Genomic DNA, 461,373 nt, shown 5'->3' with positions numbered 1-461,373 from the left:
TACGTGAAGATCCCGATGTTATCCTTGTTGGTGAGATGCGTGACTTGGAAACCATTCGCTTAGCGATGACCGCCGCCGAAACGGGTCACTTGGTATTTGGTACTTTGCATACAACCTCGGCGCCAAAAACCATAGACCGTATTGTGGATGTATTCCCAGCAGAAGAAAAATCGATGGTGCGTTCCATGTTATCTGAATCTTTGCGTGCGGTAATATCGCAAGCCTTGATCAAAAAAGTGGGTGGTGGCCGTGTTGCATCGCATGAAATTATGATCGGGGTTCCAGCGATTCGTAACCTTATTCGTGAAGATAAAGTGGCACAAATGTATTCAGCCATTCAAACCGGTATGTCGCATGGGATGCAAACGATGGATCAATGCTTACAAAACTTGCTTAGCCGAGGGCTTATCACCCGTGAAGATGCGATGAGCAAAGCGCAAGATAAGAATCAGTTCTCGTCGTACTAATAGGAGCGCCTACAATGTATTTGCATCAGTTGCTCAAGACCATGGTCGAGCGAAGCGCATCCGATTTATTCATCACGGTTAAATTACAGCCAAGTGCGAAAATCAACGGTGAATTAACCCCAATAGATACGCAAGTTTTGACTCCAGAAACCACGCTTGAGCTGGTTGAGAGTGCGATGACTGAGCGCCAAAAGAAAGAATTTCATCAAGACAAAGAGTGTAACTTTGCGCTATCGCTTGAAGATGTTGGGCGCTTTCGTATTTCGGCTTTTTGGCAACGCGAAATGCCGGGCATGGTTGTTCGTCGAATCGTTACCGAAATACCGGATGTTGACAGAATGGGGTTGCCTTCCATCTTAAAAGATTTGGTGATGAGTAAACGTGGCCTACTGCTGTTTGTTGGTGGTACCGGTACTGGTAAATCAACATCGATGGCGTCGTTAATCGGTTATCGAAACCATAATGCTCGTGGACATATTTTAACCATTGAAGATCCGGTTGAGTTTGTGCATGAACATGATCGTTCTATGATCACCCAGCGAGAAGTCGGTCTCGATACGGAATCTTTTGACGCCGCCCTAAAGAGTTCATTAAGACAAGCGCCTGATGTCATTCTTATTGGTGAAATCCGCTCAAGAGAAATCATGGAGCACGCTTTAAGTTTTGCTGAAACCGGTCATTTATGTATTGCGACTTTGCATGCTAATAATGCCAACCAAGCCATTGACCGAATTATGCATTTAGTTCCCGCAGAGCAACATGGTAAGTTGTTGTTTGACTTGGCATTAAATTTACGAGGCGTTATTGCTCAGCAATTGGTACCGACAAGGGATGGACGCGGGCGAAAAGCCGCTATTGAGATTTTAATTAACTCACCTTATATTGCCGAGCTGATCAAAAAAGGCAAAATCAGTGAAATTAAAGAAGTCATGAGTAAATCTCGAGAGCTTGGAATGCAGACATTCGATCAGGCTCTATTTGATTTATACCAAAGCGGGCATATCAGTTATACCGATGCGCTACATCATGCCGACTCACCAAACGATTTGCGCTTAATGATTAAGTTAAAAGGTAACAAAGAAGGCGGTAGCACCGTAACAGGAATGAAAGGGCTGACCCTTGATAGTCTAGATTCCGACTAAGTTAGATCACGTCTAAATACCCCAAAGGCCTTGTTAGAGATTGCTCTAGCGAGGCCTTTTTTGTTCTAAAACTTAATGGCATTGGTATAAATATATTGCTAAAACTATACTTTTGACGCACCGCAAATAAATTGAATAAACATTTAGACGTCTAGACGTAAAAAGGTAGATTTATAGAATAAAGCAAGGTAAAATCCATCAAAATTATGAATCCGGACGGTAATGCCCAGCTATTTGAGGCACCTAGCCGCGTTATTTAACTGAGAAGAGGCAACATGTCGAAACATTATTTTACTTCCGAATCCGTATCTGAAGGTCATCCAGATAAAATTGCAGATCAGATTTCTGATGCGGTTTTAGATGCCATTATTACGCAAGACAAACATGCCCGAGTTGCATGTGAAACCATGGTTAAAACAGGTGTTGCTATTATTTCCGGTGAAGTTACTACCGAAGCCTGGGTTGATCTAGAAAGCATTACTCGTAAGGTCATTACCGATATTGGTTATACCTCATCAGAAGTCGGTTTTGATGGTGATACTTGTGGCATTATGAATTTAATTGGTCAACAATCACCAGAAATTGCTCAAGGTGTCGATCGCAGCAAACCTGAAGATCAAGGCGCGGGCGATCAGGGCTTAATGTTTGGTTATGCAACCAATGAAACCCCAACCTTAATGCCGGCACCATTGTACTACTCACACCGTTTGGTTGAGCGTCAAGCTGAAATGCGCAAATCTGGGGTATTACCTTGGTTACGTCCAGATGCTAAATCGCAAGTAACATTTATTTACGAAAACGATAAGCCTGTGGCGATTGATGCTGTTGTTTTGTCAACGCAGCATAACCCAGAAATTTCGCAAGAAGACTTACATGATGCGGTGATGGAAAACATCATTAAGCATACGTTACCAGCGGAATTACTGAACGAAAATACCAAATACTTTATCAACCCAACAGGTCGTTTTGTTATTGGTGGTCCGGTAGGCGATTGTGGTTTAACCGGTCGTAAGATCATTGTTGATACCTACGGTGGTATGGCTCGTCACGGTGGTGGTGCTTTCTCAGGTAAAGATCCATCAAAAGTTGACCGAAGCGCTGCCTATGCGGGTCGTTATGTGGCAAAAAATATTGTTGCGGCAGGCTTAGCCGATCGTTGTGAAATTCAGGTGTCTTACGCTATTGGTGTGGCCGAACCAACGTCTATTTCAATTGAAACCTTTGGTACCGGTAAAATTAGTGAGCAAGCATTAATTGATATCGTTCGTGATAACTTTGATTTACGTCCATACGGTATCACTAAGATGCTAGACTTATTGCATCCAATGTATCAACAAACCGCTGCCTATGGTCACTTTGGTCGTGAGCCATATGAAATGACCGTTGGTGATGATACGTTTACCGCCTTTAGCTGGGAAAAAACCGACAAAGCAGACGCGCTGCGTTTGGCTGCTGGTTTATAAGGCAAGTCATATATCTGTTAACGAAATGCCAGGGTTACCCTGGCATTTTTTTTTCTGTTAGAATAAAAGCTAGCAAGTTATTGTATTTTATTTCCATGCCCCAATCTAATATATCAATTAAGACAAGCATTTATGAGCAACCCAAGAATATATCAAGCCAGTGAATTTACCCGTGATAGCCTAGTAACGTTAAGCGATGATGCCTTTGGCCATGTGGTTAGGGTATTGCGACTCAAGCCTGGCGATCACATTACTTTATTTAATGGCGATGGTTGTGATTATCAAGCTCGCTTAGTTGACGTTGAAAAAAAACGGGCAACGGCTGAAATCACTGACATAAATAAGGTCGAAAACGAATCGCCATTAGACATTCACTTAGGGCAGGGGATTTCGCGGGGCGATCGCATGGATTTTACCTTGCAAAAGTCTGTCGAACTTGGCGTTAATACCATTACTCCCTTGTTTACTGAGCGTTGTGGGGTCAAGCTTAATGCCGAACGATTAGACAAAAAACGTCAACAGTGGCAAAAGATTGTGATTGCGGCGTGTGAGCAATCAGGACGGGCAAAGGTTCCACAAGTGTTAGCGCCATTGTCCTTACAAGAGTGGACGCAACAACAAACCGAAGCACTAAAAATTAATCTGCACCCGAGAGCTAAAACCTCAATTATGGGCTTGGCCCAGGTAACCCAAAAAGTACGCTTATTGATAGGGCCAGAAGGAGGCTTAACGGTTGAGGAAATCGAACAAGCCAGTGATGCTGGTTTTGTCGAGGTTCTGATGGGACCCAGAGTGCTACGTACCGAAACGGCCGCGTTAACCGCCATTACTGCATTGCAATGTAAATTTGGCGATTTGGTATAACAAATTTATTTTATTAAAACAGGAACAGCAGATGACAATTAAACTGGGTGTGGTCATGGACCCAATCGAAGGCGTAAATGTGGTTAAAGATTCGAGCATGGCAATGATGCTTGAAGCACAGCAACGTGGTTATCAGATTTACTACATGCAAATGAGCGACTTATATTTATTACAAGGTGAGTGTAGAGCAACCGCGGCGAAAGTGACCGTTTATGATGACACCGAACACTGGTACGATTTAGAACCGGTTGAAGATATTGCGGTAGCCGATTTAGACGTTGTTCTGATGCGCAAGGATCCGCCTTTTGATACCGAATACATTTATGCGACGTATCTGCTTGAGCGCGCAGAACAAGCCGGATGTTTGATTGTTAATAAACCGCAGAGCTTGCGAGATTGTAATGAAAAACTGTTTACGGCTTGGTTTTCGAACTTAACGGCCAAAACGCTCGTTACTCGAAAAAGTGATCTTATTCGCGCTTTTCATCAACAAGAAAAAGATGTGATCATCAAGCCTCTTGATGGTATGGGCGGTTCATCTATTTTTAGAATGGGACCGGGTGAAGCAAATACCGGGGTTATTATTGAAACCCTAACGGCTCATGGTACTCAGTATGCGATGGTGCAAGAATATTTGCCTGAAATTTTAGAGGGCGATAAGCGGGTATTAATTGTTGATGGTGAGCCGATGCCATACTGTCTGGCCAGAATCCCTGCCCAAGGGGAAACTCGAGGTAATTTAGCGGCTGGTGGGCGCGGGGAAGCACGCCCATTATCGGCCTCCGATCGAATGATCGCCGAAACCATTGGCCCAGAGCTTAAAAAACGCGGGTTATTTTTTGTCGGTCTCGATATTATCGGCAATAAAGTAACAGAAATTAATGTGACTAGTCCAACCTGTATCCGTGAAATAGAAAAAGCTTACCCGATTAATATTTCGGGGAAACTTATGGATGCCATTGAGCAACAATTAGCACAGAAACAGGGTTAATTTTGCAGAATCCATTATTATTAAAATAGAAATGGTAAAAAGTCGGTCTGTTTAATTAGGTCAACCCTTGTTCAATAAGGTCTAACATGGTTAAGCAGGCTGATGGCCTAAAAGTACCAATGACTCGTGCCTGCTATGAAGGAATCTATATGGAAAGTTTAGAAAACCAATTGTTAATTGCGATGCCTAACTTGCAAGATCCGTATTTCCACAAAACGGTCACCTACATTTGTGAGCACAATGATCAAGGTGCGATGGGCTTAGTGATTAATATTCCAGTAAGAATTACCTTAAACGAATTACTTTTGCAAATTGATGGTAATAAAAACGATACCTCAAAGCTCAATCAACGGGTCCTTGCTGGTGGCCCCGTGTCGCCCGATCGTGGTTTTGTGTTACACAACTTGCAACAGGGCTGGGAAAGTTCACTGGCATTAAATGATGAAATCATGATCACCACCTCAAAAGATATTTTATTGTCGCTAGGTGGTGACGAGGCGCCGCAAGATTTTATTGTCGCGCTTGGATATGCCGGTTGGTCGTCTGGCCAATTAGAAGCCGAAATGCAGCAAAATTCGTGGCTAAATATCCCCGCCGATAAAGACATTTTGTTTAATACGCCTATCGAGTTGCGTTGGCAACGCGCCGCCGCCAAACTTGGCATTGATTTAGGCCACTTGTCTTCGCAAGTCGGGCATGCGTAATCGCATTGTCTTCTACCCGCAAACTTACGTTTTAAAAGGAAACAGCTTCAATGGCCAAAAAAGGCAAAGAAATGGGTCATAGAACCCTTATGGGCTTTGATTTTGGTACCCGCCATATTGGTATAGCCATCGGTCAAGAGATCACCGCAACAGCATCACCTTTAAAAGCGATTAAAGCCAAAGACGGTACTCCAGATTGGCAACAAATAGAGACTTTAATTAAAGAATGGCAACCCGATTTGTTGGTGGTCGGTTTACCGTTAAATATGGACGGCACAGAACAACCAATGAGTAAGCGAGCGAAGAAGTTTGCCAACCGCTTAACCGGCCGTTTTGGGATTAACAATGTGCTTCAAGATGAGCGTTTGACCACCGCAGACGCTAAAGCTGAGCTGTTTGAATACGGCGGTTATCGAAACTTACAAAAAGACAATGTTGATTGTCACTCAGCCGTCTTAATTCTCGAAAGCTTTATGGGGCAAAGTGGCTAGAGCGTTCTCTTTTTCGGTTTTTTTAACGGCAATGGTATTGCCACCAGAGGCTTTGGCTTTAATGAGCATCTGGTCGGCATCTTGTAATAACGCATCTATGTTATAACCGCTTATGATGGTATCTGTGACCCCGAAGCTGGCCGATAACTCACGGCCAAGTTGATTGTTGAGATATTCACTGGTATGAATTTGTTGTTGGCATTGCGCAATAATTTGAGAGCCGTGATAGATATTTTTAAGTGGCAGTACAATGGCAAATTCATCCCCGCCTAAACGTCCTATCAAAGTGTTTTTAGGGCAAATATTTAGCAGTGTTGTAATAATATCTCTAAGGACTTTATCGCCCCTGTCATTGCCATGCAACAAATTAAATTGGTGAAAGCGATCAATGTTACAAAGACAAAAGGTAAACGGTAAACCACGCGTTTGATATTCGTTTATTAGCTCGTCGACTCGGTTAAAAAAATATTTTCGGGTATAGGCGTGGGTGACATAATCGTAGCGTAATCGTTTTTTAACGTCTTTTGACTCTTTTAACCCTAAAATAATTGCCCTAACTTGATACAGCACCAGACAAATTAAAACCAAGTGAATCAGCCGCTCTAAAAATACATAACGGCTAAAAATTACATGATTCTTTTGTCGTATCGATTGAATATCTTGTTCTAATTGCGCTTGCGTGTCGATACGAGAAGAGGTGTTTATTAACCCGTTTAGTTCTCTTCTAGCTTGCTCTAGTGCTAAGGTTTTGTAATGTTGGTTGGTAACATAGTCATTGTTTATCGACATCAGTGATTGCAAACGTTGATACGCTAATTGGTCATTGCCTTGCTTTAAGGCCAACTGATATAAGGTTTCATGGGCGACTTTTGCAGGCAGATACTTGGCAATGTTTTTACTAAACTCTAGCCCTTTAACGGCATATTCGTAGGCGAGTTGCTCATTTCCTTGGGCCAATAGTGCTTGAGACAAAAACGCAAAAATTTCGGCGCTGTTATTATTGGCTTTTTGGGCAGTCACTTCTTCCATAAATGGGGTCAAAAACGCAATGGTTTGCGCAAACTCCTGCTTGTTGAGGTACATGTACGCAATTTCGTTAATAAAGCCGTGTTTTGCCACTTGTTCATTGACTTGATGACATTGTTCAATGGTATCTGTAATTAATTGATCATTAGATGAAATAATATCTAAATAGATTTGCGTTCGGGTAATAAGAATCTGAATTAAACACGTACCTCGACCGTCAAGCTGCTCCATATCAAGCTGTTGTAAATATTTATAGGCACTTTGATAGTCACCAAGGCGCAGGTAAAAACTACTAAGCGAAGCCAAAGCGGTATTGATGAATTCACTTTTAAGTACATCTCGGCTTTCCAGTAATTCGACAATTGGGACAAGGTATTTTGTCGCACCTAGGTAATTTCGTCTAAGAAGATCAATACTCATCATATTTGAGTATGCTCTTAAAGCGAGGTTAGGATCTTTTACCATGGTCAGGTTACTGTGTGTTTCAATCGCCCGTTGATGCAGGCCACGCATCATTTGTAGGTAGGCTTGTAAGTACACCAAATCGAGTCGCTGCTCTGAACTCAACTCATATTGCCTTTCTTTTAACTCATACCATAATAAATAACTTTTTTGATGATTCGCACTTTTTAGTGCCATAGCCTCCTCAAAAATATCATTTATTGGTCGTAATGTATTTTGTCCTAAGGCCGGTTTAGCAAGCAACGAAAGCAGTACTAACACCGTCATAAAAAGCATTAACTTACTCACATTACTAGGGTAAATAGAATTCATCTTCATGATTTAAATACATACTTTAATTTATTCATCTGCTGGAATCTTGGCCGTTGTTTATGACAAGGCGTGTAGCGAACGATGGCTTTTTCGGGTTCTTGTTTACATTGTAAAAAAACACTGTAAGCATCTTTATATAATTGCTTGGGCACATATTTACAAACTGTGGTATCGGCAATACCTGTGTTCAAGTGAATCGGTATAGGGTTAGTTACATCGGTAAATGGCTTGATTTTCAATGTATGATTAATTTGCTTTATAAACGATTCAGCCTGAATTGCGGATTGATTTCTCAGTAAAATGGCAAATTCATTGGCACCAATTCGCCCGATAAGATCATTGTTCGCTAATAATGGGCGAATGCTACTGACAATATGGCGTAATAAATTGTCGCCTGCCATGACCCCTAATTGACGATTAACATCTTTTAATCCATGGACGGCAAAAACCAGCATACAAGAAGGCTGTGAAGCAAGTCTTGCTTGATAAATAGAGCTGGCCATTTGGTCAAAAAAGAAACGTCTTGCAAGAGTTTGCGTCACTGGGTCGAAATTTTTCTTATTTAAGATGACTTGCTGACGCGAACGAATGAAAAATAACACGCCATAGAGCAAGCAAGAAACAGCAAATAAAACGGCAATGACAATTTTTTCTACAAATAAGGTATTTACTAAAGCCTTATTTTGTTCGGTTAAATCATCAACCAAAGAGTTGTATTGTTTTGACTTTTTTTGTTTAGCAATAAGCTGTTCATTAATCTCATTAAATTGTCGATTACCCTGAGCTTGGGCTAAGAGGTTTTTTAATTGCAATTCTTGGTCTTGTTGCTTAAGGCTTTGATACTGTTGCAGGTACTCTAATGCTTTTTGTGGCTGATTATTAAGGGAAAAATAGGTCGCCAAGTTCTTGGCATTATCCATTGTCCAAGCGTTACTTTTATTGGCAAAACTTACTAAATATTCGGCATAAGGCTTAGCTTGTTCAAGCATCTCGGCTTTTAAAAAGGCATTTAAGTATTCACTGTATAAGCCAATGATATGAGGCTCAAAATTGGTGTCTAAAATAACTTGTTCGTACTTTTTAAGAACGTTAATCGCCTCGTTTGCTTGGTTTTCCTCAATCAGATGCGAACTATTAGACAAGATCAAACTGGTGGCCGTGATACTCTCTTTAATGTTGTTGCAATAGGTGATTAAATCAATGACCTCAGCGGCGTTAGCGGCAATCTCGCCGGCCCCAAGTTGTGCGAGTCTCAAATAGGTGCCGTATAAGCACTTTTCACTGGCGGATAATTTATTTAAGTTTAATAAGTTTTGGTACTTTGTCGCTAAATTAAAATCACCAATGTGGTAATAAAAATAGCCAATACTGGCATACAGTTTGTTGATTAAACGATCGTCGTCGAGGTGTTTTACCTCGTTTAGCAATAAAGAGACTAATCGGTTACTTTCTGCGTAGTTCGAGGCAATAACTTGCAAGTTTAATTCAAGAGTAATACTGCGAATACGAATATGTTGGTTATGAGAGTTGGTTAACTTTTGATGTAATAAAATCGCCCCATCAATATCACCTTGAACACTGAGCTCATAAGCTTGAAAAAATATCAGCTCTTCTTGTTGTCTTGGGGAAAGCTTATCGTGATGATATTGTAGGCGTTCGATGTTTTTTTGAAATTGTTCAAAATTACTGCGCCGATATTGGGTATTAAACTTGATTAACTGTTCAATTTCTTGGGCCGTAATTTGATTACTTTGTGCATAGGCAAGCAAAGGAGAAGAGAGCAAGGTAAAAGTGATAAACGCTAAAAAAGCAGGTCCCCACCGATGAGCCCCAGGCAATGACCTCATAAACATCATGATACCGTTCATAGTTGTAATAAAGTCACCCTTGATTTTATTCTAAAGTTCCATCCGAGTATGTTAATAGAGATGGTTTTATTAACCCTAACATCATATCTGATTTGTTTGCTGATGATAAGCTTGTGATGATGAAAAGGCGTCAGCAAACCGATGTGTCATAATGGTGATGTTTTGAAGATAAAAACGTCACCCTTAATAGAGTGACGTTTTTGCACGATTAATGAATTAATCGTGCTCGGATGGTGCCAGCAATAGATTTAAGCTCTTTTAAGGCAATCTCACTGTCTTCGGAGTCAACATCTATTACCACATAACCAATTTTATCATCGGTTTGTAAGTATTGAGCAGCGATATTGATGTTATGGTTGGCAAACGCCATATTGATTTTTGTTAACACACCTGGTTGGTTATGGTGAATATGAAACAGTCGGCTACGGCCTTCGTGCGAAGGTAAAGATACCTCAGGAAAGTTAACCGCAGATAAGGTAGAGCCATTGTCAGAATACTTAATGATTTTGCCAGCGACTTCTCGACCAATGTTTTCTTGTGCTTCTTTGGTGCTGCCACCAATATGAGGGGTTAAGATCACATTGTCGAACTTTCTTAAAGGAGAGATAAACTCTTCATCATTTGTTTTCGGCTCGACAGGAAATACATCAATGGCTGCACCAGCGATTTTTTTCGATTCTAAGGCGTTAGCTAATGCATCGATGTCGACCACCGTGCCACGGGCGGCATTGATTAAAATAGCGCCTTGTTTCATCGCATCTAGTTCGGCTTCACCGATCATATTCTGGGTTGATACCGTTTCAGGTACGTGTAAGCTTATTACGTCAGACTGATTTAATAATTCGGTCAGGCTTTCAACTTGCAGGGCATTACCAAGCGGTAATTTGGTTTCAATGTCGTAGAATTTTACTCGCATGCCAATATGTTCAGCCATGATCCCTAATTGGGTACCAATGTGACCGTAACCTATAATCCCTAGAGTCTTGGCACGAGCTTCGACCGAGCCATCAGCCGATTTATGCCAGATCCCTCGATGTGCCAATGCACTCTTTTCTGGTATACCACGAAGTAATAATAAAATTTCACCTAAAACCAATTCAGCAACCGAGCGTGTATTTGAAAATGGGGCGTTAAAAACTGGGATCCCTAAAATTTGAGCCGCAGGTAAATCGACCTGATTGGTGCCAATACAAAAACAGCCAATGGCCGCCAACTTATTGGCATGAGCCAAAACATCTTCGCTAATTTGGCTGCGTGAACGAATACCTAAAAAGTGCACGTTCGCGATTTTTTCTTTAAGCTCGGCATCGCTCAATGACCCTTTTAAATACTCAATATTGCTGTAGCCATTTGACTTTAAAATTTCAAGGGCTGATTGGTGCACGCCTTCTAGCAGAAGAATACGAATTTTATCTTTTTGTAATGACTTTCTGGTCATGATGTCGGTTGTCCCAGTTAGTATCTACAAATTGCCACAGACGATGATAACGCCATTTATTGGCAATAATTTATAGATGGCTAGATATCCAAATTGAGCAATTAAAATACCATATAGAGTGAAAACTCGAAAGCAATTTTTAACAATTCCTAACGATTTAGAATAAAGTTTGTTAACAACAGAAGGGCAGGTTTAAATTGCGCGAAAACTCTTAAAGGAAAGGCCAGCAGACCAGAGATGGTTTTACGCTCTGGTCTGAGTTTATTTGGGGGGAAGATTGACTAAACGACGATTTTTGCGCCGTTTTCGGTTCCTAAAATCAGAACATCGGCTGGCCGTTCGGCAAACAAACCATTGGTAACCACACCAACGATGGCATTGAGCTTTGTTTCCGTCGCAACAGGATCTGAAATGTGTAGGTTATGCACATCTAAAATAACATTGCCGTTATCTGTAACCACCCCTTCACGATAAACAGGATCACCGCCAAGCTTAACAATTTCACGCGCGACATAGCTACGGGCCATCGGGATCACTTCAACCGGCAGTGGGAAGTTGCCCAATACATCGACTTGTTTGCTCGCGTCGGCAATACACACAAATTTGTCGGCAACCGCAGCCACAATTTTTTCACGGGTTAAGGCAGCACCGCCACCTTTGATCATATGCATTTGATTGTTAATTTCATCAGCGCCATCAACGTACACTGATAAATTATCAACAGAGTTTAAGTCAAAAACTTCGATACCATATTCCACCAACTTTTGGGTTGAAGCTTCTGAGCTGGAAACGGCGCCAACTAAAGTATGCTTAATGGTGGCAAGCGCATCGATGAAATGGTTTACCGTAGAACCTGTGCCCACACCGACAATGGTATCTGGTTCAACAAACTCGAGTGCTTTTATTGCGGCGGCTTTTTTCATTTCATCTTGGGTCATTGCGATTCCTATTATCAGGTTAGGGTGTTTGGACTTATCCTTAACTTAAGTATTGTTATTATACTCTTAGCTTGACGACATGGAACAGTTCAATGCTTGATTTTGAAATGTTTTTTTCGGCGTTATAATTTCGGCTAACGGAACATCCCAACTATCAATAGGAAGCACCGGAACTTGTTGGCATTCATGTGCCACTCCAACGGGGTACAAAGCCTCGGTATCAGCGCTGGCTTTGTCTTTGCTTTCACGAAACCAACTGGCTAATGTGCGATCGTAAAAGCCACCACCCATGCCAAGTCTGTTGCCTTTGACATCAAATGCCACTAGCGGGGTGATCATCACATCGAGTTGATTGGTCGGTATGACTTTACGTACATCCAAGGCCGGTTCGGGGATTTGATATGAATTTGGCTGCAACAGGGTATTTTGCTGGTAGTGCAAAAACAGTAAGTTACCTTGGGTAAATGGGTGCAATACAGGCAGGTATACCTGCTTTTGTTGTTGCCAACACCATTGAATAAAAGGCGATAGGCTGATTTCGCCATCATTGGCCAGATAAACGGCAATATGTCGAGCTTTAGCAATACGCGGGTGTTGGCAAAGCTGAAGACATAACTTTTTCGCGCTATCTTGTTGTTGCGCAATACTTAGTTGGCGCCTTCGTTGGCGAATGTGCTGTCGAATCTGTGGTCGAGAATTTAGCTCAAGCTGAATGTTGTTCATGGTAAATTTGTTCATGTCTTTGCCCGTCATCCTATCGTAGAGTAAGTGCAAGGTTCAACTTTTACCAGCAAGCCATTCTCTCACCAAGTTAAAGAGCTCAAAATAAGGGCAAAGTTTCTGCCTCAGCAGCGGTTTTATTCTCAACCGTACAGCAGCAATCAATGATACAATCATTGCCCAATTTTTTTGGCGAAATGACACGAAAACATAAATACTTAAGTTAAAGAGCCTATTTTGCCTGATTTTATAAATAGTTAATATTATGGAATACGAATTTAGAAAAGATTTTATTGACGGTAAACCGATGGCGCTGTTCAGCTTTGAGCACCAAGCGTTTGGCCCTTGGTTAGAAACCGAAATAGGGCAAGATGAAGCCCGTCTAGAACATATCTTAGCGCAAGCTACAAGGTTGCAAACCAGCGCTTCCTTAAATGATGAAAAAGAATTTGTTGGTCGTGAATATACGCTTTTATTAACTACCGAAGATGCCAGCATCGAGTTAAGCTCGGCGTTCGATGATGCTGATGTACCCGAAAACTTAGAAGAAGATGCGCCAGATTTTGAACAATCGTATTTTGCCAGTTGTGGGCTCGAAGATTTCATCCAAGTTCTAAGCAGTTGGAAAGAATTTATTGCAAGATAAACATCCCCCTTGATGATTGAGTAATTGCTTATTGAGTGAGTTTTACGATACTGTAGGAAAAATAAACAGTGTGGTATAAAAATAGTAAGCTCGGTAAATGTTTATGTAAGTCGCAACTTTTTGCTGAGTTTGATACGACTCATGGACAAAAGTAGATGAATCAACAGAATCAAGATAGTACTAAGGGCACAAGCAACACGCGCAGTAAGCTTTTGTTAATTGGCTTACCTATTATAATCATTGTTGCGGGACTGCTTGGCTATATTGTACTTTCGAGTCTGGCCAAACAACCCGAAAAAAAGCCAATGCTAAACTTGGCTCCCTTAGTTGAAGTCAGTGATATTCACGTTGAAACGGTAACCTTTGAAGTTAAATCTCAAGGCTCCGTCAGTCCCCGAACCCAAACAACCTTAATCTCCGAAGTATCTGGCATGGTGGTTGCCGTTTCAGATAAATTACACATTGGTGGTTTCTTTAAAAAAGGGGAAGTGCTGCTCGAAATAGACCCCATTATTTATGAAGTGGCCCTTCTTGAGGCACAATCAAGGCTCGAATCAAGACAGGCCGCCTACATTCAAGAGCAGGCTCAAGCCAAACAAGCCGAAGACGAATGGCGAATGACGGGGAAGCCGTTAACACAAGCACCGGCGCTTGCTCTTAGGGTGCCACAATTAAAAAGGGCACAAGCGGAAATCAAAGCGGCTGAAGCGGAGCTAAAGAGAGCCAAAATTAAATTAGCCCGAACTAAAATCAGATCCCCTTACGATGCTTTACTAACCGAAAAGTATGTCGATATTGGCCAATATGTGTCGGTAAATGGGCAAATAGCCAAAGCCTTTGCCATCGATTATGCCGAGGTTCGATTGCCAATTAAGCAACAAGATGTCAACTTTCTCACGCTACCAAAGGTTAATGATTTGGGGGCTAAAGGCCAGCAAGTACGAATATATGCCGACCAAGGTGGAGTACCAACGTATTGGAACTCTCATATTTCGCGTTATGAAGGGGTGGTTAACCAAAACTCTCGGGTACACTATTTGGTCGCACACATAGATGACCCATATAACCTTTATAACAGTGAACAGGATGCTGAACTGCGTATCGGCACGTTTGTGCAAGCCAGAATCGTGGGTAAGACCATGGATGAGGTCATTAAATTGCCACGTACGGCGCTTCGTGGGGTCAATACCATTCACACCATCACCGCAGATAATCGGTTAAATATCATCAATGTTGAGGTGATCAGAACCGATGCCGACTATGTTTATGTCAAAAATACCATAAAGCCCAAGCATCGTTTGGTATTAACACGAATTGTCACCGCCGTTGAAGGCATGCCACTTAGAGTGCGGGGTGAAACAACCCCTGCCGATCAAGATAAAGCCGATGATAAAACCCAATTAGTGAATACAGCGGACGAGTACGATGACAACGGCAAATAAACACAAGGGGATCATCGCTTGGTTTGCCCATAATTCGGTGGCGGCCAATTTATTAATGTTTCTTATCATCGTGATGGGCTTATATTCTTACAGCACCATCACCAAAAAAATGTTCCCTGAGTTTAGCCTTAATACGATTGTGGTTTCGGTTATTCATAATGGTGCATCGCCTGCCGACGTTGAGCAGTCGGTGTTGTTAAAAATAGAAGAGGTTTTGGAAAATATTCAAGGCTTAAAGCGGATCACATCGGAAGCCACCGAGGGCGCGGGGCAGGTTTTTATCGAGATCAGCAGTGGTTACACACTGGAAGAAAAGCTCGATGAAATTCAAATGCAAATAGACACCATTACAACGTTTCCAAGGCAAATTGAACGGCCTTTGGTGTTTAAACAAGAATTTGAAGGTGATGTGCTGTGGCTTTCGGTTAACGGCAAAATGGATAGACGGGCGCGCCAAGAACTGGCACAAGATATTCGTGATGAAGTCGTTGCTTTGCCCGAGGTTAATATTGCCGAAGTTGTCGGTGCTAAAGATTATGAAATTTCGATCGAAGTGTCGGAATTATTATTACAAGAATACGGGCTGACTTTTGATGCTATTAGCCAAGCGATTAATCGCTCCTCTTTAGACTTACCAGGTGGCACCATTAAATCGGATGGTGGTTACATTCAAATTCGTACCGAAGGGCAGGCATATACTGGCGAAGAGTTTTCCAAGTTGGTATTAAAAACCAATGCCGATGGTACCCGTTTAACCTTGGGTGATATCGCTACGGTCAGAGATACATTCGTTGAAGATGAGGGCTTTGCTCGGTTTGACGGTAATCATGCCACCAACATTCGGGTCAAATCGACCTCAAATCAAAACGACTTAAGTATTGCCAAGCAAGTTAAAGAATATGTCGAACAAAAGCAAAAGACCCTGCCAGAAGGCGCCTACATCAATATTTTTGCCGACAGCTCGTTTTATTTGTCTGAACGCCTCAATATGATGTTTTCAAACCTTGGGATCGGCGCCTTGTTGGTGTTTTTGGTTTTAACCTTGTTTTTACGAATTAAGGTCGCATTTTGGGTGATGATTGGTATTCCGATATGTTTCCTTGGCACCTTTATGATGATGCCATTACTGGGGCAATGGGCGGTGACGGTCAATCTGGTCTCGTTGTTCGCGTTTATTATGGTACTGGGGATTGTTGTGGATGATGCCATAGTCATTGCAGAAAGTGTTTACTCCAATGTCTCCAAAAGTGGCCATAATATTGATAATGTTATCAGTGGCGCGCATCGGGTTGCGATACCGGCAACGTTTGGGGTGTTGACCACCATTGCAGCTTTTGCGCCATTGCTGTTTATTGATGCGACGTTTGCCGGCTTCTTTTTGTCGATTTCGGTGGTGGTGTCGTTGTGTTTAATTTTTTCGATGATTGAGTCAAAGTGGATTTTACCAGCGCACTTAGCCCATATGACCTACACCGAGATTGATCCTAACACCAAAAACATCATTCATCGTATTCAGTTGAATTTTAAACATGGACTCGATCGTTTCGTGCATCGAATTTATCAACCCTTGGTCCGCAAAGCATTACAGTACCGCTATAACACCATGGCACTTTTTTTCGCCATCTTGTTTACTTCCATTGGCTTGGTATCAGGTTCATTGGTTAAAGTGGAAGTATTTCCAACCGTGCCCAGTGATTTTGTGCAAGGGCAGTTGACTATGATCGACGGTTCATCGCCCAAAATGCGTAATAAAGCACTAAATGAAATCACCGCCGCCGGTTACAGCGTGGCGGAGCGTTACGCGGTTAATGGCGAAACGTTTACCCAGCACCTACTGACTTACACCAATGGCGATTTAGGCGGGGGCGTTTTAATGGAGCTCACCAAAGCCGAATATCGAGACTTAGATGCGTTTGAAATTGAAAAGCTCTGGCGTGAAGAAATTGGTGAGATCCCCGGTGTGAAAGAATTTAAACTCTTTGCCGGAACCAATGCCGGTGGTGGCTCCGCTTTGGAGTTTCAATTAACCGGCAACAATGATCTTGAGCTTGAGATCGCCGCCGCCAAATTACAGCAAAAACTGTCTGAGTATGATGGGGTTGTCGATATCAGTAATTCATTTAGTCGGGGCAGCAATGAAATCAAGCTAGAAATCAAACCCGAAGCCGAAGTGTTGGGGCTTACCTTATCCGATTTAGGGCGTCAGGTTAGACAAGCTTTTTATGGTGAAGAGGCGCAGCGTATTCAACGAGGGCGTGACGAGCTGAAGGTGATGATCCGTTATCCAGAGCAAGAACGACGTTCTATTTCTGACTTAGAAGATATGTGGGTTCGTACCCCAAGTGGCATGGAAGTGCCGTTTTATCAAGTCGCGGATGTGCAAATAGGCCAAGGTTATTCCAAAATCACTCGAGTAAACCAAAAACGGACGATAAAAATTACCGCCGAAATTGACAGCAAAAAAGTCGAGTCTCGAAAAATCATTGAAGAGTTTAATCGTGATGTTATCCCCGCTATTTTAGCCGATCATCCAAGCGTTGAAAGTGGTATGGAAGGGGCCAGTAAAGACCAACAAGACTTTTTAGCCCAATTAACCTTGGCGGCATTTATCGCCTTATTTCTTATTTACGGGTTAATTGCCATTCCGACCAAATCGTATGTTCAGCCTTTGGTGATAATGTCGGTGATCCCATTCGGTATTATTGGGGCGATTGTGGGGCATTTTATTATGGGTAAAACGATTAACATGATGTCGATGTTTGGTTTTATTGCCCTAACCGGCGTGGTGGTTAATGACTCACTTATTTTGGTTGATTTTATCAACAAGGCAAAAGGTAATGGTCAACGGTTAATCGACATTGTTGTTAATGCTGGGGTGCAACGTTTTCGCGCTATTTTGCTCACATCCTTGACCACCTTTTTTGGTATTTTACCGCTGTATTTCGAAACCAGTTTACAGGCTCAATTTATTATTCCAATGGCAATATCACTGGGTTTTGGCATCATGTTTGCCACTGTGATCACCTTATTTTTAATCCCTGCGCTTTATATGATCCAAAATGATATCGCCAAAGTGTTTGGACGCCGGCGCCAAACGGCGATCAAGCCAAAGTCAGCCTAGCAGGGGAATGAGATGAAAATAGTGCTTTTGCATGGCTTATTTATGAACAGCTTGGTCATGGTACCGATGGCGAGACGACTGAGCCAACTAGGGTGGCAAGTTCAAACCATTTCCTATAATACCGTGCGACCAAATAAAGATTCGGTGTTTGCCAAGCTTGATAAGGCGATAGGGCAAGGGCCAACCATTCTTGTCGGGCACTCTCTTGGTGGGTTAGTGATCACCCATTATTTGGCTTCACGTCAGTTCTCTACAGACACCATCCCCATGGTGATCACCTTAGGAACCCCGCATCAAGGTGCCAAAATAGTCAAAGATATGGCCAAGTTTAAACTCGATCCGATTTTAGGCACATCGACTCAATTTGGCCTGATCCCGCAAGAGTTTGCGAAAACCTGGAATTACCCTCAACAGCTTATATCGATTGCCGGTAATGTTAAAATTGGAGCAAGACCGATTATGGACAAATTCTTGCGAGAAGATATTGAAGAATCCGATGGCACGGTCGGAGTCGAAGAAACCGAAATTGACGGCATGAGCAAACACCTAGTGATCAAACAATCACATATGAGTATGCTCTTTGCCAAAGAAGTGCCAAAGATGATTGACGAGTTTGCCCGTGAAGTAAGCAAAGAGTACTCATCATGACCCATTTTAGCGAATTTAACACCCGCTAAGCTTTAACGCTTACTGCGCGCTTAAGGGATAATTGACCACGCTTAATTAAATCCCAGGTCCAAATGCCCCCCGTTATGCTAAGCCATAAACTGGCAAAAGCCATAAACATAATAGCGATGTTATTAAACCCTCCCTCATTGGTGTAGTCCATAAAATGTAAGGTAAAAAACAAGTCTGCAAGGCGTTTATCATCGTCACTGTGGCCCACCACTCGGCCACTGCCTTGTTCGATATAAACCTTGGTATTGATGGCATCATCAAACCCAATTTGCCATACCGGGTTTTGTTGTTTGGCAAACCCCTCAATGTTTGATGTGATGAGCGTTGAAGCTATGACACTTCCCGGGCCACTGTAAGATTGCAGCGCTAAGGCCTTGGCAAAATTAGCATCTATTGAGATCTTTTTTGCAAGGTAGCCATCATAGAGTGAATAGTTGTTTTTAAAATGCGGATATAAACCTTGCTCATGAGTGAGCAAATAATAAGGTTGGTTGAGTAAACTGATTAAGCGAATGCTTATCGCAGCTGGCGCTTTGGCTAGAATCTTATCTGGCGCAACCAACGAGGTTAAATCAAATTCGGGTTGGCTGGCAATGGCTTGTCGATATTGATTACCACTTGCCTTGGTTGAGTCCATTAAATTGAAATATAAGCCTGTGCTTAGCCAAATTAAAAACTGCAGACCAACCACAAGCGAAACCCATTTGTGAAGTACTCTGATATTTTTCATCGAGCGCCTCCGACTAATTTGCTTAAACGGGGTTTAATTGTTCGGGTGTATGTCAGCACGAGTCCACATAAAGTGGCAAATAAGCCACTGACGGTAAAGCTTAAAAGCAAGGTATTATCAACTTCGCTGTCTTTATAGTCCATAACATGAATGCGAAACATCCAGTCGAACAAGCGCCAAAAACTGTGGCGCTTAGTCACCACTTTGCCACTGGTTTGGGAAACATACAACGTTGGCGCCATCCAATGGTCAAAATCGACCCGCCATGCGGGTAAATGTCTTGGGCTTAATTCATCGGGCGCAACCGTTTGCAATAGTTGAGCTTGTTTTACTTGACTGTTGCCCGTGAACTCTTGCTGCGCTATGCGTATTGCTTGCTCTTTGTTGAGCCATGGAAGTTGCTCGCCGGTGCTGGCATCAATCAGGAACTTTTCGCCATTGGACTCAAATTGATAAACCGCTTTGTCGAGGATTGTCGATAACGACAGATTAGAGATATTCGGGTAGTTCTGATATAGCCTTTGAAAAGGTAGGTTAATTTGAGCTCTATCGATGGTTATTTGTTGGTTTTTAACCAAGGTGTCACCATGAATAAAATGGATATTTAAATACACCATGTAGGCGCCAGTGACCGACCACATCATAAATTGCAGACCAAAAAAGGCCATCAACCATTTATGTAAATTCCTGCTTTTTTTAGCGATATTATTGTTATTGTTTAAACGTTTCATTCCATGCCCCTTTACTGACACTATGTTATCTCATAAAGGGGCATGTATTGCACTAGGGAGTTAACAAAATTTATACACTTGCATAAATTCTATACATTGACTCTAGAGTCGATGTTGTCGTTGACGCCACAACAAATACACCGCAGGTAAAACCAATAACGCTAATACAATCGCACTCACCATGCCACCAACCATAGGCGCGGCAATGCGACTCATAATTTCAGAGCCACTGCCGGTGCCGTAAAGTACAGGTAACAGGCCGATAATGATGGTTGCAACGGTCATTACAACAGGACGAACCCTTAGACCGGCACCGTGTTCAATCGCTTCGATTAATGCGTCTTGGTCAAAGTGTTGCTGTTTTTGCTGAAAATTTGCAACGCTCTGATGATACGACTGATTCAAATACACCAGCATGATCACCCCGATTTCTACCGCAACCCCAGCCAAGGCGATAAAGCCTACACCTGCGGCAACCGAAAAGTTAAAGCCTTGCAGGTACATCAACCATATGCCCCCAATCATTGCCAGAGGCAGGGTAAACATAATCATCGTGACTTCGGCCAAACTGCGAAAGTTTAGGTACAATAAAATCACAATAATGGCCAGTGTAAGAGGTAAGACATAGCGAAGCTTTTGCTCTGCTCGTTGCATGTATTCGTATTGACCAGCCCAGTTCAAAGAGTAACCTGCAGGTAAGTCAATTTCGGCTTCTATTTTAGCGCGGGCATTGTTAACGTAAGTACCAATGTCAACATCTTCGATATCGATAAAGGTCCAACCGTTAATGCGGGCGTTTTCACTTTTAATGCCTGGAGCGCCATCGTCAACATAGATACGGGCAATATCACCAAGGGCGATACGTTGACCATTTTGAGTGATCACAGGTAACTGGCTTAATTGTTCGGGAGAGTCACGATAATCTTGAGGATAACGCAAATTGACCGGGTAACGTTCAAGCCCTTCAACCGATTGCGTGATATTAACCCCACCAATGGCGGTTGCGACCACTTGTTGCACATCGGCAATATTTAAACCATAACGCGCGGCTTTAAAACGGTCGATATCAACCTTGATGTAGCGGCCACCAGCAACTCGTTCTGAATAAACCGAAGCGGTACCGGGAAAGTCCTTTAATACGTCTTCAATTTGCTGACCAATGGTTTGAATGGTATCTAAATTTGGACCAGCAACCTTAATACCTACCGGTGTTTTGATCCCAGTTGCCAACATGTCGATGCGCGTTTTTATTGGCATCACCCAAGCATTGGTTAGGCCCGGAAACTGAATTAAAGCATCCAATTCTTGTTTAAGAGACTCGGTAGTGACCCCTTCGCGCCATTCGCTTTGTGGCTTTAATTGAATAAAGGTTTCGATCATGGTCAATGGAGCCGGATCGGTTGCGGTATTGGCTCGACCTACTTTACCAAACACATTTTCAACTTCGGGGATGGTACGAATAAGTTTGTCGGTTTGTTGCAGCAACTCACGCGCCTTACCAATAGATATACCCGGATGCGTAGTTGGCATATACATTAAATCGCCTTCATCAAGAGGTGGAATAAATTCACTACCAATTTTATCGATAGGCGAAAACCCAATGACGGTGACAATCAGCGCCAACATTAAGGTACTTTTAGGATACTGCAACACTTTTGCAAGTACGGGACGATAAGCTGCGATTAGTAAGCGATTGATCGGGTTTTTGTTTTCAGGTCGGATTTTACCGCGAATAAAGTAACCCATGAGCACAGGAACCAAGGTAATGGCCAAGCCTGCTGACGCCGCCATCGCATACGTTTTGGTGTAGGCTAAAGGTGAGAACATTCGACCCTCTTGCGCTTCTAGTATAAAGACAGGTAAAAAGCTCACGGTGATAATAAGTAAACTGAAAAACAACGCAGGGCCAACTTCTGAGGCCGCCTTTGCCACTATTTGCCAGCGGTTTTGATCAGTAAGCGGGGTGCGTTCCATGTGCTTGTGCATGTTTTCTATCATTACAATGGCCGCATCGGTCATTGCCCCAATAGCAATAGCAATACCGCCTAGTGACATAATGTTGGCATTTACGCCTTGGAAATACATGACGATAAACGAGACTAAAATCCCCATCGGCAAACTTATGACTGCGACGATAGATGAGCGCACATGAAATAAAAATACCACACAAATGAGCGCTACCACGGCAAGCTCTTCGGTGAGTTTTGACCATAGGTTATCGACCGAACGCTCAATTAAATTCGAACGATCGTAGACGGTGACAATTTCAACGCCTGCAGGCAGACTATTTTGTAAAGATTGTAATTTTGCTTTGATGCCATTAATGGTTTTTTGCGCGTTTTCACCATAACGCATAACCACCACACCACCAACGGTTTCGCCTTCGCCATTAAGCTCAGCAATGCCTCGGCGCATTTGTGGGCCCAAGGTGATTTGCGCAACATCGCCCAATAATAACGGGGTGCCATTAACGTTAAAGCGCAGTGGGATGGCGGCTAAGTCTTCTATCGACTTTATGTATCCTGTCGCTGTTACCATGTATTCAGCTTCGGCCATTTCCACCACCGAGGCCCCTACTTCTTGGTTACCTTGTTTAATCGCGGACTGAATTAAACTTAACGGAATGTTGTATGCGCGAAGCTTATCTGGATTGACCACAATTTGGTATTGTTTCACCATACCACCCACGGTAGCGACTTCAGAGACGCCATCTACGGTTTGCAATTCGTACTTTAAAAACCAATCTTGAATACTGGTCAGTTGACTGATGTCGTGTTTACCTGTGGTATCTTTTAACGCATACAAATAAACCCAGCCGACACCCGTAGCGTCGGGGCCAAGTTGAGACTTAGCGTTTTCTGGCAGGGTTGGCGCGACTTGAGACAAGTATTCTAATACCCGAGTTCGAGCCCAATACAGGTCGGTGTCATCATCAAAAATCACATACACATAAGAGTCACCAAAAAACGAAAAACCGCGAACTGTTGTGGCCCCTGGAACTGACAACATGGCTGTTGTTAATGGGTAGGTGACTTGATCTTGCACGACTTTTGGCGCTTGACCAGGGTAAGAGGTTTTTACAATAACCTGTACTTCAGATAAATCTGGGATCGCATCTACCGGGGTGTTTTTAATCGCAAATATGCCAGCTAATATCACTATTAAGGTAGTGAGAATGACAAAAAAACGATTGTAAACCGACCAATGAATTATACGTTCAATCATAACCTTTCCTTGTTAGTGCTGACTGTGATCCATGTCTGACATGGCATCATTATGGGCAGGTTTTATGTCAACGATGACAAAGTCACCATCACGAATTTCAAAGGTAAAAATCACCTCATCACCGACCGATAAACTGGCGTTAGACTGACTGTTTTTCTCGCTAGCACTATGTTGAAACAACTGTTCATGCAAATCAGCGGCTAAAGTAAAGTCCATAGTGGTCGCTGGGCGATCCCATTTTTCAATAGGACCTCTTGAGATATTGAGCACCTTGTTGTTGGCATCAATTTGATTAATGGTGCCGGTTACCGTCGCTGATGGGAAATCAGAGGCCATGGCTTCACTCATAATATGAATACCAGTAATTTGATACTGGCCATCGGCTGTTTTGCTGACTTCAAAATGCAAGTTTTGCCCTGCCGCTAAAGCGGTAAAGTCAACGTCTTCGCTAACGCTAAAGTCCATCGTCATTTCTGGCCAATCCCACTCTGTTACCGCTGCATGGGTAATATTGACCATGCGATGATTGGCCATCACGCTGTTAATGTCACCAGTCATCCAAACCGAGCTTGGGAGTTGCGCTGTGCTCATTCGTTTAAAATCAGAGTGCTTGCTAGATTCTGAGTCAATTAAAAACTGCGCCGAACTGACAATGGTGTCGCCTTCATAAAGACCATCAAGAATTTCAATGTATTCATTGTTTACTCGACCAATGGCAACTTCGACCGATTTAAATTGGTTATCTTCTAACGCCAATACCACACGATTTTGTTTACCTGTTCGGATTACCGCTTCTTTAGGCACTAAAATCGCATCTTGTACTGGCTCTAAGTGAATAACGATTTGTGCAAACATGCTCGGTTTTAATGCCAAGTCTTGATTATCAAATTTTAGGCGAACCCGTAAGGTACGGTTTTTTGAATCTAGGGTTGGGTAGATGTAATCAACAACCCCTAGCCATTCCCTGGCGGGTAAAAAGTCGAGTCGCATTGACACCTCTAAGCCTTCTTTAACACTGGCGGTTTGGCTTTCAAACACTTCGGCTTCAACCCACACTTGTTCAAGTTGGCCAATACTCATTAAGGTATTACCGGGTTTTACAAAGAAGCCTTCGCGAATTTTTAAACCATCAATGACCCCTGATTGAGGAGCATAAAAAGTTACCGACTGTTGCACGGTTTTGGTTTTTTCCAACTGTGAGATAAAACGATCCGATAACTGCAAAGCTTTTAAACGCTCTTTTGCCGCAGCTTTTAGGCCTTTATCTTGACGTCGTAAGGTGATTAAAAACTCTTCTTGAGCGTTTACTAATTGCGGTGAATATAGGGTGTACAAAGGTTTTCCTGCGGTGACAGGCTCGCCAGCAGCTTTGACATAAAGTTTTTCAATCCAGCCTTCTACGCGCGGGTGAATATGAATAAGTTTGTCTTCATCGAAGGTAACATAACCGACGGTGGCAATATCATTACGCATATTGCCTTTGGTCACAGTCGCGGTTCTAACCCCCAAGTTATTCACCACATTGGGGGCGATTTTTATTGCCCCAGGGCCGTATTGACTACTTTTTGCTTCGGCATACACTGGCACTAAGTCCATCCCCATAGGCGATTTTCCCGGTTTGTCACGGCGGTAATTGTCGTCCATAGGCGCAACCCAATATAACGGTTCATCCGCTTTTTTGGTATTTTGCTCAGAGGTTGATGGCTGCGGACTTAACAAATAAACCGCGCTACTTCCCAATATAGCGCCTATGACTAAGGTAAGTAGAGGGAGAGTTGATAACTTCATAATGATTCCAAAATTCCTATAATGGCGTATTTTGCTGCTGACTTTGATGCAACAAATATTGTAATTGTGCTTGCGTTTTTAAGGTGTCGATCTGAATTTTTAAAGCCGCAATTTTAATGTTTAACTCGCTTAAACGAGCTTGTAATACCTCGGCAAAATCACCGTCATCATTCGTGTATGCGGTTAATGCTGCTTCGGCTTGTTCATGTGATTGCGCGGTTAATTCGCCTTGATATAAACGCTGTCTTTGCTTTAATCGGGCCAAGTGTTTAAGTTGAGTTTGTACTTCAACGATAAGCTGTTGCATTTGCATCAGCTTTTCACTTTTTATTGCTTCTGCTTGGGTTTTAGATGCCGATAAGTGTTTGTCTTGTAGGTTGTTAGTAAATAAAGGTAAGTCAAAACTTACCCCTAGTGAGAAAAAGTCGGCGCGACTTTGATTGTTTGGGGTGTCGGCGCGATATGCGTAACTGGCGTTTACTCCCCACTGCGGTTTAAATTGCTGCTCGGCGAGGGCAATATCTTTGTTTGCGACTCGCTGATTTATATCGATGGCTTTAACTAACGGGTGATTGACCACCAACTCGGCAATATCTTCGACCTTTGGTTGTTGTAATAACGACGCCATAACGGCTGAATGTAAGTTAGGTAGTTGCGCGCTCACTCTGTGAAATTGGGTTCGGGCGTAATTGCTTGCGAAATGATTTTGACCTTCAGAAGTGAGTAACCATTGGTTAAGTTTTGCCATGGCTACTTCGTGTTTTTGCTGTTGTACAGTGAGTCGATCTTCTAAACGAATCAATTCAAGTTGGGCGCTGATCACGTCGGTTTGTCGCGTTTTCCCCGAAGCGGAGGCATAGTTGGCGTTGGCAATTTCGACCATTTGTTCAAATAAGCCACGCTCGCTGTTGATTAAGGCAATATTTTGTTCAGCTTCAAACGCATCTAGCCATGCTTGAGATACCATCAAGGCTAATTGCGCTTGGCGGTGTTCTCTCAAAACAGGATACTTTTGTGCCTGAATCTCTAATTTGTCTTTGGCGATAGCCAAAGTCTCACCACGAGGGAAGCGTTGGTTAATGCCAACTTTAAACTGGGTCATCGCTTCTTGGTTAAAATCCCAACCGTCAGTTGGCAGATTTAATAGCGACAACGACATAGTGGGATCGGGTAAAGCATCGGCGGCTTGACTTTTATCTAACGTGGCTTGGCGTTGCAGTTGGTTGGCGATAAACCAGGGATCGTTTTGTTGAGCTGTTTGTATGGCTTGCTTTAGAGTTATGCCTACCGTTTGTTGATTAGCCAAAGCGACAAAGCTTACGCTTGAGTAAAGCACAGAACAGGCTAAGAAGATGGCATGGTTAAAAACCGACGCAGAACGTAACATTAGAATTGCTCCTCAAGACTTCTGACGCTGGCGTAGACTTGGTGGCTGCCATCTTTAAACAGAACCATGATGTGATAGGGCATAAACTGATTGTTCATTTCCATACCAGGTGAACCAATGGGCATGGCTGGGACGCTTAAACCAATGGCATTAGCTGGCGGATGTGCCAGAAACTGTTTAATAAACTTAGCCGGAACATGACCTTCAAAGATATAACCGTCTTTAGATACCCCTGTATGACACGAACGCATATTCGGTTTGATCCCAAATTTTGCTTTGATCATGGATAAGTCTTGCAAGTCTTTTGATTGGGTTTTTAAGTCTTGTTGCTCAAGGTGATCTATCCACTTAGAACAACAACCGCATGTTGGGGTTTTATACACCATGAGCTCAATAGCTGCGGGGTGTTGATGGCTTTTTTGCTGCTCACTTGCTTGGTGTTTTGTTTCTACTTTATTGGATACACTTTGAGCCATCGTTAAATAAGGCAATAAGCAAAGTGGTAATAACAGCAAACTCTTTACGACATTGTATGTTTTCATCTTACGAACCATTAATTTTTAAATACTTGTTTAAACATTGCACCCCAACATAAAACCCTTGCTGTTTTATGGCCTCGCCTAGGGGGTAGATAACCAATGGTCAATCAGTAACCGTTGGCTAAGGCGTCGGGCGATAATAAATTGGCTAAGCTTTAACCCAAATATGTTAGGTATACCGTTAAAACGGCTTATTTTGGGCGCACTTATCCTAGGATAGGTGAAATGGGCGGCCGATAAAGGCTCGATAGAGTGGATTGCGTTAGGGTAAATTTTGCGACGTTCACTTTGTCTGCATACAGAGGCGAAAAATAAAAGCTACTTTTTAACACCAGCATGGATGCTGTGCTACAACCATTTGCCGGGCAAAAACACTGATCTTGGCAACAATCAAGGCTGTTATTATGATGGTCATTGGCAACTGAACTAGGTTCAACATTGGACACCATGTGATGGCCATCATGACCTTGCTGATGGTTTGCATGCAAAAGCTCTAACGGTTGAGTATGGTGGTGCTCGGTAGAGCGTTCTGTTGTTTGTTGAGGTGACTGATGCGAAGACATTTGCGCACACGACATTGAGGCGTTAGCAAGTCCTTGCCCGAATACAGCAAGTAAGCTCAGCAACAAAATTAATGTATTAAAAAATGACTTCAACATAAAACCTCTAAGTTCCTTGCTAAGAGTAATTGTCTCGGTGGCAAATGTAAAGTACTAGAGGGTGCTATCAAGTGCTATTTTGAGTCTTATTCGCAAGCTTTAAAGTTTTTATTGGTTTTTTGTTTGCGCGAATTCGATTGTTAGATTAAGTTATTGATTATAGTAATTTAAAATAATCAAAAAAATCAGTCTGGAGAGTATCAATGATTCGCTCAATGTTTCATATCATCATTGCAGTTGCCTGCTGTGTTGTTGGTTATGCTCTGTATCCAATTGTTAATCAACCAACCACTGAAGTGACCATAGTCAATAGCGATATTGGCGATAACGCACAACCCCAAAATGCTCATCAATTAGCAAGCTTGCATGAGAATAACAGCGAAATAGTCCACCTTGAAGATGAAGTGATTGAAGATTTAACGATTACCGAGCAAGGTGATTATGAGGATTTTGATAATGATCTTTTTGCCCAAGATTCGAGCCTAGTAAACGACAGCGAACAAGACCTAGACAACAGCATTGACAACAATATTCAGTTAATTGATCCCGCAGATGAAACGCAACGAATGATTGAACAAGGCTTAGTGAAATGGTCACAAGCCCATAAAAAAATGATCAATGAACTTATTTCTGCCCATATGTCAGCTGAAACTGGCGAGCAAATGTTATCACTTATTTCAAACAATAATGAGTTTTTGACTCAGCCACCATTAAAACAAGATCCGAGCAACGATGAATATTGGGCGACCAATATGGAACAAGAATTAAAATTCATGATTGATCAGCATGAGCTGAGCAATGACTTTGAGCTCTTAAATGTAAAATGCAAACAGTTGACCTGTGACTTTTTTGGCTTAGATAGAAGTGGTGGCAGTTGGTCTAAAATTTACTTTAGCTTATTAATAAATGCACCGTTAGCCTCGATGCCATCGGAAAGTAATCAGCCTAAGTCGGTTGTTTTTATGGAAAACGATACCACGGTTGTTTATAGCCAAATCCACTTTAAAAGCAGTTAGACCAATATTTGTTAGCAAGGTAGATGAATGCACAAATGGGAGCTTAAAGCTCCCATTGGTATTTTTAATTACAACAACCGTTAAACCTTAACCGTTGGCAATAAGTCCCGCCAAGCCTTTGCGAGCAAAGTTTGGTAAGGCAAATGCTGCGCTGTGCAGTTCAGCATTGTAGTAGTCAAAGTCTAAACCACTGGCTGCCACGCGTTCGGCGTTGAAATCGTTGATTGGGTGGTATTTTTTACTGGCAAAGGTAAAGCTCCATAAACCACCAGGGTAGGTTAGGTTACTAAAGCTGTATAAATAAGTTTGTGGGAAAACGCTATTGAGTACTTGCAGCAGCGACTTTTGAATTTCTAAGGCATACCAAGACGACTCACCTTGAGAAACCACTAGCCCGTCTTCTGATAAACAGTTGTATACGTCAGCGTAAAATTCAGGGCCAAATAATGGCGCTGCAGGGCCAATAGGGTCAGTACTGTCTACAATAATGACGTCAAACTTTTCTTGGGTTTCTTTGACGAACTTAACGCCATCACCAATGATTAAGTTTAATTTGGGGTTGTCTAGCTCACTCGATGTTTGCGGGATATGCTCTTTACACGCATCTACTACCATGCCGTCAATTTCAACCATGGTGCACTTTTCAACGCTTTTATGGCGCAGCACTTCACGTGCGGTACCGCCGTCGCCACCACCAATAACCAGCACGTTTTTGGGGTTAGGGTGAACGAATAAAGGGATATGACTGATCATATCGTGGTAGGCAAACTCGTCACGTTCCGTCACCATAATTAAACCGTCGTTTAACAGCATTTTACCGTGCCCTTTGGTTTCGACAACATCGACAGTTTGAAACTCACTTTTACCTGAAAATAACACTTTTTCGACTTTAATACGCAGTCCTAAAAAGTCTTCGAATTTTTCTTCAATCCATAACTCAGAGTGCATGGTTTTCTCCTGTAACATCAAGCTCTCTTGGCTTGATAAAATGTTGTTGTGGGACGATGTAGTTTACAAAGCTTACCTGATAACCGTTTGTTAAGGTTTCGGCTACCTTGGTTTGGCTAATATAACTGGCAGGAATATGCTGTTCGATCATGTTGGCGAACTCGGGTTCGTTAAAGGCCAATAAGTCGAACGAACTTGGTTCTAAAACATAAAGTATTTTAGGCGCCATTGCGATCAAATTAAGGCTCGATTCAAAGCTCACATAACTACTGCCTGCTTGTGGCGTAATATGTATGGTTAAGTAATCACTGTCTTTAATGGCATTGACCGAATAACCGTAGGGGTCAAAGACAAAGTCGTCTAATTCAAAGCCAGGTAATAATTGATCTAACTGTAGGAAGCTACGGATATTGTCAGCACTAAGCCCCGGTCGCGTTAGCATGTTCGAGGCATTTTCACTGATTTGATAAGCAAGCAACTCGTAGGTTTTATCGTCGCTGTCTGCTTGGTAATTATTGTCTTGATGAAAGACGTAGTTATGATGACCGTCTAATTCACCAAATCGATAGGCGCGACCTGACATATATTGGTTTAGTAATTTGATGTCATCACCAAAAGCACTAAATTGGGCTTGGGCAAAGTATTCGTTTTTACGCTGATAAAACACATGGGCAATGTTGTCCATGCCAATATGTTTTATAAAGTACTCTACCGACTTAACCAAGTGGGTAACGCCACATGTTAAAATCAAAATTCTATCTTGCCATACAAAGAGGCTAGACTCTGAAAGCAAAAAGGCTTTACATTTGTCGTTGCTAATAGAAGAAAGAATTTGTGCGTTGCAGCATTTTACCAAGTCAGCCCAGAAGTCATCGCTAACATCGGTTAATAATGACATGCTATTAGGGTGTATGGTGACTTCTGCTTTTTTTTCTGAACCTTCGAAAAACAATAGCGGATCCTCAAAGAAAAAGGTTACTAAATAATTGTTGTTATGAGCTAACTTGTTGGCGGTGCATTGTACTTTTTGTTTGCGCTAGGGCAAGAATTTTTTGCTCTTATATGGCATATTTTTTGATTTGCATACACTCAAGCTAATAAAACAACCATATGTATTATAGATGGAAAAAAGCACTATACTTTAATTGATTTTTTTGCATAATATCGGCCCCTAATTCACCTAGATATATTTGTATGATGACTGAGAAAATAGCAAGTATCACCGTACCTTTAAACAAGCCCGATTGTTTGTACGATTTTGCCCTATCTAACGACGGTATTTACGCTAATCACATTCACCTTATTGGTTTTGGATTTGACGGTACCGCTTGCTTTCGCAAAGGCACTAAAGATGGCCCAGATGCGTTGCGCGCTGTGTCAGATGGTATAGAGTCTTACTCGCCATATCTGGATGCCGACATTGAAAATGTTCGTTTTATTGACTTGGGCAATTTACGCCTTCCAGGGGCGGTTAATTATGACAATCAACAACATACCGAGCAACAATGGCAGAGTGCGAGTGACGATTTTGAACAGCTGTTTTCTGGGCTTGATTTAGCGACTAATAATGTAAAAATCATGACCTTAGGTGGTGAGCATTCGATTTCGTATGCACCCATTAAAACCTACCTTAAGCAATACCCAGATATGGTATTAATCCATTTAGATGCCCATGCTGATTTACGTGATGGCTATGAAGGTTACCATTATTCTCATGCTTCGATTATTCGTCGCAGTCTTGACCACTTTCAACCAGGTCATCAGTTAATTCAATATGGTATTCGCTCTGGTACCAAAGAAGAGTATCAATACATGCGTGCCAACGACACACTGGCAACATCGCGTCAGCAGTTTCTTGATATGGTTGCCGCCATTGACGATGACAGACCCATTTATTTGACCTTTGACTTGGATTATTTTGACCCTAGTTTTTTCCCTGGTACTGGAACCCCTGAGCCAGGCGGTGAAGATTTCCACTCATTTGTTAGTCTGTGTAAAATTTTACGCACTAAAAACTTTGTTGGTTGTGATGTGGTTGAGCTATCGCCATGCATAGACTCAACCGGTAATAGCGATGTGTTTGCCGCAAAAGTGGTGCGTGAGTTATTGTTGTGTTTATACCTATCTCATTAAGTTTTTGCGCCACACAGCGTGACATCCGAGGTTCATTAACACGTTAAATTTTTTAGCATAGTCATTCTATGGTACAAAAATTTCAAGCCATTAATGAATATCTGATGCCCCCAAAGGGCGAGTTTTAAGGTTTTTATTCGGCCTTATTGATTTTGACAAGGGAATGACCAATGACCGTTGTCTGCAATCAATAACTTGCATTAAAAACCTTTCTATTTTCCTGAGTGAGCAAAAACTTAGGGGGTTGGTATTAGTGGGGTTGGTATTAGCTTAACTCTATCGCTTTCAATGAGGTTGAACTAACACTTAGAACCAAAATACCAAAATACCAAAATACCAAAATACCAAAATACAAAAATACAAAAATGCAATGTGTAGCGGCTAATACAAACGATTTGGCCCCTCTAATTTTATCTATTGAACCCATTATTCCCCCCTTCAAGAGAGCCCTATAGCCAGACCTCATAAAAAAAGAATTGATAAATGTGTGTACAAGGGGGAATTAATAGCGTATTGTAGTCTCGCTTTAGAAATTTAAAGCTTTATCTACTACTGCATTATGTGTTTATTCTTCTTCTTTTATTAATTTAAGTCGAATTTGTATTTCATTTGCTCTACTGGTAAATGTTTTACTTATATTCGTCTATAGCTTAATCGGTGGATTTCCACCACAAATATTTAATTAATAAAAGGTTTCAATTATGTCTAATACAGTAACTGGCGTAGTAAAATGGTTCAATGAAGAGAAAGGTTTTGGTTTTTTAACTCCTAGCGAAGGTGGTAAAGACGTTTTTGTTCATTTCCGTTCAATCGTTTCAGAAGGGTACAAATCTCTTGCTGAAGGTCAACAAGTACAATTCACTATCGAGCAAGGCCAAAAAGGTCCTCAAGCTGCTAACGTTGTAGCTGTTTAATAGTAATTTAGCTTGTTATAAGGCTAGTTTTTACTAGCCTTTTTTCTTACCGTAAAAACCTCTTCTTGAATTACCCCTCATTTTTTTGTCTTACGGCTCCCCCTCGTAATTATATAAGTATAAATATATGACCCATACATTTAATGGCGCAAGCATTGATGCCCAGCCACCAATTTCAACCATTTCGGTGAACAAATTCAACGTTGTCTTTAAAGACAGCAAAGCCCTTAAAATTGTTAGTTTCCAAAATTCTGGTGATACCAAAAAATTTCTAAATTGGTTAATTACTATTTAAATCCTAACGATTAAATTTTCTATCACTCGCTATCAAACCCAATATAACGGGCAGAACAGCCGGTGACAGAAAATGGATATACCACCCCTTATTCATCCCCTTACTTCGCGTTAACCCCATACTGCTAGTAAAGTGTTCTTAACCCCAGCCGATAACGGTTCTCGCTAAATAACCAAACCAAATCAGATTTTTACCCTTATTAAACTTATACATAAATAAATTCATTTCTAGCAAGTATTTATCAGATCTGATTCAATGGAGTGGTAAATAAAAAATGAACAATAACGTGGTTGAAAAACCCGCGAAATGACGAACTGTTTGGCCAAAAAATTCTGCTTAATCCAATTGGTATATAACATCAATTAAGTTAACCGCTTTGGATTGGAGTATTCGGTTTACCTAGAACGGATGGTGAATATGACGTTTATACCTACGATAGCCATATTAAGCTTAACCATATCGAGCCTTATTTGTCTGCCGGCTTATAAATATATGTTTAAAGCCATTTTCACATCGAGTGATGAATTTAATAAAGGGGCGACGTCTTTAAAAATTCGCCCGCAGACAAAGCACAACATTAAAGAAGGCTTTTGGTATGCTGCAATGGCATCTTTGATGTTGCCGAGTATTTTTAATTTGATGTTAGCTTTCATTTTGTATCTTGTAATTTCATCTATTTTTAGTTAAAACATAAGCTTAATAACCAAATTAAGTCTCATGTGGAGCATGATTTACTTTGATTTACGTTACCTTTTTGCCTACAGCCAACCATTGCTTAAGGCATACTATGCAAATGGAGATCGCATGAAGTACCTATTTTTAGTGACGATTATTTTAGTTTCTGGCTGTTCATCTCAACCTATGAGTCACCAAATTGCTGAAGTTATTTTGGGGAAGATTTTTGAAAAAACGACCAATAAGGATATGAGCTACAACGCGGCAAGTTGTCGCAATGTAAAGCGAAGCTGTTCAAGTGGTCATTACCAGGAGTGGTTTCAACAAAATGGTAAGAAGGCTTGTGCTTGTAATAGCTCATTATGAATAACAAGCTTAAATTGAGGGTGAAAAACCTTAAACTGTTTTGCTTTTAACACGTTAGCTGAATATTTTTTAGTTATTTTGGGCGTTTAGTTTTTTTAATCAGGGAGATTTTAATCATGGATAAAGAGCAATTAATCAAGGTCGCACAAGGCCATATTAACTTTACCTTTAAGTCTATATTGTACTCGTTTTTTTTATGCTTATTAGTGGTAGGATTATTCGCGTTTGAGTTAAGCGCAAATTTAACTTTGGCAGTACTGCTATGTTTTGTGGCGCTGTTTGTGTCGTTTATTTATTACCATTTTAATACTCGACTCAATGCCGCCTTAAAGCTTATAGAGTTATCTACTCAAAACGACTAACTTGGCTTAAACTGAGCGATTTCCCATTAACTTGGTTGCGCTTCGTTTTTGCTATTGAACGTGTGCGAAAGCAGGGTGAATTTGTCCCATAAACCAATATAGGTCGCAAAGCCCCGCCCTTAGATGGTGGGGCTTTGTTTTTTCGGGCGTCCAATAAAAAATAAAAGGAAGCGGTGACAAATGCGTCTGATTATAATTTGTTACAGCCCCCCCTTTTTTTTAATTTTAAACTTTTACTTTACAATTTGTTGTTCTCATTGTTATATGGTTGTTAATTTTTGCTGTAATGGCTCGCTTTAATTTTAAGAAGGAACTTGAATGAAATATTTCCCTATCTTTTGTCTAACTTTTTTATTGGTTGCTTGTGGAGGTGGGGATTCCAATAATTCTACCCCAAAAGATAACACTCCATCACAAGATAACAGCAGTACCACTCAAAAAGCTGGAGAGCTTCTAGTTATAGGGGAAAATGTGTCAATAACTTTTGATACTAAAGTTTATTCTCAAATAGCCAGTGGAGGCAATGGCGGAAGCATTAGCTATTCATCTAGTAATGAGTCTGTAGGAATAGTAGATCCTGAAACAGGAGAGGTGGCGATAGTAGGGGTAGGCCAAACTCAAATTACAGCCTATGAAAATGAAAGCTCTGAGTTTTTCTCTCAGGAAGCCTCGTATACACTATTTGTAAATAAAGGTCATGGTATTCTTCTAGAGGTAATTGATGAACTTACTGTTCAGTATTCTTCGCAATTCATTGAGTTAGAATATTTTGGTGGCAACCAAGGAGATATGACTTTTGAATCCTCAGATGAAAGCATTGCTAAAGTATTTGACGGTGGAGGGTTCGCCGTTATTGAACTTTACAATACAGGTGAAGTTAAATTAACTTTCACCGAACTCGAATCAGAAAACTATATTTCACAATCTCAAACTATTGATCTGAAAGTGGAAAAGGCAGATGGTGAACCTATCTATTTTTCAAGTTTAGAGCTATTTAAAACCATTGACGACAAAGTCTTTCAACAAGCTGCTATGGGCGGAAATGGGGGCCAAAAACTCTACACCAGTAGTGATCCTTCAATAGCAAGTGTTGATGAAGAAACTGGTGTCGTTACTGTCAATAATATTGGCACTGTAACAATTTCAGTTCTTGAAGAAGAGAGCAACTTATACTTTTCAAAAGGCGCTCAGTATACATTAACCATTGATAAAGGTAACGGGCAACCTTTGGATTTTGGAGTTAATGAAGTTTATGTTGAATACTCTAATGACTTACTTTATCAACTTAGTGATTATTTAGATTTTCAAAATAGTGGAAATAGTGGCACATTCTCTTTTTCTGTTCCAGATGATGCTCCTATATCTCTAAACGAAGACACAGGCGAATTTAAAACAAAGCACATTTCCACGACTCGTTTAACTATTAAAGAACAAGGTAGTGACTTGTTTCACGAACAGTCAATAGAAATTAAGCTCAGAGTTGGCTACCCATCTAATCCCACTATTTATGCAGGGGAAGACGTTATAAAAGAGTATGAAGACCCAGTTTTTACTCAAAAAGCTGTGAGTTCATTGGGGTTCTTCATTAATTATCAATCAAGTAATAGAGATGTAGCCTCCGTTGATCCTTATGAAGGGCAAGTTCGAATATGGGGGGTAGGTGAAACAATCATTACTGCATCTGAAAGAATCAATGGAACCTGGGTTCGTGATAGTTATAAATTAGTCGTTAATAAATCTACCAAGCGCCCATTAATTTATGAAGAAGAAATAATCATTCCATATAATCCTTTTTATAGCAGCTCTGGAGAGTGGATTCAAAGCTACACATTACGCCCTATTGAAGGGAGCTTATACCATGGTTCTTTGCAATCGAGTAATCCTAATGTGGCTAGAATAAATGGTTCAGGAGCGGGATATGGGGGAATACGTATACTCGGCATAGGAGAAACAACAATAACAATAACCCAACCTGAACTCGATCTTTATGCTGCAAAAACATTGACAACTAAATTAATAGTAGTGCCAGGGGATAGCGAAAGTTTTTCTTATGTTAAAACTAACATGGAAGCTGATTTAGCGGTTAAGAGAATTAAAAACCCTTTGACTGGTTTAACAGGTGGAAAGCTAACCTATAGTTCTTCAGATGTTTCTGTGGCAACAGTTGATGAAGATGGAACTGTCCATATTATCAGTAGTGGCGAAGTTGAAATTACAGCACATCAAGCTGAAACAGATAACTTCCTTGCTCAGGAAACTTCATTTTACTTAAAGGTTATAGATCCATTTATTAAGGTCGTTAAAGTCGTAACTAATGGAGATAGCTTTGCAGCATTAAGGGATGATGGATCCATTTATACTTGGGGCCAATCATTAAGTGGTGGTTATTTACCCCCTGAGGTAAAGCTTAAGCTTAATGGTGAAATACCTGTCACTGATATAGAAAAAATTGTTTGGCGCTCAGATTTTGGCGCTAATACCATTAAATATGGTGGCTATGCCGCTTTAAGGGCTGATGGTTCGATAGTTAGCTGGGGAAGTGATGTTGTTAATAGTTCTTTTGCCGTAGTGCAGAATAAACTAGACGGTACAAATAAAGTTTCTAAAATTGTGACGAATGATTGTGCATTTGTGGCTTTATTAGAAAATAAATCAGTTGTTACATGGGGGTACCCTGAATGTGGGGGAAATAATTCTGATGTTAGTGAGCAATTAAATTACGGCTCAGAGGTTATAGAAATATATAAGACCGCGCAGGCATTTGCTGCTTTGAAAGCTGATGGTTCAGTTTATACTTGGGGAAATGAAAATTACGGTGGAAATAGTGAAATAGTTAGCAATTACTTAAATGGTGATGATCAAGTTACGGCTATTTATGCTTCCGAATCTCAGTTTATAGCAAAGCTTTCGAATGATTTTATATTCGGTTGGGGAGGGGAAGCTCTTCACGAGGATAATTTTATAAAGTTTGATAAAACAGTAGAATTATTAAAGGGTAAAAATATTCACAGGGTGTTTGAATTTAAAACTCTTTCATTTAATGATACTAATTCTGGCTTAATCTTTGAAACAGACCAAGGAATATTAGTTCCCTTTGGGGTGCTTCGTTCGAGGGGCGATTTGTCGCAAGATAAATTATTAAATAAAGGTAATATTGTTAGCATTAAACAGTTTGGAAGGCTAGGGCCTTTATATGCCCTGACAGAAGATAGTAAACTTATCCAATGGGGAGTTGTTGAAGAAAAACATTATAGTTTCATTCGAAATGATAACGCTTCAAATTTTCACTCTATAGGATTTGACGAATATTTAATAGAGACAAAGAATCAAGAGTATTTATTCACAAACCAAACTGTATGGGATAAGGATGTAACAGAAGAGATCACTTCTTTTGGTGCAATAAATAAAGTGTTTAAGTTGGAATCAGCATTATTATTTGAAAGTATTGAAGGAAACTTACAGTATTTTAATATCCCAAAAGAACAACTGAAACCTGATTCTAATTACCAATTTATGCTTGATGAATGGGAAAATATGACTAAAAGATGTGACTCTAGCAACAAGTTAGCACAGATAATATCATCAAAACTGGCTACTACAATGATATGTGAAGATGGATCTGCTTATAGTTTTGGGTATCAAACTCATGGCGGGGATACTTCCTATGTTGATGCATATATAAATAAAAATTAATAATATTTAAAATATTTACCCTGTTGTCAGGATAGTCAGGATAAAGGGGGCAGTGACAGATGAATCTCATTCTCACTTGTCACTGCCCCCTTTATTCTTTGGCAGATTGGAATCTTTTACTCAAGATTTAAGTGGCACAGCTAACGATTTAACCACGACATTTGAATACAACGTTGCTAGCCTAGTTACCAGCCGTAGATTTGACATACAGCTTATACGTATAACGGAAATACAAATGTTACAGGTAATTATGTAGTCAATAATAAACAATAAAGGGGTCGGTGACACATAAGTCTCATTAGTTCGATGCTCTTTAATTAATGATCTTTAAACGCATCGTGTAAAAAAATCCGTAATCAAACTGGTTACGGATTTTGTATTCATAAGCTCCGCATAAGTTTTCTCTGACTAATGCTCTTTGCCATTGACTGAGATTCTCATATTGAATGACAGATGCCACTACTTAAATCAAAGGGCTGAGATAGAGCACCTTGGTGCGCACCTATGTTGTGATCACCAAGCACTAACTTGGTGCACTATAATAGTGCAAAACACAGGGCTTTTGATTAAGTTACTGTTTTTAAATGTCTTTTTAAGGTTGGTACGTAACTTGTAAACAACTACATCAGTTATTCATAGGGGGCGAAATGAAATTAATAAACGCAATAATAAAACCATTTAAATTGGACGACGTCAGAGAAGCAATCTCTGAAGTCGGTATCGAAGGCCTAACGGTTAGTGAAGTTCGTGGTTTTGGACGTCAAAAAGGGCATACAGAACTATACCGTGGCGCAGAATATCAAGTGGACTTTTTACCAAAAGTAAAACTTGAAATTGCCGTTAAATCTGAAGATGTCGATCGCATCATTGAAGCAATCACCAAGTCTGCTCATACCGGCAAAATTGGTGACGGTAAAATCTTTGTATACGATCTAGAGTCGGCTGTACGTATTCGTACAGGCGAAGTTGACGCAGCAGCACTTTAATAGGAGATATTAAAAATGGAAGAAGTAACAAGCTTAACAACAACCGTCTCCGAATTGAGATTTGCCCTAGATACCTTTTACTTTTTAATCTCAGGTGTCTTAGTTATGTGGATGGCAGCAGGTTTTGCCATGTTAGAAGCGGGTCTAGTTCGCTCTAAAAATACCACAGAGATTCTTACGAAGAACATTACCTTATACTCAATCGCTTGTATTATGTTCTTATTGGTTGGCTACAACATTATGTATGTAGACAACGTTGAAGGCGGTATCTTACCGTCAATCGCGGGTCTAATTGGTACGCAAGCCGAAGGTGCTGACCATTCATTAGAATCAGACTTTTTCTTCCAAGTTGTATTCGTAGCAACAGCCATGTCAATTGTATCTGGTGCGGTTGCTGAACGAATGAAACTTTGGGCATTTTTGGTATTCACTGTGGTATTAACCGGTTTCATTTACCCAATGGAAGGTTACTGGACTTGGGGTGGTGGATTCCTATCTGAAGCTGGTTTTAGTGACTTTGCTGGTTCTGGTATTGTTCATATGGCGGGTGCTGCGGCTGCTTTAGCGGGTGTATTACTGCTAGGTGCTCGTAAAGGTAAGTACGGTCCTAACGGTGAAATTTTCCCTATTCCTGGTTCAAATATGCCATTGGCTACTTTAGGTACCTTCATTTTATGGATGGGCTGGTTTGGTTTTAACGGTGGTTCTCAGTTATTGGTTTCGGATGCAGAAAATGCAACCGCTGTTGGCCAAATATTCTTAAATACCAACGCTGCTGCTGCCGCTGGTGCTGTTGCTGCATTGCTCCTAAACAAAATGATTTGGGGTAAAGCAGACTTAACCATGATCCTTAACGGTGCACTAGCTGGTTTGGTTGCCATTACCGCAGATCCTCTTTCACCTTCACCGTTATTCGCCAGCTTAATTGGTGCTCTAGGTGGTCTACTTGTTGTGCTTTCAATCACCACATTAGACAAACTTAAGATTGATGATCCAGTAGGTGCTATCTCGGTGCACGGTGTTGTTGGTTTCTACGCGCTTATGGCCGTACCATTTAGCAACAGCGACGCAACCTTTGGTGCTCAGTTATACGGTGCCGCTGTGATTTTTGCATGGGTATTTGCCGCAAGTCTTGCCGTATGGTTTGTACTTAAGAAAACCATGGGTATCCGTGTTAGCGAAGAAGAAGAATACAACGGTGTTGACAAGTCAGACTGTGGTATAGAAGCTTACCCAGAGTTCGTTTCTCTAAAAAGCTAAAAATAAACGAACCTGCGCAGTAATAACAAGAATAAACTGCATGTAAGTAGAAAAATTAAATTCAGGGAGTTTAAAAGGGAGCCTAACAAGGCTCCCTTTTTATATGTGAAAATCGTCCCTTGAAATGATTATGCTGTTATTCAATAACCCCAAGCTCACGCAGGCGTTCCATTAAATAAGAATGCTGAGTGTGTTGTTCTGACAACACGACTTCGCTTCTAGGGTGTAAGAATAACGGTAATGAAATACGAGACTTGCTCATATCTATTCCTTGTGGATTAATCACGCGATGGCTTGTTGACGGAAAATAGCCACCAGAAGCTTCTTGTAACATATCGCCAATATTAATGATTAAGTTGCCAAAATCAGATGGTATATCGTGCCATTGCCCTGACTTTAATTTAACTTGCAAACCTGGCTCGTTGGCCGCTGGCAGTATGGTTAGTAAATTAATGTCTTCGTGCGCCGCCGCTCGAATCGCATCAGGGTTTTCATTGCCGGTTAGTGGCGGGTAGTGCAACACTCGAAGTAAGGTGTTTGGGGTATCTTTTATCATGCTTGATAAAGGCTCATGGTAAAGCTTAGCAACTTCCGGTGGGCTGTATTGTTCTACCCAGTCGAGTAGCTCGCTGGCAAGATCAGAGGCAACTTTATAGTAATGCATAATTTCTTCATGCAAGGACTCTGGAATTCGTCCCCAAGGGTAAATATGGTAGTACTCTTTAATGTCTTTTTGGTTGTGGCCTTTGGCCGACTCGGCGTTTTGGGTGCTAAAGTAGCCGTCTTGAGCTTCGGGTGTTACTTCTAACCCGCTCTTATCGCCGTTAAGAAAAAAGGTTAACCAGTTTTTGTAAATAGAAGATACTAAATCTTCACTAATGGGGTGGTTTTTTAGTACCCCAAATCCGGTTTCTCGTAACGACTTAACGAAGTCTTGCGCTGCGTTTTTCGACCGATAATCGACCACTTGCATATCTTTTCCTGCCTTGAGCTGTTTAGTTGTATCTTGTGATGTTAGTTTGTATTCTATCAAAATAATATAAATCAGGTCTCGATAATGTAACTAGGGGGTTGGTTTCTAAAATCTAATGTATAGGATTCGTTGATGAATTTAAAAAGAGTTTCTTTTGCTTTGTTTGGGCTGTTATTTTGTTGTTCAATTCAGGCTAATCCAGACAGTAAACAGGCATTACAAAATATGCTTGAAGAAAATAAAGGTAAGGTGGTTTATCTCGATTTTTGGGCCTCTTGGTGTGTTCCCTGTCGTAAATCGTTTCCTTGGATGAATCAAATGCAAACGCGTTATCAAGATAAAGGCTTTACCGTGATCACGGTTAACTTAGACGTTGAAAAATCGTATGCCGACGAGTTTTTAGCCGAGGTACCGGCAAATTTCCCCATCCTTTTTGACCCGAAAGGCAATATTGCCAAGGCGTTTAAATTAAAGGGCATGCCAAGCAGTTATCTATTTGACAAAAACGGTGAGGTGGTCGCCGCTAATGTTGGTTTTTTTGACGAGAAAATCGATCAATACGAAGCAAAAATAAAACAGTATTTACAGCTACAAGATTAACTTGTTAGACCAATCCCACTAAGTTTTGGCCAAATTAAAAAGGCATCTGGTTTTTCAACCGGATGCCTTTTTTTTAAGCTATGAGTTCGCATTACAAATGCTAATATACGCGCAACATTTATACGCCTTTATTAGGTCATTTTATTAAGCAAGATTTTCCATAGTCATCAAAGACGCATTGCCGCCCGCTGCTGTCGTATCGATGGTGATGGTTTTTTCGGTCACCAGTCGATTAAACAGAACCTTTGATGTTTGTGCGGTGATCACCGGTAAAATAGCGCCTTTACGTTGCGCAATATGCTGGCTCACTAATGAAAGCAACGGGCTGTTTGGTGCGATAACGGCGCCACTGATGTATTCATTGGCTAATACGGTCGGCAAGTAGCTTAAGCTTAACGCTTGGAATATACCGGTCACTAAACCTAGTTGTTGCAATACTTTTTCATACGCTTGTGCTTCGTCAAGGTACTCATCATCGACTAAAGCAATCACATTATTACCGGCCGCTAGCGCCGTTAAAATTGATAATAACCAAAATTCAACTGGCGTGTGCTGATCGCGAATACACACTAAAATACCACGGGCTTCAAGGTATAAGATATTCGACTCACCTGTTGGTCCTGGTAGCTGTGTGGGAGATGACAGCTTGCTTTCAACGTAGTTAATTTGCTTACGCGCTTTGGCTAAGATGTCTTCTAATTCGCTCTCGTTAACATCGCTAAAGGCGTTGTTGGCGATTTTAGCAATTAATTGACGTGCGACGGATACGCGCAAGTTAACATCGGCATCGCGCCATTTTAGCTCATCGTTTTTCGCAGTTTGTAAAACTGGGCCTACTTTCCATGCCAAGCTTTCAAATTCGTTAAACTTAGCATCTAATAAGGCCAGCTCTTCTGCCGATAATGGCGTAAGTTCATGAGCAACGGTTTCTTTAACCAAACGCGTTAAGTACATCGGACCACCCGCTTTCGGACCAGTACCAGATAAGCCGCGACCACCAAATGGTTGAACCCCTACAACGGCGCCAATCATGTTGCGGTTAACATACACATTACCTGCTCTAGAGCGTTTAGCTAAGTACTCGCTTTTCTCTTCGATACGAGTATGAATACCCATGGTTAAGCCGTAACCCGTGCCATTTACTTCATCGATAACTTTTTCGATGTCGGCAGCTTTAAAGCGGATCACGTGCACACATGGACCAAAGACTTCTCTTTTTAAGACAGACAAGTCGCTGATTTCATACAATCTAGGGGCAAAGAAGTAGTGACCGTAGTCCGTACCTTCTGGAATAGCACACTGGTAGTGCAGGGTGGCTTTATCGGCTAAGTAGTCAACATGAGCATTTAGCGCTTTGTAGGCTTTCTCATCAATAACTGGACCAATATCGGTGCTTAAAAATGCAGGGTCGCCGACGTGTAACTCGGCCATTGCGCCTTTAATCATCTCAATGATTTTATCGGCAACGTCTTCTTGTAAAAACAATACACGTAACGCCGAACAACGTTGACCAGCACTTTGAAAGCCCGAAGCAATCACGTCGTCAACCACTTGCTCAGGCAATGCGGTTGAGTCAACAATCATACAGTTTTGACCACCGGTTTCGGCAATCAATGGTACTGGTTCACCTTGACGTTCCGCCAGTTTTTGTGAGATCCAGCTACCTGTTTCGGTTGAACCTGTAAACATAACAGCTTGAATACGCTCATCCGGCACGATGTGCGCACCTACCTGGCTACCTTGGGCAATAACCGGAACCACAACGCCATCTGGTAAACCGCACTCGCGCATCAGTTCAAGTGTGCGCAGGGCAATCAAGCTGGTTTGTTCAGCCGGTTTAGCAACCACGGTATTACCAGTGACAATAGCCGCAGCTACTTGGCCTAAGAATATCGCTAGAGGGAAGTTCCAAGGGCTAATACATAGAACTACACCACGTGACGTTACACTGTTGTCGGTCATTAATTCTTTAGCGCGGGCGGCATAGTAACGACAAAAATCTACGGCTTCACGTACTTCAGCAACGCCATCGACTGGAATTTTACCTGCTTCTTTAATACATAAAGCGATTAATTCATCTTGATGTAATTCAAGGGCATCAGCGGTTTTTAATAAAACCTCGGCACGCTCGGCTACATCGACTTGACTCCAAGTGGTATAAGCTGCGCTGGCAGTGGCCATTAAGTTTTGCATTTGCGCTTGATCAGCGTGGTGCTGATAGCCAATGATTTCATTGTGGTTTGCCGGGTTAATAACCGGAAATGCCCCTTCAACTGGCTCGCTGGCAATGGCTTTTTCAAACCATGCATTTACGTTGTCGCGCATTGGCGTGATTTGGTCAATATTGGTTAAATCAATGCCTTTCGAGTTGGCGCGCTCTTCACCGTAAATTTCAATAGATTGTGGAATTTGTGGGTTGTATTTATTTTGCCAAGCTTGTACTTGTTCTACCGGGTCAACTAATAATGATTCTACGGCAATGTTTTCATCAACAATGTTGTTTACAAACGAGCTGTTGGCGCCATTTTCCAGTAGACGACGAACTAAGTAAGCTAGTAAGTCTGCGTGCTCACCTACTGGTGCGTATACCCGACAAGGTACTTTGTCATTGGTTACCACTTGGTCATATAACGACTCACCCATACCGTGTAAGCGTTGGAATTCAAAACCGCTGTAGTCTTTGGTCATTTCCAAAATAGTCGCTACAGTGTAAGCGTTGTGTGTGGCAAATTGTGGGTAAATGGTATCGCGATATTGCAATAACTTTTTCGCACAGGCGTGGTATGACACATCAGTTGAAGGCTTGCGTGTAAATACCGGAAAGTCTTCAAAGCCTTCCACTTGAGTAATTTTAACTTCGCTATCCCAATAGGCGCCTTTCACTAAACGCACCATCATTTGGCGTTTGGCTTTTTGAGTTTGCTCGCGAATCCACTCAATGACAAATAATGCGCGCTTTTGATACGCTTGCACCGCAATACCAAAACCATCCCAGCCATCTAGGTCAGCATCTAAAAATACTGCCGCAATAACATCTAATGAAATATCTAAACGATCGGCTTCTTCAGCATCGACAGTAAAACCAATGTTATATGCTTTGGCAGCCATCGCTAATGTCTTTAAGCGTGGAACAAGTTCTTCGATAACACGGTCGCGGTGGGTAAATTCGTAACGCGGGTGAATCGCAGAAAGTTTGATTGAAATACCTGGGCTTTTTTGTGGTCCTTTGCCATTGGCTGCTTTACCAATAACTTCGATAGCTTTCATATAACTATTAAAGTAACGATCGGCATCGGCCATGGTGCGAGCACCTTCACCTAGCATGTCATAAGAGTAGGTATAGCCTTTGCTTTCGGTTTTTATGGCACGTTTTACCGCCGATTCAATGTTGCGGCCCATAACAAATTGGGTGCCCATAATTTGCATTGCATAACGTACGGCTTTACGAATTACCGGTTCACCTAAACGGCCAATGGTTTGCTTTAATAAACCAAATTGCTGTTTTTTATTTTCATCGGTGTAATTGACCAATTTACCTGTAAGCAATAAGCCCCAAGAGGAAGCATTTACAAAAATGGAATCGCTGTTACCAATATGAGATGACCAATCACCTTCAGCAAGCTTGTCTCTAATAAGCGAATCAGCCGTATCTTTATCTGGCACCCTAAGTAAGGCTTCGGCCAGACACATTAATACCACACCTTCTTCGGTGGATAAGGCGAATTCATTTAATAAGGCATCTACGCCACCTTTACCAACTTGTTCTTTTCTAATTTGAACAACTAATTGGCGAGCTCTTTCCCAAGCTCGAGAGCGTGCATTTGCACCCACTTCCGCTAATGGTAGTAATTTCTCTAAAACATCATTTTCATTGGCTCGATAATGATCTCTGATTTGCTGTCTGATTGGATCATTTGTGAGCAGATTACCATTAAATAACATGCTTCTAACTCTTGTTCTGTGTGTTTTGTAATTCGCGAATTGTAGATAAATTGTCGCCGTATGTGCTAGTGAATTTAATCAAATAAACCGTGCATTATTTTGCTTAATGTGTAAAATTCAGTATAAAACCCTGAAGTGAATAAAATATGCGCAACCTTGATAAAATTGATTTACAAATATTAGAAATCCTGCAACAAAAAGGTCGAATTTCTAATGTCGAGCTTGCTAAAAATGTTAATTTAAGCGCAAGTCCATGCCTAGATAGGGTAAAAAGGTTAGAAAATGAGGGCTACATTAAACGCTATGGGGCCGTGCTTGATGCGGAAAAGCTTAATGTTGGCATGTCGGCGTTTATTCAGGTGACTTTAGATCGTGCCCAGTCCGATATTTTTAGCTTATTTCGCGCTAAGGTCGTCAACATTAAAGAAGTTGTCGAATGCCATATGGTTGCGGGCGGGTTTGATTATTTAATTAAATTACGGTTTAAAGATATCAGTAATTATCGTGCGGTTTTAGGGGAGTTTGTCGACTTACCGGGAATTTCTCAAACCCATACCTATATTGTCATTGAAAAAGTAAAAGAAGATACGGGTTTGCACTTGCTTAAATAACTGTCGCTTGTTGTTGATTTATTTCTTGTTTTTTTTGATTTTTTGAGTTTTCTACTGATAACGTATTGTTTTTAGCTGTTTTTCTTTTATTTTTTTAATAAAAAGCTGATTTTTTACAATTATATGCCATAATGGAGTTGACTGGTTTTTAACCAACGAAATTTTTAATTCATGTAACCAGGGGTAACAGGATGAACAGAAAGCTACTTACTTTATCGGGCGCCGTTTTGGCATTGGCATTAACCGGTTGTGCAAGCCATGAAGGTCTTGAGCAAGACATTGCTGCCCTTTCCAGTAAAGTCGATGCATTAACTTCAAAGGTTGACAGTCTTTCAAGCGAACATGATGCTATGGCCGCAGCGCAAGAAGAAACTGCAGCAGATGTAAAAGAAGCAAAAATGATGGCTGAAGAAGCAATGAAGTCTGCGAATAGAGCCAACGATCGTTTAGACAACGTGGTAAGCTCTTATAAAAAATAATTTAGTTATTTTGTAAAAAAAAAGGCATTGTTCTCAATGCCTTTTTTATTGGGAAAAATTTATCAGTAGGGCTATTAAGGGGCTTCTAAAGAATCTAACACTACCGGTAAGCCGTTTGATTTTTCGATTAACTGAAACACTTGCTCAAGCTCTTTCGGGTCGCTACCAATAAACTTTTCAACATTTTTCGGTAGTGGCCACAACTCTGGTTTGTCACCGTTATTTCGAGTTAATGGCGAGTGCACTTCAATCATGCGTTTTTGTGGCGTAACGTAAGTCATCTTAATCGGTTGGTCGATGACTCGAACACGTGTTCCTATAGGGGTGTTATTAAACAACCATTCAATATCTTCTGGGTTCATTCGAATACAACCACCACTGGCTCGCATACCAATACCAAAGCGTTGATTTGTGCCATGAATTAAATAGACGCTGTAGCCAATGCGCATCGCATAATCACCTAATGGGTTATCAGGACCCGCTTTGACCATTTTTGGCAATACTTCGCCGGTTTCGGCTAAATGTTCCGCTCGTTTGTTTTCGGTTGGAAACCAATTAGGGTTTTTACGCTTTTCAGTGATTTTATCGGTAAACAGCGGCGTAGACTGACCAATTTTACCAATGCCTATTGGAAAGACGTTAACGGTGTTGTTTTTCTTGTCAAAAAAATACAGTCGTAATTCCGATAAATTAATTAAAATCCCTTCTTGTTTAGCGTACGGCAAAATGAGCTGGGTTGGGATCACAAGCTCTGTGCCGGGGTCGGGTAATAACGGGTCAATACCCGGGTTGGCAGCCATCAGAGCTAAAAATCCGACATTATAATGTTGGGCTATGCTTTGAAAGTGCTCGTCTTTTTTAACTGTGTGATAAGTCAGTTCACCCAAGACTCGACTTTCACCGGTTGGCAATGGATATTCTATTGCAAAAGCCGTTGGTAAATGTAAAGTTAATAAAAGTGAAAATAAAAACGACAGATTCGATTTAGACAATGTTAGTGGTACCCCAAATAAATGACTCTGGTTCTAAGTTTACTCCTCTGCGATTTTGAATGCCAGAATCATTTGTAACCAACAAAAGGACGTTACGTGTTAGAACTGCCAAAACGCAACCTAAAACAACAAGTCAGTTTGCTTGAATGGCAAACTCGTGTTGATCTTGCCGCTTGTTATCGCTTGGTCGCCGATCAAGGCTGGGACGATTTAATTTATACCCACATCTCTGCCCGTATCGGCGATTCTAATACCTACCTAATTAACGCTTTCGGGCTTGCCTTTGATGAAGTCACGGCCTCTAACTTAGTCAAAATCGACATCGATGGCAAAATTCTTGATGGCAGTGACATCGATATTAACCCCGCTGGATTTACCATTCACAGTGCTGTCCATCAGGCTCGTCACGATGCCGGTTGTGTTATTCATTTGCATACCCCTGCAACCATTGCCGTGGCCACTCAACAACAAGGTTTGTTGCCCATAAGTCAATATGCAATGTTTTCATTGGCATCGCTTAGTTACCACAATTATGAAGGTTTGGCGGTTAATCCCGACGAAAAGCAACGTTTACAGGACAATTTGGGCTCTAATAACCATTTACTGTTGCGCAACCATGGTGCGCTAACCCTAGGAGCCACCATAGGTGATGCTTTTATGCGAATGTACGATTTACAACGGGCTTGTGAAATTCAATTAATGTTGCAAGCTAGCTCACAAGAGATTGTTTTGGTACCACAGCCGATTCAAGACAATATATATGCACAGGCGAATGTGGTGCACAGTGGCTTAAGTGGCGGCCAAAAAGCTTGGCCTGCGATGCTCAGAAAAGCCTATCGCCTGGATCCTAACTTTGCCCAATAATACCTAAATTCATCCACCTTAAAATGCCATCATAGGGAATACAATGAAAATAACCCACGTAGAAATATTTGATATCGAGTGCCCAAAACGCGATGTTTGGAATCCGGTTTTTGTTCGTATTCACACCGATGAGGGCATTCATGGCGTAGGGGAAGCCGGACTCGCTTATGACTTAGGCCATAGCGCCGCAGCCCATATGATCAAAGAAATCGCTGATGCCATGTTGATAGGTTTTAACCCGTTTAATACCGAATTGCTGTGGCAAAGAATGCTTAGAGAAAGTTTTTGGGGGCTTGGTGGTGGGCCTGTTATTTATGCCGCCATGAGTGCTATAGACACTGCGCTTTGGGACATTAAAGGTAAAGCCCTGGGGATGCCGGTATATCAATTACTTGGTGGCAAGGTTAATGATAAATTGAGAACTTACGCCAGTCAGTTACAGTTTGATTGGGATCGCGAGGTTAAACGATTAATTGAACCGGTGGAATACGCTAAAGCAGCCGAAAAAGCGATGATGCAAGGGTTTGATGCGGTTAAGGTCGATCCTATTGTGTATGATGCCAATGGGGTTACGCATTTTGATCGTACCAAGATTTTTACTAACCCTGAAATGACGTTGTTTCGGGCTCGATTAAAAGCCATACGTGATGCCATTGGCGATGACGCCGATCTTATTTTTGAATGCCACAGTTTAACAGGAGCAACAACCGCGATTCAATTATCGGACATGCTGGAAGAGTTTCGCATTATGTATTTTGAAGAGCCGGTTAATTATCTAAATTCAGATTTACATAAAAAGGTGTCAGAACGAGTTAATGTGCCAATTGCTGGCGGCGAAAGGTTATATAATCGTTGGGGCATAAAACCTTATATGCAGGATCAAAGCATTGATGTACTGCAACCAGATGTGGGGTTGTGTGGTGGTTTTACTGAAACCAAAAAAGTATGTGACTATGCTGATGTGTTTGATGTGCGTATACAAGCGCATGTTTGTGGTGGTCCCGTTGCAACCGCCGCTTCATTGCATTTAGAAACCGCAATCCCAAATTTTTTAATTCATGAACACCATACCTATGCGATCAAAGATTGGAATCGCGAGCTCTGTATTGAAGATCCACAACCCGTAAACGGCTATTTTCAAGTGAGTGAAGCACCGGGATTAGGCATTGAGCTCAATGATAGGGTGGTCAAACGTTCACCTAATATGACGGTTAAATAAGCCAACAGCCGATTAAAAGCGGTATAGGCGATGACTGTTTTGGTAACTTAATTTTTGCCAAAGCTCTGGGGTATGAGCAAAAGACTGCCAATAATTCGTCCACAGCTTTGCATAGGGTTGAGCAAGTTCACTGACCGGAAAGTTACTCGCTAGCATTACCCTATCGTCACCAAAATATTGCACTAGGTCGGTGATAACCGAAACCGCCGGTTGAAGTTGCCATTGACGGTTACTCATTTCCCAGCCCGACGCTTTTACATAAAGGTTGGCAAATTGACTGAGCTGAGATAATAGCGATTTTAGTGTGGGCGTCAGTTGTTGTAGCGGCAAAAAACCGGCGTGATTCAAAATCACTTCTAGCTTAGGTTGGGCTTTAAGCATATTAACCACAGCGGCTAAATTTTCGACCTTGCAGATGTCGGTTTGCAGTTCAAAGATTAAGCTTTGTTGAGCCAGTTGTTGCAGGTTTTCTTGTGCTAAAGGGGATGTCAATATGGCCTTGGCATCGTCGTCAAGAATATGGCGAATACCAACCACACTGTCATATTGGGTCAGTCTTGCAAGTTGTTGAGTAAAATCGCTGGCACCCAAATCGCAAAAGGCAATCGACTTAAAAGGCAAGGTGGCATGTTGTTCTAACCAGCGAATTTCATTTTCTGGGCTGGTGTTATCAAAGCCTGCTTCAATATGAACAAAACCGGCTATGGGGACGTTTGAGCTTGTTATGTCCTGTTGCTGATAAGGGTGATTAATTCGCGACTTATCCGGCCAAAAAGGTGGATTTTCAGGTTTTAGCCAATGATAATCTCCTTCTGCTAAGGCAAAAAAGTGCAGGTGCGGGTCAATAATTTTACCCGCTATGTGTCCATCCTTTACTGACAAGTGTAACCACCATCGATAATTTGCAAACTACCGGTAATAAAACTGGCCTGCTCAGACGCTAAAAATAGTGCGTAGTGCGCCACTTCTTCGCTTTGCCCTAAACGATTTAGGGGCTGTAATGCGGCCTCTTGCTGATCAACTTCTGCTTTATTAGCACCAGATTGTTGGCAGTAGTTGTCAATCGCTTGGTGGTATAATGGCGTTTCAATGGTACCCGGGCAAAGGGCATTAGCGCGGATATTAAAATTGGCGTAGTCTAATGCGGTCGTTTTAGCCATTGACGCCAGCGCGTGTTTGCTTAAGTTGTAGGCGAATGAATTGCGTTTACCAATGATGGCTTGATCTGAGGCGACATATATAATGCTACCTGTTTGCTGTGATTGCATGGTTGGCAACACGCTTTGGGTTAGGGCGTATGCACCTTTTACGTTGAGGGCAAATACGTCATCAAAGGTTTGCTCATCGGTTTGTTCAATATTGGCTGACAGGTGTTTTCCGGCATTGGATATCATCACATCGACCCGACCTGTCATTGCCACTAGTTCGGCCACTTTCGTTTTCACTTCATCGACTTTACTGACATCGCATTCAATGTAATGACCAAACTTACCGGGTTTAATATCTAGGTTATATACGGCGTAGTTATGCTGTTCAAATACTTTAGCTATCGCCTCTCCAATGCCAGATGAGCCACCGCTTAGTAGGCAAACTTTCTTCATAATATTCTCTTTTGTTTATATGTTTTGTGAAAACAACTTATTTACGATAGTTGGTTAAAATGACCATCGCTTAATTGAAAATGTTGTCGATTAAAAATATTACCATCGGGTTGGTAGCTTTGCTCGTAAAAGTCGATCACTTGATTAGGCTGTTTTAAAATCAGTGCCGATGAGCGCGTGCCATAATCAGGCGATAAAATAAAAATACTCGACAGCATCCTCTCCCATTCAAGGCCTATTCCTGTATTGGGCAAGAGCTCATCAGGGGCTTGCGATTGATCGTTTAACAAGGCAAAAAAAGCGTTAGGGTCAAGCGGTCGTTGTTGCTTAACCAAGGCTTCCATTGCTTGCTCACCCTGAGTCATTTTGGGCCATTTATCAAATATATCGCCATTGCAAATGGCATGAAAGCCGCTAGTAAGTTTGATAGTTTGCTGGCTTTGGCTATTAAAACAAAACATGTCATCGTGTTGTTGATACAGCAAATTAAACGGGGCATAGTCTTGAGCGTGTGTTGTTAACCACTTTTGATTCACTTGGGAGGGGGAAGCTAATGCCTTGGGCACCAATTGGCCTCGACTTTGTAACCCCGCGGGGGCTAAGGGCAACGAGCGAATATTGGTTAGGGCACTAAATTGACCTAAGTGATTTATGCCTAACCAAGTGCCACCTGCATGTAAGTCTCGCCCTGCGAGCAGCGAGGGTGTTGTTTGCCAAATATGGGCACTTTGTGTTGCTCGTTGATGAAATTCATCTCGATTGGCCGCCACAATTAAAGGGTATTGTGGGTGTTGGTTGATGGCAACAAACAAAATGCACACATTAACGACCTTTAAAGAGTGCTTTTTGGCGAGGCCGCAACGTTCGCAAAAATCAGTCCGGCGACCAGCGACATAAAAATCAAAAAGGTCTGCGAAGTGATTTGATCTACCGGAAGGATCTTAGCGCCAGTGACAAATGTTGTCAGCCCCATGAAAACTTTGGAACCGGGTACCAGCACAACCAACCCTTGCAATAGCACGACGGTTGAAGGGGCTTTAAAAAAGCGAGCAAAAAGGTTGGCGTAAATACCAATGGCGAAAGCGCCGACAAAAGCCGCTAATGAAGCGCCAACATATTGCGCAGCCCACAGGCTGGCACCGTAGGCGATAAAGCCTGACAGAATGCCCCAAAATGCGTGTTTAAGATGCGACTTAAAGGTGATAATCAGAGATACCGATAAAACAAAAACAGCAACCCAAGCAGTCCATAAAGGGATTTCTGGACTTGGCTCTAAAGGCACATGTCCCCATATAAGCTGACCTACGGTCATTCCTAAAATAGCACCAAAAAATAGTTTAAACATACACATAAAGGCATCCATGACTTTGGCGGTGCCCGAAATAAGGCTACGTTCAGCTAGTTCACTTAAGCCGGTGGTTAAACTCAAACCAGGAATAAAAACGATAATACTTGATAAAATACACAAAGGAACATTGACCTTAGGATCGAACATGGTCACGGCACTAAGGAAAATAGCCGATACAATCGTTGCTAAAGGCTCCAGCATATTACTAATTTGACTTGAACGCTCAGCCCAAAGAACCAGTAAGAAGACAATTAAACCGGCAATGGTTGACCAAAACACATCATGCCAACTGGTGTGCATCAAAAGGGCAAAGGCTCCTGCAGAAGCGCCAAACCCCAAAAAGGTGAGAAATTTTGGATAAGGCGAGGGCATTGCCGCAATTTCATTCAACCTTTCGATGGCTTCCGACAGGGTCAATTCACCGGCTTCGAGCTCATTAAATAAGTCGTTGGTGCTGGCCAGTGCCGACAAATTAATATCGCCAGGTGAGACTCGGACAATAAAGTTATAATCTTGCTGATCGGTTGGATTATAAAGCACAAACGTTAACGACGTTGGCGTGATCACAAAGGACGCCGGTATTTCAAGTAAACGAGCAACACTTTTTAGATGGTTTTCTAAGCGGTAAGAGGTTGCGCCAAAGTGATGCAAAAGCTTACCTAAGGTAATAATAAAGTGTCGTTTTTGAGTGAATTGATCTGGTTGCAATGCCGGTGTACCAAGTTAGAAAAAATGAAGTAGTAAGATGTTCATTTTACTATGAATTTGTCCTAAAGGTTAGCTCAAAAATAAAAAACAACTCAATTTCCTGTTTTATTTTGTGGTCAATGATATGGCTAATATCAATTTAGCATGATCTGATAAATTAGCGAAAAACAGGGCAATTATTGGATTGCAGTTGGTGGATTGGGCAAAACAGAATATAATCTCGTTATCTGACTAATAAGGAGAACCCATGAGAGTTTGTGGTGTAGAAATTAAAGGCGAAGATGCGATTATCTGTTTAATGGCATTAGAAAATAACTTGTTTGATATTCCTCATATCCGGGTGCCAAAAATAGCGTTAAGCAAAGGCGTTGAAAGCGAACATATTCGTAAGTTTCAATTTGCCTTTAAAAAGCTAATTGAAGATTACAAAATCGATAAGATAGTGATCAAAGAAAGAGCGACTAAAGGCAAGTTCGCTGGGGGCTCACAAGGTTTTAAGATTGAAGCTGCGCTTCAGTTAATTGACGATGTTGAAGTTGAGTTACTTCGTCCAAACATTATTAAAGAGCGTTTAAATAAAGCGCAAGTGTCTATTGATTTTCGTGATACGGGTTTAAAACAATTTCAACAAGGCGCATTTGAAACGGTTTTTGCCTCATTTCAACGTTAATAGCCTAAACAAAAACGTCATGGCTTATCATGGTTAAAAGCACCAAAACATGTTGATTTGGTGCTTTTTTTTTGCTTTTTAACGGCAAACTCATGTCCTTAAAAGGAAAATGGGAAAACATAAGGTAGCCACGGTTTGACAATTAATGTGTTTTGCATGACCTTTAAAAAAATTCGCGGTAAAGGCAATAACAGGTCTAGTCGATAGGCTTATAATCTGCTTTAACTTGTTGTTAAAAAAGGGCAATATATCGCTTAGTTCGGCTCTAAAATACTAACCTTAGTCCACTCAATAAAAGCCATTAAGGCAAAGGATGTATGATGTTTAAGCTCTTCGTTTTAAGTTCTGTTGTTATGGTGTCAACGTTTTTGGCAAAAGCTACGGTTGCTTGTGATATATCGGGAGTTTGGTCTCATGCCCAAAAGCCCGCAACGCTAATGGTTGACTTAGTTAAAGGTGAGGTTTCGGTCCATTCTCATGACAATAACGAGAAAGGTATTGGCTTAGTGGTGTTAAAAAGTCTTGAACTTGGCGCAACACCTTCAAGTTGGAAAGCAAAAATGTACAGCGCACCTCAAGATTCATTTGTTGATGTTCAAGTTCTGGCAAAAAATTGTCAGCAGCTCATTGTTCGTTATAAAGAAGAAGAGGTTCTAAAGCTCTTAAGGTAATTGAGATTAACCACTGGGTTTTATATTACCCAGGTGTTCGAGATAAAACGATTCGTGGCGAGATAACCGCAATGGCCCATTGAAAGCCAGCTAGATCTGACCGGAATAAAAAAAGCTCAGATATTTTTATCTGAGCTTTTTTGGACGTTCTTGCTAACGGAGCTTATGTGCTTTGAGCGTCAACCCAAGCTTGAATTTTTTGCTCTAATATTGGCATCGGTAGCGCACCATCAATCAATACTTGAGTGTGGAATTTTCGTACATCAAATTTATCTCCGAGTTGCTGCTCTGCTTTATTGCGCATCTGACGAATGGCTCTTTGGCCTAATTTGTAAGCCAAGGCTTGGCCCGGAATGGCAATATAACGCTCGACTTCGGCAGTGATATCAGATAACGCTAATGATGAGTTATCGACCATAAATTGAATCGCCTGTTCACGAGTCCAGCCAAACGCATGTAAACCGGTATCGACAACCAAGCGCATGGCACGTAACTGCTCATCAGATAAGCGACCATACCACTGATATGGATCAGTGAACATCCCCATTTCTTTGCCTAAGCTCTCTGCATATAAGGCCCAACCTTCGGCAAATACAGTATAGCCACCAAATTTACGAAACATGGGTAAGCCTTGAACCTCTTGCTGGATGCTAATTTGAAAATGATGCCCCGGCGACGCTTCATGAATACTTAAGGTTTCAAGAGTAAACTTTGGCTGCGCTTTTAGGTTATGGGTGTTGATGTAAAAAATACCAGGTCGAGAGCCATCTGCGGCCGGGCTTTGATAGCTCGCACCAGCACTGGAAGCTGCGCGATACGCTTCAACGGCTTTTACTTGGTAATCCGCTTTGGGAAATACTTCAAATAATTGGCCTAAGCGAGCGTTAATTTTTTCTTTTACATTAGTGTAAGCGGCAATCACTTCTTCTTCGCTGTCCCAATAAAATTGGTCATCGGTACGAAGGTATTCAAAAAACGCTTTTAAGTCACCGTCAAATTTCACCTGTTCTTTAACTTTTTTCATTTCAGTTAAAATACGCGCAACTTCATCTTTACCGTACTGATGAATTTCTTCGGCAGTTAACGCTAAGGTGGTGTTGGTTTCAATTTTATGTTGATACCAAGCTTCGCCATTCGGTAGTTGTGATAAACCAACGCTGCTACGACCTTTAGGCTGATATTCATCAACAATAAATTGATGGAATTTAGCGTAGGTTGGGCTGATGGTATTTAAAATTAAGTCTTGGTAGTCTTGGCTGATCTGTTGTTTTTCGGCATCGGTTAAGTCGTTGTTGCTTTCCAACATTTGTACCGGACCGTAAAACACACTGTCACTGGCATCTTTGACAATATGCACTGTTAATTGTGGGATGATCTTTTTGATCAAGGCGGCTGGTAGCACATAGCCTTGCGACATGCCTTTGCGCATGTATTCAATAACGCTGTCCATGTACTTGCTAAAGCCGTGGCTTCTGGCAATAAAGTTGTCATAATCTTCAACCGTTTGAAACGGCTGAGCGCTTTGGCCAGAGCCTAAAGAGGCAAACGTATTATGAATGCCATACATTTGGTTAAGAGGCAAATACTGACCATTAAATTCAAACCCTTTGATTGCGAGTTCTCGGTCGCGTTTAAAAATTTGATAACTGAGTAAGTCTTGACCGCTAAGTTGGCTTTGGTCGATGGCGTTAATTTCACTTAACAAAGCTTGTTCACGTGCTAAGGCATCGGCTAATGACTGCTCTGAAATAGGGGCTTGAAACTTATCATTGTATTCGTTCATGCCAATGTAAGTACCCGAAATTGGGTTTAATTCAATTTCCTCGATAAACGCACGGTCAAAGAGTTGCTGTAACTTTTGCTGTTCAGTTTGGGCAAGAGTCGTACTTTGCGGTTTGATTTCAGCTGTTTGACTCGTCGGTGTTTGGGCCGGATTACAGCCACTTAAGATGGCAATAACGGCAAGTGATAAGGCGGTCTTTTTCATTAACGTCTCTTAAATTCGATTGTTAGCTTTAATTGTTTATTTTTTCGCTGCTATGTTAGCGGATTCATTAATAACTGGCGATAACTTCATAAGAAGTAAATTTGCGAATATTAATCACCCCAGTATCAAAGTATAAGTATTGACCCTTTATGCCCATTAAAGTGCCCGATACTTCAGGATTCTTATCAAAGTTGAACGAGCTAATTTTGCTTGGGTATTGTAAAACCGGGTAGTCTATTTCAACAATATCTTGGTCTAGTTGCTCAATAGCATCGGCGCCATAAAGCAGTTTTAACTCGTCTAAGCGGGCGGCTATTTTAGGGATCAGTTCTTCAGCTCTGGCTTTTAAGTCAATCGCTTCTGCCTTGCCTTTAAGCATGTTGCGCCAATTGGTTTTGTCAGAGATAAAATCGGCCAACGCCGTTTCTAATAAGCCCGACTGTAATCTCGAACTGACTTTAAAAATCGGTAAAGCTTGGTTCGCTCCTTGATCAATCCAACGGGTCGGTAATTGGGTATGTCGGGTGATCCCGACTTTAATCGCGGTGGTGTTGGCTAAATAAACATAGTGTGGCACGAAGCAATTCGCTTCTCCCCATTCAGGCTCACGACAAGTCCCCTTGTCGTAATGACAGGTTTCAGGCTTCATGATACACATGTCGCACATAGCGAGCTTGGTCATACATGGGTAGCAAAACCCTTGTGAGTAACTTTTTTTGGTTTTTTTACTGCAATGTTGACAGTGAATGTCACCGGTGAAAGTTAGGGTTAATGGTTTGCCGATAAGATCATTTAATGCTAACAATTGATCATCAAGAGGTAACGCATATTGGACTTCGCCATTAACTAGAGAACTGGTCATTTTTTTTAAATGACCACGAATGCTGGTATCTGTCATAGTGGGGTTGCTAACCTAGTTGTTTAAAATTTTACTTTGGAACGGTTGGATTTTAACTGTCCGCGTTTGCTTTTGCTATCCATTCGCCGTTGTTGTGAGCCTTTTGTTGGCTTTGTTGGTTTTCGCTTTTTAACCGTCACGGTGAACGGTTTGATCAAATCGATTAAGCGCTCTATTGCGGTTTGACGATTTTTTTCTTGGCTACGATGACTTTGCGATTTAATGATCACCACGCCATCTTTATTGATCCGAGAATCGTTACTGTGCAAGAGTTTATGTTTTAAAAAATCCGGTAATGAAGATGCTTTAATATCAAATCTTAAGTGAATGGCGGTGGCTACTTTGTTGACATTTTGCCCACCCGCGCCCTGCGAGCGAATGGCGCTCAACTCAATTTCACTCTCGTCTAATTTGATATTGTCTGTTATAAATAGCATCACCAAGTCATCTTATAGTGATTTAACCCATCACTGCAACAGAATTTAGCCATCATGAAGTCGAACTGGTTTGTTTATGTTTTACAATGCGCAGATACTAGCCTCTACACTGGGATCACCACAGATACCCAAAGGCGGGTGCATGAACACAACAGTGGTGGCATCAAATCGGCGAAGTATACGCGCAATAGATTACCTGTTCAGTTAATGTATCAAGAACGATGCGACTGTCGTTCTTCGGCGACTAAACGCGAAATCGCGATAAAAAAGCTAACTCGAAAGCAAAAACTGGCGTTAATTACCCGCTATCAAACACATTCGACGACGAGCGCATCTGAGCAATAAAACCAAAGACATAAGGGCTAAACTGAACGCTGAAAAGCTGCCATGATAATGGTCGTACTCATCGTCATAAACTTGGTCATACTCCTGACTTTCAAGCCCTAAAGCATACAGCGCATCGGTATCATAAGCACTGAAAGTAGCAACGACTTGGTCAGAGTCAACGTGGTATAAGTCAATTAGAACATCGTAATAATCGCTGTCATAGTCTTGATACAAGGTCGTTGAAACCTCGTAGGCATCATCGCTACTATCGGCAAATATAGTAAACACCTCTGTGGTGTATAAATGCATCCAGGGCCCACCATCTTGACTTAAATAAATCACGCCATAGACATTGGCAAATCCTTCCCAGCCATAGTAGTCCGGATCGAATACAATAGAAAATGATTGATAATAGCCATCTTGGTCTAAGTCATCATAAAGCTGAGCATAACCATCATAAATATCAAAGTCGGATGAGATGCCATGCCACCCTTTTGCCCTTAGCTCAGACCCCTTGTTGCGCTGTGTGCTTACGCCTAAAGTTTGACCTGCTGGCGTTGGCGATTGATGGCGACTTTGCTCTAACATTGAAAGTTGAGGATGCCTGCTTTTATGTTCCATCGCGCTGTTGGGGTTAAGGTATTGACCTTTAGACTCGGCATAAGGGGACGTTGTCAATGTGGTTTCATTGGCATTGGCTTCGTTGATGCCTAAAAACACAATGACTAGTTGCAGAGACAACAAAATGAGTAGTAACACCAATACCGAAATCAGAATTTTGGTCAATATAGATATTTTTGAGTTTTTTTTCATTGGCTTTTTGTTAGGCATAACCTATCTCCATATGCTTTTGATAAAGCCATTAAACCGCAATCAAGATGAATCGTTGCTGAACGCTTTGTGTTTCATCATTAAAAGCCAAGCGATGGAGCATTCAGCGTAGGTTCAGTTTGCTCTGCATAAACTTTAGTTCAAAATGACGCCATGAAGGTGTGCTGTGATAAGTTAAGCCTATTTAAACAAAAACTTTGGCGCTGTCGATGTGGGTGTTTATTTCGCAAAGCTTATCTTTTACACTGGGTGAGTGATATTATTTTCTCATGATGCAAATACAGCTTTTGTGTTCGCTCAATCTATATTAAGGACATTAGGTGTTGTTAATGAAACGTTTTTCTTTTTTGCTTATTTTGCTCTTAACGCTACCTTGCAGTGGTCTGAGTATGGCCTATGCGCCTAAATCCGCTGATAAGAATGCGCCGAGATTGGTCAAAAAGCAGAACTCTGAACAAGCATATGTAGTTAAAAGCCCATCGCAGGCCGCTAAAATCGTAAAAGCTCGTTTTGGTGGAAAAGTGCTTAGCAGTAAGAAAAAAAAGTCCGGCTATCGTGTTAAATTATTAAAAGACAACGGTAAAATTATCACAGTACAGGTTGATGCCAAAACCGGGAAAATTAAGGGGTAGCGATGCGATTACTCTTGCTTGAAGATGATATCAGTCTTCAAACCCACCTAAAAGAACAACTCGAGCAAGCCAATTACTCGGTAGATGTCGCCAGTGATGGTGAGGATGGCGCGTTCTTAGCAATGGAAAACCCTTATGATGCCGCTGTAGTGGATGTTGGTTTACCCGTTATGGACGGCATTTCCGTTATTAAAACCCTTCGCAGTAACAACATTGGCTTTCCTATTATCATTTTAACCGCGCGTGATCATTGGCAAGACAAGGTGGCAGGCCTAGATGCCGGAGCCGATGATTATTTAACCAAACCTTTTCAAGTCGAAGAATTACTGGCTCGTTTAAATGCGTTAATCAGGCGCAGTGCAGGTAAAGCTAGCCCTTTGATAAGCAATGGTCCATTAACCATCAATACAGCGACATTGGATGTTTGGGTTGATGAACAAGCCATTAAACTTAGCAGCTCAGAATACAAGTTATTGGAATATTTGATGTTGCATATTGGCGAAGTGAAATCAAAAACGGTATTAACAGAACATATTTACAATGAAGATTTTGATCTTGATTCGAATGTGATTGAGGTGTTTATTCGTCGTCTTCGAAAAAAGCTAGACCCGGATAATCACCATCAATTGATTGAAACCCTTCGAGGCCAAGGCTATAGATTAAAAGCCTTTGATAAGGAGCGCTGATTTGCTAAGTACTTGGCGCTCTTCGCTTAAGTTAAATTCATTTCAAACGCGATTAATGTTCAGTGCAATTTTAAGCATCTTGCTGATATTGCCTGTGGTGGCGATGTTGTTAAATACCGCATTTACCGAGCAATTAAAAACCGCAATCAACAATGAACTGGCGGCCCATAGTTACTCTATTTTAGCGGTTGCCGAAATTGATGATAATACCTTAGCGATGCCTGCACTCTTATTAGACAACCTGTTTAATGTGAGCGAGTCAGGGTTATATGCCATTATCAGCCAAAATTCAATGAGCCTTGCACCTAAGACTCAGATCTCTGAGAGTCGATTAAAAAATACACCTGTTGATGCAAAGCCTGCCCCTATTGTGTTAGCGCCACAGCAAGATGTGGTTTGGGCTTCGCCTTCTTTGCTAAGTTTGGAATTGCCAAAGTCGTTGCCATCACCCGAGTTAGGGCAGTCTGCTTTTAGCGAAATTAGTTTAGCTCAGCGCCCTCACTTTATTTACAGTTTTAGTGCTAGCTTTGAATTGGTTGATGGTGAGTACCCACTGACCGTGCATATTGTTAAAGATAAAAGTGATTTTGACCAAGCCATTAACCGTTTTAAACTGAATATGTGGTTTTGGTTTGGGGTGTTACTAGTGGTCTTGGTATTCGTTCAATTGGTTTGGCTAACGTACACCTTAGCGCCGTTAAAAACCTTATTGCATGAGCTCGTGCAAGTTGAGCAAGGCGATGCTGAACATGTGCAAAAAGCTTATCCAGATGAGCTGGATAAAGTCGCTCGGCAAGTGAATACCTTACTAAGCTCAGAGCAACAGCAGCGACAGCGTTATCGTAACGCCTTGTCAGATTTAGCCCATGCATTAAAAACACCATTAGCGGTTATTCAAACCCAACAAGACTTAACGAGTACAACGCAACAACAACTAGCGGTCGTGAACAAAACCATCGAACATCAATTAAAAAGGGCACAAAGTGCGGGCGATAAAGCTTGGCATGTTGGGCTTGATATCGGCGATGTTGCTGACAAAATTATCGCCAGTTTAGACAAAATATACCGGCAAAAACAAATAACATTTAGCAGCCAAATCACCCCAAAAAGCCAATTTAAGGGCGATGAGTCTGATCTCTATGAACTCTTAGGGAATTTGCTTGATAATGCCTGTAAGGCTTGTCAGAGCGAAATTAAATTAACCGTTCATTGTGCGAAGCAACAACTGAGTATTATGGTGGAAGATGACGGCTCGGGTATTAGTGAGCAAGAGCGAGAAAGGATTTTTCATCGAGGTACCCGCGCCGATACTTATGACGCCGGTCATGGTATTGGCTTGGCGATCGTACGTGACTTGGTCGACAGCTATCAAGGCCAATTAGAAATAGGGGAGTCAAAAAGCTTAGGCGGGGCGTGCTTTCATCTTCACTTTAACAGCTAATTTTTTACCACGGCTGTGTTCATCTTGTGTTCAGTTTCATTGTTGTATCATAGACCTTAGTTTCAGATCCTAGGTTCAATAGCCAAGCTTATTGCTTGCCATTGGAATTGGAATTGGCATTGGTTTTGGCTTGTATGGCGCTGGCAAATTACGCTGCTGTCATCAAAAGTTCACATGCTAACATTGTGAAAAGCGAGTTAGCATGGTCATACAACAAATGAGGTACGTTATGAGCAAATCTATTGCGCTTTTTACAAAGGTTAGTTTCACAACTGTGGTGCTGTTGAGCGCTGTTTTGCTGGCAAATAATGCGCTTTCATCGGCAAACGCTCAAGATCTTCAAATTCAGATACCACCCGAGACGAGCGTTAATAACCGTCAACCAGTGGCAGATTCTCAAAATACTCTACAAACGGAGCAAGCTTTGAGCCCAAACAGCAAAGCCGACAGCGCCGTTAAAGCGCCCTTACGGCTTGCTTCAAATGTCCCTTCAACAATCGCTTCGGTAACCGCAAATGAAGCTGAGCCAACAGCGCTAAAGAGCCATTCTCAAGCGAGTGAACTTCAATATAGTGACTCTCCAGACGATCCACCTCTAGTGCACTACCAACAAGGTGAGTTAGAGCAACTTTTAGCCCCTATTGCTTTATACCCAGATAGTTTGCTAAGCCACATTTTAATTGCTTCAACTTACCCTATAGAAATCGTAGAAGCCAGTCGCTGGCTTGCTAACAATACAGGCTTGTCCGCTTCAGATGTTATCGCTCGAGCTGAAAATAAAGACTGGGATCCAAGTATTAAGGCATTATTGCCATTTCCTGCTGTGGTTAACAAAATGAGTAATGAACTGACCTGGACCCAACAAATTGGCGATGCCTTTTTAGAAGCACAAGCGCAGGTTTTAGAGTCTATTCAAACCTTAAGGCAACAAGCCGATGAGGCGGGTAACTTGACAAAAATGGAAAACATGAAAGTGACTCGTGTTGAGAAAGTCATTGTAATTGAACCCGCTAAACCCGAGATTATTTATGTGCCATATTACGACAGTCGAAGAGTCTACGGGTCTTGGCATTGGCATTATTATCCGCCAATTTATTGGCCTGAGTATGCCCACTTTTATCCACATCATTATGGTCATAATCACAGCCCGTATTATTGGAATAGTGGGGTAGAGGTGGCCATCGGATTCTTTTTTGGTCGAGTCAGTTGGCGTAATCATTATGTGATCGTTAATCATCACAGTCATCATTATCGTCATCACTATGGTCGATACCACAAAAACAAAGTTCATGTTAGCCGTGGTAAACAACGCCACGCTAAAAATCATTTTGTTAAAGCTGAGCGCTGGCAGCATCAGCCTAAACATCGCAAGGGAGTGGCTTATAAGAGTGCGCACATTGCTAAGCGCTTTAATAGTCAGCGACCAACGCAAAACACTGAGCGCTTACTAAGGCAGCAACAAAAAGACAAGGCAATAAATAGACACCCTGGTCAATTTAAATCGCGAGATAACGACTTTGACCAACGAGCGCTGAATAAGTCGACCGTTTTAGCGAATAAACTTAAAGGCAATAGGCTTGAGAGAAAGGAGAGCAAACGTCAACATGCTATCAAGAGTAAAGAGCAAACTCGTCAGCAACCGTTGGTGAGTAAAATCAAAGCAGAAAGAAGAGAGCTTAAGCGCCAACCGCTAAATAAAAGCAACTCCTTAGCCACAGGAAAAAATATAACGGCGGTTAAAAAAGATGTGACGAAAGGGCAAACTCAAAGGCTGAAAAGATCCTATGACAATCAAGGTCAAATTAACCACCGTAAAAGTTTGCGCCAAAAGCGAGAGACAAAAAAGGTGAAACAGAAAGCGCCTTGAGGAAAAATGATGTTAACTGAAAACAAGTAAAGTAGCGGTAAATTTGCACGATTGTTCAGGTGGTCTGAGTTGTTTATAAATTAAGATTTATTTATTTTTCACTGGTAAACTAGCGCTGTTTTCATTAACTGTGTCTATGTTGTTGGCTCTTTAACTAAGCATCTTGTCACATTATTTTTGCCAAAAAAGCACAGTAAACTTTGTTGTATCTAAGGAAAGTCGTAAATGTTTATTGAACAATATTATTGTGAAAAAAATCAAAAAGTCAGTTTTACCAGAGAGCAAGCGAGCGATTTCGCTAAAAATGTCTGTGATGACTTTAACCCAATTCACGATATAGATGCGAAGCGATTTTGTGTGCCTGGGGATTTATTGTTTGCGATTATCTTGTCAAAAATTGGTTTAAGTCAGCATATGACGTTTCAATTTAAAGGCATGGTAACGGAAGGGATTGAACTTAACTTCCCAACTCAAAGCACAAAAGGTGGCTTTATCACAGATGATAAAGAAAAAGAGTACCTGTGTTTTAGCCAAAGCGGTGAGCATAGCCAAAACGAAAACTTAGTCACTTCGTTGATTCGTTCCTATGTCGAGTTTTCTGGCCACACTTTTCCATACATTCTTGGTGATTTAATGGAAAAAAATAAGGTAATGATTAACCCAGCAAGACCCATGGTGATGTACGAAAGCATGGAGATACACCTTGAACATTTTGCTGTGAAAGATGTGTCATTAAAGCTTAATGAGCAAGAAACACAACTGACGGTAGATGGAAAACGTGGGCAAGCGAAGCTGTTCTTTGACTTGATCAGCAACGGGGAAGTCGTTGGCCACGGTATTAAATTTATGCTGTTAAGTGGGTTGAAACCGTACTGTAAAAATGAAATGCAGGCGTTAACGACTCAGTTTTTTGCGATGAAAAATGAGCATTACACCACGCTTTAAAGCCAGAAAATAAACATAATAATAGATTGGGATTTAACGACAATAAAAACAATAAATAGTTGTCAATTGAAACCTTTAGGCATGCGCTTAAAGGTTTTTTTTATCCCTAAAAAAACGAAAAATAAAACCCTAAGTTATACAGTTGTGAATTTTATGCCTACACTGAAATTAACAACGAAATGTTTCTTTTGATAAAAATATTTCGTTGTGTTTTTGTTTTAAATTCATTCTATCTTGCTGTTTTTTATCTGGTATTTTTAATAATTGCTGGGTTATAAAAGAATGATCAACAAGGTCTATAACGCTTTTAGCTAGGCTTTCAAAGGTACCTAGCAAGGCATGTTCGATTTAACTTGGTGGCAAATGTCAACTCAGCAACACAACCTTTACCATCGCATTTTTTTATCTAAGCCACTCCTATCGGGTTTGTTGTTGCTGGCGGTTTGTGTATTTTTTATGATGTACATAAACCAATTTAGGTTAGATGCCTCAAGTGATACCTTAGTGTTAGAAAACGATGCCAGTGTGAAGTTTTATCGGCAAGTAAAAGATCGCTATGGCAGTGATAACTTTTTGATCATGACCTTATCTCCTCGGCAACCAATTTTTCAACCCGCGAGCTTAGATACTTTAAATCAATTATCGCAAACTTTGCAAAACCTAAACCAAATCAGCAATGTTGTTAGTATCTTAAATGTCCCTTTAGTGAATAGTCCTAGGGTTTCGTTAGCGCAATTACAACAACAAGCGCCAACCTTGCAAAGCCCTGAAACCAATTTGGCGTTGGCCAAAATAGAGTTAACCAAAAGCCCTTTATATAAAAATTTATTAATCAGTGAAGATGGTAGCACCATTGCTCTCTTGTTGTTTATTGAAGAAAACCAAGCATTAGCCAACTTGTCTATGCAAAGAGCTGAATTAACAAGACTTAAATTGCAACAACCGTTAACCTCGAATCAGACCCAACAACTAAAGCTTATTGAACGCCAGTACAGCCAAGCTGCTCAAGTGGCGCAAGTCGATAATGCCGAGTTTATTGCAACGGTGCGGTCAATAATGCAGAATTACCAAGCTTTTGCTCAGCTTCACTTGGGTGGTTTACCGATGATCACCTCCGATTCGATTGAATTTATTCGAAGCGACTTAACCAGTTTTGGTTTTATCGTTTTAGCCTTTATTATCATTACTCTAGCGGTGGCATTTAGTCGAGTAAAGTGGGTGGTGTTGCCGTTAATTACGTGTGTGGTGACTGGCGCGGTAATGATAGGCTTTTTAGGGTTAATGAATTGGCCGGTCACCATTGTGTCATCAAACTTTATTTCTTTAATGCTTATTTTGACGCTGTCATTGTTGATTCATCTTATTGTTCGATATCAAGAGTATCATTGGCAAAACCCTCAGGCAGATCAAGCCGAGATCGTTTTACAAACCTTAAAGAAAAAACTTATTCCATGTGTTTTTACCACGATCACAACCATTGTCGCCTTTGGTTCACTGACGGTAAGCGACATCCGACCGGTTATTGAATTTGGTTGGATGATGAGCATAGGGGTGAGTTTAGCGTTTGTTTTGGTGTTTACTTTATTCCCCATTATGGTGATGTTTTTCAAACCAGGCCGGCCGGTGAATCAGCATAATGTCACCAAACAATTAGCGCTTGGTTTTGCTAATCGGTTGCTGGGGAATAAAAACAAAATTTTCGTTTTTTATAGTGTGTTGTTTGCTCTTAGCTTAGTTGGAATTAATCAACTGACGGTCGAAAATCGCTTTATTGACTACTTTAAAAAAGATACTGAAATATATCAGGGGATGATGCTTATTGATCAAAAGCTCGGTGGTACCACTCCTTTAGATGTGTTAATTGATGCACCCACAGTCAAAGAAGAAACCGACACGGTGATCGGCGAAGAAGAGGAAGAAGAGCTGTTTGCTGAACTTGGTCTTGATGATGACGACTTTACCGAATTTGAACAACCCCAAGAAACCGAGCTCAATGGTTATTGGTTTAACGTGCACCAAATTAATAACATTGCCAACTATCACCAATACCTTGATGGGCTCTCACAAACCGGCAAAGTGATGTCGTTAATGTCGGGGATGAGCTTAATCAATCAAGTCGAACCGAACAGTAAAAAAGATGACTTTACCTTAGCTATTTTATATTCAAAGCTGCCACAGCAAGTCAAAGATATTATTCTTTCACCCTATATATCGGCTGATGGCGATCAAATCCGCTTTAGTATTCGGGTCTTTGAAAGCGATAAGGCGTTAAAGCGCAGCGAATTATTAGGCCAAATTCAACAAGGGTTAACCAGTCAATTTCAATTACAACCAGAACAAATAAGCTTTACAGGGATGTTAGTCTTGTACAATAACATGCTACAAAGCCTGTTTGATTCACAAATAAAAACATTAGGGATTGTGTTTTTTTGTATTTTAATGATGTTTATCATCATGTATAAAAATGTGTTGTTAGCGACCATTACGCTCGTTCCCAATGTGATCTCAGCGTTGTTGGTATTAGGGATCATGGGCTTAGCAAATGTACCACTGGATATTATGACCATCACCATTGCGGCCATTTGTATTGGTATTGCGGTGGATAATTCAATTCATTATGTCCACCGCTTTCAGCTAGAGTATCAACAATGTCAGGACTACCAACAAGCGATGCTCAACTCACATGCCAGCATTGGTCGGGCAATGTATTATACCTCGATAACCATTACCCTAGGTTTTAGTATCTTAATGTTTTCTAATTTTATCCCATCAGTCTATTTTGGCGTGTTAACCGGCTTTTCAATGCTGGTGGCTTTATTGGCTAATTTATCCTTACTGCCGTTACTGTTGATTCAGTTTAAACCGTTTAAAACGCTTTAATAGCAAAAGCTAAAACTAAAATATAGCCCCGTCCTAATAAAGTTAGAATTCACATTTTTCAGCCATCCGTTTTTTAATTAAAGCAGATACGGCAACTTGTTCTTTTTGCTCATCAAGGTATCGTGGCGGAAGTGGTTTTAATGCCAGTAGATATTCGCCCTGAGCAAAGTCTTGTTGCTTGATGGTGTGCAAGTCAGCGTTTTCGATAAACACTGGACTAATCACCGAAACCGATAGTTCGGGCATAATATGTTCTAGGACGGCGACTGTCCCTAAGTGAGCATCACTATGAAATGAGCCATTTAAGTGAACGATTTGTGCCTTGGGGTTAGCCACTATTGCCTGTTGAATAGATTCTGCCATAGTGGTGTCTCTTAGCAGTTGGGCTGCGTAAGTATTTTGCATTCGTTGTTGTTGTTTTTCACTTAGCTGACCGTGTTTGGAGCCCGCATCTTGTAAAAATTGGAAGAACTTATCTTTATACTTCTTTATCTCTAAATTAAGCTTTTGGCTTGACCAAGCGCGTTGTTCTTGGGGTATTTTATTCAGTACTTCAATTCCTTGTTGCCCGACACAGCGCACATGCATTATCGGGGCATTTGCGGCAATTACCGGTAGGTTGTGGTCTTTGGCAAATTCAACCAACGGGCGATAAGAGCTTTTATAATTTTCCCAAGCTTCGCCTTCTTTAATTAAAGTTTCTTCACCATATTTAGCGTTTAAATAGCCATTTAATACGCTTTGATGAGGGCGAGAAAATTGTTCTAAAGATAACACTAAATTTGGGTTTTGTTGATATAGAGCTTGAAATAATTGCATCTGTAATAAATGCGCACCAGGGTGGGTGTGATGTTCACCGATAAAAATCACATCTTGATCAGCTAAAGCTTTAGCGGTTTGTGCTACTGAAACAGAAGCCCTGCTTTGACTATCAATTAATTGGTAGTCATAAAGTGATTGTAATGAGCTTGAGGGAGCCAATGATAAAGTGGTGCAAGCCGATAGCATCAGTTGCGCCCCTAACGCCACGGCTATCATCTTTTTATGCTTCATTTTTTGTCCTAGGTTATTGTTATATATGTATAAAACAGACCTAAAACAAAAAGCCTGCTTACTTAGCCATTAATGTTTAGTATGGAGAAATTAATGGTTAAGGTAAACAGCCAATTCAACTAACTTATTCTTTGTCGACAACGACTTACAAACTGATCTGTTTTACGCGCTGCTTTACTTGAGTAGCGCTGATATTGTTTTAGCCAGGCGCGGGCTTTGGGGTATTCAAAACTCAGTAGCGCCAAACCTAGTGGAATAAACAAAATGGCAGGTCCTGGTAACACAATAAATACGATGCCTATCAATAACAGTACGGCGCCTAATGCCGTATATAGTTTGGTTTTTAAATGCCTCATTACTACGTCCTATACTTCCTAATGGTAAAATGTAAAACCTTTCGCGAAAATGCTGGTCGGGTTAATCATATTTAGCAAATATCATTCCAGATATTAAAGTTTTTATATTTCAGGTGTTTACCTGTTTTGCGGGCGGTAGTAAAGCAACCAATTAGGGCTTAATGGTTACTATTTGGTTAAATTGACCAAGCCGTTATTGGGTTTTCATGTTTATATTCGCCGTGTTCTGTCTTTACGTAGTCATTGAACTAAACTTAAAAAAGACACGGATTGTCTTATTGATAAAGGAATATCAGATGAACATTACCTACCTCGTTTTTGCGCCTGTTTTATTGTACTTTTCGTTGTTTGGTTGCTGGGCAAAAACCAAGCATCCATTGCTCCAACATGCCAAAATTTGGCAACACAACTTAGACCTAAGTCAGTACTTGGTCAGTGAAAAATACGATGGCGTAAGAGCACGTTGGACCGGACAAAAACTTATATCTCGAAATGGCAACGAATTTTTAGCGCCGAAATGGTTTATTGCTAAGTTCCCTAAGGTCGCGCTCGATGGCGAACTTTGGGCGGGCAGAGGTAAATTTGAACAAACATTGAGCATCGTTAAACAATCGTCAAGCATTAACAACCGCAGTGAGTTGCGTTGGCGGCAGTTGCAATTTATGGTTTTTGACCTACCTGATCATCAAGGTCATTTTAGCCAACGGTTAGAGCAAATGAGGTCATTAATAAGTCACGCGAATTCGCCTTATTTAACCTTGATCCCACAAAGTAAGATTAAAGATAAAGCAGATTTAATGGCATTACTAGAGCAGGTCGTTGGTGGTGGCGGTGAAGGTTTAATGCTGCACTATCAATATGGCTATTACGAATATGGTCGCAGCAGTAACATATTCAAATTAAAGCCCTTTGATGATGGGGATGGCGTTGTAACAGAGCATCACCAGGGGAAGGGCAAGTTCAGTGGTATGTTAGGGTCGTTAACCATTAGGTTAAGTGATGGCCAGCAAATTAAAATTGGAAGTGGCTTTAGTCAACAAGAGCGAGAAAGTCCACCGCCGATAGGCGCAGTTATTCGATTTAAATACTTTGGTAAAACCGCAAAAGGTAAGCCTAGATTTGCCAGTTATATAGGATTGGCTATTACGCCTTAGACATTCATCTGGAAATTACACCGCCAGCCAAGTACATTACCTAGTGTATATGGGCGGTTTTAGAAATGGGTATTTAAGGACACGGTATGGCAGTTGAGTTATGGCTATCTTTGGTTTTAATTTGTATTTTGGGCGCCTTATCGCCGGGTCCAAGCCTTGCTTTGGTGATTCGCTATACGATCTGTGCCGGTTCTAATATTGGCTTCTATAGCGCTATTAGCCATGGCGTGGCAATTACCTTATACGCGGCGATTGCCGTTACTGGGATTGGGCTAGTGATCGTGCAATCACCTCTGATCTTTAAATGGGTTCAATATAGTGGTGCCGCATTTCTAGTGTATTTGGCATTTAAGGCTCTTACCAGTAAGGCCAGTACATTGACCATAGCTACAACAATCAAGGAACATAACATTAATGCCGTGACCGCTATTCGAGATGGTTTTTTAATTGCGTTTTTAAACCCTAAAATAGCGATTTTCTTTTTAGCTTTATTTAGTCAATTTGTTGATATTGATGCTCATTTAAGTCAAAAAATATTGCTGGTTTTAACCGTCGGCTGTATCGATACTCTATGGTATGTACTCGTGGCATACGGTTTATCAAGGGGCCCAGTGCTTGAGCGGCTAAAAAGTCAGAGTTATATTATTGACCGGATCACCGCTGTCGTACTGATCTTTTTAGCCTTTAGAGTTGTGCTAAGTTAAATTTAGCTACTCTGATGGTATTTAAAAATAAGGATTTTTAAACCTTTACCAGGCATAGACTCTTGGTAAACGTCAGGCGGTGATAATTGCTCAATAAATTCACATTGTGGGCACTCTTGCTCTATCATCTGATAGATAAATTCTTCGCTTAAGTCCGGAGAATTAAGACACAACATTAACAAACCTTGATCATGCATAAGTTTAGGTAAACGACGAATGATTTTAGGGTAATCTCTTTTCACATCGACACTGCCTTTTTGAAATGACGGTGGATCACAAATTAATAAATCGTAAGGCCCGTGTTTGATTAATCGACTGTAGGATTTGAATATATCGACGCCTTCAAAGACTACTTTTGCCAGGTCATGCTGATTTAATCGGTGATTATCACGTCCTTTCGCTAATGGTGCCTTACTGATGTCAATATTGACTACTTTACTCGCACCACCGTCAACTGCTGCAACCGAAAAGGCACAGGTATAGGCAAATAAATTTAACACATTGCGACCATGGGCGTGTTGTTGTACCCACTGGCGACCATTTCGCATATCTAAAAATAAGCCGCTGTTTTGAGCTTTCCCCAGTTGTAACTGATAATTTAGCCCCCACTCTTTGACCACCAGGGCATCAATATTCTCACCCCAAACGACCTCAAGAGGTGCCTTATGGCGACAACGATATTGCAGTTGAATACTTTTACAGTGAGGTAATTTCTGACGTAATTGCTCGCTCACTTGGGCGATAAAATCATCGCTCTCTTCTTTGTATAGCGTTATTAGGGCGACAGGAGGTAACCAGTCGATGCAGACATGCTCTAAGCCAGTATACGCATGACCACGACCATGAAACAGGCGGTGGCATTCGAGCAATTCTTGCTGATTGTAGGGATGTAAAGGAATATTAGACATGAGAAAGCGTTAATCGGTGATATTTAATCGCAGTTTATCACAGCGACAAAAAAGCCCAAAGCTTAGGCTTTGGGCTTTATCAAGCAAATATGGTTGTTTTGTTAGTTAAGCTTATTTATCTTGCTTAAAGGCAAATAGATTAGCCAATCAGGGCATGACCAAAGTAAATTTTTGCCACCGTATTGATAAAAATCACCAACAACACCACAGGAATAATTGTGCCTAAAGAAAAATCAACGTACTTAGCTAAAAAGCTATTGGCAAAGCCTGGGTTTCCTGCACTTAATTCGGCATGTAAATTTTGCTTTTTCCAACGGTAACTGACAAATAAACAAAGCAGTAGACCGTTTAACGGTAAAATGGTGTCGTAGAAAATATCGTAAATCACATCAAATAGTGACTTAGTTTTGCCACCGCCATAGCTGGTAAATTCGGTTAGCCACGGCACCAAGCCAAACGAAATAATACAAAGTACGGTTAAAACTCCGGCCGTTGCCAAGATGATTTTCAATGATTTCGATCGGCTAACCTTCTTTTCATCCATCACATAAGCGACCGGTACTTCTAATATTGATACCAGAGAAGTGATGGCGGCAAAAAATACCAATAAAAAGAAAACAGAAGCAATAGCACTTGCCAAGAAATAACCGACGGTTGCTTGTAATGCGAGAAATATTTTTGGTAAGAAAACAAATATCATCGAGACAGAACTGTCACTTAATTCGTTAGGATTCACATTTTGGTTAAATGAAAAAATTGCGGGCAACACCATTAACCCGGCAATAAAAGCGACCGAGGTATCGGTTATGGCTACCAATCTGGCAGAACTTGGGATGTTTGCTTTTTTGCTAATATAAGAACCGTAAGTAATCAAGATCCCCATACCTAAAGATAATGAGAAAAAGGCTTGAGACAAGGCACCATTCACCACTGAGGCATTAATTTTGCTGACCTCAGGGATTAAATAAAATTTTAAACCCGCAAACGCATTATCTAAGGTAAGTACGAAAATAACCAATAACAGCAACATAACGAACAACGCCGGCATCATGACTCTGGCTGCTCGTTCGATACCGTCTTTAACCCCCATTTTTAAAATGATCCCGACAATAAATGCCACCGCGACCAAGGCAGAAAATAAATACGTTGGGTTATTAATGATCTCGGAAAAGCCATTAGGGCTGGCAAGGTAGTCAAGATTCCCCATCATGGCTGAGGCTAAATAAATGAAAATCCATACGGTGATGACAGAGTAAAATACCCCAATCATAAATGGGGTAATAACCCCAAGTAAGCCCGCAAGGCGCCATTTCGCATCGTTATTCGTCAGCGATGAATAAGCGCCAACTGGGTTAGACGCTGTTTTACGGCCAATGGCCATCTCAGCAATCATGACCGGTAAACAGATGGCAAAAACAAAAATCGCGTACATTAACAAGAATGCGCCACCACCATTTTTAGCCGCATTTACGGGAAAGCCTACTATGTTACCAATACCGACAGCAGAACCTGCCGCGGCCAAAATAAAGCCAAGTTTGGAGCTAAAGTGCTCTCTTGGTGCATTCATATAAATTCCTAATTAATTACGTACGTATTTTTGCAAGCATGAGCACAAATGTCCGGTGTGCTTATGGCTACATATTATTATTTTTATTTATAGCCATCCTTCAAAGTCGCAACAGATAACAAAGATCACGTCAGTTGAGTCTGGTCAAAAAGACATAACTCAATTTTAGAAGAACGGCTGACTTTCATATTTTTGAAAGTATTATCATCTGATGCTAGCAAGGATTTAATTAAATGTCTTGTAACGAATTAGGAAAAGATGTGTTCACTCGTAACTTGTTACTAAAGCTTTTCAAAAGAGAGGGTTACAGTACCAACATGAAGGCCAAATTTGTATATTTTAGCAACGTTTAACATATGGTTTTGGTCAATTAACACCATAGTGTCGTCAAAGTTTACGTTTATCGTACTTTCGTCCATTTTTAGGGCTAAGGTGTATTGCCATTTTAACACCGAACCCGCTTGTGTCCCTTCGGCGATGCCAACAACATCGTCGGCTTTGCCTTGATAGGTGTTTTCACTTTGCTTGGTGATAATCCACTGGCGGAACTGTTTTTCGCCATCATCAAAGATAAAATATTCATCCAAGGTACCGATATCATTTTCCCAACGAGCCTCAATATCAACAACAAACTTACGTTGAATATCGTCGCTGAAGTCACTGACCATACCGTACCCGCGTAGTTTGCCATTGAAAAATTGTTCCAAGACTAATTTAGGTTCGCTGCCTTGATATTGCTTGATGTCACTAGAACAGCCTGATAAAGCCAAAACAGCAATAACAACGAGATGCGGGGTTCGAAACCATGAAAACATGTTTATTTCCTTTTTTGTCCGGTTAGTTTAGCCATCAGTTTTGGTCGGGTACTTTTATCTGACAGCCAAATCGCTAAAAACTGCTGCAATTGTACGGATGCTGGGAACTGATGAATTTGTTGTTGATTGTGGTACAAAATACCTTGGTTTTCAGCGGTGAGCTCCACCGCTAAGGTGTCGCCGTCTTTGATGTCTGGAAAGATAGATGACAAAGCGTTAAGCCATGATTCGCTGTTGGGGTGGTCAAAAGCCATTTGCTGCCATTGGTTTTCTGTTTCTTCAACAAGATCTTGTTTCGAAATGTCAATTTTATAGTTTATTTCAAGCTTGAGTGGGCCTTGAATTTGGTCAAATGTACCATTTGGGGTGAAAAGCTTAGCCAGATAAATATCCCAAAAGAGGATAGACAATTGAGCTTCACCAACTTTTTGCCACTGTTGTTTTTGCCATTGTTGATTGGTGCTGTTAACTGGACTCGTGGACTTAATCGAGTTAGTGGCGTTGGCATAGGCAACAGTTAGGAGCAACAAACTGACCAGTAAAGATTTAATAACGTTGGATAAGTAGAACATTAAAACCTCCTATGTAAATACTTTGCCAATGGTAAACAACCCAACCAAAACACCATAAATGCGCCGGTATAACTCGCGTCGTCCCAGTTTATCTGAACCCCATTTAACTTTTGTGCCGCCAAGTAACTAAGTGGTCCTGAGATTACCGACAACAAAGCTAATTGATAATATCGCCAGTTAAATGTTTTGAATAAGGTTAAAGTAAAAAAACTGAATGCGAGCCATAACACCACCAAGGCGTAACTTGGTAATATCGCCGAGTTAAACTGCATCCAAAGTAAATTGACTAAAATAAAATCTGTACATAAACCAACACCCGCAAGTATAGCAAGATAGGGCCAGTGCTTGAGTTGTTCTCGTCTAATCACAACCCAACAAATTAATACTAGGGTGGCCAAGGGAATGTTTTTAATCGCCACACAAACAAGCCAGACAACATTAAATAGGGTGCCGTTAAAAATTAGCCCCTGGGTGAAGGCAGACGATGATGAAGGGTTATTACTGAACATATTAACTCAAACTTATGGACTTGACGTAAATACGCTTGCTAATAAATTTAAGTTCACTCTGGCGCATTTGCCAGAATAATTAGACGAAAGAACTGTATCTTGTGAATGAACCTCTGATGACTCTTTGTGATCGGTAAAAGGTTAATCCCTTTGGTATAACGTTTCGCTATCTTGTTTGCGTGTATAGTCTTTCAATACCACTTTTAAGGCAGCAATAGCGGTGTCTGTTGCAATGTTATTTTCTTCAAGCAGTTGAATTAGGTCAACGGCAAGTTTTATATGGTCGGGGGCTTGTTTTAGGCTCATGGTGGCATTGGCATCAGTGATTTCAATAGCATCACTTTAAATTTGCGCCCGTTTAAAAGCAAGAATTACCTGCATGCGCTGCTGCGAAGAGGTGAGCAATACCGTTAGAAGATGTCTCGCCTTATGGCGAACTGGCAAGCAATTCATTGTTTGGCCATTGCCCTTAATGTCTCTCTTTTTTGGCGCTTTTTGCCATTTGTACTTTGTTAACCTTGTTTCATATTTTCAGGTTAATCAGGGCTATAAGTGTTGTGCTTGTTGGGTTTCATGCATTTTTGTAAATTTGTCTTAAACTTACTTGCAATTAACCTGACTCTTTAATGTGTATCATTTATATGCTTAAACCTCTTGTTTTACTCCCAATCTTTACCCTGTTATTGGCGTGTGTAAGCACCATTAAACCTAATGACGCCGATGTTTTGGACATTGAAACAATTGATGCACGTATAACCGCATCAGAGCAACGTTTAGCATCGATAATTACCGCCAATTGCCAATTTGATGAAAGTAAAATGAGTGATGGGGTCGCGACAAAAGTCAAAAGCGAATTACAAGAAACCTTAACGCCAGTCCAACCCAGTACGAATATGCCCGCTGCGTTGGTATTACAAACACCACCTTGTGAACCTAAGGGTAGCGACAAGCAACACTCTATTGGTACTTTGGATAAAATTTTAATCGGTGAAGTCGAGAAGATTTTTTTTATTAAAGAGCAGTTAAACTTTGATGCTCGCATAGATTCTGGCGCAGTAAGTTCATCCCTTGGTGTTTATCATCTCACGCGGTTTGAACGAGATGGTGAGAAGTGGGTTCGCTTTACCCTAGAAAGCGCCGATACATCGACGACTTACGAATACCCAATCACCCGAATGATAAAAATTGTTCAACAAAAAGGGGCGCCGGTTGATAATCGACCGGTGATTGAAATGCAATTTAGCTTTGGTAATAAGAATTATGTCTCCAACTTTAATCTAGCCGATCGCAGTCACCTAGAATATCAAGTGCTTATTGGACGTGAGTTTTTAAAAGATATAGCCATTATTGATGTCAGCCAGAAGTACGTGCTAGGGAGCAATTAAATATGAGCTCAAGAACGCCTTTCTTTTTGCTGGTATTAACCTTAATTGTTATTGGCTGCAGTAGCATTTATTATCGCCATGTTGAAAACGGGGTGCCTCTAAGTGCAGGAGAACAAATAGATATTTGGCAAGTTGAAGCCACTATCGAGTTTATCGGAAAAAACAAACCTGTGAGCGCTCGCCTTACTTTACCGCAAGACCCAAATTATGAGTTAGTTAACGAATTTACTGCATCACCTGCTTATGGGGTGCAGGTCAATCGTAGCGATAGCCAAGCCGATGTAACATGGAGTAAGCGACAGGTGTTTGGTCCGCAAACCCTTTATTACCAAGCCTCCTATAAAATGGCCAAAAACATTAAAGATGAGCCCGCACCACCTGAAATGTTGCAAGAGCAACAAAATTTAGCCGTTATTTCGGAGCCATATAAAAGCTCGTTTGAAGTCATTTTACGCGACGCCTATGACGCTTCTGGCAGTGATGCTTTTTTGGTGATCCAAGTCTTAAATACAATCAATTCAGACAATCAAAATGTTGCGCTATTGTCCTCAACCTACACCAAGTCTGAGATTTTCAGTCAAATAATGCAGATGGCCAATATTGCAACTAAACAAGTTAAAGGCCTCGTGCTAGAAGATGGGCGACGTAAACAGCAGTTGGTGCCATTGGTCAAGATTTATCTGAATGACGAATGGCAAATGATCAATGTTGAGGCACCTTCGCAACAGAATGAATTTCCAATCATTGTCTGGCAAGAAGATGCGCCGGCGTTATTGGATGTGGTGGGAGGCAGTCAATCGAGAGTTTCATTTTCTATTGCCAAAAGCACTCGCAGTGCGTTAGAGGAAGCGCAAACAGCAGCGATTAATAATGAGGCTTCGGATATCGATTTATACTCCTTACCCATTGCTGAGCAAAACATGTTTAAAGGGATTTTACTGTTGCCTATAGGGGCCTTAGTCGTGGTGTTTTTACGCATCATTGTGGGACTAAAATGCAGTGGTACCTTTATGCCAATTCTTATCGCCTCTTCGTTTATCCAAACCGAGTTAGTGAATGGCTTGGTTGGTTTTGTGTTGATTGTCTCGATAGGCTTGTTGATTCGATCATACCTTTCACATCTAAATTTATTGCTGGTATCTCGAATATCGACGGTGGTTATTGTGGTCATTGGGATCATTTTATTGTCTACCGTATTGGCTTTTCGTTTGGGTTTGACCGAAGCCTTAACCATAACGTTTTTCCCGATGATCATTATGGCTTGGACTATCGAGCGCATGTCAATTTTATGGGAAGAAGAGGGCGGTCGGGAAGTCCTTGTGCAAGGTTCTGGCTCTTTAATTGTTGCGGTTATCGCCTATACCTTGATGGATAACAGTTTAATTCGGCACTGGGTTTTCAACTTTTTAGGCGTACATTTATTGATCTTATCGGCTATTTTATTGATGGGACAATACACTGGGTATCGCTTGCTTGAGCTGTATCGTTTTAAACCCATGGATGAGGATTAGGGGGGACTATGTTTCAAATTGCCAATCCCTTTAACCTTAAAAAACGTGGCATTATGGGAATGAATCGGCGAAATTTTTCCTATATTGGTCGCTACAATGATCGAGCCTTATTTCCTAATGTCGATGATAAATTGAAAACCAAAAAATTGGCCATTGAAAATAATATTGCGGTGCCTGATTTGATAGGGGTGATTAAATATCAACACGATGTCGATAAAGTCTTTGCTCTGCTTGAGGGCTATAGTGGGTTTTGTATTAAACCGGCTAAAGGAAGTGGTGGTAAGGGGATTTTAGTGATTTTACACACCGATGCGCAAGGCTATCAAAAAGCCAGTGGTGAGTATGTCTCAAAAGAAGAAATAGTGCGTCATATTTCCAATATTTTGGCGGGGTTATTTAGTTTAGGTGGCGCTGCCGATGTTGCTGTTATAGAAGCGCTGATAGAGTTTGATCCGGCTTTTAAAGGCTTAAGTCATGAAGGCGTGCCCGATATTCGACTTATTGTTTTTCACGGGTATCCGATGATGTCGATGCTCAGGTTGGCCACTCATGCCAGTGATGGTAAGGCCAACTTACATCAAGGGGCCGTCGGTGTTGGGATTAACATTGCAACGGGAGTCGCCAAAAGGGCGGTTCAATATGACAGACCCATTGAATATCACCCTGATACCAACGAAAAACTCGCTAATATTTCAATTGCCAATTGGGATCAGTTATTACATCTAAGCGCCGGTTGTTATGAAATGTCAGGTTTAGCCTATTTAGGAGCCGATCTGGTGTTAGACAAAAATCGAGGCCCCTTAGTGCTTGAACTTAATGCCCGCCCTGGCTTAGCCATTCAAATTGCCAATGGTATGGGCATGTTGCCAAGGCTAAGGCAAATCGAAAAGCTTGACCGGCGCAGGCAAACCATAGAAAGCCGAGTGCAATATGCGAAAAGCCATTTTAACGATTAAACGAGTACTGTTGGTTGGGCTACTCATTTCTTGTACGAGTAGCGCCAATGAAGCCACCCTTAAACAGTTTTGGCTACAGGATATAGAAGCGAGTTGTCAGCAGGTTGTCAATCAAGTCGAACAGTTTTACCGTCATTATCAGGTATTGTCGGACACATCATTTAGCAAACAATTTCAATGGTTTGAACAAGGCCTGTTGCAAGCTCATAATGCACTTTTTAGCAGTTATTTAGTCGCCGACGTAGTCCCTGACTTGAACCAAGCAAATGCAGGCAAAGCCTGCCAACCAAGGCTGATTTCGAGCATTGATACGGTGCTTGCTTCAACCGCCTTAGCCAATTTACTCAAACATACCCAAGATGATAGCAAGTCGCTGATCGAACAAAGGGTGTGGGATAAATATGCGACCTTACACCAACAATTAACTCAGCCCAATTACCTTTCGTTAAAAGCAAAAGCGAAAGTTGCAGGCGATGCATTTCGACAAACCACAACGCAAAAGCCAATCGGTCAATTCGACTTACCGCAACACTGTCAGCAAGGTTTAGATGAGAGCCAGCAGTCCCTTTTTAGTCTGATAGACGGGCGTCTTCGCGGGCAATTGAGTAGCAGTCGCTATCGTGCTTTAGTGGATCATGCGTTAAATAGCGCTTGTCGAAAGCTGGCTTTTAGTCAATATCAAAGCCGCCATTTAGAGCAAAACCAAGCGAACTTACTCACCTTCATCGCGATACAAACACAAAGGGCTCAAGCCCTAGGTTTTCATAATTTTGCCGAGTTTTCTTTGCAAAACACCTCGTTTGGTTCGATATCACAGGTTGATCAATTGTTAAAAAATCTAGTAAAACAATTGCCACAGGCTAAAGCCCCTTGGGATGCAAACTTTCAACAGGACCAACCTGCTGTGAAAGCCAAAACCAAAACCAAACTGGCTATTAGCCCGGCGCTAGCGATCAGCGGTTTGTTTTGGCTCTTAGATAGTCAATTTAATTTACAAGTATCCGCGCTAGAGCAACCAACATGGCACCCATCTGTAGATGCATACCAGCTGAAACGTGGTGACAAGGTGTTAGGGCATTTTTATTTAGACTTATACCCTAGGCCAGGGAAATACCCCAAGAATAGGCATAGAGCGTTGCAAAGGGGCATTCATCATATTCAACTACCAAGCAGTGCGTTAATTTTAAACTTACCTGAAAAAAGCTGGCGTCAACGTCATTTAAAGTCATTGTTTCATGAGTTTGGCCACTTGTTGCACAACTTGTTAGCGGTGAGTGATTATCACATTGTTGCGGGTATTAGTTTGGAAAATGACTTAATTGAAATGCCAGCCAAATGGTTTGAGTGGTTGAGCTTTTCAGAGTCATTACAAAAACAAATGTTCAATAAGGTGATTGTTGAAAATGCGCTAGATAGCCAAAGTGAGGTGTTTCGGATGCGGCTTTATCGGGCCGCGATGGCGTTGCATTATTTTGCCACCCCAGCTAGCAAACAAAATATCGAAAACATTAATGCTAAATTGGCCTCGTTATATTGGGGCCACGATTATGCGAAAGGGGCATCAAGTCAATACTCTTTTAGCCATTTAGCGACCTATGGGCCTCGGTATTATAATTATATTTGGTCTGAAATGATGGCCAAGCGCTTGCTTGATGATTATTACCAAAAACGTTTTTCAGGAACCGATTTTTTTAATGCCATTCTAAGCAACGGTGGGCAAGTGGATATTTACCATATGTTGTCTCACCTGTATCAATGCACTCTCACCCCATCGGATATATTAGTATGGATAGCCAATGAAAAATCTCTTTAATCTTAACGGTTGGTTGCACCTATGCTTATTCGCTGGTGTGGTTTTTGGGCTTAGCGTTGGTGCTCAGTCTGACCACAATAAAACCCGCACCCCAGATAACGTATCAACCGTTTCCTCTGCATTAAACATTCCCGTTCTAGAACAAAGCACTGTGGCCAGTCAAATTAAGCAGACTTTTGAGCGTAATCTTTTTCAGTTACCGCCACGCATTCAAGGCCATTTTGGCATTCGCATGTATCGGATCAGTGGTGATGACAAATATTTAGCCTCGGCTTTATACGATTATTACGTAGTGTCTGATCGACTGCATGCCATACACAAACAGTTAAACAGCCCGAATTACATCGCTGAAAAATCAAAACAGTTGGCTGAAGAGCTGAGTAAAGGTAAACGCGGTCAACGCCGAAAAGCGGCGATTAAGAGCTATCCAGAGTTTATTTTTTATGCCGATGAACTGCTACGATATGCTTCACGTCTTGATGCATTTGGGGGCAAAATACCTGCTGAATTTATAACGACGTTAAAGCAATACGATTTTTTACCCGCTTTAACCGATAAAGCGATGATTCGTGCATGGGCTGCTCAGCTGGCGAATTATGTCTACTGGCTAAAACAATTAGGAATAGCCGATTATACCAAACAGTATAAGATAGCGTTTATGCAAGCTTACCCAGATACTGAAGACCGAAACCTGTCAAAATGGCATTTTCGTAATAAATTGTATGGTCTTACCCACTTTGTTTTTGCCGCGTCTCGTTATTACCAGCAACATGTGTCGGAACAAGAGTTTGGTTGGATTTTACGTTACTTTGAGCAACACCAAGCACGAATATTTAAGCAGGCTACCGATGATATTATTGCCGAAGTGGGCTTGAGCTTTTTATTGATGAAAAAAATGAACCACCCTTTAGTGGAAAAATCGAAACAACGCCTTATCCAATCATTTGATCAGCAAGCTGGAATGATCCCCTCGGTTTCAGGTTCCACAGAATTGGCAACGGGCGAGCATCGTAATGTTTTAGCTTATATGTTGCTATCTTGGCCTGAAACGCTCCATCAGGGGCCTTATTTTGCTCAAATTGATGCGATCAAAAAAGAGCTGCCAAGGCAGAGTTTTGAACAATCTAACCAAACGAGAGAGGGAAACTAGTATATGTCTATCAGGCAACAAAAGATGACGTTTAGCAACCGTGTACGGCTTATGCTGATGAGTCTATTCGCCTTAGCTTCTGCTTATTTACCTTTGCAGGCTAGAACCGCATCTTTGCAAGAGGGTAACGATATGGATAGTAAGTATCGTCAAGCGGCTAACGTAATCCGAACAAAATACGACCACAACTTTATAAAACTATCAACTTCTGCGCAAAATCATTATGCCGTTAGGATGTACCGATTAACCGGCGAAGATTATTACGCCCAACAGTCTGGGCATGAAATTTTTCAAATTCACGATCGGTTAAATCATTATCTAAAACATATCAACGATGTAAACTGGCGCCAACAACAAGCACAGAAAATGATCGATTTATTACCCAAAACCCCAAGAGGCAAGTTGCGCAAACAAGCTTTTAGCGATACTGGGGATAAGCGGTTTATTCTGCACCTGTTGTACCAATTGGCTAAATTAAAAGAGTATGGATTAAAGCACCCTGGTCATGATGTTTTTATGCCTTATTTAACCGAGGCAAAGTTAGATCGACTGTTATTTCGGCCAGACTTTATAAAAGCCTATGCCGCCCAAGTCGCAAACTATGTCTATTGGTTAAAAAGCCTTGATATTGTTGATTGGCGTGAACAGATCAGGCCGGCGTTTGCGCGCGCATACCCTGATCATCAAGATGCAACTTTATCTGCCAGTGCATTTAACAATAAGCTTTATGGTTTAACTCATATTATTCTTGCTGACAGTCATTATTATCAGCGCCCAGTTGATGCCAGCGACCATCAATGGATATTAGACTACTTCTTGCTTGTGTTGCCACGAATTGCGAGTGATTCGAAACCCGATATACATGCTGAAATCGGTTTGTGCTTTTTGTTAACACAACAAAAGCAGTCGCCAGTGTTGGCTAAAATGCAAACTTTGATTTATGATGCCATCGACTGGCAAAAACAGATGGTGTTATCAACTAAAGGCAGCGATAGGCTAAGTTTAGGTGAGCATCGAAACGTTTTAGCCTACGCCTTATTGAACTGGCCAGAAACCTTATATCAAGGCCCATATTTACAGAAAAAGTCGCCGTTAAAACAGTCTTTGCCCCTAGTTTATCAATAATGAATGCTCATCAACCATGAGTTGCTAAACCTATGTGGTGATCACTTAAGTACGTCCGTTATTTAATAAGCCTACTATGAATAGAAAAAAGAAAATCATCAGCAAACTAAAAGCGAAAGCAAAAAAGGCTAACGCTAAATTACAGAAGTCGAATAAACCTAAATACATATCTAAGGCTGAACGAGCAAAGGCAGAGCATGCTGAACTCGAGCAAGACAGCGAAAACCCTAAAGAGTAGGGTGAATTTTTTTATTTAACGGGAAATCGTCAAACTATATTAAGCCCTCGTTTCGTCTGTTTTCACTGTCGCCTTGGCTTTGTCTTAATTGGCTGTTTTTTAAGTTTTATTTTTATTTTCTAAATAGGATTAAGATTTTTACAGCTGGTTTTTGTTGTTTCATTGAGTGGGAAATAATAACCCCGTTTGACCCAAACGACGGTCAAAGTCAGACTCAAAGCTGGTTTTTCCTGCGTTCTCGATCATAGTTATAGCCAATCAATCTCAGTTAACTTGATAGGTGAATACTATGTATGAACTAATTTTATCTTTATTTGCAGGTTTTGTTGTTGGCGTTTTATTTTCCGTGCTGAAATTGCCAATTCCTGCTCCTCCTGTCTTATCTGGAGTATTAGGGATTGTCGGCGTGTATCTTGGTGGGGTGGCCTACTTGTGGATCATCGAGAAATTTTTTAGTGGCTAAAACGCCCTTTGCCATCAGTCATAAGAATAACTGTTGTGCTTTATTAGGTTAATCTTCGTTCGTTTAAATACCTTGTCGTGCTCTGATTCATCATTGGCCAAATCCTCTGGCTGATGATGAGCACGTTATCTTTTTGCCCGCCTAGCTGATTTTAATTTAGCTTATGCTTTGGTATTAATAATAACGCCTTGACGATTTGTTAATGGCTGTTTGTTAATCGAATGTATTGGTTTTGTTGTGGTTGGTTTTTGTTGTTGTTAAATCCGTGAAGGGTGACGGAAAATTGATCTATTCGAGTAAAAAAAGCATGGTTCCACGGTAAAATTAGGATAAAATTACAGTAATCAATAAACAGCCTAAGGAACGCCTTTATGTCAGTTCATGAACTTACACACCCCCTGGTAAAACACAAAATCAGCCTAATGCGCAGTGCTGATATGAGCACTAAAGATTTTCGTCAATTATCAGCAGAAGTGGGTAGTTTAATCACTTACGAAGCAACCAAAGACTTGGAATTGGAAGAGTTTCCAATGCAAGGTTGGAATGGCGAAATCACCGGTCAGCGCATTAAGGGTAAAAAAGTGACCGTTGTGCCTATTCTAAGAGCTGGTATTGGTATGCTTGATGGGGTATTAGAGTTAGTACCAAGTGCTAAGATCAGTGTCGTTGGTTTATACCGTGATGAGGAAACCTTAGAGCCGGTATCTTATTTTGAAAAACTGGCCTCAAATATTGATGAGCGAATAGCCTTAATTATTGACCCTATGTTAGCAACAGGTGGCTCAATGAACGCGACTATCGATATTCTTAAAAAAGCCGGCTGTACCGATATTCGTGCGTTGGTCTTGGTTGCTGCTCCTGAAGGTATTGAGAAAATGCAATCAGAGCATCCAGATGTCAAACTTTATACCGCCGCAATTGATAGCCACTTAAATGAAAATGGCTATATTATTCCAGGCTTAGGCGATGCCGGCGATAAAATATTTGGAACGAAATAAGTTCCCCCTAAAAAAGGTGCCATTTGGCACCTTTACTTTATCTTTAGTAACAATCTTTAAGTAGGAAAACTATGACTAACCCAACAAAACAAGGTGCAAGGACAGTTCTCGCTGGCTTGCAGATGCTTTTTGTCGCTTTCGGCGCCTTGGTACTTATGCCTCTAATCACCGGATTGGATCCGAGTGTTGCTTTATTTACAGCAGGTATTGGTACATTGGTATTTCAGTTTGTGACCAAACGACAAGTACCAATATTTTTGGCTTCATCATTTGCTTTTATCGCACCAATTACCTATTCGGTTCAAACATGGGGAATGGCTGCAGCCATGGGCTCACTATTTGCTGCCGGTGTGTTGTATATGGTGTTGGCGGCCATTGTCGCGGTTAAAGGCTCGGGCTTTTTACATAAAATCATGCCACCAGTGGTAACCGGCCCTATTATTATGGTTATTGGTTTAGCGCTAGCACCGTTAGCGGTAAATATGGCCATTGGTAAAACAGGTGATGCTTCTGCCGTATTATTCCCTTATACCGATGCATTGATTGTGTCGATGGCATCGTTATTAACAACATTACTCGTTGCCACCTTAGGCAAGGGGATCTTTAGATTACTGCCGATTATGTCAGGGGTGATTGTAGGGTATGTATTAGCCGCCTTTATGGGCATGTTAGATACTAGCGCTGTTAGCCAATCACAATGGTTTGCTATTCCTAACTTCACCGCTCCTGAATTTCATTTAGCCGCGATTTTGTTCATGTTACCGGTTGCCATTGCACCTGCGGTTGAGCATGTCGGAGATATCTTGGCTATCAGTAACGTAACGGGTAAAGACTACTTGAAAAAACCCGGTTTGCAACGCACTTTATTTGGTGACGGATTAGCCACATCGGTAGCCTCTTTATTTGGTGGACCACCTAACACCACATACTCAGAAGTGACTGGTGCGGTTATGTTAACGCGTATGTTTAACCCAATCATCATGGTTTGGGCTGCGCTATTTGCTATTGCACTTGCTTTTGTTGGTAAATTTGGGGTCGCACTGCAAACCATCCCAACCCCAGTGATGGGTGGTATCCTTATTTTATTATTTGGCTCTATTGCCGGTGTTGGCTTAAACATTTTGGTGAAAGCGCGCGTTGATATGGCAGCACAACGTAACTTAGTGATTGTCTCTACCACATTAGTGTTTGGTATTGGTGGGATGACCATTGGTAACGGTGACTACAATTTACAAGGTGTGAGTTTGTGTGGCGCGGTAGCAATTATCCTAAACTTATTATTGCCAAAAGAGGCTCAAGAAGAAGAGACTCTTAAACAAGAACAAGAAATTGTTGAAGATATTATTCATCACCAAAACTAATATGTTGTTCTAATCAAAATACAAAACCAGTACCAAGTACTGGTTTTTTTTTGTTTAAGCCAACGCTCATCAAGCGCTTTTAAGAGCGAACATTGGCAAAATATTAAGACAATAATTGGCCGGGTATTGCTTAACCTGAAGGCATTGCTAAGATTTCGCTAATCGACATATCTTGTTCAAATTTAATTAAGCCCGTTTGCTTTTTCATTCGAGCATAAACCGCCATCCTATCGGCCAGTTCATTGCCTTCAATATTCGCGTGGCCTCTAACATGGGTAATGATCAATTTATTTTTATGATCTTGATACAATGAAAAGCATTGTTTGATCACCTCTAAATTTTTAATCTCTTCACCTTTGCCACGGGTCCAACCTTTGGCCTTCCAACCCTTTGCCCATTTTGTTATGCAATCAATGGCGTATCTAGAGTCGGTCAATATTTCGATAGATTGATGCTGCTCCATGGAGGCTTTAGCGTAGCGCAATGCACATAAAAAACCGTTGAGCTCAGCGGTATTATTAGTCCCTTCAGGATTGTACAAACCATACCAAAGTTCACTGAGTTTGCCTTGTTGATAAATGGCTAAACCTGTTCCTGACTTGCCCGGATTGGGTGAACAAGCGCCATCGGAATATATTTTTAAGCTGGCTTTATTTTGGGAACTTTGCAAGTGTTTTTCTGATGCTTGTTTACTTGATTTTGCATTGCTCGACTTTGCACTGCTTGGCGTTGTTAACGCACGTTGACGTAACGCTTTGCTGTAGGTTGACGCAAATGCTGTTTCAGCCGCTTGTTTGTTGTCAAAGCCCATGTATTGCGCATCGTTTTGCCCCTGAGTATAGGACTTTACTTCAGACCAGTTATCAAAAACACCGGTCTTTCGTCCTTTCCAGACGACATAATATTTTTTACTCATGTTAAGTTCATGGTTTACGAGAGATGATGTCGTTAGGCTATCACATTCGAGAAGAATATGGGTATAAGGCAACATAAAAAGCAGGCCTTTTAGCTTAAAAAGTGTCTTTTAGGAAATGGGTGAAATAAAAAATTACACAACTTTATGTTTTTTTATTGCTCAGCACAGATATACTTTTAACGGTAGCGGTAAAATCAAAAGGGATATTATGCGATTATTTTTCAAAATATTGGGCGTCTTAGTTCTGTTGATGGTGGTAGCGGTTTTTATTGCCAGTCAGTTTATCAACAAAGACGCCATCATGAGCCAAGTGAGCGATCGAGTAAAACAGGTGTCGGGGCGCACACTATCGGTAGAAGGGCCACTTGATTTACAAATATTTCCTACCCTGAGCCTAGCATTAAATGACGCTAAATTAAGTAATGTTGCAGGCTCTAAATACCCGACGATGGCTGATATAGAGTTGGTTGAGATCCATATTCCTTGGCAGGCTTTATTGTCAAAAGAGCTTGAAGTTGAAAAATTTGTGGTTAAAAAACCGCATATTATCCTAGAAAAGAATCGCCAAGGTGAGGTTAACTGGCAATTGGTTAACCCTAACAATAGCGCCGATAATGATGTTCAATCAACGGTTACTAAACCAAATGTCACTCAATCCGCAACCTTACCAGACGGGTTTGATCTTAGGTTAGGGCAAGTGCAGATCATCGACGGTACAATATCGTATTTTGACCAAGTCAAAAACCAACAAACAAAACTTGAACAGGTGCAACTTGAAGTGCAACTAGAGTCTTTGCGACAGCCATTAAAGGTAACGGGGCAACTCGATTATATGGCTGAAACCTTTGATCTTGACTTGCGTTTGTCGACCTTGGCCAAGTTGTTGCAAAAACAACAGATAAGCACCGAAATTAAGCTCGAGTCGCAATTGGTATCTGGTCATTATAACGGTCTATTTTCGCCATTATCTGGTGAGCTCGAAGGGCATCTTGAAGCCACATCAGACTCTCTTAAAAATCTTTTACAATGGTTAAAAAAACCAATAACAGCAAAAGCCGAAGCGTTTAATCAAGCCAAGTTTAGTGCCCAAATTAAAGGTGATTCAGAGGCGGTTTCCTTTACCGACTTAAATGTGCTAATGGATAAATTAGCCATCCAAGGCGAGATGACTTTGCACCTGAGCAATATACCAAAGCTTGTTGCTAACTTTGATTTAGGTGAGCTTAATATAAACCCCTATTTACCCAGCGTTGAAGAAAAACCTGAGTCAGCCAGTGAAACTACACCCCCTAAAGAAAAGTCAAAACAGCCTATTCAATGGAGTGACAAGCCCATTGACTTAACGGGGTTATCTGCCTTGCAGGCAAACATTAAGCTGGACTCAACTTCGTTTCAATACCGAGATATAACCCTAGGAGAGAACTCAATAGAGGTAAATTTAAAACAGTCTATTTTAACTCTGCTGTTGACCCGCTTTAATGCATATCAAGGTAAAGGGGAGGGTAAAGTTGTGATTAATGCGGCCTCGAATCCTTATCGCTTTGACAGCCAATTTACATTGCGCGGTATTGATGCACAGCCATTATTAACCGACAGTATTGGCTTTGAGAGGTTAATGGGACGTGGCGATTTGAGCTGGTCTTTAACTTCAAGAGGCAACAGTCAAAAAGCGATTATTGAGCAACTGAATGGGCGCAGTGAGGTTTCACTAAGTGATGGAGCTGTAAAAGGGTTTAATTTAGCTGCGGTGGCTAAAAGTGCGAAAAGTTTATTAGCAGGGGATTTGAGCAAAGTAAATTTAGATGCTGATTTTAGTGATTCTGAAGCCACTGACTTTGCCGCTTTTTCTGGCTCATTTAGCCTTGTTAATGGGGTGGCAACAACTCAAGATATGAATTTGCTTAACCCCTTTATTCGGGTAAAAGGCGAAGGCGATATTAACTTACCGGCCACTAAACTCGATTTGCTGGTAACAGCCGAGTTGGTTGATTCGAGTAAAGGCCAAAATGCTCAAACCAATAGAAAGGGCCTCATTATACCGATGAAAGTGTCAGGTTCGTTTCATAACATCAAAGTAAAGCCTAATGTGGTTGATGAAGGTAAAGAAAAGATAAAAGAAAAATTAAAGGACAAACTTAAAAAGCTTTTTGGCTAGTCGAACTTTGGCTATGCAAAAGAATAAACATAATTATTTATAAATTAAAACTAACTCACGACGGGGAAGTGCTTAACATGTTCACTTCCCCTGGTGACTGAAATATTGGCAAACTTGGCGCTAACGCATTTACCGGAACGTTGTTATACAAACAAGCTGCGACGACGACGTTTGGTGCGTCGATTTTTCATTCGCGAGTGAAGTTCACGACGTTTCGCATCTAACCAGTCTTCTTTCGTTATTTCATCAACATCTTGGCGATGACGTTCACGATGACGATATTCACAAAATTCGGTAAATGCATCGATTTCATTTTCTAACTCGCTTGCCACCAACTCGATCATAATGGCGTCATCTAAAAAGCCTAAGGCTGGGATATGATCAGGGACTAAATCTTCTGGTTCACTAAAATACGCCAGAGCACTAATCACATTCTTGCCTTCTTCTTCAGGAATTTGCCACTCATTATCTTCTATCATTTCAATTAAGGTGCTGAGTTTTGCAATTCGATTTTTAACAAAAACCGGAATGTTCTCATTTACGTTGGTAATGAGTTCCTTGGCGTTTGTTAAAATAACGTCTGGGTCTAGGTGCTTGGCACTTTGTTGAGCCTGATGCATTACTTTTCGAAAATGATCCAAGTCTTCATCTGATAATTCAAACGTCACTTCTATCGCCATATTTGTTCTCCCGTATAGTGGCTCAGATTTTTCATACTCTTTAAATTTAACAGAGTATTGAAAAATAGGTATAAAAAGGCCTCATTTTGAACATAGACAAAAAGAATTTCCTTTGCAATATGGGAGATTAAATAACCCAATCAAAACAATTTTAGCTTTATTGTGGGGGAGAGTGGCGAGTTGATTGAGTAATGGGGGGCAGCTGGGATCCGTCATTCAATATGAGAATCTCAGTCTTTGGAGTTCTTGTATAGCAGGCGCTGCAGAGAAGTACTCTGAAAAAATATTTCCTTCCTAGTGAGAATTGTTATCAATAATCTCATTGTTTGTGACAGCTCTTGAGTAATGTCTATTTGCTAATAATACGAATGCGCTAAAGCAAAAAGCGGCGAAAGATGAATATTCAGCACACCAATCCATATAAATAGCAAATAATATCTTAGTGGGCAAATTTCTTTGAGACGAGAATAAGGGGTTAAATGAGATCTTTTATTAAAGAAGTAAGGTTTGAATGGCGGTATGCAGTTGTGTTCTATTGATTATTTGATGGCATGCCTTGGATAATCGGCATGATGTTAATGCAAAACTTGTTTCTAAGGATTCTTTTGCTGGAAACTTCAGGTACGAATTTAACCATTTGATCTTTCGATATACCTAGAGTTTCTATGGCGTCAGCTACGGTGACAAGGTAAGTGCCAGAGAGGGGGGAGGATTCTTTTCGATTCTCTTTTGATAATTTAAAGGCCCTTGTTGAACTGTGAATTGGCCATTCTGTATGTAAGCTCTTAATTAAGAGGGTTAGCGGAAAATAACGATACTTATTCTCTAATGCATAAAACGGACTTGAATCGGAACGCAGTTTTTCGATCAGTTTATTAAGCTCATTTGTTTGGGTTAAAAGCTCAAACCCTTGTGTAATTGAAACGATTAAATTATTCGTAACTGGGCGAGGAGGGTACTTTCTTTTAAGCCAGCCAGATATTTGCTGCGGTGACCATGCCGCTTTCATCTTTCTAGCGATTATTGAACATAATGCTTTGCTACCTGATAGCTTGCAAGGTTTAGGACGCTTTGCGTTTTCCCAAGCTGCTGCATCTGCTTTATTTGCTCGATATTGTTTAAGCCCACCATGCCGTCTAACTTCACGAGAAATAGTTGAAGGTGCTCGACCTAGCTTTCTAGCTATGGCTCTAAACGATAAATTAGAAACTAAACCACGGGATATTTCTTCACGTTCAGCTAATGATAATATGCTTGATGAACGGGTTCGTTCTGGGGGCCGATACCCACCGGTTTTATGGATAATGCCCAGTATTGATGAGTGGAATCGGTCAAAAAGCCTAGCGATATCGTGAACCGAATCACCTTGCTTGTAGCGATCCCAAATTAATGCTCTTTGCTGAGCATTGTAGTAGATGCGTTTTCTCTGTTTCATGTTAACGTTCCTTAAGCTAGTATAAGGATAGCGTTGCATTCACCAGTTGAACTCACAGCCAATAGCGGACAGTGGTACTAACTCGTTTATGCCCCAAAATGAGTTAGAATTAAGGTCTCAATAGTCGTCTTACCCCATTTTCATGGACACACTACAATTGAAGTAGAGAGGTGTTTATGACAAAAGGCAAAAACTACAAACGGTATCCTGCCGAATTTAAACGAATGGCTCTATTGCGAGCTTCTGAGGATGGAAAGACGGATAAGTCAGTCTGTGAAGAGCTTGAAATTAGCGAACGCCAGTTGCGACGATGGCGAGATGAGTTTCGTCTCAAGGGCGATGATGCGTTCAAAGCAACAACAGCTACTAAGAACTTAGAAATCGCAGAGCTAAAGAAAGAACTAGCTCAAGTTAAAAAAGAACGGGATTTTTTAAAAGATGCGGTGGTGTTCTTCGCCAAGGAGTCCGACTAAAATTTCGCTGTATTAAGCGGCACCGCAAGCTATATCCCATAGATATGATGTGTCGAGCATTAGGGGTTTCTCGTAGTGGTTTTTACGCTTGGTTAAGCCGTCCAGTGTGCAAAACAAAACAAGAAAATATCAGACTGACCAACTTAATTTCGAAGATTCATGACGATAGTCGTGGTGTGTATGGTGCGCCACGTATTCAGCATGTATTGCGCGCTCAGGGCGTTATTTGTGGCAAGAATCGAGTAGCTAAGCTTATGAGTTATGCTCGGCTAAAAGGCTGCCCTAAACGTCCATCTGGTTACGTTAAGCAGAAAAACCAATACTCGAATATCGCACCAAACAGACTAAAGCAGAACTTCGTTGCAGACCAAGCTAATCAAGTCTGGTCGTCGGACATTACTTATATCCAAACCAGACAGGGATTTGTCTATCTAGCCGTCGTAATGGACTTGTATTCAAGAAAAATCATTGGCTGGTCTATGGGCAGACACATGGGACGTCACTTAGCGATTCAAGCGCTTGAAATGGCGATTTCAACAAGACGACCAACACCAGGTGTTATCATTCACTCAGACCAAGGCGCTCAATACGGCAGTGATGACTACCAAAATATGCTGAAAAAGCATCACATCTTGTGTAGCATGAGTGCTAGAGGTAACTGCTATGATAACGCTGTTGTAGAAAGTTTTTTCGGCTCGTTAAAACGAGAACGTATTCGTAAATACAAGTATCGAACGCGTCAAGAAGCAAAGCTTGATATCTTCGATTACATTGAGTGTTTCTATAATCGAAAAAGGCTGCATAGTTACCTTGGATTCAAAAGTCCTTCGGACTTTGAAGCATTACATGATAACGTTAATTAACTGTCCATTTTATTGGGGCAAGATCATAGTACCAAAAGAAGACATAGGTGACGCGCGCTTTGCACAGTGCAATACGCTCCCTGTTCTTTCAAGCAGCTACGATACTTGTTGGATATCCAATTAATGACAGAAACCACTGGTTAGATTCTAGCGGTATAAGTTTGAAAAAACTTGAAACCAATTCTTAAAAATTGGCCTTTTTATTCGTAAAAGGCCAACTCCGCTAACACTTTCCCTAACATGTGCCTAAAATTACAGTTAACACCCTGTATTTAAATGAAATTAATCATAGACATACTTATGATTTATAATTTTTCGATAGAAAGCTAACCATTAATCTAAGTTAAATACTTTCCCTTCCTTTAAGGCTGATTCGGGATCCCACCAAATCTTTTTTAGATGATTTATACACTGAGTATACAAATCAATGACTAGATCTGTATAAATTGGATTAGGTATGAAGTTCTCGGATAGCCTATCTGAGTTTCTTTGTCTTCTCAGCACATATATCTCGTCAATTAGAGACATTTCTGGAGATGCTTTATCCATTTTTAAATACTCAGCAACAACAAAGTATTTGCAATATGGAGTTGCTCTTTTTACCTTCTCTGCTGTACCAGAGCATTCATCAAGCATATTACGCTCCAGATATCTTTTACATTCTATTGCGATTGAGGGAATCACTAAATCTGATTGCAATTGATTATTAGTCTTATCAGAACTTACGGTCAGTTTTATATTGGAACCAAGCACAAAATCATGGTCTTTTCTTCTAACTGTATACTCCGGTACGTCAAGTAGGGTATCTATCGAACTGGGGTTAAATATTAAGTCGACAAATCCTTTTGCAGGTTTCCTTATCATGTCCTTACCAATTACATCAGATATATTGCAAAATAAATATTCAAAGAACTCTTCTAGAATTGAAGGCTGTAGAACTTCTTGTGCACTATTCTCTCGACTATCAAATATTTCCTCACAAAAGTCTTTATAATCGTTTAAGTACTGTACTAGAAGGTTTATGCTAGCATCATCTCTTTTAGTTATCTGTAACGAACGCTCTTTCCATATTTCGTATTGTTCAAGGCAACTAAATAGAGGGTCTTCTTTATTCTTCAGATTGGAAACTTTATTTTTAAGTTTGCTGCCATGAATATAAGTTGTAGGTTCGAAAATATAATTAGGCATTTATCAGTTTCCCAGTTTCTAAACGGTCATAAACATGCCCTTTAGAAGTCGTTGCCAATCGCATCGAATTTACAACATCATCTAATAATTTTTGAAAAACATCGGACTTTAAGGCTGCTTTATTTCTTCGTGCTTCAGAGCGCACTTGTTTTCTTAGGCAATATATTTCATCTAGGTGGCCTGCTACATAATTGTCTTTCAGAGAAAAATCCACTGTTTCCGTAACTAGGAAATATTTTGCTGTAGGAAATGTGCGTTTAAGTCGTTCTGCTGAAAATTCAAGCCCATTCAACTTGTTAATATCAATATTTGTTTTTACTTCAAATATTATAGAAGGTACAACAAATGATTGCTTCGCGCCTTCAATGATGGTCGAACAAATCGCTCCACCTAAACATAAATCTTGATTTTTTCTTCTAATATTCCAAGCGTTATCGGCAGTACCATTGAGGGTCATTTCAACTACTGAACCCCTTGTACTAAAAAAGTGTGGAATATTAAGTTCCCTAAGTCTATTGGAAAAAACTCTAAATAAAAATTCAGGGATTACGCTTCCAGCAAAATCACTTCTCCAATTAAAAAAAGAATCTTGTTTTTCTATTTCCTTAGTGTAATTAACGTAATTATCTAAAGCTTTAACTGCTGGAACTACATTGCCTTTTTTTACTTCGCTCCAATTAGCTTCTTTCAAGTACTGAACATAGTTTTTCTTTACGTTATCTAAAATCTGAAGCCTTTTTGGTGTCAGTTGTTTAATACGCTTACTCTTTTGAATTAGATTATTTTTATGAGATAAACTGCTGCTTGCCATTACGATCCTTAATAACAAAGTTGAAGTTTTGGTTCCGTCTCTTTAATTTCTACTTGAGTTTTAGTTGTTGCTTTATTTATTGATTCAAGTAAGCCATTAGCAACAGCTCTTCCTAATAAAGGGGGAACTGCATTTCCTATCTGATTATACTGACTTAAAAAATCTTCATGTTCACGTCCATGTTTTTTTAAAAACTTAGAGCTCATTTGCGTGCGTTTTCCTTTAAAAATATAACTGTCAGGAAAAGACATCAACCTCGCAGCTTCTCGAGCAGTCAGATTTCTGTGCTGAGTCGGGTGTATAAAAGTTGATTGAAAGTTAGCTGTTATACAAAGGGATGGTTTATTTCCGAATAACCTTTGATTATTCATTTTATATGAGGTGACTTTCTTTTCATCGGTTTTTCGGCCAATTCTGTAACTACTATGTCCTTGTTCCATACTTTTAAACCGTTCTACTAGCCTAGAAGTATGTTTCATAGATACATGATTATAAACAGCTTTCGAATTTAGCCTCATTTTTTTTTGATATTCATTTCGAAAATTTGTTTTATATTCTTGGCTATCCTCTACCCCTTCCGATGCATTTAGTTCAGGTAAATCAGAAATAGCTTCATCAACTGTGACTAAGGGTTGAAGACCATGAATTGCATCAGGAGAGTGAGTAGGAGCAAGAAAAGGTTCATCTAATTGTATTTTTGACGCGATAATAAAAATACGCGATCTTAGCGAAGGGACACCATACTCTTCAGCATTTAATGTTCTGTGGTAAACGTTGAAGCCTAATGACTCAAGAGAGTCATTTAAATAGTCAAAAACCTTTTTGTTCTTACTGATACTACCAGTCTTAAAACCTTTAACGTTTTCTACTATGACGTAGTTTGGATCTACTTCTTCAACAACTCTTAAAAAGTCGGTAACTAGTGAATTAGTTTCAGCGATAATCCCGTATTGTCTCTTACCTGAAACAGAGAACCCTTGGCATGGAGGCCCCCCCGCGACAATATCTACTTTTCCGTTAAATTTATTCTTCCAAAAACCTTTTTCTATTGAAGATATGTCTTTTTGTATAACTTCAACATTAGGGTGGTTATGACGATAAGTATCGGCTGCCCACTGATCAATTTCACATGCGGCTAGAACTTCCAATCCAGCCATTTCTAGGCCACTAGATAGTCCGCCACAACCAGCAAATAAGTCTAGAACTTTAAGCGACATTAGTACAACCTCTTTCCGTTAACACTACAGCAATATTTCGAGCCAAGTCTTCTGATAATAAGGGAGGAACAGCATTACCAACTTGCATACGTTGATCTAGATAAATGTCATCTAACAATCCTTTCTTGATTGATAGTTTTTTGCTTAATACAGCCCGTTTTCCCTTCAATTCAAATCTATCTGGAAAAGATTGTATTCTCAACAATTCCCTAACTGTGAAGTTCCTATGCAAATAAGGGTGAATGAAATTTGAGTGAGAGGACGCAACAACAGAGTTACAAGGAGAGTTAGGTGACTGACGTCTACTATTTTGTGAATATCTTTTTTCCGAGATAGTACTTGGGTTACCACGCTTTTTGGGCATATTGTCTTGGGTTACGTTGCCTTCACTCTGGCCGATCTTAATTTCCTTAAACCTGTCGATCACTCTTTGTGTGTGCCTCATTGGTTCAGCGTTAGTTAGTAGCCCATTAGAATTTGCCCTCATTAGCTCTTGATATTCATTTTTGGGCAAGCACTGGTAAGATTCATTGCAGTCAAAATCACTAAAAGTTCTTTGCGGCAGATCAGAGATCGCATCCCAAAGAGTAACTTCTTGTTTCATATCCTCTGAGTTGAAAAGGTCTCCACTGCCTAATTCATTGTGTGTCGGTGAAGGAAACAAAGATTCCTTAAGTAATTTGGGATACTTTTTGTTTACGCCTATTACAAACAATCTTTGCCTTTTCTGTGGGACACCAAAATTTCTTGCGTCTAGCAGTTCGTAACTAGTACTAAACCCCATTCGTTCAAGTTCAGATGTAATTACGTCAATTACTTGCTCTCCTAAGGCGGTTTTAGTTTTTAACAACGCTGGCACATTTTCGATGATGCACACTCTGGGCTGTAGCACATCTACAAATCGAATAAACTCCTCAAAGAGTGAATTCCTCGGATCTTTTGGATCTTTATTTACAATGTTTGCATGTGAAAAGCCTTGGCAAGGAGGACCACCTATTATTACGTCAGGTCTCTCATTACTAAGCTCTAAAATTTCTTCGTTAGTAATTTCACATATATCCTGTTCAATGACAGGGACTCTAGGAAAATTGAAACGGTGGGTCTCAGCGGCCCATTTATCAATTTCAACGGCGTATAACTGCCTGAAACCAGCATTTTCAAATCCTAGGCCGAATCCACCAGCACCAGCGAACAGGTCAATGAAAGTTAGTTGTTTATTAATCATTTACGGAAACTTAATTCTCATTATTGTCAAATAATGGTTGTTTTAATGGGAGCAATACCTGTTTAGAATTAGAATTCTGCATAACAAAATCTCGCATAAACTCTCTTAAGACTTGTGCTGCGGGTCGATCTAATTCTTGACAACACTTAAGAAATTGGCTGTGTAACTCAGGTTCAATTCGTATTCTCAATGCTGAAGTTTTTGCACTCAATGTTGTCACCTTGTGGCTACAATGTGTATCCATTTTAATGAAAGGGTACTAGCATTAGATCGAGTCGTCAATTGAGTTCTCTTATAGAAAAAGTAGCGGAAGCTATTTAATAGCTGTAAACATTGAGAGAATATATGATTTATAAGCGGAAAAACTCAAAATCTTATAATTGCGAAGTCAGTATAAATAATAAAGTTTTTATTCGGAGCACTAGAACTACTAAAAAGACGTTAGCCTTGCGCTTTTAGAGTCAATGACGAGAAACACTATACAGACATCATGTATTAGGTGATAGACCGACGATCACTTTAGCTGAAGCAATACAGGAATATGAAACTAGTAAGACGATGGCGGTCAATCAACAAAACCTTGATACACTAATTAGAACACTGAACGTTCAGTTATCTCGAGTTTATTCACTTCAAGCGGAATTGCATGGTTTGAATGGTGGTCACTTGACTAGATTAGTGTCACGAGGACGTAAAGATGGAGTTACAGAAGGTACTATCAGGTCGATGCTTACCACTTTAAAGTGGTTATTAATTGGTCGAAATAAGATAGCTATTTACAGCCTGATAATTTAGTTATACTAGACTTGGGGTAGATCTTGCAACATGCATTATTTGCGTCTGCTTCTGGCACAACGCATAGGTTCGTCCTAACTCGTTTCTGTCCAAAAATGAGTTAGGGTAAATGTCGGTTGTTTTGGTTTTATTAGGTGTATGAAAAATTAGCTGAATGGCCGAGTTTGGCACAACTCGGCCGTAAACAGCCTCCTCCTATATTGAAGAGGATGTATCCAACATCGTGACGCAATAACTGTTCTGTCTTTCAGATTTATTGGATACCACTTCTTGGTGTACGACTCTCGCTGATAATTGTAACGTTTACCGATATCCCCTCATACTTAAGATTTCGAACAAGCTTTAAGTAATTAGACTTAATCCTATTGACTGAGATTCTCATATTGAATGACGGATCCCACAGCAGAGCAATAATGCCTTCTATATAGCTTTTAAATATATTTAATTCATTTTTTATACTTATTCTTTCTAGGAGAGATCGGTTATCCTCCGCCCTTTGTATTCTCTATCATGGTGAATAGAGCTTAAATTCGGTTAGGTATATGTCGTTGACGGTTATTTTAAATTTATTGGTTTTCTTGTTTTTATTGTTGGGCATTTATAAGCTGCAAAAACAGCAAGCAAGTTTAGCTAAAACCGTTTTACTTGGGTTGATTGTAGGTAGTGGTTTTGGTTTAGGGTTGCAGTTACTCTATGCGCCATCGTCAGAGGCAATCAGTACCAGTTTAGAGTGGATTAATATCCTGGGTCAGGGGTATGTTAACCTGCTCAAAATGATCGTGATGCCTCTGGTCTTGATTTCAATGATTGCAGCGGTGGTGAAGCTCGACACCGAAGAAGGTAACCTAGGCAAAATTTCAGCGGCCAATATTTCGATTTTATTAATCACAACCGCGGTGGCCGCACTGGTTGGTATTGTGGTGGCGAATGCTTTTGGCCTTTCTGCGCATGGTCTTATTGAAGGCAGCCGCGAGATCGCTAGAATGGAAGTTTTACAATCTAAACAGTCGCAAGTCGAAGAACTATCGATCCCCCAAATGTTAGTGAGCTTTATTCCGGTAAATCCATTTGCCGACTTAAGTGGTTTGCGCTCAACGTCTGTTATTGCCGTGGTGATTTTTGGTATTTTATTTGGTTTAGCTGCCCGAAAGGTAGGTGAAGAGTCTGAGCAACTTGCTGCGCCCATTAAACAAGGTGTTATTGCCTTGCAAAGCATCATTATGCGATTGGTAAAGATGATCATGGCGTTAACCCCGTACGGCATTGCTGCTTTGATGACTCAGGTTGTTGCCAGTTCTAATTTAAGCGATATGCTAAGCCTCCTAGAGTTTATTGTTGCATCTTATGTTGCGATTGCGATTATGTTTTTGATTCATGGCTTGCTCGTTTCTCTGGTAGGGGTGTCGATAAAAGAGTATTTTGTTAAGGTTTGGCCAGTATTAACGTTTGCTTTTAGCTCACGTAGCTCTGCCGCAACCATTCCTTTAAATGTACAAACCCAAGTGCAAAAGCTTAAGGTGCCAGAATCGGTCGCAAACTTAGCCGCCTCTTTTGGCGCAACCATTGGGCAAAATGGTTGCGCTGGTATTTACCCCGCTATGCTCGCTGTTATGGTAGCGCCATCTGTGGGTATTAACCCTATGGAAATAGAATTTATTTTATCGCTGATAGCGATTACAGTGATCAGCTCTTTTGGTATTGCCGGTGTGGGTGGTGGCGCAACATTTGCGGCTCTCATTGTATTACCCGCGATGGGATTACCGGTAGCGATAGCGGCCTTATTAATTTCCATTGAACCATTAATCGATATGGCCAGAACTGCGCTTAATGTCTCTGGAGCAATGACCGCCGGTACCTTAACCAGCCGTTGGTTAAAGCTAGAACAACAAGCCAGCGATTTAGAGAGCGAACAAGGACCGGTTCGCTCGTCTTAAAAAATATACTAAGTGCCTGTATTCTTGCCTAACGATTTACCGAATTGTTGTTAAGAATACGGGCCTTTAGCCTAGTAACACGTATTCCTTTTAGCCCCTACTCATATCCCCTTTTTATCAGACTCTTTTATTATTGCTTTATTCTCGCTATACATATCGCTAATAAGATAGACACTGGTTGAAGTAGCAAAGCCTCAAATCCCCACTACAATTAAAGTTCAGCTTGCTCCACATGACTGGTAACTAGATGAATTTCAATGTGAAAAAACAGCTCTTAATACTGACTCCAAGGCTAAAAATAGTGCTGCTGTGCGGGCTATTTAATCTTCCAACCTTAGCGTCTGAACAGCTGCATCAACCCATTCAAACCATCACCAATAATATCTACACCTTAAAAGGCTTGGCGGGCAAGCAAGTTATGACTCAAACCAGTGCCAATCATTATCAGGGGGTTTTAGAGGTTCGATGGAATAATCGTGTTGTCGAGATTAATGAAGCACTAACCATTGATGATCAAGGTAATCTCATTGAATTTAAAGCCGATGGCATTTCTGCTTTTGGTGCACCAATTAAAGAGCGTTTTGAGTTTCAAGATGGTATCGCTCGTTGGAGTTCAAGACAAGACGATGGTGAGTTGAAAACGGATAGCCGCTTTTTATATTTACCAGCAAACAGTGCCGTCGTGGTTGAAAACCTGATGCTAAAACACATGCTGGCTTCAAAGAGTCATTCGGTTGACCTATTGCCATCTGGAACCGCTAGATTGCAAAAAATGGATACCTTTACCTTAACCTCTGGCGATAACGTCGCCGATCTTACCTTGTATGCCATTACAGGTCTTGGTTTTTCGCCTGAATTTTCTTGGTACGACCAAAATGGGCACTTTTTCGCAAAAGACTTTTCAGGTTTTATGAAGGTGATAAGAGCCGGTTATGATTTATCCGATTTGGCAAAGCTTACTGAAATCCAAAACCAAGCCGAACATCAATATCTTGAGCAAGTGAGCCAAGAGCTTAGCAACCCCTATCAGAGTCTAGTTATTCGCAATGTTCAAGTTGCCAACATTGAAAAGAAACAATTATTTAAAGATGTCGATGTCTGGTTAGTGAACGGTAAAATCCATCGTATTGGTAAACAAATAAAGGTAGCGAAAAACACCGTCGTTATTGCCGGTGAGGGCAAAACATTATTGCCCGGCTTGTGGGATATGCATGGCCATTTGACCCCGCAAGATGGATTGCTAAATATTGCTGCCGGCGTTACGAGTGTCAGAGATATCGGCAATAATCATGACAGTATCATGAGCATTGAACAGAACTTTCATAGCAACCGAATCATTGGTAATAACGTGTATCGAGCAGGTTTTATCGATCAAATGAGTGAGTATTCGGCTTTGTTGTCGGTAGAGTCCTTAGAGCAGGCGCATGAAAAAATCGATTGGTTTGCAGATAATGGCTACTTGCAAGTAAAGCTTTATAGCTCTATTGACCCCAGTTGGGTGCCAGCGATTGCCGCTCATGCCCATCGTCGCGGGATGAGGTTAAGTGGTCACATACCCGCGTTTATGACGGCAGAGCAAGCAGTGTTGGCAGGTTATGATGAGATCCAGCACATTAACATGTTGTTTCTTAATTTCTTGGCTTCGGATCAAGTAGATACCAGACAACAGTTACGGTTTTCCTTGATTGGTGAACAAGCAGGCGCTTTGGATTTAAACAGCCCTGAAGTCGATGCGTTTTTACAGTTGTTGGCGCAAAAGCAAATCGTTATTGACCCCACGATTTCGACCTTTCGTAGTTTATTGTTAAAACAAAATAAGCAGGTCGACCCCGAATTTGCAGCCATCGCGCAGCATTTACCGCCTAATGTATTACGTCAAATTAAAGGAGCCGAGATGAATGTCAGTGCCGATCTTAAAGACAATTATCAACAAGGTGCGAAGGCGATGAGCGTGTTAGTGAAAAAGCTCTATGATTATGGCGTCCCTTTGGTTGCTGGTACCGATAATATCGCCGGCTTTACCCTTCATCGGGAACTAGAGCTTTATGCCCAAGCCGGTATCCCTAATTGGGATGTACTTAAAATAGCGACCTTAGATTCGGCTAAATTAATCGGGGTTGGTCATCAAAAAGGTAGCATTATGGTGGGAAAAGATGCGGATTTGATTTTAATTGATGGTAACCCGGTGCAATCTATGTCAGATTTGCGAAAAGTTAGCTTGGTCGTTAAAGGAAGGCATTATTATCGCCCCGATCAACTGTACAAGGTGTTAGGGGTTCGTCCATTCGTTGCATCCGCCAATGTTAAATAGGGGGCGTCATGATGAAATCGATAACGCTATTACCGTGGCAAGCAAAAACCGCTATAATAGCCTTTTAGTTATCGCGTTTATATAAATCACTATGTCGAATCAATATTTGAATAACCCTTTGCATGGCTTAAAGCTCGATGTTTTAGTCACCACGGTCGTTGAACACTACGGCTTCAAGATTTTAGCAGCAGCCACCAATATTAATTGTTTTAAACAAAACCCAAGTATTGAATCGAGCATTAAATTTCTTAAAAAAACCGAATGGGCCAGAATCAAATTAGAAGATTTCTATCTCTATCAATATTGTGCATTGCCCAAACCAAGGTTATCTGAGTTTGATATTCCACCAAGAGAGCGTATCATCCCAGAACATCAAAAGGTGGCCGCGCCGATTGAGCTAACCGTTGATGAACTTATAGAACAGCGCCAACAGCGTGAGCATAACTATCAGCAAAAACGGCAAAACAAGTCACCCAGAGCTAAGTCGACGTCAAGTCGACCTGAATCAGGCAAACAGCAACCAGCAGCCGACCCTTGGGCACATTACAAAAAATCTTAGTATGCGCTAAGAACTGCTTGTACTCATTTATTAAGCGTTTAGCCAGGTTTATAAACTGAGTTTGAGAATATGGATGAGAAGCTAAGTTGCGAGCAAGTAGGTTGACTTTTATCAATCATCTTTGTCTTTTTAAATCTGGTCATTGACATTATTTTTCATATTATATAAATGTTTATATACAGTGGTATAAAAAGGAAAGCCGATGACTGCGAAAAAAAGACAACCGAAAAGAAAGCCATCTAATCATAAAGTGGTGAATAAGCAACCAAGCTGGAAAGATAACATCTTTTTCTACACCATAGGTGTTGTCGTGCTCTTGGTACTCGTGATGTTAATGTATGTTTAATCCCTTAGCTCTAAGGTGGTTAAAGCACTTAACACGGTCGATGGCATCACCGGTTTGGTGAGAATTGCACAGATATCTAAGTCTTTTGTAAGTGCGTTGAGTTCGTCTGTATCAAACGCACTTAGCATGATGATTTCTGGTATCTGTTCAAGACTGAGATTATATTGAATTTCTCTGCTCGCTTTTACCCCATCCATTACGGGCATTAACCAGTCCATAAAAACTAAGTCGATGGGCGCTTTTGCATCGTGTTGTTGTAATAATTCAAATGCTTGGCTGGCGCTTTTAACAAGCAACACATTGTAGCCTTGAGTGGCCAATATTTTCTTTAAAATGTCGGCCGCATGGTCGTTATCATCCACAATTAATATGTTATCAATATTATCTAGCTTACTTTTTTCTTCCAGTTTTTCTTGGACTTGTGATTGACGATCAAAGGTTAAGTTAAAATAAAAGGTACTGCCTTGATCCGCGCTATTTCCGACATTGATTTTGCCACCCATTAACGAGACCAGTTGACTTGCAATAACGAGCCCGATGCCTTCGCCTAAAGAGCCAACGTGTGGTTCACTGCTACTATGCTCTGGTTGCTCATTAGGTACCAATGGATCAAATATTGTGCGTTGCAGTTGTTCTGATATTTTCATCCCGGTATCGGTTAAAGTAAATTTAAGATCAACATAGTCCGCATTAAAAAAGGGTTTTTCTATGGTTAAAATCAAATCACCTTGATCAGAGTGTTTGATCGCATTATTGCATAAATTTGTCAGTACTTGGGTAAGTCTTAGGCGATCGCCATGCAACATCATAGGGGTATTGGCTTCAATATCAAAAATCAACTCCAATTGGTTTTGTTCAGCCTTCACACTCATCGCGGTTGCTAGGTCATTAAGCACATCATGCAAATTGAAAGGCGCTTTTTCGATGTTCAATTCGCCCATCTCGATTTTAGAAAAATCAACAATGTCATTAAGTACCCCAAGTAATGAGTTAGCTGAACGTTGGGCTTTGCTGATATAACTTTTTTGTTGGCTATCTTCGCTACGTTCTGAGGCAAATTGTGTCATTTCGATGATGGTGTTCATTGGACTGCGTATTTCATCTGAGATATTGGCGAGAAAATCAGCTTTGGCCTGATTCGCTTTTTCTGCAATGGTCAATGCTTCTAAATGATGCTGTTCTTGTTGCTTAATGTCGTTAATGTCAATATGAACACCAGACACTCGGGTGGGGTTTCCCTGTTCATTGACTTTGGTAATGCGACCAATATCAAGTACCCATTTATAACTGCCATCTTTACAAAGTAAGCGCAATTGTTGCCGAAATTCATCTGTTTGCCCGGCGAGATAGCATTGCATTTGATGTTCTGCCGATATTTTGTCATCTGGATGAATAAGTTCGCGCCATATTTTTAGCCCATCTTTTAGTGCTGACCAAGGACTATTGTCCTGCATTAATTCATTTGGCTCATACCCTAGCATGGTGGCGAGGATGGTGTTTATACGTACTTCCTGAGTGTTTGGCAGATATTCCCATAAGCCAATACGAGCTGCATTAGTACTGGCATCTAGCCTTGTTTCATTAGCTTTAAGTTGCACCATTTTTTGGTGACGCTCGCTGATATCCCTTAGCACGACAACAAAGCAGCTTTCACCTTCTAATGGCAGTTCTCGAGTGCATACGTCAATAGGAAATAATTCGCCATTTTTGTGTTTAGCGATGATTTCTCTCCCTGAGGTCAGTAAAGAGGTGGTGCCATTTTGGTGTTCAAAGGCTAAAATTTTGTCCTGTTCTGCGCTTATCTCGCTATCTTGTAACAAACTAATATGTTGGCCAATAATTTCCTCACTTTGATAACCGAACATTTTTATGACACTGTTGTTTATTTCAAGCACTTGACCATCGATATCAACAACAATAAGCGCATCCGCCACAGCGTTAATGACAGAATAATATTTTTGCTCAGATTGAGTTAAGTTGGTTGGGTGAGATTGAACTTTGCTGCAGTCGATAACGACGCCGTCGATAAGATGCAAACCCTGAGCAGAATCGAACCAAGAATTTGCGGCTACCTGTACCGGTTTGGAATCTCCTTTGCGCGTTATAACTTGAGCATTAATGATAAAGCTTTGCTTATCGCTGACACTAAGGTGCACAGCCTGATACAGTATTTGATGATTATCGGGTGAAAATAAGTCGATAAACTTGCGTTTGGCTTTGGGGCCAACAAAATCGTCGGCTCGATACCCACTTAATGTGAATATTTGATTGCTAATATAATCTAGAGGAATAGGGGTTAACGAATCCTTGTGATACTGTATTCGAAACACCACACCGGGCAAACTTTCGACAACAGAACGCAGTTGATATTCATTACTGGCAAGCTGAGCTAAGGCATTTTCTCGTTCGCTCACATCCACTAATGATATTTTTACTTCGGATTTATCTTCGCTTAAAAATGCATTTGCTGACAGCGTTCGTTGCTGTCCTAAATGGGTGGTGATTGCAATATTTTTATCCGATATAGATTCACCGACACACGCTTTATCAAATAACTCGATACCAGGTTCATCATCGTTTTGTGATGGCATCATTTGGCGCCAGCGAAGCTGAGAAATATGATCGCGCTCATAACCAAACAGTTCAGCAAACTTACGATTGTGTTGAGATATTTCACCATTACAATGTACAGATGCATAGGCGATGGGCGCATTTTCATATAAATCCCACAGTTTATGCTCACGATCTGAGATGGTTTTTGTGCGCTCTGCGACCCTGTTTTCTAAGTTGGAGTTGGCTCTGACTAAGCGTTTGTTCATCCGCCTTAGAATGTTCATCCCAATGTTCGCTAAAATCAAACACAGAGCTAAAATGCTGAGCAAGACTGCGCTTACCGTATTGCGTAAATCAACATACCCCTGTTGAACTTCTGACAATCTAATTTGGCAAATCAAGCCTAAATTTAAGCTCTCATTCCACTGCCAAACGCCAATCACTTCACCCCCTAAATAATCTCGATAGCCTGCTTCGTTTAGCCCTTCTTTCTTTGTGATCACACTAGCAGCACTCTCCATTAATGGCAGCTTTTGTCGATATACTGAGCCCTTATTCTCTGGGCTTAACAAGCGTCCAGGATCTCGCGCTTCTATCGCTAAAATACTGGATTGCCCCGGTCGAATTAAGTCAACGTTAGCCAGTTGCTTTTCAAATCGACTTGGCGAAATTAATAAGCCCATATTATCGATAAGAATGGTCTCTCCGCTGGTGCCAACCTGAGCATTATTAATGATCGGATAAAAATCAATAAAAGGGTCTATGCGAATGGCAAATACGGCAAATACCTCGCCTTGCGGATTTTTAAGTGGGGCGATGGAAAACATTGTGGTGTTGTAAGCACCAAGGCCTTTTTGTAATTTGTGCAAAGGTACATCGGAGCGCATCGGCGGCACTAACACCGTTTTACCGGTAAAAGCTTGTTCTAACACATCGGGTCGTTGTTGATGAATGGGGCTTAGCGCGCCGATATTAACATCTCGCATAGAAGCGTAGTTGCGATGATCTTGGCCAATAACAAAAAAGCCAACTTGAGTATAATCTTTGGTCAGCTCTTGTACTCTCTTTCTAAGCTCTAATAGTTCAGGGCTATCGACTATGGCATTGGGATTAATGCGTAACAGTTGTTGTGATAAGGCTTGAATATCAGCATCTTTGGCCAAGCTGTTAATAACATTTTGTTGTTTATCAAACCAATTCATAAGCGACGCATTGGTATTGTCTAGAGTCGCGCTTAAGGTGGTCATTGATTGTTGTTTTAATTGTTGCTGTATTTGCATTAAGCCGTAATGCACAATCAGTGACGTGATCACCAAAAAAATAACCAGAGCACCGAAGATAAGCTGTCGTGATTCTTTGCGTTTTAAAATATCGATAACATCACGTTTGCTTTGTAGATGAATTTTTCGCACCACAAAAGCAAGGGTGAAGATCAACAATACAACGACGGCGATGGTGGATTCGTTATACATACGTTAGCGGTTCAATTAACAGGTATATATATAGTAGCAGTTGAGGATTGTTTGGACCGTGTAATAACAAAAAAACGCACAGAGTAAAGCTGTGCGTTTTTGTTTTTATTAAAAACAATGGGTGTTATAAAACCATTACTTGTTACTTTTGTAGTACTTAATTAAGTTGCTAGTAGAGCTGTCATGCGCATTCTCAATATCTGATACCAACTCGGCATGGATATTGTTCGCCAAGCCTTTACCTAACTCAACACCCCATTGGTCAAAAGAGCAAATATTTAACAAGATACCTTGGGTAAAGATCTTATGCTCATAAGAGGCAATTAACGCACCTAAAGAGTAAGGAGATACTTTATCCATTAAAATGGTGGTTGTAGGACGATTACCTTTATGAACTTTATGTGGTGCTACCGCATCAATCTTTTCAGCACTCATACCTTTAGCGGCCAGCTCTTGACGAACTTGCTCTTCTGTAACGCCAGTCATCATCGCTTCAGCTTGAGCGAAGAAGTTAGCCATAAGAATATCGTGGTGACCTTCAACTTCTGCTGTCGGTTTTACTGAACCGATAAAATCAGCCGGAACAATGGTGTTGCCTTGGTGCAAATACTGGTAAAAAGCGTGTTGACCGTTAATACCAATTTCACCCCATAAACCAGGGACTGTGGTGTAATCCACTTCTTCGCCTTGCCAGTTTACAAACTTACCGTTACTTTCCATTTCAGCTTGTTGTAAGTACGATGTTAGTTTATGTAAAACTTGATCGTACGGTAAAATAGCTTGCGAGGTGTGACCTAAGAACGTGCAGTTCCATAATGATAATAAGGCCATAATAACCGGTACGTTTTGCTCTAAAGGCGCTGTTTTAAAGTGTTGGTCAACATCGTAAGCACCTTCAAGGAGTTCAACAAATTGGTCAAACCCTAAGTCTAGTGCAATCGGTAAACCAATTGCTGACCAAAGTGAGAAACGACCACCAACCCAGTCCCACATATCAAAAATGTTTTCAGCTTCGATGCCAAATTCACAAGCTTTATCACTTGCGGCAGACGCGGCCACAAAGTGCTTACCGATAGCAGCTTTATCGCCCAATGCATCGACCAACCATGTCATTGCGGTTTTGGCATTGGTCATGGTTTCACTGGTGGTAAAGGTCTTACTTGAAATAATAAATAACGTAGATTCAGCATTTAACCCGTTTAAGGCGTCATAAATTTGCGTTCCGTCAACGTTAGACACATAGTGTAATTTTAAGGTGTTGTCACTGTAGTGTTTTAATGCTTCGGTAACCATTTGTGGACCAAGGTTTGAACCGCCGACACCAATGCTTACCACATCGGTAATGCTTTTACCGGTGAAACCTTTCCATTCCCCTGAGCGCACTTTGTCGGTGAAAACGCGCATTTGTTCTAACGCGTCGGTTACTAATGTATTTAAGTTTTCACCATCAACAACCAATGGGCTGTTTGAACGGTCACGTAACGCCACATGCAATACACTGCGATCTTCGGTGATATTGATTCGTTCACCGCTGAACATTTTTTCACGCCATTGCTCCAATTCGCATTCTTTGGCTAAAGCGAAAAGGTTATCCATGGTTTCTTTGGTAATAGAATGCTTAGAGTAGTCAAACAGAAAAGCTGGAATTTTTAATGAAAACTCATCAAAACGGTTAGGATTTTGAGCAAATAAATCCTTCGTATGTACGTTTTTGATGTCTTGCGCATGTTGCACAAGTGTTTGCCAACTGGCTAAAGATGTTCTTGAGGTCATGTTAGGAATCGTCCTATTTAGTTATAAGTGTCAGTGCTACCTGCACTATTTTATCAGCAGTAAAACCAAAATGCTCTAGTAATACGCCACCTGGCGCTGATTCACCGAATGTTTGCATACCAATAACCTTGCCTTTTTTACCGACGTATTTATACCAAAAGTCGGTATGTGCTGCTTCGATCGCAACAATATTCTCTACATCATCGGGTAAAACCGATTGTTGATATTCAAGTGGTTGACTATCAAAGACATTCGTACTGGGCATAGATACAACGCGGATCTGATGTCCCATTTGGGTTAATTGGTTCGCCGCATCTAGGGTGATAGGCATTTCAGAACCTGTAGCAATTAAGATGGCATCAGGTTTTGAGTTGCAATCTTGCAATATATACCCGCCGTTTGCAATAAGAGCGAGTTGATCTTGATCACGTGATTGAGCTTGAATGTTTTGTCTCGAAAACACCAAGGCCGTCGGCCCCTCTGTTTTCATAATGGCCGATTTCCATGCCACTGCGCTTTCGGTTGCATCACAAGGGCGCCAAGTGGTTAAATTCGGAGTCATTCGAAGGTTGCTTAATTGTTCTACCGGTTGGTGGGTAGGGCCATCTTCGCCTTGACCAATTGAATCATGGGTATAAACAAAAATATTTTGAATCCCCATCAGTGCCGACATTCGTACCGCATTACGGGCATATTCCATAAACATTAAAAAAGTGGCCCCGTAATTAATAAAGCCACCATGCAATGACAGACCATTCATAATTGCGCTCATACCAAATTCGCGCACCCCGTAATAGAGGTAATTACCACTGGCATCGTCCTTACTAATACCTTTGGAACCAGACCATAAGGTTAAATTAGAACCGGCTAAATCAGCCGAACCACCTAATAATTCCGGCAGTGCCGGGGCAAACGCTTCAATACAATTTTGCGATGCTTTACGACTGGCTATTGTGGCCATCTCTTTTTGAGTTTGGGCAATAAAGTCATTTGCTACTTGCTCAAAATTTGTCGGCAGAGATTTTTCGACGACCCGACGATGAAATTCTGCGGCTAAGTTCGGGTGTGCATCGCGATAAGCCTGAAATGCTTGTTGCCAACGCTGTTCTTGTTCTAAACCTTTTTCAGCATTATTCCACCCCGCATACACGTCATCTGGGACATCAAAAGCTGGGTGCTCCCATTTTAGTAAGGCTCTAGCGGCTTTAATTTCTTCATCGCCAAGGGGAGAACCATGACAATCATGGCTACCTGACTTGTTTGGCGAGCCAAAACCGATGATGGTTTTGCAACAAATTAAAGTGGGTTTGTCGCTGGTTTTTTGAGCCTCTTTAATCGCGTGATGAATGGCATCAGGATCATGACCATCCACATCGGCAATAACATGCCAACCATAGGATTTAAATCGTGCGGGCGTATCATCGGTAAACCAGCCTTCAACATGGCCATCAATTGAAATACCATTATCGTCCCAAAACGCAATGAGTTTACCAAGCCCAAGCGTGCCCGCTAAAGAACATGATTCATGGGATATACCTTCCATTAAACAACCATCACCGAGAAAGCAGTAGGTGTAATGATCGACAATAGAGTGCCCAGGTTGATTAAACTGAGCTGCCAATGTTTTTTCTGCAATCGCCATACCAACAGCATTGGCAATGCCCGCACCTAGTGGGCCAGTCGTGGTTTCAACGCCTGGTGTATAACCATATTCGGGATGACCTGGGGTTTTTGAATGCAGTTGACGAAATTGTTTTAATTCACTCATTGGCAAGTCGTAACCACTCAAATGCAAAAGAGAATATAGCAACATAGAACCATGGCCATTTGATAAAACAAATCGATCGCGATTCGGCCAATTGGGGTTTTTAGGATTGTGCACAAGAAAATCATTCCACAGGACTTCGGCGATATCCGCCATCCCCATAGGGGCTCCTGGGTGACCAGAGTTGGCTTTTTGGACGGCGTCCATACTCAGAATGCGAATGGCATTGGCTAATTTTTGGCGTGAGCTCATTGGATTACCCTTTTCAGTTAGTGAACTGGTGGTTACTTATCTTTGTGATTTGGCGTCCTTGCGTATTAGTGGTTGTAAAACCTGCTCTATGGCAAGGTATTAACCAACCTGATTGAGAAACAAAGCTCCTAAAAGAATAGAACTTTTCTCGCTGTTTACCAATGAATCGATTGGCCAAATTAAGACTGCAAATGACCACAAGGTTTAATGGTAAGGGCAAGCTTTAAAGTAAAAAACACAACCATAAAAAGCGGATTATCCGCGAGCGCCAGCAAAAAGCTTAGAAATAAACTCAAAGGTTGAACCCAATTACAAATTAATTTCAATAAAAGTTGATCTCAATAATGGTATCTCAAAGCACTTGATGTAGTATATGATGCCAAATATTAAAATAATCATAAAAGGCCAATACAGGTTAGGTGTAGACACAAATAATACGTCGCTGCCATAAACGGACCTGATTTTTATTGGTACTTACATTTACCATTCAAAAGAAGTATGACAATGAATAATAAATTATCCTCAAGCTTGTTTATCGCCTTGATAGTCTCTTTAGGCGGCTTTGTTTTTGGCTTTGATGCTTCCGTTATTTCGGGGGTCGTCAGTTTTGTTGCAGTTGAATTTAATTTAACCGACTGGCAGCAAGGTTTTGTTGTGAGTTCTCCAACCCTTGGTGCGGCAATAGCGTCACTTGTCGCCGGTACCCTAAGTGACCGTGTCGGACGTAAAAAAGTGTTGTTAGGCATCGCCTTTTTGTATGTGCTTTCCGCTATTTGTTCAGCGTTAGCGACCAGCTATTATATGCTGGTTAGCGCTCGCTTTATTGGTGGCTTAGCGTTTGCTTCCTTAATTCTTGCGCCGATTTACATTGCCGAAATATCGCCAGCCGAGCGTCGTGGTAAAATGATCTCCTTTAACCAATTTAATATCGTGATTGGTTTGTCTGCCGCTTACTTTGCTAACTATTTTATTTTAAACCTAGCCCAAAGCGATATTGCGTGGGTAACAAACCTAGGTATTAATGACAATGTGTGGCGCTGGATGCTAGGTCTTGAAATCATCCCGGCTTCAATCTTTTTTATTGCTTTAATGTTTGTTCCAGAAAGCCCGCGCTTTTTGGCGATGAATGGTCAGCGTGAAAAAGCCAAAGAGGTTCTTGAACGTCTGCACGGCAAAGTTGCCATGCAGCGCGAGTTAGCTGAGATTGATAGTGCGCCGCATAAGCGAGAAGCTCGAGTTATTGACAGCGTTAAACAACTGTTTTCGAAAAATATGCGTTTGGTCTTAACCATAGGTTTGGTTGTTGCCATTGCACAGCAAATTACTGGGGTAAATGCTATTTACTTCTATGCCCCGAGTATTTTTGAACAAAGTGGGGTTGGTACCAATGCGGCTTTCGCACAGGCCATCTGGGTCGGGATTATTAACGTCATCTTCACGATTGTGGCTATGGTTCTAATTGACAAAATTGGCCGTAAGCCTCTATTGGTGGTTGGTCTTACAGGGGTGTTTTTAAGTATGAGTTTGTGTTACTACGGTTTTAGTAATGCAACTTATCAGTTAACCGAGAAAAATGTTGCTCAGATATCGCTCCCAGCTGAAACCCTAGCGCCGGTGCTTAATCAGCAATACAACGATGATTTAGCGTTTAAAGATGCGTTAAAACAAACGCTAGGCGAGAAGACGTTCAAGGCCAATGAAGCTGAACTTATTCAGTCGGCAATCAATATTGATTCGACCTTGGTGTTAATGGGTATTCTTGGTTTTGTTGCCTCGTTTGCGGTGTCACTAGGCCCGGTGATGTGGGTATTATTGGCGGAAATCTTTCCAAATCATTTACGTGGTATTGCGATTTCATTTGTTGGGGTAGTGAACTCAGGGATCAGCTTTACCGTGCAGTTGGTGTTTCCATGGGAATTATCAAACTTTGGTACCGCGTTAACCTTCTTAATTTATGGCTTATTTGCCGTGGTGGGCTTGGTTCTGGTGCTGTGGCTTCTACCAGAAACAAAAGGCAAAACCTTAGAACAAATTGAGCAGGATTTGGTGCCCGCTTAAAACCGACAATAATCAAAAAAAGCACTTTGAAAGTGCTTTTTTTATGGGGGAGCCTTCATTATGAGAAAGCATTATGAATAAAAAGATTCGCTGGGGACTGCTTTGCGCCAGTCGCATTGCTCGCACCTTCATCGCAGACATGCAATATGTCACAAATGGTGAGGTAGTCGCTATTGCCACTCGTAAGCCTGCAGATGCCAACGCGTTTGCTCAGGAATATGACATTAAAAGAGCATACGCTGGCTATGACGCGATGCTTGCCGACCCTGATATTGATGCGGTTTATATTTCAAGCCCTCACAGTTTGCACTATCAGCATACCAAGGCCGCAATATTAGCCGGTAAATCGGTATTATGTGAAAAACCTTTTACCGTTGGGGCAGAGCAAGCAATAGAGTTGCAACAACTAGCCCGCCAGCATCAGGTCTATGTGATGGAAGCTATGTGGACTTATTTCCTGCCGGCCATTAAGCAAGCGAAACAATGGGTCGAAGAAGGGCGTATAGGACAGGTGGTGCAAATAGATGCAGACTTTGGCTATCCCATCCCTTATTCCAAAACCCAACGAGAATATAATAAAGATTTAGGCGGTGGTTGTTTATTGGAAATGGGCATTTACCCTGTGGCGTTGGCTTATTTATTTACAAAGCAACAACCCGATAAAATATATAGCGTCAGTCGACTAGCGCCTAATGGGGTAGAAGATGATGTGAAAATGCTCTTGCAATACCAACAGCCCTCAGGTCAAATTGCCGTCAGTTTAAGCACCTCGTTTATTGCTCGGTTGTCAAACTGTGCCTATATTGTCGGCACAGAAGGGTATATTAGCATCCCTGATTTTTTTCGAGCGCGTGAATGCCGTTTGCATGTTCTTGATGAGCAGGTTGAGCATTTTTTTGATCCGCGTAAAGGCAGTGGCTTTGAATTTGAAATACAAGCGGTAGGTGATGACTTACTCAATCAGAAGCAAGAATCGGCAGTGATGCCATTGCACACCAGTGTCGCCCTGCAACAAATGATGAGTGCAATTAAAAAAACGTTTTAGCCGTTTAGCTCAAAGCCTAAATCCCAAGTAATTGCATTAGATAGATACGATAATTGAGGTTATTCTTAGGCTTAATTATCGTCACAATAATTGGTGAATACATGACAACACAACATCCGTTACGAGCCGATAAAATAAATAACCCTATTTTACCTGGTTTTAATCCCGACCCTTCCATTTGCCGGGTTAATGATGATTACTATATTGCTACCTCGACTTTTGAATGGTACCCCGGGGTGCAAATTCATCATTCAAAAGATTTAGTCAACTGGACTTTAATTGCCAGGCCGTTAAATCGAGAAGACTTACTTAATATGCTTGGTAATCCTGACTCTTGCGGGGTTTGGGCGCCATGTTTGACATATGAACAAGGTAAGTTTTACCTAGTATTCACCGATGTTAAGCGCTTTGATGGGGTATTTAAAGATACCCATAATTATATTACCACTTGCGATTCCATAGATGGCGAATGGTCGACACCAGTACATGTGAATAGCAGTGGCTTTGACCCTTCGTTATTTCACGATGATGATGGCCGCAAATGGTTTTTAAATATGGTTTGGGATCACCGCCCTGACCGGACGTTCTTTCAGGGCATTGTGCTTCAAGAGTATTGTGAACAACAAGAGTGCTTGATTGGACAACGTCACTTTATTTTTGCCGGTTCAGAGCTTGGCTTCACAGAAGGCCCTCACCTTTATAAAAAGGATGGGTATTACTTTTTATCTGTTGCCGAAGGGGGAACGGGCTATAACCATGCTCAAACCATGGCCCGAAGTAAGAGCATAACCGGCCCTTATGAGGTTGACCCTTTAGGGCATTTTATTAGCGCTAAAGACAGCCCCAATGCTTATTTACAGCGAACCGGTCATGGTGACATTGTCCAAACTCCCAGTGGTGATTATTATTTTGTTCACTTAAGTTCGCGCCCAATAACAGACAAAAAATTAAGCCCAATGGGCAGAGAAACGTCGATTCAAAAACTTATTTATACCCAAGATAAGTGGTTTAGGCTGGCGCAACAGAACCCTGAGGCCGGAGCAAAAGTTGGTCAAGCATATATTGATTTACCTGATGGTAGCGTCAATGAATTAAAGCATCAGTGCCATTTTGAGGATTTTAACGAGACCGAACTGGCGATTGACTTTCAATGGTTACGCACGCCTTACCCTGATGACTTTATGAGTTTAAGCGAACGACCTGGTTATTTAAGACTTAAGGGGCGAGAATCGGTGGGCAGTCCATTCACCCAAGCCCTGATCGCCAGAAGACAGCAAGCGTTCACGTTTCAGGCCACCACGAAAGTTGAATTTACACCAACAGATTTTCAGCATCAGGCGGGGCTTATCAATTATTATAACGCCAGTAAGTTTCATTACTTGTTCATTTCTTACGATGAAGAAAAGGGTAAGTATTTATCGATTATGAGCTGTGAAGGGGACTTGTCGTTAACCGCCAAATTTCCATTATGGGACGCTTTAATTGCATTACCTGATAACACCCCGGTGTATTTAAGAGCCAATGTGGATTATCACAAGCTGGTTTATTCTTACTCCATTGATGGTCAGCATTTTGTGCCATTACCTATTGAGCTGGATGCGGCTATTTTGAGTGATGAAGCCGGAAAAGGGGAGGGGGCAAACTTTACTGGCGCTTTTGTTGGGGTTTGCTGTCAGGATTTAACTGGGATGCAAAATCACGCCGATTTTGATTTTTTTGACTACCAAGAGTCTTTGCCAGAGTAATCTGTTATAAGCGGCCATTACCATGACAAATGGTGATGGCGCTTAAACCAGAGTATACGCTCACAAAAACTAACGCTTTTTTCGTGAGCATCTTTTTTACCCCTACACCTTTTCCCACTTTATGACACCAGAGTCACAATTGATCATAATTTTAATGTAAATAGTCATAAATCCGCAGCCAAACTAGGGTAAAATACCCACCATACTCCCCCTTAAAAACCACATCGGTAAAACGTTCCTGGATGTTCGATTTTAGGCCATTTTCTGGCGCTATTTTTATCAACTGAGCGTACTTGACAATCATTGACAATTGTCACTAAACTGTACGGAAGTGGGAAAAAGTGGAGAAATGTGGATCTTTTTGGAATTTATAAATAATAAACCGCCAAATAAGCCATAAACAAAACAAATGTTCAGTGGTACAAGCAGTGTTACCTTAGACAGTAAAAACAGAATTACGATACCAACACGGCATCGGGACACCGTTTTTTCTGAATTTGATGGTAAAATGATTTGTACTTTGCATACCGAAAGCCCGTGCTTACTGCTTTATCCTCTGCCTGAATGGGAAGATTTAGAAATTAAACTCAGTCGCCTGTCAGACATGAATCGAAGTGAGCGAATCATTAAACGTATTTTACTGGGTAATGCAACGGAATGTTTTTTAGATAAAAATGGTCGCTTATTACTAAATGGTGTATTGCGACAACATGCTCAACTTAGCAAGAACGTTATGCTAGTTGGTTTATTCAATAAATTCGAAATTTGGGACGAAACACTATGGATTCAAGACCAGAAACAAGGTCAAGAGGACATTAGAAATGGCCAAGTCGAATTTACAGACCGCTTATTAGATTTATCACTTTAATTATGAATACAAACTTTTCCCATATTTCGGTTTTATTACAAGAAGCAGTTGATGGTTTAGATATAAAACCAAACGGCACCTATATCGATTGTACTTTTGGTCGCGGCGGCCATTCAGGGTTAATTTTAAATACCTTGGGTGAAAACGGACGATTAATTGCTATTGATCGAGATCCTAGCGCAATAGAAGCTGCACAAAAATTTAAAGATGATCCGCGTTTTCGTATTGTTCACGATGGATTTTCTAATTTGAGCGATATTGCTAAAGAGCTTGAGATCAACGATAAGGTTGATGGTATCTTGCTTGATTTAGGTGTGTCGTCACCGCAGTTAGACGATCCTAATCGTGGCTTTAGTTTTATGAAAGACGGCCCTTTGGATATGCGCATGGATACCAGTAAGGGGCAAACCGCTGAACAGTGGCTAAATAAAGCCGATGTTGAAGACATTACTTGGGTATTAAGAACCTTTGGTGAAGAAAAACATGCGTGGCGTATCGCCAACGCGATTGTTGACGCTAGAGACATTGAAGAAATCACCACAACAGGGCAGTTGGCAAATATTATTAAGCAAGCAGCCCCTCAGCGCGAAATTAAAAAGCATCCAGCTACACGAAGTTTTCAAGCGATAAGAATGTACATCAACAGTGAGCTTGAGCAAATTGAGGACGCGATAAATGCGTCTTTAGATGTACTTAGTGAGGGTGGCCGTTTGGTGGTAATAAGCTTTCACTCGTTGGAAGACAGATTAATAAAACAATTTATGAAAAAACACAGTCAGGGCAAAAAAGTACCTCGAGGTATGCCAGTGACTGAAGCAGAGTTACAAAAAGGTAAAAAGCTGGCCTTGGTTGGGAAAAAGTTAAAGCCGTCTAAAACCGAAGTCAGTGAAAACGTTCGTTCTCGTAGTTCAGTGATGCGCGTTGCGGTTAGGTTGGCTAAGGACTAGCTATGGCTTCGGGTAAGTTTGTATTAACCCTGGAGATTTGGCGAGATATTAAACACCACAGTTTCTCGTTTTTGCTGATGTTATTTGTTTTAGGGTCAGCATTTAGCGTGGTTTACTTAACCCATTTAAATCGACAAACAACAATAGAATTAGAGCAACTTTACAGTCAACGAGACGCTTTAGACATTGAATGGCGAAACTTATTATTAGAGCAAAATGCGTTGGCGGAACATAGCGAAATAGAAATAAGCGCGCAACGAAAGTTGGAAATGCTACGACCTAAACCTAATGAAGAAGTCATTATAAAATTACCATGACAACAAAGAAAAATACCAAAGCCAAAAAGACCATAAAACCGACAGCCAACGGCTGGCGGTTTTATGCCGTTTTGGGCTTAATATGTAGCGTGTATTTTTCGATAATGGCGCGCGCAGCTTATATTCAAGTTATTGAACCTGAAGGCTTGATCAGCCGTGGTGATAACACCACTATTCGTAATGCTGCGAAGGCCAGTCATCGCGCCTCAATTCTTGATCGTAACGGGGTTGAGCTTGCGGTCAGTGTGCCGGTACAAACCGTTTGGGCCGATCCCAAAGTAGTGATTGACCAAGGTGGCCTTGATAAAACCAGGCGCTTAAACGCCTTGGCTGATGTGCTTGGGCTTGAGCTCAATACCCTAAAAGAGCGTATCGGTACCAACCCTAAAAAACGTTTTCGCTACTTGGCTCGTCATATCTCGCCTTCGATGGCTAACTACATTAAAGAGCTTAAGATCCCTGGGATTTACTTACGAAAAGAGTCTAAACGCTTTTATCCATCGGCTGAAATCAGTGCCCATTTGGTTGGCTTTACCGACGTTGATGACCGAGGTATTGAAGGTTTAGAGCGGCTCTTTGATAAACAACTTACTGGCAAGTCGGGGCAGAAAAAATACCGAAAAGATGCCAAAGGGCGTCGAATTGAAATCCTCGAAGAAACCGAAGCAGAGCAACCACAAGATGTTATGCTGTCGGTTGACCAGCGCATCCAAGCTTTGGCTTATCGAGAGTTAAAATCAGCAATAAAATCGTTTAAAGCGGTATCTGGTTCGGCTGTTGTCGTTGATGTCGATAGCGGTGAAATATTAGCCATGGTAAATGGCCCTTCTTATAACCCCAATAATCGCCGTGGGGTGGCACCACATAGGTTTCGAAACCGCGCCATCACCGATATCTTTGAACCGGGTTCAACAATGAAACCGCTGACGGTGTTAACCGCGCTTGAATTTGGTTCGGTGAGCAAAGACGCGGTAGTCAATACATCGCCAGGTTGGATGACTCTGGGAGGACGCCGAGTAAGCGATCCAAGAAACTACGGCAAACTGAGCTTATCCGAAGTATTGCAAAAATCTTCCAATATGGGCACCAGTCGTTTAGCGCTTGAATTACCCAAAGATTTCTTTTTAGGTAAGTTTTTTGAAATGGGCTTTTCTGAAGATACGGGGTCTGGGTTAATCGGTGAATCATCGGGCATGCTATCGGATAGATATCGCTGGTCGCAACACGAATTAGCAAGTTTATCGTACGGCTATGGTTTGGCAATTAGCCCACTGCAACTGGCTAGATTTTATGCAACTATTGGTAACGGTGGGATCAAGAAACCCCTTACGGTACTCAAAGATGCGCCGTTATCGGCGGGTGAGCGGGTGTTATCAAAAAACAACAGCCAAGCCGTCTTAAATATGTTAGAGGATGTGGTCAGTGAAGGTGGTGGGTATCGTGCCAAAGTCGAAGGCTATCGCGTTGCGGGTAAAACCGGAACCGCCGTAAAACCGGCAGCAGGTGGTGGCTATGGTAACGATTATGTCGGCATTTTTGCCGGGGTAGCGCCGGTTTCCGATCCGAAATTGGCGGTCGTTGTGGTAATTAACGAACCCGGCGGTGACTTATATCATGGTGGTGAAGTTGCGGCCCCAGTATTTTCAAAAATTATGGCGGGTTCATTACAGTATTTAAATATCGCGCCCGACGATGAGTCGCTAACGCAATATACCTCTATAAAGCAAGTAGGAGATAACGATGCTTAACCCGTTAGCTTACGAAGCTTTTTCAATTGCGCAAGCGCTTTCGCACTTTGGCATAAATATCGACCCCATTGCCACTAAAAAATTGGTCAACGACTCGCGTTTGGTTGAACCAGACGATATTTTTGCCGCCGTTCAAGGTAGTGCATTAAATGGGCAACAGTTTATCGACATGGCCATTACCAATGGGGCTGCACTTGTGATTGCTCAATGCGAACATAAATCGCAGCATGGCCAGATTAGCACGATAGCGTTAGGCGCAACCAGTGTTCAAGTGATTGCGTTTTATCAATTGGCAGAGCAGTTAAAAGATTTAAGTGCTCTTTATTATAATCAACCTAAACAGTCACTTAAGGTTTATGGTATTACCGGAACTAACGGTAAAACCACTTGCAGTCAATTAATCGCGCAATTGTTCGAAGCCCAGCATCAACCCAGTGCGATTATAGGCACCCTTGGCGCTGGACGTTTGGGACAGTTAATTGATATCAACAATACCACCCCTGGGCCAACCACATTACAACACCTATTTGCCGGTTTTGTTCACGATAACATTGAGCATGTAGCGATGGAAGTTTCATCGCATGCGTTAAGTCAATCTCGTGTCGATAGCAAGATGGTTGACGTCGCCGTCTTTACCAACTTAAGTCGAGATCATCTTGATTTTCATGGTTCCATGCAGGCCTATCAGTTGGCTAAAAGGCGCTTATTTGAAGGTAACAAACAGCAAACTTGGGTGCTCAACGCGGATGATCCTGTTAGTCATCAATATGTCAGTCAATTACCTTCAGGTAACCCGACGGTATTGTTTAGCGTTGAGCCTGATTTTGATGTTCCAGCCAACCAACAATACCTGCATGCACGTGATATTTTATGTCATAATCGCGGGGTTCGGTTCAGCTTAGACACAAGTTGGGGACAGGCGCAAATTGACAGTAATTTACTTGGTGTTTTTAATGTCAGTAACTTGTTAGCTGCCTTAGCCGTGTTATTGGTGCAAGGCATTGAATTAAAGTCTCTGATTAAGCACTGCTCAAACTTACTGGCGGTTCCCGGTCGAATGGAAGCCTTCACTGGCGTGAATCAAGCCACCGCAGTGGTTGATTATGCCCATACACCGGATGGGCTTGAAAAAGCGCTAGAGTCGGTCAAACAGCATTGTTTGGGCAACGTTTGGCTGGTATTTGGTTGCGGTGGCGATAGAGACCCAGGTAAGCGTGCTATTATGGGCAGCATTGCCGTGCAACATGCGGATCACGTTATCCTAACCAATGATAACCCCAGAACCGAAGAACCTCAGCATATTGTTAATGATATTTTGGCTGGGATTCATAAGACAAAACACCAACAAGCCCGTGTCAAAGTCATACTCGATCGCCAACAGGCGGTTTTACATGCTTTAGCACAGGCAAAAGAAAACGATATGGTACTTTGCGCAGGTAAAGGCCATGAAGATTACACCATCATTGGCAATCAAAAATTGCCCTATGAGGAGCGAGAACTCGTGCGTAAGTATTATTTGGGGGAAGCAAGCTAATGATCCCATTTTCGCTAAAAGAATTGGCTCAAGAGCTAGATGGTCAGCTTATTGGCGCTGACATTCAAATTGAACAGGTTTGCTCCGATTCAAGACAACTACAACCAGGCGATTTTTTTATCGCTTTAAAAGGGCCTAACTTTGACGGTCATAAGTTTGTGCAACAAGCGGCTGAGCAAGGTTGCCTTGCCGCGTTAGTAGAGCAGCAACAAAACGTTGATATTCCACAACTTGTGGTAGCAGATTGCTACAAGGCGATGGGCAAAATGGCGGCGCTGGTAAAAGCTAGGGTAAACCCTAAAACCGTGGCTATAACCGGTAGCAGTGGTAAAACCACGGTGAAAGAAATGTTGGCCGCTATTTTATCTCGCAAAGGCAAGGTACTGGCGACTAAAGGTAACTTTAATAACGAAATTGGGGTGCCGTTAACTCTATTGCGTCTAACCCACGAGCATCAGTATGCGGTTATTGAACTTGGTGCCAACCATTTGGGTGAGATTGCTTACACCACCAGCTTGACCAAACCTGATGTTGCGATGATAAACAATATTGCCGCAGCCCACCTAGAGGGGTTTGGTTCGTTAACCGGTGTTGCCAAGGCAAAAGGTGAAATCTTTTCAGGTTTACCAGAAAATGGTGTGGCCATTTATAATCAGCAAGCTTTACACAGCAATGAATGGCAATGGCGCTTGGAGAAACTGCAGGTTAAGCAATTTTCAAGTACTGAAAAAGCCGACTGTTATAGCACCAATGCCCGAGCTAACCTTGTGGGGTGTTATCAATTTACCCTACATACTGAGCAAGGCGAAATCGAAATTGAGTTGCCCATTCCAGGTCAACATAATGTCAGCAATGCCATAGCGGCGGCAGCGGCAGCACTTGAGTTTGATACCTCGCTAGAAGATATCAAGCTTGGTTTGGAGCAAATGACGCCGGTACAAGGGCGATTAAACCTGCATACGTTATCACCTAAACTTACGGTTATTGATGACACTTACAATGCGAATGTGGAATCGGTAAAAGCCGCAGTAAGTTTATTGTCGAACTTTGATGGTACTCGCATGCTGATTTTAGGTGATATGGCTGAGCTCGGTGAAGACGCCAGACAGTACCATCAAGAAATTGGAGAATATGCTCAAGAGCAAGGTATTGAGCACTTACTAACCTTAGGGGTATTAAGTCAAAGTACTTCGGCGGTTTATGAGCAACGCTCAGCCCATTTCTCTTCTCGAGAAACCCTAATTAAACACCTTAGCGACTTGTTAGCAAACAGCGATGAGCACTTTACCATTTTAGTGAAAGGCTCACGCAGTGCGCGTATGGAGTTGGTGGTAAAAGACATTGCGCAACAATACCCATCAAATAAAGGGCAGGAGAACTCATCATGCTAGTATGGCTCGGGGATTTTCTAACCCAATATTTTAGTGTATTTAATGTTTTTTCGTATTTAACTTTTCGTGCCATCGTTGCGACCTTAACCGCACTTATCGCATCGCTCTATTTTGGGCCTAAGTTGATTCGTTATTTGCAAACGATGCAAATAGGTCAAACCGTTCGTGATGATGGCCCACAAAGTCATATGTCAAAGTCGGGGACACCGACCATGGGTGGCATTTTAATTTTGGGCACCATTTTACTAAGTGTGTTGCTGTGGACTGATTTATCGAATGCTTATGTTCAAGTCGTTATTTTTGTAACCGTAAGTTTTGGTGCGATTGGCTTTTTAGATGACTATCGCAAAGTGATCCGCAAAGACCCTAAAGGTTTAATTGCCCGCTGGAAGTATTTTTGGCAAACCGTCGCCTCACTTGCGGTGGCCATATTTTTATACGCCAATGCCCAATCTCCAACGGAAACATCGTTGTTAATCCCATTTATCAAAGATGTCATGCCACAATTGGGGTTGTTTTATATTGTTTTTACCTACTTTGTGATCATCGGAGCATCGAATGCGGTTAATTTAACCGACGGCCTAGATGGCTTAGCCATTGTCCCAACCATTTTAGTCGCCTCAGCGTTTGCTGTATTTGCCTATGTCACCGGTAATGCCAACTTTTCAGCTTACTTACATTTACCTCATATTCGTGAAGTCAGTGAACTTGTGGTCGTTTGTACCGCCATTGTTGGTGCCGGTCTTGGCTTCTTGTGGTTTAACACCTACCCAGCTCAGGTTTTTATGGGCGATGTTGGCTCACTTGCCTTAGGCGCTTTACTTGGGGTGATTGCGGTATTGGTTAAGCAAGAGTTAGTGTTGTTTATCATGGGCGGTATTTTTGTTATTGAAACCATGTCGGTGATTTTACAGGTGGGCTCGTATAAATTGCGCGCTAAAAGAATTTTTAGAATGGCGCCAATTCATCATCATTACGAATTAAAGGGCTGGCCTGAGCCAAGAGTGATTGTTCGCTTTTGGATCATTTCGGTGGTGCTGGTATTAATTGGTTTAGCAACATTGAAGCTTCGTTAATAAACGATGCAAATTAACGTGAGAACAAACAGTAATAATAATATGAACGAGATTAACTTTTTACATAATAAGAAGATCTGTGTTCTCGGTTTGGGAGCCACTGGGCTTTCTTGTGCGCGTTTTTTAACTCAATTAGGGCTGGACTTTTGCCTGATAGATTCTCGCCAAGCGCCACCAGGTCAACAAGCCTTAGCCGATATTAATCCTAAGGCAAGACTGTATTGCGGTCATTGGCATAGTGAGCAACTCAGTCAAGCTGATCTTGTCATTGCAAGCCCTGGCGTTGATATTAATATGCCAGCCATTCAGCGGGCTCTAAAACCTGGTAGTGAATTGATAGGCGATGTCGAGCTGTTTTGTCGCATAAATAAAATCCCTATCATTGCGGTGACTGGCTCAAATGGTAAGTCAACCGTTGTAAGTATGTTGGCACACATGGCCAATCAATGTGGTGTTGATGCCGCGTTAGCAGGCAATATTGGTACACCGGTGCTGGATATTATTGGGCAAAACTATGAACTCATCATATTAGAGCTTTCAAGTTTTCAGCTGGAAACCATGCAGTCGATGAATGCAGAAGCGGCGACTGTGCTAAATGTCAGTGATGATCATCTCGATCGCCATAAAACCATGGCCGCTTACCAAGCGATAAAACAAAAGATTTATCAACAATCAGACGTTGCGGTATACGATAGGTTAAACCCAACATCCTCGCCGGTCACGCAGTCTCAAAGCGACATTACTTTTGGTTTAGATCAACCTGCGCCGAGTCAATTTGGTTTAATCACTGAGCATAAAGAGATTTATTTAGCGCAAGGTGAGAACAAATTAATCGCCACATCTGAGCTCGCGATTGTCGGTCAGCATAATTTTGCCAATGCCTTAGCAGCGCTTGCCATGGGCGATGTTATCGGTTGGCCAATGACATTAATGTTGGAAGGCTTAAAAACCTTTACCGGACTTGCGCATCGCTGTGAAAAAGTCGCAACTAACGACGGTGTGCTGTGGGTTAATGATTCAAAAGCCACTAATGTCGGTGCAACTATCGCTGCCATAGAAGGTTTGTACAACCCCCAAAACCGTTTGATTCTGTTGGCGGGTGGTGATGGTAAAGGCGCCGATTTTTCGTTGCTAAAACCGGTATTTAAAGACAAAGTCGATGTCGTCATTTGCTTTGGTCGGGATAAACAAAAAATCGCCTCATTAACAAAGAACAGCTACCTAGTTGACGATTTAGCCAGTGCCGTTTCGAAGGCAAGAACCCTGGCTAAGCACGGTGATCTCGTGCTGCTTTCACCTGCATGTGCCAGCTTAGATATGTTCAAGAATTACATTGAACGGGGTGAGCAATTTAGCCAGTTGGTATTGGAGGGGCAACATGAGCACAGTTAAGTCTGAATTGTCTTTGCCATCATTACCACATTGGTTATTTGACTATGGGCAAAAAAGCGGGACCCTTACATTTGATCGCACCTTTGTGTTATTAACTTTAGCCTTTTATATGATCGGCTTGATTATGGTGGCGAGTTCATCGATGCCTGTTGCAGAGCGATTATATAACGATCCGTTCCACTTTGTGATGCGCCATAGCGTTTATATCGTGTTAAGCCTAATCACCGCGGGTATCTTTTTGCAAGTGCCAATGCAACTGTGGCATAAATATAGTGGCTGGTTATTGTTAGTAGCAGTGATTTTACTGGTTTTAGTGTTAATTATTGGTCGTAATATCAATGGTTCCACTCGTTGGATTGTCGTCGGACCGATTACGATACAAGCGGCCGAGCCAGCCAAATTATTCTTTTTTTGCTATTTGTGTGGTTACTTAGTACGACGAAAAGACGAAGTGTCGAAAAAGTTTAAAGGCTGGATAAAACCGGTAGGGGTGTTGTTTTTATTAGCCGTATTACTGCTGTTTCAACCTGATTTAGGGACCGGTCTGGTGATGTTTGCCACCACGTTTGGCCTACTGTTTTTAGCCGGTGCGAACTTAGGGCAGTTTCTTTCGGTATTACTCGCCGGAATCGGTGCTGTGGCGGTGCTTATTTTAACAGAACCCTATCGTATGCGTCGTTTCACTTCCTTTTTAGACCCGTGGCAAGATCCGTATGGTAGTGGTTATCAACTGACCCAATCATTGATGGCCTATGGTCGTGGCGAAATTTTTGGTCAAGGATTGGGCAATAGTGTACAAAAACTTGAATACTTGCCTGAAGCGCATACCGACTTTGTGATGGCCGTAATAGGCGAAGAACTTGGTTTTATTGGCGTATGCGCTTTATTGGTGTTGTGTTTGGTACTGGTCGTTAAAGCCTTGTTATTGGGTAAACGCGCCTTAGAAAAAGAAAAACATTTTGAGGGCTATTTTGCTTACGCAATTGGTATTTGGTTAAGTTTTCAGGCCGCGGTAAATGTTGGCGCAAGTGCTGGTATGATCCCGACAAAAGGCCTAACTATGCCATTGATAAGTTATGGTGGTAGTTCGATGATCATCATGACCTTGGCCATTGTGGTGTTAATAAGAATTGATCATGAATTGCGCTTACAGACCATTCAGGCTGTTGCCAAAGGAAGTAAAAAATGACGATAAGTAAACCGACTTTGCTGGTGATGGCCGGTGGTACTGGCGGTCATATTTTTCCAGGATTAGCGGTCGCCCAAGAGTTGCAGCAACAAGGATGGCAGGTTCATTGGTTAGGCACCCCTGAACGTATGGAGGCGCAAGTCGTTCCTAAATACGATATACCTATCTCGTTCATCAATATTAAGGGCTTACGAGGAAAAGGGCTATCGTCATGGCTTTGGGCGCCGTTTAAAATGTTAAATGCTGTTTGGCAATCGATTAAAATCCTCAAGCAAGTGAAACCCGACGTGGTTCTCGGCATGGGGGGCTATGCGAGCGCGCCGGGTGGGGTTGCGGCATGGTTAACGGGAGTTCCCTTGGTGTTACATGAGCAAAATGCGGTTGCAGGGATGAGTAATCGATACTTAGCTAAGTTTGCAACCCAAGTATTAAGTGCTTTTCCCGGGGCTTTTAATAATGACGTGCCGCACCAAGTGGTTGGCAATCCCGTGAGGCAAAATATCGCCACCTTAAACAAAGCCAAGAGCAATGGACGTAATGTGTTAATTGTGGGCGGAAGTTTAGGGGCTAAAGTGCTTAACGATACACTGCCTGAAACCTTGGCTTTGTGCCCTGAACTGGCGCTTAATATACGCCATCAAACGGGCGCTGGAAATAGCCCACAGGTAAAAGCTAAGTACCTTAGTTTGAACGTGGCCGAGGAAAAAATACAAGTAGATGATTTTATTGATGATATGGCGAGCGCTTATCAATGGGCAGACCTAGTCATTTGCCGAGCGGGAGCGCTGACCGTATCAGAGCTCGCATTGGCGGCAACGCCTGCGATTTTTGTACCGCTACCCCATGCGGTCGATGATCATCAAACCGAAAATGCAAGGTTTTTAGTGGATCAAGATGCGGCCATATTATTGCCGCAATATAACTTATCTGCCAATACCTTGGTAACAGAATTAAAAGCGCTATTTGAGTCGCCAGATAAATTAGTCGAGATGGCTGAAAATTGTCATAAAGCGGCCGCGCCAGAAGCGACCTTAAAAGTCGCAAACGCCTGTCAGGCATTGGTAATAAAAAATGAATAAAGTGAATGTAAGAAACCCTGAAATGCGCCGAGTAAAAGTCATCCATTTTGTGGGCATTGGTGGTGCCGGTATGGGCGGTATTGCCGAAGTATTGTTAAACGAAGGCTATCAGGTGACAGGCTCAGATATTAACGTTAACCCGGTGGTAAAACGCTTGTTAAAGTTGGGCGCTAAAATCGCTATTGGCCACTCGTCGGATAATATCGAACATGCCAGTGTGATTGTGGTATCAACGGCTATCAAAGCCGATAACGTTGAATTACTCGCCGCCCAAGAAAAACGAATCCCTGTTGTTCGTCGAGCGGAAATGTTGGCCGAAATTATGCGTTTTCGTCACGGTATTGCGGTCGCAGGTACGCACGGTAAGACCACCACCACCAGTTTGATCGCCAGTATTATGGGCGAAGGAGATTTAGATCCGACATTTGTTATCGGTGGTTTGCTTAATAGTGCTGGTACCAATGCCAGATTAGGCTCAAGTCGTTATTTGGTTGCTGAAGCTGATGAAAGCGATGCATCGTTTTTACACTTGCAACCTATGGTGGCTGTTGTGACCAACATCGATGAAGATCACATGGAAACCTATGGCGGAGATTTTGAAAACCTTAAAGATACTTATATTGAGTTTTTGCACAATCTGCCTTTTTACGGCTTAGCCGTATTATGTGTTGATGATCCGGTGGTGACTGAATTACTGCCAAGAGTGGGGCGACATATGATCACCTATGGTTTTAGTCAACACGCGGATGTGCGCGCCGAAAACTATCAGCAAGCTGGAGAAGTAAGTCGCTTTGAGGTGATTCGAAAAAACAAGCCAGATCTATCGGTTAAGCTTAATCTTCCGGGTAAACACAATGTGTTAAATGCTCTAGCGGCAATTGCCGTAGCCACAGAAGAAGGCGTGGAAGATAGCGCGATATTGGCCGCATTAAGCCAATTTCAGGGCATTGGTCGTCGTTTTGAGCATTTAGCTGATTTAACAACTAAACAGGGAAAAATTACCGTAATCGACGATTATGGCCACCACCCAAGTGAAGTTGCCGCAACGATTAAGGCAATGCGTAACGGTTGGCCAGAGAAACGCTTGGTGATGATGTTCCAACCACACCGTTACAGTCGCACCAAAGACTTATATGAAGATTTTGTTGAAGTGCTAAGCGAGGTTGATTGTTTGGTTTTACTCGATGTTTACGCTGCTGGTGAAGAGCGCATAGTTAATGCCGACTCCAAAGCCTTGGCGCGCAGCATTCGTTTGCGTAACTCGGTTGAGCCGATATATGTCAGTGACCCTATGCAATTACCCGATATTATGGCGTCAATCTTACAAGATGATGATATGTTAATCACCCAAGGCGCCGGTAATATTGGTGCCATTGCGCGTGAGTTGGTTAGTTCGCCAATGTTAAATGTAGGAAGTAAGTAAGTGAGTAATAAGCTTATCCATTTAGAAGATTTAAAACAGCAAAAAATTGCGGTTTTATATGGTGGTGATAGTGCTGAGCGCGAGGTTTCGCTGAAATCGGGAGCGGCTGTTGCCCAAGGTCTTATTGAGTCCGGTTTTAAAGTCGAAGCGATTGATACCAAAGGTTTTGATATCGCAACCTTGAGGTCTTTAGGTATCGATAGAGTATTTATTGCTTTGCATGGGCGTGGTGGTGAAGATGGTTGCTTACAAGGGGCGTTAGAATATATGAACATCCCTTATACCGGTTCCGGCGTATTGGGCTCATCGTTATCAATGGACAAGGTTCGCACCAAACAAATATTTAAAGCGTTGGACTTACCTACGGCCAATTTTTGTGTGGTTAATGAAGATGAGTACACAAAGGATGCAAGCGCAACGATAATGACCCGCTTAGGTGGCAAAGTGATGGTTAAGCCTGCGAAAGAAGGTTCAAGCATCGGGATGACCATAGCCCAATCGGCAAACGAGCTGGATGCTGCTTTGCAGTTGGCGTTTAACTATGATCATCAAGTTTTGGTTGAAGCATGGTTAAGTGGTAACGAATATACCGTCGCCATCTTGGGTGAGCAAGCATTACCCGCGATCAGAATGCAAACACCGAATGCGTTTTACGATTATCAAGCGAAGTACCAAAGCAACAGTACTCAATATCATTGTCCATGTGGGCTTGATACTGAGCACGAAGAACACATCAAAGCACTTGCCCTTAAAGCTTTTAAAGCCACTGGCGCACAAGGCTGGGGTCGTGTTGATTTAATGCAAGATGAAAATGGCGCGTTTAATTTATTGGAAGTGAATACGGTACCGGGAATGACGCAAACGTCTTTAGTGCCAAAAGCGGCGAAAGTTTACGGCTTAGATTTTAATCAGTTAGTGTGCAAAATATTGCAATTAAGTGCGGTTTAGAGAAAAGATGATGGAAAAACAAACCAAGATTGATTTTTCTCGAAATTCTTTCCAATTTTGGTCAGGATTTTGCTTTTTCATTTTGGTTTGTACTGGCATAATAATAGGTTCGTTGAAATTGTACCGTGCGCTATTTGACGAGCCTGGTAAAGCGGTTTCTAACTTGGTTATAGATGGGCAAAACCCATTCACCCAAGAGACTGAAATCCTTGATGCGATACAACAGGCGCCGTTGCAGAACTTTTTCACTTTAAATGTGAATCAGGTCCAGCAGCACTTAGAAGCTTTGCCTTGGGTTTATAGTGCATCGGTGCGCAAGCAATGGCCAGATACCATTCAAGTGTATGTGATGGACCAGGTGCCAGTTGCCCAGTGGAACGATGATTTTTTTATTAATCAGTTTGGTGGTATTTTTCAAGCCGATAAACATCGCTTAGAACGACTGTCTCAACCTCTGCCTAAATTGTTTGGGCCCGAAGGTTCAGAATCGTTAGCATTGGAAAACTATCGTAACTTAAATAGCTTGCTTACCTATGTTGATGTTAGCATTAGCGAAATGGTACTGACTGAACGACATGCATGGCAAATAACCTTAAACAATGGGGTGTTTTTAAAGTTAGGTCGAGAAAACAGGGTCGAACGGGTACAAAGGTTTATGGATGTCTATGGGCAAATAAAACAACTTGCCCAAGATAAAATGCAAGTAGATTACATCGACTTGCGATATGATACAGGAATGGCTGTCGGCTGGAAGGCCAAAAGCAGTAACCAAGAACAAGAGCAAAAAACAAATGCCTAAAGTGACAGACAGAAATTTAGTGGTTGGCCTAGACATCGGAACGTCAAAAATCGTTGCGGTGGTCGGTGAGGTCACCCCAGATAACAAGTTAAGTATTATTGGTGTTGGTCACCATCCCGCCCGTGGTATGGATAAAGGTGGGGTGAACGACCTTAACCTAGTGATCCAGTCTATTGGTCGAGCGGTTAACGAAGCGCAACTGATGGCCGATTGTCAAATCAGTTCCGTCTATTTAGGCATTTCAGGTAAGCACATCAGTTGTCAAAATGAAAATGGTATGGTGCCAATCAATGACAACGAAGTGGTGCAAGAAGATGTCGATAATGTCATTCACACAGCCCGCTCTGTCCCGATGTCTGCCGAAAGACGTATCTTACATGTCTTGCCGCAAGAATATAGTGTCGATGTCCAAGATGGTATCAAAAGCCCTATCGGGATGTCTGGGGTACGTCTAGAAGCCAAAGTGCATATTGTGTCTTGTGCCAATGACATGTCGAAGAATATTGTCAAATGTGTCGAACGTTGTGACTTAAATGCCGACCAATTAATCTTCTCAGCTTTAGCCTCAAGCTATGCCGTACTTACCGAAGATGAAAAAGAATTAGGTGTTTGTGTGGTTGATATGGGCGCAGGCACTATGGACATATCTATCTTTACAGGTGGTGCCCTGCGACACAGTGCGGTTATTCCGGTTGGTGGTAACCAAGTATCAAATGATATTGCAAAAATTTTCCGCACCCCTTTAAGCCATGCTGAAGACATTAAAGTGCAATACGCTTGTGCCCTGCGACAAATGGTGAGCATGGAAGAGAATATTGAAGTACCAAGTGTTGGTGGTCGCCCTGCTCGCACGATGTCTCGTCATACCTTGGCAGAAGTGGTTGAACCAAGATATCACGAATTATTCGAACTGATTCAAGAAGAAATTAAAAGCAGTGGCCTAGAAGATCAAATTGCCGCTGGTATTGTCTTAACGGGTGGTACAGCCAAGATGGAAGGGGTGACCGAGTTTGCCGAAGAAGTATTTCAAATGCCGGTCAGAATTGGTTTGCCACTTAATATTCAAGGCTTAACGGATTACGTTAACGACGCCAGTTATTCAACTGTCGTCGGGCTATTACAATATGGCCTTGAAGCGGCCACGTTAAAACAAGCGGAAACAACGACAGCAGATAGTGTTCAAGGGGTGTTTACTCGCTTGAAAAACTGGTTTAAAGGCGAATTTTAAACTGGTAACAAAAGATTTTTTTGGTGGAACAAAAATAAAACGGAGAGAAAATTATGTTTGAATTAATGGAAGACCATAACGAAGATGCGGTCATTAAGGTGATTGGTGTCGGTGGTGGTGGCGGTAACGCCGTTGAACACATGGTAACCCAAACGATTGAGGGGGTTGAGTTCATTACGGCAAATACCGACTCACAGGCGCTGCGTAACTCATCTGCCGATGTCACATTGCAGATTGGAGCCGACGTGACCAAAGGTTTAGGTGCCGGTGCGAACCCTGAAATTGGTCGTCGCAGTGCAGAAGAAGATAGAGAAACCATTCGCCAAACCCTACAAGGCTCGGATATGGTATTTATTGCTGCCGGTATGGGCGGCGGTACAGGTACCGGGGCGGCTCCAGTGGTGGCTGAAATTGCCAAAGAAATGGGGATTTTAACGGTAGCTGTAGTGACCAAACCATTCCCGTTTGAGGGTAAAAAACGGATGAATTACGCCGAGCAGGGGATCGAATTCTTAGCCAGCCATGTTGATTCATTAATCACCATTCCAAATGAAAAACTTCTAAAAGTATTAGGTCCTGGTACCAGTTTGCTTGATGCTTTTAAAGCTGCCAACAATGTGTTACTTGGCGCCGTTCAAGGTATTGCTGAATTAATTACGCGTCCAGGTTTGATCAATGTTGACTTTGCTGACGTAAGAACGGTTATGTCCGAAATGGGTACCGCGATGATGGGCTCAGGTACGGCAACAGGTGAAGACCGTGCAGAAGAGGCGGCCGAAGCTGCTATTTCTAGCCCGTTACTCGAAGACGTAGATTTAGCGGGTGCCCGAGGTATCTTGGTTAATATCACGGCTGGTATGGATATCTCTATTGATGAGTTTGAAACTGTTGGTAATGCGGTTAAAGCTTTTGCGTCCGAAAATGCAACGGTTGTAGTTGGTGCGGTTATCGATCCTGAGATGACTGATGAGCTTCGTGTAACTGTGGTTGCGACAGGTATTGGCCAACAGCAAAAACCAGAGATTTCAATTGTACCGCCTATGCAAAAACCAGAGCCTATGGTGGTAAACGCGGACTATACGCCAGCACCAGAGCCTGAATTAGCGAAAAAAGTATACGTGGAAGATAAACCACAGGTGCAATCTGCTCCTGCGACAGACACTGATTACTTAGATATTCCGGCATTTTTACGCAAGCAGGCTGATTAATTAACAAGCCCGACAGGTTGAGGATACTTATTTTTAACAACTTGTAACAGACTTACAGGTTTTTCAATGTTAAATTAGTGTTCGTTGACCAGGGACAAGATTTCAAGCTGGTAATCATTTGGTGTGATATCTATGATTATCGCAAGTTGAAAAACCAATAGAGGTTGTTAGGAGCGACAGATTTGGCTTCTACGACAGCTTTTGAAGGTAATGCAAATAACAAGCCAAAATTGGCTAAGTTTTGACTTAAAAGGTATGTTTTGTTATATTCTGCCACCTCCGTGGCCGGGCGATAAGAAAATTTAAGCACAAACAGCTTGAATTTTGCTCGGTTACCGATGGCTGAAGTATGATAATTTAAGGCTAAATATGATTAAGCAACGTACGATAAAACAGAATGTTTCTACAACTGGCGTAGGTTTACACAAAGGTGAAAAGGTACAGATCACTCTCCGTCCTGCACCTGCCAATACGGGTATTATATTCCGTCGTGTTGACTTAAACCCACATGTAGATATCCCTGCGCGCCCTGAGGCCGTTGGTGAGACTACCCTGTGTACCTGTTTGGTTAATGAGCAAGGTGTTCAAGTTTCCACCGTAGAACACCTACTTGCGGCCCTTGCCGGTTTGGGGATTGATAACCTCATTGTAGAAGTTGACTCGCCAGAGATCCCAATTATGGATGGCAGTTCATTACCTTTTGTCTACTTGATTCAGTCTGTCGGTATTGAAGACGTTAATGCGCCGAAGAAGTTTTTGCGCATTATCAAAACTATTCGCGTTGAAGAAGGTGATAAATGGGCAGAGTTGCGTGCGCATGAAGGCTTTAAAGTTAATTTTGCCATCGATTTTGATCATCCGGTTATCGCAAACACAGCGCAAACGATGAGTATGGATTTGTCCAGTCACTCATTTATCAAAGAAATCAGTCGTGCTCGCACCTTTGGTTTTATGAAAGACATTGAATACTTACGATCGCACAACTTAGCCCTCGGCGGCAGTTTAGAAAATGCCATCGTACTTGACGAATATCGGATGCTAAATCCAGACGAACTTCGTTATGATGACGAGTTCGTTAAGCACAAAATCCTAGATGCAATTGGCGACTTATATATGAGTGGGGTCAGTATCTTAGGTGAATTAAATGCCTATAAATCAGGGCATGGTCTTAATAACCTATTGTTAAGAGAAGTGTTTAAACAAAAAGACAGTTGGGAATGGGTAACTTACGAAGATGAACGCCCATCGCCAATTGCATATCAGGACACGGTATTAGCCTGATAACAGCCAAAGGATTACGTGAAAACCAGAACAAAAGTTCTGGTTTTTTCATTTAGGACTGGTTCTTATTCCGGTTCGCATGTTGAGCAAGTTTCAATAATTTCTCCTTTAACCCAGGAGGCGCGTTTTTTGCTACTTCAGCAATTTGCGCAGAAGAAGCGTCTGACATGTGTTTTAACTTTTCGGTTTGGGGTTTGATAATTGGTGCACGTCGATTGGTAAAAGGATTGATTTTTATTTCAATTTTGTTAAATATACCATTCGTTTGTGTTTCTAATTGGCTTGCAATATTGTTTCGTTCAAATTGCAATCTTTGCCCCCAAACAGGTGAGTTTGCTTCAATGACCACTAAGTCATTGTGAAAATTAGCTATTTGCCATGCATTCTCTGGTAAATCTGGACAGATTTGTCGTACTATGTTGGTAAGTATTTTTAAGGAATTGGTTTTATTGGAAAAATCTGCCAATGAAGAGCTCGCATTTTCGAGTAGTTTTGTTAAGTCTTGAGGATCTTTAACAATGCGTTTCATGATTTGGCCTTTAATTTCAATTTGACATAATAGCAAGAGATAGTATGAGTTTAACAGTTTTATATCGAGGACGTAATGTCCGTTTTACGGTAAAGTTAGCCAAACCACTTTGGATCAGTATCATTGCCAGCTTTGCCTTGGTATCTGGTTTGGTGGTTCATTGGTCGCTGAAACCGGCCGTGTTACCCGAATACTTACAAGTTGCTCAACAAGCAACCATGGAAACAAACGCGCTAAATGAGATTCCTAGCGAATTAAGCAATGAACAAATCACGGCTTTAACCATTAAACTCGCTGATTTGCAATCGCACGTATTGCGTCTTAATGCATTGAGTGAGCGTTTAGCCGAAGAAGCCGAAATTCCAAAAGAAGAGTTTCACTTAGAGTCGTCACCATCTTCTGGTGGCCCGGCTTTAGAAGATGCTGGCTTGGAGTTTTTCTCTGAGCAAGCGTTAACCGACCAGGTGAATTTGCTCAGTGAACAGATTCAGCAACAAGATAATCAGCTAAACATGCTTGAATCTTTGGCACTTGGTCACCATATACAAAATAATAGTTATTTGTCTGGCCGTCCGATAGATGAGGGCTGGTTATCTTCTAACTATGGTGTTCGTAAAGACCCTTTTAATGGCAGACCGGCGATGCATAAAGGCGTCGACTTTGCTGGCAAAGAAGGTGCCAATGTTATTGCAACAGGTTCTGGTGTTGTAACATGGTCTGGTGATCGTCATGGTTATGGTAATTTAGTAGAAATAGATCATGGTGCTGGCTTTAAAACCAGATATGGGCATAATAAAGCGCTATTAGTAAAGGTTGGTGACGTGGTGAGTAAAGGCCAAGCGATTGCAACCATGGGCAGCACTGGTCGTTCAACGGGGCCACATGTTCATTATGAGATTCTTCGTGGCGATAAACATATCAATCCAACGAAATATGTTTATCGAAAGTCTAAGAATTAGTCTCTGCAAAAGCGAATCAAGGTATTGCAAGATAAATAACGGCATTTAGTGGGGATTAATTTACATTAAATGCCGAAATATTGCGTTAGATTGGGTGCACCGCTCATTGAATTAAGTATAATCGTTCGTAAGTTCGATATTTGTAAAGACTGAAGTGCGCTTCAGGGAAATGGTTTAAAAAATGTTTGTAAAATTAATAACAAAAATGTTTGGTAGCCGAAATGACCGTCTACTTAAACAAATGAACAAAGATGTTAAAAAAATTAATGCTTTAGAACCTACCATCCAAGCCTATACGGATGAGGAACTGCAAGCGAAAACCGCAGAATTCAAAGAGCGTTTGGCGCAAGGGGAAAGCTTAAAAGACATTTTACCTGAAGCATTTGCCGTTGTGCGTGAAGCCAGTGTTCGTGTTTTTGGTATGCGTCATTTTGACGTTCAGCTTATTGGTGGTATGGTGCTGCAAGAAGGTAAAATTGCCGAAATGCGCACAGGTGAAGGTAAAACCTTAACCGCAACCTTACCGTCATATCTTAACGCCTTAACGGGCAAAGGTGTTCACGTTATCACGGTGAATGACTATCTCGCAAAACGTGATGCCGACTGGTCTCGTCCTTTATTTGAATTCTTGGGCCTGACGGTTGGCTGTAACATCCCAAATATTTCACCTCAAGAAAAGCAACAAGCTTATCAAGCCGATATCACCTATGGTACCAACAATGAGTTTGGTTTTGATTATTTGCGCGATAACATGGCCTTTTCACCATCACAACGTGTGCAACGCCCGCTTCACTATGCGGTTGTTGATGAAGTTGACTCCATCTTAATCGATGAAGCTCGCACGCCATTGGTTATTTCTGGTCAAGCTGAAGATAGCTCTGATTTATATCGCATGATCGACACAATAGTGCCTTTGCTCGAGCAGCAAGAGAAAGAAGATGAAGAGGGTGAAGAAAGCACCGGTGATTTCACCGTCGATGAAAAATCTAAGCAGGTGTTTTTAACCGAACGCGGGCAAGTGCGTGTTGAAGAGATTTTAAAAGAGCGTGATCTGCTGGCAGAAGAAGACTCGCTCTACGGTGCCGGTAATATTTCATTACTGCATCATGTTATGGCGGCCTTACGAGCGCACAAACTGTTTATTAAAGACGTTGATTACATTGTAAAAGACGGTGAAATTGTCATTGTTGATGAACACACAGGCCGAACAATGGAAGGTCGTCGTTGGTCTGAAGGTTTGCACCAAGCTGTTGAAGCGAAAGAGCATGTCAGCATTCAAAATGAAAACCAAACTTTAGCGTCTATTACCTTTCAAAACTACTTCCGTATTTATGAAAAGCTTGCTGGTATGACGGGCACCGCCGACACAGAAGCCTTCGAATTTAATCATATTTATGGTTTAGAAACGGTGGTGATCCCAACGAACCGTCCAATGATTCGTAACGATATGGCTGACCTAATTTATCTGACAGCCGAAGAAAAATACGAAGCCATTATTGCCGATATTCAAGATTGTGTAGAACGTGGGCAACCCGTTTTAGTGGGTACCATCAGTATTGAAACTTCGGAATACTTATCAACAATTTTAAAGAAAGCCAAAATCAAGCATAAGGTGTTGAACGCTAAATTCCATGCCGAAGAGGCCGAAATTGTTGCCAATGCTGGTCGAGTAGGTGCGGTAACTATCGCTACTAACATGGCAGGTCGTGGTACAGATATTGTGTTAGGTGGTAATTTGTCGGCTGAAATCGCCAAATTGACTGATCCTACCGAAGAAGCCATTGCCAAGTTAACCGAACAATGGCAACAAGAACACGAAAAAGTATTAGAGTTAGGTGGTTTGCATATTGTTGCCACTGAGCGACATGAATCTCGTCGTATTGATAACCAATTACGTGGTCGTTCAGGTCGTCAAGGTGATCCGGGCTCAACACGTTTTTATCTGTCAATGGAAGACGGTTTGATGCGTATTTTCGCATCAGAACGAATTGCCGGAATGATGCGTAAACTGGGAATGGAACGTGGCGAGGCTATCGAACACCCTTGGGTTACCCGCTCAATTGAAAACGCACAGCGTAAAGTAGAAGGTCGTAACTTCGATATTCGTAAACAATTACTTGAATACGATGATGTCGCCAATGATCAACGCAAAGTGATTTACGAGCAACGTAATGAACTGCTCGATGAAGGCGATATTGGTGAAACCATTGCGGCAATTCGTGAAGATGTTTTACGAGGTTTGATCAGCCAACATATTCCACCCCAGTCACTTGAGGAAATGTGGGATGTTGAAGGGCTAGAAGAGCGCTTAAAAGGCGAGTTGTTATTAGAACTTCCTATTAGAAAATGGCTAGATGAAGACGACAAACTTCATGAAGAATCGTTAACCGAGCGCATCTTAAAAGAGATTGAAGACGCATATAAAGCCAAAGAAGAGCAAGTTGGTGCAGATGTATTACGCCAATTTGAAAAAGCGGTTATGTTGCAAAGCCTTGATTCACATTGGAAAGAGCACTTAGCAGCGATGGATCACTTACGTCAAGGCATTCATTTACGCGGCTATGCTCAGAAGAACCCAAAACAGGAATATAAGAAAGAATCTTTCCAATTGTTTAGCGATATGCTTGAAAATCTTAAGTACGATGTCGTTACCATCTTGTCGAAGGTTCGTATTCAACAAGAATCGGATGTTGAAGCGGTAGAAGAACAGCACCGTAAAACAGACGAGGCACCAAAGCAGTTTACTCATCAAACTAGCGGTCATGCTAGCGATGAAAACCAAGTTAAACGGGTTGGTCGCAATGAACCGTGTCCATGTGGCTCGGGTAAAAAATACAAACAATGTCACGGTAAATTAGCTTAGTATATTTACCGGACAATCTGGTTTTAAAGCCGAAACCTGGTTTCGGCTTTTTTATATCTAATAGATGGGCGTACTCGTTTTTGTTGATGGTAAAGTCATTTGATACTACCGTCACCCTAAACCCAAATACTAAAACAAGTGAAAAGATGAAACATATACATGTCGCCGTCGGCGTAATTTATAAAGACTGCAAATTTTTTCTTACTAAAAGACATGAGCATGCCCACCAGGGGGGCAAATGGGAATTTCCTGGCGGTAAAGTTGAGGCGCAAGAAAGTGTCCATCAAGCACTGCACAGAGAGTTACAGGAAGAAGTAGACATTGATGTGTTGGCGGTTAAGCCGATGATCGATGTGACTCATGACTACGGTGACAAACAGGTAAGGTTGGAAGTGTTTTTAGTTGATCAATTTGTTGGTGAGCCCAATGCACTGGAAGGTCAGCAACAAGGTTGGTTCAGCTTTAGTGAAATACTTACCTTAGACTTTCCCGCAGCCAATTTAGCGATTATCGACAAACTACGAACGATGGAGTTGGCTTAGGCTCTTGATAGGGGATGAGTGAAATTTAATGAACCATAAGGTTAAATGTTCTCGTTTGTAGGATGGTGAAAATATTATTATTGTTTAATGGCTTTCAAATCTCCCCAGATTTTTAAGTATTATTTGGTTGTTTTTTTGAGCACCTTAAGGGTGCTCTTTTTTATTCGTTAATCCAACAGTTTGATCACGCTTAATGACCCGTTTAAGCACAACTTTAGCGCACTCTAGCTGGTTAAATAGAACCAAGTTGGTGCGTATAAATACCATTATGCCTTTTGTTCTATAGCGAATAAGGCTGCAAGTGATGTGCAAGATGCCGAGCTTGGTTTTAAATGAGTATGTGGCAAGAGTCTTGCTTCATTTTTCACTCACTCATTAAATTTCTTTATTATTATATGGCTGTTCAAACTCCTATTCGTGGTTTACGTTCTTTTTGTATTGCGGCTCGCTGTTTAAGTTTTAAACACGCTGCCTCGCAGCTGTTTTTAACGCCTTCAGCGGTAAGCCACCAAATAAAACAATTAGAACAACAATTAGGTATGGTGTTGTTTAAACGTCAAACTCGGGCCATTGAACTAACCAATGCGGGTAAGCAGTTTTATAACGCGATTCACCCTATTATTTCTGATCTTGAGTCTACGATTTCTGAGTTTTCTAATGCTCAGCAAAATACAACAATAAGCATCAGCTTGCCGGAGTTTTTTGCCAGTGAGTTATTTGTGCCTAAATTAAGCGAGTGGACCCGTTTAAACCCTGAAATTAACTTGCAGTTGGAAACGGTAAAAACCGACGCTAAAAAAATCGCCAGCACAGACTTGTCAGTGGTATTAGCAAACGGGAAACCAAACGGCAGTATCGTTACTGAGCTGTTTCCGATTCGCTACGTCCCTGCGTGTAACAAACGATTATATCGCAAGTGGGCAAGTCAAGGTTATCGAGCATTGCAACATGTCCCTTTGATCTTGCATCAATCGAGACCTTGGGCATGGCATCAGTGGGCCGATAAATTCAATATTTTAGATTTTGAACCAAAGCAGATCATCCAATTCGATAGCATGTTTGGCGTTGCTCGCGCCGCGCAACAGGGGATGGGGATTGCTCTTATTCCCATGCCGATAAGCCACAGTTGGTTCAAAGAGCAATTATTAGTGCGGTTGTACGACAATGAACTTCTAACTAATGATCGCTACTTTTTGTTGCAACATCAAAGTCTCGAAAACTCACCAGAGATGAAAAAGTTTGCGCACTGGGTTAGTGACAACTTTTGCTCGCTGTATTGATGATTAAACCGTGAATGACCTGGTTTGAGTGAAATAAATTCATCTCATGCTAAGATTTTAATCGTTTGTCGCGAACGAAAGATTTTCCTAAAGTGAAGACAACAGTAAAGGTACTGTTATTACACCATTAGGAGAATGCTATGACGTATTTCAAGTTAAATAAGCCCTTTAACAAAAGGCCTGATAAGCCTAAGTTGGCAGAGCTAGCACAAATTGTTAAAACCTACGCGCAAAAAGCACAGCCCCTTAAGCGCTTAATCATGGTTTTAAGTTTATCTACATTAGGATTGAGTTTCAGTAGTTACGCAAGTTTAAACCCATCAGGGCAAGACACCATGGCCCACCTAGATGCTGACTTTAAGGTTGCGGTGATCCGAAGTGCGGTGACAGCAGATGAGATAGAACAAGGCCACTACCAAAAAGTGGTTCAGAAGATATTTTCATCGCTAGATCACACCAGCGATGCGAATGATCAAATAAGTTTATGCGCGGTTTGGTTAAAACAAGGGGAATACGAAAAAGCCGACGCTGCTTGCACTAACGCGATAAACTTGCTTGACGCTATGGATCAATCCCAAGCTAGATTGGATTACGTAAAGTCGATTGCTTATAGTAACCGTGCGATTGTTCGCTTTTATTTAAGCCAACGCCAAGCCGCATTTTCGGATGTGAATAGCGCACTGCTATTTGATCAAAACACCGTGGTGATGGCAAACTTAAGGGCACTAAACTTGGCGGTATTAAAACAAGAAATGTCGCTAAGCGTTAATCTCGGTGCGGATTAACATCATGGATAAAGCGTTGAAAAACGCATGTATCCTTCATAACATGTGAGCGACTGATAACAAGAGAACAGATGAAAAATGAATAAAACTGTCCCATTATAGTAAAGGCCCATTTTATAAAAGAATGGGCCTTTTCTATTTATTTACAGTTCAATTCGCTCGTTATGGTATATAAGTCTAATATCGACAGTCTCATAACAATAGCAAAACGAACAGAAAAACAAATAGCAAAACGAATAGCAAGACCAACAGCGACAGAATAAGGAGGTACAAATACCAACCCCAAAGACCCCATAATCCACTCTGTTTTAAGAACAAGAACTCGCGTTATTCTGGCTCAACAAAAAATGTATTATGCTCGACAAATTCCTGTTCAAGTTGGTCAAGCATTTCCTCGCTGAGCAATTGCTCATTTGTTACCGGTTGCGATATTTTTTTTTCTTCATTGGCCCACTCGCCTAAGTCGATAAGTTGGCAGCGTTTAGAGCAAAATGGGCGAAATTCGGCTTCACTGTTCCATAGCACTTGGGTTTTGCACGTAGGGCAATTTACTTTAATGGTCATCTTGCGTCCACAGGTGTTATTTTGTAATGTAAAAAGACGCTTATTATAACAATAAAAGGCCTTATTTTGACACAATCATCCCCTCGTTTTTTAATTGGCCTGTCGTTAATCTTTTTTCTTATTGCCAGCCATATTATCTTTCCAACCCCTGGTGGTTCCGGCTTAACTCTGGCCGCTAATATCATAAACTGGTTATTTATTAGCGTTTTTATTTCCTATGCCTTTGCTCATGTCTTGAGTCAGAAGAAAATTATTTTGCCGATAAGTGCTAAGTATTATTTTATTGCTATATGCGTGTTGGTTCTTCCGTTATTTTTTCCTCATTCTGATTTTATCTATGCCATGCCTAGGGTGCTGGCCATTTTTCTCGGTTTTTTATTTTGGCTCTCTTTGTTTCAGTTTGAATTGAATGACAAAAATAAACATAAGTTTTTAATTCTATTGCTACTGGGTTGCACCATTGAAGCGAGCCTTGGGTTGATCCAATTTTATTTGTTAAACCTGTTTGACATTAAGTTTCTTAGTTATCGCTCTGTCACGGGGCGCCCATATGGCAGCTTTTTACAACCTAATGTGATGGCTAGTTTTATGGCAACAGGCATCGTGCTGTGCTTATATCTCCTACCTAAAGTCAAATTTTTATTGCCTAGATATAAGAAGCAAACTTTGGCATTAATTCTTTACACCTTGTTTAGTTGTTTACATGTTTTAATTTTAACCCAATCTAAATCGGGTTTTTTAGGCTTGTTATTGGCATTGGTCTTAATATTGCCATATACATATAAAAGGCGAAAAAGCTATAAGTTGGCAAAGGCAGTTGCCTTAGTTTCTATTGTTACTAGCATACTTAGCGTGCTTTATTTAGGGGATTTTCGCGGTGAGAAACTTTATACTGATTCTGGGGTAAGGTTAACGATATTCAAAGTGAGTGCCCACCTTGTTCAAGATAACCCTTTAATGGGGCTTGGAGCTGGAAGTTTTGAAAAAAATTATCTCATTGAACATAATAAGCAACTAAATGCCGGTAGCATCAGTTTAAAACCTGTAAAAAACCTACACCATCCACATAACGAAACCGTTTTTTGGATCGTTGAGGGGGGGATGGTCTCGTTATTAGGGATAGTACTGCTTACATTAACCTCCCTGCAAGTCTTGTATCAAGGTGGATGGGGCAGTTTACCTAAATTGGCGTTATTAATGCCCATTTTACTTCATAGTCAGACGGAGTTTCCCTTTTATCATTCAGCGCTTCACTTTATCTACTTTTTAGTCTTTTTATTCTTTTTTCATATACCCAAAGAGTCGATTCAAAAACACGTTAAATATGAAAAGATTACTCAAACAATTTTAGTACTATTTTTTACATTCTCTTTTGGTTATTTTGCCACTGCTCTGCAGACCCATATATTGTTTGTTAATTTTATTAAATCTAATGATTTGAAATATGTTGAAAAAATATTTAACCAGCATGCATTAAAAGATGAGCTAGACGAAAGGATTAACCAATATCACTTTGAGCAAGGGCTAATTAATAAAGATGCGATTAAAATACGAAGCTATATTGATTGGGCAAAGCAACGAACCCAAAGGGAGCCAAGACTTCAATTTTACCAAAATAGTATTGAAGGGTTCCTGTTATTAAAAGAGTGGGGGGAATATACGACAGAAACTGAATTGATGATGTTTGTTAATGAAGCTAAACAATTATATCCAGGCCATCCATTTTGGCAACAAGTACGTAAAACATCACCATAATTTGCCCTAAAAATGGGGTGCATTCTTGCCTCACCTGATGTTATTTTGTAAGCTGATAATAGATTACAAAATAACAATAATAGGCCACATTTTGACACAGCCCATTCATCGCTTTCTTCTGATCCTCGCTGTTATGTTTTTTTTCATAGGAGCACATGTTGTTTTACCTAGTCCTGGTTCTGGGGGCGGGTTATATAGAACATCAAATATCGCGACTTGGATGTTTATGTGCGTCTTTATTTCTATAACGATGGCCAATATCATCGAAAATAGACGGTTTGTTTTTAATCAGACTTTAGCCTTGGTTGGAATTGGGTGCTTATTCCTCGTTATACCAATATTTTACCCACACGCTGATGTTAAAGGGAGCATATTAGGCGTATTTGGTCTTATTATTGGCTACCTTTTCTTGGTGGCGTTATATCAATACAAGTTCAGAGAAAAGCTAAAAGACACCTTGCTTTTATTGATTGTTTTGGCTTGTGCAGTAGAAGCAAGTATAGGACTTATACAACATTATATTCTAACCCCATTTGAAATCGATTGGCTTTATTTTAGGCCCGAATTTTCAGCGCCATATATGGAAAGGCATCAAGGAGAGCGCTCATATGGTGCTTTTTTGCACCCCAATGTTATGGCAAGTTTTATGGCAACAGGGGTTATATTGAGTCTTTATGTACTCTTTAAGCTTAAAGATTTACCTATAGCTAAAAAAAGTTACATCAAAATGGGGCTTTATTATACGGCGGCAAGCTGTTTACATGTGTTGATTTTAATGCAGTCAAAAGCTGGCTATTTAGGTGTATTACTTGGCTTGATTTTTTTATTGCCTTTATTATTAAAGAATAGACATATGTATAAACAGCCGGCGTTGCTGTTATTGCTGTCTTTAACCGCAGCAATTGTTACTTTAAATTTGTCTGAAAATCAACGTGGCGAAAAGATCTATACAGATAAAGGGGTTCGCTCGACCATCTTTTATGTGACAGCTAAGATGATATTAGATGACCCGATTAAAGGCGTGGGGTTTGGGCATTTTGAGAAAAGCTATATATTAAAACACTACTCTGAATTAGAAGCTGAAAATATTGATAGTCTGCCAGTAGCTAATTTATCCCACCCGCACAATGAGACCTTACTTTGGTTGGTTGAAGGCGGAATTAGTTCAGCTCTAGGGTTGTTATGTATTTTGATTGCTGGAGGGCTATTAATTTTTAAAAATGATTCTTTGCGTTGGGCAAAATTGTCACTGCTGATGCCCATTCTATTACACTCGCAGGTGGAGTTACCTTTTGTAAAATCTAGCTTACATTTTTTGGTTGTATTGAGTTTGGTTTTTTACCTAGACAACGGTAAGGCCCTTAAAGAATACACAATAAGGCACGTAAATTTATTACAACCCGTGTTATTCTCGTTTTTCTTAACCAGTTTTGCTTACCTACTTTCAGCAATTCACACCCAACTTATGGTGAACAACTATAAAGCAGAATTAGACCCTTCATATTTAGATAAAGTCATTAACCCCCACCCATGGTATTTATATATTGAAACTGAACGCGCGCGAATTGACCTATATACTGCGGTCAATAATAAAGATGAAGTTAAGCTTAGAAATTTTATTAACTGGGCTTACAAACACCTAGAAACAGAGCCCAGAGAGCGGATGTACGTTTATCTTATTGCGGGATTAGGGTATTTGCAGGATTGGCAAGCTGATGTTTCTGATATCGAAATAGCCAATGCTATAGCAGATGCTAAAGCAGTGTATCCCCAATATCCTCATTTTGAGGAAAAAATTAATATTCACTCTTTAGATTAATGCGCGCTTTCTAGCACTTAGCTAATTTAAAGTTTATATCTTTTGATACATATTGTTGCCCTTTTTCGGGGCATAATTGCATAAATCGAATCGAGTAGCGGTATTTATTGCCGCTAATACTGGGGAAAATATCTTCGCCTTCAGCAAGCTTAATCCGTAGTAACAATAAGCCTTCACCATTATCTTGATAAAAGCTTGTTGGGCATGTTATATCAACAAAATCGGCTTTTTGTCGAATGAACTTTAAAATCAGTGAAATTGATTTTTCAAAAAGGCTTAAAGCTGCTAACCACTTTTCAATGTCTTGTTGAAGTAATATTGGTGGTTGCTTTAGCCAAAACGCCAGTGCTGGTAAGTCAAAAAAACAATAGGCATTTTGCATCGCAAATCGTTTACGCATGCTATATAAAAATTTATCGTTTTTAATGTCAGCAAGCACGGTTTGTTTCGAACGTAAACGCGTAGCAAATAACTTGGCTTGTTCTAAATTTCGGGTTAAAGCTCGGTTATCTATGTTAGGAGACTTTGACCAAAGTAATAGATTTTGCTCCAACCTTTCTAAATCTTTAATAACATCGCCACGGGTATCGGTCCGGTCTAGCGTATCTAAAATGGCAAAAATAGAGTTAAAAAACAAAGCAAAGCCCGAACTGATATCTTGATCAAGGCTTGAGCGCGCTTGCACAAATAATTGCTCAAGCTTTAGATAATTTCGAATCCTTTCATTTAGTGGGTGTTCGTACAAAATATCAGACATGTTGTAATTATTATTGAAAAGTCGTTTTTATAGTAACAGAGTATAAATTTAAGGCTATCACTTTTCGTCGTTTGGGTAAAAGCTTTACCTAGAAAAAACACAAAATTTGTGCTTAATCAAAGCTTAAAAGCAAACAATTAAAGGGGAATGAGTTTGAGAAAAGCACGATGCAACAATTCAACCTCTTGGGGTAAATGGGCTATGGTGTCTTGATCGTTGTTGATTACAAAATCCGCATGCCTTAAACGCTCCGCTCTGTTAACCTGAGCCTTAATAATATTCTTTACCGTTTGCTCTGAGCTTTGATCTCGAGCTAATGTGCGCTTAAGCTGGGTTTGAGGACTAACATCGACGACTAATACCTTATCTACGCTTTTATTCAGACCGTTTTCAATTAGTAGCGGTGCCACCAATAAACAATATGGGCTTTTTGCTTGCTGACAAGCGTGGCGAATTTTATCGCCAATAAGCGGGTGGAGTAGGTTATTAAGCCAACGTTTATCTTCTTCTTTAGCAAAGACCCTTTGCCGAAGTTTAGGTCGGTTTAACTCGCCATTGGCTTGAATAAATGATTGACCAAAATGTTGTGCTATTGCGCTCAAAGCCTGACTGCCTGGCTCGACGACCTCTCGCGCAATAATATCAGCATCAATGATGTCGATACCATAGGGCAGGAATAAGTTTGCTATGGTGGTTTTACCACTCCCTATTCCACCTGTAAGGCCTATGACAAGATTTGACATGGCCTTTATAACACCAAATTTAAATACCAGTTCCACATACCATTACCCCATAGAGCGGTAATCCAACCGGCAATGGCTAAGTAAGGACCAAATGGAATGGGTTTAGAGCCTTGGTGATTGTTGAAAACCATCATAGCGATACCAATAATTGCCCCAACTAGCGAAGCCATTAAAATGAGCAAAGGTAACAGTTGCCAGCCAAACCATGCGCCAAACACCGCAAACAGCTTAAAGTCACCATAGCCCATACCTTCTTTGCCTGTAAGTAACTTAAAGAGCCAAAAAATGGACCATAAGCTCATATAGCCGACCACAGCGCCTATTACAGCTTCATTAAGACTGACAAATCCCGAATTTAAGTTGATCAGTAAACCAAGCCAAACTAAGGGCAGTGTAATTTGATCGGGCAGGATCATCTGGTCAAAGTCAATCATGGTTAGAGCAACCAAAGACCAAGTTAAGATTAACATCCATAGCGTTAACCAAGTGACACCAAAGTGCAGGCCAATAACCACAGATAAAATACCGCTAGCCAGTTCAACCAAAGGATATCGTATCGAAATTGGTGTTTTGCAAGCCGAACATTTGCCTTTTAAAAACAGCCAGGATAACAGCGGGATGTTTTCGATTGCTTTGATTTTATGGCCACACTTTGGGCAAGTCGAAGCGGGTTTGGACAAGGTTATCGACTCTATTTTAGCTTTAGAGCTTGCTTTGTTACTGGTTTTAGCTAACTCATCCGCAAGCAGTTCGCGACAATCACACAGCCACTCGTTGTGGAGCATTTTGGGCAAACGATAAATCACCACATTTAAAAAGCTACCAACAACTAAACCGAGTATTAGGGTGGTTGTATAAAACGTAATCGGGTAGAGCTCAAATAGAGCCAAAATTTCAGCAAACACAAAAAAAACCTTATTGTTATTATTTTATGATAAATCGATATAAAGTGAATTAGATCACAGCACCAATTTGGAATATTGGTAAATACATGGCAATGATCAAACCACCAATAAGTACGCCTAAAACAGCCATAATTAAGGGTTCTAATAACGCGGTTAAGCCGTCAACGGCATCATCTACTTCTTGCTCATAAACATTGGCAACTTTTGCCAGCATGTCATCTAGGGCACCAGATTCCTCACCAATGGACACCATTTGAATCACCATATCGGGAAATACATCAGCATTTCTCATCGCTAAATTCATTTGCATACCGCCTGAAACTTCGGTGCGGATCTCTTTTATCGCATCGCGATACACCGCATTGCCAGAAGCGCCGGCAGCAGAATCTAGGGCATCAATTAATGGCACACCAGCAGCAAACGTGGTCGATAATGTTCGGCTAAAGCGAGCAACGGCAGCTTTATTTAGGATCATCCCAATGACTGGGGCTTTTAATAAGATGGCATCGACTTTGTCTCGAAATTTGGCGCTTTTTTCATGGGTCTTTTTAATCGCTATAAAAATGCCCACAATACCGGAGAGCGCAATATGCCAATTGGCTACCATAAAATCAGATAAGTTAACCACCATTAGTGTAAAGGCGGGCAGTTCGGCATCAAAGCTGGCAAATACTTCAACAAATGTTGGTACAACAGCAATTAACAAAATAGAAGTAACAATGACCGCAACACAAATAACCGCAACAGGATAAACTAAAGCTTTTTTAATTTTAGCCTTTAACGCTTCGGCTTTTTCTTTATAAGTAGCAATCCTGTCGTAAATGCTTTCAAGCGCGCCAGATTGTTCACCCGATTCAACCAAATCGCAATATAAGCCATCAAAATATTTGGGGTGATCGCGTAAGCATTGTGATAAGGGCACACCACCTTGAAGTTTACTACCCACTTCAGCGAGGAGCTTTCGAATATTGCCGTTATCACTGCCTTTACCAATCATCTCAATCGATTGTACTAAAGGTACACCGGCACTTAACATAGTAGCAAGTTGCCTAGTGACAATAGCAATATCGACCGGCTTAATCGATTTTTCGCCACTCATGCCAAACAGTGGTTTGGGTTTCTTTTTAACGCGAAGTGGGGTAATACCTTGTTTTCTTAGTTGCGCTTTGAGCTCCAGCGCGTTGGGAGCAGAAAGCTCACCGTTTACTTTTTTACCTTTTCTGTTTACCCCAGACCAAGTAAAAAGAAAAACATCTTGCGTTTTTTTGCTTTGTTTTGCACTTGCTGTTGCCATAAGTATTACCTTTAATTTAGGCCGTAACCCTAATTACTTCGGACAAACTGGTGATCCCAGCTTTGGCTTTTAATAAAGCGGATTGACGCAAATCGTTATAGCCTTCACTTTGCGCTTGTTTAGCGATATCAATAGAATTGGCGCCTCTCATGATTAAGCCTGCGGTGACATCACTGATTTTGACCACTTCATAAATACCGACTCGACCTTTAAAACCATTGGTGCATTTACTGCAACCAACCGGCTTATAAATGGTGATATCGCTAACTTCACTGGGGTCGAAGCCAAATTCGATTAAGCCTTGCTCGGTTATCTCATCCTTAGCTTTACAATGATTGCATAATCGACGAGCAAGACGCTGCGCAATTATTAACGAGACCGAGCTGGCGACGTTATAACTGGGCACGCCCATATTCAGTAAACGGGTTAAGGTTTCTGGCGCTGAATTGGTATGCAGGGTTGATAAAACCAAGTGACCTGTTTGCGCCGCTTTAATTGCTATCTCGGCGGTTTCTAAATCTCGGATCTCACCAACCATAACAATATCAGGATCTTGACGTAAGAAAGATTTTAGCGCGCTGGAAAAGGTTAGGCCGGCTTTATTATTGATTTGAACCTGATTTATCCCTTCGAGGTTAATCTCTACCGGATCTTCGGCGGTCGAGATATTGCGCTCTTCGGTATTTAAAATATTAAGACCGGTATAAAGTGATACGGTTTTACCCGAGCCTGTGGGGCCGGTTACTAATATCATCCCTTGCGGTTTAGACAGGGCTTCTAAATAAAGCGCTTTTTGCTCATCTTCATAACCCAGAATATCAATGCCGAGCTCGGCTGAAGACGAGTCTAATATACGCATTACCACTTTTTCGCCCCACATGGTTGGTAGGGTAGAGACACGAAAGTCGATCGACTTTTTCTTTGATACCGCTAACTTTATGCGACCATCTTGTGGCACTCGACGTTCAGCAATATCTAGCCTTGACATAACCTTTAAACGAGCCGTTAACCGGCTTGAAAGCAATACCGGCGGTGTGGCGATTTCGGTAAGAATACCGTCAATTCGAAAGCGGATGCGAAATTTATGCTCAAACGGTTCAAAATGTAAATCGGAGGCACCACGGCGGATCGCATCGAGTAAGATTTTATTGATGTAAACAACAATCGGCGCATCGTTTTCGGGGTTTTCAGCGCCCTCATCATCATCTTGCTTGCCATCGTTGGTATCGATTTGCTTAAGCTCTTCTTCATCTAAATCGGTGAGCTCTAACGAACTGGTTTCATCGAATAGCAGCTCTATAGTCGATTGCAGATCATTAGCATCGGCTAAAACCAGTTCACAAGAGAATCCGGTGTTAAATTGAAACTCTTGTAATACCTCTAACTGGGTCGGATCGGAGACCGCAATATAGAGCATATTCCCTCTTAAATAAATGGGCAGGGCATGATGCTTTTGAATCAGGTTTTCGTTGAGAAGTTTATCGGGTAAATTATCAAGCTCAAGGTCGTTGATATTAACAAGAGGTAAGCCAAAGCTTTGTGCTAAAACAGTTGCCAAGCGATTCGATGAAATGGCTTTTTTACGAAGTAAAAACTTGATGATCGACTTTTCTTCACGGGCTTTGTTAAATTCATTCAAGGTGTCATCGGGTAACAACTCATTTCGTTGTAATGCACTTAAGATACTGGATTGCGATCCTAAACTGTTCATCAAACAATTCTCTATAGTTGTTATAAGTAGGTTTTATAAATCTAATAGGTATATACGTATACATCTGTTAGATGTAAGTATTTGAATGTACTTACAGTTATATACGTATATATCCATGCTTTATTTGTAAATGGAGAAATACCAAACTAAATAAAAGACATAGTCATAGCAAGTTTATTTCATATGAGGGCTAGTGATTTTTAGTAATGAAAACAGCGGAAAAAACCGCTGTTTTCAATTTAGCTAGAGTGGACTATGTCCTAGGTAGCATTTGACGCCGAAGTACTAACTTTACAGATACCGGAAGTCGCACAATCACCACCCCAAGTCCAAGTAAGAGCTAACGAATCTTCGTCGATTGAAGGCTGAAGATAAAGAATTTTTGAGCTAGCACCTAAGGCTGCAGAACCTGTTAGAGTTAATCGGCCAGTGGCTGTATCAATTGCAGCTGCTACAATATCATCATGAGATTTAAATGTAGCCTCTGTAGGAATATTTGCTACTTCAAAGTCTAATTGTGTTTCATCAGTAATTTGACCTGTTTGAACAGCAACTTCAACCGCTGTTTTGTAGCTGTTAGCCATACTTACTAGTGAAGACGCTTTTGCAGAACGCGTGTAGTCATTGTATGCCGGTAGCGCAACCGCGGCAAGAATACCGATAATTGCAACAACGATCATCAATTCGATTAGGGTGAAACCCTTGTTAGATTTAATATTTTTCATGTTTAAACATCCGTTATAAAGTTAATTGTTATTATGGGGGCTGAACTTAATATGGAACATAAATAAAAAAATGTAAAATAAAAAACCGAAAAAAATGGCAATTTTCATTAAATAATAATTTATCTGGGTGAAATATCGCCATTTGTTGCGCTTTTGCTGTTTCAGGAAACAAATAGAAACAAAGCAGTTACACCGAGTTTCAAGGCTTAGTTTAATGCTTTTTAACAAATATTTAACATTAACATGTATTTAACAACCTGTTAGTAAGTATGCTTTCTTGAGAATTGCCTTGGTTCATTATTGCGCGAAACTGTTGCGCTCGCTTTTGTTGTTATTTGCAACTGGTTAATTGGTGCTCTTTTGCGGCTTTACAGTTAGGTTAATGTGACTGATTTGGGGTTTAAGGGCTGAAGTCCCTATTTTGTGGGGTTTGCGAGGTGCAAGAATCGACAAACCCATTTTTGAAATGGGGCAAACTTTGCTTTTTACGAAATAAAGGTTAAAAAACAAACTTGCACTAGCCTAAACAAGTTTTTAAAAAAGCGTATAAAAACACTATATAAAAAAGCTTGGCAAGTAGGGCTTGGCAAATAGGGCTTGGTAAATAGGTCATTGGCAATGAGCGCAGGGCCAGCTTTTTTACGAGCAAGTAGTTTTTACAAACAAGTAGTATTTGCGAGCAAGAACTATTAACCTGCCACGGTTTCGATTAGCTATTTTTTATCGAGCAATTTTAACACCGCTGTGCCAATCGTTTTAAGTTAATCGTTCTAAATTAAGTGTTTTAAGTCAATAACACCTTTTAAGTCAATAACACCTTTTAAGTCAATAACACCAGTGGTGCTAAGCAAGTGACGCTAAGTTACAACGCTAAGTCAAAACGCTAAGCTAACAACGCTAAGTCAATACGCTAAGTTAACAACGCTAAGCAAACGCGCTATTAAAATCCATCTCACCCAAGGCTTATCACGCTTGGCACCGTTGCTGTGGCCCATAGAAGAGGCTTAATTATGGAATAAACGCGTCAAAGGTTGGCATATTTAGACAAACCGCATCGACAAATCAACCGCTTGTACGTGTTTGGTTAGCGCCCCGACAGAAATAAAATCAACCCCTGCTTTGGTATATGCTTTAAGTTTCTCTAGGGTCATATTACCAGATACTTCCAGTTTGGCTTTGCCTCGGGTTAAAGCAACCGCTTGCTCAATCATCTTGGTGGAAAAGTTATCAAGCATAATAATGTCGCTGCCAGCCTCGATCGCTTGTTGCAATTCATCTAAATTTTCCACTTCAACTTCGACGGTTTTACCGGGGAAATTGGCTTTTGCTGTTGCCACCGCATTTTTAATGCCACCGCAGGCATTGACATGATTTTCTTTAATTAAAAACGCATCAAATAAGCCAATGCGATGATTATGACCACCGCCACAGGTAACAGCATATTTTTGCGCACTGCGCATACCAGGGATGGTTTTACGAGTATCTAGAAGTTTTGTTTGGCTCGAGCTGAGCTCTTTTACATACTGACTGGTGATGGTTGCGGTCCCAGAAAGGCTCTGTAAATAGTTTAAAGCGGTGCGTTCGCCGGTTAATAAAATGCGGGCGTTGCCTTTTAGCTCACACAAAATGGTATTGGCTTTGACCGCTTGACCATCGTTGACAAACCAGGTGATCTCAGTACTTTGCTGTGCCCCTTTGTCTAATTGGGTAAACACTTCATTAACCCAAGCTACGCCGGCAATAACACAATCTTCTCGGCAAATAATGGTGGCCACGGCTTCGGCGTCTTTGGGGATTAAAGACGCCGTTATATCAAGGTCTGATGATGGTGTTTGCTCGAATGAGTTGCCTAAATCTTCGGCAAGTGCCCAAGTGACGGTGTGGCGGATATCGTTTTGAAGTTCTGGACTGTGCATAGGATCTCTACAATAAGGTGAGGGCATATCGTTCATTAGCCGATACATCACTAATACAGCGATTTATCTGGCGCGTAAGTAAAGGATATAGCCAAAATTAAAGTTATTGTTCGGTTAAGTACAAAAATTTACCACTTTGACGAAACTCAACCTGCTTTAACGCACTCATCCCCAAAAGAATTTCATTACTGTCCATTTGAGGATTAATATTTGCTGCCACATTATATAAGCTTATATTACCAATACTCAACTGCTCTATGGTGGTATCAAACACTCGAATGCTACCATTAGCCGTTTTGACCATATGGCTTCCATGACTTTCAAGGCCGAGCTTATCGGCTAATCTGGCGGGAACAGACACATTGGTAGCACCGGTATCGAGTAAAAACGTAACCGTTTGTTGGTTAATTTTACCGTTGCTAACATAGTGGCCATAGCGATTACGCTCTAATGTGACTTGTGCCCGGCCCTGTGCGGTTAAGGCAACATCAGGCGCTTGATTTGGGTTGTATTGATTATCAAGATAACCCTGAAATAACCAAACAAACAAGCTCAGAAAAATAATCCATGCTATCCAAATCATGCTTTTAGCGATATTTTTACTGGGATCTGTGTCCTGCATAATGATAATCTAGTGTAAATAATGAATAAATGTATATGAACTATTATGCAATCAAAGTTTAGCATCAACAATGGTTGGCTAAAAATTAGCTCAGATCAGACCAAAGCGAAAGCGAGTCATGGTCAATCACTCATTAGCCATCAGTTGTCGCCCCACCATGATCAACGAGAACAAGGCGAAATAAGTTTATTGGTGATTCATAATATTTCATTACCACCAGGAAAATTTGGTAGTCACCATATAACGGATTTATTTTTAGGACGTTTAGATCCAAGCGATGATCCCAGTTTTGCAGACATTTATCAGCTTAAAGTTTCGGCTCACTGTTTAATTCGGCGCAATGGAGAGGTGATCCAATACGTGCCATTTGATAAAAGAGCATGGCATGCAGGCGTGTCTTGCTTTGACGGACGTGAACGCTGTAATGACTTTTCAATAGGTATTGAGCTTGAAGGGACCGATTCTTTAGCCTACACAGATGCGCAATATTGTGTGCTTGAAAACATTAGTCAGGCCATTATGCAGGCCTACCCTAAAATTACCAAAGACAGAATAAAAGGCCATTGTGATATTGCTCCAGAGCGAAAAACCGACCCAGGCGAAAGTTTTGATTGGGTGCGTTATAAAAGCGCGTTAAACTCTTGAGTAATATTTTTGCTTTATATTTAATCATGATCAGGTTGAATTTTCTGGTATTGTTAAATGGCACAGGGTAGAATTTTTATCATGCTCTGCAATACACCTCAGTTTTGCAGAAAGGTACAATAATAATAGGATATTCAATGAGTTTAATTAGCTTGTTACTTTCTTTGGGTGGCGAAAGAGTGTTGTCAGCCAGTCAATGGCAATTTAAAACCTATTTTACCTCCTACCTTAAGTTCGCTTTTGGTTTTGTTTCCAAGGATGAAATCGGGAAAAGTCATTTAAATGTCGCATTATTGGCGGTCTTACCTTCGTTATTGGTGTGGAGTATTCTATGGTTTGTGGAAGAAACCATCATTGAGTTTGTGCTTATAACCCTAGGATTAATTGTTTGTTTTGGCTGTGCAATGGCAAGACAAGGGTATAAAGATTTTCTTAATGCAGCGATGCGCGGTGATGAAGTGGCTGTCGCTCATCACCAAATGGCATTGCAACAAGATCAAGCCGGTGAGCAAGAAAGCTTTGGTCAAACCCTGGTGTGGTTTAATTACCAATATTACATGGCCATTATTTTAATTTTTATTTTTTTAGGCTTACCTGCCGTGGTGTTTTATCGGGGTTTATTATTTATTGCACATTACCAATTTGATAATGATGCAGATGAACAAGCCTTGTTCAGCCAATCGGCCATTCAATATAGTCGAGATATCTTGCTGTATATTGACTTTATTCCAACCCGTTTTGTGGCTTTTGGTTATATGTTAGTAGGGCACTTTTCAAAAGCATCGACAGTGTGGTTAGAAGGGTTGTTAGATTTTGGTCAAAGCCCTCGACAGTATTTAACTCGGGTGGCAAAAACCTCAGAAGATTTATCCGTTGATCAGAGCGATCTTACCAGTGAAGCGACCTTGTTGGTTCAATTAGCCAAACGCAACTTACTCTTGCTGTTAGCTGCGACGGCGTTTATGACCATCGCAGGTGTGCTGCCATAAATCGCACAGGGTTGCTGCTGAGCAGATTACTCAGCAGTTAACTCTACATTTGAGCATCGACCCAGAAACCTATCCAGAAACCTATCCAGAAACCTATCCAGAAACCTATGTTGTTTCATTGCTCGTTATGCTGTAAACCTTATCCTTCACTGACTAGTTAGCATTCTTTTTTATTCCTCACTTCATTTGTTCAAATTCGAATACATATTTTTAGCTTGTGGCAGATTTATGGCTGATTTCAATCAAACCAGCGTCTCTAATGTTTAACCACCTTGACTGTTTAAAAGTGAGTTTTATGTTGAAAATATGTGGTCAGACCAATTTCTGTTGTTGCATTGATGTTAAGTCTGTAAGGGCTTTGTAAGGTTTTCTCAAGATCCTGACAAAAGTTTACTTTTGTGTGTAAGTTTGCTATTTTACCTCAGTTTTTTATCTATTGGTAAGACCAATTACCCATAGAGTTAAGCTTAATCTAAGTGTAAACTTAAGGCTAATTGCTGGGCTCATTTAAGGCTTAAGCCAGTTAAGAACAGTGATCATTTGACGCTTTAAAGCCAGCGCGAAGCGTTTAGGCTAGTGCAAATCTAATCAACAGACACAAGCTGCAGCAGCCTTAAATAGAGAAAGCATAAACACGCAAACAATACTAAATGTTAATGCGCAACACAGTGGGAACCTACTTTGACGTTTCAAAAAATACAGCAACCAAAATTATCGGATGTGATCATGGAACAAATAGAAGACATGATCGTAGAAGGTACTCTGGCACCGGGAGAAAAATTACTACCGGAACGTCAGCTGGCGGCTCAATTTTCGGTTTCCCGCCCTTCGCTACGTGAAGCAATTCAAAAATTAGAAGCTAAAGGCTTAGTGATCAGAAAACAAGGTGGTGGCACCTTTGTCACCGACAAGTTACTTAGCGGTATGTCAGATCCTTTATTTGAATTATTAGCACAAAAAGGCGAAGGTCAGTTTGACTTGCTTGAGTTTCGTCATGGTATTGAAGGCATGGCTGCCTACTATGCGGCTATGCGTGGTACTAAGGCTGACTTTAAATTAATTAAAGAAAAGTTTGAGGCGATTTCTGAAGCTCAAATCGATAGACCGAATATGGGCAACTCTTATGCCGACGAAGCGCATGCCATTTTTGAGTTCTATTTGTCTATTTGTCAAGCTTCCCACAATGCCGTGTTACTGCATTTAGCTCGAGCGATGAGCTCAGTCTTAATCGATAACATCGAAAAAAACTTAAAGATGTTATACAAGCGTCCTGAAGTGCCTAATCGAATCAGTCACTATCGAGCCAAACTGCTGGAAAGCATTATCAGTGGTGAGCCCAATAAAGCGTGGGGAGCCAGTCATAAAAACTTGGCATACATTGAAGAAGTTATGCTGAATATGGCCGAAGAAGATACTCGAGTAACGCGCTCACTGCGCCGACTTCAGACCTTGTAAGAGAAAAATTAAAAATTTTATCAAAAAGTGCGAATTTATAGCGCGTTTTTTACATAAACAAACGAGGTGGCGCGGTTTATAAGCTACCTTTAATACACAGAATATACGTTAATAATGAACGCACAAGATAGCAATGTTTGTGCTTAAATAATCGGAGATAGAAAATCGTTATGGCTGATACACTAAATCACGATATCGACCCTCAAGAAACGCAAGAGTGGCTCGAATCTATGGAAGCCGTTTTGGAACAAGAAGGTCCAGAGCGTGCTCATCAGTTACTTGAAACATTGATTGACCGTGCTCGTCGTGGTGGTACACACTTACCATTTGACGCCACAACTGCCTACGTTAACACCGTACCAGTAAATCAAGAACCTCATATGCCTGCCGATCAAACCATTGAATCTCGCATTCGTGCTGCGATTCGTTGGAATGCACTAGCCTTGGTATTACGCGCGTCGAAAAAAGACCTAGAATTGGGTGGTCACATCGGTTCTTTCGCATCTTCTGCAATGTTATACGATGTCGGTTTTAACCACATTTTTAAAGCATCAAGCGAAAAAGACGGTGGCGATTTTATTTTCGCTCAAGGTCATATTTCTCCGGGTATCTACTCGCGTGCGTTCTTAGAAGGTCGTTTAACCGAAGAGCAAATGGACAACTTCCGTCAAGAAGTTGATGGTAACGGTTTATCATCGTACCCACACCCACACTTGATGCCAGACTTTTGGCAGTTCCCAACCGTGTCTATGGGCTTAGGTCCATTGCAAGCGATTTACACTGCACGTTTCTTAAAGTACTTAACAGACCGTGGTATTAAAGACTGTTCAGATCAACGTGTTTACTGTTTCTTAGGTGATGGTGAAACCGATGAGCCAGAATCATTAGGTGCCATTGGCCTTGCCGCCCGCGAAGGTTTAGACAACTTAACGTTTATCATTAACTGTAACTTACAGCGTTTGGATGGTCCGGTACGTGGTAACGGTAAAATCATTCAAGAACTTGAAGGCACATTCCGTGGCGCCGGCTGGGAAGTGGTTAAAGTTATTTGGGGTTCATACTGGGATGCGTTAATTGCTCGTGATACGTCTGGCAAGTTATTGCAACTGATGAACGAAACCGTTGACGGTGAGTACCAAAACTTTAAAGCGAAAGGCGGTAAATACACTCGTGAGAACTTCTTCAACAAGTACCCTGAAACGGCTGCGCTTGTTGCCAACATGTCTGATGAAGACATCTACCGCTTAAACCGTGGTGGTCACGATCCGGTTAAAGTTTTCACGGCTTACAAAAAAGCCATGGAAACCAAAGGTCGTCCAACCGTTATTCTAGCGAAAACCGTTAAAGGGTTTGGTTTAGGTGCTGCTGGTGAAGGTCTGAACATCGCTCACAACGTTAAAAAGCTTGACGTTGAGCAAATCAAATACTTCCGTAACCGCTTTAACATCCCAGTATCGGATGAAGATATTGCTGACTTACCATACTTCAGATTCCCAGAAGACTCTGAAGAGTACAAGTACATGAAAGCTCGTCGTGAAGCTTTAGGTGGTTCATTACCAGCGCGTTCATTAGAAGCAAAAGATGAAGAGCTAGAAATTCCACAATTAAAAGCATTCGATGCGGTTCTTAAAGGTTCTGGTGAGCGTGAAGTTTCATCAACCATGCAATTTGTACGTATCTTAAGCAGCTTATTAAAAGATAAGAAAATCGGTAAGCGTGTTGTGCCTATTATCCCTGATGAAGCACGTACGTTTGGTATGGAAGGTTTATTCCGTCAAGTGGGTATTTACGCACACGAAGGGCAAAAATACGTACCACAAGATGCTGATCAAGTTGCTTACTACCGTGAAGACAAAAAAGGTCAGGTACTACAAGAAGGTATTAACGAATTAGGTGCAATGGCGTCATGGGTTGCTTCAGGTACGTCTTACTCAACATGTGATTACACCACGATTCCGTTCTATGTTTACTACTCAATGTTTGGTTTCCAACGTGTAGGTGACTTAGCGTGGGCAGCGGGCGATAGCCAAGCGAAAGGTTTCTTAGTTGGTGCAACCGCTGGTCGTACAACCCTAAATGGTGAAGGTCTACAACACCAAGATGGTCACTCGCATGTTCAAGCGAACTTAATTCCAAACTGTGTAACGTACGATCCAACATACGGCTACGAAGTTGCTGTGATTGTTCGTGAAGGTTTACGCAGAATGTATCAGGAGAACGAAAACGTTTTCTTCTACTTGACCCTGATGAACGAAAACTACCAGCACCCAGAAATGCCAGCGGATGCAGAAGAAGGTATCATTAAAGGTATTTACAAACTTGATACGGTTAAGCCAAGCGCTAACGCCAAAGCCAACGTTCAGTTAATGGGTTCAGGCACGATCTTATTACAAGTAAGAGAAGCGGCTCGCATTCTAGCCGAAGACTTTGGTATTTCTTCTGACGTTTACTCAGTGACGTCATACAACGAGCTAGCTCGTGAAGGTAACGACGTTGCACGCTGGAACATGCTTCACCCAGAAGCTGAACAAAAAGTACCACACATTGCAAAAGTGATCACACCTGAAAACGGTCCGGCCATTTCAGCAACCGACTATGTGAAAGCATACTCTGACCAATTACGTGGTTTTATCAATACCGATTACCGCGTGTTAGGTACTGACGGTTTTGGTCGCTCAGACAGCCGTGCAAACTTACGTCGTCATTTTGAAGTTGATCACAACTACATTGTTGTTGCGTCATTGTACGAATTAGCCAAACGTGGCGAAATTGAAATGTCTGTTGTTACTAAAGCGATTAACGACTTTGGTATCGACACCGAAAAACTTAACCCGCTTTACGCATAATCACTGGCAAGGAAAATACAGATGTCTGATATTAAACAAGTTCTAGTCCCTGATGTTGGTGGTGATGAAGTTGAAATCATTGAGCTTTGTGTTGCCGTTGGTGACACAGTTGAAGCTGAAGATGCCATTGTCAGTGTTGAAACTGATAAAGCATCAATGGATATTCCAGCGCCATACGCTGGTACCATCACAGAATTAAAAGTGAATGTGGGCGATAAAATCTCTCAAGATGATTTAATTGCGATGATTCAAGTGGCCGGTGAAGGTGCAAGTGCTGAAGCAGAATCTGCTCCAGCCGTTGAGGCTCCTGTTGAATCGGCACCCGTTGAAGCACCAGCAGCACAAGATGTGGCCGAAGCTGCACCTGTGGCAACGGGTGGTACATCGGTTATCGAAGTCAACGTACCTGATATTGGTGAAGATGGTGAAGTTGAAATCATCGAAGTTTTGGTGGCACCAGGTGACATCATTGAAGCCGAAGATGGTTTAATTACCTTAGAAACTGACAAAGCAACCATGGACGTACCAGCGCCAGAAGCGGGTAAAGTGGTTGATGTTAAAGTTAGCGTGGGTGATAAAATTGGCGAAGGCGGTTTAATCTTAACGCTTGAAGTAAGTGGTGGCGAAGAGGCTCCTGCTCCAGTGGCGAAAGCCGCTGAAGCGCCAGCAAAAGAAGCTACCGTTGTAGCCGCTCCGGCGCCAGCACAGCAAAAACCAGCACCAGTACCACATCACCCAAGTGCAGGCGAGAAGCAAAGCAAAGGTTCGATTTACGCATCACCTTCAATTCGTCGTCTAGCGCGTGAATTTGGCGTTGACTTAACGCAAGTCAAAGGCAGTGGTAACAAAGGTCGTATTCTTAAAGAAGACGTTCAAAGTTACGTAAAATACGAACTTTCGCGTCCAAAAGCGACGGCAAATTCTGCGGTTGCAAGTGGTGCCGGTGGTTTACAAGTTATTGCGCAACCAAAAGTTGACCACAGCAAGTTTGGTGAGGTAGAAGTTGTTCCATTAACTCGTATTCAAAAGATTTCAGGTCCTAACCTACACCGTAACTGGGTAACCATTCCACACGTTACTCAGTTTGATGAAGCGGATATCACCGAAGTTGAAGCGTTCCGTAAGGCCGAAAACGTATTAGCTGAGAAAAAACAACTTGGTTTTAAGATCACTCCTTTGGTGTTCTTAATGAAAGCGGTTGCGAAAGCGATGGCGACATACCCAGTATTTAACTCAAGCTTGAGTGAAGATGGCGAAAGCTTGATCATGAAAAAATACTGCAACATCGGTGTGGCCGTAGATACACCGAACGGTTTGGTTGTCCCGGTTGTTCGCGATGTTGACAAAAAAGGTATTTACGAGCTGTCAAAAGAGCTTCTTGAAATTTCGAAGAAGGCGCGTGATGGCAAGCTTAAAGCTGCGGATATGCAGGGCAGTTGTTTTACCATTTCTAGTCTAGGTGGTATTGGTGGTACTAAGTTTACACCAATTGTTAATGCACCAGATGTGGCTATTTTAGGTGTTTCTAAATCAGAAATGAAACCTAAATGGAATGGCAAAGACTTTGAGCCACGCTTAATGTTGCCATTGTCATTATCTTACGATCACCGTGTTATTGACGGTGCTGTAGGTGCTCGTTTTATCGTAGAACTTTCTGCGGTTATGGCCGACATTCGTAAGTTGGTTTTATAAGCCAAAAAGAATGCAATAAATGTGAATAACGGTGTAAACCGTTATTCACATAATTGTTGTTGCATTTTTAATATTTACATTGGCGCTTTCGAGCAACACCATGTAATATGGCGAGCAAAAATAACCACTGTTAATTTTTTTACTCGAATAACAGAGTTTTATGCCTCATAGGGACAGTAAAAGAAAAGTTAACAATGATTAGACAATATTTTTATTTTGTTGGCATTGCCAACACATTATTACAAGAATTTTTTTGAGGTAAACATGAGTAACGATATCAAAACTCAGGTAGTTGTTTTAGGAGCTGGCCCTGGTGGTTATTCAGCTGCGTTTCGTGCAGCCGATCTTGGCTTAGACGTAGTATTAGTTGAAAGTCGTGCAACCTTAGGTGGCGTTTGTTTGAACGTTGGTTGTATTCCATCAAAAGCATTACTTCATGTCGCTAAAGTGATTGACGATGCTGCTGCTATGGCATCACACGGTGTTACTTTCGGTGCACCACAAATTGATTTAGATAAAATTCGTAGCTGGAAAGAAGATGTTATCGGTCAATTAACTGGCGGATTGTCAGGTATGTCTAAGGCTCGTAAAGTAAACACGGTTACCGGTTACGGTAAGTTTACAGGTAGTAACACCATTGCCGTTGAAGGTTCAGATGGTAGCGTTACTAACATTACCTTTGATAACGCAATCATTGCTGCTGGCTCTTCTGTTATTGATTTACCTTTCATTCCAAACGATGACCCTCGCGTTATCGATTCAACTGGTGCACTTGAGCTTAAAGACGTACCAGAAGAAATGTTGGTATTAGGTGGCGGTATCATCGGCCTTGAAATGGGTACGGTATACAACGCTCTAGGTTCTAACGTATCTGTTGTTGAGTTTGCTGACCAATTAGTTCCGGCTGCAGATAAAGACATCGTTAAGGTTTATACCAACTACAACAAGAAAAAATTCAACATCATGTTATCTACGAAAGTGGTAGCCGTTGATGCTAAAGAAGACGGTTTATACGTAACTTTCGAAGGCAAGAATGCCCCTGAAGGTCAAGTACGTTACGACAAGATCTTAGTTGCTGTTGGTCGTAAGCCAAATGGTCACTTAGTGGCTGCGGATAAAGCGGGTGTTAATGTTGATGAGCGTGGCTTTATCAATGTAACTAACGAATTACGCACGAACGTAAACCACATTTTTGCCATTGGTGATGTTGTAGGTCAGCCAATGTTAGCGCACAAAGCGGTACATGAAGCACACGTTGCAGCGGAAGTTATCGCAGGTAAGAAGCACGTTTTCGACCCTCGTTGTATTCCATCTATCGCCTACACAGATCCAGAAATGGCGTGGGTAGGTGTTACTGAGCGTGAAGCGAAAGAGCAAGGCTTAAACATCGAAGTTGCGAACTTCCCTTGGGCTGCATCTGGTCGTGCGATCGCCTCGGCTCGTACCGAAGGTAAAACCAAAATGATCTTCGAAAAAGATACGGGTCGCGTACTTGGTGGTGCCATTGTTGGTATCAATGCCGGTGAAATGTTAGGTGAAATCTGTTTGGCGGTTGAAATGGGCGCTGATGCAGAAGATGTTGGTTTAACCATTCATGCTCACCCAACACTAAATGAGTCAATTGGTTTGGCAGCAGAGATCTTTGAAGGCTCTATTACTGACTTACCAAACGCTAAAGCGGTTAAAAAGAAGAAAAAATAATTTCTGAAAATCGTTTAAAAATGCCAGACCAATGTCTGGCATTTTTTTTATCTTTTACCTTTCAGAGTTAAAGCACCTGCACTTTAAATCCTGAAGTTTTTTAGATTTATGTGCTTACTCTCTTAACCCATATCATTTGTATTTATACTGCATATAAATACCATTTCTGTTGTAATCGTTTTGTTTTCAAATGTGATCACGTATAATCCGTGCATAATTATTTTTACAAAATGAAAACATTGGCCTTGCCATGTTTCACATTTTCAGACAAGAGGAAAGCACCGTGCTTCAAGATTATCGCAAACACGTAGAAGAACGTGCGGCTGAGGGAATTGTGCCTAAGCCATTAGACGCCGAGCAAGTTGCTCAATTAGTAGAACTTGTTAAAAATCCACCTGCGGGTGAAGAAGAATTCATTCTAGATCTTTTAGCCAATCGCGTGCCTCCAGGGGTTGACGATGCGGCGTATGTAAAAGCCGGTTTTCTAGCGGCTGTTGCCAAAGGCGAAGCTAGCTCACCAATCTTATCTGCAGATCGTGCAACCGAATTATTAGGTACCATGTTAGGCGGTTACAACATTCAACCAATGATTGATTTGCTTGACGATGATGCCCTAGCCGGCACCGCTGCAAAAGGTCTAGCAAGTACTTTGCTAATGTTTGATGCATTTTTTGATGTTAAAGAAAAAGCTGATGCCGGAAATGCGCACGCCAAACAAGTGATGCAAGATTGGGCCGATGCGAAGTGGTTTACTGACAAGCCAGCCGTTGCTGAAAAAATTACGGTGAAAGTCTTTAAAGTAACGGGTGAAACCAACACCGATGACTTATCTCCTGCACCCGATGCATGGTCGCGCCCAGACATTCCTTTACACGCTAAAGCCATGCTTAAAATGGAACGTGAAGGCATTACTCCTGACGAAAACGGTGCTGTTGGTCCATTAAAGCAAATCGAAGAATTACAAAAAGATGGCATCCCATTAGCCTATGTTGGTGATGTTGTTGGTACCGGTTCTTCTCGTAAATCAGCCACTAACTCTGTGTTATGGTTTATGGGTGAAGACATTCCTTATGTACCAAACAAACGTTCTGGTGGTGTTTGTCTTGGTGGCAAAATTGCCCCTATTTTTTACAACACGATGGAAGACTCAGGTGCGTTACCTATCCAGTTAGACGTGCAAAAAATGAATATGGGCGATGTCATCGATATCTACCCATACGAAGGTGTTGTTAAACGCTCAGGTACTGATGAGGTTATCTCTACATTCAAGCTAAGCTCTGTATTGCTTGACGAAGTTCGTGCTGGTGGTCGTATTCCTCTTATCATTGGTCGTGGTTTAACAGGTCGCGCTCGTGAAGCCTTAGGCCTTGCAGAAACCGATATGTTTGCAAAACCACAAGACATTACCGATTCGGGTAAAGGTTACACCTTAGCGCAAAAGATGGTTGGTAAAGCCTGTGGTGTTGACGGTGTGCGTCCAGGTCAATACTGTGAACCAAAAATGACCACCGTCGGTTCGCAAGATACAACCGGTCCTATGACCCGTGACGAGCTAAAAGATTTAGCCTGTTTAGGGTTCTCTGCCGATTTAACCATGCAGTCATTTTGTCACACTTCAGCTTACCCTAAGCCTGTTGATGTGAACACTCATCACACCTTACCAGACTTTATTATGAACCGTGGTGGTGTATCATTACGCCCAGGCGATGGTATTATCCACTCCTGGTTAAACCGTATGCTATTACCAGATACTGTTGGTACCGGTGGTGACTCGCATACTCGCTTCCCATTAGGTATTTCGTTCCCAGCTGGCTCAGGTTTAGTTGCATTTGCTGCCGCAACCGGTGTTATGCCTCTTGATATGCCTGAATCTGTATTGGTTCGTTTTAAAGGTGAAATGCAACCAGGTATCACTTTACGTGACCTTGTACACGCCATTCCTTATTACGGCATTAAAAACGGCCTATTAACCGTTGAAAAAGCGGGTAAGATCAATGAATTCTCGGGTCGAATTCTCGAAATCGAAGGTCTTAAAGGCTTAACGGTTGAGCAAGCATTCGAGCTTTCTGATGCGTCTGCTGAACGCTCTGCTGCAGGTTGTACGATTAAACTTGAAGAAGAGTCGGTTAAAGAATACCTAGAATCTAACATCGTGATGCTTAAGTGGATGATCAGCGAAGGTTACGGTGATGTTCGCACCATCGAGCGTCGTATCAATGCGATGCAAGAGTGGCTAGACAATCCGGCATTAATGCAAGCCGATGCAGATGCCGAATACGCCCACGTCATTGAAATCGACTTAGCCGACATTAAAGAGCCTATCGTATGTTGTCCAAACGACCCAGACGATGCCAAGCTGTTATCTGACGTTGCTGGCGATAGCATTGACGAAGTCTTTATCGGTTCATGTATGACCAACATTGGTCACTTCCGTGCGGCAGGTAAATTACTCGAAGATTTTGGTGGCGTGCTTAACACCCGCTTATGGGTTGCACCGCCAACGAAAATGGACAGAGATCAATTAACCGAAGAAGGTTACTATTCTATTTACGGCAAAGCTGGGGTTCGTATTGAAACGCCAGGCTGTTCATTGTGTATGGGTAACCAAGCGCGCGTGGCAGACAAAGCGACTGTATTGTCAACATCGACTCGTAACTTCCCTAACCGTTTAGGTAATGGCGCCAATGTTTACTTAACCTCAGCTGAGCTTGCTGCGGTAGGTGCGATTGTAGGGCGTTTACCTACGGTTGAAGAATACATGCAGTATTCGGCGAAAATTGACACCACGGCCGCAGATACATATCGCTACTTAAATTTCCATAAAATGGAAAGTTACACCAAAAAAGCGAAAGAAGTGGTTATCGCCCAAAGCGAAGCATAATGTTAATTAGCGCGCTTTAAGCACCATCATTAAAATCGGGATTTTTTAATCCCGATTTTTTTGCTTTTTAAAACGTTAAGATTTTATGGTTGTAAGGAAATAAGGCAAAAGGTTGCAAGGAAATAAGGTAAAAGGTTGCAAGGACATAGTGAACAAAGCTTTCAGGCTTTAATGCAAGAGAGCTATAAGGATAGTCTGTGAGATAAAATACATAGATTAAAAATCGTCATCCCATCATGCTTTTCGACTGCAGGTAAGCAGCAGGTAGAGCATCGCAGGGAGCTGCTGTCGAAAATCGATCTCGTGCCGTGTATATTATTTTAAAACAAAATGAAATGCGCAAAGGACTAGAAAATATGTACCGTTATCCCATCATGCTGTTGGATGGGAACTCAATGGGTTATGAGGTGACTAGAAAGCAGAAAATTGGCGTGCCCCAGAATGCCGGCGTCAACGTCAGCCCTTGAACAACCGTGTGTTCAAGGCGGAGATTGCTCAATCGCCTTAGGCTTCCCAGTACAAGCTGGGCTTGCTCAGTAGCAACCGATGAATCCCCTTAGGTAAAACTTATCGGCTCAGGGACATGGTTAACAACCCAACATCCCAGGGTACATTTTTTATTATACACCGCTTAGAAAAAAGCTGGAGCATAATTTAGTAATAAAGTAATGACAAAAGTTATTAGACAAACCTTGCCCGTTGCGCCATGCAAACATTTGAAATGTCTCGCAACACCTTTATTTTTGGGCACTGTAACCTAGCTATTTATAATTGGCAAGGGTAAATTGGCCGCTTTTAATTGTTTGTTGAATTTCTGCGCTTTTGGATCCTAATTCGCTGTTTTTCTGGTCTGAAAGGGCACAGAGTGTTACGATTAACGTTATTTTATTTATCATTGAACGAAACTGAATGTCTACTCACAACTCTTTAACATTTGCCGATGTGCAAGCCAACTTCGGTGGCGAAAACTTTCAGGCTCATGCCTCAGAAATTCATGGTTTATTATCTGGTCTTGTTTGCGCCGGTTATCCTTTTGAAGATGATGCTTACTTGGCGGTGATCAATGACTTGTTTAATAACGGTGAAGGCTTAAGCAAATCCTTAAAAGGGTTTATTAAAAGTCTGTTCGGCGAAATTTGGCAAAGCATTGTCGATCAAGACTACAGTTTTCAATTATTACTACCCGACGATGATGAATCGATGGAAGAGCGTGGTACCGCGTTAAGTTCTTGGGTTCAGGGCTTTAATTTAGGCTTTGGCTTAGAACAAAAAGAAAATAAAAAATTATCTGAAGACATCAGCGAAATCATTAAGGACTTTGCTGAAATCGCAAATTTGTCAGATGAATTAGACGAAGATGAAGAAACCGAACAGGCGTATTTTGAAATTTTAGAATATGTCCGTATTTCATCTTTGCTGTGTTTTACCGAACTCGGTAAAAAGCCTAACTCTAACGACAACAATCAAACCTTGCATTAATTCACTAACGATAAGAACAAACATTATGCATTACACACCTATTGAAGTTTCTGAATATGTTGCTCGTCGCAACACTTTTATTGCGCAAATGCCGGCAAACAGTGTGGCTTTAATTCCAGCGAATAAAGAAGTCACTCGCTCGCGCGATACAGAATACTTATTTTGCCAAGACAAAGACTTTTACTATTTGACCGGTTTTAATGAGCCAGATGCTTTGTTGGTGTTAATCAATGGCGAGGTTAAACAAAGCATTTTATTTTGCCTTGATAAAGACCCCATGCAAGAAGTATGGCACGGGCGTCGAGTAGGCCCTGAAAAAGCCGAAAGTGAATACCAATTTGATCTGGTTTATACCCTAGACGAGCTTGAACAAGTGTTACCTGTATACATTAATGACAAGTCGGTATTAATGTTTGCCCAAGGCGCCAATAAAGAGTTCGACAACATGGTTTTTGCCTGTTTAGAAATCCTTCGAAATGGTTACAAACAAGGCTTTAAAGCACCTGCAACCGTGATGGATACCCGAGACATTCTTGCCGAGATGCGTTTATTTAAGTCTAATGGCGAAATTAACATTATGCGTGTTGCTAATGACATCACTGCAAATGCGCATAAAAGGGCAATGAAACGTGCGGCGCAAGGGATTTTTGAATACCAACTTGAAGCCGACATTTTGCATGAGTTTGCCTATAATGGTGCCAGAAGCGCCGCTTACGGTACCATCGTTGGCGGTGGTGAGAACGCCACTATTTTACATTACACCGATAACAATGAGGTGCTAATGGGCGGTGAAATGGTATTAATTGATGCTGGCGCTGAGCTTGCCGGCTACGCCGCTGATATTACGCGAACGTTCCCAGTGTCAGGCAAATTCACTCGCGCGCAGAAAAAACTATACGAAGTCGTATTGGCCGCACAAGAAGCCGCCATCAATACCATAAAACCTGGTTCTACATTTGCCAAGGCAACCGAAGTGGCGATTACCGTCTTAACCCAAGGTTTAGTTGAACTTGGTATTTTATCCGGCGATTTAGACCAGCTAATCGAAGAAAAAGCGTGTAAAAAGTACTTTATTCACGGTCTTGGCCATTGGTTAGGGTTAGACGTGCATGATGTCGGTGATTATCAAATGGACGACAATAAAAACCAACAACGCGCATTTGCCCCAGGCATGGTGATGACCATTGAACCTGGCTTATATTTTGATGCCGAAGCCGATGTGCCAGAAGAATATCAAGGCGTGGGAGTGCGCATTGAAGATAACATTTTAGTTACTGAGTCAGGCTTTGAAAACTTAAGCCTTAATGCGCCTAAAACCGTTGCCGAAATTGAAGCGTTAATGGCATAAACTTTAATTGTAAACAATGTGAGTATTTAGCGAACAAGGGAAGTCATTTGATGAGCGAGTCGTTGCAATCATTCGATGTGATCATTGCCGGAGGGGCGTTAACCGGGGCGAGTGTCGCATTAGCGCTGTCGAGCCTAAAAACAGCCAAGCCCTTGTCGATTGCGGTTGTTGATAGTAGCCCAATGTCAGGTGACTTACCGCAAAGTTACGACGCCAGAGTTATCGCATTATCGCATGGTAGTGCCCTTTTTCTTAAAGAGCTTGGCGTTTGGTCAAGCTTAAAACAGCACGCCGAACCAATAAAAAATATTCATATATCTGATCGAGGTCATTTTGCTAAAGCAAGGCTGAGTGCGAGCGAGCAGGGCGTGAGTGCGCTGGGCTATGTCGCTGAAATGCAAGCTATTGGTAATGCTTTACTGACCAAGTTAAAACAGCAACCTCAGGTTCAGTTATATACATCAACGGCAATAGAACATATTGCTTGGCAGCGTAACAACGTGACTGTGCGTTTGTCTGATCATACTGAGCTTAAAGCAACATTATTGTTAGGCTGTGATGGTGCCAATTCGGTATGTCGAAAGTTTGCCAACATCGACAGTCATACCCGTGATTACGGTCAAACGGCGATCATTGCTAACGTCAGCCCTGAGCTTGCCCATCAAGGTCGGGCTTTTGAACGGTTCACCGAATCTGGGCCAATAGCATTATTACCGATGACTAATGGGCGTTGCTCATTAGTTTGGACGGTCAAAAATTGTGATGTGGCCAATGTGATGGCGTTGGATGATGCCAACTTTGCCGACGCTCTTAGTCGTAATTTTGGCACCTGGCTTGGTCACTTTAATACCGTTGGCAAACGCTTTAGTTACCCGCTTATTTTAAAACAAGTCGAACAGCAAACGTATCCACGTATGGCCTTACTTGGTAATGCCGCCCACACCTTACACCCTATTGCTGGCCAAGGCTTTAACTTAGGTGTACGCGATGTGAAAGATTTTGCCAACGTCGCTCAAGCGTATTTACATGCAATAGCGAACAACGCAAAGGCTAAAGACGATAAAAAAGCTGAGGCGGATTTAGGGCGCATGGACTTGCTTACTCAATACGCTAATAAACGCTTTGTTGACCAACAGCAAGTTATTCAATTAACCGATTCTTTGGTCCATATTTTTTCCAATAATTATTGGCTATTAGCACTTGGTCGAGGGGCTGGTTTAACCGCCTTAAATCAATGTGATGCGGTTAAATCTTTGTTCGCAGCCAAAACCATGGGCCACTTTTAGCCCGCCTTAAAAGGATATAAAGTTATGCAAAGTGCAGATATCGTTATTGTTGGTGGTGGTATGGTCGGCCTAGCTGCTGCTTTGGCTATTAGCCAAAATACCGATTATCGAATTGCGGTTGTCGAACCACAGCCCCAAGCCTCTGTTTCTGCGTCCCCTAAACTTCGAGTCAGTGCCATAAACGCAGCCAGTAAACAATTTCTAACCAATTTAGGCGTTTGGGATGCCATCAGTAATGAGCGATTGCAAGCCTACCAACATATGCATGTGTGGGATAAAGACGGGTTTGGTCATGTTGACTTTAGTTGTCAAGATATTGCTAAAATGCATAGCCTTGAAACGGATCTAGGTTGGATTGTTGAAAATGACATTGTGCGTAATGCGTTGTTAAATAAAGTCAGTCAGCAGCCACAAATTCACTTGATCCCACACCGTTTAACCGACTTGCACATTGGCGAGAGTGAATCGTTTTTAACCTTTGATGCGCATTCGCCTGTTACGGCTAAATTAGTGATTGGCGCCGATGGTGCGAATTCTTGGGTGCGAAAACAGATTAATGTACCAATGAACTTTCGCGACTACGACCACCATGCACTGGTAGCAACAGTTAAATGCAGTCAAGGTCATCAAAATACCGCTTGGCAGGTGTTTTTAGAGACCGGGCCATTGGCGTTTTTACCCTTGTATCAATCGGACTTGTGTTCCATTGTTTGGTCGTTACCGCCAGAGCAAGCCAACCGACTAAAGCAATTAGCCGACGTCGACTTTAATAAAGAAATTATTGCCGCAAGTGATGGTAAGCTTGGCCAAATTGAACTTCAAAGCGAACGAATGACCTTTCCTTTAACCATGCGCTTGGTTGATGACTTTGCCAAACAACGCGTGGTGCTCATTGGCGACGCTGCTCACACCATTCATCCGCTGGCGGGGCAAGGTGTTAACCTAGGTTTTATCGATGCCAGTGCTTTGGCACAAACCTTAAATGAGATACACAGTAAAGGCCTTGATATTGCTGATCAGCCGGCGTTTGCCAAATTTAGCCGTTGGCGCAAAGCCGATGCTAGCGAAATGATTTTAGCGATGGAAGCGCTGAAACAAGGATTTTCATGGCAACAGCGTCTACCGAAAGTGGCTCGAGGTATTGGCATGTCATTGGTAAATAAAACCGCCCCCATCAAGGCTTTGTTACTAAAACATGCGATGGGATTTGGTAAACCATTACCAACACCGTCTCAATACAACGACGGCTTGTAAAATTAAGGTTAATGGTTGATGTTATGCTTTGTATATAATTTCGATAAATCAATTAATTTGAAATTATATTCGTTACTGGCTTTGGATGCGGTTTTATATTCTTTAAGTGCTGTTTTTCAATTGATCAACATTCCCAGTCTGTATATAATCGGCGCAAAATTTCGTTACCTTTTGGTTGCAAGATTGCAACCAAAGGTTATCGGTTACGTTTCTGGCTTTTCTAGCCTTCGAGCTGATCTTTGAAAGTGATAATAAAATGACTCAAAAAACAGTATTACACGCCAAGCACCTTGAATCGTCTGCGAAGATGGTTGACTTTCACGGTTGGGAAATGCCAATCAATTACGGTTCTCAAATTGAAGAGCACCACGCCGTACGTACCAGCGCGGGTATGTTTGACGTTTCTCACATGACCATTGTTGATATTCAAGGCGATGACGCAAAACCTTTCTTACGTTACTTATTAGCCAATGATGTGGCAAAACTGACCGTAGCAGGTAAAGCGTTGTACACCGGTATGCTTAACGAAGACGGTGGCGTTATTGACGATTTGATTGTTTATTTCTTTAATGACCAGGCTTACCGCTTAATCGTTAACTCGGCAACGCGTGAAAAAGATTTGGCATGGCTAGCAAAACAATCTGCTGAATTTAACGTAACCATTACAGAGCGTCCAGAATACGCGATGATTGCGGTACAAGGCCCAGAGGCGAAAGCCAAAGTTGCAACCATTTTAACCGAAGAGCAAAACGGGTTAGTAGAAGGCATGAAACCATTTTTTGGCGTGCAAGCTGGCGACTTATTCATTGCGACAACAGGTTACACTGGTGAAGCAGGTTACGAGATTGTGGTACCAAGTGACATGGCCGCCGACTTATGGCAACAGCTGTTAGAAGCTGGCGTAGCACCTTGTGGTTTAGGGGCCCGTGATACCTTACGTTTAGAAGCCGGTATGAACCTATATGGCTTAGATATGGATGAGTCGGTATCGCCACTGGCAGCAAACATGGCGTGGACCATTAGCTGGGAACCTGAAGATCGTAACTTTATCGGGCGTAAGGCGCTTGAAGCGCAAAAAACCGCTGGCGACCAACCTAAATTAGTTGGTTTGGTGCTAGAAGAGAAGGGCGTATTACGTACCGGCTTAAAAGTATTAGTAAACGGTGAAGAAGGCGTAATTACCTCTGGTACGTTCTCGCCAACGCTTGGTCATTCTATTGCAATGGCTCGGGTACCACGTTCAATTGGCGATACTTGCGAAGTGGAAATGCGTAAAAAATTAGTGACCGTAAACGTTATTAAGCCAAGCTTTGTTCGCAACGGCAAAAAAGTATTTTAAAAATATATTTAAGGCCAGCAAAATATTTACTACATTAAATGTGTTGGTCAATTTTTAGCAGTGTTATTTCGTTTTTTCCTGCTAATAATCGTATATAAACCAGTTTTAACTTAATTTAATTTAGGAACAATAAAAATGAGCAACATTCCTTCAGAATTGAAATATGCGTCTTCACACGAGTGGGTTCGTAACGAAGGTGACGGTACTGTAACTGTTGGTATCACTGAGCACGCACAAGAATTGCTTGGCGATATGGTATTTGTTGAATTACCAGAAGTTGGCGATACCGTAAGCACTGGTGATGACGTGGCTGTTGCTGAGTCTGTTAAGGCGGCTTCTGATATTTACGCGCCAGTATCTGGTGAAGTTATTGCAGTGAACGAAGAATTAGAAGACTCTCCTGAGCTTGTAAACCAAGACGCCTTCGGTGACGGTTGGATGTTCCGCATTAAGCTTGATGACGCATCTGAATTAGACGCCTTATTAGACGCAGAAGGTTACGAAAGCGTCGTTGACGAAGAGTAATCCTAAGTAATATTAATGCATAAACCCTGAACGCTTGTTCGGGGTTTATTGTTTTACCCCCTAAAAAGCAGTAAGTGAATCTATGTCTACCCAATCATTGACCCAATTAGAACAAAACGAAGACTTTATCCGCCGTCATATTGGTCCAAGCCAAAGCCAAACTCAGGACATGTTAAATGACCTAGGCGTTGACAGTGTTGATGCTTTAATCGATGAAATCGTACCAAGCAATATTCGCCTTGATAACTTGCCAAACATTGGTGAGAGCAAAACCGAAGTTAAAGCTTTAAGCGATTTAAAAACGGTTGCAAAAAAGAACCAAGTAAATACTTCATACATTGGTTTAGGTTATTTTGGCACTCTAACGCCAAATGTTATTTTACGCAATGTATTGGAAAACCCAGGCTGGTATACCGCTTACACCCCATACCAACCAGAAATTGCCCAAGGCCGTTTGGAGTCACTGTTAAACTACCAACAAATGTGTATTGACTTAACGGGTCTTGAACTAGCGTCTGCCTCACTACTTGATGAAGGTACAGCAGCTGCTGAAGCGATGGCGCTTGCTAAGCGTGTTTCTAAAAACAAAAAATGCAATACCTTTTTTATCTCATCAGACGTTTACCCACAAACTATTGACGTGGTTAAGCAACGCGCTGAAATGTTTGGTTTTGACCTTGTTATTGCCCCAGCTGAAGAAGTGCGTGATCACGACGTGTTTGGTGCCTTATTACAATACCCATCAGCAACCGGTGAAGTTAGCGACATTAGCGATCTAATTAAAGATATTCACGCTAAAAAAGGCATTGTTGCTGTTGCCGCCGACATTATGTCTTTGGTGCTATTAAAGTCACCGGGTGAACTAGGCGCTGATGCCGTTATTGGTTCAAGCCAACGTTTTGGTGTGCCTATGGGCTACGGTGGTCCTCATGCGGCGTTCTTTACCACATCAGATAAATACAAGCGTTCATTACCGGGCCGTATCATTGGTGTTTCTAAAGATACTCGTGGCAAGCAAGCACTTCGTATGGCGATGCAAACACGTGAGCAACACATTCGTCGTGAAAAAGCCAACTCAAACATTTGTACCGCGCAAGTATTGCTAGCCAATATGGCAGCATTTTACGTCATTTACCACGGTCCAGAAGGCTTAAAAACCATTGCGAATCGTATTCACCGTTTAACTGACATTTTATGTTTAGGTACGGCGCAAAAAGGTTTAACAGCGATTCATGCGAACTACTTTGACACCCTAACCTTTAACAGCGACGACAAAGACGCCATTGTTGAGCGTGCACTTGCTGCCAACCTTAACTTACGTACCGACGTTGAAGGTCAATTCAGTGTGTCACTTGATGAAACCACAACGCGTGAAGATGTAGCACAACTGTTTGACGTACTACTAGGTGAAGGCCATGGCTTAGATGTTGCTAAGCTAGACAACGAAATTATTGCATCTGGACACAGCTCAATCCCGGCAAGCTTACAACGTGAGTCAGCGATTTTAACCCACCCAGTATTTAACAGTTACCACAGCGAAACTGAAATGCTGCGTTACATCAAAAAGCTAGAGAACAAAGACTTGGCGTTAAACCATTCAATGATCTCACTTGGCTCTTGTACCATGAAGTTAAACGCAACCGCGCAAATGATCCCAGTATCATGGCCTGAATTTGCTAACATGCACCCATTTGCACCGCTTGATCAAGCTCAGGGTTACACTGAAATGATCAACGAACTTGGCGACTGGTTGGTAGAGTTAACCGGTTACGACAACATTTCAATGCAACCTAACTCTGGTGCGCAAGGTGAGTACGCCGGTCTTATTGCGATTCACAAATACCACGAAAGCCGTGGCGACAGTCACCGTAACATCTGTTTAATTCCATCATCTGCGCACGGGACAAACCCTGCATCAGCGCAAATGGTAGGGATGAAAGTTGTGGTAACGGCATGTGACAAGCACGGCAACGTAGACTTAGAAGACCTTCGTGCAAAAGCACAAGAGCATGCTGAAAACCTATCGTGTATCATGATCACCTACCCATCAACGCATGGTGTATATGAAGAAACCATTACCGAAGTGTGTGAAATCATTCACCAACACGGTGGTCAAGTATACCTAGACGGTGCCAACATGAACGCGCAAGTTGGTATTACTAGCCCAGGTTTTATTGGTGCAGACGTATCGCACTTAAACTTACACAAAACCTTTGCCATTCCACACGGTGGCGGTGGCCCAGGTATGGGACCAATTGGGGTTAAATCACACTTAGCACCATTCTTACCAGGCCATGCGTTAATTGACTTTAACAACGACTTACAAGGTAACGGTGCGGTTTCTGCAGCGCCATTTGGTTCTGCTGGTATTTTATGTATTTCTTACCTTTACATTGCGATGTTAGGTAAAAAAGGTGTGACTGATGCAACCAAATACGCCATTACCAATGCCAACTACTTAGCAAGCAAGCTAAGCCAACACTACCCAATTTTATACACGGGTAACAATGGCCGCGTTGCGCACGAGTGTATTGTTGACTTACGCCCAATTAAAGAAGCTTCTGGCATTACGGAAATGGACGTGGCTAAGCGTTTAATCGACTACGGTTTCCACGCACCAACTATGTCATTCCCAGTTGCTGGCACGCTAATGATTGAGCCAACAGAGTCTGAAAGCAAAGTGGAACTTGACCGTTTCATTGAAGCAATGACTTCTATCCGTGCTGAAATTGCCAAAGTAGAAAGCGGCGAGTGGACATTAGAAGATAACCCGCTGCACAATGCACCACACACCTTAGCTGACATCACTGATGCTAACTGGAACCGTGCATACTCAACAAGCCAGGCAGTATTCCCAGTACCAGCGGCAGCAAACAACAAGTTCTGGCCAACCGTTAACCGTATCGATGACGTATACGGCGATCGCAACCTAATTTGTTCATGCCCTGCAGTAGAAACCTACATGGATGCTGAATAAGTGTTGTTGTCACTGTCGAATAAAGTTTGAAACAACAAAAAAAGTTTGAAACTTTAATAAAGTTTGAAAGTAAAAATAGTGAAAGGCGAGCTTAATAGCAGAGCCTTTCAGTTAACGTGTTGAAATAGTAAAAAAGCAAGATGCCACAACATCTTGCTTTTTTTGTATGTAATAACAGTATCTTACGTATATATTGTTCCTATTGACAAGGAATATTGATATGTTCTTATGTAAAAGTACATAAATAAAAAATAGGTAGTAATAAATGCAAAAGATATTAGAAGACATATGCGATTCATTAGACGATTTATCCTTATCGGTAGAGAAAATTTCTAATGACGACAGAAATATAAATGATATGCAAAACTCTCCAGCATATCCTGCTTTAAATAGACATGACTTAGCGTACATCCCTACTGCATTAGCAGAAAAGATTAGAATTGCCGATTTAACCATTGAAGATGAGACAACATTAGAATATTTAGAAGAATTTCCAGATAAGATAAAGAGCCTTAAAACAAGAAGCGTACCTAACTTATTTCACAACAGCTATCCTACGGCTATATCTTCTTTCTTGATTACCTTGGAATTGCTTGAAACGCTTATTGATTCAGAATTAACTTGGATTGTAGAAAACGATAATAAGGCAATGCCTCCTGCTGTTCATAGAAGGTTAAAAACATTAAACACAAAAATTCAAAACATTGAAGTCGATGAAGAAGACTTAACTAATAAGATCAAGCTAATTAACGAAGCACATGAGACAGCAGAATCTCTACCTTCTGATTTAGAGGATTTGAAAAAAGCCCGTATTGAGCTTGAAAAAGCAAATCAAAAATCCATTGTGATCCTTTCAAAAATTGAAGATGCCAACACTAAATCAAAACAGCTATTGGAATCATTAGATTCTAATAAAGTTAAGTCCGATAAATTGGTTGAAAATTGTGAAGATGCATACAGAGTTACCACCAGTAAAGGATTGGCAGGTGCATTCGAACAAAGGGCTACTAAAATGGCATATGCCATGTGGGTATGGGTAATAGGTCTTTTACTTTCATTGTGGGGTATTTGGCATATTGGCTCTGCAAGAGTAGATGCACTAACAACTTTACTTGCTGCTCCAAATTTTTCTTGGGGTACGGTAGCAATCCATCTTGTATTAGCTTTTATTAGTTTGGGTGCTCCATTGTGGTTTGCGTGGTTATCGACAAAACAAATAAATCAAAGGTTTAAACTTGCTGAAGATTATGGTTTTAAATCCTCAACGTCAAAAGCTTATGAAGGCTATAAAAGGGAAGCTAATACTATTGATAAAAAAATGGAATCAAGGTTGTTTGAATCTGCGCTGGCAAGATTAGAAGAGCCACCATTGAGATTACTTGAAAACAATCATCACTCAAGCCCTTGGCATGAATTTTTTGATTCAGAACAGTTTAAATCCATTATGAAAAATGTTCCTGAATTAAGGGATAAAGTTTTGAACGTTGTAGATAAAGTAACCCCTAATATTGGAAAACAACACCCTAAGCAATCAGGCAATGATTCCGTTGAGCAAATAGTTACTGATAAAGCTAGTTAAATATAGATAACTTTAAAAGGCACTGATTAATCAGTGCCTTATTTTTTAGTTCTGATCAGTATAGTAATGATTCAATTTTTATTGGTGCTTTGGCTAAACCAAGTTTAACAGCAGGAACTTCATGTTGCTCACCTCTTCGTTTCATATAGTTGTGATAAAAGCGAAATATGCCTGATAGCTTTGATATCATATCTACTCTATAAGGACTGAAGCCATACCATTTGTTGTTTGTACTGGCACTCGTTGAATCTCGGCTAAACATACGAATTTTATCTCTAGCCACCTTAAAGAAACCCTCAACACCATGAAGACTTGCCTTGTGGTAAAGATTAATCATATGTTCTTCACTGTAATCTCCTAAGTCAGTAAACATTCTTACCATTTTTTGCGGTTCGTACATGGTTGGTATAGGACACCTTACCCAAGTTTTTCGGCTACCATTTTCGATTGGAATTTGGTTTTCAATTTCATGACGGTAAAGCTCTTGGATAAGTTGATATTTTGAGGTGTTATCTAAGTCTTTCCATGCGATTCCTGTTTTTAACTGCATCTGCCTTTCAAATTGTTTAATCATGTATGTTCTTTGATTTACAGAGATGTTCTTACCATTGGCAACAAACCAACCATCAGCAGTTCTGGCAGTAATTCGGTCATTAAAAATTATATTAATAGCGTTCCGTATTGAAGGCTCTCTATCAACGAAGAATCGAACCTTTTCAACTGATTTAAACATTTCTTTATTGGCAAGAAAGTGGGCATATGTAGAGTAGTCGCTATGAACTAACATACCCTGTTTTGGCAATCTAACATCACCATTTGGCTCATCAATAGCATCTAAGTTAAGTTGAATAGAATGCTTATATTCCGTAAGCCATATTTGGTATTCTGGACTATCTACATCTAGCTTTAAAGGGTTAGGATCTTTCTCGTGTAAAGCCTTTTCTAAAAATTCAGTTTCTTGCTGTTTAAATTCATCAGGAAGCCACAACCTAGCATATTTTCGATGCTGTGGTCTTTTATCCTTTTCTAGCTCAAGAATCGGGTCATTAAGAATAGCTTCTTGAGAAATATCGTGGTCAACATTAAAATCCCAACCAAAGACATATCGACTTCTATTATCAACAGTGGCTAGTCCGTAAAGCTGAATAATTCTTCTATCTTTTCGTTCAGGCCAATTGACCGTTTGAACTTGCCTATCGCAAGATAAATAAAGCCTGTCACATCCTGTTTCCGAAAATTTAAGTTCCCTTTCTCCCATAAACTCTTGAACCTTTTCATAGATCCATCCGACTCGGTTGTAGAAAGTTTCTGGATTTATTTCTGCTATTTCAAGAATTCCCTGGACAGGAACTTGAGCAACAATAGCTTTAAAAATAGTTCGATTTTTATGGCTTACTCTTTGCTTTCTTCTTTTATTCGGCTTTGAAAAGACTTTCTTGCAGGATAGGCATTGGTATCGCTGAGAGCCAGCAGCCGTTTTGCCGTAAAAACGATACGAATCAGAATTTGCAATGTCGATATTGTTATTTGGGCAATCAATTGTAGGGCAACAAGTTTTAGCCACAACTCTAAATTTATTTATCCTATTAAACTCTTCTGAAAGACTCTTGTTGCTTTTGATAGGAACTCTTGAAAGACATTGATCACAGAAGATTACAGGGGAGTTTTTACCCGATGCCTGAACTTTATATACAGAAGATGATGACTTTCTCTTTTTTATTATGTTATTGTAATGAGGGTCAACACCGTAGTTTATACACAAAGGATTGTTACAGCAATTCACCTGAATACCATCAAAGGTTTCAGGTATTATTTTCTCTTTTTTCCCCTCTGAAGATTTTTTAAGCATAAAAAAAGCCCTATAACAACCGTAACTGATTAATTATAGGACATTTTTTGTTGTTCAGCTAACATTTATCAACACGTTAACTGAAAGGCTCTGCTTAATAGCTCGCCTTTTATTTATAAATTTGGTCTCTCAAAAAGGTCGTCAATTTCATCTAGAGAGTGATGAGAATCCTTCTCACTATCACTGCTAAAGTCATGTTCTCTCCCTGAGTACCTATCTACCATACTGGTGTATATATCATCTAAATCAACACAGCCTAACAATTGCTCACTTAATTCTTCTAATTCAAGATTATATTCTGACAATACTGATTTGATATGTTTGTTGACTTCATCCTTTATGGGTTTGTAGTGGCATAGTTATTTTGGCCACCTAATTAGAGGATGTTATGATCCGTTCATAGCAATATTAGGTGAATTAAATGACTAAGAAGTCGCGTAAGAATTTTAGCCCCGAATTTAAATTAGAAACCGCCCAGTTGGTTATTGATCATGGTTATACCCATGAAGAAGCATCCAAGGCGATGGGTTTAGGTTATTCAACCATTAGTAAATGGGTGAAACAGCTAAAAGAAGAACGTCAAGGTAAGTCGCCGAAGGCGACACCAATGACGCCAGAGCAACTCAAAATACGTGAGCTTGAGAAAAAAATCGAACGCATTGAGTTAGAGAAAGAAATATTAAAAAAGGCTAGCGCTCTGTTGATGTCGGACTCACTGAACAATTCGAAATAATCGAAAAACTCAATAAGAGCCAAAAAAGCCAATATCCAGTGAAAGTGTTATGCGACGTATTTGGTGTTCATCGCAGCAATTATAAGTATTGGCAACAACGCGATAAGTCTCCTTCGATTGAGCAACGTACGTTGCTCAATAAAGTAGAAGAAGCACATGAGTTAAGCGGTCGCTCTGCTGGAGCGAGAACCATTAGCGAGATAGTCACTCAAGACGACAGTGACCTCACGTTGAGTCGTTACCGAGCCAGTAAGCTCATGAAAAAGCTTGGGTTAGTCAGTTGCCAACTGCCGCAGCATGCCTATAAGAAAGCATCGAAAGAGCATATAGCCATTCCTAATTTGCTCGAGCGACAGTTTGACGTTGTGGAGCCAAATCAAGTCTGGTGATGTTACTTACATTTGGACAGGAAATCGTTGGGCATATTTAGCGGTTGTAATCGACCTATTCGCACGAAAACCTGTTGGGTGGGCCATATCCCACTCTCCAGACAGCGAGTTAACCGTTAAGGCCTTGACGATGGCTTATGAACTGCGAGGACGTCCGCAAAACCTCATGTTCCATAGTGACCAGGGGAGCCATTATACCAGTCGTAAATTCAGACAAAGATTATGGCGCTATAAGATAAAACAAAGCATGAGTCGCCGCGGGAATTGTTGGGACAATGCTCCAATGGAGCGTTTCTTCAGAAGTTTAAAAACGGAATGGATTCCAACAACGGGTTACAGTAGTTTCAAGGAAGCTAAGTTAGAAATAACGAAATATATTATTGGATATTACAGCCAAGTCAGGCCACATCAGCATAATGGTGGTTTGTCGCCAAACGAGTCAGAAGAAAGATACTGGCAAAACTATAAAACTGTGGCCAATTTAACTTGACCACTACACATAAGCAAGCTTAAAGAGTGGAGCAGTGATGAATTTGGTACTCCTAACCTACTAGTATCTCAAGACGATGGTTCTTTTCATCTAGGGTATTATGCAGGGATGGGAAACTCAGATAACACACCAATAGAAAAACTAGACTCAATATATAAAGAAGTCATTGTTCCACTATATCAGTCAGGAGAACTGCAAGCTTCTGGTAAGGTTTTCACGCTCTATTCTGGGAGTGATTTTTTCAAAAAGGTAGTTTTTCAAGGGAAATAATTTCGCCCGTGGTTTGCAACTATAGAGTATTAGGGTTTGAAGTACTCACAACTCTTACTTTAAGTGTAAGGGTTGAAGATAACCTCACCTTTTGCTAATTTACATTCAAGCTTTATCACAGGCGGTTACGTCTGATAATAGCATTTATGCATGCTACCCGTTACGGGAAATTGCAAGGCTGGCAGCCTTTCTATTAGATACAAACTCTTTAGGTTGTATGGTGATATTAAATTGGCGGTAATCGAGTACGATACCGGGTTCGCAGCATATAGAGGTTCCTACTGGCCTGCGGCATTAATTTATATCGGATATAACTATGCCTGTAAAAAACTCAACTCCAGCAAACCAATCTTTAAAACATTACAAAAGCCTTTCATATGAAACACTAGCAGCAAGCTGGCTGCTCAATGATGGTTGGGATGTTTTTCTTCCCATGATAGATCATGGTTTAAAAACCGATTTTGTTATCTCTGATGGCGATGATTTTTATCGCATCCAAGTTAAATCAATTGAAACCAATGATGAAGAAAATCTAGTAGAAAATAAATGGGGTGACGCAAAAATTGACTACGTCATTTATTTTTCAAGAGTTGGTAATTGGGGTTATATCACGCCACTTTTCAGACAAATACGAAAACGATTGAATGCCAAAGGCCATGTAAGGTTTCATCAACACCCTAAAAACTTCACTAAAGCGTTTAAATTGATATGATGTTGATAAATGAATAGTTAGTTGTATCAACTGTTAGCTAATACAACTAACTAAAAAATTAATCATTAAATCCATCAAAATTAGGAGCTAGGTGGAGACCTTCTACTCCGTATAATGCCAAGCGATTTTTAAGTTTTAATCTAAAGTAATGTTCTTCAACGATAGGATCTTTTGAGCAATCAACATATAACTTTTGAAGTAAGTAACCAACTGATGATGCTCGTACTCGTTTGTGAAGAATCCCATCAGTCATGTTGAATTCATTTAAAACGCCACTTGAATCTTTTAAGCTAGGGTGAGGAATAATTTCTAAATCGACTTGACGATTCCATTGAACATCTTCGTTCTGAAGCTCTTTAGGCAATACTGGTTCTTCAATAGTATGAGCACTTTTAAATCTAGAAATTACAAAATCGGCAAATCGACCCTTTGTTCTATCATAAGCCCTTAAGTGCCATCTTGAACCATTAAACATGTAAGAGTGTGGAATTAGTATTTTTTCACTTGCACCACTTGAGTTGGAGAAATACTCACATTTAATAGGAGCTCGTTGAAGAATTCCTTTAGTTATTGCTGTAACAACCTCAATATCAGGTTCATCAATAATATCGATCACTTCACTCGATATATAAGACTTTGTATTAGCTTGAATTTCATTTCCTGTAAGTTGTGCTAAAACCTCTGAAGATTTGAATTTGAATAGCTCTTTCCAATCCTCACTTAAGAAATAGTTTTTTGAATTTGATGAATCAGAGATGTTGTTTGGCATCAGATTTTTATATTCAGCAATATCTCTACTTGCAGCCGCAGTTCCTATCCCAAACTTCTTAATAAGATCAGCTCTGGTAAAGCTACCTAGAAATCTTAGGCAAAACTCTATGTACCTTAATCGGCTTACTTGTTGTGAAGGTAAATGTTTGAGATCAATCATCTTTAAGCATCGTTTATTTATAATAAGGCTTGTATAGCATAGATTTCATTAGAGTACAAATACAATACCATGATAAAGTCTTTATGGTTTTGTTACTGCCTTAAAATTATATCTTGATTGTATCATCAGTATACGGTAGATTATTAATTGAACTGCGCGGGTGGTTGTGTGAGCACCTAGATATGTTCGCTATATAGGTTTATTAAATTGTTTAATAAGGAGTAAAAAATGTCAGGAAAAAATCAACATGTAGTACCACATGACTCTGGTTGGGCTGTTAAAGGCGCTGGTAACTCTAAAGCTACATCAGTTCACAGCACGCAGGCAGAAGCGGCAGCACAGGCTCGCTCTATCGCACAGAATCAAGGTTCAGAAATGCTAATACATGGTAAGAACGGTCAAATCAGAGAGAAAAATAGTTACGGTAATGATCCATATCCACCGAAAGGCTAAATGGTTTTAAATGTAATTACTGCTGGTAGGCAAAGCTACGGTATTTCTTATTATGTAATGTAATTTGAAGATTAATAGTATTAGAGATTATTCATGAAATGGACTAATGGAAAAAAAGAGCAACTATTTGTTATTGCTAAGATGCATGATAAAAAGTTAGTAGCTTTGAAGGAAGTAAATGAGTCAAGTGAGGTAATACATTGTATTGCTGAACAAGTTGATGAAGAACCTCGTGCTGTTTTATTCATGTTAGCTAAAATGGGTTTTTTTAAGGCTAATAACCGTACTAGTTATAGAGATGGTGTTTTTTATAAAAGAGATGCTAACGTTTCTATTGAGCAGTTTAGTATTCATCCACAATTTGAAAGGTTATCTACAGAAAGAGCAACTCAACTTGAGTTGGCACTAACCGAATTGATCAAAATTAGTAGTCCACTGCAAGATTGCCTATCTCTATTAAGTGAGCAATTCGAGATAAGTGAACTGAATATAAAGTATGAATTAGTTAGGGCAGGTCTTCTAGTTCATGATAGTTCTAAAGGGTATCAATTTTCAGACAGAACATACCTTCAAGAAGACGAACCTATAGCTGTTTCCGTTGGTAAGTTACAACCCGAAAATAAACTGAAAGATGCAGTTAATAAATATAGGGCTCATGCATCCCAATTGTATAATGTAACTAACCACAATAGGCCTTGTTTGATTCAATCAAATGATGGAACTGGCTTTGGCAAATCCTATGGTGTTATTTCCGAGTACATAGATTATTCCACTAAGCCAAATATTAGCGGTCAATTTACAAACCTTGTTTTTGTTAGTCCACAAAAATCACAATTTGATTTTGATTCAAGCTTAGTTAGTAAAGCACACAACGCCGGTATTGAGTTTGTCGCGTTTCTTTCTATGTTAGATCTTACAGATCTCGAATTTGAGAGCTGGGTTAGCTCACCAAATGGCGAAAAAATAAAAAATAGTGTTCTTTACACAACGTGGATTAAGAAGAAAACCAAGTATAAATCGTTAGAAAAAGGGTTAACTAGGCTTGCACAGTCAGTAAGAACAGTTGAATCACTTCAAAACCGTATTAATACGGAGGTAAAAACCTATGAAGCGGATAATGCAGAGCTTATAAGTGACTTGAAGAAGCAACTTGAAGAACAGCGCAGAAATATGGAAAAAACGTTGTTTGATTTATCTTTGGCCTGCTTAAATTATAATTCTTCCCCCGTGGATTTAGAGGCTTTGTTTGAGTCTAATACTGAATTAGACATGTTTCGAACTGCAATTATTAAACACTGTATTCCGTTTTCTGTAGCAATGGTTAAACCTTGTATCATGCTTGCTACAACTAACAAGTTTGATCTTAATATTCGGTTGCCTCAAAAAAATCATCAAGGACTGTTTTCCTTTAAATCAATGCCATTTGATTGCATTGTTGGTGGAAAAAAGCATCTGACGGATTCTAATATTAGAACCGGTATTCACCTATCTGATAAACATGAGAAAAGAGTCGAGTTTTTAAAAGAGGACTTTTTCGAGGCTGATGATTCTAATTACTTCCGTGATAAAGGAATAGGCTTTACAGTTGTCATCGATGAATTACATGATGCACACAAGCTTTTCTCTGATTCTGCAACGACTACTTTAATTACCCCAGATATTCAGCTAGCCCATGTATTTGCCGGTGTTTATCGAATATATATGCAAGCAACGGAAACCGTTGAAAGTGATATTGAATACACGCCATTTTACGCTGATAAGTTAGCTTTTATAGAAAGGATTAAAGATAACCTTTCTAAATATTGTGATTTATCGGCGGGTCTCAATTTGAAATCAGTCTTAACTACATTTGCAGGAAATATTGATTTTGTTCAGATAAGGCATGGTGATGCAGAGCAAATAATTAATCTAACAAGGAATGCTTTTTGTTTTACCCCTAAGCGTTACTTTAATGAAGATGGTCTAAAAAGAATTAAAGTTCGATTAGCTCATGGTACGGGTACATGCCAGCTTTATTATACTACCGATAAATCTGATAACACTTTATCGCTGCATGATGTTTATCAAGTAACTATGGCTGTTTTAGCAGCAGCAGCTAAAGAGTTCAAATCTTCATCTGAATTTGTTAAGTCACTGAAACAGGGCGGAGATAGTAGCCAAAACTACCCGTTATACAAATTCATGAAGAAAGCCAGAACGGTAGCATCTGAAGTTGAAAGTATGTTTGATCGCCCAGATGAGAGTGAGGAAATTCAGATTGATCATTTTTATACATACTTTCACCCAAAAACGGTGTTTTCTTTAATCCCACAAAAGTTACTTGAATTTAGAGAGCCGTCATTAGAAAAGCTCACTTATGTAAATTTTTCTTTGAACTTAATTAAAGAACAACCCGAAGTTTCAATTCTACGGATGCTGCACAATACACAAAATGCAGTAATAGCGCTAAGTGCTACAAGTGGCATAAATAAAAATATTGTTGGTCAATATAACCAACCTTTTTTGAGAAAATACTGTTGTGAAGGTACTAATAACCTAGGCGTAGAAATTGTTGTTAGAGATTCAGATTCAAAAGATACACTCGTTAATTTAAGAGAAACAAGAGCTGAATTGAGGAAAGTTCAGTTTCACGTGTTTGATGAAAACCGTGAAGTTATAGATGAACGTGTACTAACAGATGATTTTAAGGCTACTTTTGAGCTCTGGTATCGCAAGTTAAAAGATTACAGTTATAAGCAAGATAAATACAAAACGATTGAATTTAAAAGGCAATTATCAGCCTGGTTACTTTGTGCATATGATGGAAAACATACACTATCTTTAGCGTTATCGGGTAACTTTTTAGGAGCCTTAAAAAAATATGTAATGGCAATAAGGGCAGGAAAAGCTGCTAAACCTGAAGGATTTAGAGGGTTAGATAAAAAGGGAAGAATATTCCAATTTACTCCTTTCCAAGGTAAACCTGTAATTCAAACTGTGCTTTTTAATGCTGAGCTTAATAAAGAGGTTGATGTTAGAAAGTTTGTTCAAGTTGATTCAAACAATTTGAAGTTGGCGTTTATGTCTACCTACAAAGGTGCCGGCACAGGGTTAAACTATTTTGTTGAATACCTCAATGAACCGGGGAGTAGATTCGAGGTTGATTTTGAGCGACTGGTGTTAGTTAATTCTCCTTTCTGGAGCCAAGTTATAAAAGATAGTGCAACCGGCGAAAAAACGCTTTATTCGTTAGCTAATTGTCTATCAATAATGAAGCGCATTTCAGATACTTCTGAAGACAAAGCACTTAGCGAGTTTGAGGTAAATCTCGTTCATGGTAAAGATTACCGATTCTTGAATTATGAGCATGAACTTGAGTTACTGAAAGCTATTATGCAAGCCATTGGTCGCATTGAAAGAAAAGATGCGAATATGCTTAGTGAAATATATATGGCATCTGATATTGCTGATATAGCGGCTGTTCAGTTTTCGAGGTTATCTAAAGACCCTAAAAATGACATTTTTTTCGAAAGTATGTCGTTACTAAATCATCGCTTTAAAACTGAATGTCACGAAAGAAGCCTTGAGGTCGGATTCAAAACAGAGTCTGAGAGAGAGGCGTTTGAATTAGAGGTCAAATCATCAGGAGAGCTTTTGAATGAATTTTTTGAAGTAACAGTCCCCGAGATAATTGAAGACGCCCGAAGAGGTGATGATGATTCTATGGAGTTTAATGAATTATTAAGAAAGATAACGTCTGCCAGTAACCCAGAAAAGTACATTCAACAATTACAAGCATCTCAAATAGCAAAAAGTGATAAATTGGTCGCCGCAGCAATTGATAAAATGTACATACGGTTAGACGGAAATAAGCAGAGTTTAAAGCTCTGTTACAGCGATAAATCTCCAGAAATATTGACTGATATAGTCAATGGAGATCGCCTATATCGCCCAGAAAAAATGATATCTTTAGACTACACCAGTAAAATGGAATTCACTCAGGATAACCTTGTCACAACGCTCGTTCGTGAAAGTGCATCAATATCCTTAGGTGCTTTCCAAAAGTATGTACCTCACCCAAAATTTATCAAATTGATTAAAGGTAATGTAGGAGAACACTTGTTTTCTCTGCTCCTAGATAAACTTAACGTTACTCCGCTATCTACTCAGGAAGTTATTAAAAGGGTTGGAAAAAGAGCGTATGAGCTTTTTGACTTTTATGTAGAAGTCGAGGGAATGTTGTTATGCATTGACGTTAAGAATTGGTCATCTAGTTTAGATAAAGCCGTGCTTTCTAAAAGTACTCATAAAAAAGCACTATCAAAGATTAATACTATCTCAGAATACGTTAGTTGTACTTATGATGAAGTTCATTACATGTATGTAAATGGGCGCTTAGAGAACAATTCATTGAACCATGAGCAAGAAGTTGATAACAGCGGGAAACTCTATTATTTGAACCTTTTTAAAGAAGAATCTAGCTATAGACCAAAACACAAAAGAAATGCATATGGTGAAACCACACAATATTTTGACGGTAGTCAGCTTAAACAAAGAATTGCACTTAATCGTGTGGTATCAACTTTACTTCAAGGAAATGTGTAATGACTTATCAAAGTACTATTCTTGCCAATAATATGCCAGCAGCATCCACTAATATTATTGATGTTCACGGTGAGCTCAATGAACTTATAGCATCATTATTTCAATCACTTAATAGTGATTTATACATAGGCTGTAAGTCTAAGTCTTTCGTTAAGGAAGAAAAGAGTCAAGCTGAATTTGAGCAAAGAATTCATCGAGAGATAAAAATATCAATTCGTAGAGAGCTTAAGTTATCTAAAGATAAAAATGTTCAATATGAGATGGTAAAGCTATATAACAATGGCTCGTATGAAGTATATTTTTTCTATTTAACTCATATTTTACCTAACTACGCTGTATTGGTTGAGGAATTATCTCAACTAAGTAAATCACAAAAGGAGCGTTTGATATCTGGACTAATTAGCTTGCAGCTTAAGACAGAGTTTATGGAGCAAACCAAGGATAAATATGAGTTTTCTCCAAGCTTTTATAACGCAGAGCTTTACTTGAGCGTGCAAAGGTCTGGTCGAGAAAAAAAGAATGGAACGGCATATTTTGAAGTGCTTAAACCTGAAATTTATTTTTCGCCCACTCAAGAATTGTGTTTTGAGTTGAAGAAGAAGGTTTTTAAAACTCAAAAGTTGGAAGCTGTAACAGCAGATCTAGATGAGACTAAAGCGTTATTTAAAAACAAAGAGTTTTCCTATCAGGCAAGTAGAGATATTAGCGCCACGAAATTCTCCAAACGCAAGTTTATGTCTTTTGGTGATAAGTATCCAGCTTCAGTTAATTATGCACAAAACCTTATCTCTGACATATTACAAGGCATATTAAATAGACTAGATATAGCATTTGAACCACGCATCTTTAATGCAACGCATGTAACTGATCAATTTTTAGAGTCTGAAAAAGAGCATCCCTCAAACATTGTTCTAATAGATAATTTAGGGCGTGATTTTGACCCGGTGAAAAAAGATAAAGCTTTATCTCAGCTTCATTCAGAGTTCGAGAAAACTGGTCTGTCAATTGTTAAGCCTTCATTAGCAATTGAAGATATGTCACCGGATATAAGTTATATCGTATTAAATGAAGGGGATGGAAATTCTAGTATCACTTTATCTTGTGAGCCAGATAGGGTGTTTACTGGCTTTTGGGATGCTTATTGCAATACAAATTTTTCGCAAAAGCAGAACCTTGATTACTATACACGATTAAAAATTGATAAATTTGAATCACAAACGCAGGTTGTTATACAGGGGCTAAACTTTTCTGAATCGGATAAAGAATCGATAGTAAAAGGTGATGAAGAACGCTATGCGATATCCCCCTATAAGTTAGAAAGAATTAAATCTGAATTGTGGTTAAAACAGAGTGTCTTCATTAATCAGCAATTTACAGACATTAACTTGCCTAGTGCAAGCTTAAAGCTTGTTTATGTAAGAAAAACGGCAAGAAGAAAAAATAACTTTTTTGCATCAGTTGTTGAAGTGACGATAAAAGACAATGTATTAAAAATAACAAATAACCAGGTGATTAAATCTGAAGCTAGATTGAAATTAGAGTGTTCTTTTTTTGGAGAACGAAACTTTCACAACGGTAGTTTCTATTTATACGATGAAGATAATGATGTTTTACTTACGACATATAGCACAATACGTGTACCTCAGATTATTGGTAACACATTAGTTGATTCTATTTCAGTTGCAGAAAGTGATGAACGAACCGTCAATCGACAAAGCAGCATTGAAAGTTCTGTATTGCCTTACTATTTATTGCCGAAAGAACGCAAGCAGTATCATCATGTTTACCTGCAAGAAGCTGGCGTCGATCTATTCTACTTTGTAGCCCAAAAGCAAAGACCTAATCAAGATATAGCAAAGCAAAATCGTATTTATAACTTACTCACCTTTAACAGTAATGGTGATTTGTTGAATGCTTTGGAACAGCCAATAACACATTTGTTTTTTAATTCGTTCACTGAAGATATTTTAAAAATAAATGAAGTAAGTAAAAGTTCGCTATTGGAAAAAATTGCCAAGCTATACCTAGAAAATTAATAAGGTAGGTTATATGAATTTAATTGATAAGCTGAACATTAATTTTGAAGAGAAACCTAATCCTAAAGTTACGTTCTCTGATGACTTTGAATCAGAGTTTTTGAGTTACCCTCGAAAAAGAACATGGCCGACAATTATTATTATGCACGAAGGTCCTGTAAAGTTAGAAATACCTGTTTTTGCTAGGAAAGCAGGTGAACTTCACGGTTTCATGCCTCTGTATGATGTGGCAATCGGAGAGTTCACACTTAAACATAATGCAATCTATTACTTAGCTGGTAAAGATAATAAAACTAGGACAGAGCAATATAGGATGATGAGTATTGCAAAGCATAATGATCCCCGTCGATTTTATTTAGATTTGAAGGGCCAGTTTAATGGAACCCAATTGCATAACTTTATATTGCCTAAAGAAGATAGGTATATAAAAAAAGTAAGAAACGTTGATTTCAATCACCTTAAGTATTACGAACAAGCTAAATCGAAGTTTGTAGAATTACTTGCTAGTCAATAAAGTAAGTATCCTAAGTTATCCCCCATAAGTTATTGATATTATTTTTATAAAGCGTTAGGTTTATTTGACTTAACCGTACATTTATTATAAAAAGGAATTGGCTTTGCGGTTCAGTGCCGTAAGCTAGAACACCAGCTCTAACTTAGAACAGCCGTTCCAAGTTAAGAACAATCGTTCTAGCTATGAAAAATCTATGAAAAAACCAAGTAATAGACGCCTGAACTCGAGCCCTAACATCATGAAAAATATTACCTTCGAAATTTATCACCCTGATCTAAATATAGTCTCAGATAGAACTCTAAGAGGGCTTCTAAAAAAATTATCGTCCCTTCTAAGAGAAATACAATATCAAGAAGTATTTTATCTAATAAATAGCAGTGCTATAAGCCCTTCAGAAAAACAATCTTTAAGAGATAAGTTAAAAGGGCCCTTACATCATATAGATGCCTATTATTTTGAGCGAATAGAAAAGGGAAGTATTTTAATTGGAGGTACATTAACTGCCGTAGGTTTATGGTTGTTAAAAAACACTATAGGTGAATCCGTTAAAGAAGCTTGGAAGCAAAGTGAGATGCATCAAAATCTTGTGGATTACCTTTCAAAACCTAAGGAAAGAAAAGAAGTTTTGGATAGAAACATTGATAAAGTGATTGATGCGTGGAATTTTGAAAGTTTTCTCATTGAGAATATCGAAAAGAGTGAGAAGGAAGACAATTTAACAGTGAGAATTAATTTAACTACAGACCCAATGCTTAAGAAGCATGTGAAAGAGAATATAAAACAGATAGATACGGATCTAGTTTTATCTGAATTAAAAGAGGAAATAAAACGTTTGAAAATAGATAAATTCTAAACGAGCGTTTTAAATTTTTGTTAACCAACTTAATTATTTAAAGTTGTAGTTCATTTTCTATATTTGTTGAGTAGTTAACCAACTTCCATTATTAGAATGTAGAGAAAATATCCAAATAAACAGCCCCTGAATTAACCAACTTAATTAATAATCCTCAAGAATTTCTGAATAGTTAAAATTCAGATAAACAGAAAAAAGACAAACTTCGGTTTGTCTTTTTTTTCACAAATAAAACAATAATTTTTATTAGGTAGCTAGAAAGTTTGATTACTGTATATTGATTAACAGTAATTGATAACGAGAATGATCTGTTACTGAAGGCTTCTTCTTTAGCAATAATATCTTAACTATGAAAGTTAAATAGCTGAAAGATATGGTTTAAAAAATAGGATTATGTAAATATAGTTTTGTTTTACTTATCTATGTAACTTTCTTAAGGGATTTGTAAATACTAGCATCAGCAACAGTAACAAGGATGTAGATATGTCAGAAGAGTTAGAAAAAGAAGAAACTAAATTAAAGCGCATCACTATAAAAACTGAGACTGGCAGTAAGTGGTTTGATGACCCGGATAAGTTGTTGGCTTGGGTTCAACAACAACGTCAGCTATATGGTTTTCACAGTAATGTTAGCCAGCGTTATCAAATGCAGCAGTTATTCAGTACGTTTGATCAAAGTTGGAATAGTTTACAAAAACAAATAACCGATGGCTTGCGCCGCTTTAAAAACGATCCTGATAACTATAACAATCGAGTTGAGCAATTTAGTAATAGCTTTTCTTTTTATCTAACTAATAAACAACTTTTTACTGAAGAAGCGTTATTTGCACCATTCGTGCAACGCCAATCTGAGAAAAGTGTTGAATTGGGGCTCGCTGCCTTAGCGGTAGCTTTTGATGTTAATGTATCACCTGTTGATCGCAAAATGTATCTAGGCTTGAAGCAGGCAGATGAGTATTTTGCGGGTAGTGATGATCGTATTAAAGATGAAGCGGACTCATTGCAGCAATTAAAAGAGCGTTGGGATGAAGAGCAAACTAATCAGCGAGATAACTGGGTTAATGAATATCAACAAAAAATTGATGAAGCAACACGTCAAAACTTAAAAGTTGATGGTTTAATCAGTGATTGGCAAGAACAAACTGAAACGCAAACAGCAGACTTAGAAACGCATAAAGAAGAGTTTAAGAAAAAGTTCAAAGATGCACTCGCAAACTCCAAAACTGATTTAGAAAACCTCACAAAAACTTACGATGATAAGTTAGCACTGCACGCAGCGGTTAAATACTGGGGCATCCAACAAAATAGCCATAATGACAAAGCTAAGTTATACGCTAAGGCTTTAGGCGCAACGACATTTGTTGTTCTGCTGACCATTATATTATTTGCAATTTGGGGCTTAGATAAGCCATTCAAGGAAGTAGCCGTTAGCCGCTTAGTAACCGCAGCAGCGATAACTACGTTTGGTATTTGGATAATTAAAGTCGTGGGCAATATATTTATGTCTCACCTTCACTTGGCTACTGATGCACAAGAGCGCAGAACCATGATCCACACCTACCTTGCATTAACGCGAAAAGGCCAAGGACCCAAAGAAGAAGACCGTCAACTTATTCTGCAAACCCTTTTTAGACCTAGCACAACAGACATGGTTAAAAATGACCAAGGGCCCACTCAACTCGTAGACTTAATTAATAGATTGTCTCCCAAGGCATAAGGCTTAAACAGTGCAACATTTTTCGACTTTTAAAGAACTTGTAGAACATTATGCGTATAAGCTGAATTACAAAGAATCTGGCTGGTATAAAGGCTATAAGAAAACTAACCAGCTCGTACTTGATGACCCTTTATCTGATAGCAGTTTAGAGTTGATTTGGTATACCAGAGATAATTCAGTATCGAGTCTCATGCAAGGCGCTCCATCGAAAACAGAATTTGAAAATGCAAAGTCTTTTCTCTCAGAAATTACTAACTTAATTTTCGAAGCTCCCAATAGCAAAACGTTTAAAATGGTAAGTGAAAAGTTTAGAGAAGCCGTCAATGACGGAATTCTGTCAAAATACTACAAAGCCTTGTTGAACAGAGCTTTTGCTGCAATTGCTCCTGAGAAAGTTACTTCAGCCGTTCGTGAAGTCAACTTTGATCTAGCAGCCAAATACTTAAACGAAGAATTTAATTTGGGATTAATCCTTAAAGGTAATTGGTGTGAAAAGAACATAGAGTTAAAGAGTGCGCTAAATAATTTATTACCTGAAGGTTTTGATCCGTTTTATACCAACATGGCTATTTGGCATTTGTCTGAAGAGTTGGATAGAAAGCTGAATGAGCAAAAACAGAAAAGTAATTTTGTAAAAGAGCCAAGCAGTTCAGTTTATTCAGTTAAATCAACCCCATCACTCAACCAAATCCTATATGGACCGCCGGGAACTGGAAAAACCTACCACTCAATACAAGCTGCAGTAAAGGCAGCAGATCCTCAACTATTTAGTGAGTTAGGTATAGATGAAACCTTTGGTGCGACACAAGAGCAGCGAGAGGAGCTAACTCAACTCTATAAAGGCTTGTTTAATACTGGACGAATTAGGTTTGTTACCTTCCATCAAAGTTATGGATATGAGGAATTTGTCGAGGGGCTAAGTGCTAAAACCGAAGGCGACCAACTTAGTTACTATGAAAAGGATGGGGTATTTAAAGCTATTTGCAATGAAGCAAAAGGAGTCGATAGCGCATCAAGCTACATAAAAATAGGCGATATGTTTGGTAGTTTTAAGGTGCAATCAATATCGGCTGAAATTATCCACATCATTAAACAAAGTGGCACAGACTTATTCATGCCTAGGACTGTAATTGATGAAGTGGTTGACTTGGTTCAGTATAAATCACTATTTATAGATGAAGTCAATGCGGAAAAATTACGTGCTCTAAGCTCAAGCACTGATGTTTATTTCGTTTCTGGGTACAAAACATTATTCAAACCTCTTTGCGCTGAATTAATTGCAAGAAGAGCTAATAAAAGTACCCAACGTAAAAACTTCGTTCTAATTATCGATGAAATAAATCGCGGCAATATATCAAAAATTTTCGGTGAGTTAATTACACTCATTGAGCCATCAAAGCGTTTAGGACAGTCGGAAGCTATTGAAGTAACCCTACCATATTCTGGTGATAGATTTTCTGTACCAGATAATCTTTATATTATTGGTACGATGAATACCGCAGATAGATCTCTGGCACTTATGGATACAGCCCTTCGCCGCCGTTTTGATTTTGTTGAGATGATGCCTGATTACAGTGTATTACGTGACGAAGGTGGTGTGCCGTTCACAGTTAAAAGTAATGGTTTTGAAGTCGATTTAGCCTTGTTATTACAAACATTAAACAAACGAATATCCGCACTTTATGACAGGGAACATCAGCTAGGTCACGCTTTCTTAATGCCTGTAGTTAAGGCTATTGTTGCTGGTGAGGATGATAAAGCGCTTAATGAACTTAAGAACTGCTTTCAAAATAAGGTTATTCCTTTACTGGCTGAATACTTTTTTGAAGATTGGCAAAAGATTCGCTTAGTTCTTGGTGACAATCAAAAAAACAAAGCATATCAACTTATCAAGCAGTCAGATGTAGATTACGAGATGCTTTTTGGTGATACTGACGATGTTGGTGATTATGCAGACGATGTTCAGGATTATACGTTAATCAAAGCTGATTCTAAGCTTTGGCTTGATGCTCTTACCTATATAGGCATGTATAGCGCCAGTGATTTAATTTTCCCAAATCAGGATGAAGGTTAACTCGCTCAACATGCTTAAGAGATTAAAACGACGAAAAACGACAAACATTACCGTATTTGAGTATGGATTGCTAAGCTCTAGCACTAAAGCAATAAAGAAAAATAATGTTGAAACAATCACGGAAGATGCTTTTGAATATTTAAAGAAATGCTGTTTATGTGATGAGTCAGAGTCTCGCTTTTTAAAACTAAAAATTGCACATGGCATGGAAGTTCTGCAAGTGCAGAATTACGCTGGTGTGGTTCTTTGTCCTGATGGTACTCAAATAGAGGTGCTACCAAAAGTCGCTAAATATGCAAGTAGTGATAGCAAAGAAGAGCAATCAAGGCTTTCGCTGTTAATGATGCTGAAGTCCCTTAAGCAGTTTCGCCATATTGAGACTGAAGTTGCGAACATTAAAAGGCAAAAAATGCCATTGATGGAAATATTCATAGTGCAATTTTTAAATGCAGTTAATGATCTTGTTAAAAAAGGCATTAGAAGTGAATATGTTCGGGAGCAAAGCAATAGCAATTTTTTAAAAGGGAAATTGCATCATAGTCAACAGCTAAAGCACAACTTTATCAATCGTCACAAGTTTTACGTTGAGTTCGATGCTTACATCATGGACAGAGCTGAAAACCGACTCATACATTCAGCCCTTAAATCTGTCGCGACGTATACCAGTGTGAATAAGAGTAAAAAGTTATCTCAGGAACTGCTTTTTACGTTTGACGAGGTGCCTCTTAGCACAAACTACAAGAATGACTTTTCCAGTGTAAAACTGCAAAGGGGCATGCAACATTATGATGTGCCGTTAAGTTGGACAAGGCTTATATTGGAGGGCTACTCACCTCAGTCAATGTTAGGTGATAACAATGCTTATTCGTTGTTGTTTCCAATGGAAGCAGTGTTTGAAAACTTTGTCGCTAAATATCTGAAGCAACGAGTGACTACCCCTCAAGAGCTATCTTTTCAAGTACAAAGCAAAGCATTGGTGACTTATGGTGATAAAAGCTATTTCCGCCTCAAGCCTGATCTTTACCTTAAAGAGCTTAATGGTTTGGACACTGTATTGGATACAAAATGGAAATTAATCGATCAAAAAAAGAAAGCAGGTAAAGATAAATTTGATTTGTCACAGTCTGACTTCTATCAAATGCTGGGTTATGGCTATAAGTATCTCAAGGGGGAAGGAGTATTAATTTTGATTTATCCCAAAACAGATAACTTCGATACGATATTAGAAAATGACTTTTATTATGACGATGATCATAAATTAAAATTGAGAGTCGTGCCGTTTGATGTAAGTCACCAGGCCAAGAATAGAGTTAAATTGGAGTTGTTAGGGATTACTAGTCACAGTGATGCCATGTGACAATGTTGCAATTCTAAAATCATATTAATATAAAAAATGGGGGCGGTGTAGTTGCATAATTATTTTTGCCACGACAGTTCATATTCCCCCATACATAAATACTTAATTTCCATATAATCATCCAGCCCATACTTTGAATCTTCACGTCCATTGCCTGATTGTTTCACGCCACCAAAGGGAGCAGCTGCATTGGAAATAAGGCCTTCATTTATACCAACCATGCCAAATTCTAATGTCTCGGCTACTCGCCATACTCGGCCAATATCTCTCGCGTAAAAGTAAGCCGCTAAACCGTATTCTGTATTATTAGCCATTTCGACAGCTTCTTGTTCTTCATCGAATGGAATAATGATAGATACCGGGCCAAATATTTCTTGTTGTGCGATATCCATATCATTACTAACATTCGTTAAAATGTCGCTTGGCTTTCATTTAGTTCACCACCAAGTTTAAGACAAGCACCAGCTTTTTGGGCCTTAACAACGAGTTGATGTATTTCACGGCACGCTTTTTCGGAGATCATCGGGCCAATTTGTATGTTTTTATCTAGGCCATTACCCATTGCTAAGCTTTTTGTTTCGGCAATGAATTGTTCAACAAATTCTTCATAATCAGTGCGTTGGACAAAAATTCGATTGGCTTATTCCTCGTACCTCGCTAAAGTATAACCTATTGATTTTTTTAGCCTCTTATCGAGGCGTTAGGCTAGCGAACTTCGCTGGCTCTGTAAATCCTAACCTGAGTGACTTTGGTGTAATAAAATAGGGTGGAAAGCTAATGCTACGATTATTCAAACGCCTTCTTTGGCTAGTAGGCGGGTTTGTCGCACTATTTATCGTTCTATTGGCTGTTTACATGCTACGTCTGTGGACAACCGACTGGTCGGAAGCTGCAAGGGACGATATCGAAGCCTGGCATACAATGATAAAAGAGCATCACCCTGGCCCTGTTGATCAGGAAACCCCAGCTTTTGCGCAAATTATGGAAACTGCTCGTCGAGAGGCCCTATTGCTTGCTGAACGTGCAGAAAACAGAGCTGGATACCGCTGGTCCATGGAGCGGTATAAAGCTATCCACGATGACCCACATCTGCATGGATGGGCTATCGGATTGCCCGATCTGGGAGTGGAACACTGGTTTGGCCGTTACGATTGGCCAGGTTTCTATGCCGGTATTGAAAAGGGCAGCGATGGAGAGACTGTGATGCGGGTTACCGCTGCAGGCGGTGGCTTCGAGACTGGAGACGTCATCGTTTCATGCGATGGACGAGACATTAGCGACTGGCTCGATGAAACAATCTTTGCATTTCGGGGCTCGGGTATTCCAGCACGCGCTCGGGCGGCTGCTCCCTGGCTTTTTACCAAGCATGGGAATCCTTTTATTGCCTCACCCCAATCCTGCCGCGTAGCTGGAACCGAGGTGGAGCGCAAACTGATATGGGCTTCAATATCTGCAGCAGATTGGAAAGCCGGAGCACCCGGACAAAGGGGGAGTCGTCGCTCTTTTGGTTTCAAGATTACTGCGGACACTGCATGGATCACGATACCCACATTCAACAACTCTAGGGCTGACTCTCTGCAGGAGTTATCCGAAAGCATACAGTCTAATACGGATGCTATCCGCTCTGCAAAGCTTGTGATCCTCGACATACGAGGTAACGGCGGTGGCAATAGCGCCTGGGGGCGATTGTTTTCGAGAAACATCTGGTCTAGCGAATATGTCGAGGCCTTCTGGCGCACTGGAGCTCAAGCGGTGGACTGGCGACTCTCACAGGACAATGTGGAACACGTTCACGGCATCGCCAAAGAGAATCTGGAAAACGACTTAGCTAGCGGTCCTGCTTGGGCACGGCTTGCTGAAGACATGGAGAAAGCGTTTTCAAATGGCGAAACACTTTACCGTCAAACTTTCACCCAACGCCAACCTGCCAGAAATGTGATTTCACCCGTCAGCGGGAAAGTTATCGTGTTGATGGACTCCGCTTGTGGCAGCTCTTGTCTGGATTTCCTTGATCTGGTGACGTCGTTCGAAAATGTTTTACTGGTTGGCGAAGAGACAGGCGCGGACACAAATTACATCGATGTCAGGGGGGTATTTCTCCCTGGTTATCGTTTCCGCGTTTCAATCCCGTTAAAGGTATACCGTGGTCGGATCCGTCCAAATGGTGGTAGCTATCTGCCAACTTTGACTTTTCCTGTTGATCTCGACCAAGAAGATGAAGAAGCGGTAATAGCCTGGTTGAAGACCGCTTTACACTAATACGCTTAATTTTTTTATAAGCCAATCGAAACGGGCAAATCAGCCTTATAGTATTCGTTCTGTAGATATAGGTCTTTGCCCCACCTGTGCTGGTTATGTGGAGCATGTATTCAATTTTTTATGTGGTAAAGCTATTAAAGTAATATCTAAAGATACGGCTGAGTAAAGATTAGAATTATTGATATCAAGCTTTTTAATAAAAGAAGATCAACTATAAGGATATTAAAATTGGTCTTAATAAGAAAAGCATTCAATAAGTGCCCTATGTTTATATTCCCCCCATACATAAATACTTAATTTCCATATAATCATCCAGCCCATACTTTGAACCTTCACGTCCATTTCCTGATTGTTTCACGCCACCAAAGGGAGCCGCTGCATTGGAGATAAGACCTTCATTTATACCGACCATGCCAAATTCTAATGTTTCGGCTACTCGCCATACCCGGCCAATATCTCTAGCGTAAAAGTAAGCTGCTAAACCGTATTCTGTGTTATTAGCCATTTCGACAGCTTCTTGTTCTTCATTAAATGGAATAATGATAGAGACCGGGCCAAATATTTCTTGTTGTGCGATATCCATATCATTACTAACATTCGTTAAAATGGTTGGTGGGTAAAATGTTGGTTGGCTTTCATTTAGTTCACCACCAAGTTCAATGTAAGCACCAGCTTGTTGGGCGTTAACAACGAGTTGATGTATTTCACTGCATGCTTTTTTGGAAATCATCGGACCAATTTGTACATTGTTATCTAGGCCATTACCCATTGCCAAGCTTTTTGTTTCGGCAGTAAATTTTTCAACAAATTCTTCATAAACAGTGCGTTGCACAAAAATTCGATTGGTACACACACAGGTTTGCCCTGCGTTACGATATTTAGATACTATTGCCCCTTTTACTGCAGCATCTACGTTTGCATCATCAAAAACGATAAAAGGAGCATTACCTCCTAACTCCATAGAGACTTTTTTAACGCCTTGTGCACATTGTGAAATCAGCTGTTTACCAATATGAGTTGAGCCTGTAAAAGTAAACTTAGCGACAGCGTTATGTTGGGTAAAAACTTCGCCTATGCCCTGCGCATCAGTGCCTGTAATAACATTAAAAACGCCTGCTGGAATACCTGCTTGTTCAGCCAATGCCGCTAAGGCAAGTGCAGACAAAGGTGTTTCACTAGCGGGGCGAACAACAAAGCTACATCCTGCCGCCAGTGCTGCTGCAGCTTTTCTTGCGATCATGGCATTAGGAAAATTCCACGGGGTAATAGCGGTAACAACACCTACGGGTTGCTTTATTACAATAATACGTTTATCTGAAGAAGGTGCAGGAATGGTATCGCCATAAACACGTTTTGCTTCCTCGGCAAACCACTCTATAAACGATGCACCATAGGCAATTTCCCCTTTCGCCTCAGCAAACGGTTTCCCTTGTTCTTTGGTCAGAATAAGTGCTAAATCATCCTGATGTTGCATAATAAGCTCAAACCAACGTCGTAATAATCCTGCCCGCTCTGTAGCGCTATTTTTTGACCATGTATTAAATGCTTTTTTAGCGGCCAAAACAGCAGTTTCTGCAGTTAGCTTCGTGCAATCGGCAACATTGGCAATTATTTCGCCTGTAGCTGGGTTGGTTACCGCAAAGGTTGATGATGCTTGATGCCAGTTGTCGTCAATAAATGAACAAGACTTCATTAACGAAGGGTTTAACCTTAAGTTCATGACTAACTCCATGATGAATAAAGCATTAGTATGTAATGGTCTGGTTAAATTGACCACGGTTTTATAGTTTTGCCAGTATCTTTTTTCTGACTCGTTTGTCGACAAACCGCCATTATGCCGATGTGACTTGACCTAGCAATAATAGCTAATTATATATTGTGCTATCTCTAATTTAGCTTTATTGAAACAGAAAAAAGGGAGCGATGACAAATATGTCCCATTCTTATGTGCTAAGTCAGCAGAAATTGAAATTTTTGCCTTAATTAATACTTTGTAAGGGTTATATGTTTTTTAGTGATTAAATTTCCATTTCATGGTTTCTTAAACAAAAGGCTGACTCGGTTTTAAATCCTAGTCAGTCTTTTGTTATGAATTGCATGTTAGGTGGTTGTACTTTGCTAAGTGTCATAACCCCAAGGTTTACTTTTATCATCATAATGAATGCAGGTGGTTTGAATAAAAAGTAAGTACATGGTTATGAGGGAATATTTTGTCAAAGTAGGCTCAAAATAACTGGTTATGGTTAAGGTAATGGCGACTACTAAAAGCATATATTTAAGCCCCGCTTGAACTTGCCTATAGCCAACGCCTAGAGCCAACGCCTAAAGCCCACAATCTGAACCACCAAGGCTGTGTTTTCCAATGTTCTGATTTTTTATCTATCACGTGTATTTCCTCTGTTAATGTTAATACTTCAACTTCAAATACAGAGGCGAGAGCTTTAAGCGTTTCTAAGCTAGCACTTTGACCACTTTCAACCCGTTGAATCGTTCGAATACTAAGGCCACTGAATCTGGCAACTTGTTCTTGCGACCAATTTTTTAGCTAGTGTTTGCTCATAAACATCCCTTTTTAAATGGCTTTATACAGACTACCCTTTATTCAAATGCCCCGTTAGTTTGGGTGCATTTTATCGCGAGTTTCAAGCAGTAAATTAAGAGTGCCAAACCGATGACGAATAAAGCACAAAGCCAGCAACTTCTTATTGACGGCGCAAGCTGTGCCAGTTGTGTGAGCAAAATTGAGTCGGCAATACAATCAGTGCCTGGGGTGTTATCGGCACAAATGAACTTTGCCGATAGAACGGTTATGGTGTTGGGCACAGCGAATTCGAATGATTTAATTAAGGTGGTGGAGTCAGCCGGCTATCATGCCAAGCTACTAGAAACCCAACAAGAAGCGCAGTTGTTAGACGAAAAGGACGCTGCAGATCGGGCGTATTACACACAATTGCTTAAAAAGACTTATATCGCCTTGTCAGTTGGGATCCTTTTGATGATCTACGGTTTGTTTATTGGTGACATGAGCGTTGAAACAACAGCAGAAAGAATCGCATGGCTTATGGTTGGCGTAGTGACCTTGGGCGTGATGTTTGTTTCTGGAAAGCACTTTTATGTGGGGGCTTTTCATAGTTTTCAAAATCATTCAGCCAATATGGATACCTTAATTGCCTTAGGCACTGGCACGGCGTGGTTATATTCTATGGTGGTTGTACTTTGGCCAGATGTATTGCCGTTGCTGGCGCGTCACGTTTATTTTGAAGCCACAAGCATGATCTTAGGGTTAATTAATTTAGGTTTAGCATTAGAGTTAAAAGCTCGTGGTAAAACCTCGCAAGCGATTAAAAGACTTATCGGTTTACAAGTTCGAACGGCAACGGTTATTCGAGATAATAACGAAAAAGAAATCGCTATTGAGCAAGTATTAGAAAACGATGTAATAAAGGTTAAACCGGGGCAAAAAATTCCGGTTGATGGCAAAATCGTTGAAGGGCAAAGCTTTATCGATGAGTCCATGTTAACCGGCGAACCCATGCCTGTAGAGAAAAACCAAGATGATGAGGTGGTCGCTGGCACACTAAATAAATCGGGTATGTTTTTATTTAAGGCAACCCGAGTGGGTAAAAATACCACTTTGGCTCATATCATCGAGATGGTGAAAAGAGCACAAACTTCTAAACCGCCCATCAGTCGTTTAGCCGATGTGATTTCCGCATATTTTGTCCCGACAGTGATGATTATTGCCATATTTAGCGCACTTGCTTGGCTTAACGTTGGGCCTGAGCCCACCATCGCATTTGCAATGGTGTCAGCAACCACGGTGCTGATTATTGCTTGTCCTTGCGCATTGGGCTTAGCAACACCCATATCGGTTATGGTCGGGATAGGAAAAGCGGCAGAAGCTGGGGTGCTTATTCGAAATGGCGAGGCTTTGCAAACCGCATCCAAAGTTACGGCGATGGTTTTAGATAAAACCGGCACCATTACCGAAGGTGCGCCCAAAATTACCGATGTGATTTTAGCCAATGCCCATGATGAAAAAAGCGTGTTGCAACTTGCCGCTAGTTTAGAAAGTGGCTCAGAGCATCCATTAGCACAAGCGGTTGTACAAAGTGCCGTGGAGAAGCAGATTCAACTGTTAAAAATAGACGCTTTTAAAGCGATTTCAGGCCTTGGTGTTCAGGCAGAATGTGACGGTAAGGTTTTGTTGTTTGGTAACGCCAAATTGATGGCGAAACGAAACGTCAATTTAACTGGCTTTGTTGAAAAAACAACAGCGCTTGCCAAGGAGGCAAAAACGCCAATGTATTTTGCCATCAATGGTGAGTTGGCCGCCATTATTGCGGTCTCAGATCCCATTAAGCATGACTCTATTTCAGCGATTAAGCGGCTTTTGGCAAATAACATACGGGTTATTATGCTCACCGGCGATAATAAAGAAACCGCTGCAGCCGTAGCCTCAAAAGCGGGCATTAGTGAGTTTTATGCAGACGTTCTGCCTAAAGATAAAGCCAATAAAGTGAAAGCGTTGCAAAACGAAGGGGAAATTGTTGGGATGAGTGGCGATGGGATCAATGATGCCCCTGCGCTGGCCTTAGCGGATGTTGGCTTTGCTATCGGCACCGGGACTGATGTCGCGATTGAGAGTGCGGATGTTACTCTAATAAGAGGCTCTCTTCATGGTCTTGCCGATGCCATTTTGGTGAGCAAAGCGACCTTGCGCAACATTAAGCAGAATTTGTTTGGCGCCTTTATTTACAATGTAGCTGGGATCCCCATTGCCGCGGGTGTGCTTTATCCCATCTTTGGCATTTTGCTAAACCCTATTGTTGCGGGGGCTGCGATGGCGTTTTCCTCGTTTACCGTTGTTTCCAATGCCAATAGACTGCGTTTATTTAAAACGCGAGAGCATTAGGGGGAAATATGTGGCTAGTGAATGTACTGGGTTTGTTGTTTATTGCCTTAATTATTTGGTGGTTTTGGCTTTATAAAGCCAAAGCGGTCAGCAACATTGAAAACGACGTGCTGATAGAAGTCAAAGATGGGGGCTATTCGCCGTCGGTAATTACTGTTTCTGCCAACCAACCGATTAAACTTCGATTTATGCGAACCGATGCGTCACCTTGTGCAGAAATGTTATTAATTCCTCAATTAGAAATCAGTAAGCAGTTAAGGTTAAATCAACAAACCCATATTGATTTAAGCAAATTACGCCCCGGTGAGTACGAGTTTCATTGTCAAATGAATATGTATAAAGGGGTACTTAAGGTTATTTAAATAAGCCAGTTTTTTCACATAAAAAACAAAAAGTAATAACAACAAAAAAGGTGAGCGATGCTCACCTTTATATAAAATCTTATAAGCTGAATGTGCGAGAAACACTCAGTACAACACGCTCGTCGGCCGTATCCCAATCTAAGTTGGTGTTTTCTGCGGCTAGCTCAAGGTTAAAGCCGGCGTAGCTGGTTTGATACGCTAAGCGATAGTGATGGTATGAGCTGTTGTCACCATCCCAGCGCCACTTGTCACCGTCAAACGAATTTGAAACATCAAAACTTGCACGAAGTGCATGGTTTGGCGCCAATTTAACGGTGTGCGCTAGCATGCTTACCATGTGGCCGGCACCGGTACCGAAGTAATCCCAGCTGTACCAAAAATTTAACTCGGTGTGACCTAAGGCATTGGCATAACTAAAGTTTGTGTAAACTTCTGGGTAGTTACCATCGCTTGATGCATTGTCACCATGATAAGTGTAATAGGCAATACCGTAATCAACACTTACCTTGTCATTTAACTGTTTGTATTGACCAAGATAAAAGTCCCACTCGGTGTTGGTTTTGCCACCAAAGTCAACATTTGATGCCCAGGTACCTAGGTAAACACCATCGCTTAGGGCTTTGTCTAAACTCGCCTGAATAGCGGGTGAGTTATCGGTTTGGCTCACCCCGTTAAAGGTGTAATCAGACGCTGCTGTCACTGTGGTGCTCCAATCTGCTAAGGCAGACTGAGTAGCGAAAATTAAAGGTAAAGATAAAATAAATTTTTTAGTTAAAGACTTCATAACGTTAACACATACTCTCAATTTTACTGTAGTCAATGGCGTTTTCTTTTGGTGAACCGCTGATGTTTTTAATGGTGTGATATTTTTGGTACATAATGTAGCCAAAGCACGTAAAGAAGATGGCAATCACTAGCGCACCCACCCATTGGATCTGCAAGAAGTTCAATTTGAACAACAAGGTTAGCAGTGACAATGCCACAATGTTTAATACGATATAGTTAGCTTTGCCTAGGCGCTCGACTGTAAGGTTCAAGTTGTCGGTATATAAACGGATCAACGAGTCTAAAGAGTTGACAACAAATACAATACCGACAAATACCATGGCAAAGTTTAATAACCCTTCGGTCGCAATGCCTGCATCATGGTAGTGGTACAGAACCGCTAACCAAGTGGCGATTGGAATTGACGGGAAAACCACCATCGCCAGTAATACTTGATAGGTTTTTAAGCCACCAACAAAACGCGAGGTAAATTGACCAATCATGATGCTCCAAGCAAACCACCAGAATAGGTAAAATTCATGGTAATCATTCAGTGGTAAGACAAAATGGTGAATGTTAGGGAAATAATCACCTATCAATGCCAAATGGTTTGCATAGCTTGAAATTTCACTGTCACCAAAGGCAAAAGCCGAGGTTCCCATAAAGGCAATAAGTGCGATAAATAACCAGCTAGTCGTTAAACTTAAAAAGCGTACATACTTAATGTTGGTACTTGAATACACTGCAATTGAAATAGCCACAAATACAATCAAGTAAAACAGCGCATTAATAGACTCGCCATCACCTAATGAAGGTAAATACCAAGGTAGGTTCGACAACAATAAGTAAGCCGTAAAGGCACAGGTACCAATGATGACCACATTGTTGATGACTTTAACCAAAGGCTTTTCGAAAAATTTTACTTTAGGCTCTATTACACAGAAATAAAAACAAGTTAAAAAATAAAATAGCCAGATAAAGAACCCCCAAAAGCCAAACTCGATCGCGAGTGGATTGGTAAAGCCATATTCTGGGCTTGCGTTTATGTCTGCATAACCCGCAAATTCAGTCAGCGGGAACATGATCAAGCCTACATCCAAGCCGGAAGTAAACAGGATCGCAATAAAAGTAAAAGTCTTAACCGGTGTAACACCCACAACAGGTACATTACCCCACTTATAAACAAAGAAGGCTACCGATAATAGGGTAAACAAGATACCAGCACTAAGCCAAACGGTCATTGTCACCCTCCCAATACAAATAAAAGTACTTCATAACTACTCCAGTTATTTTTTATGAAAAACGTTTCTGCACAGTCCTGTACAGAAACAACAGTTGTGAAAATCCACTCCCGACCCCAACAAGCGTTGGGGAGAAGTCCGAATAAAAAATTGAAACGTATTTATCGTTGCGTGGTTTGCCAGTTCTGGCTTTTTGCAACGTTTACGGGTTCAATGGCTTTGACCGTTTTGCCCAAAATCATATCAGCGGCTTTTTCGGCCACCATAATGGTTGGCGCATTTAGATTCCCATTTGGGATAGTCGGGAAGATGGACGAGTCCACCACACGTAACCCTTCAATACCGTGAACCTGAGTTTGAGAATTAACAACCGCAAGTTCATCCTTGCCCATCTTACAAGAGCAAGAAGGGTGGTACGCACTTTCAACGGCTTGGCGTACGAACTTATCGATATCTTCGTCCGTTTGAATATGTTCACCAGGCTGTATTTCACCATCGCGAAACTCGTCAAAGGCAGGTTGCGAGATAATCTCTCGGGTTAAACGAACACAGGCGCGAAAGCCTTCAATATCGTCTGGATGCTCCAAATAGTTAAACTGTATTTTAGGCGCAACACTTGGATCGTTTGATTGTAGGGTTACCGCACCACGACTTTTGGGCTTGTTATGCCCAACATGGACTTGAAAACCATGCCCATCAAACGCTTTTTTACCATCGTAGCGGATCGCCGCGGGTAAAAAGTGATATTGAATATCTGGCCATTCCACACCCGGTTTTGAGCGGATAAATGCACAAGACTCAAAGTGGTTGGTAACGCCTAAACCTGAACGGTTAAAAAACCATTCGGCGCCAATCATGCCTTTTGAAAACAGCCCTAATTTGCCATTTAAGGTAATGGGTTGCTTACACTTGTATTGGAAATAAAACTCTAAGTGATCCTGAAGGTTTTTACCGACACCCGTTAACTCGTGTTTTACTTCAACACCGGCACTTTTCAGTACATCGGCATCGCCAATACCTGATAGCTGTAAGATATGCGGTGAACCAATAGGGCCTGCACTTAGCACCACGTCTTTAGTACTGTTTGCCTGTTTGGTAGTGTTTCCAACGCGATACTCAACACCCGTTGCTTTTTTGCCATCAAGTAATACTTTGGTTACCAAGGCACCAGTAACTATGGTTAGATTGTTACGGTTTTTAATTGGGTCTAAATACTCACGGCTGGTTGAACTGCGCACCCCGTCTTTTACGGTCATGTGCATAGGGCCAAAACCTTCTTGCTGCTCGGCGTTATAGTCGTTTGTCGTGTTATAACCTGCTTGTTCACCCGCTTTAATAAAAGCTTTGTATAAAGGGTTTTTCATTTCATTACCGTTGTTTACACCAAGTTCACCTTGACCACCACGATATGAACCTTCGCCTTTATACCAAGTTTCTGCCTTCTTAAAGTAAGGCAAACAGGCTTGGTAGTTCCAACCTTCAGCGCCATGCTCTTCCCATTCGTCAAAATCTTTGGCGTGACCTCGCACATAAACCATGCCATTGATCGAAGATGAACCACCTAATACTTTGCCTCTAGGGCAGTGCATTTGACGATTATCTAAAAATAGCTCAGGTTCAGTATGAAACTGCCATGCATACTTTTTAGTGTTCATTGGGATCGACAGCGCAGTTGGCATTTTTATAAAAATGCTTTTGTCTGAGCCACCCGTTTCAAGCAGTAACACCTTGTGTTTAGGGTTAGCAGACAAGCGATTAGCCAGCACACAACCGGCAGAGCCTGCACCTACAATAATATAATCAAATGTGTTCACATTAACTCCTTAAAACGGGCTTTCTATGTTGCCCATACCGACATAAACCGATTTGGTTTGGGTATAACTGTTTAGCGTTTCAACACCGTTTTCACGGCCAATACCAGATTGCTTATAACCACCTACTGGCATTTGTGCAGGAGAATTTCCGTAGCTATTAATCCAACAAATACCCGCATTAAGCTGATGGATAACACGATGAGCTCGTTGAATGTTTAAACTAAATACACCAGCGGCTAAGCCAAGCTCGGTATCGTTGGCACGTTTAATCACTTCATCTTCATCTTCGAACATCAACACACTCATAACTGGACCAAAAATCTCTTCTTTGACTATGGTCATCTCGTCGTTACAGTCGATAAATACTGTCGGTGCAACAAAATAGCCGTTTGGCGCTGATGCTGGTTTTAGAGCATGACCGCCCGTTAATAAGGTAGCGCCTTCTGCTTTACCTGTTTCAATGTAATCTAACACCAACTGTTGGTGCTTCTTCGAGATCAATGCGCCTAAATTCACTTTTGGATCGAGCGGATCACCAGCAATAATATTGTTTTCAGTTCGTAACTTTAGCTCTTTCACAAACGCTTGGTATACGTTCTTATGGACAAAAACGCGGGTACAATTTGTACAAACTTCACCTTGGGTATAAAAATTTCCTAGCATGGCTGCACTCACTGCTTGAGAGACATCGGCATCATCGAACACAATTAACGGCGACTTACCGCCAAGCTCCATGGTGACCTCTTTAAGGTTTGAGCTTGCGCTTTGCATGACTTTCTTACCTGTGCCCACTTCGCCAGTAAAAGAAACTTTTTCTATCTCTGGGTTTGCGGTTAACCATTGACCAACTTCGGCAGCACCATGCACAACATTAAATACGCCCGCAGGCATGCCAGCTTCAATAAAAATTTCAGCCAGTTTTACCGCGCCCATAGGGGTTTCTTCTGATGGCTTAAAAATCATTGCATTACCTGCAGCAAGCGCAGGGCCTGATTTCCAACAAGCAATCTGCAAAGGGTAATTCCATGCACCGATACCAGCACACACACCTAAAGGTTCACGGCGAGTATAGAAAAAGTCCTGTCCCACCGTTTGCTGGCTACCAAGTTGTGCTGGTGCTAATCCTGCAAAGTACTCGATAACATCGGCTCCGGTTTCAACATCGACACAATCAGCCTCTTGAATGGGCTTACCTGTATCTAACACCTCTAATTTGGCTAACTCGTCATTGCGCTCGCGTAACAAAGCAACCGCTTTTAGAAGAATACGGCTTCGTTCCATTGGCGACATAGAAGACCAAATAGTAAAACCTTGTTTGGCGCTTTCGATAGCCTGTTGTTGCACCGTTTCATCCGCTTCTTCGACCAAATAAATATCTTCATCAGTCGCAGGGTTTTTTACTGCGAACATACGGCCGCTTTGGTTAGCAACAAACTTGCCATTAATAAAATTCTGTAAAACAGCTAGGGTCATATTACTCTCCGCCCAATGAAATTAGTGTTTCTATATAGTCTTTAGTCAGCTGCTCGGCCTCTTTGAACTGAGCCTCATTTGCTTGGCTAAGCACTGCTCTTAACCATAATCCGTCAATCATTCCTGCACAGAGCTTAGCGGCTTTTTGTGCTTCAGCTTTGGGCATCAAGGTCTTCAACGAACAGAGCAAGTTACTATACAAGCGCTGCGCGTTGATTTTCTGTAGTCGCCCTAATTTAGGGTCGTGCATCGACTGAGCCCAAAAGCTTAACCAGGTTTTAGCCGAGCTTGCGCTTTGCTGCACGGTTGAAAAATTTGCTTCAACTATAAACATTAAGCGTTCAGCAGCTGTACAACCTCCACGCGTTTTCTCAACTAAGGTTGTGCGTAAATTGGTTAATAAAAATCGAACGGTTGCCTCAAGTAGACCATCTTTGCCACCGAAATAATGACTGATGATCCCAGAAGATAAACCTGCTCGTTTACTAATGCTGTTAATGGTCGTGGCATGTAAACCTAACTCCGCGACCGACTCCAACGTTGCCTTTATTAACTGTTGGCGACGTATGGGTTCCATTCCTGTTTTTGGCATAGTTTTTTATTGATTGACTGTTCAATTAAAATAAACTCTATAGAGTACGAATTAATTTTTCAAGGGGTTTTGTTTTGAGGTAGTGGCTTTTCTAGTCGGGTACGCCTTATTTTTATAGTCTTAACAGGGGGTTAGGTAGACTTGTTAAAAATGAAATATTTTGTAATTAGTTTGAGTTGAATTGATTATTTGTGTAAGTATTTAGGGGCTAGCGAAATAGGGGGAGACGAAAATAAAAAGTAAGCGTTGCTAAAAGAGGGGTATTTTTACAGAGGTTTCTTCTTTCATTTGTGCGCCTTTGTTTTAAGTTAGAGTAAATTTAATTGAATTCGAGTAAGTCTCTAAACCCTTATAAAATTAAATCATACCGTTACAATCAGCGCTGTGCACGTGTATTAGATGGAAAGTTTGACTTACCATTTGGGGTTGATGAATATTTACCCGGTGGTTTATCCGTTGGTGCTGTTGGTGCTGTTGGAAGCACATATAATTATGCAGCACCTTTATATCAAGACATTATTGAAGCTTTTAATAATGGTCAGCACCATGTCGTTAAAGCTTTAATGGATAAAGTTATTTGTTTAATTCGACCTTTAGTACAGTATGGTGGGGTTGCTGCCGGAAAAGCGGCGATGCAATTACATGGTATTGATGTTGGTGATCCTAGGTTACCAATCAAGGCGCTCACTCAGACTCAAAAAGAGCACGTACTGGAGCAAATGAAACAGGCTGGATTTCTTGCGCACAATCGGGAAAAAGCCATTACTATCTAAGCCAAATCGGCTCTGTAATATTTGAGTTTGCAGCAAACTGGTTCTTATATGGATGCAATGTTAAGGGCCGTTAAGGCCCTTTTCTAAACTTAAATAGTTTTTAATACACCTATCATCGAATATTTTAGTCAACACTTGAATTATCGCTTCTTGGCCTATAATTAAATAGCTAACACGCAGTGAGCTTTTGCTGTAAAGTGGTCGTTCAAAGTCGAAATTCTAAGACTAGGTCCGTGTTTTCTTACTTACTTTTATGTAAGTAGTCATTTCTTAATAAAAAGTAGAAATCAATAATGATGACAACCGATATACATTCTGCGATTATCGCCGAAGGGGGAGGTCAAAAAGGGATTTTTACCGCTGGTGTACTGGATGCCTTTCTTGAACAGAAGTTTGCTCCTTTTGATTTAAAAGTGGGGGTGTCTTCTGGTGCGCAAAATATTGCTGCTTATTGTGCTAGAGCTCGTCAATATGGCCAAACGGCGATTGAAGCGTTAACTACAGAGCAACACTTTTTTCGCCCTGCACGTTTTTTTACAGGGGGCAATGTTATTGACTTAGACTGGTATTTTGACCAAGTTAAGTTTAACGACAAAGTACGCTTTCCGACCGAGCCAAGTCATTTAACCCCTGATTCCAATTTTTATGCGGTCGCGAGTCAATATGACTCCTTCACCCCACATTATTTGCACACTTGGCACGACAATATGTTTGAGCATCTCAAAGCGTCCAGTGCAATCCCATTTTTATATCGCCCTACGGTCAATGTGGCTGGTAACTTTATGGTTGATGGGGGCGTCGCCGACCCTATACCTGTGCGTTGGGCGCATCAGAAGGGGGCTAAAAATATATGGGTTATTCGCACGGTAGAAGCGCATGTTGATGGCAAAATATCGGTAATGGATAGAATCGAACCGATTATTCGACGAATTAACCAACACCCTAGAGTGTTTGAAATGTACCAACACCACCAAGACCGTTATGCTGAGGCAATGGATTTTATCAACATGCCACCAGAGGGGGTGAATGTGGTGCAAATCGCGCCAACAAGGCCATTGTTATCTATGACTCTAGGTTCTAGTTTAGAAGCATTAAAAGAAGATTATCAGCACGGTTTAGAACAGGGGTTTAAAGCTCTACAACAGTGGCGCTCAACGTTAGAGTAAATAGCTGTTATGGGGGAGTTAAAAAAGCGCGAGGGCGATGTCGCGCATGTTGTTTTTATCACCTTGCGGTAACACGAAAGGTTTGGTAAATATCACTGTCATTAGAGTTTGATGATTTTTGCCCAATTAATACGATGTCGCCATTTATTGAAAAATGGCCAATCTGGCTGTCTAATGACACCGCAAGCTCATTACTTTGCGTTTTATATATCTCTAATTTGGCTTTTTGCCCATTGTAAAACGCAATATGTTCAGCGCTTTTCTTTACGTTAAATTGTCGGCCATAAAAGGCTGACAAGTTGTTTTTTGGCATCTTAACAGGATTAGCATCTTCACCTAGGTACCAATTATTGTCTTGGTCTACCCATAACCAATCATTTGATGAGGGCGCAAATTGCACGCTTTGCCATTTTTGTTCAAGGCGCTGCATTGACTCATCCTCAAGGTGAAATATGACCACTTGCCAATTGGCGCCTATCTTCATACTAAAGGCGATTTGTTCTGAATTTTTAAAAGAGATACCTCTTAACTCTTTCTCTGGCATAGGTAAAACTTTAGCTTTACCACTAGCAAGATCAATCAGGTGAATGGCATTTAAGGTTAAAGCCGCAACCTTTTGCTCATCGGGAGACCACGTTAAGTCTATGTAGTGGCGACCATCGGCAAATTGGCTGATCTTTTTTTTCTTTTTGGTCTCTCGGTTATATAGCCATAACTCTTCATTACCCGATGTTAGGCTTATGTAGGCCACCTGCTCGGCGCTTGGTGATAACACCGCTAAGCGTTGATCGAAAGTATCGTGCAATAGCGCGGCTGTTTGCCCTGTGGTTAAGTGGTATTGGTCCACATTGATGTCATGTTTAAATGCCGTAAAGGTATAATCTTTGCCGTTACTGTGGCGCTCTGGTCGACTGAGCTGCTGTGGACCACTAAAAAGTACCGTCTTATTCGTACCATCAAGATTATATTGTACTATTTCATGGGCAGGGTGATCGCCCATCAGCACCACATGATCGCCATCATGCGACCAAATACCACAACAGATATAAGCATTTAACCTAAACAGTAAACTAAGCTCTTGAGTATCTAAGTCGAGCTGATAAAAGCCCTCCCACTGTTGTTTATCGGGCGAAGAGATTAGCAATTTATTGTCTGTTGGGTGTAAGTCAAACTGGCTGTTTCCACCTAAATGCAGTTCAGGTTGCGGAAGCCATTGAGTTTTACCACTATCAAGGTCTAGAGAATAAAGCGAATAGGGGCCGCCAGGCTCTGACGATTGGGCAAAAACCAGCAGATTATCATCATGGGTAAACTTAATTGCACCAAAACTACCCGCATTACAGGTGTATATTAACTTAGGCTCAGACATAGCTAAGCCATTAAATTCACGAATAAAGTACTGACAACGCTGTTGTGTCGCGACTAAATACACCAGTTTGGTGCCAGAGTCGTTCCAACTGCCAGGGCCAACCCCGACTTTATTGCCATGCTCAATCTCAACTTGCTCACCAGAGTCGATATTTTTAACCATGAGTCTAAATTTTTCACCATCATGGTTCATGTAAGCGAGCCTGATACCATCAGCATTAAAGCTGGGAAAGTATTCACTGCCCTTATCCGAAGTTAAGGCTTTAGCCGATACAAAAGATTTTGACGATGGGGCATGAAACAATGTTATCCAAACAACAAAGGTGATGAGCAAAAGCACAAACGTTAACAGTAGGGTTTTTACATACACAGGGTTAAACGTTACGGGTATTTTTAGGCTAGATGCTGGCAATGAAGTCGGTGCTTGAGATTGAATAGGCTCTGCCTTTGCCACCAAGCGATAACCGCGTTTAGGCACGGTTAAAATAAAGCTTGGGTTTCTGGCATCATCTTGCAAAGCTTTTCGAAGTTTTGTAATGAGTTTACTGACGGTGTTATCACTAACATAGCGACCCTGCCAAACTTCATCAAGGAGTTGCTCTTTACTAATAATTTGATCAGGGTGCTGACAAAAATAACGTAATAGGTCGCTCATCATAGGTTCAATGCGAACCGTGTTTTGTTCAATTGTTAAGGTTTGTTGTTGTTCACAAAACACAAAACCATTAATTTGCCAGCGCATATACATCCTTTGATTTGTTGTTCTAGCCCTTTAAAAATGCGGCTGTCATAAAAAGTCACAACGATTCACCTTTCGGTCAGGACTTCAAATGGTTAATTAACTACAGTGGTTTCACTTTTTATTTACTTTGTAAAAATGGAAACACAGATGACGAGATTAAACGTAATCTTGGTAGTGGTCTATTGGGTCATTATCTTACTAAACTTTGCACATAATACCTATGCAGCTGATAAAAGCGAATATCCACTTTTTGACATTATCACCACAACGGATTTGAATTCTATTGAAGGGGCCGATGTTATTTTATCTTCTTCGCCATTTAAAACAGAGCTTAAGGCATTTGCCTTAAGTTTAAAAGAACAAGAGATAGCAAATCAAAGCATGTTTAATAAAATCGCTTTGTTGTCATTGCGTGAAGACCTTGAGGCAATTAATAAACTGCTCAAACAACAAAATAACACCTTGGAGTTTTCGCATTATCAGCTTTATCATCAAACCAAACAACGGCTAAAAAATAAAAATTTAACCCCAGCGCACTTTACTGATGAAGCGAAAGCATTAATTCAATATACCTTGGCACAGGCGAATGATGAAGACTTTGTGCAAATGGCGCTTGCTCTTGGTTGGTCAGTACCTAATGCAAAAGATTATGCGTTGAATGTATACAAGCAAGTGCAAAATAAGGCTATGTTAACGCCAGATGAAATGATAAATATCGCCGTAAATAGCCATTTATATCATGTCTTAGAGGCCATTATTCCACTGGTTAATAATGCTTTAGCGCAACAACGAACAAAACGCTTTATTATTGAACCCAATGTTTTAGTTCAATTAAAAAATGGTATTGAACTGTCAACCACTATCGTTCGACGTCGTCACCAAAATCACCCTCTGACCACGGCACTGCAATATACCATTTACGCAGATGAAGCTGGCCATATTAAATCGGCCATGCATGCCGCCGCTCATGGTTATATTGGTATTGTGGCCAATTCTCGTGGTAAGCGTTCAAGCTCAAATGACATAGTGCCTTGGCAACATGAAGGGGAAGATGCTGCCCAGCTGATTCACTGGATAACGGCGCAAGAATGGAGCAATGGCAGTGTTGTCATGTATGGTGGCAGTTACAATGGGTTTACCCAATGGGCAACCGCTAAATATATGCCAACAGGCCTTAAAGCAATGGCACCTTTCGTGGCGGCGAATCTTATTACGGGGTTGCCTTATGAAAACAATATTGCCATAACCGCCAACTTTGAATGGCCATTATATGTCACCAATAACAAAACAGTCGATAACAGTGTTTATAACAACTGGCAACGTAGTGAAGACATTGTTGAAGAGCTGTTTGTTAGTGGTCGTCCAATTGTTGATATTGACAAAATTGCGAAAAAACCAAACCCTTGGTTACAAAAATGGTTAGAAAACCCAAAAGACAATGCCTATTACCAAAACATGGTGCCACACCAACATGAATATAAGCGCATTAACATTCCCGTACTCACCATTACGGGGTATTTTGAAGGTGGGCAAATTTCAGCGTTAAACTACCTTAATCAACATTACCAATACAACAAAAATGCGAATCACTCGCTGTTAATTGGTCCATATAATCATTGGTCAGCGCAAAGTAAACCGCGCTCGCACCACAGTAACTATGAGTTGGATCCGGTTGCGTTATTAAAAGACACTGAAGAGGTGGTATTTGACTGGTTTGATCATGTCTTATACGACAAACCTAAACCAACCTTGGTACAAAACAAAGTGAATTACCAAGTGATGGGGGCCAATACCTGGCGATTTGCCGATTCTTTACAAGAGCTTAATCAACAAACCAAAAGCTTTTATATTCAAAGCGCACAGGCCAATAAATCGCAAAACTATGCTTTAGGGCAAACGCCTTCTGCCAAGACCGATGAATATATTGAACAAATCATCGATATGAGCGACAGAACCGAACAACGAAATATGGCGCCGTGGCCTGTTATTCAAGACAATTTAGATAAACAAGGTGGTATCCAAATTGAGACCCCAGTGTTTGAACAAGATATGGAGCTTACCGGTTCGATTACGGGGTTCTTTGACATAGGCATTAATAAAAAAGACGTCGATATCGGTTTTAATTATTTTGAAGTGACAGCAAACGGAGAAGTGTTTCATTTGAACAATTACCGCAGCCGTGCCAGTTATGCCGATGACATGGGTAAAAGACACTTGCTTATACCAAATGAAAAGCGTCGAGTGCCGATTGTAAATGCTCGATTTACCTCGAAATTAATTAAAAAAGGCAGCAAACTGGTACTGGTGCTCAATGTGAATAAAAACGTTGCTGCTCAGGTTAACTTAGGCACAGGTAAGCCGGTGAATTATGAGCATATTTCAGAAGCAGGAGAACCATTAAAGTTAAAATGGTTTTTATCGTCGCAAATAAACCTGCCGTTAAAACCTTGGCCAAATGCCGCTTCACATCCTCTCAAAGCAAGCTAATAAATGGTCAAACCCAGTGCATTTACTGGGTTTGACAGCTTAATCGGTCGATAGACAATTTAAAATTTTCAACTAGGCTAAATACCTTAAGGACTCAATCGAGTGCTTATATTTTGGAGATTAATCATGAATAGTAAATTACTTCGAGGATTGTTATTTTGTGTTTTTAGCGTATTTGCTATGCAAAATGTATATGCAGATGATCACGAGCCACCATTTATTGGCGGTAACTATTGGGAAGTAACCGGAATTAAAGTGGCCGATGGTGCGGGTTTAAAATATGCCAAATGGTTGGCTAGCGAGTGGCGTAAAAATCTCGACTTTGCCGTATCTAAAGGTTGGTTAGAAAGCTACCATGTGATAAGTAATGTGCACGCACGTGCTGACGAACCCGATCTTTACTTGGTTCGAATTTTTAAAGATTGGGCATCGGTTGAAGAAAGTGAAAAGCGCCGAAAAGCCTATATGGAATGGACCAAAAAAAGTATGGAAACAATGCAAAGTGAAAGTGGCAATCGAGCTGAATATCGAACCATTATGAGTACCTCATTTTTACAGGAAATGAAGTTTAGAAAATAAAATTTAGTCCCTGTATTTACCTGATGCGAGAGCCGGTTGAGCTCTCGCGCTTTGATAAACATCTAATGAGTAACACTAATGGCTATGCTGCGAATTTGGCATCAAGTTGTATTTCTTTACCAACGTATCTTGTTTACTTACCAACATATTAATGCTGTCAAGATTACCTTGTGTAACCTCTACTAGCCTTTTATCCATGACTTTAAACCAAAGACATGGAATGTAAGCAATCACAAACATGCCAAAGTAACCATTTGGCAAGGTTGGCAAGTTTTGAAAGTGCCTTAATGACTGATAGCTTCGAGTGGCATGAGCGTGATGATCGGAGTGGCGTTGCAAATTAAATAACGCGAGATTAGAAAATATATGATTACTATTCCAACTATGGTGAGGCTGGGTTTTCTCATAGCGCCCCGATGAGAGCTTTTTACGTTTTAGGCCATAATGTTCAACATAATTAGCAGAGGTTAATTGCCACATCGACCAAAAAGCAGCAATAAACAAGTAGGGGATCACCTCAACACCTAGCCAAAGTGCCATCGCTAAATAGACAGATAAGGTCATCAGGATGGTTTGCAGAAACTCATTTTTTATTGTCCACGGGGAAAGGCTTTTTGCTTTAAAACGCTCTTTTTCAACACCATAAGCTCGAATAAAGCCACCCGGTAACTCCCTTAAAGCAAACTGATAAATACTTTCCCCCATTTTTGCCGATGCCGGATCTTCAGGGGTGGCGACATGTTTGTGATGACCGCGGTTATGTTCAATAAAAAAATGACCATAAGCCGCTGGCGCGAGAATAATTTTTGCCATCCATTGATCCAGCGGATGGCGTTTATGGCCAAGCTCATGGCCAATGTTTAACCCATGCCCACCAATATAACCAGAGAGCAGAGCCGATGCGATATAGCCCATGGTCGATAATTCATGGTGAGAAACAAACCAGCCCAAAAATACAAATACCATCAGCACAATGGGCACATGCAGCAATGCAATCCAACGATAGTACGGATTGGCTTCAAGTTGGGGAATTATCGACTCGGGCGGGTTAGTGGTATCTTCGCCTAGAAAAAGGTCAATTAATGGAAATAGACCATACCAAATCAGTAGAAATGCCCACAAAAACAATTCATTGTTGTATTGAAAATAGAGCACGGGTCCCATTATTGCAACGAAGGGAATAAGCAAAGATAACAGCCAATAGTAGCGTTTTTTATCAACGTAGACGTCACCATTTGGAGCGATGAAGGTATTGCTTTGGGTCATTTTTTTCCCTTGTGATGAAATTAACCATAATGGTGTTTATGACCATTATTAACCGGTTTATATATAAATCCCCTAAAAAACATAGCGCTATCAAAAACACCAAGGTTGTTTTCTGGGTGGTTGTTAGTATATAAGCAAATTTTTTGGGTGCGAGCTTTACTTTCTCTACAAGAAGAAAAATACCGATATAGGCTAAACGTTATCGAGTGATTATGTCCCCGTGCAGAAAAGATCGCCAGTACCAAGTCAAAATTGAAAAAGTGACTTAACTTTACCAAAGCCATAATCCGTACCAAACTTGATGAAGCGATAAAACCTTACATCAGGAGAGCAAGGAACCAACATGGCACTAGAAAACCATCCAATGTGGCGTTTGCCTAAACATCACTTAGATCAGGACGAGGCTCATGATCATGTGCACTGGGTTGAGCTTTTCTACGATTTAATTCATGTTGTGATCATTTTTTTGCTGGGCAATTATTTGAGCGATCATTTATCTATCGCTGGTTTTGCGATTTTTGCGGGACTATTTATTTCAATATGGTTCGCGTGGGCAGACTCTAGCGTATTCAATTCTTTGTATGTCAGCACTGATCTTAAGCATCGAATCATTATGTCCTGCCAAATTGTGACGTCTATGGTTATGGCCGCTGCCATCCCTAGTATTCATGATAAAGGCTGGCTCTACTTTGCCTTGGCGTTTGCTCTAAATAGACTTATAACAAGCTACTTGTATTATCGAACCATTCGACTCGGTGTTGAAGGCACTCGACTTGCTCATGATGTCAGTCGTAATTTTGCAATTCTTGCGGTTATTTTCTTGATCAGCGCTTTTTTACCGGCCCCGTATAATTATTGGTTGTTTGGTGTTGGCATTGTATCCATTCAAATTTTGTACATGTTGCCCAAAGTCGGAGTACTAGAGCACAAACGCTTTATACCGCGGTTAGGTCATATGTCAGAGCGCTTTGCTTTATTGCTGTTAATTGTGATTGGAGAGGGCTTTTTTAAACTGGTGATCACCTTATCTGAAAAAGGCGTTTATAAAGTCAGTCCCAGTGTGTTTGTTAATTTTATCTGGGGTGGGATATCTATTTTTGTGTTGTGTTGGATTTATTTTGATTTTGTAGGTAATGGCAAACCCAAAAATCAAACGAAGTCCGTTTTGGTGTCATGGTGGTTAGCGCATTTATGTCTGATGTTATCGGCAGTGATGATGGGCGTAGCGCTTGCGGGAGAAGTCAAGGTAGGATTTTGGCAACCGTATCCTTTAGGCTATGGCATCATTGGCTGTAGTGGCCTGATCATTTATTTACTCAGTTTATTGTGGATCCAGTACAGCATTGAAACGCGAGTTGCCCATCGCTTCGCTACCCCTTTGGTTAGAATGTTCGGGGTGTTTTTTGCTTTGCTTACCTTATTTTTATTACCCTTTGTGCCAGCCCTTATTGGTAACTTACTGTGGGGTATAGCGTTAATTTCACAAATAGCTATTCCTTTAACCAAAGCATATTTTACATTTTTAAAAGAAGAAGTTGCAAAACCCGACCATAATTAAGGTCGATCTTGGTTGCGCCACTCTTGGGGGGAAGCCAAGCTTTAATGCTAAGCTTAAATTGGAAAAATCATTTTGCCTAACATAAAAAAACAGCTTTATGAGCTGCTTGAAAGAGGCTTTGAAGGCCATTTTTGGAGTAAGTTTGTCAGCGGTTTTATTGTCTTATTAATTATCGCTAATGTAAGCGCCGTTATTTTAGAGTCCTATGCGCCTATAGGGGAAAAATACTCGCTGTTTTTTTCTCTTTTTAATCTCTTCTCCGTTGCGGTATTTACCGTCGAATACATTGCTCGAGTGTGGGTGAGTACAGAGTCTAAAGCATACAAATCTCGCATCCAATACATTGTTAGTCCTATTGCTTTAATTGACTTTTTAGCCATTGCGCCTTTTTATTTGTCGTTTATTTTTGCTATTGATTTGCGTTATTTACGCATGCTGAGGATGCTTCGGTTATTGAAATTGACGCACTACTTTAATGGCATCAGATTGTTTATTGATGTATTAAAAAAAGAGCTGCCCAGTATTGGCGCCGCGATTATGATCATGGCGGTTTTGGTGATCCTATCTGCAGGTATTATTTACAGTGTTGAACAAAAAGCCCAGCCCGAGGTGTTTGATAGCATTCCCAGTGCTATTTGGTGGTCGGTAGTGACCATGACCACAGTAGGGTATGGTGATGTCACCCCGGTGACCTTTTTAGGCAAGTTTATCTCTATTTTTATTATGCTGTTAGGGGTAGGGGTTGTTGCTTTACCTGCTGCTATGTTGGCCGCAAAATTTGGCGATGAACTGCGCACCAAACGCAAACATCTTGAGCAAGAAATTGCTAGCGCATTAGAAGATGGGGTCATCAGTCGGTCTGAAAAAACCGCTATTAACGACATATGCGATAGCATGGGCGTGTCAAGCGAAGAGCTAGAGCAGTTGATCCGCCATTATCAAGACCATAAAAACCAAATCATCGTCTGTGAAAAATGCGGCAATATTATTGAAGTAAAAAAACCTTAAGGTAAATGCATATTAAGAATAAAAAAAGGTGAGCATTACGCTCACCTTGTTATTTTTTAAATGTTCGTTAAGGGGTGTAATACACCGGAGAACCAGGTCCTACAGGCATCCCCAAAGCAAATACCCAAATGTAAAATAGTGCCACCCAACCAACAAAAAATGCCAAACTGTATGGCAACATGGTCGCGACTAAGGTGCCGATCCCCATGTCTTTTTTATACTTGCTGGCGACCGCTAAAATCAAACCAAAATAACTCATCATCGGGGTGATAAGATTCGTTACCGAGTCACCAATACGATACGCCGCTTGAATGGTTTCGGGGGCGTAGCCAATTAACATCAACATAGGCACAAAAATTGGTGCAGTTGCTGCCCACTGCGCCGAAGATGAGCCTAAACTTAAATTGATGATTGCGCACATAAAGATAAACAATACGAACACTTCAGGGCCCGTTAAGCTAAGGGCTTGTAATAACTCAGCGCCGTTAATGGCTAAGATGGTACCAAGGTTGGTCCATTTAAAGAATGCGACAAATTGCGAGGCGAAAAATACCAATACAATGTAAAGACTCAGTGAGCTCATGCTTTTGCTCATCGCATTAATTACATCTTTGTCGTTTTTCATGGTGCCTACAACTTTGCCGTAGACAAAACCAGGGATGGCAAAAACAATAAAGATAATCACCACAATGCCTTTTAAAAATGGCGAGCCACTTACCGCACCTGTTTCAGGGTGACGTAAAATACCGTTTTCTGGAACAATGGTTAAAGACAGTAATAGCCCCAGTAATAAAAAGCTTACCCCTGCCCATTTTAAGCCTTTTACTTCAAGTGGCGTAAGGCGCTCAATGTTGGTTTGTAGTGGTTCACTGGCCTCGCTTTCATTGTATTTACCCAGTCTTGGTTCGACTACTTTTTCGGTAATAATGGTACCTAACAGGGCAATCATAAAGGTCGAAACAATCATAAAGAACCAGTTGGCTTCAGGTCCGACTTCGTAACTTGGGGCTATCAGTTGTGCGGCCGCGGTCGTAATGCCCGACAACAATGGATCGATGGTGCCTAAAAATAAGTTAGCACTATATCCGCCAGACACACCGGCAAATGCGGCGGCTAAACCGGCTAAAGGATGGCGACCCAAACTGTGGAAGATCATAGCCGCTAGAGGGATCAGTACCACATAACCAAGTTCTGATGCGGTATTTGATAAGATCGCCGCGAAAACCACCATAAAAGTAACAAGTCGCTCTGATGCACCTAATACCATACCGCGAAGACCCGCGGATAACATGCCAGAGTGCTCAGCCACACTCACACCAAGAAGGGCGACCAATACGGTCCCTAAAGGTGCAAAACCTGTAAAGTTAGTGACTAAACCCGAAAAGATTTTTTGTAAACCTTCCGCGCTCATCAAACTAACCACTTCAATTACGCCGTCAGGATCGCGTCCTGCTGAGCCGATAGGTCTGGGATCAATTGCACTTAAGCCAAAAAAGTCTGCAACCCCACTAAACACAATGATGAAGAGACAGAACATAGCAAATAGGGTGACAGGATGCGGAAGTAAATTCCCTAAAAATTCAACGGTTGCTAAAAACCGGTTAAACCAGCCATTCTTTGGCATTGGCTGATCAAGTGTAGAACTCATATATATAGCGCCTTTTGTCGTGAGCAAATGAACATATTTGCTTCTCGTTGTAGGTGTACATAGGGTTAGCTAGGCTAACAATTGGATGCAAAGATATCATTTAACCTTACTAAGATGCAATTTCAATTGGTTTGTTTATTAATTCGCACAAGGTCCACTTAATGTTTATATTGTGATTTGTAAGCGATTAAATAAGCAACTTTGTTGGTTTTTTTTGTCAGCTTTAAAATGCTTTTAGGCTGGTTTTATTAAGCAGGTGTTCTATATTTTTAGCCACTACTGGTTGTTTTTTAAATCAGTAGCCTGTTTTTAAAGTTGTTAATAAAGTTCGGTGATAAATTTTTTTACCTTTGCAGGTGTTGTCAAGGAATGTTGATGAAATACAAAATTGAAGAGCTTATCTCACAAGATGATATTCGTCATCGTATCCAAGAGCTGGGGCAGGAGATCAGCGCCTTTTACCAAAACAGTAATGACTTGGTGATGATTGGTTTACTTAGGGGATCTTTTGTCTTTATGGCCGATTTAGCCAGAGCGATAACCGTAAATCATAGTGTCGACTTTATGACTGCATCCAGTTACGGCAATACGATGGCGTCATCGCGCGATGTTCGCATTTTAAAAGATTTAGATGATGACATTAAAGGCAAAGACGTATTGCTTATTGAAGATATTATCGATACCGGTAATACATTGAAAAAAGTTACCGAAATTTTGTCTTTACGCGATCCCAAAGCCATTCATATCTGTACATTACTCGACAAGCCTTCGCGACGAGAAGTGCCATTAGATGTTGATTGGGTTGGCTTTGAAATTCCAGATGAGTTTGTTGTCGGCGTAGGTATTGACTACGCGCAGAAATATCGCCATTTACCTTATATTGGCAAAGTCGTCATGTTGTAACTGCGCGTCTGATTCTATCCTATATTAGTAAAAGTTACTGGCGTACTTAGCTAAACCGTCCAGCAACATTTGTACTGCGATCATCACTAATATCATCCCCATTAATCGCTCCATTGCTTTTAAACCACGCTCACCTAACAAGCGGTTAAATACGTTTGAATAGATCAAAATAATGGCGCTTAAGGCCCAAGCAATGACTAAAGCAATACTAAGTTCAAATAATTGGTTTGGCATTTGATTGGTAAATAAAATCAACGAAGCCAAAATTGACGGGCCTGCCATCATAGGTACGGCTATAGGTACAAGAAATGGTTCTTCACCTTCATCTAAGCCCATCAGTCCACCAGGCTGTGGGAAAATCATCTTGATTGCGATAATAAATAAAATAATCCCCCCAGCAATACTCACTGATTCTTGCTTAAGATGCAAAAAGCTTAAAATATTTTCGCCAGCAAATAAAAACAAAAACATAATAAGCAAAGCGATAAGTAGCTCTCTGATCATTATTTGACGCTGCCTTTTAGCATCAATGTCTTTTAAGATGGAAACAAAGACAGGTAAGTTACCCAAAGGATCCATGATCAAAAATAGGGTGACAGCGATTGTTAATAATTCCATAAATCATCCGGTTAATGTTTAAATTAGATATTTTAAATATGAGGTTTGTTATTAGATAGTTGTTCAACAAATAAATTTTTTAGCGTTTCAATATCTTGGGTTTTAACGTAATTTGGTCGAATAATAAAGGCTATGCTGCGATGTGGTCCAGGTTCATTTAAATGAATCGCCGATAACTCTGAGTTGTTATGTAAGAGTTGGGTTAACGCCATTTCGGGTACTAAGGTGGTACCTAATTTACCTGCCACCATTTGAATAATTGTATGTAAGCTGGTGGAGTCAAAACCAGATTCTTGTTTTAGGCTTTTTAAATGGCAAGCTGCTAAAGCATGATCTTTTAAACAATGCCCTTCTTTTAATAGCATCAATTTGTCCAGTTCCATTTCTTTTGTGCTGATCTCTTTTGGGTGACTGTCTAATTCGTCTTTGTGACTTACCCAAAAAAAGTCTTCTTGCCAAAATTCAAAACTCATTAAACCGGAAATCGGATAGGGTAAAGCCAAAATGGCAGCATCTAAATCACCATTACGCAGCATCTCGAGTAACTCATGCGATTGCCCTTCGGTGATTTTTAACCGAAACTCTGGGTAAACCTGGCGCACTTTAGGCAGCACCTTAGGTAACAGGTAGGGGCCAATAGTCGGGATCACGCCTAAGCTCATTGGCGTCGTTAATGGTGATTTATTGAGTTGGGAAATTAACATCAACTCTTCCACATCCATTTTTACTTTTCTAGCTTTATCAAGGATTTGTTGGCCGAGGCTGGTGACAAAAACGTGTTTATTATTACGTTCAAATATTTGAACGCCAATTTGCGATTCCATTTCGGTAATGGCGGTACTGAGTGCAGATTGCGATACATTACAAAGCTCAGAGGCTTTTTTAAAATGCAATGTTTTTTCGACAGCCAGAGCATAATTTATTTGTTTTAAAGAAATCATTATTAGTCGTTCAAAAAAATTGAATATGATATTCAGTTTAATGTGATTTTCATTAAATAGGAACACACCTATACTAATTGATGCTAACTACAAAGCAAATCAATCAAGAGGTGACCCATGAAACTCACTACTCAATTACCTGCCTGGTTTTGTGCGGGTGTACTGATTGCAGGCGTTGTGATGTATGCTGTACCGTCTTCTGCAAATACCACCAGTGAAGCGAAAACCAACCAATTCTGGTGGCCTGAACAACTCAATTTATCCCCTCTTCGACAACACGATCCTAAGTCTAATCCCTACGGCGCAAAGTTTGATTACGCCAAAGCCTTTGCTGAGCTCGACCTAACGCAAGTTAAGCAAGATATTGAGTCTACGCTTACTGATTCAAAAGACTGGTGGCCAGCGGACTGGGGTCACTATGGTCCGTTAATGATCAGAATGGCTTGGCACAGTGCCGGTGTTTATCGAGTACACGATGGTCGAGGTGGCGCGGCCGGTGGTCAGCAAAGGTTCGACCCACTTAATAGTTGGCCAGATAATGCCAACTTAGACAAAGCCAGACGTTTGTTGTGGCCGGTAAAACAAAAATATGGAGCAAACCTTTCCTGGGCCGATTTAATGATTTTAGCGGGTAATGTCGCCCTTGAGTCAATGGGCTTTAAAACCTTTGGTTTTGCTGGGGGGCGAACTGACGATTGGGAGCCCGATTTAGTGTACTGGGGACCAGAAACAGCTTTTTTAAGCGATTCTCGACGCGATAACAAAGGCAAATTAAAAGGACCTTTGGCCGCCGTAGAAATGGGCTTGATTTATGTTAACCCAGAAGGCCCACATGGCAAACCCGATCCATTAGCCGCAGCGCAAGATATTCGTATGTCGTTTGGACGGATGGCGATGAACGATGAAGAAATTGTCGCTTTGATTGCCGGAGGCCACACGTTTGGTAAATCGCATGGTGCTAAAAAACCTAATGAATGTGTTGGAAAAGAGCCCGCAGCAGCCCCGATAGAGCAACAAGGTTTTGGTTGGAAAAACACTTGTGGTAGCGGTAAAGGCGCAGATACCACAACCAGTGGATTAGAAGGTGCGTGGACTGTCACTCCAACCCAGTGGTCAACCAACTACCTTGATAATCTGATGAATTTTGATTGGGTGTTAACAACCAGTCCTGCAGGTGCTAAGCAATGGAAACCCAATGTCGATGGTGCTGAAAACTTGGTCCCAGATGCTCATATCGAAGGTAAGCGTAATGCACCCATGATGCTCACCACGGATATTGCTCTTAAAGAAGACCCTGACTTTCGCAAAATTGTTGAACGTTTTCGTAAAAATCCAGCGGAATATGAGCTTGCCTTTGCTAAAGCGTGGTTTAAATTAACGCATCGCGATATGGGGCCAAGAGCTCGATATATTGGTGATGAAGTGCCAGAAGAGGTTTTACTGTGGCAAGACCCGTTACCGAAAGCCAACGCGAACAACATAAATAAACAAGATATCGCAAAGCTTAAAGAGCGTCTTTTAGACTCGGGTTTAACAAGGGCTGAACTTGTTAGAACTGCATGGGCTTCGGCTTCTAGTCATCGTGTCACAGACATGCGAGGAGGCGCCAATGGTGCGCGTCTTCAGTTACAGCCACAAATAGATTGGGCTGTGAACAATCCTGCTGAACTTAATAAGGTACTCACTAAGTTAAAAGATATTCAACAGTCGTTTAACGACCGTTCATCGACCAATGTCTCGTTGGCGGATTTAATTGTGCTTGGTGGGGCGACGGCGATAGAGCAGGCAGCCAAAGAGGCAGGTCTAAGTCTTCAAGTTCCGTTTGCGCCAGGTCGAGTCGATGCTAGCCAAGAACAGACCGACATTAAATCGTTTAGCTATTTAGAGCCAAAAGCCGATGCTTTTCGAAATTATTATCACAGTTCAAGTTACGCTAACCCCACAGAAATGATGGTCGATAAAGCCAATCTATTAGGATTAAGCGTACCCGAAATGACGGTTCTTATTGGTGGTTTACGCAGCTTAGGGGCAAATTATCAAGACAGTAAACACGGTGTTTTTACCAACACTCCTGGCCAGTTAACGAATGACTTTTTTGTTAACTTACTGGACATGGCAACGGTTTGGGAAAAATCGTCTGAGCCTGGGATATACCTAGGTAAAGATCGCGCTAGCGGTAAATTAAAATGGAGCGCAACACCGGTAGATTTGATTTTTGGCTCGAATGCCGAACTAAGAGCGGTTACCGAAGTGTACGCGTATGATGACTCTAAGCAAAAGTTTGTCGAGGATTTTGTCAATGCATGGGTTAAAGTCATGCAATTAGACCGATTCGATTTAAAATAAACCCAATTGCCAACAATGGCTAATGGCTACGGGGAAAACATGCCTAATCGAGCTGGGAAGATTTACAAAAATGCGTTGATTTTTGATTAAAAGTTTGTAATAAATCAAAGATGGTTACGTAAAGTTGTCATATTATGTAACGGATATGGTGATGTACGAAGCAGGACATAACTTCGATAAACCATTGACTTTTTCCAAGCCATGTCATGCTATGGGGTCATGAAAGCAGTATTGTCATATTTAAAAGCGAGAAACTCAAAACATAACAACAAGTTTACTCACAATTAGAAAAAGTAATTAAGTGCGGTAATAATTGAGTTCATGTTTGAGTTTAAATATGACGTCAAAGGCTAACTGGTGTGTTCGGGTGTAGGAAACATTCCTGAATTTATAAAGTAAAAAAGCGCTTAGTGCGCTTTTTTTATGCCTTAAATCTTATTGAAAATAAAGGAAATAGTTGATTCGTAAACGATGTTGCGTACTATGGTATAAAAAATAACCAGGAACGCAGACCAATGTTAAACCTTAAAAAGGCATTTTGTTTATTCTTTTGGGGATTATTTTTCACTGCATTTTCGAACCAGGCTCAAGATGCCATTCCCGACTCTTTAAGTCCTTGGGTGCCTTGGGTATTAGAGGGAAATGAAATGTATTCATGTCCTTTTATTAATAACTCCGATTATCATAACTCGTTTAATCATATCTGTGCTTGGCCCTCATCATTAACCATTGACGTCAACGAAACACAAGGTTGGTTTAACCAGCAATGGAAAGTTTTACAACCCAGTTTTGTGCCTTTGCCCGGTAGTTTACAACATTGGCCTCAATCGGTTCAGGTAAATAAACAGTTGGCCGTGGTGTTAAATATTGATGGTTTACCCTTTATCCAATTAGAGCAAGGCAATTATCAAATATCAGGGCGTTTTATCTGGTCTGAATTACCACAAAGCTTGGTGATATCACCCAAGTTTGCCGCGGTTAATTTAACGGTTAACCAACAATTGGTGTCGTTTCCTAAAGTCGAAAATAATGAGCTTTGGTTGCAGCAAGTGCAATCTGAGACAAAAACTAATGATACCTTAGAAATGAGGGTTTTGCGGCGCATTAATGATGGCCCATATATTGAGTTAATCACCTCAATAAAATTAACCGCCTCAGGCAAAATACGAGAAGAAAAACTGGGCAGTTTATTACCACAAGGCTTTGAGTTGATTGGAATAGATTCAAGACTTTCTACTTATGTCGATGGTGAAGGGGTGTTACATGCCAAAGTAACACCTGGAGAGTGGCAGATTGAGGCGCTTGCTTATGCCAAACCAACACGATTAACTTGGCAACGGCCTCAGCCAACTTATTTTTGGCCTGAGCAAGAGGTATGGGTATTTGATTTTGCTCCTGACTTTCGTATTGGTAAACTCGAAGGAGCGAGGATGATCGACAGCAGTCAGATTGATATGCCCCCTAGCTGGTATCAATTACCCAGTTACCTTGTGTCGGCACAAACTCGATTGCAATATGACGTCCAACATCGTGGTAAGCCTTTGCATTTAGAGAATCAAATCGAGTTAAATCGTCATTTATGGCTGTCATTTGATCAGCAAAGTTACGCATTTAGCGATCATCTAAGTGGTAAAATGAGCAGTGAATGGCGCTTGAGTATGCAGGCGCCGTTCACTCTTGAATCGGCACAAGATAAAGATGGCTATAGTCTGATCACCAGCATTAAAGATGGGGAGAGAGGCGTTGAAAATCGTTACCCGCAAGTAGATATTGATGCCACGGGCAGTGTGTTGGCCAACACAAAAATGCCAATAACCGGTTGGCAACATGATTTTGAACGCGTTTCTATTGGTTTAAACCTACCTCCTGGCAATATGTTGATGGCTGTTTTTGGTGCCGATTTTGTCTCAAAAAGTTGGTGGTCTGGATGGACAATTTGGACCAGCTTTATTGTGTTATTGGCCACCATGATGGCAACTCGGTTATTTCATCTTGCCATTGGTTTGTGTACAGCATTGATGTTGGTCTGTATTTATCAAGAGCCGAATGCACCGATTATCTCTATTCTTAATTTGCTGTTGGCGTATGCGATTTTTAAACATCAGCCCTTTACACAGTTAAAAAGCATCAGTAAAAGCTACTTTATTGTCAGTGGTTTAATCGCTTTTGCTGGCATTTTGTTCTTTTCTGCTCAACAAATTAAAACGGTTATTTACCCTCAGCTAGAGCCACAAGATAGGCAAGTAAATAACATTGTGACAGTGGCACATGATGACAACAATCAAATTGTGCGGGCGCGAAAAATGCGAGATGAGCTGTTGTCAAAATCTGCACGTAGAGAAAGTCAGAACCGCGTTGAACCTGAAATGATAGCGCTGCCCGGGGAAAAATTAGAATATCAAAACAAGCAGATTATGGAACGTTATCAAAAAGATGCATTAATCCAAACCGGCTCTGGTCTGCCCAACTGGCAGTGGAAACAGTATACAATAAATTGGCATTCTCCAGTGGCGCAAGGACAAACCTTTGATCTTTGGTTGCTATCTAAAAATGGTTATCGGGTATTTAAGTTTGTTGGCATCAGCTTAACTTTGTTGTGGTTCTTTTTATTAATAAAGCGCGAGTTTCATCTTGCATTAAAACCACTGGTGAGTAAAACCGCATCAGTTGTACTTTACTTAGCGTTACTTGTTCCTGCTATTTCTTCGGATGCAATGGCTGCAAACTTTCCTGAGCAAGCATTATTAGAACAGCTCAAATCTCGGTTACTCAAAGCGCCAGAGTGTGCCCCAAATTGTGCCATTTTAAACCGCATGGAAATAGACATCCGCAAACAAAAGTTGTCATTAACTCTTGAAGTTCATGCCGCCAACGATACCGCATTTGCCTTGCCAAAAGCCGACTATTGGTTAGCGCAAACCATAGAGTTAAATAATAAACCCGTTACCGGCTTATATAAGTCAAATGACTGGGTGTATATGCATCTTGCTAAAGGTGTATCTCAACTGACATTGCAAGGGAGTATTGCGCCTGTTGATGTTTTTGAGCTTGAGTTTAATCAGCCGCCAAAATTTGTGAACTACAAGGTGTCAGAAGATTGGGATATTGCTGGAATGAAAGACCATACGCTATCTGGAAATGTCCTTCAGTTTATGGCAAAGGTGAGCCACAAAAAAGCTGGTGAGCAAATCGTAAGTCGCTATATTAGTAGCCCATTTGTGCAAGTACGAAGAACATTAACGATAGACAATGAATGGCGATTAGTGACTGAAGTCACTCGCATCGCGCCAAATATTGGTGCTTTAAATGTGAAAGTGCCAACTCTTGTAGGCGAAAATATTACCAGCTCAAAAATCAATGTTGAAAACGCCAATGTACTCGTCAGTCTGTCTGCCGGTGAGAAATACTTTCGTTGGCAATCAAGTCTTCAACCGGTGCCGTCGTTGCAACTAAAGGCCATGCCAAACCAGCCCTTTATTGAACATTGGCAAGTGATTGTTAGCCCATCTTGGCATCTCGAACTTGCGGGCGTGCCAATGGTATTGTCACAACAAAACGACCAGCAATATTATGTCTATTCGTTTTTCCCTTACGTTGATGAATCATTAGAGTTAACCCTCACCCGTCCTGATGCGGTGCCCGGAAGTGTGTTAGCCATTGATTCGGTGCAATACAAAATTGAACAAGGTCAGCGCACAAGTTTACTGGATTTAGAATTTACTTATCGTAGTACCCGAGGGCAAGAACATAGCATTGAACTTCCTAAAGGCTATGATCTTAAGCAAATCAAGGTCGATAACACGCCCTTAAACTTACAAGTTGAAGAGGGTAAGTTATTGATGCCGATTGTACCAGGCAGTCACAACGTTGCGATTCAAATGCGGGCAAATAAAAACAGCGAGGTATTTTTATCTGCCCCCAAAATTGATTTAAATGCACCGACAAGCAATATTACCAGCGTTATTTCCGTTAACAGCCAGAGATGGATTTTATGGACTGACGGACCTTTATTAGGCCCAGCGATATTATACTGGGGAGAACTGCTTGCGTTTATCGTAATCGCTTTGTGTATTGCTCGAGTACCATTCTCCCCCTTAAATACCGTTAGTTGGATAGTGCTTGGCTTGGGGATAAGCTTGAATAACTGGGGTGTTTTGATGCTAATCGCGTTGTGGTTTGGTGCTCTGACAGCAAGTAAGTGGCGGCCTAAAGAGCTTGGTTATCTGAGTTTTAATCTGTCCCAGCTTGGTCTTTATGTGTTGTCTTTGCTAGCCATTATATCTCTGTTGTCGGTGATCCCATACAGTTTATTAAGTGCACCAAATATGGGGGTTGAAGGAAATAACTCTTATGGAAATTATTTACAATGGTTTATTGATCAAAGTTCAGGCCAACTACCGCAAGTGTCGGTGGTGAGTATTAGCACCTTATTTTATAAAGCCATCATGTTGGCTTGGGTTATTTGGTTAAGTTTTTCGATGCTTAATTGGATCAAATGGGCATGGAAAGTATTAGGCCAACAAGGCTATTGGCGCAGTAAAATAAAACAATCACTTGAAAAAGCAAAGTAAAACAAACGGGCGCTCATCTAGCGCCCGATTTGATTGTGGTTTTAAATTTCCTATTAACTAATTATCAATATCAACAATAATTATAAATACTTGTTATGATGTGATGATTCAAATAATGTCTTAGGAGCAATACTGTGCTTAATCCGATTTGGCTTAATACTTTTAAAACCTTAATCGAAGTGGGGCATTTCACCCAAACGGCAGAAAAGTTGTTTATGACCCAGCCAGGGGTCAGTCAACACATAAAAAAACTAGAACAAGCCTGTGGTCATGACTTAATTCGCCGAGAAAACAAAAGTTTTGAACTTACCGAACAAGGGCGGTTGGTATACGACTATGCAATAACATTGCAACAGGGACAACAGGATCTCTTGACCGCTCTAAATTTTGATGATCCTTTTGCCGGTAGTTGTAAAATCTCTTGTTCTGGCTCATTGGTGTTAAAACTCTACCCCAAGCTCTTAAATCTACAATGTCAACATCCTCAACTCATTATAAACATGGAAGCCGCGCCTAATCGACACATTATTAAAGAAGTCCAAGACGGTGAGACCGATGTCGGTATAGTGACCCACTTGGCTAACCCCAGTCAGTTTGAGGTCACAATACTTGGTGTTGAAACCTTGTGTTTAGTGTTACCTGCTGACAGAGAGTGGGATTTAGATTCGGCTGATTTTTTAACAACCTTAGGGCTGATAAATCATCCTGACGGGCATTATTATTTGTCGATGTATTTTGCTCAATGTGGCAACAAAGGCTTTAGTGAACTCAATCTTGACGATATTCCCATTACAGGTTACGTCAACCAAATAAGTCAAATATTGTTGCCCGTATCTAAGGGACTGGGCTTCTCAGTATTACCCAAAAGTGCCGTAGAATGTTTTATCGAACGAGAGACACTATCGGTATTTGAAGCTAAAAAGTCTGTTACCGAAACCCTCTATTTAATTCATAAGCGCAATCGGGAACTGCCGAAGCGTTTTGATACGGTCATTGATTTAATAAAACAACAAATCAAATAAGCTAGGGCTGATTAATCGTTTTAGTGTCGATTGTTGCAAATGGGGGAATGAGCCTCTAAAATCGGGCGAATACCTACGTATAGTGATAATAAGAGGATCGTATGCAGTACAGAAGAATGGGCAAAACAGGGTTGCAACTGAGTGAATTGGGTTTTGGCTCTTGGGTAAATTTTGCGACTGGGGTGCAATTTAACGATGCCAAAAATTTGATGGCTGCGGCGTATGATGCAGGCATTAATTTTTACGATAATGCCGAAGGCTATGAGGCCGGAAAGTCTGAAGAGCTTATGGGCAACGTCATTTCTAAATTGCAATGGACACGTGATTCCTATGTGATCTCATCGAAGGTATTTTGGGGGGGCGATAAACCAACTCAACGCGGTTTATCGCGCAAACACGTTTTTGATGCGTGTCACGGTGCATTGAAACGCTTTAATGTTGATTATTTAGATTTATATTATTGTCACAGACCCGATATCGATACCCCCATTGGAGAAACAGTCGAAGCCATGACGGACCTTGTCAGGCAAGGTAAGGTGATGTACTGGGGAACCAGTGAATGGAACGCCCAACAAATTAGCGAAGCGATGGGTATTGCTCAAGCTCGTAATTTAGTTGCTCCAGTTGTTGAACAGCCGGAATACAATATGTTGCGCCGTAATAAAGTGGAAGGTGAGTTCAGACCGTTATACGAAAAAGGTTTAGGGCTAACCACTTTTTCGCCTTTAGCTTCAGGTTTGTTAACCGGTAAATACATCGATGGCATCCCAACGGGCAGTCGTTTTAGTTTAGATGATTATCAATGGCTAAAAGATATCCTAATGGATAACCCAGATGATCTAGACAAAATTAGAAAACTCGATCGGTTGGCCAGAGACATTGGAGTGCCATTGCATCATCTGGCGCTTTGTTGGCTGTTAACCAATGAGCAGGTTTCAAGTGTTATTTTAGGGGTGAGCAAATTGGCTCAACTCGAAGATAATTTGGCCGCGTTAAATTCCAAAGGCGCGTTAAGCCATGAGGTCATGGCGCAAATAGAAAATATTTTGCAAAACAAACCTGCAGAGCCCCAACGATTTTAAGCCTTTGCGATTGATAACTCGTGGGAATAAAAAAGGCATGCTAGCAGCATGCCTTTTTATTGTGTTGTCAGTTTCCATTTCTACTTATCAACGGTCAAGCTTTACTCTCAGTGGCGGCAACAAACACATTTAGCAAGCGAATAAACGATGCTTCGGTGCTGGATTTACTGCCTGACATGAGAAAGTTTTCAGCGGCTTGATGTAGAGTCTGAGCAAATTCAAGGCTGGTCATACTTACTTTAACCAAGCTTAATTCATTTGCTTCAACCGCTTGTTGTGCTTTGTCCGCAATGGCTTTAATGGTTTGTAAGCGTCTTTGCTCTATTAAATCTTGGCAATATTGTTCGCCAGCTTGGGCTAAGTCTGGTTTAATTAAGTGGTTGCTAACTTCTTCAAACACTCGCTCACACTTCTCTCGTAATAAGGCTTTTGTGGCGGGCCAAAAGCTTTGATTACTGAGCTGGTAATTCTCGATGGTCATCGCCGTTTTATCTAAATAGTCAGAAACAACGGCTCTAAATAAGGCTTCTTTATTGGTAAAGTGCTTGTGAATAGTAACGCGGGATATTTTGGCATGACGAGAAATCATCGCAATATTGGCTGTATTATAGCCATGCTGGCGAAAGCATTCTCTGGCGGCTTTAATGATTCTGTTTATACTGTCGGGCAAAATACACTCCTATTATTTGAAAGCGTTACTATTTAGAAATAATTACCATAAATTATCGCGTTTACACTTTTGCTTTATGTGTTAACATGCCCGCGTAAACTTTCGTTCATTTTTATTAATATGTTAGCGTAAATATTCTGACATATTGAAATTGATAAGCCAATACACACTATGCTTAAGCCAGTGTTTGACATAAATTAACATTTTTTTAGGTGTATTGGTAAATCTTTAAGGAGTCATTTGTGGGTCGATACTTTTGTTTTACTATCTTTGCGTTGCTTCTTTTGGGTTGTGGAGAACCTGACACCAAAGTTGTCGCACCGGAAAAGCCTATTGTGGTGCAACTGAGTGCCGTGGAAAAAAATTATCAAGCGAAAAGCTTTGAATTCCCGGCCACGGTTGAAGCCGTAAAAGACGTTAATTTAAAGTTTGAACTGTCTGGGCGTTTGGTTATGGTCAATTTAAGCGAAGGAAAAAGGGTTATAAAAGGAGAGTTACTGGCCAAAATAGACCAAGCTCCGTTTATTCGCAAAGTGGCTGAAAGTCGAATTCGACTAGATCTTGCAACGACCGAGCTTAACCGCATGCAAACCATGTTTGATAAAGGGGTGGCTTCAAAACGTATGTTCGATAACGCCAAATCCGAATTTGAAATTGCTCGATTAGCATTAGCAAATGCCGAACAGGACCTAAGCTATACCGAACTTAGAGCACCGTTTGATGCGGTTGTTTCAGCGCGCTTTATTGACAATAATAGCTACATTAAATCGTCTGATACCATTGCCACATTGCAAGATGTATCAAGTTATTATTTTACCTTTGATGTGCCCGAAAAACTGATCACTGCCAATGCGGGTAATACCCAGTTTGATGCCACCGCAACCGTATTAAGTAATGGCTCTAAAACCTATGATATTCATTATGTTGAGCACCAAACGCAACCCGATCCTATTACCCAAACCTACAGCGTTACTTTTGCTTTAAACTCTGCCGAGAAGGTTAATTTAATTCCCGGTACTAGAGCAACGGTTAAAGTCAAAAAATTGCACCCGGAAGGTGAGCAATATGTGGTGCCATTATCGGCGTTAATTGGCAGTGGAGAAAGTGGTTTTCATGTTTGGGTGTTTAACCCTCAGAGCCAGCGCGTAGCAAAACAGTCGGTGGATGTGCTCACCATTGAAAATCGCCATGCGTTAATAGGGCCTGGTTTAACTGTCGGTCAAAAAGTGGTATCGGCAGCCGCCAATAAAATGCGCCAAGGGTTGTTAGTGAAAGAATACGTGGCGGTGAAGTAATGTTTGATATCGCTCGTTATTCTATTTTAAAACCGATTAATGTGTGGCTATTTGTTCTTATTAGTTGCGTTGGTGGTGTTATCGGTTTAAAAGAAATTGGCCGCCTTGAAGATCCTGCTTTTACCATCAAACAAGTCCAAGTGGTAACCCAATTTCCAGGGGCCAGTGCTGAGAAAGTAGAAAAAGAACTGACCGAGCAAATAGAAATTGCGCTGCAAAAAATGCCGCAATTAAAGGAGTTAAACTCGGTCAGTAAACCAGGCGTTTCAGTGATTACGGTTGAGGTGTCCTCAAAGTTACGCGGGCCCCAATTACCGCAAGTTTGGGATGAAGTTCGAAAACGCATTGGCGATATCGAAAACAAACTGCCTCTGGGCGCAGGTCAACCGGTAGTGTATGACGATTTTGGCGATGTTTTTGGTTTGTATTATGCCTTAACCGCCAAAGACTTTACACCGTATCAAATTCGCGAATTTGCGCGTATTTTAAGGCGAGAGCTCTTAACCCTTGACGGGGTCGCTAAGGTCAATGTCAATGGTATCTTAGAAGAGCATATTGTTGCTGAACTCGACCGTTTTCAAATTGCGGGCTTAGGTTTGTCCTACCCAGATGTCGCAAATGTCATCAACAACCATTTACGCCCAGCGATTGGTGGGCGGTTATTAGTGGGTGAAAAAAATCTGCGTTTAGCCGTTGAAGCATCGAATAATCGATTAGATGAAATCGCCGACTTATCGTTTGTGGTACCTGGTCAGAACCGTTCAATAAAACTTAAAGATATTGCCACGTTAAGTATTAAAGCGGTTGATATTCCTAAAGAATTAATTCGTTACAATGGCCACCCTGCGGTGACTTTATCGGTTGCAGCCCAAAAAGAAGTCAATATTGTGGCTGTTGGCCAAGCGGTAAATGAAAAAGTCGCCAAAGTATTAGCTGAATTACCGGCAGGCATTGAGGTTGATGCCATTTATGATCAAGCCGAAGAAGTTGACCATGCGGTTGATGGCTTTATTACCAACCTTGAAATGTCGATGCTGGTCGTAACGCTGACTTTGTGTTTATTTATGGGCTGGCGCTCAGGCGTTGTGGTTGGCGTAACCTTGTTAGTAACCGTGCTAGGTACGGTGATGATTATGTGGTTATACGGTCTACAGTTAGAGCGAATTTCGCTGGGGGCTATGGTCATTGCAATGGGGATGTTGGTCGACAATGCCATTGTGGTGGCGGAAGGCATGATGCTTAGAATGCATGCTGGTAAATCGGCGCTAGAGTCGGCAAGCTTTATTGTAAAGCGAACCCAGTGGCCATTGCTGGGGGCAACGATTATTGGAATTTGTGCGTTTTCTGGCATCGGTTTGTCCGATGATACAACCGGAGAGTTTTTATTTTCTCTATTTGCGGTTGTGCTTATTTCCTTGCTCTTAAGTTGGGTGTTGGCTGTCACGTTAACCCCGTTATTAGGTCGCTACTTTTATCAAGTTAAAGATCAAAGCGCTCATGCATCTACCGGTTTTATTGGTCGTCAATACTTAGCATTTTTAGGCTGGGCATTAAAGTGGCGTTGGTTAACCATTGCTGGCTTGGTACTGATTACCGTAACTGCTTATGCAAGTTTTGGCTTGATCAAACAAGGTTTCTTTCCGCCATCAAATTCACCTATTTTCTTTGTCCATTACTGGGGGCCACAAGATAGGGATATTCGTAGCACTGAAAAGGTGATGATTAAAGCTGAACAAATGCTCACCGATTTGCCACAAGTGAAATCGGTTGGAACCTATATTGGTAAAGGCGCTGAGCGTTTTACATTGGTTTATGCACCCGAGTCGGCCAACGAAAGTTACGGCGTATTTGTGATCAGAACACACAGCAGTGATACCATCGAAACCTTGTCTCAAACCTTGCCTGCAACTTTGCAGCAAGCTGATCCTGATGGTCAGTTTTTCAGTCAGGTAATGCAATATGGTGCGCCGACCAAATCCAAAATTGAAGCTCGGATATCTGGTGATGATCCTGCACAATTGCGTGTTATTGCCAATCAAATAAAAGACATCTTTTATCAAGATGCAACCATCCGTGATGTGCGTGATAACTGGCGAGAAAAAGGGTTTGTATTAACCCCTAAATATGATGATATTGCCGCTGGTTTAGCGGGGGTCAGTCGATTAGATTTTTCTGAAGCAATTCAGTATGAAACTAAGGGTTTACGGGTAGGGCAATTACATGATGGTGATTACTTATATCCGATCATCGTAAGAAATAAAGGCGCGGAAAATAACGACGTTATCGATATTCAAAAAAGCTTGGTCTGGAGCAGTTCGCAGCGAAAATACATTCCATTTTCGCAAATTTCATCACAACTCAATTATGACAGTGAAGAAGTGTTAATTCATCGACGTAATCGTGTTCGCACCATTACCGTCGGTGCCGAACCGGGTTTTAATGAAACGGCTGCGAAAGCCTTTGCGCGTAGCAAAGCTAAAATTGAACAACTGGTATTGCCTGAGGGCTATTATATTGAGTGGGGTGGTGAGTTTGAATCCTCACAAGATGCCCAAAAAGCATTAGGAGCTGGTTTACCACTGGGCTTTTTATTGATGTTTATCATCAGTGTTTTACTCTTTGGCCGAGCACGACAACCACTGATCATTTGGTTGTTGGTGCCAATGGCATTAGTTGGTGTGGTCAGTGGTTTGCTCTTAGCAGACTTACCGTTTGGCTTTATGTCGTTACTTGGCTTTTTAAGTCTGTTTGGCATGTTGATCAAAAATGCGATTGTGTTATTAGAAGAAATTGATCTGCAAATTCAAGAAGGTAAAGCAGCGCATCAAGCCATTGTCGATGCCAGTGTCAGTCGTTTAAGACCGGTATCGTTGGCGGCAATAACCACCATATTAGGGATTTCACCGTTGATTTTCGATCCGTTCTTTGCCGATATGTCGGTGACGATTATGGGCGGTTTAGCCTTTGCTACCGTATTAACCTTGATTGCGGTGCCCGTGCTCTATAGCGTGTTTTACAAAGTATCATTTAGAGCGGCGCAAGTCACTCACTAGAGCAGATTATCAAAGTCCAGTTAGGGTAAAACCACTGGACTTTTTTATCGTTAAGTTTTTGTTATTAAACGATGCCATCTTTTAGCGTATAATCAACGGCATTAATTAATGACCTACAATTTTTTGGAAATTTTATGCACTTTCTTTCTCGCCGTTTGGTGATGCCTAATGATCTCAACTACGCGCACTCGTTATTTGGTGGCAGAGCTTTAGAATGGATTGACGAAGAGGCCGCTATTTTTGCGATTTGCCAATTAGAAACCAATTGTATTGTGACTAAGCACATAGGTGAAATTGTCTTTGAATCACCGGCTTTTGAAGGCGATATTGTTGAGTTTGGTTTGTCGGTTAAAAAAGTTGGTCGTACTTCCATTACGGTGACCTGTTTGGTGCGAAATAAAATCACCAAAAAAACCATTTGTTTGGCCGATGATATTGTATTTGTGTCGCTTGATCCGAAAACAAGAATGCCAACCGCTCATGGAAAAACTAAAGAGACATTAAAAGAGCAGACGATCAAAGAAGTACGCTCATTAAACCTTGAGTCGTAATGGTTTATTGCTCGACAAGCAACGCTTGGTAAGCCCTTACTAAGCGCTGCGCTTGAGCCTTGGTCTGCTGATCTCGACTATTGAGTCGGCGCTGGTAGTGCTGTAAGCGTTTTTGTTGGTACTCTTGATGCACAGGGGTTGTTAAGTCCCACATTATTGAGCCTATCTCAACAATGGGTTGGTTTATCGCTTGGCTCACATGGATGATTTCATAAAAGCGTTGGTTCTCTTTAACGATTCGCTCATTAATCAAACCAAAACCTAAACTGGTTAAGCCTTCTCGTAAGGTCGCATTATGGTGTACCGGACAAAGTAAAAACTCCAGTTGATGATTGTCATTGCGTTGGCAAATGGAACGCACCAATTCTAAGGTTAAATCTCCTCCAACCCCGGCAATAATGAATAATGGCGTTTGCTTAAGCGCTTTATCAAGCGTAATGAAACCAACATCTTCACATTTGACTTGCCATTTTGGGAAATTATGGGTGCGCTGCTCTAAGCTTGATAGCTTTTTGACAAGCTTTTGCATTAATTCTGGCACAATATCAATAAACACCACGTCGTTTGCGATCTTATGCTCAAGTAGATGCAGCCCTAATAAACCATGATCACAACAGCAGTCCCAAACTTGTTGGTAAGGCTTTGAGATCATTTCGGTTATGTTCAATAGGCGGTGTGATATTTTACTCATAACAACGGACTACATTGATTTTTTAAAATGTTGGTGGCACCAATGTGCGTGCAGCTCTTGAGGGTGAAAACTCCAAGCGACAAACCGGCTGATTTTATTACCTTGGTGCATGTTTATTATTTCAGATTGAGCGCACCCCGCTTTTTTGAGCGCTAATTTTATCCCTCTCAAATTTTCCTTTTTGGCTACCAATGAGCTAAACCAAAGCACTTGCTTGCTAAAGTGGCGACTTTCTCGGATCATTTTACTGACAAAGCGAAGCTCACCACCAGGGCAATACAGTTCGGCTTGATGGCCTGCGAAATTTAACACTGGTTGGTCACTATTTACCGCGTCCTTGGTTGATGGGGAGAGGTTTTGCCATTTTCGCCGACTGCCTGTTTCTGCCTCTTGTACAGAGCGATGAAACGGTGGGTTACACAGGGTTAAATCAAAACGTTCACCTGGCTTGATAAGGCCTTTAAATATGTGCTCTGGCTCACTTTGTAAACGACACTCTATATGCTCAGATAAATGCGGGTTGGCTTGAACAATCGCTTTCGCACTGGCGATTGATTTAGGCGCGATATCAGAGCCAACAAATTGCCAACCGTATTGACTGTGCCCCAATAATGGGTAGATACAAGTGGCTCCGGTGCCGATATCCAAAGCCCTAACTTTACCGCCAGGAGCGGGTAATTGATTATTACTGCGCTTTAATAAATCAGCTAAATAGTGAATATAATCTACCCGACCCGGTACCCCAGGGCATAGATGGATTCGATCAAACTGCCAATGTTGAATATTGTAATGGTGTTTTAATAGCGCATAATTGAGCGCCCTAACCGCGTCAATATTGGAAAAATCGATGGTTAATGTGCCAAAGCCACTGGCTTTAACGAAAGGCGTTAATGGTGGATGACTTTCGCTGAGTTTTTGAAAGTCGTAGCCCTTTAGGTGCTTGTTTCTTGGATGCAAGAGAGTAAACCGATATTAAAATTAATTGGGCTTATTGCCGATTTTATAACTGCCATCAGACAAGAATTGAACGACCTGAGGGCGTTTTTTCGCCACCAAAAATGGACCATCGTCCATCATTAAGAAGTTCTTCCAGCAACGTTTAAAAGTACCCCAATTGCTTTCAATCACCAGCTTTCGTGATAAGCAAAAATACACGACCGTATTATCTTGCCAATCTAAATGCGCCAATATAGGCTCAGGTAAGTCAAGCTCGTCACCTTCCCAAGTGGTTTCCCAAAAGCCACTATCAAGCCAATACTCTGGTTGTAATACCCAGTCGCTGTCGGTAAAAAAATCGGGGTGATCAACTTGGTTGCTAATCGTAGCAGCCCAAAGCGTAGCAGAACGCGCAGGGGTCATAGGTTTAATGTTGTTGAAATCGGATTCGCTAATGGGTAAGTCTTTGCGTTTAAAGACCCAAGCATGTTTTAAATCGTCAATAGAAATATATGCCATAAAATACCTTTTTGGGTGTTGATTTCGCATTGTAGCATTTTTAATGCAAGGGAAAAATGCACGTCCCCAAAATATCCTCTGCGATGTTAGGTGTTCATATCTTATGAGTGGGATTGGTATAATCTTGCAAGGCGTACCAGTTGAAATGTTGACGTCAATTTTTGACTCAAGTTGCAGTATTTGCAGATGTTTTCTAGGCTGTAATGATGACTTCCTTGTTCTAACTAGATATGGCCACTGAACAAACACCCATAACAAAAACGATTATGTCAGAGTCTGCACCGATACCAAATGGTGATGGCTTTACCCCGACCAGTCTTATTCAGGATGAAATCAATTACCTAAACAGTTTTTACGACATTATTATCACGTTTTTTGCCAATTACTCGATTCAACTGGTTGGTGCTTTTCTTATCTTTATTATTGGCTTTATTGTGGCGGGAAAGGTCTCAAAAGTGGTGTTAAACCTCTGTGAGCGTAAAAATATTGATATTACCTTAAGCCGGTTTTTAGCCAACACCGCCAAGATGATTTTAGTGGCATTAATTTTAATCATTGCGCTGGGTAAACTGGGGATCAGTTTGACTCCATTTGTTGCGGCTATCGGGGCGATTTCATTAGGGGCAGGTCTTGCCATTCAAGGGCTTTTATCGAACTATGCCGCCGGTTTTAATATTATTTTGCTGCGCCCTTTTGTTGTTGGCGATACCATAAAAGTGCAAGGGGTTACAGGGATTGTAGAAGAAGTGTTATTGGCGTACACCATCTTAGTGGATGAAGATGGGGTTTATATCACAATTCCAAATAAACATATTGTGGGTGAAGTGTTACATAATTCTCACCATGACTCTTTGTTGGAGCTAAGCGTTGGCATTTCTTATAAACATGACCCTTTAGCGGTTATCGATTTTCTTAAACCGGTTATCGAATCGCAAGATTTTGTTAGTGAACAAAAAAAGCCGCTATTTGGTATAGATGAGTTTGGTGACAGTGCCATCATTATCAGTATTCGATTGTGGACACCGACGGTCAGTTTGTACGCCACCAAATACCATGCTCATAAATTGATTTATCAGAGTTTAAAGCGAGAAAATATTGCGATTCCGTATCCACAAAGAGATGTGCATATTATCTCTTCGTCGCCATACTCCGATGTTAATGCCAAAAAATGTTAAAGCGGTTTTGCTAAAGATTAAGGTAGGGGGGCAACACGATGACTAAAGCTTCTGTTGTTTTTTACCATATCTTCGCAGAGTTGTTAAATGACTTTAGACTTAAGGCTAGGGATATTTAATGCATAGGTAATTATGCTTAGATAATTTTTGAAATACCGAAATTGGAAAGGGGAAATCTATGTTCAACCTAAAAAATACGTCTTTGTTGCTGGGGAGTGCTCTACTTATCGCTTGTAATTCGGTGCCGGATGCACAAACAGCGGCGGTGGTTGAGAAAGTAGAAAAGCCGTGTCAAAAAATTAATGCGCTTATTAACGAGTATCAAAATAATTTTACCCGATTAAAGCAAAGTCAGCTTGAGACCCGAGCTTCCCAGATTTGGAAAGCCAAATATCATTTGGTTGGAGATGCCTGTCAAATTTGGGCTTGGGGCACTGAACATACATATTCTTGCAGTGTTTCGGCGCCTAATAAAGAGGTTGTAGACTACTACTTTAACAATGCCAAAATCACCACAACGCAATGTTTAGGTACTAAATGGCAGGCCGTTGAAGCGCCAAGGAATGATGGTGGTTATAAAATTGAATTTACCAGCCCTACGTCGGATGTGATGCTAGCGGCCCACGCAGTCCCAACAGCCAGCTTGTTTAAATCAGAATGGACAATTTACTACTACATTGGTAGTGCATCAAATAAAGTCAATTAGTCACAAAATCAGTTTCAATTGAGCCATTTATCGAGCCCTTTCATGCAAAATTTAGAGGCACTTATTGTGTGCTTATCCTTGTGAAGGCTGCATATTCGTCATGTTATAAGGCGAATATGCTCAGTCATTAACTTTCCAACTATGTTAAGTGCTTGTGTTAAGTGCTTGTGTTAAGTGCTTGTGTTAAATGGTGAGCGAAATAAATAAGACGACACCTTAACCGCTAGTCGTAGCGATATTACATTCTCATCATGCAAGCTTGCGTTAATGTTAATTTAACGTTACGGTATCTGGTCTAACCACTAAAAGGAGTTATGTTTTCCCTATGCCAGAACAACAGGCGTTTTGCGAGCAATCAGCCGTTTCACAACAGTCTTTATTTATTGAAGATAACAAACATCAACTGCACCTTAGACATATATATCAGCAACAAGGTGGTGTCCCCGTTTTGATGGTGCATGGGGCGATTGAAAATGGCCGCATTTTTTATACTGAAACCGGTAAGGGCTTCGCTTGCTTTTTGGCGCGACAAGGTTTTGATGTGTATGTACTTGATCTTCGAGGGCGCGGTAAAAGTAGCCCCAAAATCAACGCAGAGTCTGATCACGGCCAATTTGAGTCGATCACCAAAGATTTGCCATTGTTTATCGATTATGTACACCAGTTAACGCAACAACCTATGCATGTGGTATGCCATTCATGGGGTGGGGTATTGATGGCATCGGTGCTGGTTCGAGATAAAAATGTTGCCAGTAAAGTGCGCTCTAATGTGTGCTTTGGTACCAAACGACAAGTCACCGTAAAAAGCTTTGAACGGTTTGTTAAATTAAATTTGGTCTGGAATCGTTTGGCTTTGAGTATAGCCAAACGTAAGGGCTATTTTGATGCTAAAAAGTACCGTATCGGTGCCGATAATGAAACCTTAAAATCCCTTAGTCACAGTGTCGCATGGGTGAACAAAAGTCATTGGCAAGATCCTGAAGATGGCTTTGACTATTTTGCTGCCGCCAAAGGGTTTGACTGGCCACCAACTTGGCATTTAACCGGAATTAACGATACTGTTATGGGCAACCCCATTGATGTGAAGGTGTTTATAGAGGAGAGTAAAAATACCCAAGCTAAATTTTCGGTGTTATCAAAACAAGCGGGTAATCTCGTCGATTATGATCATATCGATATTTTGACTCATAAAAAGGCGGAACGGGATCACTTTCCTAAAATCAGCGAATGGTTGAAACAACACTAATGCGGTTGGCTTTTATGCGGGTATTTAATCATCAAATTTTATTCCAACAGATAGTGAAAACCGACTTGTCGTAGCCGTGCTCTATATCATAGAATTGAGAGATTAAATTAACTAGGTTAGCATTATGTCTTCAGATAAATTTGGCACCAGTGCCAGTTATAAGCGTAAAGAGGCCGGATATCGAGATCAGGCGTTAAAATTATTCCCTTGGATTTGCGGTCGTTGTGCACGCGAATTTGTCTATTCCAATATAAAAGAATTGACCGTGCATCATATCGATCATGATCATACCAATAACCCATCAGATGGTAGTAATTGGGAACTTCTGTGTATTTATTGTCATGATAATGAGCACGCAAAATACACAGAACAAGCGCAATATAGCCGTGAAGTAACCGCGGGCGATACCAATCAAGACACCGCCACCTATAATCCTTTTGCCGATTTAAAATCGATGCTTAAAAAATAAATTAAGCGGGCTGGTAAATCTGCTCTGCGATACGTTTTAATAAAAAGGTCTCTCGCTCAATCGACAGGCCTTTTTTATCGCTGCTTGCGATGGTTTGCTCATTATGAGCGATCGCTTGTTCAATGTTAATCCACACGGGTTCCATCCCATTAGCGATTTCATACGCTTCCAATTGGGGAATTGCCAGCTGTTCATCGATTTGACAAAAATAACAATACGACAGCATATGCATAATGTCGTAATCATCTTTATACCAAGGACGGTATTCTTCATAAACGCCAAACTCAGATAGTATTTTAATGTTTTGCGCACCGGTCTCTTCTTTTAGCTCTCGAAGCAAACCTTGAATTTTATCTTCACCCTCGTCAATACCACCGCCGGGTAATGAATAATCATGATAACGCTGGGTATACAGCAGTAAAATCTCATCGCCTTTTAGAACAATGGCGCGAGTGGCTAATCGAGTAAATTGACGACCCGTCTCTAGGTTAATATCTGGGTGAACGGTTGAACGAATTAAGCGCATAAGGTCAGTTTTCGTGGGGATAAGCGATTTAACATAAGGGTAAAATTATAACGCTGTGCTCTGCTTTTAGATACCGACACAGCGTTATTTTAAGATGATTTTTTGGCTTATTGAGCCAAAGCGGTCTCAATGTAAGACGAAGCGCCAAAGGCCGGTGCTTTATTGCGATCGCGTAATTTTGCAAACTTAGGCAAAATATCGGTGTTGTATACCTTTTTATCGTCCTTGGTGTTGATACTTTTCCAAACATTACTTTCATCAAACACATAATTTAAGCGAAAGTCATTACGTGTTTTTAACAGCATTACTTGCGTGCGCATATTGTCCAATATCATTGGGTTATGACTTTCAGGCGTTGGGAAATAAGCCAACACAATGTGAGGGATCCTTTTTTTCCCCGCAAAAGCGCCCATTTCTTTAACATCGCCCTGGATTAACTTTAGCCGTTCCCTTGGGATCCCTAAGTTAATTAAAATTTCTCGTTTTAAAAACGCATAGTCTTCACAATCACCACGGCGATGATTAAGCACTTCCATCGGTGAAGCCCAGTAATCATTTTCACCATAAACGACCTGATCATATTCGTAACGAATCGATTGATTAACGATAAGGTTTACGGTTGCTAGCAGGGTACGAATAGCCGTTGGGTCATTTAGATCTATCGTTTGTTGCGCGGGTGAGTACAATAAAGTCGATAGATTGTCATTACTATTTAGATCATCATTTACACCATTATTGGTATTTGCACAGCCAGATAATACAGAAACAGATAAACAGATTAACAAAATAAGTCGATTCATTTTCCACCACTCAAGAAGAACAACATCACGGTAAATACCTTGAGTTGTTTAAAATTTGGGCAGAGTGTACTGGTTTATTGTGGGCTAACGTGTTTTAAAATGTTGTTAAGCACAAGTGCTAAAATCAACAAAAAAACGAAAATAAATCTTAACTTATTGAAAATATGCAATAAGTTAATTTGTAGCTTATTACGAAGAGTTACAAAGGTCGGTATTTTTTACATTTTTCAACAAAAAAGCGAGCATCAAAGCTCGCTTTTAAAAACGCTAATAAGCCTAAAAACTAATCAATACTGATTTTTTGCCAGGTATCATTAATCGACAATCTAACAGAGCGGGTTTTTCCGCCATGGTCGACGTTGATTTGATTGATTTGACCAGGCCAAACATCTTGTAATGCGCGCATTTGGATGTACACACCATTGATATGGTCGGGCTTGGCAATTTCTTGATAGACCCAGAAAAATTTCCCTTCTACTTCAAAACCAACACTGCCTAAAGGCAACAATCTCTGCTTGTCATCGGCTAAGCGAAACTGTTGTTGAATATAGTTGGCAAAATCTTGTTGGGTCTCACGGCTTGCATACAGGTCACCCTGCTTTTTTAAGGTTTTCCCCAAGGCATGCTCAGCATCATGCAAGTAAAAGCGATGCGACACCTCGATGTTTCCTGTCCGGTCATTAAACAGAACGGTGGTATAGGCCTCTTTTTGTTGATGAGCAAATACCATGCTACTGGTTAACGTTGCCAGACAATAAAAACAAAAGAAAATTATGCGCATTGTGTTCACCTGTTAATTTAGACTTATCTCTTGCCAATTACTTTTGGTAAGGCTTTGGCTTAGATTCTTTAAGTTCAGCTTTGCTATCTTGCATGATATCACGCGAGGTTTTGCTCTTGCTGCGCTTGTGCTTGTACGCTTCAATACGAGATTCAATGATACGACGTGGGTAGTGGTTATTTTCAACATCTACGTCGGCTGTCTCCCAGTGCGGGTCAACGGTCACAGACACAATGTCTTTGTCTTTGTCAGTAACAATAAGCTTACTCACTTGTTTAGGGGCGCGACGCCAAACCTCTGCTGGGATATGTAATTCTTGATGGCTACCATCGCTAAATTCCATATCTAATAAGATTGGCATGACTAAACCACCAAGGTTTGAAAAGTCCATTACGTAGTAGTTTTTATCTTCTTCAAGGGCACGATCTAATACTCGACGCTCCCAAGGTTTTAAACCATCAAGGAAAGTCGTGTAGTCGTTACGATCTTTGTTGGTAACGGTAAAGCGATCGTTCTCATCGTGAAAATCACGTACATCGGAGTTTAGCTCAACCCAAGTCTTACGGCCTGCTTCATTGTTGCGTTCAATAAATAATGGTGTTGGCTTTTCTGCTTCAATTTGACGTAGACGGTCAAAATCGATGTCAGGATTTTTCGTATCTAGACGTAGCTTGTACACTTTATCAATAGAGATATCGACATGATCTGTGGTGTAAAACCAACCGTAAAAGAACCAGTCTAAATCAACTCCAGAGGCTTCTTCCATAGTGCGGAAAAAATCAGAAGGGGTTGGGCGCTTATCTTTCCAACGGTTTGAATATTCCTTAAAAGCAAAGTCAAACAGCTCACGGCCCATAATAACTTCACGTAAAATATTTAATGCGACAGCCGGTTTAGTGTAAGCATTTGGACCCAATTTAAGCACGCTGTCAGACTGAGTCATTACCGGTACTTGAACATCCGACTTCATGTACGAGGTAATATCACGAGGCTCAACACCCCAAGGAATCGTAGGATCCCATTCACGACCGGCTACACCATCTAAGAAGCTGTTTAGACCTTCATCCATCCAAGTCCATTGGCGTTCGTCTGAGTTCACAATCATTGGGAAGTAGTTGTGGCCTACTTCATGAATAACCACGCCAATTAGGAAACGTTTATCGGCTAGGGTATAGGTACGGCTGCCATCTTCTTGCCATGTGGTGCGCGGGCCATTGAAGCTGATCATTGGGTATTCCATACCGCCTACAGGGCCGTTTACACTAATGGCCGTTGGGTATGGGTAGTCAAAGGTAAAACGACCGTAAACTTCCATGGTGTGGATGATTGACTCGGTTGAATACTTCTTCCAAAGATCACCACCTTCTTTAGGCCAGTAAGACATTGCCATAACCAGTGGTTGTTCATCACCACCTTGGGCGTAGCCTTTGGCATCCCACATAAATTTACGTGATGAAGCCCAAGCAAAGTCACGCACATTTTCAGCTTTGAAGTGCCATGTTTTGGTTTTATTGGTACCGGCTTTTTCGTTTTCCAGCGCTTCTTCAGCCGTCACAATCATCACTGGACGCTTGGTTTCTTCTGCTTGTTTTAAACGTTCACGTTGTACTTTTGTTAACACTTTATTTGGGTTTTGCAATACACCTGTTGAAGCAACAATGTGGTCAGCAGGAACCGTCATTTTAATGTCGTAATCACCAAATTCTAGGGTGAATTCGCCACGACCTAAAAACTCTTTGTTGTGCCATGCTTCGTAATCTGAAAATGCTGCAACACGAGGGAACCACTGAGCAAGTAGGAAGATGTCGTTGCCACCTTCGTTTGCATCATCAGGAAAATGTTCGTAACCTGAACGAGCAGAAACCGCATTTTCTTCCAAAATGTTGTAGGCAAAGTCTAAGTGAAATTCGATAGAATCACCTGGCTCAAGCGGTTGTGTTAAATCGATACGAGCTTGTGCACCGACTAAAGTAAATGCAAGCGCTTTACCGTTATCGTCGCTGACGTTGGTAATGTCATAACCAATTTCGGTGTCGGCGTAATATTGTTGGCGACGTAGTTCACCCAAACTTACTTTGGCCGGTGAATCGCTTGAAGCTTTTGATGTTGATGGACCACGTCGACCAATCCCACCAAAGTCACCACTGCGTTCAGCAATTGAGTCTGGCTTGAATCGATTCTGTTCTAATTGCAACCATAAGTACTTTAATGTGTACGGTGAGTTGTTATGGTACTGAATCGTTTCCTTGGCAATAATTCGACGTTTTTGCTCGTCTAATTGTGCATCAATCGTGTAATCCACTTGTTGTTGCCAGTATTCTTTTCCTGGCTCACCAGCAGCATTACGGTAATCGTTAGGCGTGGGTAATATTTCTTCTAATTGTCGAAACTTATCTTCAAAGTCGCCTTTGGACTGTTTAACGGTCGTAGCGAATGAAGGTTGAGCTAATGCAGCGGCTAGTACAGCAACTGAAAATAGAGCTTTCAATTTCATCGAGATTCCTAGATTTAAAGTGTATAAATGTTCTGGCCAAATAAACCAGCTAAAACGTTATTGCCGACGGTATCTGTCAAGTGGTGTACCGTAAATGCCCTAATAGGTTCGCGCGCAAAAACCTTAGAGTCGGGCAGGTATAACCAAGAAGAGGGTTTATTGATACCTAAGTCAGATAATGTTATTGGCGCTATTATTGTTATCGCGGGCGATACTATCAGGCTTTAAACAAGAGTCAATTGGCTTAAGGCTAATCTCATAATATTTGCGATAAGTTACCGTTAATTAACCTATATTGCCCGTTTATTGTTGAATTAGTGTGCAGGTTTTAACCATCGAATAAAGTAATAGGGGCGGGAATCGCTTAATGGGATTGGTATAAAAACTTGATGGGGTTGGTTTTAGGTATAAAAAACGGAGGCGCTAGCCTCCGTTTGTTCAAGATGATTTACTGTCAGCTATTAGTGCTTGTCAGAAATACCTTCATGAGTTGCTGTTACCGCAATTTCTTCTTCTACACGTGCTTCCAGATTTTCAGGATGGCTATCTTCTGCGCCGTGCATCCAGTCAACCAGTTTGTCACTGAGTAACCATAACAAGATACCTGCGATAAAGGCCATGATAGCAACACCAGCAAACGCTTGTAGTGGACCGGTTTCACCAACCATTTGACCAACCCAAGCGGCAAGGTAATTACCTAAACCTGAGAATAAGAACCACATACCCATTAATAACGAGGTGTACTTAAGTGGGGCTAATTTACTTACCATAGACAGACCAATTGGTGACAAGCAAAGCTCACCCATGGTATGAAATAAGTAAGCAAGAACCAACCAAATAACATGCGCTTTTGCCGTTTCAGAATCGCCAATTTGCAATGCGGCCATGACCATAGAGATAAAACCAAGGCCTAGGAAGAACATACCTAAAGAAAACTTTCTCGGTGAGTTCGGTTCGGCTTCTCCCAATTTTAACCAAATCGCGGCAAAAATTGGCGCTAAGATGATTACAAAAATAGGGTTAACCGTTTGTAGCCAGGACGCTGGCATTTCCCAACCAAAGAAAACTAAGTCGGTTTTATATTTAGCAAACAAGTTCATTGAACCGGCAGCTTGCTCAAAACCTAACCAGAAAATAATGGTAAAGAACGACATGATTAAGATAACTTTAACGCGATCACGCTCTTCAGTTGTTAATGGCGCATTTGGTGTATCTGTTGAGTTATTTTTCTTCGCTGACGGTTCAACACCTACATTACCAAGGTATTTATTCGCCAAAGCCAGTTGTAAAAGCACACCTAATAGCATACCGACACCGGCGGCTAAGAAACCGTATTGGTAGTTAATCTTTTCACCAATAGTACCAACAACTAAGTAACCTAAGATAGAACCTAAGTTAATACCCATGTAGAAAATGGTAAAGGCGGCATCACGACGTTTATCACCTTCGGTGTATAGGTCACCTACCATGGTCGAGATATTTGGCTTGAAGAAACCATTACCCATGATCAGTAAGAAAAGACCTAGCCAAAGGAAGGTTGTTTCCATACCAGGAATTAGGTGGTGTGGGGTACCTAAGCTGAATTGACCTAGCATCATCAGTAAGCCACCAACGATGATTGACTTACGCTGGCCCCATACGTTATCGGCCATCCACCCGCCAAGAACTGGGGTTACGTAAACAAACAAGGCATAGATACCTAAGATACCTAGTGCTTCAGATTGAATTGCTATGTCGTATAGCTTTTGGGCATCTGGGGCGCTTGGGTCGATGCCAAAATAGGCCATGTCCCAGCCAAAGCTGCTAGCAAAAGCCACTAGATAAAGTACAAAAATACCACGCATACCGTAGTAACTCATTCGTTCCCACATCTCTGTACCAAAGAGTAGGAATAGCCCTTTCGGGTGCCCGAATAGGGTGCCTTGATTTGAACTAGACATTCAACTTCCTTTAAATATTACTATTCTAATTTTAAAAAAACTCATTGTTTATACCTATCAGCGATCAGAAAAGCAAGTTAATCCCTAATCTATGTTTGTGATTTTCTGATTAATAAACAACCACTAAGTGTTTTTTTTCTAGTTAAATCAAGGTTCGGGTTGAGTCTCTTAGACTTTTATCTGATTGAAAAAGATTGTGTTAATTGTTGCTTATTTGAACAGGGTAAAGGCGGTGCTGGCAACAAGATTTATTCTCGTAATTTGATCTTTAATAAAAAGATGGTTTAATGAAATTACAGACTGTAATTAATACTGTGGGTTCTTGTTTATGCATTTTGATGTTTTTAATGGTGACGCTGATGGCATCATGTCTTTAGTTCAGTTGCGTTTAGCTGAACCGCAAGAATCTATTTTAATTACTGGAGTGAAACGTGATATTGCTTTACTAGAGCAAGTTAACCCTGAATCTGCTTCTAGCGTGACTGTGCTTGATATTTCTATGGAAAAGAACAGTGAAGCATTGACCACGATTTTACACGCCCAGGTACCGGTACGTTACTTTGATCATCATCGTATCGGACAAGAGATCCATTCCCCATTATTGAGTAGCCATATTAATACTTCAGCCGATGTCTGCACAGGCTTGTTGGTTAATGATTACTTACATGCTAAGCATTATTTATGGGCAATAGCTTCGGCATTTGGCGATAATTTAGATGCTGTTGCCATGCGCCATTGTGCGCTACATGGAATTGAGCAATCACTGGCAGAGCAATTAAAAAGCCTAGGGACGTTAGTAAACTACAACGGCTATGGGCGTTACATTGAAGATTTGCATTTTCATCCGGCCGATTTATTTAAGCAATTACTGGCCTGCGAAACCCCTGTAAACTTGTTTAATCAAGGTTACTCGGTTTACCATCAACTGCAAGACGCATACCAGCAAGATATGGCCAGAGCCCAAAGTGCGCAGGTGCTGTATAACAGCTCTGTTTGCAAAGTAGTGTCACTTGATGACCAACCTTGGGCCAGACGTGTGAGTGGCGTCTTTAGTAATCAGTTAGCGAATAATGCGCCCGATAAAGCACACGCCGTGTTGACCAAAAATGTCGATGATTCCTACACTGTGAGTGTGCGCGCACCGCTTAATGATAAGCAAGGAGCCGACGAGGTTTGTGTTCAATTCACTACCGGAGGTGGGCGTGCAGGGGCGGCAGGCATTAATGCTTTACCACAAGAACAAGTAGAACGCTTTATTTCTACATTAGAAAATTATTATAATTAAGCCGTTTTCTTAAGCCGAAAAATTCCTTTTCCATCTTTAAGTGAAACGTGTACGATACTTTTTAAGACTTACTCAAATAGGATTTTTTATGAGTTTATTAGTGACCGGCGGAACCGGTTATATCGGTAGCCATACGGTTGTAGAACTGCTGAACACCAACCAAGATATTGTTATAGTTGATAATTTATCAAACTCTTCGACCAAATCATTAGACCGAGTTAAGCAAATCACCGGTAAAAACGTTACCTTTATCGAAGCTGATATTTGTGACAAAGATGCTATGGAGCAAGTCTTTTGTGAGCATGACATTGATGCGGTGATCCACTTTGCTGGTTTAAAAGCCGTTGGCGAGTCGACCCAAATTCCATTAAGCTATTACCATAATAATGTTACCGGAACGATTGTGTTGCTCGAGGTTATGGCAAAACACAATGTAAAAAAGATGGTCTTTAGCTCTTCAGCCACGGTCTATGGAGAGAATAATACCTCTCCACTAAATGAAAACATGCCCACATCGGCCACGAACCCTTATGGCCAAACGAAGCTTATGATTGAGCATATTTTATTTGATTTGGCCAAGTCAGATCAAAGCTGGAAAATTATTTCATTGCGCTACTTTAATCCCATTGGCGCTCATGAAAGTGGTTTGATAGGCGAAAATCCAAACGGCATTCCAAATAATTTATTACCTTATGTATCGCAAGTTGCGGTGGGGCGGTTAAAACAGTTACAAGTATTTGGTAATGATTATGACACGGTTGATGGCACTGGGGTTCGTGACTACATACACGTGGTTGACTTAGCGCTGGCGCATTTAAAAGCGGTTGCTGCACTGGACTCTTTACCTGGGTGTACAGCAATTAACGTGGGGACGGGGAACGGTACCTCTGTTTTAGAAATTGTTGAAAAATTCAAACAAATCAGCAACGTTGATATTCCTTATAAAATTTGTCCGCGCAGACCCGGCGATATTGCAACGGTATTTGCCAAAGCTGATTTAGCGCATGAATTGTTGGCATGGCAAGCTGAACGCGGTTTAGAAGACATGATCGCCGACACATGGCGCTGGCAATCAAATAACCCGAATGGATTTGAATAAAAACACCCGCTCTGATTAAGGGTTTAGGTTTCTCTATTGCGTCCTAAATGTGTAAACCTATTTTAGGGCGGGACAACCGATAAGAAAAAGCCAGAAGCAATGCTTCTGGCTTTTTTATTCGTTTAGACAAACGGTTGTCGTTACATATTGGCTATTGATGCTTTTTGCTCAGCCAAGGTTTGCATCATTGATTCGTTCTCAGCAAGTTTTTGCTTTTCTTTCTCAATAACCGCCTGAGGCGCTTTACCAACAAAGTTTTCATTGTTTAGCTTGCCACGTGTACGCTGAACTTCTTTTTCAAGCTTTTCAATGGCTTTAGAAAGTCGAGCAAGTTCTGCTTCTACGTCGATAAGGCCCGCCATAGGGATCATCACACTCATATCGCCAATCACTGCGGTCGCTGACGCAGGGCCTTTCTCATCATCACCAAGGATGTCGATAGACTCTAATTTTGCCAGAGCAGACAAGAAGGTCTTGTTTTCTTCTAGACGACGGCTGTCTTGAGCGTTGATATGCTTTAACAGTACTGGTAACGGTTTGCTTGGCGCTATGTCCATTTCGCCACGTATGTTGCGAATCGCGATAATAAAGCTTTTAACCCACTCTAAGTCGGCAATCGCTTGTTCATCCACTTGAGAAGCATCATATTGCGGAAAGGCTTGGATCATGATGCTATCACCTTGGCTTTCAACACTCGCTACTTTTTCAACACGCTGCCAAATCGTTTCCGTGATGAAAGGCATAATAGGGTGCATCAGGCGAAGTAAGGCTTCTAGGGTGTTCACCAATGTATAGCGAGTACCGCGTTGCTGAGCTTCAGAACCTTTAAATAATACCGGTTTGGTAAGCTCTAAGTACCAGTCACAGAACTGGTTCCAAGTAAACTCATACAAAGCTTGTGATGCGATATCAAAACGGAAAGTATCAAACGCTTCATGAACGGCCTTAACTGTTTGTTGAAATTGACCTTGAATCCAACGATCAGCCAATGAAAACTCCATTTCGCCGCCATTTTTACCACAGTCATGCTCTTCGGTATTCATTAAAACATAACGGCTGGCGTTCCATAACTTATTGGTAAAGTTACGGTAACCTTCTAAGCGCTTCATATCCCAACTGATATCACGACCAGTTGAGGCTACCGATGTTAGGGTGAAACGCAGTGCATCGGTGCCGTGTGCTTCAATGCCATTTGGAAATTCTTTTTGGGTCAGCTTAGTGATTTTCTTCGCTAGCTGAGGCTGCATCATATTGCCGGTACGTTTTTGCAGTAAATCGTCTAACGAAATACCATCAATCATGTCCAGAGGATCAATAACATTACCTTTTGATTTACTCATCTTGTCGCCATTTTCATCGCGAATAAGACCGGTTACATACACCTTTTTAAATGGCACTTGTGGGGTACCGTCTTCGTCTTTGACAAAGTGCATGGTCATCATGATCATGCGAGCAACCCAGAAGAAAATAATATCAAAACCTGTGACCAACACATCGGTTGAATGGAATTGCTTTAAAGCGTCGGTTTTGTCTGGCCAGCCAAGAGTCGAAAAAGTCCAAAGTGCCGATGAAAACCAAGTATCGAGTACATCGTTGTCTTGGTTAAGTTCAATCGAAGCATCTAAATTGTGGTTGGCACGTACTTCGTCTTCGCTGCGACCAACATATACATTCCCTTGTTTGTCGTACCATGCCGGAATCCGGTGTCCCCACCAAAGCTGACGTGAAATACACCAGTCTTGAATGTCACGCATCCAAGAAAAGTACATGTTTTCATATTGTTTAGGAACAAATTCAATGTCACCATTTTCAACCGCTGCTACCGCAGGTTTGGCTAAAGGTGCCGCGCGCACATACCATTGGTCGGTTAGATATGGTTCGATGACCACACCAGAACGATCACCATAAGGCACTGTCAATTCGTGGTCTTTGATTTCATCTAGTAAACCAGCTTGTTCAAATTCTTCAACAATCAACTTACGCGCTGCAAAACGATCAAGGCCGGCATATTGGGCTGGTAACGCATCACTGTATACGTCACTTTCTTCGCCGTTGGTATCAAAAACTTGCGCTTTCGCTAGAATAGCCGCGTCTCGATCAAAAATATTGATTTGTGGTAGGGCATGACGCTTACCCACTTCATTATCGTTGAAATCGTGGGCAGGGGTGATTTTTACACAACCTGTGCCTTTTTCCATATCGGCGTGGTCATCACCAACAATTGGAATACGACGATTAACAATCGGTAATAAAATATCTTTACCAATTAGGTCTTTATATCGTTCATCCGCTGGATTAACCGCAACACCCGTGTCACCTAATACGGTTTCTGGGCGGGTAGTGGCCACCACAATGTAGTCTTTACCATCCGCTGTTTTTACACCATCGGCTAATGGGTAACGAAAATGCCACATATGGCCTTTTTTGTCTTTGTTTTCAACTTCTAAGTCAGAAATGGCGGTGTGTAATTTAGGATCCCAGTTGACCAAGCGCTTACCACGATAAATGAGGTCTTCTTGGTATAAGCGAACAAACACTTCTTGAACGGCATTGCTCATGCCCTCATCCATGGTAAAACGCTCACGGCTCCAATCGATTGAATTACCAAGGCGACGCATTTGACCACCAATAGTGCCACCAGAGTGCTCTTTCCACTCCCAGATTTTGTCGATAAAAGCTTCACGCCCATAATCGTGGCGAGTTTTGTTTTCTTCGGCGGCTATTTTACGCTCAACCACCATTTGGGTCGCGATACCAGCGTGGTCAGTACCCACTTGCCATAAGGTATTTTTGCCTTGCATACGCTGATAACGAATGAGGGTATCCATTATGGTTTGTTGGAACGCATGCCCCATATGCAAACTGCCGGTTACGTTTGGTGGTGGGATCGCAATGCAATATCCGTCACCTTGTCCGGTCGGGCTAAAATAGCCTTTTTCTTCCCACGAAGAATAAAGGGCCTGTTCTGTTTGAGAAGGATTAAATGTTTTTTCCATAATAAAAAGATACTACGCTGCTTGAGTAGCTGTACGGGTTTGCAATTCAAAGCCAGTTTGTTGGTATTGTCGATACCTTAATCTGGCGAGTTTCGTCAATTCTTCCGCAGCAGGTACAAAGTCTAAAATTTGAGAAAACTGAGTAGCAAAGGTTGGAACCTTACTACTTAAATTAATTAATATATGGCGATGATTTATTGGTGGTTGCCAGCTTATCTCAACTGGCGATCCTTTATGTGAATCCTCGCCCGGCAGGTTATGCGGAACAAAGCTTTGCGAGTCAAACGACCAGAGTAGCTCGTCCACCGCATGTGCTGTTTGTTGGTCATCAGTATAAATAAATACACGTTTGTGCGCTCTAAACTGCTCTGCGGCTAATTCACAAGCCCATTGTAATAGGGCTTGATTCGCGTCGTCGGCAGTTTCTTTGGCTAACAGATGAAACACAACCTGCTTTGGCATAACTACTCGCCTTGCTCCTGACCAGTTCGGTTTAACAAGTATTGAGTTAACATGCTAACAGGGCGACCGGTAGAGCCTTTTTTCGCACCACCACGCCAGGCTGTTCCTGCGATATCAAGATGAGCCCAGTGGTATTTCTTGGTGAATCTTGATAAGAAGCATGCTGCTGTAATGGTGCCTGCAGGGCGGCCACCTAAATTGGTAAAATCGGCAAATGGGCTTTCCAATTGATCTTGATAATCATCCCATAACGGTAAGCGCCATGCGCGATCTCCACTTTGATCCGAGGCATTTAATAGCTCATGAGCCAATGGATTATGTGTACTTAACAAGCCCGTTGCATGCGCACCTAAGGCAATCACACAAGCGCCTGTTAACGTCGCTACATCGATAACGGCTTCGGGATCAAAGCGCTCTACATAGGTCAATGCGTCACATAATACCAAACGACCTTCTGCATCGGTGTTAAGGACTTCAACCGTTTGCCCCGACATGGTTGTTAAAATATCACCTGGACGGTAGGCATTTGCATCAGGCATGTTCTCACACCCAGCTAATACCCCAATCACATTGACTGGCAAGTTTAATTGAACTAACGCATGCATGGTACCAAGAACAGCCGCTGCGCCACCCATATCGTATTTCATTTCATCCATGCCTTCGCCTGGTTTTAATGAAATACCACCTGAATCGAATGTTAATCCTTTACCGACTAAGACAATTGGTTTGGCGTCGCTTGCACCACCTTGATATTTGATCACACTCATCAGTGATTCATTGTCACTACCACGGCCAACGGCAAGATAAGAGCCCATGCCCAATTCTTCCATCATCGCTTCGTTAATAATATCTGTTGTCACTTTTTCGTTATCGGCTGCAAGTTTTTGAGCTTGTTCGGCAAGATAAGCTGGATTACAAATATTTGGCGGTAAGTTAGCCACGTCTTTACACACGTTAATCCCCGCAGCGATACCTAAGCCATGGTTAATGGCACGCTCACCTAGGGTTAGTTCGCGACGTGTCGGCACGTTGAAAACGATTTTACGCAGTGGACGTCTAGGTTCTTCTTTGCGAGTTTTTAAGGTATTAAAACTGTATAAACAATCTTGTGTTGCTTCTACAGCTTGTCTTACTTTCCAATAAGTATCACGACCTTTAACATGCAATTCCGATAAGAAGCATACGGCTTCCATTGAGCCGGTTTCGTTAAGTGTGTTAATGGTTTTACTGATGATTTGACGATATTGACGCTCGTCCAATTCTCGTTCCTTGCCACAACCAACAAGTAAAACGCGCTCACTCAAAATATTCGGTACTTGGTGTAACAACAGCATTTGACCGGATTTACCTTCTAAATCGCCTCGACGTAAAAGGTTTGAGATGTAACCACCACTGATTTCATCCAGTTGTTCAGCGACAGCAGATAAGCGACGGGGTTCATATACACCGACGACGATACAGGCACTACGCTGTTTTTCGGGACTGCCACTTTTTACACTGAACTCCATGAATACTCCTAATTCGTTTTTAAATACTTGTTTTTAGCTTAAAATGCGATGTTAAGCTTGCTAAAATCGACCTCAAGAAGATAGACTAAATAAGGTGAATGACTATCTTTTCGGCTATTATTATAGCCAGATTCAAAAACATCGCATCTGTGCATCATATTTTTTTATTTATAAAAATGGTAAGTTTACTTAAAAATGTCCCTCTTGTCAGAAAAAAACTAAGTTTTTTGGGTTAAATCAGTGATTATTTTTCGATATTTATTAAACGAAGTCAGTCGAACACAGCTTGGTGTTTTTCTGGTCTTAATGACCATTTTCGTCAGTCAAAAATTTGTTCGTATTCTCGGAGACGCATCAGAAGGTGGGATCCCCGGGCAAATGGTAATGACCTTTATTGGCTTAACCGTACCTCATTTAATTGGGCTTTTATTACCCTTAAGTTTATTTTTAGGTATTTTATTGGCTTATGGTCGAATATACGCCGATAACGAAATGTCAGTTCTGCATGCCTGTGGGGTGAGTGAGTGGTACGTTGTGCGGGTCACCCTAGTTGCCGCCTTGTTTACAGCCATGATCACAGGGTTATTTACTTTATACTTGTCACCTTATGCGGCTGAGCAGGAATACCAAGTTAAAGAAGAGTTATCAAAAGATGTTGGTTTGTCTTCTCTTATCTCTGGACGATTCCAAAAAACCAGTGATGAGAAAGCGGTGATTTTTGTTCACTCTATTGAAGATAAAAATGCGCTTAAAAAAGTCTTCGTTGCCCATCTACCGGAAGACTTAGAAACCGAAACTAACTCTTCAGTCAGTCTTATTTATGCCTCGTCTGGACAAATTGTCGAGATGGAGGATGGCGCGCAAAGATTGATCCTAGAAAACGGTAACCGTTATGAAAAAAGTGCGCAACACAACACTTTTAATATGGTTAATTTCGGCAAGTATGAAATGCAAATTCAAGATCAAAAAGCCGAATATAAACGTCGTAAATTAGAAGCTTTGCCGACGCTAACCTTATTAAATGATACGTCCAAAGAAGCGATTGCTGAAGTTCAGTGGCGATTCGCTTTTCCAATATCGGTATTTATTCTAACTCTGATCGCGGTGCCGTTAAGTGTGGTCAATCCAAGGCAAGGTAAATTCGCCAAAATGTTTCCTGCTTTATTGCTGTTTTTAGGTTACTTTTTAGCCCTTACCAGTGCTCGCTCTGCGGTCGAAGATGGGGTGATTGCAACTCAAGTTGGTTTATGGCCTATTCACCTAATAGCTTTGTTTTTAGGCTGGAGTTTGCTGTTAAAGAGTCGAGAAAGCGGTAAAAAAATCAAGGCTAAATTTGGTCGAGGTAAGAAGTAATGCGAATTTTAGACTTGTACATTGGCCGAATTATTGCGACCACCACCTTCCTCACCCTAGCAGTGCTTGTGAGTGTGAGTAGCATTATTAAATTTGTTGAGCAAATGCGCGCCGTTGGCCGTGGTAACTATGATTTAGTGCATGCGGCTCTTTATTCGCTTTACTCTATGCCAAGAGATATTGAAATATTCTTTCCTATGGCGGCCTTAATTGGTGGTTTAATTGGCCTTGGAATGATGGCCAATAACAGTGAGTTAGTGGTCATGCAAGCCTCAGGTATGTCAAAATTAAAAATCATTAAATCGGTGATGAAAACCGCGTTGATTTTAATTGTCTTAAGTATGGCCATTGGGGAATGGTTGGCACCGCAAGGTGAAGCGACCGCAAGAGAGTTAAGAGCACAAGCCATTTCAAGCGGTAGCTTAATTTCGGCTAAAAACGGAGTTTGGGCCAAAGATGGTGATTTAATCGTTAACATCAACGAAGTCGCGGATACCGGCACATTAAAAAAATTATCGTTTTTTAAGTTTGATGACAACCTTGAAATGAAGCGCTGGTTAACCGCAGAAAGTGCGGTATGGGTTGGACAGAAATGGTTATTGTCAAAGGTTGAAATTGCCAACTTTACCCCACAATTAATCACACGCATCAATCAAGAGAGCTATGAATGGAAATCCTCTTTGACGCCCGATAAACTTGGTGTTGTAACCGTAAAACCAGAAGCATTATCGCTTCGTGGTTTGGTTAGCTACCTTGATTATTTAAATGAAAATCAACAGGATACATCACGCTATATGTTGGCTTTTTGGCGTAAGCTGATGCAACCCATTACCGTTGCTGTGATGTTACTAGTAGCCTTGTCTTATATTTTCGGACCATTGCGTTCCGTGTCTATGGGGGCAAGAATTATGATGGGAATAGGTACCGGGATTTGTTACGATTTTATCAATCGGATGTTTGGCTCAATGAGTTTGACTTTTAACTTCTCGCCGTTTTTAGGTGCTGTTTTACCTAGCCTGTTATTTGTTATGGTGGCGGTTTACTTGATCAGACGAAAAGTGTGATAAACAGATAACAGATAACTAACAACAGCTAACAATAGCGTTGCTCTCTTAAATCCTTTTATACTGACGAGGTTTTTATATACACCTCTTTCTTTTGCCTTAGTAATGTGAGAGAGAGGCTTAGATTGAAACTCTTACATCACCAATCTTTGAAATCCTATAAGCGATGGTGTGGTCTTTACTCGGCGCCATTTTAGATAATAAAAACGGGACTAAAATGTCCCGTTTTTTGATCAGCAAGCAAAGCGATAAATTATCGTATAATTGGATTGCTCGGGTAGTTTGCAGCTAATACTTGCAGAGCGTTTTGCTTTAATTCATCTAAGCCTAAAATGTCGTAACATTCGATCATAATAACCAAAGCTTCTTCAACTTGCTTGCTTGGTGAGAAGTACTCCACAATGTAGCGACCGCGATTTGCGGCGGCAGCATAAGCGTTTCGCTGCATGTAAAATTTTGCAGCCGCAAGTTCGTAGTCGGCCAAGCGACTTTTGATTGCAATAAGACGTTGTCTTGAATCGGCAACGTATTTACTTTCAGGGTAGGTGCTAATAATGTGTTTGAAATCTTTAAATGCTTCACGAGCATGTGTCGGATCGCGATCGCTTCGATCAATACCTGCCATTTCTTGGAACAGGTTTTCTTCTTCCGATAAGCGCATTAAACCACGCATATAATATACATAATCCACATTTTCATGATTAGGATTTAATCGTAAAAAGCGCTCTACTAATGCGATCCCTTGAGCAGTATCCCCTGCTTTGTAGTAAGCATAAATTAAGTCAAGTTGTACCTGATGTGAAATCGCACCAAAAGGGTAGCGTGAATCAATAGCCGATAAAATAGGGATGGCTTTTTGATATAAACCATTGTCTAAAGCACTTTTAGCTGATTGATATAATGCCTGTGCGGACTCGTCTGGAACTTTCTCTATACCTCTTTCTGAAGTAGCGCAACCCATAAGGCTCAGAAAAAGGGTAAATGATAGGGTTTTTAATGTAAACTTGTTCATAGATTATGGATGTCTGCTTATTCTAGTTAAAATAATTATGAAAGCCCCGCACAAAGCAGGTAAAATGTACTGATGCATTCTAACCTAGCTTTTATGTAATACACAATTGCTATTTCACAGAGACTTTAATGGCTGAAAAAATACAACACCAAGATATCGTACCTGATGTTTGTTTAGGTAAACGTCTAGACCAAACAATTGCACAAATGTTCCCTGATTATTCCCGTTCACGTCTAAAAGAGTGGATCTTAGCCGGAAATGTTCAGGTAAATGGCACCACTGTGACTAAAGCAAGAGAAAAGCTTTTGGGCGGTGAAACCATTACTTTGAATGCGGAAATCGAAACCGAGGTGCATTATGAAGCACAGGACATTAAGCTTAATATTGTTTATGAAGACGACGATATTTTAGTGATCAATAAGCCAGCGGGTCTGGTTGTGCACCCTGGTGCCGGTAACCCTGATGGCACTGTTTTAAATGCGTTGTTGCATCATAATCCAGAGCAAGACAAATTGCCTCGCGCTGGCATTGTGCATCGACTAGACAAAGACACGACTGGACTTATGGTTGTGGCTAAGTCAATTGCGGCTCAAACCAATCTCGTTGAAGCATTGCAAGCACGTGAAATTACTCGTGAGTATGAAGCCGTGGCCAATGGCATTATGACTGCTGGTGGCGTGGTGGATGAACCTATTGGTCGACACGCATCGAAAAGAACACATATGGCGGTGACCATGTCAGGGCGACCATCGGTTACGCATTATCGCGTCATGGAAAAATTTCGTTCGCATACGCGTTTAAGGCTGAGACTGGAAACTGGACGAACTCACCAAATCCGTGTTCATATGGCTCATATTGCGCATCCATTAGTGGGTGATCCAGTATATGGTGGTCGCCCGAGACCACCTAAAGGCGCCAGTGAAGAGTTGCGTGAGATCTTGCGAAGCTTCAAACGCCAAGCTTTGCACGCCGCTATGTTATCTTTATTTCACCCGATAACGGGCGAACTCATGACATGGCATGCCCCCGTGCCTGATGATATGGTGCACTTAACTAACTCACTACGTGAAGATACCAAACTCAATCAAGAGATAGAATATTAATCGGTTAATATCAACAGGTATAAATCATTGAAAAAGGACATTCAATGGCCGAATTTGGCCAATATTTTAGCTTTTACGACTACCCGTAAAGATGGCGTCAGTATGGCGCCCTTTGATAGTTTTAATCTAGCCAACCATGTTGACGATGAGCCTAAAGATGTTGAACAAAATCGGCAACTGTTACGCCAATTTCTACCTCCGGGAGCCAACATCCAATGGCTTTCACAAGTGCACTCTGCTAAGGTGGTTAAGCTCACGGCTTATTTACCAGAAGCTCCGCAAGCTGATGCCATCTATACCCAATTAGCGCAGCAACCTATTGCTATATTAACGGCCGATTGTTTACCGATATTATTATCATCTGATAACGGCAATGAAATTGCCGCCATTCATGCCGGTTGGCGACCGCTGGTTGCCAATATTATTGACAATACACTGGCATGTTTTGAGGCTAAACCCCGTAACATAAACGCATGGCTTGGTCCTTGTATTGGGCCTAAGTGTTTCGAAGTAGGGGCAGAGGTTAAACAACAGTTTGTTGAGCTATATCCTGTATTAGCGCAAGCATTTACGCCTCATAATGAAAAGTATTTGGCCGATTTGCAGCTCATAGCCACGTTATTATTACAACGCGCTGGTATCGATAATATTTCGCTATTAGCCGAGTGTACGGTCAGTATGCCAGAGCACTACTTCTCATATCGACGTGATGGTAAAACAGGAAGGATGGCAACGATTATCAGTCGAAAATAAGCTTATCTGTAATACCTTTACTTCAATCATTACCGCCTCTTTAAGGTTTCATCGAGTATCGTTAAGTTGCCACTTTGTTACCTTTCTAAATTTCAATAATGACAAAAAAATTTAACAGACTATTGAAATTTCCGTTGTTAAAGCCAATCTATTAAGTATTAACAGATTAAACCTTATCCCATATACGGTTAATTCAGACATTGTAGAGGGGTCTTATGAGAATCGATAAATTCACTCAAAAATTCCAACAAGCCATTGCCGATGCCCAATCTCTCGCGCTCGGTAAAGATCATCAGTTTATAGAGCCTGCTCACCTAATGATGGCTTTATTAAATCAAACCGACAGTGCCGTACTGCCTGTACTGAAGGCATGCCAAGTGGATGTCGGGGCCTTTCGTGCAAGTGTTAGCCAAATCATTGCTAAATTACCAACGGTTGAAGGTGTTGGTGGCCAAATACAAATTTCATCGGCACTGCATGCTGCGATGAATTTATGTGACAAAATTTCACAACAACAAAATGACAAATTTATATCTTCTGAAACCTTTTTGCTGGCGGTATTGCAAGATAACGGCCCTTTAGGCCAATTATTTAAGCAATTTAAATTAACTCAAGCAAATTTGAAAAAAGCTATCGACACCGCTCGTGGGGGGCAAACGGTGCAAGATGCAAATGCCGAAGATAATCGCCAAGCGCTGGAAAAATACACCATAAATTTATCTGAGCGAGCAGAGCAAGGTAAATTAGATCCTGTGATTGGGCGAGATGAAGAAATTCGTCGAACCTTACAAGTTTTGCAACGGCGCACAAAAAACAACCCTGTTTTAATCGGTCAACCAGGTGTGGGTAAAACGGCCATTGCCGAAGGGCTAGCTCAACGTATAGTTAATGGTGAAGTATCGGAAGGATTAAAAAATAAGAAAGTATTATCACTTGATATGGGCGCGCTTATTGCTGGAGCCAAATACCGAGGTGAGTTTGAAGAGAGACTTAAAGCGGTATTAAATGAACTGGCTAAAGAAGAAGGTCAGGTTATTTTATTTATTGATGAACTTCACACCATGGTCGGAGCTGGCAAAACAGATGGGGCTATGGATGCGGGTAACATGCTAAAACCCGCGCTAGCGCGAGGTGAATTGCACTGTGTGGGGGCAACGACTTTAGATGAATATAGAAAATACATTGAAAAAGATGCGGCACTAGAGCGACGTTTCCAAAAAGTGTTGATTGAGGAGCCAAGCGTTGAAGATACGGTAGCCATTTTACGTGGTTTAAAAGAGCGTTATGAACTGCACCATAGTGTTGAAATAACCGATCCGGCCATTGTTGCAGCGGCAGCGTTATCTCATCGTTATATAAGTGATCGACAACTCCCCGATAAAGCCATCGACTTAATTGACGAAGCCGCTTCGAGTATTCGAATGCAAATGGATTCAAAGCCAGAAGAGTTGGACCGATTAGAGCGTCGGTTAATTCAATTAAAGCTCGAACAAAAAGCCTTAGAAAAAGAGACCGACTCTGCTTCGATTAAACGGTTGGAATTACTTACGGCTGATATTGACAAAATACAACAACAGTATGATGAGCTTGAGCTGATTTGGAAAAATGAAAAAGCGTCTCTCTATGGTACCCAAACCATAAAAGCCGATCTTGAACAGGCCCGACTAGACCTAGATGTTGCCCGTCGTAATTCGGATCTCAATAAAATGTCTGAATTACAATATGGTGTGATCCCTGATTTAGAAAAACAACTTGAATCAGCGTCTATGCCAGAAAAAGTGGATTTGAAGTTACTGCGAAATAAAGTAACCGATAATGAAATCGCTGAGGTGTTATCAAAAGCGACTGGGATCCCTGTGGCCAAAATGCTAGAGGGTGAAAAAGATAAATTGCTTAAAATGGAAAACACTTTACAGCAAAAAGTTATTGGCCAAGAAGAGGCGTTAAAAACAGTGGCCAATGCCATTCGACGTTCAAGAGCAGGGCTTGCAGATCCAAACCAACCTATAGGGTCCTTTTTATTTTTAGGGCCGACTGGGGTTGGTAAAACCGAATTGACCAAATCTTTAGCGCACTTTCTATTTGATAGCGAAGACTCATTGATCAGAGTAGATATGTCAGAGTTTATGGAGAAACATTCTGTGGCAAGGTTAATCGGTGCCCCTCCTGGTTATGTTGGTTATGAAGAGGGGGGCTATCTGACCGAAGCGGTTCGCAGAAAGCCTTATTCGGTGATCTTACTTGATGAAATTGAAAAGGCTCATGCAGATGTATTTAATGTGCTGTTGCAAGTATTGGATGACGGTCGGTTAACGGATGGGCAAGGAAGAACAGTAGATTTTCGTAACACGGTAATAATAATGACATCCAATATGGGCTCAGATTTAATCCAGTCACTGGCGAATGAAGAATCCTATGAACAGTTAAAAGCCACGGTAATGGAAGTGGTAGGCCAACACTTTAAACCTGAGTTTATAAACCGCATTGATGAGTCGGTAGTTTTCCATCCGTTGACATCAGAACAAATACAGCAAATAGCGAAGATACAAATTGCTCAGTTAGCAGGCCGACTCGCAGATAAGCAATTTAGCCTAGAAGTTACCGATGATGCCTTAGCACTAATATCAGAAGCCGGCTTTGATCCTGTATTTGGGGCAAGGCCATTAAAAAGGGCAATACAAACGTATCTAGAAAATCCATTAGCCAATGAATTATTAAGTGGTAATTTCATGCCAGAACAAACCATCCATGTTGATGTAGTCGATGGCAAACTTAAAATCAATTAGTCGTTTGGAGAAAGGGTTATTGACAAAAAAGTTCAATTTCCCTTTCATTTTTACGTAATCGTTGCAACCTTTCGACATCGGTTAATATCCGGGAGTTGCCGTTACTATCGGTGATCTGAACTTTAGCAAAGTCCGTTAAAGTGCGCAGGTTTGACTTGGCAATATTACATTTGGCTGCAGCGTCTGACGATAAGGCCAGATTTTCGCCTTTTGCTTCATGTATTATATTGGTTTCAGTAATCGGTTTTTGAATTGGTGAATACTTGGTTTTTATTTTCAACTCTTGGTATTCATTTGTTGGTGGCTGATGTTGATCAAAATGCACAACCCCTTTTTCATCAACCCAGCGATAAACAGTCACATCTTTTTCTGCAGCAAAGGCATGGATGGAAATCATTGCACATAATAATAATGGGTAAAATATTCTATTCATAACTTCACTTCTATTTTGATTATTATTTTGAAGCTAAACAACTGCATTAGCTGCATGTGAGCATTCAAACCTTAGATGTATTTTAAGTATATACATTTGATATTAGATCAAAAAAATTAAAATATCACGAAGGTAAAAAAAAATTTTCATTTTTTTAACGGTTTAGCGTAAATCACCATGATTATAATGTTTGAATATTAACTTAGCAGGACAATATATTTTGCTTGAGATACAGGTTTTAGAGGTGTTTTGCTTGTTTTTTAAACGAACAGCCCGAAAGTTTAATTAAATAGCAAAAAACAGTTGACGGCATCCTAAAAATCTCTAGAATGCGCATCCACTTCCACGGGGTTAGGCAACAAGGTTGACAAGCCAAGTGTGAAGGGAGTTTTAAGCAAATCCTAGTTTAAAAACTTTTTCAAAAAAGATTTTAAAAACGGTTGACTTTGAACTTCAGATGCGTAGAATGCGCATCTCGCTTCGGGCAAGGTCTGAAGCGTCGCAAGCAGCGAATGAGATTGCTTGTTTTATATGGAGTTACTGATTGCCTGTTCATCCATGAACGAATCAGCAAGCTTATATCCATATAAGCTCTTTAACAATTAGTTATCATGCAATTTGTGTGGGCACTCACATTAAGATTGATTTACAAAGCTACTAAGTATTTATACCGGTAGCACATTAACTTAATGATGATGACACACAAAATATATACATATGTTTTATGTAAAGTTTGTTTTTACTTTTCAAGTGAAAACAACCAGCAAATTCATTGAGTCGATTCTTCGGAATCAAAAAACAACTTTTTAATTGAAGAGTTTGATCATGGCTCAGATTGAACGCTGGCGGCAGGCTTAACACATGCAAGTCGAGCGGTAACATTTCTAGCTTGCTAGAAGATGACGAGCGGCGGACGGGTGAGTAATGCTTGGGAATATGCCTTGAGGTGGGGGACAACAGTTGGAAACGACTGCTAATACCGCATAATGTCTACGGACCAAAGGAGGGGATCTTCGGACCTTTCGCCTTTAGATTAGCCCAAGTGAGATTAGCTAGATGGTGGGGTAAAGGCCTACCATGGCGACGATCTCTAGCTGGTTTGAGAGGATGATCAGCCACACTGGGACTGAGACACGGCCCAGACTCCTACGGGAGGCAGCAGTGGGGAATATTGCACAATGGGGGAAACCCTGATGCAGCCATGCCGCGTGTGTGAAGAAGGCCTTCGGGTTGTAAAGCACTTTCAGCGAGGAGGAAAGGTTAGTAGCTAATATCTGCTAGCTGTGACGTTACTCGCAGAAGAAGCACCGGCTAACTCCGTGCCAGCAGCCGCGGTAATACGGAGGGTGCGAGCGTTAATCGGAATTACTGGGCGTAAAGCGTGCGTAGGCGGATTGTTAAGCGAGATGTGAAAGCCCAGGGCTCAACCTTGGAACTGCATTTCGAACTGGCTGTCTAGAGTATTGTAGAGGGTGGTGGAATTTCCAGTGTAGCGGTGAAATGCGTAGAGATTGGAAGGAACATCAGTGGCGAAGGCGGCCACCTGGACAAATACTGACGCTGAGGCACGAAAGCGTGGGGAGCAAACAGGATTAGATACCCTGGTAGTCCACGCCGTAAACGATGTCAACTAGCTGTTTGTGTCTTTAAGACGTGGGTAGCGCAGCTAACGCGATAAGTTGACCGCCTGGGGAGTACGGCCGCAAGGTTAAAACTCAAATGAATTGACGGGGGCCCGCACAAGCGGTGGAGCATGTGGTTTAATTCGATGCAACGCGAAGAACCTTACCATCCCTTGACATCCAGAGAAGTCGCTAGAGATAGCTTCGTGCCTTCGGGAACTCTGAGACAGGTGCTGCATGGCTGTCGTCAGCTCGTGTTGTGAAATGTTGGGTTAAGTCCCGCAACGAGCGCAACCCTTATCCTTATTTGCCAGCACTTCGGGTGGGAACTTTAAGGAGACTGCCGGTGATAAACCGGAGGAAGGTGGGGACGACGTCAAGTCATCATGGCCCTTACGGGATGGGCTACACACGTGCTACAATGGCAGATACAAAGGGCAGCAAGACCGCGAGGTGGAGCGAATCCCATAAAGTCTGTCGTAGTCCGGATTGGAGTCTGCAACTCGACTCCATGAAGTCGGAATCGCTAGTAATCGTGGATCAGAATGCCGCGGTGAATACGTTCCCGGGCCTTGTACACACCGCCCGTCACACCATGGGAGTGGGTTGCAAAAGAAGTAGCTAGTTTAACCTTCGGGAGGACGGTTACCACTTTGTGATTCATGACTGGGGTGAAGTCGTAACAAGGTAACCCTAGGGGAACCTGGGGTTGGATCACCTCCTTACCTTAAGTAGACAACTTAATGAGTACGAAAGTACTGCGAGTGTTCACACAAATAGCATGATAACAATTGATGAAAACTTAAAGATAAGCACCGATGCTTATCTTTGAGTTTTCACTCACATAACTGCCGAATGTGCGCAGATATGACATCTTTAACAATTTGGAAAGCTGATATTAAACCCGGTGTTTGTATCGATAACAACGTGTCGCACGATGTTATCAAATGATATAAGCACCAAAACGAAAACACATTCCTAGTGTTTTCAAACTAATTAATAATCTTTGATTATTGATTTTTTATACTCAAGACATTCTTATTGAATGCGTGAAAATGTCAGGCGATACAATTAGTTCGGTTTAGTCACCGAACAGTCCAAGCAAATACGGTCAGTTAATTGGCTGTATTGCGACGGAATTAGGCGCTTCTACAAAGCCGTCAATGTTTTCTCGAAATGCGCATAACGTGTTATGTAATCGAGAGAAAACAGAAGATAATGCCGTAGAAACGACTAGTAACGAGCAAGACCGTTTGGGGTTGTATGGTTAAGTGACTAAGCGTATGTGGTGGATGCCTTGGCAGTTAGAGGCGATGAAGGACGTGTTAATCTGCGAAAAGCTGTGTTAAGCCGATAAAAGGCGTTATAGGCACAGATGTCCGAATGGGGAAACCCACTTGTCGTAAGGCAGGTATCATTAAGTGAATACATAGCTTAATGAGGCGAACCGGGAGAACTGAAACATCTAAGTACCCCGAGGAAAAGAAATCAACCGAGATTTCCTTAGTAGCGGCGAGCGAACGGGAATTAGCCCTTAAGCGGTTTGTAAATTAGTGGAATGCTCTGGAAAGGGCAGCGATACAGGGTGATAGCCCCGTACACGAAAATAAACTTACCGTGAAATCGAGTAGGTCGGGACACGAGAAATCTTGACTGAATATGGGGGGACCATCCTCCAAGGCTAAATACTCCTAACTGACCGATAGTGAACCAGTACCGTGAGGGAAAGGCGAAAAGAACCCCTGTGAGGGGAGTGAAATAGAACCTGAAACCGCATACGTACAAGCAGTGGAAGCCTACTTGTTAGGTGACTGCGTACCTTTTGTATAATGGGTCAGCGACTTATGTTCTGTAGCAAGGTTAACCGAATAGGGGAGCCGTAGCGAAAGCGAGTGTTAACTGCGCGTTTAGTTGCAGGGCATAGACCCGAAACCCGGCGATCTACCCATGGGCAGGTTGAAGGTTGAGTAACATCAACTGGAGGACCGAACACACGTATGTTGAAAAATGCGGTGATGACCTGTGGGTCGGAGTGAAAGGCTAATCAAGCCGGGAGATAGCTGGTTCTCCCCGAAATCTATTTAGGTAGAGCCTCGGACGAATACCATTGGGGGTAGAGCACTGTTAAGGCTAGGGGGTCATCCCGACTTACCAACCCTTTGCAAACTCCGAATACCAATGAGTACTATCCGGGAGACACACTGCGGGTGCTAACGTCCGTTGTGGAAAGGGAAACAACCCAGACCGCCAGCTAAGGTCCCAAAGTCATAGTTAAGTGGGAAACGATGTGGAAAGGCATAGACAGCTAGGAGGTTGGCTTAGAAGCAGCCACCCTTTAAAGAAAGCGTAATAGCTCACTAGTCGAGTCGGTCTGCGCGGAAGATGTAACGGGGCTAAACTATGCACCGAAGCTGCGGATTTGAACTTAGGTTCAAGTGGTAGGGGAGCGTTCTGTAAGCCGTTGAAGGTGTGTTGTAAAGCATGCTGGAGGTATCAGAAGTGCGAATGCTGACATGAGTAACGATAAGGGGAGTGAAAAACTCCCCCGCCGAAAGACCAAGGTTTCCTGTCCCATGTTAATCAGGGCAGGGTAAGTCGGCCCCTAAGGCGAGGCGGAAACGCGTAGTCGATGGGAAACAGATTAATATTTCTGTACTTCTTATAATTGCGAAGGAGGGACGGAGCAGGCTAGGCAAGCATGGCGTTGGTTGTCCATGTGAAAGTATGTAGGCTGAAGTTTTAGGTAAATCCGGAACTTCTTAAGGCTGAGATACGAGACGAGACTCTACGGAGTTGAAGTTGTTGATGCCCTACTTCCAGGAAAAGCTTCTAAGCATCAGATTATAAGGAACCGTACCCCAAACCGACACAGGTGGTTAGGTAGAGAATACTAAGGCGCTTGAGAGAACTCGGGTGAAGGAACTAGGCAAAATAGTACCGTAACTTCGGGAGAAGGTACGCTGACTTTGGTGATGGGACTTGCTCCTTAAGCTGAGGTCAGTCGAAGTAACCAGGTGGCTGGAACTGTTTATTAAAAACACAGCACTGTGCAAAATCGAAAGATGACGTATACGGTGTGACGCCTGCCCGGTGCCGGAAGGTTAATTGATTGGGTTAGCGCAAGCGAAGCTCATGATCGAAGCCCCGGTAAACGGCGGCCGTAACTATAACGGTCCTAAGGTAGCGAAATTCCTTGTCGGGTAAGTTCCGACCTGCACGAATGGCGTAATCATGGCCACACTGTCTCCACCCGAGACTCAGTGAAATTGAATTTGCGGTTAAGATGCCGTATACCCGCGGCTAGACGGAAAGACCCCGTGAACCTTTACTATAGCTTGACAGTGAACATTGCTCCTACATGTGTAGGATAGGTGGGAGGCTTTGAAGCAACGTCGCCAGATGTTGTGGAGCCAATCTTGAAATACCACCCTTGTATGCGTGATGTTCTAACCTAGGTCTCTTATCGAGATTGGGGACACTGTCTGGTGGGTAGTTTGACTGGGGCGGTCTCCTCCCAAAGAGTAACGGAGGAGCACGAAGGTTGGCTAAGTACGGTCGGACATCGTACGGTTAGTGCAATGGCATAAGCCAGCTTAACTGCGAGACAGACACGTCGAGCAGGTACGAAAGTAGGTCATAGTGATCCGGTGGTTCTGTATGGAAGGGCCATCGCTCAACGGATAAAAGGTACTCCGGGGATAACAGGCTGATACCGCCCAAGAGTTCATATCGACGGCGGTGTTTGGCACCTCGATGTCGGCTCATCACATCCTGGGGCTGAAGTCGGTCCCAAGGGTATGGCTGTTCGCCATTTAAAGTGGTACGCGAGCTGGGTTTAGAACGTCGTGAGACAGTTCGGTCCCTATCTGCCGTGGGCGTTTGAGAATTGAAGAGGGCTGCTCCTAGTACGAGAGGACCGGAGTGGACGAACCGCTGGTGTTCGGGTTGTCATGCCAATGGCATTGCCCGGTAGCTATGTTCGGAACTGATAACCGCTGAAAGCATCTAAGCGGGAAGCAGGCTTTGAGATGAGTTCTCACTGGGACTTTAAGTCCCCTAAAGGGTCGTCGGAGACTACGACGTTGATAGGTCAGGTGTGTAAGGGTTGCGAGGCCTTGAGCTAACTGATACTAATTGCCCGTGAGGCTTAACCATACAACACCCAAGAGGTTTTGTAGGTTTGACATGAAAAATCGTCGATATAATGCGTTCATCCATGAAGCATATCGACATTTGTACATCCATGTACTTCACGCATTAAGTAAGAATTGAGTAGCGTTTAATATTAGATTTCAAATTGTTTAACAAGTTTTTGTCTAGCGACAATAGCGTTGTGGAACCACCTGATCCCATGCCGAACTCAGAAGTGAAACGCAACAGCGCCGATGGTAGTGTGGGAGTTCCCATGTGAGAGTAGGTCATCGCTAGGCTCCTATTTCGAAAACCCGCTTATTTAAGCGGGTTTTCAACCCTTAGGGTATAATTGATTGATAATTCATAGTGTTTTTAATCAATTAAATCTAAAGTTATAACAAGTTTTTGTCTAGCGACAATAGCGTTGTGGAACCACCTGATCCCATGCCGAACTCAGAAGTGAAACGCAACAGCGCCGATGGTAGTGTGGGAGTTCCCATGTGAGAGTAGGTCATCGCTAGGCTCCTAATCCAAAAGCCCGCTTATTTAAGCGGGCTTTTCTCGTTTTTGGGCTTACTGTTCCTACTACGTAGGTCACAGATAAAAAGCATTCATCCATGAATTTATCTGCATTTGTGCATCCATGCACTTCATCGCTAGGCTCCTATTTAAAGAAAGGCTGTCCACTGGGCAGCTTTTTTGCTTTCTGGGTTTTTGATAATTTCAAACCACTTCGAAACTCAACGAGGTTGCGGCCTACGACATACCGCAATGACGGTGCTCATTGATGAGGCTTGCATACCGTCCCAGAAAGCATACCGTCCCACTGAAGTGTGTCCCACTAGACAAATAAATAACCGTCCGACAGCTTAGCAGGATTAAAACTAGCGCATCTTTTTAACAACATGCTGGTATGACAGTGTATATCTGAATGTTGACTATAGATTAAATTTTAGTTAGCCGTAATCTAAAATTAATAAACTATTTTTTTATAAAAACTAAGTTTTTAAGTCTAAAAATTTATTAAATAGTTATCGTAATATTTTACCTTCACAGCTCTATCGCTTTGTATATATTGATATCTCTCAATTATCTACTTTTAACAATGAAAATATTTAGCAGGAATATATAAAATGAATATTTTATAAAACCTCGCTGATGTTTTAGTTCCTTGTAAATTTGATTTAGATCAATGCCTGATTTTGCTACCTACCGTTTAATTACCACAATATGTTGTGGTTAGGTGTGTGTTTGTTCGCCACATATAGTATTTGGTTGTTAGGCTAAAATAATTAAAATAAAGGACATAAAGTGAAACCAATCGTTATTAAACGTGATGGGTCTAGAGCGACCTTTTCTCGTGATCGCATACAAGCTGCTGTTGAAAGTGCTGCCGATAAAATTACCAAAGAAATTGCAATCTACGCTTTAAATGTAGCGTTAGCGGTGGAAGCTAAACTCGCCGGAGCAGAAGAAGTACACATTAATGAAATACAAACTCTGGTAGAAAACGAGTTAATGCAAGGTGAGTATAAAGGTCTGGCTCGATCGTATATTGAATATCGACATGATCGTGATATCGCTCGAGAAAAACATAGCGCTTTAACCAAAGAGATTGATGGTTTACTGGAAGAGAGTAACTTAGATCTGATAAATGAAAATGCCAATAAAGACGGTAAAGTGATCCCAACCCAAAGGGATTTATTAGCGGGTATCATCGCCAAGCACTATGCTAAAACTCACATCTTGCCACGCGATATTGTACAAGCACATGAAAATGGCGATATTCATTATCATGATTTGGACTACGCGCCTTTCTTTCCTATGTTCAACTGTATGCTTATCGATTTAGAAGGAATGTTAACGAAAGGCTTTAAGATGGGCAATGCTGAGATAGAAACACCAAAATCAATTTCTACAGCCACGGCAGTAACCGCTCAGATCATCGCACAAGTAGCCAGTCACATTTACGGTGGGACCACGATTAATCGTATTGATGAAATACTTGAACCTTATATTCACGCCAGTTACCAAAAGCAACTCAACGTTGCGAACGAATGGCGCATTCCAAATCCAGAACAGTTTGCTAAAGCGCAGACTGAAAAAGAATGCTTTGATGCATTTCAATCACTAGAGTACGAAGTAAACACCTTACATACTGCCAATGGGCAAACACCGTTCGTTACCTTTGGTTTTGGTTTGGGTACGAGTTGGGCATCAAGATTGATCCAGCAATCTATTTTACGCAATCGAATTGCCGGTTTAGGTAAAAACAGTAAAACGGCCATATTTCCGAAACTTGTTTTTGCGATTAAAGATGGTGTTAACCATAAAGTGGAAGATCCTAATTACGATATTAAGCAACTCGCGCTTGAGTGTTCTTCAAAACGAATGTACCCAGATATTTTAAACTACGATAAAGTGGTTGATGTCACAGGGTCCTTTAAAACCCCAATGGGGTGTCGCAGTTTTTTAAGTGCTTACTATGAAAATGGACAAGTGATCCACGAAGGGCGAAATAACCTTGGTGTGGTCAGTTTGAATTTACCTCGTATCGCATTAACAGCTAAAGGTAATTTTGATGATTTTTACCGCTTATTAGACGATAAACTTATCTTAGCGCGCCGTGCTTTAGAAACGCGTATTAAACGATTAGAAAATGTTAAGGCACGTGTAGCACCTATTCTTTACATGGAAGGGGCTTGTGGGGTTCGTTTAAAAGCGGATGAGCCCATTGCGGATATTTTTAAAAATAATCGAGCATCGATTTCTTTAGGTTATATTGGTGTTCATGAAGCGATGATGGCCTTAGTCGCGAATAACTGTCATTTATACGATGATAAAGCTTTGCAGCAACAAGCGATTAAACTAATCAAGTACCTGAAGAAGAAGGTAAATGATTGGGCTGAAGAAACCGGTTATGGCTTTAGTTTATACGGTACTCCAAGTGAAAATTTATGTAACCGTTTTTGTGCTATCGATACCAAGGAATTTGGAGTAATAGAAGGCGTCACTGATAAAGGTTATTACACCAACAGCTTCCATTTAGATGTCCAAAAGAAGGTAACCCCTTTTGATAAAATCGATTTTGAAATGCCATATCCAGAATTTTCATCTGGTGGTTTTATTTGCTATGGCGAGTTCCCTAATATGCAAAAAAACATTGAGGCGTTAGAAAATGTTTGGGATTACAGTTACAGTAGGGTGCCTTATTATGGTACCAATACGCCAATTGATGAGTGTTATGAGTGTGGCTTTAATGGTGAGTTTGATTGTACCAGTAAGGGCTTTACTTGCCCTGTATGTGGCAACCATGACTCTACAAAGGTATCTGTAACTCGGCGTGTTTGTGGCTACTTAGGGAGCCCAGATGCAAGGCCCTTTAATTTTGGTAAACAAGAAGAAGTAAAACGTCGAGTTAAGCATCTTTAATATTACTTTCAATAGCTTAAAAGTTTAAACATGAATTATCATCAGTATTATCCTGTTGATGTGGTTAACGGCCCTGGCACTCGTTGTACCTTGTTTGTGTCGGGGTGTGTGCACCAGTGCAGAGGTTGTTATAACCAGTCAACTCAAAAAATTGACTCGGGCAAGCCTTTTACCGATGCGATGGCTGATATGATCATCAGCGATTTAAACGATACTCGCATAAAGCGACGTGGTTTGTCGTTATCTGGTGGCGATCCCTTGCATCCTGATAACGTTGCGGATGTGCTGAAATTGGTGCAACGGGTTCGGACTGAATGTAAAGATAAAGATATTTGGTTATGGACGGGTTATACCTTGACTGAGCTCAGTCTAGAACAACGCCAAGTCGTGGCTCTTATTGATACTTTAATTGACGGTAAGTTTGAGCAAGATAAAGCCGACCGACGCTTAGATTGGCGGGGTAGTGCAAATCAAATTATTCATCACTTTTTATAACAAAGAGGCCGAACAGAGGTTCGGCCTTCGAGCTTATACAGTATTTTAATCGTATTGGTAAATTAACAGGTTAGGGGATTTTTTAACGTAAGAGTGCCATCGTTTGGCAAGGGCATCCGGCAACTGTGATTCTTGGCCTAGGTGAAATCCTTTACTTTGATATAATCTATCGAGCTTATTATCAGCAAAACAGAATATCGGCGTCCCTATGTTGGCGCATTGATCTATTAACTGACTCGCAAACCCTTGCTTTTGGTAAGCTTTATCAACCACAAGAGCATGTAAAAAGTTGACGTGCTCAATCTCAGATAGAATAACCGATGCGATAATGTCTTGATTGGGCTTGGCAATATAAAAGCAACGGTCATAACCCATAAAGGATGCTGAGTAATGTTGCTGTTTATAAAAACGCTTAATGTTTTTGCGTACGTTTTTGTCGGCTTCTAAAATCTGCATACAAGGTCATACTCGAAAATAAGGCGCCTAAAGAGCGACCATATGATCAAATTCTTAAGGCTTTTTCACCTCGGGCAATACCAACCGTACCTGAACGAACCACCTCGATGATCTCGGTTTCTTGATTCATTATTTTTATAAACGAAGACACTTTTTCTTCATTGCCCGTCAGTTGCACGGTGTAAATTTGTTTGCCTACATCAATAATATTGCCGCGAAAAATATCGCTCAGTCGTTTAACTTCTGTACGGGTTTTGTCATTCATTGCCAGTACTTTAATAAGTAAAATCTCTCGTTCAATGTGTGCTCGTTCTGTTAAATCGGCTACTTTTATGACATCAACCAGTTTATTCACTTGCTTAGTAATTTGTTCTAATACTTTATCATCTCCAAAAGTAGTGATGGTTATTCTTGATAATGTTGGTTCATCCGTTGCCGCAACACACAAGCTTTCAATGTTAAAAGCGCGTTGTGAGAATAGGCCCGTAATGCGGGATAACGCACCTGGTTCGTTTTCTAGTAATACAGATAAAATTCGGCGCATTATACTTTCTCTCCTTTTTTTAACCACATGTCATCTACGGCACCAAAACGTACCTGCATAGGGTAAACATGCTCGGTCTCATCCACTAACACGTCGACAAACACCAAACGATCTTTTATTGAAAACGCTTTTTTAATGGCCGCATCAAGCTCACTTGGGTGATTAACTTGCATGCCGATATGACCATAGGCTTCCACTAATTTTACAAAATCTGGTAATGATTCCATATAAGAGGAGGCATGACGCCCACCGTAAATCATATCTTGCCATTGGCGCACCATGCCCAATGAGCGGTTATTTAACGACACAATAACGACGGGTAAGTTGTATTGTAAACAGGTGCTAAGTTCTTGAATGTTCATCTGAATAGAGCCATCACCGGTAATACATACCACATCGGCTTCAGGAAAAGCGACTTTAACGCCCATTGCGGCAGGAAAGCCAAACCCCATGGTGCCTAAGCCACCCGAGTTAATCCACTGGCGTGGTTTTTTAAATGGATAATATTGGGCGGCAAACATTTGATGTTGGCCAACATCAGAGCATACGTAAGCATCGCCACTGGTGTGTTTGTATATTGCTTCAACCACTTGTTGAGGTTTAATAACCGTCTCAGAGGGCTCGTAACTAAAACTTTTTAACGCTCGCCACTGTTCTATTTGTTGCCACCATAACTGGTAACGGTCGCTACAGGTTTCAAAACCAATATCGTCTAAGCCTTTCATGAGCTGGTCTATTACCACATCGACTAGCCCGACAATAGGGATATGAGCATTAACGGTTTTTGAAATCGAGGTTGGGTCAATGTCTACATGAATTATGGTTGCATTTGGACAAAACTTTTCAACTTTGTTGGTAACCCGATCATCAAAACGGGCACCAAGGGCTAAGATCACATCGGCATGTGCCATCGCTTTGTTCGCTTCAACCGAGCCATGCATGCCCAACATGCCCAAAAAGTTTTTATGCAAACCACTAAGACCACCAAGCCCCATTAAGGTATTGGTACAGGGAGCATTTAAACGTTCAACTAAGGCCGTTAACTTTTCTGCCGCATTGGCAATAATTATACCGCCCCCAGTATAAACAACTAAGCGTTCGGCGTTAACGATGGTTTTTATCGCTTTGCGGATTTGCTTACTGTGACCTTTTACATTGGGGTTGTAAGAGCGAATTTGAACGTCTTTTTCAAGAACGAATGGGGCGCTATTCTCGGGGATTAAAATGTCTTTTGGTAACTCAACGACAACCGGTCCGGGCCGACCTGTTTCGGCTAAGTAAAAGGCTTTTGCTAATATATTAGGCAGATCTTTTACCGTTCGACAGTTAAAGCTGTGTTTAACTATGGGGCGTGAACAACCGACAATATCGGTTTCTTGAAAAGCATCGCCACCAATTAAGTTAGAGGCGACTTGTCCAGCTAATAACACCATTGGAATAGAGTCCATATAAGCAGTCGCTATTCCAGTGATGCAATTTGTATTGCCCGGACCTGAGGTTGCTAATACCACGCCAGTTTTGCCGGTAGCACGGGTGTAGCCATCGGCCATATGGGTCGCTGCCTGTTCATGTCGTACCAAAATATGATTGACTTTGTCTTGCCTAAAAATAGCATCATAAATATCCAGAACCGAACCGCCCGGATAACCAAAAATGTGTTCAACATTTAGTTCCGCTAATGCTTTTATCAGTAAATCAGCGCCTGAAAACGTTTGTTCTGTCATTTTTTTGCCTTTTTTTTAAATTTTCACACCCGGAAAAAATAAAACCCTCGGCTTGTTAGGCGAGGGTTTTAATGAATTTTTATGCGTTATTCGTTTATTCAATCAAACCCTATGCCTTGGTAATAAAACCACGACCAGCAGGACGTTAATGATTGAAAGAATGTTTGCCATGATTAATGAATATTTGCTAATGCTTGATTTATATTTAATTCGTTTACCGTTTAATGTCAACAAGTAATTAACAAAAAGGTAAATTTATCTTTTCAGCCCTGTTTTAAGCCATTTACTCTAGGCTCAAAGTCGTTACAATAACAGCCATAAAAATGATAAAGGGAGAAAGAAGTGAAAAGTTTTGAAGCAAATTTTGACGGTTTAGTGGGACCTACCCATAATTATGCTGGATTGTCAGAAGGGAACGTAGCCTCTAAATTAAATGCCAATGATGTATCAAGCCCGAAAAGTGCGGCATTACAAGGCTTGGCTAAGATGAAAGCATTACACGATTTAGGTATGACGCAGGGGGTATTCGCACCGCAAGAGCGTCCTGATATTTTTTCACTTCGTCGTTTAGGTTTTTCAGGCTCTGATGCCAATGTCCTAGAGCAAGCGCATAAGTTTTCACCTAGTATATTGTCGGCATGTTGTAGTGCTTCAAGCATGTGGACTGCCAATGCGGCGACTGTATCGCCATCTGGCGATACTAAAGATAGCAAAGTACACTTTACTCCAGCAAACTTAACCAATAAGTTTCACCGTTCATTAGAGCCAGACACCACCGGCAATATTTTAAAGGCGGTGTTTAATGATGAAAACCATTTTAATCACCATTTACACTTAAACGATAACGACCATTTTGGTGACGAAGGGGCGGCCAATCATACCCGTTTATGTGACGAGTATGGCAAAAAAGGGGTAGAGATTTTCACCTTTGGTAAATACGCCTTTAATTCTAATATGCCGATGCCAAAAAAATACCCTGCACGGCAAACATTGGAAGCCAGTCAAGCCATTGCTCGCTTGCATGGCTTACAAGATGACAATGTGGTGTATGTTCAACAAAATCCAGATGTGATTGACCAAGGCGTTTTCCATAATGATGTAATAAGCGTGGGCAATCAAAATGTGTTGTTTTCACACGAGCAAGCGTTTTTAAACCAAGCGCAGTTTGTTAATGAATTAACTGACAAGTTTGCTAAAACCACAGGCCAAGAGCTTCATGTTATAAACGTTAAAACCGAGCAGGTGTCGGTAGAAGATTGTGTGAACACTTATTTGTTTAACACTCAAATCATTACCTTGCAAGATGGCACGATGGCCATTATTGCCCCGATGCACTGTTATGAAAACCCAAGAGTTAAAGCCTATTTAGATGAGCTTGTCACCTTAAATACACCAATTAAACAAGTGAAATACTTTGATGTAAATGAAAGTATGAAAAACGGTGGCGGGCCTGCATGTTTGCGCCTTCGCGTAGCATTAACCGAACAAGAACGCGCTGCGGTTAATCCAAATTGTTTAATGAGTGACGAGTTATACGCCACATTAACGACATGGGTAAATAAACACTATCGTGAACAATTAACCTATAACGACTTACGTGATCCAAATTTAATCATGGAGTCGCGTACCGCGTTAGACGAGCTGACCCAAATTTTAAACATTGGTTCGGTGTATCGTTTCCAGCAAAGGTAACGTTTAAAACAGAACTAGCTAAATACAAAAAGGGGCAGTGACAAATGAGACTCATGTGTCGCCGCCCCTTTTGAAATTTAAACAACCAACTGATTTAACACTTTCGCAATAAAACGAATATCTTCTTCGCTAATGTCTAAATGAGTGACTAAGCGCAAGGTTTGCCCTGCTGAAATTAAAATTCCTTGTTTAGCGAGTTCTTGTTTTAACCAATTTGGCTCGATGCTGTCATCTACCTTTGCATAAACCATATTGGTTTGTGGCTTGGTGACATTCAGTTTTGCGTTATCAGATAATAAAGCCGCCAATAGTTTGGCATTGCTATGATCGTCTTTAATACGCTCGATGTTATGATCAAGCGCATAGTCCATGGCTTTGGCGATTAATCCTGCTTGGCGAGTACCACCGCCCACCATTTTACGAATGCGATGGGCGCGTTTTATAAAACCTTCTGAGCCACATAATACCGAGCCCATTGGGGTGCCTAAGCCTTTTGAAAAACAAATGGAAATCGAGTCTACATATTGACAGATGGTGGCCAAATCAATGTTAAGCTCAGTTAACGCATTGAAAATGCGCGCACCATCAAGATGGATTTTAAGGTTGTGTTTATCGGCAAAAACGCGCGCTTGTTTAAAATAATCAAGGGATATCACTTTTCCGCAGTGGGTATTTTCAAGCGATAATAAACGGGTTTTTGCAAAGTGAGCATCGTCTTCTTTGATCACCGCTTTGATTTTGTCAAAGCAGAGCTCGCCTGAGTCTTCAACCGCTATAGGTTGGGGGACAACTGAGCCTAATACCGCCGCGCCTCCGGCTTCATAAAGATAGGTATGATAACCTTGCCCTACTATATATTCATCACCACGATCACAATGTGCGAGCAAGCCACAAAGGTTAGATTGAGTGCCCGAATTTACCATTAATGCCGCTTCAAAACCGGTCATTTTGGCTAATCGTTGTTGTAAGGCGTTTACTGTAGGGTCGTCTCCGTACACATCGTCGCCAACGTCAGCGCTTATCATGGCATCTAACATCGCTTGGCTTGGTTTGGTTACGGTATCTGAACGAAAATCTATCATAGGTTTGCGGCACCTTTTATGTAATTTGTAATGAACACCTCAACGAATTCTCGCTGAGGTTTTTTATTGTACCTAACTATGCTGAGAAAGATAAAGTTAGAAAAGCTAAAGGTTCTTAAGATCAGAATATGTAGTTTATGCTCATTTTATAATGACGACCATCGGCAACATAATGCTTAGCATTTTCATAGGTTTTATCAAAGATATTTTTAAACGCTAGATTTACTTGGGTATTAGGCATTAAAGAATAGCCTAAACTAACATCCATTAAGGTATAACTTTTTAATATTGTGCCAGCAGAGTCTAAGCTTTTGTCGCGATAGTTTAGTAAACCGGTTAGGGTGAGCTTTTGCCATTGGTAACTGGCGCTATAATTGGCACTCCATTTAGGGCGACGTAACAAAGGCTCACCCGTTGCGTTATCTTTTGTATCTAAATAGGTTAGTGCGATTTGGTGCTGTAGCGCAAGCCAGTTGGCGTTGGCGCTAAATTCAACGCCGTTAATATGCGCGCTATTGATGTTATCGGGTTGCCATAAGCCATTAGCATTAGGTGCCCAAGCAATTAAATTTTTTATTTTTGAGTCAAAAGCGCTAAATTCTAATTGGCCCTGATTAAAACGATGGCGAATAAGCACTTCGCTATTACTAACTTTTTCGGGCGCTAAATTGGCATTGCCAGAACCAGGCCAATATAAGTCGTTAAAAGTAGGCGCTTTAAACCCACTGCTTCGGCTGATAGCAAATAACCAATTAGGCGAAAGTTGATAACCTATGGATGCGTTATAGGTGGTTTCATTCCCCACGCCTTGTACATCATCATAACGAAGCGCCCCTTCTAAGAGCACTTTGGCATATTGGTATTGAGTTTGTAAAAACAGCGCTTTTACATCTCGATGGTCTTTTGTCCAGCTTTGAAAGCCTTCAAGCCAACTGTCTTGGTCGGTATTGGTGGACACCTGTTCGCGATAATAATCCATACCTAGGTTGCTGCTTAGGTTTGAACTAAAACGATATTGATTAATAAAACTTACTTGCTGGCGCTTGGTTGTAACCTGTTCGGCATCCGCTTTTCTAATGCCATTGCCAAAGGTTTCGGCCTTATCTTGAATCGTCGCCAAACTTAAGGTTGAGGTGATTTTGTCGTTTTGAAAAACACTTGCAACCTTCAGTGAATAATTTTCATGCGCTTCTTTATTCGCATAATAGCTAGGGCACACGTTACTCACATCATCCCAACAAGGACTGTCGGGGTATGAAGCATCATATTCGCTAAGACCATCGTCATAACGCCCAACTAATTCTAGGTGTAGTAAATCATTGAGTTTGCTTGTGCCAGATAGGGCAAAACTGAGGCGGTCATAACCGTCTTTATCAGGCTCGTTAATATCGTAGGGCAACTCATCGGTGCTATAAGCATTAAAGCCAGTTGAGCTTTCTGTCGACAAAGACAGGGAAAGTTGATGTTCATCGCTGCCTAAGCCAACGGCGGCATCAGCCAATTTTAAATGATGGGAGCCTATGCCTAAGCGCAGTGAACCCTCGCCGTGTTGATACTGTTTGGTAAATATTTGGATGACGCCTCCAATAGCGTCACTTCCCCAAAGAGCCGCTCTGGGGCCTTTAATAACTTCAATGCGTTCAATTTGACTAGGTGATATGTTGGATAAATTACTCGCACCTAAACTGGCCGAGCCAATGCGAATACCATCAACCAATATTAAGGTTTGATTGAAATTTGACCCGCGCAAAAACAGCGAGGTGTTTTGCCCAGCCCCACCTTGGTTTACTACATGAATACCCGCAATGGTATTGAGTAACTCACTTATATTATTTACCTGCAATGCTTCAATTTGCGTTTGTTCAATAATGGCATTGGCCGATAAAGCACTAAATTGTTGTTGCTTTGAGCGATTCGCTGAGATCAGAATATGTTCATCCACCTCAGTGGTTGGCTGCGAAATAGCTGAGAAACTGCTAATGAGCAGGGCGGATAGGGTTGTCGCGATAATTGTTTTTTTCATTATATCCTCACAAAAGGCGCCCACCGCACCTCAGTATTAGTGTTACGTTAAGGCTGGTCTCCGGGCTGAGTGAATACTTAGCAAAAGCTTGTTTCACATCACCGTTGCGGGGGCAGCATTGGACTTTACCAATTTCCCAATCCTTGTTGGTTTAAACCAACAATTTATTTACTTTAAACGTAAATACCTTAACGAAAAGAGATGAGGCTGTAGCTCAGCCTCAAGATTTACAAATTATTGTTTCGCTTGTTTTTGATAATACATTCGACTGTTATCTAAAGCTTGGCAAAGCGTGCTTAACTCGGGTAATAATCGCAAACTCATGCGATGTAAAATATCGGCATCGGGCGTAATGAACTGCTGGTGTTTGCTGGCATCAAGCTCGGGGTATTGTGACCAGTCAATCCTCTCTGGGTGTGATGTGCCTTTTGTTGTGGGCACAATGATCACTTGCGGGTTAGACAGCAACACTTGCTCTAAATTAACTTGCGGGTAGTCGTTTGCCATGGCTTTAAATGGATTTTCAGCCGCGCAAATATTTAAATGTTGCTGTGGCCAAGCATGCCCTGCAATGGTGGTGACCGGCTTAGACCAAAGCTCGTAAAATACCCTGATTTGGTTTTTACCTTGGTATTGATGCTTTAGCTCTTGCAGTTGCTGTTCAAACTCACCGGCCAATTGTTCTGCTTTGGTTTGGGTATTGGTCAATGAACCTAACATGCGCAACTCTTTGGCAATATCGCTTAGCTGCTGTGGGTGGGAATAAATCACCTTAATGCCAAGATCTTTTAGGCGTTGCAAATCCCCTTCAGGCGTACCGGTTTTCCAAGCGATAACCAAGTCGGGCTCTAATGTCAGTATGTGTTCAATGCTTAATCCTGCGTAATTCCCCACTTTAGTAATGCTTAATGCTTGTTTAGGAAAATCAGAATATTCACTGGTCCCGACAATACGAGAGCCAACCCCAAGTGAAAATAACATTTCAACAACATGCGGGGCGAGGGTGATAATACGCTTATAGCCTGCTTCAGGGATAGGGTTATTTTGGGCAAAGCTTGTTTTAGCCAAAAGCCCAACGCTTAACCATAAGCCACAAGATACAAGTAAGAGTATTGACCTAATGCGTTTCATAGGGGTTACCAGTCGATTCCGGCTTGCGCCTTGATGCCGTTATCAAAGGCATGTTTAATTGATTGTACTTCTGATACGGTATCGGCCATCTCAATTAATTTTCGGTGACAGCCACGCCCGGTTAAGATCACATGTTGATGCTCTGGGCGATTGTTTAATGCATTAACGACATCGTCTAAGTCGATATAGCCATAGGCAACCATGTAGGTGATTTCATCGAGTAACACTAAGTCTATACTGTTATCGGCCAATAAGGCTTTGGCATCTTGCCAGGTGGTTTGGGCTGCCATGGTATCGGCTTCTTTGTTTTGGGTTTCCCAAGTAAAGCCGGTCGCCATTACCGAAAAACTGACCCCATGTTGCTCCAACAAATTACGTTCGCCACAATCCCAGTTGCCTTTTATAAATTGCACCACGCTGGCCTTTAAACCATGTCCTACAGCGCGAGCCACGGTGCCAAAGCCAGAGGTGCTTTTGCCTTTGCCATTACCGGTGATGACCAGCATTAAGCCTTTTTCTGCGGTGGCATTTTGAATGCGCTGATCCACTTTTTCTTTTAGTTTTTGCTGACGCTGCTGATGTTTTTGCTGTTTCTGTGTGTTGTTTGTATCAACCATTTTTTATCCTATTATGTGCTTTTGCCTAAAGCAAAGTGTTATCTATCGCTATCTTGCGCTTAAAGTTTTCTGTATTAAAAATGCAAAGGGCATAGCTGTTATTACATTTTTCGCATTAACAATAAAAAGAACACGCTACCAATGGCAGATGTGATCACCCCTATCGGGATTTCTTGTCCGGCTAACATGGTTCGCGCTAAAACATCGACCCAAACCAAAAAGCAACCACCCAGTAATGCCGAGCCGATAAGTAAACGGCGGTTGGTAATGCCGACAAAGGTTCTAACCATATGAGGGATCATAAGCCCAACAAAGCCAATGCCACCACAATAAGCGACAATAACGGCGGTGCTAGCGGCAGATAACACTAAAATAATAATGCGCAATGCATTCACATTAACCCCGAGAGTTCTGGCACTTTCATCACTGAGCAACAAGGCATCAAGTTGACGCGCCAATGCCAACGCTATCAGCATAACCATACTGACCACGCTGCCAATTAATAACAGAGTGACATAATCGGTTCGGGTTAATGACCCCATAAGCCAAAATATCACTCGGTTAGCAGAGAAAGCATCACCGGTATATAAAATAAAGCTGGTAATCGAGCTTAGAAGAAATGACACCGCAACCCCTGCCAACAATAAATGCGATATGCGTCGCCAATTCTGATTTACCACCACCATCACAACCAAGCTAACCGCAACAAGGGCCCCGATAAACGCAGCCAGTGGCATAGACACTGCCTGTAAGTGTTGTGGTAATAAAGTTGCTATGGTTGCACCTAAACCTGCACCGGCAACAATGCCAAATAAGTAAGGGTCGGCAAGAGGATTGCGAGTAACGTTTTGCATTAACGCACCGGCTATGGCTAACCCCGCACCGGCCATAAAACCAACCAACACCCTAGGGAGTCTGATATCAAATAAGATGGTTTGATAAACGGGTTTGTCACACTGGTGTATTAAACATTGCCAAACTTGTTGATGGTCAATGACATTAACCCCAAAGCCAATGGCGCCAACAATTGACGCAATGGCGCAAAAGATGAGCAATAATAATGCACTGGATGCTGATGTTAAGGCGAGCTTAGGCATTTTCGCCTCCACTTTTTTGCGGCAGGGGGGAGGCTGCAAACGTTATGCGAAGCTTCTTTGAAAAAGGGTTTAAGTCGACCAGAGCGGGTAAATGAAATACTGAGGTTAAAATATCAGGGGTAAATACTTGCTCTGGTTGCCCGTCTGCCACAATTTTGCCATGGTTCATTAATACTACTCGGTCGCTGTACTCTGCGGCAAGATTTAAGTCGTGTATGGTAAATAACAAGGTAATGTTTAACGATTTTGCCAACTTAAGAACCTGATGTTGATAATACATATCGAGATGATTGGTCGGCTCATCTAAAATTAAAATCTCGGCTGATTGCACAATTGCTCGAGCGATTAATGCGCGTTGCTGCTCGCCACCTGATAGGGTATTAAAGTTTTGAGCTTGTTGCTTTGCTAATCCTACTTGAGAAAGAGCAGACTGTATTGTTGTCCTGTCGGCATCGGTGTCGTTTTCAAAAAAGCCTTTATGTGGGGTAAGCCCCATGCGCACCACATCAAAAACCGTCAATTCAAATACCGAGGCATGATGCTGATCTACCACGGCAATCGATTTGGCCATTTGTTTACGACTGAGCTGTTTTATTGGGATGTTATGTAAGGCAACATTGCCATGGTTATAAAGCCCTTCGCCATAAAGACATTTTAATAAGGAGGTTTTACCGGCCCCATTAGGCCCAACAATGGCAACGGTTTCACCACGGAATAGGGCAAAATTGACATTGTTTAAGATCTGTTTGTCAGCAACTTGCCAGTTTAAGTGCTGGCAGGAGAGTAGCGGGCTTGTCATGCGTTGTGTTATTACTTTACCTATGAATGAATAAGAACATCAAACAGGTAACGAAGAAAAGCAATAACCACAAGGTTTTTAACTGGGTAGGAAAAAACCGTGAACAAAGAGATATTGGCTAAGACTTCATCGAGTTACCCGCACGATAGGAGCAAATTTATGGCAGGTCTCCTGACTTATGGCGATAACCCAAATACCCCCTTCCCAAAGCGTTAATTTACTTCAGTGGTTGAATATTCAGCACCAATTACAGTTGCGGGAACAGTTGTGGAATTGCTTGAGTAAAAAAGCGCACCACATTCCCTTTTAAGTTCTGACATATTTGCCTGAACACCAATAAATCTCCACCATTCTAGCAAGTTATCGCCAAAGCACAAGCTTGCTGGTGCTTATGATTTTGCCTAAGTCACGCTTTACTTTATGGGAAGTCTCCAGTATAAGTTTGCTAAACAAACGGCTCTTTGCTGAGCCGAAAACAATAACGTACGTTTGACTATGTAACCGTCTTAGATAAACAAAATAAAAAGGAAAGACATTGATCACATTAATTTGGTGCTTAATTATTGCCGCATTATTGCCATACCTTGCCAAAATCCCATTAGCTATCGCAATGAATAAATCGGGTGGTTACGATAATAATCACCCAAGAGCACAGCAGGCGAATTTGCAAGGGTTTGGTGCACGCGCTTTAGCCGCCCATCAAAATGCTTTTGAATCTTTGATTGTGTTTTCTAGCGCTATTTTATTGGCAATAGCAACTAACTCAACCACAGATACGGTGCAACTTTTGGCTCTTATTCATATCGGTGCTCGAGTTGTTTACAACATTCTTTATTTAATCAATATCAGCACCTTTCGCTCCATTTTTTGGGCGGTTGGGATAGGGTGTTCATTTGCTATTATGTGGCAATGCATTCCAAACTAAGATAAAAAATGAAATTAAACGTTCTACTTTTGTTATTGGCTGGTTTGTTAATGGGTTCTAGCTCTTTAGCGACAACCCAACCCAAGGCCAAGATCATAATTGACCAGGGTGTTGTTCCCTTGCCAGCATTGGAACGTACAAGAACACTCAGAATTTACTTACCAGCATCGTATCATCACAGTGATAAACGCTATCCGGTTTTGTATATGCATGATGCACAAAACCTATTTGATGACAAAACCTCATACGCTGGCGAGTGGGGAGTGGATGAAACCTTAGACAGTTTGAACAGCACTACAGGCTTTGAAGTCATCGTTGTGGGTATTGATAATCATCCTAAATTTCGTATAAATGAATATAGCCCATGGACACATGAAAAATATGGTGTTGGTGAGGGTAAAAAGTTCGTTGCGGATTTAGTTTCAACTGTAAAACCCTATATTGATCAGCATTACCGCAGCAAACCCGATAAACACAATACCGCTATCTTTGGCAGTTCGTTAGGGGCATTCATCAGTCATTATGCTCTCATGGCCTATCCTGACATTTTTTCCAAAGCAGGGTTGTTTTCACCATCCTACTGGTACAGTGACAAAGTGTGGGCATTTACCAAAGCGCATGCCTCTAACGTAATAAATAGTCAGCTTTATTTATTAGTTGGCTCTGAAGAAGGGGAAAGCATGGAGACTGATATGGTAAAAATGGCTGAATTATTAAAAGAGTCTTTACCAAACAGCTCAACGGTTCATGCAAAAGTAGTGAAAGAAGGAAAACATAACGAAGACTTTTGGCGAAGCGAATTTGCTCAAGCCATCATTTCGCTATACAAAATTGACTCGTAACGATATTTTCGTTTGCAAAAAAGGTTTTTAAAACCCATAAATGTATATGCAGGCACGATAGTATGATCCACAACCTTCGTGATTACCGACGTAATTGGCTACTGAAATGTGCCAAGGTGAGCTCAACATAAAGGGCTTGAAGAGGACAGAATTTCGAGTCGACTTGGAAAGGCTAAACGGCCGAGTTGTGCCATTTTGAGTTGTTCACATAATTAGAAAAATAGCACCAAAGAAGCACGCACACTATCTAAAACAGTGCACGTCACAGAAAGAATACGCTCATCCATGAGCCTTCCTGCATTAGTGCATCCGTGCACGTCACAGAAAGAATACGCCCATCCATGAGCCTTCCTGCATTAGTGCATCCGTGCACGTCATCCCACCATGTGTTTGGGTGGGATCTTTACCAGTTTCGAAGTGTCTATTTTACTTCACCGTTTAATTATCGACTATAGTTGTTCATATATTTGAAAAGGACTTCAAACATGGAACAACCAGCCATATACATTATTTCAAACGAATCCAATACTGTTATCTATGTTGGCGTTACTAGCAATCTAATTCAACGAGTATTTCAACAAAAACAGAAGCTTACTGAAGGCTTCAGCAAGAGATATAATCTAGAAAAGTTAGTTTATTTTGAACTGTTTGATGACATGGACAGTGTTATTTATTGAGAGAAAAGGTTGAAACGGTGGCAAAGGTCATGGAAAGAAAGACTTATTAAAAGAGTAAACCCTGAGTGGAAAGATTTATATCAGGAACTACAGTAAATCGATTTTCTTACTCACTGTATGCGGAAAGAGATCCCACCCAAAAGCATGGTGGGATGACGGCGCTTTTTGTCTATATCCGCATCAGGCTTCAAATCGCTCACAACAGCCGTACAAAACTGCTTCTTATTCAATACTTACGCTATAACTGCAAGTGACGTAAACGCCTGCAGCAACATCTAATACACGCGAGCTTTGAAGAGGTAACGCCTCGTTAAAATGCCATAAAATAGTTGGCTAAAATGTAAAGGTACGAACTAAGGCAGAGATCCCATCTAAAAACATGATGGAATGACGATGTTCTTTTTCTGATATTGTGATTGACTCTAAATAGCGCAAAGTTGTCCTTAAGTACCATCTATTAACAGGATGAGATTACACCCAAAGCATGATGTCATGAGTAGGTGCCTTCTCTAAATCTCTAAGTGCCTTTTAATTACATAAATCCCTTCATTTTTGCAAGCTGGTCAACTTATCAACCGTCACGGTGCAACAACTTAAAAAGGTGTCCATAAAATATTGCACTTCAGGGCGTGTTTTCTTTAACTCGTCCATTTTTACGCGTTGATTTTGTTCAACGTGTTCAAATTCTGGATTATTATGATTAAGCTCATCGAGTGCTTTGATATAGGCAACAATAATATCGGCAGCTTTAACAATGTCGCGATGCTCTTGTTCTACTTTGTCTTGCACTATAAGTTCTTCAAAGATGCTGTGAAACTCTGATGGCAAAGACTCCAAACATTCTTGTTCGGCTAGGGCTTCAATGTGTTTAAATTCTTGACTGATCTTGTCATTGGCATACTTTGTAGGGTGCACAACGTCGCCATAACGCGTTTCACTGGCTTCATGATATAGGGCAACCGTTGCGACTTTATCGGCATTGACATTCCCCCCAAATTTTATGTTTTTGATCACCGCTAATAAATGCGCCACTATCGCTACTTGATGCGAATGTTCGGCAATATTTTCAGGTTTAACACAATACATTAATGCCCAACGTTTAATAAGGGGCATGCGAAACATCCACGCTAAAAACGTACTTTCCATAGAGTTCTCTTATTGTTGTTTTGGTTGTGAGTAAGAGCTAAAAAATTGTTTTAGCCGAGTAATGGCGTCAGTTAGGTCTTCGCTGTGAGGTAAAAATACTAAGCGAAAATAGACCCCATCTTTTAAATTAAATGCCGAACCTTGCACCAACAAGATCTTTTCTTGGCGTAAAATATCGAGCACTAACTGTTCGTCGTTATAAATATTGAGCGCTTCACTATCGACTTTGACGAATAAATACATCGCGCCTTTGGCTTTGTAACAGCTAAGTCCGGGGATGTCATTGATCATCTCATGCGCAATATCTAATTGTTTCTTTAAGCGACCACCTTCGCTAACCAACTCATTAATACTTTGATAGCCACCAAGAGCTGTTTGAATGGCGTGCTGACAAGGCACGTTGGCACACAAGCGCATCGATGCCAACATCGTTAGCCCATCGAGATAACTTTGCGCTTTTAAAAGTGGGCCTGAAAGCATCATCCAACCGGCGCGAAAACCGGCTATACGATAGTTTTTAGACAATCCGCCCATGGTAACGGTAAGCACATCGGTGCTTAGGCTGGCGGTAGGGGTGTGAGTGGCACCGTCGTATAAAATTTTGTCATAAATTTCATCAGAGAACACAATTAGGTTGTGTTCTCTTGCTAAATCAATAACCTGTTCAAGTACTTTAGGAGGGTATACGGCGCCGGTAGGGTTGTTTGGGTTAATTAAAACAATGGCTTTGCACTTGTCGGTGATCTTAGTGCGCATATCTTCTATGTCCGGGAACCAGAATTTTTTTTCATCACATTTATAGTGAATAGGCTTACCGCCGGACAGAGCGACTGACGCTGTCCAAAGGGGGTAGTCAGGGGCGGGAATAAGAACTTCATCCCCATTGTTGAGTAAGGCTTGCATGGCCATCACTATCAGTTCGCTGACTCCGTTGCCAATAAAAATATTATCGACACTGAGGTTTTTCATGCCAAACTGTTGATAATACTGCATTACTGCAACCCGAGCCGAGTATATACCTTTAGAGTCACTGTAGCCTTGTGCTCTGGGCAAATTGTGGATCACGTCGCGAAGAATATCGTCGGGCGCTAAAAATCCAAACGGGGCCGGGTTACCGATATTGAGTTTGAGGATTTTGTGGCCTTCTTCTTCTAATCGTCTGGCTTCATCTGCAATGGCACCTCGTATGTCGTAGCATACGCCTTTTAGTTTTTCTGACTTTACAAATTCATTCATCGCATCAAAATCCTCCTCTCTTTTTATAGCATACTTAATTACAGGGTATTTGAAACACTTACTGACACTTTTTTATCCCTTTTTGCCCATTTATTACGTATAAATAAGGATGAGACAAATGTTCAAAAGTGAGTCAACAAGCTTTTTAAGGAGTTTCGATGCCTTTGCCTTTATTGTGGGTCGGTGCTGCGGTGTTATCAGCGGTTGCGGTAAGTGAGATAAATGAAAATCGAAAAAGCGCTGAAAAGCGTCGCTTTAGCTCTAATGAGGTGCGCAAACGTAAAACCCAACCACAGTCCGGTCATTCTCGCCATCATAGTGGGGTTGAAAAGTTTCCAAGTGAAGTGTTCAGCACCACCACATTAGCGCAGGTTAAACCCGGGGCTATTGTTTGTTGTGGTTTAGGTGGGGTGTTAGAGCATACCGGAATTTTAGTCGATGATGCCACCATTGTAGAGCTTCATGGTAGTGGCTTAATCAGAGCGGTGTCGCCAATGCGCTTTTTAGCGAATCGCTCGGGCAAGGAAATCTTTGTTGCCTGTGACTCACATGCTAAAGCCCTTGGAAATATGGCCATAGCCACTCGAGCGATAAATCAAATTTATCAATATCAGAAATACGACTTGTTTAAAAATAATTGCCATCGATTTGCTTGGCAATGCATTAGCGGTGAGCCACAAACGTTAACGACATTTCACCAACTTAACCAGTTGGTATCCACCTATTTTGATCGCCAAATTTATTGGGATAAATGGCAATTTTCTCCATGAAAATGCCACAGGTGAACATTAAATATTAAAAATCGGAGCGACTGGCAAGCAGAGCTCCGATTTATAACAATTGCTGTTAACCGAGATATCGACAAATATTATTTATTTAAAATAAAGTCTTTAACATCTGAGATTTTAACCGTTGACTTTTCACCAGACTGGCGGTGTTTGTATTCTACTTCTTCGCTGTCTAAGTTACGTTCACCCACAATGATGCTGTGTGGAATACCAATTAATTCCATGTCTTTAAACATCACACCAGGGCGTTCTTTACGATCATCAAATAACACTTCAACACCTGCTTCTACTAACTCATTGTAAAGCTTGGTTGCTGTTTCTTGTACTCGATGCGACTTGTGCATATTCATAGGGATGATCACAACTTTAAATGGCGCAATCGCATCTGGCCAAATAATACCGTGCTCGTCGTGGTTTTGCTCAATAGCTGCGGCCACAATACGAGAGACCCCAATACCGTAACAACCCATGGTTAACGTTTGGTTTTTACCAGCGTCATTTAGTACAGCAGCGCCCATGGCTTTGGCGTATTTTTCACCTAATTGGAAAATATGACCAACTTCAATACCACGTTTAATGGTTAATGTACCTTGACCACAAGGGCTAGGATCACCAGCAACTACGTTACGTAAATCGGCAATTTCGTAATCGCTAATGTCTCGGTCAAAATTAGCACCAGTGTAGTGGAAACCCGTCTCATTGGCACCACAAATAAAGTCAGCTAAATGCGCAGCAGTGCGATCAACAATAATGCGGCCGTTGAAACCTACAGGGCCAATAGAGCCTGCATCACAACCAGCTACTTGCGTAATTTGCTCGTCTGTGGCCAATGTTAAAGGAGATGCAACGCCTTTAATGTGCTCGGCTTTGATTTCATTTAACTGATGATCGCCACGAATAACTAATGCAATGATTGGCGCTGTTTCGCCTTCTTCACACTCACCTAAAACCAACAAGGTTTTGGCCACAGCATTGGCTTCTACATTGAAAAACTTAGATACGTCTTCGATTGAGTGAGTATTTGGGGTGGCCACTTTATTTAGTTCTGCGGTTGCCGGCGAACGCTCACCTTGAGGTGCTAATGCTTCGGCTTTTTCAATGTTAGCCGCATAGTCACTGCTGTCACTAAAGGCGATATCGTCTTCGCCAGAGTCAGCCAGCACGTGAAATTCATGCGATGCATCACCACCAATCGAGCCAGTATCAGCAAGTACTGGACGATAATCTAAACCAAGACGGTCGAAGATACGACAATACGCATTGTGCATGTGTTGGTAAGTTTGCTCCAAGCATTCATTTGATAAATGGAAAGAGTAAGCATCTTTCATTAAGAATTCACGACCACGCATTACGCCAAAACGGGGACGTATTTCATCACGGAACTTGGTTTGAATTTGGTATAAGTTTAATGGTAGTTGTTTGTAACTACTAAGCTCGTAACTAACTAATTTGGTGATCACTTCTTCGTGCGTTGGGCCTAATACGAATGGGCGGTTATGGCGATCTTGCATGCGCAATAATTCTGGACCATAGTCATCCCAACGACCAGACTCTTGCCATAAATCGGCAGGTTGTACCATTGGCATTAAGGTTTCAATTGAGCCGGCGCGATTCATTTCTTCGCGAACAATGTTTTCAACTTTCTTAAGAACTTTTACCCCAGTTGGTAACCACGTATAAAGGCCAGAAGCTACGGCACGGATCAAGCCGGCACGAAGCATATATTGATGACTGATCACCTCAGCATGAGATGGCGTTTCTTTTAATGTTGAAAGTAAATATTGGCTGGTACGCATTGCTGGACAATTCCACCTTAGTTAGCGACTTGTGCTTTAAAATAAGTTGAGTTGGGTTAAATGACCATAGCGCAGAACCAGTCAAAGGTGTGCCCAAACATTCACACAAGTTGATATTATAATTTAAAAATGAGGGATATTCTAACAGCTACATAGAGCACGACAAAGATCAAATTCTGGTTTTGTCGAAGAAATTTAACTTAATGAATTAGATAAAGGAAAAAACTAAAACTTCCGACGTAATCGATGGTTTTTTTGGTAATGATGTTTGCGACAACGATGGCGCACATTTAACCACCACATAGTTTGATGGTCCTCAATAGGCAAAGCTTGACCGGGAAAAGGGTCTTGATGTTGATTGACCAAAGCATCGTTGTCGTCTTCAGACAAATACGCCGAAAGGACATTTTTATAAGCACCAAAGTTTGCCATTTTGCCTCCAAAAAATGAATGTTTTAAAAAAGAGGACACCTTAAAATAAAAGGTGTGCAAATTTAACAAAAATTTAACATAAAGGCAAGTTTTTGACTCGGCTGGGCAATCATATCGGATATTAGTTGGGGCGCCAATTGTCGTCGTATCCTTAAATACAACTAACTTAAACTTAAAATACAAACGGTTAACGACAACAGAAAGTCGCAGAATGAAAAAAGCGTCTGTCCTTGTACAAGGTTCAGACGCTGATAATGAACGTTTTTAACAAAATTATTTATTTGTTTTTTTGTCGCTGAGCTTCTATTCGTTGTTGCTTCATTTTTTTACGTTCAGCCAATGTTTGAGCTGCTGCACTCCCGATATGATGCATGCCTCGCTCTTTCGCTAATTGAATTTGCTTTTCGCGCTCTTTGTAACGTTGCTTTTGTTGCTCGGTTAACTTGTCAATACAATGGTGACAACTGACGCCAGGCTCGTATTCAGGTCGTTGTTTGTCTTCTTCGGTAATTGGTAAACGACACGCGTGACATTGATCGTAAATACTTTTTTCAAGTTTGTGATCAACCGCAACACGATCGTCAAAGACAAAACAATCACCTTGCCACAAAGTTTCTTGCTCTGGTACTTCTTCAAGGTATTTTAAAATTCCGCCTTCAAGGTGGTAAACCTCTTCAAAGCCTTGTTGTTTCATATACGCGGTCGACTTTTCACAACGAATGCCACCGGTGCAGAACATCGCTACTTTTTTATGCTTAGTCGGGTCTAAATTTTCTTTCACATATTGTGGGAATTCGCGAAAGGTTTCAGTATTTGGATTTATCGCGTTTTTGAAGGTACCAATTTCAATTTCATAATCGTTACGGGTATCAACCAATAATACTTCCGGATCGCTGATTAATTGGTTCCAATCTTGAGGCTTGACATAGGTACCAACGATTTCTTTCGGGTCGATACCTTTTACACCCATAGTGACGATTTCTTTTTTAAGTTTTACCTTACAACGTTTAAAGGGAGACTGTTCAGTAAATGACTCTTTATAACTTAATTTATCAAACCTAGAATCTTGTTGTAAGAAGGCAATTACCGCATTAATGCCCTCGCGCGAGCCTGCGATAGTACCATTAATGCCTTCTTCAGCCAGTAATAGGGTGCCGGTTACACCATGCTTTTGCATGGTATTTAATAAGGCAGGTTTAATTTTTTGGTAATCTTTTAAGGTCACAAACTGATAAAGCGCTGTGACAACAATATTCGGTGTAGATTCTGCTTTCGCAGCAGACTCAGAATGTTTTGACATAGTATTTCCTTGTTGCTATCCGAAACGTAAATTCGGTGCACAATGTAAACGAACCTCGCCCGAAGGGCTGTCGGCGTGAAGCTTTTTGGTTAAACCTTGTAACCAAATATGGGCGGGATTATAGCGACAACGGTGGCGCTTAACAATATATTTGGTGAACAATGCATCAGTTGTTAATGATTGGCTGGCTTAGGTGTCTTCTGATGTGGCGAGCTGTTTTTCAATGTCAATAACATCACAGCAGTGAGCATTAATTTGCCAGCGAATATTCAAGTCGTACAAGCTCATGCCATAAATTTGCTTATCTTGTTGCTGTTTTTTATAGGCAGGACGAGGGTCTTGCGCCAGTACCTGTTCAATAAAGGTGGATAATTTGGGGTATTGTTCGCCTAAGCTTTGCAGTTGTAGTTGCGCCTTGCTGGTAAAGTTAACCTGCAAATGATGTTGCTCTGGGGCTGGCGCCATTTGAGAAAAAGCATCAGAGCGTTGATCACTGTAAGGAATATAGGGCTTAATATCAATAACAGGGGTCTGATCCAGTAAGTCGTGACCGCTGATATTTAGGAAAAAACGACCGCTTTCTTGGCTAATGCCATGATGTTTCACCACTGACATACCAATAGGATTAGGTCGAAATGTTGAGCGAGTTGCAAATACTCCTGTTTTTTTATTGCCCCCTAATCGTGGTGCTTTAACAAGAGGTTTCCAGCCCTGTTCGGCGGTTGCATGAAAAACAAACAACACCCAAATATGTGAGTGTTGCTCTATATCCCGAAATAAGTCCTTCGCATTACCTTGGCATAAAATTTCTATTTTACCCTGCGCGGCCGACACTAAACCGGGTTGCCTAGGAATGGCAAACTTTTCTTTGTAGGGCGAATGTACTCGACCAATTGGCTCAAATTGATAGGGTGAGGAAGTGGTACTAGTCATTAAATTTCACTTTATATGCTTTTCCATAACACACCAATAGGGCGTGACATTGTGTGTCTTCAATATTGATACAACTTGAGATCACCAGAGCATTGGCATTTAGGCTTGCGGCTTGCTTGCGCGCCTGAGTTCGAGCTTCGGTTATGTTGGCAGGCACGTCATTAGCACGAACTTGACAGCTTTCGCCTTCAACCAGATCGATGTATTGATAGGCTTGCTTAATATCACTTTCTTGTTCATAAACCTCGACTTTGCTGATCGCAAAATACTTGTCAAAGTTCTCTTTATCAAGGTTGGTGTCTATGCTTGCAATACCCTGACACCCCTGTAAAACGGTACATAAAAGCGCGAAAAAAAACTTGGTTAGCGTTATATAAGTCTGTTTACTCATGATACTTACTCGTCCATTGCTACTCGGTGTGTTAATCGCGCTTGTCACTGTCATCAAACTGTCATAAAACATGCGTAAAGTAATAATGCCTGCTCAAAATTAACGCAGGTACTTTGCCAATATTGATGCGCCTCAGGTTGGCTTTTTTTCCCTGAATTTATTATTTTGCCAGATATTTGTGCATGACTTTTTCAATGTCGGCCAATAAAAAGGGTTTCGATAAAAAGTCTGTCATGCCCGATTCCATACACTGCTGAACATGCTCTTGTTGAGCATCCGCTGTTAACGCAATAATAGGTAGATCTTTGTGCTCTGCAAGCTCGCGAATTTTTTGGGTGGCCTGATGCCCATCCATTACTGGCATATGTACATCCATAAATACCAGTCGATAATCGTTTTCTTGTACGGCTTTTACGGCTTCTTGACCATTTTCAACAATATCAACTTCCACTCCAAGTTTATTTAATAAGCCTGTGGCGACAATTTGATTAAGTTTAAAGTCTTCGGCCAACAGTACTTTAATGCCTTGAAATGGATTCGGTAGTTTTTCCACCGCAACATTGTTTGCTGTCTTTTTTAATAACATTAAAATGCTGTGAAATAAAAACGGGTGATAAATTGTGTGTACCGGATCTTTATAACAGAAGTGTTCAGCGCAGCCAATTTGATCAATATTTGGCATCAACAACAATTCGACGTTCTTTTGGCTTAACCACGGCTGATTATATTGGGCAATATGCGCATGGCCATCATCGTCAAATGAATGAATGTCTAATATCACCATGGTCGGTTCACCAACCTCGTCTTTTGGTTCAAATAACCTTGCTGTAGGTAAGCACGTTAAATCTAATTGATGGTACTTACAATGGTTAGTAACGATTTCGATGTCGTGTTCAAAATCGCTAAAAAAGAGAATTTTCTTACGTTCTATGTCGATTTCTTTCGGTTTACGTTGCTTAATAATCGGCAAGGTAAGGCTAAAGGTACTACCAACACCAACCTCAGATTCAATGGAGATCTTTCCTTTCATTAATTGTGCTAGGCGATGACAAATACTTAGACCTAACCCCGAGCCCCCATAATTTCGCGTAATGGAGTTATCGGCTTGGGAAAAGGGATCAAAAATATGTTCCATTTGGTTTTCGCTTAAGCCTATCCCCGTATCGGTGACGCTAAACTCTATCGCCTCTTGGTCGTTATACGTGGTGTTTTTTACCGCCACTTTAATCGAACCATGCTTGGTAAATTTAATCGCATTAGAGGTTAGGTTCATTAATATTTGGGTTACCCTTACCGGATCGCCATGAAACCTTGAATTAAAGTCTTCTCGCATATCAAAGATAAAGTCGAGATTTTTATGCTGAGCTTGAACGGCCAGTACATTTGAAATTCGGTCAAAGACACTGGTTAAATTAAAATCGATGTTTTCTATGGTCAGTTTATCTGAGTCGATTTTTGAAAAGTCTAAGATGTCATTTAATATTTCTAACAATTGACGAGCCGATAACAAGATTTTATCAACGTAAACTTGATCTTTTTTCTTTAAGCCTTGCTCTTGTAGCAATTGACTTAAACCAATAATGCCATTCATTGGGGTACGAATTTCATGGCTCATGTTGGCTAAAAACTCACCCCGTGATTTATTCGCAGCCTGCGCTTGATGCTTAGCTTTATTCGCCAGGTTTGTTTGTTGCTCGTATTGTTTTAAGGTTTTGGCAATGTTGTCTTGCATTTGATTCATCGAGCGAGCCAGCCAGATAATATCGGCGGTATTGGTGTCGACTTCGACTCGGTTTGAAAAGTCACCAGAGGAAATACGCTTGGAGAAATTAGACAACGCAGAAAGAGGCTCACTGACATTCTTTAACAAGAAATAACGAATAAACAGTAATGAGCAAACCAATAGCACTTGTAATGCTAAAAGGGCAATTTGCGCCCACTTGATAATATTTTCAAGCTTTTGATTTTCTTGAAAGTGCCATTTATCGTAGTTCTGTTCAAACTTGTCTATTTGAGCCATGATTTGGCTTTTCGCCCGTAAATATTCATCACCATAAAGTAATTCTAGGGCTTGTTTTTTACCCGTTTGCAAGCCTTCTTTAAATAGTTGCATGGCGGTAATTTCAAAGGTGGTGATTTCATAAGACAAATCGACGGCGCGACGTAGTTGCATTAATTGTTCGCGGGGCGTGATTAAGCGCTGGATCAGCTTTTCAATAGGTTCTTTACGATAATATTGGCCTTGCATATCGGTATGCATCTTATCCCAATACACACTGAAATAGTTTTGTGGACGAGGGTGGTTACCGCTTCGAAAACCGAGAATTTCTTTATAGTAATCGGCATAGGTCACATCGCCGGTGACAATATAGGTTCGAGAAGTACGAGTGAGTTTATTCGAAGTATCACGAATTATCGAAGATAGCTCCATAATGGCTAAACGATCATTTTCAAGTGATTTGAGCTGGCTTACTGAGTTTTGGTAATAATAAAACGCAGAAATGTTCGCAACAATGAGGACAAATAAAAGTAAAAATAAGCCGGTAAAATAACGTTTAATGGTCATGAATATACGAATGAAAATCAGTCATAAAGGCTCATTGTATCATTGTCATTCTGATTTGGCGAAGTACATCTCGCTCTAATACCAATCCCACTAAGTTTTTGCTCACTCAGGAAAATATAAAGGTTTTTATTCTACCTTATTGATGTATAAAGGTTAACGCCCATATCGACGAGATCAAAAAAAGCCGCAGTAAGCGGCTTTTTTACTTTAAAATGTCGAAAGGCTATTATGCTTTACTGCTAATGTATTGATTTACTTTAGCATCAACAACATCTAATGGTAGTGGACCATTTTTCAAGATCACATCATGGAACTCACGAATATCGAACTTTTCACCCATTTGTTTTTTCGCTCGTTGGCGTAATTCTAAGATTTTTATCATCCCAATTTTATAGGCCGTGGCTTGCGATGGCATCACGGCATGACGTTCAACCATTTTGATCGCATCTGACTTTGCATTTGGGGTGTTTTTTACATAGTAATTAATGCTTTGTTCACGGGTCCATTTTTTCACATGCATGCCAGTATCAACGACTAGACGACATGCACGCCATAATTCCATGGCAAGACGTCCAAAGTCAGAATAAGGGTCTTGATATAAACCAATCTCTTTTGGTAAAAATTCAGTATAAAGCCCCCATCCTTCGGTATAAGCGGTAAAGTTGCTGAACTTACGAAAAGTCGGAATGCCTTCAAGCTCTTGAGAAATCGCCAGTTGCATGTGATGACCAGGGATCCCTTCGTGATAGGCTAGCGCTTCCATTTGATATGTTGGCATCGCTTCCATGTCGTAAAGGTTGGCATAATACATACCCGGACGAGAACCATCAGGTGCTGGACGATTGTAAAAAGCTTTGCCGGCAGACTTTTCACGGAACGCTTCAACACGCTTAACGATAAGGTCGGCCTTAGGTTTTACAATGAATAGTTCATCAAGACGATCTTTCATGTTGTCAATTAAAGCGGTTGCTTCATCTAAATAGCGTTGTTTACCTGCTTCGCTGTTCGGGTAGTAGAACTGCTTATCACTGCGCATAAATTGCATAAACGCAGCCAAATCGCCTTTAAAGCCGACCTTGTTTTTAATCTCTGTCATTTCTGCATGAATGCGTTCGACTTCGCTTAAACCAATTTCATGAATTTCTTCGGCGGTTAAGTCAGTCGTTGTCGTTCGCGCTAAAGCAACGTTGTAAAAATCTTTTCCTTCAGGGAATTTCCATGCCCCGGCATCATTGGTCGACTTGGTCTCTAAGGTGATCAAATAATCAATCAAGTTTTGATACGCAGGTTGTACGCTGGCGATTAGCGCTACTTTAGCGTCTGCAATTAATTGTTCACGATTTGATTGGTCAATATCTAAGGAATTTACCTTGCTCTTAAAGTCAGCCAATAAGGTAGAGTCTGGTTCTGGGGTAAATGGGGCGCCCATGATTAAATTTTGCGAGTCACGAATAACGTGATCAAACACAAAACGTGGTGCAATAATGCCCTTGTTTTCACGAATTTTTAGCTGCTCGATTAATTGCTCAATGCGTTTTTGAACCCCATTTAAACGGCTAATGTAATCGATTGCTTCCTTTTCATTGCTGATAGAATGTTGATTAATTAAAAAAGAAGGAATGGAAGAGTGCACACCATACATTTGGTTTACTGGGTAGTTATGGTGACGCCACTTGAAATCATTGATTTCATTTTCCATTGACTGTTTAGCAATTTGATAACTGAGTTTGGTTTGCTCATCTAAAGCTTCGTAGTCAAAGCTTAACAGCTCAGCCAAATTTTTCTTGGTGATTTCAAGCTCTTTAAGACTGTTCTCTTCACTGCTTTCGTTCCACTTATCGTAATCTTTTTTAATGCCTAAGTAGGTTTGATACTCAGGTGAGCGCATAACAGAGTCATTAAACATGGTTTCAAAAAATGCATTTAAGCGGGCAGATTCACTTTGTTCAACGACAACCGTGTCTACTTTTGGCGCTGCTGCTGTTGTGGTCTGAACAGGGGTGTGTTCTATATGTTGGCAACCACTAATAATAGCGACACCCAATGCGAGTGAAATGAGAGATTTTTTCATCGGATTAACTTCTTATTGTCATCATAGTAATTTGGGCATTAATTTACATGATTGCACAAGATTGTTAAACGGATGATACACATTTTTTAACAATAAAACGCCAAGAAAGTAAAAACCCGGTGAGAAACACCGGGTTTTGCGGTTAAAGATCGAAGTCTTCTTTGGCTTGAATTAACTCAATCGCGTAACCGTCGGGGTCTTTAACAAAGGCGATTTCGGTTGATCCACCTTTAACTGGGCCAGGTTCTCTTGAGATAACGCCCCCTAAATCTCGAATTTTGTCACAAGCTTGGTAAACATTATCTACTTCAATGGCTATATGACCAAATGCATTGCCTAAGTCGTAGCTTTCTACGCCCCAATTATACGTCAGCTCAATAACCGCTGAATGCTCGATATCATCGTAACCAAGAAACGCCAATGTATATTGGTACTGTTCATTGTCTGATTTTTTTAATAGGCGCATGCCTAGAACATCTTGATAAAATTTAATTGAGCGGTCCAAGTCTCCTACGCGGATCATGGTGTGTAAAATTCGCATTGTTTGCTTCCTTCACCTAAGTTTTTCATTATATTTAACATTAAAGAGAAAAAATTGCACCCTAAAAGGGGCAACAACCTATGTTGTGTTAACAAAATACGTCAAAGCTAAAGACAAAAAAGTAAGATCAAACCCCTTAGCTTATCGGCGATAAATGTTTATTCAAGTTTTCTATCTTACTAAATTTTATCTGTTTTATTGCTATTTGGGGTTATGAATAATTACTCAAGGAGAAAATCGCTAAGCACTAGGTTTAGTAATTTGGACTGTTCGTTAATGACATTATGGCCAGTCGCTGGCAGCACAAATAATTGTGCGCTTGGCGTATGACGGAACATGTCTGTGGTGTGCTCAACCGTTATATCGTCGCTATCTCCCACGACATACAAAACCTCTGCGTTTATTTTTTGAAAATCGGTTAGGAGCATCTGAGGTTGGGTTAACCATAAGTCAAACAAATCTTTATAGACGTGGTAGGCATCTGCAGGTTGTTTGCCAAACTGGCTGAACAGCTCAATAATATCAGTTGGCCAATCACTTATTGGGGTCGCAAGCATGTCGTCGCGCCAAGCTTGTAAACTGTTAACGGATTCGGCTGAAATATTCCAGTGGTAGTTTGTTGCAATGGCGCTTAATTTTTTAACCCTGTTAGGTTGTTGGATTGCCATAAGCAGGCCGATAATGCCGCCATCACTGTAGCCAATAACATTAACAGCATTAAGGTGTAAATGATCAAGCAAGGCCAATGTGTCTTGGGTCATGCGCTGATAACTCAGTGGCTTTGAGCTTATAGAGCTTCTTCCTTGCTCTCTTGAATCAAGGGCAATGACTTGAAAATGTTTGGCAAACTGGTCAATAAAAAGCTGCATAGACTCTTTAGAACCACCACCGCCGTGCAATAACAATAACGGCTGCCCTTGGCCGTAGATTTCATAGTCAAGGCTGACATCATCAATGTTAAATGTTGATGCCATGGCCGTTATAGAAAACAGGGTAGTGGATAAAAGCCCCCACTTTAAAGCTTTGTTTAGACGGGGCAATAACGAGAGTAAAGAATTGTTATAATCAGCCATTTTATGTTTTTACTTTTTTTATCATAGATACCTATCTTATTATGTTTTTGTTTATCATCCAGTATTTTTTTCCAAGAGGTCATAAACAAAGATACAATAACTTGACACAGTTATAGCCGAGCAATAGAAAAGTATTAAAACGTTATGAATATTCTGACCCCATTACAGCAACAGGCTTTATGTGATGCATTGCTGTGCGAAAAAATAATCAATATCGAACCTATGCAATCGCTTTGGGCCGGAAAAGGCGAACTGGTTCGGTTGACTTTACAATTGAACAATGACATTTCTTTTACCCCAAAGACATGTTCAGTGGTGGTAAAAAAAATAGATTTTCAGGCTGGCAGTGAGCATCCTTATGGTTGGCATTCAACATTTTCAGAGCAACGCAAACGAAAATCTTACCAAGTTGAATTCAATTGGTATCGCCAATTTGGGGAGAAACTCAATGCCAGAAATACAGGGGCAATAGCAATGTCGGCTATGTATTTCCCTAAGCTTGTCTACTCGGAGAGTTCAGAGCAGGGGATGATATTGGCTTTAGAGGATTTAGCGCCTAATTTCCCTCAGCGTTTTACCCTAGGAAAAGATGATAGGCCAAGCCATCGACAAATAAAAAGTTGTATTCGCTGGCTTACTTTACTGCACGCAAAAACATTGTCATTTCCCGTTTCTGGGTTATGGGCTGTGGGCGGTTATTGGCATCTCGAAACTCGCCCAGATGAATGGCAAGCGATCACAGATTTAACGTTAAAAAGGGCCGCCAAGGCCATCGATGAAAGGCTTCGTTTATCGCCCTATCAATGTATTATTCATGGTGATGCCAAACTGGCAAACTTTTGTTTCAGTGAATGTAATGAACACGCCGCTGCTGTTGACTTTCAATATGTTGGGCAAGGGCCTGGGGTGAAAGATTTGATGTTGTTATTAAGCAGTGTGATGCCAGATACCCGTTTACAACTTGAGGCATCAAGCTTCGTTGATTTTTACTTTAAGCAATTGCGCATTGCTTTAGCACACTTCCAGCCCCAGGTTAACGCTAATGACGTGATCGCCAATTGGCGTTCTTTATACCCGATGGCGTGGGCTGACTTTCATCGTTTTTTAACGGGTTGGAAGCCTGGGCATTGGAAAATTGGAGGTTATTGTAAGCAACAAACTGACATTGCCCTTAGTGCCTTATCTCAAAGTGCAGACGGTTGGGGGTAAATCCAGTTATGGTATTCACTCATGAACAGCTTAAAAGCTTACTCAATGCCGCCAGTGACGCCGCGGTGAAAGCGGGGCGCTATATTGCTGAAGCACAGCGAGATACGCTAAAAGTCCTTCACAAAGACAGTGGTAGCAGTCTGGCATCTCAAGTTGTTACGCAAGTAGACTTGGTTTGTGAGGACATTATTTATCAAGCACTGAAGGAAATCAGCGGCAAATATCACCTCGCTTTTTTAGGAGAAGAAAGTGCCTCTCAACACTCAAATGGAGCCCATCCGAGATTAACTAAGCCTTACTTTTGGTGCGTAGATCCGCTTGATGGCACTTTAGCGTTTATTGAAAACATACCTGGCTATGCGGTCTCTATTGCCTTAGTTGCGCAAAATGGCCAGGCATTGTTAGGCGTGGTCTATGATCCGGTTAGGCAAATTCTGTATCAAAGCATTGCCACTGACAATGGCTTTAATAAACAGATTCTTTTATTAAAAAATAACGCTTTGTGGCAGCCGCGCTTATCTAGCTCCATGGCTAAACATAAGACAAAAAGTGAACGTATTTTGCACCTGTATGTGGATCGCAGTTTTCAATCTCATGCACGCTTTAATGATATCGTGAGTTTATTGACTGACCGCTTTAAGGCGCGAGGTTTTGATAAGATAAAGATCGTCAGTCAATATGGGGCGGTCATGAATGCGCTCAGTGTCTTAGAAAACGCGCCGGCGTGTTATTTTAAATTACCTAAACAATCGGAAGGTGGCGGTAGTGTTTGGGATTTTGCTGCGACCTCAGCATTATTTAAAGCGGCAACTGCGTACCACTCTGATATGCACGGTGTAGATCTAATCTTAAATCCGACCGATTCTCTTTATATGCACAAATTTGGGGTACTATATGCCAGTGATAAGCACATAGCACTCGATGTTATGACAACGCTCGCCAAGTATACGAAATTATAAAAATACGATGGCTTTATTTAAATGCACATACATAGCCTTACCTTGAAAAAGCCAATGTATGTGCTTTTGCTTGGTTTAAAACGTATAAACAAAACCTAATTGTAAGCTGGTTGGCTGATAATCTAAATTCGAAATTTTTCCGACAGCGTTATCTTCGCTGTTTAAATCAATGTTTGTAATGCTGGTATAGCGCTTCTAATTGCACCGATCACTGTTTGTTTATTGGGTAATTAACAATCTATTTTGCTAAGTGGGATCTTTGCCACCGATTAAGTCAGTGGCAACAACTTTTAGTAACCGGTGTTATTGGCAGCGCGTTGTTTGCTCCTATCGCTATATTAAAGGACATCGAAAAAGTCGGGCGCCAGGGAGAGGTCATTTTATCCGACAATAAGAGGGTGGCTGTTAGTCGAGCAAAATTGCAGGATGTTATGAGTCAAATCAAAAAGTAAAATAATAAAGACTCGATGAATCAGTAAAGCGCAGTGCTTTTCTGGGCATTTAAACTCAATACTTCTTTACGTTTTAAATAATCTAAACGAAACCATCGTTAACATTTGTTATGTTCATCAAGTTGAACTATTTTTTTGTCAAATCCGTAATTCTCACACCTTAATCAGTTAAAATAGCAAACGTATGGTTAAAGCGATATGTATGCAAGCCGCCGGTTTGCTCTGGTTTTGGCGCAAAAAGAGTCAGTGGGAGACAAAAAGTCAACGTCATGTACAATGACCTGTGAGAGCGAGATGAAAAAAGCGGATTTGCCGAGCAAAATATGTTGCTTTTGCCAGCGTTCTTTTTCTTGGCGTAAAAAATGGCAAAGAGATTGGGATGAAGTGAAATATTGCTCTGAGCGCTGTCGAAGACATCGAAAACATCGAAACGATAGTCGAGATAATAAACAACACCAACGTTAATTTTGCAACAGTGGGTTATAGGCTTGTTGATGCTCTCTTTTGCCCTTTCAAACTTTGTCTATCTTAACGAATTTAAAATGCCACTACTTGGCCTTTTGCAGGGATCTCTGGTTGTACCTTAAATTGTTGCCAAATTTTTTCGCTTAAAATATCTAAAGCATTGGCTTCCCCGTGCACCAAAACAACCCTTGGCGTAGGGCTAAAATGACCTAGCCAATTGAGAAGACCTTGTTGACCAGCATGGGCAGAAAAACCACCAAGGGTTTCAATACTGGCATTAACTTGTAAGCTTTCGCCAAACAGTTTGATGTATTTGGCCCCATCAACAATGGCTCTGCCAGGTGTACTCTGTGCTTGATAGCCGACAAAAATAATGGTGTTGCGTTTATCCCAAATGCGATGCTTAAAATGGTGAGTAATACGGCCGCCGGTACACATGCCACTGCCGGCAATGATAATGGCGTGGTTTTTAATCTTATTAATGGCCATTGAATGCTCGGCTTCAATGGTCAAGTGTAATGAAGAAATAAAATTTTTTAATAGCGTCGCATCCCCTTCACATAATGCTTGAACGCCCTCACAATCTAGACTTGTAAGCCATTGATCGTAAACATGGGTGACTTCTATTGCCATTGGACTATCTAAAAATATGGTCCAGTCATCTAACTCGTTATTGCGTTGCAATTTACCTAAGTAGAGGAGTAATTCTTGGGTTCGGCCAACGGCAAACGCAGGCAATAAAACATTACCGTTTCTTTGATAGGCATCGGCTAAAATTTGCTTAAATTGACCCATAGTATCGGTTAAATCGCGATGATTTCTATCCCCGTAGGTCCCTTCCATCATTACAATATCAGCTTGTTGAATAATTTCAGGATCTTTCATCAAGAGAGTGCCGTGTTTGCCTAAGTCACCACTGTAAACCAAAGTTTTTTCGCTCTCTCTCTCGTTTATTGTTATTCGAGTTATCGCGGAGCCGAGGATATGACCAGCATCAAATAACACGACTTTGATATGTTCATTTATTGAAAAACTTTGTTTGTAAGCCTTAGGGCGACAAAGTTCGAGTACCGTATCAATGTCATCGACGGTATAGGCTTCATTAATAATAGATTTTCCCTGTCGTTGATTTTTTCGATTAATTCGCTTTAAGTCATTTCGATACAAGCTATACGAGTCCATTAACATAATCGGCAATAGTTGAGCGGTGGCTTGGGTACAATAAATAGGTCCTTGAAAGCCTTGATGCACCAGCATTGGTAATCGGCCGCTGTGATCTAGGTGAGCATGAGAAAGAATCACGGCGTCTAGACTGGCGGGATTAAAATCGAATGATTCGGCTTCTAAATGTCGATGGCTACGGTTGCCTTGATGTAACCCACAATCGAGTAATATGTGAGTATTTGAAGTATGGAGTAAATGACAAGAACCGGTTACTTCTTGAGCCGCGCCATAGCAGGTGATTGTTGCCATAAGAACTCCTCGTCGCGAGAAACTTAAATGTAGTTAAGCACGTTAACACTACCTTAAACTATAGCGCACTCAGTAAAATCTATCGTGAGGAAGGTAAAATTTTCATTGATGTAAAGTCTTATTTCATCGTTGTGCCGTTTAAATGGGGGTATTTTAACGAACGCTAGTTAACACCCAACTTCCTCCTTTTTTTTAATTGTTATCGTCAATAGCTTGTAGATAAGTTTTGGCAGTAGGAAATAACATATTAAATTAATCAAGATGGGTTCGTTTCATTGATACAGCCATGGGGATTGGCTAATAGGGGGATAAGACCCGTTTTACCTTCAAAATCAGCGATTAACCATATCTGCTCAAATGGGTGTTTTTGCGGCACGCATATTTTATTCACGTTCGTTAAAACATTTTCTTTAGACCATAAAGGGTTAGCATTTCGAATCACTAGCCAAACGTGATGACTGTCATATTGCTTGGTTGATTTGTTATCCAAAATACGATTTAACGCCGTAACTAAACGTTCATCAGCATCACCATGCTGCTCAAGGGCGAACAGCTCTTGCAGAGTTTTAGGGTCAAGTGATTTGCCAAGAATATGGCGTGCCTCAGCTTGAGAACCATACAAGTGAGCGATTTCAAAATCGATAAAGCTATTATCGAGCTTGCAGGTTACATCGGGTTTTTGCGGAGCATTATGAGAGACAAAGCGAAATTTACGACCAAATTGCTTAGCAAAACAGTCTGCAAACAACTCGGCTGCTTGTCTCTCCAATACTAATTTTTCAGTCTGATTTTGGTTCAAAGCGTTTCCAGTCTGTTGATAAGTATCATTATAGCCAATGCGTTGACTAAGGTAAGGTTGCTGGTGCTGAGTATTATTTTAATTCAAGCCAGACATTTTATGAAAAGACTTAACTCGAAAAATCAATGCCTAGGTTAAAAATGTCAGATTAGTTATTCACTAAGGGAGCAGGGGAGATAAAAAACTCGGTACAAATGAAGGTCAAAAATACTGAGACTTTATTGTTATTGCCGAGCGAAAATTTAACGATACAACTTTACATTTGGTTGTGTGTGCAATATATTGCGCAATAAGTTGCATATATTTTAATTGATCTTATGACTAAAGCGAACCTCACCTCTGAACTGACCCAAAAGGCGTTTATGCCAAAATTGGCCTTAGACTTTGCCACACTTATCGAAAAGCAAGCTAAGCCTGTATACGAACAAATGGGCTTGGTTATTCCGGTTATATCATCGTCTGTTGTTGTCTTTATTTTCGAGCGCCAATCTGCCCCTTTACTCGATATAGCAAGAGGGCTCGGTATTACCCATCAACTGGCGGCTCAGAGAGTGAAAGCGTTGCTTAAGCTCAACATCATTAGCGCCCATAAAGATAAGCGAGATAACCGAAAAACCAACTATCAACTGACCGAGTTTGGTATTGCACAAAGTGCCATTCTTTTTGCTTATCTAAAAAAAGCGAATGACGTTTTTGAAGATTTAAATGAAGAGTTCGGGGTGGATTTGATGACGTTACTGGCGCAAGTTAACCAAAGCTTTAAAATGAAGAGCTTGGCTCAAAGAATCTTTAAGGTGGCAGAATAATATGAGAACGTTGGTGTTTTTTTACCTTACCGTTGCCTTATGCTTTGCCGGAATGCATGCCCGTGCCAGTGAAGCTAAGCACTATCAGCAACAAACTCTATCAAGTGTGGCGGATAAATTGATAAAGCAGTTTTACGATAAAGCCATTGGCGAAAAAACAGCGCAACAAATCAGCGAGGTTGAGTTCCAAAAAGGCTTTTTACATCTGCAAAACAAGCAAGCATTTGCGGAGGCTGTTTCAAAAGCATTGCGCGAGATATCATCAGATAACCATATTGGCATTGTTTATTCTCCCGAAGATGTTCACCGGTATCGCTTACGAGAAAAAGCCGCGACAAGCCTGCAGGCCAATGCAAAAAACCAACAACATTATCAACGCCGGTTAGCCCAATCGCAAGCGGCTAATTTTGGTATTCAGCAATTGAGTATTTTGGAGGGTAATGTTGGCTATATTGACATAAGTTATTTCGATGGTTTTGTCGATGAAAGTAAGCCGGTATGGCAGGCGGCGATGAGTTTTCTCGACAGTGCTCAAGTGATTATTTTAGATTTGCGGAGAAATGGTGGGGGCAATAGTCGCATTTTGCCCTTATTTTTGGGCTATTTTTTAGGGCCAGATCCCGTGCACTTTGCCAACAAGGTTGAACGATGGAAAAACCTAGAGACAAAAATTTATACTGATGCAAGTGTGCAAGGTAGTCGACACACAACCAAGCCGTTATATATTTTAACCAGTGGTACCACGTTCAGTCTTGCTGAACACGTGACTTATCATTTAAAGGCCTTTGGGCGAGCAACGGTGGTCGGTGAGAGAACGTATGGCGGGGGAAAGGCATTTGACCCCGTCGTTTTAAATAGCGATTTTTATCTAAGACTGCCAAGAATAGAAATGACAAACGTTGTGACGCGTACCATGTATGAGGAAGGTGTCGGGATAACACCCGATATTCCAACGACGGCAAGCTCAGCATTTGATGTCGCATATTTGGCTGCTCTTGAACTTTTACAAACAAAGAGTATTGAGCCAGAGTTAAAGCAGTATTATCAATGGGTACATCGAGTTGTAGCTGCCAAGGTTAAACAAGATGAACTCAAATTTGACTTACCTAACCTGACTGGGCAACATGATTTTGGCGAGTTTAGGCTAGAAGTTCGTCAAAATGAATTATGGATGTCCTTTCGCAATCTTCCTTGGGTGAAATTAACCAATTTGGGCGAGGGGTACTTTTATGATGAAAGATCAATTCAACGGCAGTTCCAAGTCCAAGAGCATGATGGACGATTAGAACTGCATGTTTTTAGACTGTGGCATCCAGCAAGAGTCCTGAATGAAAACAAATAATTTCAATTTATCGCCCATAGAGCGGATTATTTTGCTTGCTCATGATCTTTTTAGACGACCTTTAGCATGTTTTGCCCAAGCAAATTGATGTTTTTACTGATAGTAAATTGGGGGGGTCAATAGGCGGTAAATGTGGGGTTCAAGGCCATGGTTGATAACTGGAAAATGAATGATATTAGCTTGAGTCATTTTTTGATTATCCTGATTAATTTAATCGCCTTACGGTCATAAAAAAGCAATGCTAAGTTTAGATTGTCATAGTGCGTATATATAAAGTTAAAACCTCCGTTAAAACGGTTGAACATTTCGAATATCCGTTACTCTTTTGTTCGCTAAGCTAAAGAGTAACGGATTTGAAAACTTATAAATGTTTAGGGTTTTATTTTTATATCTTCACAAACCATAGGTAGTAGGTCTGGTGTTAGTCCCGCCACCAATTTATCTGTGGGTAAATTAGACAGCCCCATTGTTTTACCTGCTATAACGCTTTCTATCCAGAGCTTAAAAAAAGATGTTCTGCTGTAAACTTCAGTAATCCCATAGACACCAATTTTGTTAAATTGACCTTCTGGGCGAGAACTGATCCCCAGTAATTCAAATTGTCCATCCTTTACCATGTAAGCTGGACCACCACTATCTCCACCACCCGATACACCTTCTAAAGGTAAGGCTTGTTTTTCGCGATTAAAGATAAACTTAATTAACGGTCCACTTGCTTCTATAATCGTATTTTGCGCTTTTCTTAGAATGCCATTATTTTTAGCATTATCGACCGTTTCACCGGTTAATCCGGTACCTGTACCACCAATGCCAATAAACCAAACCTGTTTATATAACTCAGTAGTTTGGTTATATATATTAACAGGTTCCACATCTGTTACGGGATTTTCTAATTCAACCAATGCAATGTCATGACTTTTTCCAGGTTGATAATCGGGGTGAATCTGTAACTTTTTAATTTTTCTGGCAATCCCATTGATATCCACAAAGGTATCTGCGCTGATACAAAAGCTTGCATGAGCTGCAGTAACAATCCACTTAGGGTGGATCAACGTACCATGAGCGCCATCTTTATAAAAAGTAGCAAGCGCAGGAAAGTCGTCTTTTGATGCGCGATATTTTAAATCATCAACATCGTGTCGAATGACTATTGCTTGAGTTGAAAAAGAAACTAGTTGAAAAAGGCAGATTAATAATAGATATTTCATTGGTCACCGTTATTGTTTATATAATGTTGTGTAGCCTTTATCATACAAAGCGCTTTTGAGAGCCAGCTTTTGTCCCTAATAAATAAGTAACTTTAATCTATCTAAAATATATCTTTGTTAATGCATTGATAAATAATGACTTTATGTTTAAAAGAAATGAGAAAAATAAACTGACGATACAGCAATTGACCAAGTCATCATTTGTATCTGCTGATATTGTTGTGAACTTTAGCAATAATACGATTGTTAGGGCGGGAAAAACGTATACGCTTCAACCTAAGGTTTTAGAGTTATTGATATTACTTTGTAGTGCGAACGGGGAAACGCTCAGTAAGGACAAGCTATGTTCTTCGTTGTGGCCAAATACTGTGGTTGGTCCTGACTCATTAGCTAATACGATGGCAAAGTTAAGAAAAGCTCTTGCAGATGATGCAAAACAACCGAACTACATCCAAACAGTACAGAGAAAAGGCTATCGATGGCTACAACCGGTTACTTTAATTGCGAACAAACGCAATGCTACCTCAAAGAAAGCAGTGCTTTTGGCAGCATTGGCTTCTTCTAGTTTGTTAGCGACAGCAGCGTTTTTTAAACAAAAAGAAGAACACAAATTTCCATTTCCCGATCTCTCTATTAAAAAGCTAGCTGATGGTGGCTATGAAATTCAAGCCGGTATTGAAGGTAAATTAACCGAAGAGAAAAAGGCTGCTTTACTCAAAGAACTTAAACGAATCACTGGTGAAGAACATTCCGGCATGGAGTTTACTATTGATACGGACATCCCTAAGTGTCTTGCAAAAGATGGTTCGTTTGCAGCGTGTGAAACAAACAGTCATTAGTTATATCGTTTTTTAGGAGGTTCACCTTTGTATAAAATGCTTAGAGCAACCCCTAATCATGCGCAACAGACAAGGCCATTACGGATAACCAAATAGTTTTCTTTAACGGATTTTTAAAGATAACAGCCATATTTGCACTTGCCGGGGGGCAGCCTTTAATTTCGCTTTTCTAAAGGCTTTTTAAGTTACAGGTATGCGCTCTATAAGGAGAGTGCTCCTCGCTCACTACTCGCTTTTTTATAAATCATCTTATCAACAACACGCTGGTAGTAGGTTTCGATGTAAAACAAAGTGTTTTAATTTTTAGACAAATTTTGACATCAAACAAAACCAACAATGAAAATTTTACTTAGCCTATCTATTAAAAGCGCTTACATCTAAAGCGAGCTTGTAGTTTTTTTATGTAACAACGGGGTTTTAGCATGTCGAATATCAAAAAAATTTATAATTTGATTTATCGCCGCCTACACTGGTCAATTGCGATTATCATTATCAGCCTGCTGATCGCGGGTCAACAATTCAATTGGGACATCAGTAATGCACACCGAGCATGGGGACTTACGGCTCACTCCACTTTGGGTATTTTGGTGCTGTGTATCGCGTTACTGTTAATTGTTTATCGCTTTATTTTGCGAGCTCCAACACCTAAACCTAATTTGCCTTTATTAAAACTGCTCATGGCAAAAACTGTACAGTTGTGTTTATATGGGCTTGCAATTGCAATACCTGTAACCGGCATCGCTTGTGCTCTTCACTCTGAACAACCCGTTTATGTTTTGGGCGTCTTCAACCTAAGCGGCCTACAAGTTAGCATCGCGGAGAATTTTAATACTTTTCGCAATATTCATACGTACGCAACGCAAATTGCGATAGCCTTAGTACTTTGTCATGCGGGGGCAGCTTTATATCACCACTTCATTAAAAAAGATTCTGTGCTAAAAAGTATGGCGGCCAGTGATCCGCTTATCATGAGATTATTCAACATCTTAATTGAAAAAAGTGGTCGTAAGTCAAAGGCTAGAAAACAGGATAATTTAGCTTAACTAAAAAGCCTTACCTAAAACGAATTTAAAACATTAGCTTTGCTTTAAACGCCCTTTAAAAAATATATTTTAATGGGCGTTTAGCTTTATCCGCATGGATCATTTTAGCGCTAGAGCTGTAGTGGTAAAGTGAATTTAGCTACGATTTTGGCTTTTGTTAATATTTTCAAAAGTCAGTTATGGAGCATTTATTTGGTCTATGGGGAGATGATAATCTATGAAAATAGCTCTTAGATGATGTTTACTCTGTTTTTTCCTTAAACTCACACAAGTCTTCAATAATACAGGCACCACACTTTGGTTTGCGTGCGGTACAGGTATAGCGACCGTGTAGAATTAACCAGTGGTGGACATCAACTTTAAATTCTTTCGGTACGACCTTTAATAGTTTTTGTTCAACCAAATCGACGTTTTTGCCCATGGCGAATTTGGTACGATTAGATACACGGTAAATATGAGTGTCCACCGCAATGGTTGGCCAGCCAAAAGCGGTATTTAATACCACATTAGCTGTTTTTCTGCCGACCCCTGGTAGAGCCTCTAATGCGGCTCTGTCTTCGGGGACTTCACCAGAGTGTAGATCAACCAACATTTGACACGTTTTTATCGTGTTTTCTGCTTTTGAGTTAAATAAACCTATGGTTTTTATGTAACTTTTTAGCTTCTCAAGCCCCAAGTCTAGAATAGCCTGTGGCGTATTCGCAACCGGAAACAATTTGTCGGTTGCTTTGTTAACACTGACATCAGTGGCTTGAGCCGACAACAAAACAGCGATTAATAACTCAAATGGTGATGAAAAATTTAGCTCGGTTGTCGGGTTAGGGTTATCATCTCGAAGTCGAGTTAATATTTCTAAGCGTTTATGTTTATTCATGATCTATTATTATGGTTTTATGAATGAGGTTAACCGTCAAAGTTTACTCGAACGCGTTCTATCGTTTTTTTGCTGCTTTCTTTTGGTTTTGCATCGGCCATACGCTGGTCAATGACATTTTTAAACGCAATTAAAAAGCCCATCGCAATAAAGGCACCAGGAGGTAAAATGGCAAGTAAAAATTTATTATCAACATTAAACACATCAATGCGTAATATCTGTGCCCAGTCGCCTAACAGTAATTCTGCTCCATCAAATAAAGTACCTTGACCAAGAACCTCACGCACACCACCTAGTACCACTAATACCAAGGCAAAACCTAACCCCATCATTAAGCCATCAAAGCTTGCTTGTTTAATAGGGTTTTTAGAGGCATACGCTTCTGCTCGGCCAATAATGGCGCAGTTGGTCACGATAAGAGGTAAGAAAATACCTAATGATTGATACAAACCATAGGTGTATGCGTTCATCAATAACTGCACACAAGTCACAAAGGCCGCAATGATTAAAACAAAAATAGGTATACGAACTTCTTTCGGTACCCATTGGCGAATAGCCGACACGGTGGCGTTAGAACAGATAAGAACTAACATGGTCGCTAAGCCAAGCCCTAAGGCATTGGTAACGGTTGTCGTAACCGCAAGTAACGGACACAGGCCCAAAAGTTGCACAAGACCTGGGTTGTTTTTCCACAGACTTTGCCAAGTTAACTCTTTATATTCGTTGCTTTTACTCATTGCTACCTCGACAAGATTCGGTATTTGCTAGCAAAGACGTTTTGTTTTTTTCAAAGAAAACTAAAGCATTTTTGACGGCCTTTACCACCGCTCTCGGGGTAATGGTAGCACCGGTAAATTGATCGAACACACCACCGTCTTTTTTAACCGCCCAGCGAGAGTCTTCGGGTCCTGCTATTGTCTTTCCTTCAAAACTGTACACCCAATCGTCTTTGCGAATTTCAATTTTATCCCCAAGTCCCGGCGTTTCTTGATGGTTTAAGATACGAACACCGTTGACTGTACCATCGACGTTTATGGCAACCAAAACTTCAATACGTCCATTGTAACCATCGGGCGCTGTGGTGGTCAGTGCAACCGCAACCGGCAGGTTATCTTTACGAGCTAAATAGGCGATATGTGGTTCTTTACTACCAAGTAACTCAGCATCGCTTATAAACTGGCAATCTTGCGATAGGTTGTTGTCTAGTCGCTCTGGTGGAATAACTTGGTGTAATGTATTGAGCAATTGCAATTCTTGTTGTTCAATTATCGTGTCTTTAGTTAACCAGCTCACCAATGAAACCATGGTTGTACAGGCAATAGCGAATAAAGCCAACACCTTGGTATTTTTTTCAATCGCCTGTTTCATTACAGCTCTCCCTTGCGATGGCCATAGGTTCGAGGACGACAATACAGATCAATTAACGGTACACACATATTACACAGCAACACAGCAAAAGCGATGGCGTCAGGGTAACCGCCAAATTTGCGGATGATAAATACAATAAAGGCGGCCAATAAACCATATACAATTCGTCCTTTGCGCGTTGTTGCGGCAGATACTGGGTCGGTTAAAATAAAAAATGCTCCCAGCATAGTGCCACCAACAAGCCAATGAAACATGGTTGAAGGGTTATGATCTGGGGCGATAGAATAAGCAATAAATGAACACACAAACAGGCCAAATAAAAAGCTTGCTGGGATCACCCAATCGATACTTTTTTTCGCAATTAAAAATAAGCCACCAAGTAAAAAACCTAGGTTAACCCATTCCCAACCAAGCCCGATGAAATCACCAAAAATGGCTTTGTTAAGGCTTTCATAAACGGTTAAACCCATGGTTAAATCGGTTTTTAATGTGTCTAATGGCGTCGCCATAGTGATGCCATCTATACCTAACCTTAGCTGCTCTAAAGAAAAGCCTTCTTTGGTATATTCGGTAAAAATAAGCCATAAGCTGTTTTCAAAACTTAAATCCTGCATCATTAAAGATTTAACAGGTTGCCATGCGGTCATTTGAACCGGAAATGATACTAATAACAGCACATAAGCGGCCATTGCGGGATTAAATAGATTAAAACCTAAACCACCATAGAGTTGTTTAACCACACTAATAGCGAAGATTGTGCCAATAACGGTTATCCACCAAGGGGCAAATGAAGGCACACTGATACCAAGTAATAAACCGGTTAAAATAGCAGAGTAATCGCCTATTTGGCTGGAGAACTTTTTATCTCTTAACGCCAAACAAAACGCTTCGGTTATCACCGCAACAGTCATTGCTAAGGTGATTTGAATTAAACTGCCCCAACCAAAAAAGTACCATTGGGCAAAAACGCCGGGGATGGTCGCTAAAATAACCAAACGCATTAACGATGGGGTGGCGTCTTTAATGTGGTTATGAGGTGAACTTGCAATCCAAAATGCCATAAATTATTCAGACTCTTGTAATTTTTTTGATTTTGCCTTCGCTATTGCGCTAGCTATCTTGTGTTTTTTGTCATCATCACTGATGGTCGTTGAGTGTTTAGCTTTAGCTTTGGCAACTGCAGCTGCGATACGTTGTTTTTTCAGCTCTTCTGGCGAGGGCAAAGCATCGTCAGTACTTGGCGCATCTTCTCTGGGGGATATTTCTTCAACGACAGCTTCAATCTGTTGCTCTGGGCTACCCTCAGTCGCTTTCTCTTTGGCGTGTTGTTTTTCCAACTTTTTCGCTTTTGCTTTGGCAATAGCCGCCGCTGCACGCGCTTTTTTCTGTGCGCTAGGGCTAAGATCAGAAGTTTTTTCAGACCCATCAGTAGGTTGATTTTCAACGGAGTCTACGCTTTGACTGTCTTCATGCTGTTTCGCCAGTTTTTTCGCTTTTGCTTTGGCAATAGCCGCCGCTGCACGCGCTTTTTTCTGTGCGCTAGGGCTAAGATCAGAAGCTTTTTCAGACCCATCAGTAGGTTGATTTTCAACGGGGTCTACGCTTTGACTGTCTTCATGCTGTTTCGCCAGTTTTTTCGCTTTTGCTTTGGCAATAGCCGCCGCTGCACGCGCTTTTTTCTGTGCGCTAGGGCTAAGATCAGAGGTCTTTTCAGACCCATCAGTAGGCTGAGTTGTTGATGGTTCTGCTGTGTTTGGCGCTTTCTGTTCTCGGGCTAATTTTTTTGCTTTTGCTCGAGCAATTGCGGCCGATGCTCTCGATTTAGCTTCATCTGCAACAGGGTTGGTTGTGATCTGCTCATTATCGGCATTGTCGTTAGCGGTTTGTGATTTTTTCGCTTTAGCTCTGGCAATGGCGGCTGCCGCACGACTTTTTGCATCATTGGCTGGTACGTCACTGCTGCCATCTTCAACTTGCGCTGCTTTTTTGGCTTTTACTCGAGCAAGAGCTGCAGCAACGGCTGAATTTGTCGCTTGATGCTGCTCAGGATCGGCTTTTATTGCCGCTTGACGAGCAGCGATGGCTTGCTTGTGTTTTTCTTCTCGCGCTTGCTTTTCTTTTTCAAGACGCACTTTACGCGCTTCAAATCGTAACTTTGCCTTTTCTGCCTTAATTTCTTGCGTTTTCTTAAAGCGAATTTCAGCTTTTCCGACGCGATAATATTGCACCAATGGAATTTGGCTTGGGCATACGTAGGCGCAAGCACCACACTCGATACAGTCAAAAATATTGAGTTGTTCTAGTTTTTCGTGCTCTTTGGCTTTGGCAAACCACTGCAATTCTTGAGGTAATAAAGAACTAGGGCATACTTCAGCACATTGACCACAACGAATACATTCGAGCTCTTTTTCCGCCGGTGAAATCTCGCTATGGGTTGGCGCTAAAATACAGTTAGTGGTTTTTACTACCGGGACTTTTAGCGTCGGCAAGGTAAAGCCCATCAAAGGCCCACCCATAATAATGCGTTGTCTGTCGTCTTTATTAAAACCACACTGTTGTACCAAATGCTCTATCGGGCTGCCAAGCAGCGCCCAAACATTTTGTGGCTTTTTCAGAGATTGCCCAGTGACTGTTACCACTCGTCTAATAAGTGGTATGTCATTAATGACCGCTTCTGAAATCGCAAACGCGGTGGCAACATTCTGTACCACTATGCCTAATGAAAGTGGCAGCACACCCGTTGGAACTTCATTACCCGTTAAAGCCTGGATCAGTTGTTTCTCGCCACCGGTAGGGTACTTTGTTGGTAACACACACACGTTAATCTTTGCGATGTGTTTTGTGGCGTTTTCTAACGCTTTAATGGCTTCGGGTTTATTATCCTCAATACCGATTAATATCATCTCAGGATTTAATAGATGGTCGAGGATTTGAATACCATTTAATATGGTTGGTGAATGCTCACGCATCAGTAAATCATCGGCGGTAATGTAAGGTTCACACTCTGCCGCGTTAATGATTAAAAACTTAACATGGTGTTGGGTATTTACTTTTACATTGGTTGGAAAACCAGCACCACCCATGCCCGAAATACCCGCATTAGCAATTTTTTCAACAATTTGCTTTTTTGTTAAACGGGTATAGTCTTCACAAAGTTCTCGATTGCGCCATGTCTCTAAACCATCGGGTTGCAGAATAAGACAAAGCTCTGACATACCAGATGGGTGAGCAATGGTTGACATTTTTATATCGATAACGGTTCCCGATGTCGGCGCATGCACTGGCACGGTCATTGGTGAACTGCAAGCTGTTAAGGCTTGGCCTTTTAGCACGGTATCGCCGGGCTTGACGAGGACGTCACCAGGAACACCAATATGCTGCTTAAGCGGAATAATCAATTCTGCCGGCAAAGGAATTTGGCGAATTGGTTTTGTATTGGTTAAAAACTTCTGCTCTGGTGGGTGAATACCACCAGGGAATTTAAAAAAATGTTTGTTTTTTATGCGCTCGATGACAGATTCCACAACAACTCCTTAATCTATCTGAACAACATCAATTGACTTTAGATCCCATTGCCAAGTTTCTGGCGTCGTTTTTATGGGGATCATTTTTATACAGTCAACAGGGCAGGGGTCGACACATAAATCACAGCCCGTGCATTCATCGGTAATAACGGTGTGCATCTGTTTGGCTGCGCCGGTAATGGCATCAACAGGGCAAGCTTGAATACATTTAGTACAACCAATACAGTCTTCTTCAATAATAAAAGCCACTTTGGGGGTATTGTCATGCGCATGACTTTCATCTAATGGCTGTGCCTCAACCCCCATCAGGTCGGCAATTTTTTTAATGGTGTCTTCGCCACCTGGCGCGCATTTATTTATCGCTTCACCATTAGCAACAGCTTCGGCATAAGGCTTACAGCCTGGATAACCACATTGACCACATTGGGTTTGCGGTAACAGGGCATCTAATTGTTCAACTAAGGGATCCCCTTCGACTTTAAATTTTACCGAGGCAAAACCAAGAAGAGCACCAAAGACTGCTGCAATAGCACCAAAAACAACAATAGCAATAAGTATATCCATTATATCTTCACCAATCCGGTAAAGCCCATAAAGGCTAACGACATAAGGCCGGCTGTGATCATCGCAATGGCAGCACCTTGAAATGGTTTGGGAACATCGGCATTAGCAAGCCGTTCACGCATGGCAGAAAACATAATTAACACGATAGAAAAACCAACTGCAGCACCAAAACCATAAACAATCGATTGGAAAAAGTTATGCTGCTCGTTCAAGTTTAATAAGGCAACACCCAATACCGCACAGTTGGTGGTGATCAGAGGCAAAAAGATCCCAAGTAACCGGTACAAGCTGGCACTGGTTTTATGTACCACCATTTCGGTAAATTGAACCACAACGGCAATCACTAAAATAAAGCCCATGGTGGTTAAATATTCCAAACCAAGCGGTTGCAATACATATGTGCTGAACAAGTAACTGAGTAATGAGGCCAAGGTCAACACAAACGTCGTCGCCAAAGACATGCCAATTGCTGTTTCTGTTTTTGAAGACACGCCCATAAATGGGCAAAGCCCAAGGAACTTTACCAGAACAAAGTTATTGACTAAGACTGTGCCAATTAAGAGTAATAAATAATCAGTCATTTAAAAAACAGGGTGTTAAGATAATTACTCTTATTATCCTTGTTTATGGCGCAATTAACAACTTGTAGTTTGTAGGGTTTTTGCAAACAGCAATTCACCACGGGCAAGACCCTGTCAGGTTTTTCTATGGCCTAAGGTTTATTGGCTACTAACAGCTCTTTAAAAGCGAACCTATGTTAAAACGAAACAGTGGTTGTAACGTCTAGGTGATTTTAATCGTTAAGCTAGCTTGTTGGTGGGCTACTTGATATCCAACGTCATAAACGACTGAAGCTATTGCCCCTTCAATTTACCTCTTATTTAGCCATTAATGACCTAAAGAGGTAAATACACCAACCGCGAGTTCTGCCCACAGCCATAAAAAAATAGCGATGCTAGATACCAGCACCAATAACTGATATTTTTTAGCCACTTTATTTCTGCTATATATACAGGCGCTAGCGATAGCGAAAAATAGAGTCCCAAAAATAACATAATCGCTAAAGTCCCATTTGATTTGTTCAAAGAAAAGACTTATTTCAAATAGCATTAGCAAAAAAACGCTGGTCACGACAAACAATCTGAAATAAATGTTTTTTATCATAGTCTGTTCTATATAAGTCCTGTTCAATTAACCTTCTAAATCTATGGAGCCATTAGCTGATATTCGCTAAGTGTATAAAACGGATTGTCTGCTATGCTCCCTTGCTTATTCCAATACTTTAAAGTTAAAAAAAATAGAGAGGCGTTTTACCGCCTCTCTATTTTAACGTTATCAAAGTCCAATCGCTTATAGTGGCTCAGGTTTTGATAAGTAATATCCTTGACAACCATCAACGAAAATATTGTCGAAAGTGTATTTTTCTTCTTGAGTTTCAACCGCCTCTGCCAATACTTTAACACCTAGGCGATGGGCTAAATCGATCATTTGACGTAGGAAGAATTGATTGTCGTTATCCTCATGGATGTTGCGAGTGTAGCTCGAATCAATTTTAATAAAGTCTGGCGATAACTCTTTAAAGAACTTAAATGAGGTAACCCCAACACCAAAGTGCTCAACACAAACTCGAGAACCTACGCGGTGGGCCATTTCCATAAAGTAGCGACTGCCTTTGAAGTTTTGCTCAAGGCCGTATTCGTTGACTTCAAAAATCAATTGCGAAGCAATACCGCTGTCTCTTAATAAACGACGTTCGAGCCAAACAACAAAGTGCTCATCATGAATAGAGCGAGTACTTAAATTAACCCCATAGCGATGCTCTTTAAGGTTTTTACGCTGAATTTCGGCAATGGTCTTTTCGACCACTAAACGGTCGATTTCAATAATTTTGTCAAGCTTCTCAGCCATCGCAATTAACGCTGCAGTGGGCAGGGTTTCCCCTTCTGAGCCTCTAAAACGAGCCAAAATTTCATGGTATATTTTCTTATTTTCAGAGGTCGGGTGAATGGGTTGCTCAAGCAATGATAAGGTTTTATTTTCAATTATATACTTAAGCTCACTTTGCCAATTCTGTGAACCAATGTTGCTGGTTTTCTCAATGTTTTCTTGATCGTCTCGGTGAATAAAAAAGCTGTTTTTAAGGCGAGTTTCCGCAATGCTAATTGCGGTATCGGCGTAGGCCAACATTTCACCAAGGGCTTTTTGGGTATCGAGATTAACAATGCCTGAATACGCAATAGAGTCGTAATCAACCATTTTTTGATATTCGTTAAATAAACCTGTTAATTGTTTACCATATTCTTCGGCAACAGCTAAGGTGACATTAGGGATCACACTAGCAAAGTCGGAGCCATTGAGACGAAATACTTGCGCACCTTCAACATCGACCAGTTGTTTTTCGAGTATTTTGGCAACTTGTGCAATGTAACGGTCACCCGCTTGGTAACCATGAATTTTATTGATCGTGGCTATTTCAGAACAGCGAGTGATAAGCAGGACCCCATCTTGATTTTTTTCATTGCTTGAATAACGCGCAAAAAATTCGATAAAGCCGCTTCGATTAACCAATCCGGTTAAAGAATCTAAGTAGGCTGTTTTTTCAAGTTGACGAGATTTATCTAAGCGCTCGTTGATCACATCTTTTATTTTACTGAGCTCTTGGCTGACGGGTTCAAACTCAATGGGTAGAGCTTCTTTATCTTCATCGTCATCTTTTGTCGGCTTATTGTCTATTGCCTGTTTAATCTCTTTGCTGATCAATTGCGATATTTGACCAGAAACACGTTGATTGTCTTTGCTTGTAAGCTTGGCGTTAATAAAAGCGGCGAGTGCCGTCAGTAAAAAAATGATAATAACAACCAAAGCCGTATCTGCATAATACATGCGAAACAGTTTGTCGTGATTTAATCGGTATTTTATATAAGCGCCTAAAGTGGGCTCTTTCATCATGGTCATTTCTGAACCAAAAGAAACAGCAGAGATGAAGTTAAATACTTCTGGGTCGTTATGGTAGTTATAGACCTTATCGCGATTATAATTAGTGATCTGTAAATCGTCGTATTTAAAAGCCGAGCGTAACTGCCGTGAAAACTCTTCTAAATCATCACCTTTAAAGTACTTAGATACATTTTCTAGGGTTATTTGGTGTGCAACTTCTGCGTCTTTAATAAAGTTATTAAGACTGTAAAAACTAAAACCTAAATAACAAAGGCAGATGATCAGAGCAACGACACTATTTTTCTTCATTATTCTTACAAACGTTGACATACTATTACAGCTTCCGTTTTGAATTATTGTTATTTATCCATAAGGCTTGGCCTTATATGCCGATTTAGATGACACTTCCTTTTGTCAGTTGAGTAAGACACCTTTGCGACAGCAAACATCCGCAACAACAATCAATATAGTTGATCGTTCAAAAAATCACCTTACCTATCATTACATTATGCAATTTATTGATGTAAAGCAATTATTTATATAAGTTTATGAAAAAGTTAATGAACTAACCATTAATTGATCCAAATTAAATGGGATTAAATCAAAAGTTTCCATGCTGTTAATCCTCGGGTATAATAATAATCATTCTCATTAACCAGAAAGTTAGACCATGACACTATCCGATGTAAAAGTAGGTGAAAAAGCCGTGATAGATTCATTATCACCCAACCCTTCTGTGCGTGCAAAACTGCTCGATTTAGGTATGATCCCAGGGACTCCATTTACCCTGAAACGTCATTTATCTTGGAGCAATGCTTATCAAATTCACGTCCGTCAAGCTAACCTCATCATTCGTAAGTCTATGGCCGAAGAAATTAAGGTTCAGGTTTTAAAATAATATGTTTAAAGAAGTCCTGTTAGTGGGTAATCCTAATGCCGGTAAATCCACTTTGTTTAACTTATTAACCGGCTTAAAACAGCACGTCGGTAACTTTCCTGGTATTACAGTCGAAAAAAAACACGGTGAATTAACCTTAGGCAACAGTCAAACCTCAGTGGTCGACTTACCTGGGGTATATTCTTTGGTGCCTCAACAGCAAACCTCTGAAGATGAGAGGGTCACATTAAATTATTTGGTCAATGCCAAAGACTCTCTTGTAATCAATGTGATTGACGCCACCAGCTTAGAGCGTCACTTATATTTAACTATGCAACTCAAAGAGCTGGGTTGTAATATGGTGGTTGTGCTCAATAAGTGGGACTTGGTAAAAAAACAGGGCCTAGATATTGACCCTCAAAAACTTCAACAAGCACTTAATTGTCCCGTACTGACCTTAAGCGCTGCCAGTAAAAGCAGTGTTTCAGAATTACTAACCAACATTGAAAATCAACAGCAACAAAAAGCCAGCACCTTGAAGGTTCAATATAGCGACGAAATTGAAGCCGAACTGGCCGACGCTGAGAACCGTTTTATTGCGGTTAACCAGTTAATTAATAAACAATACCAAGGCGATAGTCGTATAGATATTGAATTAAATGTTGCCTCTGCTCGGTACCAATTGTGTAATCAAGTGGTCAATCAATGCTCCAGTGAGCATAACATCAGTGAACATAAGTTTACTGAAAAACTTGATAATTACTTGATGCGACCACTTTTTGCTTTGCCGTTATTTTTATTATCAATGTACGTAATGTTTATGTTTGCAATAAACATTGGTGGTGCCTTTATTGATTTCTTTGATATTGCCGCCGGGGCGCTGTTAGTCGATGGACTCGCGTATCAACTTAATGCATGGCAATGGCCACAGTGGTTGGTTGTATTACTGACCGATGGTATGGGGGCTGGGGTGCAAACGGTGGCGACCTTTATTCCACTGATCTTCTGTTTATACCTATTTTTAACCGCATTAGAACAAACCGGATATCTGGCTCGTGCTGCTGTTGTAACCGATCGCTTAATGCAAAAAATAGGGTTACCTGGTTCAGCTTTTGTGCCAATGATCATGGGCTTTGGTTGTACCGTACCTGCGGTAATGGCAACACGAACGTTAAAACAAAAACACGAGCGTATTTTAGCGGGTACAATGAGCCACTTTATGGTCTGTGGTGCTAGATTACCGGTCTTTGCGTTGTTTGCAGCGGCATTCTTTTTGGAAAATGCTTTAAACGTCGTATTCTTGCTCTATCTTATTGGTATAGTCGCTGCTATTGTTACCGGCCTAATCTTTCGTCGTACTGTGTTAAAAGGCGAAGCCAGTCCGTTTGTGATTGAATTACCGCAATATCAGTGGCCACATTTTGGCGATTTAATGTACCGAACTTGGCAGCGATTAAAAGCCTTTGTTTTTGGGGCCGGTAAAACCATCGTTATCATGGTCACTTTACTTGGTGTTTTAAACTCATTAGGTAAAGATGGCAGTTTTGGTAATACAGGGACCGACAATTCTATATTGGCAAGCGCTAGCCAAGCCATCACCCCCGTGTTTTCGCCGATGGGGATCGAAGAAGACAACTGGCAAGCAACCGTTGGTATTTTCACCGGTTTATTTGCCAAGGAAGTTTTAGTAGCCACCTTAAATAGTTTGTATCAAGACAGCAGTGATGCCGAAGAAGAATTTGATTTATCTGCCTCTATGCAAGAAGCGCTTAGCAGTATCACAGATAACTTGTTAGGGGTAGCCGACTTAGTTTTAGATCCTTTAGGGATATCGGTTGCTGATGTCGAAACCGTTGAAGAAGCCGCGAGTTCACAAGACGTCTCGATGACGACGATGGAGCGTTTGGCCAGCCATTTTGACGGTAAGCACGGCGCATTTGCCTACTTATTGTTTATTCTCATGTATGCCCCTTGCGCATCTGCCTTAGGGGCAATGGCTAGAGAGTTTAATGGGCGTTGGGCTTTATTTGTTGGTATTTGGACGACTGTTTTAGCTTATTTCTGTGCCGGCATGTATTATCAGATAGCGACAGTTGAAAGTTTCTTATCGAGTCAAACCTTAGCCATTGTGATCTTTATTATTGCTTTTGCCCTAGTGTATAAAGCCTTGGCAATGAAAACACTGTATCAGTGGCTAAATAATGGAGTAGCGAATGCTAGAAGCCATAAAGACGCAACTTGTCACTAATGACATTATGACCGCCAAAGCGCTTGCCAGAGCGCTTGGCACCTCAGAACAAGCTTTATCGGGGATGTTACAGCTGTTGCTACAGCGTGGCCAGATTGAAACGGTCGTTGGTGGCGACTGTGAAGGTAGCTGTGGTTGTGTTGCCGCCAAGGTTGAAGCCTATCGTTGGTGCGAACCTCAAAGCCAAATGGCGACCCCATTGAGTATTATTTCTGTTAGTTGAGCATAAAACGGGTTTTTACTCTCGGTTTTTATGACATACTAAAGTAATAAACAATCAATGCGCTATTGCAGCAAGGTAAAGTTTGTCTCGTTCAGATAACCACTCGTCAATATCAAAAAGTACCAAACCGTCAGGTGCGATTAATCAGTCGAGTGTCAGCCAAGCCTCATCACTAAAAGGCCAAGCATCTAAACCTAATGGCACAGGGGTTTATCGCGTTTTCAAAGCCACTTGGTGCTCTATTAAAGGCTTTCGTGCTGCTTGGCAATACGAGCTGGCATTTCGCCAAGAACTTATCTTAGTTATCATTTTATTTCCTTTTTCTTTCTTTTTAGCCAGTAGCATCAATCATTGGATGGTACTGGTTTTTTCACTCTTATTTTTGCTGTTTGCCGAGTTAGTCAATTCGGCGCTCGAAGCTTTGGCTGACAAAGTATGCCAACAACAAGATCCCTATATTGCTCGAACCAAAGACATTGGTTCAGCCTTGGTCTTTATTGCGCTTTTGTGGCTTAAAGTGGTATGGATTTTGGCTGTTTGTCAGTACTTTGAATGGATATAACAAAATATACAACGACGTTAAGATATATTGCTCGGCCAGTTGAATTCGATTGAAAAGGCCATATTTATCAAGAGATGGAAAATGATTTTCATCGAAGGGTTTAAGCCCCATTTTATTATTTTTTTATTTGGTTGTTTATAAATGACATTATTATTTATCTACTTAGGCATAGCCATTGGCGTGTCTTTTCTTTGTTCGATATTGGAAGCGGTATTGTTATCAGTAACCCCAAGTTACATCACCCAGTTAGAGCAAGAAGAAGCCGCCGGTTTTGCGTCCTTAAATAAGGTAAAAGATAATCTTGATCAATCGATTTCATCGATTCTAATTTTAAATACATTTGCTCACACCATGGGCGCGGCGGGCGTCGGTGCCCAAGCCATTAAAGTGTTTGGCGAAACGTATGAAACCTTAGTCGCATTTTTGTTAACCTTGGCCATTTTATATTTCTCTGAAATTATTCCAAAAACCTTAGGCGCTACTTTTTGGCGTCAACTGGCGGTACCATCAGCGGTGATTATTAACTTCTTAGTCAAGTTGGTTTACCCATTGGTTTGGTTGTCGGGTCTTTTAACTCGGGTCTTTTCAGGAAAAGGCAGCGACAGTATCAGTCGTGAAGAAGTGTTGGCAATGGCCTCTTTAAGTTACAAGCAAGGTAAAATTGCCGGCTCGGAAAATATTCTTATGGCCAATATTTTAAAGCTTCGAGACACCAAAACACGCGACATTCTAACCCCTCGCTCGGTGGTACATGCGTTAGATGAAAATACCACCATTGAAGACGCGCTAAATATTGAACAAACGGCCAACTTTACTCGAATTCCGGTATTTCAGGGCGGTATTGATCAAATTAACGGGGTGATTATTAAAACCCAATTGTACCAACAAGAACGTGCAGGTAATTCAAAGCGCACCTTAGTCGATATTGCATCACCAATCTTTCGGGTCTCTGAAAACATCCCAGTGTTGCACTTATTAGATCTCTTTATTAAACGCCAAGAGCATATTTTCTTAGTTGAAGATCATTTTGGCCAAACGGCCGGTATTGTGACCCTCGAAGATGCCATTGAAACATTGCTTGGCAAAGAAATCGTTGATGAAAGTGACGATGTCGAAGATATGCAAAAACTGGCTCGAACCTTATTTAGAAAACGACTTAAACAAAAAGAAGCCAAAATTAAGCCTAAGGAGTAGTCAATAGGATGACGAACGTTGCGCCTAAAAAACTGCAACATTTTTATATTGCTGAAGATCAGTCAATATATTTATTAAGTCACAAGGATGCGGCCAAGTTAAAACAATGGTTGGATTTGTGCCATAGCCAATTATCTAAAATGGGTTATGACAATATCGAATTATTAGGAAAAGGCGCATACGGTTTTGTTTTTTGTGGGGTCAATCCGGCCCAACAAGAGCATGTATTTAAGTTTTCTCGGGTGACATTGCCTTTGCATATTCAAGATAGGCTAAGCGAAGAGGCCTATATGCAGTCGATGCTCAATCACCCGAGCATTCCGGGCTTAATCGAATATTTAAAAATTAAACGTCAATCCATTGTTCATATGGAAAGAGCGAAAGGCGTCGATTTAGAAGTTATTTCTCATCGAGAAGGGCCCTTACCTGCAGAGCTTATCGTACAAATTACCATTCAATTGATTGAACTGTTAATTTTTTTACGAAACCCAAACAACAATCGCATCTCTAAGCCGATAGTACATGGGGATATAAAGCCATCAAACATTGTCTTTAATGAAGCGAATAATCAGCTTCAGTTAATTGATTGGGGCTCTTCTGTCTGGGCCCAATGCGATAAAGACGGTCAAACCAGCGCCAATAATGTGATGGATTTGATGAGTGATGACTTACAACAAACCAATGCTCGGATGGGCGATATTTATTTTATTGGGCCTGAGCAGTTAGCGGGTGAATTGTCTTCGCCACGCTTTGATGAACAGGGGATGGCAGCCACGATTTATGCTCTCGCTTCGGGGCAATCATGTCGTTATGGGAGTAATGTTATCACTGCCAGTTCGCTTGGTTTGCCCATTATGTTAGCCAAAGCACTGGATGCAATGCTCAGCGATAATCCGCAAAAACGTCGTCAAGGTGGTGATTATTTAATTGAAAATATCGATTTATTGAAAAACTTGGTGTTGGCAAAAGAGCCAAGTAAAAAGCCAATCGACTCGGTGATTCCGGTATGGATCCGTGCCAGTAAAGACGATATGGATACGGTGGTTTATGGCTCGCGAAAATCATTTTTGCGCGCTGAGGCCAGTCGTGACAGCTTGGTTGATATCGATGATGTGCAATTGGAAAAATATTATAAAAACTTTCTGGTTGGCATGGGCGATACCGAAAAGGCGTTTTTAGCCGCCGTCAGTCGTTTGGCTAAATATCCTGTGGTTGGCGGGTTAGCCATTCGCTGGGAGAAAGAAGGGGTGTATGTTGACTCTAACCTCACCTTATTTGATCAGTCTTTAGAGTATGCCTTTAAAAGTGCGGTTAATAATATGGTGACTTTAGCGCAAGGAATTTTTCGCATTGGGATGTTTAAGTCCTGTTTGTTTAATGCCCGCAACACCCTACATTTTGAACGCAACTGTGAACAGCAACCTTTTAAAGCGGATAAACAGCAACGCATTGCCTTTGAAATAAGTAAAATGGCTGAGATTGATACCTCGGCACAATTACATTCTTATTTTGAAGATGGCAAAGATCCTGATGAATATTTGCATTTACCTGATCAGGTAATGGCCGTGATCACCCGCTTGAATGAAATTCAACACACAGGCTGTATTATATTTGAGGTGCTTGAAAAGCATCTCAAAATTCACAGTTATTTTATGCTGCTCGAGCACAATAAAAAGGCTGAATTTGAGCAATGCTTACAAGATATTCTCGACTTATTACCGCAAATAAAAGGCCGAGGCATTTCTGGATTTATGAAACTGCCATACAAAGATACTCGATTTTTTGAACACGTAAATCAGCTACCGGATAACTTTTATCCGAAAAACCCTAAACAGCAATAACCATAATCTCTCCCACCCGCTCGCCTAGATTAATGAACAATTATTGTATTGAGCGGTTGCGAGGTTGTATTATGGCGTGAAAAATATAGGCAAAAGGAAGAGTGGTGAGTCACGCATTACAAATTTTAGCGGGAAAGCAGGCGCGGTCCGTTATCGCTGAAAAAGGCTTAAACGCCGACCTATTTAAATTATTAGTTGGGGCCAGTGGAGGCCCCAAATGGTTTGTATTAGCCGGCTTAGACCGTTACTTTTGTGGTGAGTTCTTTCAACGGCGACAAACTCCTTTATACACTCTGGGCTCGTCGGCAGGGGCTTGGCGATTTTCCTGCTACGCTCAAGAACAGCCATTAGAGGCAATCAACCGATTGATTGACGGGTATTCGCATTTAACCTATGCCAAAAACTCGACCATTCACCAAGTTACCCAAAAAAGTGAAGAATTACTGGGTGACGTCTTAGGGGCTAATGGCGCTAATGAAATCGTTTCAAATCCGCTTATAAAAACCAATACCATTGTTGCCAAGTCACTCGGTTTGACTCGGTATGAGCCTAAGCCATTGCAACTTATTGGTTTAATGGCTTCTGCGCTGGGCAACCAAATACATCGCAAGCATCTGGGCAAATATTACCAGAGGGTTATTTTTTCAACTGACACCTCTTATGTTCCTTTTGACTATAAAGACGGCATAGCTTCTGCAGTGGTGAATTATACGCAAAACAATATCAAAGATGCTCTGTTAGCAACAGGTGCCATTCCTTTAGTGGTGAATGGGGTAAAGCATATTGCAGGTGCGGGACCAGGCATGTATCGCGACGGTGGTATTATCGATTATCATTTTGATCAAGCGTTCTTGCCGCAAACAAGCCCCACTCAAACCGATGATAACGACTTAGTGCTTTATCCGCATTTTTATAACGAATTTAAACCGGGCTGGTTTGATAAGTTTGTCAAACATCGATTTGCCAACCCTGAACATTTCGATAATGTGGTGGTATTAGCGCCCACAGCTGAATTTGTTGCTCGATTGCCTTATGGCAAAATTCCTGATCGTAAAGACTTTACCGAACTCTCCGATCATCAACGCATAAGTTATTGGCAACAAGTGATCAGTGAAAGTGAACGATTAGCCGATGAATTTCAGCAAAGCTGTGAGAATGCTAATGTGATCGATAAAATCAAACCGATTTAGCCGTTCAATCTTATACCCCCAAATAAAGTAAAGACTCGATAATAATGAGCCTTTATCGTAGCGGGTTTAGCGCTCTAGCGCCTTGTTCTCTTAGTAAAGAGGGCATTAAAAACAGTGGTTTTCATTGACGCCTTGGGCATCGGCAATAAACAAGTTGTTATAAACTTTGGTCGCAAACTCGTCGGTCATGCCACTCAAATAATCGGCAATAACTCTATGTGGGTTAAGGCCATTAGCCTGCGCATATCGCCAGCGCTCACAAGTTGCTGGCGGTAGTAATCTTTGTGGATCACTGGCAAAGGCTTCGAATAACTCCATAACAATTTGTTGGCCTTTGTATTCCAGTCGTTGAATGTCTGTTTGCTTGATCACATAATTAAGTACATAGTCTTTAAACACCTTTAACACCGCATTAGCTTCTTTGGGTAAACGGGCGTTAAATCGCAGTAAAGGTTGCTCAAATTCAAAGCCATCGGCTTGATTTATGTCGACTAGCTCGATACTGGTGATCAAAAAATTAACCAAGGCACCAATAGCATCTTTTTGCTGATGATGTTGATTACTAAATAATTTCTCGGCCAATGTGTTGGCGTGTTGCTCGACCCATTGACCACCAATGTCGACTAACTTCTCAGTCACTGCACTGACAAAACTACGCTTACTCACCACCCCAGTTACAATGGCATCTTCCATATCATGAATGCCGTAGGCAATATCATCAGCCAATTCCATTATCGAGCAATCAAGCGATTTAAACTGAGTTTTATGGTGGGTGTTTTTCTTTTGCTTTATGGTTTGAAACAGCTCTTTATCGCTATCGCAAAGGGGTTCTAAAACCCAATGAAAAGCGGTCGAATCATCTAAATATAAGCCTTTTGGCGGTTGCCAATCGCTGGCTTTAAGCTGGCGAAAATTTACCGGTTCACTGGGCTCATGGTTGCTCAGTCGGTCGATAAATTGTGGGTATTTTATCAGCCCTAGCAAAGTGCGCCGAGACAGATTCATTCCGTAATGTTCGGTGTAGCGTTCTAATTGAGTCACAATACGAAAGGTTTGGCCATTGCCTTCAAAGCCACCAAACTTATGCATCATATAATTTAAGGCCACTTCACCGCCATGGCCAAAAGGGGGATGGCCAATGTCGTGTGCTAAACACAACGATTCGATTAACGAGTCTTCTTGAGGTAAGAGTTGCTGGCATTGCTTAGGGTATTTAGAGCGCAATTGAGCGCTAATGCCTGAACCGATTTGTGCAGCTTCTAATGAATGGGTTAAGCGAGTTCGGTAAAAATCGCTCATGCCCACGCCCATAACTTGAGTTTTTGACTGTAAACGACGAAATGCCGCAGAGTGCAAAATGCGAGCACGGTCACGCTGAAATGGCGAACGATGATCCTGAAGTCGGGTATTTTGAATATCCAGTTGTCGATATTGCCAAGCTTGATTCATCCAGAGCACCTTATTTAGCCTAATGATGTAATTCTTACCATACAAAATATGACCAATAAAAAAAAGCTAAATGACTATAAATTATACAAAAATAGCCATTTAGCTTAGAGCTTAGGACGGTTTTTAAACGTTGGCTACAATGATCGCACGAAGCGGGGCAGGATAGCCTTCAATGGTTTTATTTGGATCGCTTGGGTCTAAGAAGTCTTCAAGCGATTCGGTTTCCATCCAGCGAGTTTGGCGCTGCTCTTCAAACGCGGTTTGGTCGGTGTTAACCACTCGGACATTTTTAAACCCTAGACGTTCCATCCAAGCCGTCAGCGCTTTGGTACTTGGTAAAAACCAAACATTGCGCATTTTTGCATACCTATCGCCAGGCACTAATACCGTATTTTCGTCACCTTCAATAACTAAGGTTTCAAGAACAAGTTCACCACCAGGGGCTAATTGCGCTTTCAATTGCTGTAAAAAATCAATTGGTGATTTGCGATGATATAAAACCCCCATGGCAAAAACGGTATCGAAAGCTTTTAGTTCCGGTAAGTGTTGAACGCCCAATGGCAGTAAATTAACTTGGTCATCTTGAATAAAGTGTTGCATCGCCATAAATTGCATCATGAATAACTGGGTAGGGTCGATGCCAACCACAAATTTAGCGCCCGCACCACGCATGCGCCATAAGTGATAACCACTGCCACAGCCGATATCTAAAACGTAGCGATTAGATAGGTCACTGATGTGCTGCTTTAATCGATCCCATTTAAAATCGCTGCGCCATTCGGTATCAATATGAATACCATGCACATGGTATGGACCCTTGCGCCATGGTTTAAAGTTCATCAGTAAATTTTCGATGCGCTTTTGCTCACCTAAGTTGATGTCATTGGCAGCACCAATACGCACCTCGTCAGTTAAATCAATGCTTGATGGCGTTGTGTTCGGTAAGGCATCTAAGGTTTTTTGCCATTTTTGAAAGTCGCCATGCAGGTCCTCTTTTTGCCAGCGAGCAAGTTCGGCAGGTAGGCTGGTGAGCCAATGGGAAAGACGATTGCCAGCAATTTGCTGGTAAAAAGAATTAAAAAGAGTCATAAAAACAGAAGCCTTTGTTATTTAATGGCAAAAAGCGAAAAGAAGTTAAAACATTGAAACCACGTGCTGCCATGGGCAAAACCAGATTTTTGTAAGCGTTTCATATGTTCTTCTAGAGTATCGGGGAGCATCACATTTTCGATGGCTGTGCGCTTTTGCGCAATTTCAAGTTCGCTGTAGCCATTGGCGCGCTTAAAGTTATGGTGCAATTCATTTAACAGAGATTTACAGGTCGGATCTTGGTCATAAATTTTTTCTGACAAGATAAAAATACCACCAGGGATCAGGGCATCGTAAATGCGTTGGATGAGCTCTGCTCGGTGTTCTTTGGCTATAAATTGTAAGGTAAAATTTAGCACGATAACCGACGCATTTTGCATTGGCTCCGTTAATATATCGCCTTTTTTAACCTCACAAGGGGTGTCCGATTTGAACGCATTGATGTGAATCTTGCAGCGCTCGACCATCGCATCCGAATTGTCGATGGCAATAATTTGACATTGTTTATCAACAATGGAACGACGCATGGCCAAACTTGCCGCCCCTAAAGAACAGCCCAAATCATAAATGTTGGTACCGTCTTTGGCGTATTGGTTACTTAATTGACCTATGGTGTCGATAATGGTGTTATAACCGGGTACCGAACGTTTGATCATGTCGGGAAACACTTCCACAACTTGCTCGTCAAATCGAAAATCGGCGACTTTAGCTTGTGGTTTTGAAAATATAAGATCTTTATCTGAGGTAGTCATTTAACTGATTAATTCATAAAAGGTAATCTTTTTATTTTATCTTAAAATAACGTTATAGAGAAATTATCTGGCTTGATGTTGTTCTATTTTCTCGTTTTTTATTTGCTTTTTTAGGCTTTGACTTAAAACTTAGCAATAATTGCGCGAAAGCTTTCGCTTGGAGGTGACTTTATTGCCGTTTGCTTTATAATAACCGCCTTTAAAATTTGCAAATTTAGATGCAATGGTAAACATCGCCGATGCGCCAAATCGGTTTTAATACGGTTGCATAATTGATTAAAAAATTCAGGATACAAAAACATGCGTAGCTTATTTTGTGGTGAGGTAAATGAATCTCACATTGGCCAGGAAGTGACTCTTTGTGGTTGGGTTAATCGTCGTCGTGACCTCGGTGCCGTTATCTTCTTAGATTTGCGCGATCGCGAAGGCATTGTGCAAGTGGTGTTTGATCCTGATTTACAAGAGGTTTTAGAAACGGCTAACACATTACGTAATGAGTTTTGTGTGCAGATTACCGGTAAAGTACGTGCCCGTCCTGAATCTCAAGTTAATAAAGATATGAAAACCGGTGCGATTGAAGTACTAGGTTTAGAGCTTACTATTTTAAATAAAGCTGCCCCGTTGCCTTTAACTTTGGACGATCATCAAAAGAATTCAGAAGAGCAACGTCTTAAGTACCGCTACCTTGATTTACGTCGTCCAGAAATGACCGAGCGTTTACGTTTTCGTGCCAAAGTAACATCACAAGTTCGTGCTTCTCTAGAAAAGCAGGGCTTTATGGACATTGAAACCCCCATTTTAACCGCCGCTACCCCCGAAGGGGCTCGCGATTACTTGGTGCCTAGTCGTACGCAAAAAGGTAATTTCTTTGCTTTGCCACAATCACCACAGCTATTTAAACAGTTGTTGATGATGTCGGGTATGGAGCGTTACTACCAAATCGTTAAGTGTTTTCGTGATGAAGATTTACGTGCTGACCGTCAACCTGAATTTACTCAAATCGATTTAGAAACGTCGTTTATGAGTGCTGAGCAAGTGATGGATGTGGCTGAAACCATGATCCGTGAATTGTTCCAATCGCTATTGAACGTCGATTTAGGCACATTCCCGCACATGACCTACGCCGAGGCGATGCAACGTTACGGTTCTGATAAGCCAGATTTACGTAACCCTCTTGAGATTGTTGACGTAGCCGACATCTTAAAAGACGTAGAATTTAAAGTATTCTCTGGTCCTGCAAACGACCCTAAAGGTCGAGTGTCGGTAATTTGTGTACCAGGGGGAGCAGGTAAGTTCTCTCGTAAGAACATTGACGAATACACTAAGTTTGTTGGGATTTACGGCGCTAAAGGTCTGGCTTGGATGAAAGTGAACGACCTTGATGCCGGAATGGAAGGCATTCAGTCGCCTATCCTTAAATTTTTACCAGAAACCGCCGTCACTGAGCTACTACAACGCACGGGCGCTCAATCAGGCGATATTATCTTCTTCGGTGCAGACAGCTACAATGTGGTAACCGAAGCTTTAGGAGCATTACGTCTTAAATTGGGTGAAGACTTAGGTATCGTTTCGGATGAGTGGAAACCATTATGGGTTGTTGACTTCCCAATGTTTGAAGAAGACAAGGGCGCATTACACGCATTGCACCACCCATTCACCGCACCAAGTAATATGACACCAGAAGAGCTAGAAGCTAACCCAATTGGCGCTTTATCTAATGCTTACGATATGGTTTTAAACGGTTGTGAATTAGGTGGTGGCTCTGTTCGTATTCACGATGCACAAATGCAAGCCGCTGTCTTTAGAATTTTAGGGATCAGCGACGAAGAAGCGCAAGAGAAGTTTGGCTTCTTACTTGAAGCTTTACGTTATGGTACACCGCCACACGCAGGTTTGGCTTTTGGTCTTGACCGAATCGTGATGTTAATGACTGGCGCAAGCTCTATCCGTGATGTGATGGCATTCCCTAAAACCACGACAGCAGCTTGTCCATTAACCAATGCTCCTGGTAACGCCAACCCAGCTCAGTTGGTTGAATTGGGTATTCAGTCCATTGCCGCAGAGCAAAATGAGGACGAAAAATAAGGTTAAATACCTTATTGCGTTGATAAAATTTAGAATAAATGGCTGATTGTATAATCAGCCATTTTTATTTATGGTATAAAAAATAACATGATGTTGTGTTGATATGAGCATAATACTTGGCATCGACCCAGGCTCTCGTTTAACGGGGTACGGTGTGATTGAAAAGAAAGGACGCACGTTCAATTATCTCGGCAGTGGTTGTATTAAAACCTTAAGTGCCGGTGATGATCAGTCTAAGCGCTTGCAAATTATTTTTGCTGGAGTGTCTGAGCTTATTGTTCAGTTTAAACCCGATATGTTTGCCATAGAACAAGTGTTTATGGGCTTAAACCCAGGCGGCGCTTTAAAGCTTGGGCAAGCACGCGGCGTGGCGATGGTGGCCGCAACAAATCGGGGACTAGACGTTGCCGAATATTCCGCAAGGCAAATAAAACAAGCTGTCGTTGGCACAGGCGCGGCGAGTAAAGAGCAAGTTCAGCATATGGTGACCACGTTTTTAAAATTACCATGCACACCGCAAGCGGATGCGGCCGATGCATTAGCGGTGGCTATTTGTCACGGTCACAGTTTTGACTCATTAGTAAAAATGGCTGGGCAAGCGAAGAAAACCGTTCGAGGTCGATTGCGATAATTTGATTTGACCTAGGTCGGATGTTACCTCATTAGTTGTGCATTTCTAGCAACAATATGGTTAAATTATCTGGTTATAAAAACGCTATAATGCACTGCATTTATTAAAAAGATACGGATTCAAAAGTCGGTAATATTTACCACTTGCTGTTAATAATAATTACATACAAAAATAAAAAGGGAAATTATGAAAAAATTACTATTAGCTTCAGCGATTTTAGTCGCCTCATCTGCAGCTCAAGCCGATATGCTGTTGGGCGCTGAATTCGAAGCAACTTACTGGAAGCAAAACCTAGAATTAGCCGGTGACGATATGGGCGATAAAGGCCAACCCGCTTTTTCGGCCTCGTTTGAACACCCAATTCCACTTGTGCCAAATATCAAGGCCGGTTATTCAACGGTCGATTCTTCTGACTTAGCCTACGATAAAATTGATTTTACGCTTTACTATGAAATTCTTGATAATGATCTGGTAACATTTGATATTGGTGTCGGTGCATCACTATTTCAAAATGCCCGTATTTTACAAGAGCTGATTGAAGAAGAATTTGATGGTGCTATTCCTCATGCATACGCCATGTTAGAAGTGGGGATTCCGGCGACACCGTTATTTTTATACGCCAAAGGCGATGGCTTTAGTTACGACGATAACAGCATTTCAGACTTACAAGTTGGGATCAAATATGAAATTGGTGCATACGCCCTAAATTTTGACTTGTTGGCTGGCTATCGTGCGCAAAAGCTTGAAATTGAAGACTTAGGCGATGTCACCATCCCATTTGAATACGAAGCCAAAGGTTTCTTTGCGGGTATTAACTTAGACTTTTAGGTTCGTGCTTTAATATGCTTAAGCTACCGGTCAAGTTGGCGGTAGCTTTTACAGCCTTTGTCGCTGTTATTTTGTGACCCATCCATTCCCCCGTTATCTTATTTCCTTTTGTTTACCCTCCTCTTTACTATATATTTATACAGTGTTATTGTGTGCTTTTATAAGTTTACCCCCTAGGATACATCGTGATAGGTAGATTACGCGGCATATTAGTCGAAAAACAAGCCCCCGAAATCGTCATTGAATGCGCAGGCGTTGGTTACGAGGTCACTTTACCAATGACCAGCTTTTATCATTTACCAAAACTTGAGCAAGAAGCCGTTATATATACCCACTTTGTTGTTCGTGAAGATGCACAATTGCTTTATGGCTTTGCCAATACAACTGAGCGTAAGCTGTTCCGTTTATTAATAAAAGTTAATGGGGTCGGGCCAAAACTGGCGTTGGCTATTTTATCCAATATGTCGGCAGGGCAGTTTGTGCAATGTGTGAATTTAGACGATGTGGGCACCATCGTAAAAATACCAGGTGTCGGTAAAAAAACCGCCGAGCGTTTACTGGTTGAAATGCGAGATAAGCTTAAAGATTGGGGGCAAGAGTTGCCAATGCCAAGTAGTCATGCGATTTCTATTGATGACATTGGTGAAGCACCAAGTTTAATCACCACCGCCAGCAGCAAAGACGATGCCATTACGGCCTTAACCTCTTTAGGTTATAAACAAATGCAAGCCGAAAAAGCGGTGAAATCGGTGTTTGATAGTGATAAAAGCTCCGAAGAACTTATTCGTGACGCGTTAAAATCGATGCTGTAATATAGCCTTTGAATATCTTATTAACTATTGGTAGTAAACAATGATAGAAGCCGACCGCTTGATACAGCCGACCATGACACGAGAAGAAGAAACCATCGATCGTGCCATTCGGCCAAAGATGTTGACTGACTATACCGGTCAAGATCATGTAAAAGAGCAAATGGATATTTTTATCGCTGCGGCTAAAAAACGCAGCGAACCCTTAGATCATTTATTGATTTTTGGCCCACCAGGCTTGGGCAAAACCACCTTAGCCAATATTGTGGCAAATGAAATGGGCGTAAATATTCGTACGACATCGGGTCCTGTTCTGGAAAAAGCTGGTGACTTGGCGGCTTTATTAACCAATCTTGAAGAAAACGATGTGTTGTTTATTGACGAAATACATCGTTTAAGCCCCATGGTGGAAGAAATTCTGTATCCGGCAATGGAAGACTATCAATTAGATATCATGATAGGTGAGGGGCCTGCAGCGCGTTCTATTAAGCTTGATTTACCCCCGTTTACGTTAATTGGTGCAACGACTCGCGCCGGCGCTTTAACTTCGCCGTTAAGAGATAGATTTGGCATTGTCCAGCGCTTAGAGTTTTATAAGGTTGAAGACTTAACGGACATTGTCAGTCGCTCTGCTCATTTTCTAAATGTCAGTTTATCGACCGAAGGCGCCTTAGAAGTGGCTAAGCGCTCTCGAGGTACTCCGCGAATTGCCAATCGATTATTACGCCGAGTACGAGACTATGCAGAAATTAAAAATAATGGTCAGGCTGACCAGAATACCGCCTCAAAAGCCTTAAACATGCTTGAAGTTGATACCCAAGGCTTTGATTTAATGGATAGAAAATTGTTATTAGCGATCATTGATAAATTTTCAGGTGGCCCCGTTGGCTTAGACAATATCGCCGCAGCCATTGGTGAAGAGCGCGAAACGATTGAAGATGTTATAGAGCCTTTTTTAATTCAACAAGGTTTTTTACAACGCACGCCACGCGGTCGTATCGTTAGCGATAATGCCTATTTGCACTTTGGTTTAGATATCCCAAAGCGTTAATTGTTTTTGACTTAAGTTGATAACCAAAAGCCCTGACATTATTGTCGGGGCTTTTTGTTATGCTTGAAGCGCTTTTTGCTATGCTTATAATTTGGTATTGATTTTATAGTGGCCAAACGCTGTTAACGTATAAGTAAATGGCATATGAGATGCGTTTGCGGGTTTAAACAAGCAGCTAAAGTAGGGGATGGTATGATTAGGTTTTTATTTTTTGTCGGTGCTTTGCTTTGCGGCTCTAACGTGATGGCAAATGCTTTACCCGAATTTCCTTTTATTACCGTCTCGGGTCAGGCCGAGATCAAGGTTAAACCCGACAAAGCAACATTAAACTTTGTTGTTACTAGCATTGAAGCTGAATCAGAAGCTGCCCTTGATAATGTTAACAACACCGCCAATAAAATCTTGTTTATGTTATTAAAACAAGGGGTCAATGATAAGGACATTAAATCGTTTAGTATTGCTAAACAAGCCAGACGTTCTCAAAATCTCACCTATGATCAAATTACCATCCAAGGCTATGAAGTCACTCAGCGCTTTGAAGTGAGTTTACAGCGTTTAGATAATTTCCCCCAAATTATCGACTTCTTATTAAATCGTGATCATGTCGAGAGACTAAATACTGAATTTGATTTAAAAGACCGGCAACAATTGGAGTATGAACTGATAAAACAAGCGGGCAATAACGCGCGGATCAACGCAGATAACATAGCCGCTGCCGTTGGCGCCAAAGTTGATGCTGTTTATGGGATCAGCCAAGATCGCACGTTTGCCGATTTTTTTGCCTCATTTGGCTTTGATAAAAACAACTTTACGGCCCTAATGAGCAATGAGGGCGGACCGAATAAGGGGGTTTTTGTACCTGAGCACATCACCTTAAAAACTCAGGTACATGTCGTTTATAAGCTTGCCCAATAAAATGAATGTTTTTTGCTTGGTTCGACATGCAAAGTCCAGTTGGAAAGATCCAACCTTAACCGATATCCAGCGCCCTATAAATAGTCGAGGCAAAAGAAGCATTAAACTTATGGGGCAATGGCTAATGCAACAAAATATTTATGCCAAAGCTCTGTATGCAAGTCCTGCTAAGAGAGCGCAGCAAACTGCCCTAGGGCTAGCGCCTTTTGTGCAAGCCTGCAAGAGCGACGTCATCACCCAACAGCAACTTTATTTTCACGGCGCTAGAGCAATTTTAGAGTGCATAAAAACCACCCCAGAGTCTTTTCAAAGCATAGTGTTGGTAACTCATAACCCCGATATCACCGAATGTTTTAATTTACTGCACTGTGATCATCTTGAGCATATGCCAACGTGTGCCGTTGCTATATTTTGTTGTACTGAGCCATGGTTTAACTTCTCGTCAAAATGCTGTCATTTACAGGGTTACAATGTGCCCAAAAATATCTTAAGTGAATGAACGCCAAAGTTCGTTCAGTCTAAGCTAATCTATATGTGTGTCATTGGCGTATAGCAATAAAGATAACGGATTATTTATGGGCAACTTTTGCAGGGAATAAACTGTGAGGCCAACATGTCGCGAAATTTTTTACATACATTGGTTATTTTGATGATGACATCTTTAAACCCTGCGCAAGCGTCTGAGATATTTTTTACCCAATCGAGTGAGCAAGACAACTGGTTTGTGATCAACGATACGGTTATGGGTGGGGAGTCGCAAAGTCATTTTGCGGTCAGGGAGCAAAACGGTATTTTTTCTGGTTATGTATCCCTTGAAAACTATGGTGGGTTTGCATCGGTGCGTCGTCCTATGCGCTTATCTCATCCGAGTGAGCAAATTTCGTTACTCGTTAAAGGCGATGGTAAAACCTATCAGTTTCGCATCCGAACCAATAACCTCGTTGACGGTATTGCCTACAGGGTCAATTTCACCACCGAAAAAGGGGTTTGGCAACGAATAAACTTTCACCAACAGGAGTTTATTGCCACCTTTAGAGGTCGTATCATTACAGATGCACCGCCGTTAAAATTTAGCGATATCGCCCAAATTGGTTTTTTAATTTCGCAAAAACAACAAGGCAAATTTCAACTTATGGTGCAGTCTATCAGCTTTTTACAATCTACTTAAAGCGACGAAAATTTGATGAACCAAATCAACCCCAAAAAACTATTGCACAGTAAATGGCAAGCGGTAAGTCCAACAAATAAAGAAAAGCATTTTATTGTGACTAAAGTTCGATTTGATGAAACCGAAAAAGTCAGTTTGTGTGTATTAGAAGCCGTGTATAGCCACAACCAATACCATATCGATTGGCGGATTTTAAAAGATAAGCAAAAATGGTTACCCGGTTGGAAATAAGTTAAAATGGCCTATTATTATCGCACCATTATCGTGCCATTTTAAAGAAAATTTGAGGGCAGTACGGTTTGTACGAAACTGGGTTGTTTAACGGTGAAAAAGCACGCCTAATGACGTGCTTTATCCGACTCAAGTAACAACAAAGGTACTACAGTTTGGTTTTTAAGCCACGACGAATCAATAATGCATCGGTCGATGGCTCTTGCCCACGGAATGCTTTATAGGCTTCCATGGGTTTTTTTGAGTTTCCAATCGCCAATATTTTTTCTCGAAACTCAATCCCGTTTTCAATGTTTAAGCCACCATTGTTTTGAATGAATTCAAAGGCATCTGCGGCAAGGATTTCACTCCACATATAGGCATAATAACCTGCAGAATAACCACCGCCCATAGAATGAGAGAAGTAAGTTGATTTATAACGAGGGGGAATTGCGGGTAAGTCGACGCCGTGTTTCGCTAGAGCTTGGGCTTCAAAGGCATTTATATCATCAATGCTATTGGCGCTGGAAATTGAGTGGTATTCCATGTCCAACAAAGCCGCAGACATATATTCAAGCGTATCGAAACCTTGGTTAAAACTGCGAGATTTAATCACTTTATCAAGCAATTGCGCTGGAATCGACTCGCCGGTTTTATAGTGCTTAGCATAGTTTGCGATTATTTCTGGTTGCGCGGCCCAATCCTCTTGGAAAGTTGATGGAAATTCAACAAAATCTCGTGACACCGCGGTCCCTGCCAATGTTGGGTACTTAACATCAGAGAACATGCCGTGTAAACCATGACCTAACTCGTGAAACATAGTGGTCACATTGTCATAACTTACTAATGTCGGACTGCCTTCAGGCCCTTTGGGGATGTTCATTACATTAACAATCACCGGCTTTTGTTCAAGTAAGCCAGATTGACCAACAAAGGCTGACATCCAAGCTCCGCCTCGTTTACCGTCACGGGCAAAATAATCGGCATAGAAAATAGCAAGACTGTCACCATTTACATCAAATAGTTCATAAGCTTCTACGTCTGGATGATAAACGGGCAAATCTGGACGAGCTTTAAAATTAATGCCAAACAAACGGTTCATGGTGTAGAACAAGCCATCGTGTAATACACGATTAAATTCAAAATATTGTTTTACTTTATTTTCATCTAAATCGTATTGTCGTTGACGTACTAGTTCGGCGTAATAGGCCCAATCCCATGGTTCGAGCTTAAACGAATGGCCTTTCATCTCTATCATCGTTTGGATGGCTTGGGCTTCTTTTTTGGCTTTTTCAACGACCGCAGGTACCATGCTGCCAAACATTGCCAAAACTGCTTGTGGCTTTTTCGCCATTTGAGCTTCTAAGCCGTAACTTGCCCAATTGTCATAGCCCAACAGTTGGGCTTTTTCGGCGCGTAAATTGGCTAATCGAGCAACTATTTTGCGGTTGTCGGTAGCACCTGTTTGGGCTCGATTGGCCGATGCTTGCCATATTTTTTTACGCAGTTCGCGATTATGTATAGAAGCCAATATAGGCTGGCGTGTTGTATTCGTGATGCTTATAGCATATTTACCCTGAAGACCCGATGCCTCAGCCGCTTTTGCAGCCGCTTTAATTTGTGACTCTGATAACCCATCAAGCTCTTCAAGATTATCAACAATCACTTGAATGTTTTTCGTTTCTTGTAATAGGTTTTGGGCAAATTGGGTGGTTAAGTTTGAATGTTCTTCATTTAACGCTCGAATGGCGTGTTTTTGTTGCTCGGTTAATTTAGCACCCGCTCGGACGAAGTTGCGATGATATACTTCAAGCAGCCGCAATGATTCAGGATCCAAGCCCAATTGCTCACGTTGGTTGTAAAGGGTTTCAATGCGGGCAAATAATTTACTATTTAAATTGATGTTGTCATAGTGACCGGCCAGCAAGGGGGCGATTTTTTTTTGAATATCGCGGCGCTCTGCGTTGCTGTCGGTGCCCGCTAAATTAGAAAATACCAGAGACACACGAGTAAGCAGAGCTCCAGACTTTTCCATTGCTATCAGAGTGTTGTCAAAAGTTGCAGGCTCAGGATTATTGGCTATGGCGTCAATTTCTTGTAAATGTTCGGCCATCCCTTGAGTAAAAGCACTCATAAAATGTTCATCTTTGATCGCATCAAAATCTGGGGTTTGGTACTGTAATGTACTAGCGATCAGCAGAGGATTCGTTTGTTTGATACCTTGCTCCTGTTTTTGAGGATCTAGACGTTCAGTAGTGTCGGTTTGATTATTATCACTACAGGCGCCCAGAAGTAGCGTTGTTGAAATTGCTAACGCAACAACAGAAATTTTCATCATTTACTCCAATAGACTTTAAAAAATTCAATCAAGTATAGTCTTATCAAAATCAACAAAGAAGCATCTAAATCATTAGTTTAACTTGCATTTTTGATCTAGAGCAATCATTTGAAAAGTAGTTTTAAAGGCTAATGTCTTTATCATTATAGACACAATTTATCTGCTGTTATTTTGTTGTTTCTAAGGGGATAAAAAGGTGAGCCGTGGTTTAAAACTCAGCTATGATACATGTAGCCAGCTAATGCTAAATGACTAAAGTTAAAAGGCTAAAGTTAAACGGCTAATGCCAAATAGAAATATAGCCAGTTAATGTTCAATACATACTTAGAAGAGGGGGTATAGGTAAATTATTTTTTAACTTGTACTAAACTTAGTCCCAGAAAGTGTTGGATTTTAGCTGATTGTCGTGTATTCACGAATTTTCGTCGTTAACCATAGGAAATGGTGTGTTAACCACACTCTCATAATGGAGAATAGGGCAATACAATAGCACCTTTTGTATTGGTTGCTTCTTCATACTTCATACAGTGTCATTCATTAACGAAACGATAGGCGAGAACAATGAATCAATTGATTTTAATTATTTTGTCCATATTCTTACCACCGGTTGCCGTATTTATAAAGGCAGGTGTTGGTAAAGACTTACTTATTAATATACTTCTTTGTTTGTTGATGTTCATACCCGGAATTATTCATGCTTTATGGGTAGTGACTCGCTAGCAGCAATCTTATCCTAACCACATAAAGCTTTTGCTCACCCAGCGAGAATGTAGACGTTTTAAGATAAGGCCCTGATTGCGACAATCCTACTTCGTTGCTCCTTGGGTTTTGATAAAGTTAAGGGGTTAAGTCGCTTCATTTTCTGCACTTATCTTTGTCCCAATTTTTTGACTATTTGGGGCATTCTGTCTTTTTATAACCACCGCTTTGCGGCGGATGCCTGTATTTTATCCAATATAATGTCTTTTCTTTTTCAAAGTGCATAATTTTTTATCGTATGAAAAACGATATTATTTAACTTATATATTCCCCTATCGTTATGCTTTTAACACCTTGTTTGAGTTGCAAAAAAAATTGTTTATCAAATGATAGCTAGACGTGTTTTTGATGAGGGTTGGCCTGTAGCCCTTGCTGTGCTTGACTTTTGTGGTGGTAAAGTTTGATTTAAAAATTGATGTAAAGGAAATTGTTTACTACCCTTTATGAGTGAACAAATGATAGGTTTCAGGCGGTTATCTTTGTGGTAATCAACCTAAAAGAATTCGTTCTAAAGTCCGCATTAAGGGGGAAGTATGTGGTCAGGGTTAAGTAACTATAAAAAAATTATTATTGTCATTTTTATGATTCTAGTCGCTCCCTTTTGGCCTGAATTAATTTCTATGCTCAATATAGGGGCAAGCGAGATAATCATTGGCGTTTTTATTTTATTTTTGGGTCAATTATTCAGTAAAATTCAACGCTTATTTCATCAGTTAAAACACGAGGTAATGACTTTTAGGCTTGCTTGGTCACAAAGCGCGATCGTCAAGCCACAAATATTTTTTACCCAGGCAATTTTTTACAGCTTTGCGGTGATAGCGACAGGCTCTTTAGTTTATGCGTCGGTATTTATTTTACCTGCTTTGTTGTTTAACAATATTATCAATTAAGCCGTATTAGCAGGTCTCTATAAAACGGCTGTATAACGGCGATGTTAAATGCGAATTGATGGCTCATAGCTCTACACTATTATAGCTCCACACTATTATAGCCCCACACTATTTTCGTTGGGGCTAGCTCTCTATTGTAACTTTACTCGATGGGGAATAATCTAAAAAGATACAAACCCTCAACCCTTTCAAATAATCTAAACCAACAACGTGGGGTTAAATAAAACTCGCATCGTTTATTATTGCTGGCTGGTTAACCAATCTGCTGGGGTATCAATATCTTTAATGACCCCAACATCATTAACTTTTATTTCTACAAGATTTTGCTTGTGTTGTTCAATAATGGGTTTAGCCCCAAGAGGGTAGGTTAAATTGGATAAATCATCTATATAATCAACACCAAAACAGACAGGGTGTCCAGGTTGACCTTGATAACTCGGTCGGATAATGCGATTTGGCTTAGCAAACTGTTTAAGTTTAACCATTGTTGACGGCTGAATAAAAGGCATATCGGCGAGCAGTAGGGTTAACGTTTGAACTGAGGTTGCTGGCAATAATTTCTGAATCTGTTGAACGCCAGCGGCAATGCTGTGGCCTAAACCTATAGGTGAAGACGGGGCGGTCAGGACAAACACATCTTGGTTGCCGAGTAATTTGGCAATGTGTTGGTCTTGTGCGTTTTGAATAACAAACAACATATCATAATGCGGTTTTACCGACTCTAAGGTTTGCAATAACAAAGGTTTCGTTAAATGTTCAGGGGATGATAAACGCTTATCACTGCCGTATCGACTCGAAATTCCTGCTGCCAAAACTAAAGCAATGTGCATTGTTATAATGCCTCTTTATTGATTTTATGTTGAACCCGTATGATGTCTGCTAAGGTAGCAATAGCAATTTCAACGGGTGTTTTACTGCCAATATTTAAGCCAATAGGGGCATGTAAGCGTTCTAGTTGCTGCAAGGGAATGTCGCAGATCCGTTGTAGTCGTTCAATTCGAGCATTACTGGTTCGTGTCGACCCCATGGCACCAATGTAAAATGCGCTGGTGTCAAACACACTCATCAAGGCTACATCGTCAATACTCGGATCATGAGCTAAAGCGAGTACCGCACTGCGACCGTTGGCGTATTTTTCGACAAACAAGTCTGGTGACATCCAAATAATGTCGACACCACCACGAGCTTTATTAAAGTGCCAACTATCAGATAAGCCTTTTCGGGTATCACAAACTTTTACTTGATAGCCTGCCAAAATGCCTAAGCGCGCTAATTGTTCTGTCACTTGCCCAATCCCAATGAGTAATAAAGTGATCACCTGTTCATAGGCTAGGGTGACTTGATGTGGTGCCGTTACTACTTGCTGCGCTGGGGTATCATTTAACAACGATACATGTTTGGCATCACCATCTAATTCTATGACTCTGCTAAAGGGTTGTTGTTTGTCGGCAAATTGCAGCCATTGCTGAAAATGTTCTTGGTGTTTGGTGACCGGCGGTATGTATTCAACCAATAACTCGATTGTCCCCCCACAAGGCAACTCTCGATAAATAGACGCACTAACAGCATGCTGACCATACGTAAACAGTTGCGTTGGTTGGTTAAACTTACCTTGTTTGAGCATCTCGACAAAGGCATCTTCAAGACAACCGCCAGAAATAGAACCAAATCTTTGCCCGCCATCAGTAACAAAAATTGAACCGATTGGGCGTGGCGCTGAACCATAGGTATTTAATATGGTACATAACCAAAAAGGCTTATTTTGTTGAATGTAATTAACAGCTTGTTCAATAACCGGTTTGTCTGAAAGTTGCATTCTGTTAGCTCTGTGAACAATGTTACCTATACGTTACTGCTTATTTATATAAATTAAAAGGTGGTCGGCGGTAAAACCTTAACCCGCAATCGAATTCAGTTTAAAAAGTTAGATAAAGTAAACATTTTAGTTTGGTTCGCTAATAGCTAATGCGATGAAAGGTAGCAAAGATTAGGGGAATTTGGGGTAAAAAAAAGCCCGATTAAATAATCGGGCCCAACAATTTAAGTCGTAATAAGGAAGTTAAATAAATCCAGGAACAATTTGCTAAGACAATATCTCAACAAGTTCAGAATATGGGGCGCATTTTAGGTCTGAGATTAAGTCAGAACAAACGAAATAAATTGCGCCCATCCATTATAAAATCTAATGCGTAAACAAGGTGTTTCTAAAGGCTGTGGATTTATGCAATAAAAATTAATAAATAACGGTAAATGACCGTATTGTCGGTATTTTTATCTGTTTTTTGATTGTTTAATAGTCAGTGATAATCCGTTTTAAGGTAGCAAAAAACATTTGTAATTGTCTTGTTGAGTTAAAATAATTTACCCTAACACATAAGCTAAACTTACCTCTTTGCAGGCTTATCTTTTTTTTAAACATTAGTTAACCAAATCCTTACAAGTGGCGGTACCTCACTGTGCTTTGTTATTGATTTTGAATTTATTTTCTAAAAAATATGTAAAGCCTGCGGTTCACTACTTGAGTGTGGGTTTCAAATTCGCTTACTATAAGGGCACCCAATAAGAAGTATGTAGTGCAATGCCTGAACAAACTCAACAATTTACCTACTCATTGCGAGTCTTTTATGAGGACACCGACGCGGGTGGGATCGTTTATTATGCAAATTATTTAAAGTTTGCCGAGCGAGCTAGAACCGAGTGGCTTCGGGAGCTTGGTATTAACCAATCATATTTTCTTGAACAAAATCTCGCTTTTGTGGTCAGAAACGTTGAAATGGATAACAAAGCGTCGGCCAAATTGGATGATCTTTTAACCATCAAAACATCCATTACATCGTTAAAAAAAGCCAGTCTTGTTTTTAACCAACAAATTTTCAATCAACATTCTCAACTTTTGTGTGAGGTAAAAGTGCTTATTGCCAGTGTCAATTTACAAGCCGGAAAACCTTGCGCAATTCCAAAAACCATTTTAGGAGCATTAAACAGTGCACGCTGAACTTTCGTTTTTTGATTTATTTTTACAGGCCAGTTTACTTGTTAAAGCTGTGATGCTGTGTTTATTGTTATTCTCCGTTGCCTCTTGGACCATGATTATTCAGCGAAGTAAAGCGTTAAATAAAGCCAAATTGCAAGCGCAAAAATTTGAAGATAAATTTTGGTCTGGTGCCGATTTATCTCGTTTATATAAAGAGATCTCAGCACGGGGCCATGTTGATGGTATTGAAAGCCTTTTTGTCGCCGGTTTTAAAGAGTTTGCCCGCATTAGAAAAAGCCAAAATGTGACGCCCGAATCGGTTGTTAATGGAACCCATCGAGCGATGCGTGTTGCTCTATCACGAGAAGTTGACACCTTAGAAACCCATTTATCCTTTTTAGCTACGGTTGGTTCTATTAGCCCTTATATTGGTCTGTTTGGCACTGTTTGGGGGATTATGAATTCATTTATTGCCTTAGGTGCAGTACAACAAGCAACATTAGCGATGGTTGCGCCTGGTATTGCCGAAGCCCTTATTGCGACAGCGATGGGTTTATTTGCGGCCATTCCAGCGGTTATGGCATTTAACCGTTTTTCTCATACGGTTGAAAAGCTTGAAAACAGCTATGGTAATTTTTTAGAAGAGTTTTCAAGCATTTTACAACGACAAGCCGTGATGCCAGCAAAAACACAGGCGTAATAACAGCATGATGTACACAAGAGTGAAACGAAAACGCGTGGCAGAAATCAATGTGGTTCCCTACATTGATGTTATGTTGGTGCTGCTGATTATTTTTATGGTAACAGCGCCGTTAATTACCCAAGGTGTTAAAGTGGACTTACCCAAAGCCGAATCTGAACCGTTAAAACAAGATTCTAAAACCCCATTGGTTGCCAGCGTCGACATTAATGGGCTTTTTTATCTCAATGTAGGCGATACCAAAAGTGAGCCTCTTGAACCTAGCGAGCTAGCAACTTTGGTCAAAGCCCGCTTAGTGGTCGACCCAGATACGCCTGTGGTGGTCAATGGCGATGGTAATGTGCCATATAATTCTGTTATTCAGTTGATGGTTTTACTGCAAGGCGCAGGCGTACCATCGGTTGGGTTGATGACAGAATCACCGGAGAATTAATGTAGCATGTTGGTATTAAAAAACCTTATTGGTGGTTTTGTTCGTAAATGCATGCTGATTTTCACCTATCTTCCAGATGGAAAAACGGTGAAGCAACAGTATCTTATTGCAGGTTCTGCTGCGGTGGTTATTCATCTTGTGATGGGCATTGTGCTGATGATGAATGCCGACTTTACCCCGCCAGTAAAAGCCACACCGAAAAAAGAAATGCAGGTCATTGATGCCGTTGTTATTGACGAAAGTAAATTACAACAGCATGTGGATAAAATAAAACAGCAAAAAGCAGCAGTCCAAAAACGCGAAGACGATCGCATTAAAGAGCTTGAGCGTAGAGCTCAGCAAGCACAGCAAAAACGCCGTCAAGAAGCGGAACGACTAAAACAACTTGAACGTGATAAACTGAAAAAGCTGAATGAAAAGAAAAAAGCAGAAGCTGACGCAAAGCGGGCAAAAGATAAAGCCTTAGCAGAGCAAAAACTTCTTCAACAAAAAGAGCAAGAACGCAGGCAAGCTGAACAAGCAGCCGCCGAGGCAAAAGCTAAGCGATTAAAAGCCGAAGAAGAAGAGCGTAAAGCCGCAGAAGAGCGTCGCCGTAAGAAAATTGAAGAAGAAAAACGCCGAAAAGCAGAAGCAGAACGCGCAGAACAGCAGCGCTTACTTGAACAGCAAATGTTAGAAGAAATGGCAGCAAGGCAAAGTGCGCGCTCGCAACAAGTGATGACCGAAGTTGAAAAGTACAGTGCGTTAATTACCCAAGCCATTGAGCGTAACTTCATTCAAGATGAATCTACTATGCGTGGTAAGTCTTGTCAGCTTAAAATTAAGTTGGCTAGTAATGGCTTTGTTATTAATGTTCAGGCAATACAAGGTGATCAAGTTGTCTGTCAAGAAGCAATGAAAGCGGTAAACAAAGCTGGCACGTTACCTGTTTCTAAAGACCCATTGGTATTTGAGAAATTAGAAAATATCAGTTTAACTTATGCACCAAAATTTAATTAACCGGTAAATAAAGAGAATTATGTTTAAAAAATTAATCTTTCCTTTCGTGTTATGTATGGCCTTTATCCAACAGGCTCATGCGGAACTTGAACTCGTCATTACTGGTGGGGTAAACACGGCCAGACCAATTGCGGTCATGCCATTTACCTATTCCGGTGAGACGGCCTTACCTGAAAATATTTCTAAAATTATCAGTGATGATTTATTGCGCAGCGGTAAGTTTAATCCGATTAATCAACTGAATATGCCACAACAACCGAAAACACTTGCCGAGGTAGATTACCAAGCATGGGTAGACCTTGGCGTTGAAGCCTTGGTTATGGGCAATATTGAACAACCATTACCAGGTAAGTTCTTGGTATCATTTAAGTTGATTGATGTTATTCGAGGTCAAATGATGGGGGTTGATGGTCAGTCTATTGAAAATGGCCAACTGGTACAAGGCAGTTCGCAAGTACTTATTGACTCCGTGCCGAATCAATATATTTCGGCATCGCTGTTTAGACCTAAAGCACACCAAATTGCCGACAGTATTTATGAAAAGTTAACGGGAAGCCGAGGCGCGTTTTTAACAAAAATAGCGTACGTGGTTGTGCAAGATGAAGGGAGTAGAAAGTTTCAATTGGTTATTGCTGACTACGATGGTTACAACGAGCAAGTTCTGCTGACTTCGTCAGAGCCGTTAATGTCACCAACCTGGTCGCCAGATGGTACAAAATTAGCTTATGTAACCTTTGAAAATCGTCAGGCACAAATTTATATCCAAGACATTTACACTGCCAAACGCGAACTGTTAACCAGTTTTAAGGGCATAAATAGTGCTCCGCGCTGGTCTCCTGATGGCAAGCAAATGGCGATGGCTTTATCGAAAGACGGTAACTCTGAAATTTATATTATGGATTTAGCGACCAAAAAATTGCGTCGTGTAACTCGTAGCATTTATATTGACACCGAACCAAATTGGTCGCCAGATGGAAAATATTTAGTATTTACCTCTGTTCGGGGTAGTAAACCACAGATTTATCGAGTAAATTTAACCAACGGAAATGAAGCCCGTTTAACCTTTGATGGTGAAATGAATCTTGGCGGAGCGATTACCCCAGACGGTAGCCAGCTTATTATGGTAAACCGAACCAAAGGTCAATACCGACTCGCTAAGCAAGAATTAAATGGTAGTGGCTCAATTGAAGTGTTAACCAGAACGCACTTAGACGAGTCGCTCAGTATTGCCCCTAATGGTGGCATGATTATTTACACTACCTCACACAATGATCGTAAGGTATTGGCACTGGTTTCTGTTGATGGCCGATTTAAAGCTCGCTTGCCTGCAAAACATGGGCAGGTTAAATCACCATCGTGGTCACCTTTTTTATAAAATCATAAACTTTAAATTAGAAAAATATAAAAGGAAAAAAAATGCGCTTAAATAAAGTTGTAAAAAGCCTTGCTGTAGCCCTTCCACTAATGGCTTTAGCTGCATGTTCTTCAAACGGTACGACTGACGAGCAAGCTGAAATTGCACAAAAAGAAGCGGCAATGAAAGCTGAAAAAGAACGCCTAGCTGCAGAAGCTCAAGCTCAAGCAGCTGCTGAAGTTGCGCGCTTAGAAGCAATTAAACAACAAGAACAAGAGCAGTTACAAACAGAAAATACGGTTTACTTTGACTACGATACGTCAAAATTAGCTGCAGAAGTTACCGCAACTCTAGACTTACATGCTAAATTTTTAGTAGCGAACCCTAACGTACGTGTGATCATTGAAGGTCATACGGATGAACGCGGTACGCCTGAGTACAACATTGCTCTAGGTGAGCGTCGTGCCCAAGCGGTACAAAAGTACCTAGAAAACTCAGGTGCTTTACCATCACAAATTGAAACTGTAAGCTACGGTGAAGAAAAGCCAGCAATCAGCTCTAGCACAGATGCTGCTTACGCGAAAAACCGTCGCGCAGTTCTTGTTTACTAATTTAGACTTTATAGTCTGTTAGTTAAATAAACCAGGATAAGAGATGAAATCAAATAAGCTTTTATTAGGTTTAATGGTCGCTGCTGGTGCTTTTCAAGCACTAGCAGCTGAGCCTGCACCGGTATCAGATATTAATCAACAAGTTCAACAACAGAGTGACGTTGCCACCTTACAACGCCTTCTGCAAGCTCGTAACCGTGCTCTTAATGACTTGCAAATGCAAGTAGATGCTATGCAAGTAGAGCTTAGTGAGTTACGTGGACTAACCGAAGAGCAAGCTCATACTATTAGGCAAATTTTGCAACGCCAACGTGAAATCTATCAAGAAATTGATCGACGCTTAAGCGCAGCACCTGCGGCTACGGTTACCCCAATAACGCCTTCAAATAGTGGCAGTAGCATAGCCTATTCAGATAACTTCACTGAAAACGAAGCCTATGATCATGCGGTTAATCTAGTGCTTAAACACAAGCAGTACGACAGAGCTATTGCTGAGTTTTCGTCGTTTAACAGCAAGTACCCTAATTCTACCTATTCTGCTAATGCTCATTATTGGTTAGGACAGTTATTATTTAACAAAGGTGATTTAGCCGCAGCCGCGACTGAATTTAATAATGTTATTAATAATTTTGAAAATTCCAATAAGCGCAGTGATGCTATGCTTAAATTAGGCATGGTGGCTCAAAAGCAGAATGATATTGCAAAAGCCAAGGATTTATACAATCGGGTGATTAGCGAATACCAAGGTTCTTCAGCAGCCCAGCTTGCGCAAGCACGTTTAGCAAATCTGTAATTTATGAAGGTTAACAACATTGTTAACTACATTTGGTTACACTTTGCGCTGATAAGTTGAACTATTTGCTTTGTTTTTGTGCAAGTGGAATTATTTTTCAAAAAAACACAAATTTGTTGTTGCACTAAATCCTATAATCAGTATTATATGCCCCGCGTTGAGGCACAGGCCACAACGCGAAAAATGTCGGTCGTTAGCTCAGTTGGTAGAGCAGTTGGCTTTTAACCAATTTGTCGAAGGTTCAAATCCTTCACGACCGACCACTTTCTCAAAACCAAATTGAGAAGGTGAAAATCTATATGTCGGTCGTTAGCTCAGTTGGTAGAGCAGTTGGCTTTTAACCAATTTGTCGAAGGTTCAAATCCTTCACGACCGACCACTTTCTCAAACCAAATTGAGAAGGTGAAAATCTATATGTCGGTCGTTAGCTCAGTTGGTAGAGCAGTTGGCTTTTAACCAATTTGTCGAAGGTTCAAATCCTTCACGACCGACCACTTTCTTTTACTAGAAAGTGAACTAAATAATTGGCTAGGACGTTTTCCTAAACAAGATTATTTATATACCTAATGTCGGTCGTTAGCTCAGTTGGTAGAGCAGTTGGCTTTTAACCAATTTGTCGAAGGTTCAAATCCTTCACGACCGACCACTTTCTCTAACCTATAGAGAAGGTGAAAATCTATATGTCGGTCGTTAGCTCAGTTGGTAGAGCAGTTGGCTTTTAACCAATTTGTCGAAGGTTCAAATCCTTCACGACCGACCACTTTTCTGATAATCATCCCATTTATAAAGATTCCCCCAAAGCCAAGCTTTTAACCGCTAGCTCATTAATGCGTTCAAGTTTTTTAAGACGTTAGTTTTTAACTTTTCATCCTGCTCACCTAAAAACACGAGAACCTTGTCGTGTTTGCGCCCAAAGCTAATAAGGCCTGCTACACTTATGGCTGTAAATCTTATATAATACATCACCCTAAATTCTATTTAACCTATTCACGAGTTTCAGAAGTATGTTAGAGACCACCTTAGCCGTAGATTTTGATTATACCTTTCCTGCCAAGCCAGCGCCGATGAGCGATGCTGAAAAAGCCGAGTATAAAGACAAAATCAAACAATTACTGAAAGAGAAAAACGCAGTACTAGTGGCTCACTACTACACCGACCCTGAAATTCAGGCCTTAGCGGAAGAAACCGGTGGTTGTGTTGCCGACTCGTTAGAAATGGCTCGTTTTGGTAATCAACATTCTGCAACCACTCTGATCGTTGCAGGGGTTAAGTTTATGGGCGAAACAGCTAAAGTTTTGACCCCAGAAAAAACGGTTATTATGCCAACGCTTGAAGCGACGTGTTCATTAGACTTAGGTTGTCCTATTGAAGAGTTTAATAAATTCTGTGATCAACACCCAGAGCGCACGGTGGTGGTTTATGCCAATACCTCAACAGAGGTGAAAGCGCGAGCTGACTGGATAGTCACTTCATCTTGTGCGCTTGAAATCGTTGAACACCTAGACGAACAGGGCGAAACCATTTTATGGGGCCCAGACAAGCATTTAGGCTCATACATCAAAAAACAAACCGACGCCGATATGATCATGTGGGATGGTGCATGTATTGTCCACGATGAGTTTAAAACCAAAGCGTTAAAAGACATGAAGGCCTTACACCCAGATGCCGCTATTTTGGTTCACCCAGAATCACCTGCCGAAGTTGTTGACCTTGCAGATGCTGTAGGCTCTACCAGCCAGCTCATAAAAGCCGCGCAAGAAATGCCACACAAGAAATTTATTGTTGCCACAGATCGCGGCATCTTTTACAAAATGCAGCAACTGTGTCCAGATAAAGAGTTCTTTGAAGCTCCGACTGCAGGTGAGGGCGCAACATGTCGCAGCTGTGCACATTGTCCTTGGATGGCTATGAATGGTTTAAAAGGCATTCACGATGCGTTAATCGATCCTACTGGCCGTGAAGTGTTTGTTGATATGGACCTTCGAGACGGTGCTCTGCGTTCGTTAAATCGCATGTTAGAGTTTTCAGCGAGCCTTAAACTTCCGCAAAAAAATAACACCTAGCGACAAGTGCGTAAATAACGTGCAAACAGTTTAGCAAATTACTGTTTGCACTTGCGCCCTGACTAAAATTTACCTAATATACGCGCTCATTAGTAAATACAGCATTTACTAATGCGTGAAGACAACACGGTAATAAAATCACAAGACAATTCAAATTAAGATGACTTGTTTGAGAGGCTGCCAAGTGGAGATACCACGCCAAGGCGTGCTCAGCCAAATCATTTAGAACAAATTAAGGTGACGTGTCCGAGTGGCTGAAGGAGCACGCCTGGAAAGTGTGTATACGGAAACGTATCGAGAGTTCGAATCTCTCCGTCACCGCCATATTCTAAAAGCCCGCAAGCATCATGTTTGCGGGCTTTTTTATTCCTTTTTCGAACAATCCAAAGCCTGTCTAGTTTAAATATATTCGAGAATGAGACGCATGTGTCACCGAGCCCCTTTATTTATTGTAATGTTGCAAATTTATTCCTACGCCAATTTAGCGTAGGTGGTCACAAGGCCGGTAACAGAGTGGTATCATCGGTGATTGCAAGGTCACAGGTTGGTATAGTAGCCAGCTGCGTAAGATATAATGATGGATATTAAAGTAATGATAATAGAGTCGCTATTCCTAACAATGAAGCTATCCGTTGAGTTATTCATAATGATATCTACTCGCGGTGAGATGGGGGGAAACACCTTAACGAAAACATAACAGACAATAATGACCACAATACTCTTGAAAGGATTGTCAAGGTAAATAGAAAGGACTATAGACAGTATCAGAATAATGCCCAAAGTACCATTACCGATTTTACTTTCGAAAAAAGTTTGTAGCGATTTTAATCTGAGCTCTAGTGTGTCATTAGCACTCGCAAAAAGGGCGTGCCCTTTGGAAGATGCTGAGTTGTATTCAATCGAGGAACCGTATTCCCCAAACCGAAGACTCATGTGATCATAAATATCTAAGGTAAAACCTACTATTTTAGACTTTCTTATTGTTTCCTGCTCAGGCTTAGACGTTTCCGCAAAAAATTCGTGGCATGATTTATAACTGTACTCTTCACCGTCAACAAGTGTTATATCTATTTTTGCAACGAATTCATTTTGTACTAAATCTTCATCTAGCCGCACTCTTTCTATGAATTTTATCAAGTTTTCAAAGGTGATGTTTCTGTTATAGATGGTGTTGCTGATGGTTTTAGGTCTGCGCATAATCTATGAGTTTTTATTTAGTAAAAAGTTAGTATAACAATATAAATCAATAGATTACACGGGTTGTGACTTTCCTGTTAAGTAATTCATTGGTTATGTATTACTTAACATAGTGTTATTGTCTCATAATTGAAATACCCGCTGGTACAAAGGGGATATTCGATCTAGCATAAATCCTTTATTTATGAGGGGGGTAGGTGATATACCAAGAGTCGAGAGCTCAATCTCTCCGTCACCGCCATATTCTAAAAGCCCGCAAGCATCATGTTTGCGGGCTTTTTCGTTTGTAGGTTTAAGCCAATCTATATAAACGTTAATGGTGTTTTTAGTGCCTTACTGAACGTCCTTTTTACTCATGTATTTTTAATTTCTAACATCCCTTATTTGTTTGTATTTTGCATGTTATGAATACGTATGCATTGACTATTTTTTACCCTGTTTATTTTGCTATGTTAATAATGCCGTAACATCTGTTTGTGGATGATGTAAGGCATAAAAATAATATAAGAGCTTGGAAGCACTGTAAAAAATTATCATACGGATAACTTCTTGGGGATAGAATATGTTTAAGCTAAACGGAGTCTCTCGTGCGCTTTTGGCCTGCGGTCTGTTGGTTTGTTCAGGGCAATTACTTGCCGAACAAGTGGAGCCGACAGAAGAAGAGAATCAACAAGATGAGATGGAAATCATTGAAGTCACCGGCTTCAAAGGATCTCTCATTCAATCAATCAATCAAAAACGTTGGGCCGATACGGTCTCAGAACAAATTTCAGCCGATGACCTCGGTGGTTTACCTGATGTCTCGATGGCCGATGCCTTAACTCGATTACCGGGGATTGCCGCAGTACGTACTGGAGGTCAGGCGGCTGAAATCAATATTCGTGGTCTTGGGGGCGGTTTTGTTTCTTCCACATTAAATGGTCGCGAACAGGTGTCTACATCAGGCAATCGATCTATTGAATATGACCAATACCCATCAGAACTCATTTCATCTGCAGCGGTTTATAAATCATCGAAAGCCTCGCTTATTGAAGGTGGTGTTGCTGGTACGGTAGAGTTAAAAACCGCAAGTCCGCTTGCCAATGAGGAGCAACATACCTTTAATCTTAATGTGCGCGGTATGTACAACGACCGAGCTCAAGAAGTTGCAGATGCGAAAGAATGGGGTCATCGTTTTAGCTTTTCTTATCAAGGTAAATTCCTAAATGAAACCTTGGGTATGTCTTTAGGTTATGCCCGTTTGTATCAGCCGGGGGTGGCAACGCAATTTATTGGCTTTGCCTATAACGCTGACCAAGATGTTGATTTTCTGGCCAACGATGTTGAAGGGCCTGCTGATGCACCAGAAAACGAATACTTAAGTGAAGGCTTTGAGCTACAACATCTCGGTGGTGAAGAAACCCGTAATGGTTATGTCGGTGCTCTTGAATGGGCTCCAAACGACACCTTTGTCGTTCGAGCTGATGCGTTTGTATCGAAGTTTGACAGCGAATCCTTTGCCCGTGGTTTTAGGGTCAAGTTTGACGGTGAAACCGCAGCCATAGCCAATCCTGTGGTGGTTAATAACTCCATGATTGGTGGAACCATCAACCGTAAAAGTAAAGGTAATAATACCCGCGTTGAGCTGGTAAATGATGACAATCAAGACTTTGATGAAGTAGAAAGTTATGGGGTGAATTTTGATTGGCAAATTACTGAACGTTTAAATGCCAGTATGGATGTAAGTTACTCAAGCGCCGAAAGTGAGTTTAGAAATGGCTTACTATGGTCTTTGGTTGCTGAAGATGCGACGGTTGCTAATCCGGTGCTTGATCAAAATGTCTCAATTTCATATTTGCTTAATGGCTTGGACTTGCCAGACATTGGTTTTAACCAAGAAGATGCATTTACCGATATCGACCGAGTTATGGTTAGCAAGTACGGTATTTATCCATATGAGAATACCGATGAACTTAAAGCCTATCGTTTAGATTTTAATTATGACTTAGATAACGATTACATTTCTTCGGTTGAATTTGGTATTCGCTATTCCGATCGAGACTACAGCAGTGATCGCTCGGTTTATGAATACGGTGCCGATAATAACTTCTCAAGCAGTAATCCTCCTCTTCGTTTAACCAATGACATGGTTGACGTGGTTGATTGGAAGGGCGAATTTAATTACTTTCCAAGTTACCTAGCGATTGATTTAGACAAAGCACTTTCTGCATGGTTTGGTAATGACATTCCACAACCCGTTCAAACTTGGGGGGCAGATGAAGATGGGGTGATTAATAATTCAACTTCGTGGTCGGTATTACAAAGTGGTGAAGTGTACGAAAAGGTACTGTCGGCCTATGTGATGGCCAACCTTGATTTTGAACTATTTAATACGCCCATCACGGGTAATGTGGGTATTCGCATGGTGGAAACTGACCAAAGCGCGACCGCACTTGACAACGTCGGAGGGGTTTTAGCCGCTGGCGCCCAAAATGTGATGGACGATGCCGGTTTGGTTAATTCAAACTATGCACCCAAAATCATTGGGATCAAATATACCGACTACTTGCCATCAATTAACTTAAATGCGCGGATCACCGAAGATTCACAATTGCGCTTTGCCGCAGCTAAAGTGATGTCACGTCCGCCAATTAACCGTTTAGCGGCCGATCGAAGTGCTACCGTAGCAGACGATGGTAAAGTGTCGGGTTCAAGTAATAACAGTCCATTTTTAAAACCTTTCTACGCTACACAATACGATCTTTCTTATGAGTACTATTTCACTGAAACCGAAGGTGCGGTTGCCGTGGCGGTATTCTATAAAGATATCGAGTCGTTTATTCAAAACTTAACGGTGAATGATTTTGATTTCAAAGACGCTGGTTTTTATGTGCCAGATACCATTGAAAACGAAACTACGGGTGTTGTTAGCGAGGTTAACCCTGTTGGTATTTACAGCACAGCCATCAACAATGAAGAAGGCGGAAACATTAAAGGGCTTGAAATCTCATACACTCAAGTCTTTACCTTTTTACCTGACTTATGGTCTGGCTTAGGTTTAAACCTCAGTTACTCACATACCAAAAGTGATGTTGAACTGGTCACCGACTTAGCCGGCGGCTCTGTTGAACAGTCATTACCGGGCTTATCTGAAAACTTATTAACGACAACCTTATTTTGGGAGTATCAAGATTTTGAAACCCGTTTAAGTGCTCGTTATCGTGACAAGTTTGTCTCAGAGCAGTGGGGTGTAAATCAGCAAATTGCTAACTTTGATGAAGAAGTGGTTATTGACTACCAAGCGTCATATAACCTTACCGACCAACTGGGGGCGTTGTTTCAAGTAAACAACCTAACAGATGAACCAACCCAAAGTTACTTCGGTAGTAAGCAGTTTTCCGGTACGACCCAGTATTTTGGTCGCCAATTTTACTTAGGTGTTACTTATTCGTTCTAGCCAAGCGCTAATTCGATAAACCTAAGTAACGATTGAATAAGGAATAATAATAATGAAAACGACAACAACCTTAGCGAATTTGCTAATTGTCGCTTTAATGTCACTATTTCTTACTGCTTGTGGCGGTAGTAGTGATATTAAATCGGGGGAAACCCTTTTAACCTGTGATGTGCCTTTAGTACCTGATGCTACCGGCACATCTTGTGTGGCGCCAGAGCCCATCCAATGTCCACCTCCTACAGTGCCTGATGCACTCAATGAAAGCTGTGTGGTTGGGGTTGACCCAAATGCGCCAGCGCCAGTGTATTTTCCAGCTGACAATGAAGCTGTGCTTTATTTTAATCTTGGCACCGATAATCCAGATGATTATGTCGGCTATCGCTTGCATACTTGGAATACCGACCAATGTGATGCCTATGCACCGCCCCACGATGAGTCAGATTGGGCGAACGGTCATCAATACGCAGGTATTGACCCAACCTACGGTGCTTATTACATCTTAAACATGAAAGAAGACTACACCGAGTGTGGTAACTTTATTGTGCATATTGGTACCGATGATGCGGGTAAAGCCCTTGGCAGTGGCGATTTTCAAATGCCATTACGTCAAGACGATCCAACCTATGCTCGGATGAACTTTACGTTTAATGGTGAGCCGTCGGTATTTGAATACCCGGTTGTCTCGTTAGGTAAGCAACCTGTTAAAGCCGCCGATTTTGCCGCGCACTGGATTGATGGCAATACCTTGGTGTGGAACTCAGATGCCGATATTGCCAGCGTAAAACTTCATTACTCAGCTAGCGCGGGTATTGAAGCCGATGAAAACGATATGTTTAACGGCACTACCTTAGAATTGGTGGCGGTTGATTTAACCGACGAGCAAAAAGTGATTGCGCCTCGCGTAAGTGAATGGCCAGCTTATCAAGGCGACTGGAGCATGGATGATGCCAAAGCGGTGTTAAAAAGCCAGTTAGTCTTAGTGGGTTATAACAGTGAAGGCGAAACCGTTGCGGCCAGTTTCGTACAAGCAGATAAAGTATTAGATCACTTGTACACCTCAGGCGATATGGACGCTGATGAAGCAAGCCTAGGGTTAAGCTACAACAACGGGATGATTGATGTCGCACTTTGGGCCCCAACCGCGCAGAATGTGGTTCTAAAAGTATACGATGCTGACAAAGTTGAAACGGGCAGTTTCGCTATGAGCGAAGATACCATGACCGGTATTTGGCACTACAGCGCTGATGCCAGCATGGACCGAGCGTTTTATCAATTTGAAGTAACGGTATACCACCCGCAAAACCAAATGGTTGAAACTTTGCTGGTGACCGACCCTTATTCGGTCAGCTTGTCTACCAATGGCATGTACTCGCAATTTGTTAACTTAGAAGATGCCGACTTATACCCAGATGGCTGGGTGGAACATGCGGTACCAACAGTTGTTGACCCTGAAGATGCGGTAATTTACGAAGCGCATATTCGTGATTTTAGTGCAATGGATGCAACGGTTTCAGAGCAAAATCGCGGTAAATACCTCGCATTTTCTGAAAAAGACAGTGCGCCGGTTATGCATTTACAGAAACTGGCAACTAGCGGTCTTACCCATATGCACATCTTGCCAGCGAATGACATTGCCTCAATTAATGAAGATCCTGAGTCGATTGTTGATTTAACCGATACGGTTGGCGATCTTTGTGCGGTGAGATCTAACGCTGAGGTGTGTGGGGTTGAAGATGCTGACGCTACCTTACAATCTGTACTTGAAAGTTATAGCCCATACAGCAATGACGCTGCCAACTTAATCAATGTACTTCGCGAAGTGGATAGCTTTAACTGGGGTTATGATCCGAAACACTTTAATGTACCAGACGGTATTTATGCATCAAATGCCGACGGTGTTGCCCGCATTAAAGAAATGCGCACCATGGTGCAATCATTACATGAAGTTGGCTTACGCGTGGTACTAGATGTGGTGTATAACCACACCAATTCAGCCGGTCTTTGGGATAACTCGGTATTCGATAAAATTGTTCCGGGTTACTATCACAGCCGTGATTTAATTTCGGGGGCTGTTGTGCAGTCGACTTGTTGTAACGATACCGCGCTTGAACATCGAATGATGGACAAATTTATGGTGGACTCGTTACTTATGTGGACCGAGCAGTATAAATACGACGGTTTCCGTTTTGACATTATGAGTCATGGCTCTAAGCAGCAAATGCTCGCAGCGCGTGATGCGGTTCGTGCCATTGACGAAGATAACTACTTCTATGGTGAAGGCTGGACACGTGACGACAGAGGTTTTGAGCAAGCCAATCAATTTAATATGGCTGGTACTGAAATATCCACCTTTAACGATCGTCTACGTGAAGGTATTCGCACCGGTGAAATATTCTCTAATAAAGATTACGAAGACGGTCCGTACATCAAACAAGACATCGTTAAACTAGGGATGGCCGGTTCACTTGCCGATTATGTGCTAAAAAGCTTTACCGGCGTAGATGCAACGGGCAGTGCCTACAACCCAGGTATGTACGCTAAAGATCCTGCTGATGTGATCAACTATGTGTCAAAGCACGACAATGAATCACTTTGGGATCAATTGCAGTTTGTGTTGCCATTTAGCATGAGTATGGATGAGCGTGTACGCGCACAAAACGTGTCTCAATCTATCGTTCTCTTATCGCAAGGCGTACCATTTTTACAAATGGGTGGTGACTTCCTGCGCTCGAAATCATTAGACCGAAATACCTATGATGCCGGCGATTGGTACAACAAAGTAGATTTTAGCTTTAGCAGTAACAACTTTAATGTGGGTTTGCCATTAGATAAAGGTGGTCGCAGTGACGATACTTTAGTGTCGCTCGCATCTAACCCTATGGCCCACGTTGGCATTAATGAAATCAGCTTTGCCAGTAAGGTATTTAATGAATTCTTACAAATTCGTCAATCGAGCAAACTGTTTCGTTTAACCAGTGCTGACGACATTATCAAACGTGTTGGATTTCATAATATTGGTAAGCGTCAAACCCAAGGTTTGATTGTGATGAGCATTGATGACGGTATTGGTTTAAACGATATTGACCCTATGCATGATGCCATTGTTGTGGTGGTTAATACCAGCAACATGGATCATTCTCACACAGTGGCAACAGCATCAGATTTTACCTTGCATAGTGTTCAACAAGCCTCTGTTGATGGGGTGGTCGCAAGTGCAAGCTATACCGAAGGCGATGGTGAAGGCACTTTCCATGTGCCAGCATTAAGCACCGCGGTGTTTGTTAAAGCCCAAGGTGAGCAACAAGGTGAAGGCTTATCGGCCTTTGCAACGGCTGGCGCGCCTGATGTTGTACCTTACGGTGATACTAGGGTACTCATTCGAGGGGATATGAATGGCTGGGGCGAAACGGATGCGATGACGTATCAAGGCGATGGTGTTTACTCGGTTGTGCTCAATCTCGCACCTGGTAACTACTACTTTAAAGTGGCATCGGCTGATTGGGCAACCGTTAACCTAGGTGCACCAAGTGCAGATCCTGTGATCATTAACAGCAATCTGGTCTTAGTGCCTGGCAGTAACGATAACTTGATGATTGAAATTACTGAAGAGACTCGTTATACCTTCTCAATTGATGCATCCATTTCAGATGCGCCAGTGTTAACGGTGAGCTATGAAGAACCATTTTACGGTACTACTGTGCTGCTTCGGGGTGATATGAATGGTTGGGGTGAGTCTAACCCATTCACTTACATTGGGGATGGTAAATATTCATTAACCACCACCATTGAAGCAGGAACTAAGTTCTTTAAAGTGGCATCGGCTGATTGGTCTACGGTTAACATGGGGGCACCATCTGATGATACCGAAGTCCTTGCAGGCGAGGAGCAATTGCTCGTACCAGGTTCAAACGACAATTTGTTTATGGACTTTGTTGGCGGCGAATATACCTTTATCTTCGACGCTTCAAATCAACAAGAGCCAGTATTAAGTGTATACAGTGCCAAAATGTTTGGTGAAACCACAGTATACGTGAAAGGCGAAATGAACGGATGGTCTGAAAATGATGCAATGACCTACGTGGGCAACAGCACCTATACCTTAACTTTAAGCTTAGAAGCGCAGAGTTATCAGTTTAAAGTGGCTTCACAAGACTGGTCAACGGTTAACCTTGGGGCCGTTGCTGCTGAAGATGCCGAAGTGTTTCTTAATACCTCTGAGGCATTGGTTCAAGACTCGCAAACTAATTTCATGATTGAAATTAGCGAAGCAGGCGACTACTTGTTTACCGTAACAGGACCTGATCCGCTTAACTCAACCTTAACGGTTACCAAAGTGATGTAACATATTTTGGCAGTATCTGCTTAAATGCAAACGCCCTATTTATATAGGGCGTTTTTTTTAGGTTTGATACGTTCTTTTAAGGCAAGTTTGGCTTTTTATTACCCTTAGCAGAGGTTGGTCGTTTTACTGGCTTGGCTGTTGTCGGTTTAACTTTCGCGTTTCATTTACTTTTCACTTGTATTTTCAGCTTTGCTTTCAGTTTCAATTTCAGTTTCCGTTTCGCTTATCAGAGTGAAAACCAAAGGCAGGTATTTATGATGCTCTGGCGCTGTAGCAATGCGCAAATACTCAGGCAGGCGCTCAAAGTAATCGCTCTCATTGTTAGGGGTAAATTCACATAATGCTTCAATCATTGCAGGGCGTAATAGACGATTCGCTTTAGCGATATTGTCAGGGTGGGTTTTTATTAGGTACTGCTCTAGCGCGACAAGTTTGTCGTGTAATGAGTAGGATGCCTCGCTTATTGTTTTTAAAACCTCCATTTGTTGTTGCTCGTTTTGTAATACCTCTTCTATTTGCGCTTTTTCATTGTTATTTGTTTTGTTTACTGTTTTGCATAATTTGGCGCTTATTTCGCTATCAAGTTTTTTTAGTGTTTCGATAATGGGCAGAATTTGCGCTTCTGGGTTTTTATACCAGTCAGGGCTCCAAATTCTCATTAAATGCCAGCCTAACCGCTTTGGCGCTGCAGGGAGTAATCTATCTCTGTCTCTGGCTGATTTTGCATCAAAATACGCTTTACCATCGGATTCTATGCCCATTAAAAAATGACCTGGGGATTGTGTTGCTTGCACCGCAATGTTTATAAAATAGCCCGCAACGCCAACATTGGTTGTGGTGTTAAATCCGGCATTGTTTAATGCTTTATTAACCGCAAAAGCAAAGTCGTTACTGTCGGCTTCTGTATTTATCGGGCGTTTATTCAGTTGTCCGCTTTGGGCAAACTGTAAAAATTGTTGCAAAGCACGCACCCCATGGCTTGACGAGTCTTTTATTTTTATATGGTTTGGGGTCATCGAACTAAAGGCATGCATGCGTTTTTTAGAACGGGTAAATAGTACATTTAAACGGCGCCAACCAGTACTTGAATTAATTGGCCCAAAGCGTTGCGCCATTGTCGTTTCGCCCGCTTTGTCAGGCCCATAAGTAAACGATATATAAATGACATCGCGCTCATCACCTTGTACGTTTTCTAAGTTTTTTATAAATAATGGTTCATCGCTTTGCTCGTTTACCGCGATTGCTTTGGCAAAATCATCATCGCTTTTGGTCAATGCCTCTACGGCATTTTCAATTTGCTCTTGTTGTTTCACACTCATGGCGACAACCCCGAGTGACTCGTCACTGTGGTTTAGTAAATGGTTTCGAACCGCTTGCGCGATAACCTTGGCTTCTTCGCTATTTTTTTGCTTGATAAAGCGACCATTTTGAATGTAGGTAAATTTAACCCCAAATTCATCACTATGGCTGGCAGGAGAGGGGAACACCACAAGGTTGTCGTCATAAAATTGCTGATTAGAAAACGCGATTAAGCTTTCATGGCGAGAACGATAATGCCAGCGCAGGCGCCGAGCGTGAAAGATAGGTAAAGACACATCAAGAATACTTTCTGAGAGCTCTATGGCGCTAAGGTCATCATCGTCGTTATCAATTGCTCGGTCAAAAAAGCTTGTTGGCGGCAGCTGTTTAGGATCGCCAACCACAACAAGTTGCTTACCTCTAGCAATGGTGCCTAACGCATCTTCGGGTTTTATTTGTGAGGCTTCATCCATAACAATGATGTCAAATTCAATATCGCCAGGGCGTAAATATTTAGCGACCGAATGAGGCCCCATCATAAAGCAAGGTTTTAACGCTAACAAAGACTGACTGGCGCGTTTTAATAATTGTCGAATCGGCACGTGCCGCGTTTTTTTATTTATTTCGTGATTAATTAAGCCCATCTCGGTGTAATCACCGACTTTACCGCTAGCAATACCTGCTTGGGTTGCTCTTATGCCATTTTCGGCAACTTGGTAGGCAATTTTTTGTTGCTGTAACGGCTTTAGCTGGTCATCGATGTCGCTAAACTGCTTTATTATGGCGTTATGTTCGGCGCCTGAAAACTGTGCTAATGCTGGTATGTTGCGCATGATTTCAACCGCGAGGCTGTCGTAAATACTGTATTTATATAAGCTGGTTAAATCTTTCAGTTCACACTCACCTTGCTCAAAAGCCTTAAGCAAGTTATGAAGACCAAGTTCATCAAGGCGACCTTTTAGGCGTAAAAAATCAAGCCAAGGGCCAAGCCAACGCGAATATGCTAAGGCGCGTTGATTTCGCTTTAAAAGTTTCGTTAAATCGCGATCAGACTCTAACCAAAAACTGGCGTTTAATTTAACCGCATCGCTAAAAAGCTTTTGCTGCTCTAGATGATGTTGGTGGGCTTGGGAAATGCTTTGCTGGTTACTTATTAAATCTTCAAGTGCTTTCATGCTGATATTTTGTAAAACATAGTCACGCACTTCTAAGGTATGTAAAGCCATAATGTGACGATACAGCTTAAGTGTTTTGCTTATATCGGCTAATTGCGTTTGACAATCTTGTTGAGGTGATAAAACTACCGTGTCAGCAAATATTTCGCCAACAATCGTTTGGTTAATCAGAGTTTGCTCTTGTGCATGAAGGTGTTCAAGGCGCTGAACGAGCGAATGTAATTTTGCTAAAGAGAGTTTATCGGCTGAGTTAGCTGAGCTATCAGAGTTCTTAGCGAGATTTGAGTGAGCTAAATCTGCTTGGCAAGCAAAGCGGATGGTCGATAACTGCTCAGTTAATGTGTTCGCCGTGGTGATTATGTCTGTATGGGTTAAACCCTCTTGTATCTGATTTAACTTATTGGTATTAATATATTTTTCAAGCTCTTGCCAAGTTGAAAAAAGCTCAGTCATAAGGGCGGTGGTACTGGTGTTAATAACATGTTTCATGCCTTTTAAGATATGGCTGTCTAAGCTAAAAAGTGATTTAGCCAAGGCAATATCTCTACCAAAGCCGATGCCAAATGCCAAGCGCACTTTTTTATACCACGCCCTCATGGTCATAATGTCATTAATGGGGGTATTGAGCCCTTGGTACTCGTGTTGTAACAGTGTCGACCAACGCTCTTTTTCATTAATGGCTTCAACTTCGCTCTGATAACGTAATAATGACTGAAGGTGCGAACAAAGTTCTTTAAATGACCTATTATCGTCTTTTGCTAAAGATAATATACACGCTCTCGCATTTCGCCATTTACGACTAAACCAGCAAAAAAAATTCGCATTGCTAATTATGCTTTCGATACGACTAAGTTCCTTGGTTGATGGTAAATCATCAAGGGTGAAAACATTCGTTAATTGCTGTTTTAAATGGTTAAGTTTTTCAAAGTTATCAAAAAGGTTGGGCAAGTCATTATCTAGTTGGTCATTGTCAAACAAGGCGTGGCGACGTGTTATTAAGCGATTATCAAGATCACTAATTAAATCGAAGTAGCGATTAAGAGGATGTAAGTCGGCTAAGGTTTGCGTTTTATAGTGAGTAAGTGCCGGCTCTTGCTGAGCTAAAACACTTATATCTTTTGCCACTTGCTCTGCAAGTTTTGGCAATTGTTGTAAAGAATTAATGCTCATTACGCATTGCGGTAACTTAACCGATGTTTGCAAATATTGGCTCAGCGTATCAACGGCTTGCTTTAACTCATGTCGCAAACTCTGGTTTTGCAAAACATTAATGTTAAAGGTTTGTTTTAACTGATTAAACTCAGCTTGGTAGTGCTCAAAATCCTCAATATGGGTTTGTAAAACTTCGGCTTTTGTTGGTGTTAAATTGGCCAGGGCCTTGGTATTGGTATTGCTATCGCTTCCTATAGTCGATTTTATGAGCTTTAAGCTGTCGAAGTCGGCGAGTAATTGACTCGTTGCTTTATCACTCATAATGGCGCTGTTAGCACTTGAATTTTGGTAGCCAAGTCCTTGCTGAAACTGCTTTAGAGTTATCAGCAGTTGATTAATGGCCCTAGACCAATGGGTTAATAAAGTATGTATGCGCTCACAATCAGCCAGTTGTAATTCACTATTGGTTACCCCGTACCAAGGGTGTTCGTTCAGCTGTGCTTGCTCGCCTAATTGTTTGGTTAACTGTAACTGAACATCAATAAAACGATCTAACGCATCAGCTGTCTGCCTTATTGATGTTTGGGTAATATTAAAGCTTGGACTGTTGGTAGCCTTGATGTTTTTTACATCAAAGTGTGAAAATTGCAGGCGATATCGTGTTGCGGTTGTTAAAATTTGGCCAATGGTTTTTTCGGTGTTTTGCCACATTTGATTAATGAGCGTCGCATATTGGTTAAGCTGACGCTTTTGTTTTTCGTACAGTTGAATGTTTAGGTCGATGTGGTCGGGGTACTGATAACGACTTTGCGCTTGTATGCGCTTGGCAATATTTTTATATACCTGTTTTTTGTGGGTTTTGTGACTGTGTAGTTCAAGGCAAAAATCGCCTAACCCCGCTTTACTTAAACGCTTTTTAACCACTTGCAGTGCCGCCATTTTTTCAGCGACAAACAACACTTTTTTGCCCCGAGCCATAGCGGCGGCAATTAAGTTGGTGATCGATTGCGACTTGCCCGTCCCTGGTGGCCCTTCAATCACCAAATTCTTCCCTTGTAATGCATCAATCAAAGCACTGTGCTGCGAGCTGTCGGCATCATAAATTAACGGGTATTGCTGGTGTATGTTGTCAATATCATCCAACAAATGTTCGCTTGCAAAACCATGCATGGGTGGGGCGTCTATTTGCTTACCAAAAAACGATTGCACAATAGAGTGGTGCAAAATATTGGCCTGAGTTTGAGGCCAGCGTTCAGGGTCAAGGTCTAAGTACATTAACAGTTTACTAAAATCGAACATACCAAGGGTGCAATAACCTTTGAGTTGCCAGTTGGCTTTATGGGGTAAAAGCTGTTCTTCAATGTACTGCCAGTAATCCTGTGGCAATAAGTCATCCTCTAGTTCAGGTAGTGGTAAGTTAAAATCATGCTTAAGTTTTTCTCGAAGGGATAGGTTGGCAATAAGATCTTCGCCGGTGTACTCAATGGTGTAGTTATAAACGCCAAGTGTTTTGTTTAAAGATGCTTTTTCTATTTTTACCGGTAGTAAATACAAGGGAGCAAGCTTTGCTTTACTGTTGGCTTCTTGTTCAAACCACTGCAAAAAACCAAAAGCTATGTACAAAATATTGGCGCCAGTTTCTTCGATAGCTGAATTCGCTTTAGCGCGAATTCGCCTTAACTGACCTTCTAAGGCGTTGGCGAACAGTAATGACGGTATGTTTTTATCATGATCTAGTACAGGCTGAGTACCGCTGTTTTTTGTTGCGTGCTTGGCTAAATCAAATTCACTATTAAGACCTTTTATATCGGCCCATTCTTTGACCGTTGGTGCCGGTTTTAAAATACGCTCTTGGCCATCTTCATCAACCTCAATATAGCCATATGTAATAAGTTCATCTTTGCTAGGCTCGGGTATGGCACGAAAGGAGAAGGTGTCTCCTTCGAGTAATTGCTTTGCTAATTGATTGGGGTTTGCGTCAATCAAGCGAATGTAACCACTTCGGCCATGGCGAAAGTTAAGCAAACGATTACGGCCTGTTAAATCCAGCAAACGATTGCGAATTGCTTGTAATGAGTCAAAAGCAAAATGTTCATTTTGAGAGTTTGGGGGGGCGTGGCTCATATACGCTTGCCTCTATTAGAGTCGACTAGGCTTGTTTACACAAAAAAGAGTGCTTACATACAGTGTATAAGATGATGCTAAATTCGCGTATGAGGTTGTTAAAAGTCGCTCGGTGTAAAGAGTATTTAGCCAACTACAACACACGTTATATAACCATTAGCTATGCTAAAAAATTGAAAGGCTATTAATTGTTTTACCGTACTAACAACACTAACAATAGAAGTGGTTTTAACACAAATAGCGTAGTTTAGCTTTTGGTTATTAAGTTTTTCAGCTGCTTAAATGAGCCGTAAATTAGCCGAATATTGGCTAAATATAGAAAATGGTTATTTTGCATTTGTATTCATCTTTAGATATTTGATACAAAGCTGATCTAAAGGGTTATTTTCAAATAAATGCAAAATATGAATAGATAAATATGCAAAAAAGTCGAATTTCTACTACCTAGATCAATAAAAGCTGTGATATGCTCCGCGTTCATTAGTGAGTTGGCTAATAAATTTACTAATGTTTGGGGTGTTATGTAGTCACTTTTGCTCTCATATCAAACCGCCAGGATGTGTTTTATGGCGATTAATCGAATATTTATTCATTACTGGTTCTTTATTAGAGCCACTGCCATCTAGCGATAAAAATGACTTAAATAGGTATCATCAAACCTCTTTGTTTGGGCGTTTAATCGTCTAATGATAAGAGCATGGCTATATAGCCAAATCTTGGTATGTCGAAAGAATCGCACACGCTTCCTGTCGTTTTACTCCCTGAAAAAATGTTTGTTTAGCCCAAACCGGTTAGGCAAGGCTAAGGTGTTGCTTTTATTAGAGCAAAATTAATAGCCCAAAAATAAATTAATCATAATAAAAATCAGCTTGTTAATAGACACTATATAAATTTTGGAGATGTAGACTTATGACGGAAAATAAATCGCCGTTATTTCGTAAAACTGCTTTAAGTATGGCACTAAGCAGTGTGTTAGCCGCGCCAACTGTCGCTGTTGCCAATGAGAACACTGAACAATCGGTCGCTGGTATTGAGCGCATCGAGGTTAGTGCATCTCGACGAACGTCTACGATTCAAGAAGCACCTATGAATATATCGGCCTTAGATGCTGATGTGATGAAAAATCAAAACATTAGCGCCGTTGAAGATGTTGCACGTTGGGTGCCTGGTTTAACCATTGCCGACCAAGGTGGCCGTGAAGGTGCATCAATTATCGTGCGCGGGCTAAATACCAATACATCCGATCGTATTGCCGATGGCGGTACGGTAGCCACCTATGTTGGTGAAGTACCAATGACCGTGGATTTTCGTTTAACCGATGTTGAACGTGTTGAAGTGTTAATTGGCCCGCAAGGTACTTTATACGGTTCGGGGACGTTAGGTGGAGCGGTTCGTTATTTGTTAAATAAACCCGAACTCGATTTTAGCGAAGCGAACATCAGCGGTGATACATTCTCAATAAAGCAAAGTGACAGCTTTGGTGGTGAAGTAGGGGCGATTGTTAATACCCCAATTATTGATAATGAACTAGCGCTTCGAATTAACGTGAATCAATTTGATGCCCCAGGTTATGTTGACTATCGCTTTGCGGTTTGTCAGCCGGGTGTCTCTTTACCGGATCCTAATTGGCAAGACAGCGCTCAGGTTGACGAAAATATTTGTGGCAAAAAGGATGTTAACGACGAGCAAATTACCACCTCGCGTGTTGCGCTTCGTTGGAATCCGAATGAGTGGTTTGATGCTACCTTAAGTTATTTTTATCAAAAACAACACAATGGTGGTAACTCCATTGTTCAATATAATGCTATGGCGGCAGAAAACCCGCTTGGTGCGTACATTGGTGAATACGATTCAGCGTACCGCGTTGAAGAGCCAAATAAAAAGGTGGACGAATTACTCAGCTTAGAAATGGAGCTCGATTTGGGCTTTGCCGAGCTAGTGTCAGCAACGGGACTAACGGATCATGAACAAGCAGGGCAGCGCGATCAAAGTGATTTGTTGTTTGGTTCAATATGGAGTGGTTATGCAGATTTCCCTGCTTTTACCGCCTATACCTCAGATACGGGTGAGCATAAATCATTTACCCAAGAGCTACGTTTGGTATCACAAATGGACTCTAAGCTGTCATGGATTGCTGGTTTTTACTACAACAAGTTAGATGCCAGTTCGGATGATCGTGAGTATACCCCTGGATTAACCGATGATTGGTTTGATGGCGTCTATGAGAACATTGAGTACGACTTAGAATACATTGCCTTAAACGAGCAAAAATTGGCAGAGTCAGCGTTATTTGGTGAGCTTTCATATCAATTAACTGATAACTGGCAAATTACAGCGGGCGCACGTTTTTATGAGTATGAAGTCGAGTCTTTGTCGGGGAACTGGGCACCATTTTGGAATGGTGAAATAGGCTCGGTAAGTGATATTAAATTACAAGCTTCAAGTGCAAAAGACGATGGTCAATTGCTTAAAGTAAACACCAGTTATCAGTTTAATGATGATGTAATGGCGTATATTACGGTAAGTGAAGGCTACCGCATTGGCGGGTCAAATGGTATCGCGCCTTGTGCTGAAGACGGCTCGATTCAGGTTTGTGCCTTACCCAATGAAATGGATTATCAGCCTGACTTAACCACCAATTACGAGCTGGGCGTTAAAAGCTCATGGTTTAATAACCGTTTGCACTTAAACGCCGCCGTATTTAATGTTGACTGGGACAAAGCACAAATTCAAACTACGACTCAAAACGGCCAAGAACTTATTACCTCAAACGTTGGCTCAGCTAACTCTAAGGGGATCGAGTTAGCTGTTCGTGGAGTATTAACCAATAGCATCACCGCCTATGCGACGTATGGTTATGCAAAAGCCCAATTAACTTCAGATGTACCTTATTTGTTTGGTCAATATAATGACGTTAGTACCGAAGTGCAAAGTTACTACAACGGGGCTGATGGTGACCGTTTACCAGGGGCACCAGAGCAACAATTCTCTATGGGGGTTGATTATGAAACCGAAGTGTTGGGCAATAAGTTATTAAATGTCTATTATGGCTTAACCGCGCAAAGTGATGTGGTAACAAAAGTCGGACAAAAAGCTGACGGTGAAATTTTACCTGGCTATGCTCTTAGCAATATATCGGCAAAATTGTCAGACGGCTTATGGTCTGTAACCTTGTATGTTGACAACGTCTTTGACAAGTACGCATTCACTTCGACGCGACGTGACAAGTCGTGGGCAGGCATGGGCCAATATATTAATAAAGAGTTGCCCGAAATTGAACGAGTTTATGGCCACTATATTACCAAGCCTCGTACCCTAGGTGTTCGCTTTAATTACATCTTTGATCTTTAATTTTAGTTAGCACCTCTATAAGGCACCTTTAATATAAGGTGCCTTATTTTTATGGTAAATTTAACCACACAACGAAATTCGATTTTAAGATGACAAGGTTTAAACGTATAAGTGGCAATGACCAGTATTGAACAACTATTAGTAGAAGCGCAGCAGGCTCTACAAAAGAAATCTTATCAACAAGCCCATCATTGTTTACTGCGTATTTTGCAGCAAGATAGGCACAACGCTGATGCTTATTATCTGCTTTCAATCATTGCTTTTGAACATCACAATAAAACCAAAGCCCTAGAACTGATAAAACGTGCTCAAGCCATTAAACCGCAAGCAAAGTATGGCGTATTAGCGGCAAAGCTATGCCTATTAAATCATGATCATGTCAATGCAAAACAATACGCAGAACAAGCCGGTGAACTTTCGCGATTAAATAATCTTCCTAAATTATCGGGGCCAGAGTGGGATGACTTAGGGGTTATTTACAGTCAAATAGGGTGCCATCAACAGGCTCTTTGTTGTTTTCAAAATGCGGCTAAAGTGTTTGAAGAACATAAAAACACCCCATCATCGTTATACGAACATTTGGCTTCGGCATATAAATATTGTGGCGATTTTCAAGCCGCAAAAACGTGTTATGAAAAATTGTTGGCCGTTAATGAGACAGCCTATGCTGGTCATTGGGCATTGGCAGCACTTGCTCCAGATGCGGGGGCGTCGATAGCTAGCTTAACTGAAAAGTTAGCAACAATAGAAAATATCGATGACCAACTTTATGTGGCGCATGCATTGTCGCGTAAACTTGAATATCAGGGAGATTACGATCAGGCTTTGGCCGTTTTACACGCGCCCAAGCAACGAAAAAAAGCCGAATTAGCTTACCATGTTGATAACGATTTAGCGTTGTTTCAAGCCCTCGAGAAAGTTACTAAGGCGCTTAAATCATCGGCCGTTAGCGAACCTGGTTCGGTGACCAGTGTTGAGCCAATTTTTGTTGTGGGCATGCCCCGAACGGGGACCACCTTGGTCGAACGTTTATTATCTCAAGCACCCCAGGTCATGTCTGCAGGCGAAATGGCGCACTTTTCTGTGGCATTTAAGCAATTATCAACCAGTCAATCAGGTGCATTGCTCGATACGGAGACCGTACATTCGGCTAAGTCAATTGATTGGCCAACCTTAGGGCATACCTATTTAGCGAAAACTCGCGCCATTACCGGTGATAGTAAGCGTTTTATTGATAAAATGCCCATCAATTTTCTCTACATAGGCTTTATTTTACAAGCCTTGCCAAATGCTAAAATTATTTGTTTAGACCGAAATTATCAAGATACGGTTGTGAGTAACTATCGCCAACTGTTTGCCAGTGACTTTGCGTATTATCGTTACAGTTATGATTTAACCGACTGTGCGCGCTATTGTCAGGGCTATTATCAGTTGCTCGATTTCTTTGAGCACACTTTTCCCGAAAACGTCTATCGCCTTAAGTATGAAGCCCTTGTTAATAACCCTATAGCGCAAGGGCAGGCGTTATTTGAATTTATTGATGAGCCTTGGCAAAGCGAATTTTTAGACTTAAGTACGAACCAAGCCCCTGTTGCAACAGCAAGCAGCACACAGGTAAGAACGAGCATTAACAACACGTCCGTAGGGGCATGGAAAAACTACCAAAACACCTTGTCTAAGGTACTTAAATAAATAACAAAGAAGAGCGTAATCTGGCGCTTCTTTTTCGGTTTTGTTGTTTTTTTAATTTATGCCACTGTCAGCATATAACCCACAATGCCAAGCATAAAGCCAAACACCGCACCGATAGGGGGGAGCCAACGTTGTCTCATCGGGACCTGCGGCGCAATGTCTTGAAATACCGAATATAAAATTCCGCCGGCAGCAAACAACATGATTTCTGCAATAATTTCAGGGTAATGAACTAACCAAATATAACCTGCGATGCCTGATAAGGGGCCAAGTAGGGAGAGTAAGATAAATAGTGTAATGATTTTCTTATGACTGAAACGACTGGTTTTTCTTAACTCATCAGAGGCGGCGAACCCTTCTGGAATATTTTGTAAAAACACCAAAAAGGCGAGTAATAAGGCGCTTTCTTTGTTAATTGAATAGGTTGCACCTAGCGCAATTGATTCGGGGATAAAGTCGGTTAACATCGCAAGCAGTAAACTGGCAGAGGTTTTTATTTTACTCATATAAATATCGATGAGCATAAAAAAATAGCCACCTAAGACAAAACACAAGGTACTTTTAAAGATATCGAGTCTTTCGATGCCTTCGGGTACTAAAACCAACGCCACCGCAGCCAGTAAAGCACCGCCACCAAAAGCGATAACCGCATGGCGATATTCGTTTTCTAACCAAGATTTTTTAAAAAGTTTTACGCTGGCTAAACATGCACCAAGTGGCATTGCAAGGCCGGAAATTAAGGTGAGAATTAAAATAGCGGTAATAGGTGTCATAAACCTAATTGAAAATTATGACTGTCTCCAATTAGTCTATACGCCATTAATAACAATGCAACGTTAGCAATAAGCGTTCTGTGTGATGACAAAGAAAATGGGTATAAAGATGCCAGAGAAAAAATCCTCTGACATCTTTTAAACTAGATTATAAACACACGCCAGTGCTTGCGTTCACATCTAGAGGCAGGGTTGTTTGCACATCGTTAACGCAGAAGTTAACAGAAACCGCACCTGACGCCGCACTGGATGTTGCAAAAACAGCGACACCATTTGCATCGGTTACAGCTTGTGCTGACTCATTCCATGTACCGCTAAAGTTACCTGAAATTTGCGCGCCAGCAATTGGTGCGCCTAAGTTATCTAAAAGCGTTACGGTTGCCGTACCACTTTTCTTGCCACGGCCAGCGCCTTCAGTACCTGTAACCACGGAACTCACCACCGAACTAACAGCATCTTCAGTACCACCCGAAGTTACGACAACTTGCTGTTCAATGGTATCTGTAGCACCTTGATTGTCGGTTACGGTTAGTGACACAGTGTAGGTGTTAGCACTTGAGAATGTGTGATTTACAGATTCACCCGTTGCGGTGTTACCATCGCCAAAGTCCCAGGCGTAGCTCACGATATTACCATCGCTGTCTGAGCTTGCTGTTGCGTTAAAGCTACAGTTAAGATCGGTACAGTTGTTGTTGAACGCGGCTGTAGGTGGGGTATTCACTGGACCAGTACTTTCGCCTAAGATTTCAATGTTATCAATAACGTATGTGTCATTGGTGAAGGTGTTAGGGTCGATTAGAATGATCACATTATCTACCGCAGTATCGGCGGTAGCAGTATCAATTCGATCGGCCATTTTAAATTGCAGAGTTTGCCAACCATTAGCGTGCTCTATGAACGCTTCGTATTTACTGTGACGCCCACCAGGGTAGTTACTTGGTGTTGCAACACTGCTGTTTTCTAATTGAATCAGCACCTGCTTACCAACAAGGCTCGGGTTGGTGTTGTTAAAGTCCATGCTAAATGATTTGCTACCAGTAACAAATTGGCCTGCATCAGGAATTGCAGCCGTGCTTGCTACAATGACATCATATTGGCTGGCGCCATCACGAGTATAGGTTAGTACGCCATTGCTCACATCATAGCTACCATTGCTCGATGTTACGGTCATTGCGCTGTTGCCGTTGAAGTTTTCTAGAACTGTTTCTGTCGTTAGTTCAGGGCCGACATAGATATCTGTTTGCACAGAACAGGCACTGGTTACTGCGGTCACGGTTTGGTTGCTAGCAGCACTTGCTTGATCCCACATAACGTCAACAGAATTGTTATTTGAACTGATGATAGTACCACCGGTTACTTGCCAGTTAGTGGCGGCCCCGTTGTTTAGGGTGTAGGTTTGTGTTGAACCCGGCGCGACTAAATGCTCACCCTGTAAGCTTGGCTGGCTTGAAGAATATACGCGAACGTAATCTACTTCTAAGGTTTGTGGTAGCGCTGAATCATCGACATCACCACCCCATGTACCACCAACGGCTAGGTTAAATAAAATGTGAAAATTATTACGACCATCAAAAGGCCAATCTTCTGGAGCAACATCGGCAATAGTTTTGGTTGAGTATAAAAGGTTGTCAACGTACCAACGTATTTCATCGGCCTCCCATTCAATGGCGTAGGTATGGAAGTTATCTGACCATTTGTTTGGCTGCTTTAATATGCTACCACCGGTGTGAGAGTTATTGGGGTAAGGCTGACCATAATGAATGGTCCCAAAAGCAAGCATCGATGATTGACCTGTTGATTCGAAAATATCAATTTCCCCACTTATCGGCCAAGTATTAACAGGATCGGTTGGTAGCATCCAAAATGCCGGCCACATACCTTGGCCACTTGGCACCTTCATTCTGGCTTCAATACGACCAAAGCTCCATTCACCACTGCCAGGCATATTCGCTGTTCTTAGACGAGCAGATGTATATTGCGTCCCTTTGATCCGTTGTTTTTTTGCGGTAATGGTTAGTTGACCATTTTGCACCACGGCATTTTCAGCTTGATAAGACTGTAATTCACTATTTCCCCAACCACACATGCCAGCGCCTTGGTCACAACCGTCACCAATTTGAGCTTCCCAGTTAAGTTGATTTAATTGGGTACCATTAAATTCATCACTCCAGATGGGAGCTTGACATTGCTGTGCATAAGCGACAGAGGTACCTAAAGAAATTGATGATAAGATGAGTAAGCTATTTAATTTTTTAGCTTTTGATTTTATTAGCATTTATGCCTCGTTGTTATTTTTGTTTTCTATGATTATTGTTGTTTTTTTATAAACCAACTGCATTTATTATCTTGTTGGTAGACGATTTAATATAGAATGGTTGTTGTAAGATCAATGTAAAAACGATAAGTCGGTACTTAATCTCGATATAGAGCAGGGGAAACGTCTAGTTGTTTGATTTATGAACAGGTTTGAGTGGCGTTTTTTGAGGGGGCCATATTTTATTGGCAAGAGGACAATAACCTTATAGTGGTTTATTCGGGTAACGCTGAAACTTGGTCAGTATGTACTATACTTAAATGAGGTTGATTGACCTTATTTTGGGAGAACTTAAGTGAAATTATTAGTTACTGTTTTAATAGTCTTTTTAGCGGGTTGTTCGACGACAGATGATTATTCTTGGGCGGGTCTTACTGAAAGCGATATTGAAGCAAAACGTAATGGTGTGGTCATCGTTACCAGTGAAGCAGGGCCTACTTCGACATGTTTAAAAAATAAACACGTTTATTCAATTTATGGTACCTCTGCGGTTCAAGATACTAATGCTTCAAACCAATGTTAAGTATCCATACCATGGTGTAATATAGATGCGTATTTGGCACTTATAACGTAAACATTTGATATTCTGTCTACTAAAGCCTTGATAAAATATTTATCAAGGCTTTTTTATTGTCTAAGACTTGTCCAAGCGCTACGACATCTCTTGAGTACAGCAACTTGTGCAGTGTGTTACTCTAAGTATAATAGCCGATGGTCGATTTCAACTTATTGACTTTGTGACACTTAATGTTATTGAGTAACAAATGCTGGCGTCACAAGGCATTATTTTACATCGACTGCCTTTTAACAATGCGACTCGTGAATATTGTGAGTCTTTTTTAAACTTAAATATTTCGTCTATGGCTAAACCAAATAAAAAAGCGCCAACAAAAGCTGTTGATATATTTTGCAGTAAATGCCAGCAACAGCTTTTTAAATATAAAAAAGGTGGCAAGGGTGCTTTAGTCAAATGTTTTAAAGAACGAATCTGCAAAGACTTTACTGCAGATGGATGTACTTGTCCTAATTGTGACAGTCAGTTTGCTCGAGAAACCCTTATTCGAGGCACTCCGGCCTATAAAATGATGGGTGGAAAAGTTTGGTTTAAATAAGACTAAAAGAGCAGATAACAAAAAGCCAGAATGTATAAATTCTGGCTTTTTGGATTAATAATTTACTTACAAATTTATCTTTGGGCTTATAAACCTAACACTTTTTTGCCTTGTTTAAAGGTAATATCAACGGGGATATTCGCCTTCTCAAGTTTGGCCAAATCAGCCGCTAGTTCGGGACGAATTAGCCCCATCTCTGCCACCAACTTATCAACCCCTTCGTAGTCACCATTACCTTGTAGAGTGAGAATCAGTTCAGATAAAGAATCAATGGCTTTGGTCATTTTATCCATATCTACCTTGTATAAACCGTTTTCATCTAAAGTGAATGCACCGTTATCGGCAAAGTAGTTAAAGCGCACCATATTGGCTTTACCGTGAGCGCTTGATGCGCCAAAACGCACAGAACGGAAAATACCAGCCATAAAAGTGGTGTAGTAATCCTTTAATACGCCTTCGCTAATGGCACCTTTTTCCAGTAATTGGCTAACCATGTAAAGGCCCAAAATATCGGCTTTGCCTTCTTCAAGGGCTGACGCATGCTCTTTTAATGCTTGGCGAACGGTCCCTTTGTCGTTGATGGTATTTTTTATACCTAAGCCATGTGCCACTTCATGGAACATGGTATTTGCAAAGAAGGCATCAAAGGTAACGTGTTTTCTGTCTTCGGGGCTAACCAGCTCATTAGCAATAGGTAATAAAATAGCATCAAACTTAGCGCGCATTGCATTTTTAAGTTGTAAGCGACGGGTCCCTTTTTCTAATTGTACCTGTTCATCATTTGGTAGGTTAATCGCGATAGTTTTGCCACCAGCATTTGAATGCCCCGCGTAATAAACAACATCATAAGCATTTAAATCGGCATCAGAGCCAGGCACTTCTTGTTTGAACTTTGCGGCAACAGGCAGATTACGTTGTAATTCTGGTAAATATGCCGCGTATTTGGCTAAGCGTTCGCTCCAGCTCTTATCTTTGACCAAAACATAAGACTCAAAGCCGGCACGATAACCAAATAATAAATCTTCGTATGTTTCAATTGGGCCAATAACCACATCAATTGGGTTGTTTTTCATGTCCATCCAAGCAAAATCTGAAGCTTGGTAATCGTCAGTCCGAAATGCTTTAGCGCGCAGAGTTAGGTAGTTTGCAAACTCTTTATCTTCAGCATATGTTGCCGCTTCTTCAAGTAAGGCGGCTGCACGAGAAATTTGCTCGGCATAGGCTTCTGAGTATGGAATAGAATAAAGCTTGTTGTCGTTATCTCGACGTACGATGGTGTATAACGACTTATTGCCTTTAAAATTACTGGCTTCAAACTCTTCTTTGCTCATGTCTTTTGGGTAAAAACGAGCGCCAAGTGGCTTTTCCTCAGTATCGGTTAAAAATGGTTTATCGCCATCTAAACGATCCCAAGGGCCATAGTTTATTTGTGCAAATTTACGCGTTTTTTCATCTTTTATTGACGCTAAAAATTGCTCTTTATTGTCGCCAAATGCTTGTTGCCAAAACAGTTCGTCCATAATGACAGAAGCATCAATTAATATGCCTAACATCTTCTTTTGGTTCGCACTTAAGTGATTCAAATCGGCACTTAACGTTACTTCTTTATATATGTCTAAGCGGTTTTGAGCGTCGGCAGTTAAGGTGCGCTCAAGTGGCTCTTTTTTTGCTTGTTCATTACAGCCGGTTAGTAACGTAGTCGTGAATAAACTGGTAGCAAGAACAACCCCAGTTGCAATTTTTGTTAATTTCATAGTGTTTCCTCAAAGATTGATGACACAAGGTTAAAAAATTTTGCCCCATATTACCATCGCAAAATGCAATATCTTGAAATTACTCACACGGTTGCAAGATTTACTTTGCGAACAAAGGTGAGCTCTGTTATTAATATTTAAGAGGGCAGGGTGGTTTATTTTACAGATCTTAAATCGCGGTATTAAAAATAAATCCGAAAAACCTGTTTTAAGTAAGAACAATAAAAGGGTGATGTATGAGACATGTAGTAATTTCGTTTATTGGTAAAGACAAGCCAGGCATTGTGGATGCGCTCGCTAAAATTATTCAAGCCCACCAAGGTAACTGGCAAACCAGCAGCATGCGTCATCTATCGGGTTTCTTCGTTGGTATTTTAGAAGTTTGTGTCGCGGATGAAGATGCCGAAGGGTTAGTTGCTGATTTAGCACAAATGCAAGACTTGCAAGTTCAGCTAGAAATTGCAGAGCCGGTTAGCTCGCCCCTTAAAACCATTCGTATTGATATCACCGCCAATGATCGACAAGGTATTATTGGTGAAATTTCAGCTGTGGTACACAAACAAGGGGGCAATATGCTTAAGCTTGTGAGTAGCCAAGGCAGTGCTGCTCATACTGGGCAAACGATATTTAAAGCGACGGCTAATATAGCGTTAGGTACTGAGCAAGACGTGGATGCTTTAATTTCGGCATTAGAAGGTATCGCTGATGACTTAATTGTTGATATTATTAAATAAAAAAAAGGTTTGGAGGCGAAAGCCTGGCCAAACCTTGTATCAACTTGAGGCATTAACAAGATGCACTCAATAGTTAACAGACTAAAGAGCAATATCCAGTTTGTTTAATTCTTTTATCGCGACTTCTGCAGGCAGTGGAATGTAGCCATCTTTTTCTACAATTTTTTGGCCCGATTGCGAAAGGATCATTTTCAAAAATTCCGCTTCTTTAGGGGCTAGTGGTTTGTTTGGGTGTTTGTTTACGTACACATATAAGTAACGTGAAAGAGGGTACTCACCGCTGATCGCTTTTTCCATCGACGCATCAACATAGTCTGTGCCTTTTTTGCTTAAAGGCAGAGCACGAACACCAGAGGTTTTGTAACCAATCCCTGAATAGCCAATACCATTTAGGGATGCTGAAACAGACTGTACTACAGATGCTGAACCCGGTTGCTCGTTTACGGTATTTTTAAAGTCACCTTTACACAGGGCTTTCTTTTTGAAGTAACCATAGGTGCCTGATACAGAGTTACGACCGTATAATTGAATGTCTTTACCGGTCCAATCTCCTGTTAGTCCTAGCTTACCCCAGCGGTCGATGTCTTCTTTTCCCTTACATTTACGGTTGCTTGAAAAAATAGCGTCAACGTCTTGAATGCTTAAACCTTTAATCGGGTTGTCTTTGTGCACAAATACCGCAAGGGCGTCGATGGCAACACGAACAGGTGTTGGTTTGTAACCAAATTTCTTTTCAAATGCTTGAATTTCTTTTGATTTCATTTTACGACTCATCGGGCCAAGGTTTGACGTCGCTTCGGTTAGAGCCGGTGGCGCCGTTGAAGAGCCCGCAGCTTGAATTTGAATGTTTACGCTTGGGTAGTTGCGTTTAAATTCTTCAGCCCAAAAGGTCATCATATTTGCTAAAGTATCTGAACCAACAGAAGACAAGTTACCCGAAATACCACTTGTTTTAGTGTAAACTGGCAAGTCCTTATCTAACGCAAGCGCACTTTGGCTGGTCATCGTCATTGCCGCAATGCCAATTCCTGTCAATAAGCTTTTAAGTTTCATTTAATTCTCCGTGAATCGTCTTTTAATTGAATAAATTATTTGTTTTGATGGTTTCATCATAGGGCTTTTTTATGACAGATTTATGACGTTGGCCGTTTTATTTCTTCCGACTCTAAAAACGTAAAACGGCCAATCCCGTTGAATTATCTATCGGCTTTGCTGTCTTTTGATAGATTGTAAACGTTTAAGAAATCGCTTTGGTCAATTAAAAAAATTAAGCCAAATATCATAGAGCAATCAACATAGGTTAAATGCGATTAAACTTAAGCTGAAATTTAAAACATCATGGCATAAGAAAACAATATACCGACCTATTGTTGCTCACTATTGTGATTTAAAATGTAAAAAAATCGGTTCTGTCGTTAGACGCTATAAATAACCGCCACAACATATCTGCATAAAAATGAATCAGTTAGCTGTTTAGGGTCGTTCTCAAATGTTTTTATTGAACAATCATTCGACTGAAATTTTTTTAACGCAACTATTTGCAAAAAATTCTCTTGTTTTATTGTCCTTATGTCACAAAACTGTCATAAACTAGTGCCAAAATACAGCCAATTTAATTTATACATATTTAATTCATATATCAGGATATAGACATTATGAACTTAGTTAAATCAACACTAACGCTAGCATTAGTGGCAGCGGTTTCGGCACCAGTTTTAGCATCAGACGAAATTAATTTTTACGGTAAAGCAAACGTTGGCCTGCAGTTTTCTGATGAAGGTGGAGAGTCTGAAACTGAAATCAAGTCAAATGCTTCACGTGTAGGCGTAGACGGTGCGCTTAAAGTAAACGATGATTTAAGCGTTGTTTATAAAGCAGAAGTACAGGTTGAAATGTCAGATGACTCAAATGACAACATCAAAGGTCGTAACCAATATGTTGGTTTAAAAGGTGATTTTGGTAAAGTATTGTTTGGTCGAAACGACACCATGCTTAAGCAATCACAAGGTAAAATCGATTTATTCAGTGACTACGAAGGTGATATTAAAAACCTTTGGAAAGGTGAAAACCGTATGGGTGAAACACTAACGTATGTTAGCCCTGTGTATAATGATTTTTCGGCTGGTATTACTTATGTTGCCGAAGGTGATAAAGACCAAGATGGTGATGCAGGTATTTCTGCGGCCGTATTCTACGGTGACAAAGGCCTTAAAAAATCTAACTGGTATGCCTCAATTGCTTTAGATAATGACGTTGACGGCGAAGATGCAATGCGTTTTAACGCAGCCACCAAAGTTGGTGATCTTATGTTAGGTTTCATTGCCCATCAGCATGAAAAAGTTAGCTCGGGTGATGAAACCAAAGGTTTCTTGGTGTCTGGTGCATACAAAATCGACAAGGTTACGGTAAAAGGTCAAGTGCAAACGGCAGAACAAGACTTTGGTGATAAAGCCGACTACGTCGCTTATTCATTAGGTTTAGATTACAAATTAGCGAAAAATGCAAAAGTATTTGCGTGGGCTACGTCGTTTGACAATGACAAATCAGTAACCGGTGAAGAAGACAGCAGCTTTATTTCAACGGGTATTGAATACAAATTTTAATGTGTTTTGATGTTGATAAAGCCACGCCACTAAGGCGTGGCTTTTTTGTCTAAAGTGTTACCTAGGTCACTGCCAAGTCTTTGACAAGCCTAGTGCATTTGCATAGTGTTAGATAATGTGAATTTAACATGACCCTTTTTGAAAAATGTCATAAAAGTGTCATGAAACCAAGGCAAAATACGATACATTGCGTATTTTTGTCAGGAATTGAATTATGGAACGCCAAATTCTTGTCGTCGAAGACGAAGCTCCAATTCGTGAGATGATTGTGTTTGTATTAGAGCAAAATGGCTTTAATACGATTGAAGCGAAAGATTATTCAGAAGCGATGGCGCATTTAAAAGACCCATTGCCAGACTTGGTGCTGTTAGATTGGATGCTACCAGGTGGAAGTGGTTTGCAAATTGCTAAACACATTAAGCAAGAAAGATATACTCGTAAAATCCCCATTATTATGCTTTCTGCTCGCACAGACGAAGATGACAAAGTTCGAGGCCTTGATATCGGTGTTGATGACTATGTGACAAAACCGTTTTCTCCTAAAGAGTTAGTTGCAAGGATAAAAGCGGTAATTCGTCGGGTTTCACCGACTGCCTTAGAAGAAAAAATAGAATTTGAAGGTCTCACTCTTGATCCCGTTTCTCATCGGGTCACTATCAATGATGAGCCCATTGATTTAGGGCCAACCGAATTTAAATTATTACATTTTTTTATGACGCATCCTGAACGTGTGTACTCACGAGAACAATTGCTGGATAATGTCTGGGGGACTAACGTATACGTCGAAGATCGAACGGTTGATGTACATATTAGGCGCTTAAGAAAATCAATTACGGGTAAAGGGCATGAAGGGTTTGTACAAACTGTTCGCGGCGCTGGTTACCGTTTTTCAACCAATTGAACTCATTAGGTAATAACGCTGTATGATATATCGCTTTTCGTTAAAGCAATTTATAACCAAACGATTGCTTATCATATTGGCCAGTTTGCTTATTGGTTTTTGGGTCGGCCATGTTTGGTTGGTATTGTGCATTTCACTTGGCTTAACATTACTTTGGACTTATCGCCATTTAATTGGTTTGATTAACTGGTTATGGCATAAAAAATTACTGCATCCGCCCGAATCTACCGGTGTTTGGGGCCATGTTTATGACGGTATTTATCGCCGTATTAAAAGCTACCGTAAAAAACAAAAAAAGCTGGGGTATCAGGTTCGACAATTTAGAGATGGCGCCGAAGCACTTCCTGATGCCGCCATTGTATTAGACCTTGATTTTGCGATCCGATGGGCAAACAAAAAGGCTCGTCGATTATTGGGGATTCGCTGGCCAATGGATTCAGGTCAGCGTATAAATAATTTAATTCGCTCGCCACAACTGACCAAATACCTCAATAAAAATGACTTTACAGAACCTTGCTCAATATTGGCGCCTGATAATGACAATCAACAGTTAGAGCTTAGGTTTATGACCTATGGCGATAAACAGTATTTATTGCTGGCTCGAGATGTCAGCCAATCGAAGCGCCTTGAAAGAATGCGCCGAGATTTTGTCGCGAATGTATCACACGAACTTAAAACACCATTAACCGTTGTTCGAGGCTATGTTGAAATGGTACAAGAAGATGTTAATTTGCCCAAACATTGGTCGTACTCTTTTAAGCAAATTGAAGAGCAGGTTTCCCGAATGGACAGGCTTGTTGAACAGTTGCTGGTGTTATCTAAAGTGGAAGTGTCAAGCTCCAGCGATGAAGATCTTCGCAGTCCTATTGATATGCCAGAAATTTTATATGTACTCTTACAAGATGCACAATGGCTTAATAAAGAAAAACAACACCAAATCAGCAGTGATATAGACTCCAATCTCGGGATTTGGGGAGTGGCCTCTGAGCTTAAAAGTGCTTGTACAAATTTATTGGTTAATGCAATGAATTACACGGAACCGGGTGGTAAAATTCATCTAAGTTGGTACAAAGATGACAAGCATTGTGTCTTTAACGTGTCGGATGATGGATGCGGTATTTTACCCAATGATATCGAGCGCTTATCTGAGCGCTTCTATCGGGTCGACAAATCTCGTTCTAGAGATACCGGGGGCACCGGACTTGGTTTGTCCATTGTTAAACATGTGGCGCAAAATCATCGCGCTCATCTTCATATTGAAAGCGTATTTGGGCAAGGCAGTAACTTTAGTATTTTATTTCATCTTGAAGACGCTGTTGCTATCCCCGAAGAACTAGGGTAATAACAGGGTGTAACGTTAGCAAACAATCGTAATACTCAGTTTATTACCACCATAATGATGGTGGCAATAAAACCCCATTATTTAGCCTTTTCCTCAAGGTTTATCCTAAAAATAGATATACTCCCAAGCGGTATTTTGGTTATCATGATGCCATTAATGATGAAAACAAATCTTGAATGTGAGCGATAGCCTGATCTAGTTCGCTCATCTAACCATTTTATCTACCGCTAGAGTTTTAAATGTAGCGCCTTAATAAGGAAGTACGCCCCATGTGGTTTAAAAATTTATATATTTTCGCTTTTACCCGTCCTTTTACTCACACTGAAGAAGAGCTTGAAAAAGCACTACAAGAACATGTGTTTGCTCCTTGTGGTCAAACCGAACTGTCACGTTTTGGCTGGTCAACAGCGTTAGGTAAACATGGCGAACGCCTATTACACCATGCCAATGGTTGTTATTTGTTATCGGCTCGTAAAGAAGAAAAAATTCTTCCTGCGTCAGTGGTGAAAGAAGCCTTAGATGAGAAGGTCGAACAACTTGAGCATGAGCAAAGTCGTAAAGCGACGAAAAAAGAAAAAGAGCAATTTAAAGAAGACATTACATTTGCGTTGTTACCTCGCGCCTTTTCTCGTATTAACGACACCCAAGGGTATATTTGCCCTGAGAAAAACATTATCGTGGTTAATTCAAGTTCACGTGCGAAAGCCGAAGACTTTTTAGCCCTGTTGCGTAAATGTTTAGGCTCTTTACCTGTGACCAGTTTTACCCCTGATGCTGGTGCCGAAACCACGATGACCAATTGGTTATTAGAACAAACATTACCAGAACGTTACACTATTGGCTTTGAAGGTGAACTTAAAGCGATGGGCGATGACGGCGCTATTATTCGTTGTAAAAACCAAGATTTATTGTCAGATGAAATTTTGGCTCACTTAAATACCGACAAACAAGTGGTTAAAATCGCTTTCGATTGGGATCAAACTTTATCTTGTGTGTTATGTGATGATTTAAGTATCAAACGTTTGAAGTTTCACGACAGTGTGTATGAACAAAATGAAGATATCCCAAAAGACGATATGATGGTTAAAATTGACGCCGACTTTACCTTAATGACCGGTGAGATAAATCGTTTTATTGATGATTTATTAGCGCAATTTGATCTCGCTACCAATGCCTACCTAGAAGAGTAGTGTTTAGCTCTTACTCGTTTGGTTGCCAGTCTTAGCATGGACTGGCAACACCTGTCCTTATCTTAGTTACAAATTAACACGCTTGTTAACCGTGTGTGTCTTGCGCCATCGGCTTTAGCCGATTAAAATAGCGCACTTTTCAAATTCCAAAAAAATAGGGTTGGTATGACACAGTTTACCCCAGAATTATTATCACCAGCTGGTAGCCTTAAAAATATGCGCTATGCATTTGCTTATGGCGCCGATGCCGTTTATGCGGGACAGCCTCGCTATAGCTTACGGGTTCGTAATAATGAATTTAATTTAGCCAATCTTGAAATTGGTATTAATGAAGCGCATGCGCTTGGGAAAAAACTGTATGTGGTGAGTAACATCGCCCCACATAATTCCAAATTAAAAACCTATTTAAAAGATATTGAGCCCGTTATCGCGATGAAACCCGATGCGCTTATTATGAGTGATCCTGGTTTGATCATGATGGTTCGTGAAGCGTATCCGCATATGCCAATTCATTTGTCGGTACAAGCGAATGCTGTAAACTGGGCAACCGTTAAGTTTTGGCATCAGCAGGGGGTAGAGCGGGTTATTTTGTCGCGTGAATTGTCGCTTGATGAAATTGAAGAAATTCGTATGCGTGTACCTGAAATGGAAATTGAAGTTTTCGTTCATGGTGCGCTTTGCATGGCGTACTCTGGCCGTTGTTTATTGTCGGGTTATATCAATAAACGCGATCCAAACCAAGGGACTTGCACCAATGCTTGTCGTTGGTCTTATAATGCTCATGAAGCGAAAGAAGACGAACATGGCGATGTGATTGCGGTTGAACCACAAATTGCAATGCCTGAACAAAATGCAGAAATTTGGACACCAGAGCAAAAAGTGATTGAACAACCACCAACAGACGAAATATTCTTATTACAAGAACAAGGTCGTCCTGGTGAATACATGCCGGCATTTGAAGATGAGCATGGTACCTATATCATGAACTCAAAAGATTTGCGGGCAATTGAGCACGTAGAGCGTTTGGTCAAAATGGGGGTGCATTCATTAAAAATTGAAGGCCGAACTAAGTCGTTCTATTACTGTGCTCGAACCGCCCAAATTTATAAGCAGGCAATTAATGACGCGCTTGCCGGTAAGTCGTTTAATGAAAAATTAAAAGACAACCTTGAGCATCTTGCCAGTCGCGGTTACACCGAAGGCTTTTTAGCGCGTCACCGTCATGATCAGTTACAAAATTATGAGTACGGCTACTCAAAATCTGACTCACAACAATTTGTGGGTGAAGTGATAGGTCGTACAGAAGACGGTTTAATTGAAATTGAAGTTAAGAATAAATTCTTAACCGGTGATGCTATTGAATTGATGACACCACAAGGTAATTTAAGCTTCGTACTTGAGTACATGCAAAACCGTAAAGGTGAAGAAGTCACCGACGCTAAAGGCTCAGGGCATATTGTGCAAATCAAGTTAGATACAGAGCTTGATTTAGAATATGGCATTATTATGCGATATCTAAATGAAGGTGAAAACACCCGCCATCCTTTTGCGCAAAACCAAGCTTAATGACAAGATAAAGATCTGCAGTAAAAAACCGCTCAATGAGCGGTTTTTTGTTATCTTAAGTCCGCTCTACAGCGAAGCCTTTTGCAGAAGATAGCAGAGAAAACTTTAGGGTGCCATTGTGCGTAACTACATATTGTCAATAACGTAACCAAGCACCATAAAGGACAAAAATCATTGTAAAACAATGCGCGAAGGGTTTTTTCAACTAATGTTAAGATAGTACTTTTTAAATAAAGCCGTTCTCATTTAACTTCAAATTAAGCTTTAACCATTAATTTATGCGTATAGAGTCTATTTTACTAACTGTTTTATGCTATCTCAGCATCATGACCGCGCCTTTGAGTAAAGAATTTATCGCCCCGGAGCTTGAAGCGAAAATCTCCCCTAAGTTGTCTAAAAGCGCACTGATTCTAAAAAATGACCTACTTGAAAAAATACAAAACCTAGATAAACAACTCTTATACGACACCTCTCAGCAACAAAACCCTGAAACTGTCGGGACAGAATACAGCCTAAAGTTTGACCCCGATGTTATGGCGTTGTATCAACAAATTTTGAATTCAGAGCAGCGCTTAGGGCGTTATCATACGGCTTATGTGCTTTATCACTTAGGTCGATTAAGTTTTAAGATACAATCTGATAATACCAAACTGATATATGAAGAAGCCCTAAATTTAATCGCTCCCAATGACTCAAATGCCTTGGTTGAATTATACCTTTTCATTCTTGAAGAGCATCTAGTCCATTTGTATACAGAGCAGCGTTACTTTGGCATTTATCAATGGAGTAAAAAAGGCATTGAAGCCTGTGAAAATGCCAAGGGGAAAAGTGCGTATACAGAGCACTACATCAGCGGTCTGCAAAACAGTTTGGCAACCGCCTATTTAAAGCTTAACTTGACAGATCAGGCAATCGAGCTGCTTAATCATATCATCGCAACTCAGCCAGAAAATCATTTAAGTGCGATTTTTGCTCAAAGTATTTTGGCCAGAACCTATGTCCAGTCAGGAAATACCGAACAAGGATACCAAGAGTTTCAAAAAGCGATTGCAAAAATTTTTTTAAACAAAGATTTTAATAACACCGCCTTATTGGGGGTTGATTTTTCACAAACCTTATGGGAATTCGGCGAGGAGGAGCTCGCGATACAGGTTAATAAGCAAATCCTTTCATACCTAAGTAATGGCGAAAGCCTGCCACTTATGTCACCTTATTACAAAGCTAAGTGGTTATATTGGCAGAGTTTTCTCTCATATAGTCAACGAGATTGGCCGGCGTTTAAACGTCATTACGACCAACTTCAGCCCTATTTTTCGCGTGTCGAAAGAGAGCATGCGGCGAATATATTCCAATATTTGGCTTTATATTATGAACAATTAGGCAATACCAATAAAGCTTTGCAAGCCATTGAACGCTCTATTATGAAACACTTTCGTTTGGCTAATTTTGACTTGGATAAATTAAACCCCGCGGACAGTTTATCAGCCAATAGCGCTGGAATACTTAAAACATACGCCCGTTTAATAGAGGCTCAAGGTCGAATAAATGAAGCCAACGATGTATTGTCAAATGCTACCCAAGTATTGCTCTATCAAAATAAAGTGGTAGCACAACAAGCGGCCAAAAATGCCTTGCGACGAAATCAAGTTTTATCTAACGAACGAGAAGCGAGGCGCAAAGATAAAGAAGCCTTTGCTATGCAGCAACGCAGGGTTTATGCGATATCGACAATTGTGGTGTTTGTGATTCTCACAACGGCTATTGTGTATTATTTTTACCGGCGTAAAGAGTACTACCAAAGGTTATCGTTATTAGACTTTGTGACTCAGCTACCCAACTTTAAAAAGTTAGAACAAGATTATCAGCACAATACCCATGGCAGCCGAATTTGTTATATCAACATCAAAGGGCATAACTTTCATGGCGATTTACTGAGTCAACAAAAGTTACAGCAAAAAGCGGCGGTGTTTAGCGATGTTATCAACCAAGTGATTGGGCCAGACCAGGTGTATGTATATTATTTAGGGGGAAATAATTACGCCTTATTAATTGAAGGACACCCCCTTACATCAAAGCAATTGACAATATTTAGCAGTGATATTCAACATGCTTTTAATCAAGCCATCTATCCAGGCGCCAGCACTCAAGTGCTGTGGTTAAAGTTTGTCTGGTCTCCTTGTCTGATAAACCATAAACCAAAATTTAAACCGCTAACCTCTGATTTATCCTTTGTCCTTTACGGTCCGGAGTTTACCGCAGAAAATAATATCTTTGAACTTGATCAAGCGTTAAGTCAAACGGTCTCGACAAGGCGAGGTCTGCAAAAGAAATTAAGCCAAAGCTCTCGACAAGACTATCTTGATTTTTCATTGGTGTTCCAACCTAAATATGATGTCGTTAATCAGCGTTTTTATGGGGCAGAAACGTTATTGCGATGGCATCCTAATGGCCAGCCAATTGGGCCTAATATATTTATCCCTATAATGGAGCAATCTGGCTTAATGGTTTCCGCCGGAGAATGGGTAATTCGGCAAGCATTGGCAAACTTTCAACGACTGAATGTTGATCATAACGATGACTTTGTTGTTTCCATTAATGTTTCACCACGGCAGTTGGTTGATGTGGAGCGTTTTGTCAGTTATTTAAAACAACAACTCATCGTTAATAAAGTAAGGCCACATCAAGTTGAGTTAGAAATCACCGAAGAAGCTCAATTTCACAACCAAGACCTCGCACTTGATGCGATAAAAGCCCTTGGTTGTCGGGTTAGCATTGATGATTTTGGGTCGGGGTATGCGTCGATTAACTACCTTTTAGACGAAAAGTATCACTGCGCTAAGGTCGATCGATCTTTAACTTCGCAAGTGCTTTGCTCAAGTGGGTATAATGTTTTGCTGTCTATTTTTACTTTGTTTGAGTCGTTGCAGTTAGACTCCGTGGTTGAAGGGGTTGAAACAGAAGCCGAATTGAAGCAACTAGTGTCTTTAGGTTTTACACATTTTCAAGGTTACTATTTTGCCAAACCGATGACCATCAATGACTTTATTGACTTTTGCCAACAACACCAAAAACCTGCCTAACATTAAATTCTAAACCTTGCTTTTACAACCTAACCCCAAAGTCAGCTCTATCTCGCTTTGTGTTTTTCCGGAGCGGGTATGTTAATTAGCCTATATTGTCCTATGCTGTTAGACGTAACGATAAATTTCTTTTCATTGGTAAATGGTGGATCAATATGAAAATAGCGTACCTATTAATTATTTTGGCTTTTGGTTTTAATTTTTACTCCGCGCCCTCGCAGGCCTTTGCAAGCTCAAGTATGGCGTCCCAAGAGAGTAAACAAGAAGTAGAAAAAGCCAAGCGTGAAGCAGAAAAAAAATTAAACAGAGAAAATGCTAAGGCTAAACGAGAAGCGATTAAAGAAAAGGAAGAGTACAACAAAGAATTTAGAGATGAAAAAGCCGACGCAAAGCGCAAGGCTCAAAAAGAAAAAGATAAATACAATAAAGACTATCAAAAAGAAAAAACAAAATCGCAACGCGAAGCGAGCAAGGAAAAACGGAAATACGATAAAGAATATCGTAAAGAAAAAGCCCGTGCAGAGCGTGAGGCACGCAAAGAAAGTGGCGAGTACGATAGGGAGTATCGAAAAGAACAAGACAAGTTGGACAAAGAATGGCGTAAAGAAGAAAAGGATTTAGACAAAGAAGCCAACAAAAAAGCGAAAGAAGCGGGTAAAGAAAAACAGAAACTTGAAAAAGAATTGAAAAAAAAGAAACAAGAAATAGAAGAGCAATAAGTTAAGCTCAATAAATCGTTAAAGCCATAATAAGCTCTTGGGTGTGACAACTAAAGAGCTTGTTTTTTTAGCCGTTAAAATAGCATATGAGGGATTTTAAATTTTAACGCTGGTTGCACTTTGTTTTTAAATTTTTTTAGATTTAACGATATTAACGTGTTACATAAAATTTCAATTTCAAAATTTGTGTTACTGTTTTGTCTTTTTGATCTGTTACAATAATGCCCTTGTTAGCTTTATGTTTCATTAAAATTAGGTTTAATTGTCGGCTTGTGTCGTGATAGTGTTTATCACGATAAAAGCATGCGTTTACATTAAGAGAAGTCCGATAAATGGCATTAAAAATTTTAGCCACTTGCATCAATTGTGATATGTGCGATCCTGAGTGTCCAAACACTGCAATCTCTTTGGGTGATGAAATTTATGAAATTGATCCCAATAAATGTACTGAGTGTGTTGGTCATTATGATAAGCCACAATGTGTGATTGCGTGCCCTATCGATTGTATTAAGCCTGATCCCGAATACGTTGAATCTGAAGAAGATTTACTCGTTAAGTGTTTTCAAATGCATGGTATCCCAGACGATGCCGCTTAACCTACCTTCGTTGTAATTGTTAAATATATGTCGGCAGTACTTTCCTTTTTATTGATTTTTTTGGCCGAAATGGGCGATAAGAGTCAGCTTGTTTGTATGACCCTAGCGGCTAAGCATAAGCCTAAACCGGTATTTTTTGGGGCTTTATTGGCGTTTATGTTGTTAAATGCGATAGCGGTTGTTTTTGCGGGAACTTTGGCCACTGTGTTACCGATGAATGTTATTACGGCGGTAGCGGCATTACTTTTTACTGTTTTTGGTTTGCATAGTTTATTAAGTAGCGAAGAGGGTGATGAAGACGTTAAAGCGAAAGTAACGAAAGGCATTTTTTTCAGTGCTTTACTGCTTATTTTTGTCGCAGAACTTGGTGATAAAACACAGTTGGCCATAGCGACTTTAAGCATTACTCAGCCTCCGATGACCATTTGGCTAACATCGACTTTGGCATTGGCATTAACAACCGCTCTTGGAGTTTTTGCCGGACAAAAATTGTTGACAAAAATATCGACCAACACATTGCATAGGGTCAGTGGCATGTTGTTTTTGTTGTTTGCACTCTTTGCGTGGATAGAGTTTTTTCGACTCTGGTAACCAAACTTGGCAAGAGCATTTTGTCGAATTATTGCACTCTCATTGGCTAACGTATCCTACCTTGTTTTGTTTATATGTTGCTTGATATACTAAGGTTTTTATCGCTAGAGAGAGGATTTTGTGGCGAGCGTTTGTCATATTTTATTGCCTTCCTTTTTACGTCGCGCATTAAGAGCCTTTGAGTTAAAGGCATTAATTCGTAGCTCTGGCTGTGAATTGTCTCGAATTGGGCGTTCTCGTAATTGGCGATTGTCGGCAACGCGCGAGCAAATGAGTGAGATCATTGAAAAGATCCACCAATCCGACGAGGCCAGTTGGCAATGGCTTATTCCGTTACTGGAAAAAAACAAAGGTAATTTCACCCAAACTGAATTACTGAATTTGGTTCGACGCAACCCTCAAATTAGTGTAAACGAACTGGTTATCATGGCCAATTGCACCATTGCTGAAGCTAGAAAAGCAATTGATGTATATGAATGGGGCGAGTCTTAAAGTCTTTCTTGGCGCGAACCATCCAGTTGATAGTTCAATTATTTTTTAACACGTCAAGTTCTCCTGCGCCATAATTTATCTCATCTAGATATCAACGAAAGAATCTTTACTAGAAAAATCAGCCTCATTTCGTCATACTCCTCTGGCAGTGTCTAGACTAAATTCAACAACGTATCTTAATTAATTGTTTGTTTTAAATAATAGACTTAAAAATAAAATAGCTCTACGGACTGGTTTTATCTGCTATGTTGAATAGATGGGGCAGTAATATTGTCTAAGTTAGAAAGTGAAAATGATAAGTGGATACGCAAGTAAACGCTTTAAAAAGAAATAATGAGGTATACCTAGAATGAAAAAAGCAATTAAATTTGCGGCTGTCGCACTTATGGCCACGGCTTTTGTTAGTAATGCAAACGACTCTCAATCCGAGTTTGATTCGGTTAAACAGGCAATTAAAAGCAACCCCAATCTTTCTAAAGTTCGAAATATTCAAGTTATTAGAAAAATTGATACCCCAAGCTCATTATCGGGTTTTTATGAAGTGAATATTGATGGGCAAAACCTAATATTAGATAAAGATGCCAAATATGCTGTTATCGGTGATGTTTTCAACTTAGAAGAAATGGTTAACTTATCTGCCCAAGCTCGCTCAGGCCTTATGGCGAAAAAAGCCAGTGCGGCAATATCAAAGCTTTCTAACGATGATTTTATCTCTTATAAACCGCAAGGGGATGTAAAAGGTAGCCTTTACGTGTTCACTGATCCGACATGTGGTTACTGTCAACGACTTCATAATGAAATTAATGAATATTTAGAAAACGGTGTCGAAGTAAAATATATCCCATACCCACGTAGCGGTTACTTTAATCAAAAAGCCAAAGGCTTTACTAAAACCGCACAAATATGGTGTGCTGATGATAGACAAGAAGCATTGACCTTTATTAAAAGCGGTGGCGATGAGTCGAAATACAGCCAGGAAAATTACCCTAATACATGTACCGACGCCATTAAACGTGGCTATGATGCAGGTCGAGAAATTGGTTTAACAGGAACGCCATTTTTATACCTTAGCAATGGCATATCTATTCCTGGTTATCAACCAGCAGGCGATGTGTCAAAATTGTTTTAAGCTCTAAACTAAAGTGGCTTAATTAGTCGCTTAATTTAGCCTTAACCTTTTGGTGCACTTTTGCTCTGCTAGATTAAGCACAAAAGATGTTGGCGCCAGTCAAAGACAAGATTGATCTTCTAGGAAGGTTTTACAATACCCCGTAAAAGGCTTTCTCGTTGTCATCGGCATTAAAAAAGGACCTTATTCAGGTCCTTTTTGTTATGCAAAGATTGGTGCAGAAATATTTTATTTATCCGCTTTCTTCTTAGATTTTTTAGCACGTTTTGCTTTTCGAGCGATGCGTTGTTTCTTAGTTAAACCCGCATTTTTCTTGGTGCTTTTGGTTTTATTCTTCTTAACGGGGACACGCGCCTCTTTGTTTTGAGGGCGTAACTCGTCAATAACGCGACGACTTAAGCGTTCATCAATGTAGCGTTCTATTTTCGCCACCGATGCCATATCATGAGCTTCAACTAATGAAATCGCAGTGCCTTTTTTACCCGCACGTCCAGTACGGCCAATACGGTGTACGTAAATATCGGCTTTTCGTGGCATATCAAAATTAATCACATGAGTGACATCGTCAATATCTAAACCACGAGCAGCAACATCGGTTGCGACCAAAATATTTACTGCGCCATCTTTTACTCGTTCAACCGCTTTGTTGCGCTTATCTTGTGGCATTTCGCCTTCAAGCCAGGCATTTGGTAAGTCTTGACTTTGTAACAACCCTGCCAAGGATTGCACGGTTTCTCGTTTATTCGCAAAGACGATAGCGCGCTTAACCTGTTCCTGCTTTAAGATATTAACTAATAACGCCAATTTATGTTGACGATCGTCGGCTAAATGAATCCATTGATGAGTTTTGGCTTTTTCTTTGCGCGACGGATCTGATTCTAAAAATACCGGATCATTGAGAATGTCTTTTGAGAATCGAATAATACCCGCACCGGCTAAAGTTGCTGAGAATAACAGCGTTTGTTTACGCCATCTTGCTTCACCAGCGATACGGTTTATGTTGTCTGAAAAGCCCATATCAAGCATCCGGTCAGCTTCATCTAATACCAGAATTTCGATGTCTCTGGCATCAAATTGTTCGTTTTCTATGTATTCAAGTAATCGACCCGGTGTGGCAATTAGCATATCGGTCGTTTGGGTTAATATCTCTTTATGTGAGCCGTAGTTAACCCCACCGGTTATGAGACCAATTTTAATCTTGGTTAACTCGGTCAGTAATTGTGCTTGCTCAAAGATTTGGGTCGCTAATTCGCGTGTTGGCGCTAAGATAAGAACCCGAGGAAACCCTGGTTTCGTTCTTGGATAATCCAATAAATGCTGGGCACAAGGTAAGATAAACGATGCTGTTTTGCCGGTACCTGTTGGCGCAGACGCCAACACATCTTTGCCTGCCATCGCTTCGGGCAAGACCAACTGTTGAATGGATGTTGGTTTTTTGAAACCGGCTTTTTGTGTGCCAGCAACGAGTTCATCATCTAGATCAAACTGATTAAACATGAATTGAAAGTACCTTAGAATTGGTTAAAGGGTGGTTTAGTCATTAAACTCAGAAACGAATTATAGCCGTTACCTATAGGTTTATCTAAACTGAAAGCGAAATAACAAGGACTGATTGGTTAATCAAGTTCAGCAAGTTCTTCCATTAATTGTTCGCACCACTGTGCGATACGTTGATCGGTTAAGTCGTATTGGGTTTCATCATCTAATGATAAACCAACAAAAAACTCGCCGTCTTCGGTGAGGGCTTTAGAGTGTTCAAATTCATACCCTTCATTTGGCCAGTAACCAATGATGGTCGCCCCTTGTGGCAATATGTGGTCATGTAACATCCCCAACGCATCTTGAAACCACTGACTGTAACCTACTTGATCGCCAAGACCAAAAAGGGCGAGGGTTTTTCCGGTCAGATTAAGTTGACTCACATCTTGCCAATGCGATTCCCAGTCTTCTTGTAACTCACCAAAATCCCATGTTGAGATGCCAAAAATTAACACATCATAATCCAAACATGCTGTTAACGAAGTGTCTTTAATATTATGCAGCTGAACCATCGATGCACCTAAATTAGCCTGAATTTTTTCTGCAGCCATTTCAGTGTAGCAAGTGGTTGAACCGTAAAATAAACCGATTTTCATAGTTTGGATAAAGCCTGTCGTTAAATGCCGGCGATTTTAACAGAAACTGAGTAATAAACTAAAGGTTTTACGTAAATTTTATCCTCTTTGTGAACAAGGCATCTCATATCAGCAAGTTTTATGTTATAAACCATGCTCTAGTTCATTTACTTACTTTGAACCTGGATGCCTGCAGCACAGTTAAGAGCATGGTTGGTATTGTGTAAAATTAAATGAGCAAAACGTTAACATATCTAGGAAGATATAATGTTGAAAAAACACCTCGCGATCTTAATGAGCGCAATATTCATTGCCATTTTCACCGCCGTATTGATGGCATCAGAATCTGAGACAGAGTCTAATAATGTCAAATCGGCTGTTAACGGTGATGTTGAGTCTAAAATTGTAAAAGGGCTGGCGAAGTTAGGTTTAAAGGTTGAGTCCATTAACCCTTCAGCCATGGCTCAAGTGTATGAAGTGTTTACCAGCGGTGGCTTATTTTATACGAATGACGATGCAAGTAAGTTTATTCGAGGAAACATGTTTGAGCTTAACGGATCTGGGCTAAACAACGTAACCGAAAAGTCATTAATGCAAATTCGCCTCAATGGGATGGACTCATTTAAAGAGTCGATGATTGTTTATCCGGCGGCCAACGAAAAATATCAGGTGACGGTATTCACCGACTTGTCATGTGGCTATTGCCGTAAGTTTCATGCCGATATTGAAGACTATAACGCCTTAGGTATCACCGTTCGTTATTTGGCTTTTCCACGCGCAGGAATTAACAGTAAGGCTTTTAAAGCGCTTGAAAACATTTGGTGTGCTGAACAACCACAACAGGCAATGGACATGGGCAAAGCGGGGAAAACTCTGCCATCAAATTCGTGTGCACAACCTATTGCGGAACAATTCTACTTTGGTCGAAATATTGGGGTGACAGGGACACCAGCGATGATCCTTGAAGATGGCACTATGTTGGCCGGTTACCACCAACCCAAAGCACTGGCAAAAATCTTATATCAATCCCAATAAGGTTTTGCGCTATCAGCCAAGCAAATACGTTAAAACGGCAGATGGTAAATAAGTTGTTTCAAAAAAGCACCAATAGAGTCAGCTCTTTTGGTGCTTTTTATCTGCTGCAGCCAATAAAGGCATTTAGCTATATCTTAACCACGAGTGAGTTCAAGCAATACATCGCCATTGCTACTGGTTAATTGCAACTTACCCGAACGTATTTGCGCACCTGCAACTGACTTTAATTGCTCCATAAAATACAGTTCTATCTCATTGTTTTCTTGGCATAACATTTTCGTCATTCCCATTTTAGAAAAACTGAGCTTGCCATCAGATAAGTCGTACTGACCAAAGTATCGGTTACAACCGGCAAATCCATTTATGCTTTGTTTAGTTGAGTCAAAGTTTAACGTAATGGGTTCATCTCCTTGAACTTGCAATGTTTCATTACCGGTAAAAGAAGCTAATTGCCAGTTGCCCGCTAATTCAGACGTTTTAATTGGGGCCGGAGAGCAGGCTGTCAAAAGCATGCTAAAAATAACAGCTAAAGCTAAAACTAATTTCATCTCTTTCTCTCTATGTTCATCATTACCCATATGTTGAGGGTAAAAGGGTGGGTTGCTATTCGTATGTGAGTGCTTTTAATAATGGCATATTTTTGACGTTTTCTAGAACTACAACGATCTTTTTTTAAATGATCTGTTATCACCAAGTTTGAATAATTAGCCGTTTGAGGAAACCTTTTAGCAATTAAATGTTGAAAGGGAGTTAATTGAGCATTTAGCCAACGTATTTAGCACACCATATTCTACACTTAAGTCTGTGTTACTAAAATACTTTCCTTGTTGCTTAACGCTATTGATATATCACTAAGGCATTATGACAATCATTAATTCTCTTTTAAGGAATCTTGACAAAATCCACGCCCCTTATTACGGCGCTTTAATTCACCGTAACTTTAAAGTTTTAAAAGTGGATGAAGGCTACGCGAAAAAATTGGGCTTTAAAGATGCCAATGAAGTTCTTCATTTGAGCTCGTATCTAAGTTTATTGCCTGCTCAACAGCATCAAATATGTAAAGAACGGCAGCAAAAAATACTGCAAAAAGACATTCCATTTGGCGTTAGCTTGGTCAGTCACCTTGGGCCGACAAAACAAGTACATGATGTTTTAAGTATCGAAATGTTTATTGAGTTTGAGGGTCAAGGTGCTATTGAAGTGGCGGTGATTGATGTAACTGACTTAGTCCAAGCACAAAAACAACTCGTGGATATAGAAGAGCGGTATCAGCAATTGGTTGAGAGCTCGATGCAAGCGATATTAGTGCATGATAACTTTAAGCCCATTTTTTGTAATCAAGCATACGCCACTATGGTTGGTTGTGACTCTGCCGATACGGTAATGTCTTTGCCCTCTATTTTACCGTTTATTCCTAAAGAAGAGCAGGCCAGAGCAAAACTCGAATATAACAAGTTAATAAGTGGTGAAGTGGACTCTTTGCAGTATGAAAAGCCTAATATCACCGTACAAGGTGAAAAAATTTGGGTTAATTTGATCTCTAAAAGAATTGATTGGCGAGGTAAATTTGCCGTGCTAGTCTCGCTTGTCGATATTACCGATAAATATTTACTGCAGCAAAAAATAACCCACCAAGCCACTTTCGATGGCCTCACCCAAGTCTTAAATCGCGCGTCGTTGGTTGAAAAAATTGAACAAGAAATCGCCCTCGCAATAAAACATAATCAGCCTCTGTCTTGTGTTATGGTCGACTTGGATAATTTTAAAGCCATTAACGACACTTATGGCCATGAAATGGGCGATGAAGTATTGAAAAAATTTAGTTTCCATTGTCAAAGTTGGCTTCGACGAAGTGATTTAATGGGGCGTTGGGGGGGCGATGAATTTTTATTGGTTCTGCCTGGAGAAACAGGTGACGTTGCTTTTCAATTAGCCAATCGATTGATCACTAAAATAGCCAATCTATCGGTTGAAGTTCACGGGGTTAAACTACACTTTAGTACCAGTATGGGCGTTGCAGAGCTTGATGTAGAACATCATGATTTAAGCGCTATTGTCGCCAAGGCCGACATCGCTTTGTACCGAGCAAAGCGAGCCGGAAAAAATCGGGTTGCATTTAACAACAACCCCATTATTTGATATTGGGCGCTGCGGTTAAAACATCCACGTTTTTACGTTAGCTACTGGTAAGTCGGCATCAAGGGCTTGATAGCCTTTCACGCATCGTACAACCAACCATATAATCCAAAATAACCACAGTAACCATCCTATCAATACCAAGGTCAGTAGTGTCGCCACAATCATAAAAACAGCACCAATCCAGAAGGTTCGAATTTGAAATTGATAATGGGATTTTAACCATTCTGGCGCTTCACTCTTGTTGATATACGCAATAATAACCCCAACTAGGCCTGTGATCCCAAAAAACAGCCCCGCAACGTAAAGCACATAAACCAGTTTTGCTGCCCCAATTGTTGGTTCAGCTCGTTCAGCTACATCGCTCATTTCCCCACCTTTGCTTAATCTTAATCAATCTATGCCCCGTTAATATCACACAAATTTATCGGGTTGTGAATGGGTGTTTAATAAAAGGTTATTAATTTTTTAGGTTGCTTGGTCAGCGCCGGCTTCTGTTTATAAAAATAAAGCCAAATTTTGATAAGAGCAGAGTGGCTGTTGTCGCTCGTCACTCGGTTGTTTCGCGCTTATCACGGCTTTGCTTGCTTTAAAATTAGCACTGCTCGATAAAGTGATCTCTTTGCGCTGTTGTTTAAAATCAAATGCCGCTTTAGCGCTGTAAAATTCACCTAAACACAATCTATTAGCCCATTGTTGATAGTTTGTTTGGGAAAAAATATTGTCAGTCACTTCGGTTGTTTGCTGTGCTGATTTAGGCACTGCTTGTTTGATATCAGCAAATGTCATGGTTAATTTATTGGATGCTAGGGTGGCAAAGTCGTGCGCGGTTAAATAGTGGGTTGTAAGCTGATCCTGTTTGTCCATTACGCTATTTTCAATAATGAAAACCCCAGCTTTGCCTAAAACATCTAACTGAATGGATTGGTTGGTATTATTTTTTGACACCACTAAAGCGGTAGCTTCATCAACCCCGAAGGCGTATTTAGCACCCGTGTGTTTGGTTAATACGGCTAATCGTCCTTGTCTACCACGCTCACTAAAGTGGGTATCTAAGATGCCATAATCAAATAATCCCAAGCCGCCAGTTGAATTGTAGGTCAGATCTGAATGGCGTAAATCTAGATCACAGCGATTTGACTTTTGACAGCCTTCGGTCGGTAGCACATCGGCTTTTGCGCCTCTAAAAATGGCGTCTTCACTGCGTCCATTGGTGATCATGACGGTGTTTGGGTATTGCTTACTCGCGCCCGACATCACCGCAGTGCCGGCACTGGTGCCACCAATTAAGATATTATTCTGGGCGAGTCGTTGCTTAATAATCGATAGAATTTCGGAGTCACTACCATCATTATTTTTAAAGGCTTTATTGGTCAGTGATTGATCACCTCCGTTAATGAAAATACCATCAACAGATGCGACAAGTTGCTTTACCGCACTTTGATTGAGACACGTATTGATTTGCTTTTCGACTAAATCTGGGTAGACCGCTTGTCTATTGTACGAACCGTTGTGCTTGAGTCGATAAGAATCAATGCGTTGACAGTGCTGAGCTAAATCCCCATCCATTTGCCAAACGGCTTGTAAGGTAGCATCAAGCGGTAACCAGTAGGCATTAGCCCCTGCTTGGGTAAACGCTTGTTGATAAAAATCTGCCGCCTCAAAAGGGTCACGTGCAGACGCCGTTAAGACCAAAATATTAGGTTTACTCGCTTTCGATTTTTTGCCTGCTAAGCGAACAAACTCTTGGTATAAAAAAACGCTATGAGAATCTTTTGATTGGGTTAAAAACACTTTTTCTTTTAATCGTTTATTCGCCTGTGTATCAACGACCGCCACTTCTAACACATCAAGCAATAGATAATATTCAGGATCTGATAGGGCTGGGATCATGCCTTTGAGGTCAAATTGTTTGAAATAAGATCTTAGTTGATTTTTGCTCAGTGATGCTTGCTTGCTGTGTTTTTTTATTTGCTTTAACAATGACAACAAGCCTTGATGGTATTGCGCTGGATAGTGGGGGATAAGCAAACCGCGTAGCTGTTCAATTTTGCTATTGTTTACTTTAAACAGGGGGCCCGATTTACCCTGTTTTAGCTCGCTCGTCGATGGGCTTATCTGTTGTCTATCACTTTTTTCACACTGTGATTGATTCATACTTGAACATGTTTTTAGACCACCGCCGACTAAAAATAGTTGCTCATTGGAGGCTGAATACGAAACATGAGAAGTCGTTAATATAAGCGAAGATATGATTATTTTTAATGATTTTATACGCATTTTCGGTCACCGTTTGCAAAAAAACTCAATCCAAGTAAATAAAATGTAATTACCTTGTTGACTTTTTTTTGCAACGAGGGTAATAATTTTATTAACTATTTCTTCAACCTTAACTGTTGCCAAACTGAATAAAGTTGAATAACGAACGAAGACCTTTTTTATATGTACCGTAAAGTAAACTCGCTTACAACATATAACGACTCAAATTTCCATCTTTCTGAGTGGTTTGACGAATAAGACTTGAAACTTCTGTTTCAAGGATTGGCTCAAACTCGCCTTTCTTTTTAATTAAAAACTAATTTAATCCTGAATTTCATAATTACTGGCATCGTTGTTTGTGTGCTGTGATTTTAATCAAAAAATACAATAAAGATCGCTGATAAATCCTTTAACTGTTTAATTAAAGAACATGTTTGAGCAACCTGAATCGATAGTTATGTTATTCAAGTTATACGTTAAGAATCCAAATTTAAAAAACATAAAAACACTATAAATCAGGGAGTTAATTATGAAGATGTTTAACAAATCGCTCATCGCCTTAACTGTGATCAGCGTCTCTAACCTAGCGGTTGCACAGAGCGCTGAGACGAATACATCCGAAATAGAAAAAATTACCGTGACCGGTTCTCAAATCAAGGGGGTCGATCTTGAGGGGGCACAACCACTCGTTATTATTGACAGTGAAGCGATTAAACGTTCAGGCGCCAGTAGCGTTTCAGAGCTGATGCTGCAATTAGGACAAACTCGTGGTGGTGATGGTTCGTTTAGTACCTCAGAATCGGGCGCGCTTTCCACCTCAACACCGGCAGGACAAGCAGCTGCATCACTTCGTGGCTTAGGCCCATCCGCGACCTTAACCTTAATTAACGGTCGCCGCGTTGCCGCAAGCTCTTTTGCCGCTGGCACGCAAAATTTTGTTGATATCAACAGCATTCCACTTGCCGCGATTGAGCGCGTTGAAGTACTGGCAACGGGGGCATCTGCAACCTATGGTGCCGATGCCGTTGCTGGTGTTATCAACTACATTTTAAAGAAAAACTATCAAGGCGCAGAATTAAATGTCTCGCAAGCAGACAGTTTTGAATCCTCTAGTGAGGGGAAAACCAACATTAACTTTATTTTTGGTACCAGCCTTGCTGACGGCAATTTGACCGTTTTTGGTGACTATTACAAACGCGAAGAATTTACCGCTCAAGATCGTGACTTTACCAAGTCGCCGTTGCTTGAGTCTTCATACTCTTACTTACCTAAAAATACGCCAAACATTTACTACTGGTCAGCAAAAGATGGCAATGAAATTGCCAACCCTAATTGTAAGACCGATTTAGTTACCACCGAATATGGTGAACAAATCTGTGCCTATTATCGTAATGAAGACGATGTTTTATTACCAGAGCTAGAAAGCGCTTCGGCCGGGTTTACCTACTCAAAAGAGATTGGTGAGATGTTCTGGAATACCGACTTTTTCTACTCACATTCAGAGTCTGTGGCTAAATCATCACCTTCAGCTATTTTAGATCTGGACGACGATGACGGCCCTTGGGTAAATGAAACGGCGCTGGAAATTTTCCCACAAGAGGTGCAAGATCAACTCTTTGATGCGATCTGGATTGATCCATATTACACCCAAGCTGATCAAAAACTTTGGGGCTTTAAATACGATGCACGATTTGCTACCCCAAGAACAGTTGAAGTAAGCACAGATGCGTTTCGTTTGGTGTCAACATTATCGGGTCAGTGGAATGATTGGGATTGGGAAACCGGCGTCACTCTTTCAAAGTCTGAGTCTGAGCAAGTCGCTATTGCGGGGGTTTACAATCGTTACAAGTATACCGCAGCGGTAGATGGCGAGTTGTGCTCAGATGGCACTTTAGCGTCTTATGATGGAGATACTGTATCATGTGCAAGCGGCAGCTTGCTGGGTATGTACAACCCATTTTTAGAAGGGGATGCAAACAATGACGCCATTTTAGCTCGGGCGCAAGAGAAACCAACTCGTGACGGTGAAAGTACGGTTTATGGTTGGGATGCGCGCTTATCTGGTGAGTTATTCGAATTTAACCAGCACATGGTCAGCGCCGCCTTTGGGATGGAAGTGCGCAAAGAAGAAATTACGGATGTACCATCATTAAATGCGCGTGCTCGTTCAGAAAATGACTACCTTGTTGATGTCTTTGGTTTTGGTTCGTCTTTCTCTGAAGCCGACCGCACACAATGGGCATCGTTTGCCGAGCTTTACTGGCCTTTAACCGATCAGTTAGAGATGCAACTTGCCGGTCGTTACGATAATTACGATGACTTTGGTGATACCTTTAATCCCAAAGTGGCACTAACGTATCGCCCTATCGATTCGTTAGTTGTGCGTGCCTCTTGGTCAACCGCCTTTAGAGCGCCAAGTTTAACCCAAGCAGGGGTCAAACTAAGAGCAACAACGGCTACTTATGACTGTGGTGCAAATCCAGCGGTTGCTGACTTGTACTGTGAAGGCTATGGCGATGAGCGTAGCCCGAACGTATTGGAGCTTGGAAATGCAAACTTAAGCCCAGAAGAGTCTGAGTCGGTAAGCTTAGGTTTTGCCTACAGCCCAACAGCCAATATCAATGTGTCACTTGATTACTGGGCATTTGAGCATGAAGATCTGGTTGATACCGATATGACGCAATTACTGGATCGCGCGTTAACGGACGCTTCGGTTCGTTTTTGTGGCTTGGTTCCTGAAGGTGAAATCGGGGTGTCTTATGATCCCTACCTTTGTGATGTTACCGACCAAGCTGGTTTAACCATTGAAGATCAAGGTGCTAACTTAAATGAAATTTTAGATGCCTGGATTGACTATGATGATCCGCGTTATTATGAGTTACCTTTATACCGTGACCATGTTATTCAGTTAATGAATACAGGTAAGCAAGAAGTAAGTGGCCTTGACTTTAAATACGATCACAGCGTTATCCTTGGTGAGGGCAAGCTAACCTTAGCCTTTGATGCCACCCATTACTTAAAGTTTGATCGTAACCGACCAAGCACGGATGAAGTGGAAGCGTTAATTGGCACATGGCGCTACCCAGAAAATATCGCCAACCTTCGTTTAGGTTGGGTTGGTGAACACTTCTATTCAAGCATCAGTGCACAATTTACCGACAGCTATAAAGACGATATAGCTGGTATGCGCGGTCGCAACATCGATGAACTTGAAGAGTTAGGTGTGCTAGACAGTAATGGCGAACGTGATGTAGATAGTTGGACCAAAATCAACCTAAATATGGGGTACGATTTTGCAGACTTTAACATCAACTTGAGCATGAATAACGTGCTTGACGAAGAGCCCCCTGTCGCTTACGGCTCAAGCCGTGGTTTTGACTCGATTAACCACGACGCTTTAGGCGCTAACTACCGCTTATCTTTCACCTATTTCATGAAGTAAGCGTGACGGCAAAGTCCATTAGGGCTTTGCCGATTTATGACTATCAAGTTTCATTTTAAAAGCGCTTATTGTGTATAATGAGCGCTCCTAACCTATAGCTACATAATCATGACGACAACCACATATACCTCATCCGTGAGCAGTTCAAAGCGGATGCCCGATGCTTTTATTATTTTGTTTTTTGTGGTGGTATTCGCTGCCGTATTAACGCATTTGGTGCCTGCTGGAAAGTTTAGCCTCAGTGCAGCAACCCCAACACAAGAAGCGACCTTAATCGCGGATAGCTTTACTTTAAATGACACCAGCCAAGGTGTGCCTTTGTTTGCCGAGCAAGGCGGGGTTGGTTTTTTTAACTTTGCCTTTGAAGGCATGGTGTCTGGCAGTAAATGGGGCAGTGCCATTGGGGTGATGATGTTTATCTTGATCACCGGCGGTGCCTTTGGCGTGGTAATGAAAACAGGCGCCATTAACAATGGTATATTGGCCTTGATTTACAGGGTAAAAAAAGCTGAAACTCTATTTATTCCGATATTATTTATTCTCTTTTCGTTGGCCGGTGCGGTCTTTGGTATGGGGGAGGAGGCCATTGCCTTTTGTATTGTCTTACTGCCCCTTATGCGCGCGCTAGGTTATGACAACATCACAACAGTGATGGTCACCTATGTTGCCACTCAAATTGGCTTTGCCACCTCTTGGATGAACCCTTTTAGTGTGGCAATAGCCCAAGGTATTGCCGATGTACCATTGTTATCGGGTGCTGAGTTTCGTATGGTTTGTTGGTTAGTCTTTACCGTATTTGGCACTGTCTTTACCATGCGCTACGCCCATTCGATAAAAGCAGAAAAACAACAAAGTGGTGAGCTGGGCCAATCGACAATGCCCTCGTTTCAATTAATTGATGGCGTGGTTTTATTGGCCTTTTTAGCCACCATTATTTGGGTTATCTGGGGGGTGACAGCAAGAGGCTATTACATTCCCGAGCTTGCCAGTCAGTTTTTTACAATGGCGTGTGTGATTGGCGTTATCAGCGTCATCGGAAAACGTTTAGATATTCATCAAGTATCCGATGCCTTTCAACAAGGGGCAAAAGATCTTTTGCCTGCAGCCTTGATTGTAGGAATGGCCAAGGGCATAGTTATTTTACTTGGTGGCGATAATCCCGCTGAGTTTTCGGTGCTCAATACCATTCTTTATGGCGCTAGTGAAGCGATTGGCGATTTGCCCAAGCAATTAAGCGCGCTTTGCATGTTGTTATTTCAATCGGTATTTAACTTTTTCATTGCTTCAGGCTCTGGGCAAGCGGCCTTAACCATGCCGTTAATGGCGCCATTATCGGATTTAATTGGGATCTCACGCCAAGTTGCCGTATTGGCGTTTCAACTTGGAGATGGTTTAACCAATATTATTATCCCAACGTCAGCTTCGCTTATTGGCTGTCTTGGGGTGGCGAAAATCGACTGGTTGGTTTGGGCCAAATTTGTTTATAAGTTTTTATTGGCACTTATTCTTCTTTCAGCGACTACTATGGTGGTGGCTGTGAGCATACAATTTTCATAGGAAAATGATGAAGCTATTTAAAAATGCGATTGTATTCGCACCGCAATATTTAGGTAAACAAGACGTGCTAGTGGCGTCTAATAAAATCATTGCCATTGACCATAATATTGAACTTGAAGCAAGTCATAGCTTAACCGTGATTGATGCCAAAGAGCAATATTTGATCCCTGGTTTGGTGGACTCTTTAGTGCATATTTCTGGTGGTGGCGGTGAGGGTGGTTTTGCCACCCGAACACCCGAAATGTCACCTCAAGATGCAGTATATGGCGGGGTGACCACTTTAATCGGCGCTTTGGGGACAGACTCGGTAACCCGTTCGTTAGAAGACTTAGTTGCTAAAGCCAAAGCGTTAAAAGAATTTGGTTTATCCGCCTATTGTTATAGTGGTTCTTATCATTATCCCGTCAAAACCATTACCGCATCACTGGAAAAAGACATTCTAATGATTGACGAAATTATTGGCGTTGGCGAGGTTGCAATAAGCGATCATAGAAGCAGTCAAATGAGCGTCGATGATTTGGCCAGACTCACCTCACAAGCTCGGGTTGGTGGCATGTTAGCGGGCAAATCTGGCATTGTCAGTATTCATGTCGGAGATGAACCAACGGAACTTGCTTTACTCGAGCAAGTTTGTCAAAGCTCAGGGATCCCTTTGAGTCAGTTTTATCCAACGCATATAAACCGTAGTCAATCTTTATTGAATACCGGCATAGAGTTTGCCAAAAAAGGTGGCTTTATTGACTTTACCACCAGTACCACAGAGCAAATTTTGGCTGCCGGTGAAGTCGCTGCCCCGTTGGCGTTAAAAATGGCGCTCGATGCTGGCGTTCATATCAATCATATATCAATGAGTTCAGATGGTAATGGCAGTTTACCTGTGTTTGATCAAGAATCTCATTTAATCGACTTACAAGTAGCCAATGTACGCAGTTTGCATCAAGCGATGGTGACAGCCCATCAAGACTATCAAGTTGACTTAGCCATGGCTATTGGCAGCGTGACCAAATCGCCAGCAAATATTCTGGGCTTAGCTCACAAAGGGCGCATTGAAGTAGGTGCCGATGCCGATTTGCTGTTATTAGAGCGAGAATCCTTGGCCATTGATAGTGTGTTTGCCCTTGGTCAACCTATGATGCAAGCTAAGACCTTAACGAGAAAGCCTTATTTTAGTTAAGCGAATTGGAGTTAGCACTAAGACTTTAGGCTGATAACCGAAACCAAGAATTTTAGTCTTTGGCTGTGAGATCAATCTAAGGTATGCTGATACCTTAGATTGCTTACATATCGATGACCAATAGAACGACTTTTTCACCGATTCTTGATTAGAGCATTATTTCACCTAATAGCGATTACTCATTACCTATGATTAAAACCATTCAACGTCGCCCTGTTGCTGATACTTCTGAACTGCCTGCAAACCTGCACCCCATTTTAAAAAATATTTACGCCAACCGCGGTATTGAGTCGGCTGAGCAATTAGAGCAATCAGCCCAAGCAATGCATAACCCCAAACAACTTAAAGGGCTTGAGCAAGCTTGTGCCGTGATTTTTGATGCCATAAAAGCCAAGAAACGGATCATCATTGTTGGTGATTTTGATGCCGATGGCGCTACATCAACAGCACTCATGATGAGTGGCTTGCAATTACTTGGCAGTCACAATCATGATTTTTTGGTGCCTAATCGTTTTGATTTTGGCTATGGTTTAACCCCACAGATCAGCCAAATCGCCGTGGAGCAAATGGGCGCAGAAGTCATTGTTACTGTCGATAATGGCATCAGTTGTTTGGCAGGGGTTGAGATGGCTAAAGCATTAGGTTGTCAGGTTATTGTTACCGATCATCATTTACCGGGTAATCAACTGCCTGACGCCGATGCCATTGTAAATCCAAATCAGCCAGGTTGCCCATTTCCAAGCAAATCGATAGCCGGTGTGGGCGTGGCTTTTTATTTGATGCTGGCGCTTAGACAATCCATGCGACAAGCCAATTGGTTCGCTCAACAAGGCTTAGCCGAACCGAATATGGCGCAACTGCTCGATTTGGTTGCCCTTGGTACCGTTGCCGATGTGGTTAGCTTGGATCACAATAATCGTATTTTGGTGGCGCAAGGCTTAAAAAGAATTCGAGCCGGTGCTACGCGACCAGGCATTGTGGCGTTGATTGAAGTGGCAGGGAAAAACCAACGACAATTGGTCGCAAGTGATTTCGGTTTCGGTCTTGGTCCGCGTATTAATGCCGCAGGTCGTTTAGATGATATGGGGTTAGGAATAAAGTGTTTGCTCGAAACAGATTTAAATGTGGCTCGAGTAATGGCGAAAGAATTAGATGAGTTAAACCAAACCCGTCGAGAGATTGAAGCAGGGATGCAGCATGAAGCGATGCAGGTGCTCGACACCTTATCGTTTGAACAGCAACAAATGCCAATGGCGCTGGCTTTGTACCGACCGGATTGGCACCAAGGTGTTATAGGCATTGTCGCGGGGCGGTTAAAAGAAAAGTTTCATCGCCCAACCATTGTTTTTGCCAAAGGCCGTGATGATGCATCTGATAGCGAAATTAAAGGCTCGGCTCGTTCTATTCCTGGTTTGCATATTCGAGATTTGTTAGAACATATTGACTCCCAGCACCCGGGCTTAATCACCAAGTTTGGTGGCCACGCGATGGCTGCGGGGCTCTCGATTAAAGAAGCCGATTTTGAGCGCTTTCAGCAACACTTTTATCATTACGCTGAGCAATGGCTTGAATCCGAAATGCTCAACAATATTATCCTAAGTGATGGCGAATTAGAGCAGCAATTGTTGACCTTAGAGTTTGCCCATCTGCTGCGCGAATCAGGACCTTGGGGGCAAAATTTTCCTGAGCCTGTCTTTGATAATCATTTTCGTTTAATCCAACAACGTATTGTTGGCGATAAACATTTGAAAATGTTGGTTGAGCTTAATGGCGTAAGCATTGATGCGATTGCGTTTAATGTCGATTTACAACAATGGCCAAATCATCGTTGTGAATGGGTGCATTTGGCTTATAAACTCGATGTAAATGAGTTTAGAGGAAAACAAAGCGTACAGCTTCTCGTCAATTATTTACAAAGTGTCTAAACTTAGGCTAAATCGACAATAAAAAGCCGATACAGTTGCATTCAAAGTCTTTAATCCTCTAATAGAGTAAGGTACAATGCGCGACTATTTTTCCACTTTTAAGCCGAATGTTTTTAATGTTTGAAGTCAATCCATTACATAATAAAATAAAAGATATCCGTGAACGCACCGATGTGCTTCGGGGGTACCTTTGACTATGAACAAAAATCTGAACGATTAATCGAAGTTAATCGCGAATTAGAATTACCCGATGTCTGGAATGAGCCTGAACGAGCCCAAGCCTTGGGGAAAGAACGTTCAGCGCTAGAATTAGTGGTTAAAACCATTGATGATATGGACTCGGGGTGTGAAGACATTGAAGGCTTAATCGAACTGGCTGTTGAAGAAGAAGACGAAGACACGCTTGACGATGCCCAAGCTGAACTTGACCAACTTATCGTGAGTCTAGAGAAGCTTGAATTTCGACGAATGTTTTCTGGTAAACAGGACGCAAATGACTGTTACCTTGACATTCAAGCCGGATCGGGTGGTACCGAAGCCCAAGATTGGGCCAGTATGCTGATGCGAATGTACTTACGCTGGGGTGAAGCTCGCGGTTTTAAAGTGGATATTTTAGAAGAAACCGATGGTGATGTTGCAGGTATTAAAAGTTGTACCATCAAGTTCAGCGGCGAATACGCGTTTGGTTGGTTACGCACCGAAACAGGGGTACATCGTTTGGTGCGAAAGTCACCTTTTGATTCAAACTCGCGTCGGCATACCTCGTTTGCTTCGGCATTTGTGTACCCTGAGATAGATGACGATATTGAAATTGAAATCAACCCAGCGGATTTACGTATAGACACCTTTAGAGCCTCTGGCGCCGGTGGTCAGCACGTTAACAAGACCGACTCGGCGATTCGAATTACCCATATCCCGACCAACGCTGTGGTGCAGTGTCAAAATGATCGCTCGCAACATAAAAACCGTGCAACGGCCATGAAACTATTAAAAGCCAAGTTGTATGAATTAGAAATTCAAAAACAGAACGAAGACAAGCAAGCGTTAGAAGATGGTAAATCCGACATCGGCTGGGGCAGTCAAATTCGTTCCTACGTGCTCGATGACAGTCGCATTAAAGACTTGCGAACTGGTGTTGAAAGCCGAAACACACAAGCGGTACTAGATGGTAATCTAGACCCATTTATTGAAGCCAGCTTAAAATCTGGTCTTTAACCCGTTGAGCAGATGGCGAACACGCTCAACCATATACATTAGATAACCCTGAGATAAACACATGACTGAACAAGTAAGAGACGAGAACAAGTTAATTGCAGAACGTCGCGGTAAACTCGAAAATATCCGAACTAACTGTGATGCAAATGGCCACCCAAATGATTTTAATCGCGAGCATTACGCCAGTGATATCCAGGCTGAGCATGGTGATAAGACCAAGGAAGAGCTGGAACAACTTCAGGTTTCTTACGCGGTTGCTGGTCGTATTATGGCCAAACGTGGTCCGTTCTTAGTTTTACAGGATATGACTGGGCGTATTCAAGCATACGCAGAAAAGAACGTACAAAAAGATATCAAAAGCCGTTGGGGTTCGTTAGATATTGGCGACATCATTGGGGTTAAAGGTACTTTGCACAAGTCAGGCAAAGGTGACTTATACGTTAACATGGAAGAATATAGCTTGCTGACCAAGTCGCTTCGTCCATTACCGGAAAAGTTCCATGGTTTGTCTGATCAGGAAATGAAGTATCGTCAGCGTTATGTTGATTTGATCATCAACCAAGATACCCGCGATACGTTCCAAATTCGTTCTCAAATTGTCAGTGGCATTCGTAACTTTCTTGCAAAGCGCAACTTCATGGAAGTTGAAACACCTATGCTGCAAGTTATCCCTGGTGGTGCGACGGCAAAACCATTTGAAACCTACCACAATGCTTTGGACATCGACATGTTCCTTCGTATTGCACCTGAGCTTTACTTAAAACGCTTGGTTGTGGGTGGTTTTGAGCGTGTATTCGAAATAAACCGTAACTTTAGAAACGAAGGTCTTTCGACCCGTCATAATCCTGAATTTACGATGATTGAATTCTATCAGGCTTATGCAACATACGAAGATTTAATGAACCTGACCGAAGAAATGCTGCGTACATTGGCGCAAGACGTTTTGGGTACAACCATTATTCGTAATACCGTTAAAAACTCAGATGGCGAGGTAGTGGAAGAGAAATTCTACGACTTTGGTCAGCCTTTTGAACGTTTATCTATGATGGACGCGATCATTAAGCACGCGCCTGAACTTGATGCAAGCGTGATTAATGATCCAGAAAACCGCTTCGAAGAACTTAAAGCGATTGCTAAGCAAGTCGGAGTGAAAGAACCGGAAGGGGAAAACGTTTGGGGTCCTGGTAAGTACCTTTGCGAAATTTTTGAACAAGTTGCTGAGCACAAACTTGATCAACCAACGTTTATCACCGAATACCCATGGGAAGTTTCACCATTAGCGCGTCGTAACGACAACAACCCATTCATTACCGATCGTTTTGAATTTTTTGTTGGTGGCCGTGAACTTGCCAATGGTTTCTCGGAGTTAAATGACGCAGAAGATCAAGCTCAGCGTTTTAAAAAGCAAGTTGAAGAAAAAGATGCCGGTGATGATGAAGCAATGCATTATGATGAAGACTACATCACCGCGCTAGAGTATGGTTTACCGCCAACCGCGGGTGAGGGTATAGGTATTGACCGATTGGTGATGCTATTTACCGATTCACCAACCATTAAGGACGTTATTTTATTCCCTCATATGCGTCCACTAAGCGAGTAACCTTCGCCCCTGTTTGAGATTAAAAATCCCTGTTAACGTAACAGGGATTTTTTTATGCCTGCTTGTAAATATCAGCGCAAATCTTAGCGCAAAATTTTGCTTAAAAAGCCTAATTTGGGGGCTTGTTTGGACTGATTTTAACCCAAGCTAAAGCTGTTTTTTGTCATTTCTTCCCGCTCATTTTCTGAAAATAGATTTTTACCTACTCACCTTTACAGGTCCAGAACGACACCTATACTCAATAGATAAGGCTAAAAACATTAAAAAACCTAAGCCATTAATGTTATTAACATTTAGTTTTGAAAAAGCATAGACGACAATGATACCAGGGCTTGTCGTTTCCTTGCGGTGACGGGAATCTTTTATGAAATATAACCTTTGCTCTTTTATTTTTGTCTGCGGCGTCTACACAATCTCTTTGAGCAGTCATGCTTTTAGTCAAGTTCAAACCAATAATGATCCTGAGTTGACCCCAATGCCAGTTCAGCCAACCATCACCGACAATGAGCCTGGTGAGCAATCAAAAACAAAACAGTTACAGCGGGTCGAAGATTTAAAGTATGCGATTGAAAAAATAGAATCCGAAGAAGGTGCCTATGGCGACAGGCTCAGTCAGGAATTATTAAGTTTAGGGCAGGTGTATTTTGATATTGGTGAGTACCCATCGGCCATCGAATCGTTTAAGCGCTCATTGCATTTAAATCGGATAAATGATGGGCTATATGCGCAAAGCCAAATCCCCATCATTAAGAAGCTTATCGACAGTTACAAAGCCAACAAACAGTGGGAAGAAGTTGGCCAACGTTATGCTTTTTTATACCGTTTACATAGGCAAAATTTCCCCCCCTCAGATCCACAAAGAATGGACTTAGAATTGGAGATGGCCAATTGGCAACTCGAGTCCTTTTACAATAATGATTCGGAACAAGCATTGCAAAATTTGCTTAACGCCAATGCATTTTACAAGCATTCTCTAACCAGCCATAAAGAAAAGTATGGTCCGACATCTCTGAAGCTTATTGATCCTATTAATGGCTTAATCACCACCAATTACCTGCTCTCACGAATGCCTGGAAGTGAAGCAATCCCCCGTCGTCCAGAATACTTTAGTCTGGATCAAGCCGTTGGCTTTAAAAACGATCCGAATCGCGCTTTTAAGTCGTTTTCTCACATTCTTGATTTGATAGAAGAAGAGTTATACATCCAGCAGTCGCAACCAGATATTAATCATTTAGACGTGGTGAAAGTCCTGCTTAAACGTGCCGATTGGTGTTTAATTAATCACAAACGCGATTGTTCTATCGATTACTATGCTGATGCGCAAAACTACGTAAACAGTCAATCAATGTGGCATCATGTGGCGGATTTAGCCCTCTCTGAACCTGTGGTGTTACATAAAATAGGTAAGCTAAATGAGCGAGTGCAAGGGTTACTCTTAGGCCAAATGAGCCGCACTGAGTTTATTGAAACGCAAATTGGTTTTGGCGAAATTGAGTACCCTGACATTTCCGCTCCGGGTTTATCTTTAACGGCGAGTCAAAGTGGACCAGACGATACTCAGGTATATGAACAAGACTTTGAACAAAATGTTGAACAAAACATTGAGCAAAACCAACTGATGTTTGCTAGCAGGGACATGAGTTATAGCGACCCGTCCGAACCAGATTCTGCTGTCGAATTTAGCAACGCCAACCTAACCGACATCCAATTTAATGGGACAGAAACCTATACGGCCAATGCGCCAATGTTGGCAGACGCCAGTGAAGCCGTAGCCCAAAATGACGCCATTAACAGTGAGCAATCAACAGGCTATGGTCTTGAAACACGTCAACCGCCGAATCAACAAAACCATACCAGCGACAGTGACGACGAACTGGTTGTGGTTAATGCACAAGCCAATGCATCCGCATCGGTATCGTCGTTACCAGTAAAAGAGATGCCAATCTCATTGCATTTAAAAATTAACGTTAACCGCCACGGTGTGGTTCGAAACATTCGTACGGTTAACGACTACACCTTAGGCGATAAAAGCGCGCGTATAAAAATATTAAAGTTTATTAAACAAGCCAAGTTCAGACCCAAAATAGCAAACGGTCAGCCGGTTGATATGGAAGACTTTGAATTGCTAGTGATGTTACCCAAAGAGTAGGAATATAAATGAAGATAAATGCTATTGGGGGAGTTGTTATGTGCTTGGCGTTGATGATTTCAGGCTGTAAATCAACGTCACAACAGAACAGCCCGCAGCCACCACCAACGAATCCAAGTTCGCCTAGCTCTGCAAGCTCACCGAGTTCAGCAAGTTCGCCCAGTTCTGCAAGTAGACCTTCTCAGAACTCAGGGAGCTCGCAGTCCAAACCTTCAAGGCAACAGTCAAAGAGCTCAAGTCAAAGTGAGCAGCGCTCACCAAGTTCACCAGCAAGCGCTCAAACAGATACTCAAAAGGGGCAGTCGCAAAGTCAAGCCGACACCAAAGCCCGCAGTCAAACCCAGAGTCAAGCCAGTGAAAGTGCTTCAGAAAACCCAGACAGTAGCTCTGCGGAGGTTAGCGATTTAGAAACCAAGCAGAGCAACAACAGCTCAGATGACATAGACTTTTCTGAGCAACAAGAAACCAGTGCTTCGGCGCAAACCAGCAGCCAATCTGATAGTAGTGCGCAAGCAAGCAGCAGTAACCAATCATCATCGAGCACTCAATCAACAACCGTAAGCAGTCAATCTACTCAACCCGCTGGTGGGGTAGAAGGTGGTGCTCCGTCACAAGACTCAAGTAAGCAAGTCCCCAACCATCAAGGCGGTGGACAACAGGGGGGGCAAAGAGCCCCACAGTCATCGGCATCCACACAAGGTACATCCGCTTCCGAGCGCAGTACGTGGGAAGGGCTCGAACAAGTGATAGATGCGACACGTGCTGGGCAACAAGCCGGCACTAACGAGCAAGGTGATGGTGTTAACGATCCTGCTGGTGCTAGCTCTAACTCCAGTAGTATAGGTGGGGTCAAAACTCGCCAAGAGCGGATCTCAGGACTTGAAGAAAAGTTAAATCGTAGTATCAGTGATTATGACGGCATGATTTTAAGTGAGCGTGAATACATTCAAACTCGAGGGAGCGAAAAAGGAAGCGAGGAGCAATTAGAGCAACAACAAGGCACAACGGATATTGGCAGTTTGTATGATGATATTTTAAATGGTGAAGAACAAAGCGCGATCCCACCACCACCAAGTGGTAATGGCGAGCAAGTTAATTCTGGCGGCGGGACCATTGTCGGTGCGCCAACTGAGAAGGTGGGAGATTTTAAATCAAAACCCGCCATCTATACCCCTCCTGCCGACATCCCAAGTGGTAATGATGATGACTTGGTGGCGCGTCAAATACGTGAGGCTGCAATGCAAGAACCTGACCCTGAATTAAGAGAAAAACTATGGCAAGAATACCGTAAGTACAAAAACCAAAGTCGAGGTAATTAATATGCATACCCGTGTTGTTACAACGCTATTGTTGTTGGCATTTATGGTGTTATTGGCATCAGGATGTACCACCACCGAAGTCAAAACGACGGAAGTGACCCCGCTAAAATATGAAACCAACACTATCCCTGAAGAGGAGCTCTTGGATGTTGGGATTAATATATTTGATCCGGGTCTTGACCAAATCAATCAAGAAGACTCTGAGGTGCCAGTATTTTCTGAAATTCGTATCGCCGAGTCGAGTTATTTTCCGTATCTGCTTATGGAAACCATTCAGTCAACCGGGGCGTGGGGAGCGGTTCGGGTCATACCCGAAGGGCATTCGTCTGTAGATGTGATAGTCGATGGTACAATAATTAAATCTGATGGCGAAACCTTGGAAATATCTATTGCTGTACGTGACAGCAAAAACCGAGCTTGGTTTAGTAAGACCTATCAAAATAAAGCCAGTCATTATGCCTACAGTAGTCGCAGTCAAGTCAGCAATGAGCCATTTCAAAACATCTATAACCAAATTGCCAATGACATTTTAGCGTATAAAAGCGCTTTAAACTCGGCCAGTATTCGCGAATTAAGGAAAGTATCAGAGCTCAAATTTGCCAGCGCTTTTGCTGAGCAGCAATTCTCCAGTTATCTCAAACAAAATGACGCTGGGGAGCTGACGATAAATCGCTTGCCCGCTGATAATGAACCTATGATGCAACGCATTAAACAAATAAGAGAACGAGATTATTTATTTATAGATACTTTGCAAGAATATTACGGCAGTTACGCAAAAGAGATGCAACCGCCGTACAAGTTATGGCGCAAAGAAAGCTATAACGAAGTGGTTTCGCTGCGCAATATGCAACGCACGGCAACCAATCAAAAATTACTGGGCGCGGCCGCTATTATCGCTGGTATTTTGGGAGCCGGAAATTCAAATGGTTCGGTTAGAGCTGCCAGCATGATTGGCGTTACCGCTGGCGGGTATCTGATCAAAGATGGTATGGAACGTTCAGAAGAAGCTCTTATCCATGCAGAAGCGCTACAAGAGCTAGGGGATTCGTTTGAAGCCAGCATTGAGTCTCAAGTTATTGAACTTGAAGATCGCACCGTGACCTTAACCGGTACCGTTGAAAACCAATACATGCAGTGGCGAGACATCCTTAAAGATATTTATCAAATTAATAATGGTGAATGATCACCTATATAAGGTGGTGAAAGCTTTGTGTTTTTAGTCTATACGTTAAGTAAACAGTAATAATAAATTTAGGCCAATAGTTGTAGAGTGAATGACAAATAAAGCCCCTCATAAAGATGACGTTAAGTCAGAAACAGAAACAGTAACTCTAAACATTTCAGCTCAGCGAGCTGGAATGTTTTCGTCTTTGCTGGGCTTATTTAAGCAACGAAGCCTCACCTTAGTGGTGCTTGTCTTGTTATTCATAGGGCTTTATGTGGTGATGATTTGGTTACCATCTTCGGTATCAACTTCGCCAAAGGTTAACACCGAAGATTTTATTCGCCAAGAATTACAAAAGCCGATTGACGATTCACCTTGGCACGAAGCTCAGCAGGCAAAATATCGCAAACAAGCACAAGAAATTTTGGCCAAAGTATTAGAAAAACAAAAATTATTGGAGCAAAAACAAATTAAAAGTTGGGCTGAAACAGAGTATCAACAGGCGTTATCGATGGCCACCGAAGGGGATTTATTATATCGGACACAAAAGTTTGAACAAGCGATCGCCACTTATCAACAAGTGCTTGATAACCTGACCTCGATGGAATCTCAATTTGAACAAAAATTTGACTATTATCTGCAGTCAGGCCTTGATGCCATTAGCAATAAAAATGCAGCCCTAGCAGAACAACACCTCATTATTGCCAGTAATATTAAACCTGAAGATGAACGAGCTCGAAAAGCTTTGTATCGTAGCTCGGTATTAAATCAGGTACTTGCTTTGGTGACGCAAGGCATTAATGCTTTAGATGCACAGGAGCTAACCAATGCTCAGAACTTATTTCAACAAGCCTATACGCTTGATCCCGACTCTGCTCTGGTCCAGCAAAAGTTAGCCGAAACAGATCAGGCATTAAAAGACAAAGCCTACTCAAAAGCCATGTCTGAAGGCTTTCGCTTGTTGAGCCAAAATCAACACGCTAAGGCCATTGCCGCTTTTAACACCGCGCAAAAAATAAAGCCACAACAAAGCGATCCTGCCCAAGCCATTGCTCAGGCTCGTAATCGTAATAAGGTCAGTTTTATTGATTTCAATTTGAACCAAGCTAGCGAGCATGAAAACCAAGAACGTTGGCAACAGGCCTTAGAACATTATCAAAATATTTTAGCGAAAGACGATACCATTGTGGCCGCTAAAATTGGAAAAATTCGTACCAGTGCGCGAGCAAAACTCGATCAAGAATTAAGCCAAATCATCGCCAATCCGAATAGACTGACGGATGAAAGTGTTTTTAATCATGCCAACGTTATGTATCAAGAAGCCCAAAAAATTGCTCAACCAGGGGTAAAGCTTACGCGCCAACTTAACGAGATAAATACTTTATTTGCTGCTCTTAAAGTACCCGTTGCACTAAAAATTGAGTCGGATAACAAGACCCAAGTACGGCTTTATCGGGTGGGGCATTTAGGGAATTTTGCCAGTAAAGAACTTACTTTAGAGCCGGGCGATTATACCCTTGTGGGCTCAAGAGACGGTTATCGAGATGTAAGAAAAAACATCACCTTAATGCCTAAAAGCCAGGGTAACCGAGTGGTCATTGCTTGTGTTGACAAGGTAACCAATGGGTGAGCACAAATATGTCTGATAATAACAATGTTATAGTCATAGGCAGTCAAAGCGAGACCGACTCAGATCAAACGAAAGCTTCGACAACGATTACTGCAGCCAATTATGTACCAGCGAGTAAACGTAAACCGAAAAAGGTAAAAAAAGTCAGTCCATGGCTTTATATCATTTTAGCTATAGTGGTGATCGGTGCCGTTCCGCTTTGGTATGTTTTTAGTGCAAAGTCTGTGGTGTTGAAACTTGCGCCTCAGACCGAGACGTTTTCAGTTAGTGGCGGTTTTTTTGTCACCTTAGCCGATCGCATGTTGATGTTACCTGGTCAATATCAGGTCAAAGCCAGTTTGCCCGGTTATCATCAGATTGACCAACCCTTCTTGGTCAATGACAAGCAAAATCAAGCCATAGACTTAACCTTTACCCCATTACCCGGCGATATTGTACTGCAAACACAGCATGGCAAAGAATTAACCGTGAACATTGATGGCGAACCCGTAGCGATTACCAATAATCGTATCATTGACGTACCTGCAGGTGAGCGTAAATTCATTTTTAACGCGACCAATTATTTTGAACAGGTCATTAATGTTGAGGTCTTTGGGCAGGGGCGAGAGCAACAACTTGAGGTTAATTTAACCCCTGCTTGGGCTCAAATAGATTTTGCCAGTGAGCCTGAAGGGGTGTCTGTATACGAACAAGATAAGCTGTTAGGACAAACCCCATTTTCAACAAATGTCTTACAAGGTGAACGAATCTTTAAGTTCGAAAAATTGGGCTTTCAATCTTCTGAACGCATTGTCAATGTAACGGCGGGACAACCACAAACAATAGAAAATATTCGATTGTTTAAGCAACTTGGTACCTTAAAAGTCAATACCAAACCGCAAGGGGTTAGTGTTACTTTAGGCGATCAGTACCTAGGTACCACCCCGCTTACCGTGAACGTGGCCCCAGATAAACAACAACCCTTATTGCTTTTTAAAGACGGTTACGGTTCAAAATCATCAAGCTTGATGGTGCCTTCTGGAGAAACTGTTAGTCGGTTTTTTGAACTCTCCCCTAATGTCGCCAAAGTGACGTTTAAAGTCGAACCAAGCGATGCCTTATTGTATGTCAATGGAAGGTTGATGGGGCGGGCAAATCAGCAAATTGCGATGACCAGTAAACAGCAGTCGGTGCGCATTGAAAAGCCAGGTTATGTCAGCTATGAAAAAACTTTTTTACCAAATGCCAGCGCAGCGCAATTAATTAATGTCCGCCTTCAAACGATAGAAGAGCACCGCTGGGCAAATATAAAACCTTTTATTAGTACCGAATTTGGTACACGTCTAAAACTTTTTAAGCCCAACGATACCATTATTATGGGGGCATCAAGGCGAGAGCAGGGACGTCGAGCCAATGAAATTACACGAACCGTTCAAGTAACTCGCCCTTTTTATCTTGGGGTTAAAGAGATCAGCAACAAAGAGTTTAGGCAGTTTTTTAAACAACACTCATCGGGGCATTTTAAAAGTCACAGTTTAAATGGGGTTAATCAACCGGCCGTCCAACTGAGCTGGTTGCAAGCGGTTCAGTATTGTAATTGGCTGTCAAGTCGCGAGCAATTACAACCGGTTTACAACATCGTCGATGATAAAGTGGTGTCGTTTAATTTTGACCACAATGGCTATCGTTTACCAACAGAAGCGGAGTGGGTATGGGCAAGTCGGTATATTAACGGGCAAATGTTGAAATACCCTTGGGGGAATGCTTTACCACCGAAAGCAAAAGCCGGCAACTTTGCCGACGTCAGTAGCGCTTCCATTTTAGGTACCATTTTACCGAATTACAACGATGGCTATATTGCTTCAGCGCCGGTGGGAGTGTTTGGCCAAAATCCAAAGGGAATTTATGACTTGGCGGGTAATGTGGCTGAGTGGATCCACGATTATTATCAGATCAATAGCGGTCTGTCGATGAAAACAGAAAAAGATCCAGTTGGCCCTTTAAAAGGGGATTACCATGTGATTAAAGGCTCTAGTTGGGCTCATGGCAGTCGCACAGAATTGCGATTGTCATTTCGAGATTATGGGAACGATAAACGCCATGATGTTGGTTTTCGGGTCGCCAGAAATGCGATGTAAGCGGAGATGATATGAAGTATTTTGAATTGATATTTAGCCTTTTGTTGCTGCTTTATTGTGCTACTTATGCCGCTAGTGCTAACGAAACTCCAGTACAAAAAAATAACGATGCCAAACCAGCAAAGGTGAATGTTGAACAAAGTAGAGAGAAAGACCCAGATACAAAAGACAAAGCCCTAGAACAAGATATACAACACGACAAAGTTATCGCCTACAGCGAGCAAAATAAACCAAATAGTGAAGACGCTGATATTAACCAATTTGGCCCAGAGCAAACCAAAGAAACGAAAACCCGTGAAGTATTTCGTCCTAGCGAAAAAATCTCTGAGGATCTCTCAGTGTCGTTCCCTATAGATATTTAAGGACATGGTAATGAAAAGAAATGCCGCTTCAGAATTTATATATCAACTGATCTCATTGTTGCTATCGGTGATCTTAGTGCATGCATTGTATGTCACCAAAATACGTCCTGAGGCCGAAGCGATTATGGCCAAACAACAGGCACAACAAGAGGCGGGAAGTTTGGTCACAGATCAGCGCTCGTTGTATTTAGTGTTAAAAGATTATGAACAAGAAACCTGTTTAATATTGATGCTTTGGGCGTTAATGATTATGGGCTACAAAGCTCGCTTAACCATGTTAGAAAGAGACATGTTTGCCAAAACTATGATCAAAGTGAAGGAGGGGACCAGCATCTTGCCAGAAGATGCGCGCAAGTTATGTCGACCCTTGCAAGAGCTGCCTGAAGATAAACAGTCGATGCTAGCGCCTAGAACCCTATTAATATCATTAAAACGTTTTGCCACCACCTCCAGTGTCGCAGCCGTGGCGACGGCGATTAAAGATATATGTGACAGTGAAGCCGACAGACTCGACAGCGAACTGTCGATGGTGCGATATATTACCTGGGCTATCCCCTCCATTGGTTTTATCGGTACGGTGCGGGGGATTGGTGATGCACTAGGGCAAGCGCATAAAGCGGTTGAAGGCGATATTGTTGGGGTGACCAGCAGCTTAGGGGTGGCATTTAATTCCACATTTATTGCCTTAGTGATCAGTATTTTTATTATGTTTTTTACCCATCAATTGCAGTTAATGCAAGAGCGTCTAGTACAAAATACGCAAGAGTTTTGTGACTCTAATTTATTAAACCATTTGAAAGTTCAATCTCATGGGTAGAGGCCGTATATGAGCGTGCTGATCATCGACTTAAATGACAGTAATATTTCACTTTATGCTCAAAATGAGACATTGACCGAATCTGGCTACGCTTATATCCAGCCTGAACAGGTTCTCTTTGGCGCTGATGCTTATGCGCAATATAAGCGGTTCCCTTTGGTTTGTGTAGATAATTTTTGGCTAAAAATGAACACAGACAGCCTGGAAATCGACAATCAGCTGGTGGCAAATTATGCCGATCTGATGTATTTACAGCTGCAAGGTCTGCTTGCTCAAATAACCTCATCTCAACAGGTTATTTTAATGGTGCCAAGCTCTTTAACCAAACAGCAGTTGTCCCTACTTATTGGCGTTTTAAAGGCGCTTGAAGTGGATGTGATCGGGCTTTATGATCGCGCTTTATTTTGGACTTCAGATCAGCTTGAACAAGAGCAGGCGGTGTTTTTTGATTTAGACTTACATTATGCTCATTTAACCTTTTTAGATAAAACGGATGAGATCAGCGTACGTCATTCTTATGCGTTAGCCAATAAAGGTGTTATTGGTTTAGAGCACACCATCGCTGAATGGTTGAATCAGCAGTTGATTATTGAATTTCGCTTTGATGCGTTTCACAAAAGCGAATTTGAGCAACGCCTATATGAGCATATCCCTCGTCTGTTTGCTTTATCTAGCGAAACCTACACCTTAGAAATAGCAGAGTATCGTTTAACCATAAATTATCAGCAGTTAGTACAAAAAATCACCGACTTTTTTGACTCGATTTTGACTCAGTACAAGATTTCATCACCACTTGTTATGCCAAAAATGTGGGCAAATTTATTCGCCAAAACTCCTTTGCATCAGCGCTACCAATGCATACAAAGCGATATATCATTGGCGCAAATTGAGTTCTATAAAGCCCACGCTAAAAAGCATTTTGAACAAGGGTTATTTGTGCGCCAATCCATGCCTAGTCAGTCGAAACCTAGTCAATCGATGCCTAGCCAATCAGCAGTTGGTGACGATCCTGCAAAACCAAGCGCGAGCCATGTGTTATGTCAAAGTCTTGCTTATCCAATCAATGGGAATGCGCTTTATTTAAATGCCGATCCAGCATCACCAGTGACCGACTGTGAGAGTAAGCATTCATTTGCACGTTTACACCGAGTTGGGCCTAGGCTAGATATTTTCCCAATCATTGAACAAGCTCTAAGCATTAATCAACAACCAATAAGCGCGAAACAGTCAATGGCTTTAGGGGATGAGATAGAAAGCCGATTATCTAAAGACAAATTTGTCATGATCCGAGTTGAAAAGGGGTAGCTTGGGATGGCAAAACGTCGCTTTAGCACATTTTCGATTTCTTTTTTGGACATTATGTCCTGTGGCTTTGGCGCGGTTATCTTAATCTTTTTGATTATTGAACACGATGTCAGCTCACAACTTCAAGTCGATACCGATATGTTGCAATCGGAAGTTAACCTACTTGAACAAGAAGTCAGTGAAGGTCAAGCGTCTTTAGTCGAAATTAAAAATACCTTATCGGTACTGAATCAGGAATATGTACAAACCAGTGGATTAGCTAGGCGAGTAAACGATGAAATAGATGCGGTCAGAAATAAAATTGCGATTTTAGACGAAGCCTCCGATGATCAACAAATTCGCAAGATTAAAGAAAGACTGAAAACTCTGACCGTTGAAAAGAAAAAGCTTGAGGATGAAATCGCTAAAGGCAACAACGCTCGGCGATTCGTTGGTGAAGCCGACCGGCAATACTTAACAGGGTTAAAACTTGGTGGCGCTCGAATTTTAATACTGATGGATGTGTCGGCCAGTATGCTAGATGACTCTATCGTCAATGTCATTCGTCGTCGTAACATGTCACAGCAGTCTAAACGCCAAGCCGATAAATGGATACGAGCAGTGCGAGCGGTTGAGTGGTTAATCGCTAAATTACCCATAGACAGCCAATTTCAGTTATTTATTTTTAATACCGAAGTGAAAGCGTTGGTGAGCTCAAGTAAGCAGCAATGGTTGAATGTTTCTGACCAAGAAAAGCTCAATATGGTGGTGAACGAACTGCACAAAATTGTGCCAGCTGGAGGCACCAGTTTAGAGAAAGCCTTTCGTGATGTTCGCCAGTTAAGCCCGTTGCCCGACAATATATTATTGCTCACCGATGGCTTACCCACTCAAGGTATGCAAGCAAGTCGCAGCAATACTATTTCGGGGCCTGAGCGCGAACAATTGTTTAATCGTGCGGTCAGTGTTTTGCCCGACGGGATCCCGGTTAATATTCTACTTTGGCCGATGGAAGGCGATCCAATGGCAGCATCGGCTTTTTGGAAGCTTGCTTTACGCACATCGGGCTCTTTTATGAGCCCATCGCGAGATTGGCCGTAGGAGGGAAGGTGAAAGCAAAACGACGTGTGCTAGAAGAGTTTTCAATTTCCTTTCTCGATGTCATTTGTTGTGGCTTTGGCGCTATTATTTTGCTGCTGATGATCACCAAAAACATGCCACCGATGGTTTTAGAAGAGTCGGATTTAAATTTAGACGGTCAAGTTAAACAGTTGCAAGAACAACTCTTTGCTATTCGCGGTGAAAGCAATATTTTAAATCGACAATTAAACGCTAAAAAAGAGCAAATAGATGCCCAGAAGGAACGCATTGCTATTTTAAGAACCCGATTAGCCACTATCGAAGCGCAATATGCTCAAATCGCCAAAGCGGCTTCTTTTAGCGAGGATGAAAAGGGTAAGTTAGCCCTAGCGCTCCAAGAGTTGACCCAAGAGATGGAACGTTTGTTGGGCCGTAATTATAAGAGTCAAAATGATCTCGTCGGTGGTATCCCTGTAGACAGTGAATATTTGATTTTTATTATCGATACCTCCGGCAGTATGTATAACTATGGGTGGCAGCGGATGATTGATGAGATCATTGCCACCTTAGATATCTACCCAGAGGTTAAAGGCATTCAAATTTTGAATGACATGGGCCAATACATGTTTACCAATTATCAGCGCAAATGGATTCCCGATACCCCAGCAAGACGCAGTGCCATTATAAAGCGCTTACGTTCATGGAATCCATTTAGTAATAGCTCACCTGTAGAAGGCATTCAAAAGGCGATCAGAACCTTTTTCCAACAGGATAAAAAGATCAGTTTGTATGTCATGGGAGATGAGTTTTCAGGTCGTTCTATTGCCGATGTGCTAAGAGCCATTGAAAGCATAAATAAATTCTCGCGAAATAACCAACGACTTGTTCGCATCCATGCCGTCGGATTTCCGGTGCAATTTATTCGCCCGCTGGCACAACAGACGACGGGGATTCGTTTTGCAACCTTAATGCGAGAATTAACCTATCGAAATGGTGGCACATTTGTAGGTTTAAACGATTATCAACCAAACTAATGGGATAGGTAAGGAAAATCTAATGCAAAGAGTAAACCAAACAGTTAATGACTGGCGATTAGGCTTCGTTATATTAGCCACCGTTTTTCTTTGGTCTTGCAGTAACAAAGTGAAAGTTGAGGCGAGCTTTCCCGATCCGGTGATCAATCAGATCCCATTAGTGCTAGGGGTTATTTATGAGCCTGAGTTTAAACAATATCATTATATTGAAGCCGATGAAGAACGTAGCGATTGGGAAATTAACATGGGTGAAGCTCAGGTTAAATTATTTGATACCGTACTCAATAAAATGTTTGCTCAGGTCAACACTCTGGAACAGTTACAGCCAGGGATTAAAAGTGTTGATATCTACTTTCAGCCAACGGTCGAAGAATTTCAGTATAACGTGCCCCAGGAAACTCAGGTTGATATGTTTGAAGTCTGGATAAAGTATCACCTTAAAGTGTATGACTCAGACGGTAAATTAATCGCGGATTGGATCCAAACAGCTTATGGCAAAACGCCAGCGCAAACCTTTACGGGGGACGACACCGCCTTAAATGAGGCTATGGTCATTGCACTCAGAGATATTGGTGCCAGTTTTGTATTGCGCTTTGCACATATTCCAGAAATAAAAAACTGGCTGGCAGAGCATCAAAAAATTTAATTAATGGATTACAAGGTTACGCACAACCCATGTTGCCCTAAGCGCGATAAAACCATACCAGTGGATTTTTTCGCATATTCATAGGGCTAAAATGCGACAGAAGCAGTTGCTAAAGCACGAAGGTGAACACGATGAATACATATTTAACATTGAGCAAAGGTTTAATCATTTTACTGCTGTTGCTGTTGCTGTTGCCCGGCTGCTCGACGGTGACCATAGATCAAGTTAAATTTCGACCCAGTGAGTTAAAAAGTGGTGAGTCCATAGTGGTTCTAGGGCGGCGTACTAATGGCGACTATGAAACCGAGCCAGAACTGGTTTCCTGTGTTGGTGATACCTTAGGTAAAGGCGAAAATGCAATAAATGTGATCCCTGAACAGGAGTTTATTGACCGATTATATCCGTGGTTTGAACCAAGAACCGCACCTAGCAATGTAAAAGATCTGCAACGCTTATTGCAATATCAAGGGGTAAGTAAAGTATTCGATGAATTGAATGTGCATTACATTGTATGGATTGACGGTAATACCGAAAAAGTAAAAAGCTACGGCCGCATTACCTGTGGTTTAAGCGCCACTTTGGTGAGCTGTTTTGGTTTTGGTACTTGGGATGATAAAGCGCAATATGAAGCCGCGATTTGGGACTATCGCAAAAAAGAGCAAATAGGCAAAATTTCAAGTCAAGCCGATGGTACTTCTTATATGCCGGCACTCGTTGTGCCCATTCCGTTATTGGCTCAAGTTCAATCGGATGCCTGTAGCGCAATGTCAAAGCAATTACAGACTTTCTTTTAACCGCTTAGGAACATAAGGTGATTTATGACGATAAATAAATTTTTGTCTCTGCTTTTGGTTATTGTAACGATAAGTTTTACAACCTCCTGTGCGCTTAACCCTGCCACAGGCACCCCAGACTTTGTGTTTATGAGTGAAAGTGAAGAAGTCAGCAAAGGCAAAGAATTACACCAACAAATATTAAATACCACGCCAATTTACGATGATCCAAAGCTTACAGCGTATATTAACGAGATTGGTCAAAAAATAGTAAAGAATAGTCATCGTCCCGATATCGAATATCATTTTACCATTATCGACTCGCCAGACATTAATGCGTTCGCGCTCCCCGGCGGCTACATTTACATTAATCGCGGGATCCTTGCCTACCTTGACTCTGAAGCTCAATTAGCCGCAATTTTAGCACATGAAATTGCCCATGTTACGGCCCGTCATGTGGTTCGCCAAGATGCGGCTCGAAAAGGCGCAGGAGCGTTAACCGTGGCGACCGTGATCACCACCGGCAGTGCCACCTTAAGCGACATGAGTAGCCTTTGGGGTTCTGCGGCGGTACAAGGTTATGGTCGTGAAATGGAGCTTGAAGCGGATGGTTTTGGCGCCGAATATCTGTATAAAAGCGGCTATTCTCCGATGGCGATGGTGGAAACCATAGGGGTGCTCAAAGATCAGGAGAAGTTTAACCGTTATCGAGCCAAAGAAGAAGGCCGAAAAATTAAGAGTTATCATGGGGTTTTCTCGACTCACCCAAGAAACGATAAACGCCTACGAGAGGTCATCGCGAAGGCCGGAGAATTACCTCCTGGTGAGGCCAATAATGAGAATGTCGATATTTATCGAGAAAAAACCCAAGGGATGATCTTTGGGGTTAATTATCAAGCGCGGTTAAAAAACGAGCAACTCGAAAAAGATCGTTTTTATCATGGTAAATTGGGCTTTTCGATAAAGTTTCCGCCTAACTGGCAAGTGAATAATACGCGTTCGGCGATCATCAGTGCTGATGAAAAGAACACCGCGCAAATGGAACTTAAAGTGTCGCGGGTACAAAACGGTGTTGCCCCTGATGCTTATTTAAGAACCATCACCAATAACCAATTACTGAGCAAAGCTCAAGGATTTCAACAAAATGGCTTACTGGTGTATACAGGCGTATTGGCAAGCGAGTCAACGCCCCAACGCGTTGCAATGATATATCAAGGCAGTCGAGCGTATTTTCTTGCTGGCACCGTTCATCAACCGCAAAACGATGTCGATTATGACAGTATGTTCTTACAATCAATCAAGAGTTTTAGACCTGAAAAACCGATGAACTTGTCTAAAAAATCAAAACGTATTCATTATGTCAAAGCCAATCAAAACACCACTATCGCCGCTTTAGCGCAACATATTCAATTAGGGCCTTATACCGAACAGTATTTGCGCCTCATAAACGGATTGTATCCTAGAAAAGAACCTGAACCAGGCGATTGGATAAAAATAGTCGAGTAATAAAACCAGGCAAGGGGCAAGGATATCGTATTTATTTTAGCGCGAACCTAAACAACAAACGGTGGCTTATTGGCCACCGTTTGTTTACCCAAGCTTATGGTTTTAAAACCATTAATGGTCGTGGTTACAACCACCTTCACCGTGAACATGGCCGTGCGATAACTCTTCTTCAGTGGCATCACGGACTTCTAAAATTTCAACTTCAAATTTTAAGTCGATGCCAGCAAGTGGGTGGTTACCGTCAACGGTAATTTCATCTTCGTCCATCCCAATCACAATAACGGTTTGCTCACCGTCGTCGGTTTGAGCACGAAGTTGCATGCCAACGTCTAAGTCTTCGATGCCAGAGAACATCTCTTTTGGTACCGTTTGAACAAAGCCATCGTGGCGTTCACCGTAGCCATCTTCGGCAGCAACATCAGCAACAAATTTATCGCCTACTTGTTTATCGTTTAATGCAGACTCAAGACCAGGGATCAAAAAGCCGTTGCCGTGAATAAACGCAAGCGGTTTATGGTCATATGAGCTATCAATTAAGTTTTCCTCGCTGTCCATTACCGTATAATGCATAACAACAACTTTATTTTGCGCAATTTTCATAATATATCCTATTGATATGAAGTCTTTAGTCTTCTGTTTGGTTTATGGTATAAGGTAGGTCGATGACCTTAAATTCAATGTCTTCTTGGCCTTTAATCCGAAATAGTGAATCATCGGAGCTATCGTTAGACAACACCGCTTGCAGATACACCTCGCCATTATCGCTTTGATAAGAGGCGATAATATTTCCACCCCGGCGCCAACTGTCACCCATTTGTACTTCCAGCAAATCGTTTTCTGATAACTCGGCTTGACCTTGGCCTAATAAAGCGAAAAGGGCTCGCTTATTTTTGCCCAAGTACTTCATACGAGCAACGGTTTCTTGCCCTAAATAACAGCCTTTGCTAAAGCTTATCCCATTTAAATGCTGTAAGTTGAGCATTTGCGGGACGTATTCATTGACGCTCGCTTCGTTCATATGGACAAAACCGGAAACGATTTCGAGCAATGTCCATATCTTAGACGAAAAAACAGGTAACTCTAAACGGGCCATCAAGGCTTCAATATTGGCTTGAGTGTCTATTAATAAATATCGGTTGAGCTTACCAGAAATAAACACCACGGTTGCTGTGCCTTGATGTAAAACTGGGGTAAATGAGTCAGGAACTGCCTCGAACTGGTGAGCAATATATTCTTTGGCTTTAGCCCCAACCAGTGCCATAAACGCTAAATCGTTGGCTTGCTCTATTTCAACTTTGGCAAATACGCCAAATTTTTGCAGTTCAGCCATCGAAGCGTTAAGCGAATGTTGGCTTTGAATAAGCAATCGTTGGCTGTCGTGACTCACCAAGCGAAAAGCGGCAAACATTTTACCCTTGGCATCGCAATGCCCGCCGACCAACAACTGCTTGCTGGCAAGCTGATTCATGTCGCAAGTGAGTTGACCTTGTAAATATTTATCGGCTTCAGGGCCGGTGACCCGAATGGCGCTTAAATTGTCGACCTTAATTGCAAAGTCGCTTGGCAACTGCGTTAGGGCAGGCAAAGAATCTTGTGTGTTCATTGTAAGTATCGTTTTATGTCCAGTGTTAACTATCAGATTGGGATATCAAGCTAAGAATTCAAGTTTCTAGACCAGATTATTTTAAAAATCTGAGTTGCCGACTATTCTATGAAATAGCCAACAAGGTTTATCGATTTTTATCCGCTCGTTGACACATTCACACATTGTTGCTTACCAAGGTAGAAGGCAAAAACCTTGGTTGAATAACATTGGTATCAATTAAGGAAATTGGTACAATGTCGGCTCGATTTATTGCAATAAGAAATTAACCAAATGGCATTATCAAATAATAAAGCAAGATTACGTTGGGCTTGTCGTCGCGGTATGCTGGAATTAGATGTACTATTTCTACCATTCGTCGATGAGGCTTGGGATCAATTATCAGAGCAACAAAAATTGGTGTTTGAACGATTACTCGCTTGCGATGATCCAGACTTATTTGCTTGGTTTATGGGGCACAGTGAATGCAAGGATGCAGAGCTAAATGACATGGTCCAACTTATTCTCAACCGAGTCAAAGTATAATCTATCTATTTCTTCGTCAAAGCGACTAGGTCAGGTTAGGCTGTCGCTTTATTTAATGACCGTTATGGTCATCCAATTAGTTCTTAGTTTATGGCTCAGTAACCAACCATTTTGGCTGTTATTATCGATCGCCCTAATCGTTTGCCTGCCCAGCCTAGGCCTATTTCACTGGCAACTGGCAAAACACACCTGCCATAGCAATTTTGTGTTATCGTCAAAGGGAGAAGTGCAATTTAGTCCTTGGCAACACTTTAGCATAAGCCCATCCTCACTTATCTTGCCTTTTGGCTGTTGTTTGCTGTTAACAAACAAAACCGGCCACATTCATAATCGGAAAAAGATATCAACGCGTATTTGTTGGCTGTTTGATGATCAAGTCTCGGGGGCTGATTATCGTCGTCTATTACGAGTAATACATTATTTGCAGCAGTCCTAACAATCTTAACAGAGGGTAAAATCGTTTGGACGGCTGCGGCTAAAGTTGCACTGACAAACAGGTTATTGCTTCGGGGTTAAAACCGTTGGCCCACTTTGTTCATTCGTTTGCGGATAGTCTAAGGTGTAATGTAAACCTCGGCTTTCTTTGCGAGACAGCGCACTTAAAATAATAAGCTCTGCAACTTGCACTAAATTTCTGAGTTCGAGCAAATTATTGCTTACCCTAAAGTTAGAATAGTACTCGTTAATTTCTGTCTGTAGTAATTTGACTCGATTTAATGCACGTTCCAATCTTTTGGTGGTACGAACAATACCAACATAATCCCACATAAATAATCGTAATTCATGCCAGTTATGCTGAATAATAACTTCTTCATCACTGTCGGTGACTCGGCTTTCATCCCAAGGTGGTAATGGTTTGATGTTAAGCGCAGGGGTGAGAGTTTTCTTAATATGTTTAGCGGCCGCTCGGGCGAAGACAACACACTCTAATAAAGAGTTGCTGGCTAACCTATTGGCGCCGTGTAAACCAGTATAAGACACTTCGCCGATGGCGTATAAATTGTCGATATCGGTTAGCCCGTCTTTGTTTACCATAACACCACCACAAGTATAATGAGCCGCGGGGACGACCGGTAATGCTTCTTTGGTCATATCGATACCAAATTGACTGGTTTTTTGATAAATCATCGGAAAGTGCTGTTTGATGAAACTTTCATCGCGATGACTAATATCTAAGAACATGCAGTCAGCCCCTAAGCGTTTCATTTCATAATCAATCGCTCGAGCGACCACATCTCTTGGCGCTAGTTCGGCACGTTGATCAAATTCTGGCATAAAGCGACTGCCATCAGGGCGACGTAAAATCGCGCCTTCGCCTCGTAATGCCTCGGTCAATAAAAAGGTGCCAGCTTGTGGGTGGTACAAACACGTTGGATGAAATTGATTAAACTCCATATTGGCAACTCGACACCCTGCGCGCCATGCCATTGCAATGCCATCGCCACTGGCGACATCAGGATTGGAAGTGTATTGATAGACTTTACTGGCACCGCCGGTAGCTAAAATGATTTTTTGGGCAAAAATCGACTCGACTTTTTCAATGTTTCGATTCCAAACATAAGCACCAATGCATTGTTTGCTGTGCTCAGTCTTTTGGGTGATTAAATCGATCGCATTGTAACGCTCAAAAACACGAATACGAGAGTGTTGTCGTACTTGCTCAACGAGGGTTGTTTGTACCGCTTTACCGGTAGCGTCGGCGCTGTGCAAAATGCGTCGATGGCTGTGCCCACCTTCACGGGTTAGATGGTATTTTGCGGAGTCGCTCTCTTTATGCTTTGACTCTAAATCAAAACGTACCCCTTGTTCAATCAACCACTGCATCGATGCTTTCGCGTTTTCTGCGGTGAACTTTACGATGTCTTCATCACAAATATCATTGCCAGCAATCATCGTGTCTTTAACATGAGAAGAAATGGAATCATTTTCATCAAAAACGGCAGCTATACCCCCTTGGGCATAAAACGTAGAGCCCTCATTAATAGGGCCTTTGCTGAGTAATATGACATCGGCATAATTGGCTAATTTTAGTGCTAGGGTTAAACCGGCAGCGCCACTGCCAATAACTAAGGCATCACAGTTGTGTTGTTGTTTCATATTTAGAGGGGTTCTGATCGCGTATGCACAATCTGTTAATAGTAACTTAAACCACCAATAAATAACAATAAAAGGGGCAACTGAAGGGCAAAGTAAAGACCGAAAAATTCGGAATTTAGTTGATTTTCAAGTAAAATATTTAGTTAGGAACATTTTTTAACGATTTTAGAATTTATTTCGAACTTTTTTTAATGTCTTAAGTCCTAATGGATAAGTTTGCCAAGAGCTGTAGTAAATTTCTGCCACTAAATAGTATTTTTATGGGTAGATGGAATCACTGCAAGAACGAAATAAGCATCTCAAATAGAACAAATGCAGTTGATTAACAAGGGGTAAAAGCTCGGATGAGCGAACAGAATACAGACCACATTTTGGTCAAGAAGGTGCAAAGTGGCGATAAAAATGCCTTTAACCTTCTGGTAAAAAAATATCAGCAAAAGGTGATGAACCTTGTTTCTCGTTATGTCAAAAACCAAGCAGACGTAGGGGATGTAACACAGGAAACATTTATTAAAGCCTATCGTGCATTGGCGAATTTCAGGGGTGACAGTGCGTTTTACACCTGGTTGTATCGAATCGCGGTAAACACCGCTAAGAATCATTTGTTGGCCGGTGCTCGCAAACCACCAGGGAGTGATGTCGAAATAGAAGATGCCGAGTTTTATGATAGTGGGGACGCTTTAAGAGAAAATGCCTCACCGGAAAGGCTATTGTTGACCAGCGAAATTAGGCAGTTGATTTTTAAGACTATCGAACAACTGCCAGAGGAATTAAGAATTGCGTTACATCTGCGCGAGCTAGATGGTTTGAGTTATGAAGAAATTGCCAACGTCATGGACTGTCCCGTCGGTACGGTCAGATCGCGAATCTTCAGAGCCCGCGATGCAGTAGATAAAAAAATTAAGCCTTTAATACAGCGGTAATGTGATTAATGCAGAGTGTTTTGAAGGGTATTTTTAGTGGTTTTCTAGCCACGCCAAAAACCAAGTTAGCGAATATTATCGCTAAATATTGTGAGTATATATATGAGTGAAAATAAGTTTGAAGCATTATCGGCTTTAGTTGATCAACACGATGTCGATACATCGAAAGTTGAACAAATTAAAAATGATGATCAACTTAATGAGGCTTGGGGACGTTACCATCTCATCGGTGATGTGATCAGAGGCGAACACGCAGAACATATTGATTTAGACTTATCTGATGACATCGCTGTTGCTATTGCAGCTGAGCCAACCATCTTAGCGCCTATGCACAAGCCAAGCTTGCAGCAAGCCGTGAAGGCTAAAGTGGTAACCCTGTTCAAACCCGCTGGCCAACTTGCAATCGCGGCATCAGCAGCTTGGTTAATGGTTTTAGGTGTCCAACAATCGTATACCTCAGATGATGTCACGCCAATGCCGGCGCAAGTTTTTCAACCCTTTCCTGTAGGTGGGGTCGCTGAGCCGGTAAGTTATAATTTTGAACCGCAATCAATAAGCACACAAAAACGCCTTATGATAGAGCGTCAGCAAAAATTGCAAGCGATTTTATCGGATCATCAAATGCAGCGTAAGCTTAATCCTGGCCTTGAAAAACAACCAGAAAACGAAGACCAAACGGATAAAGAACCAAACTAAATACATGAAGTCATCAGTCTTTTTACTTGCCTTGGCAACGACTATGTTGCCAATGGCACCAAGTTCGGCCCAAAGCTCAGAACAGCAACCTAATTCTGCCAGCTCTGAATCAATCCAAACAGCGCAGGTACCCACTGCATTACAATGGATGCAAAGGCTTACGGCCTCGCTAAAACAACTTAATTTTGATACCTCTTTTGTCGTGGTTAAAAACAACCGAGCCGAGCCTTATCGCTGGTTGCATGGGGTAGCTGAAGGTAAGGAAATGGAAATCATTACCTTGCTCAATGGACCTCGTAAAGAGTTTATTCGTCGCGACAACGTTGTCAGTTATTTTGAAATGGATAATGTGCCGTATTCTGTTGTTGCGGATTCCATAACAGGCCCGATCCCAAATATTTTTTGGGACGATATTAGCAAATTGCAACAAAGCTATGATTTTATTGGGGTTGGCAAAAGTCGAATTTTAGGTCGAAGTGCGCAATTAATTCGCCTTGAGAGCAAAGATAAACAGCGCTTTGGTTATTGGTTATGGTTAGACACCACTACGGGGCTGTTATTGAAAAGTGCCATCATCAGTCAAACCGGGGAATTACTCGAACAAATTCAGTTTACTCATTTGGCCATTACAGACAAAAGCAATGAGATTTTAAATCAGCTCATAAACGCAGAGTTGCCAACCCCAATCAGCCATACAGGGCAACAGGTAGACTTTTCGTGGCAAGTTAATTGGTTACCAGACGGGTTTGTGCAACGTCATGCGAATCGAAACGTACTGTCAAAAGTTAATGAGCCGGTAGAATCATTATTATTTAATGATGGTTTGGTCGACGTGTCAGTCTACGTTAGCCCATCCGATGAAGCCCCCCGCAAACCTAGTATTAATCAAACTGGGGCAACTGTGTTATTATCGCAATTACGCGATGGTTATGAAATCAATGTTGTTGGGAAAATCCCCCCTAACACGGCCTTAGCAATCGCAGACTCTGTAAGCTTTAACTAATCGGCCTATGTAAATGATAGAAGAAACTGCAACGGTGATTGCCATAAACAATCGCCGTGTTACCGTAAAAAGTCAAATCAAATCAACTTGTCACAGTTGTGAGCAACAAAATGACTGTGGCAGTGGCCAAGTGGCTAAAGCTATTTCGCATAAAGCTTTGATCTCAGATCTTGAAACCGATATTCCGCTAACGATTGGTGATGAAGTGGTCATAGGCATTCCCGAAGGTAATATTTTAACCAGTGCTGTGCAGGTGTATTTATGGCCTTTACTGGGGTTAATTATAGGCGCGAGCTTGGGGCAACTGGTGTTGGTCGAGCAATTACAATGGCATGAAGTCTCTGGGCTGATACTCGCCAGCACTCTGGCTTTTTGTGGCTTTAAACTGGCGCAAAAACAACAAAGCCAAACCGAGGTGCAAGCGTCTTTGCAGCCTAAATTACTGCGTCGTTGCCCAAAAACAATTTCTGTTACACAATTATAGTGCTATCTTTTTTCCTAAGTCCTTATACTTATTGATTAAGTACTTGTTTTATAGGCTTTTAAAATTGATTTTTGTATTTATCTAGGGTTGTCTTATGCATTTCTTGCATCGTTTAAAGGGTGCAATAAGCCGTCTATTGGTATAATGAAGCCACAAATTCACCATAAGGAATCACAATAAGGCAAGTAAAGATAGCGACAAGGCGTTAAATTCGGTAAAATCACGCCAATATTTTTTTTGTATCTATTATTTGAATTATAAGCTCTTTCTATGAAGCACATACGTAACTTTTCAATTATTGCCCACATCGATCATGGTAAATCAACCTTATCTGATCGCCTCATCCAACACTGTGGTGGCCTAACCGATCGCGAAATGGCCGCTCAAGTTCTTGACTCAATGGATCTTGAAAAAGAGCGCGGTATTACCATTAAAGCCCAAAGTGTTACCTTAGACTATAACGCTCGAGATGGTGAAACCTATCAATTAAATTTCATCGATACCCCAGGTCACGTCGATTTTTCTTATGAAGTTTCTCGTTCACTTGCCGCATGTGAAGGTGCGTTGTTAGTGGTTGATGCAGGGCAAGGGGTGGAGGCTCAAACTCTTGCTAACTGTTATACCGCTCTAGAAATGAATTTGGAAGTGGTGCCAATCTTAAACAAGATTGATTTACCACAAGCCGATCCAGATCGAGTTTGTGAAGAAATTGAAGATATCATTGGTATTGATGCGACCGAAGCGGTTCCTTGTTCTGCCAAAACGGGCTTGGGCGTTGAAGACGTATTAGAAAGCATTGTTGCAAATATTCCACCTCCGGTTGGCAAGAGCGATGGTAACTTGCAGGCCTTAATCATTGACTCTTGGTTCGATAATTACCAAGGGGTTGTTTCTTTGGTTCGTATTATCAATGGTGAAGTGCGCAAAGGCGACAAAATGACTGTTATGTCGACAGGGCAAAGCCACCATATCGATAAAGTGGGCATATTTACCCCAAAACAAACCGATACAGGGGTCTTAAGAACGGGTGAAGTAGGCTTTATTATTGCTGGGATCAAAGATATTCATGGGGCACCTGTAGGTGATACCTTGACGTTAACTCGTAACCCTGCCGAATCGGCTTTACCGGGCTTTCAAAAAGTTAAACCTCAAGTTTATGCCGGGATCTTTCCAATCAGTTCGGACGATTTTGAAAACTTTCGTGATGCGCTTGCTAAGTTAAGCCTAAATGACGCGTCATTATTTTATGAGCCAGAAAGCTCAGGGGCGCTTGGTTTTGGTTTTCGCTGCGGCTTCTTAGGTATGCTGCATATGGAAATCATTCAAGAGCGTTTAGCCCGAGAGTATGACTTAGACCTTATAACCACAGCGCCTACGGTAAACTACGAAGTAGAACGCACCGATGGTCGCATTTTGGTTATTGATAATCCGTCTGACTTACCGCCGATTAACGAAATTAATGAAATTCGTGAGCCAATCGTCGAAGCCAATATTTTGGTACCGCAAGAACATTTAGGTAATGTTATCACCTTATGTATTGAAAAACGTGGGGTCCAAAAAACCTTAACTTACCACGGTAATCAAGTTGCTGTTACTTATGAACTACCGATGGCTGAAGTGGTAATGGACTTTTTTGATAAGTTAAAATCGACTAGTCGTGGCTATGCGTCACTGGATTATAATTTTGTTCGCTTTGAAGCTTCTGACATGGTGCGTTGTGATATTTTAATCAATGGTGATCGCGTCGATGCCTTAGCGATGATAACGCACCGCACCAATTCGGTATCTCGTGGCCGTCAATTGGTCGACAAACTAAAAGATTTGATCCATCGTCAAATGTTTGATGTCGCCATTCAAGCGGCTATCGGTAATAACATTATCGCCCGCACAACGGTTAAACAACTGCGTAAAAACGTTATTGCTAAATGTTATGGTGGTGATGTTTCACGTAAGAAAAAACTACTTCAAAAACAAAAAGAAGGTAAAAAGCGCATGAAACAAGTAGGTAACGTTGAAGTACCTCAAGAAGCGTTTTTAGCCGTATTAAAACTAGGTAAATAAAAAGGACTGACATGGCGGCATATTTTTCAATATTTTTGGTGATAATTACTTTAATAACCGGGGTCGTATGGTTATTAGATAAATTTGTTTATGCACCAAAACGGCAATTGGCGTTGTTACATACACAACAACAATGCGCTCAGCCACTGGACGAAGAAGCCGTTGCAAAGATTGTTCAACCAAACCCGTTGGTTGATACCTCGGTGCAAGTGTTTCCGGTTATTGCCTTTGTTCTAATCTTGCGTTCATTTTTATGGGAACCGTTTCAAATACCATCAGGTTCGATGATGCCAACCTTACTTGATGGCGATTTTATTTTGGTCAATAAGTTTAATTACGGCTTAAGAGAACCTGTTGCTCGCCATAAATTTTGGGAAATAGGGCATCCAGAACGCGGTGATGTCGTGGTGTTTAAATATCCGGTGCAACCGGAAATTGACTACATTAAGCGTGTTGTAGGGGTACCTGGAGATCGGGTGATTTATCGAAATAAAACCTTATACATTCAGCCTCAGTGTACCGATACCAGCAAGCCGTGTCCAAACATGGAACGAGTGGTAACCGATTTTAAGGCGGTAGGCGAATACCAACAATTGGATATGCCATTAACTCGCTATCAGTCTAATATGCCGGGCAAAACACATGAAGTTTTGGTGAATAACAATACCATGCCACAAACACCACGATTTTATAACCAGCGAGGCTTTCAAAAAGGCGAATGGCTAGTACCCGAAGGGCAGTATTTTGTCATGGGCGATAATCGCGACAACTCGCTTGACTCTCGTTACTGGGGTTTCGTGCCGGAACAAAACCTAGTTGGTGAAGCGGTAGCGATATGGATGAGTTTTGAATTTGACAGAGCAAAAGACAGTTGGCTACCTGGCTGGATCCCTTCAGGACTTCGTTTTGAGCGTATTGGTGGGATTAACTAATTGACTACTAACATACAATTAAATCGCTTAATGAGCGATATTGGCTACACCTTTAATGATCTGTCTTTACTTGAACAGGCACTGACGCATCGAAGTGCCAAAGGTAAAAATAATGAACGACTTGAGTTTCTTGGCGACTCTATCTTAGGTTACATCATTGCACATGAGTTGTTTGCGATGTTTCCCAAGGCGAGCGAAGGAGAACTTACCCGTATGCGCTCGACCTTAGTGCGCGGCGTAACGCTGGCCGAAATTGGCCGAAGTTTTGACTTAGGTGGCTGCTTAATTTTAGGACCGGGTGAACTTAAAAGCGGAGGTTTTCGCCGCGATTCTATTCTTGAAGACGCGATTGAAGCGATTATAGGGGCTATATTTTTAGACTCAGATTTACCCACTACCAAAGCATTAGTGTTGACCTGGTTTAAGCCAAGGTTGTCTAAAATTAACCCCAATGTAAGCCAAAAAGATCCAAAAACGCGTCTTCAAGAATACTTGCAAGGGCGTAAATTGCCGTTGCCAGAATACGACGTGATTAAAACCACCGGTCAAGCACATAACCAGGAATTTACTATTTGCTGTAAAGTCCATTCATTAGCCGAAGATGTGATCACCACAGGTACATCTCGACGCAAGGCTGAACAGGCCGCTGCGCAACAAGTTTTGGAGTTACTCAATGTCTGAGCAAACTAAACACTGTGGCCTTGTCGCCCTCGTTGGTCGTCCTAATGTTGGCAAGTCGACTTTATTGAATGCGCTTTTGGGGCAAAAGGTTAGTATTACCTCGCGTAAACCACAAACCACTCGTCACCGTATTCTAGGTATCTTAACGGAAGGTCAAAGCCAAGCCATATTGGTGGATACCCCAGGGTTACACTCAGAAGAGAAACGCGCCATTAATCGACTCATGAATCGAGCGGCCAGCAGTTCTATTGCCGAAGTTGAGTTAATTATCTTTTTAGTTGAAGGCACACATTGGACTGAAGACGACGAACTGGTATTGAAAAAAATCAAACAAAGTGGTTGTCCTGCCGTTTTAGCGGTAAATAAGGTCGACAACGTTCAAGATAAAGAAGCATTATTACCGCACTTGCAAAAAATTGCCGAAAAACACGACTTTCAGGAAATTATTCCTATCAGTGCGATGAAAGGCGATAAAGTCGATAGAATTCGCGAAATTTGTTTGCAGAACTTACCAGAGAGTGACTTTTGGTTCCCTGAAGATTACATCACAGACCGTTCATCGCGTTTTATGGCTTCTGAAATCCTTCGTGAAAAACTTATTCGCTTTACCGGTGATGAATTGCCATATTCAACAACGGTTGAAATAGAACAGTTTAAATCCGATCAGAAGGGTATTTTACACATTAATGCCTTGATATTGGTTGAACGAAACAGCCAAAAACGTATGGTCATCGGCAACAAAGGCGAACGGTTAAAAACCATTGGTAGAGAAGCCCGACGAGACATGGAAGAGTTGTTTGAGCGCCAAGTGTTTTTGGAAACTTGGGTAAAAGTGAAATCCGGCTGGGCTGATGATGAGCGCGCCTTGCGCAGCCTAGGCTATGGGGATGACTATTCCGGCTGATCGGATTGTTAGATGAAATTAGCGCAAGTTCATTTACAGCAAGCTTACTTACTGCATTCGAGACCGTATCGCGACAGTAGCTTGCTGGTTAATTTACTCAGTGAAGAGTTTGGCCATATCAGTGCTGTGGTCTATGTTGGCAAAGGAAAGTCTTCGGCTAAAAAAGGCCAGTTGCAACCGTTTGCGCGTTTAACCGTTGAGCTTAAAGGTAAGCATACTTTAAAAACCCTATCTCGTATTGAATTTGCCCAAAAAAGCTTAACTCTGCAAGGTCATCACTTATACAGTGGCTTTTACTTAAATGAATTAATGGTGCGGTTACTGCCAGAAAACATTCCTTGTGAATCGTTATTTACCTTGTACCATCAGACCTTGAATAAGCTCAGTCAAGCCGATGCTATAGAACCTTTGCTTCGCCGCTTTGAAATGACCTTATTACAAGAGTTGGGCTTATCTTTAGATTTTTCCGTATTGTCTGTACCAAGAACTGAGCCGACGGTTGCTGAGGAAATTCAATTTGCTAAAGCGATGGTGGATAAATGGCATTACATCCCAGAAGAAGGCTTTATACCGGCTCAAATCGGGATCCAATATCCGCTGTATGATGGTGAACATTTGCGCCAGATTGGGTGTGATAATTTTCATGCCAAAGACATACTACTAACCTGTAAACTATTGATGAGACAGGTCTTACAAATGTATTTAGGCAATAAGCCTTTACACAGTCGAAAGTTATTTAACCGCAAAATATCGCTCTGATAAGGCATTAACTGCCGGCATCAGCGCGTTAAAAAAGAGACAAAAGTAATGAAAGATATTTATTTGGGTGTGAACGTTGATCACATTGCAACCTTACGACAAGCCCGCGGCACCACGTTTCCAGATCCTGCTCATGCTGCCAGTGTTGCTGAGCATGCAGGTGCTGAGGGCATAACCATTCATTTACGTGAAGATCGCCGACACATTAACGACCGCGACGTATATGTTATGGCCAAAACCATTCAAACACGAATGAATCTAGAAATGGCTGTCACGGAAGAAATGATTAATATCGCTCTCGATGTAAAGCCCGCTTTTTGTTGTTTAGTGCCAGAAAAACGTGAAGAACTTACCACCGAAGGTGGTCTTGATGTGTTATCACAACAAGATAAAATCACCGAAGCTGTAAGCCGTCTGGCCGAAAAGGGTATTCAAGTAAGCTTATTTATTGACGCTGACTTAAAACAGATTGAGGCGGCTAAAGCAACGGGGGCGCCATTTATTGAAATTCATACTGGGCATTATGCCGAGGCAAAATCGGAACAGCAGCAACACGATGAATTAGCGCGCATTAAAGGCGCTGCCGAATACGCTACAAGCATTGGTTTACAAGTTAATGCCGGTCATGGTTTAAATTATTTTAACGTGAAGCCCGTTGCCGCAATTAAAGAAATCATCGAACTTAACATCGGCCATGCGATTATCGCAAGAGCTGCCATTGATGGCTTAGAAAAAGCGGTTCGCGATATGAAGCGCCTGATGATCGAAGCTCGTATGGCTTAAGCTATCGACTAGCAGTATGTATTGATTAGAGCGAAAAGAGAAACACTGGAGGTTTTATGTCCGTCGTAGGTATCGGCAATGATATATTGCAAGTTAAGCGCATTGCCAATATGGCTGAGCAGGCACGCGAGCGCTTGGCGAAGCGAGTCTTAACACCCGATGAGTACCAACGTTATTGTGACATAAACCAACCAGAGCGCTTTCTTGCCAAGCGTTGGGCTGCCAAAGAGGCCGCAGCAAAAGCCCTAGGACGAGGTATTGCTGATGGCATTTCATTTCAACACATTGAAATCCGTTCTTTATGTACAGGTCAACCGACCCTACACTTTAGCGATAGGGCGTTGGCCGTGGCCCAGGAACTTGGTGCGAACCATTGGCATATAAGCTTATCTGATGAGCAAGAATATGCCGTAGCTTTTGTCGTTCTGTCGCGCTAAGGCCGTCAAGCAAACCGATTAAAAGTTTGCTTTCACGGTAAAACTCATTTCTTTTTTGGTTACCGGATGACTGAATACAATAGACTCGGCATGTAAGTGTAATCGATTGGTTTTTATGCCATATAAATCGTCACCCACAATGGCCGTATTTAAACCTTGCACATGAGCACAATGCATTCGTAGCTGATGAGTACGTCCCGTTTTAGGGTATAAATGTATCCGAGTTTGGTTGTTATCTCTGGCAATCACTTTATAACGAGTTTGGGCTGATTTGCCGTATTCATAACACACGCATTGTCTTGGTCTATCTTCGATATCTTGACGCAAAGGTAAATCGATAAAGCCTTCATCTTGTTGTATAAGCCCATTTAGTAGGGCGATATAGCGTTTTTGCACTGTTCGAGTAACAAATTGTTGTTGCAAATCTTTATTGGCCCGTGAACTCAAGGCCAATACCATTAAGCCCGAGGTTGACATATCAAGGCGATGAACGATTAATGGGCCATCGGCGCAGGGAAATTTCTCACGGATCCGAGTATAGACTGAGTCGTTGATATTTTTACCAGGTACCGATAATAGACCTTCTGGTTTATTCACCACCACGATGTGTTCATCTTGATACACCATAGTTAAATGTTTACCGGCACCAGGATTTTGCAATAAAGGGTTCTCATCCATAGCAATGCCTTCTAACATATGAGCCAAAATAGGCTCACATTTGGTGCTACACGAGGCATAATATTTTTTGTGTTGGCGGATTTGCGATTTTGGCGAACAGCCCCACCAAAACTCTGCCATCACCACAGGTTGTAAACCATGGATAAAAGCGTACTGCAATAACTTAGGCGCTGCACATTCACCTGCTCCTGCTGGTGGAACGGGGGTTTTAGGATCGGTAAAAATAGCATTTAAGTCTTTTTCTTGGCCTTGAATATTTAAAAAGCGAAAATACGAAAAGGCTTTTTTCTGTAATTTAGCTGAAAGCTTTTTACGTAACTTTTTTAATTGCTCAATCTCATCATTTAATTGTTCAACACATCCTTTCGCTTGGTCTAATTGGGTCTGCCAATGCAGTTTTAAATCTCGTAATGCCAACTTTTCTGAAATGCTTTGCTGGCTTAGTTTATCCAGAAAGTCGTTATAATCAGCCCCAGATAAACGGTCTTTTTGTTGCTGGCGTTGCTGCTTACGCTGTTGCTTATTGATGCTCATTTGTTGTTGCAGACATTGTAAATGTTGTTGATATTCTTGCTCAACCAAATCCCACTGAGCATAAGCATTGCGCAAGCTTTCGCTTTGCTCTAATAGGTCAATTTCATCATTGATGCGGTTAATGCGAGCCGATTCTTGGGTGAAAAAACCATCTAACGTAAACAAGTCAAAAACGGGTGGTACAAAGCCTGGTAACAAGTTGCTATCTGCTAGTTTGCCAGAAAACGCGGATAAAAAGCCCAATCTCCCGTGTTTATCTTCAACCACTAAAACACCAAACATTTTACCACCGTCTGCATTCTTGGCTGAATCTAAGCCAAAGTTATGGGTCCATTTGGTTTGCTTTAATAAATGCTGTTGTAACTGCTCTACAGCAAGTTCAGCTAAGGGGTGGGGTTGATAACAAAAAGGAAAGGTAAATTTTTCCGGTTTGGTTATCTGACTAGGGATATCTTTTAACAGGGTAAAACAATCAGGACTTAACGACATAAGGGCAATTTGATGTTGGCTTTAACCTACATATAAGGCTGAGCTAATGGCGGCAATTACATTATCAGTACAACCAATAATGACACGAGTAAGACATCATACAAGATTTTAACTGCTGGTAACAGTAGCTAAAGTTTGTGAAATAGTGTCAAAATGTCATCATTGGTTGCACGTCGTTAGGTTAACTCAATATTAATGCTCGCTTACTTAACCCGTATTACGCATACCCGCAGCAATCCCCGCAATGGTTACCATCAGAGCTTGTAAAACGTTATCAGGCGCATTCTCTTGATGCTTTCTCGCTCGGCGTAACAACTCCGCCTGCAAGACATGTAAGGGCTCCATATATTGGTTTCTTAGGTTGATTGATTCCGCAACCCAAGGCTCTCGTTGTAATAAGTTGGTATCATGGGTTAATTGCAACACCGTCTTAATATCGCTGTCTAATTGGCTTCTAAGCTTTTCCCCTAAATGCCATAAATGTGAAGGGGCAAGGGTTTTTTCATATTGCTCTGAAACCACAGGACTGGACTTTAAATAGACCATTTCTAGCATGTTAAGTTTGGCACGAAAGAAAGGCCAGCTCTTAAACATTTGATCGATGATCTTTGTTTTATCTTGCTCAATGGCCTTTTTAAGTGCCGCCCCAGCGCCGAGCCAAGAAGGCACCACTAAACGGTTTTGGGCCCAGGCAAAAATCCATGGAATGGCACGAAGGCTCTCAATACCACCGCTTGGTTTTCGCTTGGCAGGGCGACTCCCAAGTGGCAACATACCAAGTTCGACTTCGGGGGTGGCACTACGAAAATACTCAACAAAATCGGGCTCTTCTCGCACGATGGAGCGATAAGCGGTGCACGAATCATCCGACAGCTGGGCCATTAATTCGCGCCATTGCTCTTTGGGTTTTGGCGGTGGTAATAATTGCGCTTCTAAAACGGCAGCGCTATAGAGCATCAAGGTTCTAACGGCAACCGCAGGGAGTCCAAACTTAAAACGGATCATTTCACCTTGCTCGGTCACCCGCATGCCATCGTCTAAAGTGCCTGGTGGTTGTGATAATATTGACTTGATGATTGGACCACCGCCACGACCAGCGGTACCACCTCGGCCATGAAATAAGACCAGTTTCACATTGGCCTTTTGAGCGACCTTTAATAAGGCTTCTTGGGCTCGATATTGAGCCCAAGACGCGGCCAAGTTACCGGCATCTTTGGCTGAATCAGAGTAGCCAATCATTACCTCTTGTTCACCTTGAATAAAGCCTCGATACCAGTCTAACGATAAGAGCGCTTCGATGCAGCGTTCAGCGTTATTTAAATCATCTAAAGTTTCAAATAATGGCGCTACCCGCATCGGGAATGTAACCCCACAGGCTTTTAGTAATAATTGAACCGCCAAAACATCCGATGGGTTACTGGCCATTGAGATAACATACGTACCTAAGCATTCTTTATCTTGTCGAGCAATGGCATGACAAGTATCAAGGACCTCTTGTACATCGGCACTGGGCTTCCAATCCAGCGGTAACAGCGGACGTTTGCTGGTAAGCTCTTTTAACAAGAAGGCTTGTTTATCGCTTTCTTCCCAACTGGCATAATCGCCTAAACCTAAATAACGAGTTAATTCAGCAAAGACCTGCAGATGTCGCTCACTGTCTTGACGAATGTCGAGTCGAAGAAGGTTTAGACCAAAACATTCAATTCGTCGCAAGGTATCTAAGAGGGGGCCGTCGGCAATGGACTGCATTTGACACTCTAATAAAGAGTCATAGCACAGTTGTAAGGTATCACGTACTTGCGTTAGGCTTAATCGGCGTCGTTGCTCTGGAATATAGTCTTCCTGTAACCCTTTTTTCACTCGTTTCTTTTCTTGCGCCATTGCCTTGTATAAGTCATTGAGCACCGTTCGATAAGGTGCTTTGCTGTTCCCCGCTTTTAAGCGAAGTGCTTCTGAGCATTCATTCATTGACAGTTCGGTCATCAGCACATTTAAGTCTTTCATATACAGCTCAAGCGCTTTACAGCGTGCTAACATTAAGACTTCTTGGGTGACCTTTGAGGTTACAAATGGGTTGCCATCTCGATCACCGCCCATCCATGAGGCAAATGTAATAGGGCATGCGACTCGATGATTTAGTTTAACCCCGAAATGCTTGTCTAAATGAAAGTTAATTCGACGTAAGTAATCTGGAATGGCTTGCCATAAAGATGATTCGACCACGTCAAACCCCCACTGTGCTTCATCTACCGGGGTAGGTCTTTGATGGCGAATTTCATTTGTGTGCCATGCTTGAGCGACCAGTTGTTCTATTCGATTTTCGGCTTTTGCTCGGTTGCCTTCATTGGTATCTGTTGACAGAATTTTTAAGTTTTCGGCCATTTCCATGTATTTGTATATTAGGGTGCGGCGGCTAACTTCAGTCGGGTGGGCGGTTAATACCAGCTCAATTTTTTGATTGGTTAAGGTCGTTGCTACTTCCTCTGCACTGTAGCCTTTGTTTTTTAATCTGGTTAAGACATTTTCAATTGGATCTGGGCGTTCAACTTGCTTGCTACCTTCGGTATCAATGGTGTGATATTGCTCGGCAATATTGGCCATGGCTAAAAATTGGTTAAACGCCTTAGCAACCGGTAAGAGTTCATCGTCACTTAAATGTTGCAGTATATCAACCAATTCATCATGACTCTTTTCATCTCCACTAATGGCGGACTTTGAGAGTATGCGAATCGTTTCAATCTTATCTAGGAACGGCTCGCCTAAATGATTTTCAATGGTATTTCCCAAAATTGTGCCCAGAAAACTGACGTTCCGTTTGAGTGAAGCATATTTATCTGACATGAGCATCCTTTAAAATATTTGGCAATGAGTGTTGTCACAAGCCTCAGGGTGATTCGAGGTGAATTTTATCTATTCACCATAGATAGTTTTGCATAAATAAGAGACTTGTTTGAATGTTTATCCTACATTAAGTCAATAAATTATCAACATTGAAGTTACAAGCGAGGGGTGTTTAAGCGCAAGCGAGCCCAAGAGATCACTAGATTAATCTGACGTCAATATGTCAAGCTTAATATTTTGTCTCAGATGCTTGGGGCTTATAAAATTAGATAAGCTTTAATGACAAGTTGTATTAGCGAAGCAGATAGTCAGCTGATAAATACTAGAAAAACAGAGTATTTATTAGCAAAGAATAAGGGCGTAAATACAGCATATTTCAGGCTGATGCTGTGGTTAACGTTGGCATCGGTAACCACAGCATTGCCATTATTTTTAAACCTGTCTGGTCTTGCTGTTTATCTTTAGGGGGATCTGAGCCCGCCTTTAGCCATTTAGCGATGTTAGTCAGGATTTTTGTTGATTAAACTGTCAATATGCAGTTCTTTGAAATACGCTTGCGATTTTTCTAGTACTTTATCGATTTCATCAAATAATTCAAACAGTTCAGGTTCAAGCTCATGCAATTGTTTATCTAATTTGATTTGGCTTTCAAGCTGTTGACAGATTTTTTCAAGTTTTGGCACCCCGTTATAACAACAAGCACCGTGTAGCTTATGAATGGTATTACTGACACTAGGTAAATCGTTTTGCTTCACACTGTGTATAATAGACTCTTTCATTTCGGGTAAAGAATCCACCAACATCACCAACATTTCAGCCGCTAAATTGGGGCGGTTACCAGAGCGTTTTAACGCCAGTGGCCAGTCAAAAACGCCATTTTTAACGCTTTTGCTCGTGAATTGATTGAAGCTATCATACTTTATATCATCGCGACTGCTGATTTGCTCTATACCACAGTGTTCGTACAATAAATGGGTTAGCAAAGTCTCATCAATAGGTTTGGTCATATAGCCTTGAAAACCGCGTTCGAGCAGTTTTTCTTTTTCGCCCGGCATCGCATGTGCGGTTACCGCAATAATATCGGTTTCACTGTTTAAAGTATTATCTCGTATGGCTTCCATGGAGCTGATCCCATCCATAATTGGCATTTGGATATCCATAAAAATTAGCGCAAAAGTTTCTTTTATACATAAGTGCAGAGCATCTTTGCCATTCGCCGCGGTCACCACTTTTTCAACGTGTTCGCTAAGGAGGGTATGGATAAGCTTTAAGTTGGCGTCATTATCATCTACGGCTAACACTTTTATCGGTAACTTTTTGCTCGGTTCTTCTTTGGCTACGCCTTCACGAAACAAATGTTTATTCATTGATAAATTGCGTGCCAGATTGCTTTCGGTTAACGGTTTACTGATGCAAGATGCAGCACCTGCCGCTAAAAAAGTTTCCTTTAAACTCAAGGAATTATTGTTTATAGCAATGTGCACTTGTGGGATGTGCTGACTAAGGCGCTTTATTTCGTTTTTAATGTCATCAATATTGGTGGCGGTGACTTCCATCCCCAGCAAAGCGATATCAAAACTTTCTAAATCATGTTGTTGGTCGAGTTCGGATAATGAATTGACGGTTTTAACTTGCATTCGCCAGTGGCGAAGTAACTCATTGGTCGCAGTGCGAGCATGGGCGTGAGGCTCATAATATAAAATAGAGTGACCAGCTAAGTCTTCAGGTTCTGGAATATTGTCAATTGGTAACTGATTTTCTTCACAAATAAAGCTAAACCAAAACGTAGAACCTCGATTTGGTTGTGAAGTAAAACCAACATCGCCTTGCATCTCATTGGCCAAACGCTTGGCAATAATTAACCCAAGCCCAGTGCCACCGTACAAACGGGTAATGCTTTTGTCGGCTTGGCCAAATGCTTCAAATAACGTTTCTTGGCTGCGTTCACTGATCCCGATACCGGTGTCGATAACCGAACATGAAATTTTTATTTTTGACTCTTCCACCCGTTCAAAGTCAAAATCCATGCAAATAGACCCTTTATCGGTAAACTTAATGGCATTGCCTAAAAGATTAATGATGACTTGCTTAATTCGCATGGCATCACCAATTAGGGAGTTAGGGATCCGATGATCAACCCTAACCGAAAATTGTAAGTTTTTTTGGTGGGCCTGTTGCGCGAGTAAAATCACCACTTCATCAATGGTCGCTCGCAGGTTAAATGGGATGCTTTCGATAACCATCCGCCCTGAATCGAGCTTCGAAAAGTCGAGAATATCATTAATAATGGTCAACAAGCTGTTGGCCGAGCCTTCGATGGTTTGTAAAAATTCTCGCTGATTGTCGGTGAGAGGGGTTTTGAGAATTTGCTTGGTAAAACCAATCACCCCATTTAATGGGGTTCTAAGCTCGTGCGACATATTAGCAAGAAACTCAGATTTAACCCGACTGGCTTCTTGAGCTTTGCGTCGTGATAGGTCTAATTCTACGTTTTGTGCTTCAAACCTTTCTAAGCTTTCTCGAAGATCTAAGGTTGCTTGATCAATATTTTCTTCTAAATCTAATTGATAGTCTTCAATGGCTTGCGCCATATTGTTGAGGCCAACTCGAAGTACTTCTATTTCGCCCTCAAACTCTTTTTCCACCCGAGCCGAGAGTATCCCCTCGCGAATTTTTAATACCGTGTCGTTCATTTGTGCTATTGGGTTTGATAATAAATTGATCATCCGTTTGGCAAATAAAGAACAGATGATCATTGCCACCATGACCATGATCAAAGACAAAAACACCATGTTTTGTTGATTGACCCGCATTTGCTCTTTGTTAATTAAAATTAATACATACCCATAGAAGCGTTCAAAAGCCGGTAAGTTGGCTCGTGGCGGAACTTGAATTTCGATTGGATAAATCATCTTAAAGCCATTTTCGGCCGGAATAAGCTCTTGCCCTTGCGTTCTTATTTCTGAAACCGGCAGTTGATAGCGGCTGGCACTAAAACGTTCTGAGGTATTAACCAAGACTTTGTTACGAGGGTCAAAGACCATAATCGAGTCAACAAAATCAGAATTATCACGATGCAGTAAGTTAGCCAAACGCGTGATGCCAACAAAGTTATTATTATCAACCGCCGGACCCGTATTTTGTGCAATGGAGGCTGCAATGATGCGAGTGCGATTTTGAATGTCGTTTTCTAAATCTTCAAGGCGAGCTAATGAGAAGAAAACCGCTAAGGTTAACCCCACAGCCGTGGTGGGAAACAGAGTTAAAAAAAGTATCCATTCTCGTAAGGTGACTTTGTTCATAGGTAAACCTAATTTCGTGTTATTATGCGTTAGGTAGTTCGCAGACACCTGAGCGATATTCTTTTTAGTGTCTTGTTAGCGCCAAGTCTCATTGTACTTGAAATTACGTCAGATCAAAGACGTTTACCCATTATTTTTTGAGTTAGTAAAAATGGCCAAAATATTTAAGCCCAAAGCAAAAAACAACAGCCTTAATCAAATACTTACTATAGATATACAAAGATTGGATATCAATGGGGACGGTGTCGGTCGCTGGCAGCAAAAGCCGGTTTTCGTTGCCGGTGCTTTACCTAACGAAACGGTTAAGGCAAAAATCATTGAACAGAAGTCAAAATTTTTACGGGCCAAAACGAGCGAAGTCATTACCCCAAGTGAGGATCGGGTTAGCCCCGAGTGTCGTCATTATTTTCAATGTGGTGGTTGCGATCTGCAACATATGTCAATCGCCAAACAACGAGCGTTTAAACAACAAAAAGTTGAGGAATTATTTGCCCGCAATGCTCAGATAACCGCGTTACCTTGGCAACCCCAACTCAATTCAAGTCCATGGCACTATCGACGTAAAGCGCGTATAGGCGTGCAATACAATAAATTGAATCAGGCTATTGTTGGTTTTAGACAAAAAAACACCGCCCATTTAACCAGTATCAAATCGTGTCCTATTTTAACCCCAGAATTTGAACATCAGTTTAGTGCATTGGCGACCTTGATTAATCAATTATCAACCCATCGCCCAATCTCACATGTTGAAGTTATTCACGCCGATAAACCTAAAATGATCTTGCGGGTTGTAAAGCCTTTGTCGCAAGCGGATTTAGCCAAAATAGAAGCTTATGGTGACAACAAATCGTTTGATCTGTGTATAGACTCACAAGGGATGTTTGGTTTCCCCGATATTAGTCAACAACTGTTGAGCTACCAAATTGACGGTTTACGTTTGCAATTTAGCAGCAGTGATTTTGTCCAAGTTAATGCCTCATTAAATGAACAAATGGTGAGTCAAGCCATCGCGTGGTTAGAATTAAGCTCTGATGATTCGGTCCTCGATTTATTTTGTGGGTTAGGCAATTTTAGTTTACCAATAGCGCGGCGAGTTGCTCGGGTTGTTGGTGTTGAAGGGGTTGATGCGATGGTCGCTAGAGCGAGTGCAAATGCTAAAGCAAACGGTCTAAATAATACTGAATTTTTTCAAGCAGACCTTAATGCTGATACGCCTAGCTGGCCTTGGTTTGATGATACGTTTTCCAAGGTTTTACTCGATCCTGCACGAGCTGGCGCATTAAATGCCGTAAAAAATATTGCCGACAGTAAGATAAAAACGATACTCTATGTTTCTTGTGACCCAGCAACAATGAGTCGAGATGCAAAACAGTTGTTGGAAAGTGGTTTTAGTTTAGACAAAATAGCGCTTATGGACATGTTTGTTCATACTCGCCATGTCGAAACTATGGCTTTATTTCGTCGCTAAACATACGAACAAATCACTAACATCATTGCGCTAGGAAGTATTATGGTATCTGTCAGGAAATCTCATCAAATGTCAGCTGAAAATTATGAAAGCTGGCTAAAAGAGCTTAATTTGACTAAATCAAAAAGGCAGGCTCTGGAGAGTATTTGGGATGATTTAGATGATGTCTATAAACAGCATTTGTCGTGTCAGACTAAAGCCTTGGAAATGGTTGAAATTTTGGCAGGGCTTAATTTAGATAAAGATTCGTTATCTGCGGCCCTTTTATTTCCGCTTGTTGAAAAGCAGGTGTTGTCACCAGCGTACATTGAAGAACATTTTAGTCCTAACATTTGTAAGTTGGTTCATGGTGTGTTGCAGATGGACATCATTCGCAGCTTGCAACAGCCAACGGGGACCAAGTTTGCCACCTCTCAAATCGACAATTTACGTAAAATGTTGTTGTCGATGGTTGAAGATGTTCGCGCCGTGGTGATTAAATTGGCCGAACGAGTATGCAATTTACGTTATGTCAAAGACGTCGATGAAGAAACGCGGGTATTAACCGCAAAAGAAACCGCCACCATTTATGCCCCGTTAGCCAATAGGCTTGGTATTGGCCAGTTAAAATGGGAACTTGAAGATATTTCTTTTCGTTACCTGCACCCTAACACCTATAAAAAAATCGCTCATTTATTGGATGAGAAACGCCTCGACAGAGAGCGTTACATGCATGATTTTGTTAGCTTTATCCAATCAAAACTAGATCAAATGGGAATCAAGGGCACGGTTTACGGGCGACCAAAACATATTTATTCCATTTGGAAAAAAATGGAAAAGAAGAATTTATCTTTTGAACAGTTATTCGATGTACGCGCGATGCGAATTATTGTTGATCAATTACAAGACTGTTATGGTGCATTAGGGGTTGTACATACCAACTTTAAACATTTACCGAGTGAATTTGATGATTATGTTGCCACCCCTAAGTCGAATGGCTACCAATCAATTCATACCGTGGTGTTAGGACCCGAAGGCAAAGCGGTAGAAGTTCAAATTCGAACCCAACAAATGCACGATGATGCAGAGCTTGGGGTAGCCGCTCATTGGCGTTACAAAGAAGGCAGTGCCAATAGTAAATCGGTTCGTTTTGATGACAAGATAAACTGGTTACGAAAACTTCTACAATGGCAAGAAGATGTCTCGGGCTCAGAAGAATTAGTTGACGAGCTACGCAATGAAGTTTTTGAAGATAGAATTTATGTGTTTACCCCAAATGGTGACGTGATTGATTTACCCAATGGCTCTACCCCGTTAGATTTTGCTTATTACATTCACACCAATGTCGGCCATCGTTGTATTGGCGCCAAAGTGGATGGTCGGATTGTGCCCTTTACCTATAAGTTGCATACCGGTGAACAGATTGAAATACTGACCACCAAACAACCTAGCCCGAGCCGAGATTGGGCAAATCCAAATTTAGATTACATTCACACCGCCCGTGCGCGCTCTAAAGTGATGAGTTTTTTTAAGTCACAAGACAAAGACAAACATGCGCAGCAGGGTAAAGATATGCTCGATGCCGAATTAGCCAAAATTGACTCAGAAGGGGTTGATATGGAGCAGATCTTTAATCGCTTTCATGTGCAAAATTTGACCGAGCTGCACACCGCTATTGGCAGTGGTCATGTGAAAGTGATCCAAGTGATTAATCAAATCCAATTTGAGCTAAAGAAAAATCAACCTGAAGCCGAGATAGACCCGAAACTGGTTATTCGCCAAAGTAAGGAACATAACAAATCGGATGATAATGGTATTACGGTTTCTGGCGTGGGGAATTTATTGACCCACATGGCCAAATGTTGTCAACCAGTTCCAGGGGATTTTATCGTAGGTTATATCACCCAAGGGCGTGGGATCTCGGTCCATCGCAGTGATTGTGAACAATTACTTAATTCATTAAAACAAGCCCCTGAACGTCAAGTTGATGTACAGTGGGGAGACAACCAACTGCATAATTATGAAGTGGCCATTAAAGTCATTTCAACCGAAAGACAAGGGTTATTACGAGATGTCACTACGGTTATTGCGAACGAGAAAACCAATGTTATCGACATGTCTTCTTATACCGACAGAAAACAACGCCAAAATGTTATGCAGTTTGTTTTAGAAGTTCACAGTAATGAAGCGTTGCAACGTTTAATCAAGAAAATCAGTCAGATTGACGAAGTTATTTTGGTTCAGCGCCATCGTAATTAAGCCAAAGAATAGGGTATTTACACTCTGTAAAGTGACGTTAGGGCTAGAAGAGAGCAATCATGATGTTAGGTGCACCAGCGAGTATTGAAAAACTTATTTGGATAATGAGCAAGCTTCGCGATCCAGAACAAGGCTGCCCGTGGGATCTAAAACAAGATTTTCAATCGATCGTGCCCCACACCCTTGAAGAAGCCTTTGAAGTGGCTGAAGCCATTGAGCAAAAAGACTTCCAAGAGCTGGAGAAAGAGTTGGGCGATTTGTTATTTCAAGTCGTATTTTACGCCCGTTTAGGGGATGAGCAGCGCTTATTTGATTTTTCTTCCGTGGTTGCAGGCATTTGTGAAAAACTGATCCGCCGCCATCCGCATGTATTTGCTGACAGCGAGTTTAAAACTGACGCTGAAATAAAAGCGAACTGGGAAAATGAAAAGGCAAAAGAGCGCTTTGAAAAAAATCAACAACGCAGTATTTTGGCGGATATTCCTAAATCTTTACCGGCATTATCACAAGCCGCAAAAATTCAAAAACGCTGTGCACATGTCGGATTTGATTGGGACAACGTGGAAGATGTGTTAGCAAAAGTGCAAGAAGAAGTCGATGAAGTCGAAAGTGAATTACAACAAAGCCCGCAAAATCAGCATGCATTAGCCGAAGAGGTTGGGGATTTATTATTTGCTGTGGTCAATCTTGCGCGTCATTTAAAACAAGATCCTGAACAGTTACTGCGCCAAGCCAATCGCAAATTCAGTCATCGTTTTCACTATATTGAAAACTACCATTTTGAGCATAACGTCTCAATCGCTAATTCATCACTCGAATTTCTTGAGCAGCTGTGGCAACAAGCAAAAAAACAGCAAAGCGCGGATTAATCAGCCAACGTTTAGAATACGAATTTGTGGGTCGTTTTTTCCAAAAAAATTAATAGCATTAGGCTTTTTTTATGCCGGTTAAAGTGGCAATGATTTTCCTTGAACCGGCATGATTTCGATGCTCGGCCAAATAAATGCCCTGCCACGTGCCTAATGCTAAACGACCTTGGCTAATCGGTATGGTGAGTTGGCAGCCTAAGGTAGAGCATTTAATATGCGCAGGCATATCGTCCTCACCTTCATAATCGTGTTGATAGTAAGGCTGATTTTCGGGCACAAAATGATTAAAGTGAGACTCCAGATCATGACGCACCGTCGGGTCGGCATTTTCATTAATGGTTAAAGAGGCCGAGGTATGCTGAAGAAATAAATGCAGCAAACCGACATCAATTTTTTCGATTCCCAACACATTTGCCACGATATTTTCTGTGATTAATTCAAAACCGCGTTTTTGTGGGGGTAGGGTAATAATAAATTGTTTGAAAATAGACATTAACAGTTTTGCAACCTTGTTTACTTTTTTATAGATAGTCTTATAGCAAACAGCCTGTGTTTAAATCAATTCCTTATTGTTGTTAATCGGTTATTTTGCTAAAATTACGTCCCATCTTGCTATCGGTAGTGATAGCGCAAACACTTTCTGTTAATTCCTAAATTCTGGGCATCAAATGACAACAAGATATATTTTTGTAACGGGTGGGGTTGTATCATCCCTAGGTAAAGGTATTGCTGCGGCATCCATGGCGGCGATTTTAGAAGCCCGTGGTTTAAAAGTGACCATGCTAAAGTTGGATCCATACATTAACGTTGACCCGGGCACAATGAGCCCAATTCAACACGGTGAGGTTTTTGTTACCGAAGACGGTGCCGAAACAGACCTAGATCTTGGTCACTACGAACGCTTTATTCGTACCAAAATGACCAAGAAAAACAACTTTACCAC

The 461,373-nt window shown here is 41.3% G+C and carries 365 protein-coding genes, 6 tRNA genes, 4 rRNA genes, 1 other RNA gene, 3 pseudogenes and 2 riboswitches (2 of these 381 only partly in view); of the genes and pseudogenes, 239 read left to right on the top strand and 140 right to left on the bottom strand.

The features are described from left to right. The 7 genes from ACAY00_RS11840 to ruvX all read left to right on the top strand — a co-directional run. Positions 1–467 carry the 3' end of a type IV pilus twitching motility protein PilT gene (locus tag ACAY00_RS11840; protein ID WP_371373883.1) on the top strand. Its footprint begins 577 nt before the window's first position, so only the last 467 of its 1,044 coding nucleotides appear in the window; the start codon falls outside the window, past its left edge; it ends in the stop codon at positions 465–467. Positions 468–481: 14 nt separating this feature from the next. Then, positions 482–1,609 carry a PilT/PilU family type 4a pilus ATPase gene (locus ACAY00_RS11835; protein ID WP_371373880.1) on the top strand — a complete coding sequence of 376 codons (1,128 nt, stop codon included), beginning with the start codon at positions 482–484 and terminating at the stop codon, positions 1,607–1,609. Between the two features lie 275 nt (positions 1,610–1,884). After that, a complete protein-coding gene (metK, locus tag ACAY00_RS11830; RefSeq protein ID WP_371373878.1) occupies positions 1,885–3,072 on the top strand; it encodes a methionine adenosyltransferase in 1,188 nt (395 codons plus the stop codon). 132 nt (positions 3,073–3,204) lie between these two features. After that, the gene (gene rsmE / locus ACAY00_RS11825; protein WP_371373875.1) at positions 3,205–3,936 is read left to right on the top strand and encodes a 16S rRNA (uracil(1498)-N(3))-methyltransferase; all 732 of its coding nucleotides are present in this window, start codon (positions 3,205–3,207) and stop codon (positions 3,934–3,936) included. Positions 3,937–3,967: 31 nt separating this feature from the next. After that, a complete protein-coding gene (gene gshB, locus ACAY00_RS11820) occupies positions 3,968–4,927 on the top strand; it encodes a glutathione synthase (protein WP_371373873.1) in 960 nt (319 codons plus the stop codon). A 149-nt stretch (positions 4,928–5,076) separates the two neighbouring features. Continuing rightward, on the top strand, positions 5,077–5,631 hold the full coding sequence (locus ACAY00_RS11815) for a YqgE/AlgH family protein (protein ID WP_371373871.1): 555 nt from the start codon (positions 5,077–5,079) through the stop codon (positions 5,629–5,631). Between the two features lie 50 nt (positions 5,632–5,681). After that, positions 5,682–6,122 (top strand): Holliday junction resolvase RuvX, encoded by a 441-nt coding sequence (ruvX, locus tag ACAY00_RS11810; RefSeq protein ID WP_371373869.1) that lies wholly within the window; start codon positions 5,682–5,684, stop codon positions 6,120–6,122. Here ruvX and ACAY00_RS11805 read toward each other — a convergent pair. From ACAY00_RS11805 to ACAY00_RS11785, 5 genes are all read right to left on the bottom strand, one after another. Then, positions 6,087–7,928, bottom strand: a complete 1,842-nt coding sequence (locus tag ACAY00_RS11805) for a GGDEF domain-containing protein (RefSeq protein WP_371373866.1) — start codon at positions 7,926–7,928, stop codon at positions 6,087–6,089. The genes ruvX and ACAY00_RS11805 overlap by 36 nt on opposite strands. Next, the gene (locus ACAY00_RS11800; protein WP_371373864.1) at positions 7,925–9,778 is read right to left on the bottom strand and encodes a GGDEF domain-containing protein; all 1,854 of its coding nucleotides are present in this window, start codon (positions 9,776–9,778) and stop codon (positions 7,925–7,927) included. Before ACAY00_RS11800 ends, ACAY00_RS11805 begins: the two co-directional genes overlap by 4 nt. Positions 9,779–9,998: 220 nt before the next feature. Next, the gene (gene serA / locus ACAY00_RS11795) at positions 9,999–11,228 is read right to left on the bottom strand and encodes a phosphoglycerate dehydrogenase (protein WP_371373861.1); all 1,230 of its coding nucleotides are present in this window, start codon (positions 11,226–11,228) and stop codon (positions 9,999–10,001) included. Positions 11,229–11,509: 281 nt separating this feature from the next. Then, positions 11,510–12,166, bottom strand: coding sequence for a ribose-5-phosphate isomerase RpiA (gene rpiA / locus ACAY00_RS11790; protein ID WP_371373858.1), 657 nt, complete (start codon positions 12,164–12,166; stop codon positions 11,510–11,512). 66 nt (positions 12,167–12,232) lie between these two features. After that, a complete protein-coding gene (locus tag ACAY00_RS11785; RefSeq protein ID WP_371373855.1) occupies positions 12,233–12,904 on the bottom strand; it encodes a 5-formyltetrahydrofolate cyclo-ligase in 672 nt (223 codons plus the stop codon). Positions 12,905–13,151: 247 nt separating this feature from the next. Here ACAY00_RS11785 and ACAY00_RS11780 point away from each other — a divergent pair, with 247 nt between their 5' ends. From ACAY00_RS11780 to ACAY00_RS11765, 4 genes are all read left to right on the top strand, one after another. Next, positions 13,152–13,532, top strand: a complete 381-nt coding sequence (locus ACAY00_RS11780; RefSeq protein WP_371373852.1) for a YacL family protein — start codon at positions 13,152–13,154, stop codon at positions 13,530–13,532. A 155-nt stretch (positions 13,533–13,687) separates the two neighbouring features. Further along, positions 13,688–14,974 (top strand): efflux RND transporter periplasmic adaptor subunit, encoded by a 1,287-nt coding sequence (locus ACAY00_RS11775; RefSeq protein ID WP_371373849.1) that lies wholly within the window; start codon positions 13,688–13,690, stop codon positions 14,972–14,974. Beyond that, positions 14,958–18,095, top strand: a complete 3,138-nt coding sequence (locus ACAY00_RS11770; protein ID WP_371373846.1) for an efflux RND transporter permease subunit — start codon at positions 14,958–14,960, stop codon at positions 18,093–18,095. The genes ACAY00_RS11775 and ACAY00_RS11770 overlap by 17 nt, the downstream gene beginning before the upstream one ends. A gap of 12 nt (positions 18,096–18,107) precedes the next feature. Then, entirely contained in the window at positions 18,108–18,743 is a 636-nt protein-coding gene (locus ACAY00_RS11765) for an alpha/beta fold hydrolase (protein ID WP_371373843.1), read from the top strand. 25 nt (positions 18,744–18,768) lie between these two features. Here the strand turns inward: ACAY00_RS11765 and ACAY00_RS11760 are convergent, their stop codons facing one another. The 7 genes from ACAY00_RS11760 to ACAY00_RS11730 form a co-directional block, all read right to left on the bottom strand. Further along, positions 18,769–19,503 carry a PepSY domain-containing protein gene (locus ACAY00_RS11760; protein WP_371373840.1) on the bottom strand — a complete coding sequence of 245 codons (735 nt, stop codon included), beginning with the start codon at positions 19,501–19,503 and terminating at the stop codon, positions 18,769–18,771. Continuing rightward, the gene (locus tag ACAY00_RS11755) at positions 19,500–20,234 is read right to left on the bottom strand and encodes a PepSY domain-containing protein (protein WP_371373838.1); all 735 of its coding nucleotides are present in this window, start codon (positions 20,232–20,234) and stop codon (positions 19,500–19,502) included. The genes ACAY00_RS11760 and ACAY00_RS11755 overlap by 4 nt, the downstream gene beginning before the upstream one ends. Positions 20,235–20,336: 102 nt before the next feature. Then, positions 20,337–23,459: an efflux RND transporter permease subunit gene (locus ACAY00_RS11750; RefSeq protein WP_371373835.1), complete on the bottom strand. Its 3,123-nt coding sequence runs from the start codon at positions 23,457–23,459 to the stop codon at positions 20,337–20,339. A 12-nt stretch (positions 23,460–23,471) separates the two neighbouring features. Further along, a complete protein-coding gene (locus ACAY00_RS11745) occupies positions 23,472–25,247 on the bottom strand; it encodes an efflux RND transporter periplasmic adaptor subunit (protein WP_371373833.1) in 1,776 nt (591 codons plus the stop codon). 16 nt (positions 25,248–25,263) lie between these two features. Then, positions 25,264–26,634, bottom strand: coding sequence for a TolC family protein (locus ACAY00_RS11740; protein ID WP_371373830.1), 1,371 nt, complete (start codon positions 26,632–26,634; stop codon positions 25,264–25,266). Further along, a complete protein-coding gene (locus ACAY00_RS11735; protein ID WP_371379718.1) occupies positions 26,634–27,110 on the bottom strand; it encodes a DUF411 domain-containing protein in 477 nt (158 codons plus the stop codon). Before ACAY00_RS11735 ends, ACAY00_RS11740 begins: the two co-directional genes overlap by 1 nt. A 269-nt stretch (positions 27,111–27,379) precedes the next feature. Continuing rightward, positions 27,380–27,832, bottom strand: a complete 453-nt coding sequence (locus ACAY00_RS11730) for a hypothetical protein (RefSeq protein ID WP_371373827.1) — start codon at positions 27,830–27,832, stop codon at positions 27,380–27,382. Positions 27,833–28,035: 203 nt separating this feature from the next. Between ACAY00_RS11730 and ACAY00_RS11725 the strand changes: the two genes are divergently transcribed. Beyond that, entirely contained in the window at positions 28,036–28,848 is an 813-nt protein-coding gene (locus ACAY00_RS11725; protein WP_371373824.1) for a hypothetical protein, read from the top strand. 87 nt (positions 28,849–28,935) lie between these two features. Here the strand turns inward: ACAY00_RS11725 and speE are convergent, their stop codons facing one another. Next, on the bottom strand, positions 28,936–29,796 hold the full coding sequence (gene speE / locus ACAY00_RS11720) for a polyamine aminopropyltransferase (protein ID WP_371373817.1): 861 nt from the start codon (positions 29,794–29,796) through the stop codon (positions 28,936–28,938). Further along, positions 29,786–30,748 carry an adenosylmethionine decarboxylase gene (locus ACAY00_RS11715; protein WP_371373814.1) on the bottom strand — a complete coding sequence of 321 codons (963 nt, stop codon included), beginning with the start codon at positions 30,746–30,748 and terminating at the stop codon, positions 29,786–29,788. The genes speE and ACAY00_RS11715 overlap by 11 nt, the downstream gene beginning before the upstream one ends. Before the next feature lie 242 nt (positions 30,749–30,990). On the opposite strand from ACAY00_RS11715, the gene speB reads away from it, so the two are divergent. The 9 genes from speB to ACAY00_RS11670 all read left to right on the top strand — a co-directional run bounded on the left by speB (position 30,991) and on the right by ACAY00_RS11670 (position 40,480). After that, positions 30,991–31,929, top strand: a complete 939-nt coding sequence (speB, locus tag ACAY00_RS11710; protein ID WP_371373810.1) for an agmatinase — start codon at positions 30,991–30,993, stop codon at positions 31,927–31,929. A 701-nt stretch (positions 31,930–32,630) separates the two neighbouring features. Further along, positions 32,631–32,843 (top strand): cold-shock protein, encoded by a 213-nt coding sequence (locus ACAY00_RS11705; RefSeq protein WP_371373807.1) that lies wholly within the window; start codon positions 32,631–32,633, stop codon positions 32,841–32,843. Between the two features lie 127 nt (positions 32,844–32,970). Continuing rightward, positions 32,971–33,138 (top strand): hypothetical protein, encoded by a 168-nt coding sequence (locus ACAY00_RS11700; protein WP_371373804.1) that lies wholly within the window; start codon positions 32,971–32,973, stop codon positions 33,136–33,138. A gap of 417 nt (positions 33,139–33,555) precedes the next feature. Further along, entirely contained in the window at positions 33,556–33,825 is a 270-nt protein-coding gene (locus tag ACAY00_RS11695; RefSeq protein ID WP_371373802.1) for a hypothetical protein, read from the top strand. A 117-nt stretch (positions 33,826–33,942) separates the two neighbouring features. Then, positions 33,943–34,179: a hypothetical protein gene (locus ACAY00_RS11690; protein ID WP_371373799.1), complete on the top strand. Its 237-nt coding sequence runs from the start codon at positions 33,943–33,945 to the stop codon at positions 34,177–34,179. Between the two features lie 116 nt (positions 34,180–34,295). Continuing rightward, positions 34,296–34,541, top strand: coding sequence for a hypothetical protein (locus ACAY00_RS11685; RefSeq protein ID WP_371373796.1), 246 nt, complete (start codon positions 34,296–34,298; stop codon positions 34,539–34,541). 318 nt (positions 34,542–34,859) lie between these two features. After that, entirely contained in the window at positions 34,860–38,234 is a 3,375-nt protein-coding gene (locus ACAY00_RS11680) for an Ig-like domain-containing protein (protein WP_371373793.1), read from the top strand. Between the two features lie 647 nt (positions 38,235–38,881). After that, positions 38,882–39,220: a P-II family nitrogen regulator gene (locus tag ACAY00_RS11675; RefSeq protein WP_371373790.1), complete on the top strand. Its 339-nt coding sequence runs from the start codon at positions 38,882–38,884 to the stop codon at positions 39,218–39,220. 15 nt (positions 39,221–39,235) lie between these two features. Continuing rightward, positions 39,236–40,480, top strand: a complete 1,245-nt coding sequence (locus ACAY00_RS11670; RefSeq protein ID WP_371373787.1) for an ammonium transporter — start codon at positions 39,236–39,238, stop codon at positions 40,478–40,480. A gap of 136 nt (positions 40,481–40,616) precedes the next feature. Here ACAY00_RS11670 and ACAY00_RS11665 read toward each other — a convergent pair whose 3' ends face one another. Then, positions 40,617–41,453, bottom strand: coding sequence for a 2OG-Fe(II) oxygenase family protein (locus tag ACAY00_RS11665; RefSeq protein ID WP_371373785.1), 837 nt, complete (start codon positions 41,451–41,453; stop codon positions 40,617–40,619). Between the two features lie 132 nt (positions 41,454–41,585). On the opposite strand from ACAY00_RS11665, the gene ACAY00_RS11660 reads away from it, so the two are divergent. Further along, complete coding sequence (locus tag ACAY00_RS11660) at positions 41,586–42,053, top strand: TlpA disulfide reductase family protein (protein WP_371373782.1); 468 nt, start codon at positions 41,586–41,588, stop codon at positions 42,051–42,053. 144 nt (positions 42,054–42,197) lie between these two features. Here ACAY00_RS11660 and putA read toward each other — a convergent pair whose 3' ends face one another. Further along, positions 42,198–45,995, bottom strand: a complete 3,798-nt coding sequence (gene putA / locus ACAY00_RS11655) for a bifunctional proline dehydrogenase/L-glutamate gamma-semialdehyde dehydrogenase PutA (RefSeq protein ID WP_371373779.1) — start codon at positions 45,993–45,995, stop codon at positions 42,198–42,200. 146 nt (positions 45,996–46,141) lie between these two features. Between putA and ACAY00_RS11650 the strand changes: the two genes are divergently transcribed. Both ACAY00_RS11650 and ACAY00_RS11645 read left to right on the top strand, forming a co-directional pair. Then, positions 46,142–46,606 carry a winged helix-turn-helix transcriptional regulator gene (locus ACAY00_RS11650; protein ID WP_371373777.1) on the top strand — a complete coding sequence of 155 codons (465 nt, stop codon included), beginning with the start codon at positions 46,142–46,144 and terminating at the stop codon, positions 46,604–46,606. A 191-nt stretch (positions 46,607–46,797) separates the two neighbouring features. Then, the gene (locus tag ACAY00_RS11645) at positions 46,798–47,085 is read left to right on the top strand and encodes an Lpp/OprI family alanine-zipper lipoprotein (protein ID WP_371373775.1); all 288 of its coding nucleotides are present in this window, start codon (positions 46,798–46,800) and stop codon (positions 47,083–47,085) included. A 74-nt stretch (positions 47,086–47,159) separates the two neighbouring features. On the opposite strand, the gene ACAY00_RS11640 is transcribed toward ACAY00_RS11645, so the two are convergent. Continuing rightward, positions 47,160–48,077, bottom strand: a complete 918-nt coding sequence (locus ACAY00_RS11640; RefSeq protein WP_371373772.1) for a L,D-transpeptidase family protein — start codon at positions 48,075–48,077, stop codon at positions 47,160–47,162. Between the two features lie 96 nt (positions 48,078–48,173). Here ACAY00_RS11640 and ACAY00_RS11635 point away from each other — a divergent pair, with 96 nt between their 5' ends. Together ACAY00_RS11635 and ACAY00_RS11630 are read left to right on the top strand one after the other, a co-directional pair. Then, a complete protein-coding gene (locus ACAY00_RS11635; RefSeq protein WP_371373769.1) occupies positions 48,174–48,941 on the top strand; it encodes a class II aldolase/adducin family protein in 768 nt (255 codons plus the stop codon). Positions 48,942–48,984: 43 nt separating this feature from the next. Continuing rightward, positions 48,985–50,160: a mandelate racemase/muconate lactonizing enzyme family protein gene (locus tag ACAY00_RS11630; protein WP_371373767.1), complete on the top strand. Its 1,176-nt coding sequence runs from the start codon at positions 48,985–48,987 to the stop codon at positions 50,158–50,160. A 12-nt stretch (positions 50,161–50,172) separates the two neighbouring features. On the opposite strand, the gene ACAY00_RS11625 is transcribed toward ACAY00_RS11630, so the two are convergent. Genes ACAY00_RS11625 through ACAY00_RS11610 form a run of 4 tightly spaced genes read right to left on the bottom strand, consistent with a single transcriptional unit; the run spans position 50,173 to position 53,817 of the window. Next, a complete protein-coding gene (locus tag ACAY00_RS11625) occupies positions 50,173–51,042 on the bottom strand; it encodes an amidohydrolase (protein WP_371373763.1) in 870 nt (289 codons plus the stop codon). Further along, positions 51,033–51,761, bottom strand: a complete 729-nt coding sequence (locus ACAY00_RS11620) for an SDR family NAD(P)-dependent oxidoreductase (RefSeq protein ID WP_371373761.1) — start codon at positions 51,759–51,761, stop codon at positions 51,033–51,035. The genes ACAY00_RS11625 and ACAY00_RS11620 overlap by 10 nt, the downstream gene beginning before the upstream one ends. A 41-nt stretch (positions 51,762–51,802) precedes the next feature. After that, positions 51,803–52,582 (bottom strand): NRDE family protein, encoded by a 780-nt coding sequence (locus ACAY00_RS11615; RefSeq protein WP_371373758.1) that lies wholly within the window; start codon positions 52,580–52,582, stop codon positions 51,803–51,805. An 11-nt stretch (positions 52,583–52,593) separates the two neighbouring features. After that, positions 52,594–53,817, bottom strand: coding sequence for a threonine/serine exporter ThrE family protein (locus ACAY00_RS11610; protein ID WP_371373755.1), 1,224 nt, complete (start codon positions 53,815–53,817; stop codon positions 52,594–52,596). A 247-nt stretch (positions 53,818–54,064) separates the two neighbouring features. Here ACAY00_RS11610 and ACAY00_RS11605 point away from each other — a divergent pair, with 247 nt between their 5' ends. Together ACAY00_RS11605 and ACAY00_RS11600 are read left to right on the top strand one after the other, a co-directional pair. After that, positions 54,065–54,487, top strand: coding sequence for a DUF3010 family protein (locus ACAY00_RS11605; RefSeq protein ID WP_371373751.1), 423 nt, complete (start codon positions 54,065–54,067; stop codon positions 54,485–54,487). A gap of 317 nt (positions 54,488–54,804) precedes the next feature. Beyond that, entirely contained in the window at positions 54,805–55,158 is a 354-nt protein-coding gene (locus ACAY00_RS11600) for a hypothetical protein (RefSeq protein WP_371373748.1), read from the top strand. Positions 55,159–55,321: 163 nt separating this feature from the next. Here ACAY00_RS11600 and ACAY00_RS11595 read toward each other — a convergent pair whose 3' ends face one another. From ACAY00_RS11595 to arfB, 3 genes are all read right to left on the bottom strand, one after another. Further along, positions 55,322–57,145, bottom strand: a complete 1,824-nt coding sequence (locus ACAY00_RS11595) for a DUF885 family protein (protein ID WP_371373745.1) — start codon at positions 57,143–57,145, stop codon at positions 55,322–55,324. A gap of 67 nt (positions 57,146–57,212) precedes the next feature. After that, on the bottom strand, positions 57,213–58,028 hold the full coding sequence (locus tag ACAY00_RS11590; RefSeq protein ID WP_371379715.1) for a DUF2797 domain-containing protein: 816 nt from the start codon (positions 58,026–58,028) through the stop codon (positions 57,213–57,215). A 38-nt stretch (positions 58,029–58,066) separates the two neighbouring features. Next, entirely contained in the window at positions 58,067–58,480 is a 414-nt protein-coding gene (gene arfB / locus ACAY00_RS11585) for an alternative ribosome rescue aminoacyl-tRNA hydrolase ArfB (protein ID WP_371373742.1), read from the bottom strand. A 54-nt stretch (positions 58,481–58,534) separates the two neighbouring features. Here arfB and ACAY00_RS11580 point away from each other — a divergent pair, with 54 nt between their 5' ends. After that, positions 58,535–58,825, top strand: a complete 291-nt coding sequence (locus tag ACAY00_RS11580; RefSeq protein WP_371373739.1) for a GIY-YIG nuclease family protein — start codon at positions 58,535–58,537, stop codon at positions 58,823–58,825. Here the strand turns inward: ACAY00_RS11580 and ACAY00_RS11575 are convergent. Continuing rightward, positions 58,775–59,638: a choice-of-anchor H family protein gene (locus ACAY00_RS11575; RefSeq protein WP_371373735.1), complete on the bottom strand. Its 864-nt coding sequence runs from the start codon at positions 59,636–59,638 to the stop codon at positions 58,775–58,777. The two genes, ACAY00_RS11580 and ACAY00_RS11575, sit on opposite strands and share 51 nt — an antisense overlap. A 329-nt stretch (positions 59,639–59,967) precedes the next feature. Here ACAY00_RS11575 and ACAY00_RS11570 point away from each other — a divergent pair, with 329 nt between their 5' ends. The 6 genes from ACAY00_RS11570 (at position 59,968) to ACAY00_RS11545 (ending at position 68,089) form a co-directional block, all read left to right on the top strand. After that, the gene (locus ACAY00_RS11570; protein ID WP_371373732.1) at positions 59,968–60,270 is read left to right on the top strand and encodes a PepSY domain-containing protein; all 303 of its coding nucleotides are present in this window, start codon (positions 59,968–59,970) and stop codon (positions 60,268–60,270) included. Between the two features lie 2 nt (positions 60,271–60,272). Next, the gene (locus ACAY00_RS11565; protein WP_371373729.1) at positions 60,273–60,956 is read left to right on the top strand and encodes a response regulator transcription factor; all 684 of its coding nucleotides are present in this window, start codon (positions 60,273–60,275) and stop codon (positions 60,954–60,956) included. 1 nt (position 60,957) lies between these two features. Further along, positions 60,958–62,397: an ATP-binding protein gene (locus tag ACAY00_RS11560; protein WP_371373727.1), complete on the top strand. Its 1,440-nt coding sequence runs from the start codon at positions 60,958–60,960 to the stop codon at positions 62,395–62,397. 229 nt (positions 62,398–62,626) lie between these two features. Next, positions 62,627–64,264, top strand: a complete 1,638-nt coding sequence (locus ACAY00_RS11555; protein ID WP_371373724.1) for a DUF3300 domain-containing protein — start codon at positions 62,627–62,629, stop codon at positions 64,262–64,264. A gap of 225 nt (positions 64,265–64,489) precedes the next feature. Then, positions 64,490–65,209: a DUF3581 family protein gene (locus ACAY00_RS11550; protein ID WP_371373721.1), complete on the top strand. Its 720-nt coding sequence runs from the start codon at positions 64,490–64,492 to the stop codon at positions 65,207–65,209. 339 nt (positions 65,210–65,548) lie between these two features. Further along, complete coding sequence (locus ACAY00_RS11545; protein WP_371373718.1) at positions 65,549–68,089, top strand: RND family transporter; 2,541 nt, start codon at positions 65,549–65,551, stop codon at positions 68,087–68,089. A gap of 42 nt (positions 68,090–68,131) precedes the next feature. On the opposite strand, the gene ACAY00_RS11540 is transcribed toward ACAY00_RS11545, so the two are convergent. Continuing rightward, positions 68,132–69,142, bottom strand: a complete 1,011-nt coding sequence (locus tag ACAY00_RS11540; protein ID WP_371373715.1) for a ChaN family lipoprotein — start codon at positions 69,140–69,142, stop codon at positions 68,132–68,134. 119 nt (positions 69,143–69,261) lie between these two features. After that, positions 69,262–69,498: a PGPGW domain-containing protein gene (locus tag ACAY00_RS11535; protein ID WP_371373712.1), complete on the bottom strand. Its 237-nt coding sequence runs from the start codon at positions 69,496–69,498 to the stop codon at positions 69,262–69,264. 296 nt (positions 69,499–69,794) lie between these two features. Here ACAY00_RS11535 and ACAY00_RS11530 point away from each other — a divergent pair, with 296 nt between their 5' ends. Continuing rightward, complete coding sequence (locus ACAY00_RS11530) at positions 69,795–70,652, top strand: DNA ligase (protein ID WP_371373708.1); 858 nt, start codon at positions 69,795–69,797, stop codon at positions 70,650–70,652. 86 nt (positions 70,653–70,738) lie between these two features. After that, positions 70,739–71,356 (top strand): LysE family translocator, encoded by a 618-nt coding sequence (locus ACAY00_RS11525; protein ID WP_371373705.1) that lies wholly within the window; start codon positions 70,739–70,741, stop codon positions 71,354–71,356. Positions 71,357–71,358: 2 nt separating this feature from the next. Here the strand turns inward: ACAY00_RS11525 and ACAY00_RS11520 are convergent, their stop codons facing one another. The 6 genes from ACAY00_RS11520 to ACAY00_RS11495 all read right to left on the bottom strand — a co-directional run bounded on the left by ACAY00_RS11520 (position 71,359) and on the right by ACAY00_RS11495 (position 76,033). Then, positions 71,359–72,264, bottom strand: coding sequence for a class I SAM-dependent methyltransferase (locus tag ACAY00_RS11520; RefSeq protein WP_371373702.1), 906 nt, complete (start codon positions 72,262–72,264; stop codon positions 71,359–71,361). 139 nt (positions 72,265–72,403) lie between these two features. After that, positions 72,404–73,831: a sodium-dependent transporter gene (locus ACAY00_RS11515; RefSeq protein WP_371373700.1), complete on the bottom strand. Its 1,428-nt coding sequence runs from the start codon at positions 73,829–73,831 to the stop codon at positions 72,404–72,406. A 281-nt stretch (positions 73,832–74,112) separates the two neighbouring features. Beyond that, positions 74,113–74,646 (bottom strand): DUF3833 domain-containing protein, encoded by a 534-nt coding sequence (locus ACAY00_RS11510; RefSeq protein ID WP_371373697.1) that lies wholly within the window; start codon positions 74,644–74,646, stop codon positions 74,113–74,115. Between the two features lie 2 nt (positions 74,647–74,648). Next, positions 74,649–75,218 carry a chalcone isomerase family protein gene (locus ACAY00_RS11505; protein WP_371373694.1) on the bottom strand — a complete coding sequence of 190 codons (570 nt, stop codon included), beginning with the start codon at positions 75,216–75,218 and terminating at the stop codon, positions 74,649–74,651. Next, positions 75,218–75,727, bottom strand: a complete 510-nt coding sequence (locus ACAY00_RS11500) for a DUF2878 domain-containing protein (protein ID WP_371373691.1) — start codon at positions 75,725–75,727, stop codon at positions 75,218–75,220. Before ACAY00_RS11500 ends, ACAY00_RS11505 begins: the two co-directional genes overlap by 1 nt. A 141-nt stretch (positions 75,728–75,868) precedes the next feature. Beyond that, complete coding sequence (locus tag ACAY00_RS11495; RefSeq protein ID WP_371373688.1) at positions 75,869–76,033, bottom strand: YbaM family protein; 165 nt, start codon at positions 76,031–76,033, stop codon at positions 75,869–75,871. A 335-nt stretch (positions 76,034–76,368) separates the two neighbouring features. On the opposite strand from ACAY00_RS11495, the gene ACAY00_RS11490 reads away from it, so the two are divergent. The 10 genes from ACAY00_RS11490 to ACAY00_RS11445 all read left to right on the top strand — a co-directional run bounded on the left by ACAY00_RS11490 (position 76,369) and on the right by ACAY00_RS11445 (position 86,727). Beyond that, positions 76,369–77,112, top strand: coding sequence for an ATP-dependent zinc protease (locus ACAY00_RS11490; protein WP_371373685.1), 744 nt, complete (start codon positions 76,369–76,371; stop codon positions 77,110–77,112). Between the two features lie 2 nt (positions 77,113–77,114). Then, the gene (locus tag ACAY00_RS11485; RefSeq protein ID WP_371373682.1) at positions 77,115–78,623 is read left to right on the top strand and encodes an inactive transglutaminase family protein; all 1,509 of its coding nucleotides are present in this window, start codon (positions 77,115–77,117) and stop codon (positions 78,621–78,623) included. An 8-nt stretch (positions 78,624–78,631) separates the two neighbouring features. Continuing rightward, entirely contained in the window at positions 78,632–79,579 is a 948-nt protein-coding gene (locus ACAY00_RS11480; RefSeq protein WP_371373678.1) for an alpha-L-glutamate ligase-like protein, read from the top strand. Beyond that, positions 79,554–81,392, top strand: coding sequence for a M3 family metallopeptidase (locus ACAY00_RS11475; RefSeq protein WP_371373675.1), 1,839 nt, complete (start codon positions 79,554–79,556; stop codon positions 81,390–81,392). The genes ACAY00_RS11480 and ACAY00_RS11475 overlap by 26 nt, the downstream gene beginning before the upstream one ends. Further along, the gene (locus ACAY00_RS11470) at positions 81,376–82,542 is read left to right on the top strand and encodes a DUF3541 domain-containing protein (RefSeq protein WP_371373672.1); all 1,167 of its coding nucleotides are present in this window, start codon (positions 81,376–81,378) and stop codon (positions 82,540–82,542) included. The genes ACAY00_RS11475 and ACAY00_RS11470 overlap by 17 nt, the downstream gene beginning before the upstream one ends. A 57-nt stretch (positions 82,543–82,599) precedes the next feature. After that, positions 82,600–83,667 carry a DUF3541 domain-containing protein gene (locus ACAY00_RS11465; RefSeq protein ID WP_371373669.1) on the top strand — a complete coding sequence of 356 codons (1,068 nt, stop codon included), beginning with the start codon at positions 82,600–82,602 and terminating at the stop codon, positions 83,665–83,667. A gap of 76 nt (positions 83,668–83,743) precedes the next feature. Beyond that, positions 83,744–83,905, top strand: coding sequence for a DUF2986 domain-containing protein (locus ACAY00_RS11460; RefSeq protein WP_371373667.1), 162 nt, complete (start codon positions 83,744–83,746; stop codon positions 83,903–83,905). Between the two features lie 289 nt (positions 83,906–84,194). After that, positions 84,195–84,368: a XapX domain-containing protein gene (locus tag ACAY00_RS11455; RefSeq protein ID WP_371373664.1), complete on the top strand. Its 174-nt coding sequence runs from the start codon at positions 84,195–84,197 to the stop codon at positions 84,366–84,368. 371 nt (positions 84,369–84,739) lie between these two features. After that, the gene (gene upp, locus ACAY00_RS11450; protein WP_371373661.1) at positions 84,740–85,366 is read left to right on the top strand and encodes a uracil phosphoribosyltransferase; all 627 of its coding nucleotides are present in this window, start codon (positions 84,740–84,742) and stop codon (positions 85,364–85,366) included. Between the two features lie 71 nt (positions 85,367–85,437). Continuing rightward, the gene (locus tag ACAY00_RS11445; protein ID WP_371373658.1) at positions 85,438–86,727 is read left to right on the top strand and encodes a uracil-xanthine permease family protein; all 1,290 of its coding nucleotides are present in this window, start codon (positions 85,438–85,440) and stop codon (positions 86,725–86,727) included. A gap of 130 nt (positions 86,728–86,857) precedes the next feature. On the opposite strand, the gene ACAY00_RS11440 is transcribed toward ACAY00_RS11445, so the two are convergent. Further along, entirely contained in the window at positions 86,858–87,643 is a 786-nt protein-coding gene (locus tag ACAY00_RS11440) for a ribonuclease H family protein (protein WP_371373655.1), read from the bottom strand. Between the two features lie 208 nt (positions 87,644–87,851). Between ACAY00_RS11440 and ACAY00_RS11435 the strand changes: the two genes are divergently transcribed. Then, positions 87,852–89,798 (top strand): AsmA family protein, encoded by a 1,947-nt coding sequence (locus ACAY00_RS11435; protein ID WP_371373652.1) that lies wholly within the window; start codon positions 87,852–87,854, stop codon positions 89,796–89,798. Between the two features lie 143 nt (positions 89,799–89,941). On the opposite strand, the gene ACAY00_RS11430 is transcribed toward ACAY00_RS11435, so the two are convergent. Together ACAY00_RS11430 and ACAY00_RS11425 are read right to left on the bottom strand one after the other, a co-directional pair. Next, a complete protein-coding gene (locus tag ACAY00_RS11430; protein WP_371373649.1) occupies positions 89,942–90,478 on the bottom strand; it encodes a YkvA family protein in 537 nt (178 codons plus the stop codon). A gap of 952 nt (positions 90,479–91,430) precedes the next feature. Next, positions 91,431–91,913, bottom strand: a pseudogene (locus ACAY00_RS11425) (transposase); the annotation flags it as partial. A gap of 176 nt (positions 91,914–92,089) precedes the next feature. Here ACAY00_RS11425 and ACAY00_RS11420 point away from each other — a divergent pair. Beyond that, a protein-coding gene (locus tag ACAY00_RS11420; protein ID WP_371373646.1) for an IS3 family transposase occupies positions 92,090–93,249 on the top strand; the annotation gives its coding sequence in 2 pieces (ribosomal slippage) (positions 92,090–92,345 and positions 92,345–93,249; 1,161 coding nt in all). Positions 93,250–93,582: 333 nt separating this feature from the next. Here the strand turns inward: ACAY00_RS11420 and ACAY00_RS11415 are convergent. Genes ACAY00_RS11415 through ACAY00_RS11400 form a run of 4 tightly spaced genes read right to left on the bottom strand, consistent with a single transcriptional unit; the run spans position 93,583 to position 97,690 of the window. After that, positions 93,583–94,437, bottom strand: coding sequence for a Bpu10I family restriction endonuclease (locus ACAY00_RS11415; protein ID WP_371373643.1), 855 nt, complete (start codon positions 94,435–94,437; stop codon positions 93,583–93,585). Beyond that, complete coding sequence (locus tag ACAY00_RS11410; protein WP_371373641.1) at positions 94,430–95,248, bottom strand: Bpu10I family restriction endonuclease; 819 nt, start codon at positions 95,246–95,248, stop codon at positions 94,430–94,432. The genes ACAY00_RS11415 and ACAY00_RS11410 overlap by 8 nt, the downstream gene beginning before the upstream one ends. Before the next feature lie 8 nt (positions 95,249–95,256). Beyond that, positions 95,257–96,465 carry a DNA cytosine methyltransferase gene (locus ACAY00_RS11405; RefSeq protein ID WP_371373638.1) on the bottom strand — a complete coding sequence of 403 codons (1,209 nt, stop codon included), beginning with the start codon at positions 96,463–96,465 and terminating at the stop codon, positions 95,257–95,259. Further along, the gene (locus ACAY00_RS11400) at positions 96,455–97,690 is read right to left on the bottom strand and encodes a DNA cytosine methyltransferase (RefSeq protein ID WP_371373634.1); all 1,236 of its coding nucleotides are present in this window, start codon (positions 97,688–97,690) and stop codon (positions 96,455–96,457) included. The genes ACAY00_RS11405 and ACAY00_RS11400 overlap by 11 nt, the downstream gene beginning before the upstream one ends. A gap of 1,337 nt (positions 97,691–99,027) precedes the next feature. Between ACAY00_RS11400 and ACAY00_RS11395 the strand changes: the two genes are divergently transcribed. The 4 genes from ACAY00_RS11395 to ACAY00_RS11380 all read left to right on the top strand — a co-directional run bounded on the left by ACAY00_RS11395 (position 99,028) and on the right by ACAY00_RS11380 (position 103,635). Then, entirely contained in the window at positions 99,028–100,419 is a 1,392-nt protein-coding gene (locus ACAY00_RS11395; protein WP_371373631.1) for an L-cystine transporter, read from the top strand. A gap of 259 nt (positions 100,420–100,678) precedes the next feature. Then, positions 100,679–102,730, top strand: a complete 2,052-nt coding sequence (locus tag ACAY00_RS11390; RefSeq protein WP_371373628.1) for an amidohydrolase family protein — start codon at positions 100,679–100,681, stop codon at positions 102,728–102,730. Between the two features lie 91 nt (positions 102,731–102,821). Continuing rightward, complete coding sequence (locus ACAY00_RS11385) at positions 102,822–103,289, top strand: VF530 family DNA-binding protein (RefSeq protein ID WP_371373625.1); 468 nt, start codon at positions 102,822–102,824, stop codon at positions 103,287–103,289. A 202-nt stretch (positions 103,290–103,491) separates the two neighbouring features. Beyond that, positions 103,492–103,635, top strand: a complete 144-nt coding sequence (locus tag ACAY00_RS11380) for a hypothetical protein (RefSeq protein ID WP_371373622.1) — start codon at positions 103,492–103,494, stop codon at positions 103,633–103,635. Here the strand turns inward: ACAY00_RS11380 and ACAY00_RS11375 are convergent. The 3 genes from ACAY00_RS11375 to tkt all read right to left on the bottom strand — a co-directional run bounded on the left by ACAY00_RS11375 (position 103,632) and on the right by tkt (position 111,450). Continuing rightward, complete coding sequence (locus ACAY00_RS11375; RefSeq protein WP_371373619.1) at positions 103,632–107,660, bottom strand: PAS domain S-box protein; 4,029 nt, start codon at positions 107,658–107,660, stop codon at positions 103,632–103,634. The two genes, ACAY00_RS11380 and ACAY00_RS11375, sit on opposite strands and share 4 nt — an antisense overlap. A 135-nt stretch (positions 107,661–107,795) precedes the next feature. Continuing rightward, positions 107,796–109,433 (bottom strand): glucose-6-phosphate isomerase, encoded by a 1,638-nt coding sequence (pgi, locus tag ACAY00_RS11370; RefSeq protein ID WP_371373616.1) that lies wholly within the window; start codon positions 109,431–109,433, stop codon positions 107,796–107,798. A gap of 13 nt (positions 109,434–109,446) precedes the next feature. Next, positions 109,447–111,450 carry a transketolase gene (tkt, locus tag ACAY00_RS11365; RefSeq protein WP_371373613.1) on the bottom strand — a complete coding sequence of 668 codons (2,004 nt, stop codon included), beginning with the start codon at positions 111,448–111,450 and terminating at the stop codon, positions 109,447–109,449. Between the two features lie 504 nt (positions 111,451–111,954). On the opposite strand from tkt, the gene ACAY00_RS11360 reads away from it, so the two are divergent. The 19 genes from ACAY00_RS11360 to lpxC all read left to right on the top strand — a co-directional run bounded on the left by ACAY00_RS11360 (position 111,955) and on the right by lpxC (position 134,726). Next, entirely contained in the window at positions 111,955–113,508 is a 1,554-nt protein-coding gene (locus tag ACAY00_RS11360) for a sugar porter family MFS transporter (RefSeq protein WP_371373610.1), read from the top strand. A 73-nt stretch (positions 113,509–113,581) separates the two neighbouring features. Continuing rightward, the gene (locus ACAY00_RS11355; protein WP_371373607.1) at positions 113,582–114,553 is read left to right on the top strand and encodes a Gfo/Idh/MocA family protein; all 972 of its coding nucleotides are present in this window, start codon (positions 113,582–113,584) and stop codon (positions 114,551–114,553) included. A gap of 101 nt (positions 114,554–114,654) precedes the next feature. Continuing rightward, the gene (locus ACAY00_RS11350; protein ID WP_371373604.1) at positions 114,655–116,298 is read left to right on the top strand and encodes a glycoside hydrolase family 43 protein; all 1,644 of its coding nucleotides are present in this window, start codon (positions 114,655–114,657) and stop codon (positions 116,296–116,298) included. Positions 116,299–116,707: 409 nt separating this feature from the next. Beyond that, the gene (gene mraZ / locus ACAY00_RS11345; RefSeq protein WP_371373600.1) at positions 116,708–117,166 is read left to right on the top strand and encodes a division/cell wall cluster transcriptional repressor MraZ; all 459 of its coding nucleotides are present in this window, start codon (positions 116,708–116,710) and stop codon (positions 117,164–117,166) included. 2 nt (positions 117,167–117,168) lie between these two features. After that, positions 117,169–118,113 carry a 16S rRNA (cytosine(1402)-N(4))-methyltransferase RsmH gene (rsmH, locus tag ACAY00_RS11340; protein ID WP_371373597.1) on the top strand — a complete coding sequence of 315 codons (945 nt, stop codon included), beginning with the start codon at positions 117,169–117,171 and terminating at the stop codon, positions 118,111–118,113. A 2-nt stretch (positions 118,114–118,115) separates the two neighbouring features. Beyond that, positions 118,116–118,430: a cell division protein FtsL gene (gene ftsL, locus ACAY00_RS11335; RefSeq protein WP_371373594.1), complete on the top strand. Its 315-nt coding sequence runs from the start codon at positions 118,116–118,118 to the stop codon at positions 118,428–118,430. Next, positions 118,427–120,178 carry a peptidoglycan D,D-transpeptidase FtsI family protein gene (locus tag ACAY00_RS11330; protein WP_371373590.1) on the top strand — a complete coding sequence of 584 codons (1,752 nt, stop codon included), beginning with the start codon at positions 118,427–118,429 and terminating at the stop codon, positions 120,176–120,178. The genes ftsL and ACAY00_RS11330 overlap by 4 nt, the downstream gene beginning before the upstream one ends. Continuing rightward, entirely contained in the window at positions 120,171–121,712 is a 1,542-nt protein-coding gene (locus tag ACAY00_RS11325; protein WP_371373587.1) for a UDP-N-acetylmuramoyl-L-alanyl-D-glutamate--2,6-diaminopimelate ligase, read from the top strand. Before ACAY00_RS11330 ends, ACAY00_RS11325 begins: the two co-directional genes overlap by 8 nt. Then, positions 121,712–123,103, top strand: a complete 1,392-nt coding sequence (gene murF / locus ACAY00_RS11320; protein ID WP_371373584.1) for a UDP-N-acetylmuramoyl-tripeptide--D-alanyl-D-alanine ligase — start codon at positions 121,712–121,714, stop codon at positions 123,101–123,103. Before ACAY00_RS11325 ends, murF begins: the two co-directional genes overlap by 1 nt. Then, entirely contained in the window at positions 123,097–124,179 is a 1,083-nt protein-coding gene (gene mraY / locus ACAY00_RS11315) for a phospho-N-acetylmuramoyl-pentapeptide-transferase (RefSeq protein WP_371373582.1), read from the top strand. The genes murF and mraY overlap by 7 nt, the downstream gene beginning before the upstream one ends. Before the next feature lie 42 nt (positions 124,180–124,221). Then, positions 124,222–125,571, top strand: coding sequence for a UDP-N-acetylmuramoyl-L-alanine--D-glutamate ligase (murD, locus tag ACAY00_RS11310; protein ID WP_371373579.1), 1,350 nt, complete (start codon positions 124,222–124,224; stop codon positions 125,569–125,571). Continuing rightward, entirely contained in the window at positions 125,558–126,760 is a 1,203-nt protein-coding gene (ftsW, locus tag ACAY00_RS11305; protein ID WP_371373576.1) for a cell division protein FtsW, read from the top strand. Before murD ends, ftsW begins: the two co-directional genes overlap by 14 nt. Next, positions 126,757–127,839 carry an undecaprenyldiphospho-muramoylpentapeptide beta-N-acetylglucosaminyltransferase gene (gene murG / locus ACAY00_RS11300; RefSeq protein ID WP_371373574.1) on the top strand — a complete coding sequence of 361 codons (1,083 nt, stop codon included), beginning with the start codon at positions 126,757–126,759 and terminating at the stop codon, positions 127,837–127,839. The genes ftsW and murG overlap by 4 nt, the downstream gene beginning before the upstream one ends. Continuing rightward, a complete protein-coding gene (gene murC / locus ACAY00_RS11295) occupies positions 127,832–129,262 on the top strand; it encodes a UDP-N-acetylmuramate--L-alanine ligase (RefSeq protein WP_371373571.1) in 1,431 nt (476 codons plus the stop codon). Before murG ends, murC begins: the two co-directional genes overlap by 8 nt. After that, entirely contained in the window at positions 129,263–130,210 is a 948-nt protein-coding gene (locus tag ACAY00_RS11290) for a D-alanine--D-alanine ligase (RefSeq protein ID WP_371373568.1), read from the top strand. A gap of 7 nt (positions 130,211–130,217) precedes the next feature. Then, a complete protein-coding gene (locus ACAY00_RS11285; protein ID WP_371373566.1) occupies positions 130,218–131,009 on the top strand; it encodes a cell division protein FtsQ/DivIB in 792 nt (263 codons plus the stop codon). Next, positions 131,002–132,237 (top strand): cell division protein FtsA, encoded by a 1,236-nt coding sequence (ftsA, locus tag ACAY00_RS11280; RefSeq protein ID WP_371373563.1) that lies wholly within the window; start codon positions 131,002–131,004, stop codon positions 132,235–132,237. The genes ACAY00_RS11285 and ftsA overlap by 8 nt, the downstream gene beginning before the upstream one ends. 53 nt (positions 132,238–132,290) lie before the next feature. Then, positions 132,291–133,445, top strand: a complete 1,155-nt coding sequence (gene ftsZ / locus ACAY00_RS11275; RefSeq protein ID WP_371373560.1) for a cell division protein FtsZ — start codon at positions 132,291–132,293, stop codon at positions 133,443–133,445. 369 nt (positions 133,446–133,814) lie between these two features. After that, the gene (lpxC, locus tag ACAY00_RS11270; RefSeq protein WP_371373556.1) at positions 133,815–134,726 is read left to right on the top strand and encodes a UDP-3-O-acyl-N-acetylglucosamine deacetylase; all 912 of its coding nucleotides are present in this window, start codon (positions 133,815–133,817) and stop codon (positions 134,724–134,726) included. A gap of 52 nt (positions 134,727–134,778) precedes the next feature. Here the strand turns inward: lpxC and ACAY00_RS11265 are convergent, their stop codons facing one another. Then, positions 134,779–135,255 (bottom strand): DUF721 domain-containing protein, encoded by a 477-nt coding sequence (locus ACAY00_RS11265; RefSeq protein WP_371373553.1) that lies wholly within the window; start codon positions 135,253–135,255, stop codon positions 134,779–134,781. Positions 135,256–135,299: 44 nt separating this feature from the next. Between ACAY00_RS11265 and ACAY00_RS11260 the strand changes: the two genes are divergently transcribed. From ACAY00_RS11260 to ACAY00_RS11240, 5 genes are all read left to right on the top strand, one after another. Then, entirely contained in the window at positions 135,300–136,214 is a 915-nt protein-coding gene (locus tag ACAY00_RS11260; RefSeq protein WP_371373551.1) for a M23 family metallopeptidase, read from the top strand. Positions 136,215–136,395: 181 nt separating this feature from the next. Continuing rightward, positions 136,396–139,077 (top strand): preprotein translocase subunit SecA, encoded by a 2,682-nt coding sequence (gene secA / locus ACAY00_RS11255; protein ID WP_371373548.1) that lies wholly within the window; start codon positions 136,396–136,398, stop codon positions 139,075–139,077. A gap of 146 nt (positions 139,078–139,223) precedes the next feature. After that, positions 139,224–139,619, top strand: a complete 396-nt coding sequence (gene mutT, locus ACAY00_RS11250) for an 8-oxo-dGTP diphosphatase MutT (RefSeq protein ID WP_371373545.1) — start codon at positions 139,224–139,226, stop codon at positions 139,617–139,619. 395 nt (positions 139,620–140,014) lie between these two features. Then, on the top strand, positions 140,015–140,899 hold the full coding sequence (locus ACAY00_RS11245; protein ID WP_371373542.1) for a LysR family transcriptional regulator: 885 nt from the start codon (positions 140,015–140,017) through the stop codon (positions 140,897–140,899). A 140-nt stretch (positions 140,900–141,039) separates the two neighbouring features. Beyond that, positions 141,040–141,684, top strand: coding sequence for a hypothetical protein (locus ACAY00_RS11240; protein ID WP_371373539.1), 645 nt, complete (start codon positions 141,040–141,042; stop codon positions 141,682–141,684). 327 nt (positions 141,685–142,011) lie between these two features. Here ACAY00_RS11240 and yacG read toward each other — a convergent pair whose 3' ends face one another. Then, positions 142,012–142,248, bottom strand: a complete 237-nt coding sequence (gene yacG, locus ACAY00_RS11235; protein WP_371373536.1) for a DNA gyrase inhibitor YacG — start codon at positions 142,246–142,248, stop codon at positions 142,012–142,014. A 342-nt stretch (positions 142,249–142,590) separates the two neighbouring features. On the opposite strand from yacG, the pseudogene ACAY00_RS11230 reads away from it, so the two are divergent. From ACAY00_RS11230 to ACAY00_RS11220, 3 genes and pseudogenes are all read left to right on the top strand, one after another. Next, positions 142,591–142,836 (top strand): annotated as a pseudogene (locus tag ACAY00_RS11230) (O-antigen polymerase); the annotation flags it as partial. A gap of 78 nt (positions 142,837–142,914) precedes the next feature. Beyond that, positions 142,915–144,003 (top strand): Wzy polymerase domain-containing protein, encoded by a 1,089-nt coding sequence (locus ACAY00_RS11225; protein ID WP_371379711.1) that lies wholly within the window; start codon positions 142,915–142,917, stop codon positions 144,001–144,003. 37 nt (positions 144,004–144,040) lie between these two features. Further along, positions 144,041–145,822, top strand: a complete 1,782-nt coding sequence (locus ACAY00_RS11220; RefSeq protein ID WP_371373533.1) for a Wzy polymerase domain-containing protein — start codon at positions 144,041–144,043, stop codon at positions 145,820–145,822. Positions 145,823–145,832: 10 nt separating this feature from the next. Here ACAY00_RS11220 and ACAY00_RS11215 read toward each other — a convergent pair whose 3' ends face one another. From ACAY00_RS11215 to ACAY00_RS11180, 8 genes are all read right to left on the bottom strand, one after another. Continuing rightward, complete coding sequence (locus ACAY00_RS11215; protein ID WP_371373530.1) at positions 145,833–146,579, bottom strand: cell division protein ZapD; 747 nt, start codon at positions 146,577–146,579, stop codon at positions 145,833–145,835. A 137-nt stretch (positions 146,580–146,716) separates the two neighbouring features. Next, positions 146,717–147,322 (bottom strand): dephospho-CoA kinase, encoded by a 606-nt coding sequence (gene coaE, locus ACAY00_RS11210; RefSeq protein ID WP_371373527.1) that lies wholly within the window; start codon positions 147,320–147,322, stop codon positions 146,717–146,719. Between the two features lie 5 nt (positions 147,323–147,327). Next, on the bottom strand, positions 147,328–148,227 hold the full coding sequence (locus tag ACAY00_RS11205) for a prepilin peptidase (protein WP_371373523.1): 900 nt from the start codon (positions 148,225–148,227) through the stop codon (positions 147,328–147,330). Between the two features lie 49 nt (positions 148,228–148,276). Then, positions 148,277–149,521: a type II secretion system F family protein gene (locus ACAY00_RS11200; protein ID WP_371373520.1), complete on the bottom strand. Its 1,245-nt coding sequence runs from the start codon at positions 149,519–149,521 to the stop codon at positions 148,277–148,279. Between the two features lie 16 nt (positions 149,522–149,537). Then, positions 149,538–151,232: a type IV-A pilus assembly ATPase PilB gene (gene pilB, locus ACAY00_RS11195; protein ID WP_371373517.1), complete on the bottom strand. Its 1,695-nt coding sequence runs from the start codon at positions 151,230–151,232 to the stop codon at positions 149,538–149,540. Positions 151,233–151,492: 260 nt separating this feature from the next. Next, positions 151,493–151,957, bottom strand: coding sequence for a prepilin-type N-terminal cleavage/methylation domain-containing protein (locus ACAY00_RS11190; protein ID WP_371373514.1), 465 nt, complete (start codon positions 151,955–151,957; stop codon positions 151,493–151,495). Positions 151,958–152,997: 1,040 nt separating this feature from the next. Beyond that, positions 152,998–153,873 (bottom strand): carboxylating nicotinate-nucleotide diphosphorylase, encoded by an 876-nt coding sequence (gene nadC, locus ACAY00_RS11185; RefSeq protein ID WP_371373511.1) that lies wholly within the window; start codon positions 153,871–153,873, stop codon positions 152,998–153,000. A 103-nt stretch (positions 153,874–153,976) separates the two neighbouring features. Then, the gene (locus ACAY00_RS11180; protein ID WP_371373508.1) at positions 153,977–154,495 is read right to left on the bottom strand and encodes a TIGR02281 family clan AA aspartic protease; all 519 of its coding nucleotides are present in this window, start codon (positions 154,493–154,495) and stop codon (positions 153,977–153,979) included. Between the two features lie 45 nt (positions 154,496–154,540). Here ACAY00_RS11180 and ampD point away from each other — a divergent pair, with 45 nt between their 5' ends. The 7 genes from ampD to acnB all read left to right on the top strand — a co-directional run bounded on the left by ampD (position 154,541) and on the right by acnB (position 166,704). Next, positions 154,541–155,140, top strand: a complete 600-nt coding sequence (ampD, locus tag ACAY00_RS11175) for a 1,6-anhydro-N-acetylmuramyl-L-alanine amidase AmpD (RefSeq protein WP_371373505.1) — start codon at positions 154,541–154,543, stop codon at positions 155,138–155,140. Positions 155,141–155,277: 137 nt separating this feature from the next. Further along, a complete protein-coding gene (gene ampE, locus ACAY00_RS11170; RefSeq protein ID WP_371373503.1) occupies positions 155,278–156,129 on the top strand; it encodes a regulatory signaling modulator protein AmpE in 852 nt (283 codons plus the stop codon). Positions 156,130–156,855: 726 nt separating this feature from the next. Continuing rightward, a complete protein-coding gene (gene pdhR, locus ACAY00_RS11165) occupies positions 156,856–157,584 on the top strand; it encodes a pyruvate dehydrogenase complex transcriptional repressor PdhR (protein ID WP_371379708.1) in 729 nt (242 codons plus the stop codon). A 170-nt stretch (positions 157,585–157,754) separates the two neighbouring features. Beyond that, a complete protein-coding gene (aceE, locus tag ACAY00_RS11160; protein ID WP_371373500.1) occupies positions 157,755–160,430 on the top strand; it encodes a pyruvate dehydrogenase (acetyl-transferring), homodimeric type in 2,676 nt (891 codons plus the stop codon). Between the two features lie 21 nt (positions 160,431–160,451). Continuing rightward, complete coding sequence (gene aceF, locus ACAY00_RS11155) at positions 160,452–162,122, top strand: dihydrolipoyllysine-residue acetyltransferase (protein WP_371373498.1); 1,671 nt, start codon at positions 160,452–160,454, stop codon at positions 162,120–162,122. A gap of 264 nt (positions 162,123–162,386) precedes the next feature. Beyond that, the gene (gene lpdA / locus ACAY00_RS11150) at positions 162,387–163,823 is read left to right on the top strand and encodes a dihydrolipoyl dehydrogenase (protein ID WP_371373495.1); all 1,437 of its coding nucleotides are present in this window, start codon (positions 162,387–162,389) and stop codon (positions 163,821–163,823) included. Between the two features lie 283 nt (positions 163,824–164,106). After that, entirely contained in the window at positions 164,107–166,704 is a 2,598-nt protein-coding gene (gene acnB, locus ACAY00_RS11145; protein WP_371373492.1) for a bifunctional aconitate hydratase 2/2-methylisocitrate dehydratase, read from the top strand. Positions 166,705–167,133: 429 nt separating this feature from the next. Here the strand turns inward: acnB and ssrS are convergent. After that, positions 167,134–167,317, bottom strand: a non-coding RNA gene (gene ssrS / locus ACAY00_RS11140) — 6S RNA. A 296-nt stretch (positions 167,318–167,613) separates the two neighbouring features. On the opposite strand from ssrS, the gene ACAY00_RS11135 reads away from it, so the two are divergent. From ACAY00_RS11135 to ACAY00_RS11100, 8 genes are all read left to right on the top strand, one after another. Then, a complete protein-coding gene (locus tag ACAY00_RS11135; protein ID WP_371373489.1) occupies positions 167,614–168,183 on the top strand; it encodes a UPF0149 family protein in 570 nt (189 codons plus the stop codon). Between the two features lie 25 nt (positions 168,184–168,208). After that, positions 168,209–169,531: a Xaa-Pro aminopeptidase gene (gene pepP / locus ACAY00_RS11130; RefSeq protein ID WP_371373486.1), complete on the top strand. Its 1,323-nt coding sequence runs from the start codon at positions 168,209–168,211 to the stop codon at positions 169,529–169,531. 50 nt (positions 169,532–169,581) lie between these two features. Continuing rightward, positions 169,582–170,817: a 2-octaprenyl-6-methoxyphenyl hydroxylase gene (gene ubiH / locus ACAY00_RS11125; RefSeq protein ID WP_371373483.1), complete on the top strand. Its 1,236-nt coding sequence runs from the start codon at positions 169,582–169,584 to the stop codon at positions 170,815–170,817. 24 nt (positions 170,818–170,841) lie between these two features. Next, the gene (locus tag ACAY00_RS11120; protein WP_371373481.1) at positions 170,842–172,071 is read left to right on the top strand and encodes an FAD-dependent monooxygenase; all 1,230 of its coding nucleotides are present in this window, start codon (positions 170,842–170,844) and stop codon (positions 172,069–172,071) included. A gap of 256 nt (positions 172,072–172,327) precedes the next feature. Further along, positions 172,328–173,410 (top strand): glycine cleavage system aminomethyltransferase GcvT, encoded by a 1,083-nt coding sequence (gene gcvT, locus ACAY00_RS11115; RefSeq protein ID WP_371373479.1) that lies wholly within the window; start codon positions 172,328–172,330, stop codon positions 173,408–173,410. A 135-nt stretch (positions 173,411–173,545) separates the two neighbouring features. Beyond that, positions 173,546–173,935: a glycine cleavage system protein GcvH gene (gcvH, locus tag ACAY00_RS11110; RefSeq protein ID WP_371373477.1), complete on the top strand. Its 390-nt coding sequence runs from the start codon at positions 173,546–173,548 to the stop codon at positions 173,933–173,935. Between the two features lie 82 nt (positions 173,936–174,017). Continuing rightward, the gene (gcvP, locus tag ACAY00_RS11105; protein WP_371373474.1) at positions 174,018–176,912 is read left to right on the top strand and encodes an aminomethyl-transferring glycine dehydrogenase; all 2,895 of its coding nucleotides are present in this window, start codon (positions 174,018–174,020) and stop codon (positions 176,910–176,912) included. 265 nt (positions 176,913–177,177) lie between these two features. Continuing rightward, positions 177,178–178,491 carry a hypothetical protein gene (locus ACAY00_RS11100; RefSeq protein WP_371373471.1) on the top strand — a complete coding sequence of 438 codons (1,314 nt, stop codon included), beginning with the start codon at positions 177,178–177,180 and terminating at the stop codon, positions 178,489–178,491. A gap of 55 nt (positions 178,492–178,546) precedes the next feature. On the opposite strand, the gene ACAY00_RS11095 is transcribed toward ACAY00_RS11100, so the two are convergent. Further along, entirely contained in the window at positions 178,547–180,340 is a 1,794-nt protein-coding gene (locus ACAY00_RS11095; RefSeq protein ID WP_371373468.1) for a hypothetical protein, read from the bottom strand. A 421-nt stretch (positions 180,341–180,761) separates the two neighbouring features. On the opposite strand from ACAY00_RS11095, the pseudogene ACAY00_RS11090 reads away from it, so the two are divergent. Continuing rightward, a pseudogene (locus ACAY00_RS11090) lies at positions 180,762–181,952 on the top strand (IS3 family transposase). A 586-nt stretch (positions 181,953–182,538) separates the two neighbouring features. After that, positions 182,539–182,934 (top strand): hypothetical protein, encoded by a 396-nt coding sequence (locus tag ACAY00_RS11085; protein ID WP_371373464.1) that lies wholly within the window; start codon positions 182,539–182,541, stop codon positions 182,932–182,934. A gap of 58 nt (positions 182,935–182,992) precedes the next feature. Here the strand turns inward: ACAY00_RS11085 and ACAY00_RS11080 are convergent, their stop codons facing one another. After that, positions 182,993–183,865 (bottom strand): helix-turn-helix transcriptional regulator, encoded by an 873-nt coding sequence (locus ACAY00_RS11080; RefSeq protein ID WP_371373461.1) that lies wholly within the window; start codon positions 183,863–183,865, stop codon positions 182,993–182,995. A 228-nt stretch (positions 183,866–184,093) separates the two neighbouring features. Between ACAY00_RS11080 and ACAY00_RS11075 the strand changes: the two genes are divergently transcribed. The 8 genes from ACAY00_RS11075 to ACAY00_RS11040 all read left to right on the top strand — a co-directional run bounded on the left by ACAY00_RS11075 (position 184,094) and on the right by ACAY00_RS11040 (position 197,452). Beyond that, the gene (locus tag ACAY00_RS11075) at positions 184,094–184,318 is read left to right on the top strand and encodes a DUF2188 domain-containing protein (RefSeq protein WP_101215510.1); all 225 of its coding nucleotides are present in this window, start codon (positions 184,094–184,096) and stop codon (positions 184,316–184,318) included. 93 nt (positions 184,319–184,411) lie between these two features. After that, complete coding sequence (locus tag ACAY00_RS11070) at positions 184,412–188,902, top strand: hypothetical protein (protein ID WP_371373458.1); 4,491 nt, start codon at positions 184,412–184,414, stop codon at positions 188,900–188,902. Continuing rightward, entirely contained in the window at positions 188,902–190,938 is a 2,037-nt protein-coding gene (locus ACAY00_RS11065) for a hypothetical protein (protein ID WP_371373454.1), read from the top strand. The genes ACAY00_RS11070 and ACAY00_RS11065 overlap by 1 nt, the downstream gene beginning before the upstream one ends. Positions 190,939–190,951: 13 nt before the next feature. Continuing rightward, the gene (locus ACAY00_RS11060; RefSeq protein ID WP_371373451.1) at positions 190,952–191,452 is read left to right on the top strand and encodes a hypothetical protein; all 501 of its coding nucleotides are present in this window, start codon (positions 190,952–190,954) and stop codon (positions 191,450–191,452) included. Between the two features lie 238 nt (positions 191,453–191,690). Then, positions 191,691–192,305 (top strand): hypothetical protein, encoded by a 615-nt coding sequence (locus tag ACAY00_RS11055; RefSeq protein ID WP_371373448.1) that lies wholly within the window; start codon positions 191,691–191,693, stop codon positions 192,303–192,305. 483 nt (positions 192,306–192,788) lie between these two features. Continuing rightward, complete coding sequence (locus ACAY00_RS11050; RefSeq protein WP_371373445.1) at positions 192,789–194,021, top strand: DUF6161 domain-containing protein; 1,233 nt, start codon at positions 192,789–192,791, stop codon at positions 194,019–194,021. 10 nt (positions 194,022–194,031) lie between these two features. Beyond that, on the top strand, positions 194,032–196,095 hold the full coding sequence (locus tag ACAY00_RS11045) for an McrB family protein (protein ID WP_371373442.1): 2,064 nt from the start codon (positions 194,032–194,034) through the stop codon (positions 196,093–196,095). 10 nt (positions 196,096–196,105) lie between these two features. Then, entirely contained in the window at positions 196,106–197,452 is a 1,347-nt protein-coding gene (locus ACAY00_RS11040; protein WP_371373439.1) for an McrC family protein, read from the top strand. 59 nt (positions 197,453–197,511) lie between these two features. Here ACAY00_RS11040 and ACAY00_RS11035 read toward each other — a convergent pair whose 3' ends face one another. Both ACAY00_RS11035 and ACAY00_RS11030 read right to left on the bottom strand, forming a co-directional pair. Continuing rightward, complete coding sequence (locus tag ACAY00_RS11035; protein ID WP_371373436.1) at positions 197,512–197,844, bottom strand: aldehyde dehydrogenase family protein; 333 nt, start codon at positions 197,842–197,844, stop codon at positions 197,512–197,514. Between the two features lie 17 nt (positions 197,845–197,861). Then, a complete protein-coding gene (locus ACAY00_RS11030) occupies positions 197,862–198,038 on the bottom strand; it encodes an aldehyde dehydrogenase family protein (protein WP_371379705.1) in 177 nt (58 codons plus the stop codon). Positions 198,039–198,229: 191 nt separating this feature from the next. On the opposite strand from ACAY00_RS11030, the gene ACAY00_RS11025 reads away from it, so the two are divergent. After that, positions 198,230–199,711, top strand: a complete 1,482-nt coding sequence (locus tag ACAY00_RS11025) for a S41 family peptidase (protein WP_371373433.1) — start codon at positions 198,230–198,232, stop codon at positions 199,709–199,711. A 268-nt stretch (positions 199,712–199,979) separates the two neighbouring features. On the opposite strand, the gene ACAY00_RS11020 is transcribed toward ACAY00_RS11025, so the two are convergent. Next, positions 199,980–201,431: an NAD-dependent succinate-semialdehyde dehydrogenase gene (locus tag ACAY00_RS11020; protein WP_371373431.1), complete on the bottom strand. Its 1,452-nt coding sequence runs from the start codon at positions 201,429–201,431 to the stop codon at positions 199,980–199,982. A 576-nt stretch (positions 201,432–202,007) separates the two neighbouring features. After that, positions 202,008–202,199 (bottom strand): hypothetical protein, encoded by a 192-nt coding sequence (locus ACAY00_RS11015; RefSeq protein WP_371379702.1) that lies wholly within the window; start codon positions 202,197–202,199, stop codon positions 202,008–202,010. Positions 202,200–202,382: 183 nt separating this feature from the next. Between ACAY00_RS11015 and ACAY00_RS11010 the strand changes: the two genes are divergently transcribed. Together ACAY00_RS11010 and ACAY00_RS11005 are read left to right on the top strand one after the other, a co-directional pair. Next, positions 202,383–204,626 (top strand): heavy metal translocating P-type ATPase, encoded by a 2,244-nt coding sequence (locus ACAY00_RS11010; protein WP_371373428.1) that lies wholly within the window; start codon positions 202,383–202,385, stop codon positions 204,624–204,626. An 8-nt stretch (positions 204,627–204,634) separates the two neighbouring features. Continuing rightward, a complete protein-coding gene (locus tag ACAY00_RS11005; protein ID WP_371373425.1) occupies positions 204,635–204,988 on the top strand; it encodes a cupredoxin domain-containing protein in 354 nt (117 codons plus the stop codon). Between the two features lie 79 nt (positions 204,989–205,067). Here ACAY00_RS11005 and ACAY00_RS11000 read toward each other — a convergent pair whose 3' ends face one another. The 5 genes from ACAY00_RS11000 to betI form a co-directional block, all read right to left on the bottom strand. Next, a complete protein-coding gene (locus tag ACAY00_RS11000) occupies positions 205,068–205,772 on the bottom strand; it encodes a TorF family putative porin (RefSeq protein ID WP_371373423.1) in 705 nt (234 codons plus the stop codon). 4 nt (positions 205,773–205,776) lie between these two features. Beyond that, positions 205,777–206,994 carry a BCCT family transporter gene (locus ACAY00_RS10995; RefSeq protein WP_371373420.1) on the bottom strand — a complete coding sequence of 406 codons (1,218 nt, stop codon included), beginning with the start codon at positions 206,992–206,994 and terminating at the stop codon, positions 205,777–205,779. Between the two features lie 161 nt (positions 206,995–207,155). Then, positions 207,156–208,808: a choline dehydrogenase gene (gene betA / locus ACAY00_RS10990; protein WP_371373417.1), complete on the bottom strand. Its 1,653-nt coding sequence runs from the start codon at positions 208,806–208,808 to the stop codon at positions 207,156–207,158. 9 nt (positions 208,809–208,817) lie between these two features. Beyond that, the gene (gene betB, locus ACAY00_RS10985) at positions 208,818–210,281 is read right to left on the bottom strand and encodes a betaine-aldehyde dehydrogenase (protein ID WP_371373415.1); all 1,464 of its coding nucleotides are present in this window, start codon (positions 210,279–210,281) and stop codon (positions 208,818–208,820) included. 1 nt (position 210,282) lies between these two features. Next, entirely contained in the window at positions 210,283–210,873 is a 591-nt protein-coding gene (betI, locus tag ACAY00_RS10980; RefSeq protein WP_371373412.1) for a transcriptional regulator BetI, read from the bottom strand. A gap of 323 nt (positions 210,874–211,196) precedes the next feature. Between betI and ACAY00_RS10975 the strand changes: the two genes are divergently transcribed. Next, positions 211,197–211,646 carry a dihydrodipicolinate synthase family protein gene (locus ACAY00_RS10975; RefSeq protein WP_371373409.1) on the top strand — a complete coding sequence of 150 codons (450 nt, stop codon included), beginning with the start codon at positions 211,197–211,199 and terminating at the stop codon, positions 211,644–211,646. A 293-nt stretch (positions 211,647–211,939) separates the two neighbouring features. Next, positions 211,940–212,812 (top strand): patatin family protein, encoded by an 873-nt coding sequence (locus ACAY00_RS10970; protein WP_371373407.1) that lies wholly within the window; start codon positions 211,940–211,942, stop codon positions 212,810–212,812. A 58-nt stretch (positions 212,813–212,870) separates the two neighbouring features. Here the strand turns inward: ACAY00_RS10970 and ACAY00_RS10965 are convergent, their stop codons facing one another. Next, on the bottom strand, positions 212,871–214,922 hold the full coding sequence (locus ACAY00_RS10965) for a winged helix-turn-helix domain-containing protein (RefSeq protein WP_371373403.1): 2,052 nt from the start codon (positions 214,920–214,922) through the stop codon (positions 212,871–212,873). A 147-nt stretch (positions 214,923–215,069) separates the two neighbouring features. Between ACAY00_RS10965 and ACAY00_RS10960 the strand changes: the two genes are divergently transcribed. Next, on the top strand, positions 215,070–217,409 hold the full coding sequence (locus tag ACAY00_RS10960) for a CocE/NonD family hydrolase (RefSeq protein ID WP_371373400.1): 2,340 nt from the start codon (positions 215,070–215,072) through the stop codon (positions 217,407–217,409). Between the two features lie 126 nt (positions 217,410–217,535). Further along, positions 217,536–217,988, top strand: coding sequence for a hypothetical protein (locus ACAY00_RS10955; protein WP_371373396.1), 453 nt, complete (start codon positions 217,536–217,538; stop codon positions 217,986–217,988). A gap of 75 nt (positions 217,989–218,063) precedes the next feature. On the opposite strand, the gene ACAY00_RS10950 is transcribed toward ACAY00_RS10955, so the two are convergent. Then, positions 218,064–219,254 carry an alkane 1-monooxygenase gene (locus tag ACAY00_RS10950; RefSeq protein ID WP_371373393.1) on the bottom strand — a complete coding sequence of 397 codons (1,191 nt, stop codon included), beginning with the start codon at positions 219,252–219,254 and terminating at the stop codon, positions 218,064–218,066. 343 nt (positions 219,255–219,597) lie between these two features. On the opposite strand from ACAY00_RS10950, the gene ACAY00_RS10945 reads away from it, so the two are divergent. Both ACAY00_RS10945 and ACAY00_RS10940 read left to right on the top strand, forming a co-directional pair. Next, positions 219,598–220,812, top strand: a complete 1,215-nt coding sequence (locus tag ACAY00_RS10945) for a low temperature requirement protein A (protein WP_371373390.1) — start codon at positions 219,598–219,600, stop codon at positions 220,810–220,812. Between the two features lie 72 nt (positions 220,813–220,884). Further along, the gene (locus ACAY00_RS10940) at positions 220,885–221,820 is read left to right on the top strand and encodes an ion transporter (RefSeq protein ID WP_371373387.1); all 936 of its coding nucleotides are present in this window, start codon (positions 220,885–220,887) and stop codon (positions 221,818–221,820) included. A 67-nt stretch (positions 221,821–221,887) separates the two neighbouring features. Here the strand turns inward: ACAY00_RS10940 and ACAY00_RS10935 are convergent, their stop codons facing one another. Further along, entirely contained in the window at positions 221,888–223,468 is a 1,581-nt protein-coding gene (locus tag ACAY00_RS10935; protein ID WP_371373384.1) for an AbgT family transporter, read from the bottom strand. A 375-nt stretch (positions 223,469–223,843) separates the two neighbouring features. Here ACAY00_RS10935 and hpt point away from each other — a divergent pair, with 375 nt between their 5' ends. Next, on the top strand, positions 223,844–224,371 hold the full coding sequence (gene hpt / locus ACAY00_RS10930; RefSeq protein ID WP_371373381.1) for a hypoxanthine phosphoribosyltransferase: 528 nt from the start codon (positions 223,844–223,846) through the stop codon (positions 224,369–224,371). A gap of 24 nt (positions 224,372–224,395) precedes the next feature. On the opposite strand, the gene ACAY00_RS10925 is transcribed toward hpt, so the two are convergent. Both ACAY00_RS10925 and ACAY00_RS10920 read right to left on the bottom strand, forming a co-directional pair. Continuing rightward, entirely contained in the window at positions 224,396–224,989 is a 594-nt protein-coding gene (locus ACAY00_RS10925; RefSeq protein ID WP_371373378.1) for a YhgN family NAAT transporter, read from the bottom strand. 32 nt (positions 224,990–225,021) lie between these two features. Continuing rightward, positions 225,022–225,930 (bottom strand): LysR substrate-binding domain-containing protein, encoded by a 909-nt coding sequence (locus tag ACAY00_RS10920; protein WP_371373376.1) that lies wholly within the window; start codon positions 225,928–225,930, stop codon positions 225,022–225,024. A 117-nt stretch (positions 225,931–226,047) separates the two neighbouring features. Between ACAY00_RS10920 and katG the strand changes: the two genes are divergently transcribed. From katG to ACAY00_RS10900, 4 genes are all read left to right on the top strand, one after another. Continuing rightward, a complete protein-coding gene (gene katG, locus ACAY00_RS10915; protein ID WP_371373373.1) occupies positions 226,048–228,276 on the top strand; it encodes a catalase/peroxidase HPI in 2,229 nt (742 codons plus the stop codon). A gap of 515 nt (positions 228,277–228,791) precedes the next feature. Further along, the gene (locus ACAY00_RS10910) at positions 228,792–232,847 is read left to right on the top strand and encodes a hypothetical protein (RefSeq protein ID WP_371373371.1); all 4,056 of its coding nucleotides are present in this window, start codon (positions 228,792–228,794) and stop codon (positions 232,845–232,847) included. 134 nt (positions 232,848–232,981) lie between these two features. After that, positions 232,982–233,869, top strand: a complete 888-nt coding sequence (locus ACAY00_RS10905) for a LysR family transcriptional regulator (RefSeq protein ID WP_371373368.1) — start codon at positions 232,982–232,984, stop codon at positions 233,867–233,869. Between the two features lie 101 nt (positions 233,870–233,970). Next, positions 233,971–234,951 carry an aldo/keto reductase gene (locus ACAY00_RS10900; RefSeq protein WP_371373366.1) on the top strand — a complete coding sequence of 327 codons (981 nt, stop codon included), beginning with the start codon at positions 233,971–233,973 and terminating at the stop codon, positions 234,949–234,951. Between the two features lie 94 nt (positions 234,952–235,045). Here the strand turns inward: ACAY00_RS10900 and ACAY00_RS10895 are convergent, their stop codons facing one another. Continuing rightward, a complete protein-coding gene (locus tag ACAY00_RS10895; RefSeq protein WP_371373363.1) occupies positions 235,046–235,621 on the bottom strand; it encodes a TetR/AcrR family transcriptional regulator in 576 nt (191 codons plus the stop codon). A gap of 242 nt (positions 235,622–235,863) precedes the next feature. On the opposite strand from ACAY00_RS10895, the gene ACAY00_RS10890 reads away from it, so the two are divergent. From ACAY00_RS10890 to ACAY00_RS10880, 3 genes are all read left to right on the top strand, one after another. Further along, on the top strand, positions 235,864–236,916 hold the full coding sequence (locus ACAY00_RS10890) for an efflux RND transporter periplasmic adaptor subunit (protein ID WP_371373360.1): 1,053 nt from the start codon (positions 235,864–235,866) through the stop codon (positions 236,914–236,916). Then, positions 236,916–239,969 (top strand): efflux RND transporter permease subunit, encoded by a 3,054-nt coding sequence (locus ACAY00_RS10885; RefSeq protein WP_371373357.1) that lies wholly within the window; start codon positions 236,916–236,918, stop codon positions 239,967–239,969. Before ACAY00_RS10890 ends, ACAY00_RS10885 begins: the two co-directional genes overlap by 1 nt. Positions 239,970–240,103: 134 nt before the next feature. Next, complete coding sequence (locus tag ACAY00_RS10880) at positions 240,104–240,520, top strand: acyl-CoA thioesterase (protein WP_371373354.1); 417 nt, start codon at positions 240,104–240,106, stop codon at positions 240,518–240,520. A 4-nt stretch (positions 240,521–240,524) separates the two neighbouring features. On the opposite strand, the gene ACAY00_RS10875 is transcribed toward ACAY00_RS10880, so the two are convergent. From ACAY00_RS10875 to ACAY00_RS10865, 3 genes are read right to left on the bottom strand one after another with little or no spacing between them, the layout of a single operon-like run. Then, complete coding sequence (locus ACAY00_RS10875) at positions 240,525–241,211, bottom strand: tRNA (adenine(22)-N(1))-methyltransferase TrmK (RefSeq protein WP_371373351.1); 687 nt, start codon at positions 241,209–241,211, stop codon at positions 240,525–240,527. Between the two features lie 9 nt (positions 241,212–241,220). After that, positions 241,221–242,168 carry a 23S rRNA (adenine(1618)-N(6))-methyltransferase RlmF gene (rlmF, locus tag ACAY00_RS10870; protein WP_371373348.1) on the bottom strand — a complete coding sequence of 316 codons (948 nt, stop codon included), beginning with the start codon at positions 242,166–242,168 and terminating at the stop codon, positions 241,221–241,223. Positions 242,169–242,189: 21 nt separating this feature from the next. Beyond that, positions 242,190–242,666 (bottom strand): DUF2947 family protein, encoded by a 477-nt coding sequence (locus ACAY00_RS10865; protein ID WP_371373345.1) that lies wholly within the window; start codon positions 242,664–242,666, stop codon positions 242,190–242,192. A gap of 266 nt (positions 242,667–242,932) precedes the next feature. On the opposite strand from ACAY00_RS10865, the gene ACAY00_RS10860 reads away from it, so the two are divergent. The 4 genes from ACAY00_RS10860 (at position 242,933) to ACAY00_RS10845 (ending at position 246,262) form a co-directional block, all read left to right on the top strand. Further along, positions 242,933–243,841, top strand: coding sequence for a mechanosensitive ion channel family protein (locus ACAY00_RS10860; protein WP_371373342.1), 909 nt, complete (start codon positions 242,933–242,935; stop codon positions 243,839–243,841). Between the two features lie 178 nt (positions 243,842–244,019). Further along, positions 244,020–244,547, top strand: coding sequence for a hypothetical protein (locus ACAY00_RS10855; protein ID WP_371373339.1), 528 nt, complete (start codon positions 244,020–244,022; stop codon positions 244,545–244,547). A gap of 325 nt (positions 244,548–244,872) precedes the next feature. After that, positions 244,873–245,793, top strand: coding sequence for an alpha/beta fold hydrolase (locus ACAY00_RS10850; protein ID WP_371373336.1), 921 nt, complete (start codon positions 244,873–244,875; stop codon positions 245,791–245,793). A 124-nt stretch (positions 245,794–245,917) separates the two neighbouring features. After that, positions 245,918–246,262 (top strand): YajD family HNH nuclease, encoded by a 345-nt coding sequence (locus tag ACAY00_RS10845; protein ID WP_371373333.1) that lies wholly within the window; start codon positions 245,918–245,920, stop codon positions 246,260–246,262. A gap of 1 nt (position 246,263) precedes the next feature. On the opposite strand, the gene ACAY00_RS10840 is transcribed toward ACAY00_RS10845, so the two are convergent. The 5 genes from ACAY00_RS10840 to ACAY00_RS10820 all read right to left on the bottom strand — a co-directional run bounded on the left by ACAY00_RS10840 (position 246,264) and on the right by ACAY00_RS10820 (position 252,803). Next, positions 246,264–246,788 carry an NUDIX hydrolase gene (locus tag ACAY00_RS10840; protein WP_371373330.1) on the bottom strand — a complete coding sequence of 175 codons (525 nt, stop codon included), beginning with the start codon at positions 246,786–246,788 and terminating at the stop codon, positions 246,264–246,266. A 107-nt stretch (positions 246,789–246,895) separates the two neighbouring features. Then, complete coding sequence (locus ACAY00_RS10835; protein WP_371373328.1) at positions 246,896–247,588, bottom strand: transglutaminase-like cysteine peptidase; 693 nt, start codon at positions 247,586–247,588, stop codon at positions 246,896–246,898. A 283-nt stretch (positions 247,589–247,871) separates the two neighbouring features. Then, positions 247,872–248,369 carry a DUF6702 family protein gene (locus tag ACAY00_RS10830; protein WP_371373325.1) on the bottom strand — a complete coding sequence of 166 codons (498 nt, stop codon included), beginning with the start codon at positions 248,367–248,369 and terminating at the stop codon, positions 247,872–247,874. A 37-nt stretch (positions 248,370–248,406) separates the two neighbouring features. Further along, positions 248,407–250,863: a M1 family metallopeptidase gene (locus ACAY00_RS10825; RefSeq protein ID WP_371373322.1), complete on the bottom strand. Its 2,457-nt coding sequence runs from the start codon at positions 250,861–250,863 to the stop codon at positions 248,407–248,409. Between the two features lie 461 nt (positions 250,864–251,324). Then, positions 251,325–252,803 carry a peptide MFS transporter gene (locus tag ACAY00_RS10820; protein ID WP_371373319.1) on the bottom strand — a complete coding sequence of 493 codons (1,479 nt, stop codon included), beginning with the start codon at positions 252,801–252,803 and terminating at the stop codon, positions 251,325–251,327. Positions 252,804–253,131: 328 nt separating this feature from the next. On the opposite strand from ACAY00_RS10820, the gene ACAY00_RS10815 reads away from it, so the two are divergent. Together ACAY00_RS10815 and galE are read left to right on the top strand one after the other, a co-directional pair. Then, a complete protein-coding gene (locus ACAY00_RS10815) occupies positions 253,132–254,088 on the top strand; it encodes a DHHA1 domain-containing protein (RefSeq protein ID WP_371373316.1) in 957 nt (318 codons plus the stop codon). Between the two features lie 88 nt (positions 254,089–254,176). Beyond that, positions 254,177–255,187 (top strand): UDP-glucose 4-epimerase GalE, encoded by a 1,011-nt coding sequence (galE, locus tag ACAY00_RS10810; RefSeq protein WP_371373312.1) that lies wholly within the window; start codon positions 254,177–254,179, stop codon positions 255,185–255,187. Between the two features lie 140 nt (positions 255,188–255,327). Here the strand turns inward: galE and ACAY00_RS10805 are convergent, their stop codons facing one another. The 3 genes from ACAY00_RS10805 to pepA are packed head-to-tail and all read right to left on the bottom strand — an operon-like array spanning position 255,328 to position 260,153. Beyond that, positions 255,328–258,183, bottom strand: a complete 2,856-nt coding sequence (locus ACAY00_RS10805) for a valine--tRNA ligase (RefSeq protein WP_371373310.1) — start codon at positions 258,181–258,183, stop codon at positions 255,328–255,330. A gap of 12 nt (positions 258,184–258,195) precedes the next feature. Beyond that, on the bottom strand, positions 258,196–258,645 hold the full coding sequence (locus ACAY00_RS10800) for a DNA polymerase III subunit chi (RefSeq protein ID WP_371373307.1): 450 nt from the start codon (positions 258,643–258,645) through the stop codon (positions 258,196–258,198). Positions 258,646–258,647: 2 nt separating this feature from the next. Beyond that, positions 258,648–260,153 (bottom strand): leucyl aminopeptidase, encoded by a 1,506-nt coding sequence (gene pepA / locus ACAY00_RS10795; protein ID WP_371373304.1) that lies wholly within the window; start codon positions 260,151–260,153, stop codon positions 258,648–258,650. A 240-nt stretch (positions 260,154–260,393) separates the two neighbouring features. Here pepA and lptF point away from each other — a divergent pair, with 240 nt between their 5' ends. Both lptF and lptG read left to right on the top strand, forming a co-directional pair. Further along, positions 260,394–261,506 (top strand): LPS export ABC transporter permease LptF, encoded by a 1,113-nt coding sequence (gene lptF, locus ACAY00_RS10790; protein WP_371373301.1) that lies wholly within the window; start codon positions 260,394–260,396, stop codon positions 261,504–261,506. Further along, a complete protein-coding gene (lptG, locus tag ACAY00_RS10785; protein WP_371373298.1) occupies positions 261,506–262,570 on the top strand; it encodes an LPS export ABC transporter permease LptG in 1,065 nt (354 codons plus the stop codon). Before lptF ends, lptG begins: the two co-directional genes overlap by 1 nt. Before the next feature lie 253 nt (positions 262,571–262,823). Here the strand turns inward: lptG and ACAY00_RS10780 are convergent, their stop codons facing one another. After that, positions 262,824–263,582, bottom strand: a complete 759-nt coding sequence (locus tag ACAY00_RS10780; protein ID WP_371373295.1) for an outer membrane protein assembly factor BamD — start codon at positions 263,580–263,582, stop codon at positions 262,824–262,826. Between the two features lie 128 nt (positions 263,583–263,710). Between ACAY00_RS10780 and rluD the strand changes: the two genes are divergently transcribed. The 3 genes from rluD (at position 263,711) to clpB (ending at position 268,224) form a co-directional block, all read left to right on the top strand. Further along, positions 263,711–264,685 carry a 23S rRNA pseudouridine(1911/1915/1917) synthase RluD gene (gene rluD / locus ACAY00_RS10775; RefSeq protein ID WP_371373292.1) on the top strand — a complete coding sequence of 325 codons (975 nt, stop codon included), beginning with the start codon at positions 263,711–263,713 and terminating at the stop codon, positions 264,683–264,685. Between the two features lie 27 nt (positions 264,686–264,712). After that, positions 264,713–265,438: a peptidoglycan editing factor PgeF gene (pgeF, locus tag ACAY00_RS10770; RefSeq protein WP_371373288.1), complete on the top strand. Its 726-nt coding sequence runs from the start codon at positions 264,713–264,715 to the stop codon at positions 265,436–265,438. A 215-nt stretch (positions 265,439–265,653) separates the two neighbouring features. Next, on the top strand, positions 265,654–268,224 hold the full coding sequence (gene clpB / locus ACAY00_RS10765; protein ID WP_371373285.1) for an ATP-dependent chaperone ClpB: 2,571 nt from the start codon (positions 265,654–265,656) through the stop codon (positions 268,222–268,224). A gap of 16 nt (positions 268,225–268,240) precedes the next feature. On the opposite strand, the gene ACAY00_RS10760 is transcribed toward clpB, so the two are convergent. Beyond that, positions 268,241–268,657 carry a DUF4124 domain-containing protein gene (locus ACAY00_RS10760; RefSeq protein WP_371373282.1) on the bottom strand — a complete coding sequence of 139 codons (417 nt, stop codon included), beginning with the start codon at positions 268,655–268,657 and terminating at the stop codon, positions 268,241–268,243. An 807-nt stretch (positions 268,658–269,464) separates the two neighbouring features. Between ACAY00_RS10760 and ACAY00_RS10755 the strand changes: the two genes are divergently transcribed. From ACAY00_RS10755 to nrdG, 6 genes are all read left to right on the top strand, one after another. Continuing rightward, positions 269,465–271,004 (top strand): 16S ribosomal RNA (locus ACAY00_RS10755). Positions 271,005–271,544: 540 nt separating this feature from the next. After that, positions 271,545–274,434, top strand: a 23S ribosomal RNA gene (locus tag ACAY00_RS10750). Positions 274,435–274,594: 160 nt separating this feature from the next. Further along, positions 274,595–274,709 (top strand): 5S ribosomal RNA (gene rrf / locus ACAY00_RS10745). A gap of 112 nt (positions 274,710–274,821) precedes the next feature. Further along, positions 274,822–274,936, top strand: a 5S ribosomal RNA gene (rrf, locus tag ACAY00_RS10740). Together the 16S, 23S and 5S rRNA genes form the textbook arrangement of a ribosomal RNA operon. A gap of 788 nt (positions 274,937–275,724) precedes the next feature. After that, positions 275,725–277,845: an anaerobic ribonucleoside-triphosphate reductase gene (gene nrdD, locus ACAY00_RS10735; RefSeq protein WP_371373279.1), complete on the top strand. Its 2,121-nt coding sequence runs from the start codon at positions 275,725–275,727 to the stop codon at positions 277,843–277,845. 30 nt (positions 277,846–277,875) lie between these two features. Continuing rightward, complete coding sequence (gene nrdG / locus ACAY00_RS10730; RefSeq protein ID WP_371373276.1) at positions 277,876–278,340, top strand: anaerobic ribonucleoside-triphosphate reductase-activating protein; 465 nt, start codon at positions 277,876–277,878, stop codon at positions 278,338–278,340. A gap of 45 nt (positions 278,341–278,385) precedes the next feature. Here nrdG and ACAY00_RS10725 read toward each other — a convergent pair whose 3' ends face one another. From ACAY00_RS10725 to ACAY00_RS10715, 3 genes are read right to left on the bottom strand one after another with little or no spacing between them, the layout of a single operon-like run. Beyond that, a complete protein-coding gene (locus ACAY00_RS10725; RefSeq protein ID WP_371373274.1) occupies positions 278,386–278,796 on the bottom strand; it encodes a GNAT family N-acetyltransferase in 411 nt (136 codons plus the stop codon). A gap of 46 nt (positions 278,797–278,842) precedes the next feature. Continuing rightward, the gene (ilvN, locus tag ACAY00_RS10720; protein ID WP_371373271.1) at positions 278,843–279,340 is read right to left on the bottom strand and encodes an acetolactate synthase small subunit; all 498 of its coding nucleotides are present in this window, start codon (positions 279,338–279,340) and stop codon (positions 278,843–278,845) included. Further along, on the bottom strand, positions 279,340–281,064 hold the full coding sequence (locus tag ACAY00_RS10715; protein ID WP_371373268.1) for an acetolactate synthase 3 large subunit: 1,725 nt from the start codon (positions 281,062–281,064) through the stop codon (positions 279,340–279,342). Before ACAY00_RS10715 ends, ilvN begins: the two co-directional genes overlap by 1 nt. Before the next feature lie 342 nt (positions 281,065–281,406). Between ACAY00_RS10715 and astB the strand changes: the two genes are divergently transcribed. Further along, complete coding sequence (gene astB / locus ACAY00_RS10710) at positions 281,407–282,756, top strand: N-succinylarginine dihydrolase (RefSeq protein ID WP_371373266.1); 1,350 nt, start codon at positions 281,407–281,409, stop codon at positions 282,754–282,756. Positions 282,757–282,833: 77 nt separating this feature from the next. On the opposite strand, the gene ltaE is transcribed toward astB, so the two are convergent. The 6 genes from ltaE to ACAY00_RS10680 all read right to left on the bottom strand — a co-directional run bounded on the left by ltaE (position 282,834) and on the right by ACAY00_RS10680 (position 289,505). Further along, entirely contained in the window at positions 282,834–283,838 is a 1,005-nt protein-coding gene (gene ltaE, locus ACAY00_RS10705) for a low-specificity L-threonine aldolase (protein ID WP_371373263.1), read from the bottom strand. A 121-nt stretch (positions 283,839–283,959) separates the two neighbouring features. Continuing rightward, entirely contained in the window at positions 283,960–285,861 is a 1,902-nt protein-coding gene (locus tag ACAY00_RS10700; RefSeq protein ID WP_371373260.1) for a TonB-dependent receptor domain-containing protein, read from the bottom strand. Between the two features lie 33 nt (positions 285,862–285,894). Next, a riboswitch (cobalamin riboswitch) is annotated at positions 285,895–286,043 on the bottom strand. Between the two features lie 52 nt (positions 286,044–286,095). Continuing rightward, complete coding sequence (locus ACAY00_RS10695; protein WP_371373257.1) at positions 286,096–286,992, bottom strand: cobalamin-binding protein; 897 nt, start codon at positions 286,990–286,992, stop codon at positions 286,096–286,098. Between the two features lie 5 nt (positions 286,993–286,997). Next, positions 286,998–287,609, bottom strand: coding sequence for a cob(I)yrinic acid a,c-diamide adenosyltransferase (gene cobO, locus ACAY00_RS10690; RefSeq protein ID WP_371373254.1), 612 nt, complete (start codon positions 287,607–287,609; stop codon positions 286,998–287,000). Positions 287,610–287,710: 101 nt separating this feature from the next. Beyond that, positions 287,711–288,706 (bottom strand): FecCD family ABC transporter permease, encoded by a 996-nt coding sequence (locus ACAY00_RS10685; RefSeq protein WP_371373251.1) that lies wholly within the window; start codon positions 288,704–288,706, stop codon positions 287,711–287,713. After that, complete coding sequence (locus tag ACAY00_RS10680; protein ID WP_371373247.1) at positions 288,699–289,505, bottom strand: ABC transporter ATP-binding protein; 807 nt, start codon at positions 289,503–289,505, stop codon at positions 288,699–288,701. The genes ACAY00_RS10685 and ACAY00_RS10680 overlap by 8 nt, the downstream gene beginning before the upstream one ends. Positions 289,506–289,648: 143 nt before the next feature. Further along, a riboswitch (cobalamin riboswitch) is annotated at positions 289,649–289,858 on the bottom strand. 182 nt (positions 289,859–290,040) lie between these two features. On the opposite strand from ACAY00_RS10680, the gene ACAY00_RS10675 reads away from it, so the two are divergent. The 3 genes from ACAY00_RS10675 to ACAY00_RS10665 all read left to right on the top strand — a co-directional run bounded on the left by ACAY00_RS10675 (position 290,041) and on the right by ACAY00_RS10665 (position 291,949). Next, positions 290,041–290,430, top strand: coding sequence for an MAPEG family protein (locus ACAY00_RS10675; protein ID WP_371373245.1), 390 nt, complete (start codon positions 290,041–290,043; stop codon positions 290,428–290,430). 8 nt (positions 290,431–290,438) lie between these two features. Beyond that, a complete protein-coding gene (locus ACAY00_RS10670; RefSeq protein ID WP_371373243.1) occupies positions 290,439–291,272 on the top strand; it encodes an alpha/beta hydrolase in 834 nt (277 codons plus the stop codon). Between the two features lie 485 nt (positions 291,273–291,757). Continuing rightward, a complete protein-coding gene (locus tag ACAY00_RS10665) occupies positions 291,758–291,949 on the top strand; it encodes a GIY-YIG nuclease family protein (RefSeq protein ID WP_371373241.1) in 192 nt (63 codons plus the stop codon). 546 nt (positions 291,950–292,495) lie between these two features. On the opposite strand, the gene yfbR is transcribed toward ACAY00_RS10665, so the two are convergent. Further along, the gene (yfbR, locus tag ACAY00_RS10660; protein WP_371373239.1) at positions 292,496–293,095 is read right to left on the bottom strand and encodes a 5'-deoxynucleotidase; all 600 of its coding nucleotides are present in this window, start codon (positions 293,093–293,095) and stop codon (positions 292,496–292,498) included. Between the two features lie 9 nt (positions 293,096–293,104). Continuing rightward, complete coding sequence (locus ACAY00_RS10655; RefSeq protein ID WP_371373237.1) at positions 293,105–294,331, bottom strand: pyridoxal phosphate-dependent aminotransferase; 1,227 nt, start codon at positions 294,329–294,331, stop codon at positions 293,105–293,107. A 158-nt stretch (positions 294,332–294,489) separates the two neighbouring features. Between ACAY00_RS10655 and ACAY00_RS10650 the strand changes: the two genes are divergently transcribed. After that, a complete protein-coding gene (locus ACAY00_RS10650; protein WP_371373235.1) occupies positions 294,490–295,101 on the top strand; it encodes a lecithin retinol acyltransferase family protein in 612 nt (203 codons plus the stop codon). Between the two features lie 98 nt (positions 295,102–295,199). Here the strand turns inward: ACAY00_RS10650 and ACAY00_RS10645 are convergent, their stop codons facing one another. The 9 genes from ACAY00_RS10645 to ACAY00_RS10605 all read right to left on the bottom strand — a co-directional run bounded on the left by ACAY00_RS10645 (position 295,200) and on the right by ACAY00_RS10605 (position 306,222). Next, positions 295,200–296,915, bottom strand: coding sequence for a proline--tRNA ligase (locus ACAY00_RS10645; RefSeq protein WP_371373233.1), 1,716 nt, complete (start codon positions 296,913–296,915; stop codon positions 295,200–295,202). A 225-nt stretch (positions 296,916–297,140) separates the two neighbouring features. Further along, positions 297,141–297,347 carry a hypothetical protein gene (locus ACAY00_RS10640; protein ID WP_371373231.1) on the bottom strand — a complete coding sequence of 69 codons (207 nt, stop codon included), beginning with the start codon at positions 297,345–297,347 and terminating at the stop codon, positions 297,141–297,143. A 277-nt stretch (positions 297,348–297,624) separates the two neighbouring features. Then, positions 297,625–298,647 (bottom strand): rhodanese-related sulfurtransferase, encoded by a 1,023-nt coding sequence (locus tag ACAY00_RS10635; protein ID WP_371373229.1) that lies wholly within the window; start codon positions 298,645–298,647, stop codon positions 297,625–297,627. Positions 298,648–298,836: 189 nt separating this feature from the next. After that, a complete protein-coding gene (gene tsaA, locus ACAY00_RS10630) occupies positions 298,837–299,580 on the bottom strand; it encodes a tRNA (N6-threonylcarbamoyladenosine(37)-N6)-methyltransferase TrmO (protein WP_371373227.1) in 744 nt (247 codons plus the stop codon). Then, the gene (rcsF, locus tag ACAY00_RS10625; RefSeq protein WP_371373225.1) at positions 299,573–299,971 is read right to left on the bottom strand and encodes an Rcs stress response system protein RcsF; all 399 of its coding nucleotides are present in this window, start codon (positions 299,969–299,971) and stop codon (positions 299,573–299,575) included. Before rcsF ends, tsaA begins: the two co-directional genes overlap by 8 nt. 160 nt (positions 299,972–300,131) lie before the next feature. Next, complete coding sequence (locus ACAY00_RS10620) at positions 300,132–302,537, bottom strand: ATP-binding protein (RefSeq protein ID WP_371373223.1); 2,406 nt, start codon at positions 302,535–302,537, stop codon at positions 300,132–300,134. 226 nt (positions 302,538–302,763) lie between these two features. Then, a complete protein-coding gene (locus tag ACAY00_RS10615) occupies positions 302,764–304,608 on the bottom strand; it encodes a DUF885 family protein (RefSeq protein ID WP_371373221.1) in 1,845 nt (614 codons plus the stop codon). 142 nt (positions 304,609–304,750) lie between these two features. Continuing rightward, positions 304,751–305,149, bottom strand: coding sequence for a lactoylglutathione lyase (gloA, locus tag ACAY00_RS10610; protein ID WP_371373219.1), 399 nt, complete (start codon positions 305,147–305,149; stop codon positions 304,751–304,753). A gap of 221 nt (positions 305,150–305,370) precedes the next feature. After that, the gene (locus ACAY00_RS10605; RefSeq protein ID WP_371373217.1) at positions 305,371–306,222 is read right to left on the bottom strand and encodes an alpha/beta fold hydrolase; all 852 of its coding nucleotides are present in this window, start codon (positions 306,220–306,222) and stop codon (positions 305,371–305,373) included. A gap of 144 nt (positions 306,223–306,366) precedes the next feature. Here ACAY00_RS10605 and ACAY00_RS10600 point away from each other — a divergent pair, with 144 nt between their 5' ends. The 3 genes from ACAY00_RS10600 to ACAY00_RS10590 all read left to right on the top strand — a co-directional run bounded on the left by ACAY00_RS10600 (position 306,367) and on the right by ACAY00_RS10590 (position 309,307). After that, the gene (locus ACAY00_RS10600; RefSeq protein WP_371373215.1) at positions 306,367–307,431 is read left to right on the top strand and encodes a phosphotransferase; all 1,065 of its coding nucleotides are present in this window, start codon (positions 306,367–306,369) and stop codon (positions 307,429–307,431) included. Positions 307,432–307,439: 8 nt separating this feature from the next. Then, positions 307,440–308,390 (top strand): 3'(2'),5'-bisphosphate nucleotidase CysQ, encoded by a 951-nt coding sequence (locus ACAY00_RS10595; protein ID WP_371373213.1) that lies wholly within the window; start codon positions 307,440–307,442, stop codon positions 308,388–308,390. 746 nt (positions 308,391–309,136) lie between these two features. Then, on the top strand, positions 309,137–309,307 hold the full coding sequence (locus ACAY00_RS10590) for a DUF2256 domain-containing protein (RefSeq protein ID WP_371379697.1): 171 nt from the start codon (positions 309,137–309,139) through the stop codon (positions 309,305–309,307). 72 nt (positions 309,308–309,379) lie between these two features. On the opposite strand, the gene ACAY00_RS10585 is transcribed toward ACAY00_RS10590, so the two are convergent. Beyond that, positions 309,380–310,780 (bottom strand): MBL fold metallo-hydrolase RNA specificity domain-containing protein, encoded by a 1,401-nt coding sequence (locus tag ACAY00_RS10585; RefSeq protein WP_371373211.1) that lies wholly within the window; start codon positions 310,778–310,780, stop codon positions 309,380–309,382. A 256-nt stretch (positions 310,781–311,036) separates the two neighbouring features. Next, positions 311,037–311,579, bottom strand: coding sequence for a hypothetical protein (locus ACAY00_RS10580; protein ID WP_371373209.1), 543 nt, complete (start codon positions 311,577–311,579; stop codon positions 311,037–311,039). A gap of 317 nt (positions 311,580–311,896) precedes the next feature. Between ACAY00_RS10580 and ACAY00_RS10575 the strand changes: the two genes are divergently transcribed. Next, on the top strand, positions 311,897–312,385 hold the full coding sequence (locus ACAY00_RS10575) for a hypothetical protein (RefSeq protein ID WP_371373207.1): 489 nt from the start codon (positions 311,897–311,899) through the stop codon (positions 312,383–312,385). A gap of 1 nt (position 312,386) precedes the next feature. Further along, positions 312,387–313,727: a S41 family peptidase gene (locus ACAY00_RS10570; protein WP_371373205.1), complete on the top strand. Its 1,341-nt coding sequence runs from the start codon at positions 312,387–312,389 to the stop codon at positions 313,725–313,727. Positions 313,728–314,098: 371 nt separating this feature from the next. Here ACAY00_RS10570 and ACAY00_RS10565 read toward each other — a convergent pair whose 3' ends face one another. After that, a complete protein-coding gene (locus ACAY00_RS10565; RefSeq protein ID WP_371373203.1) occupies positions 314,099–314,935 on the bottom strand; it encodes a trypsin-like serine protease in 837 nt (278 codons plus the stop codon). Between the two features lie 143 nt (positions 314,936–315,078). On the opposite strand from ACAY00_RS10565, the gene ACAY00_RS10560 reads away from it, so the two are divergent. Together ACAY00_RS10560 and ACAY00_RS10555 are read left to right on the top strand one after the other, a co-directional pair. Continuing rightward, entirely contained in the window at positions 315,079–315,774 is a 696-nt protein-coding gene (locus ACAY00_RS10560) for a transcriptional regulator (protein ID WP_371373201.1), read from the top strand. A 422-nt stretch (positions 315,775–316,196) separates the two neighbouring features. Further along, entirely contained in the window at positions 316,197–316,817 is a 621-nt protein-coding gene (locus ACAY00_RS10555) for a cytochrome b (protein ID WP_371373199.1), read from the top strand. 241 nt (positions 316,818–317,058) lie between these two features. On the opposite strand, the gene nth is transcribed toward ACAY00_RS10555, so the two are convergent. The 9 genes from nth to ACAY00_RS10510 form a co-directional block, all read right to left on the bottom strand. Beyond that, positions 317,059–317,691, bottom strand: coding sequence for an endonuclease III (gene nth / locus ACAY00_RS10550; protein ID WP_371373197.1), 633 nt, complete (start codon positions 317,689–317,691; stop codon positions 317,059–317,061). 29 nt (positions 317,692–317,720) lie between these two features. Further along, a complete protein-coding gene (locus tag ACAY00_RS10545; protein ID WP_371373195.1) occupies positions 317,721–318,428 on the bottom strand; it encodes an electron transport complex subunit E in 708 nt (235 codons plus the stop codon). Then, positions 318,421–319,059, bottom strand: coding sequence for an electron transport complex subunit RsxG (gene rsxG, locus ACAY00_RS10540; RefSeq protein WP_371373193.1), 639 nt, complete (start codon positions 319,057–319,059; stop codon positions 318,421–318,423). Before rsxG ends, ACAY00_RS10545 begins: the two co-directional genes overlap by 8 nt. Continuing rightward, entirely contained in the window at positions 319,059–320,120 is a 1,062-nt protein-coding gene (gene rsxD / locus ACAY00_RS10535; protein WP_371373191.1) for an electron transport complex subunit RsxD, read from the bottom strand. Before rsxD ends, rsxG begins: the two co-directional genes overlap by 1 nt. Positions 320,121–320,123: 3 nt before the next feature. Further along, on the bottom strand, positions 320,124–322,583 hold the full coding sequence (gene rsxC / locus ACAY00_RS10530) for an electron transport complex subunit RsxC (RefSeq protein WP_371373189.1): 2,460 nt from the start codon (positions 322,581–322,583) through the stop codon (positions 320,124–320,126). 9 nt (positions 322,584–322,592) lie between these two features. Then, entirely contained in the window at positions 322,593–323,147 is a 555-nt protein-coding gene (rsxB, locus tag ACAY00_RS10525) for an electron transport complex subunit RsxB (protein ID WP_371373187.1), read from the bottom strand. Continuing rightward, complete coding sequence (gene rsxA, locus ACAY00_RS10520; protein ID WP_371373185.1) at positions 323,147–323,728, bottom strand: electron transport complex subunit RsxA; 582 nt, start codon at positions 323,726–323,728, stop codon at positions 323,147–323,149. The genes rsxB and rsxA overlap by 1 nt, the downstream gene beginning before the upstream one ends. Before the next feature lie 307 nt (positions 323,729–324,035). Continuing rightward, entirely contained in the window at positions 324,036–324,257 is a 222-nt protein-coding gene (locus tag ACAY00_RS10515) for a hypothetical protein (RefSeq protein ID WP_371373183.1), read from the bottom strand. Between the two features lie 240 nt (positions 324,258–324,497). Next, positions 324,498–326,414 carry an EAL domain-containing protein gene (locus ACAY00_RS10510; RefSeq protein WP_371373181.1) on the bottom strand — a complete coding sequence of 639 codons (1,917 nt, stop codon included), beginning with the start codon at positions 326,412–326,414 and terminating at the stop codon, positions 324,498–324,500. 340 nt (positions 326,415–326,754) lie between these two features. Here ACAY00_RS10510 and ACAY00_RS10505 point away from each other — a divergent pair, with 340 nt between their 5' ends. The 7 genes from ACAY00_RS10505 (at position 326,755) to ACAY00_RS10475 (ending at position 334,219) form a co-directional block, all read left to right on the top strand. Next, positions 326,755–326,982, top strand: coding sequence for a ferrous iron transport protein A (locus tag ACAY00_RS10505; RefSeq protein ID WP_371373179.1), 228 nt, complete (start codon positions 326,755–326,757; stop codon positions 326,980–326,982). A gap of 1 nt (position 326,983) precedes the next feature. Continuing rightward, positions 326,984–329,209, top strand: a complete 2,226-nt coding sequence (gene feoB, locus ACAY00_RS10500) for a ferrous iron transport protein B (RefSeq protein ID WP_371373177.1) — start codon at positions 326,984–326,986, stop codon at positions 329,207–329,209. Further along, positions 329,175–329,432 carry a FeoC-like transcriptional regulator gene (locus ACAY00_RS10495; RefSeq protein WP_371373175.1) on the top strand — a complete coding sequence of 86 codons (258 nt, stop codon included), beginning with the start codon at positions 329,175–329,177 and terminating at the stop codon, positions 329,430–329,432. The genes feoB and ACAY00_RS10495 overlap by 35 nt, the downstream gene beginning before the upstream one ends. A gap of 82 nt (positions 329,433–329,514) precedes the next feature. Next, entirely contained in the window at positions 329,515–329,994 is a 480-nt protein-coding gene (locus ACAY00_RS10490) for a diacylglycerol kinase (protein ID WP_371373173.1), read from the top strand. Between the two features lie 141 nt (positions 329,995–330,135). After that, entirely contained in the window at positions 330,136–331,188 is a 1,053-nt protein-coding gene (locus ACAY00_RS10485; protein WP_371373171.1) for a CNNM domain-containing protein, read from the top strand. Positions 331,189–331,196: 8 nt separating this feature from the next. Next, complete coding sequence (locus ACAY00_RS10480; RefSeq protein WP_371373169.1) at positions 331,197–333,029, top strand: protein kinase domain-containing protein; 1,833 nt, start codon at positions 331,197–331,199, stop codon at positions 333,027–333,029. Between the two features lie 104 nt (positions 333,030–333,133). Further along, positions 333,134–334,219 (top strand): patatin-like phospholipase family protein, encoded by a 1,086-nt coding sequence (locus tag ACAY00_RS10475; RefSeq protein ID WP_371373167.1) that lies wholly within the window; start codon positions 333,134–333,136, stop codon positions 334,217–334,219. 105 nt (positions 334,220–334,324) lie between these two features. Here ACAY00_RS10475 and ACAY00_RS10470 read toward each other — a convergent pair whose 3' ends face one another. The 3 genes from ACAY00_RS10470 to cmoA form a co-directional block, all read right to left on the bottom strand. Then, positions 334,325–335,668, bottom strand: coding sequence for an anti-phage deoxyguanosine triphosphatase (locus ACAY00_RS10470; RefSeq protein WP_371373165.1), 1,344 nt, complete (start codon positions 335,666–335,668; stop codon positions 334,325–334,327). A 123-nt stretch (positions 335,669–335,791) separates the two neighbouring features. Further along, positions 335,792–336,757 carry a tRNA 5-methoxyuridine(34)/uridine 5-oxyacetic acid(34) synthase CmoB gene (cmoB, locus tag ACAY00_RS10465; protein WP_371373163.1) on the bottom strand — a complete coding sequence of 322 codons (966 nt, stop codon included), beginning with the start codon at positions 336,755–336,757 and terminating at the stop codon, positions 335,792–335,794. A gap of 17 nt (positions 336,758–336,774) precedes the next feature. Next, complete coding sequence (cmoA, locus tag ACAY00_RS10460; RefSeq protein ID WP_371373161.1) at positions 336,775–337,509, bottom strand: carboxy-S-adenosyl-L-methionine synthase CmoA; 735 nt, start codon at positions 337,507–337,509, stop codon at positions 336,775–336,777. A gap of 300 nt (positions 337,510–337,809) precedes the next feature. On the opposite strand from cmoA, the gene aspS reads away from it, so the two are divergent. From aspS to ACAY00_RS10415, 9 genes are all read left to right on the top strand, one after another. After that, positions 337,810–339,594: an aspartate--tRNA ligase gene (gene aspS / locus ACAY00_RS10455; protein ID WP_371373159.1), complete on the top strand. Its 1,785-nt coding sequence runs from the start codon at positions 337,810–337,812 to the stop codon at positions 339,592–339,594. 103 nt (positions 339,595–339,697) lie between these two features. Next, positions 339,698–340,225: a crossover junction endodeoxyribonuclease RuvC gene (gene ruvC, locus ACAY00_RS10450; RefSeq protein ID WP_371373157.1), complete on the top strand. Its 528-nt coding sequence runs from the start codon at positions 339,698–339,700 to the stop codon at positions 340,223–340,225. A gap of 186 nt (positions 340,226–340,411) precedes the next feature. After that, the gene (locus tag ACAY00_RS10445) at positions 340,412–341,053 is read left to right on the top strand and encodes a TIGR04219 family outer membrane beta-barrel protein (RefSeq protein ID WP_371373155.1); all 642 of its coding nucleotides are present in this window, start codon (positions 340,412–340,414) and stop codon (positions 341,051–341,053) included. 185 nt (positions 341,054–341,238) lie between these two features. After that, complete coding sequence (gene ruvA, locus ACAY00_RS10440) at positions 341,239–341,865, top strand: Holliday junction branch migration protein RuvA (RefSeq protein WP_371373153.1); 627 nt, start codon at positions 341,239–341,241, stop codon at positions 341,863–341,865. A gap of 40 nt (positions 341,866–341,905) precedes the next feature. Then, on the top strand, positions 341,906–342,913 hold the full coding sequence (gene ruvB / locus ACAY00_RS10435) for a Holliday junction branch migration DNA helicase RuvB (RefSeq protein WP_371373151.1): 1,008 nt from the start codon (positions 341,906–341,908) through the stop codon (positions 342,911–342,913). A gap of 192 nt (positions 342,914–343,105) precedes the next feature. After that, on the top strand, positions 343,106–343,828 hold the full coding sequence (locus tag ACAY00_RS10430; RefSeq protein ID WP_371373149.1) for an SIMPL domain-containing protein: 723 nt from the start codon (positions 343,106–343,108) through the stop codon (positions 343,826–343,828). A 1-nt stretch (position 343,829) separates the two neighbouring features. Further along, on the top strand, positions 343,830–344,327 hold the full coding sequence (locus tag ACAY00_RS10425) for a histidine phosphatase family protein (protein ID WP_371373146.1): 498 nt from the start codon (positions 343,830–343,832) through the stop codon (positions 344,325–344,327). A gap of 150 nt (positions 344,328–344,477) precedes the next feature. Then, the gene (locus ACAY00_RS10420) at positions 344,478–344,996 is read left to right on the top strand and encodes a CIA30 family protein (protein WP_371373144.1); all 519 of its coding nucleotides are present in this window, start codon (positions 344,478–344,480) and stop codon (positions 344,994–344,996) included. Between the two features lie 15 nt (positions 344,997–345,011). Further along, complete coding sequence (locus ACAY00_RS10415) at positions 345,012–345,227, top strand: TIGR02450 family Trp-rich protein (protein ID WP_371373142.1); 216 nt, start codon at positions 345,012–345,014, stop codon at positions 345,225–345,227. Between the two features lie 148 nt (positions 345,228–345,375). Here the strand turns inward: ACAY00_RS10415 and ACAY00_RS10410 are convergent, their stop codons facing one another. Next, a complete protein-coding gene (locus ACAY00_RS10410) occupies positions 345,376–347,541 on the bottom strand; it encodes a M3 family metallopeptidase (protein WP_371379694.1) in 2,166 nt (721 codons plus the stop codon). Positions 347,542–348,105: 564 nt separating this feature from the next. Here ACAY00_RS10410 and ACAY00_RS10405 point away from each other — a divergent pair. Together ACAY00_RS10405 and ACAY00_RS10400 are read left to right on the top strand one after the other, a co-directional pair. Then, positions 348,106–348,264, top strand: a complete 159-nt coding sequence (locus tag ACAY00_RS10405) for a YqaE/Pmp3 family membrane protein (RefSeq protein WP_371373140.1) — start codon at positions 348,106–348,108, stop codon at positions 348,262–348,264. A 572-nt stretch (positions 348,265–348,836) separates the two neighbouring features. Further along, positions 348,837–349,193: a hypothetical protein gene (locus ACAY00_RS10400; RefSeq protein WP_371373138.1), complete on the top strand. Its 357-nt coding sequence runs from the start codon at positions 348,837–348,839 to the stop codon at positions 349,191–349,193. A gap of 239 nt (positions 349,194–349,432) precedes the next feature. On the opposite strand, the gene ACAY00_RS10395 is transcribed toward ACAY00_RS10400, so the two are convergent. Next, positions 349,433–350,023, bottom strand: coding sequence for an NTP transferase domain-containing protein (locus ACAY00_RS10395; protein ID WP_371373136.1), 591 nt, complete (start codon positions 350,021–350,023; stop codon positions 349,433–349,435). Between the two features lie 2 nt (positions 350,024–350,025). After that, a complete protein-coding gene (locus ACAY00_RS10390; RefSeq protein ID WP_371373134.1) occupies positions 350,026–351,009 on the bottom strand; it encodes an XdhC family protein in 984 nt (327 codons plus the stop codon). Between the two features lie 762 nt (positions 351,010–351,771). Here ACAY00_RS10390 and ybgC point away from each other — a divergent pair. The 14 genes from ybgC (at position 351,772) to ACAY00_RS10320 (ending at position 359,444) form a co-directional block, all read left to right on the top strand. Beyond that, a complete protein-coding gene (gene ybgC, locus ACAY00_RS10385; RefSeq protein WP_371373132.1) occupies positions 351,772–352,188 on the top strand; it encodes a tol-pal system-associated acyl-CoA thioesterase in 417 nt (138 codons plus the stop codon). Next, a complete protein-coding gene (tolQ, locus tag ACAY00_RS10380) occupies positions 352,178–352,867 on the top strand; it encodes a protein TolQ (RefSeq protein WP_371373130.1) in 690 nt (229 codons plus the stop codon). Before ybgC ends, tolQ begins: the two co-directional genes overlap by 11 nt. 10 nt (positions 352,868–352,877) lie before the next feature. Then, positions 352,878–353,300: a protein TolR gene (gene tolR, locus ACAY00_RS10375; RefSeq protein ID WP_371379691.1), complete on the top strand. Its 423-nt coding sequence runs from the start codon at positions 352,878–352,880 to the stop codon at positions 353,298–353,300. A gap of 6 nt (positions 353,301–353,306) precedes the next feature. After that, entirely contained in the window at positions 353,307–354,299 is a 993-nt protein-coding gene (gene tolA / locus ACAY00_RS10370; RefSeq protein WP_371373128.1) for a cell envelope integrity protein TolA, read from the top strand. A gap of 19 nt (positions 354,300–354,318) precedes the next feature. Beyond that, positions 354,319–355,674 (top strand): Tol-Pal system beta propeller repeat protein TolB, encoded by a 1,356-nt coding sequence (gene tolB / locus ACAY00_RS10365; RefSeq protein ID WP_371373126.1) that lies wholly within the window; start codon positions 354,319–354,321, stop codon positions 355,672–355,674. A 41-nt stretch (positions 355,675–355,715) separates the two neighbouring features. Next, positions 355,716–356,264 (top strand): peptidoglycan-associated lipoprotein Pal, encoded by a 549-nt coding sequence (gene pal, locus ACAY00_RS10360; protein ID WP_371373124.1) that lies wholly within the window; start codon positions 355,716–355,718, stop codon positions 356,262–356,264. Between the two features lie 43 nt (positions 356,265–356,307). Further along, a complete protein-coding gene (ybgF, locus tag ACAY00_RS10355) occupies positions 356,308–357,057 on the top strand; it encodes a tol-pal system protein YbgF (RefSeq protein WP_371373122.1) in 750 nt (249 codons plus the stop codon). Positions 357,058–357,244: 187 nt separating this feature from the next. Then, a tRNA-Lys gene (locus tag ACAY00_RS10350) sits at positions 357,245–357,320 on the top strand. Between the two features lie 40 nt (positions 357,321–357,360). After that, positions 357,361–357,436: transfer RNA gene (locus ACAY00_RS10345), tRNA-Lys, on the top strand. A gap of 39 nt (positions 357,437–357,475) precedes the next feature. Then, positions 357,476–357,551, top strand: a tRNA-Lys gene (locus tag ACAY00_RS10340). Between the two features lie 76 nt (positions 357,552–357,627). Beyond that, positions 357,628–357,703 (top strand) — tRNA-Lys (locus ACAY00_RS10335). Between the two features lie 38 nt (positions 357,704–357,741). Next, positions 357,742–357,817 (top strand) — tRNA-Lys (locus tag ACAY00_RS10330). A gap of 244 nt (positions 357,818–358,061) precedes the next feature. Beyond that, a complete protein-coding gene (gene nadA, locus ACAY00_RS10325; protein ID WP_371373120.1) occupies positions 358,062–359,120 on the top strand; it encodes a quinolinate synthase NadA in 1,059 nt (352 codons plus the stop codon). A 236-nt stretch (positions 359,121–359,356) separates the two neighbouring features. Beyond that, a tRNA-Ser gene (locus tag ACAY00_RS10320) sits at positions 359,357–359,444 on the top strand. A 213-nt stretch (positions 359,445–359,657) separates the two neighbouring features. Here ACAY00_RS10320 and ACAY00_RS10315 read toward each other — a convergent pair. Further along, positions 359,658–360,317 carry a hypothetical protein gene (locus ACAY00_RS10315; protein WP_371373118.1) on the bottom strand — a complete coding sequence of 220 codons (660 nt, stop codon included), beginning with the start codon at positions 360,315–360,317 and terminating at the stop codon, positions 359,658–359,660. Between the two features lie 562 nt (positions 360,318–360,879). On the opposite strand from ACAY00_RS10315, the gene ACAY00_RS10310 reads away from it, so the two are divergent. After that, complete coding sequence (locus tag ACAY00_RS10310) at positions 360,880–363,753, top strand: TonB-dependent receptor (protein ID WP_371373116.1); 2,874 nt, start codon at positions 360,880–360,882, stop codon at positions 363,751–363,753. A gap of 52 nt (positions 363,754–363,805) precedes the next feature. After that, positions 363,806–368,095: an alpha-1,6-glucosidase domain-containing protein gene (locus ACAY00_RS10305; RefSeq protein WP_371373114.1), complete on the top strand. Its 4,290-nt coding sequence runs from the start codon at positions 363,806–363,808 to the stop codon at positions 368,093–368,095. A 164-nt stretch (positions 368,096–368,259) separates the two neighbouring features. Here the strand turns inward: ACAY00_RS10305 and hhe are convergent, their stop codons facing one another. Then, entirely contained in the window at positions 368,260–373,845 is a 5,586-nt protein-coding gene (gene hhe, locus ACAY00_RS10300) for a DUF4011 domain-containing anti-phage protein Hhe (RefSeq protein ID WP_371373112.1), read from the bottom strand. 909 nt (positions 373,846–374,754) lie between these two features. Here hhe and ACAY00_RS10295 point away from each other — a divergent pair. Beyond that, entirely contained in the window at positions 374,755–377,196 is a 2,442-nt protein-coding gene (locus tag ACAY00_RS10295; protein WP_371373110.1) for a TonB-dependent receptor, read from the top strand. Between the two features lie 117 nt (positions 377,197–377,313). After that, a complete protein-coding gene (locus tag ACAY00_RS10290; protein WP_371373108.1) occupies positions 377,314–378,888 on the top strand; it encodes a sulfotransferase in 1,575 nt (524 codons plus the stop codon). A gap of 56 nt (positions 378,889–378,944) precedes the next feature. Here ACAY00_RS10290 and ACAY00_RS10285 read toward each other — a convergent pair whose 3' ends face one another. After that, positions 378,945–379,661: a ZIP family metal transporter gene (locus tag ACAY00_RS10285; protein WP_371373106.1), complete on the bottom strand. Its 717-nt coding sequence runs from the start codon at positions 379,659–379,661 to the stop codon at positions 378,945–378,947. A 148-nt stretch (positions 379,662–379,809) separates the two neighbouring features. Next, a complete protein-coding gene (locus ACAY00_RS10280; RefSeq protein WP_371373104.1) occupies positions 379,810–381,936 on the bottom strand; it encodes a family 16 glycosylhydrolase in 2,127 nt (708 codons plus the stop codon). 334 nt (positions 381,937–382,270) lie between these two features. On the opposite strand from ACAY00_RS10280, the gene ACAY00_RS10275 reads away from it, so the two are divergent. Further along, positions 382,271–382,498 (top strand): hypothetical protein, encoded by a 228-nt coding sequence (locus ACAY00_RS10275; RefSeq protein ID WP_371373102.1) that lies wholly within the window; start codon positions 382,271–382,273, stop codon positions 382,496–382,498. A 337-nt stretch (positions 382,499–382,835) separates the two neighbouring features. Further along, entirely contained in the window at positions 382,836–383,087 is a 252-nt protein-coding gene (locus ACAY00_RS10270) for a hypothetical protein (RefSeq protein WP_371379687.1), read from the top strand. A gap of 86 nt (positions 383,088–383,173) precedes the next feature. On the opposite strand, the gene ACAY00_RS10265 is transcribed toward ACAY00_RS10270, so the two are convergent. After that, positions 383,174–384,841 (bottom strand): dipeptidyl-peptidase 3 family protein, encoded by a 1,668-nt coding sequence (locus ACAY00_RS10265; RefSeq protein WP_371373100.1) that lies wholly within the window; start codon positions 384,839–384,841, stop codon positions 383,174–383,176. A gap of 236 nt (positions 384,842–385,077) precedes the next feature. On the opposite strand from ACAY00_RS10265, the gene ACAY00_RS10260 reads away from it, so the two are divergent. After that, positions 385,078–385,575, top strand: coding sequence for a glycine cleavage system protein R (locus ACAY00_RS10260; RefSeq protein WP_371373098.1), 498 nt, complete (start codon positions 385,078–385,080; stop codon positions 385,573–385,575). Positions 385,576–385,656: 81 nt separating this feature from the next. On the opposite strand, the gene ACAY00_RS10255 is transcribed toward ACAY00_RS10260, so the two are convergent. Continuing rightward, complete coding sequence (locus tag ACAY00_RS10255) at positions 385,657–386,628, bottom strand: PstS family phosphate ABC transporter substrate-binding protein (RefSeq protein ID WP_371373096.1); 972 nt, start codon at positions 386,626–386,628, stop codon at positions 385,657–385,659. Between the two features lie 602 nt (positions 386,629–387,230). Here ACAY00_RS10255 and ACAY00_RS10250 point away from each other — a divergent pair. From ACAY00_RS10250 to ACAY00_RS10200, 11 genes are all read left to right on the top strand, one after another. Then, positions 387,231–388,178: a porin gene (locus ACAY00_RS10250; protein WP_371373094.1), complete on the top strand. Its 948-nt coding sequence runs from the start codon at positions 387,231–387,233 to the stop codon at positions 388,176–388,178. A 214-nt stretch (positions 388,179–388,392) separates the two neighbouring features. Further along, the gene (gene phoB, locus ACAY00_RS10245) at positions 388,393–389,079 is read left to right on the top strand and encodes a phosphate regulon transcriptional regulator PhoB (protein WP_371373092.1); all 687 of its coding nucleotides are present in this window, start codon (positions 388,393–388,395) and stop codon (positions 389,077–389,079) included. Positions 389,080–389,101: 22 nt separating this feature from the next. Then, positions 389,102–390,421, top strand: a complete 1,320-nt coding sequence (gene phoR, locus ACAY00_RS10240; protein ID WP_371373090.1) for a phosphate regulon sensor histidine kinase PhoR — start codon at positions 389,102–389,104, stop codon at positions 390,419–390,421. Between the two features lie 269 nt (positions 390,422–390,690). After that, entirely contained in the window at positions 390,691–391,611 is a 921-nt protein-coding gene (rdgC, locus tag ACAY00_RS10235; protein WP_371373088.1) for a recombination-associated protein RdgC, read from the top strand. A gap of 165 nt (positions 391,612–391,776) precedes the next feature. Continuing rightward, the gene (gene yegQ, locus ACAY00_RS10230) at positions 391,777–393,177 is read left to right on the top strand and encodes a tRNA 5-hydroxyuridine modification protein YegQ (protein ID WP_371373086.1); all 1,401 of its coding nucleotides are present in this window, start codon (positions 391,777–391,779) and stop codon (positions 393,175–393,177) included. Positions 393,178–393,515: 338 nt separating this feature from the next. Continuing rightward, entirely contained in the window at positions 393,516–396,257 is a 2,742-nt protein-coding gene (locus ACAY00_RS10225) for an EAL domain-containing protein (RefSeq protein ID WP_371373084.1), read from the top strand. 155 nt (positions 396,258–396,412) lie between these two features. Beyond that, positions 396,413–396,976, top strand: coding sequence for a hypothetical protein (locus tag ACAY00_RS10220; RefSeq protein WP_371373082.1), 564 nt, complete (start codon positions 396,413–396,415; stop codon positions 396,974–396,976). A 332-nt stretch (positions 396,977–397,308) separates the two neighbouring features. Beyond that, on the top strand, positions 397,309–397,572 hold the full coding sequence (locus tag ACAY00_RS10215) for a YfhL family 4Fe-4S dicluster ferredoxin (protein WP_371373080.1): 264 nt from the start codon (positions 397,309–397,311) through the stop codon (positions 397,570–397,572). A 27-nt stretch (positions 397,573–397,599) separates the two neighbouring features. Then, positions 397,600–398,163, top strand: coding sequence for a TMEM165/GDT1 family protein (locus ACAY00_RS10210; protein WP_371373078.1), 564 nt, complete (start codon positions 397,600–397,602; stop codon positions 398,161–398,163). Positions 398,164–398,283: 120 nt separating this feature from the next. Next, positions 398,284–398,655 carry a ribosome recycling factor family protein gene (locus tag ACAY00_RS10205; RefSeq protein ID WP_371373076.1) on the top strand — a complete coding sequence of 124 codons (372 nt, stop codon included), beginning with the start codon at positions 398,284–398,286 and terminating at the stop codon, positions 398,653–398,655. 349 nt (positions 398,656–399,004) lie between these two features. Beyond that, complete coding sequence (locus ACAY00_RS10200) at positions 399,005–399,784, top strand: DsbC family protein (RefSeq protein ID WP_371373074.1); 780 nt, start codon at positions 399,005–399,007, stop codon at positions 399,782–399,784. 228 nt (positions 399,785–400,012) lie between these two features. Here ACAY00_RS10200 and srmB read toward each other — a convergent pair whose 3' ends face one another. Further along, on the bottom strand, positions 400,013–401,281 hold the full coding sequence (srmB, locus tag ACAY00_RS10195; RefSeq protein WP_371373072.1) for an ATP-dependent RNA helicase SrmB: 1,269 nt from the start codon (positions 401,279–401,281) through the stop codon (positions 400,013–400,015). Positions 401,282–401,400: 119 nt separating this feature from the next. Further along, positions 401,401–401,919, bottom strand: coding sequence for a flavodoxin FldB (fldB, locus tag ACAY00_RS10190; protein ID WP_371373070.1), 519 nt, complete (start codon positions 401,917–401,919; stop codon positions 401,401–401,403). A gap of 246 nt (positions 401,920–402,165) precedes the next feature. Between fldB and dsbC the strand changes: the two genes are divergently transcribed. Beyond that, positions 402,166–402,933 carry a bifunctional protein-disulfide isomerase/oxidoreductase DsbC gene (gene dsbC / locus ACAY00_RS10185; RefSeq protein ID WP_371373068.1) on the top strand — a complete coding sequence of 256 codons (768 nt, stop codon included), beginning with the start codon at positions 402,166–402,168 and terminating at the stop codon, positions 402,931–402,933. Positions 402,934–403,067: 134 nt separating this feature from the next. Here dsbC and ACAY00_RS10180 read toward each other — a convergent pair whose 3' ends face one another. Beyond that, positions 403,068–403,481 (bottom strand): META domain-containing protein, encoded by a 414-nt coding sequence (locus ACAY00_RS10180; RefSeq protein ID WP_371373066.1) that lies wholly within the window; start codon positions 403,479–403,481, stop codon positions 403,068–403,070. A 313-nt stretch (positions 403,482–403,794) separates the two neighbouring features. Here ACAY00_RS10180 and ACAY00_RS10175 point away from each other — a divergent pair, with 313 nt between their 5' ends. Then, positions 403,795–405,072, top strand: coding sequence for a diguanylate cyclase (locus ACAY00_RS10175; protein WP_371373064.1), 1,278 nt, complete (start codon positions 403,795–403,797; stop codon positions 405,070–405,072). A 15-nt stretch (positions 405,073–405,087) separates the two neighbouring features. Here the strand turns inward: ACAY00_RS10175 and ACAY00_RS10170 are convergent, their stop codons facing one another. Both ACAY00_RS10170 and ACAY00_RS10165 read right to left on the bottom strand, forming a co-directional pair. Then, positions 405,088–405,438, bottom strand: a complete 351-nt coding sequence (locus tag ACAY00_RS10170; RefSeq protein WP_371373062.1) for a DUF4870 family protein — start codon at positions 405,436–405,438, stop codon at positions 405,088–405,090. 129 nt (positions 405,439–405,567) lie between these two features. Further along, positions 405,568–407,226, bottom strand: coding sequence for a cyanophycinase (locus ACAY00_RS10165; RefSeq protein WP_371373060.1), 1,659 nt, complete (start codon positions 407,224–407,226; stop codon positions 405,568–405,570). A gap of 637 nt (positions 407,227–407,863) precedes the next feature. Between ACAY00_RS10165 and ACAY00_RS10160 the strand changes: the two genes are divergently transcribed. The 19 genes from ACAY00_RS10160 (at position 407,864) to ACAY00_RS10070 (ending at position 434,123) form a co-directional block, all read left to right on the top strand. Continuing rightward, positions 407,864–410,770: a TonB-dependent receptor domain-containing protein gene (locus tag ACAY00_RS10160; RefSeq protein WP_371379684.1), complete on the top strand. Its 2,907-nt coding sequence runs from the start codon at positions 407,864–407,866 to the stop codon at positions 410,768–410,770. 108 nt (positions 410,771–410,878) lie between these two features. Continuing rightward, positions 410,879–412,327, top strand: a complete 1,449-nt coding sequence (yfcC, locus tag ACAY00_RS10155; protein WP_371373058.1) for a putative basic amino acid antiporter YfcC — start codon at positions 410,879–410,881, stop codon at positions 412,325–412,327. A gap of 4 nt (positions 412,328–412,331) precedes the next feature. After that, a complete protein-coding gene (gene iadA / locus ACAY00_RS10150) occupies positions 412,332–413,501 on the top strand; it encodes a beta-aspartyl-peptidase (protein WP_371373056.1) in 1,170 nt (389 codons plus the stop codon). Positions 413,502–413,689: 188 nt separating this feature from the next. Then, positions 413,690–415,426, top strand: a complete 1,737-nt coding sequence (gene recJ, locus ACAY00_RS10145; protein WP_371373054.1) for a single-stranded-DNA-specific exonuclease RecJ — start codon at positions 413,690–413,692, stop codon at positions 415,424–415,426. Positions 415,427–415,542: 116 nt separating this feature from the next. Beyond that, a protein-coding gene (gene prfB / locus ACAY00_RS10140) for a peptide chain release factor 2 (protein ID WP_371373052.1) occupies positions 415,543–416,641 on the top strand; the annotation gives its coding sequence in 2 pieces (ribosomal slippage) (positions 415,543–415,617 and positions 415,619–416,641; 1,098 coding nt in all). A gap of 61 nt (positions 416,642–416,702) precedes the next feature. Next, positions 416,703–418,241 (top strand): lysine--tRNA ligase, encoded by a 1,539-nt coding sequence (gene lysS / locus ACAY00_RS10135; protein WP_371373050.1) that lies wholly within the window; start codon positions 416,703–416,705, stop codon positions 418,239–418,241. 364 nt (positions 418,242–418,605) lie between these two features. Further along, complete coding sequence (locus tag ACAY00_RS10130; protein ID WP_371373048.1) at positions 418,606–420,390, top strand: hypothetical protein; 1,785 nt, start codon at positions 418,606–418,608, stop codon at positions 420,388–420,390. A gap of 8 nt (positions 420,391–420,398) precedes the next feature. Then, positions 420,399–421,709 carry a hypothetical protein gene (locus tag ACAY00_RS10125; protein WP_371373046.1) on the top strand — a complete coding sequence of 437 codons (1,311 nt, stop codon included), beginning with the start codon at positions 420,399–420,401 and terminating at the stop codon, positions 421,707–421,709. 1 nt (position 421,710) lies between these two features. Further along, positions 421,711–422,892, top strand: coding sequence for a hypothetical protein (locus tag ACAY00_RS10120; RefSeq protein WP_371373044.1), 1,182 nt, complete (start codon positions 421,711–421,713; stop codon positions 422,890–422,892). Between the two features lie 91 nt (positions 422,893–422,983). Then, entirely contained in the window at positions 422,984–424,504 is a 1,521-nt protein-coding gene (locus ACAY00_RS10115; RefSeq protein WP_371373042.1) for a tetratricopeptide repeat protein, read from the top strand. A gap of 8 nt (positions 424,505–424,512) precedes the next feature. After that, positions 424,513–426,621 (top strand): SUMF1/EgtB/PvdO family nonheme iron enzyme, encoded by a 2,109-nt coding sequence (locus ACAY00_RS10110; protein ID WP_371373040.1) that lies wholly within the window; start codon positions 424,513–424,515, stop codon positions 426,619–426,621. An 11-nt stretch (positions 426,622–426,632) separates the two neighbouring features. Beyond that, the gene (locus tag ACAY00_RS10105; RefSeq protein ID WP_371373038.1) at positions 426,633–426,983 is read left to right on the top strand and encodes a hypothetical protein; all 351 of its coding nucleotides are present in this window, start codon (positions 426,633–426,635) and stop codon (positions 426,981–426,983) included. A 10-nt stretch (positions 426,984–426,993) separates the two neighbouring features. Then, positions 426,994–427,800 (top strand): MotA/TolQ/ExbB proton channel family protein, encoded by an 807-nt coding sequence (locus ACAY00_RS10100; protein WP_371373036.1) that lies wholly within the window; start codon positions 426,994–426,996, stop codon positions 427,798–427,800. Positions 427,801–427,809: 9 nt separating this feature from the next. After that, positions 427,810–429,105: a hypothetical protein gene (locus tag ACAY00_RS10095; protein ID WP_371373034.1), complete on the top strand. Its 1,296-nt coding sequence runs from the start codon at positions 427,810–427,812 to the stop codon at positions 429,103–429,105. Between the two features lie 6 nt (positions 429,106–429,111). Continuing rightward, a complete protein-coding gene (locus ACAY00_RS10090; RefSeq protein ID WP_371373032.1) occupies positions 429,112–430,185 on the top strand; it encodes a vWA domain-containing protein in 1,074 nt (357 codons plus the stop codon). Between the two features lie 8 nt (positions 430,186–430,193). Beyond that, a complete protein-coding gene (locus ACAY00_RS10085; protein ID WP_371373030.1) occupies positions 430,194–431,198 on the top strand; it encodes a vWA domain-containing protein in 1,005 nt (334 codons plus the stop codon). Between the two features lie 22 nt (positions 431,199–431,220). Then, positions 431,221–431,844, top strand: coding sequence for a hypothetical protein (locus ACAY00_RS10080; protein ID WP_371373028.1), 624 nt, complete (start codon positions 431,221–431,223; stop codon positions 431,842–431,844). 131 nt (positions 431,845–431,975) lie between these two features. Next, a complete protein-coding gene (locus tag ACAY00_RS10075; protein WP_371373026.1) occupies positions 431,976–432,638 on the top strand; it encodes a hypothetical protein in 663 nt (220 codons plus the stop codon). A 24-nt stretch (positions 432,639–432,662) separates the two neighbouring features. Continuing rightward, on the top strand, positions 432,663–434,123 hold the full coding sequence (locus tag ACAY00_RS10070; RefSeq protein ID WP_371373024.1) for a M48 family metalloprotease: 1,461 nt from the start codon (positions 432,663–432,665) through the stop codon (positions 434,121–434,123). A 111-nt stretch (positions 434,124–434,234) separates the two neighbouring features. Here the strand turns inward: ACAY00_RS10070 and ACAY00_RS10065 are convergent, their stop codons facing one another. Together ACAY00_RS10065 and ygfZ are read right to left on the bottom strand one after the other, a co-directional pair. Beyond that, positions 434,235–434,723 carry a peptidylprolyl isomerase gene (locus ACAY00_RS10065; RefSeq protein WP_371373022.1) on the bottom strand — a complete coding sequence of 163 codons (489 nt, stop codon included), beginning with the start codon at positions 434,721–434,723 and terminating at the stop codon, positions 434,235–434,237. 25 nt (positions 434,724–434,748) lie between these two features. Further along, positions 434,749–435,726, bottom strand: a complete 978-nt coding sequence (ygfZ, locus tag ACAY00_RS10060) for a tRNA-modifying protein YgfZ (RefSeq protein WP_371373020.1) — start codon at positions 435,724–435,726, stop codon at positions 434,749–434,751. Positions 435,727–435,999: 273 nt separating this feature from the next. On the opposite strand from ygfZ, the gene ACAY00_RS10055 reads away from it, so the two are divergent. After that, entirely contained in the window at positions 436,000–436,251 is a 252-nt protein-coding gene (locus ACAY00_RS10055; RefSeq protein ID WP_371373018.1) for a succinate dehydrogenase assembly factor 2, read from the top strand. After that, positions 436,211–436,687 (top strand): protein YgfX, encoded by a 477-nt coding sequence (locus ACAY00_RS10050; protein ID WP_371373016.1) that lies wholly within the window; start codon positions 436,211–436,213, stop codon positions 436,685–436,687. The genes ACAY00_RS10055 and ACAY00_RS10050 overlap by 41 nt, the downstream gene beginning before the upstream one ends. 62 nt (positions 436,688–436,749) lie before the next feature. Here ACAY00_RS10050 and nadB read toward each other — a convergent pair whose 3' ends face one another. After that, entirely contained in the window at positions 436,750–438,348 is a 1,599-nt protein-coding gene (gene nadB, locus ACAY00_RS10045) for an L-aspartate oxidase (protein ID WP_371373013.1), read from the bottom strand. Positions 438,349–438,692: 344 nt separating this feature from the next. Here nadB and rpoE point away from each other — a divergent pair, with 344 nt between their 5' ends. The 11 genes from rpoE (at position 438,693) to acpS (ending at position 448,011) form a co-directional block, all read left to right on the top strand. After that, positions 438,693–439,271, top strand: coding sequence for an RNA polymerase sigma factor RpoE (gene rpoE / locus ACAY00_RS10040; RefSeq protein ID WP_371373011.1), 579 nt, complete (start codon positions 438,693–438,695; stop codon positions 439,269–439,271). Between the two features lie 102 nt (positions 439,272–439,373). Beyond that, a complete protein-coding gene (locus tag ACAY00_RS10035) occupies positions 439,374–439,967 on the top strand; it encodes a sigma-E factor negative regulatory protein (protein WP_371373009.1) in 594 nt (197 codons plus the stop codon). A gap of 4 nt (positions 439,968–439,971) precedes the next feature. Continuing rightward, a complete protein-coding gene (locus ACAY00_RS10030; protein ID WP_371373007.1) occupies positions 439,972–440,970 on the top strand; it encodes a MucB/RseB C-terminal domain-containing protein in 999 nt (332 codons plus the stop codon). A 13-nt stretch (positions 440,971–440,983) separates the two neighbouring features. After that, positions 440,984–441,454 carry a SoxR reducing system RseC family protein gene (locus tag ACAY00_RS10025; protein ID WP_371373005.1) on the top strand — a complete coding sequence of 157 codons (471 nt, stop codon included), beginning with the start codon at positions 440,984–440,986 and terminating at the stop codon, positions 441,452–441,454. Positions 441,455–441,724: 270 nt separating this feature from the next. Then, positions 441,725–443,515 (top strand): translation elongation factor 4, encoded by a 1,791-nt coding sequence (gene lepA / locus ACAY00_RS10020; RefSeq protein WP_371373003.1) that lies wholly within the window; start codon positions 441,725–441,727, stop codon positions 443,513–443,515. An 11-nt stretch (positions 443,516–443,526) separates the two neighbouring features. Continuing rightward, complete coding sequence (gene lepB / locus ACAY00_RS10015; protein ID WP_371373001.1) at positions 443,527–444,447, top strand: signal peptidase I; 921 nt, start codon at positions 443,527–443,529, stop codon at positions 444,445–444,447. A gap of 30 nt (positions 444,448–444,477) precedes the next feature. Next, positions 444,478–445,128, top strand: coding sequence for a ribonuclease III (gene rnc / locus ACAY00_RS10010; protein ID WP_371379681.1), 651 nt, complete (start codon positions 444,478–444,480; stop codon positions 445,126–445,128). Further along, positions 445,121–446,032 (top strand): GTPase Era, encoded by a 912-nt coding sequence (gene era / locus ACAY00_RS10005; RefSeq protein WP_371372999.1) that lies wholly within the window; start codon positions 445,121–445,123, stop codon positions 446,030–446,032. The genes rnc and era overlap by 8 nt, the downstream gene beginning before the upstream one ends. Before the next feature lie 12 nt (positions 446,033–446,044). Beyond that, the gene (gene recO, locus ACAY00_RS10000) at positions 446,045–446,791 is read left to right on the top strand and encodes a DNA repair protein RecO (RefSeq protein ID WP_371372997.1); all 747 of its coding nucleotides are present in this window, start codon (positions 446,045–446,047) and stop codon (positions 446,789–446,791) included. Positions 446,792–446,839: 48 nt separating this feature from the next. Next, complete coding sequence (pdxJ, locus tag ACAY00_RS09995; RefSeq protein ID WP_371372995.1) at positions 446,840–447,574, top strand: pyridoxine 5'-phosphate synthase; 735 nt, start codon at positions 446,840–446,842, stop codon at positions 447,572–447,574. A gap of 56 nt (positions 447,575–447,630) precedes the next feature. Next, positions 447,631–448,011 (top strand): holo-ACP synthase, encoded by a 381-nt coding sequence (gene acpS / locus ACAY00_RS09990; RefSeq protein ID WP_371372993.1) that lies wholly within the window; start codon positions 447,631–447,633, stop codon positions 448,009–448,011. Between the two features lie 18 nt (positions 448,012–448,029). Here the strand turns inward: acpS and ACAY00_RS09985 are convergent, their stop codons facing one another. The 3 genes from ACAY00_RS09985 to barA form a co-directional block, all read right to left on the bottom strand. Further along, the gene (locus tag ACAY00_RS09985) at positions 448,030–449,712 is read right to left on the bottom strand and encodes an RluA family pseudouridine synthase (protein WP_371372991.1); all 1,683 of its coding nucleotides are present in this window, start codon (positions 449,710–449,712) and stop codon (positions 448,030–448,032) included. A 207-nt stretch (positions 449,713–449,919) separates the two neighbouring features. Further along, positions 449,920–452,553 (bottom strand): phosphoenolpyruvate carboxylase, encoded by a 2,634-nt coding sequence (ppc, locus tag ACAY00_RS09980; RefSeq protein ID WP_371372989.1) that lies wholly within the window; start codon positions 452,551–452,553, stop codon positions 449,920–449,922. Positions 452,554–453,053: 500 nt separating this feature from the next. Further along, a complete protein-coding gene (gene barA / locus ACAY00_RS09975) occupies positions 453,054–455,855 on the bottom strand; it encodes a two-component sensor histidine kinase BarA (protein WP_371372987.1) in 2,802 nt (933 codons plus the stop codon). Positions 455,856–456,006: 151 nt separating this feature from the next. On the opposite strand from barA, the gene rlmD reads away from it, so the two are divergent. Genes rlmD through mazG form a run of 3 tightly spaced genes read left to right on the top strand, consistent with a single transcriptional unit; the run spans position 456,007 to position 460,430 of the window. Then, positions 456,007–457,323 (top strand): 23S rRNA (uracil(1939)-C(5))-methyltransferase RlmD, encoded by a 1,317-nt coding sequence (gene rlmD / locus ACAY00_RS09970; protein WP_371372985.1) that lies wholly within the window; start codon positions 456,007–456,009, stop codon positions 457,321–457,323. A 42-nt stretch (positions 457,324–457,365) separates the two neighbouring features. After that, positions 457,366–459,561 carry a GTP diphosphokinase gene (gene relA, locus ACAY00_RS09965; protein ID WP_371372983.1) on the top strand — a complete coding sequence of 732 codons (2,196 nt, stop codon included), beginning with the start codon at positions 457,366–457,368 and terminating at the stop codon, positions 459,559–459,561. 59 nt (positions 459,562–459,620) lie between these two features. Continuing rightward, positions 459,621–460,430: a nucleoside triphosphate pyrophosphohydrolase gene (gene mazG, locus ACAY00_RS09960; RefSeq protein WP_371372981.1), complete on the top strand. Its 810-nt coding sequence runs from the start codon at positions 459,621–459,623 to the stop codon at positions 460,428–460,430. A gap of 58 nt (positions 460,431–460,488) precedes the next feature. Here the strand turns inward: mazG and ACAY00_RS09955 are convergent, their stop codons facing one another. Then, entirely contained in the window at positions 460,489–460,923 is a 435-nt protein-coding gene (locus ACAY00_RS09955; protein ID WP_371372979.1) for a secondary thiamine-phosphate synthase enzyme YjbQ, read from the bottom strand. A 175-nt stretch (positions 460,924–461,098) separates the two neighbouring features. Between ACAY00_RS09955 and ACAY00_RS09950 the strand changes: the two genes are divergently transcribed. Next, positions 461,099–461,373, top strand: partial view of a CTP synthase gene (locus ACAY00_RS09950; RefSeq protein ID WP_371372976.1) — the 5' portion only. It continues 1,363 nt past the right edge of the window; 275 of the gene's 1,638 nt are visible here — the first part of the coding sequence; the start codon lies at positions 461,099–461,101; its stop codon lies off the right edge, out of view.

Source organism: Thalassotalea sp. 273M-4, assembly GCF_041410465.1.
Classification (GTDB): Bacteria; Pseudomonadota; Gammaproteobacteria; order Enterobacterales; family Alteromonadaceae; genus Thalassotalea_A; species Thalassotalea_A aquiviva.
Note: the sequence above shows the minus strand (reverse complement) of the source record. Positions and strands in the feature narration are given on the sequence as shown.

Bases quoted from the DNA above. Each gene is read 5' to 3' on its own strand.
- ACAY00_RS11835 (WP_371373880.1), top strand. From the start codon at position 482: ATGTATTTGCATCAGTTGCTCAAGACCATGGTCGAGCGAAGCGCATCC.
- metK (WP_371373878.1), top strand. From the start codon at position 1,885: ATGTCGAAACATTATTTTACTTCCGAATCCGTATCTGAAGGTCATCCA.
- rsmE (WP_371373875.1), top strand. From the start codon at position 3,205: ATGAGCAACCCAAGAATATATCAAGCCAGTGAATTTACCCGTGATAGC.
- gshB (WP_371373873.1), top strand. From the start codon at position 3,968: ATGACAATTAAACTGGGTGTGGTCATGGACCCAATCGAAGGCGTAAAT.
- ACAY00_RS11815 (WP_371373871.1), top strand. From the start codon at position 5,077: ATGGAAAGTTTAGAAAACCAATTGTTAATTGCGATGCCTAACTTGCAA.
- ruvX (WP_371373869.1), top strand. From the start codon at position 5,682: ATGGCCAAAAAAGGCAAAGAAATGGGTCATAGAACCCTTATGGGCTTT.
- ACAY00_RS11805 (WP_371373866.1), bottom strand. From the start codon at position 7,928: ATGAAGATGAATTCTATTTACCCTAGTAATGTGAGTAAGTTAATGCTT.
- ACAY00_RS11800 (WP_371373864.1), bottom strand. From the start codon at position 9,778: ATGATGTTTATGAGGTCATTGCCTGGGGCTCATCGGTGGGGACCTGCT.
- serA (WP_371373861.1), bottom strand. From the start codon at position 11,228: ATGACCAGAAAGTCATTACAAAAAGATAAAATTCGTATTCTTCTGCTA.
- rpiA (WP_371373858.1), bottom strand. From the start codon at position 12,166: ATGACCCAAGATGAAATGAAAAAAGCCGCCGCAATAAAAGCACTCGAG.
- ACAY00_RS11785 (WP_371373855.1), bottom strand. From the start codon at position 12,904: ATGAACAAATTTACCATGAACAACATTCAGCTTGAGCTAAATTCTCGA.
- ACAY00_RS11780 (WP_371373852.1), top strand. From the start codon at position 13,152: ATGGAATACGAATTTAGAAAAGATTTTATTGACGGTAAACCGATGGCG.
- ACAY00_RS11775 (WP_371373849.1), top strand. From the start codon at position 13,688: ATGAATCAACAGAATCAAGATAGTACTAAGGGCACAAGCAACACGCGC.
- ACAY00_RS11770 (WP_371373846.1), top strand. From the start codon at position 14,958: ATGACAACGGCAAATAAACACAAGGGGATCATCGCTTGGTTTGCCCAT.
- ACAY00_RS11765 (WP_371373843.1), top strand. From the start codon at position 18,108: ATGAAAATAGTGCTTTTGCATGGCTTATTTATGAACAGCTTGGTCATG.
- ACAY00_RS11760 (WP_371373840.1), bottom strand. From the start codon at position 19,503: ATGAAAAATATCAGAGTACTTCACAAATGGGTTTCGCTTGTGGTTGGT.
- ACAY00_RS11755 (WP_371373838.1), bottom strand. From the start codon at position 20,234: ATGAAACGTTTAAACAATAACAATAATATCGCTAAAAAAAGCAGGAAT.
- ACAY00_RS11750 (WP_371373835.1), bottom strand. From the start codon at position 23,459: ATGATTGAACGTATAATTCATTGGTCGGTTTACAATCGTTTTTTTGTC.
- ACAY00_RS11745 (WP_371373833.1), bottom strand. From the start codon at position 25,247: ATGAAGTTATCAACTCTCCCTCTACTTACCTTAGTCATAGGCGCTATA.
- ACAY00_RS11740 (WP_371373830.1), bottom strand. From the start codon at position 26,634: ATGTTACGTTCTGCGTCGGTTTTTAACCATGCCATCTTCTTAGCCTGT.
- ACAY00_RS11735 (WP_371379718.1), bottom strand. From the start codon at position 27,110: ATGGCTCAAAGTGTATCCAATAAAGTAGAAACAAAACACCAAGCAAGT.
- ACAY00_RS11730 (WP_371373827.1), bottom strand. From the start codon at position 27,832: ATGTTGAAGTCATTTTTTAATACATTAATTTTGTTGCTGAGCTTACTT.
- ACAY00_RS11725 (WP_371373824.1), top strand. From the start codon at position 28,036: ATGATTCGCTCAATGTTTCATATCATCATTGCAGTTGCCTGCTGTGTT.
- speE (WP_371373817.1), bottom strand. From the start codon at position 29,796: ATGCACTCTGAGTTATGGATTGAAGAAAAATTCGAAGACTTTTTAGGA.
- speB (WP_371373810.1), top strand. From the start codon at position 30,991: ATGATGACTGAGAAAATAGCAAGTATCACCGTACCTTTAAACAAGCCC.
- ACAY00_RS11705 (WP_371373807.1), top strand. From the start codon at position 32,631: ATGTCTAATACAGTAACTGGCGTAGTAAAATGGTTCAATGAAGAGAAA.
- ACAY00_RS11700 (WP_371373804.1), top strand. From the start codon at position 32,971: ATGACCCATACATTTAATGGCGCAAGCATTGATGCCCAGCCACCAATT.
- ACAY00_RS11695 (WP_371373802.1), top strand. From the start codon at position 33,556: ATGACGTTTATACCTACGATAGCCATATTAAGCTTAACCATATCGAGC.
- ACAY00_RS11690 (WP_371373799.1), top strand. From the start codon at position 33,943: ATGAAGTACCTATTTTTAGTGACGATTATTTTAGTTTCTGGCTGTTCA.
- ACAY00_RS11685 (WP_371373796.1), top strand. From the start codon at position 34,296: ATGGATAAAGAGCAATTAATCAAGGTCGCACAAGGCCATATTAACTTT.
- ACAY00_RS11680 (WP_371373793.1), top strand. From the start codon at position 34,860: ATGAAATATTTCCCTATCTTTTGTCTAACTTTTTTATTGGTTGCTTGT.
- ACAY00_RS11675 (WP_371373790.1), top strand. From the start codon at position 38,882: ATGAAATTAATAAACGCAATAATAAAACCATTTAAATTGGACGACGTC.
- ACAY00_RS11670 (WP_371373787.1), top strand. From the start codon at position 39,236: ATGGAAGAAGTAACAAGCTTAACAACAACCGTCTCCGAATTGAGATTT.
- ACAY00_RS11665 (WP_371373785.1), bottom strand. From the start codon at position 41,453: ATGCAAGTGGTCGATTATCGGTCGAAAAACGCAGCGCAAGACTTCGTT.
- ACAY00_RS11660 (WP_371373782.1), top strand. From the start codon at position 41,586: ATGAATTTAAAAAGAGTTTCTTTTGCTTTGTTTGGGCTGTTATTTTGT.
- putA (WP_371373779.1), bottom strand. From the start codon at position 45,995: ATGTTATTTAATGGTAATCTGCTCACAAATGATCCAATCAGACAGCAA.
- ACAY00_RS11650 (WP_371373777.1), top strand. From the start codon at position 46,142: ATGCGCAACCTTGATAAAATTGATTTACAAATATTAGAAATCCTGCAA.
- ACAY00_RS11645 (WP_371373775.1), top strand. From the start codon at position 46,798: ATGAACAGAAAGCTACTTACTTTATCGGGCGCCGTTTTGGCATTGGCA.
- ACAY00_RS11630 (WP_371373767.1), top strand. From the start codon at position 48,985: ATGAAAATAACCCACGTAGAAATATTTGATATCGAGTGCCCAAAACGC.
- ACAY00_RS11620 (WP_371373761.1), bottom strand. From the start codon at position 51,761: ATGAAGAAAGTTTGCCTACTAAGCGGTGGCTCATCTGGCATTGGAGAG.
- ACAY00_RS11605 (WP_371373751.1), top strand. From the start codon at position 54,065: ATGAGAGTTTGTGGTGTAGAAATTAAAGGCGAAGATGCGATTATCTGT.
- ACAY00_RS11600 (WP_371373748.1), top strand. From the start codon at position 54,805: ATGATGTTTAAGCTCTTCGTTTTAAGTTCTGTTGTTATGGTGTCAACG.
- ACAY00_RS11595 (WP_371373745.1), bottom strand. From the start codon at position 57,145: ATGAAAAAGACCGCCTTATCACTTGCCGTTATTGCCATCTTAAGTGGC.
- arfB (WP_371373742.1), bottom strand. From the start codon at position 58,480: ATGCTATTTATAACAGACAATATCAAATTAGACGAGAGTGAAATTGAG.
- ACAY00_RS11580 (WP_371373739.1), top strand. From the start codon at position 58,535: ATGAAGTCGAACTGGTTTGTTTATGTTTTACAATGCGCAGATACTAGC.
- ACAY00_RS11575 (WP_371373735.1), bottom strand. From the start codon at position 59,638: ATGCCTAACAAAAAGCCAATGAAAAAAAACTCAAAAATATCTATATTG.
- ACAY00_RS11570 (WP_371373732.1), top strand. From the start codon at position 59,968: ATGAAACGTTTTTCTTTTTTGCTTATTTTGCTCTTAACGCTACCTTGC.
- ACAY00_RS11565 (WP_371373729.1), top strand. From the start codon at position 60,273: ATGCGATTACTCTTGCTTGAAGATGATATCAGTCTTCAAACCCACCTA.
- ACAY00_RS11555 (WP_371373724.1), top strand. From the start codon at position 62,627: ATGAGCAAATCTATTGCGCTTTTTACAAAGGTTAGTTTCACAACTGTG.
- ACAY00_RS11550 (WP_371373721.1), top strand. From the start codon at position 64,490: ATGTTTATTGAACAATATTATTGTGAAAAAAATCAAAAAGTCAGTTTT.
- ACAY00_RS11545 (WP_371373718.1), top strand. From the start codon at position 65,549: ATGTTCGATTTAACTTGGTGGCAAATGTCAACTCAGCAACACAACCTT.
- ACAY00_RS11540 (WP_371373715.1), bottom strand. From the start codon at position 69,142: ATGAAGCATAAAAAGATGATAGCCGTGGCGTTAGGGGCGCAACTGATG.
- ACAY00_RS11535 (WP_371373712.1), bottom strand. From the start codon at position 69,498: ATGAGGCATTTAAAAACCAAACTATATACGGCATTAGGCGCCGTACTG.
- ACAY00_RS11530 (WP_371373708.1), top strand. From the start codon at position 69,795: ATGAACATTACCTACCTCGTTTTTGCGCCTGTTTTATTGTACTTTTCG.
- ACAY00_RS11525 (WP_371373705.1), top strand. From the start codon at position 70,739: ATGGCAGTTGAGTTATGGCTATCTTTGGTTTTAATTTGTATTTTGGGC.
- ACAY00_RS11520 (WP_371373702.1), bottom strand. From the start codon at position 72,264: ATGTCTAATATTCCTTTACATCCCTACAATCAGCAAGAATTGCTCGAA.
- ACAY00_RS11515 (WP_371373700.1), bottom strand. From the start codon at position 73,831: ATGAATGCACCAAGAGAGCACTTTAGCTCCAAACTTGGCTTTATTTTG.
- ACAY00_RS11510 (WP_371373697.1), bottom strand. From the start codon at position 74,646: ATGTTTTCATGGTTTCGAACCCCGCATCTCGTTGTTATTGCTGTTTTG.
- ACAY00_RS11505 (WP_371373694.1), bottom strand. From the start codon at position 75,218: ATGTTCTACTTATCCAACGTTATTAAATCTTTACTGGTCAGTTTGTTG.
- ACAY00_RS11500 (WP_371373691.1), bottom strand. From the start codon at position 75,727: ATGTTCAGTAATAACCCTTCATCATCGTCTGCCTTCACCCAGGGGCTA.
- ACAY00_RS11495 (WP_371373688.1), bottom strand. From the start codon at position 76,033: ATGAGCCTAAAACAAGCCCCCGACCATATAAAACTTGCCGTTGACCTA.
- ACAY00_RS11490 (WP_371373685.1), top strand. From the start codon at position 76,369: ATGCTTAAACCTCTTGTTTTACTCCCAATCTTTACCCTGTTATTGGCG.
- ACAY00_RS11485 (WP_371373682.1), top strand. From the start codon at position 77,115: ATGAGCTCAAGAACGCCTTTCTTTTTGCTGGTATTAACCTTAATTGTT.
- ACAY00_RS11480 (WP_371373678.1), top strand. From the start codon at position 78,632: ATGTTTCAAATTGCCAATCCCTTTAACCTTAAAAAACGTGGCATTATG.
- ACAY00_RS11475 (WP_371373675.1), top strand. From the start codon at position 79,554: ATGCGAAAAGCCATTTTAACGATTAAACGAGTACTGTTGGTTGGGCTA.
- ACAY00_RS11470 (WP_371373672.1), top strand. From the start codon at position 81,376: ATGAAAAATCTCTTTAATCTTAACGGTTGGTTGCACCTATGCTTATTC.
- ACAY00_RS11465 (WP_371373669.1), top strand. From the start codon at position 82,600: ATGAGTCTATTCGCCTTAGCTTCTGCTTATTTACCTTTGCAGGCTAGA.
- ACAY00_RS11460 (WP_371373667.1), top strand. From the start codon at position 83,744: ATGAATAGAAAAAAGAAAATCATCAGCAAACTAAAAGCGAAAGCAAAA.
- ACAY00_RS11455 (WP_371373664.1), top strand. From the start codon at position 84,195: ATGTATGAACTAATTTTATCTTTATTTGCAGGTTTTGTTGTTGGCGTT.
- upp (WP_371373661.1), top strand. From the start codon at position 84,740: ATGTCAGTTCATGAACTTACACACCCCCTGGTAAAACACAAAATCAGC.
- ACAY00_RS11445 (WP_371373658.1), top strand. From the start codon at position 85,438: ATGACTAACCCAACAAAACAAGGTGCAAGGACAGTTCTCGCTGGCTTG.
- ACAY00_RS11440 (WP_371373655.1), bottom strand. From the start codon at position 87,643: ATGAGTAAAAAATATTATGTCGTCTGGAAAGGACGAAAGACCGGTGTT.
- ACAY00_RS11435 (WP_371373652.1), top strand. From the start codon at position 87,852: ATGCGATTATTTTTCAAAATATTGGGCGTCTTAGTTCTGTTGATGGTG.
- ACAY00_RS11430 (WP_371373649.1), bottom strand. From the start codon at position 90,478: ATGGCGATAGAAGTGACGTTTGAATTATCAGATGAAGACTTGGATCAT.
- ACAY00_RS11415 (WP_371373643.1), bottom strand. From the start codon at position 94,437: ATGCCTAATTATATTTTCGAACCTACAACTTATATTCATGGCAGCAAA.
- ACAY00_RS11410 (WP_371373641.1), bottom strand. From the start codon at position 95,248: ATGGCAAGCAGCAGTTTATCTCATAAAAATAATCTAATTCAAAAGAGT.
- ACAY00_RS11405 (WP_371373638.1), bottom strand. From the start codon at position 96,465: ATGTCGCTTAAAGTTCTAGACTTATTTGCTGGTTGTGGCGGACTATCT.
- ACAY00_RS11400 (WP_371373634.1), bottom strand. From the start codon at position 97,690: ATGATTAATAAACAACTAACTTTCATTGACCTGTTCGCTGGTGCTGGT.
- ACAY00_RS11395 (WP_371373631.1), top strand. From the start codon at position 99,028: ATGTCGTTGACGGTTATTTTAAATTTATTGGTTTTCTTGTTTTTATTG.
- ACAY00_RS11385 (WP_371373625.1), top strand. From the start codon at position 102,822: ATGTCGAATCAATATTTGAATAACCCTTTGCATGGCTTAAAGCTCGAT.
- ACAY00_RS11380 (WP_371373622.1), top strand. From the start codon at position 103,492: ATGACTGCGAAAAAAAGACAACCGAAAAGAAAGCCATCTAATCATAAA.
- ACAY00_RS11375 (WP_371373619.1), bottom strand. From the start codon at position 107,660: ATGTATAACGAATCCACCATCGCCGTCGTTGTATTGTTGATCTTCACC.
- pgi (WP_371373616.1), bottom strand. From the start codon at position 109,433: ATGACCTCAAGAACATCTTTAGCCAGTTGGCAAACACTTGTGCAACAT.
- tkt (WP_371373613.1), bottom strand. From the start codon at position 111,450: ATGAGCTCACGCCAAAAATTAGCCAATGCCATTCGCATTCTGAGTATG.
- ACAY00_RS11360 (WP_371373610.1), top strand. From the start codon at position 111,955: ATGAATAATAAATTATCCTCAAGCTTGTTTATCGCCTTGATAGTCTCT.
- ACAY00_RS11355 (WP_371373607.1), top strand. From the start codon at position 113,582: ATGAATAAAAAGATTCGCTGGGGACTGCTTTGCGCCAGTCGCATTGCT.
- ACAY00_RS11350 (WP_371373604.1), top strand. From the start codon at position 114,655: ATGACAACACAACATCCGTTACGAGCCGATAAAATAAATAACCCTATT.
- mraZ (WP_371373600.1), top strand. From the start codon at position 116,708: ATGTTCAGTGGTACAAGCAGTGTTACCTTAGACAGTAAAAACAGAATT.
- rsmH (WP_371373597.1), top strand. From the start codon at position 117,169: ATGAATACAAACTTTTCCCATATTTCGGTTTTATTACAAGAAGCAGTT.
- ftsL (WP_371373594.1), top strand. From the start codon at position 118,116: ATGGCTTCGGGTAAGTTTGTATTAACCCTGGAGATTTGGCGAGATATT.
- ACAY00_RS11330 (WP_371373590.1), top strand. From the start codon at position 118,427: ATGACAACAAAGAAAAATACCAAAGCCAAAAAGACCATAAAACCGACA.
- ACAY00_RS11325 (WP_371373587.1), top strand. From the start codon at position 120,171: ATGCTTAACCCGTTAGCTTACGAAGCTTTTTCAATTGCGCAAGCGCTT.
- murF (WP_371373584.1), top strand. From the start codon at position 121,712: ATGATCCCATTTTCGCTAAAAGAATTGGCTCAAGAGCTAGATGGTCAG.
- mraY (WP_371373582.1), top strand. From the start codon at position 123,097: ATGCTAGTATGGCTCGGGGATTTTCTAACCCAATATTTTAGTGTATTT.
- murD (WP_371373579.1), top strand. From the start codon at position 124,222: ATGAACGAGATTAACTTTTTACATAATAAGAAGATCTGTGTTCTCGGT.
- ftsW (WP_371373576.1), top strand. From the start codon at position 125,558: ATGAGCACAGTTAAGTCTGAATTGTCTTTGCCATCATTACCACATTGG.
- murG (WP_371373574.1), top strand. From the start codon at position 126,757: ATGACGATAAGTAAACCGACTTTGCTGGTGATGGCCGGTGGTACTGGC.
- murC (WP_371373571.1), top strand. From the start codon at position 127,832: ATGAATAAAGTGAATGTAAGAAACCCTGAAATGCGCCGAGTAAAAGTC.
- ACAY00_RS11285 (WP_371373566.1), top strand. From the start codon at position 130,218: ATGATGGAAAAACAAACCAAGATTGATTTTTCTCGAAATTCTTTCCAA.
- ftsA (WP_371373563.1), top strand. From the start codon at position 131,002: ATGCCTAAAGTGACAGACAGAAATTTAGTGGTTGGCCTAGACATCGGA.
- ftsZ (WP_371373560.1), top strand. From the start codon at position 132,291: ATGTTTGAATTAATGGAAGACCATAACGAAGATGCGGTCATTAAGGTG.
- lpxC (WP_371373556.1), top strand. From the start codon at position 133,815: ATGATTAAGCAACGTACGATAAAACAGAATGTTTCTACAACTGGCGTA.
- ACAY00_RS11265 (WP_371373553.1), bottom strand. From the start codon at position 135,255: ATGAAACGCATTGTTAAAGATCCTCAAGACTTAACAAAACTACTCGAA.
- ACAY00_RS11260 (WP_371373551.1), top strand. From the start codon at position 135,300: ATGAGTTTAACAGTTTTATATCGAGGACGTAATGTCCGTTTTACGGTA.
- secA (WP_371373548.1), top strand. From the start codon at position 136,396: ATGTTTGTAAAATTAATAACAAAAATGTTTGGTAGCCGAAATGACCGT.
- mutT (WP_371373545.1), top strand. From the start codon at position 139,224: ATGAAACATATACATGTCGCCGTCGGCGTAATTTATAAAGACTGCAAA.
- ACAY00_RS11245 (WP_371373542.1), top strand. From the start codon at position 140,015: ATGGCTGTTCAAACTCCTATTCGTGGTTTACGTTCTTTTTGTATTGCG.
- ACAY00_RS11240 (WP_371373539.1), top strand. From the start codon at position 141,040: ATGACGTATTTCAAGTTAAATAAGCCCTTTAACAAAAGGCCTGATAAG.
- yacG (WP_371373536.1), bottom strand. From the start codon at position 142,248: ATGACCATTAAAGTAAATTGCCCTACGTGCAAAACCCAAGTGCTATGG.
- ACAY00_RS11220 (WP_371373533.1), top strand. From the start codon at position 144,041: ATGTTATTTTGTAAGCTGATAATAGATTACAAAATAACAATAATAGGC.
- ACAY00_RS11215 (WP_371373530.1), bottom strand. From the start codon at position 146,579: ATGTCTGATATTTTGTACGAACACCCACTAAATGAAAGGATTCGAAAT.
- coaE (WP_371373527.1), bottom strand. From the start codon at position 147,322: ATGTCAAATCTTGTCATAGGCCTTACAGGTGGAATAGGGAGTGGTAAA.
- ACAY00_RS11200 (WP_371373520.1), bottom strand. From the start codon at position 149,521: ATGGCAACAGCAAGTGCAAAACAAAGCAAAAAAACGCAAGATGTTTTT.
- pilB (WP_371373517.1), bottom strand. From the start codon at position 151,232: ATGAACAGTTTAGGATCGCAATCCAGTATCTTAAGTGCATTACAACGA.
- ACAY00_RS11190 (WP_371373514.1), bottom strand. From the start codon at position 151,957: ATGAAAAATATTAAATCTAACAAGGGTTTCACCCTAATCGAATTGATG.
- nadC (WP_371373511.1), bottom strand. From the start codon at position 153,873: ATGCACAGTCCAGAACTTCAAAACGATATCCGCCACACCGTCACTTGG.
- ACAY00_RS11180 (WP_371373508.1), bottom strand. From the start codon at position 154,495: ATGCAGGACACAGATCCCAGTAAAAATATCGCTAAAAGCATGATTTGG.
- ampD (WP_371373505.1), top strand. From the start codon at position 154,541: ATGCAATCAAAGTTTAGCATCAACAATGGTTGGCTAAAAATTAGCTCA.
- ampE (WP_371373503.1), top strand. From the start codon at position 155,278: ATGAGTTTAATTAGCTTGTTACTTTCTTTGGGTGGCGAAAGAGTGTTG.
- pdhR (WP_371379708.1), top strand. From the start codon at position 156,856: ATGGAACAAATAGAAGACATGATCGTAGAAGGTACTCTGGCACCGGGA.
- aceE (WP_371373500.1), top strand. From the start codon at position 157,755: ATGGCTGATACACTAAATCACGATATCGACCCTCAAGAAACGCAAGAG.
- aceF (WP_371373498.1), top strand. From the start codon at position 160,452: ATGTCTGATATTAAACAAGTTCTAGTCCCTGATGTTGGTGGTGATGAA.
- lpdA (WP_371373495.1), top strand. From the start codon at position 162,387: ATGAGTAACGATATCAAAACTCAGGTAGTTGTTTTAGGAGCTGGCCCT.
- ACAY00_RS11135 (WP_371373489.1), top strand. From the start codon at position 167,614: ATGTCTACTCACAACTCTTTAACATTTGCCGATGTGCAAGCCAACTTC.
- pepP (WP_371373486.1), top strand. From the start codon at position 168,209: ATGCATTACACACCTATTGAAGTTTCTGAATATGTTGCTCGTCGCAAC.
- ubiH (WP_371373483.1), top strand. From the start codon at position 169,582: ATGAGCGAGTCGTTGCAATCATTCGATGTGATCATTGCCGGAGGGGCG.
- ACAY00_RS11120 (WP_371373481.1), top strand. From the start codon at position 170,842: ATGCAAAGTGCAGATATCGTTATTGTTGGTGGTGGTATGGTCGGCCTA.
- gcvT (WP_371373479.1), top strand. From the start codon at position 172,328: ATGACTCAAAAAACAGTATTACACGCCAAGCACCTTGAATCGTCTGCG.
- gcvH (WP_371373477.1), top strand. From the start codon at position 173,546: ATGAGCAACATTCCTTCAGAATTGAAATATGCGTCTTCACACGAGTGG.
- gcvP (WP_371373474.1), top strand. From the start codon at position 174,018: ATGTCTACCCAATCATTGACCCAATTAGAACAAAACGAAGACTTTATC.
- ACAY00_RS11100 (WP_371373471.1), top strand. From the start codon at position 177,178: ATGCAAAAGATATTAGAAGACATATGCGATTCATTAGACGATTTATCC.
- ACAY00_RS11095 (WP_371373468.1), bottom strand. From the start codon at position 180,340: ATGCTTAAAAAATCTTCAGAGGGGAAAAAAGAGAAAATAATACCTGAA.
- ACAY00_RS11085 (WP_371373464.1), top strand. From the start codon at position 182,539: ATGCCTGTAAAAAACTCAACTCCAGCAAACCAATCTTTAAAACATTAC.
- ACAY00_RS11080 (WP_371373461.1), bottom strand. From the start codon at position 183,865: ATGATTGATCTCAAACATTTACCTTCACAACAAGTAAGCCGATTAAGG.
- ACAY00_RS11075 (WP_101215510.1), top strand. From the start codon at position 184,094: ATGTCAGGAAAAAATCAACATGTAGTACCACATGACTCTGGTTGGGCT.
- ACAY00_RS11070 (WP_371373458.1), top strand. From the start codon at position 184,412: ATGAAATGGACTAATGGAAAAAAAGAGCAACTATTTGTTATTGCTAAG.
- ACAY00_RS11065 (WP_371373454.1), top strand. From the start codon at position 188,902: ATGACTTATCAAAGTACTATTCTTGCCAATAATATGCCAGCAGCATCC.
- ACAY00_RS11060 (WP_371373451.1), top strand. From the start codon at position 190,952: ATGAATTTAATTGATAAGCTGAACATTAATTTTGAAGAGAAACCTAAT.
- ACAY00_RS11055 (WP_371373448.1), top strand. From the start codon at position 191,691: ATGAAAAATATTACCTTCGAAATTTATCACCCTGATCTAAATATAGTC.
- ACAY00_RS11050 (WP_371373445.1), top strand. From the start codon at position 192,789: ATGTCAGAAGAGTTAGAAAAAGAAGAAACTAAATTAAAGCGCATCACT.
- ACAY00_RS11040 (WP_371373439.1), top strand. From the start codon at position 196,106: ATGCTTAAGAGATTAAAACGACGAAAAACGACAAACATTACCGTATTT.
- ACAY00_RS11035 (WP_371373436.1), bottom strand. From the start codon at position 197,844: ATGGATATCGCACAACAAGAAATATTTGGCCCGGTATCTATCATTATT.
- ACAY00_RS11025 (WP_371373433.1), top strand. From the start codon at position 198,230: ATGCTACGATTATTCAAACGCCTTCTTTGGCTAGTAGGCGGGTTTGTC.
- ACAY00_RS11020 (WP_371373431.1), bottom strand. From the start codon at position 201,431: ATGAACTTAAGGTTAAACCCTTCGTTAATGAAGTCTTGTTCATTTATT.
- ACAY00_RS11010 (WP_371373428.1), top strand. From the start codon at position 202,383: ATGACGAATAAAGCACAAAGCCAGCAACTTCTTATTGACGGCGCAAGC.
- ACAY00_RS11005 (WP_371373425.1), top strand. From the start codon at position 204,635: ATGTGGCTAGTGAATGTACTGGGTTTGTTGTTTATTGCCTTAATTATT.
- ACAY00_RS11000 (WP_371373423.1), bottom strand. From the start codon at position 205,772: ATGAAGTCTTTAACTAAAAAATTTATTTTATCTTTACCTTTAATTTTC.
- ACAY00_RS10995 (WP_371373420.1), bottom strand. From the start codon at position 206,994: ATGACCGTTTGGCTTAGTGCTGGTATCTTGTTTACCCTATTATCGGTA.
- betB (WP_371373415.1), bottom strand. From the start codon at position 210,281: ATGACCCTAGCTGTTTTACAGAATTTTATTAATGGCAAGTTTGTTGCT.
- betI (WP_371373412.1), bottom strand. From the start codon at position 210,873: ATGCCAAAAACAGGAATGGAACCCATACGTCGCCAACAGTTAATAAAG.
- ACAY00_RS10970 (WP_371373407.1), top strand. From the start codon at position 211,940: ATGATGACAACCGATATACATTCTGCGATTATCGCCGAAGGGGGAGGT.
- ACAY00_RS10965 (WP_371373403.1), bottom strand. From the start codon at position 214,922: ATGCGCTGGCAAATTAATGGTTTTGTGTTTTGTGAACAACAACAAACC.
- ACAY00_RS10960 (WP_371373400.1), top strand. From the start codon at position 215,070: ATGACGAGATTAAACGTAATCTTGGTAGTGGTCTATTGGGTCATTATC.
- ACAY00_RS10955 (WP_371373396.1), top strand. From the start codon at position 217,536: ATGAATAGTAAATTACTTCGAGGATTGTTATTTTGTGTTTTTAGCGTA.
- ACAY00_RS10950 (WP_371373393.1), bottom strand. From the start codon at position 219,254: ATGACCCAAAGCAATACCTTCATCGCTCCAAATGGTGACGTCTACGTT.
- ACAY00_RS10945 (WP_371373390.1), top strand. From the start codon at position 219,598: ATGGCACTAGAAAACCATCCAATGTGGCGTTTGCCTAAACATCACTTA.
- ACAY00_RS10935 (WP_371373384.1), bottom strand. From the start codon at position 223,468: ATGAGTTCTACACTTGATCAGCCAATGCCAAAGAATGGCTGGTTTAAC.
- hpt (WP_371373381.1), top strand. From the start codon at position 223,844: ATGAAATACAAAATTGAAGAGCTTATCTCACAAGATGATATTCGTCAT.
- ACAY00_RS10925 (WP_371373378.1), bottom strand. From the start codon at position 224,989: ATGGAATTATTAACAATCGCTGTCACCCTATTTTTGATCATGGATCCT.
- ACAY00_RS10920 (WP_371373376.1), bottom strand. From the start codon at position 225,930: ATGATTTCTTTAAAACAAATAAATTATGCTCTGGCTGTCGAAAAAACA.
- katG (WP_371373373.1), top strand. From the start codon at position 226,048: ATGAAACTCACTACTCAATTACCTGCCTGGTTTTGTGCGGGTGTACTG.
- ACAY00_RS10910 (WP_371373371.1), top strand. From the start codon at position 228,792: ATGTTAAACCTTAAAAAGGCATTTTGTTTATTCTTTTGGGGATTATTT.
- ACAY00_RS10900 (WP_371373366.1), top strand. From the start codon at position 233,971: ATGCAGTACAGAAGAATGGGCAAAACAGGGTTGCAACTGAGTGAATTG.
- ACAY00_RS10885 (WP_371373357.1), top strand. From the start codon at position 236,916: ATGTTTGATATCGCTCGTTATTCTATTTTAAAACCGATTAATGTGTGG.
- ACAY00_RS10880 (WP_371373354.1), top strand. From the start codon at position 240,104: ATGCACTTTCTTTCTCGCCGTTTGGTGATGCCTAATGATCTCAACTAC.
- ACAY00_RS10875 (WP_371373351.1), bottom strand. From the start codon at position 241,211: ATGAGTAAAATATCACACCGCCTATTGAACATAACCGAAATGATCTCA.
- ACAY00_RS10865 (WP_371373345.1), bottom strand. From the start codon at position 242,666: ATGGCATATATTTCTATTGACGATTTAAAACATGCTTGGGTCTTTAAA.
- ACAY00_RS10860 (WP_371373342.1), top strand. From the start codon at position 242,933: ATGTCAGAGTCTGCACCGATACCAAATGGTGATGGCTTTACCCCGACC.
- ACAY00_RS10855 (WP_371373339.1), top strand. From the start codon at position 244,020: ATGTTCAACCTAAAAAATACGTCTTTGTTGCTGGGGAGTGCTCTACTT.
- ACAY00_RS10850 (WP_371373336.1), top strand. From the start codon at position 244,873: ATGCCAGAACAACAGGCGTTTTGCGAGCAATCAGCCGTTTCACAACAG.
- ACAY00_RS10845 (WP_371373333.1), top strand. From the start codon at position 245,918: ATGTCTTCAGATAAATTTGGCACCAGTGCCAGTTATAAGCGTAAAGAG.
- ACAY00_RS10840 (WP_371373330.1), bottom strand. From the start codon at position 246,788: ATGCGCTTAATTCGTTCAACCGTTCACCCAGATATTAACCTAGAGACG.
- ACAY00_RS10835 (WP_371373328.1), bottom strand. From the start codon at position 247,588: ATGAATCGACTTATTTTGTTAATCTGTTTATCTGTTTCTGTATTATCT.
- ACAY00_RS10830 (WP_371373325.1), bottom strand. From the start codon at position 248,369: ATGCGCATAATTTTCTTTTGTTTTTATTGTCTGGCAACGTTAACCAGT.
- ACAY00_RS10825 (WP_371373322.1), bottom strand. From the start codon at position 250,863: ATGAAATTGAAAGCTCTATTTTCAGTTGCTGTACTAGCCGCTGCATTA.
- ACAY00_RS10820 (WP_371373319.1), bottom strand. From the start codon at position 252,803: ATGTCTAGTTCAAATCAAGGCACCCTATTCGGGCACCCGAAAGGGCTA.
- ACAY00_RS10815 (WP_371373316.1), top strand. From the start codon at position 253,132: ATGCATTTTGATGTTTTTAATGGTGACGCTGATGGCATCATGTCTTTA.
- galE (WP_371373312.1), top strand. From the start codon at position 254,177: ATGAGTTTATTAGTGACCGGCGGAACCGGTTATATCGGTAGCCATACG.
- ACAY00_RS10805 (WP_371373310.1), bottom strand. From the start codon at position 258,183: ATGGAAAAAACATTTAATCCTTCTCAAACAGAACAGGCCCTTTATTCT.
- ACAY00_RS10800 (WP_371373307.1), bottom strand. From the start codon at position 258,645: ATGCCAAAGCAGGTTGTGTTTCATCTGTTAGCCAAAGAAACTGCCGAC.
- pepA (WP_371373304.1), bottom strand. From the start codon at position 260,153: ATGGAGTTCAGTGTAAAAAGTGGCAGTCCCGAAAAACAGCGTAGTGCC.
- lptG (WP_371373298.1), top strand. From the start codon at position 261,506: ATGCGAATTTTAGACTTGTACATTGGCCGAATTATTGCGACCACCACC.
- ACAY00_RS10780 (WP_371373295.1), bottom strand. From the start codon at position 263,582: ATGAACAAGTTTACATTAAAAACCCTATCATTTACCCTTTTTCTGAGC.
- rluD (WP_371373292.1), top strand. From the start codon at position 263,711: ATGGCTGAAAAAATACAACACCAAGATATCGTACCTGATGTTTGTTTA.
- clpB (WP_371373285.1), top strand. From the start codon at position 265,654: ATGAGAATCGATAAATTCACTCAAAAATTCCAACAAGCCATTGCCGAT.
- ACAY00_RS10760 (WP_371373282.1), bottom strand. From the start codon at position 268,657: ATGAATAGAATATTTTACCCATTATTATTATGTGCAATGATTTCCATC.
- nrdG (WP_371373276.1), top strand. From the start codon at position 277,876: ATGAATTATCATCAGTATTATCCTGTTGATGTGGTTAACGGCCCTGGC.
- ACAY00_RS10725 (WP_371373274.1), bottom strand. From the start codon at position 278,796: ATGCAGATTTTAGAAGCCGACAAAAACGTACGCAAAAACATTAAGCGT.
- ilvN (WP_371373271.1), bottom strand. From the start codon at position 279,340: ATGCGCCGAATTTTATCTGTATTACTAGAAAACGAACCAGGTGCGTTA.
- ACAY00_RS10715 (WP_371373268.1), bottom strand. From the start codon at position 281,064: ATGACAGAACAAACGTTTTCAGGCGCTGATTTACTGATAAAAGCATTA.
- ltaE (WP_371373263.1), bottom strand. From the start codon at position 283,838: ATGATAGATTTTCGTTCAGATACCGTAACCAAACCAAGCCAAGCGATG.
- ACAY00_RS10700 (WP_371373260.1), bottom strand. From the start codon at position 285,861: ATGAAAAAAACAATTATCGCGACAACCCTATCCGCCCTGCTCATTAGC.
- ACAY00_RS10695 (WP_371373257.1), bottom strand. From the start codon at position 286,992: ATGAAACGCATTAGGTCAATACTCTTACTTGTATCTTGTGGCTTATGG.
- cobO (WP_371373254.1), bottom strand. From the start codon at position 287,609: ATGGTTGATACAAACAACACACAGAAACAGCAAAAACATCAGCAGCGT.
- ACAY00_RS10685 (WP_371373251.1), bottom strand. From the start codon at position 288,706: ATGCCTAAGCTCGCCTTAACATCAGCATCCAGTGCATTATTATTGCTC.
- ACAY00_RS10680 (WP_371373247.1), bottom strand. From the start codon at position 289,505: ATGACAAGCCCGCTACTCTCCTGCCAGCACTTAAACTGGCAAGTTGCT.
- ACAY00_RS10670 (WP_371373243.1), top strand. From the start codon at position 290,439: ATGAAATTAAACGTTCTACTTTTGTTATTGGCTGGTTTGTTAATGGGT.
- ACAY00_RS10665 (WP_371373241.1), top strand. From the start codon at position 291,758: ATGGAACAACCAGCCATATACATTATTTCAAACGAATCCAATACTGTT.
- yfbR (WP_371373239.1), bottom strand. From the start codon at position 293,095: ATGGAAAGTACGTTTTTAGCGTGGATGTTTCGCATGCCCCTTATTAAA.
- ACAY00_RS10655 (WP_371373237.1), bottom strand. From the start codon at position 294,331: ATGAATGAATTTGTAAAGTCAGAAAAACTAAAAGGCGTATGCTACGAC.
- ACAY00_RS10650 (WP_371373235.1), top strand. From the start codon at position 294,490: ATGCCTTTGCCTTTATTGTGGGTCGGTGCTGCGGTGTTATCAGCGGTT.
- ACAY00_RS10645 (WP_371373233.1), bottom strand. From the start codon at position 296,915: ATGCGTACCAGCCAATATTTACTTTCAACATTAAAAGAAACGCCATCT.
- ACAY00_RS10640 (WP_371373231.1), bottom strand. From the start codon at position 297,347: ATGGCAAACTTTGGTGCTTATAAAAATGTCCTTTCGGCGTATTTGTCT.
- ACAY00_RS10635 (WP_371373229.1), bottom strand. From the start codon at position 298,647: ATGTCAAAACATTCTGAGTCTGCTGCGAAAGCAGAATCTACACCGAAT.
- tsaA (WP_371373227.1), bottom strand. From the start codon at position 299,580: ATGACTAGTACCACTTCCTCACCCTATCAATTTGAGCCAATTGGTCGA.
- rcsF (WP_371373225.1), bottom strand. From the start codon at position 299,971: ATGAGTAAACAGACTTATATAACGCTAACCAAGTTTTTTTTCGCGCTT.
- ACAY00_RS10620 (WP_371373223.1), bottom strand. From the start codon at position 302,537: ATGACCATTAAACGTTATTTTACCGGCTTATTTTTACTTTTATTTGTC.
- ACAY00_RS10615 (WP_371373221.1), bottom strand. From the start codon at position 304,608: ATGAAAAAATCTCTCATTTCACTCGCATTGGGTGTCGCTATTATTAGT.
- gloA (WP_371373219.1), bottom strand. From the start codon at position 305,149: ATGCGAATTTTACACACCATGATCCGCGTAGGAGACTTGGACCGCTCA.
- ACAY00_RS10605 (WP_371373217.1), bottom strand. From the start codon at position 306,222: ATGGCTGATTATAACAATTCTTTACTCTCGTTATTGCCCCGTCTAAAC.
- ACAY00_RS10600 (WP_371373215.1), top strand. From the start codon at position 306,367: ATGAATATTCTGACCCCATTACAGCAACAGGCTTTATGTGATGCATTG.
- ACAY00_RS10595 (WP_371373213.1), top strand. From the start codon at position 307,440: ATGGTATTCACTCATGAACAGCTTAAAAGCTTACTCAATGCCGCCAGT.
- ACAY00_RS10590 (WP_371379697.1), top strand. From the start codon at position 309,137: ATGAAAAAAGCGGATTTGCCGAGCAAAATATGTTGCTTTTGCCAGCGT.
- ACAY00_RS10585 (WP_371373211.1), bottom strand. From the start codon at position 310,780: ATGGCAACAATCACCTGCTATGGCGCGGCTCAAGAAGTAACCGGTTCT.
- ACAY00_RS10575 (WP_371373207.1), top strand. From the start codon at position 311,897: ATGACTAAAGCGAACCTCACCTCTGAACTGACCCAAAAGGCGTTTATG.
- ACAY00_RS10570 (WP_371373205.1), top strand. From the start codon at position 312,387: ATGAGAACGTTGGTGTTTTTTTACCTTACCGTTGCCTTATGCTTTGCC.
- ACAY00_RS10565 (WP_371373203.1), bottom strand. From the start codon at position 314,935: ATGAAATATCTATTATTAATCTGCCTTTTTCAACTAGTTTCTTTTTCA.
- ACAY00_RS10560 (WP_371373201.1), top strand. From the start codon at position 315,079: ATGTTTAAAAGAAATGAGAAAAATAAACTGACGATACAGCAATTGACC.
- ACAY00_RS10555 (WP_371373199.1), top strand. From the start codon at position 316,197: ATGTCGAATATCAAAAAAATTTATAATTTGATTTATCGCCGCCTACAC.
- nth (WP_371373197.1), bottom strand. From the start codon at position 317,691: ATGAATAAACATAAACGCTTAGAAATATTAACTCGACTTCGAGATGAT.
- ACAY00_RS10545 (WP_371373195.1), bottom strand. From the start codon at position 318,428: ATGAGTAAAAGCAACGAATATAAAGAGTTAACTTGGCAAAGTCTGTGG.
- rsxG (WP_371373193.1), bottom strand. From the start codon at position 319,059: ATGAAACAGGCGATTGAAAAAAATACCAAGGTGTTGGCTTTATTCGCT.
- rsxD (WP_371373191.1), bottom strand. From the start codon at position 320,120: ATGGCATTTTGGATTGCAAGTTCACCTCATAACCACATTAAAGACGCC.
- rsxB (WP_371373187.1), bottom strand. From the start codon at position 323,147: ATGGATATACTTATTGCTATTGTTGTTTTTGGTGCTATTGCAGCAGTC.
- rsxA (WP_371373185.1), bottom strand. From the start codon at position 323,728: ATGACTGATTATTTATTACTCTTAATTGGCACAGTCTTAGTCAATAAC.
- ACAY00_RS10515 (WP_371373183.1), bottom strand. From the start codon at position 324,257: ATGCTATTTGAAATAAGTCTTTTCTTTGAACAAATCAAATGGGACTTT.
- ACAY00_RS10510 (WP_371373181.1), bottom strand. From the start codon at position 326,414: ATGTCAACGTTTGTAAGAATAATGAAGAAAAATAGTGTCGTTGCTCTG.
- ACAY00_RS10505 (WP_371373179.1), top strand. From the start codon at position 326,755: ATGACACTATCCGATGTAAAAGTAGGTGAAAAAGCCGTGATAGATTCA.
- feoB (WP_371373177.1), top strand. From the start codon at position 326,984: ATGTTTAAAGAAGTCCTGTTAGTGGGTAATCCTAATGCCGGTAAATCC.
- ACAY00_RS10495 (WP_371373175.1), top strand. From the start codon at position 329,175: ATGCTAGAAGCCATAAAGACGCAACTTGTCACTAATGACATTATGACC.
- ACAY00_RS10485 (WP_371373171.1), top strand. From the start codon at position 330,136: ATGACATTATTATTTATCTACTTAGGCATAGCCATTGGCGTGTCTTTT.
- ACAY00_RS10480 (WP_371373169.1), top strand. From the start codon at position 331,197: ATGACGAACGTTGCGCCTAAAAAACTGCAACATTTTTATATTGCTGAA.
- ACAY00_RS10470 (WP_371373165.1), bottom strand. From the start codon at position 335,668: ATGAATCAAGCTTGGCAATATCGACAACTGGATATTCAAAATACCCGA.
- cmoB (WP_371373163.1), bottom strand. From the start codon at position 336,757: ATGACTCTTTTTAATTCTTTTTACCAGCAAATTGCTGGCAATCGTCTT.
- cmoA (WP_371373161.1), bottom strand. From the start codon at position 337,509: ATGACTACCTCAGATAAAGATCTTATATTTTCAAAACCACAAGCTAAA.
- aspS (WP_371373159.1), top strand. From the start codon at position 337,810: ATGCGTAGCTTATTTTGTGGTGAGGTAAATGAATCTCACATTGGCCAG.
- ruvC (WP_371373157.1), top strand. From the start codon at position 339,698: ATGAGCATAATACTTGGCATCGACCCAGGCTCTCGTTTAACGGGGTAC.
- ACAY00_RS10445 (WP_371373155.1), top strand. From the start codon at position 340,412: ATGAAAAAATTACTATTAGCTTCAGCGATTTTAGTCGCCTCATCTGCA.
- ruvB (WP_371373151.1), top strand. From the start codon at position 341,906: ATGATAGAAGCCGACCGCTTGATACAGCCGACCATGACACGAGAAGAA.
- ACAY00_RS10430 (WP_371373149.1), top strand. From the start codon at position 343,106: ATGATTAGGTTTTTATTTTTTGTCGGTGCTTTGCTTTGCGGCTCTAAC.
- ACAY00_RS10425 (WP_371373146.1), top strand. From the start codon at position 343,830: ATGAATGTTTTTTGCTTGGTTCGACATGCAAAGTCCAGTTGGAAAGAT.
- ACAY00_RS10420 (WP_371373144.1), top strand. From the start codon at position 344,478: ATGATGACATCTTTAAACCCTGCGCAAGCGTCTGAGATATTTTTTACC.
- ACAY00_RS10415 (WP_371373142.1), top strand. From the start codon at position 345,012: ATGAACCAAATCAACCCCAAAAAACTATTGCACAGTAAATGGCAAGCG.
- ACAY00_RS10410 (WP_371379694.1), bottom strand. From the start codon at position 347,541: ATGAAAATTTCTGTTGTTGCGTTAGCAATTTCAACAACGCTACTTCTG.
- ACAY00_RS10405 (WP_371373140.1), top strand. From the start codon at position 348,106: ATGAATCAATTGATTTTAATTATTTTGTCCATATTCTTACCACCGGTT.
- ACAY00_RS10400 (WP_371373138.1), top strand. From the start codon at position 348,837: ATGTGGTCAGGGTTAAGTAACTATAAAAAAATTATTATTGTCATTTTT.
- ACAY00_RS10395 (WP_371373136.1), bottom strand. From the start codon at position 350,023: ATGCACATTGCTTTAGTTTTGGCAGCAGGAATTTCGAGTCGATACGGC.
- ACAY00_RS10390 (WP_371373134.1), bottom strand. From the start codon at position 351,009: ATGCAACTTTCAGACAAACCGGTTATTGAACAAGCTGTTAATTACATT.
- ybgC (WP_371373132.1), top strand. From the start codon at position 351,772: ATGCCTGAACAAACTCAACAATTTACCTACTCATTGCGAGTCTTTTAT.
- tolR (WP_371379691.1), top strand. From the start codon at position 352,878: ATGTACACAAGAGTGAAACGAAAACGCGTGGCAGAAATCAATGTGGTT.
- tolA (WP_371373128.1), top strand. From the start codon at position 353,307: ATGTTGGTATTAAAAAACCTTATTGGTGGTTTTGTTCGTAAATGCATG.
- tolB (WP_371373126.1), top strand. From the start codon at position 354,319: ATGTTTAAAAAATTAATCTTTCCTTTCGTGTTATGTATGGCCTTTATC.
- pal (WP_371373124.1), top strand. From the start codon at position 355,716: ATGCGCTTAAATAAAGTTGTAAAAAGCCTTGCTGTAGCCCTTCCACTA.
- ybgF (WP_371373122.1), top strand. From the start codon at position 356,308: ATGAAATCAAATAAGCTTTTATTAGGTTTAATGGTCGCTGCTGGTGCT.
- nadA (WP_371373120.1), top strand. From the start codon at position 358,062: ATGTTAGAGACCACCTTAGCCGTAGATTTTGATTATACCTTTCCTGCC.
- ACAY00_RS10315 (WP_371373118.1), bottom strand. From the start codon at position 360,317: ATGCGCAGACCTAAAACCATCAGCAACACCATCTATAACAGAAACATC.
- ACAY00_RS10310 (WP_371373116.1), top strand. From the start codon at position 360,880: ATGTTTAAGCTAAACGGAGTCTCTCGTGCGCTTTTGGCCTGCGGTCTG.
- ACAY00_RS10305 (WP_371373114.1), top strand. From the start codon at position 363,806: ATGAAAACGACAACAACCTTAGCGAATTTGCTAATTGTCGCTTTAATG.
- hhe (WP_371373112.1), bottom strand. From the start codon at position 373,845: ATGAGCCACGCCCCCCCAAACTCTCAAAATGAACATTTTGCTTTTGAC.
- ACAY00_RS10295 (WP_371373110.1), top strand. From the start codon at position 374,755: ATGACGGAAAATAAATCGCCGTTATTTCGTAAAACTGCTTTAAGTATG.
- ACAY00_RS10290 (WP_371373108.1), top strand. From the start codon at position 377,314: ATGACCAGTATTGAACAACTATTAGTAGAAGCGCAGCAGGCTCTACAA.
- ACAY00_RS10285 (WP_371373106.1), bottom strand. From the start codon at position 379,661: ATGACACCTATTACCGCTATTTTAATTCTCACCTTAATTTCCGGCCTT.
- ACAY00_RS10280 (WP_371373104.1), bottom strand. From the start codon at position 381,936: ATGCTAATAAAATCAAAAGCTAAAAAATTAAATAGCTTACTCATCTTA.
- ACAY00_RS10270 (WP_371379687.1), top strand. From the start codon at position 382,836: ATGGCTAAACCAAATAAAAAAGCGCCAACAAAAGCTGTTGATATATTT.
- ACAY00_RS10265 (WP_371373100.1), bottom strand. From the start codon at position 384,841: ATGAAATTAACAAAAATTGCAACTGGGGTTGTTCTTGCTACCAGTTTA.
- ACAY00_RS10260 (WP_371373098.1), top strand. From the start codon at position 385,078: ATGAGACATGTAGTAATTTCGTTTATTGGTAAAGACAAGCCAGGCATT.
- ACAY00_RS10255 (WP_371373096.1), bottom strand. From the start codon at position 386,628: ATGAAACTTAAAAGCTTATTGACAGGAATTGGCATTGCGGCAATGACG.
- ACAY00_RS10250 (WP_371373094.1), top strand. From the start codon at position 387,231: ATGAACTTAGTTAAATCAACACTAACGCTAGCATTAGTGGCAGCGGTT.
- phoB (WP_371373092.1), top strand. From the start codon at position 388,393: ATGGAACGCCAAATTCTTGTCGTCGAAGACGAAGCTCCAATTCGTGAG.
- phoR (WP_371373090.1), top strand. From the start codon at position 389,102: ATGATATATCGCTTTTCGTTAAAGCAATTTATAACCAAACGATTGCTT.
- rdgC (WP_371373088.1), top strand. From the start codon at position 390,691: ATGTGGTTTAAAAATTTATATATTTTCGCTTTTACCCGTCCTTTTACT.
- yegQ (WP_371373086.1), top strand. From the start codon at position 391,777: ATGACACAGTTTACCCCAGAATTATTATCACCAGCTGGTAGCCTTAAA.
- ACAY00_RS10220 (WP_371373082.1), top strand. From the start codon at position 396,413: ATGAAAATAGCGTACCTATTAATTATTTTGGCTTTTGGTTTTAATTTT.
- ACAY00_RS10215 (WP_371373080.1), top strand. From the start codon at position 397,309: ATGGCATTAAAAATTTTAGCCACTTGCATCAATTGTGATATGTGCGAT.
- ACAY00_RS10210 (WP_371373078.1), top strand. From the start codon at position 397,600: ATGTCGGCAGTACTTTCCTTTTTATTGATTTTTTTGGCCGAAATGGGC.
- ACAY00_RS10200 (WP_371373074.1), top strand. From the start codon at position 399,005: ATGAAAAAAGCAATTAAATTTGCGGCTGTCGCACTTATGGCCACGGCT.
- srmB (WP_371373072.1), bottom strand. From the start codon at position 401,281: ATGTTTAATCAGTTTGATCTAGATGATGAACTCGTTGCTGGCACACAA.
- fldB (WP_371373070.1), bottom strand. From the start codon at position 401,919: ATGAAAATCGGTTTATTTTACGGTTCAACCACTTGCTACACTGAAATG.
- dsbC (WP_371373068.1), top strand. From the start codon at position 402,166: ATGTTGAAAAAACACCTCGCGATCTTAATGAGCGCAATATTCATTGCC.
- ACAY00_RS10180 (WP_371373066.1), bottom strand. From the start codon at position 403,481: ATGAAATTAGTTTTAGCTTTAGCTGTTATTTTTAGCATGCTTTTGACA.
- ACAY00_RS10175 (WP_371373064.1), top strand. From the start codon at position 403,795: ATGACAATCATTAATTCTCTTTTAAGGAATCTTGACAAAATCCACGCC.
- ACAY00_RS10170 (WP_371373062.1), bottom strand. From the start codon at position 405,438: ATGAGCGATGTAGCTGAACGAGCTGAACCAACAATTGGGGCAGCAAAA.
- ACAY00_RS10165 (WP_371373060.1), bottom strand. From the start codon at position 407,226: ATGAATCAATCACAGTGTGAAAAAAGTGATAGACAACAGATAAGCCCA.
- ACAY00_RS10160 (WP_371379684.1), top strand. From the start codon at position 407,864: ATGTTTAACAAATCGCTCATCGCCTTAACTGTGATCAGCGTCTCTAAC.
- yfcC (WP_371373058.1), top strand. From the start codon at position 410,879: ATGACGACAACCACATATACCTCATCCGTGAGCAGTTCAAAGCGGATG.
- iadA (WP_371373056.1), top strand. From the start codon at position 412,332: ATGATGAAGCTATTTAAAAATGCGATTGTATTCGCACCGCAATATTTA.
- recJ (WP_371373054.1), top strand. From the start codon at position 413,690: ATGATTAAAACCATTCAACGTCGCCCTGTTGCTGATACTTCTGAACTG.
- lysS (WP_371373050.1), top strand. From the start codon at position 416,703: ATGACTGAACAAGTAAGAGACGAGAACAAGTTAATTGCAGAACGTCGC.
- ACAY00_RS10130 (WP_371373048.1), top strand. From the start codon at position 418,606: ATGAAATATAACCTTTGCTCTTTTATTTTTGTCTGCGGCGTCTACACA.
- ACAY00_RS10125 (WP_371373046.1), top strand. From the start codon at position 420,399: ATGAAGATAAATGCTATTGGGGGAGTTGTTATGTGCTTGGCGTTGATG.
- ACAY00_RS10120 (WP_371373044.1), top strand. From the start codon at position 421,711: ATGCATACCCGTGTTGTTACAACGCTATTGTTGTTGGCATTTATGGTG.
- ACAY00_RS10115 (WP_371373042.1), top strand. From the start codon at position 422,984: ATGACAAATAAAGCCCCTCATAAAGATGACGTTAAGTCAGAAACAGAA.
- ACAY00_RS10110 (WP_371373040.1), top strand. From the start codon at position 424,513: ATGTCTGATAATAACAATGTTATAGTCATAGGCAGTCAAAGCGAGACC.
- ACAY00_RS10105 (WP_371373038.1), top strand. From the start codon at position 426,633: ATGAAGTATTTTGAATTGATATTTAGCCTTTTGTTGCTGCTTTATTGT.
- ACAY00_RS10100 (WP_371373036.1), top strand. From the start codon at position 426,994: ATGAAAAGAAATGCCGCTTCAGAATTTATATATCAACTGATCTCATTG.
- ACAY00_RS10095 (WP_371373034.1), top strand. From the start codon at position 427,810: ATGAGCGTGCTGATCATCGACTTAAATGACAGTAATATTTCACTTTAT.
- ACAY00_RS10090 (WP_371373032.1), top strand. From the start codon at position 429,112: ATGGCAAAACGTCGCTTTAGCACATTTTCGATTTCTTTTTTGGACATT.
- ACAY00_RS10080 (WP_371373028.1), top strand. From the start codon at position 431,221: ATGCAAAGAGTAAACCAAACAGTTAATGACTGGCGATTAGGCTTCGTT.
- ACAY00_RS10075 (WP_371373026.1), top strand. From the start codon at position 431,976: ATGAATACATATTTAACATTGAGCAAAGGTTTAATCATTTTACTGCTG.
- ACAY00_RS10070 (WP_371373024.1), top strand. From the start codon at position 432,663: ATGACGATAAATAAATTTTTGTCTCTGCTTTTGGTTATTGTAACGATA.
- ACAY00_RS10065 (WP_371373022.1), bottom strand. From the start codon at position 434,723: ATGAAAATTGCGCAAAATAAAGTTGTTGTTATGCATTATACGGTAATG.
- ygfZ (WP_371373020.1), bottom strand. From the start codon at position 435,726: ATGAACACACAAGATTCTTTGCCTGCCCTAACGCAGTTGCCAAGCGAC.
- ACAY00_RS10055 (WP_371373018.1), top strand. From the start codon at position 436,000: ATGGCATTATCAAATAATAAAGCAAGATTACGTTGGGCTTGTCGTCGC.
- ACAY00_RS10050 (WP_371373016.1), top strand. From the start codon at position 436,211: ATGACATGGTCCAACTTATTCTCAACCGAGTCAAAGTATAATCTATCT.
- nadB (WP_371373013.1), bottom strand. From the start codon at position 438,348: ATGAAACAACAACACAACTGTGATGCCTTAGTTATTGGCAGTGGCGCT.
- rpoE (WP_371373011.1), top strand. From the start codon at position 438,693: ATGAGCGAACAGAATACAGACCACATTTTGGTCAAGAAGGTGCAAAGT.
- ACAY00_RS10035 (WP_371373009.1), top strand. From the start codon at position 439,374: ATGAGTGAAAATAAGTTTGAAGCATTATCGGCTTTAGTTGATCAACAC.
- ACAY00_RS10030 (WP_371373007.1), top strand. From the start codon at position 439,972: ATGAAGTCATCAGTCTTTTTACTTGCCTTGGCAACGACTATGTTGCCA.
- ACAY00_RS10025 (WP_371373005.1), top strand. From the start codon at position 440,984: ATGATAGAAGAAACTGCAACGGTGATTGCCATAAACAATCGCCGTGTT.
- lepA (WP_371373003.1), top strand. From the start codon at position 441,725: ATGAAGCACATACGTAACTTTTCAATTATTGCCCACATCGATCATGGT.
- lepB (WP_371373001.1), top strand. From the start codon at position 443,527: ATGGCGGCATATTTTTCAATATTTTTGGTGATAATTACTTTAATAACC.
- rnc (WP_371379681.1), top strand. From the start codon at position 444,478: ATGAGCGATATTGGCTACACCTTTAATGATCTGTCTTTACTTGAACAG.
- era (WP_371372999.1), top strand. From the start codon at position 445,121: ATGTCTGAGCAAACTAAACACTGTGGCCTTGTCGCCCTCGTTGGTCGT.
- recO (WP_371372997.1), top strand. From the start codon at position 446,045: ATGAAATTAGCGCAAGTTCATTTACAGCAAGCTTACTTACTGCATTCG.
- pdxJ (WP_371372995.1), top strand. From the start codon at position 446,840: ATGAAAGATATTTATTTGGGTGTGAACGTTGATCACATTGCAACCTTA.
- acpS (WP_371372993.1), top strand. From the start codon at position 447,631: ATGTCCGTCGTAGGTATCGGCAATGATATATTGCAAGTTAAGCGCATT.
- ACAY00_RS09985 (WP_371372991.1), bottom strand. From the start codon at position 449,712: ATGTCGTTAAGTCCTGATTGTTTTACCCTGTTAAAAGATATCCCTAGT.
- ppc (WP_371372989.1), bottom strand. From the start codon at position 452,553: ATGTCAGATAAATATGCTTCACTCAAACGGAACGTCAGTTTTCTGGGC.
- barA (WP_371372987.1), bottom strand. From the start codon at position 455,855: ATGAACAAAGTCACCTTACGAGAATGGATACTTTTTTTAACTCTGTTT.
- rlmD (WP_371372985.1), top strand. From the start codon at position 456,007: ATGGCCAAAATATTTAAGCCCAAAGCAAAAAACAACAGCCTTAATCAA.
- relA (WP_371372983.1), top strand. From the start codon at position 457,366: ATGGTATCTGTCAGGAAATCTCATCAAATGTCAGCTGAAAATTATGAA.
- mazG (WP_371372981.1), top strand. From the start codon at position 459,621: ATGATGTTAGGTGCACCAGCGAGTATTGAAAAACTTATTTGGATAATG.
- ACAY00_RS09955 (WP_371372979.1), bottom strand. From the start codon at position 460,923: ATGTCTATTTTCAAACAATTTATTATTACCCTACCCCCACAAAAACGC.